This window comes from Candidatus Pelagibacter sp. HIMB1782 (assembly GCF_052047475.1).
Taxonomy (GTDB): domain Bacteria; phylum Pseudomonadota; class Alphaproteobacteria; order Pelagibacterales; family Pelagibacteraceae; genus Pelagibacter.
Genome location: NZ_JBNAKE010000002.1, coordinates 56,581 through 517,953, shown reverse-complemented (window position 1 = coordinate 517,953; position 461,373 = coordinate 56,581). Strand labels below are relative to the sequence as shown.

504 protein-coding genes, 11 tRNA genes, 1 other RNA gene, 1 pseudogene and 1 riboswitch (2 of these 518 cut by a window edge) are annotated in these 461,373 nt (G+C 30.2%); of the genes and pseudogenes, 222 read left to right on the top strand and 295 right to left on the bottom strand.

The features are described 5' to 3' along the window. The 4 genes in view from serS to secF are tightly spaced (at most 53 nt apart) and all read left to right on the top strand, a layout consistent with a single transcriptional unit that may run on beyond the window. On the top strand, positions 1-803 hold the 3' portion of the coding sequence (serS, locus tag ACTTAO_RS07405) for a serine--tRNA ligase (protein ID WP_440648414.1). 457 nt of this gene lie to the left of the window's left edge; the window shows 803 of its 1,260 coding nt (coding positions 458-1,260); its start codon lies off the left edge, out of view; its stop codon occupies positions 801-803. 53 nt (positions 804-856) lie between these two features. After that, entirely contained in the window at positions 857-1,147 is a 291-nt protein-coding gene (gene yajC, locus ACTTAO_RS07400) for a preprotein translocase subunit YajC (protein ID WP_262589219.1), read from the top strand. A gap of 13 nt (positions 1,148-1,160) precedes the next feature. Beyond that, positions 1,161-2,714, top strand: a complete 1,554-nt coding sequence (secD, locus tag ACTTAO_RS07395; RefSeq protein WP_262589218.1) for a protein translocase subunit SecD — start codon at positions 1,161-1,163, stop codon at positions 2,712-2,714. Continuing rightward, positions 2,714-3,610 carry a protein translocase subunit SecF gene (gene secF / locus ACTTAO_RS07390; RefSeq protein ID WP_440691717.1) on the top strand — a complete coding sequence of 299 codons (897 nt, stop codon included), beginning with the start codon at positions 2,714-2,716 and terminating at the stop codon, positions 3,608-3,610. Before secD ends, secF begins: the two co-directional genes overlap by 1 nt. On the opposite strand, the gene ACTTAO_RS07385 is transcribed toward secF, so the two are convergent. Both ACTTAO_RS07385 and uvrA read right to left on the bottom strand, forming a co-directional pair. Beyond that, positions 3,607-4,209 carry a urate hydroxylase PuuD gene (locus tag ACTTAO_RS07385; protein WP_440691715.1) on the bottom strand — a complete coding sequence of 201 codons (603 nt, stop codon included), beginning with the start codon at positions 4,207-4,209 and terminating at the stop codon, positions 3,607-3,609. The genes secF and ACTTAO_RS07385 overlap by 4 nt on opposite strands. Before the next feature lie 50 nt (positions 4,210-4,259). Beyond that, on the bottom strand, positions 4,260-7,112 hold the full coding sequence (uvrA, locus tag ACTTAO_RS07380; protein WP_440691713.1) for an excinuclease ABC subunit UvrA: 2,853 nt from the start codon (positions 7,110-7,112) through the stop codon (positions 4,260-4,262). A gap of 89 nt (positions 7,113-7,201) precedes the next feature. Here uvrA and ssb point away from each other — a divergent pair, with 89 nt between their 5' ends. From ssb to ACTTAO_RS07350, 6 genes are all read left to right on the top strand, one after another. Next, on the top strand, positions 7,202-7,654 hold the full coding sequence (gene ssb, locus ACTTAO_RS07375; RefSeq protein ID WP_440691711.1) for a single-stranded DNA-binding protein: 453 nt from the start codon (positions 7,202-7,204) through the stop codon (positions 7,652-7,654). Between the two features lie 5 nt (positions 7,655-7,659). Beyond that, positions 7,660-10,239 (top strand): DNA gyrase subunit A, encoded by a 2,580-nt coding sequence (gyrA, locus tag ACTTAO_RS07370; protein WP_440648406.1) that lies wholly within the window; start codon positions 7,660-7,662, stop codon positions 10,237-10,239. Beyond that, positions 10,239-10,733: a pantetheine-phosphate adenylyltransferase gene (gene coaD / locus ACTTAO_RS07365; RefSeq protein WP_440676884.1), complete on the top strand. Its 495-nt coding sequence runs from the start codon at positions 10,239-10,241 to the stop codon at positions 10,731-10,733. Before gyrA ends, coaD begins: the two co-directional genes overlap by 1 nt. Beyond that, positions 10,726-11,286: a peptidylprolyl isomerase gene (locus ACTTAO_RS07360; protein WP_262589211.1), complete on the top strand. Its 561-nt coding sequence runs from the start codon at positions 10,726-10,728 to the stop codon at positions 11,284-11,286. Before coaD ends, ACTTAO_RS07360 begins: the two co-directional genes overlap by 8 nt. Before the next feature lie 8 nt (positions 11,287-11,294). Next, entirely contained in the window at positions 11,295-12,407 is a 1,113-nt protein-coding gene (gene tgt, locus ACTTAO_RS07355) for a tRNA guanosine(34) transglycosylase Tgt (protein WP_440691709.1), read from the top strand. A 152-nt stretch (positions 12,408-12,559) separates the two neighbouring features. Then, a tRNA-Lys gene (locus ACTTAO_RS07350) sits at positions 12,560-12,635 on the top strand. A gap of 8 nt (positions 12,636-12,643) precedes the next feature. On the opposite strand, the gene ACTTAO_RS07345 is transcribed toward ACTTAO_RS07350, so the two are convergent. Then, positions 12,644-13,468 (bottom strand): M48 family metallopeptidase, encoded by an 825-nt coding sequence (locus ACTTAO_RS07345; protein ID WP_440691707.1) that lies wholly within the window; start codon positions 13,466-13,468, stop codon positions 12,644-12,646. Between the two features lie 109 nt (positions 13,469-13,577). Between ACTTAO_RS07345 and ACTTAO_RS07340 the strand changes: the two genes are divergently transcribed. Continuing rightward, the gene (locus ACTTAO_RS07340; protein WP_440634143.1) at positions 13,578-14,234 is read left to right on the top strand and encodes a DUF502 domain-containing protein; all 657 of its coding nucleotides are present in this window, start codon (positions 13,578-13,580) and stop codon (positions 14,232-14,234) included. Here ACTTAO_RS07340 and recG read toward each other — a convergent pair. Continuing rightward, positions 14,231-16,282: an ATP-dependent DNA helicase RecG gene (recG, locus tag ACTTAO_RS07335; RefSeq protein WP_440691705.1), complete on the bottom strand. Its 2,052-nt coding sequence runs from the start codon at positions 16,280-16,282 to the stop codon at positions 14,231-14,233. The genes ACTTAO_RS07340 and recG overlap by 4 nt on opposite strands. 23 nt (positions 16,283-16,305) lie before the next feature. Here recG and ACTTAO_RS07330 point away from each other — a divergent pair, with 23 nt between their 5' ends. Beyond that, positions 16,306-16,563 carry a succinate dehydrogenase assembly factor 2 gene (locus ACTTAO_RS07330; RefSeq protein WP_440691703.1) on the top strand — a complete coding sequence of 86 codons (258 nt, stop codon included), beginning with the start codon at positions 16,306-16,308 and terminating at the stop codon, positions 16,561-16,563. 5 nt (positions 16,564-16,568) lie between these two features. On the opposite strand, the gene ACTTAO_RS07325 is transcribed toward ACTTAO_RS07330, so the two are convergent. Then, positions 16,569-16,658, bottom strand: a tRNA-Ser gene (locus ACTTAO_RS07325). A gap of 85 nt (positions 16,659-16,743) precedes the next feature. Between ACTTAO_RS07325 and rarD the strand changes: the two genes are divergently transcribed. Genes rarD through ACTTAO_RS07280 form a run of 9 tightly spaced genes read left to right on the top strand, consistent with a single transcriptional unit; the run spans position 16,744 to position 25,179 of the window. Then, complete coding sequence (gene rarD / locus ACTTAO_RS07320; RefSeq protein WP_440691701.1) at positions 16,744-17,622, top strand: EamA family transporter RarD; 879 nt, start codon at positions 16,744-16,746, stop codon at positions 17,620-17,622. After that, entirely contained in the window at positions 17,609-18,610 is a 1,002-nt protein-coding gene (locus tag ACTTAO_RS07315; RefSeq protein ID WP_440691699.1) for a lytic murein transglycosylase, read from the top strand. Before rarD ends, ACTTAO_RS07315 begins: the two co-directional genes overlap by 14 nt. Beyond that, positions 18,600-19,439 carry an SPOR domain-containing protein gene (locus ACTTAO_RS07310; protein ID WP_440691697.1) on the top strand — a complete coding sequence of 280 codons (840 nt, stop codon included), beginning with the start codon at positions 18,600-18,602 and terminating at the stop codon, positions 19,437-19,439. Before ACTTAO_RS07315 ends, ACTTAO_RS07310 begins: the two co-directional genes overlap by 11 nt. Then, positions 19,432-20,583, top strand: coding sequence for a D-alanyl-D-alanine carboxypeptidase family protein (locus ACTTAO_RS07305; protein WP_440691695.1), 1,152 nt, complete (start codon positions 19,432-19,434; stop codon positions 20,581-20,583). The genes ACTTAO_RS07310 and ACTTAO_RS07305 overlap by 8 nt, the downstream gene beginning before the upstream one ends. Then, complete coding sequence (gene tmk / locus ACTTAO_RS07300; protein WP_440691693.1) at positions 20,576-21,190, top strand: dTMP kinase; 615 nt, start codon at positions 20,576-20,578, stop codon at positions 21,188-21,190. The genes ACTTAO_RS07305 and tmk overlap by 8 nt, the downstream gene beginning before the upstream one ends. Further along, positions 21,187-22,116 (top strand): AAA family ATPase, encoded by a 930-nt coding sequence (locus tag ACTTAO_RS07295; protein WP_440691692.1) that lies wholly within the window; start codon positions 21,187-21,189, stop codon positions 22,114-22,116. Before tmk ends, ACTTAO_RS07295 begins: the two co-directional genes overlap by 4 nt. Next, positions 22,109-23,650, top strand: coding sequence for a methionine--tRNA ligase (gene metG, locus ACTTAO_RS07290; RefSeq protein WP_440691690.1), 1,542 nt, complete (start codon positions 22,109-22,111; stop codon positions 23,648-23,650). Before ACTTAO_RS07295 ends, metG begins: the two co-directional genes overlap by 8 nt. Then, positions 23,643-24,404: a TatD family hydrolase gene (locus ACTTAO_RS07285; RefSeq protein ID WP_440691689.1), complete on the top strand. Its 762-nt coding sequence runs from the start codon at positions 23,643-23,645 to the stop codon at positions 24,402-24,404. The genes metG and ACTTAO_RS07285 overlap by 8 nt, the downstream gene beginning before the upstream one ends. 4 nt (positions 24,405-24,408) lie before the next feature. Beyond that, positions 24,409-25,179, top strand: coding sequence for an MBL fold metallo-hydrolase (locus ACTTAO_RS07280; RefSeq protein WP_440691687.1), 771 nt, complete (start codon positions 24,409-24,411; stop codon positions 25,177-25,179). Here the strand turns inward: ACTTAO_RS07280 and ACTTAO_RS07275 are convergent. From ACTTAO_RS07275 to ACTTAO_RS07265, 3 genes are read right to left on the bottom strand one after another with little or no spacing between them, the layout of a single operon-like run. Continuing rightward, positions 25,174-25,716, bottom strand: a complete 543-nt coding sequence (locus ACTTAO_RS07275) for a glutathione peroxidase (RefSeq protein WP_440691686.1) — start codon at positions 25,714-25,716, stop codon at positions 25,174-25,176. The two genes, ACTTAO_RS07280 and ACTTAO_RS07275, sit on opposite strands and share 6 nt — an antisense overlap. After that, complete coding sequence (nhaA, locus tag ACTTAO_RS07270) at positions 25,713-26,894, bottom strand: Na+/H+ antiporter NhaA (protein WP_440691685.1); 1,182 nt, start codon at positions 26,892-26,894, stop codon at positions 25,713-25,715. The genes ACTTAO_RS07275 and nhaA overlap by 4 nt, the downstream gene beginning before the upstream one ends. 6 nt (positions 26,895-26,900) lie before the next feature. After that, positions 26,901-27,401 carry a zinc-ribbon domain-containing protein gene (locus ACTTAO_RS07265; protein ID WP_440691683.1) on the bottom strand — a complete coding sequence of 167 codons (501 nt, stop codon included), beginning with the start codon at positions 27,399-27,401 and terminating at the stop codon, positions 26,901-26,903. A 66-nt stretch (positions 27,402-27,467) separates the two neighbouring features. On the opposite strand from ACTTAO_RS07265, the gene ACTTAO_RS07260 reads away from it, so the two are divergent. The 13 genes from ACTTAO_RS07260 to ACTTAO_RS07200 all read left to right on the top strand — a co-directional run bounded on the left by ACTTAO_RS07260 (position 27,468) and on the right by ACTTAO_RS07200 (position 37,535). Continuing rightward, a tRNA-Pro gene (locus ACTTAO_RS07260) sits at positions 27,468-27,544 on the top strand. Between the two features lie 5 nt (positions 27,545-27,549). Then, on the top strand, positions 27,550-27,831 hold the full coding sequence (locus ACTTAO_RS07255; RefSeq protein WP_440614362.1) for an ETC complex I subunit: 282 nt from the start codon (positions 27,550-27,552) through the stop codon (positions 27,829-27,831). Positions 27,832-27,834: 3 nt separating this feature from the next. Further along, positions 27,835-28,827 (top strand): putative transporter, encoded by a 993-nt coding sequence (locus ACTTAO_RS07250; RefSeq protein ID WP_440691681.1) that lies wholly within the window; start codon positions 27,835-27,837, stop codon positions 28,825-28,827. Continuing rightward, positions 28,827-29,780: a class II fructose-bisphosphatase gene (gene glpX / locus ACTTAO_RS07245; protein WP_440691680.1), complete on the top strand. Its 954-nt coding sequence runs from the start codon at positions 28,827-28,829 to the stop codon at positions 29,778-29,780. The genes ACTTAO_RS07250 and glpX overlap by 1 nt, the downstream gene beginning before the upstream one ends. A 34-nt stretch (positions 29,781-29,814) precedes the next feature. Beyond that, positions 29,815-29,889 (top strand) — tRNA-Glu (locus tag ACTTAO_RS07240). A 5-nt stretch (positions 29,890-29,894) separates the two neighbouring features. Further along, positions 29,895-30,173, top strand: a complete 279-nt coding sequence (locus ACTTAO_RS07235; RefSeq protein WP_440691678.1) for a GIY-YIG nuclease family protein — start codon at positions 29,895-29,897, stop codon at positions 30,171-30,173. Then, complete coding sequence (locus ACTTAO_RS07230) at positions 30,145-32,259, top strand: glycosyltransferase (protein ID WP_440691676.1); 2,115 nt, start codon at positions 30,145-30,147, stop codon at positions 32,257-32,259. The genes ACTTAO_RS07235 and ACTTAO_RS07230 overlap by 29 nt, the downstream gene beginning before the upstream one ends. A 7-nt stretch (positions 32,260-32,266) precedes the next feature. After that, positions 32,267-32,971 (top strand): polysaccharide deacetylase family protein, encoded by a 705-nt coding sequence (locus ACTTAO_RS07225; protein WP_440691674.1) that lies wholly within the window; start codon positions 32,267-32,269, stop codon positions 32,969-32,971. Beyond that, the gene (locus ACTTAO_RS07220; RefSeq protein ID WP_440691672.1) at positions 32,961-33,593 is read left to right on the top strand and encodes a hypothetical protein; all 633 of its coding nucleotides are present in this window, start codon (positions 32,961-32,963) and stop codon (positions 33,591-33,593) included. Before ACTTAO_RS07225 ends, ACTTAO_RS07220 begins: the two co-directional genes overlap by 11 nt. Next, the gene (gene gmd / locus ACTTAO_RS07215; protein ID WP_440691670.1) at positions 33,590-34,615 is read left to right on the top strand and encodes a GDP-mannose 4,6-dehydratase; all 1,026 of its coding nucleotides are present in this window, start codon (positions 33,590-33,592) and stop codon (positions 34,613-34,615) included. Before ACTTAO_RS07220 ends, gmd begins: the two co-directional genes overlap by 4 nt. Next, positions 34,608-35,801, top strand: coding sequence for a DegT/DnrJ/EryC1/StrS family aminotransferase (locus ACTTAO_RS07210; RefSeq protein WP_440691668.1), 1,194 nt, complete (start codon positions 34,608-34,610; stop codon positions 35,799-35,801). The genes gmd and ACTTAO_RS07210 overlap by 8 nt, the downstream gene beginning before the upstream one ends. A gap of 2 nt (positions 35,802-35,803) precedes the next feature. Next, entirely contained in the window at positions 35,804-36,592 is a 789-nt protein-coding gene (locus ACTTAO_RS07205; protein WP_440691666.1) for an NAD-dependent epimerase/dehydratase family protein, read from the top strand. Beyond that, positions 36,570-37,535 carry a glycosyltransferase family 9 protein gene (locus tag ACTTAO_RS07200; RefSeq protein ID WP_440691664.1) on the top strand — a complete coding sequence of 322 codons (966 nt, stop codon included), beginning with the start codon at positions 36,570-36,572 and terminating at the stop codon, positions 37,533-37,535. The genes ACTTAO_RS07205 and ACTTAO_RS07200 overlap by 23 nt, the downstream gene beginning before the upstream one ends. Before the next feature lie 2 nt (positions 37,536-37,537). Here the strand turns inward: ACTTAO_RS07200 and ACTTAO_RS07195 are convergent, their stop codons facing one another. Further along, positions 37,538-38,491, bottom strand: coding sequence for a site-specific integrase (locus tag ACTTAO_RS07195; RefSeq protein WP_440691662.1), 954 nt, complete (start codon positions 38,489-38,491; stop codon positions 37,538-37,540). 81 nt (positions 38,492-38,572) lie between these two features. On the opposite strand from ACTTAO_RS07195, the gene ACTTAO_RS07190 reads away from it, so the two are divergent. The 3 genes from ACTTAO_RS07190 to ACTTAO_RS07180 are packed head-to-tail and all read left to right on the top strand — an operon-like array spanning position 38,573 to position 39,502. Further along, a complete protein-coding gene (locus tag ACTTAO_RS07190) occupies positions 38,573-38,773 on the top strand; it encodes a DUF6356 family protein (RefSeq protein ID WP_440691660.1) in 201 nt (66 codons plus the stop codon). 35 nt (positions 38,774-38,808) lie between these two features. Further along, on the top strand, positions 38,809-39,246 hold the full coding sequence (locus ACTTAO_RS07185) for an N-acetyltransferase family protein (RefSeq protein ID WP_440691658.1): 438 nt from the start codon (positions 38,809-38,811) through the stop codon (positions 39,244-39,246). Further along, positions 39,227-39,502, top strand: a complete 276-nt coding sequence (locus tag ACTTAO_RS07180) for a methylated-DNA--[protein]-cysteine S-methyltransferase (RefSeq protein ID WP_440649062.1) — start codon at positions 39,227-39,229, stop codon at positions 39,500-39,502. Before ACTTAO_RS07185 ends, ACTTAO_RS07180 begins: the two co-directional genes overlap by 20 nt. Before the next feature lie 544 nt (positions 39,503-40,046). Here the strand turns inward: ACTTAO_RS07180 and ACTTAO_RS07175 are convergent. From ACTTAO_RS07175 to rplM, 7 genes are read right to left on the bottom strand one after another with little or no spacing between them, the layout of a single operon-like run. Further along, entirely contained in the window at positions 40,047-40,898 is an 852-nt protein-coding gene (locus tag ACTTAO_RS07175) for a DMT family transporter (RefSeq protein WP_440676338.1), read from the bottom strand. A 16-nt stretch (positions 40,899-40,914) separates the two neighbouring features. After that, positions 40,915-41,817 carry an AEC family transporter gene (locus ACTTAO_RS07170; protein WP_440633391.1) on the bottom strand — a complete coding sequence of 301 codons (903 nt, stop codon included), beginning with the start codon at positions 41,815-41,817 and terminating at the stop codon, positions 40,915-40,917. Continuing rightward, complete coding sequence (locus tag ACTTAO_RS07165) at positions 41,817-43,109, bottom strand: homoserine dehydrogenase (RefSeq protein WP_440691656.1); 1,293 nt, start codon at positions 43,107-43,109, stop codon at positions 41,817-41,819. Before ACTTAO_RS07165 ends, ACTTAO_RS07170 begins: the two co-directional genes overlap by 1 nt. Next, a complete protein-coding gene (locus ACTTAO_RS07160; RefSeq protein ID WP_440691655.1) occupies positions 43,106-43,330 on the bottom strand; it encodes a hypothetical protein in 225 nt (74 codons plus the stop codon). Before ACTTAO_RS07160 ends, ACTTAO_RS07165 begins: the two co-directional genes overlap by 4 nt. Next, positions 43,327-44,349, bottom strand: a complete 1,023-nt coding sequence (gene argC, locus ACTTAO_RS07155) for an N-acetyl-gamma-glutamyl-phosphate reductase (protein ID WP_440691653.1) — start codon at positions 44,347-44,349, stop codon at positions 43,327-43,329. Before argC ends, ACTTAO_RS07160 begins: the two co-directional genes overlap by 4 nt. 33 nt (positions 44,350-44,382) lie before the next feature. Further along, a complete protein-coding gene (gene rpsI / locus ACTTAO_RS07150) occupies positions 44,383-44,820 on the bottom strand; it encodes a 30S ribosomal protein S9 (protein ID WP_440614345.1) in 438 nt (145 codons plus the stop codon). Between the two features lies 1 nt (position 44,821). Continuing rightward, positions 44,822-45,280 (bottom strand): 50S ribosomal protein L13, encoded by a 459-nt coding sequence (gene rplM / locus ACTTAO_RS07145; RefSeq protein WP_440614344.1) that lies wholly within the window; start codon positions 45,278-45,280, stop codon positions 44,822-44,824. Positions 45,281-45,422: 142 nt separating this feature from the next. Further along, a riboswitch (SAM riboswitch) is annotated at positions 45,423-45,489 on the top strand. A gap of 2 nt (positions 45,490-45,491) precedes the next feature. Here rplM and ACTTAO_RS07140 point away from each other — a divergent pair. Further along, complete coding sequence (locus tag ACTTAO_RS07140; RefSeq protein WP_075506731.1) at positions 45,492-46,820, top strand: O-acetylhomoserine aminocarboxypropyltransferase/cysteine synthase family protein; 1,329 nt, start codon at positions 45,492-45,494, stop codon at positions 46,818-46,820. A 27-nt stretch (positions 46,821-46,847) separates the two neighbouring features. Here the strand turns inward: ACTTAO_RS07140 and ACTTAO_RS07135 are convergent, their stop codons facing one another. Further along, positions 46,848-47,873, bottom strand: coding sequence for a COX15/CtaA family protein (locus tag ACTTAO_RS07135; protein ID WP_440691651.1), 1,026 nt, complete (start codon positions 47,871-47,873; stop codon positions 46,848-46,850). 43 nt (positions 47,874-47,916) lie between these two features. Here ACTTAO_RS07135 and ACTTAO_RS07130 point away from each other — a divergent pair, with 43 nt between their 5' ends. After that, positions 47,917-48,207: a chorismate mutase gene (locus tag ACTTAO_RS07130; RefSeq protein ID WP_075506733.1), complete on the top strand. Its 291-nt coding sequence runs from the start codon at positions 47,917-47,919 to the stop codon at positions 48,205-48,207. Position 48,208: 1 nt separating this feature from the next. On the opposite strand, the gene ACTTAO_RS07125 is transcribed toward ACTTAO_RS07130, so the two are convergent. From ACTTAO_RS07125 to ACTTAO_RS07100, 6 genes are read right to left on the bottom strand one after another with little or no spacing between them, the layout of a single operon-like run. Beyond that, positions 48,209-48,400 (bottom strand): 50S ribosomal protein L33, encoded by a 192-nt coding sequence (locus ACTTAO_RS07125; RefSeq protein ID WP_023853780.1) that lies wholly within the window; start codon positions 48,398-48,400, stop codon positions 48,209-48,211. Continuing rightward, complete coding sequence (locus ACTTAO_RS07120; RefSeq protein WP_440691649.1) at positions 48,401-48,763, bottom strand: MerR family transcriptional regulator; 363 nt, start codon at positions 48,761-48,763, stop codon at positions 48,401-48,403. It lies immediately after the preceding gene. Further along, positions 48,756-49,055, bottom strand: a complete 300-nt coding sequence (locus ACTTAO_RS07115; protein ID WP_262589169.1) for an HU family DNA-binding protein — start codon at positions 49,053-49,055, stop codon at positions 48,756-48,758. The genes ACTTAO_RS07120 and ACTTAO_RS07115 overlap by 8 nt, the downstream gene beginning before the upstream one ends. After that, positions 49,056-50,057: a phosphate acyltransferase PlsX gene (gene plsX / locus ACTTAO_RS07110; protein ID WP_440691647.1), complete on the bottom strand. Its 1,002-nt coding sequence runs from the start codon at positions 50,055-50,057 to the stop codon at positions 49,056-49,058. Between the two features lie 13 nt (positions 50,058-50,070). Next, positions 50,071-50,253 carry a 50S ribosomal protein L32 gene (gene rpmF, locus ACTTAO_RS07105; RefSeq protein ID WP_023853776.1) on the bottom strand — a complete coding sequence of 61 codons (183 nt, stop codon included), beginning with the start codon at positions 50,251-50,253 and terminating at the stop codon, positions 50,071-50,073. A 2-nt stretch (positions 50,254-50,255) separates the two neighbouring features. Continuing rightward, positions 50,256-50,723, bottom strand: a complete 468-nt coding sequence (locus ACTTAO_RS07100) for a ubiquinol-cytochrome C chaperone family protein (protein WP_440691645.1) — start codon at positions 50,721-50,723, stop codon at positions 50,256-50,258. Between ACTTAO_RS07100 and bamE the strand changes: the two genes are divergently transcribed. Beyond that, positions 50,722-51,204, top strand: a complete 483-nt coding sequence (gene bamE / locus ACTTAO_RS07095; protein ID WP_440691643.1) for an outer membrane protein assembly factor BamE domain-containing protein — start codon at positions 50,722-50,724, stop codon at positions 51,202-51,204. The genes ACTTAO_RS07100 and bamE overlap by 2 nt on opposite strands. Here bamE and ACTTAO_RS07090 read toward each other — a convergent pair. The 11 genes from ACTTAO_RS07090 to ACTTAO_RS07040 form a co-directional block, all read right to left on the bottom strand. Then, a complete protein-coding gene (locus ACTTAO_RS07090; protein WP_440691641.1) occupies positions 51,191-53,296 on the bottom strand; it encodes a sodium-translocating pyrophosphatase in 2,106 nt (701 codons plus the stop codon). The genes bamE and ACTTAO_RS07090 overlap by 14 nt on opposite strands. Positions 53,297-53,372: 76 nt before the next feature. Beyond that, positions 53,373-54,332 carry a thiamine-phosphate kinase gene (gene thiL / locus ACTTAO_RS07085; RefSeq protein WP_440691639.1) on the bottom strand — a complete coding sequence of 320 codons (960 nt, stop codon included), beginning with the start codon at positions 54,330-54,332 and terminating at the stop codon, positions 53,373-53,375. After that, on the bottom strand, positions 54,325-54,726 hold the full coding sequence (locus ACTTAO_RS07080) for a transcription antitermination factor NusB (RefSeq protein ID WP_262589163.1): 402 nt from the start codon (positions 54,724-54,726) through the stop codon (positions 54,325-54,327). Before ACTTAO_RS07080 ends, thiL begins: the two co-directional genes overlap by 8 nt. Beyond that, the gene (ribH, locus tag ACTTAO_RS07075; RefSeq protein WP_440691638.1) at positions 54,723-55,112 is read right to left on the bottom strand and encodes a 6,7-dimethyl-8-ribityllumazine synthase; all 390 of its coding nucleotides are present in this window, start codon (positions 55,110-55,112) and stop codon (positions 54,723-54,725) included. Before ribH ends, ACTTAO_RS07080 begins: the two co-directional genes overlap by 4 nt. Continuing rightward, positions 55,112-56,212 (bottom strand): 3,4-dihydroxy-2-butanone-4-phosphate synthase, encoded by a 1,101-nt coding sequence (gene ribB / locus ACTTAO_RS07070; protein ID WP_440691637.1) that lies wholly within the window; start codon positions 56,210-56,212, stop codon positions 55,112-55,114. The genes ribH and ribB overlap by 1 nt, the downstream gene beginning before the upstream one ends. Beyond that, positions 56,199-56,792: a riboflavin synthase gene (locus ACTTAO_RS07065; RefSeq protein WP_440691636.1), complete on the bottom strand. Its 594-nt coding sequence runs from the start codon at positions 56,790-56,792 to the stop codon at positions 56,199-56,201. Before ACTTAO_RS07065 ends, ribB begins: the two co-directional genes overlap by 14 nt. Then, positions 56,785-57,897: a bifunctional diaminohydroxyphosphoribosylaminopyrimidine deaminase/5-amino-6-(5-phosphoribosylamino)uracil reductase RibD gene (ribD, locus tag ACTTAO_RS07060; RefSeq protein ID WP_440691634.1), complete on the bottom strand. Its 1,113-nt coding sequence runs from the start codon at positions 57,895-57,897 to the stop codon at positions 56,785-56,787. Before ribD ends, ACTTAO_RS07065 begins: the two co-directional genes overlap by 8 nt. Next, positions 57,878-58,336: a transcriptional regulator NrdR gene (nrdR, locus tag ACTTAO_RS07055; RefSeq protein ID WP_075506746.1), complete on the bottom strand. Its 459-nt coding sequence runs from the start codon at positions 58,334-58,336 to the stop codon at positions 57,878-57,880. The genes ribD and nrdR overlap by 20 nt, the downstream gene beginning before the upstream one ends. A gap of 3 nt (positions 58,337-58,339) precedes the next feature. Beyond that, positions 58,340-59,647 (bottom strand): serine hydroxymethyltransferase, encoded by a 1,308-nt coding sequence (glyA, locus tag ACTTAO_RS07050; protein WP_440691632.1) that lies wholly within the window; start codon positions 59,645-59,647, stop codon positions 58,340-58,342. A 6-nt stretch (positions 59,648-59,653) separates the two neighbouring features. Further along, positions 59,654-60,079, bottom strand: coding sequence for a ribose 5-phosphate isomerase B (gene rpiB / locus ACTTAO_RS07045; protein ID WP_075506748.1), 426 nt, complete (start codon positions 60,077-60,079; stop codon positions 59,654-59,656). A gap of 1 nt (position 60,080) precedes the next feature. Then, positions 60,081-60,719 (bottom strand): aspartyl/asparaginyl beta-hydroxylase domain-containing protein, encoded by a 639-nt coding sequence (locus tag ACTTAO_RS07040; protein ID WP_440691631.1) that lies wholly within the window; start codon positions 60,717-60,719, stop codon positions 60,081-60,083. Positions 60,720-60,792: 73 nt separating this feature from the next. On the opposite strand from ACTTAO_RS07040, the gene hemB reads away from it, so the two are divergent. Then, positions 60,793-61,782, top strand: a complete 990-nt coding sequence (gene hemB, locus ACTTAO_RS07035) for a porphobilinogen synthase (RefSeq protein WP_262589155.1) — start codon at positions 60,793-60,795, stop codon at positions 61,780-61,782. Here hemB and recO read toward each other — a convergent pair whose 3' ends face one another. From recO to dapA, 10 genes are read right to left on the bottom strand one after another with little or no spacing between them, the layout of a single operon-like run. Next, positions 61,783-62,463: a DNA repair protein RecO gene (gene recO, locus ACTTAO_RS07030; protein WP_440691630.1), complete on the bottom strand. Its 681-nt coding sequence runs from the start codon at positions 62,461-62,463 to the stop codon at positions 61,783-61,785. It lies immediately after the preceding gene. A 1-nt stretch (position 62,464) separates the two neighbouring features. Next, entirely contained in the window at positions 62,465-63,130 is a 666-nt protein-coding gene (rnc, locus tag ACTTAO_RS07025; protein ID WP_440680741.1) for a ribonuclease III, read from the bottom strand. Beyond that, positions 63,130-63,867 (bottom strand): signal peptidase I, encoded by a 738-nt coding sequence (gene lepB, locus ACTTAO_RS07020; protein ID WP_262589151.1) that lies wholly within the window; start codon positions 63,865-63,867, stop codon positions 63,130-63,132. Before lepB ends, rnc begins: the two co-directional genes overlap by 1 nt. Further along, positions 63,867-64,250: a holo-ACP synthase gene (gene acpS, locus ACTTAO_RS07015; RefSeq protein WP_440691628.1), complete on the bottom strand. Its 384-nt coding sequence runs from the start codon at positions 64,248-64,250 to the stop codon at positions 63,867-63,869. Before acpS ends, lepB begins: the two co-directional genes overlap by 1 nt. Then, positions 64,250-64,969 (bottom strand): pyridoxine 5'-phosphate synthase, encoded by a 720-nt coding sequence (locus ACTTAO_RS07010; protein ID WP_440691626.1) that lies wholly within the window; start codon positions 64,967-64,969, stop codon positions 64,250-64,252. The genes acpS and ACTTAO_RS07010 overlap by 1 nt, the downstream gene beginning before the upstream one ends. Continuing rightward, the gene (gene pyrE / locus ACTTAO_RS07005; RefSeq protein WP_440691624.1) at positions 64,966-65,553 is read right to left on the bottom strand and encodes an orotate phosphoribosyltransferase; all 588 of its coding nucleotides are present in this window, start codon (positions 65,551-65,553) and stop codon (positions 64,966-64,968) included. Before pyrE ends, ACTTAO_RS07010 begins: the two co-directional genes overlap by 4 nt. Then, the gene (locus ACTTAO_RS07000) at positions 65,510-67,255 is read right to left on the bottom strand and encodes a RelA/SpoT family protein (RefSeq protein ID WP_440691623.1); all 1,746 of its coding nucleotides are present in this window, start codon (positions 67,253-67,255) and stop codon (positions 65,510-65,512) included. Before ACTTAO_RS07000 ends, pyrE begins: the two co-directional genes overlap by 44 nt. 20 nt (positions 67,256-67,275) lie before the next feature. Continuing rightward, a complete protein-coding gene (gene folK, locus ACTTAO_RS06995) occupies positions 67,276-67,794 on the bottom strand; it encodes a 2-amino-4-hydroxy-6-hydroxymethyldihydropteridine diphosphokinase (RefSeq protein WP_262589144.1) in 519 nt (172 codons plus the stop codon). Next, complete coding sequence (gene smpB / locus ACTTAO_RS06990; protein WP_262589143.1) at positions 67,760-68,230, bottom strand: SsrA-binding protein SmpB; 471 nt, start codon at positions 68,228-68,230, stop codon at positions 67,760-67,762. The genes folK and smpB overlap by 35 nt, the downstream gene beginning before the upstream one ends. Continuing rightward, positions 68,230-69,105: a 4-hydroxy-tetrahydrodipicolinate synthase gene (gene dapA, locus ACTTAO_RS06985; RefSeq protein WP_075506760.1), complete on the bottom strand. Its 876-nt coding sequence runs from the start codon at positions 69,103-69,105 to the stop codon at positions 68,230-68,232. Before dapA ends, smpB begins: the two co-directional genes overlap by 1 nt. A gap of 43 nt (positions 69,106-69,148) precedes the next feature. Between dapA and ACTTAO_RS06980 the strand changes: the two genes are divergently transcribed. Then, complete coding sequence (locus ACTTAO_RS06980; protein WP_440691621.1) at positions 69,149-71,335, top strand: lytic transglycosylase domain-containing protein; 2,187 nt, start codon at positions 69,149-69,151, stop codon at positions 71,333-71,335. On the opposite strand, the gene ACTTAO_RS06975 is transcribed toward ACTTAO_RS06980, so the two are convergent. After that, positions 71,336-71,427, bottom strand: a tRNA-Ser gene (locus ACTTAO_RS06975). It lies immediately after the preceding gene. Positions 71,428-71,494: 67 nt separating this feature from the next. Here ACTTAO_RS06975 and ACTTAO_RS06970 point away from each other — a divergent pair. From ACTTAO_RS06970 to ACTTAO_RS06955, 4 genes are read left to right on the top strand one after another with little or no spacing between them, the layout of a single operon-like run. Continuing rightward, complete coding sequence (locus ACTTAO_RS06970; protein ID WP_440691620.1) at positions 71,495-72,748, top strand: sarcosine oxidase subunit beta family protein; 1,254 nt, start codon at positions 71,495-71,497, stop codon at positions 72,746-72,748. Then, positions 72,748-73,023: a sarcosine oxidase subunit delta gene (locus ACTTAO_RS06965; protein ID WP_075506763.1), complete on the top strand. Its 276-nt coding sequence runs from the start codon at positions 72,748-72,750 to the stop codon at positions 73,021-73,023. The genes ACTTAO_RS06970 and ACTTAO_RS06965 overlap by 1 nt, the downstream gene beginning before the upstream one ends. 5 nt (positions 73,024-73,028) lie before the next feature. Beyond that, positions 73,029-76,034, top strand: a complete 3,006-nt coding sequence (locus ACTTAO_RS06960) for a sarcosine oxidase subunit alpha family protein (RefSeq protein ID WP_440691618.1) — start codon at positions 73,029-73,031, stop codon at positions 76,032-76,034. Next, the gene (locus tag ACTTAO_RS06955) at positions 76,027-76,590 is read left to right on the top strand and encodes a sarcosine oxidase subunit gamma (protein WP_440691617.1); all 564 of its coding nucleotides are present in this window, start codon (positions 76,027-76,029) and stop codon (positions 76,588-76,590) included. Before ACTTAO_RS06960 ends, ACTTAO_RS06955 begins: the two co-directional genes overlap by 8 nt. Before the next feature lie 3 nt (positions 76,591-76,593). Here ACTTAO_RS06955 and ACTTAO_RS06950 read toward each other — a convergent pair whose 3' ends face one another. From ACTTAO_RS06950 to gatC, 7 genes are read right to left on the bottom strand one after another with little or no spacing between them, the layout of a single operon-like run. Further along, positions 76,594-77,121, bottom strand: coding sequence for a thermonuclease family protein (locus ACTTAO_RS06950; RefSeq protein WP_440691615.1), 528 nt, complete (start codon positions 77,119-77,121; stop codon positions 76,594-76,596). Then, the gene (locus ACTTAO_RS06945; protein ID WP_440691613.1) at positions 77,121-78,458 is read right to left on the bottom strand and encodes an MATE family efflux transporter; all 1,338 of its coding nucleotides are present in this window, start codon (positions 78,456-78,458) and stop codon (positions 77,121-77,123) included. Before ACTTAO_RS06945 ends, ACTTAO_RS06950 begins: the two co-directional genes overlap by 1 nt. Before the next feature lie 19 nt (positions 78,459-78,477). After that, entirely contained in the window at positions 78,478-79,383 is a 906-nt protein-coding gene (trhO, locus tag ACTTAO_RS06940) for an oxygen-dependent tRNA uridine(34) hydroxylase TrhO (RefSeq protein WP_440691611.1), read from the bottom strand. Beyond that, positions 79,383-80,033 (bottom strand): O-methyltransferase, encoded by a 651-nt coding sequence (locus ACTTAO_RS06935; protein ID WP_440680725.1) that lies wholly within the window; start codon positions 80,031-80,033, stop codon positions 79,383-79,385. Before ACTTAO_RS06935 ends, trhO begins: the two co-directional genes overlap by 1 nt. A gap of 4 nt (positions 80,034-80,037) precedes the next feature. Continuing rightward, entirely contained in the window at positions 80,038-81,501 is a 1,464-nt protein-coding gene (gene gatB / locus ACTTAO_RS06930; protein ID WP_440691609.1) for an Asp-tRNA(Asn)/Glu-tRNA(Gln) amidotransferase subunit GatB, read from the bottom strand. After that, the gene (gatA, locus tag ACTTAO_RS06925) at positions 81,498-82,955 is read right to left on the bottom strand and encodes an Asp-tRNA(Asn)/Glu-tRNA(Gln) amidotransferase subunit GatA (protein WP_440691607.1); all 1,458 of its coding nucleotides are present in this window, start codon (positions 82,953-82,955) and stop codon (positions 81,498-81,500) included. The genes gatB and gatA overlap by 4 nt, the downstream gene beginning before the upstream one ends. Beyond that, complete coding sequence (gene gatC / locus ACTTAO_RS06920; RefSeq protein WP_075506772.1) at positions 82,955-83,242, bottom strand: Asp-tRNA(Asn)/Glu-tRNA(Gln) amidotransferase subunit GatC; 288 nt, start codon at positions 83,240-83,242, stop codon at positions 82,955-82,957. The genes gatA and gatC overlap by 1 nt, the downstream gene beginning before the upstream one ends. Before the next feature lie 50 nt (positions 83,243-83,292). On the opposite strand from gatC, the gene ruvX reads away from it, so the two are divergent. From ruvX to ACTTAO_RS06885, 7 genes are read left to right on the top strand one after another with little or no spacing between them, the layout of a single operon-like run. Continuing rightward, on the top strand, positions 83,293-83,748 hold the full coding sequence (gene ruvX / locus ACTTAO_RS06915) for a Holliday junction resolvase RuvX (protein WP_440691606.1): 456 nt from the start codon (positions 83,293-83,295) through the stop codon (positions 83,746-83,748). 42 nt (positions 83,749-83,790) lie between these two features. Continuing rightward, positions 83,791-84,729 (top strand): aspartate carbamoyltransferase catalytic subunit, encoded by a 939-nt coding sequence (locus ACTTAO_RS06910; protein WP_440691605.1) that lies wholly within the window; start codon positions 83,791-83,793, stop codon positions 84,727-84,729. Then, on the top strand, positions 84,730-86,016 hold the full coding sequence (gene pyrC, locus ACTTAO_RS06905; protein WP_440633432.1) for a dihydroorotase: 1,287 nt from the start codon (positions 84,730-84,732) through the stop codon (positions 86,014-86,016). A gap of 2 nt (positions 86,017-86,018) precedes the next feature. Then, positions 86,019-86,597: a glycerol-3-phosphate 1-O-acyltransferase PlsY gene (gene plsY / locus ACTTAO_RS06900; protein ID WP_440691603.1), complete on the top strand. Its 579-nt coding sequence runs from the start codon at positions 86,019-86,021 to the stop codon at positions 86,595-86,597. A gap of 37 nt (positions 86,598-86,634) precedes the next feature. Further along, the gene (topA, locus tag ACTTAO_RS06895; RefSeq protein ID WP_440691601.1) at positions 86,635-89,217 is read left to right on the top strand and encodes a type I DNA topoisomerase; all 2,583 of its coding nucleotides are present in this window, start codon (positions 86,635-86,637) and stop codon (positions 89,215-89,217) included. Beyond that, a complete protein-coding gene (locus ACTTAO_RS06890) occupies positions 89,217-89,465 on the top strand; it encodes a hypothetical protein (RefSeq protein ID WP_440691599.1) in 249 nt (82 codons plus the stop codon). Before topA ends, ACTTAO_RS06890 begins: the two co-directional genes overlap by 1 nt. A gap of 1 nt (position 89,466) precedes the next feature. Then, on the top strand, positions 89,467-89,928 hold the full coding sequence (locus ACTTAO_RS06885; protein WP_440691597.1) for a RidA family protein: 462 nt from the start codon (positions 89,467-89,469) through the stop codon (positions 89,926-89,928). Position 89,929: 1 nt separating this feature from the next. Here the strand turns inward: ACTTAO_RS06885 and ACTTAO_RS06880 are convergent, their stop codons facing one another. Both ACTTAO_RS06880 and ACTTAO_RS06875 read right to left on the bottom strand, forming a co-directional pair. Next, positions 89,930-91,228 (bottom strand): UDP-glucose dehydrogenase family protein, encoded by a 1,299-nt coding sequence (locus tag ACTTAO_RS06880; RefSeq protein ID WP_440691595.1) that lies wholly within the window; start codon positions 91,226-91,228, stop codon positions 89,930-89,932. Then, positions 91,225-92,040: a sugar phosphate nucleotidyltransferase gene (locus ACTTAO_RS06875; protein WP_440691593.1), complete on the bottom strand. Its 816-nt coding sequence runs from the start codon at positions 92,038-92,040 to the stop codon at positions 91,225-91,227. Before ACTTAO_RS06875 ends, ACTTAO_RS06880 begins: the two co-directional genes overlap by 4 nt. Before the next feature lie 34 nt (positions 92,041-92,074). Between ACTTAO_RS06875 and ACTTAO_RS06870 the strand changes: the two genes are divergently transcribed. Then, complete coding sequence (locus ACTTAO_RS06870) at positions 92,075-92,890, top strand: pantoate--beta-alanine ligase (RefSeq protein ID WP_440691592.1); 816 nt, start codon at positions 92,075-92,077, stop codon at positions 92,888-92,890. Here ACTTAO_RS06870 and mgtE read toward each other — a convergent pair. Next, on the bottom strand, positions 92,887-94,260 hold the full coding sequence (mgtE, locus tag ACTTAO_RS06865) for a magnesium transporter (RefSeq protein WP_440691590.1): 1,374 nt from the start codon (positions 94,258-94,260) through the stop codon (positions 92,887-92,889). The genes ACTTAO_RS06870 and mgtE overlap by 4 nt on opposite strands. 61 nt (positions 94,261-94,321) lie before the next feature. On the opposite strand from mgtE, the gene lipB reads away from it, so the two are divergent. Then, positions 94,322-94,939 (top strand): lipoyl(octanoyl) transferase LipB, encoded by a 618-nt coding sequence (lipB, locus tag ACTTAO_RS06860; protein WP_440691588.1) that lies wholly within the window; start codon positions 94,322-94,324, stop codon positions 94,937-94,939. Here the strand turns inward: lipB and ACTTAO_RS06855 are convergent. The 42 genes from ACTTAO_RS06855 to ACTTAO_RS06650 form a co-directional block, all read right to left on the bottom strand. Then, positions 94,917-95,834, bottom strand: a complete 918-nt coding sequence (locus ACTTAO_RS06855) for an RluA family pseudouridine synthase (RefSeq protein WP_440691586.1) — start codon at positions 95,832-95,834, stop codon at positions 94,917-94,919. The two genes, lipB and ACTTAO_RS06855, sit on opposite strands and share 23 nt — an antisense overlap. 10 nt (positions 95,835-95,844) lie before the next feature. After that, positions 95,845-96,288 (bottom strand): 50S ribosomal protein L17, encoded by a 444-nt coding sequence (gene rplQ / locus ACTTAO_RS06850; protein WP_440691584.1) that lies wholly within the window; start codon positions 96,286-96,288, stop codon positions 95,845-95,847. Then, positions 96,288-97,316: a DNA-directed RNA polymerase subunit alpha gene (locus ACTTAO_RS06845; protein WP_440648591.1), complete on the bottom strand. Its 1,029-nt coding sequence runs from the start codon at positions 97,314-97,316 to the stop codon at positions 96,288-96,290. The genes rplQ and ACTTAO_RS06845 overlap by 1 nt, the downstream gene beginning before the upstream one ends. Further along, positions 97,316-97,765, bottom strand: a complete 450-nt coding sequence (gene rpsK, locus ACTTAO_RS06840) for a 30S ribosomal protein S11 (protein WP_440691582.1) — start codon at positions 97,763-97,765, stop codon at positions 97,316-97,318. The genes ACTTAO_RS06845 and rpsK overlap by 1 nt, the downstream gene beginning before the upstream one ends. A gap of 2 nt (positions 97,766-97,767) precedes the next feature. Continuing rightward, positions 97,768-98,151, bottom strand: a complete 384-nt coding sequence (gene rpsM, locus ACTTAO_RS06835; RefSeq protein ID WP_075506789.1) for a 30S ribosomal protein S13 — start codon at positions 98,149-98,151, stop codon at positions 97,768-97,770. Between the two features lie 55 nt (positions 98,152-98,206). Beyond that, entirely contained in the window at positions 98,207-98,770 is a 564-nt protein-coding gene (locus tag ACTTAO_RS06830; protein WP_440691580.1) for an adenylate kinase, read from the bottom strand. Further along, a complete protein-coding gene (gene secY, locus ACTTAO_RS06825; RefSeq protein ID WP_440691578.1) occupies positions 98,771-100,051 on the bottom strand; it encodes a preprotein translocase subunit SecY in 1,281 nt (426 codons plus the stop codon). Positions 100,052-100,060: 9 nt separating this feature from the next. Next, positions 100,061-100,513: a 50S ribosomal protein L15 gene (rplO, locus tag ACTTAO_RS06820; protein ID WP_075506792.1), complete on the bottom strand. Its 453-nt coding sequence runs from the start codon at positions 100,511-100,513 to the stop codon at positions 100,061-100,063. After that, positions 100,513-101,028, bottom strand: coding sequence for a 30S ribosomal protein S5 (gene rpsE, locus ACTTAO_RS06815; RefSeq protein ID WP_075506793.1), 516 nt, complete (start codon positions 101,026-101,028; stop codon positions 100,513-100,515). Before rpsE ends, rplO begins: the two co-directional genes overlap by 1 nt. 2 nt (positions 101,029-101,030) lie before the next feature. Beyond that, positions 101,031-101,387, bottom strand: coding sequence for a 50S ribosomal protein L18 (rplR, locus tag ACTTAO_RS06810; protein WP_440691576.1), 357 nt, complete (start codon positions 101,385-101,387; stop codon positions 101,031-101,033). Continuing rightward, positions 101,387-101,926, bottom strand: coding sequence for a 50S ribosomal protein L6 (gene rplF, locus ACTTAO_RS06805; RefSeq protein WP_262589108.1), 540 nt, complete (start codon positions 101,924-101,926; stop codon positions 101,387-101,389). The genes rplR and rplF overlap by 1 nt, the downstream gene beginning before the upstream one ends. Next, the gene (rpsH, locus tag ACTTAO_RS06800; RefSeq protein ID WP_440691575.1) at positions 101,926-102,321 is read right to left on the bottom strand and encodes a 30S ribosomal protein S8; all 396 of its coding nucleotides are present in this window, start codon (positions 102,319-102,321) and stop codon (positions 101,926-101,928) included. The genes rplF and rpsH overlap by 1 nt, the downstream gene beginning before the upstream one ends. Before the next feature lie 11 nt (positions 102,322-102,332). Further along, positions 102,333-102,638: a 30S ribosomal protein S14 gene (rpsN, locus tag ACTTAO_RS06795; RefSeq protein ID WP_075506797.1), complete on the bottom strand. Its 306-nt coding sequence runs from the start codon at positions 102,636-102,638 to the stop codon at positions 102,333-102,335. Between the two features lie 2 nt (positions 102,639-102,640). Next, positions 102,641-103,195 carry a 50S ribosomal protein L5 gene (gene rplE, locus ACTTAO_RS06790; protein WP_262589106.1) on the bottom strand — a complete coding sequence of 185 codons (555 nt, stop codon included), beginning with the start codon at positions 103,193-103,195 and terminating at the stop codon, positions 102,641-102,643. Beyond that, positions 103,195-103,440, bottom strand: a complete 246-nt coding sequence (gene rplX, locus ACTTAO_RS06785; protein WP_262589105.1) for a 50S ribosomal protein L24 — start codon at positions 103,438-103,440, stop codon at positions 103,195-103,197. The genes rplE and rplX overlap by 1 nt, the downstream gene beginning before the upstream one ends. A 1-nt stretch (position 103,441) precedes the next feature. Next, complete coding sequence (rplN, locus tag ACTTAO_RS06780; protein WP_008544079.1) at positions 103,442-103,810, bottom strand: 50S ribosomal protein L14; 369 nt, start codon at positions 103,808-103,810, stop codon at positions 103,442-103,444. Then, positions 103,810-104,046 carry a 30S ribosomal protein S17 gene (gene rpsQ, locus ACTTAO_RS06775; RefSeq protein WP_428080011.1) on the bottom strand — a complete coding sequence of 79 codons (237 nt, stop codon included), beginning with the start codon at positions 104,044-104,046 and terminating at the stop codon, positions 103,810-103,812. The genes rplN and rpsQ overlap by 1 nt, the downstream gene beginning before the upstream one ends. Next, positions 104,039-104,230: a 50S ribosomal protein L29 gene (gene rpmC, locus ACTTAO_RS06770; protein WP_075506802.1), complete on the bottom strand. Its 192-nt coding sequence runs from the start codon at positions 104,228-104,230 to the stop codon at positions 104,039-104,041. Before rpmC ends, rpsQ begins: the two co-directional genes overlap by 8 nt. Beyond that, positions 104,231-104,641, bottom strand: a complete 411-nt coding sequence (gene rplP / locus ACTTAO_RS06765) for a 50S ribosomal protein L16 (RefSeq protein WP_075506803.1) — start codon at positions 104,639-104,641, stop codon at positions 104,231-104,233. After that, on the bottom strand, positions 104,641-105,321 hold the full coding sequence (gene rpsC, locus ACTTAO_RS06760) for a 30S ribosomal protein S3 (protein WP_075506804.1): 681 nt from the start codon (positions 105,319-105,321) through the stop codon (positions 104,641-104,643). The genes rplP and rpsC overlap by 1 nt, the downstream gene beginning before the upstream one ends. Further along, a complete protein-coding gene (gene rplV / locus ACTTAO_RS06755; protein WP_440614293.1) occupies positions 105,305-105,703 on the bottom strand; it encodes a 50S ribosomal protein L22 in 399 nt (132 codons plus the stop codon). The genes rpsC and rplV overlap by 17 nt, the downstream gene beginning before the upstream one ends. Positions 105,704-105,705: 2 nt before the next feature. After that, positions 105,706-105,996: a 30S ribosomal protein S19 gene (gene rpsS, locus ACTTAO_RS06750; RefSeq protein ID WP_075506806.1), complete on the bottom strand. Its 291-nt coding sequence runs from the start codon at positions 105,994-105,996 to the stop codon at positions 105,706-105,708. After that, entirely contained in the window at positions 105,996-106,835 is an 840-nt protein-coding gene (gene rplB / locus ACTTAO_RS06745; RefSeq protein ID WP_440691573.1) for a 50S ribosomal protein L2, read from the bottom strand. Before rplB ends, rpsS begins: the two co-directional genes overlap by 1 nt. 4 nt (positions 106,836-106,839) lie before the next feature. Then, positions 106,840-107,133 carry a 50S ribosomal protein L23 gene (gene rplW, locus ACTTAO_RS06740; RefSeq protein WP_262589101.1) on the bottom strand — a complete coding sequence of 98 codons (294 nt, stop codon included), beginning with the start codon at positions 107,131-107,133 and terminating at the stop codon, positions 106,840-106,842. A gap of 1 nt (position 107,134) precedes the next feature. Continuing rightward, positions 107,135-107,758, bottom strand: coding sequence for a 50S ribosomal protein L4 (gene rplD / locus ACTTAO_RS06735; protein ID WP_262589100.1), 624 nt, complete (start codon positions 107,756-107,758; stop codon positions 107,135-107,137). After that, on the bottom strand, positions 107,758-108,468 hold the full coding sequence (gene rplC, locus ACTTAO_RS06730; RefSeq protein ID WP_440614291.1) for a 50S ribosomal protein L3: 711 nt from the start codon (positions 108,466-108,468) through the stop codon (positions 107,758-107,760). Before rplC ends, rplD begins: the two co-directional genes overlap by 1 nt. Before the next feature lie 2 nt (positions 108,469-108,470). Beyond that, positions 108,471-108,779: a 30S ribosomal protein S10 gene (gene rpsJ, locus ACTTAO_RS06725; RefSeq protein ID WP_023853699.1), complete on the bottom strand. Its 309-nt coding sequence runs from the start codon at positions 108,777-108,779 to the stop codon at positions 108,471-108,473. Continuing rightward, positions 108,779-110,857 (bottom strand): elongation factor G, encoded by a 2,079-nt coding sequence (gene fusA, locus ACTTAO_RS06720; RefSeq protein WP_440648601.1) that lies wholly within the window; start codon positions 110,855-110,857, stop codon positions 108,779-108,781. The genes rpsJ and fusA overlap by 1 nt, the downstream gene beginning before the upstream one ends. Positions 110,858-110,863: 6 nt before the next feature. Continuing rightward, positions 110,864-111,334, bottom strand: coding sequence for a 30S ribosomal protein S7 (rpsG, locus tag ACTTAO_RS06715; RefSeq protein ID WP_075506812.1), 471 nt, complete (start codon positions 111,332-111,334; stop codon positions 110,864-110,866). After that, the gene (gene rpsL, locus ACTTAO_RS06710; protein WP_075506813.1) at positions 111,334-111,705 is read right to left on the bottom strand and encodes a 30S ribosomal protein S12; all 372 of its coding nucleotides are present in this window, start codon (positions 111,703-111,705) and stop codon (positions 111,334-111,336) included. Before rpsL ends, rpsG begins: the two co-directional genes overlap by 1 nt. A 169-nt stretch (positions 111,706-111,874) precedes the next feature. After that, the gene (gene rpoC, locus ACTTAO_RS06705; protein ID WP_440648603.1) at positions 111,875-116,047 is read right to left on the bottom strand and encodes a DNA-directed RNA polymerase subunit beta'; all 4,173 of its coding nucleotides are present in this window, start codon (positions 116,045-116,047) and stop codon (positions 111,875-111,877) included. Next, on the bottom strand, positions 116,047-120,132 hold the full coding sequence (rpoB, locus tag ACTTAO_RS06700; protein ID WP_440691571.1) for a DNA-directed RNA polymerase subunit beta: 4,086 nt from the start codon (positions 120,130-120,132) through the stop codon (positions 116,047-116,049). Before rpoB ends, rpoC begins: the two co-directional genes overlap by 1 nt. A gap of 56 nt (positions 120,133-120,188) precedes the next feature. After that, positions 120,189-120,554: a 50S ribosomal protein L7/L12 gene (rplL, locus tag ACTTAO_RS06695; RefSeq protein ID WP_262589092.1), complete on the bottom strand. Its 366-nt coding sequence runs from the start codon at positions 120,552-120,554 to the stop codon at positions 120,189-120,191. A 6-nt stretch (positions 120,555-120,560) separates the two neighbouring features. After that, positions 120,561-121,079 (bottom strand): 50S ribosomal protein L10, encoded by a 519-nt coding sequence (rplJ, locus tag ACTTAO_RS06690; RefSeq protein ID WP_440691569.1) that lies wholly within the window; start codon positions 121,077-121,079, stop codon positions 120,561-120,563. Positions 121,080-121,084: 5 nt separating this feature from the next. After that, a complete protein-coding gene (gene rplA / locus ACTTAO_RS06685; protein WP_440691567.1) occupies positions 121,085-121,774 on the bottom strand; it encodes a 50S ribosomal protein L1 in 690 nt (229 codons plus the stop codon). After that, the gene (gene rplK, locus ACTTAO_RS06680) at positions 121,774-122,199 is read right to left on the bottom strand and encodes a 50S ribosomal protein L11 (protein WP_262589090.1); all 426 of its coding nucleotides are present in this window, start codon (positions 122,197-122,199) and stop codon (positions 121,774-121,776) included. The genes rplA and rplK overlap by 1 nt, the downstream gene beginning before the upstream one ends. Beyond that, on the bottom strand, positions 122,199-122,729 hold the full coding sequence (nusG, locus tag ACTTAO_RS06675; RefSeq protein WP_262589089.1) for a transcription termination/antitermination protein NusG: 531 nt from the start codon (positions 122,727-122,729) through the stop codon (positions 122,199-122,201). The genes rplK and nusG overlap by 1 nt, the downstream gene beginning before the upstream one ends. Further along, positions 122,729-122,920 carry a preprotein translocase subunit SecE gene (gene secE, locus ACTTAO_RS06670; protein WP_262589088.1) on the bottom strand — a complete coding sequence of 64 codons (192 nt, stop codon included), beginning with the start codon at positions 122,918-122,920 and terminating at the stop codon, positions 122,729-122,731. Before secE ends, nusG begins: the two co-directional genes overlap by 1 nt. 17 nt (positions 122,921-122,937) lie before the next feature. Continuing rightward, a tRNA-Trp gene (locus tag ACTTAO_RS06665) sits at positions 122,938-123,013 on the bottom strand. A 10-nt stretch (positions 123,014-123,023) separates the two neighbouring features. Further along, positions 123,024-124,214 carry an elongation factor Tu gene (gene tuf / locus ACTTAO_RS06660; RefSeq protein WP_262589086.1) on the bottom strand — a complete coding sequence of 397 codons (1,191 nt, stop codon included), beginning with the start codon at positions 124,212-124,214 and terminating at the stop codon, positions 123,024-123,026. A 46-nt stretch (positions 124,215-124,260) separates the two neighbouring features. After that, positions 124,261-124,334, bottom strand: a tRNA-Gly gene (locus tag ACTTAO_RS06655). A gap of 46 nt (positions 124,335-124,380) precedes the next feature. After that, positions 124,381-124,466 (bottom strand) — tRNA-Tyr (locus ACTTAO_RS06650). A 130-nt stretch (positions 124,467-124,596) separates the two neighbouring features. Here ACTTAO_RS06650 and rlmB point away from each other — a divergent pair. From rlmB to ACTTAO_RS06625, 5 genes are all read left to right on the top strand, one after another. Further along, positions 124,597-125,340 carry a 23S rRNA (guanosine(2251)-2'-O)-methyltransferase RlmB gene (rlmB, locus tag ACTTAO_RS06645; RefSeq protein ID WP_440691565.1) on the top strand — a complete coding sequence of 248 codons (744 nt, stop codon included), beginning with the start codon at positions 124,597-124,599 and terminating at the stop codon, positions 125,338-125,340. A gap of 33 nt (positions 125,341-125,373) precedes the next feature. Next, positions 125,374-125,449: transfer RNA gene (locus ACTTAO_RS06640), tRNA-Thr, on the top strand. Positions 125,450-125,537: 88 nt separating this feature from the next. Further along, entirely contained in the window at positions 125,538-126,182 is a 645-nt protein-coding gene (locus ACTTAO_RS06635; protein WP_440691563.1) for a hypothetical protein, read from the top strand. Positions 126,183-126,269: 87 nt separating this feature from the next. Next, positions 126,270-127,697, top strand: coding sequence for a hypothetical protein (locus ACTTAO_RS06630; protein ID WP_440691561.1), 1,428 nt, complete (start codon positions 126,270-126,272; stop codon positions 127,695-127,697). A 42-nt stretch (positions 127,698-127,739) separates the two neighbouring features. Next, a complete protein-coding gene (locus tag ACTTAO_RS06625; RefSeq protein ID WP_440691559.1) occupies positions 127,740-128,987 on the top strand; it encodes a DegT/DnrJ/EryC1/StrS family aminotransferase in 1,248 nt (415 codons plus the stop codon). A gap of 4 nt (positions 128,988-128,991) precedes the next feature. Here ACTTAO_RS06625 and ACTTAO_RS06620 read toward each other — a convergent pair whose 3' ends face one another. The 6 genes from ACTTAO_RS06620 to ACTTAO_RS06595 form a co-directional block, all read right to left on the bottom strand. Further along, positions 128,992-129,762 (bottom strand): NAD kinase, encoded by a 771-nt coding sequence (locus tag ACTTAO_RS06620; protein ID WP_440691557.1) that lies wholly within the window; start codon positions 129,760-129,762, stop codon positions 128,992-128,994. A 3-nt stretch (positions 129,763-129,765) separates the two neighbouring features. After that, positions 129,766-129,851 (bottom strand) — tRNA-Leu (locus ACTTAO_RS06615). A 44-nt stretch (positions 129,852-129,895) separates the two neighbouring features. Further along, positions 129,896-131,188 (bottom strand): NAD(P)H-dependent oxidoreductase, encoded by a 1,293-nt coding sequence (locus ACTTAO_RS06610; RefSeq protein WP_440691555.1) that lies wholly within the window; start codon positions 131,186-131,188, stop codon positions 129,896-129,898. Positions 131,189-131,191: 3 nt separating this feature from the next. Then, positions 131,192-131,899, bottom strand: coding sequence for a hypothetical protein (locus ACTTAO_RS06605; protein WP_440691553.1), 708 nt, complete (start codon positions 131,897-131,899; stop codon positions 131,192-131,194). Positions 131,900-131,903: 4 nt separating this feature from the next. Next, a complete protein-coding gene (locus ACTTAO_RS06600; RefSeq protein WP_440691551.1) occupies positions 131,904-132,305 on the bottom strand; it encodes a gamma-glutamylcyclotransferase family protein in 402 nt (133 codons plus the stop codon). Then, complete coding sequence (locus ACTTAO_RS06595; RefSeq protein WP_440691549.1) at positions 132,305-133,054, bottom strand: competence/damage-inducible protein A; 750 nt, start codon at positions 133,052-133,054, stop codon at positions 132,305-132,307. Before ACTTAO_RS06595 ends, ACTTAO_RS06600 begins: the two co-directional genes overlap by 1 nt. 20 nt (positions 133,055-133,074) lie before the next feature. Between ACTTAO_RS06595 and sfsA the strand changes: the two genes are divergently transcribed. The 9 genes from sfsA to grxD are packed head-to-tail and all read left to right on the top strand — an operon-like array spanning position 133,075 to position 140,294. Further along, positions 133,075-133,773: a DNA/RNA nuclease SfsA gene (gene sfsA / locus ACTTAO_RS06590; RefSeq protein WP_440691547.1), complete on the top strand. Its 699-nt coding sequence runs from the start codon at positions 133,075-133,077 to the stop codon at positions 133,771-133,773. Beyond that, on the top strand, positions 133,766-134,536 hold the full coding sequence (map, locus tag ACTTAO_RS06585; RefSeq protein WP_440691545.1) for a type I methionyl aminopeptidase: 771 nt from the start codon (positions 133,766-133,768) through the stop codon (positions 134,534-134,536). Before sfsA ends, map begins: the two co-directional genes overlap by 8 nt. 3 nt (positions 134,537-134,539) lie before the next feature. Continuing rightward, a complete protein-coding gene (purB, locus tag ACTTAO_RS06580; RefSeq protein WP_440691544.1) occupies positions 134,540-135,832 on the top strand; it encodes an adenylosuccinate lyase in 1,293 nt (430 codons plus the stop codon). Beyond that, positions 135,832-136,617 (top strand): phosphoribosylaminoimidazolesuccinocarboxamide synthase, encoded by a 786-nt coding sequence (gene purC / locus ACTTAO_RS06575; protein WP_440691542.1) that lies wholly within the window; start codon positions 135,832-135,834, stop codon positions 136,615-136,617. The genes purB and purC overlap by 1 nt, the downstream gene beginning before the upstream one ends. Beyond that, positions 136,614-136,856, top strand: a complete 243-nt coding sequence (gene purS / locus ACTTAO_RS06570) for a phosphoribosylformylglycinamidine synthase subunit PurS (protein ID WP_262589074.1) — start codon at positions 136,614-136,616, stop codon at positions 136,854-136,856. Before purC ends, purS begins: the two co-directional genes overlap by 4 nt. Positions 136,857-136,859: 3 nt before the next feature. Continuing rightward, complete coding sequence (gene purQ, locus ACTTAO_RS06565; RefSeq protein WP_440618325.1) at positions 136,860-137,543, top strand: phosphoribosylformylglycinamidine synthase I; 684 nt, start codon at positions 136,860-136,862, stop codon at positions 137,541-137,543. After that, positions 137,540-139,732 carry a phosphoribosylformylglycinamidine synthase subunit PurL gene (gene purL / locus ACTTAO_RS06560; RefSeq protein ID WP_440691541.1) on the top strand — a complete coding sequence of 731 codons (2,193 nt, stop codon included), beginning with the start codon at positions 137,540-137,542 and terminating at the stop codon, positions 139,730-139,732. The genes purQ and purL overlap by 4 nt, the downstream gene beginning before the upstream one ends. Further along, positions 139,732-139,962: a BolA/IbaG family iron-sulfur metabolism protein gene (locus ACTTAO_RS06555; RefSeq protein WP_440691540.1), complete on the top strand. Its 231-nt coding sequence runs from the start codon at positions 139,732-139,734 to the stop codon at positions 139,960-139,962. The genes purL and ACTTAO_RS06555 overlap by 1 nt, the downstream gene beginning before the upstream one ends. After that, a complete protein-coding gene (gene grxD / locus ACTTAO_RS06550) occupies positions 139,962-140,294 on the top strand; it encodes a Grx4 family monothiol glutaredoxin (RefSeq protein ID WP_262589070.1) in 333 nt (110 codons plus the stop codon). Before ACTTAO_RS06555 ends, grxD begins: the two co-directional genes overlap by 1 nt. A 9-nt stretch (positions 140,295-140,303) precedes the next feature. Here grxD and rpsD read toward each other — a convergent pair whose 3' ends face one another. Genes rpsD through ACTTAO_RS06505 form a run of 9 tightly spaced genes read right to left on the bottom strand, consistent with a single transcriptional unit; the run spans position 140,304 to position 150,179 of the window. After that, complete coding sequence (gene rpsD / locus ACTTAO_RS06545; protein ID WP_440691539.1) at positions 140,304-140,921, bottom strand: 30S ribosomal protein S4; 618 nt, start codon at positions 140,919-140,921, stop codon at positions 140,304-140,306. A gap of 40 nt (positions 140,922-140,961) precedes the next feature. Further along, positions 140,962-141,675 (bottom strand): RNA methyltransferase, encoded by a 714-nt coding sequence (locus tag ACTTAO_RS06540; protein WP_440691538.1) that lies wholly within the window; start codon positions 141,673-141,675, stop codon positions 140,962-140,964. Then, positions 141,675-142,538, bottom strand: a complete 864-nt coding sequence (locus tag ACTTAO_RS06535; RefSeq protein WP_440691537.1) for an urea carboxylase-associated family protein — start codon at positions 142,536-142,538, stop codon at positions 141,675-141,677. Before ACTTAO_RS06535 ends, ACTTAO_RS06540 begins: the two co-directional genes overlap by 1 nt. Before the next feature lie 2 nt (positions 142,539-142,540). After that, positions 142,541-144,142, bottom strand: coding sequence for a citramalate synthase (gene cimA, locus ACTTAO_RS06530; RefSeq protein WP_440691536.1), 1,602 nt, complete (start codon positions 144,140-144,142; stop codon positions 142,541-142,543). Continuing rightward, complete coding sequence (gene cysS, locus ACTTAO_RS06525) at positions 144,139-145,494, bottom strand: cysteine--tRNA ligase (RefSeq protein ID WP_440691535.1); 1,356 nt, start codon at positions 145,492-145,494, stop codon at positions 144,139-144,141. The genes cimA and cysS overlap by 4 nt, the downstream gene beginning before the upstream one ends. A gap of 45 nt (positions 145,495-145,539) precedes the next feature. Further along, complete coding sequence (gene nadE / locus ACTTAO_RS06520) at positions 145,540-146,277, bottom strand: NAD(+) synthase (RefSeq protein ID WP_440691534.1); 738 nt, start codon at positions 146,275-146,277, stop codon at positions 145,540-145,542. A gap of 39 nt (positions 146,278-146,316) precedes the next feature. Continuing rightward, positions 146,317-147,696 (bottom strand): class II 3-deoxy-7-phosphoheptulonate synthase, encoded by a 1,380-nt coding sequence (locus tag ACTTAO_RS06515; RefSeq protein WP_440651512.1) that lies wholly within the window; start codon positions 147,694-147,696, stop codon positions 146,317-146,319. A gap of 35 nt (positions 147,697-147,731) precedes the next feature. Next, on the bottom strand, positions 147,732-149,552 hold the full coding sequence (gene glmS, locus ACTTAO_RS06510; RefSeq protein ID WP_440691533.1) for a glutamine--fructose-6-phosphate transaminase (isomerizing): 1,821 nt from the start codon (positions 149,550-149,552) through the stop codon (positions 147,732-147,734). Positions 149,553-149,555: 3 nt separating this feature from the next. Continuing rightward, complete coding sequence (locus ACTTAO_RS06505; protein WP_440691531.1) at positions 149,556-150,179, bottom strand: DapH/DapD/GlmU-related protein; 624 nt, start codon at positions 150,177-150,179, stop codon at positions 149,556-149,558. Positions 150,180-150,248: 69 nt separating this feature from the next. On the opposite strand from ACTTAO_RS06505, the gene ACTTAO_RS06500 reads away from it, so the two are divergent. The 4 genes from ACTTAO_RS06500 to ACTTAO_RS06485 are packed head-to-tail and all read left to right on the top strand — an operon-like array spanning position 150,249 to position 154,490. Beyond that, the gene (locus ACTTAO_RS06500) at positions 150,249-150,914 is read left to right on the top strand and encodes an HAD family hydrolase (protein ID WP_440691530.1); all 666 of its coding nucleotides are present in this window, start codon (positions 150,249-150,251) and stop codon (positions 150,912-150,914) included. Between the two features lie 53 nt (positions 150,915-150,967). After that, positions 150,968-152,470, top strand: coding sequence for an MmgE/PrpD family protein (locus ACTTAO_RS06495; RefSeq protein WP_440691529.1), 1,503 nt, complete (start codon positions 150,968-150,970; stop codon positions 152,468-152,470). Continuing rightward, positions 152,470-153,366 carry a methylisocitrate lyase gene (gene prpB, locus ACTTAO_RS06490; protein WP_440651517.1) on the top strand — a complete coding sequence of 299 codons (897 nt, stop codon included), beginning with the start codon at positions 152,470-152,472 and terminating at the stop codon, positions 153,364-153,366. The genes ACTTAO_RS06495 and prpB overlap by 1 nt, the downstream gene beginning before the upstream one ends. Next, complete coding sequence (locus tag ACTTAO_RS06485) at positions 153,366-154,490, top strand: bifunctional 2-methylcitrate synthase/citrate synthase (RefSeq protein WP_440691528.1); 1,125 nt, start codon at positions 153,366-153,368, stop codon at positions 154,488-154,490. Before prpB ends, ACTTAO_RS06485 begins: the two co-directional genes overlap by 1 nt. Positions 154,491-154,504: 14 nt before the next feature. Here the strand turns inward: ACTTAO_RS06485 and ACTTAO_RS06480 are convergent, their stop codons facing one another. Together ACTTAO_RS06480 and ACTTAO_RS06475 are read right to left on the bottom strand one after the other, a co-directional pair. Continuing rightward, positions 154,505-155,518, bottom strand: a complete 1,014-nt coding sequence (locus ACTTAO_RS06480; protein WP_440614253.1) for a ribonucleotide-diphosphate reductase subunit beta — start codon at positions 155,516-155,518, stop codon at positions 154,505-154,507. Then, a complete protein-coding gene (locus ACTTAO_RS06475; RefSeq protein WP_440691526.1) occupies positions 155,509-157,446 on the bottom strand; it encodes a ribonucleoside-diphosphate reductase subunit alpha in 1,938 nt (645 codons plus the stop codon). The genes ACTTAO_RS06480 and ACTTAO_RS06475 overlap by 10 nt, the downstream gene beginning before the upstream one ends. 179 nt (positions 157,447-157,625) lie before the next feature. Between ACTTAO_RS06475 and ACTTAO_RS06470 the strand changes: the two genes are divergently transcribed. Continuing rightward, positions 157,626-159,080, top strand: a complete 1,455-nt coding sequence (locus tag ACTTAO_RS06470; RefSeq protein WP_440691525.1) for a phosphomannomutase/phosphoglucomutase — start codon at positions 157,626-157,628, stop codon at positions 159,078-159,080. Between the two features lie 93 nt (positions 159,081-159,173). Here ACTTAO_RS06470 and ACTTAO_RS06465 read toward each other — a convergent pair whose 3' ends face one another. The 5 genes and pseudogenes from ACTTAO_RS06465 to ACTTAO_RS06445 form a co-directional block, all read right to left on the bottom strand. Then, positions 159,174-159,584, bottom strand: a complete 411-nt coding sequence (locus tag ACTTAO_RS06465) for an HIT domain-containing protein (RefSeq protein ID WP_440691524.1) — start codon at positions 159,582-159,584, stop codon at positions 159,174-159,176. A 2-nt stretch (positions 159,585-159,586) separates the two neighbouring features. Further along, positions 159,587-160,372, bottom strand: a complete 786-nt coding sequence (locus ACTTAO_RS06460) for a sulfite exporter TauE/SafE family protein (protein WP_440691523.1) — start codon at positions 160,370-160,372, stop codon at positions 159,587-159,589. 40 nt (positions 160,373-160,412) lie between these two features. Then, positions 160,413-161,405, bottom strand: a complete 993-nt coding sequence (gene dusA, locus ACTTAO_RS06455) for a tRNA dihydrouridine(20/20a) synthase DusA (RefSeq protein ID WP_440691521.1) — start codon at positions 161,403-161,405, stop codon at positions 160,413-160,415. A 180-nt stretch (positions 161,406-161,585) separates the two neighbouring features. After that, positions 161,586-161,966, bottom strand: a pseudogene (gene rpoZ, locus ACTTAO_RS06450) (DNA-directed RNA polymerase subunit omega); the annotation flags it as partial. A gap of 45 nt (positions 161,967-162,011) precedes the next feature. Continuing rightward, positions 162,012-163,220, bottom strand: a complete 1,209-nt coding sequence (locus tag ACTTAO_RS06445; RefSeq protein WP_440691519.1) for an MFS transporter — start codon at positions 163,218-163,220, stop codon at positions 162,012-162,014. Between the two features lie 11 nt (positions 163,221-163,231). On the opposite strand from ACTTAO_RS06445, the gene ACTTAO_RS06440 reads away from it, so the two are divergent. Next, on the top strand, positions 163,232-164,107 hold the full coding sequence (locus tag ACTTAO_RS06440) for an NAD(P)-dependent oxidoreductase (protein ID WP_440652335.1): 876 nt from the start codon (positions 163,232-163,234) through the stop codon (positions 164,105-164,107). A gap of 3 nt (positions 164,108-164,110) precedes the next feature. After that, the gene (locus ACTTAO_RS06435; protein ID WP_440652334.1) at positions 164,111-164,716 is read left to right on the top strand and encodes a flavin-binding protein; all 606 of its coding nucleotides are present in this window, start codon (positions 164,111-164,113) and stop codon (positions 164,714-164,716) included. Here ACTTAO_RS06435 and ACTTAO_RS06430 read toward each other — a convergent pair. The 3 genes from ACTTAO_RS06430 to ACTTAO_RS06420 are packed head-to-tail and all read right to left on the bottom strand — an operon-like array spanning position 164,713 to position 166,472. Further along, entirely contained in the window at positions 164,713-165,003 is a 291-nt protein-coding gene (locus tag ACTTAO_RS06430) for a DUF1330 domain-containing protein (RefSeq protein WP_262589034.1), read from the bottom strand. The two genes, ACTTAO_RS06435 and ACTTAO_RS06430, sit on opposite strands and share 4 nt — an antisense overlap. A gap of 27 nt (positions 165,004-165,030) precedes the next feature. After that, positions 165,031-165,948, bottom strand: coding sequence for an ROK family protein (locus ACTTAO_RS06425; RefSeq protein WP_440691518.1), 918 nt, complete (start codon positions 165,946-165,948; stop codon positions 165,031-165,033). 11 nt (positions 165,949-165,959) lie between these two features. After that, on the bottom strand, positions 165,960-166,472 hold the full coding sequence (locus ACTTAO_RS06420; RefSeq protein WP_440677008.1) for a gamma carbonic anhydrase family protein: 513 nt from the start codon (positions 166,470-166,472) through the stop codon (positions 165,960-165,962). Positions 166,473-166,492: 20 nt separating this feature from the next. Between ACTTAO_RS06420 and ACTTAO_RS06415 the strand changes: the two genes are divergently transcribed. Genes ACTTAO_RS06415 through ACTTAO_RS06405 form a run of 3 tightly spaced genes read left to right on the top strand, consistent with a single transcriptional unit; the run spans position 166,493 to position 169,016 of the window. Next, on the top strand, positions 166,493-167,047 hold the full coding sequence (locus ACTTAO_RS06415; RefSeq protein WP_440691517.1) for a thioredoxin family protein: 555 nt from the start codon (positions 166,493-166,495) through the stop codon (positions 167,045-167,047). Further along, positions 167,047-168,129 (top strand): glycosyltransferase family 4 protein, encoded by a 1,083-nt coding sequence (locus tag ACTTAO_RS06410; RefSeq protein WP_440691516.1) that lies wholly within the window; start codon positions 167,047-167,049, stop codon positions 168,127-168,129. Before ACTTAO_RS06415 ends, ACTTAO_RS06410 begins: the two co-directional genes overlap by 1 nt. Next, positions 168,126-169,016 carry a DMT family transporter gene (locus ACTTAO_RS06405; protein WP_440691514.1) on the top strand — a complete coding sequence of 297 codons (891 nt, stop codon included), beginning with the start codon at positions 168,126-168,128 and terminating at the stop codon, positions 169,014-169,016. Before ACTTAO_RS06410 ends, ACTTAO_RS06405 begins: the two co-directional genes overlap by 4 nt. On the opposite strand, the gene ACTTAO_RS06400 is transcribed toward ACTTAO_RS06405, so the two are convergent. Genes ACTTAO_RS06400 through ACTTAO_RS06390 form a run of 3 tightly spaced genes read right to left on the bottom strand, consistent with a single transcriptional unit; the run spans position 169,013 to position 171,988 of the window. Further along, positions 169,013-170,512 carry a tripartite tricarboxylate transporter permease gene (locus ACTTAO_RS06400; protein ID WP_440691513.1) on the bottom strand — a complete coding sequence of 500 codons (1,500 nt, stop codon included), beginning with the start codon at positions 170,510-170,512 and terminating at the stop codon, positions 169,013-169,015. The genes ACTTAO_RS06405 and ACTTAO_RS06400 overlap by 4 nt on opposite strands. Then, on the bottom strand, positions 170,509-170,979 hold the full coding sequence (locus ACTTAO_RS06395; RefSeq protein ID WP_440618295.1) for a tripartite tricarboxylate transporter TctB family protein: 471 nt from the start codon (positions 170,977-170,979) through the stop codon (positions 170,509-170,511). Before ACTTAO_RS06395 ends, ACTTAO_RS06400 begins: the two co-directional genes overlap by 4 nt. Positions 170,980-171,007: 28 nt before the next feature. Continuing rightward, positions 171,008-171,988, bottom strand: coding sequence for a tripartite tricarboxylate transporter substrate binding protein (locus tag ACTTAO_RS06390; protein WP_440691512.1), 981 nt, complete (start codon positions 171,986-171,988; stop codon positions 171,008-171,010). Between the two features lie 117 nt (positions 171,989-172,105). Between ACTTAO_RS06390 and ACTTAO_RS06385 the strand changes: the two genes are divergently transcribed. Both ACTTAO_RS06385 and ACTTAO_RS06380 read left to right on the top strand, forming a co-directional pair. Further along, complete coding sequence (locus tag ACTTAO_RS06385) at positions 172,106-172,804, top strand: IclR family transcriptional regulator (RefSeq protein WP_440691511.1); 699 nt, start codon at positions 172,106-172,108, stop codon at positions 172,802-172,804. Further along, complete coding sequence (locus ACTTAO_RS06380) at positions 172,804-173,853, top strand: AbrB family transcriptional regulator (RefSeq protein WP_440691510.1); 1,050 nt, start codon at positions 172,804-172,806, stop codon at positions 173,851-173,853. The genes ACTTAO_RS06385 and ACTTAO_RS06380 overlap by 1 nt, the downstream gene beginning before the upstream one ends. Here ACTTAO_RS06380 and ACTTAO_RS06375 read toward each other — a convergent pair. Beyond that, positions 173,850-174,581 carry a 3-deoxy-manno-octulosonate cytidylyltransferase gene (locus tag ACTTAO_RS06375; RefSeq protein ID WP_440691509.1) on the bottom strand — a complete coding sequence of 244 codons (732 nt, stop codon included), beginning with the start codon at positions 174,579-174,581 and terminating at the stop codon, positions 173,850-173,852. The two genes, ACTTAO_RS06380 and ACTTAO_RS06375, sit on opposite strands and share 4 nt — an antisense overlap. A gap of 24 nt (positions 174,582-174,605) precedes the next feature. Then, positions 174,606-175,544, bottom strand: coding sequence for a glycosyltransferase family 9 protein (locus ACTTAO_RS06370; protein ID WP_440691508.1), 939 nt, complete (start codon positions 175,542-175,544; stop codon positions 174,606-174,608). 32 nt (positions 175,545-175,576) lie between these two features. Here ACTTAO_RS06370 and ACTTAO_RS06365 point away from each other — a divergent pair, with 32 nt between their 5' ends. Beyond that, complete coding sequence (locus ACTTAO_RS06365; RefSeq protein WP_440691507.1) at positions 175,577-175,966, top strand: DUF6165 family protein; 390 nt, start codon at positions 175,577-175,579, stop codon at positions 175,964-175,966. On the opposite strand, the gene ACTTAO_RS06360 is transcribed toward ACTTAO_RS06365, so the two are convergent. The 8 genes from ACTTAO_RS06360 to ACTTAO_RS06325 are packed head-to-tail and all read right to left on the bottom strand — an operon-like array spanning position 175,956 to position 182,681. Beyond that, complete coding sequence (locus ACTTAO_RS06360; RefSeq protein WP_440691505.1) at positions 175,956-176,744, bottom strand: phytanoyl-CoA dioxygenase family protein; 789 nt, start codon at positions 176,742-176,744, stop codon at positions 175,956-175,958. The genes ACTTAO_RS06365 and ACTTAO_RS06360 overlap by 11 nt on opposite strands. A gap of 2 nt (positions 176,745-176,746) precedes the next feature. Next, a complete protein-coding gene (locus tag ACTTAO_RS06355; RefSeq protein ID WP_440691504.1) occupies positions 176,747-177,424 on the bottom strand; it encodes an ABC transporter permease in 678 nt (225 codons plus the stop codon). Continuing rightward, a complete protein-coding gene (locus ACTTAO_RS06350; RefSeq protein ID WP_440618288.1) occupies positions 177,424-178,116 on the bottom strand; it encodes an ABC transporter permease in 693 nt (230 codons plus the stop codon). The genes ACTTAO_RS06355 and ACTTAO_RS06350 overlap by 1 nt, the downstream gene beginning before the upstream one ends. A 44-nt stretch (positions 178,117-178,160) precedes the next feature. After that, complete coding sequence (locus ACTTAO_RS06345) at positions 178,161-179,012, bottom strand: transporter substrate-binding domain-containing protein (RefSeq protein ID WP_440691502.1); 852 nt, start codon at positions 179,010-179,012, stop codon at positions 178,161-178,163. A gap of 57 nt (positions 179,013-179,069) precedes the next feature. Further along, positions 179,070-180,110 (bottom strand): adenosylmethionine decarboxylase, encoded by a 1,041-nt coding sequence (gene speD / locus ACTTAO_RS06340; protein ID WP_262589017.1) that lies wholly within the window; start codon positions 180,108-180,110, stop codon positions 179,070-179,072. Continuing rightward, positions 180,110-180,745, bottom strand: a complete 636-nt coding sequence (locus tag ACTTAO_RS06335; protein ID WP_440691500.1) for a class II aldolase/adducin family protein — start codon at positions 180,743-180,745, stop codon at positions 180,110-180,112. Before ACTTAO_RS06335 ends, speD begins: the two co-directional genes overlap by 1 nt. Then, the gene (gene mtnA / locus ACTTAO_RS06330; RefSeq protein ID WP_440691498.1) at positions 180,742-181,812 is read right to left on the bottom strand and encodes an S-methyl-5-thioribose-1-phosphate isomerase; all 1,071 of its coding nucleotides are present in this window, start codon (positions 181,810-181,812) and stop codon (positions 180,742-180,744) included. The genes ACTTAO_RS06335 and mtnA overlap by 4 nt, the downstream gene beginning before the upstream one ends. After that, a complete protein-coding gene (locus tag ACTTAO_RS06325; protein ID WP_440691496.1) occupies positions 181,809-182,681 on the bottom strand; it encodes an S-methyl-5'-thioadenosine phosphorylase in 873 nt (290 codons plus the stop codon). Before ACTTAO_RS06325 ends, mtnA begins: the two co-directional genes overlap by 4 nt. A gap of 33 nt (positions 182,682-182,714) precedes the next feature. Here ACTTAO_RS06325 and ACTTAO_RS06320 point away from each other — a divergent pair, with 33 nt between their 5' ends. Then, on the top strand, positions 182,715-183,242 hold the full coding sequence (locus tag ACTTAO_RS06320; protein WP_440618283.1) for an adenine phosphoribosyltransferase: 528 nt from the start codon (positions 182,715-182,717) through the stop codon (positions 183,240-183,242). A 1-nt stretch (position 183,243) separates the two neighbouring features. Here ACTTAO_RS06320 and ACTTAO_RS06315 read toward each other — a convergent pair. Next, a tRNA-Met gene (locus ACTTAO_RS06315) sits at positions 183,244-183,320 on the bottom strand. Positions 183,321-183,378: 58 nt separating this feature from the next. Between ACTTAO_RS06315 and ACTTAO_RS06310 the strand changes: the two genes are divergently transcribed. Together ACTTAO_RS06310 and ACTTAO_RS06305 are read left to right on the top strand one after the other, a co-directional pair. Then, positions 183,379-183,852, top strand: coding sequence for a DM13 domain-containing protein (locus ACTTAO_RS06310; protein WP_440691494.1), 474 nt, complete (start codon positions 183,379-183,381; stop codon positions 183,850-183,852). 50 nt (positions 183,853-183,902) lie between these two features. Continuing rightward, positions 183,903-184,622, top strand: coding sequence for a class I SAM-dependent methyltransferase (locus tag ACTTAO_RS06305; protein ID WP_440691492.1), 720 nt, complete (start codon positions 183,903-183,905; stop codon positions 184,620-184,622). Positions 184,623-184,628: 6 nt separating this feature from the next. Here ACTTAO_RS06305 and ACTTAO_RS06300 read toward each other — a convergent pair whose 3' ends face one another. Then, positions 184,629-187,076 carry a GcvT family protein gene (locus ACTTAO_RS06300; RefSeq protein WP_440691490.1) on the bottom strand — a complete coding sequence of 816 codons (2,448 nt, stop codon included), beginning with the start codon at positions 187,074-187,076 and terminating at the stop codon, positions 184,629-184,631. A 43-nt stretch (positions 187,077-187,119) separates the two neighbouring features. Between ACTTAO_RS06300 and galE the strand changes: the two genes are divergently transcribed. Beyond that, positions 187,120-188,100, top strand: a complete 981-nt coding sequence (gene galE, locus ACTTAO_RS06295; RefSeq protein ID WP_440691488.1) for a UDP-glucose 4-epimerase GalE — start codon at positions 187,120-187,122, stop codon at positions 188,098-188,100. Positions 188,101-188,126: 26 nt separating this feature from the next. Beyond that, entirely contained in the window at positions 188,127-189,134 is a 1,008-nt protein-coding gene (locus ACTTAO_RS06290; protein ID WP_440691487.1) for a GDP-mannose 4,6-dehydratase, read from the top strand. On the opposite strand, the gene ald is transcribed toward ACTTAO_RS06290, so the two are convergent. Beyond that, complete coding sequence (ald, locus tag ACTTAO_RS06285; RefSeq protein WP_440691485.1) at positions 189,131-190,243, bottom strand: alanine dehydrogenase; 1,113 nt, start codon at positions 190,241-190,243, stop codon at positions 189,131-189,133. The two genes, ACTTAO_RS06290 and ald, sit on opposite strands and share 4 nt — an antisense overlap. A gap of 30 nt (positions 190,244-190,273) precedes the next feature. After that, entirely contained in the window at positions 190,274-191,620 is a 1,347-nt protein-coding gene (locus tag ACTTAO_RS06280; RefSeq protein ID WP_075505902.1) for an aspartate aminotransferase family protein, read from the bottom strand. 202 nt (positions 191,621-191,822) lie between these two features. Here ACTTAO_RS06280 and ACTTAO_RS06275 point away from each other — a divergent pair, with 202 nt between their 5' ends. The 3 genes from ACTTAO_RS06275 (at position 191,823) to ACTTAO_RS06265 (ending at position 195,573) form a co-directional block, all read left to right on the top strand. Continuing rightward, the gene (locus tag ACTTAO_RS06275) at positions 191,823-192,764 is read left to right on the top strand and encodes an ABC transporter substrate-binding protein (RefSeq protein WP_440691483.1); all 942 of its coding nucleotides are present in this window, start codon (positions 191,823-191,825) and stop codon (positions 192,762-192,764) included. 86 nt (positions 192,765-192,850) lie between these two features. Next, positions 192,851-193,648, top strand: coding sequence for an ATP-binding cassette domain-containing protein (locus tag ACTTAO_RS06270; RefSeq protein ID WP_179850418.1), 798 nt, complete (start codon positions 192,851-192,853; stop codon positions 193,646-193,648). After that, positions 193,648-195,573 carry an ABC transporter permease subunit gene (locus ACTTAO_RS06265; protein WP_440691481.1) on the top strand — a complete coding sequence of 642 codons (1,926 nt, stop codon included), beginning with the start codon at positions 193,648-193,650 and terminating at the stop codon, positions 195,571-195,573. Before ACTTAO_RS06270 ends, ACTTAO_RS06265 begins: the two co-directional genes overlap by 1 nt. Positions 195,574-195,591: 18 nt before the next feature. On the opposite strand, the gene ACTTAO_RS06260 is transcribed toward ACTTAO_RS06265, so the two are convergent. The 3 genes from ACTTAO_RS06260 to ACTTAO_RS06250 all read right to left on the bottom strand — a co-directional run bounded on the left by ACTTAO_RS06260 (position 195,592) and on the right by ACTTAO_RS06250 (position 198,515). Beyond that, entirely contained in the window at positions 195,592-196,101 is a 510-nt protein-coding gene (locus tag ACTTAO_RS06260; RefSeq protein ID WP_440691479.1) for a TRAP transporter small permease, read from the bottom strand. Further along, a complete protein-coding gene (locus ACTTAO_RS06255) occupies positions 196,101-197,384 on the bottom strand; it encodes a TRAP transporter large permease (RefSeq protein WP_440633518.1) in 1,284 nt (427 codons plus the stop codon). Before ACTTAO_RS06255 ends, ACTTAO_RS06260 begins: the two co-directional genes overlap by 1 nt. Before the next feature lie 90 nt (positions 197,385-197,474). Further along, positions 197,475-198,515, bottom strand: a complete 1,041-nt coding sequence (locus ACTTAO_RS06250; RefSeq protein ID WP_440691477.1) for a TRAP transporter substrate-binding protein — start codon at positions 198,513-198,515, stop codon at positions 197,475-197,477. 222 nt (positions 198,516-198,737) lie between these two features. On the opposite strand from ACTTAO_RS06250, the gene ACTTAO_RS06245 reads away from it, so the two are divergent. From ACTTAO_RS06245 to ACTTAO_RS06235, 3 genes are read left to right on the top strand one after another with little or no spacing between them, the layout of a single operon-like run. Then, on the top strand, positions 198,738-200,225 hold the full coding sequence (locus ACTTAO_RS06245; protein ID WP_440691475.1) for an aldehyde dehydrogenase: 1,488 nt from the start codon (positions 198,738-198,740) through the stop codon (positions 200,223-200,225). Between the two features lie 3 nt (positions 200,226-200,228). Continuing rightward, positions 200,229-201,383, top strand: a complete 1,155-nt coding sequence (locus ACTTAO_RS06240; protein WP_440691473.1) for an epoxide hydrolase family protein — start codon at positions 200,229-200,231, stop codon at positions 201,381-201,383. Continuing rightward, positions 201,384-202,388, top strand: a complete 1,005-nt coding sequence (locus ACTTAO_RS06235; protein ID WP_440691471.1) for an Ldh family oxidoreductase — start codon at positions 201,384-201,386, stop codon at positions 202,386-202,388. It begins immediately after the preceding gene. Here ACTTAO_RS06235 and ACTTAO_RS06230 read toward each other — a convergent pair. Beyond that, positions 202,377-202,574 (bottom strand): hypothetical protein, encoded by a 198-nt coding sequence (locus ACTTAO_RS06230; RefSeq protein ID WP_440691469.1) that lies wholly within the window; start codon positions 202,572-202,574, stop codon positions 202,377-202,379. The genes ACTTAO_RS06235 and ACTTAO_RS06230 overlap by 12 nt on opposite strands. 114 nt (positions 202,575-202,688) lie before the next feature. Here ACTTAO_RS06230 and ACTTAO_RS06225 point away from each other — a divergent pair, with 114 nt between their 5' ends. Continuing rightward, positions 202,689-203,645, top strand: a complete 957-nt coding sequence (locus ACTTAO_RS06225; protein ID WP_440691467.1) for a MarR family transcriptional regulator — start codon at positions 202,689-202,691, stop codon at positions 203,643-203,645. Here ACTTAO_RS06225 and ACTTAO_RS06220 read toward each other — a convergent pair. Beyond that, positions 203,638-204,486, bottom strand: coding sequence for a bile acid:sodium symporter family protein (locus ACTTAO_RS06220; protein WP_440691465.1), 849 nt, complete (start codon positions 204,484-204,486; stop codon positions 203,638-203,640). The genes ACTTAO_RS06225 and ACTTAO_RS06220 overlap by 8 nt on opposite strands. Before the next feature lie 155 nt (positions 204,487-204,641). Here ACTTAO_RS06220 and ACTTAO_RS06215 point away from each other — a divergent pair, with 155 nt between their 5' ends. From ACTTAO_RS06215 to ACTTAO_RS06190, 6 genes are read left to right on the top strand one after another with little or no spacing between them, the layout of a single operon-like run. After that, on the top strand, positions 204,642-205,679 hold the full coding sequence (locus ACTTAO_RS06215; protein ID WP_440691463.1) for an ABC transporter substrate-binding protein: 1,038 nt from the start codon (positions 204,642-204,644) through the stop codon (positions 205,677-205,679). Positions 205,680-205,691: 12 nt separating this feature from the next. Beyond that, the gene (locus tag ACTTAO_RS06210) at positions 205,692-207,884 is read left to right on the top strand and encodes an ABC transporter permease (RefSeq protein ID WP_440691461.1); all 2,193 of its coding nucleotides are present in this window, start codon (positions 205,692-205,694) and stop codon (positions 207,882-207,884) included. A gap of 3 nt (positions 207,885-207,887) precedes the next feature. Further along, on the top strand, positions 207,888-208,943 hold the full coding sequence (locus tag ACTTAO_RS06205) for an ABC transporter ATP-binding protein (protein WP_440691459.1): 1,056 nt from the start codon (positions 207,888-207,890) through the stop codon (positions 208,941-208,943). Between the two features lie 4 nt (positions 208,944-208,947). Beyond that, positions 208,948-209,859: a bifunctional enoyl-CoA hydratase/phosphate acetyltransferase gene (locus ACTTAO_RS06200; RefSeq protein WP_440691457.1), complete on the top strand. Its 912-nt coding sequence runs from the start codon at positions 208,948-208,950 to the stop codon at positions 209,857-209,859. Positions 209,860-209,919: 60 nt separating this feature from the next. Further along, positions 209,920-211,200, top strand: coding sequence for a histidinol dehydrogenase (gene hisD / locus ACTTAO_RS06195; RefSeq protein WP_440614200.1), 1,281 nt, complete (start codon positions 209,920-209,922; stop codon positions 211,198-211,200). A gap of 24 nt (positions 211,201-211,224) precedes the next feature. Continuing rightward, positions 211,225-211,590: a rhodanese-like domain-containing protein gene (locus tag ACTTAO_RS06190; RefSeq protein WP_440691455.1), complete on the top strand. Its 366-nt coding sequence runs from the start codon at positions 211,225-211,227 to the stop codon at positions 211,588-211,590. Here ACTTAO_RS06190 and ACTTAO_RS06185 read toward each other — a convergent pair. Then, complete coding sequence (locus ACTTAO_RS06185; protein ID WP_440691453.1) at positions 211,587-212,672, bottom strand: ester cyclase; 1,086 nt, start codon at positions 212,670-212,672, stop codon at positions 211,587-211,589. The genes ACTTAO_RS06190 and ACTTAO_RS06185 overlap by 4 nt on opposite strands. A gap of 49 nt (positions 212,673-212,721) precedes the next feature. On the opposite strand from ACTTAO_RS06185, the gene ACTTAO_RS06180 reads away from it, so the two are divergent. The 7 genes from ACTTAO_RS06180 to ACTTAO_RS06150 all read left to right on the top strand — a co-directional run bounded on the left by ACTTAO_RS06180 (position 212,722) and on the right by ACTTAO_RS06150 (position 219,689). Next, positions 212,722-213,666: a cupin domain-containing protein gene (locus ACTTAO_RS06180; protein ID WP_440691451.1), complete on the top strand. Its 945-nt coding sequence runs from the start codon at positions 212,722-212,724 to the stop codon at positions 213,664-213,666. Further along, a complete protein-coding gene (locus ACTTAO_RS06175; RefSeq protein ID WP_440691449.1) occupies positions 213,666-214,628 on the top strand; it encodes an ester cyclase in 963 nt (320 codons plus the stop codon). Before ACTTAO_RS06180 ends, ACTTAO_RS06175 begins: the two co-directional genes overlap by 1 nt. A gap of 3 nt (positions 214,629-214,631) precedes the next feature. After that, entirely contained in the window at positions 214,632-215,759 is a 1,128-nt protein-coding gene (locus tag ACTTAO_RS06170) for a cobalamin-independent methionine synthase II family protein (protein ID WP_440691447.1), read from the top strand. 85 nt (positions 215,760-215,844) lie between these two features. Further along, entirely contained in the window at positions 215,845-217,065 is a 1,221-nt protein-coding gene (locus tag ACTTAO_RS06165; RefSeq protein WP_440691445.1) for an ABC transporter substrate-binding protein, read from the top strand. A 49-nt stretch (positions 217,066-217,114) separates the two neighbouring features. Then, a complete protein-coding gene (locus ACTTAO_RS06160; protein WP_440691443.1) occupies positions 217,115-218,143 on the top strand; it encodes a carbohydrate ABC transporter permease in 1,029 nt (342 codons plus the stop codon). A gap of 2 nt (positions 218,144-218,145) precedes the next feature. Further along, entirely contained in the window at positions 218,146-219,027 is an 882-nt protein-coding gene (locus ACTTAO_RS06155) for a carbohydrate ABC transporter permease (RefSeq protein ID WP_440618252.1), read from the top strand. Continuing rightward, on the top strand, positions 219,024-219,689 hold the full coding sequence (locus ACTTAO_RS06150) for an HAD-IA family hydrolase (RefSeq protein WP_440691441.1): 666 nt from the start codon (positions 219,024-219,026) through the stop codon (positions 219,687-219,689). The genes ACTTAO_RS06155 and ACTTAO_RS06150 overlap by 4 nt, the downstream gene beginning before the upstream one ends. On the opposite strand, the gene ACTTAO_RS06145 is transcribed toward ACTTAO_RS06150, so the two are convergent. From ACTTAO_RS06145 to ACTTAO_RS06120, 6 genes are all read right to left on the bottom strand, one after another. Next, positions 219,676-220,431 carry an alpha/beta fold hydrolase gene (locus tag ACTTAO_RS06145; protein WP_440691439.1) on the bottom strand — a complete coding sequence of 252 codons (756 nt, stop codon included), beginning with the start codon at positions 220,429-220,431 and terminating at the stop codon, positions 219,676-219,678. The genes ACTTAO_RS06150 and ACTTAO_RS06145 overlap by 14 nt on opposite strands. Beyond that, complete coding sequence (locus tag ACTTAO_RS06140) at positions 220,428-221,045, bottom strand: LysE/ArgO family amino acid transporter (protein WP_440691437.1); 618 nt, start codon at positions 221,043-221,045, stop codon at positions 220,428-220,430. Before ACTTAO_RS06140 ends, ACTTAO_RS06145 begins: the two co-directional genes overlap by 4 nt. A 9-nt stretch (positions 221,046-221,054) precedes the next feature. Continuing rightward, positions 221,055-222,560 (bottom strand): ABC transporter permease, encoded by a 1,506-nt coding sequence (locus ACTTAO_RS06135; RefSeq protein WP_440691435.1) that lies wholly within the window; start codon positions 222,558-222,560, stop codon positions 221,055-221,057. Further along, positions 222,550-223,611, bottom strand: a complete 1,062-nt coding sequence (locus tag ACTTAO_RS06130; RefSeq protein ID WP_440691433.1) for a quaternary amine ABC transporter ATP-binding protein — start codon at positions 223,609-223,611, stop codon at positions 222,550-222,552. Before ACTTAO_RS06130 ends, ACTTAO_RS06135 begins: the two co-directional genes overlap by 11 nt. Positions 223,612-223,674: 63 nt before the next feature. Continuing rightward, complete coding sequence (locus tag ACTTAO_RS06125) at positions 223,675-224,637, bottom strand: ABC transporter substrate-binding protein (protein WP_262590496.1); 963 nt, start codon at positions 224,635-224,637, stop codon at positions 223,675-223,677. A 91-nt stretch (positions 224,638-224,728) separates the two neighbouring features. Further along, positions 224,729-225,139 carry a VOC family protein gene (locus tag ACTTAO_RS06120; RefSeq protein WP_145595791.1) on the bottom strand — a complete coding sequence of 137 codons (411 nt, stop codon included), beginning with the start codon at positions 225,137-225,139 and terminating at the stop codon, positions 224,729-224,731. 73 nt (positions 225,140-225,212) lie between these two features. On the opposite strand from ACTTAO_RS06120, the gene epsC reads away from it, so the two are divergent. Continuing rightward, positions 225,213-225,797 carry a serine O-acetyltransferase EpsC gene (gene epsC / locus ACTTAO_RS06115; protein ID WP_440691431.1) on the top strand — a complete coding sequence of 195 codons (585 nt, stop codon included), beginning with the start codon at positions 225,213-225,215 and terminating at the stop codon, positions 225,795-225,797. Beyond that, a complete protein-coding gene (locus tag ACTTAO_RS06110) occupies positions 225,790-226,791 on the top strand; it encodes a cysteine synthase A (protein WP_440614186.1) in 1,002 nt (333 codons plus the stop codon). The genes epsC and ACTTAO_RS06110 overlap by 8 nt, the downstream gene beginning before the upstream one ends. On the opposite strand, the gene ACTTAO_RS06105 is transcribed toward ACTTAO_RS06110, so the two are convergent. Continuing rightward, positions 226,788-227,204, bottom strand: a complete 417-nt coding sequence (locus tag ACTTAO_RS06105; RefSeq protein WP_440614185.1) for a hypothetical protein — start codon at positions 227,202-227,204, stop codon at positions 226,788-226,790. The genes ACTTAO_RS06110 and ACTTAO_RS06105 overlap by 4 nt on opposite strands. Positions 227,205-227,367: 163 nt before the next feature. Here ACTTAO_RS06105 and ACTTAO_RS06100 point away from each other — a divergent pair, with 163 nt between their 5' ends. From ACTTAO_RS06100 to ACTTAO_RS06075, 6 genes are read left to right on the top strand one after another with little or no spacing between them, the layout of a single operon-like run. Further along, positions 227,368-227,742 carry a hypothetical protein gene (locus tag ACTTAO_RS06100; protein ID WP_440691429.1) on the top strand — a complete coding sequence of 125 codons (375 nt, stop codon included), beginning with the start codon at positions 227,368-227,370 and terminating at the stop codon, positions 227,740-227,742. Positions 227,743-227,767: 25 nt separating this feature from the next. Continuing rightward, positions 227,768-228,142 carry a hypothetical protein gene (locus ACTTAO_RS06095; protein ID WP_440691427.1) on the top strand — a complete coding sequence of 125 codons (375 nt, stop codon included), beginning with the start codon at positions 227,768-227,770 and terminating at the stop codon, positions 228,140-228,142. Between the two features lie 15 nt (positions 228,143-228,157). Continuing rightward, positions 228,158-228,481 carry a GYD domain-containing protein gene (locus ACTTAO_RS06090; protein ID WP_075505873.1) on the top strand — a complete coding sequence of 108 codons (324 nt, stop codon included), beginning with the start codon at positions 228,158-228,160 and terminating at the stop codon, positions 228,479-228,481. Between the two features lie 13 nt (positions 228,482-228,494). Continuing rightward, positions 228,495-228,815 carry a nuclear transport factor 2 family protein gene (locus ACTTAO_RS06085; RefSeq protein WP_440691425.1) on the top strand — a complete coding sequence of 107 codons (321 nt, stop codon included), beginning with the start codon at positions 228,495-228,497 and terminating at the stop codon, positions 228,813-228,815. 38 nt (positions 228,816-228,853) lie between these two features. Next, the gene (locus ACTTAO_RS06080; RefSeq protein ID WP_440677086.1) at positions 228,854-229,186 is read left to right on the top strand and encodes a DMT family transporter; all 333 of its coding nucleotides are present in this window, start codon (positions 228,854-228,856) and stop codon (positions 229,184-229,186) included. A 1-nt stretch (position 229,187) separates the two neighbouring features. Then, positions 229,188-229,523 (top strand): DMT family transporter, encoded by a 336-nt coding sequence (locus ACTTAO_RS06075; protein ID WP_440648086.1) that lies wholly within the window; start codon positions 229,188-229,190, stop codon positions 229,521-229,523. Here the strand turns inward: ACTTAO_RS06075 and ACTTAO_RS06070 are convergent. Genes ACTTAO_RS06070 through ACTTAO_RS06060 form a run of 3 tightly spaced genes read right to left on the bottom strand, consistent with a single transcriptional unit; the run spans position 229,502 to position 231,241 of the window. Beyond that, complete coding sequence (locus ACTTAO_RS06070) at positions 229,502-229,873, bottom strand: DUF952 domain-containing protein (RefSeq protein ID WP_440691423.1); 372 nt, start codon at positions 229,871-229,873, stop codon at positions 229,502-229,504. The two genes, ACTTAO_RS06075 and ACTTAO_RS06070, sit on opposite strands and share 22 nt — an antisense overlap. 1 nt (position 229,874) lies before the next feature. Further along, the gene (locus tag ACTTAO_RS06065; RefSeq protein WP_440691421.1) at positions 229,875-230,438 is read right to left on the bottom strand and encodes a DUF924 family protein; all 564 of its coding nucleotides are present in this window, start codon (positions 230,436-230,438) and stop codon (positions 229,875-229,877) included. Beyond that, positions 230,435-231,241 (bottom strand): inositol monophosphatase family protein, encoded by an 807-nt coding sequence (locus ACTTAO_RS06060; RefSeq protein WP_440691419.1) that lies wholly within the window; start codon positions 231,239-231,241, stop codon positions 230,435-230,437. Before ACTTAO_RS06060 ends, ACTTAO_RS06065 begins: the two co-directional genes overlap by 4 nt. 67 nt (positions 231,242-231,308) lie before the next feature. Here ACTTAO_RS06060 and ACTTAO_RS06055 point away from each other — a divergent pair, with 67 nt between their 5' ends. Next, on the top strand, positions 231,309-232,412 hold the full coding sequence (locus ACTTAO_RS06055) for a TauD/TfdA family dioxygenase (RefSeq protein WP_440691417.1): 1,104 nt from the start codon (positions 231,309-231,311) through the stop codon (positions 232,410-232,412). Here ACTTAO_RS06055 and ACTTAO_RS06050 read toward each other — a convergent pair. From ACTTAO_RS06050 to ACTTAO_RS05990, 13 genes are all read right to left on the bottom strand, one after another. Then, entirely contained in the window at positions 232,402-232,989 is a 588-nt protein-coding gene (locus ACTTAO_RS06050; protein ID WP_440691415.1) for an FMN-dependent NADH-azoreductase, read from the bottom strand. The two genes, ACTTAO_RS06055 and ACTTAO_RS06050, sit on opposite strands and share 11 nt — an antisense overlap. An 8-nt stretch (positions 232,990-232,997) precedes the next feature. Next, complete coding sequence (locus tag ACTTAO_RS06045; protein ID WP_440691413.1) at positions 232,998-233,705, bottom strand: cytochrome c biogenesis CcdA family protein; 708 nt, start codon at positions 233,703-233,705, stop codon at positions 232,998-233,000. Then, positions 233,706-236,396, bottom strand: coding sequence for a phosphoenolpyruvate carboxylase (ppc, locus tag ACTTAO_RS06040; RefSeq protein ID WP_440691412.1), 2,691 nt, complete (start codon positions 236,394-236,396; stop codon positions 233,706-233,708). Next, a complete protein-coding gene (locus tag ACTTAO_RS06035; RefSeq protein ID WP_440691410.1) occupies positions 236,371-237,282 on the bottom strand; it encodes an SMP-30/gluconolactonase/LRE family protein in 912 nt (303 codons plus the stop codon). The genes ppc and ACTTAO_RS06035 overlap by 26 nt, the downstream gene beginning before the upstream one ends. After that, on the bottom strand, positions 237,275-238,447 hold the full coding sequence (locus tag ACTTAO_RS06030; RefSeq protein WP_440691408.1) for a mandelate racemase/muconate lactonizing enzyme family protein: 1,173 nt from the start codon (positions 238,445-238,447) through the stop codon (positions 237,275-237,277). Before ACTTAO_RS06030 ends, ACTTAO_RS06035 begins: the two co-directional genes overlap by 8 nt. Before the next feature lie 6 nt (positions 238,448-238,453). Continuing rightward, on the bottom strand, positions 238,454-239,296 hold the full coding sequence (locus tag ACTTAO_RS06025) for a fumarylacetoacetate hydrolase family protein (protein ID WP_440691406.1): 843 nt from the start codon (positions 239,294-239,296) through the stop codon (positions 238,454-238,456). A gap of 21 nt (positions 239,297-239,317) precedes the next feature. After that, entirely contained in the window at positions 239,318-240,061 is a 744-nt protein-coding gene (locus ACTTAO_RS06020; RefSeq protein ID WP_262590475.1) for an SDR family oxidoreductase, read from the bottom strand. Further along, entirely contained in the window at positions 240,058-240,927 is an 870-nt protein-coding gene (locus ACTTAO_RS06015) for an NAD(P)-dependent oxidoreductase (RefSeq protein ID WP_440691404.1), read from the bottom strand. Before ACTTAO_RS06015 ends, ACTTAO_RS06020 begins: the two co-directional genes overlap by 4 nt. Then, on the bottom strand, positions 240,924-242,246 hold the full coding sequence (locus tag ACTTAO_RS06010; protein WP_075506115.1) for a TRAP transporter large permease: 1,323 nt from the start codon (positions 242,244-242,246) through the stop codon (positions 240,924-240,926). Before ACTTAO_RS06010 ends, ACTTAO_RS06015 begins: the two co-directional genes overlap by 4 nt. Position 242,247: 1 nt before the next feature. Then, complete coding sequence (locus tag ACTTAO_RS06005) at positions 242,248-242,817, bottom strand: TRAP transporter small permease subunit (protein ID WP_262590473.1); 570 nt, start codon at positions 242,815-242,817, stop codon at positions 242,248-242,250. Positions 242,818-242,876: 59 nt separating this feature from the next. Continuing rightward, complete coding sequence (gene dctP, locus ACTTAO_RS06000; RefSeq protein ID WP_262590472.1) at positions 242,877-243,893, bottom strand: TRAP transporter substrate-binding protein DctP; 1,017 nt, start codon at positions 243,891-243,893, stop codon at positions 242,877-242,879. Positions 243,894-244,017: 124 nt separating this feature from the next. After that, on the bottom strand, positions 244,018-244,986 hold the full coding sequence (locus ACTTAO_RS05995) for a 2-hydroxyacid dehydrogenase (protein WP_440691402.1): 969 nt from the start codon (positions 244,984-244,986) through the stop codon (positions 244,018-244,020). Beyond that, positions 244,987-246,771, bottom strand: a complete 1,785-nt coding sequence (locus tag ACTTAO_RS05990; RefSeq protein WP_440691400.1) for an IlvD/Edd family dehydratase — start codon at positions 246,769-246,771, stop codon at positions 244,987-244,989. A 46-nt stretch (positions 246,772-246,817) separates the two neighbouring features. On the opposite strand from ACTTAO_RS05990, the gene ACTTAO_RS05985 reads away from it, so the two are divergent. From ACTTAO_RS05985 to ACTTAO_RS05975, 3 genes are read left to right on the top strand one after another with little or no spacing between them, the layout of a single operon-like run. Then, positions 246,818-248,323 carry a UxaA family hydrolase gene (locus tag ACTTAO_RS05985; RefSeq protein WP_440691398.1) on the top strand — a complete coding sequence of 502 codons (1,506 nt, stop codon included), beginning with the start codon at positions 246,818-246,820 and terminating at the stop codon, positions 248,321-248,323. A 13-nt stretch (positions 248,324-248,336) separates the two neighbouring features. Further along, positions 248,337-249,200 carry a DMT family transporter gene (locus ACTTAO_RS05980; RefSeq protein WP_440648122.1) on the top strand — a complete coding sequence of 288 codons (864 nt, stop codon included), beginning with the start codon at positions 248,337-248,339 and terminating at the stop codon, positions 249,198-249,200. 13 nt (positions 249,201-249,213) lie between these two features. Continuing rightward, positions 249,214-250,071, top strand: a complete 858-nt coding sequence (locus ACTTAO_RS05975; RefSeq protein ID WP_440691396.1) for an NAD(P)-dependent oxidoreductase — start codon at positions 249,214-249,216, stop codon at positions 250,069-250,071. Positions 250,072-250,355: 284 nt separating this feature from the next. Here ACTTAO_RS05975 and ACTTAO_RS05970 read toward each other — a convergent pair whose 3' ends face one another. The 3 genes from ACTTAO_RS05970 to ACTTAO_RS05960 all read right to left on the bottom strand — a co-directional run bounded on the left by ACTTAO_RS05970 (position 250,356) and on the right by ACTTAO_RS05960 (position 253,861). After that, positions 250,356-250,877 carry a hypothetical protein gene (locus tag ACTTAO_RS05970; RefSeq protein WP_440634417.1) on the bottom strand — a complete coding sequence of 174 codons (522 nt, stop codon included), beginning with the start codon at positions 250,875-250,877 and terminating at the stop codon, positions 250,356-250,358. 8 nt (positions 250,878-250,885) lie between these two features. Then, the gene (locus ACTTAO_RS05965) at positions 250,886-253,315 is read right to left on the bottom strand and encodes an FAD-dependent oxidoreductase (protein ID WP_440691395.1); all 2,430 of its coding nucleotides are present in this window, start codon (positions 253,313-253,315) and stop codon (positions 250,886-250,888) included. A gap of 78 nt (positions 253,316-253,393) precedes the next feature. Next, positions 253,394-253,861, bottom strand: a complete 468-nt coding sequence (locus ACTTAO_RS05960; protein ID WP_440691394.1) for a c-type cytochrome — start codon at positions 253,859-253,861, stop codon at positions 253,394-253,396. Between ACTTAO_RS05960 and ACTTAO_RS05955 the strand changes: the two genes are divergently transcribed. Together ACTTAO_RS05955 and ACTTAO_RS05950 are read left to right on the top strand one after the other, a co-directional pair. After that, positions 253,856-254,383 (top strand): cytochrome b, encoded by a 528-nt coding sequence (locus tag ACTTAO_RS05955; protein WP_440691392.1) that lies wholly within the window; start codon positions 253,856-253,858, stop codon positions 254,381-254,383. The genes ACTTAO_RS05960 and ACTTAO_RS05955 overlap by 6 nt on opposite strands. 16 nt (positions 254,384-254,399) lie before the next feature. Continuing rightward, positions 254,400-255,716 carry an MATE family efflux transporter gene (locus tag ACTTAO_RS05950; protein ID WP_440691390.1) on the top strand — a complete coding sequence of 439 codons (1,317 nt, stop codon included), beginning with the start codon at positions 254,400-254,402 and terminating at the stop codon, positions 255,714-255,716. On the opposite strand, the gene ACTTAO_RS05945 is transcribed toward ACTTAO_RS05950, so the two are convergent. From ACTTAO_RS05945 to folE, 10 genes are all read right to left on the bottom strand, one after another. Beyond that, positions 255,703-256,140 carry a DUF4396 domain-containing protein gene (locus ACTTAO_RS05945; RefSeq protein ID WP_440633562.1) on the bottom strand — a complete coding sequence of 146 codons (438 nt, stop codon included), beginning with the start codon at positions 256,138-256,140 and terminating at the stop codon, positions 255,703-255,705. The two genes, ACTTAO_RS05950 and ACTTAO_RS05945, sit on opposite strands and share 14 nt — an antisense overlap. Beyond that, positions 256,140-257,156, bottom strand: a complete 1,017-nt coding sequence (locus ACTTAO_RS05940; protein WP_440647622.1) for an MBL fold metallo-hydrolase — start codon at positions 257,154-257,156, stop codon at positions 256,140-256,142. Before ACTTAO_RS05940 ends, ACTTAO_RS05945 begins: the two co-directional genes overlap by 1 nt. 1 nt (position 257,157) lies before the next feature. Beyond that, entirely contained in the window at positions 257,158-257,466 is a 309-nt protein-coding gene (locus tag ACTTAO_RS05935) for an AzlD domain-containing protein (protein ID WP_075506129.1), read from the bottom strand. A gap of 1 nt (position 257,467) precedes the next feature. Then, entirely contained in the window at positions 257,468-258,154 is a 687-nt protein-coding gene (locus ACTTAO_RS05930; protein WP_440691388.1) for an AzlC family ABC transporter permease, read from the bottom strand. 14 nt (positions 258,155-258,168) lie between these two features. Next, complete coding sequence (locus tag ACTTAO_RS05925; RefSeq protein WP_440618220.1) at positions 258,169-259,227, bottom strand: ABC transporter ATP-binding protein; 1,059 nt, start codon at positions 259,225-259,227, stop codon at positions 258,169-258,171. Position 259,228: 1 nt separating this feature from the next. Further along, positions 259,229-260,839 carry an ABC transporter permease gene (locus ACTTAO_RS05920; RefSeq protein ID WP_440691387.1) on the bottom strand — a complete coding sequence of 537 codons (1,611 nt, stop codon included), beginning with the start codon at positions 260,837-260,839 and terminating at the stop codon, positions 259,229-259,231. 72 nt (positions 260,840-260,911) lie between these two features. Next, positions 260,912-261,931, bottom strand: coding sequence for an extracellular solute-binding protein (locus ACTTAO_RS05915; protein WP_440691386.1), 1,020 nt, complete (start codon positions 261,929-261,931; stop codon positions 260,912-260,914). A 126-nt stretch (positions 261,932-262,057) separates the two neighbouring features. Further along, positions 262,058-262,945 (bottom strand): LysR family transcriptional regulator, encoded by an 888-nt coding sequence (locus tag ACTTAO_RS05910; RefSeq protein ID WP_440691384.1) that lies wholly within the window; start codon positions 262,943-262,945, stop codon positions 262,058-262,060. Then, positions 262,945-263,946: an MDR family oxidoreductase gene (locus ACTTAO_RS05905; protein WP_440633569.1), complete on the bottom strand. Its 1,002-nt coding sequence runs from the start codon at positions 263,944-263,946 to the stop codon at positions 262,945-262,947. Before ACTTAO_RS05905 ends, ACTTAO_RS05910 begins: the two co-directional genes overlap by 1 nt. Position 263,947: 1 nt before the next feature. Next, positions 263,948-264,568: a GTP cyclohydrolase I FolE gene (gene folE, locus ACTTAO_RS05900; protein ID WP_075506136.1), complete on the bottom strand. Its 621-nt coding sequence runs from the start codon at positions 264,566-264,568 to the stop codon at positions 263,948-263,950. A gap of 76 nt (positions 264,569-264,644) precedes the next feature. Between folE and hisI the strand changes: the two genes are divergently transcribed. Both hisI and ACTTAO_RS05890 read left to right on the top strand, forming a co-directional pair. Continuing rightward, complete coding sequence (gene hisI, locus ACTTAO_RS05895) at positions 264,645-265,112, top strand: phosphoribosyl-AMP cyclohydrolase (protein ID WP_075506137.1); 468 nt, start codon at positions 264,645-264,647, stop codon at positions 265,110-265,112. Beyond that, positions 265,112-265,486 carry a DUF2237 family protein gene (locus ACTTAO_RS05890; protein ID WP_072090395.1) on the top strand — a complete coding sequence of 125 codons (375 nt, stop codon included), beginning with the start codon at positions 265,112-265,114 and terminating at the stop codon, positions 265,484-265,486. Before hisI ends, ACTTAO_RS05890 begins: the two co-directional genes overlap by 1 nt. 1 nt (position 265,487) lies before the next feature. Here the strand turns inward: ACTTAO_RS05890 and ACTTAO_RS05885 are convergent, their stop codons facing one another. Genes ACTTAO_RS05885 through ACTTAO_RS05790 form a run of 20 tightly spaced genes read right to left on the bottom strand, consistent with a single transcriptional unit; the run spans position 265,488 to position 284,453 of the window. Then, on the bottom strand, positions 265,488-267,107 hold the full coding sequence (locus ACTTAO_RS05885) for an electron transfer flavoprotein-ubiquinone oxidoreductase (protein WP_440691382.1): 1,620 nt from the start codon (positions 267,105-267,107) through the stop codon (positions 265,488-265,490). Positions 267,108-267,130: 23 nt separating this feature from the next. Beyond that, the gene (locus ACTTAO_RS05880; RefSeq protein ID WP_440691380.1) at positions 267,131-268,084 is read right to left on the bottom strand and encodes an electron transfer flavoprotein subunit alpha/FixB family protein; all 954 of its coding nucleotides are present in this window, start codon (positions 268,082-268,084) and stop codon (positions 267,131-267,133) included. Beyond that, positions 268,084-268,833: an electron transfer flavoprotein subunit beta/FixA family protein gene (locus ACTTAO_RS05875; RefSeq protein ID WP_440691379.1), complete on the bottom strand. Its 750-nt coding sequence runs from the start codon at positions 268,831-268,833 to the stop codon at positions 268,084-268,086. Before ACTTAO_RS05875 ends, ACTTAO_RS05880 begins: the two co-directional genes overlap by 1 nt. Then, positions 268,833-271,265, bottom strand: coding sequence for a GcvT family protein (locus ACTTAO_RS05870; RefSeq protein ID WP_440671997.1), 2,433 nt, complete (start codon positions 271,263-271,265; stop codon positions 268,833-268,835). The genes ACTTAO_RS05875 and ACTTAO_RS05870 overlap by 1 nt, the downstream gene beginning before the upstream one ends. A gap of 57 nt (positions 271,266-271,322) precedes the next feature. Continuing rightward, positions 271,323-271,796: a hypothetical protein gene (locus tag ACTTAO_RS05865; protein ID WP_440691377.1), complete on the bottom strand. Its 474-nt coding sequence runs from the start codon at positions 271,794-271,796 to the stop codon at positions 271,323-271,325. Beyond that, the gene (locus ACTTAO_RS05860; RefSeq protein WP_440656908.1) at positions 271,768-272,337 is read right to left on the bottom strand and encodes an NAD(P)H-dependent oxidoreductase; all 570 of its coding nucleotides are present in this window, start codon (positions 272,335-272,337) and stop codon (positions 271,768-271,770) included. Before ACTTAO_RS05860 ends, ACTTAO_RS05865 begins: the two co-directional genes overlap by 29 nt. A 46-nt stretch (positions 272,338-272,383) precedes the next feature. Continuing rightward, positions 272,384-273,994, bottom strand: a complete 1,611-nt coding sequence (locus ACTTAO_RS05855) for a hypothetical protein (protein ID WP_440634398.1) — start codon at positions 273,992-273,994, stop codon at positions 272,384-272,386. Between the two features lie 46 nt (positions 273,995-274,040). After that, positions 274,041-274,460, bottom strand: coding sequence for a DUF6691 family protein (locus tag ACTTAO_RS05850; RefSeq protein WP_440691375.1), 420 nt, complete (start codon positions 274,458-274,460; stop codon positions 274,041-274,043). Continuing rightward, positions 274,457-274,876, bottom strand: coding sequence for a YeeE/YedE family protein (locus tag ACTTAO_RS05845; RefSeq protein ID WP_440691373.1), 420 nt, complete (start codon positions 274,874-274,876; stop codon positions 274,457-274,459). Before ACTTAO_RS05845 ends, ACTTAO_RS05850 begins: the two co-directional genes overlap by 4 nt. A gap of 4 nt (positions 274,877-274,880) precedes the next feature. Continuing rightward, complete coding sequence (locus ACTTAO_RS05840) at positions 274,881-275,315, bottom strand: CoA-binding protein (RefSeq protein ID WP_440651635.1); 435 nt, start codon at positions 275,313-275,315, stop codon at positions 274,881-274,883. 4 nt (positions 275,316-275,319) lie between these two features. Then, positions 275,320-275,520, bottom strand: a complete 201-nt coding sequence (locus ACTTAO_RS05835; RefSeq protein WP_440618199.1) for a hypothetical protein — start codon at positions 275,518-275,520, stop codon at positions 275,320-275,322. 2 nt (positions 275,521-275,522) lie between these two features. Next, on the bottom strand, positions 275,523-276,302 hold the full coding sequence (locus tag ACTTAO_RS05830; protein WP_440691371.1) for an enoyl-CoA hydratase: 780 nt from the start codon (positions 276,300-276,302) through the stop codon (positions 275,523-275,525). Then, a complete protein-coding gene (locus ACTTAO_RS05825) occupies positions 276,303-277,154 on the bottom strand; it encodes a HalD/BesD family halogenase (protein WP_440691369.1) in 852 nt (283 codons plus the stop codon). A 6-nt stretch (positions 277,155-277,160) separates the two neighbouring features. Next, complete coding sequence (locus ACTTAO_RS05820; protein WP_075506148.1) at positions 277,161-277,535, bottom strand: cytidyltransferase; 375 nt, start codon at positions 277,533-277,535, stop codon at positions 277,161-277,163. Continuing rightward, the gene (locus tag ACTTAO_RS05815; RefSeq protein WP_440691367.1) at positions 277,532-277,942 is read right to left on the bottom strand and encodes an AAA family ATPase; all 411 of its coding nucleotides are present in this window, start codon (positions 277,940-277,942) and stop codon (positions 277,532-277,534) included. The genes ACTTAO_RS05820 and ACTTAO_RS05815 overlap by 4 nt, the downstream gene beginning before the upstream one ends. Continuing rightward, a complete protein-coding gene (locus ACTTAO_RS05810) occupies positions 277,942-279,177 on the bottom strand; it encodes a M24 family metallopeptidase (RefSeq protein WP_440691365.1) in 1,236 nt (411 codons plus the stop codon). Before ACTTAO_RS05810 ends, ACTTAO_RS05815 begins: the two co-directional genes overlap by 1 nt. Continuing rightward, positions 279,174-279,809 carry a class I SAM-dependent DNA methyltransferase gene (locus ACTTAO_RS05805; RefSeq protein ID WP_440691363.1) on the bottom strand — a complete coding sequence of 212 codons (636 nt, stop codon included), beginning with the start codon at positions 279,807-279,809 and terminating at the stop codon, positions 279,174-279,176. The genes ACTTAO_RS05810 and ACTTAO_RS05805 overlap by 4 nt, the downstream gene beginning before the upstream one ends. Beyond that, positions 279,809-282,214: a GcvT family protein gene (locus ACTTAO_RS05800; protein ID WP_440691361.1), complete on the bottom strand. Its 2,406-nt coding sequence runs from the start codon at positions 282,212-282,214 to the stop codon at positions 279,809-279,811. The genes ACTTAO_RS05805 and ACTTAO_RS05800 overlap by 1 nt, the downstream gene beginning before the upstream one ends. Continuing rightward, positions 282,214-283,254, bottom strand: a complete 1,041-nt coding sequence (locus ACTTAO_RS05795; RefSeq protein WP_440691359.1) for a homocysteine S-methyltransferase family protein — start codon at positions 283,252-283,254, stop codon at positions 282,214-282,216. The genes ACTTAO_RS05800 and ACTTAO_RS05795 overlap by 1 nt, the downstream gene beginning before the upstream one ends. Positions 283,255-283,265: 11 nt before the next feature. Then, positions 283,266-284,453 (bottom strand): aromatic ring-hydroxylating oxygenase subunit alpha, encoded by a 1,188-nt coding sequence (locus tag ACTTAO_RS05790; RefSeq protein WP_440691357.1) that lies wholly within the window; start codon positions 284,451-284,453, stop codon positions 283,266-283,268. Between the two features lie 273 nt (positions 284,454-284,726). On the opposite strand from ACTTAO_RS05790, the gene ACTTAO_RS05785 reads away from it, so the two are divergent. From ACTTAO_RS05785 to ACTTAO_RS05765, 5 genes are all read left to right on the top strand, one after another. Next, positions 284,727-285,737, top strand: coding sequence for a glycine betaine ABC transporter substrate-binding protein (locus tag ACTTAO_RS05785; protein WP_440691355.1), 1,011 nt, complete (start codon positions 284,727-284,729; stop codon positions 285,735-285,737). Between the two features lie 54 nt (positions 285,738-285,791). Next, a complete protein-coding gene (locus ACTTAO_RS05780) occupies positions 285,792-286,679 on the top strand; it encodes an ABC transporter permease (RefSeq protein ID WP_440614127.1) in 888 nt (295 codons plus the stop codon). Between the two features lie 57 nt (positions 286,680-286,736). Beyond that, the gene (locus tag ACTTAO_RS05775) at positions 286,737-287,465 is read left to right on the top strand and encodes a methylenetetrahydrofolate reductase (RefSeq protein ID WP_440691353.1); all 729 of its coding nucleotides are present in this window, start codon (positions 286,737-286,739) and stop codon (positions 287,463-287,465) included. After that, positions 287,458-288,816 carry an aminomethyl transferase family protein gene (locus ACTTAO_RS05770; protein ID WP_440691351.1) on the top strand — a complete coding sequence of 453 codons (1,359 nt, stop codon included), beginning with the start codon at positions 287,458-287,460 and terminating at the stop codon, positions 288,814-288,816. The genes ACTTAO_RS05775 and ACTTAO_RS05770 overlap by 8 nt, the downstream gene beginning before the upstream one ends. Before the next feature lie 150 nt (positions 288,817-288,966). Continuing rightward, positions 288,967-289,512, top strand: coding sequence for a hypothetical protein (locus ACTTAO_RS05765; RefSeq protein ID WP_440614125.1), 546 nt, complete (start codon positions 288,967-288,969; stop codon positions 289,510-289,512). On the opposite strand, the gene ACTTAO_RS05760 is transcribed toward ACTTAO_RS05765, so the two are convergent. Genes ACTTAO_RS05760 through ACTTAO_RS05745 form a run of 4 tightly spaced genes read right to left on the bottom strand, consistent with a single transcriptional unit; the run spans position 289,509 to position 292,912 of the window. Next, positions 289,509-289,676: a hypothetical protein gene (locus ACTTAO_RS05760; RefSeq protein ID WP_262590424.1), complete on the bottom strand. Its 168-nt coding sequence runs from the start codon at positions 289,674-289,676 to the stop codon at positions 289,509-289,511. The two genes, ACTTAO_RS05765 and ACTTAO_RS05760, sit on opposite strands and share 4 nt — an antisense overlap. Continuing rightward, positions 289,669-290,280: a DUF3726 domain-containing protein gene (locus ACTTAO_RS05755; protein WP_440691349.1), complete on the bottom strand. Its 612-nt coding sequence runs from the start codon at positions 290,278-290,280 to the stop codon at positions 289,669-289,671. The genes ACTTAO_RS05760 and ACTTAO_RS05755 overlap by 8 nt, the downstream gene beginning before the upstream one ends. A 1-nt stretch (position 290,281) precedes the next feature. Further along, on the bottom strand, positions 290,282-291,943 hold the full coding sequence (locus ACTTAO_RS05750; protein WP_440691347.1) for a hypothetical protein: 1,662 nt from the start codon (positions 291,941-291,943) through the stop codon (positions 290,282-290,284). A gap of 3 nt (positions 291,944-291,946) precedes the next feature. Continuing rightward, a complete protein-coding gene (locus tag ACTTAO_RS05745) occupies positions 291,947-292,912 on the bottom strand; it encodes a membrane dipeptidase (protein WP_440634381.1) in 966 nt (321 codons plus the stop codon). 91 nt (positions 292,913-293,003) lie between these two features. Here ACTTAO_RS05745 and purE point away from each other — a divergent pair, with 91 nt between their 5' ends. The 6 genes from purE to ACTTAO_RS05715 all read left to right on the top strand — a co-directional run bounded on the left by purE (position 293,004) and on the right by ACTTAO_RS05715 (position 296,667). Continuing rightward, positions 293,004-293,495 carry a 5-(carboxyamino)imidazole ribonucleotide mutase gene (gene purE, locus ACTTAO_RS05740; protein WP_440691345.1) on the top strand — a complete coding sequence of 164 codons (492 nt, stop codon included), beginning with the start codon at positions 293,004-293,006 and terminating at the stop codon, positions 293,493-293,495. 1 nt (position 293,496) lies between these two features. Further along, entirely contained in the window at positions 293,497-294,543 is a 1,047-nt protein-coding gene (locus tag ACTTAO_RS05735) for a 5-(carboxyamino)imidazole ribonucleotide synthase (RefSeq protein ID WP_440691343.1), read from the top strand. 1 nt (position 294,544) lies between these two features. Next, positions 294,545-295,012 (top strand): GNAT family N-acetyltransferase, encoded by a 468-nt coding sequence (locus ACTTAO_RS05730; RefSeq protein ID WP_440691341.1) that lies wholly within the window; start codon positions 294,545-294,547, stop codon positions 295,010-295,012. A gap of 123 nt (positions 295,013-295,135) precedes the next feature. Continuing rightward, the gene (locus tag ACTTAO_RS05725) at positions 295,136-295,342 is read left to right on the top strand and encodes a cold-shock protein (RefSeq protein ID WP_075506166.1); all 207 of its coding nucleotides are present in this window, start codon (positions 295,136-295,138) and stop codon (positions 295,340-295,342) included. Positions 295,343-295,479: 137 nt separating this feature from the next. Continuing rightward, entirely contained in the window at positions 295,480-296,226 is a 747-nt protein-coding gene (locus tag ACTTAO_RS05720) for an aspartate/glutamate racemase family protein (RefSeq protein WP_440691339.1), read from the top strand. Between the two features lie 3 nt (positions 296,227-296,229). Further along, entirely contained in the window at positions 296,230-296,667 is a 438-nt protein-coding gene (locus ACTTAO_RS05715; RefSeq protein ID WP_440691338.1) for a hypothetical protein, read from the top strand. Positions 296,668-296,674: 7 nt separating this feature from the next. On the opposite strand, the gene ACTTAO_RS05710 is transcribed toward ACTTAO_RS05715, so the two are convergent. Further along, positions 296,675-296,956 carry a hypothetical protein gene (locus tag ACTTAO_RS05710; RefSeq protein WP_440691336.1) on the bottom strand — a complete coding sequence of 94 codons (282 nt, stop codon included), beginning with the start codon at positions 296,954-296,956 and terminating at the stop codon, positions 296,675-296,677. A gap of 109 nt (positions 296,957-297,065) precedes the next feature. Between ACTTAO_RS05710 and ACTTAO_RS05705 the strand changes: the two genes are divergently transcribed. Further along, positions 297,066-297,917 carry a DMT family transporter gene (locus ACTTAO_RS05705; RefSeq protein WP_440691334.1) on the top strand — a complete coding sequence of 284 codons (852 nt, stop codon included), beginning with the start codon at positions 297,066-297,068 and terminating at the stop codon, positions 297,915-297,917. On the opposite strand, the gene ACTTAO_RS05700 is transcribed toward ACTTAO_RS05705, so the two are convergent. From ACTTAO_RS05700 to ACTTAO_RS05685, 4 genes are read right to left on the bottom strand one after another with little or no spacing between them, the layout of a single operon-like run. Beyond that, positions 297,918-298,505: a sarcosine oxidase gene (locus ACTTAO_RS05700; RefSeq protein ID WP_440691332.1), complete on the bottom strand. Its 588-nt coding sequence runs from the start codon at positions 298,503-298,505 to the stop codon at positions 297,918-297,920. It lies immediately after the preceding gene. Next, entirely contained in the window at positions 298,502-301,498 is a 2,997-nt protein-coding gene (locus ACTTAO_RS05695) for a sarcosine oxidase subunit alpha family protein (protein WP_440691330.1), read from the bottom strand. Before ACTTAO_RS05695 ends, ACTTAO_RS05700 begins: the two co-directional genes overlap by 4 nt. Further along, on the bottom strand, positions 301,498-301,767 hold the full coding sequence (locus tag ACTTAO_RS05690) for a sarcosine oxidase subunit delta (RefSeq protein WP_075506172.1): 270 nt from the start codon (positions 301,765-301,767) through the stop codon (positions 301,498-301,500). The genes ACTTAO_RS05695 and ACTTAO_RS05690 overlap by 1 nt, the downstream gene beginning before the upstream one ends. Continuing rightward, positions 301,768-303,024, bottom strand: coding sequence for a sarcosine oxidase subunit beta family protein (locus ACTTAO_RS05685; protein ID WP_440691328.1), 1,257 nt, complete (start codon positions 303,022-303,024; stop codon positions 301,768-301,770). A gap of 124 nt (positions 303,025-303,148) precedes the next feature. Here ACTTAO_RS05685 and ACTTAO_RS05680 point away from each other — a divergent pair, with 124 nt between their 5' ends. Continuing rightward, a complete protein-coding gene (locus tag ACTTAO_RS05680) occupies positions 303,149-304,834 on the top strand; it encodes a formate--tetrahydrofolate ligase (RefSeq protein WP_440614111.1) in 1,686 nt (561 codons plus the stop codon). Here the strand turns inward: ACTTAO_RS05680 and ACTTAO_RS05675 are convergent. Beyond that, positions 304,826-305,614 carry a type 1 glutamine amidotransferase gene (locus ACTTAO_RS05675; RefSeq protein ID WP_440691326.1) on the bottom strand — a complete coding sequence of 263 codons (789 nt, stop codon included), beginning with the start codon at positions 305,612-305,614 and terminating at the stop codon, positions 304,826-304,828. The two genes, ACTTAO_RS05680 and ACTTAO_RS05675, sit on opposite strands and share 9 nt — an antisense overlap. Further along, positions 305,614-306,765: an iron-containing alcohol dehydrogenase gene (locus ACTTAO_RS05670; RefSeq protein ID WP_440691324.1), complete on the bottom strand. Its 1,152-nt coding sequence runs from the start codon at positions 306,763-306,765 to the stop codon at positions 305,614-305,616. The genes ACTTAO_RS05675 and ACTTAO_RS05670 overlap by 1 nt, the downstream gene beginning before the upstream one ends. A gap of 171 nt (positions 306,766-306,936) precedes the next feature. Here ACTTAO_RS05670 and ACTTAO_RS05665 point away from each other — a divergent pair, with 171 nt between their 5' ends. The 5 genes from ACTTAO_RS05665 (at position 306,937) to ACTTAO_RS05645 (ending at position 312,723) form a co-directional block, all read left to right on the top strand. Continuing rightward, a complete protein-coding gene (locus tag ACTTAO_RS05665) occupies positions 306,937-308,181 on the top strand; it encodes an ABC transporter substrate-binding protein (RefSeq protein WP_440614108.1) in 1,245 nt (414 codons plus the stop codon). Between the two features lie 76 nt (positions 308,182-308,257). Beyond that, complete coding sequence (locus ACTTAO_RS05660) at positions 308,258-309,178, top strand: carbohydrate ABC transporter permease (RefSeq protein ID WP_440691322.1); 921 nt, start codon at positions 308,258-308,260, stop codon at positions 309,176-309,178. After that, positions 309,179-310,030 carry a carbohydrate ABC transporter permease gene (locus tag ACTTAO_RS05655; RefSeq protein WP_440691320.1) on the top strand — a complete coding sequence of 284 codons (852 nt, stop codon included), beginning with the start codon at positions 309,179-309,181 and terminating at the stop codon, positions 310,028-310,030. A 1-nt stretch (position 310,031) separates the two neighbouring features. Beyond that, positions 310,032-311,360 (top strand): alpha-glucosidase/alpha-galactosidase, encoded by a 1,329-nt coding sequence (locus ACTTAO_RS05650; protein WP_440691318.1) that lies wholly within the window; start codon positions 310,032-310,034, stop codon positions 311,358-311,360. 1 nt (position 311,361) lies between these two features. Next, positions 311,362-312,723 (top strand): GH1 family beta-glucosidase, encoded by a 1,362-nt coding sequence (locus ACTTAO_RS05645; protein WP_440691316.1) that lies wholly within the window; start codon positions 311,362-311,364, stop codon positions 312,721-312,723. On the opposite strand, the gene ACTTAO_RS05640 is transcribed toward ACTTAO_RS05645, so the two are convergent. The 5 genes from ACTTAO_RS05640 to ACTTAO_RS05620 all read right to left on the bottom strand — a co-directional run bounded on the left by ACTTAO_RS05640 (position 312,720) and on the right by ACTTAO_RS05620 (position 318,985). Beyond that, complete coding sequence (locus ACTTAO_RS05640; protein WP_440691314.1) at positions 312,720-313,973, bottom strand: MGH1-like glycoside hydrolase domain-containing protein; 1,254 nt, start codon at positions 313,971-313,973, stop codon at positions 312,720-312,722. The genes ACTTAO_RS05645 and ACTTAO_RS05640 overlap by 4 nt on opposite strands. After that, positions 313,973-315,166, bottom strand: coding sequence for a carbohydrate ABC transporter permease (locus ACTTAO_RS05635; protein WP_440691312.1), 1,194 nt, complete (start codon positions 315,164-315,166; stop codon positions 313,973-313,975). Before ACTTAO_RS05635 ends, ACTTAO_RS05640 begins: the two co-directional genes overlap by 1 nt. Beyond that, the gene (locus tag ACTTAO_RS05630) at positions 315,156-316,415 is read right to left on the bottom strand and encodes a carbohydrate ABC transporter permease (protein WP_440691310.1); all 1,260 of its coding nucleotides are present in this window, start codon (positions 316,413-316,415) and stop codon (positions 315,156-315,158) included. The genes ACTTAO_RS05635 and ACTTAO_RS05630 overlap by 11 nt, the downstream gene beginning before the upstream one ends. A 48-nt stretch (positions 316,416-316,463) precedes the next feature. Next, positions 316,464-317,795 carry an ABC transporter substrate-binding protein gene (locus ACTTAO_RS05625; RefSeq protein WP_440691308.1) on the bottom strand — a complete coding sequence of 444 codons (1,332 nt, stop codon included), beginning with the start codon at positions 317,793-317,795 and terminating at the stop codon, positions 316,464-316,466. Between the two features lie 113 nt (positions 317,796-317,908). Beyond that, entirely contained in the window at positions 317,909-318,985 is a 1,077-nt protein-coding gene (locus tag ACTTAO_RS05620) for an ABC transporter ATP-binding protein (RefSeq protein WP_440691306.1), read from the bottom strand. Positions 318,986-319,066: 81 nt separating this feature from the next. On the opposite strand from ACTTAO_RS05620, the gene ACTTAO_RS05615 reads away from it, so the two are divergent. Further along, a complete protein-coding gene (locus ACTTAO_RS05615) occupies positions 319,067-320,398 on the top strand; it encodes an NAD(P)-binding domain-containing protein (protein WP_440691304.1) in 1,332 nt (443 codons plus the stop codon). Here ACTTAO_RS05615 and ACTTAO_RS05610 read toward each other — a convergent pair whose 3' ends face one another. The 7 genes from ACTTAO_RS05610 to ACTTAO_RS05580 all read right to left on the bottom strand — a co-directional run bounded on the left by ACTTAO_RS05610 (position 320,399) and on the right by ACTTAO_RS05580 (position 328,063). Continuing rightward, positions 320,399-321,361: a 2-dehydropantoate 2-reductase N-terminal domain-containing protein gene (locus ACTTAO_RS05610; protein ID WP_440691302.1), complete on the bottom strand. Its 963-nt coding sequence runs from the start codon at positions 321,359-321,361 to the stop codon at positions 320,399-320,401. 8 nt (positions 321,362-321,369) lie between these two features. After that, complete coding sequence (glpK, locus tag ACTTAO_RS05605) at positions 321,370-322,848, bottom strand: glycerol kinase GlpK (RefSeq protein WP_440691300.1); 1,479 nt, start codon at positions 322,846-322,848, stop codon at positions 321,370-321,372. A 4-nt stretch (positions 322,849-322,852) separates the two neighbouring features. Beyond that, positions 322,853-325,006 (bottom strand): ABC transporter permease, encoded by a 2,154-nt coding sequence (locus tag ACTTAO_RS05600; RefSeq protein WP_440633619.1) that lies wholly within the window; start codon positions 325,004-325,006, stop codon positions 322,853-322,855. Between the two features lie 3 nt (positions 325,007-325,009). Continuing rightward, positions 325,010-326,041: a quaternary amine ABC transporter ATP-binding protein gene (locus ACTTAO_RS05595; RefSeq protein ID WP_440691298.1), complete on the bottom strand. Its 1,032-nt coding sequence runs from the start codon at positions 326,039-326,041 to the stop codon at positions 325,010-325,012. Positions 326,042-326,106: 65 nt separating this feature from the next. Further along, on the bottom strand, positions 326,107-326,658 hold the full coding sequence (locus ACTTAO_RS05590; RefSeq protein WP_262590399.1) for a hypothetical protein: 552 nt from the start codon (positions 326,656-326,658) through the stop codon (positions 326,107-326,109). Next, entirely contained in the window at positions 326,658-327,035 is a 378-nt protein-coding gene (locus tag ACTTAO_RS05585) for an MORN repeat-containing protein (RefSeq protein WP_440633621.1), read from the bottom strand. Before ACTTAO_RS05585 ends, ACTTAO_RS05590 begins: the two co-directional genes overlap by 1 nt. Before the next feature lie 83 nt (positions 327,036-327,118). Next, positions 327,119-328,063, bottom strand: a complete 945-nt coding sequence (locus ACTTAO_RS05580) for an ABC transporter substrate-binding protein (protein WP_440677155.1) — start codon at positions 328,061-328,063, stop codon at positions 327,119-327,121. Between the two features lie 98 nt (positions 328,064-328,161). Between ACTTAO_RS05580 and gcvT the strand changes: the two genes are divergently transcribed. From gcvT to ACTTAO_RS05510, 14 genes are all read left to right on the top strand, one after another. Continuing rightward, positions 328,162-330,501 (top strand): glycine cleavage system aminomethyltransferase GcvT, encoded by a 2,340-nt coding sequence (gene gcvT / locus ACTTAO_RS05575; protein WP_440691296.1) that lies wholly within the window; start codon positions 328,162-328,164, stop codon positions 330,499-330,501. A gap of 3 nt (positions 330,502-330,504) precedes the next feature. Further along, on the top strand, positions 330,505-330,855 hold the full coding sequence (locus ACTTAO_RS05570; protein ID WP_262590395.1) for a hypothetical protein: 351 nt from the start codon (positions 330,505-330,507) through the stop codon (positions 330,853-330,855). 101 nt (positions 330,856-330,956) lie between these two features. Continuing rightward, positions 330,957-332,285, top strand: a complete 1,329-nt coding sequence (locus tag ACTTAO_RS05565; protein ID WP_440614090.1) for an NAD(P)/FAD-dependent oxidoreductase — start codon at positions 330,957-330,959, stop codon at positions 332,283-332,285. Between the two features lie 70 nt (positions 332,286-332,355). Continuing rightward, complete coding sequence (locus ACTTAO_RS05560; RefSeq protein WP_440618160.1) at positions 332,356-333,825, top strand: glutamine synthetase family protein; 1,470 nt, start codon at positions 332,356-332,358, stop codon at positions 333,823-333,825. 30 nt (positions 333,826-333,855) lie between these two features. Beyond that, the gene (locus ACTTAO_RS05555) at positions 333,856-334,800 is read left to right on the top strand and encodes a glutamine amidotransferase (RefSeq protein ID WP_440691294.1); all 945 of its coding nucleotides are present in this window, start codon (positions 333,856-333,858) and stop codon (positions 334,798-334,800) included. Next, positions 334,788-335,642: a GXGXG motif-containing protein gene (locus ACTTAO_RS05550; protein ID WP_262590392.1), complete on the top strand. Its 855-nt coding sequence runs from the start codon at positions 334,788-334,790 to the stop codon at positions 335,640-335,642. The genes ACTTAO_RS05555 and ACTTAO_RS05550 overlap by 13 nt, the downstream gene beginning before the upstream one ends. Next, positions 335,642-337,045: an FMN-binding glutamate synthase family protein gene (locus ACTTAO_RS05545; RefSeq protein ID WP_262590391.1), complete on the top strand. Its 1,404-nt coding sequence runs from the start codon at positions 335,642-335,644 to the stop codon at positions 337,043-337,045. The genes ACTTAO_RS05550 and ACTTAO_RS05545 overlap by 1 nt, the downstream gene beginning before the upstream one ends. Positions 337,046-337,054: 9 nt before the next feature. Then, complete coding sequence (locus ACTTAO_RS05540) at positions 337,055-337,468, top strand: hypothetical protein (protein ID WP_440614088.1); 414 nt, start codon at positions 337,055-337,057, stop codon at positions 337,466-337,468. Positions 337,469-337,594: 126 nt separating this feature from the next. Beyond that, the gene (locus tag ACTTAO_RS05535) at positions 337,595-338,995 is read left to right on the top strand and encodes an ammonium transporter (RefSeq protein ID WP_262590390.1); all 1,401 of its coding nucleotides are present in this window, start codon (positions 337,595-337,597) and stop codon (positions 338,993-338,995) included. A gap of 11 nt (positions 338,996-339,006) precedes the next feature. Further along, positions 339,007-339,237, top strand: a complete 231-nt coding sequence (locus ACTTAO_RS05530) for a hypothetical protein (RefSeq protein ID WP_440614087.1) — start codon at positions 339,007-339,009, stop codon at positions 339,235-339,237. Positions 339,238-339,297: 60 nt separating this feature from the next. Beyond that, a complete protein-coding gene (locus ACTTAO_RS05525; RefSeq protein WP_262590388.1) occupies positions 339,298-339,447 on the top strand; it encodes a hypothetical protein in 150 nt (49 codons plus the stop codon). A 17-nt stretch (positions 339,448-339,464) separates the two neighbouring features. Then, a complete protein-coding gene (gene glnT, locus ACTTAO_RS05520) occupies positions 339,465-340,790 on the top strand; it encodes a type III glutamate--ammonia ligase (protein ID WP_440691292.1) in 1,326 nt (441 codons plus the stop codon). A gap of 3 nt (positions 340,791-340,793) precedes the next feature. Further along, positions 340,794-341,924, top strand: a complete 1,131-nt coding sequence (locus ACTTAO_RS05515) for a diaminopropionate ammonia-lyase (RefSeq protein WP_440691290.1) — start codon at positions 340,794-340,796, stop codon at positions 341,922-341,924. A 5-nt stretch (positions 341,925-341,929) separates the two neighbouring features. Further along, positions 341,930-343,351, top strand: a complete 1,422-nt coding sequence (locus ACTTAO_RS05510; RefSeq protein WP_440691288.1) for a cryptochrome/photolyase family protein — start codon at positions 341,930-341,932, stop codon at positions 343,349-343,351. A 1-nt stretch (position 343,352) separates the two neighbouring features. Here the strand turns inward: ACTTAO_RS05510 and ACTTAO_RS05505 are convergent, their stop codons facing one another. The 8 genes from ACTTAO_RS05505 to ACTTAO_RS05470 are packed head-to-tail and all read right to left on the bottom strand — an operon-like array spanning position 343,353 to position 350,805. After that, the gene (locus ACTTAO_RS05505) at positions 343,353-343,772 is read right to left on the bottom strand and encodes a secondary thiamine-phosphate synthase enzyme YjbQ (RefSeq protein WP_440691286.1); all 420 of its coding nucleotides are present in this window, start codon (positions 343,770-343,772) and stop codon (positions 343,353-343,355) included. Next, the gene (zapE, locus tag ACTTAO_RS05500; RefSeq protein WP_440691284.1) at positions 343,769-344,824 is read right to left on the bottom strand and encodes a cell division protein ZapE; all 1,056 of its coding nucleotides are present in this window, start codon (positions 344,822-344,824) and stop codon (positions 343,769-343,771) included. Before zapE ends, ACTTAO_RS05505 begins: the two co-directional genes overlap by 4 nt. Next, the gene (locus ACTTAO_RS05495; RefSeq protein WP_262590382.1) at positions 344,824-345,255 is read right to left on the bottom strand and encodes a hypothetical protein; all 432 of its coding nucleotides are present in this window, start codon (positions 345,253-345,255) and stop codon (positions 344,824-344,826) included. The genes zapE and ACTTAO_RS05495 overlap by 1 nt, the downstream gene beginning before the upstream one ends. Before the next feature lie 2 nt (positions 345,256-345,257). Next, entirely contained in the window at positions 345,258-346,556 is a 1,299-nt protein-coding gene (locus ACTTAO_RS05490; RefSeq protein WP_262590381.1) for an outer membrane protein assembly factor BamB family protein, read from the bottom strand. Next, the gene (locus ACTTAO_RS05485) at positions 346,549-347,193 is read right to left on the bottom strand and encodes a hypothetical protein (protein WP_440691282.1); all 645 of its coding nucleotides are present in this window, start codon (positions 347,191-347,193) and stop codon (positions 346,549-346,551) included. Before ACTTAO_RS05485 ends, ACTTAO_RS05490 begins: the two co-directional genes overlap by 8 nt. A gap of 1 nt (position 347,194) precedes the next feature. After that, positions 347,195-349,864 carry an aconitate hydratase AcnA gene (gene acnA, locus ACTTAO_RS05480; RefSeq protein WP_440691280.1) on the bottom strand — a complete coding sequence of 890 codons (2,670 nt, stop codon included), beginning with the start codon at positions 349,862-349,864 and terminating at the stop codon, positions 347,195-347,197. Positions 349,865-349,867: 3 nt separating this feature from the next. Then, positions 349,868-350,461 (bottom strand): LysE family translocator, encoded by a 594-nt coding sequence (locus tag ACTTAO_RS05475; RefSeq protein WP_440691278.1) that lies wholly within the window; start codon positions 350,459-350,461, stop codon positions 349,868-349,870. Between the two features lie 2 nt (positions 350,462-350,463). Further along, entirely contained in the window at positions 350,464-350,805 is a 342-nt protein-coding gene (locus ACTTAO_RS05470; RefSeq protein ID WP_440619473.1) for a tRNA-binding protein, read from the bottom strand. 27 nt (positions 350,806-350,832) lie between these two features. On the opposite strand from ACTTAO_RS05470, the gene argE reads away from it, so the two are divergent. Beyond that, positions 350,833-352,011 carry an acetylornithine deacetylase gene (argE, locus tag ACTTAO_RS05465; RefSeq protein ID WP_440691276.1) on the top strand — a complete coding sequence of 393 codons (1,179 nt, stop codon included), beginning with the start codon at positions 350,833-350,835 and terminating at the stop codon, positions 352,009-352,011. Here argE and ACTTAO_RS05460 read toward each other — a convergent pair. Together ACTTAO_RS05460 and speB are read right to left on the bottom strand one after the other, a co-directional pair. Further along, positions 352,008-353,441 (bottom strand): aldehyde dehydrogenase family protein, encoded by a 1,434-nt coding sequence (locus tag ACTTAO_RS05460; RefSeq protein WP_440691274.1) that lies wholly within the window; start codon positions 353,439-353,441, stop codon positions 352,008-352,010. The genes argE and ACTTAO_RS05460 overlap by 4 nt on opposite strands. 20 nt (positions 353,442-353,461) lie before the next feature. Then, on the bottom strand, positions 353,462-354,421 hold the full coding sequence (speB, locus tag ACTTAO_RS05455; protein WP_440614075.1) for an agmatinase: 960 nt from the start codon (positions 354,419-354,421) through the stop codon (positions 353,462-353,464). 53 nt (positions 354,422-354,474) lie between these two features. Here speB and ACTTAO_RS05450 point away from each other — a divergent pair, with 53 nt between their 5' ends. Next, positions 354,475-355,203, top strand: coding sequence for a putative zinc-binding metallopeptidase (locus tag ACTTAO_RS05450; protein WP_440656982.1), 729 nt, complete (start codon positions 354,475-354,477; stop codon positions 355,201-355,203). Further along, the gene (locus ACTTAO_RS05445) at positions 355,200-355,850 is read left to right on the top strand and encodes a peptidylprolyl isomerase (protein WP_440691272.1); all 651 of its coding nucleotides are present in this window, start codon (positions 355,200-355,202) and stop codon (positions 355,848-355,850) included. The genes ACTTAO_RS05450 and ACTTAO_RS05445 overlap by 4 nt, the downstream gene beginning before the upstream one ends. On the opposite strand, the gene ACTTAO_RS05440 is transcribed toward ACTTAO_RS05445, so the two are convergent. Next, complete coding sequence (locus tag ACTTAO_RS05440) at positions 355,843-358,065, bottom strand: 3-hydroxyacyl-CoA dehydrogenase NAD-binding domain-containing protein (protein ID WP_440691270.1); 2,223 nt, start codon at positions 358,063-358,065, stop codon at positions 355,843-355,845. The two genes, ACTTAO_RS05445 and ACTTAO_RS05440, sit on opposite strands and share 8 nt — an antisense overlap. A gap of 105 nt (positions 358,066-358,170) precedes the next feature. Here ACTTAO_RS05440 and ACTTAO_RS05435 point away from each other — a divergent pair, with 105 nt between their 5' ends. Continuing rightward, positions 358,171-359,298 carry a thiolase family protein gene (locus tag ACTTAO_RS05435; protein WP_440651727.1) on the top strand — a complete coding sequence of 376 codons (1,128 nt, stop codon included), beginning with the start codon at positions 358,171-358,173 and terminating at the stop codon, positions 359,296-359,298. A gap of 2 nt (positions 359,299-359,300) precedes the next feature. Here ACTTAO_RS05435 and ACTTAO_RS05430 read toward each other — a convergent pair whose 3' ends face one another. The 6 genes from ACTTAO_RS05430 to ACTTAO_RS05405 all read right to left on the bottom strand — a co-directional run bounded on the left by ACTTAO_RS05430 (position 359,301) and on the right by ACTTAO_RS05405 (position 365,774). Further along, positions 359,301-360,155 (bottom strand): ABC transporter permease, encoded by an 855-nt coding sequence (locus ACTTAO_RS05430; protein ID WP_440614070.1) that lies wholly within the window; start codon positions 360,153-360,155, stop codon positions 359,301-359,303. Positions 360,156-360,157: 2 nt separating this feature from the next. Next, positions 360,158-361,420, bottom strand: a complete 1,263-nt coding sequence (locus tag ACTTAO_RS05425) for an ABC transporter permease (protein ID WP_440691268.1) — start codon at positions 361,418-361,420, stop codon at positions 360,158-360,160. A gap of 69 nt (positions 361,421-361,489) precedes the next feature. After that, positions 361,490-362,611, bottom strand: a complete 1,122-nt coding sequence (locus ACTTAO_RS05420) for an extracellular solute-binding protein (RefSeq protein WP_440691266.1) — start codon at positions 362,609-362,611, stop codon at positions 361,490-361,492. 116 nt (positions 362,612-362,727) lie between these two features. Further along, the gene (locus ACTTAO_RS05415; protein WP_262590366.1) at positions 362,728-363,813 is read right to left on the bottom strand and encodes an ABC transporter ATP-binding protein; all 1,086 of its coding nucleotides are present in this window, start codon (positions 363,811-363,813) and stop codon (positions 362,728-362,730) included. Between the two features lie 45 nt (positions 363,814-363,858). Continuing rightward, a complete protein-coding gene (locus ACTTAO_RS05410) occupies positions 363,859-365,028 on the bottom strand; it encodes a M24 family metallopeptidase (RefSeq protein ID WP_440691264.1) in 1,170 nt (389 codons plus the stop codon). Further along, positions 365,028-365,774 carry a maleate cis-trans isomerase family protein gene (locus ACTTAO_RS05405; protein WP_440691262.1) on the bottom strand — a complete coding sequence of 249 codons (747 nt, stop codon included), beginning with the start codon at positions 365,772-365,774 and terminating at the stop codon, positions 365,028-365,030. The genes ACTTAO_RS05410 and ACTTAO_RS05405 overlap by 1 nt, the downstream gene beginning before the upstream one ends. A 59-nt stretch (positions 365,775-365,833) precedes the next feature. Here ACTTAO_RS05405 and ACTTAO_RS05400 point away from each other — a divergent pair, with 59 nt between their 5' ends. From ACTTAO_RS05400 to ACTTAO_RS05390, 3 genes are read left to right on the top strand one after another with little or no spacing between them, the layout of a single operon-like run. Next, a complete protein-coding gene (locus ACTTAO_RS05400) occupies positions 365,834-366,703 on the top strand; it encodes a DMT family transporter (protein WP_440691261.1) in 870 nt (289 codons plus the stop codon). Next, complete coding sequence (locus ACTTAO_RS05395; protein ID WP_440691259.1) at positions 366,703-367,644, top strand: NAD(P)-dependent oxidoreductase; 942 nt, start codon at positions 366,703-366,705, stop codon at positions 367,642-367,644. The genes ACTTAO_RS05400 and ACTTAO_RS05395 overlap by 1 nt, the downstream gene beginning before the upstream one ends. A gap of 21 nt (positions 367,645-367,665) precedes the next feature. Next, entirely contained in the window at positions 367,666-369,096 is a 1,431-nt protein-coding gene (locus tag ACTTAO_RS05390; protein ID WP_440691257.1) for an aldehyde dehydrogenase family protein, read from the top strand. 3 nt (positions 369,097-369,099) lie between these two features. Here ACTTAO_RS05390 and ACTTAO_RS05385 read toward each other — a convergent pair whose 3' ends face one another. The 7 genes from ACTTAO_RS05385 to ACTTAO_RS05355 form a co-directional block, all read right to left on the bottom strand. After that, positions 369,100-370,020 carry a glycerophosphodiester phosphodiesterase family protein gene (locus ACTTAO_RS05385; RefSeq protein WP_440691255.1) on the bottom strand — a complete coding sequence of 307 codons (921 nt, stop codon included), beginning with the start codon at positions 370,018-370,020 and terminating at the stop codon, positions 369,100-369,102. Between the two features lies 1 nt (position 370,021). After that, a complete protein-coding gene (locus ACTTAO_RS05380) occupies positions 370,022-371,074 on the bottom strand; it encodes an ABC transporter ATP-binding protein (protein WP_440691253.1) in 1,053 nt (350 codons plus the stop codon). Between the two features lie 5 nt (positions 371,075-371,079). Next, complete coding sequence (gene ugpE, locus ACTTAO_RS05375) at positions 371,080-371,934, bottom strand: sn-glycerol-3-phosphate ABC transporter permease UgpE (protein ID WP_440691251.1); 855 nt, start codon at positions 371,932-371,934, stop codon at positions 371,080-371,082. Further along, positions 371,934-372,815, bottom strand: coding sequence for a sn-glycerol-3-phosphate ABC transporter permease UgpA (gene ugpA / locus ACTTAO_RS05370; RefSeq protein ID WP_440691249.1), 882 nt, complete (start codon positions 372,813-372,815; stop codon positions 371,934-371,936). Before ugpA ends, ugpE begins: the two co-directional genes overlap by 1 nt. Positions 372,816-372,860: 45 nt before the next feature. Continuing rightward, the gene (gene ugpB / locus ACTTAO_RS05365; RefSeq protein WP_440633656.1) at positions 372,861-374,171 is read right to left on the bottom strand and encodes a sn-glycerol-3-phosphate ABC transporter substrate-binding protein UgpB; all 1,311 of its coding nucleotides are present in this window, start codon (positions 374,169-374,171) and stop codon (positions 372,861-372,863) included. A 115-nt stretch (positions 374,172-374,286) separates the two neighbouring features. Further along, on the bottom strand, positions 374,287-375,423 hold the full coding sequence (locus tag ACTTAO_RS05360) for a TauD/TfdA family dioxygenase (protein ID WP_440691248.1): 1,137 nt from the start codon (positions 375,421-375,423) through the stop codon (positions 374,287-374,289). Then, positions 375,423-376,154: a class II aldolase/adducin family protein gene (locus ACTTAO_RS05355; protein WP_440657015.1), complete on the bottom strand. Its 732-nt coding sequence runs from the start codon at positions 376,152-376,154 to the stop codon at positions 375,423-375,425. Before ACTTAO_RS05355 ends, ACTTAO_RS05360 begins: the two co-directional genes overlap by 1 nt. 120 nt (positions 376,155-376,274) lie before the next feature. On the opposite strand from ACTTAO_RS05355, the gene ACTTAO_RS05350 reads away from it, so the two are divergent. After that, on the top strand, positions 376,275-377,300 hold the full coding sequence (locus ACTTAO_RS05350; RefSeq protein WP_440633659.1) for a quaternary amine ABC transporter ATP-binding protein: 1,026 nt from the start codon (positions 376,275-376,277) through the stop codon (positions 377,298-377,300). Positions 377,301-377,307: 7 nt separating this feature from the next. On the opposite strand, the gene ACTTAO_RS05345 is transcribed toward ACTTAO_RS05350, so the two are convergent. Then, on the bottom strand, positions 377,308-377,706 hold the full coding sequence (locus ACTTAO_RS05345) for a GFA family protein (RefSeq protein WP_440618122.1): 399 nt from the start codon (positions 377,704-377,706) through the stop codon (positions 377,308-377,310). 43 nt (positions 377,707-377,749) lie between these two features. Between ACTTAO_RS05345 and ACTTAO_RS05340 the strand changes: the two genes are divergently transcribed. The 24 genes from ACTTAO_RS05340 (at position 377,750) to ACTTAO_RS05225 (ending at position 394,134) form a co-directional block, all read left to right on the top strand. After that, the gene (locus tag ACTTAO_RS05340) at positions 377,750-378,217 is read left to right on the top strand and encodes a thioesterase family protein (RefSeq protein WP_440691247.1); all 468 of its coding nucleotides are present in this window, start codon (positions 377,750-377,752) and stop codon (positions 378,215-378,217) included. 40 nt (positions 378,218-378,257) lie between these two features. Beyond that, a complete protein-coding gene (locus tag ACTTAO_RS05335) occupies positions 378,258-379,211 on the top strand; it encodes a DMT family transporter (protein ID WP_440691245.1) in 954 nt (317 codons plus the stop codon). Further along, positions 379,208-380,176 (top strand): 2OG-Fe(II) oxygenase family protein, encoded by a 969-nt coding sequence (locus tag ACTTAO_RS05330; protein ID WP_440691243.1) that lies wholly within the window; start codon positions 379,208-379,210, stop codon positions 380,174-380,176. Before ACTTAO_RS05335 ends, ACTTAO_RS05330 begins: the two co-directional genes overlap by 4 nt. Positions 380,177-380,178: 2 nt before the next feature. Further along, positions 380,179-382,575: a tetratricopeptide repeat protein gene (locus ACTTAO_RS05325; protein ID WP_440691241.1), complete on the top strand. Its 2,397-nt coding sequence runs from the start codon at positions 380,179-380,181 to the stop codon at positions 382,573-382,575. Positions 382,576-382,639: 64 nt separating this feature from the next. Then, positions 382,640-383,791 carry a glycerol-3-phosphate dehydrogenase gene (glpD, locus tag ACTTAO_RS05320; protein WP_440691240.1) on the top strand — a complete coding sequence of 384 codons (1,152 nt, stop codon included), beginning with the start codon at positions 382,640-382,642 and terminating at the stop codon, positions 383,789-383,791. Between the two features lie 213 nt (positions 383,792-384,004). Further along, entirely contained in the window at positions 384,005-385,657 is a 1,653-nt protein-coding gene (locus tag ACTTAO_RS05315) for a tyrosine-type recombinase/integrase (RefSeq protein WP_440634323.1), read from the top strand. Between the two features lie 16 nt (positions 385,658-385,673). Beyond that, on the top strand, positions 385,674-385,817 hold the full coding sequence (locus ACTTAO_RS05310) for a hypothetical protein (protein WP_440634322.1): 144 nt from the start codon (positions 385,674-385,676) through the stop codon (positions 385,815-385,817). Continuing rightward, positions 385,817-385,999: a hypothetical protein gene (locus ACTTAO_RS05305; RefSeq protein WP_440634321.1), complete on the top strand. Its 183-nt coding sequence runs from the start codon at positions 385,817-385,819 to the stop codon at positions 385,997-385,999. The genes ACTTAO_RS05310 and ACTTAO_RS05305 overlap by 1 nt, the downstream gene beginning before the upstream one ends. 2 nt (positions 386,000-386,001) lie before the next feature. Continuing rightward, on the top strand, positions 386,002-386,205 hold the full coding sequence (locus ACTTAO_RS05300) for a hypothetical protein (RefSeq protein WP_440691238.1): 204 nt from the start codon (positions 386,002-386,004) through the stop codon (positions 386,203-386,205). Further along, on the top strand, positions 386,202-386,426 hold the full coding sequence (locus ACTTAO_RS05295) for a hypothetical protein (protein ID WP_440634319.1): 225 nt from the start codon (positions 386,202-386,204) through the stop codon (positions 386,424-386,426). The genes ACTTAO_RS05300 and ACTTAO_RS05295 overlap by 4 nt, the downstream gene beginning before the upstream one ends. A 3-nt stretch (positions 386,427-386,429) precedes the next feature. After that, positions 386,430-386,975 carry a hypothetical protein gene (locus ACTTAO_RS05290; RefSeq protein ID WP_440634318.1) on the top strand — a complete coding sequence of 182 codons (546 nt, stop codon included), beginning with the start codon at positions 386,430-386,432 and terminating at the stop codon, positions 386,973-386,975. A gap of 128 nt (positions 386,976-387,103) precedes the next feature. Beyond that, positions 387,104-387,508 (top strand): hypothetical protein, encoded by a 405-nt coding sequence (locus ACTTAO_RS05285; protein WP_440634317.1) that lies wholly within the window; start codon positions 387,104-387,106, stop codon positions 387,506-387,508. Next, a complete protein-coding gene (locus ACTTAO_RS05280; protein WP_440691236.1) occupies positions 387,509-388,093 on the top strand; it encodes a hypothetical protein in 585 nt (194 codons plus the stop codon). A 43-nt stretch (positions 388,094-388,136) separates the two neighbouring features. Continuing rightward, positions 388,137-388,439, top strand: coding sequence for a hypothetical protein (locus tag ACTTAO_RS05275; protein WP_440691234.1), 303 nt, complete (start codon positions 388,137-388,139; stop codon positions 388,437-388,439). Beyond that, on the top strand, positions 388,432-388,833 hold the full coding sequence (locus ACTTAO_RS05270) for a hypothetical protein (protein ID WP_440691232.1): 402 nt from the start codon (positions 388,432-388,434) through the stop codon (positions 388,831-388,833). Before ACTTAO_RS05275 ends, ACTTAO_RS05270 begins: the two co-directional genes overlap by 8 nt. Next, positions 388,833-389,381: a hypothetical protein gene (locus ACTTAO_RS05265; RefSeq protein ID WP_440691230.1), complete on the top strand. Its 549-nt coding sequence runs from the start codon at positions 388,833-388,835 to the stop codon at positions 389,379-389,381. Before ACTTAO_RS05270 ends, ACTTAO_RS05265 begins: the two co-directional genes overlap by 1 nt. Next, on the top strand, positions 389,378-389,833 hold the full coding sequence (locus tag ACTTAO_RS05260) for a hypothetical protein (protein WP_440691229.1): 456 nt from the start codon (positions 389,378-389,380) through the stop codon (positions 389,831-389,833). The genes ACTTAO_RS05265 and ACTTAO_RS05260 overlap by 4 nt, the downstream gene beginning before the upstream one ends. A gap of 1 nt (position 389,834) precedes the next feature. After that, a complete protein-coding gene (locus ACTTAO_RS05255; RefSeq protein WP_440691227.1) occupies positions 389,835-390,686 on the top strand; it encodes a hypothetical protein in 852 nt (283 codons plus the stop codon). 4 nt (positions 390,687-390,690) lie between these two features. Next, on the top strand, positions 390,691-391,029 hold the full coding sequence (locus ACTTAO_RS05250) for a hypothetical protein (protein ID WP_440634308.1): 339 nt from the start codon (positions 390,691-390,693) through the stop codon (positions 391,027-391,029). Between the two features lie 2 nt (positions 391,030-391,031). Next, complete coding sequence (locus ACTTAO_RS05245) at positions 391,032-391,529, top strand: hypothetical protein (protein WP_440634307.1); 498 nt, start codon at positions 391,032-391,034, stop codon at positions 391,527-391,529. A gap of 1 nt (position 391,530) precedes the next feature. Then, entirely contained in the window at positions 391,531-392,508 is a 978-nt protein-coding gene (locus tag ACTTAO_RS05240; RefSeq protein WP_440634313.1) for a hypothetical protein, read from the top strand. After that, positions 392,508-393,284 carry a hypothetical protein gene (locus ACTTAO_RS05235; RefSeq protein ID WP_440691225.1) on the top strand — a complete coding sequence of 259 codons (777 nt, stop codon included), beginning with the start codon at positions 392,508-392,510 and terminating at the stop codon, positions 393,282-393,284. Before ACTTAO_RS05240 ends, ACTTAO_RS05235 begins: the two co-directional genes overlap by 1 nt. A 50-nt stretch (positions 393,285-393,334) precedes the next feature. Then, entirely contained in the window at positions 393,335-393,523 is a 189-nt protein-coding gene (locus ACTTAO_RS05230; protein WP_440651363.1) for a hypothetical protein, read from the top strand. Then, a complete protein-coding gene (locus tag ACTTAO_RS05225) occupies positions 393,523-394,134 on the top strand; it encodes a hypothetical protein (protein ID WP_440691224.1) in 612 nt (203 codons plus the stop codon). Before ACTTAO_RS05230 ends, ACTTAO_RS05225 begins: the two co-directional genes overlap by 1 nt. 2 nt (positions 394,135-394,136) lie before the next feature. Here ACTTAO_RS05225 and ACTTAO_RS05220 read toward each other — a convergent pair whose 3' ends face one another. After that, the gene (locus ACTTAO_RS05220) at positions 394,137-394,613 is read right to left on the bottom strand and encodes a hypothetical protein (protein WP_440691223.1); all 477 of its coding nucleotides are present in this window, start codon (positions 394,611-394,613) and stop codon (positions 394,137-394,139) included. Between the two features lie 39 nt (positions 394,614-394,652). On the opposite strand from ACTTAO_RS05220, the gene ACTTAO_RS05215 reads away from it, so the two are divergent. The 13 genes from ACTTAO_RS05215 (at position 394,653) to ACTTAO_RS05155 (ending at position 401,071) form a co-directional block, all read left to right on the top strand. Continuing rightward, positions 394,653-395,237 (top strand): hypothetical protein, encoded by a 585-nt coding sequence (locus tag ACTTAO_RS05215; protein WP_440691222.1) that lies wholly within the window; start codon positions 394,653-394,655, stop codon positions 395,235-395,237. A gap of 28 nt (positions 395,238-395,265) precedes the next feature. Next, positions 395,266-395,874 (top strand): hypothetical protein, encoded by a 609-nt coding sequence (locus ACTTAO_RS05210; RefSeq protein ID WP_440691220.1) that lies wholly within the window; start codon positions 395,266-395,268, stop codon positions 395,872-395,874. A 4-nt stretch (positions 395,875-395,878) separates the two neighbouring features. After that, positions 395,879-396,343 carry a hypothetical protein gene (locus ACTTAO_RS05205; RefSeq protein ID WP_440691219.1) on the top strand — a complete coding sequence of 155 codons (465 nt, stop codon included), beginning with the start codon at positions 395,879-395,881 and terminating at the stop codon, positions 396,341-396,343. 1 nt (position 396,344) lies between these two features. Then, entirely contained in the window at positions 396,345-396,695 is a 351-nt protein-coding gene (locus ACTTAO_RS05200) for a hypothetical protein (RefSeq protein WP_440678272.1), read from the top strand. 13 nt (positions 396,696-396,708) lie between these two features. Further along, complete coding sequence (locus tag ACTTAO_RS05195) at positions 396,709-397,176, top strand: hypothetical protein (RefSeq protein ID WP_440691217.1); 468 nt, start codon at positions 396,709-396,711, stop codon at positions 397,174-397,176. Between the two features lie 163 nt (positions 397,177-397,339). Beyond that, the gene (locus ACTTAO_RS05190) at positions 397,340-397,756 is read left to right on the top strand and encodes a hypothetical protein (RefSeq protein WP_440691216.1); all 417 of its coding nucleotides are present in this window, start codon (positions 397,340-397,342) and stop codon (positions 397,754-397,756) included. A 3-nt stretch (positions 397,757-397,759) separates the two neighbouring features. Beyond that, entirely contained in the window at positions 397,760-398,122 is a 363-nt protein-coding gene (locus ACTTAO_RS05185) for a hypothetical protein (RefSeq protein ID WP_440691215.1), read from the top strand. A gap of 3 nt (positions 398,123-398,125) precedes the next feature. Further along, the gene (locus ACTTAO_RS05180; protein WP_440691213.1) at positions 398,126-399,427 is read left to right on the top strand and encodes a S1C family serine protease; all 1,302 of its coding nucleotides are present in this window, start codon (positions 398,126-398,128) and stop codon (positions 399,425-399,427) included. A gap of 1 nt (position 399,428) precedes the next feature. Beyond that, complete coding sequence (locus tag ACTTAO_RS05175; RefSeq protein WP_440691212.1) at positions 399,429-399,761, top strand: hypothetical protein; 333 nt, start codon at positions 399,429-399,431, stop codon at positions 399,759-399,761. 115 nt (positions 399,762-399,876) lie between these two features. Next, positions 399,877-400,065 carry a hypothetical protein gene (locus tag ACTTAO_RS05170; protein ID WP_440691211.1) on the top strand — a complete coding sequence of 63 codons (189 nt, stop codon included), beginning with the start codon at positions 399,877-399,879 and terminating at the stop codon, positions 400,063-400,065. Beyond that, entirely contained in the window at positions 400,049-400,222 is a 174-nt protein-coding gene (locus tag ACTTAO_RS05165; protein ID WP_440691209.1) for a hypothetical protein, read from the top strand. Before ACTTAO_RS05170 ends, ACTTAO_RS05165 begins: the two co-directional genes overlap by 17 nt. Continuing rightward, on the top strand, positions 400,203-400,673 hold the full coding sequence (locus ACTTAO_RS05160; RefSeq protein ID WP_440691207.1) for a hypothetical protein: 471 nt from the start codon (positions 400,203-400,205) through the stop codon (positions 400,671-400,673). Before ACTTAO_RS05165 ends, ACTTAO_RS05160 begins: the two co-directional genes overlap by 20 nt. A 65-nt stretch (positions 400,674-400,738) precedes the next feature. Then, positions 400,739-401,071 carry a hypothetical protein gene (locus ACTTAO_RS05155; protein WP_440634305.1) on the top strand — a complete coding sequence of 111 codons (333 nt, stop codon included), beginning with the start codon at positions 400,739-400,741 and terminating at the stop codon, positions 401,069-401,071. A 259-nt stretch (positions 401,072-401,330) separates the two neighbouring features. On the opposite strand, the gene ACTTAO_RS05150 is transcribed toward ACTTAO_RS05155, so the two are convergent. Together ACTTAO_RS05150 and ACTTAO_RS05145 are read right to left on the bottom strand one after the other, a co-directional pair. Next, positions 401,331-402,128, bottom strand: a complete 798-nt coding sequence (locus tag ACTTAO_RS05150) for a hypothetical protein (RefSeq protein WP_440634304.1) — start codon at positions 402,126-402,128, stop codon at positions 401,331-401,333. A gap of 1 nt (position 402,129) precedes the next feature. Next, positions 402,130-402,339 carry a hypothetical protein gene (locus tag ACTTAO_RS05145; RefSeq protein WP_440634303.1) on the bottom strand — a complete coding sequence of 70 codons (210 nt, stop codon included), beginning with the start codon at positions 402,337-402,339 and terminating at the stop codon, positions 402,130-402,132. A 262-nt stretch (positions 402,340-402,601) separates the two neighbouring features. Here ACTTAO_RS05145 and ACTTAO_RS05140 point away from each other — a divergent pair, with 262 nt between their 5' ends. The 17 genes from ACTTAO_RS05140 (at position 402,602) to ACTTAO_RS05060 (ending at position 415,590) form a co-directional block, all read left to right on the top strand. After that, entirely contained in the window at positions 402,602-403,000 is a 399-nt protein-coding gene (locus ACTTAO_RS05140) for a hypothetical protein (RefSeq protein WP_440634302.1), read from the top strand. Positions 403,001-403,213: 213 nt separating this feature from the next. Beyond that, positions 403,214-403,498: a hypothetical protein gene (locus ACTTAO_RS05135; RefSeq protein ID WP_440634301.1), complete on the top strand. Its 285-nt coding sequence runs from the start codon at positions 403,214-403,216 to the stop codon at positions 403,496-403,498. After that, on the top strand, positions 403,498-403,986 hold the full coding sequence (locus tag ACTTAO_RS05130) for an ssDNA-binding protein (RefSeq protein WP_440691206.1): 489 nt from the start codon (positions 403,498-403,500) through the stop codon (positions 403,984-403,986). The genes ACTTAO_RS05135 and ACTTAO_RS05130 overlap by 1 nt, the downstream gene beginning before the upstream one ends. Further along, positions 403,986-404,417 (top strand): hypothetical protein, encoded by a 432-nt coding sequence (locus ACTTAO_RS05125; protein WP_440634299.1) that lies wholly within the window; start codon positions 403,986-403,988, stop codon positions 404,415-404,417. Before ACTTAO_RS05130 ends, ACTTAO_RS05125 begins: the two co-directional genes overlap by 1 nt. A 198-nt stretch (positions 404,418-404,615) precedes the next feature. Further along, complete coding sequence (locus tag ACTTAO_RS05120) at positions 404,616-405,053, top strand: hypothetical protein (RefSeq protein ID WP_440634298.1); 438 nt, start codon at positions 404,616-404,618, stop codon at positions 405,051-405,053. Position 405,054: 1 nt separating this feature from the next. Further along, positions 405,055-405,678 (top strand): hypothetical protein, encoded by a 624-nt coding sequence (locus ACTTAO_RS05115; RefSeq protein WP_440691205.1) that lies wholly within the window; start codon positions 405,055-405,057, stop codon positions 405,676-405,678. After that, positions 405,679-405,885 (top strand): hypothetical protein, encoded by a 207-nt coding sequence (locus ACTTAO_RS05110; RefSeq protein WP_440691204.1) that lies wholly within the window; start codon positions 405,679-405,681, stop codon positions 405,883-405,885. Then, a complete protein-coding gene (locus ACTTAO_RS05105) occupies positions 405,851-406,294 on the top strand; it encodes a hypothetical protein (RefSeq protein ID WP_440691202.1) in 444 nt (147 codons plus the stop codon). The genes ACTTAO_RS05110 and ACTTAO_RS05105 overlap by 35 nt, the downstream gene beginning before the upstream one ends. Beyond that, on the top strand, positions 406,287-406,502 hold the full coding sequence (locus tag ACTTAO_RS05100; protein ID WP_440634295.1) for a hypothetical protein: 216 nt from the start codon (positions 406,287-406,289) through the stop codon (positions 406,500-406,502). The genes ACTTAO_RS05105 and ACTTAO_RS05100 overlap by 8 nt, the downstream gene beginning before the upstream one ends. Continuing rightward, on the top strand, positions 406,502-408,757 hold the full coding sequence (locus tag ACTTAO_RS05095; RefSeq protein ID WP_440634294.1) for a primase-helicase family protein: 2,256 nt from the start codon (positions 406,502-406,504) through the stop codon (positions 408,755-408,757). Before ACTTAO_RS05100 ends, ACTTAO_RS05095 begins: the two co-directional genes overlap by 1 nt. Continuing rightward, positions 408,757-409,092, top strand: coding sequence for a hypothetical protein (locus ACTTAO_RS05090; RefSeq protein ID WP_440634293.1), 336 nt, complete (start codon positions 408,757-408,759; stop codon positions 409,090-409,092). The genes ACTTAO_RS05095 and ACTTAO_RS05090 overlap by 1 nt, the downstream gene beginning before the upstream one ends. A gap of 344 nt (positions 409,093-409,436) precedes the next feature. Next, positions 409,437-409,961 carry a hypothetical protein gene (locus ACTTAO_RS05085; RefSeq protein ID WP_440691201.1) on the top strand — a complete coding sequence of 175 codons (525 nt, stop codon included), beginning with the start codon at positions 409,437-409,439 and terminating at the stop codon, positions 409,959-409,961. A gap of 328 nt (positions 409,962-410,289) precedes the next feature. Beyond that, a complete protein-coding gene (locus tag ACTTAO_RS05080; protein WP_262590344.1) occupies positions 410,290-411,456 on the top strand; it encodes an LLM class flavin-dependent oxidoreductase in 1,167 nt (388 codons plus the stop codon). Positions 411,457-411,459: 3 nt separating this feature from the next. Beyond that, the gene (locus tag ACTTAO_RS05075) at positions 411,460-412,044 is read left to right on the top strand and encodes an amino acid synthesis family protein (RefSeq protein ID WP_440657024.1); all 585 of its coding nucleotides are present in this window, start codon (positions 411,460-411,462) and stop codon (positions 412,042-412,044) included. Positions 412,045-412,047: 3 nt separating this feature from the next. Further along, positions 412,048-412,833 carry an alpha/beta fold hydrolase gene (locus ACTTAO_RS05070; protein WP_440691199.1) on the top strand — a complete coding sequence of 262 codons (786 nt, stop codon included), beginning with the start codon at positions 412,048-412,050 and terminating at the stop codon, positions 412,831-412,833. After that, a complete protein-coding gene (locus ACTTAO_RS05065) occupies positions 412,826-414,307 on the top strand; it encodes an aldehyde dehydrogenase (RefSeq protein ID WP_440691198.1) in 1,482 nt (493 codons plus the stop codon). Before ACTTAO_RS05070 ends, ACTTAO_RS05065 begins: the two co-directional genes overlap by 8 nt. 92 nt (positions 414,308-414,399) lie before the next feature. Further along, entirely contained in the window at positions 414,400-415,590 is a 1,191-nt protein-coding gene (locus tag ACTTAO_RS05060) for an ABC transporter substrate-binding protein (protein WP_075506235.1), read from the top strand. Between the two features lie 31 nt (positions 415,591-415,621). Here the strand turns inward: ACTTAO_RS05060 and ACTTAO_RS05055 are convergent, their stop codons facing one another. The 16 genes from ACTTAO_RS05055 to ACTTAO_RS04980 form a co-directional block, all read right to left on the bottom strand. Beyond that, complete coding sequence (locus ACTTAO_RS05055; RefSeq protein ID WP_440691197.1) at positions 415,622-416,797, bottom strand: MFS transporter; 1,176 nt, start codon at positions 416,795-416,797, stop codon at positions 415,622-415,624. Between the two features lie 74 nt (positions 416,798-416,871). After that, positions 416,872-418,203, bottom strand: coding sequence for a branched-chain amino acid ABC transporter permease (locus tag ACTTAO_RS05050; RefSeq protein WP_440634612.1), 1,332 nt, complete (start codon positions 418,201-418,203; stop codon positions 416,872-416,874). Between the two features lie 35 nt (positions 418,204-418,238). After that, on the bottom strand, positions 418,239-419,249 hold the full coding sequence (locus ACTTAO_RS05045; protein WP_440691196.1) for a branched-chain amino acid ABC transporter permease: 1,011 nt from the start codon (positions 419,247-419,249) through the stop codon (positions 418,239-418,241). Position 419,250: 1 nt separating this feature from the next. Beyond that, the gene (locus ACTTAO_RS05040) at positions 419,251-419,958 is read right to left on the bottom strand and encodes an ABC transporter ATP-binding protein (protein ID WP_440691195.1); all 708 of its coding nucleotides are present in this window, start codon (positions 419,956-419,958) and stop codon (positions 419,251-419,253) included. Continuing rightward, positions 419,958-420,746 carry an ABC transporter ATP-binding protein gene (locus ACTTAO_RS05035; protein ID WP_262590336.1) on the bottom strand — a complete coding sequence of 263 codons (789 nt, stop codon included), beginning with the start codon at positions 420,744-420,746 and terminating at the stop codon, positions 419,958-419,960. The genes ACTTAO_RS05040 and ACTTAO_RS05035 overlap by 1 nt, the downstream gene beginning before the upstream one ends. Then, positions 420,747-421,514, bottom strand: coding sequence for a pyrroline-5-carboxylate reductase (locus ACTTAO_RS05030; RefSeq protein WP_440691194.1), 768 nt, complete (start codon positions 421,512-421,514; stop codon positions 420,747-420,749). It lies immediately after the preceding gene. Between the two features lie 34 nt (positions 421,515-421,548). Beyond that, the gene (glaH, locus tag ACTTAO_RS05025; RefSeq protein ID WP_440691192.1) at positions 421,549-422,460 is read right to left on the bottom strand and encodes a glutarate dioxygenase GlaH; all 912 of its coding nucleotides are present in this window, start codon (positions 422,458-422,460) and stop codon (positions 421,549-421,551) included. A gap of 40 nt (positions 422,461-422,500) precedes the next feature. Continuing rightward, the gene (locus tag ACTTAO_RS05020) at positions 422,501-422,824 is read right to left on the bottom strand and encodes an AzlD domain-containing protein (RefSeq protein WP_440691191.1); all 324 of its coding nucleotides are present in this window, start codon (positions 422,822-422,824) and stop codon (positions 422,501-422,503) included. Then, on the bottom strand, positions 422,814-423,518 hold the full coding sequence (locus ACTTAO_RS05015; RefSeq protein WP_440691190.1) for an AzlC family ABC transporter permease: 705 nt from the start codon (positions 423,516-423,518) through the stop codon (positions 422,814-422,816). The genes ACTTAO_RS05020 and ACTTAO_RS05015 overlap by 11 nt, the downstream gene beginning before the upstream one ends. Further along, a complete protein-coding gene (locus ACTTAO_RS05010; RefSeq protein ID WP_440672078.1) occupies positions 423,518-424,303 on the bottom strand; it encodes an ABC transporter ATP-binding protein in 786 nt (261 codons plus the stop codon). Before ACTTAO_RS05010 ends, ACTTAO_RS05015 begins: the two co-directional genes overlap by 1 nt. After that, positions 424,303-425,043, bottom strand: a complete 741-nt coding sequence (locus ACTTAO_RS05005) for an ABC transporter ATP-binding protein (protein WP_440691189.1) — start codon at positions 425,041-425,043, stop codon at positions 424,303-424,305. The genes ACTTAO_RS05010 and ACTTAO_RS05005 overlap by 1 nt, the downstream gene beginning before the upstream one ends. Then, entirely contained in the window at positions 425,040-426,092 is a 1,053-nt protein-coding gene (locus ACTTAO_RS05000; protein WP_440657041.1) for a branched-chain amino acid ABC transporter permease, read from the bottom strand. The genes ACTTAO_RS05005 and ACTTAO_RS05000 overlap by 4 nt, the downstream gene beginning before the upstream one ends. Beyond that, on the bottom strand, positions 426,079-426,261 hold the full coding sequence (locus ACTTAO_RS04995; protein WP_262590330.1) for a hypothetical protein: 183 nt from the start codon (positions 426,259-426,261) through the stop codon (positions 426,079-426,081). Before ACTTAO_RS04995 ends, ACTTAO_RS05000 begins: the two co-directional genes overlap by 14 nt. After that, positions 426,258-427,151: a branched-chain amino acid ABC transporter permease gene (locus tag ACTTAO_RS04990; protein WP_075506246.1), complete on the bottom strand. Its 894-nt coding sequence runs from the start codon at positions 427,149-427,151 to the stop codon at positions 426,258-426,260. The genes ACTTAO_RS04995 and ACTTAO_RS04990 overlap by 4 nt, the downstream gene beginning before the upstream one ends. Positions 427,152-427,214: 63 nt before the next feature. Further along, positions 427,215-428,453 (bottom strand): amino acid ABC transporter substrate-binding protein, encoded by a 1,239-nt coding sequence (locus tag ACTTAO_RS04985; RefSeq protein ID WP_440651780.1) that lies wholly within the window; start codon positions 428,451-428,453, stop codon positions 427,215-427,217. A gap of 88 nt (positions 428,454-428,541) precedes the next feature. Continuing rightward, complete coding sequence (locus tag ACTTAO_RS04980) at positions 428,542-429,156, bottom strand: LysE family translocator (RefSeq protein WP_075506248.1); 615 nt, start codon at positions 429,154-429,156, stop codon at positions 428,542-428,544. 124 nt (positions 429,157-429,280) lie between these two features. On the opposite strand from ACTTAO_RS04980, the gene ACTTAO_RS04975 reads away from it, so the two are divergent. After that, positions 429,281-429,577, top strand: a complete 297-nt coding sequence (locus ACTTAO_RS04975; RefSeq protein ID WP_075506249.1) for a TIGR03643 family protein — start codon at positions 429,281-429,283, stop codon at positions 429,575-429,577. A 3-nt stretch (positions 429,578-429,580) separates the two neighbouring features. Beyond that, positions 429,581-429,838 carry a glutaredoxin 3 gene (gene grxC / locus ACTTAO_RS04970; protein WP_440653768.1) on the top strand — a complete coding sequence of 86 codons (258 nt, stop codon included), beginning with the start codon at positions 429,581-429,583 and terminating at the stop codon, positions 429,836-429,838. Positions 429,839-429,846: 8 nt separating this feature from the next. On the opposite strand, the gene msrB is transcribed toward grxC, so the two are convergent. The 23 genes from msrB to hflK all read right to left on the bottom strand — a co-directional run bounded on the left by msrB (position 429,847) and on the right by hflK (position 454,568). Further along, positions 429,847-430,221, bottom strand: a complete 375-nt coding sequence (msrB, locus tag ACTTAO_RS04965) for a peptide-methionine (R)-S-oxide reductase MsrB (protein WP_440691187.1) — start codon at positions 430,219-430,221, stop codon at positions 429,847-429,849. Next, on the bottom strand, positions 430,222-431,115 hold the full coding sequence (locus tag ACTTAO_RS04960; protein WP_440691185.1) for a histone deacetylase family protein: 894 nt from the start codon (positions 431,113-431,115) through the stop codon (positions 430,222-430,224). Between the two features lie 2 nt (positions 431,116-431,117). Next, positions 431,118-432,068, bottom strand: coding sequence for a D-2-hydroxyacid dehydrogenase family protein (locus tag ACTTAO_RS04955; RefSeq protein ID WP_262590328.1), 951 nt, complete (start codon positions 432,066-432,068; stop codon positions 431,118-431,120). Continuing rightward, positions 432,061-432,957: a DMT family transporter gene (locus ACTTAO_RS04950; protein ID WP_440618102.1), complete on the bottom strand. Its 897-nt coding sequence runs from the start codon at positions 432,955-432,957 to the stop codon at positions 432,061-432,063. The genes ACTTAO_RS04955 and ACTTAO_RS04950 overlap by 8 nt, the downstream gene beginning before the upstream one ends. Beyond that, positions 432,958-434,199 carry an NAD(P)/FAD-dependent oxidoreductase gene (locus ACTTAO_RS04945; RefSeq protein ID WP_440691184.1) on the bottom strand — a complete coding sequence of 414 codons (1,242 nt, stop codon included), beginning with the start codon at positions 434,197-434,199 and terminating at the stop codon, positions 432,958-432,960. It abuts the gene before it with no gap. 68 nt (positions 434,200-434,267) lie between these two features. Continuing rightward, positions 434,268-435,392 (bottom strand): rod shape-determining protein RodA, encoded by a 1,125-nt coding sequence (rodA, locus tag ACTTAO_RS04940; RefSeq protein WP_440691183.1) that lies wholly within the window; start codon positions 435,390-435,392, stop codon positions 434,268-434,270. Next, positions 435,392-437,296, bottom strand: coding sequence for a penicillin-binding protein 2 (gene mrdA, locus ACTTAO_RS04935; protein ID WP_440691181.1), 1,905 nt, complete (start codon positions 437,294-437,296; stop codon positions 435,392-435,394). The genes rodA and mrdA overlap by 1 nt, the downstream gene beginning before the upstream one ends. Beyond that, positions 437,289-437,807 carry a rod shape-determining protein MreD gene (mreD, locus tag ACTTAO_RS04930; protein WP_440691180.1) on the bottom strand — a complete coding sequence of 173 codons (519 nt, stop codon included), beginning with the start codon at positions 437,805-437,807 and terminating at the stop codon, positions 437,289-437,291. Before mreD ends, mrdA begins: the two co-directional genes overlap by 8 nt. After that, positions 437,807-438,652, bottom strand: coding sequence for a rod shape-determining protein MreC (gene mreC / locus ACTTAO_RS04925; protein ID WP_440691179.1), 846 nt, complete (start codon positions 438,650-438,652; stop codon positions 437,807-437,809). The genes mreD and mreC overlap by 1 nt, the downstream gene beginning before the upstream one ends. Before the next feature lie 2 nt (positions 438,653-438,654). Further along, entirely contained in the window at positions 438,655-439,689 is a 1,035-nt protein-coding gene (locus ACTTAO_RS04920) for a rod shape-determining protein (protein ID WP_440691178.1), read from the bottom strand. Further along, the gene (locus tag ACTTAO_RS04915; protein ID WP_440691177.1) at positions 439,689-441,260 is read right to left on the bottom strand and encodes a 2-isopropylmalate synthase; all 1,572 of its coding nucleotides are present in this window, start codon (positions 441,258-441,260) and stop codon (positions 439,689-439,691) included. Before ACTTAO_RS04915 ends, ACTTAO_RS04920 begins: the two co-directional genes overlap by 1 nt. Positions 441,261-441,364: 104 nt before the next feature. Next, positions 441,365-443,044, bottom strand: coding sequence for a dipeptide ABC transporter ATP-binding protein (locus tag ACTTAO_RS04910; RefSeq protein ID WP_440691176.1), 1,680 nt, complete (start codon positions 443,042-443,044; stop codon positions 441,365-441,367). Then, complete coding sequence (locus ACTTAO_RS04905) at positions 443,041-443,973, bottom strand: ABC transporter permease (protein WP_440634267.1); 933 nt, start codon at positions 443,971-443,973, stop codon at positions 443,041-443,043. Before ACTTAO_RS04905 ends, ACTTAO_RS04910 begins: the two co-directional genes overlap by 4 nt. Beyond that, entirely contained in the window at positions 443,966-444,949 is a 984-nt protein-coding gene (locus tag ACTTAO_RS04900; protein WP_440652176.1) for an ABC transporter permease, read from the bottom strand. The genes ACTTAO_RS04905 and ACTTAO_RS04900 overlap by 8 nt, the downstream gene beginning before the upstream one ends. Before the next feature lie 62 nt (positions 444,950-445,011). Continuing rightward, positions 445,012-446,574, bottom strand: a complete 1,563-nt coding sequence (locus ACTTAO_RS04895) for an ABC transporter substrate-binding protein (protein WP_262590316.1) — start codon at positions 446,572-446,574, stop codon at positions 445,012-445,014. Positions 446,575-446,654: 80 nt separating this feature from the next. Next, positions 446,655-447,677 (bottom strand): ketol-acid reductoisomerase, encoded by a 1,023-nt coding sequence (gene ilvC / locus ACTTAO_RS04890; RefSeq protein ID WP_075506263.1) that lies wholly within the window; start codon positions 447,675-447,677, stop codon positions 446,655-446,657. A gap of 17 nt (positions 447,678-447,694) precedes the next feature. Then, entirely contained in the window at positions 447,695-448,243 is a 549-nt protein-coding gene (ilvN, locus tag ACTTAO_RS04885; protein WP_440614023.1) for an acetolactate synthase small subunit, read from the bottom strand. Between the two features lie 5 nt (positions 448,244-448,248). Further along, positions 448,249-450,015 carry an acetolactate synthase 3 large subunit gene (locus ACTTAO_RS04880; RefSeq protein ID WP_440691175.1) on the bottom strand — a complete coding sequence of 589 codons (1,767 nt, stop codon included), beginning with the start codon at positions 450,013-450,015 and terminating at the stop codon, positions 448,249-448,251. A gap of 52 nt (positions 450,016-450,067) precedes the next feature. Then, positions 450,068-450,976: a tRNA (adenosine(37)-N6)-dimethylallyltransferase MiaA gene (miaA, locus tag ACTTAO_RS04875; RefSeq protein WP_440691174.1), complete on the bottom strand. Its 909-nt coding sequence runs from the start codon at positions 450,974-450,976 to the stop codon at positions 450,068-450,070. Positions 450,977-450,978: 2 nt separating this feature from the next. Next, positions 450,979-452,394, bottom strand: coding sequence for a Do family serine endopeptidase (locus tag ACTTAO_RS04870; RefSeq protein WP_440691173.1), 1,416 nt, complete (start codon positions 452,392-452,394; stop codon positions 450,979-450,981). Position 452,395: 1 nt separating this feature from the next. Next, positions 452,396-452,581: a DUF2065 domain-containing protein gene (locus ACTTAO_RS04865; protein ID WP_075506268.1), complete on the bottom strand. Its 186-nt coding sequence runs from the start codon at positions 452,579-452,581 to the stop codon at positions 452,396-452,398. Between the two features lie 7 nt (positions 452,582-452,588). Further along, entirely contained in the window at positions 452,589-453,461 is an 873-nt protein-coding gene (gene hflC, locus ACTTAO_RS04860) for a protease modulator HflC (RefSeq protein WP_440614019.1), read from the bottom strand. Next, positions 453,462-454,568: an FtsH protease activity modulator HflK gene (gene hflK, locus ACTTAO_RS04855; protein WP_440691172.1), complete on the bottom strand. Its 1,107-nt coding sequence runs from the start codon at positions 454,566-454,568 to the stop codon at positions 453,462-453,464. A gap of 51 nt (positions 454,569-454,619) precedes the next feature. Here hflK and ACTTAO_RS04850 point away from each other — a divergent pair, with 51 nt between their 5' ends. Further along, positions 454,620-455,444: an Mrp/NBP35 family ATP-binding protein gene (locus ACTTAO_RS04850; RefSeq protein WP_440691171.1), complete on the top strand. Its 825-nt coding sequence runs from the start codon at positions 454,620-454,622 to the stop codon at positions 455,442-455,444. On the opposite strand, the gene thyX is transcribed toward ACTTAO_RS04850, so the two are convergent. Beyond that, entirely contained in the window at positions 455,425-456,372 is a 948-nt protein-coding gene (gene thyX / locus ACTTAO_RS04845; protein ID WP_440691170.1) for an FAD-dependent thymidylate synthase, read from the bottom strand. The two genes, ACTTAO_RS04850 and thyX, sit on opposite strands and share 20 nt — an antisense overlap. Before the next feature lie 4 nt (positions 456,373-456,376). Here thyX and ssrA point away from each other — a divergent pair. Beyond that, positions 456,377-456,675, top strand: a transfer-messenger RNA (tmRNA) gene (ssrA, locus tag ACTTAO_RS04840). Here ssrA and ACTTAO_RS04835 read toward each other — a convergent pair. The 3 genes in view from ACTTAO_RS04835 to glyS are tightly spaced (at most 14 nt apart) and all read right to left on the bottom strand, a layout consistent with a single transcriptional unit that may run on beyond the window. Next, positions 456,676-456,882: a DUF1737 domain-containing protein gene (locus tag ACTTAO_RS04835; RefSeq protein WP_440691169.1), complete on the bottom strand. Its 207-nt coding sequence runs from the start codon at positions 456,880-456,882 to the stop codon at positions 456,676-456,678. A gap of 14 nt (positions 456,883-456,896) precedes the next feature. Beyond that, entirely contained in the window at positions 456,897-459,554 is a 2,658-nt protein-coding gene (gene ppdK / locus ACTTAO_RS04830) for a pyruvate, phosphate dikinase (RefSeq protein ID WP_440691168.1), read from the bottom strand. After that, positions 459,554-461,373: the 3' portion of a glycine--tRNA ligase subunit beta gene (glyS, locus tag ACTTAO_RS04825; RefSeq protein WP_440691167.1), read on the bottom strand. Its footprint extends 247 nt past the window's final position; 1,820 of the gene's 2,067 nt are visible here — the last part of the coding sequence; its start codon lies off the right edge, out of view; its stop codon occupies positions 459,554-459,556. The genes ppdK and glyS overlap by 1 nt, the downstream gene beginning before the upstream one ends.

Below are 461,373 nucleotides of genomic sequence, written 5' to 3'. Positions count from 1 at the left end.
TTGTATTTGTAAAAGATAAATTGGCTCTTTTAGAAAGGGCAATATCAAATTTTATGCTTGATACGCATATTCATCAAAATGGTTATCAGGAAATATCACCTCCATTAATGGCATCAGAAAGCACTATGTACGGCACTGGACAGTTGCCAAAATTTGAAAATGATCAGTTTGAAATTAAATTTGACGAAGGTTCAGATAGAAAATTTTTGATACCAACAGCAGAAGTGATTTTAACCAATATTGTTAAAGATAAAATGATTGATCTTAATAATTTACCAATGAGATTTGTTGCTTCAACTCCTTGTTTTAGAAAAGAAGCTGGAAGTTATGGAAAGGATACAAGGGGCATGATTAGGCAGCATCAATTTTACAAAGTTGAAATGGTAAGCATTGTTGAGAATGAAAAATGTTTAGAAGAATTAGAGAGAATGACAAATTGTGCCACTGACATACTAGATAAATTAGAATTACCTTATCGAAAAGTAATTTTATGTTCAGGTGATATGGGTTTTAGCGCAGAGAAGACCTATGATATTGAGGTATGGTTACCATCAGAAAATAAATATAGAGAAATATCTTCATGTTCATCTTGCTCGACGTTTCAAGCACAGCGTATGAAGGCAAGATATAAAAATAATAATAAGGAAAATGTTTTTGCAGGTACGTTAAATGGAAGCGGTTTAGCTGTTGGAAGAACTCTGATTGCAATTATGGAAAACTATCAGCAAAAAGATGGTTCTATTATAATTCCTAAAGTTCTAAGACCTTATATGAACAATATGGAATTGATTTCTAACAATTAAAGTTGTTTTAATTAGTTAGATGGTATAAGAATGCCATAATTTAAAGGAGATTTATGGAAGGTTCAGGAATAGGTCAATTTATACCGCTAATTTTAATTTTTGTTATTTTTTATTTTTTCTTAATCAGACCACAGCAAAAAAAAGTTAAAGAGCATAAAGCAATGGTCGAAGGTTTAAAGAGAGGTGATAAAGTAGTCACATCAGGTGGTATAACAGGAAGAGTAGAAAGATTAATTGATAACGACAAAGTAGAAGTTGAAATAGCTGAAAATGTTAAAGTAGAAATTGTTAAAGCTACAGGTATTCAAAGTCTCTTAAACAATACTCCAGAAGTTAAAAAATAATCAATTAAGATAAGTGCTTTATTTTTCTAAACTAAGAATCTTATTTGTAACTTTATTTTCTTTATTATTTATTTTAATTGCGTCATCAAATTTATTTAAGTTCGATGATAGTTTTTTTAATAAGAAAATAAACCTTGGTTTAGATTTACAAGGTGGTTCTTACCTTTTACTTGAAATTGATAATGAGCCTGTAATTGAACAAAAATTACAAAATTTAACAACCACTATTAGAAATTATTTCAAAGAGAAAAATATCAAAATTAATAATATTAAAATTGATAATCAAAATATTTTTTTCAATGTTGCTGATTTAGACAAACAAGCAGTACTAGATGTGTTTCAAGATGAAAATAGTGATCTAAATCCTTATTACCCAAGATTTAAATCACACCAACTTGATATCGAAGATAATGGTATCAATTTAAAAGTAAGTTTTTCAAGACAAGGCATAATCAATCTTAAAACTTCATCGCAAGATCAAGCAATAGAAATTGTAAGAAGAAGGGTAGATGAAGTCGGTACTAATGAACCAAATATTTTAAAAAGAGGAAATGATAGAATTCTAGTTGAACTTCCTGGGTTAGATGATCCTCAAAGAATTAAATCACTATTAGGAAAAACTGCAAATCTTACATTTAGATTTGTAACTAATGATGAAAGCGATAGATTTGGTGTTGAGAAGTTAAAATTTGAAGATGGTTTAGAAGAGGCAACAGTAAGCAAAAGAATAATCATCAGTGGTGAAAATCTATTAGATGCACAACCAAAAATGGACACTCAAAACAATCAAACTATTGTGTCATTTACATTAGATAGAGTAGGAGCCAAAAGATTTGGTAAAGCAACATCTACTGGTATTGGAAAACAATTAGCCATTGTTTTAGATGGAAAAATAATTAGTGCACCTGTTGTTAGAGATACAATAGCAAGTGGATCTGGACAGATCAGTGGGGGATTTACTTTCCAAAGTGCTACAGATTTAGCTTTATTATTAAGATCTGGAGCTTTACCTGCACCATTAGAAATCATAGAGGAACGAACTGTGGGTCCAGATCTTGGACAAGACTCGATTAATGCAGGAATGATTGCTTTAGCTATAGGCTTTTTATTAGTTATTATTTTTATGTTTGTTAAATACAAAGTTTTTGGTCTAATCACTAACGTAACATTAATAATTAATTTATTTTTATTACTTGGTATTTTAACTTTATTTGAAGCAACACTAACTCTTCCAGGTATAGCAGGGATAATTTTAACCGTTGGTATGGCTGTTGATGCAAATGTACTAATTTTTGAAAGAATTAAAGAAGAACTTAAAGATGAAAGTAATAATATTTTAGCTTTTGATGGAGGTTACACAAAATCAAGAACAGCAATTATTGATGCAAATATTACTACTTTATTAGCAGCTATAATTTTATTTTTTATGGGGTCTGGCCCAGTAAAAGGATTTGCTGTTACTTTAGGTGTTGGAATTTTTACAACACTATTCTCAGTTTATTTTATAGCAAGATTGTTTACTAGTCTTTATGTGACAAGAAATAAAAACAAGGAAAAATTAATCTAATGATAGCTTTTAATAAATATTACAATCACTTTAACATACTATCTATATTGTTGATTACAGCATCACTTTTATTACTAATTTTTAAAGGTTTAAATTACGGTATAGACTTTAAAGGTGGAACATTGATTGAATTAAGATCATCAGATAGCAAAATTAGCGTAAGTTCATTAAGAGACAAATTTAATCAAATGAATTTAGGAGATGTTTCTGTTAAAAAATTTGGAAATGAAACTGATTTTTTAATTAAATTTGAAAATAAAGATAATAAAAAAAATATTATTGAAGAAATTAAAAAAGATTTAGATAGTTCTTTTGGAAATAACTATGATTTTAGAAGAGTTGAAAATGTAGGTCCTAAAGTTAGCGCTGAACTGCTTAAAGCTGGTGTGATAGCCATTTCTTTATCTCTAGCTGTTATGCTTATTTACATTTGGATACGTTTTGAGTGGCAATTTAGTTTGGGTGCAATTTTGGCATTATTTCACGATGTAATAGTAACATTGGGAATTTTTTCATTATTTAGTCTTGAAATTAATTTATCAATTATTGCAGCTGTTCTAACTATTGTTGGTTATTCTATGAACGATACGGTTGTAATCTTTGATCGTGTTAGAGAAAATTTAAGAAAATATTCAGATATTAAAATTTTTGAATTAACAAACATTTCAATCAACGAAACTTTATCTAGAACAATAATTACTTCAGCTACAACATTGTTAGCTTTATTGGCGATATTCTTTTTTGGTGGTGAAATTTTAAAAGGTTTTTCTTTAGCAATGATACTTGGTGTTGTATTTGGAACGTATTCTTCGATTTATATAGCTAATACAGTTTTAGTGAGATTAAGAGTATCACAAAAAACAGTCTTAAGAGAAGACGATAATAAAACAGTTTAATATAAGTTTTGAGCAGCTACCATTGAAAGCAACATTGGTAGAGATAAAAGTGTATTTGTTCTTGAAAATAACATTGCAGTTTTAGCAGACTTAGCTTTTGTTTCTGGATCAGATTCAACTATTCCTAAAGCTCTTTTTTGGTTTGGCCAAATCACAAACCAAACATTAAAAGCCATTACAATTCCTAACCACATACCAATTCCTATCGCCGTATGTTTTGGAACACCAGATCCAATGCTAAAAGTCATAGCATCGTGTAAATATCCATTTAACAAAGCTAGAATTAATCCTGAAAGAACAGTAAACGCAGCTGCCCATCTAAAATAAAACAACGCAGCTGGAGCAATTACTTTCCCAATAGCAGGTTTTTGTTCATCAGGTATTTTTCCCATATTTGGAATTTGAACAAAGTTAAAATACCACAATAATCCTATCCACATTATTGCAACAAGAACATGAATGTATCTGAACAACCAGCTCCAAAAAAGAGTATCGAAAGCAATACCATCATTTAAATAGGAAAGACCTAAAAATAATATAATTGCTAATGCAAGAGATGCATGAATTGTTTTAGATAGTGATGACAATAAACTGCTCATGATTCTTAATTAATATACACTAAATTTAGATTTTTTATAAGTTTTTATATTTAGTACAATAGAGGTTTTAAAAACTGGCCTGTGTAGCTCTCTTTTACTTTGCAAACATCCTCTGGTTTACCTTCAGCAACAATTTTGCCACCTTTAACACCACCCTCAGGACCCATGTCAACTATATGATCAGCTGTTTTTATTACGTCTAAGTTATGTTCTATTACAACTACTGTGTTTCCTAATTTTACGAAGGTGTGAAGAATTTCTAGTAATTTTTTAATATCGTGCTGATGTAGTCCAGTTGTTGGTTCGTCTAATATGTACATGGTTCTACCAGTTGATCTTTTTGATAATTCTTTAGCTAGTTTAATCCTTTGTGCTTCACCGCCTGATAGTGTAGTAGCCTGTTGTCCAATTTTAATGTAACCAAGTCCAACTTTTTTTAAGGTTAATAATTTAGATTTAATATTTGAAATGTTTTCAAAATATTCACAACCTTCATCAACAGACATATCTAAAACATCAGCTATACTTTTTCCTTTAAACTTGATCTCTAAAGTTTCTCTGTTGTATCTCGTTCCTTTACACTCATCACACTGAATATAAACATCTGGTAAAAAATGCATTTCATAAGTAATAACACCATCACCTTCACACGCTTCACATCTACCGCCCTTAACATTAAATGAAAATCTTCCTGGCTTATAACCTCTAGTCTTAGACTCTGGTAAGCTAGTGAACCAATCTCTTATAGGACCAAAAGCTCCAGTATAAGTAGCTGGGTTAGATCTTGGAGTTCTACCAATAGGGGATTGATCTATATCAATAATCTTATCAATTAATTCTACACCTTTATAACCTTTAAACGCTTTTGGAGTTTTTCTAGCTTTATTATTAAGTGTTAAGTTTAATGCATGAAATAATGTTTGTAATACTAATGTAGATTTACCACTTCCTGAAACCCCAGTTACACAAGTAAATGTTCCTGTAGGAATTTTAAGATTAACATTATTTAAATTATTCCCACTAGCACCATTTATTTCTACAAATCTTCCATTTTTGGCTAATCGTCTAGTTTTAGGAATTTCAATCTTTTGTTTATTTGCAAGATACTGTCCAGTTATACTCTTCTTATCTTTTTTAAGTTCTTCATAAGTTCCTTGGGCTGTTATTTGACCACCATTCGTACCTGCTTCAGGTCCAAGATCAATAATATGATCTGCGTTTTCCATAGTTTCAGTATCATGTTCAACAACAATTACTGTATTACCAAGATCTCTTAATCTTTTTAATGCATTTATTAATTTAACATTATCTTTTTGATGCAAACCAATTGATGGTTCATCTAAAACATATAATACTCCTGTTAAACCAGATCCAATTTGTGATGCTAATCTAATTCTTTGAGCTTCTCCTCCTGATAAAGTTCCAGACTCTCTTGAAAGTGTTAAGTAATCTAAACCAACATTAAGTAAGAAATTTAATCTTTCATTTATTTCTTTTAGGACATGTTCTGCAATTTTAAATTGCCTTTTATCTAAATTATTTTCTAAGCTTTTAAACCATTCAGCGGCATCATGAATTGATTTTTTAGTAACCTCACTAATATTTAAATCATTAATCTTAACACATAATGCTTCTTCTTTAAGTCTATCACCATTACAAGCTTCACATGCGGTATCAGATTGATATTCGGCTATTGCTTCTCTTTTCCACTCACTATCAGATTCCAAGAAACGTCTTTCAAGATTATTTATCACTCCTTCAAAGGTTTTTTTATATGAATATTTTTCATATCCATCATCATAATTAAATTTAATTTCGTCCTCATCTGAACCATATAAAATTATATCTTTTATTTTTTTTGGGAGCTTTTTCCATTTTTCATCAAGAGAAAATTCATAATGTTTTGCAAGAGAAGCCAAAGTTTGCGCATAATATAAAGTTGTCGATTTAGCCCATGGTTCAATTGCTCCATCCGCTAAACTTTTACGATCATCTGGAACTACTAAATTTGGGTCTACATTTAATTTCATTCCTATACCTTCACATTCTTCACAAGCACCATAGGGACTATTAAATGAAAACAATCTTGGTTCTATTTCTTCGATAGTAAAACCACTTTCTGGACAAGCAAACTTTGTGGAGTAAATTAATTTTTCAATTTTTCTAAATTTTTGAGGAAGAGTTTCATCCTCGTATTCAACAAAAACTAATCCATTAGCTAAATTTACAGCTGTTTCTACGCTTTCAGCTAATCTGTTTCCAAGTTTTGAATTAAGTACAATTCTATCAACTAGAATTGAAATGTCGTGTTTTAATTTTTTATCTAGGTTAGGAGATTTTTCTATATCGTATAATACATTATCAATTTTTATTTTTCTAAATCCACGTCTCTTATAGCTTAAAATATCTTTTTTATATTCACCCTTACGACCTCTAACTACTGGAGCATAAATATAAATTGTAGATTTTTTTGGTAATTTTTTAATTAAGTCAACAATTTGAGTGATTGTTTGAGAGGTTATTGGCTTCCCTGTAAAAGGAGAGTAGGGAATACCCGCTCTTGCATAGAGTACCCTCATATAATCATAAATTTCTGTAACAGTTGCAACAGTTGATCTGGGATTTTTTGAAGTATTTTTTTGTTCGATTGCTATGGCTGGACTTAAGCCTTCAATTAAATCAACATTTGGCTTTTTCATTTTATCTAAAAATTGACGAGCGTAAGCAGATAAACTTTCAACATATCTTCTTTGACCTTCAGCATAGATGGTATCAAAAGCTAATGAAGATTTTCCTGACCCAGACAAACCAGTTATCACTACAAATTTATCTTTTGGAATCTCTACAGTCACATTCTTCAAATTGTGTTCTTTAGCGCCCTTAATAACTATCTTTTTCATCATATTTTTAGTTGCTTTGAGTCAATAAAATTAATATTCAGAAGAATTGTGATATAAATCTTATTAATTAATTTAACAAATAGTAAAATATTATGGCTGGAAGTTTAAATAAAGTATTATTAATTGGTCGTTTGGGCGCAGACCCTGAAATTAAACAAATGGTAAATGGGAAGAGTGTAGCTAGACTAAGTCTTGCAACCAGTCAAACATGGAAAGATAAAAATACTGGTGAAAGAAAAGAAAAAACTGAATGGCACCGTATAGTTGTATTCAATGAAGGATTGGTAAATGTTGTTCAACAATATTTAAAAAAGGGTGCTCAAGTTTATGTAGAGGGACAATTGACAACACGTAAATGGAAAGATGAACAATCTGGCCAAGACAAGTATTCAACAGAAATTGTTATACAAGGTTATAATTCTTCACTTACAATGTTAGGTGGGGGAAATACAAGTGGTGGAATTCAGAATGACACAACTCAACAAAATAATATTGAGGACTCTTCTCAAGTGTCAAATGATATGGATGACGAAATACCATTTTAATTTCTATGCAAAAAACTGAAGAACCAAAAGATAAGAATATTAATCTAATCTCTATGCATGACGAGATGAGCTCGTCTTATTTGTCTTATGCAATGAGTGTTATTGTAAGTCGTGCATTACCTGATGTGAGAGATGGATTAAAACCAGTTCACAGAAGAATCCTTTATGCAATGTATAAGGGTGGTTATGATTGGTCTAAACAATTTAGAAAATCAGCAAGAATAGTCGGGGATGTAATTGGTAAATATCACCCTCATGGTGACCAATCAGTATATGATGCTTTAGTTAGGATGGTGCAAGATTTTTCAATGAGCTTACCTTTAGTTCAAGGACAGGGTAATTTTGGATCCATAGATGGTGATCCAGCTGCTGCTATGAGGTATACCGAAACAAGATTATCAAAAGTTTCACAATTTTTAATTGATGATATCGAAAAAAATACGATTAGTTTTAAAAGTAATTATGATGAAACAGAGAAAGAACCTAGCGTATTACCTGCGCAATTTCCAAATTTGTTAGTTAATGGGGCTGGAGGTATAGCTGTTGGAATGGCAACTAGTATTCCTCCTCATAATCTAGGTGAGATAATTGATGGCACTTTAGCTTTAATAGACAATAAAGATATTAAAATAAAAGAACTAATGAAACATATTCCAGGACCAGATTTTCCGACTGGAGGAGTAATAATCGGCAAAGATATAATTAAACAAGGTTACAACAATGGAAGAGGTTCATTTAAAATTAGGGGTGAAGTATCAGTTGAAAGTTTAAAGAATGGTAGAGATAGATTGGTAATTACTTCAATTCCATATCAAGTAAATAAAGCTGTACTAAATGAAAGAATTGCACAATTAGTTAGAGAGAAGAAAATTGAAGGAATTAAAGATATAAGAGACGAGTCTAATAGAGAAGGTATAAGAGTTGCTATTGATTTAAGAAACGGTGTTGAGCCAGAAACAATTAAAAGACAACTTTACAAAAATACTCAAATAGAGAGCTCTTTTGGTTTTAACACTTTAGCAATAGTAGAAGGGAAACCAAAAACATGTACGTTAAAAGAATTTCTTTCTAATTTTTTATCTTTTAGAGAAGATGTAGTAATTAAAAAAACAAAATTTGATCTTCAAAAAGCAGAGGAAAGAGCTCATATCTTAATTGGTCTATCTGTTGCAGTAGAAAACTTAGATAAAATTATAAAAATCATTAGATCTTCCAAAACACCTGAGGATGCAAAAAATGCTATACTTAAAACTAAATGGAAAATAAACAAATCACAAAAGCTAATTTCTTTAGTAGAGGGAAAAAAAGGTAAAAATATTTATTCTTTATCTGAACCACAAGTTTTAGCTATCTTAGAATTAAGATTACAGAAATTAACAGCTCTTGGTATCAATGAAATTGAAGTTGAGATTAAAAAATTAGCTGAATTAATTGCAAAATATAAAAAAATTATATCGTCTAAAAAAGAGCTTTTGAGAGTAATAAGCGAAGAATTAAAAAATATTAAAGAAAAATTTGCTGTTCCTAGAAGAACTAAAATTATTGATGCGGTATTAAATTACGACATAGAGGAAACAATCCAAAAACAATCTGTAATTATTACAGTAACTTTACAAGGGTATATTAAAAGAGGATCATTAAATAATGTAAAACAACAAAAAAGAGGTGGAAAAGGTAAATCTGGAATTACTACCAGAGATCAAGACTCTGTAATACAAACTCTGTCGGTAAATACGCATACATCAGTTTTATTTTTTTCAACAGAGGGACTTGTTTATAAAATTAAAGCTTGGAAAATACCCGAAGGATCATCAGCTTCAAAAGGTAAATCTTTATTCAATATACTTCCATTAAAAAGTCATCAATCTATCAGTTCAATTATGCCAATGCCTGATGAAGATACAGATTCAAAAAATTATCAAATTATTTTTGCAACAGCACAAGGTAAAGTTAGAAAAAATAGTTTAGAAGATTTCTCTTCCATTAATGCTTCAGGAAAAATTGCAATGAAACTTGATAACAATGATAAAATTGTTGGAGTTAAAATTTGTAAAGATGATCAAGATATAATTCTGAGTACTAGATTTGGTAAATGTATCCGTTTCGAAGCTAGAAAACTAAGAGTATTTAAGGGGAGATCTTCAAAAGGAATTAAAGGTATTGAACTAGCATCTGGTGATCAAATTGTTTCATTGTCTGTAATTGATAATGATAAATTAAATAAAAATGGAAAAAAATCAAAAGATGAAAAATCTGAATTAAAAGCAAAAGAAAAATTTGTATTAGCAATAAGTGAAAACGGTTATGGTAAAAAGACTTCTCATATAGACTATAGAGTTACAAATAGAGGAGGCAAGGGTATTATTGGAATTATAAATTCTCCAAGAAATGGAAATATAACGTCCTCTTTTCCAGTCTTTGAAGGTGATGAAATTTTAATATCTACAAACAAAGGAAGAGTTATTAGAGTTGCAGTGAAAGAAATAAGAACTGCTAGTAGAAATACTCAAGGTGTAAGAATTATAAAATTATCTGGAGATGAAAAAGTTGTTTCTGCAATTAAAATTGATGATAATTTAATTTAATGAGTAAAATTGCTATTTACCCAGGAACTTTTGATCCAATTACTTATGGTCATATAGATGTTATTAAAAAAGCACTGAAACTTTTTGATAAAATAGTAGTTGGAGTTTCAGATGTTAGTAACAAAAATTACTTGTTTTCATCAGAGGAAAGAATCGAAATTGTTAATAAAGCTTTATTTAAGGATTTAAAATTAAATAAAAAAAAAATTATAGTTGTTTCTTTTGGTTCACTAACTACTGATTTGTGCAAAAAATATAAATCAAATATCATATTGCGTGGCTTAAGAGCTGTATCTGATTTTGAATATGAATTTCAACTTGCTGGAATGAATAGAAAGTTGAATCAAGACATTGAAACAATTTTTTTAATGTCAGATGTAGAAAATCAAATTATTTCTTCTAGATTTGTTAAAGAAATTGTAAAATTAAATGGAAATATTAAAAAATTTACTACCAAAAGCACAATAAAATCTTTAAAAGAAAAATATGAATAGAATTTTATCATACATATTTATTTTATTTTTTATTAGTGCAAATCAATTAATAGCTGAGGAGAATATAATGATTTTAAAACTAAAAGATGGTGATGTAAAAATTGAATTATTTGAAGACGTTGCGCCAAACCATGTCAAAAGAATTAAAGAATTAGCTAACAGTGGAAAATATGACAATGTTGTATTTCATAGAGTAATCGATGGCTTCATGGCTCAAACAGGAGATGTTAAATTTGGAAATTCAGAGTCTAAGGAGTTTGATTTAAGAAGAGCAGGTATGGGTGGATCTGATATGCCTGATTTAGAGCAAGAGTTTAATAGTTTACCTCATGACAGAGGCACATTATCTATGGCTAGGGCTCAAGATCCAAATAGCGCAAATAGCCAGTTTTTTATTTGCTTTCAACCAGCTCCTTTTTTAGACAGACAGTATACTGTTTTTGGTAAAGTTGTTGAAGGAATGGAATTTGTAGATAAAATTAAAAGAGGTGACCAAAATAACAATGGCGCTGTAACAGATCCAGATAAAATTATAAGCTTTAAATCTTTGTAAAATATTAAATGGCATTAAAAAATTTTGCCTTTAAAGTTTTAAACAAAGACAAATTTGCTAGACGTGGTGTTATAGAAACTCACAGGGGAGAGATTAATACACCAGCATTTATGCCTGTTGGTACACAAGCAACAGTTAAAGCCTGTACAATCGATGATATAAAGAAAACTGGATCAGAAATAATACTATCTAACACATATCATTTAATGATCCGTCCTGGAGTGGAAAGAGTTGAGTCAGCAGGTGGTTTACATGAGTTCATGAATTGTGATTTGCCAATACTTACAGACTCAGGTGGTTTTCAAGTAATGTCTCTATCAAAGTTAAATAAAATAGATCGCGAAAAAGGGGCTATTTTTAATTCACACGTTGATGGAAAAAAATTTTATTTAAGTCCTGAAGAAAGTATTAGGATTCAATTGGGTTTAAACTCAGATATTGTAATGATAATGGATGAGTGTCCAAAAAAAACTGAAGATTATAATTTAATAAAAAAATCTATGGATCTATCTTTGTATTGGGCTGAGAGATCTAAAAAGGCATTTGGAAACAATCCTCACAAAGCTTTATTTGGAATTATTCAAGGAGGATTATTTAAAGATTTAAGATTAAAATCTCTTGAAGGACTTATAAAGATTGGATTTGATGGCTATGCAGTTGGAGGATTAGCTGTAGGTGAAACTCAAAACGAAATGTTTTCTACTTTAGATGGAATTAAAGAATATTTGCCAGATGAAAAACCTCATTATTTAATGGGAGTTGGTACACCTACGGATATTTTAGGAGCGGTAAAAAGAGGTATAGATATGTTTGATTGCGTTCTTCCAACAAGATCAGGTAGAACAGGTCTTGCTTTTACTTGGAATGGACGGGTAAATATTAAAAATAACAAATATCAACATGATAACACTCCGTTAGATCCTAATTGTGAAAATTTAAATTTAAATAAATATTCAAAAAACTATTTAAATCATTTGTTTAATACCAATGAAATATTAGCATCAATGTTATTAACACTTCATAATATAAATTTTTATCAAGAATTAATGTCAGAAATCAGAAAAAATATTACGAATAATACCTTCGATGAATTTCATGATAAATACATTGATAAGTTGTAGTTTTATTAACTGTGCTATTATGTGTACAACTTTATAATGAAAATCCCTCATTTATAACGAATTCTTTTTATAAAAATTACATTGAACGAATTGAAATATTAAAATTTATCTGTATACAAACCATATTCATTTTCATAAAAATGAATCTTTGTGGGCCGTTAGCTCAGTTGGTAGAGCAATTCCCTTTTAAGGAATGGGTCGATGGTTCGAGTCCATCACGGCTCACCATAATTGAATTAAACTTTTTCAATTGGTGGGAAATCAAGAATAACTTCATTCATCTTATCATTTAAATCTTTAATCCTATTATCAGATGATGGATGAGTGCTCATAAATTCAGGTGGCTCTTTACCTTTGTTTAGTTCTTTCATTCTTTCCCAAATTTTAACAGTTTCTCTGATGTCGTAACCTGACAAAGATGAAAAAATCATGCCAAGATAATCAGCTTCACTTTCTTGCTTTCTATTAAAAGGGTTTAGCAAACCAAGTTGAGTGATTAATCCAACAGTATTCATTCCTGTTGTTCTATTTACTTGTGATATTTTTCCTCCACTAAAAATATCAATTAATTGAGTGCTAGTATTTAGAAGTGTAGCTCTGCTTGCTCTTTCAACAGAATGTTTTGCTACTGCGTGAGCTATTTCATGACCCATAACAGCTGCTAAACCATCAGTATTCTTAGTTGCATCAAGTATACCTGTGTAAACTGCTATTTTCCCCCCAGGCATGCACCAAGCATTTCTTACTTTTTTTTCAATTAAAATATATTCCCAATCAAAATTAATAGTAGGATCTTCTAAACCTTCTCTGTCAAAATACTCCGAAATTGAATTTTCCATTTTTTTTCCAATTTCTTTTATTTCATTTAGCGTTTTTTTATCATCGCTCATTTTTTCTTTTTCTTTAACTTTTTCATAAATTTGGGCAGCTTGAGCATTTAATTTAGCTTCTGAAACTAATTTAAGTTGTTTTCTATCTGTAATGGGTGCTGTTGAACAAGAAGGCAAAACTAGCGAACAACAACTACATCCCACATATGACAAAAATTTTCTTCTATTCATATCTTGTTAAAATTGATAATAATTAATCATGAATCTAAACAATAAAATATTAATAGTATTATTTATCATTGCAATTACTTTTGTTACTTATTCAAGTTATAGTTAATAAATGAAAGAAACTAAGAAAAAACCTATTAAAAAAAGAGAAATTATAGGTTTATGGTTTTATATTTTATCATTAAAAATAAGAAATTACTTTTTTACAGGTGTTGTTGTTCTAATTCCGATAGGTTTAACAATATATTTAAGTAAGTTTCTAATTAATACATCATCAAAAATTTTACCTTCTCAAATAAATCCAAATTATTATTTGCCATTCAATATACCAGGTCTTGAAATAATTATTTCAATTATTTTCATAACTATTATTGGGTTTATATCTTTATCTTATTTAGGTAAAAAATTTCTTCAGCTAATTGACAGTTTGTTTAAAAAAATTCCGCTGTTGGGAACTTTTTGGTCCGCAATTAAACAAATGTCACAATCATTTAAAGAAAGTGGCAGTAAAAGTAAGAGTGTTGTTCTTGTTGAATATCCAAGAAAAGGTGTATGGGCTGTAGGTTTTGCTACTAAAGAAAATTCTGGAGAAATTGCTGAAAAAACAAATCAAAAATTAATAAACGTATTTGTTCCAACAACTCCAAATCCAACAAGTGGTTTTTTGCTAATGTTCCCAAAAGACGACGTTATATTTTTAAACATGACTTTTGAAGAAGCTTCTAAATTTATTGTATCAGCTGGAACAACAACAACAGAAAAAAATTAAGCGATATCGTTAATTATATCTGCTCTATCGTACAGTTTAATTAAAGGTTTAAACTTACTTAAATTTTCATTTTCAAGTTCAATTCTTTTTATTTCTTTTTCAGCTAATTCAAATAAGTCACTGTTTTGAATTGGATCTGCTAATTTGAAATTTTTGATACCACTTTGTTTAAAACCTAAAATATCACCGAAACCCCTTATCCTCATGTCTTCTTCAGAAATAACAAATCCGTCATTAGTTTCTTTTAATATATTTATTCTTTTTTTAGCATTTTCACTTAAATTTGACTTAAACATCAAAATACATGTTGCTTCTTTCTCTCCACGACCAACTCTACCTCTTAATTGATGCAGCTGAGATAGACCGAACTTATTTGCATTTTCAATTATAATGACATTGGCATTTGGAAAATCTATTCCAACCTCGATAATGGTCGTAGATACTAATATTTTAAATTCTTTATTTAAAAATCTTTTTAAAATTTCATCTTTTTCATTTATATCTGTTTTTCCATGAAGAATAGAGACTTGTTTAGGGAATAATTTTTTTAAATATTCAAATTTTTGAATTGCAGAAGTATGATCTAATTTTTTAGACTCCTCAATTAATGGACAGACCCAAAATATTTGATTTCCTGAATTAATTTCTTTTTTTATAAATTTAATTACATCATTAATTTTACTTTCTAATTTACTGTAAGTTTTTATCATTTTACGGTTTTTAGGTTTTTCTCTAATAATTGATAAATCCATATCACCATAAATTGTCATTGTTAAAGTTCGTGGAATAGGTGTGGCAGTCATCAATAATACATCACAATCATTCCCACCTTTGTCAGATAATCTTTTTCTTTGATTAACACCAAACTTATGTTGTTCATCAATAATAATTAATCCTAATTTTTTAAATTTAACTGTTTTTTGAAAAATAGCATGAGTACCAAAAATTATATTAATCTTATTATTGATTAGTTCATTGAGGATTAATTTTTTTTCTTTGTAGCTAGATTTACCAGAAATTAATTCTGTTGATATGTTTGATGGATAAATTTTTTTTGCTAAATTATAATGTTGTCTTGCTAATATTTCAGTAGGGGCCATAACAGCTACTTGAAAACCAGAATTGATAGTGTTAAATGCAGCTAATAATGAGACAATTGTTTTTCCACTTCCAACATCTCCTTGTAATAATCTAAACATTTTAGTTGAAGATGATAAATCCTCATTAATTTCGTTAATTGATTTAATTTGATCATCAGTTAATGAAAATTCTAATTTATTAATAAGTTGTTTTTGTTTATTTAAATTAATAATTTTATTTTTTTTCTTAACTTTCTTAATTTTTTTTCTTATTTCTGAATTAACTAAAAATGTTGCAAATATTTCATCAAAGGCAAGTCTTTGATAAAAATGATCTTTGTATCTTCCTATATTCTCATGTTTATGTAATTCTCTTATGGCATCATTCCAATTGATATTATTGAATTTATTTAAAATTTTACTTGAGTGCCATTCTTTTAGGTTCGGTAATTTATCTATTATTTGTTTTATGATTTTATTATAAATTTTTTCAGATATTCCCTCAGTTAAAGAATATTTATTATGAACTTGTTTAATTAAACTAGAGTCCTCAGATACATACTTAGGATTGGTTATTTGATATTTATTTTTAAAGTAGCCAATTTTACCACTTACAGTTATTTCTTTTCCTAAAGGTAATATTTTTTTAATGTATCCCTCATAACTATTAAAAAAAACACAATCTAGCTCACCTGTTTCATCTGAACACTTAACTCGATTTGGTAATTTTCTAATTCTTGGAAACAAATATTTATTTGCTACAACAGTAACAGTTTGATTTTCACCGATTTTTAAATCTTTTACTTTTGTTGACAAACTTCTATCTGTATAGGCCTTTGGAAGTTTCCAAAGTAAATCAAAAATATTATTTATATTCTTTTTCTTAAGTAAATTTGTTGTTTTTACACCAACGCCATTTAAAGCTGTTAGATCAGATAATAAATATTCAAAATTAGTTTTATTATCCATGATAAATTAATTATATTCTAATAATGAGCCTCAATATAGATGAATTAAAAAAAAAAATTATTTACCGTTCTAATTATCGAGGTACCAAGGAGATGGATAAGCTCTTAGGTAAATTTGTAAAAAAATACATCAATGATTTGCAAAAAGAGGATTTAATTGATCTAGATAAATTTCTTAATATTGATGACACAAATTTGTATAATTTCTATAATGGTTTTGATACCGAAATTGAAATAGAAAAAAACAATATAAGCTTGTTGTTTAAAAATTTTAAATACTAAGATGATGGCGGAGAGACTGGGATTCGAACCCAGGAAAGAGTTGCCCCTTTGCCGGTTTTCAAGACCGGTGCTTTCAACCGCTCAGCCATCTCTCCGTGAGCAAGGTTTTATAATTATAATTATTTAATTCAACCATAAAATAGTCGAAAAAAACTCATTAACGACTAATATTAAATCTACATGAACAAAGAATTTAATAAAGGCCTTTTGCTTGCTGGATTTGGATCTTTTTGGTGGGGTTTTTTTGGGGTTTTGTATTTTAAATATATTACTTTTATTGGTTATATTGAACTAGTAGTTCACAGATGTTTATGGACAACTTTGACTTTAATATTAACAACTTTCTTTTTTTCAAAGTGGGATATCTTTTTTAAGATAATTAAAAGTAAACAAAATTTAATTTACCTTTTTATTTCAGGGTTTTTGATTTTTATGAATTGGGGTGTATGGATTTATGCGATTGCTACCAACAGAATAATAGATGCGAGTTTTGGTTATTTTATAATGCCAATATTAAGTGTTCTTCTTGGTTATATTTTTTTTAAAGAAAAATTAAATAATAAAAGAATTTTTTCAATTACTTTAGTTATTTTATCAATTTTATATTTAATTTTTGTAAGTCTAAAATCACTTCCTTGGGTTGGTATACTTGTGGCGCTAAGTTGGGGCTTTTATAATTTAGTAAGAAAAAAAGTTAATGTTGATACTGATATTGGACTTTTAATAGAAAGTTTATTTATATTACCAATTGCAATTGTTGCATTCTATCTCATTGCAATTAATGGTTACAATGATTTCTCATTATCCGACCCTCCAATGATGTTAATAATATTGTTGGCAGGTCCAATGACGGTAATACCTTTATTTTTATATGTAAGAGGAGTTGAATTATGTGGATTAGGTCCAACTGGAATGATTTTCTATATCACGCCAACTCTTCAATTTTTACTAGGTTTTTTTTATTACAATGAAGTTTTTTCATTTAATAAACTAGTAAGTTTCATTTTAATCTGGATTGCTGTAATAATATATTTAAGAGATTTATATGAAACTAATTAAACTTATACTTATTTTATCTCTTTTTTTTCATTCAAACACATTAGCAGATATCAATATAGAATTCGAAAAATGGAAAAAAAATTTCAAAAAAATTGCTCTAGAAAATAATATTTCTGAAGCAACATTTGATCTAGTTATGTCTAATACTAAGTTTTTACCTGATGTAATTAAATATGATAGATATCAACCAGAGTTTTATGAAGATACAAAAACTTACATATCAAAAAGAACCTCTGACCAAAAAGTAAAAAAAGGAAAAAAACTTTATATAGATAATTTAAGTTTAATTACCTCTGTTGAAAATGAATTTAATATAGAAAAAGAACTTCTCTTATCATTAATGGGTATAGAAACAAATTTTGGTACCTATGTTGGTAAAATGGACATTCTTTCTTCACTAGCTACATTAAGTTTTGACAAAAGAAGATCAGAATTTTTTACCAAAGAACTTTTAATACTTTTAAATTTAATTGAGAAAAATCAAATTGATTATAAAACATTATATGGTTCTTGGGCGGGTGCTTTTGGTTACTTCCAATTTATGCCTTCTACTATGAAAAATTATGCAACAGACTATGATGGCAATGGTTCAATAAATTTAAAAAGTAACCCCGATGCGTATGCTTCTGCAAGTAATTATTTAAAGAAAATAGGTTGGAAATCTAATGAACCATGTTTTTATAGAATTGATCTGAATAATGATATTCCAAAAAAATATTTAAATATTTCTGCAAAAAAATTACATGATAAGAAACAATTAAAGTTTTTTAGACAATACATTCAGAACAATTCAATTATATCAAATAATTACGATGAATTAGAAGTTGCAATAATAACGCCAGATAAAGATATAATTCCTGATGCGGAAACTTTAAATCCAGCTTATGTGGTATTTAGTAATTATGAAATAATTTTACAATGGAATAGATCTTTAAGATTTGCTTTAGCAGTCTGCACATTAAAGGATAAATTCAAAAATGAACTTTAAAAAAGTATTACCATTATTGCTGTTTATTTTTTTTGTGGGATGCAAACAATTAGAAACAACTCAAAAAAAAACTATTAAAACAGAACCTGATATATCAACAGCTGAAACAATTTTAAAATCTTCAGATGAAAATGATGAAGATAGTTCTAAATATATTTTTGATAGAGAGTATACCAACCAAGGCTTTGCATTAATTTACGACGAAAATCTCTTTAATGAAAAAAGTATTTCAAAAAAATTAGATAACAGAGGTTTGTTTATTTTTCATACCAAAATTAGAAAAAATTCTTTTGTGAAAATTACTAACCCTGAAAATACAAAAACTGTTATTGCCCAAGTGATATCTAATAAGGCAATTTTTTCAAATTTTTATAATTCAGTAATTACTAAAAGAATTGTTGATGAATTGTTGCTTGATGAAAATGAACCTTATGTTGAATTATCTTTAATTTCTAATGAATCAACTTTTGTAGCCAAAAAAGCTAAAACGTTTGATGAAGAAAAAAAAGTAGCTCAAAAGGCTCCTGTAGATGGAATCACCATAGATAATTTAGGAACCGTAGAGAAAAAGGAATTGCCAAAGACCGCTCAAAGTAATTTTCTATATTCAATAAAAATTGCAGATTTTTATTATAAAGATTCAGCTGAAAATATGATCCAAAGAATTAAAGACGAAACAAAGATAACAAATCCTATTATAAAAAAATTATCTCAAACAAAATATAGGGTATTATTAGGTCCATTTAATGATATAAAAAAAATTCAAGAGTCATTTGACGAAATAGAAAAACTAAATTTTGAAAACCTAAAAATTATTAAAGATGTTTAAAAAATTAAATTTAATTATTTTAATATTCATTTTATTTGTATCTAAATCATTTGCAAATTTTGATGTGAAAGCAAAAACTGCAATAATTCAAGATTATCATTCTGGAGAAATTCTTTTTGAGAAAGAAGCGGACTTATCAATTTATCCTGCATCCATGACAAAAATCATGACCTCAATCATTGCCTTCGACCTAATTAAGTCAGGAGATTTAAGTATGGACGAAAAATTTATTATTTCAGAAAAAGCTTGGCGATTATCTACAGCTGGTTATTCCTCAATGTTTATAATGGTAGGGGATGAGGTCTCGGTTGAAAATTTACTAAAAGGTATAATCATAGCATCTGGCAATGATGCTTGTATTGCATTAGCAGAAGGCATAGCAGGTACTGAAGAAGAGTTTGCAATCTTAATGACAGCAAAAGCTAAAGAGTTGGGAATGGACAATACAAACTTTTCTAATTCATCAGGAATTAATCACCCTGATAATAATTCAACAGTTAGAGACATAATGATCATGTCTAGATACTTAATTAAAGAACATCCGGAATTTTATAAAATGTTTGCAGAAAAAGAATTTACTTGGGATAGAACAGGAGGAGATCCAATAACACAAGGTAATAGAAATCCTTTGTTATATAAAAATCTTGGAGCAGATGGTATCAAAACTGGTTATTTAGCTGTAGAAAAATATTCATTAGCTTCCTCTATAGAGAGAAATGGAAGAAGATTAATTGCTGTTGGTAGTGGTTTTAATTCAAAAAACGCCAGATCAAAGGAAAGTACTAAAATGTTAACTTATGGACTTACAAATTTTGATTTAGTTAAAATTACTGAAGCGAATAAACCTTTTCAAAAAATAGACGTATGGTTGGGAAAAGAAGATACTGTTGATGTTTATACAAATGAAGACATTTACAAAACTATTAAAAAAGCTAAAAAAAAATTATTAAAAGTTTCAGTAAATTATGATGGTCCAGTAGAAGCACCAATAAATAAAGATCAAAAAGTTGCAACATTAAAAGTAGTTTATGACCAAGAATTAGTAGGTGAGTATGATTTGCTTGCTTTAAAAGAAATTAAAAAAGTAAATTTCTTTTCTAGATTGCTTAAATCATTAAACTACTTAATCTGGGGCGATGTCTAAGAAGCCAATAATTGTTTTTGAAGGTATAGAAGGCAGTGGCAAAAGTCATCATATTAAAATTGTTTCAAGGTATTTAAACAAAAATAAAGTTAAATATTTAAAAATCAGAGAACCAGGAGGGAGTTTAAATTCTGAAAAAATTAGAAAATTAATATTAAATAAGAAATCTGATTTTAATGTAAAAACTGATTTACTTTTATATCTAGCAGCCAGAAGTGAAAATATTAATCTTATTAAAAAATATTATAAAAAAAGAGTTATCTTAATTGATAGATTTATAGACTCTACAATTGCTTATCAACATTATGGTATGGGTGTTGATATTAAAATTATAAATATAATTAATAAATATTTATTAAAAAATATTAAGGTTAATTTTACATTTCTTAATGTTGTAAATAAAAAAAATCTTTTCTTAAGATTAAAAATGAGAAAATCTTTGAATAGATATGATCAATTTAATGCCAGTTTCTATAACAAAGTTCAAAATGGATTTCTTAAAATGTCAAAACTAAATAAGAAAAAATACAAGATAATTGATTCAAATTTAGATATTAAGAAAAATGAAAAATTAATTATCAATTATGTTAAAAAATTAATTAAATGAGCCTAAATTCTTCTACACAACTGAATTTGTACAAACATCAAGAGATTTTCAACCATTTATCTAAATTATATTTAAATAATAAATTACCAAATAAAATTCTTTTATCTGGTGAAAAGGGTATTGGTAAAGCAACATTAGGTTATCATCTAATAAACTTTGTATTATCAGAAGATGAAGAACATTCTTATGATGTTGAAAATAATAAAATTAATTTAGAAAATAAATCATTCAAACTTATACAAAATAAATCTAATCCAAATTTTAATCTTATTGACGTTGCTGAAGATAAAAAAAACATTGATATAAATCAAATAAGAGAATTAATTGTTAATCTAAATAAATCTTCATTTAATAATAAAAAAAGATTTGTTTTAATAGATAATATAGAATTATTAAATTTGAATTCTATTAATGCATTACTAAAAGTTTTAGAAGAGCCTAATGAAAATATTAATTTTATCTTAATTAATAATAATAAAAGAGTTTTACCAACACTTAAATCCAGATGTTTAAATTTCAAAATTTTTTTAACGAATGATCAATCTATTGAAATTGTTAATAAATTAATAAACGATGATGTTTATAATTTAATAAATCAAGATTTAATAAATTACTTTACAACACCTGGTAAATTATATGAATTATTAAAACTTGCAGAAAACTTTGATTTAGATCTTAAGGATTATAATTTAAATACTTTTTTGCAAAGTTTAATATCAAGTAAGACTTACAAAAAAAACAAACCCATTATTCAATTAATATATTCTTTTATTGAAGTTTATTTTAGAAACAATATATCTACGAAAAATATTAAATTATTTCACCTTTATCATTATTTTTTAAAAAAAATTAATGATACTAAAATTTATAATTTAGATGAAGAGACATTATTTATGGAATTTGAAGATAAAGTTTTAAATGGATAAAAATTTTTATATTACAACACCTATTTATTATCCATCAGCTAAACCTCATATGGGACACGCTTACTCAAGTATAGCTGCTGATTTTTTTGCAAGATTTAAAATTATTGATGATTTTAAAGTACATTTTTTAACTGGAACAGATGAGCATGGTTTAAAAATTCAAAGATCAGCTGAACGAGCAGGGGAGACTCCTCAAAAATTTTGTGATCAAATAAGCAAAACTTTTCGAGATCTTTCAGATACTCTAAATTTATGCAACACTGATTTTATTAGAACAACCGAAGAGAGGCATAAAAAAACAGTGCAATATCTTTGGTCTGAACTTGAAAAGAATGATGATATTTATCTATCAAATTATTCTGGTTGGTATTCAGTATCAGATGAAGCTTTTTATAGCGAAGATGAGATAGAAGAAATAGATGGAAAAAAAATAGCTATATCATCAAAATCTCCTGTTGAATGGATTGAAGAAGAGTCGTATTTTTTTAGACTTTCAAAATGGGAAAAACCTCTTTTAAAATATTATGAAGATAATCCTGACTTTATTTATCCAGAGTCTAGACGAAATGAAGTTATTAGTTTTGTAAAAAGTGGTCTAAAAGATTTATCAGTTAGTAGGAAAAGTTTTTCATGGGGTATACCAGTTCCAAGTAATAAAAATCATGTAATTTACGTTTGGTTAGATGCACTTACAAATTATTTAAGCGCACTAAATTACCCAAATGAAGATGATGAATTATTCAAAAAATTTTGGCCCGCATCAATACATTTAATTGGCAAAGATATACTAAGATTTCACGCAGTTTATTGGCCAGCTTTTTTATTGGCTGCCAAGATTGAAGTACCAAAAAGAGTTTATGGTCATGGTTGGATTTTATCCGGAGAGGAAAAAATGTCCAAATCTAAAGGGAATATTTTGGATCCTTTGGAAATAATTGAAGAGTATGGTTTAGATCCATTAAGATATTATCTAATCAAAGAAGTTTCTTTTGGTAATGATGGTAATATTTCTCAAGATAGATTGGAAGATTGTATAAACAGTGATTTAGCAAATAACTATGGTAATTTATGCCAAAGGGTTACTGCTTTTGCGATCAAAAATTGTGGTGGAAAAATTCCTTCAGAAATTAAATTTCTAGATGAAGATTTATTAATTTTAGATAAGTATAAAATAAATTTAGATAATATTAGATCTAAAATTGATCATCAAAATATTAACTTTTATATAGACTATATTGTTAATTCTCTTTTTGAGGCTAACAAATATTTTAATGATCAAGAACCATGGAAAAAGAAAGATGACAAAATTAGACTAAATACAATTGTCTATACTACATTGGAAATTGTTAGAAAAATTAGTTTCTTATTATATCCAATTATTCCAGAGTCCTCATTAAAAGCACTAAAAATTTTTGATATCAAAGAAAATCAAATAAAATTAAATTCCCTTGCAGATAATGAGTATTTAACTAAAGGAAATAATATTAATAAAATTGATATACTATTTAAAAAAATAGAAAAAAATAATGATTGATTCTCATTGTCACCTAGATCACGAACCTTTGTTAAGTGATTTAACAAATGTTTTACAAAGATCAAAAAATGTAGGTATTGAAAAACTGTTAACTATATCAACGTCTTTTGAAAGTTTCTCTAGAGTTAAGGAACTTGTTAATAAAGATGAGATGATTTATGGAACAATTGGAATTCATCCACATGAAAGTTCTACAAACATAATTACTGCTGATGAAATTATTGATAACTTAAAAAATAACAAAAAAATTATAGGTATTGGTGAAACTGGATTGGATTTTTATTATAATAACAGTGAAAAAGATAAACAAATTGCAAGCTTTATAGAGCATATTAAAGCATCAATAAAGACTAATATTCCGCTAATTGTTCACTCAAGAAATGCTGAAAATGAAACATTGGAAATTTTAAATGAATATAAAGATGAAAATATTAAAATTTTAATGCATTGTTTTACTGGTTCAAAAGAATTTGCAGAAAAATTATTATCTTTAAATTCTTATTTTTCTGCTAGTGGAATAATTACTTTCAAAAATTCAGTTGATTTACAAGAGACATTTAAATCAATCCCAACTGAAAATATTTTAATTGAAACAGATAGTCCCTTTTTAGCACCAGTTCCAAACAGAGGAAAAAAAAATGAACCATCATTCATAGATTTTACAGCTGCAAAATTAGCTAAAATAAAGAATATTTCTAAAAAAGAACTGATAAAGCTAACTACTAATAATTTTAATAAACTTTTTTTTAATTAAAAATATGAAATTTATTATTTTAGGCTGTGGTAGTTCAATGGGTGTGCCAAGACCAGATGGTTTTTTTGGAAATTGTGACCCAAATAATAAAAAAAATTACAGAACAAGATGCTCAGCTTTATTGAAAACTACTGATGAAAATATACTAATAGATACTTCTCCAGATTTAAGAGAACAACTTTTAAGACATAAAATTAAAAAAATAAATAAAGTTCTTTTTTCTCATATGCATGGAGATCAAACTCATGGAATTAATGATTTAAGATCTTTTTATATAAATAGTAGAAAACAAATTAATGTTTATGCAGATATAGATACATCCAAATATCTTAAAAATTCATTTTCCTACATTTTCAAAAGTTACTCAAAAGAATATCCAGCAACATTAAATTTAAATAAATTGCCAAAAAATATTTATACAAGAAATAAGAATAAAAAAATTAATATTCAATCTATTACAGTTGAGCATGGCAAAGTAAATTCAAATTGTTTTATTATTGATAAAAAATTAGCTTATATCAGTGATGTAAGTAAAATTTTTAAAAAGGATTTCAAATATTTTAAAAACTTGAAATTTTTAATAATTGATTGTTTGTGGTACAATTTTCATCCTTCACATTTCAACTTGGAAAGTTCACTTAATATAATCAAAATGTTCAATCCCAAAAAAGCTATTCTTACAAATTTATCACCAGTTTTAGATTATAAAGTACTTAAAAAGTTATTACCTAAGAATGTTTCACCTGCTCATGATGGTTTAACTTTAGAACTATAAAATATTTTCAATTGATTTAATCAACTTTTTTGACATTGGTTTAGTAAAAGATGCAAATGTATCTTCAACTTTTCCTTCTTTATTAATTAAAATTTTATGAAAATTCCATTTTGGAACAGCAGATTTACCATGATTATTTTTTGCCCACTTGAAAAGTTCATGAGCATTTTCTCCTTTAACTTCTGTGATAGTTGTTAGTGGAAAATTGATATTGAAATTTACTTCACAAAACTCTTTTACATCAGCATTATTTTTTTTTTCTTGATTAAAGGAATTTGACGGGACTCCAAGAACAACTAAACCTTTATCTTTATATAAATCCCATAATTCCTGTAATTCATCATATTGTTTAGTAAAACCACAAAAACTAGCTGTATTAACTACCAGGATAACTTTATCTTTGTAGTCATTTAGGTTTATTGTTTCACCAGTTATGCTTTCAATTGTGAAATCATAAAACTTTTTTTCATAGTTTGTTGTTGCTGAGGTTTTAAAAAAAAACATAACTATAGAAAGTACATATATTACTTTTCTCATTTTTTGGGTTTATTTGGAGTAAGTAATATTAAAAAATAACCAAATAAAGTGGATAGTAATGAACCAGTCAAAACACCTATTTTTACACCATCCATATATTGCATGTTTTCAACGAAAGCTAAATTTCCTACAAACAAACTCATTGTAAAACCAATACCAGTAAGAACTCCAACTCCATAAAAATTATACCAACTCGTATCGTTTGGCATTTGAGCAATTTTTAATTTTATTGATACATATGAGAATATAAAAACACCAAGTTGTTTACCCAAGAATAAACCAAGAACAATACCTAGTGGAACCTTATCCAACAAAGAAGCAAAAGATAAACCCTCAAGAGAAACACCTGCATTCGCAAATGCAAATAAAGGCATTATTCCAAAAGCAACATAAGGACTAATAGCGTGTTCTATTTTTATTAATAAAGAAAAATCTTTATCCTTTTTTCTATGTGGGATTGTCATAGCTAATAAAACACCAGCAATCGTAGCGTGGATACCTGAGTTGTGAGTAAAATCCCAAAGGAAAAGTCCAACTACCAAATAAGGTAAGAATTTTTTGATATTAAATTTATTTATTAACAACAAAACAATAAAAGCTAACAACATTAATGCTAAATACTTAATGCTTAAATCTCCAGAGTAGAAAAGAGCAATTATTACTATTGCTCCTAAATCATCGATTATGGCTAAAGCTGTTAAAAATACTTTTAAAGATAAAGGAACTCTTTTTCCAAGTAATGACAAAACTCCTAAAGAAAAAGCTATATCTGTGGCTGATGGAATTGCCCATCCATTTAACGTTTCGCTATCGCCCAAATTAATAAAAACGTAAAATAATGCAGGAACTAACATTCCTCCTACAGCAGCTATTATTGGCAGTAAAGCCTGTTTAATATTTGAAAGTTCACCTTGAAGAAATTCTCTTTTTATTTCTAATGTGACAAAGAAAAAGAATATAGCCATCAAGGCGTCGTTGATCCAATGTAATACAGATAATTTTAGACCAAAATTATTAATACCTATAAATAAATATTTATTTAATGTAGTAAAATATAAATCCGCAAGACCCGAGTTGCTTATAAATAATGCAATTATTGCAGCAAACAATAAAACAAGTCCACTTGCAGCCTCTAATTTAAAGAACCATCTGAAAGGTTTTGATATGTAATTAATCATAAAATATTAAATCAGGTCTATAATAAATAGTTTTATATCTTGCAATGTTTCAAAAAGGTTAAATAATATTACTTCTAAACCAGGAAATACATTAATTAGTGGAGTTTTAAGCGTATCAACTAAGATTATTAGAGCAACAAAAGATATAATCAAAACCATCAAATAAGAAAATAATTTAAATTTTTTATCTACAGACTTTTCAACAGTTTTTAAGTTTTCTGTTTTTATTTTAGCATAGATTATTTTTTCTTGTTCTGATGGTTTGCTAATTTCTAAATTTTTTTCTTTTACCTCATTATTTTGTTCTGTTTTATTTGTAGTAATATTATTATTTAACTTTAATGAAGTTTCACTTTCATTTTGTGGTTTGTAAAACCAAACTCTTTCACATGATCCACATTGAAGCTCACGTCCTTCACTGGGAATTAACGAACTATCAATTTTGAATTGTTTCTTTTCGCAAGGACAAGTAATTATCATGTCTTGTATATAACAGATTTTACTCAAAATTCTTTTAATTTAGACTTCTTTATTCATTGAAATTATCAATAACTCCTGTATTAGTACATCGAACGGAGTGTAGCGCAGCCTGGTAGCGCATCTGGTTTGGGACCAGAGGGTCGCAGGTTCGAATCCTGCCACTCCGACCATCTTTATGAAAAAAGCAATTATTTACATTCCAAACAAAAACCCAATGCAATCAGGTTTAGCTAAAAATGACAAATGGATATTAGAATTTAAAACTAAAGATCCAACAAAGAACCCATTAATGGGTTGGGAAAGTTCATCGGATACTTATTCGGAATTAAAATTAGAGTTTTCGTCAAAAGAACTTGCAATCAATTATGCAAAAAAAAAGAAAATAGAATTTGAATTAATTGAACCTAGAAAAAGAAAAACAGTAAAAAAATCTTACGCCGATAATTTTTTAAAATAAAAAATGTTTAGGTTTTTTACTCAAAAGCATTGGTTGTGGTGGTCATGGATCGGTTCAGCAGTAATTTTATCATCACTGTGGATACAAGTTAAAATTGATGTAAAAATCAATGAATGGTTTGGTCAATTCTATGACATGATCCAAAAAGCTTTGGGAGCACCAAATTCAATTACTATTGAAGAGTATTGGTCAAGCTTGTTATCTTTCATAACTTTGGCTGCTTTATACGTTGGTGTAGCCGTTGTTGTTAGTTTTTTCACATCACACTATTTGTTTAGATGGAGAACTGCTATGGTTGAATGGTATCATAGTGTTTATGACAAAGCTCGGAAAATTGAAGGAGCTGCACAAAGGGTTCAAGAGGATACTATTAAATTTTCAAGAATAATGGAATCGCTTGGAACAAGTTTAATTGAAGCTTTGATGATACTTATAGAGTTTATGCCAATTTTATTTGGTTTAAGTGTTGGAATTCCAATATTTTTCTTTGGTGATTGGGATTATGGATTAATAGTAGGTGCTTTAATTTGGTCAGTAGGTGGAACTATATTTTTAATTTTTCTTGGATTAGTTTTAAGATTAGTGGGTGTTGAATATGATCTTCAAAAAAAAGAGGCAGCTTATAGAAAGATACTTGTAATTGCTGAGGATGATGGAACTATTCGTCCAAAAACTATTGAAGAATTATTTGATGGAGTTAGAAGTATTCACTTTCTAAGTTACGTAAGATATTTATATTTTAATATTGGAAGAATAGCTTATTTGCAGGCAAATGTATTATCTGCATATGTTTTTTTAGCACCAGCAATTGTAGCTGGAGCAGTTACGCTTGGTGTGATGCAACAGATAATTAGAGCTTTTGGTAGAGTAGAGGGTTCAATGCAATATATATTAAAAGCTTGGCCAACTATAATTGAACTTGCTAGTGTATATAAACGATTAAGAGAATTTGAATCCAAAATTATACAAGAAGATATAATTGATAAAAAAGCCTAATGGCCATTAATAAAAAATTTATAGATCAATTCATTCAAGTAACTTCAAAGGCTGCAATAGCATCATCCTATTTTGTTGGTAAGAAAGATAAAATTGCAGCAGATAAAGCGGCTGTAGACTCTATGAGATCTGAATTAAACAAAATGGATATAAAAGGTCAAATAGTTATTGGTGAAGGAGAGTTGGATGAGGCTCCCATGTTATACATAGGAGAAAAACTAGGAACCAATAATGGTCCAGAGCTTGATATAGCTGTTGATCCATTAGAGGGAACTAATTTTGCAGCAAACAACCTTCCGGGGGCCTTATCAGTAATTGCAATTGCAGAAAAAGATAATCTATTTAAAGCACCAGAAACATACATGGAAAAAATTTCTACTAAAGTAAAAGAAAAAAACGTTGTTGATCTAGATTATTCAGTTAAAAAAAATATCTTTAATTTAAGTGAATACTTAAATAAAAAACCAGATAATTTAACTGCATGTATCTTGGAAAGACCAAGACATAATAAAATTATTAATGAATTAAGAGATTTAAAAGTTAAAATTAAATTTATATCTGATGGAGATGTATCTGGAGCACTATTAGTAACCGATGAAAAATACTCAGTTGATATTTTTTTAGGAACAGGAGGTGGACCTGAAGGAGTCTTGGCTGCTGCTGCATTAGATGCTTTTGATTGTGGTTTTCAAGGTAGATTTTTATTTGATACAGATAAAGACAAAAAAAGAGCTAAAGATATGGGAATAAATGATCTTACAAAAAAATATGATTTAGCTGAAATTGTTAAAGGTGACTCGGTTTTTTGTGCAACTGGTATTACCTCAGGTGATTTAGTTACAGGTATTAAAATTGAAGAAGACAAATTTATTTCAGAAACTTTAGTGACACATAAACAATCGAACCTTAAAAAGGTTGTAAAATTAAATCAAAAAATAATACGAGAAGCTTGATTAATTATCTTTTTTACAATAAAAAGCAGCTTCCGGTCCCTTCGTCTATCGGTTAGGACACGTGGTTTTCATCCTCGAAAGAGGGGTTCGATTCCCCTAGGGACCGCCATAAATATGTATTTTTATGTATATATGTTAAAATCCACTACAACAGGATTTAATAAAACATATGTTGGTTATACTAATAACATTAAAAATAGATTAATTAAGCATAATTCAAACAAAGGTGCCAAATCCACAAAAGGTCATAAATGGATATTAATTTATAAAAAAAGATTTAAAACAAAAAATGAAGCAATGTCATTTGAATATAAATTAAAAAAAAATAGAAAAAAAAGAAAAATAATTTTAGAAAAATTTGTTAATGAAAATATCTATATTACTACCATATAAAGAAAATTATTCTCCCGAATATCCTGGTGCAGTTTCATTGTTTGTTTCATCAATGGTAAAAATTAGTAAATTTAAAAAAACAACTAAAATTTATGGTTCAACTGATTATAAATCTTATCTAACTAAAAATTATGAAAATATATCACTCAAAAAAGGTATATTTGCCAGTCAAACAAAGCAGTACATTAATAATTTTATAAAGACACAAAAATCAAATGTCGATCTTATAGAAATTCACAACAGGCCAAATTATGCTTTTCAAATAGAAAAATTAAATAAAAAAATATTTCTATATTTTCATAACGATCCAAACACTATGTTGGGGTCAAAAACTGAGACAGAAAAAATAAAATTAATAGAATTATGTACAAAAATTATTTTCAATAGTTATTGGTCAAAAAATCAATTTTTAACAAATCTTCCAAGCAAGTACAAAAAATCACAAAAGTTAATAGTGATTCATCAATCAATAAATAAAAAAAATGTAAATTTAAGTAAAAAGGAAAAATTAATATCTTTTGTTGGTAAATTAAATTCAGCTAAAGGATATGATATTTTTGGAAAAGCAATAATTAAAATATTAAATAAATATCCAGACTGGAGTGCAAATGTTATAGGTGACGAACCTAGAGAAGAGTTTAGTTTTAGTCATAATAATTTAAACGTTTTGGGCTTTAAAAATCATAAAGAAGTTTTACTAAATTTTGAAAAAACCAGTATTGCTGTAGTTTGTTCTAGATGGAATGAGCCATTTGGTAGAACTAGCTTAGAAGCATCAAGTAGAGGATGTGGTGTAATAATTTCTAACAGAGGTGGTTTACCAGAAACAATTACTAATGGAATAATATTAAAAAATTTGTCAGTGAATTCTCTTTTCAAGGAGATAGAAAATTTGATACTTAATCAAAATCTATTAAAAAAACTCCAAAGTGAATCTATCAAAAACTTTTCTTTAACAAATAATCATATATCAAAAAAGATTGATGAATGTAGAATAAACAATTTTACTATAAAAAATTTAAATAAATTTAAGCTTACAAATCTAAATAATTTAAAAATTCTTCATGTTACAAATTTTAATGAGAGACATAATGGAAGGTTATTTTACAACTCAGGCAGAAGAATAAACAATGGTTTTATAAGACTAAATCACAGTGTACTTGAACTTAGCGATAGAGATATTGTCAGTTACTCAAGAAATCTAAATGATTTCAAAGGATCAAAAAAATTAAATGAAAAATTATTAGAAATTATTAGCAATTACATTCCAGATCTAATTGTCTTTGGTCATGCAGATCTAATTGATAATGAAACTATTAAATTTATAAAAAAAAATTATCCTAATACTAAACTTTGTCAGTGGTTCCTTGATAGAATGGATGGTGAATGGATAAAAAATAAGGATAGATTTATTAAAAAAATTGAACTGATGGATGCAAATTTTTGCACAACGGATCCTAAAGCTTTAAATTTTTCAAAATTGAATAATGTTTATTACATGCCTAATTGTGTAGATCAATCTCTCGAAAATCTAGAGGTTTATAAAAATAAATATTTTAAAAGTGACGTTTTTTTTGCAATGAGTCATGGAGTTCATAGAGGGGTCCTTAAAAAGGGTAAGGTCGACGCTAGAGAATATTTTATTAATAAACTAATAGATATTACCCCTAATATAAAATTTGATTGCTTTGGATTTAATGGTAGTCAACCAATTTGGTCAGATGATTTTTTAAAAAGTTTATCTCAAAACAAAATAGGTATAAACCTAAGTCAAGGAAAATCCTCAAATTTTTATAGTAGTGATAGGTTATCACAACTTTTAGGAAATGGTTTGCTTGTGATGATTGATGAAAAAACAAAAATTGGCAATTTTTTTAAAAAAGATGAAATTGTTACATATAAGAATTTATCAGATTTATCAGAAAAAATTATTAAATACTCAAATGATAATTATGCGAGATCAAAAATAGCAAAAAAAGGAAGAGATAAATATTTTAAATATTTTAACTCAAAAATTGTAGCTGATTTTTTGATTAAAAAAACTTTTGGTGTAAATAAAAAATATTTTTGGGAAAAAATTATATAATTAACACATGAAAATACCTGTATTATCATATCATTCTATAAGTGATGTTAATTCACCAATTTCATTAAATGTTAATTTTTTTGAAAATCAATTAAAATATTTAAAAAAAAGGGGGTTCAAAAGTATAAATTTTAATGAAATTGATAAAAAAGAAAATAAGACAATTATAATAACTTTTGATGATGGATATAAAGATATAATTTACAACGCTCTACCAATCTTAAAACAATATAATTTTAAGGCTACTTGTTTTTTAGTCACTAATTTTATTGGTGATTTTAATATTTGGGATAAAAAAAAAATTAACTATAAAAAAAAAGAATTAATGAATGAAACTGATATAAATGAATGGATATCAAATGGTATGTCAATTGGTTCTCATTCTCATTATCACTCAGATTTAACTAATATATCTGAGAACCACCTTATTAATGAGTTAGATTTTTCAAAAAAAATACTAGAAGACAAGTTTAACAATAAAAGTAATATTTTTTGTTACCCATATGGCAAAGTTAATGAGAAAGTTTATAGTTATGTTAAAAAATTTTATGACCGAGCATTAACTACAAATAGATCTAGATACAATACATATATCCATGACGTTCATTTAATTCCTAGAATTGATATGGGAAAAAATTTTTCTAACTTGAAAATGTTCCTAAAACTAAGCACATTTTACGAGGATATAAAATACAAAAAAAATGAATTATAATTGTAATTGTTCAAGAACAAATTACCTAGATCATAATTATACTTATTGGGAAGATAGGGAAATCACATCAGACGAATTTGAAATAATTAATTTTTTAGAAAAATCTTATGATTTAAGATCCAAATCTATACTACATATTGGTATAGGAAACTCCTTTTTTGCCAAAAAATTTTTTAAAAATCAAATATTTGGAATTACTATTTCGCAGAAAGAAATTGATTTGGCTTATTCTTTAGGATTGCCAAATTATAAAGTTCTTTTATGTGATAAATATTCTTTAAATTTTAAGGAAGAATTAAACCACATGAGTTTTGATTTAATAGTGGATACAAACTTAAAATCATATAGTTGTTGTCAAGTTTCATTTGATTTTTATATGGAAAATTTATTTCATAAACTAAATAAAAAAGGAACACTAATAACTTCTCAAAACGGAATGATTTGGTACAAAACTCTTAAACCAAAATTGTCTTTTAATTTTAGAAATTTTTTTCATTTTAAATTAAAAGAAGTAGAGGGAAATAAAGAAAATGTTTTATCTCATAAAGAATTAAAAAGTTTAGCCGGACAATTTAATTTAGAATTTTCTTTTGATGATAAATTGTGTTACTTAAAGAAATGAAAAAAAAAGCGTTGATTCTTGGAATTACAGGACAAGATGGTTCATACTTAGCAGAATTTTTAATAAGTAAAAAATATCAAGTTCATGGAATTAAAAGAAGAACTTCCACTCCTAATACAAGTAGAATTGATCATATTTTTGATAGTGTAAATTTTAACAATCAACACCTGATTATGCATCATGGAGATCTTTCAGATGTAGGCTCATTAAATAGAATTATAAATCAAATTAATCCTGATGAAATATATAATTTAGCTGCACAAAGTCATGTAAAAATATCTTTTCAAATACCTGAGTACACTTCAGATGTTAATGCATTGGGTCCTTTAAGATTATTAGAAATAATTCGTCATTATAAAAGGAAAAAAATCAAATTTTATCAGGCATCAAGTTCTGAGATGTTTGGTAAATCAAAACCTCCTCAAAATGAGAAAACTTTATTTCAACCAAGATCAGTTTACGCCATCTCCAAAGTTTTTGCATATCACAGTGTTATTCATTATCGTGAAGCTTATGGCCTGCATGCTTGTAATGGTATTTTGTTTAATCATGAGTCACCACGAAGAGGAGTTAATTTCGTTACAAAAAAAATTGTGCAAGGCTTAGTTAGAATTAAACAAGGTAGACAGAAAACTTTAACTTTAGGAAACTTATATTCCAGAAGAGACTGGGGACATGCTAAAGATTATGTGGAATCTATGTGGAAAATATTACAATATAAAAATCCTGATGATTTTGTAATTGCAACTAAAACCTCTCATTCAGTAAAGGATTTTATTAATATTTGTGCTAAAAAATTAAATATCAAACTTATCTGGAAGAATAATGGATTAAAAGAAATTGGCATTAACAAAATAAATAAAAAGACAATCATTAAAATAGATAATAAATATTTTAGAGAAACAGAGGTAGATGATTTGATAGGAGACTTCGCTAAAGCGAAAAGATTACTTAAATGGAAACCAAAATATTCATTTGATAAGTTAGTTGATGATATGATTAATAGCGAACTAAATGGTTAAAATAGTTTATCCCCTTACAGAAAGTGTTCTTGAAAAGGCAGATTTGAAAGCTGCAATAAAAGTCATTAATTCAAAAAAAATTACAATGGGACAAAAAACAAAAGATATTGAAAATTATTTTAAAAATAAAATAGTTAATATGAACTCCCTAATGGTGAATTCTGGTTCTTCAGCTAATTTACTTATTTTTCAGTGCTTAATTAATCCAATGGTTAAAAAACTTAAACCTGGAGACGAGGTATTGGTTCCTGCTATATGTTGGTCTACTTCCTTATGGCCAATTATTCAAAGTGGACTTAAAGTGAAATTTGTCGACATTGATTTAAATACATTAAATATAAGTTTATCTGATTTAAATAAGAAAATTTCAAAAAAAACAAAAGCTCTTATGTTGGTACATGCTCTTGGCAACTGTACAGATATGGAAAAATTATCAAAAATTTGCAAAAAAAATAAAATAATTCTTATTGAAGACACATGTGAAGCATTGGGTTCAACTTTTAAAAAAAAGCTTTTGGGTACATACGGTGATTTTTCATCATTTTCATTTTATTATTCACACCATATTACATCAGGAGAGGGAGGTATGGTTTGTTCAAAAAATTTAAAATATATTGAAATAATTAAATCCCTAAGATCACATGGATGGTCAAAAGATCTAACAAAATCAAAAAAAATAGCAGATAAATATAGAAACATAGATAAAAATTGGATCTTTATTAATTCCGGCTTTAATTTAAGACCTACAGATATAAATGCTGCAATAGGTATAGAGCAACTTAAAAGAATTAAGAAAATTTTATCAATAAGAAAGTATAATTTTTTAAAAATTAAATATGAATTATTAAAAAATAAAAAATATAATCAACAGTTTACTATACTTGAAGACCAAAAATTTTCAAATATAGCATGGTTTGGAATTCCATTCATACTAAATTCAAATGATAAGAAGTATAAATTAAGTGTGATGGAAAAACTAAGCAGAAAAGGTGTGATGACAAGACCAATTATAAGTGGAAATTTTGCAAAACAACCATCCATAAAATTATACAAAATTAAAACAGGATCTAATTTACAAAATGCAGACCTGATTGATAAAAAAGCTTTTTTTTTAGGTTTGCATAACATTAAAATTTCATCAAAAATATTGAAGTATCTTACAGAAAGTATTTATTCTTCTTTATAAGGATGAAAAGTATTTGTATTACTGGATATAATAGTTTTATAGGAAAATGTTTTTATCAAAAATATAAAAAAGTTTTAAAAATTTATCCTTATAAAAAGGATATTAACAATTTATATGAATTAAAAAAATTCATACAAAATAAAAAAATAACTCATTTAGTGAATTTTGCTGGTTTATCTAGATTAAAATGTGAAAATAATAAAACTGAATGTTTGATCACTAATTACAAATCAATTAAAAATATTGTTAATTATTATAAGGGACTAGATAAAAGTCCACACTTTATCTTTATATCAACAAGTCATGTATACAATTATTCAAAAACTAAATTAAAAGAGACCTCAAAAACCAATCCTAAAACTATGTATGCAAAACTAAAATTAAGATCTGAAAATTATATTAAAAAACATTGTAAAAATTATACAATTTTAAGACTTTTTAATATTTATGGACCAAATCAACCAAAAAATTATTTTATACCAGATATAAAATTAAAAATTAATAAAGGGGACACTATTAAAATAGACAAATCTATAAGAGATTATATTCATGTTTCTGAAGTATCTAGAATAATTAAATTTATTATTAATAAAAATATAAGTAAGACGATAAATGTCGGCTCTGGAAGGGAATATTCTTTAATAAAAATAGTAAAATATTTATCAAAAAAACTCAAAAAAAAACCAATTTTAAAAGTTAAAAATAAAAAAACAATGTTAGTTGCTGATATTTCTCTACTTAAATCATATGGTTTTAAATCAAAAGTAAATGAAAAATATATTAATTTTTAAAACAGATCGACTTGGTGATTTATTAAATATATCAGCAGTAATTTATAATTTAAAACAAAACTATCCAGAATGTAAAATTACACTCGTTTGTTCAAATTATAATAAGTCAATTGCCAGTTATTATAAAAACGATTTAAATATTATTATTTACGATAAACCGTTAATTTTTTTTTTGTTTAAAAATTATCTAAATTTAAATAAAAATAATTTTGATTTAATTTTACAACTAGATGGCAAAAATCATTCCTATATTTCTTCTATATTACTAAATGCGAATACCAAGGCATGTATTAAATATATTAAAAATAAAAAATTCTTTAATAAATTAATTTCTGTAAGTAGACCTAATTTTTTAATAAATAATTTCTTTGATAAAAATGAAATTTCGTATGAAAACTATGATTTAAGTGATAATAATAAATATCATTATTTGAGTTTATATTTAAACCTTTTAAAAAATTTAAATATAAAAATTTTTTCGAGAGATCATTATTTGCCATTTAAAAATCCAGTTAATCAATCAAATTTTAATGAGAGTTATTTTTTATTTCATATAGATCAACGATGGGAGGCATTTGAACAAATTACACAGAATTTACTAAATGATAAAATTTTATCTTTATCAAAAAATAACAAAATAGTTATCACCTCAAATTTAGGTAATAATAAAATCTTCAATTTTCTTAAGACAAAATTAGAAAACAATAATAATGTTCAAATTGTTGAAAGCCCTGATCTCAATAAAATATTGTCACTTATATATTACTCTAATACATGCGTAAGTAGTCACTCTGGTCTAATTGTTCATGCTGCGGCTGCATTTAAAAAAAACATAATTGATTTAGTTTCACCTAGTATTAATAACGAACTTGATAGATGGATACCTTTCAATATTAACTATAAAAGATTTGATATAAATAATTTTTATAATTTCGATTTTTAACTTTAGATCTCTATTTTATTTAATGCATTATTTTTAAATATATTTGCCTCTCTTATATATCTTCTGACCATTTGTGTTGTTTTATGACCTGTCATAGCCATTATGCTACGCTCATCAGCACCTGAATCAGCAGCAACAGTTGCAAAACCCGACCTTAAACTATGACCTGCAAAATTTTTGTTTTCAATACCTGCTAACTTTAAATACTCTTTCATTAATAAAACCACAGACTGGTCAGTTAATCTTTTGTCTGTTAATGATAAACCTTTAGAAAATCTTCTAAAAATAGGTCCAGATTTAATTTCAGATATTTCTAACCATTTTTTTAGATTTGTAACAGGACAGTAAATTTCATTATTAAAGTAGGGTAGTCCTTTAGTCATTCCTTCTCCAAATTGGTCAGTTTTTGATCTTTTAATAGTTATTTTTAGACCCTCAGGAACAAATTCTAAATCCTCATAATCAATTGAAATTAACTCGGTTCTTCTAAAGCCTCCTCCAAAACCAATTAAGATTATTGATTTGTCTCTAAGTTTTTTTATTTCCTTAGTTTTTTCATCATTTATTGCATTAATAATTGATGTTAAATGTTTAATTAATATAGGTTTTTTGCCTTTCTGAATGCTTCCTTTGACCCTTCTTATTCCCATTAAATTTTCAAGAATGATTGGATGTTTTGTATCTAGATAATGCCCTTTAAGCTTATGGACCATGCTTATTGACACTAATCTACGTCTTAAAGTGCTTATTTTTGAGTTTTTAGAAAGATGGGTTAAGTATAAGGAAACTATTTTTGGCTCTGATGGTAATGAATTTAATCCATGCTTTGCACAAAAAGTTCCGAAGTCTTTAAAATCAGATTTGTAAGCTCTTAAAGTATTATTTGCCTTTGAGCTTTTAAGGTTATTTAAAGTTTCCTCATGAAGTGATTTTAAGTCTGTTGTCAGTTCATTCATATTATTACTATTGATAACAATTAATTATCATTAGTAATATATTAATAGAATTTAATAGTCAATATAATAATTATAAATATTATGATCAAAAAATCACAAGAACATCTTTATTCAGTTAATGAAAGTTATGCAGAACATATGAGCGTAGCGTTCAAAGTAGGCTCAAAAATGATTACTGTTGGATTTATGGCTTTAATTCATGGATTAATACCTGCAATGTTCCAAAGAAATGCGAGTAATGGAATAAAAGAACTGTATAATTTTATAAACCAAAAAAGATAATTATTACAATAATTTAATACAAATAACTAATGTAAATGATTAGAAAAATTAAAAGAAAAGATAAGGAAAATTGGATAAAATTATATTGCGGTTACGCAAAATTTTACAAAGTTCCTATGAAACAAGAGATTTTAGATACTTTATGGAGTTGGATACACGATGAAAATCATGTTGTGAATGGAATATGTTACGAAACTGAAGATAAAATTGTTGGAATTGCACATTACAGAACAATGCCAAGACCAATTAAAGGTCAATATATTGGATTTTTAGATGATTTATTTGTAGATGAACATTTTAGAGGCCAGAAAATAGCTCAAAAACTTATAAAATACATAGAATCCTTATCTAAAGAAAATAATTGGGATGGAATTCGTTGGATAACCCACTCTTCCAATGAGACAGCGAAAAAATTATATGATAAAATTGCAAAAAATACAGGATTTGAATTATATGAACTTAAAAGGGACTAAATTTCAGATAAAAGTTTGGAATTATTTGAAAAAAATACCTAAAGGAGAAGTAAGAACTTACCTTCAGGTGGCAAAAGCTATTGGAAAGCCTAAAGCTCATAGAGCGGTAGCAAATGCAGTTGGGAAAAACCCATATCCTCCGAAAATACCTTGTCACAGGGTAATTAGGACTGACGGATCTCTTGGTGGATACTCAGGAAAAGGCGGAATTAAGACTAAGCTGCGCTTACTTAGATCTGAAAAAATTGACATTTAAGGTTAAAAAAGTGTTGAAATTAAACACTTTTAGATGATTTTCATGAATAATCATGTAAATAGCACTATTCACCCTTCAGTTGTACTATATATTCTAATATAACTAAATAAATACCCTCTATGGGCGATTAAAGAGCATATTCTATTACTGCATTGCTCTATTATTCAATGATATCAACCCTTTTTTAATGTCTTAAATTTGCTTTATTTTACAGCTTTTTTAAGCCACCTACCCTACAATTTTTGATGCAAAGATACAATTTAGAATTTTATTAGTAAAAAAATGTTGCAATTAAACACTTCTAGCAATTTAAATTATTTTTCAACGTTTTAGCTAAAATTAGTATTTTTTTCGAAATTAATGTGATCCAAAAAAGCTATTAATATTTATGATTTTAGTTAAAAAACCAAAATATTACTCTACTTCAACAAATATTAATGCATTTTAATTATATTTATATATAAATAATTTATTCAATAATTACAATATTTTAAAAGTATATATTAATGTAAAACATTAATAATTAGTATACAAATAAATACTATTAATTACTTCTTTTTAAAATGTATTCCCTTCTGGTTATATAGAGACCACTTAAGACAATTATAAAAAGACCTAAATAAGTCCAATTATCCGGTAATTCATGAAAGAAATAATAGCTAATTAATATGTTTGTTATGATTTCTGTATAGCCCAAAGGAGCTAATTTTGAGGCATCAGCATATTTGAGTGATAAAATTAAGAAAAGATGGGCTACAGAGGCTATAAGGCCGATTAAAGCCATTAAAATCCATTGATTTGTAGTAGGATTTACCCATACAGAAGGCATGAATAAGCTAATAATGACCGTTCCTATTAAACCTGAAAGCAAAAGGGTTAAAAGAGGGTTATCTGAAGTGCTAAGTTTTCTTGTTATAATAAGATAAAAACCATAACAAATTCCATTACCTAAAGCAGCTAAAGTAGCTAAATTAAGTTCAATAAATCCAGGTCTAATAACAATCAAAGTACCAACAAATCCTAACGATACAGCAGTCCATCTTTTCACCCCTACTTTCTCATTTAAAAAAAATGGAGATAAAGCTGTGACACAAATTGGTGCTACAAATGCTAAAGTTAAAGCTTTGGGGAGTGAAATTTCAGAAATTGCATAAAAAAATAAATACGTAGAAAAAACAAATATCAAACCTCTTATTAGTTGAAGAGCCGGTTTTTTAGTCCAAACTAATGACTGTCTGTAAAATATAAGCATTAAAGACAGAGTAAAAACTACGGTAAAAAAATATCTAGCCCATGTTATTTGCAAAACATCCATTGATGAGCTTAAATATTTAGCAAACGCATCCATAACAGGGACAATCATCCAAGCAGATGCATTTAAAATTATAGCCTTCACAACTGAAAGATATATCTTAATAGAAGTATTTTAAAGCAAAGAATACGACTATTGGAACTGTAATAAATGACATTAATGTAGAAACAACAATAGTGCTAGCGATGTTATCTACTATTTCTTTTGGTGAGTACATTGATCCAATTAAATAATTTAAAATAGCACTTGGCATAGCAGATTGAATTAAAATTACACCTGCACCAAATCCAGAAAGATCGAAAAAAATTATAATTAAAAAGCCAATCACGGGTCCAATGATTACTCTTCCAATAGAGGCAATTATTGAATTAGTGAAAGAAAAAATTTTTAATTTTGTTAATGCAATTCCTAACGACATTAATATTAAAACAATTGCTGTATATGTTAACAATTCAGTTAAATTAATAATTGCCTTAGGCATCTCCAAGTCAAAATAAATAAAAGTAACTGAAAATATAATTGCGTAAAAAGGTGGATTTTTAATTAAAATATTAAAGTCAAATTTTCTGTCGGCTAGAAACACTCCTAATGTAAAGTGAAGTAAAATTATAAGAGAAGATATTGATGCAGCTATTCCTAAACCTTGTGAACCATAAGCAAAAAGACAAATAGGAATACCCATATTTCCATTATTAGGAAGAAGAAATACTGGGATTTCTCTAATGATATCTTTAGTTTTTAATAGATATAAAATAATTATGCCTGTTAAACCAAAACCAGCAATAGCAATTAAATAATAAATAAAATAACTGGTATATTGTTCAAATGTTATACCTGTAGAAGTAATAGAATATATAACCATTGCAGGTGTACCAACATTTGAGGCAAAAGTAGTTATAAAGGAATTATCAAAATCTGGTTTTTTCTTACCAAGGTAATACCCAATCCCAACAACAAAAAAAACAGGAAATAATACTTCAATAAGTTTGAAATATATTTCCATTAATCAAGCAATCTAATTAACGTAGGTGATTTTAAGATATTCTTATTTTTTTTAAATATAGATAAACAGCTATTACAATTTAATTCTGTGGTTTTATGAGTAACTATTACGATGGTAGCTTTATTATTTTTTTTATCTGGGGTTTGGATTAATCTTTTGACAGAAATTTTATATTTAGCTAAACGATTGGTTATTTGAGATAAAACGCCTGGTTTATCTTTAACTTCAAATCTTAAATATAAAGAATTAACATAATTATTTACGTTGTAAGTCTTTAAAGTTTTAAGGTTATTTACACTTACACCAAATGGCTTTTTAATGTTTCCTCTTAAAATAGATAATAAGTCAGATAATAAAGATGATGAAGTGGGACCTGGTCCAGCACCCTCCCCTTGTAATACACTTTCTCCTACTGGTTTGCCATTAAGGATTACAGCATTCATTACTCCATTTACATTACCAATATATGATTTTTTACTTACAAGACATGGATGAACAGTTTCAAAAAGTTGATTATTTTTGAGTTCAGAGATACCCAGTAGTTTAATTCTTAAATCTAATTGATTTGCAATTTTAATATCTTTTAAATCAATCTTTTCTATTCCTTCCATTAAACATTTTTTATTTGATATTTTACTATTAAAAGCCAAAGCGGATAAAATTCTCACTTTTGCAAATGCATCAAAACCATTTAAATCTAATTTTGGATTTCCTGGTTCGGCATATCCAAGCATTTGAGCTTTTTTCAAAACATCAGCAAAATTTTGCTCAGAATTTTCCATCTCTGACAATATATAATTTGAAGTACCGTTTAAAATTCCATAAACTTTAGATAATTTATTTGTAGCTAATCCCTCTTTAATAGATCTCAATATCGGTATCCCGCCAGCAACAGATGCTTCGAATTCTAAATTGACATTATTTTTTTCAGCTAGTTTTGCTAAATTATTTCCATGTTTTGAAATTAAAGCTTTATTTGGAGTTATTACATGAATTTTATTCTTTAACGCAGTTTCAACTAATTTTTTAGAAACCCCATCTGATTGTCCAATTACTTCAAATAATATATCAACTTTTTCTTTTTTAAAAATTTCAAATGGGTTTTTGTAAAAAATTTTTCTATTAATTTTATATTTTCTTTTTTTATTTATATTTTTTGCAGAAATAGCTACTACATGAACTCTTTTTCCTGTTTTAAGTTCAATATCTTTTTTTTTAACAATTAGTTCATTAAATAAATAATTACCAACTTGACCAAGTCCAACAATTGCAACATTCACTATATTATTCATTTGCTTATATCTGGATATTTACTTTTTTTAGTATAGTCATCTATATAAATCTCATATTCTTCTAATGTCATTTTTGTTATATCGTCTGACTTTTTAAGTATTTCAGTTATTTTTTTTTGATTTTTTTTATTTTCAGCAGGATGTTCTGTCCAATACTGAGAATCTTTATTTAAAGAGCAATTACATAAAAAAATTAGAAAAATAATTAAAAAATATTTCATTTTAAAGCAGTTCTTTCAGGAAAATTAAATTTATTATTTAAATTTTGAACAGCCTGACCTGCTCCACCTTTGATTAAATTATCTATTGCAGAAATAATGATTATTTTGTTTTTATATTTTGATTTACACACTGTGATAAAGCAATTGTTTGTATTGATAACATCATTTGTACTCAAAAGTTTATCAGAATCTAATATTTTAACAAAATTTTCTCCCTTATAAGACATCTCAAGTGTTTTGATGATTTTTGATTGATTAACATTTTTTTCTAAATCTAAATAAATTGTACTTAATATGCCTCTAAACATTGGAGATAAATGTGGAGTAAAACTAAATTGAAAATTTTTATTTGTAAATTTGCTTAGAAATTGATGGATTTCAGAATTATGTCTATGAAAACCAACACCATAAGCACTTAATGACTCGTATAAATTCTTATCTTTATATTTTTTATGAACTCCTCTACCGGCACCAGAATATCCAGATTTTGAATCAATAATTATATTGTCTAATTTAACTAATTTTTTTTTAATTAGCGGAACAAGAGGTAATAATATTGATGTTGGATAACATCCTGGACATGAAATAATATTGTGATTTTTTAATTCATCACGATTTATTTCGGGTAAACAATAAATGCTTTTCTTCTGTAGTTTTGGAGCACGATGTTTTTGTTTATACCATTTTAAATAGTCATTAACTTTTTTTAATCTAAAATCTGCTGCTAAATCAATTAGAGTAATATTATCATTAAGTTTTTTTGCTATATCTTGAGCTTCACCATTTGGTAAAGCTGTAAAGACAACATCAATACCATTTAACAATTTAGGATTAAATTTTACAATTTTAGGTAATTTTTTTTTTGATAGAGATTTATCATAATAAGAAATATTTTTTCCAACAGACGAATTTCCACATAGATATTTAATATTAATATATTTGTGGTTAATTAATAACTTGATTAATTGAACACCAATATATCCTGTAGATCCGGCAACTAATGCATTAAGCTTAGGCATTTTTTATTATAGCAGTTTAAATTGTAAAAAAAATTATCTTTTAGAAAACTGGAAGCTTCTTCTAGCTTTTCTTCTACCAGGTTTTTTTCTCTCAACAGCTCTAGAATCTCTGGTTGTAAGCTTTTCAGTTTTCAATGTTGTTTTTAAATTTTCATCAAAGAGAACCAAAGCTTTAGAAATACCATGAACCATTGCTCCAGCTTGACCTGTAGGTCCGCCACCTTTTACACTACATCTAACATCATAATCTGTAGCTTGATTTATAATTTCAAAAGGTCTTGTAATTTGCATCTTGTGAATTTCATCAGCAAAATACTCATTATATAATTTGCCATTAACATAAATTTTACCAGAACCTTTTTTTAACCAAACTTTTGCTATTGAAGTTTTTCTTCTACCTGTCGCGTACTTACTATCTTTAAAGTCTAACTTTAATTTAGGAGTTTTTGTGTTTGATTGTACGTTTTCCATATTAATTTCTTGCAATGTTTTTATTGTTTAGTTTATCTAATTCTATAACTTTTGGGTTTTGTGCAGCATGAGGATGCTCACTTCCAGAATAAATTTTTAATTTTGTTAGTTGTTTTCTACCCAAAACACCACCAGGCAACATTCTTTTAACTGCTAATTTCAAAGTTTCTCCAGGTTTTTTTTCATGAAGTTTTTCTGGTGTAGTAACTTTAATTCCACCAGGATGTCCTGTGTGTCTATAGTACTTTTTGTTTTGAAACTTCTTGCCAGTAAATTTTGCTTGTTCGATATTTTTTACTACAACAAAATCTCCATCATCCATGTGAGGTGTATAAGTAGTCTTATTTTTGCCTCTAATAATATTAGATACAACAGTCGCTAATCTTCCAACAACTGCATTTTTTGCGTCAATCTCGTACCAAGATGATGTAACTTGATCTTTTTTTGTGAATTTTGTCATTGTGCGAGGATTAATACTATTAAATTATTCAAAGTCAATTTTATATTTAGGTTGTAAAACATAACTAATATGCTATTTATCTCTTGCCGATTTGATCCTATTGCGGGCATAAAACTGCTAAAATGGAATTTTCATTAAATTTTAAATCGGTAGGCATTTGAACTGTATTGTGCGCCTTGCATAAAGCAAAAGCACTAAAAAAGGAGTAAAAATGAGTACAAAAAGAAATAATCCAGAAACTATTGCGATACATGGTGGAGACTACAGAAGTGATCCAGCTACAAATTCAGTAGCAGTTCCAATTTATAGAACAACCTCGTATCAATTTAATAACACTGAACATGCAGCTAATTTATTTGCGTTAAAAGAGTTTGGAAACATCTATACACGAATAATGAATCCAACTAACGATGTGTTGGAAAAGAGAATCGCTGCGCTTGAAGGTGGTCTTGCAAGTTTAACTGTAGCATCTGGGCAAACCGCTTCTACTTTTGCAATATTAAACGTTGCTCAAGCTGGAGATAATATTGTTAGTTCAACAGATCTTTATGGTGGAACAGTTTCTTTATTTACGCATACTTTAAGTAAGCTTGGTATAGAAGTAAGATATGCAGATCCTTCAGATCCAAAAAACTTTGAAAAAGCAATAGACGATAAAACTAGAGCTTTTTATGGAGAAACATTACCAAACCCATATTTAAGAGTTTTTCCAATTAAAGAGGTTTCAGATATTGGTAGAAAATATAACATTCCATTAATCTTAGATAACACTGCTGCCCCTGTAATTTGTAAACCAATTGAACATGGTGCTGCTGTGGTTGTTTATTCTTTAACAAAATATATAGCAGGTCATGGAACAGTAGTTGGGGGTGCACTAGTAGATGGTGGAAATTTTGATTGGACAGCAGATCCAAAAAGACAGCCACTATTTAATGAACCTGATGCAAGTTATGGAGGTGTTGTTTGGGGTAAAGCTGTGCCCGAATTAACAGGTGCAAATGTTGCTTTTGCAGTTAGAGCAAGAGTAACCCTATTAAGAGATTTAGGATCAGCTCTTTCTCCAGATAATGCATTTGGCGTAATACAAGGACTTGAAACAGTTGCTTTAAGAATGAAACAACACTGTGATAATGCTGCAAAAGTGGTTGAGTACTTAAAAAATCATAAAGCAGTTAAGAGAGTTATTTATGCTACTGAACATAATGAAGAGATATCAAGTCGAGCAAAAAAATATCTTAAAAATGGTAATGGTGCTTTAGTTGGTATTGAATTATCTGGTGGTATCGAAGCTGGTAAAAAATTCATTGAGGCTTTAAAAATGTTTTACCACGTTGCAAATATAGGTGACGCTAGAAGTTTAGCAATACACCCAGCAACAACTACTCACAGTCAATTAAATGAGGATGAATTAGCTGCTTCAGGTGTAACCCCTGGATATGTTAGACTTTGTATTGGTTTGGAACATATAGATGATATCATCGATGATTTAGATCAAGCTTTAGACAAATCATCAAAAGGTAATTTAAAAGCAGTTAGTTAATTTTATTTATATGTCTACAAATAGAAATTAATTAATCTGTCTTTTGTATTTTGAGATAAATATAAAATACAAAGTTGAAAGTATTATCAAAATAGAATTTATCTGGTGTAAAGATGCAAATAACATTTTTACTCCAGATAAAATAGTTATCACTCCAAGAAAAATTTGAAATGCCAAAGTCAAACCAATTATAGTAATAGATTTGTACAATTTTTTGTTTCCAGTATTAATTACTTTAAAAAGGATTAAGGCATAAATGACTATAATTAAATATGCTAAATTTCTATGTATAAATTGAACAATAGAGGGATTATCAAAAACTTTTAAATTCAAAAACTCTTTAAAACTACTATCATCAGGAAAATAATTAACACCCATCAATGGCCAAGTGTTATAAATTTTACCAGCATCCATACCAGATACAAAAGCGCCTATAATTAGTTGCAAAAATAATAAAACTAAAAAAATTTTTACTATAAAAAGATTAATAGAAACATTTTGATTTGAAGAGGATGATAATTTTAAAAATTGCCAATATACAATTGATAAAATGATAAAAGCTGTTACCAAATGTATTGCTAGTCTATAATGACTAACATCAATTCTTTCAACTAATCCACTTGATACCATGTACCAGCCTAAAAATCCTTGAAAACAAACCAGTAAAAAAATAAGTCCATATTTTTTTATAATCCAAACTCCTTGTTTTAATGAAAAATAAACCATTGGGAGTAATACGGTTAAACCAATTATTCTCCCTAACTGCCTGTGTCCCCACTCCCACCAAAATATTATTTTGAATTCATCAAGAGTCATATTGAAGTTTTGTTGGCTGTATTCAGGAATTGTTTTATATAAACTAAAATATTCCAACCATTTTTCATTTGTAAAAGGAGGAAAAAAACCAACAAATAATTCCCAAGTAGTAATTGATAAACCGGAGTCAGTTAATCTAGTCAAGCCTCCGACCAAAATTATTAAAGAAACTAAAACTAATAATGATAGCATCCACAATTTAAGTTGATTATTTAAATGATTATTCTCACTGTACATGCTCAGATAAATATAATAATTATTAAGTATTCCAATAAATTAAATGTCGCCAAATAATAAAAAAAAACTAGATTTAATAAGAGTTAAGCTAGATAAATTAGATAATAAACTGTTATCACTTATAAAATATAGAACAAAGCTAGTTGAGGAAGTTTTAAAGCTTAAAGAATTTAAAAAAGAAATCGTAGATAAGAAAAGAATTAATTTTATTTTAAAAAAAATTAAAGCAAAATCCTTAAAACAAGGCATAGATCCAAAAATAACTAATCGCATTTGGAAAAATATGATTTGGTCTTATATTGATTACGAAAGAAGAAATTTTAAAAAAAAATAATTTATTTACTATGTGGTGGAAGCTTTTTCTCCACAAACATTTCGTGTTTTCTAGTATCAGGATTGTATTTTTTTGCAGATAATTTTACTTTAGCTTTTTCGCCACCTGCAGGTTTTTTTACATAATAAAAGTAAGGACTATCTGGTTTAGCTTCGGGTACCATTCTAACTTTTACGTGTGTTTTTTTTGCCATTTATTTTAGTGTTTTTAAAATATTTGATATTTTAGTTAACTTATTTTTTAATTTTTCAGCTTTTATAGATTTATCTGCCATTTCGTCAAGCTTTAAAGTATCTTCATTATCAAGGACCTTTTTAACTCCATTAATTGTCATTCCTTGATCTTTAAGCAAATATTTAATCTTCTTAAGAAGATCAATATTTTTTTCATCATAGTATCTTCTATTAGAATTAAGAATTTTTGGCTTGATTTGTTTAAACTGTGTTTCCCAAAATCTTATTATGTGAGTAGGCAAAGAACCTTTCTTATTGACTTTTAAGTCTAAAATTTTAGCAACTTCACCAATAGTTTTATAAGCCTGATCAGCTTTATCCATAATCTTTAAGATTTATAAACTCTTTAAATTCTTTTGAAGGTTTAAATAAAACAACATCCCTACTAGTTATTACTTTAGTTTCCTTAGTTTTTGGGTTTCTACCAATTCTACTTTTTTTTTGTCTAATGGAAAAAGTTCCAAATTTAGATAATTTAAGTTTTTTCTCAGATTTAATGTTAGAAACAATCGTAGATAAAAAATCATCAATTAAATTTTCTGAAATCTGTTTAGAAAAACCTAGTTGCATATAAACTAAATTAACTAAATCTTTTTTAGTTAAATTTATTCTCATTTAAAGATTCTGTTTAATCTTTTCTATCAAATTACCTTTAACAATTCTATGACAAACATCTAATGAGTTAGCGAAGCCAACGTAATCAGTGCCACCATGACTTTTTACTACTGGAGAATCTAATCCTATAAAAATTGCACCATTATACAGTCTTGGATCTAGTCTTTTTTTAAATTTTTTTAAATTTGAAATATTTAAAAGAGAGGATAGTTTTCCTATCCAATTGCCAGTCATTGCTTTTTTCAATTCGCTTGTAATGAAATTTGCTGTCCCTTCAGCTGTTTTTAATGCGACATTTCCAGTAAATCCATCGGATACAATTACATCAACTTCACCATCCATTATATGATTACCCTCAATGTATCCAGAAAAATTAAAATTTTCTGATTTTTTATCATTAAGAACTTGATATGTTTCTTTTATTACTTCATTACCCTTTAATTCTTCTGAGCCAATATTCAATAAAGCAACATTGGCTATTTCATCTGGGTATAATGAATTATAAAGAGCAGCTCCCATCGAAGAAAAATCACTCAAATTTTTTGAACTACACTCAATATTAGCTCCAAGATCTAATACAACGCTCATACCTTTTTTATTTGGCCAAAGCGCAGATAAAGCAGGTTTGTCTATATTTTCGATCATTTTAAGATTTAATTTTGATACAACTAATAAAGCACCAGTATTACCAGCAGATATAACTATATCAGCCTGCTTTTCTTTGACACTTTGAATAGCAAGCCACATACTAGTGTCTTTTCCTCTTTTTGCGCCTTCTAAAGGACTGTCCGTGCTTTTAATTGCATTCTCTGTATGGAAAATTTCATAGAACTCTTTATTAATTTTATTTTCAATTAATGGAGAAATTTTATTTTTGTCTCCAAATATTTTGTAAAAAATGTTTTTATTTGATTGGTGGTTATAAATTATGCCATCTATAATTTTTTTTGGTGATCCATCACCTCCCATTGCATCAACTGCAATTTTAATTTTTTCGGACATTAAGATAATTATACTATTCTTTTGGGTCTAAAACTTGTCTACCCTTATACATCCCAGTTTTTAAATCTAGATGATGAGAAAGTCTGTATTCACCTGATTTTTTATCCTCAACTATATTTTTAGTTGAAAATTTCATTGTTTGTGCTCGTCTCATTCCAGTTCTGGATGGGGTTTGTTTTCGTTTCGGTACAGCCATAATTATGGGTTACTTACACTTTTTAAATAATAATTCAAAGTTTTTTTTGATAAATTTAAGTTAAATTCCTCAAAATAATCAAGTAAATCATCAATATTATTAAAATCTTCTAAAAATATTGATAATTTTTCAATTTTATCTGATTTTGATAAATCGTCCCAAAAATGAATCTCAGAAACCATAGAATGGAATAAATTAATATAATCTTTCATTTTTTTGTTTATAGATTGGTCTCCATATCCTATTTCTCTAATACTCAATTCCAATTGCCTGAAGTTGAAATCATAAATTTCTTGTAATACTTTTTTATTTTCTTCATTTTTATAATTTTTAAGAAAAAATGAAAAATGAAGTAAAAATAAAGTTAACCTATCAGAAAAACTATCTTCTCTATTTAAATCCTTATATAAATCTTTATTTCTAGTGAAATTAATTAAATTATTATAAATATGTATATACTCATTACTCATGAATAAATTATATATATTTTTTTTATTTTTAATACTTTCAAATTGCTCTTTGAAACCAGTTGTAAAACATCATGGTGTCCCTTTTTTAGAAAAAAAACAAGATTCATTGGTAGTTAATAAGTCTAATAAAAATGATATTCGAAAAATTTTAGGTGCACCCTCTACAAAAAGTAAATTTGATAATGATGTGTGGATTTATATTGAGAGAAAACAGACACAGTCACAACTCAAGAATCTAGGTAGAATGAGGGTTTTTAAAAACGATGTTTTGGTACTGGAAATTGATAAATATGGAATTCTTAAAAAAAAAGAATTTTATAACAAAGAAGACATGGAAAACATTAAGTTGGTTGAGGCTACAACAGACTCTGGGTTTCAAAGAAACTCTTTCATCTATGACTTTATGTCCAGTATGAGACAAAAGATTAATGACCCTCTTGGTACGAGGGCCAAAAAACGTAAAGAAATTAGCCAGCGATAACTGCTAACAATAATAAAGCTACAATATTTGTAATCTTAATCATTGGATTAACAGCTGGACCTGCTGTATCTTTATATGGATCACCAACAGTATCACCTGTTACAGCAGCTTTATGTGCTTCTGAACCTTTTCCACCATGATTTCCATCTTCAATATATTTCTTAGCATTATCCCATGCTCCGCCTCCAGCAGTCATAGAAACAGCTACAAACAGTCCAGTAATAATAACTCCTAAAAGCATAGCTCCAACTGCAGCTAAGGCAGCTACCTGACCCCCTATTGATAGAATTATAAAATATAAAACTACAGGAGATAACACTGGTAATAATGATGGAATTATCATTTCTTTAATCGCAGCAACAGTTAACAAATCAACTAATTTTGCGTAGTCAGGTTTTTGTTTTCTTTTCATGATACCTGGAAATTTTTTAAACTGTCTTCTAACTTCTACTACTACAGCACCACCTGCTCTTCCAACTGCTTGCATTCCCATAGATCCAAATAAGTAAGGCAACATCCCGCCAATTAATAACCCAACAACAACATAAGGATTTGATAAATCAAAAGTTACAACAATACCTTCCAGAGCAGAGCCTGCTTCTTTAGAAAAATGTTTGATATCTTCAGTGTAAGCAGCAAATAAAACTAGTGCACCTAAACCAGCAGAACCAATCGCATATCCTTTTGTAACAGCCTTAGTAGTATTACCAACAGCATCTAGAGCATCAGTGGTTTTTCTAACTTTTTTATCCAAGTTAGACATTTCCGCAATCCCTCCAGCATTATCAGTTACTGGGCCGTAAGCATCTAAAGCAACAACCATTCCGGCTAATGCCAACATTGTTGTAACAGCAATTGCAATACCAAATAGACCTGCAATAGAATTTGTAATTAAGATACCAGCAACAATGATTAATGCAGGTATAGCTGTCGCTTCCATTGATACAGCTAAACCTTGAATAACATTAGTTCCATGACCAGTTGTTGATGATAAAGCTACAGATTTAACAGGTCTATAACTTGTTCCTGTGTAATATTCTGTAATCCAGATTAACAAACCAGTAATAACCAAACCAATTACTCCACAGTAATATAAATCCATTCCGTTAAATGTATTTCCATTTACAGTGTATTCATTTGTAAAACCAATTACATGATCAGTTACAGGCCAAAGAATAACTAATGACGCAACAGCAGATACAATAAACCCTTTGTATAATGCATTCATCACATTGTTATCTTTTCCAAGTTTAACAAAAAATGTACCTATAATAGATGTCAATAAACAAGCAGCACCAATTGTAAGAGGATAGATCATCATATTAAGATCACCTACGAAGAAAATTGATGATAAAACCATAGTTGCAACAATAGTAACGGCATATGTTTCAAATAAATCTGCTGCCATTCCAGCACAATCACCAACGTTGTCTCCAACGTTGTCAGCAATTACTGCTGGATTTCTTGGGTCATCCTCAGGAATTCCAGCTTCAACCTTACCAACAAGGTCAGCTCCAACATCTGCACCCTTAGTAAAAATACCCCCACCTAATCTTGCAAAAATTGAAATCAAAGAAGCACCAAACCCTAAAGCAACTAGAGCATTCACTATTTCTCTTTCATCCACTTCAAATTTCAATAATAAAAAATAATAAACTGCTATTGCCAACAATGCCAAACCAGCAACCAACATACCAGTTACAGCACCAGATTTAAAAGCAACTGATAGACCTTGAGCTAGACCTTTTCTAGAAGCTTCAGCAGTTCTAACGTTAGCTTCTACTGAAACTAACATACCAACATACCCCGCAATACCAGATAATGCTGCGCCTATTAAATAACCAAGACCAACTAATGGGCTAAATGCAATACTAACAATTACAAGAACAGCTGCACCAACAATTGCAATTGTTTTGTATTGTCTTGCTAGATAAGCTTTTGCTCCGATTTGAATAGCTGAAGCAATATCTTGCATTTTTGCATTTCCTGCACTTGAATTTAAAATGTTTTTTCCAGTTAAAAATCCATAAACGATAGATAAAAAACCAGCTCCGATTGTGTATAATAAAATAGTTTCGACAGTTGCACTCATATAACCCTTAGTTGTTGGTTGTTAATTTTTTAAGCCCGGACAATACAAAAAAAGTCAAAAAAGACAATAATTAACTTCAAAATTGGTGTATATAACCACCTGTATTATTGGCGATTTCTCTATCTTTTTGATCTAAAATTAAAGACTTGTTTTTACCAGATAAAATAGTTCCTATTTTAGAAATTTTTACACCAAGAGATTTACTTAATTTATTTATGATTCTGGCATTGTTTGGTCTAGCAGTAAACAAAATTTGATAATCATCTCCATTAGAAACTAGATCAATTTTATTTAAATTCTTACTATTAATTAGGTTGTTAAGATTTCTTGATACAGGAATGGATTTTTCATAAATTTTATAAGAAACATTTTGCTTGTTTATTAATTTATTCAAATCTGCGATTAAACCATCAGATATATCCATAGAACTTGTTGCTAGAGAAAGTAAATTTTTAGAAAACTTATTTTGGATATCAGGCATATAATATTTATTTATAAAATACTTCGTTTTAGATTTATTCAGTTTTATTTTATTTTTTAAAACTTGAAGTCCAATAAAACTATCACCTAAATTTCCTGTAACATATATATCATTATTTACATTAGATTGATTTCTATAGATTATTTTTTTTGAGTAACCAACTGAGGTTATTGTAAAGCTAAGTTTATTAGAAAAAGTTGTATCTCCTCCTCCTAATAATAAATCATATTTTTTCTGCTCTTCCCTTAAAGAATTGGATATTTTTTTAAGATTGTTTTTTGTAAAGTTTTTTTTGTTCCCTGATCCAGCAATAAAATAATATTTCGGGTTCACTCCTTTACAAATTAAATCAGAAATTGAAGATCTTAAAATCTTTTTAATAACTAAATCTGGTCTTTTAAAATCTATAAAATGTGTACCTATATTATATGTGTCTACAGAAATAACTAATCCTTTTTTTTTATCAAAAAAAACATCATCATTTAAACTTAAAGCAGCTTTATTTTTTTTAGTAATATTAGAAAAATAATTATTTATTAATTCAAATTCATGCATTTGTTCTTAATTTTTTTCCAACATTATCAAGCAAAGCATTTAGGTACTTAGTTTGTGAATTTTCTAAGAAATAATTTGATGAATTTAAATACTCTTTAATAATAATGTTTAAGGATAAATTAGGTTTGTACATTAATTCGTATGTAGCAGCTTTTAAAATAGTTTGAAAAACCTTATCTAAATTTTCAAAGACAAATTCATCACCTAATTTATTTTTTAATTCATCTATAATTAGATCATTTCTTTCGATAGTTCCTAGTACAATATCTTTAATAAATTTTTTAAATCTGTGTTTTGGAAACTGCAATTCATCATCTTCGTTATAAAATTTACCATAGAGTTTTTGAATTATTATAACCCTAGGATTATTTTTTGGATTAAAATGTGTTCTCATTTTTGAGATAGAATAGAAATTACTGCTTCAGCTGCTTCCGCACCTTTTTTCTTTCTCGCTTTAGCTTGAGACATATTCAAGCAAGTAATTATTCCATTCCCAATTGGTTTTTTACTTGAAATTGATAATTCCATAATACCATTGGTTGCTGCTTGAGAAATAAAATCAAAGTGAGGAGTTTGACCTTTAATAACACAGCCTAGAGCTAAAAAGGCATCATACTTATTTATGTTTTTTGAAATAGTTACTGGTATTTCAAAAGCTCCTGGAACATTAATAACTTTTATATAATTTTTTTTTGAGACTAATTTTAAAGCACTTTTAAGCAATCCATCTGCAATATCTTTGTAATAATCAGCTATAACAATCAAAATTTTTTTCTTCATTATATCAATTCTTGTTTAGTAATTTTTATACCATAACCATCTAAACCAATAACTTTTTTTGGAGATTTTGTGATTAAAATCATATTTTTAATTTTTAAATCCTTTATAATTTGAGCTCCAATTCCATAATTTCTTATTAATTTGTCATTACCCTTTTTATAAAAATCTTTATTTTTATAATCTTTCAGAGTTTGTGTTACAGATTTTAAATTAGAGTCTTTAATAAAGACTAATACGCAATTGTTATATTTTTTAAAATAATTCAAAGTTTTGTTAAATGAGTTTGGTAATTGTTGATTTATTAAATAATTTTGAACTACATTTGAAGAGATCACTCTTACCCTTGGGGCAATACCCTTTTTTATTTTTCCTTTAATTAGAGCAAAATGTTCTGCACCATCAATTAAATTTTCATAAATTCGAATGTTGTATTTTTGATTTTTTACAATTATTGAGCTTTGCTTTTTTAATTTAATTAATTTTTCTTTTTTAAGTCTGTAAGCAATCAAATCTTCGATCTTTCCTATTTTAAGTTTATGCTTATTTGCAAAATTAAATAAATCCTTACCTTTGGCCATTGTTCCATCTTCATTCATGATTTCACAAATAACAGCTGAATTATTTTTTTTTGCCAATTTTGAAATATCAACTGAAGCTTCTGTGTGCCCAGCTCTAACAAGCACACCTCCATCTTTTGCTATTATTGGAAACACATGACCTGGAGATACAATTTCATTTTTGTTAGCATTTTTCTTTGAAGCAACTTTAATTGTTTTTGCTCTATCCTTTGCTGAAATTCCTGTTGTGATTCCTTTTTTCGCTTCAATAGATATTGTAAATGCAGTTTTATTTCTTGATTGATTAATTGGTGACATTAATGAGAGGTTTAATTTTTTAGCCTGAACACTATCGAGAGCTAAACAAATTAAACCTCTGCCATACTTGGCCATAAAATTTATGTTTGTTGAATTAGTATCCGTTGTAGATATTACTAAATCGCCTTCATTTTCTCTTTTTTCATCATCAACCAATATGAACATCCCACCTTTTCTGGCAATGCTAATAATAGTTTCTATTGATGCAAAATTATTTTTTGTCATTAAAATAATTTCTTACATATTTAGACAAGATATCAATCTCAATATTTACCAAACTAAATTTTTTTAAAGTAGATAAATTAGTTTCTTTATATGTATGTGGAATAATCCAAATTTGAAAACCTTTTTTTGTAATTTTTGAAATTGTAAGAGAGATACCATTTACACATATTGACGCCTTCTCTATTAGGTGTTTTCTCTCCTTTTTTGGTATTTCAAAATCAAAAAGATAAGATTTATCTATTTTTTTAATAAAATTAATTATTCCAACAGTATCAACATGACCTTGGCAAATATGACCTGAAATTTTAGTTCCATATTTCAAAGGTAACTCTAAATTCAAAACATCTTTTGTTTTGAGAAATTTAAATTTGGACCTAATTAAAGTTTCATTAGATAAATAAAACTCCATTATTTTTGACTTATACGAAATTAATGTGAGACATACTCCATCACACGCGACTGATAATCCCATATCTTTTGATGAAACCTTTAAGTTGCTTTTAACAAATATATTGATCCCTTTTGGTCTTTTGATGATACTTTTGACGGTACCTTGGTTATATATAATTCCGTTAAACATAATTTTTATATAATTCTATTTTATCTTTTTTTAATTTCAGATTTAATTTTGACTTATATCTATATTTTGAATTTAAAGTATTTAAACTGTTAAATTCAACAAATTCTGTATTTTTAGATAAATTATTTGAACTTTTAAACAAATAAAATTTATTAAAAATTTTATCATTTATGAATGATTTTGTAAGTATATCTCCACCTTCAACCAATAAATTTCTACTTCCTAAAGAATAAAGTTTTTTTAATACTTCATTTAATTTGAATTCTTTATTTTTATTAATTTTAGATTTAATTAATAAGACTTTTTTAGATTTAAATAATGAGATTTTTGATTTTGTTGCTTCATTATAAAAAATAATTGTTTTTATTTTGGTTGCAGATTTTATTAAGTAAGAGTTTGGATTAGAATTTAGCTTATTATCTAAAATAACTCTTATAGGTGAAAAATTATTTTTGCTTTTAAGTCTACAATCAAGTTTTGGATTATCCTTATTTAAGGTTTTGTATGAAATTAATATCGTATCATTTTTATATCTTAAAAAATGCGAAAATTTATCAGAATAAATATTAGTAATTTTTTGCTTTTCTTTACTATAAATTAAATTGTTCTTTGAAACAGCAATTTTACCTGTAACAAAAGGTATTTTATTTTTTCTGTTAAAAAAATAAGGATAGTAAAATCGACTGATTTCTTTTTTTAAAAGATTTTTTCCAACTTTTATTTTACTTGATTTCAAAACTTTAAAAGATTTTCCACTAACACGTTCGTCAATATCAGAAATTGAATAAATAACTTCTGATATTTTTGATTTAATTATTAAATTTGTACAAGGTGGTGTTTTTCCTTTATGACAACACGGTTCTAATGTGACATACATCTTTGAGCCAGCAACATTTTCTATAGAATCTTTAATTGCATTTCGTTCAGCATGAGGTCTTCCATTGTATGAAGTTTGTCCTATAGATATAATTTTATTATCTTTAACGATTACACATCCAACGGATGGATTTGTTCCGGTTAAACCTTCACGAGCAATTGCCAAATTGAGGGCAATTTGCATGAATTGTATATCTTTGCTGGTAAAATTATCTTTTTTTGTAGACATCTAATCTGTCCACGAATTGCACAAAGTCTTTTTCTTCTCTGAAATTTCTATAAACGGAAGCAAAACGCACATATGCTACAGGATCAAGCTCTTTTAATCCTTCCATAACCATTGTTCCAATTGTACTAGTTGATATTTCTGTTTGTCCGAGTTCTTCTAATGATCTTGAGATTTTACTTATAAATTTTTCAGCAGTTTCGGTATCAATTGGTCTCTTTTTTAATGCTATATAGATTGATTTAGATAATTTATCTCTGTCAAAAGAAGACTTTCTTCCATTTTTTTTAACTACCATTAATTCTCTAAATTGAATTCTTTCAAAGGTAGTAAATCTTTCACCACATATACATAATCGTCTTCTTCTAATTGCAGTTCCATCTTCAGTTGGTCTAGAATCTACAACTGATGTATCACCTTTTTTTTCACAAGGACAAATCATTATTTATAAATTTTTATATATTGGAAATGATGAGGTTAGATTAATAACTTCATTTCTTACTTCATTTTCAACTTTACTGTTATCATCAGGATTTTCAGATAAACCTTTAATAGTTTTTGTTATCAATTCACCTACAGTTTTAAATTCATTTAATCCAAATCCACGTGTAGTAGCAGCTTGAGTACCCAATCTAATTCCCGATGTAATCATTGGTTTCTCTGTATCAAAAGGTATTCCATTTTTATTACATGTTATGTTGGCTCTTGATAGACTTTCCGCTGCAAGATTTCCCTTAACATTAAAAGGTCTTAAATCAACAAGCATTAAATGAGTATCAGTTCCATCTGAATAAATTTTAAATCCATTGTTTTTTAAAGTTTCGGCTAAGATTTTCGCATTAGCTAAAACAGATTTTATATAATCTTGAAAATCTGGTTGAAGAGCTTCTAGAAAACCAGCAGCTTTAGCAGCAATAATATGCATCAAAGGTCCACCTTGATAACCAGGGAAAACAGCTGTGTTAAACTTTTTACCAAGCTCCTCGTCATTAGACAAAATTATTCCACCTCTTGCACTTCTAAAAACTTTATGTGTAGTTGAGGTTACAACATGAGCGTAATCACATGGATTTGGATAACCTTTACCAGCCACAAGTCCTGAGAAATGTGCCATATCAACCATTAAATAGGCTCCTACTTTATCAGCTATTTCTCTAAATCTTTTAAAATCTATTACTCGAGAATAAGCACTGCCGCCTGCTATTATTAATTTAGGCTTGTGTTCTAAAGCAAGTTTTTCAACATTATCATAGTCAATGAGTTCAGACTCTTTATCAACGTCATAACCTATAGCGTTAAACCATTTACCTGACATAGATATTTTCAATCCGTGTGTTATGTGTCCACCTGAATTTAAACTCATTCCCATAAATGTATCTCCAGGATTTAATAAAGCTAAAAACACAGCTCCATTTGCTTGGGCTCCAGAGTGAGGTTGTGCGTTTGCATATTTACAATTAAATATTTTTTTTAATCTCTCAATTGCAAGACTTTCTGCAACATCGACATGTTCGCAACCATTATAGTATCTTTTTCCAGGATATCCTTCGGCATACTTATTAGTTAAAACTGATCCTTGAGCTTCAAGAACTGCTTGAGAAACTATATTTTCTGATGCAATTAATTCTATATGTTGTTGTTGTCTTAAGAGTTCGTCTTTTATAGCTTTATATAATTCAGGGTCCTTGCTAGACAAACCATCTTCGAAGAAACTCTTATAACTATCGTTTAAATAACTTTTTTCACTAGACATAATTAATTATATTTTTTTTACCCTTTTTAAGTGTCTCCCACCTTCGAACTTTGTATTTAAAAAAATGCTAATAAATTTTAATGCATTTTTTTTAGTTAGTAATCTAGATCCTAATGTAATGATATTTGCATCATTATGCAATCTAGATAATTTAGTAGATTTTTCATTAAAGCATTGAGCGGCTCTAACATTTTTATGTTTATTTGCTGCAATATTCATTCCAGTTCCTGATCCACATACCAAAATACCAATATTTTTTTTAGATGAATTTACTTTTCTTGCAACTTTATGCGCATAATCTGGGTAATCAACGCTATTCTCATTTGAAGGACCAAAATCTTGGAAATTAATTTTTTTCTTTTCTAAATAAATTTTAATTGCTTCTTTAAGTTTAAAACCAGCGTGATCTGAAGAGATAAATATCTTTTTCAAATTAATTGAATTTATAATCTAGCACACAAGCAACAAGGTGGACTCTATTTTCTTCACCACCATTAAATGCATTATGATATTTTGTGTTATTAGTCACCCAAACAGAACCATCTGCAGGCATGTGTTTTGCAACATTATCTATAACCATTAAGCATCCAGGATTAGTTACGATTGGAATATGCAATCTTGGTTCTGGATCTCTATGCCAACTTAAAGTTGATCTTGGTTCTTTTAATAAAATTCTTACTCTACCCAATTTATATTTGCTTGATAAAACATCATAAACTTCTTTAAAATAAGTATTCTCATAATCTTTTATAAATTCAGAATAAGCTGCTTCATTAATTTCTACATCTCTAGAAACCTCTTTTCCAGTTTTATCAGGTTTAGTCCAATAAACACCTCTAGCTTTATTGCCTTTGATTGAATCAGGATCACCAGGAATTTGAGTTAATGAAATAGCTCCAAAGTGTGTTATCCCAGCATCTTCGAATTTTTTTGTCTTAATAATTTGGTTATAAGCCTCTTGAAGTTTATTTATATCAAATTTCAAGTTTTGTTTTTGAAAATCACTAAAATCTAAAATTCTTTCTTCTTTTTTTAGGTTTAGGTTTACAACTTTTGTGTTATCAATGCTCATAAAAATGGTTTTGTACTTAATTTAAGAGATATTTGTATAATACATTTGTCGCATTAATAAAGTAAATTTAAACATGATTGTAGGAAAATATCCAAGCCTAAGATTAAGAAGAAACAGAAAATCTTCCTGGACTAGAAAACTAATACAGGAAAATACCCTAAGTCCTAATGATTTTATTCTTCCAATTTTTCTTATTGATGGAGTAAATAAAAAACAACATATAAAATCGATGCCTGGCGTCTACAGGTATTCAGTAGATAGAATCAGTCAAATTATCGACAAAGCGATAAGCAAAGGAATTCCAATGGTTGCTCTTTTCCCAAATACAAAAAAATCATTGAAAAATGAACTTGGATCAGAAGCACTCAATGAAAATAATCTTGTTTGTAGAGCATCAAGAATGATTAAAAAAAAATACAAAAATCAAATTGGAATTATGTGTGATGTTGCATTGGACCCTTATACCTCTCATGGACATGACGGATTAATCAAATCTGATAAAATTTTAAATGATGAAACAATTCAAGTTTTAATAAACCAATCTTTACTTCAAGCTGAAATGGGTTGCGATGTCTTAGCTCCATCAGATATGATGGATGGTAGGATTGGTAAAATTAGAAAAGCAATCGATCAAAACAATTTCCAAGAAGTTCAGATTTTATCTTATGCAGCAAAATATGCATCCAGCTTTTATGGTCCCTTTAGGGATGCCGTCGGGTCAAAAAGCTCATTAAAAGGAGATAAAAAAACATATCAAATGGATTTTAGAAATTCTGATGAAGCATTGAGAGAAGTTGCTTTAGATATAAAAGAAGGAGCTGATATGGTTATGGTTAAACCAGGAATGCCATATTTAGATATAATTAAATCAATTAAAGAAAAATTCAAAATCCCAGTTTTTGCTTATCAAGTATCTGGAGAATACAGTTTAATAGAAAATGCTATTAATAAAAACCTTGTAAATAAAGATGCAGTGTATGAAAGTTTAGTGGCTTTCAAAAGAGCTGGTGCAAATGCAATTGTAAGTTATTACGCTGATCGAATTGACAAAATAATAAAGTAATCACCTTAAAGTATTAAGAAATAACAATCTATTATTTGGAAAATTAATATTATTTGGTTTTAAAATCGTTTTATCTAGATAATCATTAACTAACTTCAAACCTTTTAATAAAATTTTAATATCTTCAACCTCTTTATCTTTTTCAATAAGAAAGTTTGGAACATATTTTTTTTCATTTGATGATGAAACAAAATAAACAGTTTCGTTATTTTCAGTATCTTTCTCTACTAAGTTTTGTAATTCTAAATCATAACCTAATATTTTAAGTAATTCTAATTCCCAAAAAATATATTTTTTTAACCAATTTTTATCTTGTAAAATTAAAAAGAAATTATGAATTATGAAAAAAACTTTTTCATTTGATTGTGCGTCTGCTGTTAAAATTTTAATCAAATTCATTGCAGAGGTTAAGCATGATAATTTTTGCCTATCGTCAAAATACAAAGGACTGTAAGCATTTAAAATTTCAACTTTAAAATAGCCAATCCTATTTTCATTTTTTGAGTTATAATTAACATGCAATTTATTTCCTATTTGTAGATAATTTTTAATTTTTTTTGATGTTCCGCCAAATATAATGCCTGACACTTTGCCTTTTTCTTTGGTAAAAATTTCTACAATCAAGGAGTTTTCGTTATATCTATTTTTACTTAATAAAAAACCTTCATCAGACCAATTCATATTATTTATTGAAACTATTTAAACACTCTGTGGCAGCACTTTGTTCGGCATTTTTTTTGGAATTGCCAATGCCAATAAAGTATTTTGTATTAGGTAATTTTACTCCTACTTTAAATACAGGTTTGTGTCTTGGTCCAGTGTTTGAGATTAATTTGTATTTAGGAAGACTTTTAAATTTTTTTAATGTTTGTTCTTGTAACTTTGTTTTGGCGTCAATTTCTGTAACAACGCTATCACTAATTTTTGCTTCCCACTGCTTTAAAATAAATTTTTCAACAATATTAAAACCTTTATCGAGATAAATTGCTCCTATTAAAGCTTCACAACTATCTGCAATAATTTTATCTTCAATTTTTATTTTTTTATTTCTTGGATTAAAAGTTTTTATATATTTTTCTAAATTAATTGATTTTGCAATTTCAAGACAAGATTTTTTATTAACAAGTGAAGCAAATTTCTTATCAAGTATTCCCTCTTTTTCGTTAGGATAAATTTCTAATAATTTTTTAGCCATGACTAGTCCTAGTACACGATCACCTAAAAATTCAATTTTCTCATTATTTTTAGAGGAATTAAAACTTTTATGAGTAAGAGATTGGTCTAATAAATTTTTGTTTTTAAAAACTATATTTATTTTTTTTTCTAGTTCTTGATACTTTATTTTCATTAATTAATAACATTAAAGGTTCTTTTAAATCTTATAGATTTATGCCATTTCCAAAATTCAATAAAACTTCCTATTTTTTTATCAGATGAGAAAAAAATAAATTGAGCCTTACCAACCAAGTTATCTTTATGAACATAACCAACACTTGAAAGAAATCTGCTATCTTTAGAACAATCTCTATTATCACCTAAAAAGAAATAATGATCTTCTGGAACTGTAAAAATATCTGAATTTTGATAGGTGTAATTTTTTAAATAAACTGTATGAAATTTTTTACCATTAGGTAATTTTTCCTCAAACTTTAAAACGTCTATTGTTGTGTCACCACAATAAATTTTAGTTTTAAGTGGAATTTTAGATTTAAGTATTTCGCTACTATTTAAATATAGATTGGCATCAATAAACTGGATTTTATCTCCTGGCAGCCCAATTAAACGTTTTATATAATCTGTTCTATTGTCAGCTGGTGTTTTAAATACAATTACATCGCCTCTTTCAGGACTTTTAAACATTATTCTTTTACTAAGTATTGGCGGACTAAAAGGGAAAGAATGTTTACTATACCCATATGAATATTTCGTAACAAATAATCTGTCACCTACAAGTAATGTGGGTTCCATCGAAGAAGAAGGTATATAAAAAGGTTGCACTAAAAGTGATCTAATTATTACTGCAATTATCAAAGCATAAAATAAAGTTTTTATATTTTCTGAAAAAAAGTTTTTATCTAGTTTCATTATGATTGAATAATAGCAAATGCTGTTGAATATTTTTTTTCATCTGAAATGGATAGAAAACAATTATATTTTTTAATTTTAAATTTATTTTGGATTATCTTGGTGATTTTTTTGTTTGTAACATAATTTGGTTTACCCATTTTATCGTTAACTACTTCTATATCCTTAAAGTTCAATTTCATTCTAAATCCGGTACCCATAGCTTTTGCAAATGCTTCTTTTGCTGCAAATCTTTTTGAAAAAAAGGATACTTTATTCTTTATTAAGTTTGATTGTCTTTGTTCTCTCACACTATAAACTCGATTAATAAAAGATTTACTTTTTATAGCTTCTTTAATTCTTTTATTTTCAATTACATCAACTCCAATACCTAAAATTTTCATTAATTTTTAATAATTTTTTTAAAATCTTTAATTACTTTGGGTAGCCCATAAAATATCGACTCTCCAATAATAAAATGTCCTATGTTGAATTCCTCGATTTCTTTAATTTTTGTTAAAATTTTGGTCGTTTTGTAATCTAAACCATGACCCGCATGTACTTCTAAGTCTAGCTTAGATGCAAGTTTTGAGCTTTTTTTAATTCTATTTAATTCGTTTGAAAAATTATTATGCGATTTAACATAATTAGCTAGTTTTCCAGTGTGAATTTCAACACAATCCACATTTAATTTTTTTGAAAGTTTAATATCGTTTAAATTGGGGTTGATAAATAAACTAGTTCTAATATTTGACTTTTTAAATTTAAAAATGATTTCTTTTAATTTTTTATAATAATCTTTTACATTTAAACCACCTTCTGTAGTTATTTCTTTTCTGTTTTCTGGAACAATACAAATGTAATTTGGTTTATATCTTAAAGCTTTTTTAATTATTTCACTATTCATTGAGACTTCAAGATTCACTAACACTTTGTTCAAAGCACAAATCTCTTTTGTATCTAAATCATTTATGTGCCTTCTGTCTTCTCTCAAATGAATAGTTACGGAGTCTGCACCCAATTTTATAACTTTTTTTGCTGCAAAAACTGGATTGGGATGTTTTTCACCACGTGCATTACGCAGGGTTGCAATATGATCTATATTTACACCTAGTCTTTTCACTTAATAAATCTACTTCCTGGAGTGGTAATGGGAATTGATTTTAGAGATTTAGGTATATTTTTAAGGTTATAGCTGGGCACATCTATTTTTAAATGAGAAACAATTTTATTTTTAATCTTCAAAGATTTTTTTGTTGATCTGTCAATTATAGAGGCAAATCCAACAAGTTTTGCGTTTGATTTTTTAATTAGTTTCACACATTCCAAACTGGATTTACCAGTCGTAATAACATCTTCTATAATCAAAACATTTGCTCCCTTTTTTATACTAAAACCTCTTCTGAGAGTAAATTTTCCATTCACCCTTTCACAAAAAATTGTTTCTTTTTTTAAAATTTTACCAATTTCATAACCTATGATCACACCACCCATTGCAGGAGCAAGTATTAAATCTATTTTTTTAAAATTTTTTTTAATTTTATTTGCTAATGATTTGCAAATTTTGTCAGCTAAATTAGGAAAGCTTAAAAGTTTAGCACATTGAATATACTTTGGAGAGTGTAGTCCTGAGGATAAAACAAAATGTCCTTCTAATAACGCATCAGTCTTTTTTAAAATATTTAAGGATTTTTTGAGTGAATGCATTTCTTTTTTCTTCGTGTCTAATTATCTTAAATTTTATACCTTTTTGCTTTAGCTCTGCAATAAAATTTGTAAAATTCTTAAGATTTCTAATTATTAATCTAAATTTAAAATTAATATAGTTTGGGTTTTTACCTGCCATCTCTAAATTAGAAATGTTAAGTTTATGACTTCCAATTAAAGAACTTATATCACCAAGTTGACCAGGTTTATCTGGTAGTGAAATCCATAGTGTAGTGTTATATTTTTTTGTTTTTTCCTCTTTTTGCTCACCTTTATCATGCCAATATCTTCTAATAGCAGCTCTTGCTTTACCTGTTTTGGTAGTAGGTATCCAATGCAAAGATGGTGAACTATTTTTAGATGTGAGAATGTTAACCCTATCACCATTTCTTAATATTGTTTGTAATTCACTGTTATTTCCATTTACTTCACATCCAATTGCAGAATTACCAATTTTAGTGTGAACAGCATAAGCAAAATCGATTGCTGTTGCATCTTTTGGTAATTTAATTACAGATCCTTTTGGTGTAAAGCAAAAGACATTTTCCTGAAACATTTGAAGCTTTGTATACTCATACGAGTCCTCAGGATTTTCGTTTTTTTCAATAATTTCAACCAAATCTTTTAACCAATCATACTCTTTCCAACTTAATGAATTAAATTTTTCAGAAGATTTATACTGCCAATGCGATGCAACACCTCTTTGTGCAAAGTCATGCATTTCTGTTGTTCTAATTTGAATCTCTATAGGCTTTTTATTTGAACCGATAACAGAAGTATGAATTGACTTATATCCGTTTATTTTAGGCGAAGAGATATAGTCTTTAAATTTACCAGGAATACAGTTCCATTTTTTATGAAATATACCAAGAGTTTTATAACAGTCATCAATAGTATCTAATATAATTCTAAAACCAATGATGTCTGTTATCTGCTCTAATGAAACTCTTTTTTTTTGAACTTTTCTCCATATTGAAAATGGAGTTTTTTCTCTTCCATATATTTCAGCATTAATTCTATGATCATTCAATATTTCGCTAAGCTCATATGATTGTTCTTCAAAAATATCTTTTCTATCTAATTTTATTTCATCAAGTCTTTTTTTTATTAATTTCCTCGCATCATAATTTAAAATTTCAAATGACAAATCTTCAAGCTCATCACGTATTCTGTGCATGCCCATTCTATCTGCCAGTGGAGCATAAATTTCCATTGTTTCTTGTGCAATCCTTTGTCTTTTTTCCTCTTTTGTAATTGCTTTAATCGTTCTCATGTTATGTAATCTGTCTGCAATTTTTACTAACAAAACTCTAATATCTTTTGATGTTGCTAAAATTAATTTTCTAAAGTTTTCTACTTTAGAATTTGATCCAGCTGTATTTTCAAAAACAGATATTTTAGTAACACCATCTACAAGATCAGCAACCTCATCACCAAATTCAGCTTTTATTGTTTCGTAGGTTGCAAAGGTATCTTCAATAGTATCATGTAACAACCCAGTAGCAATTGTGGCACTGTCTAATTTTAACTCTGTTAAAATATTTGCAACTTCAATTGGATGTACAGAGTAAGGATCACCAGAAGCTCTCTTTTGACTCTTATGGGCCTTTACAGCAAAATTATAAGCTTTATCTAATTTTTCAGGATTTAAAAATTTATTATAATTTTTAACTTTATTAATTAGTTCATTAGAATTCAGCATAACTTTATTATAACATTAATTTAAATTTGTTTAATAGACCTAATGTCTGCTTCAGGGAGTGAAGAAATCAAGCTTTTAATATCTTTTTTAATAATTGGATGATGCCATTTTTTTTGAATTTCAAAAAAAGGGATAAGTACAAAATTTCTTTTGTGCATAAGCTTATGGGGCAAAGTTAATTTGTTTTTTATTTTTAAAACCTTTTTATGAAAGTCGATTATGTCAATATCACAAACACGAGGATCATTTTTTTTACTCTTTTTTCTTCCTAATAAAATTTCAATTTTCTTACATATTTTAAGGAGACTTTCTGGATCAAAACAAAACTTTGCCTTGATAACTACATTTAAAAATTTAGGTTTTTTGGGGTCTGGCCATGAAAGTGTTTCATAAAAACTTGAGATAGATAAAAAATCCAGATTATTTTCGCTTAAGTGAGATTTTGCAATTTCTATATTTTTTTTTCTATCCCCTAAATTAGAGCCAATACCTAAGTAAACAATTTTAGCTTGATTTTCTAATATATCTCGCCTTTTCACGGTTCCAGTCCCTACTTTTTTTTGTTGCTCTTTTATCGTATTGCTTCTTTCCTTTAGCAACTGCTAATTCAATTTTGGCCTTCCCTTTTTTAAAATACATTTTTGTTGGAACAATAGTAAATCCATCTCTTTGCATTTTTCCAATTAATTTATTTATTTCTCTTTTATTAAGCAGTAACTTTCTTTCATCAGTTGGGTTATGATTGGAATAACTTGCTTGTTTGTAAGGTGAAATGTGAGAATTAATTAAAATTATTTCTCCTTTTTTTTCAACTGCATAAGAGTCTGCTATATTAACTTTTCCATCTCTTACTGATTTAATTTCAGAACCTTTAAGAACAATTCCTGCTTCTAAAATATCCTCAAAAAAATAATTAAAACTAGCTTTCCTATTTAAACAAATTATTTTTAAACCAGAATTGGTTTTTTTGTTCATTAAATCAATTTTGCTGACTGAAGAGACTTTTTAACAATTTCCTTAGTTTGTTCGGTAACTTTTACCAGAGGTAATCTAACATCATCTTCGCATAGATTTAATAATTTAGCAGCATATTTTACTGGACTAGGATTACTTTCAACAAACATTGAATGATGAATTGGCTGTAAAATTTTATCTAATTTTTCAGCTTCACCAATATCATTTTCAGATTTAGAAAATTTTTGAAAATCTGAACAAAGTTTTGGTGCTATGTTTGCTGTTACACTTATTGCACCTACTCCACCTCTTTTATTAAATTCTAGCGCATTGTCATCATTACCAGTCAATTGAACAAATTCTTTACCCATTTTTGATAACTGTTGATCAACCCTATCCAAATCTCCAGTGGCATCTTTTACACCAACTATATTTTTTAACTCGAACAGTCTTGCCATTGTATCAACATTCATATCAATAACTGATCTACCTGGTATATTGTAAATTATTATTGGTATCCCGCATTTGTCATTTATAGCTTTATAATGCTGGTACAAACCTTCTTGAGTAGGTTTATTATAATAAGGTGTTACGATTAGAGCACCATTTGCACCTGCCTTTTCAGCGTGTGAAGTTAAAGAAATAGCTTCCTCAGTAGAATTTGAACCTGTTCCAGCTATAACTGGAATTTTTCCATTACTTTCTTTTATGCAGAGATCAATTACTTTTTGATGTTCATCATGACTTAATGTTGGGGATTCTCCTGTTGTACCAGCAGGTACAAGCCCACTAGTTCCATTTTCAATATGAAAATGTATTAATTTAATATACGCCTCCTCATCTAAGAGATTGTTTTTAAACGGCGTAATTAAAGCAACATTTGATCCTTTGAACATAAATACTTATAACATAGTTTAAAGATTCATATACCAAAAGATTATGATTAAAAAATTATTATTTTTAATAATAACTTCCTTGATTAGCTTTAATTTCAGTGGTGCACAGATTGTACCTTTAAAAAAACCATCGCTATCCTCTGAGGAATTAAATAAAAAAATAATATTAAACACAATCAAACCTCTAAAAAAACCTTCAAAAGTTAAAGTTGAGAAAAAGGTAGCTAAAAAAGAAACCAAACTTAGTTTTCTTTTACCTAAAAAAAAACCAGTTATTAGAGGATTAATTAATTCAGAAACAGTAAAAATTTCTAAATTTTATAATAAAAAAGATTTTGGGATTGCAAAAAAAGCTATTGGCGAAATGCAAAAAGGCCAGTGGAAATCTGCAATTAAAATCTCAAAAAAAGCTAAAGATAGATCTATATATAATTTTATAAAATGGAGACATTTATTAACTACAGGTAATCAAGAGTCATTTTTTGATTACCAAGTCTTTATCGAAGAAAATTCAGATTATCCAAGAATAGATAGATTGAGATATTTGGCTGAGCATAAACTTTCGACGGAAAAAGTTTCTCCAAAAAAAATAATCAATTGGTTTTCAAAAAATGAACCTTTAAGTGGATATGGTAAAATGATTTTAGGTGAAAGTCATATTTTATCAGGAGACAAAGTAAAAGGTATTGCTCTAATTAAAAATGGATGGATTTCTGCAGATTTATCAAAAAATGAGTTAAAGTTTTTCAGAAAAAAATATAAAAAATATCTTGATGCAAATGACTATATTAAGAGAGCTGATTATCTTGCATGGAATAGTGATCATTGGGATTTAAAAAGACTAATCAGATATTTACCTAAAGACTATGAATTGCTCTATACAGCAAGACATATTTTAATGACCAAGGGATACGGTGTAGATCAAGCAATCAAAAATGTTCCAAATAAATTTAAAAACGATGCTGGATTAAACTATGATCGTTTAAAGTGGAGAAGAAAAAAAGGACGATTGGAGTCTTCTACTGAAATTTTGCTCAAGATAAGAAATGATAAAGATTATTTAGTTAGACCTGACAAATGGTGGAAAGAAAGAGAAATCATTTCTCGAAAGTTAATTTATAAAAAACAATATGAACTAGCTTATAAAATTAGTAGCAATCACGGAATGTCTGAAGGATCTGAATTTGCTGAAGCAGAATGGATGAGTGGTTGGATAGCACTAAGTTTTTTAAATGATCCACTTCTTGCTAAAGATCATTTTAAAAACTTTTTTGATAATGTTAATTATCCAATAAGTGTTTCTAGGGGCGCATATTGGTTAGGCAGATCATATGAAAAACTAAAAGATAAAGATCGATCGGAAAAATGGTATAAAGAGGCTACAAAATATTTAACTACATATTACGGACAACTAGCATTTTTAAAAATTAATCCTAATGGAAAATTTGAACTTGATAAAACAATGTTGGTTGAAGATGAATATAGAAAAGCTTTTTTTAATAAAGAATTAGTAAAAATCACACATCTTTTGCATGAATTAGATAAAGACAAGTATACAAAATTTATCTTAAGACATCTTGCTAATGATAACGTTTCTGAAGGCAGTGAACTTTTAGCTGCTGAACTTGCTACAAGTATCAGTAGATATGATTTTGCAATACAAGTATCAAAAATTGCCTCTTATCAAAAAAGATTTCACAACAAATACAATTATCCATTAATAAGCACACCTAAATACATTAATGGAAGAAAGATTCCTGAAAGTGCATTAATTTTATCAATTATAAGACAAGAAAGTGAATTTGACTTAAAAGCAAATAGTCATGCGGGTGCAAAAGGGTTAATGCAATTAATGCCTTACACAGCAAAATTAGTTGCTAAACAAGCAAAGCTTCCTTATGCAAAATCTCGATTAACAACCGATCCAGAGTACAATATAAATTTAGGGTCTCATTATATTGCTGGTTTAATTCAGCAATATGATGGTGCTTATCCATTTGCAATAGCTGCGTACAATGCTGGTCCAAATAGAGTTAAATATTGGAAAAAATTAAATAAGGATCCACAAAAAAAACAAACAAATTATGTTGATTGGGTTGAGCTAATTAAATTTAGAGAAACTAGAAACTATGTTCAGCGTGTATTGGAAAATTATAATGTGTACAGATATGTACTGGAACAAAATCCAATAGTAATGAAAGATTTTTTTAAAGATCAGCCTTTATATTAGTGGCGGAGAGAGAGGGATTCGAACCCTCGGTACAAGTTTCCTCGCACGGTCATTTAGCAAACGACTGGTTTCAGCCTCTCACCCATCTCTCCGTATGACATTGTGTAATAAGTGATTTTATTGAAAATTCAATATTTATAAAGTAATTATTCAATTATTATGGGAAATAAATACTCAGTATTTTCGTTAATCAAAAACGCTCTTTCATACCATGAGAATTGGCAAAGAGCATGGAAAGACCCTACTCCAAAAAAAGAGTATGATGCTGTCATAGTTGGTGGAGGTGGTCATGGTTTAGCGACAGCATACTATTTAGCAAAAAAACACAATATGAAAAATATTGCCGTTGTTGAAAAAGGATGGATTGGTGGAGGAAACACTGGTCGTAACACAACAATTATTAGATCGAATTATTTATGGGACGCTAGTGCTGGACTTTATGATCACGCGCTAAAAATTTGGGAAGGATTATCTCAAGAGTTAAACTACAATGTAATGTTTAGTCAAAGAGGTGTAATGAATCTTGCTCACAATTTGCAAGATGTAAGAGATTTAAAAAGAAGAACACACGCAAATAGACTAAATGGCATTGATGCTGTTTACTTGAGTACAAAAGAAGTTAAAAAGTTTTGTCCAATTATAAATACATCTCAAGATATAAGATATCCTGTACTTGGTGGTACATTACAAAGAAGAGCTGGTACAGCAAGACATGATGCTGTTGCCTGGGGTTATGCTAGGGGTGCTGATGAAATGGGTGTTGATATAATTCAAAATTGTGAAGTAAAAGGTATAAAAAGAAATGGTGATAGTGTTGAAGGTATAGAAACAACAAAAGGATTTATTAAAACAAAAAAAATTGGAGTTGTGGCAGCTGGGCATTCAAGTGTGATTGCTAATATGGCTGGAATAAGACTTCCTCTAGAGAGCAAACCTCTTCAAGCACTAGTATCAGAACCTGTGAAACCAATTATAGATACAGTTGTTATGTCAAACGCTGTACACGCTTATGTAAGTCAATCTGATAAAGGTGAATTAGTTATTGGCGCTGGAACAGATGATTATGTTTCATACACTCAGAAAGGAAGTCATCAAATAGTCGAGGGAACTCTAAATGCTATTTTAGAATTGTATCCAATTTTCAGCAGAATGAGAATGCTAAGACAATGGGGAGGAATAGTAGACATTTGTCCTGATGCAAGTCCAATATTAAGCAAAACTTCTATCAAAGGACTTTATTTTAATTGTGGTTGGGGTACAGGGGGTTTTAAAGCTACACCTGGATCAGGAGATTTATTTGCACACACAATTGCTAATGATGAGCCACACAAACTCAACGCAGCATTTAATTTAAATAGATTTGTAAGTGGAGACCTTGTTGATGAACATGGCGCTGCAGCAGTTGCTCACTAATGTTTGTTATTAATTGTCCATATTGTGGTGAGAGAGATCAGCAAGAATTTAAAGCTGGTGGTGAAGCTCATATTGAAAGACCAAAACAACCGACAGAACTTAGTGATGATGAATGGGCAGAATATTTATTTATGAGAAAAAATATTAAAGGTGTTCAATATGAAAGATGGAACCATGCTCATGGTTGTCGTAAATGGTTTAATATGATTAGAGACACTTCGAATGATGAGATTAAAGCAATCTATAAAATGGGAGAAAAACCCCCATCGATATAAAACAAATGTCAGAAAATTTAAGAGTTAAATCTAGTCATTATATTGATGAAACAACAAGAGTTTCGTTTAAATTTAATGGTACAACTTATTATGGATTTAAAGGAGACACTCTTGCTTCTGCTTTATTGGCAAATAATGTTCATTTAGTAGGTAGGAGTTTTAAATACCATAGACCAAGAGGTATAATGACATCAGGTTCTGAGGAGCCAAATGCAATTGTTCAAATTAATCCAAATACTAATAGAACTGAACCAAATGTTAGGGCAACTGAAGTTGAAATATATGAAGGAATGGAGGCATCAAGTCAAAATTGCTGGCCAAGTGTAAACTTTGATATTGGTGGAATAAATAATTTTTTATCACCCCTACTTCCAGCAGGATTTTATTACAAAACATTTATGTGGCCTGCAAGCTTCTGGGAAAAATATGAATACTTTATAAGACACTCAGCAGGATTAGGAAAATCACCAACGTTAAAAGATCCTGACATTTACGATCACAGAAATATTCATTGTGATGTTCTTGTAGTTGGCGCAGGTATATCTGGAATTCTAGCAGCCAAAAATGCTGCGAAGAATAATTACAAAACTTTACTTTTAGATGAAAAAAATGAATTAGGAGGATCAACTATTTATGAAAACAATGAAAGTAATAAAATTGATAATAAAATTTCATCTGAATGGTTAAAAAAAGAAATTGAAGAACTTAAAAATATTAAAAATTTAGAAATAAAAACTAGAACAAGTGTTGCTGCCTACCATCAATATAATTATTTGCTTGCAAGAGAGAACTTAACAGATCATTTAGAAAAAAAAGATAAGACAAATAAAATTAGACAAAGATTACTTAAAATAAGAGCAAAGAAGGTAATTTTGGCAACAGGTGCTTTGGAAAGACCGATGGTATTTAATAATAATGATAGACCTGGAATAATGCTTTCTTCTGCAATTAAAAAATATAGTGATTTTTATGGTGTAGCCTGTGGTAGTAAGATTGTATTTTTTACAAATAATGACAGTGCATATGAAAGTGCACTTTCATTAAACGATAAAGGTATTAAAGTTGAGGCAATAGTTGATATTAGAAAGCAATCCAAAACAAATTTAGAAAAAAGAGTTATTGATGCAGGTATAAAAATATACTGGGAACATACAGTTGTTGATACCTCTGGTTATAAAAGATTAAACAATGTCTCAATAATGAAACTATCAAATGATGGAACTTCAGTAACTGGAAATAAAATTTCTATTTCATGCGATTGTTTAGGGGTTGCTGGTGGATGGACTCCAGCTGTTCATCTATATACTCAGTCAGGTAGCAAACTTGCTTTTGACGAGGACAAAAAAATATTTATTCCAAATAAAAATAATTCAGATCAAATAAGTGTTGGATCTTGCTGTGGTGATTTTAAGCTTGATGAAATACTTAAAAACTTAAATGAAAAACTAAAAGATTTTTTAGATATAAATAAAACAGATTTCGAAAATATTACTGTTAATAATGACCAAGAGATTTCAAAAAGAAACATATGGTTATTACCGTCTGATAAAGCTTTAGGCAAAACTAAGCCTTTTGTTGATTATCAAAATGATGCAACTGCGAAGGATATAAAATTAGCTTTAAGAGAGGGTTTCAGATCTATTGAACATGTCAAAAGATATACAACAACTGGGATGGGAACTGATCAAGGAAAATTAGGAAATATGCATGCTTTGGGAATAATAGCAGATACAGCAGGTGTTAAGATGGGAGAACTTGGAACGACTACTTTTAGACCTCCATACACTCCTTTAACATTTGGAACAATTGTAGGACGTAATGTTGGTAAGTTTTTTGATATTTTTAGAAGAACGCCTATGAATGATTGGCATGTTGAACAAAAAGCAGAATTTGAAAATGTTGGTCAATGGAAAAGAGCTTGGTACTACCCTATGAATGGTGAAACTATGCACCAAGCAGTTCAAAGAGAAAGCAAAGCTGCAAGAGAAAGTTCAGGAATATTGGATGCGTCCACACTTGGTAAAATTGATATACAAGGAAGTGATGCCTCAGAGTTTTTAAATAGAGTTTATACAAACGCATGGTCAAAACTTGGTATTGGCAAATGTAGATATGGTTTAATGTTAAATGAAGATGGCATGGTATATGACGATGGTGTTACAACACGATTAGGTGAAAATCACTATCTAATGACAACAACAACTGGTGGTGCAGCAAACGTTCTTGGAAAATTAGAGGATTATCTTCAAACTGAATGGCCAGAATTAGATGTGTATTTAACTTCAGTTACAGATCAATTTGCTACAGCAAGTTTGTGTGGCCCTAATAGTAAAAAAATTCTTAAAAAAATTATTCCTGATTTAGATTTGTCTGATGAAAATTTTCCACACATGTCATTTAAAGAAGCAAAAATTGGAAGTATTGTTTGCAGAATTATGAGAATAAGTTTCACAGGAGAACAAAGTTTTGAAATTAACGTGCAAGCAAGTTATGGAAAAGCTCTATGGGAGAAATGTATAGAGGCTGGTAAAGAATTTAATATTACTCCTTATGGTACAGAAACGATGCACTTACTAAGAGCTGAAAAAGGTTTTATTATTGTTGGCCAAGATACAGATGGAACAATGACTCCAATAGATTTACAAATGGATTGGATTGTTAGTAAAAAGAAATATGATTTTATTGGTAAAAGATCTCTATACAGATCCGATACGATGAGAGAAGACAGAAAACAATTGGTGGGATTATTAACAGATGACCCTGAGGTTGTATTAGAAGAAGGAGCGCAAATTGTTTCTGAACTAGATAAAAAACCTGTTGAAATGCTTGGTCATGTTACGTCAAGTTACTTTAGTCCAAATTTAAATAAATCTATAGCTCTAGCCGTTGTCAGAGGTGGAAAAGATATGATGGGTAAAAAACTATTTATTCCTATGGAAGATAAAACAATTAATGTAACTGTTTCAAATCCAATTTTTTTTGATCAAACTAATGAAAGATTAAATGCTTAGTTATAATCAAGTAACAAATAGTGAAATTAATAACAACGGTGTTTCCATAAAAGAAATTGCACCAATAATGAAATTAAATTTAAGAGGTAAAACACGAGAATTTTTTACAAATGTAGGAAAAACTTTAAATATGATTTTGCCAACTGAGGCGAATACATCTTCATCTAGTGATAAACTTACTGCGATATGGTTAAGTCCAGATGAATGGATGATTGTATCAAATGAGACTACTAGCAAAGAAACCAATACATACCAATTAAATAATACATTATTTAACAATATTTCAAAAACATCATTAGGAGCAGTAACTGATGTAACTGACCAATTTGTTCAATTAGAGATAAAAGGTGAAAAAATATATGAACTTTTTTCCTCAGGATGTCCTTTTAATTTTAACTTATTTCGCGAAAAAAAAGGGTCAACAACTCAAACTTTGCTAAATCATATAGATGTTATTATTCACAATAAGGACGAAAATATTGTTAATTTATTTGTTAGAAGATCATTTGCTAAACACCTTTGGGAATGGATGGAAGATAGCTCTTCAAGATTATAAAGATTAATTTTTTCGCCTATAATCCCACGGCATTTCAAATTTACCTTGCCAAATACCTAATTTGTTATTTTTGGCATTAATTTCATCAGAAATATATTTTTTAGAATACTTTCTATATGCTACTGCATAACCATTTGAAACCATCCAAGAATTTAAATTTATATTTCTTTTAAAACACTCACCTATTAACCTTTTATACCTATCAACGTCTATAATATTACAATTCAATTTTTGATTATTAATCTTTTTAATTAACTTTTGAGTAGATACTTCTCCACACATATAATCTTTAGTGAAAGACATAAAAGATATTGTTAAATAAGTTTTTTTACATTTTTGTTTTTTTTCAGGTGCATCAATACCGTATAATCGAATTTTTTTTGAATTAATCTTGATTGTATCTCCATCAACAACTTTAACAAAACCTGAGATTTTATTTATATTTTCAGATCTTACATCGTTATATGTAAGTATAAAAAATATAGATGAAATAATTATCAAAATTATTAATTTCTTTTTTGTATAAAACATTAACCGATAGTTAATTTATTGTTAATATAATATTTAACATAAAAGAATAGTAAGATTGATATTAACCATTGCAATATTGCCCAGATATAAAAGAAAGTTTTAAAGTCTGCATCAATAGAACGTGCTATATAATAAGATAAAAATGGAACCAAAACGTTCCTTAAAATATTGTTAATCATTGCTTTCTCAGATTTTTTTAAAGCCATAAAGAAACCATTTGATAGAAAAAAAATTGGGTATGCTGGTAAGATAAATGCAGAAATTTTTAAATATATTGACCCATATCGAATAACTTCCGTGTTAGATGAGAAAAATTTTGGCATTAAATCTGCAGTTACAAACACCAATACTCCAGACGCTAACATTATAATCAAGCCGTATTTTACTGATGTAAAATAAGATTGCTTTACTCTATCATAATATTTGGCACCTATATTCTGTGCAATAATTGATATTATTGCTGTATTTATCCCTAATACAGGCAGTAAGACAACCTGCTCTATCCTTGTTGCTGCCCCATAACCAGCTACAGCATATTCTCCTGTAAATGCAACATAAGTAAATACAATCGTTGCAGCAATTGAGTATCCAAGAATAGCTATTGTGATTGGCATTGATTGGAAGAAAATGTTTTTAATGTAGAAAAATTTAATCTTAAAATTTTGGATATTGATCTCTTTAATACGTTTATTTTTTAACAATTTAATTAAAACGATTATTAGAGAAAGAAATTGGGCAATCAAAGTTGCATAACCTATACCCGCAACACCAAAAGCTGGGATAAATAAAAATCCAAATATAAATATTGGATTTAATAAAATGTTTAAAAAAAAAGATAATATAAGAGCATTTCTGTATGTAACTGTATCTCCCTCAGCATGTAGAAATGAATTTAAAGCAACAACCAGAATAAAGAGAATAGTTCCATAAAATATTACATTAGTATACTCAAGGCCAAGAGTAATTACCTCTCTCGATGAATTCATGGTTAAAAATAATTTTTCAGAAAAACTAAAGCCAATTATTGATACAATTATTGAAATTATTACTGAATAAAGAATGATATTTGTAAAATAACCTAATACATTTTTTTCATTTTTTTCCCCAATACTACTACCAATTAATGAAGTCCCAGCAACAGTGACACCAATAGACGTGGCAATAATTAGAAAGTAGATTGGAAAGGATTTGCTTAATGCAGATAAAGCTTCAGGTGAAATTTTCCCAGCATAAAAAGTATCAACTAAAGTGTATAATGTTTGAAATAATGTCCCAACACTTGCTGGTATTGCAAGTTTTTTTATAAGTTGAGAAACGTCATCTTTTAATAAATTCATTTCTTTAAACTAAAATATTTTAATATTCTTTTTGAAAGATATGACTTTTTCCAGTTTTTTTGGCAAGGTTAATTTGTTTTTGTCTCGTTCTAAATCTTGATTTTTGATCATTTGTTAAATTATCGTGACAATTTGGACAAGAAACACCTTCTTCATATTTTTTAGATTTTTTATCTTTTGGAGAAATAGGTTTTCTACAACCACTACACATTGAGTAAGAACCTATTTTCAAACCATGCTTTAAACTAATTCTGTTGTCAAAGACGAAGCACTCACCTTTCCATAAACTTTTTTTTGGGTCTGTTTTTTTTAAATAGTTTAAAATACCACCCTTTAATTGGTAGACATTATTGTAGCCTTTATTTTCCAAAAAGACTGACGCTTTTTCACACCTAATACCTCCAGTACAAAACATAGCAATAGGTTGATTTTTTTTTAATTTTTCAAGATATTTTGGAAAATCTCGAAAGTTATCTACATCTGGATTAATTGAACCTTTAAAAGTTCCAACTTTATATTCAAAAGGTTTTCTCGCATCAATTAAAACTGTTTTTTTATCTTTAATTAATGAGTTCCACTTTTGAGGGTTAACGTGACTATCTTTTTTTTTAATTCTCTTTTTTAAACTTAAATTCATTGGAACCACTTCTTTTTTAATTTTTACTTTTGGTTTATGAAACGGCTGAAAAGTGCTTTTTGAATTATTAATACTATCAAATTTTTCAAATTTAAATAATTTGTGTAAATAATCCTTGATCAGTTTAATATCTTTATTCTTTCCAGAAATTGTTCCATTTAACCCTTCACTAGAAATGATAATTGTTCCACGTATGTTTTTATTTAATAATTGATTTTGAAGTATTTTTTGATTTTTCTTTAAATAAGAAATTTTAATAAACTTATAAAATCCAAAAACATCAAACATTATAATTTTCTACAAACTGTCATACCATCACCTAATGGAACTATAATTTTTTCAACTCTTTTATCTTTGGAAACATAATTATTAAAATCTTTAATAGTTAAAGTGATTTTATCATCACTATTTTCATCGACTACTTGACCATACCACAGAACATTATCAATTATAATTAAGCCATTTTTCTTTAATAATATTAAAGATTTTTCGTAATATTCTTTATAATTTTTCTTATCAGCATCAATAAAAATTAAATCAAAATCATTTTCTTTTATTTCATTCAAACTTTCTAAAGCAGGTTTAATTATTGTTTTAATTTTATGACCTTGTTTTGCTTTTTCAAAAAATTTTATTGCAATTTCGTTAGTTTCTTGATTTTTGTCCAAAGCAATAATTCTACCATCTTCTGGTAAAGCAAGAGACATTGACAAAGCACTTAAGCCAGTAAAAGTTCCAATCTCTAGTATTTTTCTAACATTAGATGTTTTTACTATTAAGTGTAAAAATTGAGATTGTGAGATAGATATTTGCATCCTTTTAATATCTCCCAGAGACTCATTATAAGAAATAATTTCTTTTTGAACTGAATGAAGATCTAGTCCATTATTTAAAATGTATTCTTGAATTTTGGTGCTAATTTTTAGGTCTGAGCCCATGAACCTAAAGTTTTTTCTTTAAAATCTCATTTACTAGCTGAGGGTTAGCTTTTCCACCTGAAACTTTCATTACTTGTCCAACAAAGAAGCCAAATAATTTAACTTTACCAGATTTATATTCTGTAGCTTTATCTCTATTGCTATCAATTACTTTATCAATTAAAGCCTCTAAAGCTTTTGGATCGCTTTCTTGTTTTAAACCTTTTTCTTCAACAATTTTTTTAGGATCCTTGTCCCCTTCCATCATTTGTTCAAAAACAGTTTTTGCAATTTTTCCTGAAATTGTCCCATCCTTAATTAAATTAATTAATTTTGATAAATTACCGGCACTAATTGGACTATCGGTTATTTCTAAATTTTTTTCATTAAGTGCAGCAAATAATTCACCTATGATCCAGTTTGTTGCTAATTTAACGTCAGATTTTTTAACAACATCTTCAAAATAATTTGAGGTTTCTATATCTGAAACCATAATATTTGCTTCATATGGAGTTAATTTGAATTGATCTATAAATCTCTTTTTCTTTTCATCAGGTAACTCTGGTATTTCTGATTGCAATTGATTTATGAATTCATCGGAAACTTCTAGTGGTAATAAATCAGGGTCTGGAAAATATCTATAATCATGAGCATCCTCTTTTGATCTCATGGATCTTGTTTCATTTTTTTTAGTATCAAAAAGTCTTGTTTCTTGATCAACAGATTGTCCATCTTCAATTAAATCAACTTGTCTATTAGCTTCATATTCAATAGCCATTTGCATGAATTTAATAGAATTAACGTTTTTAATTTCACATCTTGTACCAAAATCTTTTGTTCCTTTTTTTCTCACAGAAACATTAACATCTGCTCTCAAAGATCCTTCCTGCATATTACCATCACAAGTTCCTAAATATCTCATTATTGATCTTAATTTCTTAATATAAGCATTAACTTCCTCTGGTGATCTTAAGTCAGGTTTGCTAACAATTTCCATTAAAGCAACACCTGACCTATTTAAATCAACAAAGGTGTTTTTTGGATCTAAATCATGGATGCTTTTACCTGCATCTTGTTCTAAGTGTAATCTTTCAATACCAACCTCTTTTTGACCATCTGGCATATCTAAAATAACTTTACCCTCACCAACTATTGGGTCCTTAAATTGAGAGATTTGGTATCCTTGTGGTAAATCAGCATAAAAATAATTTTTTCTATCGAATACTGATCTTTTGTTAATTTTAGCTTTTAATCCTATTCCAGTTTTAATTGCTTGCTTCACACAAAATTCATTAATCACTGGAAGCATTCCAGGAAATGCAGCATCTACTAAACTTACCTGCGTGTTCGGCTCAGCACCAAATTTAGTAGCTGATGTAGAAAATAACTTTGATTGGGAAAGTACTTGAGCATGAACTTCTAAACCAATGACAACTTCGTATTGATTATCCTTTCTATTAATTAAATATTCTGATTTTTCTTTACTCACTTAATCCACCAATCAGTTATTTTATTTTTAAAATTAATTTTTTCTTCCATTGCATAAGCAATGTTTAAGATATTTTGTTCATCAAATGCTTTTCCAATAATTTGTAAACCTAAAGGGTAGCCTTTGCTGTCATGACCAGCTGGAATAGAAATTCCTGGTAAACCTGCTAAATTTACAGGAACAGTAAAAATATCGTTTAAGTACATTGAAACTGGGTCATTTGTTTTTTCACCAATTTTAAAAGCAGAACTTGGCGTTGATGGAGTTAATATTGCATCTACTTTTTTGTACGCTTCATCAAAATCATTTTTAATTAGTTTTCTAACTTTTTGAGCTTTCAAATAATATGCATCGTAATAACCGGAAGATAAAACATATGTACCTATCATTATTCTTCTTTGAACTTCGGCTCCAAATCCCTCTGATCTAGTTTTTTCATACATATCAATAAGGTTTTCTCCATCAGCTCTAAAGCCATATTTAACACCATCATATCTTGCAAGATTAGAAGACGCTTCAGCTGGAGCCACTATATAGTAAGTTGGCAAAGCATAATTTGTGTGTGGAAGAGAAATATCAATTATTTCCGCACCACAATCTTTAGCATACTCAATACCTTTCTGCCAAAGATCATCAATTTCTTTTGGCATCCCATCAACTCTATATTCTTTTGGTATACCTATTTTTTTTCCTTTAATGTCTTTTGTTAATTCTTTGCTGTACTGGTTTCTTTTAAAATCAATAGAAGTTGAGTCTTTTTTATCGTATGAGCTAATTACCTCTTGCAACAAAGCACAATCTTGAACATTTTGAGCCATTGGACCAGCTTGATCAAGAGAAGATGCAAAAGCAACTATTCCGTATCTTGAACAACTACCATAAGTTGGTTTTAAACCAACTGTACCTGTAAATGACGCCGGTTGTCTAATAGATCCACCTGTATCGGTTCCAATTGTAATAGGAGTTAATTGTGCCGCTACAGCAGAAGATGAACCACCAGATGAACCGCCTGGAACTAAATTTTTATCAATCGGATTTTGAACATTGCCAAAAAAACTTGTTTCATTTGATGATCCCATTGCAAATTCATCACAATTTAATTTACCAATAAGAATTGCTCCCTCATTCCAGATATTCTGAGTAACAGTAGACTCATAAGTAGGAACAAAATTGTTTAATATTTTGCTACCAGCTGTTGTTCTTACATTAGCTGTACAAAATAAATCTTTTACTGCCATTGGTATTCCTGGTAATTTTAAATCCAATTTTGGATTGTCATCAAATTTTTTAGCTTTATCTAAAGCATTACCAAAATCTTCAGTAATATAAGTGTTTAATTCTTTTGATTTTTCTGATCTATCAACAAAAGCTTGAGTAACTTCTGAAGAAGAAAGTTTTTTTTCTTTAATATTATTAACTAATTCAGAAAGTGTTTGCTTGGTTATATCAGACATTATTCTATAACTTTTGGTACAACAAAATAATCTTCATTATCTTTTGGAGAATTTTTTATTATTTGTTCCCTTAAATTTTTACTTTTAACTTCATCAGGTCTTAATTTTAAAGTCGTTTCAGCCACTGATGTAAGTGGTTCAACATTTTCAGTTTTAAGTTCATTGAGTTTTTCAATGAAATCAAAAATTGAATTCAAATCACTAGCAAGTTTTTCAGCTTTTTTCTCATCTACTGAAATTCTTGATAATTTAGATATATGCTTTATGGTTTTAAGATCGATGCTCATATGATATTTAAATATGACGCAAACTATCACTATAGTTTAAAATATACAACATGATCACAATAGAAGAATTTAAAAAAAAACAGTCAGAAAAATGTCGTTTGATAGGTTTAGATTTGGGCTCAAAAAGAATTGGTGTATCAATTTGTGACGAAAAGCAATTAATTGCTACCCCTTATAAAACTATACTTAAATCAAAAAATAATGAATTAATTGAAGAGTTAAAAAACATTATTCAAGAGAATGACATCAAGGCAATTATCATTGGTTATCCTTTAAATATGGATGGATCTTCAGGCTATTCAGCACAGTCGGTCAATGATGTATCTAAAAATATAGATAAAGAGATAGATGTTGATGTGTGTCTCTGGGATGAAAGATTGTCAACTGTTGGTGCTTTTAATTTATCAAGCCAATTAGGTGTTAATGTATCTAAAAGAGAAAAGAATATAGATCAAAACGCAGCAGCTTTTATTCTTCAGGGAGCCATAGACTATCTAAATAATTAATCCTTGCCATTCAATAGCTTTATAGTTATAGAGTTAATTTTAATGGCAAAAAACATCAAAGCTATTAAAATTTCTCAAAAACATTTGTTAGGTATCCAAGATCTATCAGTTAGTGATATTAACTACATTTTAGATGAATCTGAAACTTTCATTAAATTAAATCAAAGTAAGAACAAGAAAATTGATGTTCTTAGAGGCAAAACTCAAATTAATCTTTTTTTTGAACCATCAACAAGAACACAAAGTTCATTTGAGTTAGCTGGAAAAAGACTTGGTGCTGATGTGATGTCAATGAATATGAATAATTCAGCAATTAAAAAAGGTGAAACTTTAATTGATACAGCAATGACTCTAAATGCGATGCATCCTGACATTATTGTAATAAGGCATCAAGATTCTGGAGCATGCAATTTATTATCTCAGAAAGTAAATTGTGTAGTATTAAATGCTGGTGATGGCAGACGTGAGCACCCTACTCAAGCATTACTGGATGCTTTAACAATAAGAAATAGAAAGAAAAAAATTGAAGGATTAAAAATTGCTATATGTGGAGATATTCTTCATTCCAGAGTCGCAAGATCAAATATTTATTTACTAACAATGCTTGGTGCTGAAGTAAATATTGTTGCCCCAACAAATTTGATGCCAAAAGAAATTGAAAAGTTTGGTGTTAATACTTTTACCGATATGAAAAAAGGATTGAAAGATTGTGACATTGTAATGATGCTAAGATTACAAAATGAGAGAATGACAAGTTCTTATTTGTCATCAAATAGAGAGTATTATGAATATTACGGTTTAACACCTGATAAATTAGATAATGCTAAACCTGATGCACTAATAATGCATCCTGGCCCAATGAATAGAGGTATCGAAATAGATACTAGATTGGCAGACGATATAAATAAAAGTGTAATCAAAGAGCAAGTTGAACTTGGAGTTGCTGTAAGGATGGCCTGTTTAAAAATATTTTGTGAATAAATGAAAAAACAATACTTTATTAATGCAAATATAATTGATCCTCAAAATTCAATTAATGAAAATGGAGGACTTATTGTTGGAGAAGAAGGTAAAATTGAAGCAATAGGAAAAAAAGTAAATACAAATAATTTACCATCCAGAGAAAAACCAATTGATTTAAAAGGAAAATATATATTCCCTGGTTTAGTCGATATGAGAGTTTTTGTTGGAGAACCTGGGTATGAGTATAAGGAAAATTTTAGAACTCTAAGTAATGCAGCTTTATCTGGAGGAGTAACATCTGTAGTAACAATGCCTAATACAGATCCTGTAATTGATAATGTTTCAATAGTAGATTTTTTAAAAAGAAGAGGACGAGATAAATCTAAGATTAATATATTTCCATGCGCATCTCTTACGCAAAATGTAGAGGGAACAAATATGACGGAATTTGGATTATTAGCTAATAAAGGGATTGTAGCTTTTACAGATGGTGTAAAGACAATTCAAAATACTAGACTAATGTCAAGAATAATGAATTCAGCAAAGGATTTGGGATGCCTAATAATGCAACATGCTGAGGATTATGAGTTAGCAAAAAACGGTATGATAAATTCGGGTATAATCGCTACAAAACTTGGGCTATCAAGTATACCAGATGTGGCTGAGAGAATAATTATTGAACGAGATTTAACATTGTTAGAAAAAGCAAAGTGTCGATATCATATATCTCAACTATCATCAGGAAAATCAGTAGAAATCATTAAACAAAGGAAAAATGATATTAAATTTTCTTGCGGAGTTTCAATAAATAACCTTTCCTTAAATGAAAATGATATTGGAGATTTTAAAACATTTTTAAAATTATCTCCGCCATTGAGAAAAGAAGAAGATAGATTGGCTTTAGTCCAAGGATTAAAAGATAAAACAATTGATGTCATTGTTTCGGATCATAAACCTGAAGATGAAGAATCAAAACGATTGACATTTTCGCAAGCAGCAACAGGTGCCTCAGGTATTGAAACTTTATTATCTTTAAGTCTAGAACTATTTCATAATGGATCTGTAAAACTTGAAACAATAATCCAAGCACTAACATCTAATCCAGCTAAAATTTTGAATATTAATAAAGGAAATCTTTCAATTGGTAATGATGCTGACTTTTGTATAGTTGATATAAATAAACCTTGGATTGTAAAAAAAGAAAATTTAATTTCAAAATCTAAAAATACCTCTATAGAAGACAAAAAACTTCAAGGAAAAGTAACCAATACATTTGTAAAAGGTAAAGAATTATTTAAGATATAAAAATGGAATTATTGACAATAGGTATTGTCTCGTACCTAATGGGTTCTATCCCATTTGGATTGATATTAACTAAAAAATTTTTAAAAAAAGATATTAGAGAAATTGGATCAGGCAACATTGGAGCAACAAATGCTCTAAGAACTGGTAATAAATTTATTGGTTATTCAACTTTAATACTTGATATAGTTAAAGCTGTTATCCCAGTTTTATATGTAAAAGTAAATTTTCCAGATTTGATTTATGTATCAGCTTTATGTGCTTTTCTAGGTCATGTTTTCCCAGTTTGGTTAAGGTTTAAAGGTGGTAAGGGAGTAGCAACTTATGTTGGTATATTATGTAGTATAAACATAATATTTGGGTTAGTTTTTGGCATTTGTTGGCTTGTAACTTTTTTTATTTCTAAATTTTCGTCATTAGCATCACTGATTGGATCATTCTCAGTTCCTATTTATTTGTTAATTTTTGATTCAACAAAAAATGAAATATTTTTTGGGATAATGTTTATTTTAATATTTTATACTCATAGAGAAAATATTAAACGACTGATAAATAAAGAGGAAAACAAGACTAAAATTTATTAATTTGACTATCAAACACTTTTAAGTAGTTTGTTAAATTATGAATCTAGTGATAGTTGAAAGTCCCGCAAAAGCTAAAACTATAAACAAATATCTTGGCGATGATTATACTGTTTTGGCAAGTTATGGACATATAAGAGATTTACCATCAAAAAATGGATCAGTTGATCCTGATCATAATTTTAAAATGGAATGGGAAGTTGATAGTTTTTCAAAAAAATATTTAAAAGAAATAACTGATGTTGCAAAAGAATCCTCTAAAATAATCCTTGCTACTGACCCTGACCGTGAAGGAGAAGCTATAGCTTGGCATGTTAAAGAGTACCTTGATGAAAAAAAACTTCTAAAAGATAAAGAAATTGAAAGAGTGGTTTTTAATGAGATAACCAAAAAAGCTGTAATTCATGGTATTGAAAATCCACGACAAATCGAACCTTTGTTGGTGGATGCGTATATGGCAAGAAGAGCTCTTGATTACTTGGTTGGCTTTAATATTTCTCCAATACTTTGGACGAAACTACCTGGATCAAAATCAGCCGGAAGAGTTCAGTCTGTAGCTTTAAAATTAATCACTGAAAGAGAACATGAAATAGAATTATTTAATCCAGAAGAATTTTGGACACTTACTCTTAAATTTGGAGATGATAATAAAAGCACTATTACTGCAAGTATCTCTCAATTAAATGGTGACAAAATAGAAAAATTTACTTTTAGAGACAAGAGTAGCATTGAAAAAGCAATCAAAGAAATAAAAGAAAAAAGATTTCAAATAACAGATATTTCGTCAAAAGTTGTAAAAAGAAACCCCTCAGGTCCATTTACAACTTCAACATTACAACAAGTAGCATCTAGTAGGTTAGGTTTTGGAGCTTCAAGAACAATGCAAATTGCACAAAAACTATATCAAGGTGTTGAGATTGATGGGGATACTGTTGGATTAATTACTTATATGAGAACTGATGGAACTAATTTATCAGCTGATGCAGTAAATGATTTTAGAAATTTTATTAAAAATGAGTATGGCAATGAATATCTACCTGCTTCTGCAAATAATTATTCTGGTAAAAAAGCTAAGAATGCACAAGAAGCTCATGAGGCTATTAGGCCAACAGATATAAATAGAGCACCCGACACATTAAAAAAATATTTAAGTAGTGATCAACAAAAACTATACAATTTAATTTGGTCCAGAGCTTTGTCCTCACAAATGGAAGTTGCTCAATTTGATAGAAATACCATAACAATAGAGTCAGAAGATAATCAGACAATATGTAAGGCAAGTGGCTCAGTATTAAAATTTGATGGTTTTTTAAAAGTTTACTCAAATACAAGTAAAGATGATGATGAAGAAATTTTACCAGAAATGTCTAAAGGGCCAATTAATATTGAAGCATTAATAGATGAGCAACATTTTACACAGCCACCTCCAAGATACTCTGAAGCAAGCTTAGTCAAAAAATTAGAGGAATTGGGAATTGGTAGACCTTCTACTTATGCAAGTATAATTTCCACAATAGCTAATCGAGGTTATGCAGAAATAATAAATAAAAGGTTTTTTCCGACAGATCGTGGAAAACTTATCTCTGCCTTTTTAGAAAAATTATTCTCTAAATATGTTGATTATAACTTTACTGCAGGTTTAGAAGATCAATTAGATGAAATTACAACAGGGAAGGAAAGCTGGATAAAAGTTTTAGAGATGTTTTGGAAAGATTTTAATAATAATGTTTCTGAAGTTAAGGAGAAAAGAACTAGAGAAGTGTTAGATCTTTTAAATGAAAGTCTAGGTGCTTTAATTTTTGATACCGATAAAGATGGAAATATTGTTCGAAAATGCCAGCTATGTGATACGGGTTCACTAAGTCTTAAAAATAGTTTTAGAGGTGGGGCTTTTATAGGATGTTCAAATTATCCAGAGTGTAAATTCACTAGACCCTTGTCCAAGGCTAAAGCAGCAGCTCAATCACAGTTAGCAGAGCCTAAATTTTTAGGAAAACATGAAAATGGCAATGATATATATCTTAAAAATGGAAGATTTGGTCCCTATCTTCAATATGAAAAACTTGAGGAAGAAAAATTAGAGGAGACAAAAACTAAAAAAAAGAAAAAAACCAAAAAATCTAAACCGGATGTTAATGAATTAATTAAAAATGTTTCTATACCAAAAGGTTTGGAGTTAGAAAGTATAGATATAGAAAAAGCTCAATTTTTATGTTCTCTACCAAAATCAATTGGAGTCAACCCTGATAATCAAAAAGAAATTATTTTAAATACTGGAAGATTTGGTCCTTATCTTAAGTGCGAAAATAAATCTGCTAGAATAGAAAATGTAGAAGAAATTTTCTCTATAGGATTAAATCGAGCAATTACACTCATTGCTGAAGCGAAACCAGGTAGAATGTCTTCTTCAATTATTAAGGATTTAGGAGAACATCCGGAAGATAAAAAACCAGTTAGGGTTATGAAGGGGCAATATGGTCCTTACATTAAATATAAATCTTTAAATGCAACAATTCCTGAAGAAAAAGATCCAACAGAGCTTACAATGGAAGAGGCCTTAATCCTTATTGAGAAAAGGAAAGAATACGATAAAACTAAAAAGAAGAAAAAAACTAAAAAATAATGAAAATTAAATTACTCACTTATTTATTAATTTTGACACTCGCTAATGTTAACTTATCTGTGGCAGATGATTGTAATGAATTTGATAAATTAAGTAAAGAATATGCAAAATGTACGGCTGAATTGATCAAAGAAAAAACTTCTGAAAAATATAAAGAAGGAAAAAAAAAACTTAATAAATTAAATTTAAAGGAGAAATTAATTAAATTTAAAAATAGCAAATCACACAAAGAATTCACAGAGAAATAAAATGAACTTTGAAAAAAAAATAGAAGAACTAAATATTATTTTACCAGAAGCCAAACCTCCTGTTGGCTCATATGTTGCAACTAAAGTAATTGGAAATCTACTTTTTATTTCAGGTCAAATATCAATAAATGAAAATGGAGAATTAATTAAGGGAAAAATTGGTAAAGATTTAAGTACAGAGCAAGGCTACGAAGCTGCGAAAAGATGTGGATTGAGCTTAGTTGCTCAAGCAAAGGCTGCTTGTGATGGAGACTTATCTAAAATAAAGTCTTGTATCAAATTAACAGGATTTGTTAATTCAACTGATAACTTTACAGAACAACCAAAAGTAATTAATGGAGCTTCAGATTTAATTGCATCAATTTTTGGTGATGCTGGTATGCATACAAGAGCTGCAGTAAGTACTAATAGTTTACCACTCGGAGTTTCTGTAGAAGTTGATGCTATATTTGAGCTAAACTAAACTATCTTCCAATTCCAAAATAATTGATATTCAATTTTTTCATTTTAACAGGGGAATACATATTTCTCATGTCATAGATCTTAAAATTTCTCTTATTAACTAATTTTTTAAAATTCAATAATTTAAATTCATTCCATTCAGTGTGTATAATTACTAAATCAGAATTTAAACACGCAGGTTTGATCTTATCGAAAAATTTAACATTTTTTAAATTTTTAAATTCTTTTTTTTCTCCCGAGGGATCAAAATATCTTATCTTGCAATTTTTTTTATTAAAATAATTAATCATTGGTATACTAGAAGCTTCTCTCATATCATCAGTATTAGGTTTAAATGTTACTCCAAGAAATGTAATTGTTTTATTTAAAAGTTTGTTATTTAATATTTTCTCAACCCTTTTGATTGATAAAAATCTACGTTTATCATTCGATGAAACTACAGTTTTAACAATAGACAAATCCGTATTAAATTTTTTACCTGTATCAATTAAAGCTCTAGTGTCTTTTGGAAAACATGATCCTCCATAGGCTGGTCCAGCTCTCAAAAATCTATCTCCAATTCGCTCATCCGATCCCATACCAAAAGATATATCTTTAACGTCTATACCCGTTTTTTCACAAAGGTTTGCAATCTCATTAATAAATGAAATTTTCGTGGCTAAAAAAGCATTCGAAGCATATTTTATTAACTCAGCACCTCTACGTGTAGTATTAAAATACCTGCTATTTTTTTTAATAATAGGCATGTAAAGTGATTTTAAAATCTTATTAGCTTTTTTACTATCAGTTCCAATGACCACTCTATCTGGATAGATAAAATCTCTTATGGCCTCACCTTCTCTTAAAAACTCGGGATTAGAAACAATATCGACTAATTTTCTTTTTTTTAAATTTTTTAAAATATTCTCAATTTTATCACCAGTAGTCACTGGGACTGTAGATTTAGTTATAATAATTTTGTAACTTTTAATTATCTTTTTTAATTCTTTTACAACACTAAAAACATATTTTAAATCAGCTGAATTACTATTTTTTCTAGTTGGAGTTCCAACACATATAAAAATTATATCAGAACTTGAAACTGCTTTTTTTAAATCTGTAGTGAATTTCAAACGATTTTGTTTATAATTTTTTTTTAAAATTTCCTCCAAACCAGGCTCATAAATAGGAACGTTACCTTTATTTAATTCTTCTATTTTTTTTTTATCTTTATCTACACAGTAGACAATATTACCAACATCAGAAAAACAAACACCGCTAACCAAGCCAACATAACCTGTGCCTATCATACAAAGTTTCATATTTTTCCTATTTCTTTATTTGAATTAATGAATCCTTGCATGGTCCCACAATCTAAATATTTACCTAAAAAATTATGAGCAATAAATTTTTCACCTTCTTTAATTAAAGTTTGAATAGCATCAGTTATATGAATTTCACCTCCTTTACTTGGTTTTTGCTTGGCTAATTTATTAAATACAGTTTTTGGAAGAATGTATCTTCCTATTACTGCTTTATTAGAAGGAGCATTTTTAATTGAGGGTTTTTCAACCACTCCATCAATGAAATAATCATTTTTGGAAATTTTTTTGTTTAAACTATAGATACCCCATCTTGAAACTGTTTTAGAATTAACTTTCATACTGGCCATTACAGAAGATTTGTGCTTATGATGTACTTTAATCATATCTTTAGAACAGTTTTTTTTTATTATCAAATCATCTGGTAGCAACATTAAAAAATATTTATCTTTTATATATTTTCTTGTTTTAAATACAGCATCACCTGTTCCTTTTGGTATATTTTGATATACAAATTTTATTATTTTTTTATATTTTAATATTTTTTTATATTCAGCAATTATTCTGGGATCTTTTTTCTTTTTAATAATTTTTTTATAAAAAGCGTCACTATAAAAATAATTTTTAATCATTTTTTTTTTATTTGATATTATAAAAACAATTTCTTTAATACCGGCTTCGATACATTCATCTAAAATATATTCAAGTCCAGGCTTTCCATTTATTGGAAGAAGTTCTTTAGCAAAAACACTTGTTAAAGGCAAAAGTCTGGTTCCTTGACCTGCTAGAGGAATAATTGCTTGTTTAATCATATAAATGTTTTACTTATCTAAATTTCTAATACAAATGAAAATTATATTAAATAATAATTCATTATTAAAAGCTTTAAGGCCATTTAATGATATTGGCTTTGTTCCAACAATGGGGAGTATACATGAGGGTCATTTATCACTTATAGAAAGATCAAATCGAACTTGCAAAAAGTCAATAGTAAGTATTTTCGTTAACCCCAAACAATTTAACAATAAAAAAGATTTCAAGAACTATCCCACAAATATTAAAGAGGATATTAAAATTTTAAAAAAAACTAAAAAGGTAGATTTCTTATACATTCCAAAATTCAAAGATATCTACAATCACAATAAAAAATCAAATATAAAAATCGCTAATAAAGATAAAATTTTATGCGCTAAATATAGAAAAGGACATTTTGAAGGAGTACTAGATGTAATGGAAAGATTAACTAGTTTAGTAAATCCAAAAAAAATATTTATGGGAAAAAAAGATTATCAACAATATTACTTAATAAAAAATTATCTGAAAAATAAATATAAAACTTCTATCATTCCATGCAAAACGATTAGAAATAAAAGCAGAATAGCGTTGTCTTCAAGAAATAATCATTTGGATTTAAATGGAATTAAAAAAGCAAGTTTTTTAAGCAAAAGTCTAATTAAATTAAAAAAAAATTTAGCAAATAGTAAACAAATAAAACAAAATTTAAGAAATCAAATGAAATATTTTGAGAAACTTTTAAAAATTAATATTGAATACTTAGAATTAAGATCAATTAAAAATCTTAGAATATCAAATACTATCAGAGGCTCACGTTTATTTGTTGCTTATTATATTGATAACGTAAGATTGATTGATAATTTTTAGAGAAAGTAAGCCCCAACACCCAAAAATGAGACAAAACCTATAACATCAGTAATGGTGGTAACAAAAACACTCGATGCAATTGCAGGATCAATATTCATTTTTTTTAAAGTAAAAGGAACAAGTATTCCAAACAGTCCAGCTATAATCATCGTAAGTACCATTGATATTGAAATGATTATTGAAAGAATACTATCTTGAAACCAAATTTGAACTATTAAAGCACTTATGGTAGCAAATATAATTCCATTTAATATACCAATTGAAAATTCTTTAAAAACATTTGATGAAAAATTATTTTGAGTTAAGTCATTTGTTGCAATTGTTCTGACTGTAACAGCCAATGTTTGCATTCCTGCATTTCCACCCATAGAAGCTACAATTGGCATAAGGAAAGCAAGAACAACCATTTGCTCAATAGTTGCTCCAAACAAGCTAATACACCAAGTTGCTAAGAAGGCTGTAAATAAATTCAATAAAAGCCAATTAAATCTTCTTTTAGTTTTTGTAACAACACCATCGGTAATTTCCTCATCACCTACACCTGCTAGCCTCAATGCATCTTCCTCCGCCTCTTCTTTCAAGACTGTAAGAACATCATCGTTCATAATCATTCCTACCAATTTATTATTTTTATCAACTACGGCTGCTGAATTTAGATTATAATTTTCAAATAGATTAGCCACCTCTTCTTTGTCCATATCAACAGGCACTAATAGTTGAGACTCTGACATGATACTTGCCATTTTTGTGTCTCTTGGTGAAGTGAGCACTCTTGATGACGGAACTGTTCCAATAGGTTTAAATTCTTCATTAACAATAAAAATTTCCAAAAATTCTTCAGGCAAATCTTTATTTTCTCTTAAATAGTCAATTGTTTGACCTACAGACCAATTGCTTGGTATAGCTGTAAACTCTCGCTGCATAAGTCTGGCAGCAGTATCTTCTGGATAGCTTAAGCTTTCTAACAGAGCAAATCTGTCTTTAGGCGGTAATGAGCTTAATATAGTGTTCTTGTCTTCTTCAGGTACATTTTCTAAAATCGAAATAGCATCATCCGACTCTAAGTTGGTAAGAATAGTTACAATTGAATCTGAAGATAAGTATTTAATTATTTCAGTTTGTATAGACTCATTTAATTCTACAAAAACCTCTGCATCAATATTAAAATTATTTAGTTTAATTAAACTTTCTCTATCGCTAATACTTAGGTGTTCAATTATGTCTGCTGCATCAGCAGGGTGAATTTCATTGAATGAATCGCTAATAAATTTTGCATCATTGTTAGCTATTTTAGAAGTAACAACTCTCAAATATTCTTTATTGAATTCAAAATTTACTTTTTTATCTTTAGTTTTTTTAATTAAAGACATAAATGTACCTATAATTTAGTTGTGCACTATTAATACATAATTAAAATATTACAAATTTTAAATGGATATAGAGATCAAAAAGTCAATAAAACCGGTAAATTATTTTGAGGCAATTGATCTATTAGAGTCTAGATTAAAAAATATTGCAGCTGATAAAGAAAAAGAATTAATTTGGATTTTAGAGCATCCTGAAATTTTTACTGCAGGTACATCATATAAAGAAAATGAAATAATTGATAAATCAATTGATCTATTAAAAACAAACAGAGGTGGAAAAATTACGTATCATGGACCAGGTCAATTAATTTGTTATTTTGTAATTGATCTAAGAGAGAAAAAAGACATTAGAAAATTTATTACAACTATTGAAAATACAATTATTCAAAGTTTAAAAAAATATAATATTGAAACATTTCCTGATAAAGAAAATATTGGAATATGGTATAAAGACAAAAATGAAATTCAAAAAATTGCTGCAATAGGCATTAGAGTAAGAAAATGGATTGCATATCATGGATTTGCAATAAATGTAGATAACGACTTAGAAAATTATAAAAAAATAGTACCTTGTGGAATTTCAGATAAAGGTGTTACAAATTTAAAAAAAATTTTAAATCAAGATTATTCTAAATTGAATAATGAAATTATTGAAAATTTTATTTCAAATTTGAAAAACTAAGTCTTTTTGATTTTAACAACTTTTTAAAATATTCCGGCAATAAAGCTGAATAAGTGTGCTTCATATCATTTATTTTAAATTTAATTTGATAAGAGTGCAGCATAAGATTTTTATTTATACCTTTATCTGACTTAGATAGTTTATATTTCTTATCACCAAATATAGGATTTCCAATTGCAAAAAGCTGTTTACGTAACTGATGTTTTCTTCCAGTTATTGGTTTTAACTCTAATAAAGATGCTTCAGAATTTTTATCTATTACTTTGAATATAGTTTTTGCTTTTTCTACTAACTTTTTATCACCATCATATCTTATTAAGTCCTCATCCCAAACACCAGTGTTTTTATTAATTTCTCCTTGGCATATGGCAAGATAAGTTTTATGTACTTTTCTTAATCTGAATAATGATGTTAGTAGCTGCGCACTCTCTCTATTTTTTGCCATTATAAATACGCCAGATGTATCTTTGTCTAATCTATGAACAGAATAAGGTTTTGTTCCTTTAAAAATTTCACTCTTTGCAAAAATATCAACTAAGTTTTTTTTAGATTTTGTACCACCTTGTACTGATATTCCTGATGCTTTATTTAATACAACAAAATTATCATTATCATCAATTATTTGATCTTCGTTTGATTTTATTATTTCTTTAGTTGGTAAAAATTTTATTTTTTTTTGTTCTACTCTTTCTTTAAATTCAATATTAAATATATTTATCTTGTCTCCTTTTTTTATTTTGTGAGAACTTTTAACTTTTTTTTTGTTAATTTTAATTTTTCCTGTCCTAAGATATTTTTCAATTAAACCTTGAGGTATTTTTCCAATATTTAATCTCATCCATCTATCAAAACGCATATCATTACACGTTGAATCAACGATGTATGATTTGTTCATGACTTAGGATTTAAGCTATAGCTTGATTATTTTCTTCTGTTTTTGGAGCTTCTTTTGACGTATCTTTTTTCTTCTTATCTACTCTTTTTGCTTCAACATCTCTATCTACAAATTCTATAATTGCCATCGGAGCATTATCACCATATCTAAAACCTGCCTTAATAATTCTAGTATAACCACCTTTTCTATTTGAATATCTTTTAGAAAGAGTTTTTTTTACTTTATTAGCTGATTTAATATCCTGCAGTTGAGACATGAGCATCTTAGTTGTTTGCAGTGTATCTTTTTTACCTAAGGTAATAATTTTGTCAGCTTGAGGTCTTAAAAACTTTGCTTTTGGCAATGTAGTTTTAATCTGTTCATATTTTATTAAAGAATTTAACATATTCTTTAACAGAGCTTTTCTATGCTCAGAAGTTCTATTTAACTTTTTGTTGGCTAAGCCGTGTCTCATTAAATTGCTTCCTCTAATTTTTTAGACATTTCTGCAATATTATCTGGCGGCCAGTTTGGTATTTCCATACCTAAATACAGAGACATTCCAGTTAAAACTTCTTTAATTTCATTTAAAGATTTTCTTCCAAAATTTGGTGTTCTTAACATTTCACCCTCAGATTTTTGAACCAAATCACCAATATAAATTATGTTGTCATTTTTTAAGCAATTCATTGATCTAACTGATAGCTCTAATTCATCAACTTTTCTTAATAAATTCTTATTAAACTCAGGTTCAGATGAAACTTCTTTTATTGGAGCTTCAACTGGCTCATCAAAATTAACAAACATTTTCAACTGGTCTTGAAAAATTCTAGCTGAATACGCTACAGCATCTTCGGCAGATATTGAACCGTTAGTCTCTACTTCCATTGTTAATTTATCATAATCAAGAGCCTTACCCTCTCTTGCTGTGCTAACAGAATAAGAAACTTTTTTTACAGGACTATACAAAGAGTCAATGGCAATTAAACCTAGTGGTGGCTCCTCTGGTTTATTTAGTTCAGCTGGAACATAACCTTTTCCAGTGTTTACATTCATTTCCATGTGAAAAGTAGTGTTTTCATCTAAGTTACAAATTACTAACTCAGGATTTAATATTTCTACATCCGTCACAGGAGCAATGTCTGAAGCTTTTATTTCACCCGGACCTTTTGCGTCTAAAACTAATTTTTTTGTACCTTCAGAATTACATTTTAAAGCTAGTGATTTAACATTTAATACTATGTCCGTTACATCCTCTCTTACACCTTTAATTGATGTAAATTCATGTAGAACACCATCTATTTGTATCGAAGTAACTGCAGCTCCTCTGATTGAAGAAAGCAAAATTCTTCTTAAGGAGTTTCCTAAAGTTAATCCGTAACCTTTTTCTAAAGGCTCAGCTATAATCTTAGCATGTGTTAAGTCATCACTAATTTGAACATCTAATTTAGATGGTTTAATCAAAGATTTCCAATTTTTAACATTAACGTTTTCTACTTCCATTAAACTCTCCTTTTTTTTGGTGGTCTAGTTCCGTTATGAGGCATCGGTGTTGTGTCTTTAATTGACAAAATTTTAAAACCTCTTGCTTGTAAAGCTCTTAATGCTGTTTCTCTTCCTGAGCCAGGCCCTTTTACCTCAACAGATAAAGTTTTCATTCCATACTCTAATGCTTTTGATGCTGCGGAGTCCGCTGCTATTTGAGCTGCATAAGGTGTAGATTTTCTTGATCCTTTAAATCCTTTCTGTCCAGCAGATGCCCAGGATATTACATTTCCATTTGTATCAGCAATTGAAATTATTGTGTTATTAAATGTTGACTGCACATAAGCAATTCCATTTAAAATATTCTTTTTTATCTTTTTCTTTTTTGAATAGGTGCTCTTTGCACTTTTTTTAGAAGATTTTTCTACCTTCTGATCTTTATTGTCAGTTTTTTCTGTTTTTGCCATTATTATTTTTTAGTTGGTGTTAATTTCTTCCCTGCAATAGCGATTGCTTTTCCTTTTCTTGTTCTTGCATTACATCTTGTTCTTTGACCTCTTACAGGTAATTTTTTTCTATGTCTTGTTCCTCTATAACATGCAAGATCTATCAATCTTTTAATACTTAAAGAATAATCTCTTCTAAGATCTCCTTCGACTTTAAAATTTTGATCGATGTATTCTCTTATTTTTAAAATTTCATCATCCGTTAACTCATTCACTCTTTTGGCTCTTGGAATTTCTAGAGAAGAACAAATTTGTTGTGAGAATTTATCTCCAATTCCATAAATATATGTCAGTCCAATGTGGACAAGTTTATTTTGTGGAATGTTTATACCTGCGATACGAGCCATAATTTTTGTGATAAATTGTGCCTTTTATATAAGAAGATTAATCAAAGTCAACTTCTTAAACATTTATAAAAGTGTCTATTTTCCTTGTTATTTCGTCTATTTCTAAGCTTCCATCAATTTCCTTAAATTTAGGATTCTCTGAGTAGTAATTAAGCACTGGCTCTGTTGTGTTCATGTATGTATCAAAACGTTTTAGAATAGTACTTGTTTCATCGTCTGATCTATTTTCAATAATTTTTCTTTTCTCTAGTCTTTTTACCACTGTATCTTTATCAACTTTAAGATACAAAATTAAATCTATTTTTTGATTTGATGCCTCGAGTAAGATATCTAAATTTTTTGCTTGGCTCAAAGATCTAGGGTATCCATCAAATATTAATCTGTTTTTTTTTTGAGAGTCAGAAACTAAATTTTCAATAAGTTTATTTACAATTTCATCACTTACAAATTTACCATTTTTCATGTCATTAGTTATTGTCTTACCAATGTCTGAATTTTTATATATTTCTTCTCTTAAAAGTTCACCAGTTGAGATTTGAAAGGAATTTAATTTCTTTACTAAATATTTAGCTTGAGTACCTTTACCAGCACCAGGCGGTCCAAACAAAACTATATTCACTTACTTTCCAAATTTAGTTTTCTTAATTAATTGTTCGTATTGAGAGCTCATTAATCTTGTTTGAATTTGAGTTACAGTATCAATGGCTACAACAACAACAATAAGAATAGATGCACCACCCAAATAAAAAGGAATTGGGTAATTAGCTATTAAAAATTCTGGCATTAAACATACAAGTGTCAAATATAGAGCACCTATTGTAGTAAGTTTAGTTAAAATATTTTCAATATATAATGCTGTACTCTCACCAGGTCTAATTCCTGGTACAAAGCCACCATATTTTCTTAAGTTTTCTGCAGTTTCAGTTGGGTTAAATGTAATTGAAGTATAGAAAAATGTGAAAAATATTATACCAGATGCATATAGCAACATGTACAAAGGCTGACCTTGAGTGAAATAAGAACTTAAATTTAAAAAAGTTTCATTGTTCGAAAAAGAAAAATTAGAAAAAGTAACTGGTAACAATAATAAAGCAGAGGCAAAAATTGCTGGTATTACTCCTGCTTGATTAATTTTCAGTGGCAAATGAGAAGACTCTCCACCGTACATTTTGTTTCCCATTTGTCTTTTAGGATAATTGATAAGAATTTTTCTTAAAGCTCTCTCCATAAAAACAACAAATAAAATAGTTAATATTAAAAGAACAAAAATTGCTAAGATCATGAAAGTTGATATGGCACCTGTTCTGCCTAATTCAAAAGTTGTAACTAAAGCTCTAGGTATTTCAGCAACGATACCTGCAAAAATAATTAAAGAAATTCCATTTCCAATTCCTCTTTGAGTGATTTGTTCTCCTAACCACATAAGAAAAATTGTACCAGCAACAATAGTTGTTACTGTTGTAATTTTAAAAAATGCTCCTGGATTAATTACTAAATCAGCAGAAGACTCTAAGCCTACCGATAAACCATAACCTTGAACTGTAGCGAGTAAAACTGTTCCATATCTTGTAATTTGAGTAATCTTTGCTCTGCCAGTTTCTCCCTGAGCCTTTAAATTCTTAAAATAATCAGAAACCCCTGTTAACAACTGAACTATAATAGCTGATGATATGTATGGCATTATACCAAGAGCAAAAATTGCCATTCTACTGACGGCACCTCCAGCAAAAACATTGAACATACCAAGTAACCCTTTTTGATTACCGTCCATCATGATTTTTAATTGTTCTGGGTCAATTCCTGGTAAAGGAACAAACGTACCAAATCTATATACCGCAAGGATTGCTATGGTAAAAATTATTCTATTTCTTAGATCATTTGTTGAAGATGATGCGCTCATTTAAACAAATTATTTTTTTAATTGAATAGATCCACCAATTTTTTCTAGTTTTTCTATTGCTGATTTTGATGCCAAGTCAGCCTCAATATTAATTTTATCTTTTAACTCTCCAGTACCTAATATTTTTAATTTTGTAGAGTTTTTGTTTATTAATTTTAATTTTTTTAGAGATGAAGAATTAAGCACTTCATTTGGATTAATATTTTTTTTATCAATATAAGACTGAATTTTTTCCAAGTTTAAAATTGCAATGTTTTCTCTTGAAATTGGATTAAAACCTCTTTTAGGTAATCTTCTGTATAAAGGCATTTGACCACCTTCAAAACTTTTTATTGCAACACCAGATCTAGATTTTTGACCTTTAACACCTCTCCCAGATGTCTTACCTTTTCCAGAACCAATACCTCTTCCTACTCTAATTTTAGGTTTATTAATTTTCTGTCTTGTATTTAATGTAATCATTATCCTCTTTTTTCAATAATTTCTGATATTTTTTTATTTCTTATTGCTGAAATTTGTTTTGGTGAATTTTGTTTCATTAAAGCTTTCATAGTAGCTCTAATCACATTGTGTGCATTTGATGTGCCCATTGATTTAGCAACAATATCTTTTACCCCCAATACCTCGCATACTGCTCTAACTGGACCACCTGCAATAATACCTGTACCTTTTGATGCTGCTCTTAAAACTATTCTACCAGAGCCATCTTTAGCTTTTACATCATGATGAATTGTTCTTCCTTCTCTCAAAGGTATATGTGTTAATTTTCTTCTCGCCATTTCATTAGCTTTTTTAATTGCATCTGGAACTTGTTTTGCCTTCGCGTGTGCTATTCCAATTTTTCCAGCCTGATTCCCTACCACTACAAGAGCTGAAAAACCAAATCTTCTTCCACCTTTTACAACTTTTGTAATTCTGTTGATATGAACTAACTTTTCTAAAATATCGTCTGTTTTTTTGTCTTTGTTATTTTCCATAATTAAAATTCCATCCCATTTTCTCTTAACGTCTCTGCAAATGCTTTAATTCTACCGTGATATTTATAAGATCCTCTATCAAAATAAATTTTTGTAATATTTTTTTCCTGAGCTTTTTTTGCAAGCTTTTGGGCAACTAATTTTGAAAGCTCTGTTTTGTTAATTTTATCAGATGATTTTACATCTTTCTCAATGGATGAAGCTGATAACAAAGTTACTTTTTTTGTATCATCAATGATTTGAGCTGAAATATTTTTGGCAGATCTTGAAATACTTAATCTAAATCTATCTTTTGGAGCAACTTTTTTTACTTTGTTGCTAACTCTAAATCTTTTTCTAATACTAGTGTTTAGTTTCATTATTTTTTCTTACCTTCTTTTTTAAGAACATATTGGCCTTTTTCTCTAACACCTTTACCCTTATATGGCTCAATTTTTCTAAATGTTTTAATTTTTGATGCAACTTCACCAACTAATTGTTTGTCAGATCCAGTGATCTTAAGTGTAGTTTGTTTTTCTACAGCAATTTTAATTCCTTCTGGAATGTCAAAATCAATATCATGACTGTAGCCTAATTGTAAATTTAGTTGATTTCCTTTTAATGCCGCTCTATATCCAACACCTACAAGCTCTAACACTTTTTCGTAGCCAGTACTCGAGCCAATCACGGCATTATTAATTAAACTTCTGTTCATACCCCAAAGTCTTTTTGAATTTTGGTCAATTTTTTTTGGTTTAATTGAAATCTCTTTTCCTTCTTTGATATCCAAATTAAACATATCTAAATCAATATTTATTGATTTCTTTCCTAGTGGCCCTTCTATATTTATAATGTTGCCAGCTAAAGCAACTTTAACCTTTTCTGGGATTGATATATTTATTTTTCCAATTTTAGACATTAAAATACCTTACAAATAATTTCACCACCAACACGTTGTTTTCTGGCGTCAATATCAGTCATTACACCTTTTGGTGTAGAAACTATTGCAATACCTAGACCGTTATTAATTTTGGGTAAACCTTCAGCACTAGAAAAAATTCTTCTTCCTGGTTTAGAAACTCTTTCAAATGCACTAATTACTGGGTTACCAGAATGATATTTAAGTTCTAAAGACAATGTTGGTTTATTATCATCTGAACTAATTTTAAAATCTTTTATAAAACCTTCATTTTTTAGTATATCTGCAATTTTTGATTTAAAGTTTGATGATGGCAGATCTACTTTTTTATGATTTCTTGCTTGAGCGTTCTTAACTCTAGCTATCATATCTCCTATTGGGTCACTTAAACTCATAATTTTCCTTCCTACCAGCTCGACTTAACTAAGCCAGGTATTTTTCCTTGTAAACCTAATTGTCGAAGAGCAATTCTTGATATTTTCAATTTTCTATAAACACCATGTGGTCTACCTGTTATCTCACATCTATTCATCACTCTTGTTTTAGCTGAATTTCTTGGCAATTTTGATAATTTCTGCTGCGCCTTAAATCTTTCCTCTAATGGAAGTTTTTTATCCATTATTATTTTTTTTAAATTTTGTCTTTTCTTGAACATCTTGTCTGAAAGTTTAATTCTTTTTTTGTTTTTATTTACAGCACTAAGTTTAGCCATTTTTAATTGTCTCCTTTTTTAATAAACGGAAAATTCATTTTTTCTAACAATGCAAAGCTGTGCTCTTTGTTAATAGCTTTTATAACAATAACGATATCTAAGCCTCTAACTTTATCAGCTCTATCAAAACTAACTTCTGGAAAAATGATGTGTTCCTTTATGCCAAAAGTATAATTTCCGAATTTGTCAAAACCTTTTGGTGATAATCCTCTAAAATCTTTAATTCTAGGAAGAGCAATATTTACTAATCTATCTAAAAATTCATACATTTTATTTTTTCTTAAAGTTACTTTTAAGCCTGCATTAGATCCTTTTCTTGTCTTAAAATTAGCTACAGATTTTTTGAATTTTGTAGTTACAGGTTTTTGGCCTGTTATCTTAGCCATATCCTCTTCACACGATTTAAGAATTTTAGAGTCTGAACCATCTAAACCAAGACCCATATTTAAAACAATTTTTTCAATTCTTGGCGCCATGTAAATATTTTTAAAGCCAAATTGGTCTTTTAAAGCTGGTTGTATTTCTTTATTAAAAATTTCTTTTAATCTTGGAGTCATTATTTCTTAGCCTCTTTTTTCTTTTCTGCTTTTTCATCTATTAATTTTAAATTTGATAAATGAATAAAACCTTCTTTTGAAAAAATACCACCTTTTTTCTCTTTTGTTGTTTTAACGTGTTTTTTAACCATATTAATTTCTTTTACTTTGGCTCTATTATTTGCTCTGTCGATTTCGATAACTTCACCCTCTTTTTTTTTGTCTTTTCCAGTTAGCACTCTTACTTTTAGACCTTTTTTAATCATCTTATAAAACCTCCGGCGCTAGTGAAATTATTTTCATTTGCCCTCTACTTCTTAATTCTCTAGTAACAGGGCCAAATATTCTAGTACCAACTGGTTCGCCCTTATCGTCAACTAATACTGCTGCATTATTATCAAATTTTACTTTTGATCCATCGTTTCTATGAATTCCTTTTTTAACTCTTACTACTACAGCTTTATGAACGGTTCCTTTCTTTACTTTGCCCTTAGGGATAGCCTCTTTCACAGCAATTACAATTGTATCTCCAATGCTGGCATATCTTCTCTTAGATCCACCTAATACTTTGATGCACTCTATTCTTTTTGCACCAGTGTTGTCAGCAACTTGTAATTCTGTCTGTACACCAATCATTATTTATTATTCTCCATAACTTGAAATTTTTTATTTTTTGAAAATGGTTTGCTTTCAATAATTGAAACTTTATCACCTGTTTTAAATGTATTATTTTCATCATGAGCATTGTAATTTTTTCTGACTCTAATGACTTTTTTCAATACAGGGTGTGAATATTTTCTCTCTACCATAACTGTAATTGTTTTATTAGGTTTATCGCTTATCACCACTCCTGTTAATATTTTTTTAGGCATTTGATTTTCCTTTTAAAATTGTTTTCAACCTTGCAATTGTTTTTCTTGTTTCTCCAATTTTTGCAGGATTAGTTATTTGAGAATTCATTTTTTGAAATCGAAAATTAAATAAGTCTTTTTTAAGCTTATCAATATTTTTGATAACTTCATCTTTGCTTAATTTTTTAATTTCTTGTTTTTTCATTTATGCAAATCTCTTTATTGTCTTTGTTTTTATTGGTAGCTTTGCTGAAGCTTTGTAAAGTGCCTCTTTGGCAATTTGTTCAGAAACACCATCAACTTCAAATAAAATTCTTCCAGGTTTTACTCTACAAGCAAAATATTCTGGTGATCCTTTTCCTTTACCCATTCTAACTTCTATTGGTTTTTTAGAAACTGGAATATTTGGAAAAACTCTTGTCCATACTCTGCCTTGTCTTTTCATATGTCTAGTTAAAGCAACCCTAGCAGCTTCAATTTGTTTTCCAGTAACTCTTTCAGGCTGTAATGCCTTCAAGGCATATGCACCGTAATTAATAGTACTTGCTCTAGTAGCATTACCATGAATTCTTCCTTTATGAGCTTTTCTCCATTTAGTTCTTACTGGCTGAAGCATTATTGTTTACCTTCCTTTGGAGTGACCTTGTTTGTTTCCTGGCTAAATTCTCTTGCAAAAACTTCACCTTTATAGATCCAAACCTTAATTCCAATAATTCCATATGTTGTAAGAGCTTCCGCTTCTGCATAATCTATATCTGCTCTTAAAGTGTGTGATGGTATACTACCATCTCTTAACCATTCAGTTCTAGCGATCTCATTACCACCTAATCTTCCACTTACCGAAACTTTAATGCCTTTTGCACCTAGTCTAATACATGATTGCATAGCTCTTTTCATGGCTCTTCTGTATGAAATCCTTTTTACTAACTGTTGTGCAATGTTTTCAGCAACTAAATATGCATTTGTTTCAGGTTTTTTAACCTCTTTGATATTTAAGTTGACTTCATTTGTCGTAAATTTTGATAAGTTATTTTTAATTTTATCAATATCACTACCTTTTTTACCAATTACAAATCCAGGTCTAGATGTGTAAATTGTAACATAACATTTGTTTGATGTTCTCTCTATCATCACTTTAGATACACCTGAATTAATTACATTCTTCTTGATGTATTCTCTTATTTTAAAATCTTCAATTAGATAGTTGCCAAAATCTTTTTTCTTAGCATACCAAACAGAGTCCCAACCTCTGTTTACACCTAATCTAAAACCTACAGGATTAACCTTTTGTCCCATGTTTCTCCATTTGTTTTGCCTCTGATAAAATTATAGTTACTGTTGACCAAGGTTTTAAAATTGGTGCCGCTCTACCTTTTGCTCTTGGTCTAAATCTTTTCATAACAATTTTTTTTCCACAATACGCTTCTTTGACAATTAAATTGTCAATATCATATTGAAAGTTATTTTCAGCGTTTGCAACAGCTGAGCTAATGGTCTTTCTAATATCTCTTGTAACTCTTTTTTCTGAAAACTGCAGGTCTCTAATAGCTACATCAACCTTTTTACCAACAATACTTTTTAGAATTGGATTAATCTTTCTTACGCTAGATCTAATTCCATTGTTTATAGACTTTACAGTCTTATTGTTGTTTTTATCAATTTTCTTTTTCTTTCCCATAATTATTTTTTCTCTGCTGGTTTAGCTTTCTTATCGGCTGGTGTGTGTCCAAAAAAAGTTCTTGTTGGAGCAAACTCTCCTAATTTATGACCAACCATATCCTCTGATACTGTTATTGGAATAAATTTTTTACCATTATATATTTGAAAAGCTACCCCTACAAAATCTGGAAGAATAGTAGATTTTCTAGACCAAGTTTTAATTGGAATTTTCTTCGGATCATCTTTGTACTTGTCTACTTTTTTCATCAAGCTTTCTTCAACAAATGGTCCTTTCCACACAGCTCTAGCCATTACTTAGTATCCTTCCTTTTATTTCTTCTCTTAACTATAAATTTATCAGTTCTCTTATTATCTCTAGTTTTTAAACCTTTTGCTGATTGTCCTGTTGGAGACACTGGATGCCTTCCTCCTGCTGACTTACCTTCACCACCTCCATGTGGGTGATCAACTGGATTTTTAACAACACCTCTAGTATGAGGTCTTCTTCCTAACCATCTTGATCTACCAGCTTTTCCAATTTTAATATTTTTTTGATCAGGATTACTTAAAATTCCAATAGTAGCTAAAGCTCTAGAGTCTATTTTACGTACTTCACCTGACGCTAATTTAATTAAACTATAATTTCCATCTAATCCACTAATTGTAACTGAAGAACCAGCGGCTCTAGCTATTTTACCTCCACCACCTGGTTGAATTTCAACGTTATGAATATTGATACCAACAGGTATATCTTGTAACGGCATGCAATTTCCAATTTTAATTTCTTTTTTCGATCCACTCTCAATCTTATCTCCGACTTTAATTTTTTGAGGAGCTAAAAAATACGAATGTGTTCCATCTTCAAATTTAACCAACATTATGTAGCAAGATCTATTCGGATCATATTCTATTCTTTCAACAGTAGCCTCCATGTCAAATTTTTTTCTATAAAAATCAACATGTCTATACATCTTCTTATGACCACCTGCTCTGTTAATTGAAGTGATGTGTCCATTATTATTTCGACCCTTCATAGCATTTTTTGGAGAAACAAGAGTTTTAAAAGGTTTGCCTTTCCATAGACCTGATCTATCTACTAAAATAGTACCTCTGGTAGATTTTGTGTATGGTTTAAAAGTTTTTAATGCCATTTTCTTAAATTCCTGTTGTTAGATCAATGCTTTGACCTTTTTTTAGAGTTATAATTGCTTTTTTGTATCCTGAAACTTTCACTTTTTTACCTCTAGTGAGTTTAGTTCTATTTTGTTTATTGATGATGTTAATTTTAGTGACATTAACTTTAAAAATTTTTTCAATATTTTTTTTTAGGTTTTTTTTATTAGCACCATCAGGAACCTTAAAAGTAATTTTGTTCAATTCTGATAGATTTGTTGATTTCTCAGTAACAACTGGAAAAAGAATTTTGTCGTATAAATGAATTTTATCCATATTAAGAATACCTTTTCTCCAATTCCTTTACTGAGCTTTCAGTAAAAACTACTTTCTTAAATTTTATAATATCGTAAGCACTAAAATGATTTACGTCAGTAACTTTTACGTTAGGAATATTTCTTACAGATTTTTCTATCTTATCTTTAGAGTTTTTATCAAGTATAATTAATGAATTAGAAATCTCTAGTTTATTAATTATTGAATTCATTTCTTTTGTTTTTTTAATTTCAGAATTAAAATCATTTAAAATTAATAAGTTCTTATTATTATTTTTTTCAGTAATTAAAGAAGCTACACTTTGTTTCTTCTCATTTTTATTTAACTTTCTTTTTTTGTAAGCTAATTCACCTTTTGGACCATGAGCTATACCACCACCAACAAAAATAGGAGCTTTTCTACTAGCGTGTCTTGCTCCACCAGTTCCTTTTTGTGCATAAATTTTTGATGTTGGACCTTTTACTTCATTTTGTTGCTTAGTTTTAGCGTGTCTACCTTTGTAGTTGGCATTTGTTTTGTATAAAACACTAGCAACTAACTTTTGATTAATTTTTGCAGAAAATATTTTATCTAAGACTTCAATAGTATCTTTTTTTCCGTCTATGCTAATTTTATCTAATTTCATTATTTTTTCTTTTTATCTGGTGTTTTTTTTGCTTCCTCAGCAGCAGCTTGCTTTTCACTGATTGTCATTTTGTTTATATTTTTTACAGATTTTTTAACCATCACTTCAGCATTTTTTGATCCTGGAATGGATCCCTTTAAATAAAGTAACTCATTCTCTAAATCTGTTTTTATTATTTCGATATTTTGCATTGTTCTTAACTTATCACCCATATGACCAGCCATTTTTTTTCCTTTAAAAACTTTACCTGGATCTTGACTATGTCCTGTTGAACCATGAGCTCTATGAGAAATAGAAACACCGTGGCTAGCTCTTAAGCCTCCAAAATTATGTCTCTTCATTGCACCAGCAAAACCTTTACCAATCGTTTTTGATCTTGTGTCTACAAATTTTATATCTTTGAAAATTTCTAAACCAAATTCATTTCCTTCTTTGTAAGCAGAAGTATCGTTTACTCTAAATTCTTTTAATTTTTTCTTAGCTTCAGTGTTTTTCTTTGCAAAAACACCTTTCATTGCTTTTGTTAATTTTGAATTTTTAATTTTTCCATATCCAAGTTGAACAGCTTTGTAACCTCTTTTTTCTTCTTCAATTACTTGAATAACTCTAGCTTTTTCAACTTTAAGAACTGTAACAGGCACCAACTGACCGGATTTATAAAATTCTCTAGTCATGCCAATTTTCTTACCTAATAAAGCTATCTCGCTCATAATTAAATTTTTATCTCCACATCTACACCTGAAGCTAAGTCTAATTTCATTAAAGCTTCTACTGTTTGTGGTGTTGGTTCTATAATATCTATTAATCTTTTGTGAGTTCTAGACTCAAATTGCTCTCTACTTTTTTTATCAATGTGTGGAGATCTTAAAACTGTATATCTTTCAATTCTAGTAGGAAGTGGTATTGGACCTTTTATAGTAGCTCCAGTTCTTTTAACTGTATTAACTATTTCTTCGGTAGAAGCATCCAAAACTTTATTATCGTATGCTCTTAGTTTAATTCTAATATTTTGTTTTTCCATTAACCTGCTACCTTTTTAGTTACTTCATCTTGAACGTTTTGTGGAACTTTAGAATAATGATCAAAGAACATTGAATATTGCGCTCTTCCTTGAGACATTGATCTTAGATTGTTTATGTAGCCAAACATATTTGCTAAAGGAACCATTGCCGTGATTACAGTTGCATTACCTCTTTGCTCTTGAGTGCTAATTTGGCCTCTTCTACTGTTTAGGTCACCAATTACATCACCCATATAATCTTCTGGAGTAACAACTTCCACTCTCATAATGGGCTCTAAAAGCTTTAATCCACCTTGAGTGCAAGCTTCTTTAAAGCATGCTCTGCTGGCAAGTTCAAATGCTAGAACACTTGAGTCTACATCATGATGCAAACCATCAACAATCGTTACTTTGTAATCAATCATAGGAAAACCTGCTAATATTCCACTATCAGAAACTGTCTCAATACCTTTTTCAACACCTGGGATAAATTCTTTTGGAATAGCTCCACCTTTAATGGCACTTTCAACCTCTCTACCCTTACCTGGTTCTTGAGGTTCAACAAATAATTTTACTTTAGCGAATTGACCAGCGCCACCACTTTGTTTTTTATGTATATATTCAAATTCAGCTGATTTTTCTATTGTCTCCCTGTAAGCAACTTGTGGAGCTCCAACATTTGCTTCAACTTTAAATTCTCTTTTCATACGATCAACAATAATATCTAAGTGTAACTCACCCATACCTTTAATGATTGTTTGACCAGATTCCTCGTCAGATGATACTCTAAATGATGGATCTTCTTTAGCTAATCTTGCTAAAGCTTCACCCATTTTTTCTTGGTCACCTTTTGTTTTAGGCTCAACAGCAATTTCAATTACTGGTTCAGGGAATTCCATTGGCTCTAATAAAACAGGATTTTCTTTGTCACACAAAGTATGACCTGTCATAGTATTTTTTAAACCTGCCAAAGAAACAATATCACCTGCATTTGCTTCTTTAATATCTTCTCTAGAGTTTGCATGCATTAAAAGCATACGACCAACTCTTTCTTCTTTATCTGATGAAGAATTGTACACAGCTGTACCAGATTTAATTGTACCAGAATAAATTCTAACAAATGTTAATGAACCAACAAAAGGATCATTTGCAACTTTAAATGCTAAACCTGAAAAAGATGATCCATCCTCAAACTTCATTTCAATTTCATCATCTGAACCAACTTTAGTTCCCTTAATAGACCCAATATCTACTGGACTTGGAAGGTAATTAATAACAGCATCTAATAAAGGTTGAACACCTTTATTTTTAAAAGCTGAACCAGTTAAAACAGGAACAAAGCTAAAATTTAAAGTTCCTTTTCTGATACATTTAACTAAATCTTCCTCTTTAATTTCATCGCCGTTTAAATACGCTTCCATTAACTTTTCGTCTTGCTCAACTGCAGACTCAATTAGTTCGGTTCTGTATTTTTCTGAAATTTCTTTTAAATCATCAGGTATATCTTTATATTCCCACTCTGCACCTAGTGCTTCATTTTTCCATACTTGGGCTTTCATTTTAACTAGATCAACAACACCAGTTAATGAAGCTTCAATTCCAATAGGTACTTGTAAAACTAATGGTTTGGCACCCAATCTATCTCTGATCATATCAACACATCTAAAGAAATCAGCACCAGTTCTATCAAGTTTATTTACAAAACAAATTCTCGGAACTTTGTATTTGTCTGCCTGTCTCCATACTGTCTCAGATTGAGGCTCTACACCAGCAACTCCATCAAATACAGCCACAGCACCATCTAGTACTTTTAAAGATCTTTCTACTTCAATTGTAAAATCGACGTGGCCCGGAGTATCAATTATATTAACTCTGTGGTCATTCCAGAAACAAGTTGTTGCTGCAGAAGTAATTGTGATACCTCTCTCTTGTTCTTGCTCCATCCAATCCATTGTTGCAGCACCATCATGTACTTCACCAATTTTATGACTTTTTCCTGTATAATATAAAATTCTTTCTGTAGTAGTTGTTTTACCAGCGTCTATGTGGGCCATGATCCCAATGTTTCTATATTTATCTAATGTATGAGTTCTAGCCATAATTTTTTACCATCTAAAATGAGCAAATGCCTTATTAGACTCTGCCATTTTATGAACATCCTCTCGTTTTTTTACTGCAGCACCTTTTTTTTCATAAGCATCATACAGTTCGTTAAAAATTTTATCTGCCATGTGTTTGTCTTTTCTTTTTCTAGCTGAATCAACTAACCATCTTATTGCAAGCGCTTGGGCTCTTTTACTTTTTACCTCAACAGGCACTTGGTATGTTGCACCACCTACTCTTCGTGATCTAACCTCTACAGTTGGTTTAATGTTGTTAATTGCTTCATTGAAAATATTTATAGGTTCATCTTTAGTTTTTGTTTTAATTTTTTCTATTGCTTCATAAACTATTTTTGCAGCAATGCCTCTTTTGCCATCATACATAATGTTATTTATTAATTTTGGAATTATAGTTGAATTAAATTTTGGATCAGGAACTACATTTTTTTTGGGTTGAGTTTTTTTTCTAGACATTATTTACCTTTTTTTGTTCCGTATAAAGATCTTCTCTGTTTTCTATTTGCAACACCTTGTGTATCTAAATTTCCTCTTAAGATATGATATCTAACACCAGGTAAATCTTTAACCCTTCCACCTCTAATTAGTACTACTGAGTGTTCTTGTAAGTTATGACCTTCGCCTGGAATATAAGCAGTTACTTCAAAACCGTTTGACAATCTAACTCTAGCAACTTTTCTCAATGCAGAGTTTGGTTTTTTTGGAGTGGTTGTATAAACTTTAACACAAACACCTCTTTTCAAAGGTTGCTTCTGTAAAGCAGGAACTTTGTTCCTAGAAACTTGTTTAACTCTTTTTTTTCTTAACAACTGATTAATAGTTGGCATAATTTTTTTTTAAAATTAATTAATTTATTTTTGAGATGAAAATAACTGACAGGTTATTTTGTGGCAGCGTTTAGTACCTCAAGAGCACTACATTCCAACCAAAAACATCGCCAAAATACTTATTAATCAGCTATTGTCAAACTAAAACTGCAATTTTTAGGTGATTTTTTTATTGATTTACCTGTGTTTCTTCAGGCTCAGAAGCTTCAAGTTTATCTTGTTCTGCTAAGAAGCTATTATCATCTTCTAAGGCCTTGTTGTTCCATCTGTTCTTGATATTACCCGTTCCAGCAGGAACTAATCTTCCAACTATTACGTTCTCTTTTAAACCGTTTAATGGATCAACTTTCCCTTTAATTGCAGCGTCTGTTAATACTCTTGTTGTCTCTTGGAAAGATGCAGCAGAAATGAATGATTCTGTTTGAAGTGAAGCTTTAGTAATACCCATCAAAACTCTTTCTCCAACTGCAGGAGTTTTGCCTTCAGCAACTAATTTTTCATTAGTATTATCAAACTTGATTCTATCAACTACTTCACCCGGCAAATAGCTTGAATCTCCAGATACCTTAACTTCAACTTTCTTAAGCATTTGTCTTAGAATTGTTTCAATATGTTTATCATTAATAATTACACCTTGTAATCGATATACTTCTTGAACTTGATTAACAAAATATTCTGTTAATTCTTTAATACCTAAAATTCTTAAAATATCATGCGGTAATGGCTGTCCATCTAAAAGATATTCACCTTTTTGAATTTTTTCACCAGGATTAAAGTTAATGTGTTTTCCTTTTGGGATTAAATAATTTGATGGTTCTGATCCGTCTTCAGGAACAATCGAAATTCTTTGTTTACCTCTAACTTCTTTTCCAAAAACAACACTTCCATCGTTTTCAGCAATAATAGCACTGTCCTTAGCTTTTCTAGCTTCAAAAAGTTCAGCTACTCTTGGAAGACCTCCAGTAATATCTTTGGTTTTCGTAGTTTCTTTAGGCAATCTTGCAATAACATCGCCAGCATAAACTTTTTGACCATCTTTAATTGATAAAATCGAATCTGGTACTAAGTAATATCTAGCTTCATTGTCATCTGCTTTTTTAATTACATTTCCTTTTTCATCTCTTAAAGTAATTCTTGGTTTTAAATCTGTACTCTTAGATTGACCTCTCCAATCAATTACAGATTTTGATGATATACCAGTTGCATCATCAGTAGTTTCTTGAATTGAAACACCATCTATTAAATCAACATAACTTGCAATACCACTCTTTTCAGCAATAACAGGAGTTGTATATGGATCCCATTCACAAATTTTTGTATTTGCTTTAACTTTATCTCCATTATTAAAAAATAATCTTGATCCATAAGCAACTTTATAAACTGCTATTTGAACTCCTTTATCATCCTCAATAGAAAGTTGAGTATTTCTTCCCATAACAATTAAATTCTTTTTGGAATCTTCTAAAATATTTGAGTTAATAATTTTTAATGTTCCATCGCTTTTGCTGATAATTTGGTTATCTTGTTTAACCGAAGCTGTTCCCCCAACGTGGAATGTTCTCATCGTTAACTGCGTACCTGGTTCTCCAATTGATTGAGCTGAAATCATACCAATTGCTTCACCCACATGCACCATTTTACCTCTAGATAAATCTCTTCCGTAACAAGTAGCACAAACACCCTCTTTAGAACTACAAGTCATTACTGAATAAACTTTTATAGATTTAACACCTGCTGCATCAATTTTATCACAGCCTGCCTCGTCAATCATTTCAGACTTTTTGATTATTACCTCACCACTTAAAGGATTTTTTACTTCAGCAGCTGTAACTCTACCTAGTGCTCTTTCTGCTAAACTAACAACTACATTACCACCTTCTAAGATCTCTGATAGTTCAATAAAACCTGGTTCTTCACATTTAATTTTTGTTACTGTTAAATCTTGAGCAACATCACACAATCTTCTTGTTAAATATCCAGAGCTTGCTGTTTTAAGCGCAGTATCTGCTAATCCTTTTCTTGCTCCGTGTGTAGAATTAAAATACTCTAAAGCTGTTAATCCTTCTTTAAAGTTAGAGATAATTGGACTCTCAATAATTTCACCTGAAGGTTTTGCGATTAATCCTCTCATACCAGCTAATTGTTTCATTTGCGCTGCTGAACCTCTGGCTCCGCTATCAGCCATCATAAATACTGAATTTATTTTTAAGCCCTCTTCTGTTTTTTCAGTTGCAGAAATTCTTTTCATCATTTCACCCGCAACTTTATCTGTACATTTAGACCATGCGTCGACAACCTTGTTGTATTTCTCGCCTCTTGTAATCAAACCTTCAGCATATTGAGTTTCATAATCTGCAATTAATTTTTTAGTATCATCAATTAATTGAGTTTTATTTTCAGGAATAATTAAATCATCTTTTCCAAATGAAATTCCTGCTTTAAATGCATGCTTAAATCCTAAATCTTTAAGTTTATCACAGAAAATAACTGTCGTTTTCTGACCACAGAATCTGAAAACCACATCAATTATTTCAGAAACAACTTTTTTTGGTAGCAATCTATCAACTAATGAAAATTTAATATTGCTATTTTTTGGTAATAGGTTGGCTAATAAAAATCTTCCTGCAGTTGATGTGTATTTTTCAATTTTCTTATTTCCTTGCTCATCAACAGTTTCATATCTTGAAATAATAGTGCTATGAACGTTAATTTCACCTGAAGATAATGCAAACTCTATTTGATCAGAATTAGTAAAGTATCCAGATGGTTTATCTGATACCGGTTCCTGTGAAAGATAATATATTCCTAAAATCATGTCCTGACTTGGAACAATAATAGGTTTACCGTTTGAAGGTGATAAAATGTTGTTTGTTGATAGCATTAATATTCTTGCTTCCAACTGAGCTTCTAAACTTAAAGGTACATGAACAGCCATTTGGTCACCATCAAAGTCAGCATTAAAAGCAGCGCAAGTTAAAGGGTGTAGCTCAATTGCATCACCTTCAATTAATTTTGGTTCAAAAGCTTGAACACCAAGTCTATGAAGTGTTGGTGCTCTGTTTAATAAAACAGGGTGTTCTCTTACGATTAACTCTAATGCATCCCATACAGCATTAGTTTCTTTCTCTACTAATTTTTTAGCTTGTTTAATTGTAGATGCTAAACCTAATTTGTTTAATCTTGCGTATAAAAATGGTTTAAATAACTCCAAAGCCATTTTTTTTGGTAATCCACACTCATGTAATTTTAAGTCTGGACCGACAACAATTACTGATCTTCCAGAGTAATCTACCCTTTTTCCTAATAAGTTTTGTCTAAATCTACCCTGCTTACCTTTAAGCATTTCTGCAAGAGATTTAAGTGGTCTTTTACCTGTTCCAGTAATAACACGACCTCTTCTTCCATTATCGAAAAGAGCATCAACAGATTCTTGAAGCATTCTTTTTTCATTTCTAACAATGATGTCTGGAGCTTTAAGATCCATTAATCTTTTTAATCTATTATTTCTGTTAATAACTCTTCTATATAAATCGTTAAGATCTGAAGTAGCAAATCTACCACCATCTAGCGGAACCAATGGTCTTAATTCTGGTGGAATAACAGGAACCACAGTCATAATCATCCATTCTGGTTTTTGACCAGTTTCGATAAATGACTCTATTAATTTTAATCTCTTAATTGCTCTTTCTTCATTAACTTTAGATTTAGTCTCTTTAATAAAGCTAACAAGATTTTTTCTTTCTAATTCTAAGTCAAGATTTTTTAACATCTCAAGAACAGCTTCTGCTCCAATACCTGCAGTAAAGCTTTCTTCTCCAAATTCATCTTGATATTTTGCTAATTCTTCCTCATTTAAGAGTTGGTTTTTTTGCAAACCAGTTAATCCTGGCTCGATTACTATAAAGTTTTCAAAATAAAGAACTCTCTCGATCTCTTTCAACTTCATATCTACAGCAAGTGCAATTCTACTTGGTAATGATTTCAAGAACCAAATATGTGCCACAGGAGTTGCGAGATTAATGTGGCCCATTCTCTCTCTTCTTACATTAGACTTTGTTACCTCAACGCCACATTTTTCACATATGATACCTCTAAATTTCATTCGTTTATACTTTCCGCATAAACATTCGTAATCTTTGATTGGTCCAAAAATTCTTGCACAGAATAGACCATCTTTCTCTGGTCTAAATGTTCTATAATTTATAGTTTCTGGTTTTTTAATTTCACCAAATGTCCAAGATTTAATTTTCTCAGGACTAGCTAAAGAAATTTTAATACTATTAAAATTTTGCGCTTCTGAAATTTCGCTTCCTTTAAATAAATCAGTTAATTCTTTTTTCATTAATTAAGCTCCACGTTTAATGCTAATGATTTAATTTCTTTAACTAAGACGTTAAATGACTCTGGAATACCAGACTCGAAATTCTCTTCACCTTTAACTATAGTTTCGTAAACTTTAACTCTTCCTGCAACATCATCAGATTTTACAGTCAAAATTTCTTGCAAAGTATAAGAAGCTCCGTAAGCTTCAAGAGCCCATACTTCCATTTCTCCAAATCTTTGACCACCTAATTGTGCTTTACCACCAAGAGGTTGTTGTGTAACCAAACTGTAAGGACCTGTAGATCTTGCGTGAATTTTATCTTCAACTAAGTGATGAAGTTTTAACATATAAATTATTCCAACTGTAACTGGTCTATCAAATTTTTCTCCAGTTCTTCCATCCCATAAATAAGTTTGTCCAGATCCTGGTAAGTTCGCTAACTCTAACATATCAGTTACATTTTTCTCTTTAGCACCATCAAAAACAGGAGTTGATATTGCAATACCATTTTGTAAATTTTCACAAAGATCTTTAAATTCGTTCTTACTTAATTTGTCTACTTTTTCATTGAAAGTGTCTTCTCCGTAAACTGATTTTAAAAACTTTTCTATTTTTTCAGTTCTTTCGACCTTTTTATTATTTTCGTTAACTAAATTTTTAATCTGTTCACCAAATTCTTTACAAGCCCAACCTAGGTGAGTTTCTAAAATTTGACCTACATTCATCCTACTTGGAACACCTAAAGGATTTAAAACAATATCAACTGGTCTACCATCTTCTCTGTATGGCATATCTTCAACTGGCACTATTTTACTAACAACACCCTTATTACCATGTCTTCCTGACATTTTATCACCTGGTCTTAATCTTCTCTTAATAGCTACAAAAACTTTTACCATTTTCATAACACTTGGTAATAAATCATCACCACTTCTAATTTTTAAAACTTTATCTTCAAATCTTTCTGTAATGTCTTGTTTTGCTTTGTTGTATTGATCTTTAAGTTGTGCCAAAGTTGCTTCATCGTTTACATTTCCAACTGTTATTTTAAATACATCATTTATAGAAAGGTTATTGATTGCATCAAAATCAAGTTTTGTTCCTTCAGATAAATCTTTTACTTTTTTGGTTAATGATGATCCTGATAAAATTTGTGAAGCTCTTTGTTTAATACTTCTCTCTAAAATTTCTTCCTCTACTAATTTATCTTGCTGAACTTGTTCAATTTCAGCTCTTTCAATAGTTATTGATCTTTCATCTTTTTCAATACCATGTCTATTAAATACTCTTACATCAACAACCGTACCACTAGCTCCTCGTGACATTCTTAAAGATGTATCTGTGACATCAATAGCTTTCTCTCCAAAGATTGATCTTAATAGTTTTTCTTCTGGTCCTGATGCTGAATCACCTTTTGGTGTAACTTTTCCAACCAATATATCGCCAGCGTTTACTTCAGCTCCAATATAAACTATTCCTGACTCATCAAGATTTTTTAAAGCTTCTTCATTAACATTAGGAATATCTCTGGTAATTTCTTCTTCTCCAAGTTTTGTGTCTCTTGCCATTATTTCATATTCTTCAATATGTACTGAAGTAAATACATCGTCAGTTACACATCTTTCTGAAATCAAAATTGAGTCTTCAAAGTTGTAACCTTGCCATGGCATAAATGCTACTGTTACATTTTTTCCAAGTGCTAATTCACCTAATTTAGTTGATGGACCATCTGCAATGATATCGCCAGATTTAACTTTATCACCAACTCTAACAAGTGGTCTTTGGTTAATACATGTATTTTGGTTTGATCTTTTAAATTTTTGTAAGTTATAAATATCTACACCTGACTCACTAAAATCAGTTTCTTCTGTTACTTTAATAACAATTCTCTTACCATCAATTTTATCAACAACTCCATCTCTCTTTGCAACAATCGTTACACCAGAGTCTAATGCCACATCACTTTCAATTCCAGTGCCAACCAATGGAGATTCTGGTTTTAAAAGAGGAACCGCTTGTCTCATCATGTTAGAACCCATTAGAGCTCTGTTAGCATCATCATTTTCCAAGAAAGGTATTAAAGATGCTGCAACAGAAACAAGTTGTTTTGGTGAAACGTCGATATAATCAATTGCATCTGGTTTTGATAAAAGGAAGTTTAAATTTTGTCTACAAGAAACAAGCTCCTCAACTATCTTTCCATTTTTATCTAACTTTGTATTTGCTTGAGCAATTGTAAATTTGGTTTCTTCCATTGCAGATAAATACTCAACTTTATCCTGCACAACTCCATCTTTTACTTTTTTATATGGGCTTTCAATAAAGCCATATTTGTTTATTTTTGCATAAGTTGATAAACTATTTATCAAGCCGATATTTGGCCCTTCTGGAGTCTCAATTGGGCAAATTCTTCCATAATGAGTTGGGTGAACGTCACGAACTTCAAATCCTGCTCTCTCTCTGGTTAGTCCACCTGGTCCAAGAGCAGAAACTCTTCTTTTATGTGTAATTTCAGATAATGGATTCGTTTGATCCATAAACTGTGAAAGTTGAGAGCTAGCAAAAAAATCTTTCAATGAAACAGTTAGTGGTTTTGCGTTAATTAAATCTTGTGGCATAGCAGACTCAACATCTAGAGTAGTCATCTTTTCTTTAATAGCTCTTTCCATTCTGTAAACACCAATTCTCGCTTGGTTTTCAACTAACTCACCTACAGAACGTACTCTTCTATTTCCTAAATGATCAATGTCATCAACATCATCCTTACCATCACGTAAATCTAACATTTTGTGAATAATTGCAATGATGTCATCATTTCTTAAGATCGTAATTTTATCAGAACACTCTTGGTTTAGTCTTGAATTCATTTTCACTCTACCAACATCAGACAGATCGTACCTGTCTGAGCTAAAGAAAAGATTGTTAAATATTTGAGTGGCTATCTCTATTGTTGGTGGCTCACCAGGTCTTAGCATTTTATATATTTCAGTTATAGCTTCGTCTTTAGAGTTATTTTTATCTGCTAAAACAGTTGTTAATAAATAAGGTCCTTTATTTATGGAATTTGTTACGGATATTTGTAAAGAATGAACATTTGCATCCAGTATTTGTTGAATAATTGTATCATTAAGTTCGGTACCAATTTTAAACGTACCTTCTTCTTCATCGCTTACTTTAACATCTCTATGTAAGAATTTTCCAAAAAGAGATTCTCTTGAAACTAATATATCTTTAAGTCCGTCGTTAGCTAATTTTTTAGCATTTAAAAAATTAATTTTATCACCTAATTTTATTACTACTTCACCAGTTTTTGCATCAATTACTTCTTCAGAAAAATTTTTAGCTTTGTAATTCTCAGGATTAAATTTAGTTTTCCATTTTTCTGTCTTGGGATCAAAAGTATATTGCTCACTATCATAAAACTCATCAACAATTTCTGATTTAGAAAAACCTAAAGCTAAAAGTAACGTTGAAGCAAATATTTTTTTCTTTCTATCAATTTTAAAATATAAAAAATCTTTAACATCATATTCAAAATCTAACCATGATCCCCTGTTAGGTATTACTCTACAATTAAATAATAATTTTCCACTTGCATGAGTTTTTCCTTTATCATGGTCAAAGAAAACTCCTGGACTTCTATGCATTTGGTTTACAACAACACGTTGAACACCATTGGTGATAAATGTCCCACTATTAGTCATCATAGGGACTTCGCCCATGTAAACTTCTTGTTCTTTTGCTGATAAAATATCTTTAGTATTGTTCTCTTGATCTATTTCGTAAACAACTAATCTTAAAGTACATTTAAGAGCTGAAGAATAAGTTAAACCTCTTGTTATACATTCTTCAACATCAAATTTAGGTTTTTCTAATCTGTACGAAACATATTCAAGAGTTGCTTTGTCGTTTAAATCTTCAATTGGAAAAATACTTTTAAATACTCTATCAAAACCTTTAGTTAATTCAGTTTCAGCATAGAATTCAGTTAATTCTTTGTAAGAATTTTTTTGAACTTCAATAAGATTTGGTATTGATAAGCTTTCTTTTAGTTTACCAAAACTTTTTCTAATGTTTTTCTTTTCAGTAAAAGATAATTGCATCTATATTTATTAATACTGATTAAAAATAATCAGTATTTGAATTCTTTCTATTTAATTTATTTAAGTTCTACTTTTGCGCCAGCAGCTTCTAACTTAGCTTTGATCTCTTCGGCATCTTTTTTGTTAACACCAGATTTAACTTCTTTTGGTGCTCCCTCTACAAGATCTTTTGCTTCTTTTAAACCTAATGAAGTAGCTGCTCTTACTTCTTTGATAACATTAATTTTTTTATCACCTGCAGAAACTAACATGATAGTGAAATCATCCTTTTCTTCTGCTGGAGCTGCACCACCTGCTGCTGCTGGAGCTGCTGCTGCCATTGGAGTTACACCCCACTTTTCTTCTAACTGTTTTGAAAGTTCAGCTGCTTCAGCAACAGTCAAACTTGATAAGTCTTCTATAATTTTATTTAGGTCAGGCATATTTTTCTACTCTTTGGGTTGTGTTTCAGAATTTTCTGCGGACAAACTACTCATTTTTTCCGAATGTGCAAGCAAAATACTAATTAATTTTGAGGCTGGAGCGTTTAAAATACCCACAATATTGGCTCTTGCTTCATCTAGTGTAGGTAAATTAGCAACGTTTTGGACACCGGCCTGATCTAAGACCTCATCATCCATTATTCCACCAATCAATTTAAGATTCTCATTATCTTTAGCAAATTTAGACAATATTCTTGCGGACATTATTGCATCTTCACCAAATGCAACTGCTGTTGGACCTGTGAAAAGATTTGATAAATCTTTACACTTAGTCTTTTCCAACGCTAATTTTGTAATTCTGTTTTTAGTGATCTTAAAGACAATTCCATGCTCTCTCATTTTTGCTCTTAAATCATCTAATTGAGTCATTGTTAAGCCTTGATAGTGTGTAACCATAACAGCTTTACTACTCTCAAATTTAGAGGTCATTTCTTCAATATAATTTTTCTTTTGTTCTTTGTTCATCATAACTATATCGATTTTCCTAATTTAACTTTGTAAGAAACACCCATTGTAGAAGTTGCAAACACGCCTTTTATTAAATCTCCTTTTAGAGTGTTGTTAGACTTTTCCTTTTCTAGTGCATCTATTATTGCATTGTAATTTTTTAATAATTGATCATCACTGAATGATTTTTTTCCAATACTTACACCAATGTTTCCATCTTTATCATTTCTAATTTCAACTTGTCCTGATTTTGCATCAGTAACTGCTTGTTTAATATTTTCAGATACTGAACCAAGTTTTGGATTTGGCATTAATCCTTTTGGACCTAAAACTTTTCCTAATTTCGAAAGTTTAATCATCATTCCTGGTGTACAAATTAATTTTTCAAAATTTAAATCTCCACCTTTTATTTGTTCAACAAATTCATCTCCTCCAACAATATCTGCGCCTGCATCTTTTGCTTCTTGAGCTTTATTATCTTCACAAACAACAGCAACTTTTACTTTCTTGCCTGTTCCTCCTGGAAGATTTACAACAGTTCTAATGTTGACTTCACTTTTCTTTTGTTTGTTATTTATTTGAAAACTTAAATCTAGAGCTTCATCAAATTTTGCTGTGCAGTTTTTTTTCAGTTCAGGTAATAATTTTTCAATAGACTCTGCATTTAAGTCTTTAGTTTTTTCTGGCAATTTTTTATATCTTTTTGAAGCCATTATTCTTTCACCTCTATACCCATTGATCTAGCTGAACCTGCAATAATTTTTACTGCTTCATTTATATCGTGGGCATTTAAATCATTCATTTTTTCTTTAGCAATATCTTCTAATTGTTTTTTTGAAATTGAAGCTACAATATTTCTCCCTGGCTCTTTTGATCCACCTTTTAATTTAACAGCTTCTTTAATATAAAAAGATGCTGGTGGTGATTTAATTTTAAAATCAAATTTTTTATCTTTATAAACAGTAATTTCAACTGGAACAGGTTTTCCAGCCATAGATTTTGTTTTGTCATTAAATGCTTTACAAAATTCCATTATATTAACTCCACGTTGACCTAAAGCAGGGCCAACAGGAGGAGCTGGATTAGCTTGTCCGCCTTTAATTTGTAACTTTATAAATCCACTTATTTCTTTTGCCATTAACTTACTTTCTCAACTTGGTTATATTCTAAATCTACCGGTGTTGGACGACCAAATATAGAAACTGACACCTTAAGTCTAGCTTTTTCTTCATCAATTTCTTCAATCATTCCATTAAATGATGCAAATGGACCATCAACAACCTGAACTTTTTCACCAACGCTGTAATCTATACCAGATTTTGGTTGAGCCACACCATCTTTAATTTGGCCTAAAATCTTCTCAACTTCCTTATCAGAAACAGGCACTGGAATGCCTTTTGATCCAAGGAAACCACTTACTCTCTTTATTCCTTTGATCATATGATAAATGTTGTTATCCATTTCACTTTTAATCAGTACGTATCCAGGAAAATATTTCTTTTTTCTTTGGATTCTTTTTCCTCTTTTAACTTCTGTAACATCGTGAGTTGGAACTATAATTTCCTCGAATTTCTCACTTATTTTAGCCTTATCCGCTTCTTCCTTAATTAATGAAGCAACTTTATTCTCAAAACTGGAGTGTGATTGAACAATATACCAATTTTTCATTAGATACTCACCTTTAACAACAATTCTAAGAAGAATTTAAGAACCTGATCTAATAAAAGAAAAAATAAAGACATTACAACCGCCATGACGAATACCATTAAGGCACCTTGCAAAGTTTCTTTCCAAGTAGGCCAAGTTACTTTAAAAGCCTCTTGTTTTACTTCCTGTATAAATTTAATCGGGTTCTTCATAATTTTTTAGCTCTAATTGGCAGGAGCGGAGGGACTCGAACCCTCAGCCTCCGGTTTTGGAGACCGGCGCTCTACCAATTGAGCTACACTCCTATTTATAGAGTTACTCTATAATTTTAGTTACTACTCCTGCTCCAACAGTTCTACCACCTTCTCTAATAGCAAAGTTTAATTTTTCTGCCATTGCAATAGGTGTAATCAATTTAACAGTGAACTTAGCATCATCACCTGGCATAACCATTTCAGTACCTGCTGGTAATTCTACTTCTCCTGTTACGTCTGTTGTTCTAAAATAAAACTGCGGTCTATATTTAGTAAAAAAAGGAGTGTGTCTTCCACCCTCGTCTTTTTTAAGAATATAGGCTTGAGCTTCAAATTTAGTATGAGGAGTTATTGATCCAGGCTTACAAAGAACTTGACCTCTTTCAATGTCAGTTCTTTCAATACCTCTCAATAAAATTCCTACGTTATCACCAGCTTCACCAGAGTCTAAAAGTTTTCTAAACATTTCTACTCCAGTACACACTGATTTTTTTGTTTCTTTAATTCCAACTATTTCAACTTCTTCACCAGTTTTAATTACACCGGATTCTACTCTTCCAGTTGCAACTGTTCCTCTTCCTGAAATTGAAAATACGTCCTCAACTGGCATCAAGAATGGTTTGTCAACTTCTCTAGCTGGTTGCGGAATATGTTCATCAACAGCTTTCATTAATTCTAAAATTGAATTTTTTCCAATTTCATCATCTCTTTTTTCAACTGCTGCTAAAGCCGAACCTTTAACGATTGGAGTTGTATCTCCAGGATATTTGTATGAAGTTAAAAGTTCTCTAATTTCTTCTTCTACAAGTTCAATCATATCTTTATCATCAACTTGGTCTACTTTATTTAAGTAAACAACAATTGCTGGAATACCAACTTGTCTTCCTAAAAGAATATGTTCTCTTGTTTGTGGCATAGGACCATCAGCTGCATTAACAACTAATATTGCTCCATCCATTTGTGCTGCACCAGTAATCATATTTTTTACATAGTCAGCGTGACCAGGACAGTCTACGTGAGCATAGTGTCTTTTTTCAGTTTCATATTCAACGTGTGCTGTTGAAATTGTAATTCCTCTCTCTTTTTCCTCTGGAGCTTTATCGATTTGATCGTATGCTACAGCTGTTCCACCGCCAGCTTCAGCTAATACATTTGTTATAGCTGCAGTAAGAGTTGTTTTACCATGGTCGACATGACCAATAGTCCCAATGTTACAGTGGGGTTTACTTCGTACGAATTTTTCTTTTGACATTTCTTTTTAACCTCAGTTTTTTTTTTTGTTTCTTACTTTAATTTCTTGGAGCGGGTAAAGGGAATCGAACCCTTACATCCAGCTTGGAAGGCTAGCGTTCTACCATTGAACTACACCCGCACAACCCCAAGAGTAACACTCCATTGTTATTTAAAATTATATTAAATGGTGGAGGGGGAAAGATTCGAACTTTCGAAGACCGAAGTCAACGGGTTTACAGCCCGCCCCATTTGACCGCTCTGGAACCCCTCCTTTGGGGAAGTGTCCCCTTGTTCAATATAGCTTCAAATAACATGCGTTTTATATATTTTATTTATCCAAATGCAACACGTGATTTATTAAGAAAAACTATTAAAAAACGTGTAAAACACATCATAATTTTATGAATAAATCATCTTTTTTTATTGTTGGTCAACATGCGGTAATGGAAGCATTACGTAATCCAAAAAGAAAAGTTTTAAGAGTGTTTTTAACAGAGGATGCTAAAAAAAATATTCATAGAAAAAATCCAAATAAAAATCTTCTTGAAGAGGTAAAAGTCTATTTTAAATCAAAAAAAGAGTTAGACAAATACTCATCAAAAGAACAATTAATGCATAACGGATATGTTGCTGAGATTGAACATTTAGATCAACCAGAATTAAAAGAATTTGTTAAAGAAAAAAATAATTTAACCTTTGTATGTTTGGATGAAGTTACTGATCCAAGAAATATAGGTTCACTCATTAGAAGTGCAGCATCTTTTAAAATTGATGGTGTAATAATTAAAGAGAGACATTTTCCAAAGGATAGTAAACTAATGTATAAATCAGCGAGCGGATGTATGGAGCATGTAAATATTTTTGAAGTTTCAAATATTAATTCTACCCTAAAAAATTTAAGAGAAAAAAATTTTTGGGTTTATGGTTTTGATTCAAAGGGCCAAAAGGATTTTACAGATATCAAATGGGAGGGAAATAATATTTTACTTTTTGGATCAGAAGGATTTGGAATGAGGCAACACACTGGAAAATATGCAGACTTTTTTGTCAAAATTGACATCAATGAAGAGATAGAAAGTTTGAATATATCAAATAGTGCAGCAATAGTGTTTCATCATTTAAGTTATTTAAAAAAAAAGAGTTGATTATTTAACAAATAATTAATAATTATTGCGCAAGCCCTTGTAGCTCAGTTGGTAGAGCAATTGATTTGTAATCAATAGGTCCGCGGTTCGAATCCGTGCGGGGGCACCACTAAAACTCATAAAGATTTAAATCCTTAATATTAATATAATCTGATTAATAAATATCTTTTATAAATAATTTATTTAATAATATCATAGTGAAAGAGTTTAAAAAAATACTTCAAGGCTTAATAAGAATTATCAAACTTTATGGCTTAACTATATTTGTAAAAATATTAATATACGAACTGTTCTATTACCTTAGATTTAATCAAAAAAATGTTTATATGGATGAAAGCCACAATAGAAAACGTGTTGAAAAAAATCAAAAAATTTACAACTCTCCATCTTCACCAACTCCTTATTATTTTATAAGTTTAATTTATAAAAAAATTTTAATTAACTATGATATTAAAAGTTATCATCTTTATGATTTTGGATGCGGATCTTGCAGGGTCATAAATTTTTTTTATTTAAAAAAAGTAAAAACGACTGGTATTGATATTATAAAAAATTACAAAAAATACCTTATTGATAAAAAAAAACAGCGTTTTTTAAATTTTGATATAAGAAAGCAAAATATAACTAAATATTTAACAAACAATAATTTAATTTTATATTTTTACGAACCATTTGAAATAAATCTAGTTTTAAAAATTTTGAAATCTCAAAAAAATAAGAGAAACGTGATATGTGTGCTTGTGAATTATAAAATCAAAAAAATTGAGAATTTCAGACTTATTTATGAATTAATCCCTTTTAAAAAAAAAGGTATTCAAATTTTTACTAACATTAATATTTAAACAAATTAATTAATTTATTTATTTCAAAATATAAAAGATTAATCTTAATTTTAAAATATAAATAAATAGATATTATTTTAAATAATTATGAAAACAAAAATTGCAATTTTAGGAGCTGGTGCATCAGGCTTTGGAACCTATTCTGCATTTGAAAATTATAATGAAACATTTGATATAACAATTTTTAATTCTCCATTTAAAAAAAATAAAATTTCATCAAAAGAACTTAATCAAAACATTAACGAAAATAATATCAGTAAATATTACAAAGAATTAAAAAAAATTAGTGATTCTGAAATATTAAAAAAAAAAAATAATTATGGATCAAGCTATAATTTTATTGGTGATGATTTTTCAAAAATTGCAGATAGTAATTATCAATATGGTTTGACTCAATTCTGGGGTGGAATTTTACAAATTTTTGATGAGGCTTCCGTTTCAAAAATTTGTGACAAATCTGACAATTTAGATAGAGCGTACATCTCAATCTCAAAATTAATTCCAATAACAAGACCTTCTGAGAATTTTAAAAATACATTATTATACGAATTAGCAAATAAACCCAAAATAGAAAAAAATAATCTAGTAAATTTATTAGAAAGTAATTTTACCAACTCATCTGAATGGGTATACGGAACTAATTCAGTGGCAATGCAAGAAGAAAAAAACAACGACGGCCAATGCTATTGCTTGGCGGGATGTTGTAAACTTCATTCAATATTTTCTACCCTAAATTATTTCAAAAAAATAAAAAAAAATAAAATAATAAATTATGATATTAAAAAAATTGATTTTGATAAAAAAATCATTTTCTTTGATACTGAAAAAAAAAAATTTGATAAAATTTTTATAAATTTAGGTCCATTTAATTCTCAAAGAATAATTAATCAAAATTTGGAACTAAACTCAAATACTATAAAGGTCAAAGATAGTTATAGTTTTATTTTTCCAATTATTTATTTGGGTAATTTGCCAAATGAAAAAAGATACTTTGAATTAACAAATGAAATAATCAATATTAAAAATAATTTTAAAGATTTTGCTACTTTACAGATATACCCACCAAATAAACATTTAATAAGATCTATGTTGCCAAAATATTTGTTTTCATTGGATAGAGTATTTTACAACTTTTTATTAAATCGAATTTTATTTGTTACTGTATTTTCTAATGATGAAAATTCTATCATTAAAGAGTTTGACGCAAACTCAAATATTCAAAATGACACCAATAAAGAAAAATATGAAGAAACTGTATTCGATAAATTTAATGAAGGATTAAATAAAAAAAACTTATTTATTCCAATAAAATATTTTCACAGACCTATAACAAGTGCACATTATTCAGGAAAAGATTTTTTTAAAAAAAATATTTTTGATAATAAAAAAAAAGAGATTTTTAAAGATATTGTATTAAATGATTCCACTTTATGGAATTATATACCAAGTTACTCTCCAACATTATCGATAATGGCTTATGCAAATATGTTGGCAAAAAAAAATTTTGATTTATAGAATTGCTCAAATAAATAATTTAAAATAAATTGTAAAATTCTAATGATTTTTCCAAGACAAAAATTATATGATTTAAATTTTTTTGGTTTATTCAAATGTTTAATTTTTAATAGTCTAAATAAATTAAATAAGAGTGAAAAAGAAATCGAAATTATAAAAAAACTAAAAAAAAAGTTTTTTATTTTATTTGGATATAGAAATTTAATTCCTTTGTCGATGGGAAGAATGGGGTGTTACTTTGCAGTTAAATATTGTGTCACAGAAAAAAAAAAGAAAATATTAATTTGTCCATTTACAATATTTGATATGATCAATATGATTAAACTTGGCGGCGGCATTCCTGTATTTATAGATTCTAAAAAATATTCTCCACACCCAACTTATGAAGAAATAAAATCTAATATCACTTATGATACAGCAGCAATAATTTTAACAAACTATCACAATACAAACCCAGAACATAAAAAAATTTATAAATTATGTAAATTAAAAAAAATAAAAATTATTGAAGACAATGCAATTTCAATTGGAAATAAAAGAAATTCATTTTATCCAGACTTTGCTATATTTAGTTTTGGTTTATTTAAATTTATTAGTTCATTTAACGGTGGTGGAATTTATGTTAAGTCGAAAAAAATATCACTTCAAATTGAAAATGAAATTAATAAGTGGGAGCATATTTCTAGACTAGATTTATTTCCCGTGTTTTTAAAAGGAATAAAATTTAAAGTTTTAACACAAATTAAAATTTTTAATTATTTTACATTCCCTATTTTTAAATTTGGCTTTTTAAATAATATTAATTTCATTAAACAAATGGCCAAAAATGATCCAAATCCCTTTTTACGAAAGAAGTTTTCAAATAACATGAAAAAAAAATTATCAATTTTTCAATTAAAAGAGATAATTCGACAAATACCTCAGGTTAAAAAAAATAGAAAAATAAGATTAAAAAATACTAACATTTTTATTAACAAACTAAAAAAAAATTTAAAACAAAATATTACTAGATCTATAAAATATAAATATGATTGTTTTTTAAACTTTCCTCTTCTTATTGATAAAGACAATTTTTATAACGACCTAATGAGAAACAATATAGATGCTTCAAAATATTATTATAGAAACTGTGCTAGTATTAATTTTTTTAAAAAATATGCTAGGAAAAGACTAATTAATCTTGAAAGATACATTGATAATATAATTATTTTACCTACATATCCATCTTTATCGAAAAAATATCTCTATACTATTATTAAATATATAAATAATTCAAAGTTAATAAATTAAAATTTTAATTTGTTTCTTTTCTTAATTGTTCAATTTTAATTTTTTTTTGTAGACTTCTATTTTTATCATAAAGAAGATTAAACTTAATTTTGTTGTTAATTTTTACTATAATTGACTTAGCATTTCTTACTTCTAAATTATCTGCTACAGCACTTATAGGTCTTTTTGAAGGATTTAGATTTGTGATAACAATTGTAGATTTATCATTAACTATTTTACCCTTCCACCTTCTAGGTCTAAATGCGCTAATTGGAGATATGGATAGTTTTTTTGAATGAAGACTTAAGATGGGTCCATGGACAGATAAATTGTAAGCAGTGCTTCCAGCAGGTGTAGACACCAAAACTCCATCGGAAACTAATTTTTTTATAATTTGTCTAGAACCTTGTTTAATTGATAACGAAGCTGCTTGTCTGCTTTGTCTTAATACGGAAACTTCATTAATCGCTATAGATTTTTTGATTTGATTATTTTTATTTCTTACAATCATTTCTAAAGGAGAAATTGAAACCACATTTGCTTTGGAAAGATTTTTTATAATATCTTTTGAGGAAAATTTATTCATTAGAAAACCATAGTTTCCTGAATTAATCCCATAGAAAAATTTATTTGAATTTTTGTTTCTTTTAAGAGTTTGGAGCATAAAACCATCGCCTCCAATAACAATAGTTAAATTTTTGTTTTGAAAATTATTAGAACTAATTTTTTTTAATAAAATATTTTTTATATTTAAGGATTTATTATTTTTATCAGAAATAATTTGTAGTTTGTTCATTAATGGTGCCCTCGGCCAGACTCGAACTGGCACTCCGCAAGCGGCAAGGATTTTAAGTCCTTTGTGTCTACCAATTTCACCACGAGGGCATTAATGAATTTCACTGTTATATCCACAATTATTTATAACTCAACTATATTAAATTGTATTGGTAATCTCTAGCTTCTATTACTTCTTTTGGCAAATTAAGCTCAACATCACCAATTTTTATTAATTCATCTTTACTTATATTTTTTTTCAATATTGCATTATCGGTTAAACCAAGTGGCAATACCTTTTCATTTTTTGAATTTTCAGATGTAATTAATTTACCTCTTGCACAAAACCCTCCTTCTCCATCGAGCTTTTCACCGACTTTTAAATCTTTTTTTGCAACACTTGCAACATCTGCATTATATTTCTTCGTATAACCTGTGGCTCTGTTATCAAGCGCTATAGAATATATAGACTGAGCAAGTTCTAAACCAATATAATGATAAGGTCTCCATATTGCTGAGTAGTTTCCGGAAGAATCTGTAAGCATACCATAATCTTTAAAGCAATTTTTTACATATTCATTTTGAGCCTTAATAACAATGTATACACCCCACCTTAAGTCATTGGGAATATCTTTTTTATTTAAATCAATACTTGATATAACTTCAACTTGACCTTCAAAATCAATTAATCCACCATCTTTTTTTGGTATTAATTTTTTTGCAATGTCATAAACCCCAACTGGAGGAAAGGTTAATCCGTTGGAAGGACATTTAAGATTAGCAGCGTTGATTACTGCACACATTTCAATTGCAGATTTATCGCCACATAAAAAACTATTAAACATTTTAGGATTCATTCCTGACTCATTCTCCGCCCTTTCTTTAGTTAAGCCATAATGACCCCAAACTGTATCGGGGGTAGAATATTCAAAACTTGGATGGTATTTTGTTCCCTTTCCAGCACAAATAACTTCAAAACCATTAAGTCTAGCCCATTCAATTTGCTCTAAAATTAATGAAGGTTGGTCACCATAAGCCATCGAACAAATAACTCCATTTTCTTTAGCTAAATCTGACAAATATTTTCCACATGTGATATCTGCCTCTACATTAACTAAAATCAAATGTTTCTTTTCTTTTAAAATCTTTGTTGCATGGACAGTACCTACAATTGGGTTTCCTGTTGCTTCAATAAAGATTTCAATATTTCTATCAATAATTTGATCAAGAGAAGTTGAAAAATTAATTTTAGATACCTCTTCTTCACTTACTCCACTTCTTATACAATTTTTTTTTGCTTGATCAGTATTAAGATCAACTATGCTATCAATTTTAATTTTATTTAAGTTAGAATATTGAGATAAAAACATACTTACAAATTTTCCACATCCAATAAAAGCTACTCTTATTGGATATTTACTGTCCTCTAATTTAGTATGTAAAAACATTTCTTAAATATTTTCGCATTTAAACCCACTACAAATTACTCTTCTTAGAGGATGTATGCTGTCCTCTTGATAAATAATTTGTATCTTTTTGAAATATTTTTGTAAATCATTATGATCAAAATAAACTTTACTTAAATCAAATATAAAAAGTGTATTTTCGTCACAACATATATTGAATAGTTTTAAATATAATTCAAATGGATAATGGTAACCCATCGACTTTAATGAAATAACTAAGTCTATTTTTTCCTCTATATTTATAGTTTTTTCTACATCAAAAAGGTTAATTTGCTCTATGTTAATTGCATTATTTAATAGTAAATTTTTTGTTTCACTTAAGTCATTATAACTTTCATAATTTGAACTAAACCCATATTTTATTTTTTTATCAATTCGATTTTTATCCATTAAAAAAAAAGTAGTATTTTTTTCATAAATACTATTTAAGTAAATATTTATTATTCCTAACCCACAACCAACATCCATTATATTTTTTGCAGAATGTGGTAAATATTTTTTAAATGTCTCAATCTCTGTTAAAAATAAATTTTCTGTATTTTGCTCTAAGTTTTTATTTTGAAAATAATTTATTAATAAATTAGTAAATAAAAAACGACCAAACTTTTTTCTTAGCCATTTTTGAGTTTCAGTCAAAAGCTCATTCCTTTGTAAGAGTAATAATTTTTTTGATTTTTGATTTAATTTGATCAATTTATTAATTTTTTAATGCTTTAATTAAAAATTTGTTATCAAGTTTACAATCTTTATATCCTCTTTTAACAATATTTAAGTATCTTTCAGTTGGGAATTTAAATGAAGATTTTTTAACCATTATATAAGTCATGACTTTTTTTCCATAATAATAGAAATAGTATTTTTTATATAAAATTGGAAAATCTTCATACACATCTAATTTTTTTTCGTCACTTTTAGAAATTTCATATAATCCACCAGGTACAATTGAATTTTTTTTTGGTTCTATGTCTGCCGCTCTATATTTGCTTCTAAATGTTAACCTAAAATCTTTTAGATTTATTTTTTTTAAAAAAACACTGTCCTTGCATCTTCGTTTCATTTGAAAATGATGAAGATTGCTACCGTAAGCAAAATACAACATTAGCGCTCAACTACCTCAATTTTTTTTTCATTTACAAATTTTAAAATCTGCGAATTACAATCATCAATTTTATTTTGATCTTCTGATCTAATTACTATCGACACCCCTAGTTTTCCAGCATGAAAAAATGGGTAACTGCCAATCTCTACGTCCAAATTATTATTTTGTACTTTTGTTAATGAACTTGCTATTTCACTTTCAACTGTTCTTAGGCTTATAGTTAAGCTTTTGATTGGTTCACCTCCAACTATATTATTTGTTAATCCACCTAACATAGATTTTAATATAGAAGGAATCCCTGGTAGCGAATAAACATTTTCAACATTAAATCCTGGAGCGCCACTTGTTGGATTTAAAATAAGATTTGCATTTTCAGGCATCCATGCCATTTTTTGTCTTCCCTCATTGAATTCTCCAGGTTGATAATATTCTTCTAAAATTTTGAAAGCTTCTTTGTGAACTTCGTATTTTATTCCAAATGCTTTTGAAACCGATTGAGCTGTTATATCATCATGTGTAGGTCCAATACCACCAGTTGTAAAAACATAATCATATTTTGATCTAAGTAAATTTAGTGTTTCAACTATAATATTTTCTACATCGGGAACTACTCTAACTTCCTCAACTTTTACCCCTATAGAATTTAACCATGTTGCTAATGTTGAGGTATTGGTATCTTGTGTTCTTCCAGATAAAATTTCATTACCAATAATTAAAATTGAAGCTTTAAATTTTGCTTTTTTATCCATATTAAATATATAATTTACCAATGGAATTTACCAAGTCTTTAATAAAAGGCAAACTAATCAAACGTTACAAAAGGTTTTTTGCCGACATAAAACTTGGTAAAGAAATTGTCACAGCTCATTGTCCCAACACAGGTTCTATGAAGGGTTTATTAGATGAAGGTAATGAAGTTTATTTACTCCCAAATAATGATCCTAAGAGAAAGCTAAAGTTTGGACTTGAAATAATTAAATCAAGAAAAAATTTAGTAGGTGTCAATACTCACATGGCTAACAAGATAGTAAATCATGCTATCGAAAATAATTTGATCAAAGAATTAAAGAATAACGATAAAATAAAACCAGAGGTATTCTTTAATAAAGAAACTAGATTTGATTTTTTGCTAGAAAAAAAAAATAAAAAAAGCTTTGTTGAGGTCAAGAATGTTACTTTATTTAGAGATAAAGAAACTGCTGAGTTTCCAGATGCTATTACTTCGAGAGGATCTAAGCACTTATTAACTCTTATTGATGCCATAAATAAAGGTTATAAATGTTATCTGATATTTTTAGTTCAAATTCAAAATATGAAATATTTTAAAATAGCTAAAGATATCGACGAAGAATATTATAATAATTATAAAAAAGCTAAAAAAGCTGGTGTAAATTTTCTAGCTTATAGATGTGACATAAGTTCAAAAAAAATTATTATAGATAAAAAACTTAAAATTTTAGATGAGTGATTATAAAGAAAAATTTGAAAAAATGAGAGTTGCTGGTGATTTAGCAGCAAGGACACTTGATATGTTAACTGATAATATTAAGGAAGGTGTCTCAACAGACTATATAGATAAATTGGGATATGAGTTTATAAGAGATAATGGAGGTCACTCTGCTCCACTCTACTATAGAGGTTTTACAAAATCATTATGTACTTCACTAAATCATGTTGTGTGTCATGGAATTCCTTCCGATAGAGTTTTAAGAGATGGTGATGCGGTTAATGTTGATGTTACTGCAATTGTAGAAGAACATTATGGTGATACCAGTAGAATGTTTTGTATTGGCAAGACACCAATTAAATTGAATAATCTTATAGATGCTACTTACGAATCAATGATGAGAGCAATTCGAATTTTAAAGCCAGGAATTAAATTGGGTGATATTGGTTATGAAATTCAATCATTTGTTGAAGAAAAAGGTTACTCTGTTGTTAGAGATTTTTGTGGTCACGGTATAAGTACAACATTTCATGAACCACCAAACATTTTACATTATGGAAGTAAAAACTCAGGACCAGAATTGAAACCTGGAATGACTTTTACAATAGAGCCGATGATAAATTCAGGTAAATATGATGTTAAAATGTTAAATGATGGTTGGACTGCTGTCACAAAAGATAAATCTTTATCAGCTCAATTTGAACATACTTTAGGAATTACTGAAAATGGTTATGAAATCTTTACAGAATCTGCTAAAGGTTATTCAAAGCCTCCATACTTATAATTAATGATTAAAAGATACTCTCGAAAAGAACTAACTGATATTTGGTCAGAGGAAAATAAATATAAAATTTGGCTAGATGTAGAAGTTGCAGCTGCTGAGGCTATGGAAAAACTTGGTCAAATACCAAGAGGTGTAGCTTCAATTGTTAGAAAAAAAGCAGTTATTAATGTAAATAGAATACATAAAATTGAATCTGAAGTTAAACATGATGTTATAGCTTTTCTTACCTCTGTTACAGAAAAAGCAGGAATTAAAGCAAGATATTTACATCAAGGGATGACTTCATCAGATGTGCTTGATACCAGTTTTAATATTCAATTAGTTCAATCTGGAAAAATAATACTAAAAGACATCGACCAAATTTTAAAAGTACTTAAAAGGCAGGCAAAAAAATACAAAATGACTCCATGTATGGGGAGGAGTCATGGAATTCATGCTGAACCAGTTACATTTGGATTAAAATTAGCATCTTTTTATCAGGAATTTAAAAGAAACAGAAAAAGACTTAAAGATGCAATAGATGAAGTATCAACCTGTGCAATATCAGGAGCTGTTGGAACTTTTGCAAATATAAGTCCTAATGTAGAAAAACATGTCGCAAAAAAATTAGGTTTAAAAGTTGAGCCAATTTCAACGCAAGTTATACCAAGAGATCGACATGCATTTTATTTTTCAGTTTTAGGAATTATTGCTGGTTCAATTGAGAGAGTTGCAATTGAGATAAGACATTTACAAAGAACAGAAGTTTATGAATTACAAGAGTACTTTTCAAAAAAACAAAAAGGATCATCTGCAATGCCTCATAAGAAAAATCCAATTTTAAGTGAAAACTTAACTGGTTTAGCTAGAATGGTTAGAAGTGCTGTGATACCAGCTTTAGAAAATATAGCACTATGGCATGAGAGAGACATTTCACACTCGAGTGTTGAAAGAAACATTGGTCCTGATGCAAATATTACAACAGACTTTGCATTGGTTAGACTAACAAGTATTTTAGACAACATGATTGTTTATCCTAAAAAAATGTTAGAAAACTTGAATATAACAAAGGGCCTAATTTTCTCTCAAGAAGTTATGCTAGAATTAACTAAATCTGGTTTAAGTAGAGAAAAATCTTACAGAATGGTTCAATCTTATGCAAAAAAATGTTTTGCAAAAAACCTAAACTTATTTGATGTGATATCTAATGATAAGTTTATTATGAGTAAAATTACAACGAAAAGGCTTAAATCAATATTTAGTTACGCAAAACACTTTAAAAATGTGAATTTGATCTTTAGAAGAGTTTTTAAATAATGAAAAAAGGAAAAAGACTATACGAAGGTAAAGCAAAAATCATTTATGCGACAAATGATAAAAATTTAGTTATTCAATATTTTAAAGACGATGCGACGGCATTCAATAATCAAAAGAAAACTACAATTGAAGGTAAGGGAGTTTTAAATAATAGAATATCTGAACATATTCTCTCAAATTTATCTCAAATAGGAATTAAAAATCATTTAGTGAAAAGATTAAATATGCGAGAACAAATAATAAAACTAGTTGAGATAATTCCAATTGAATTTATTGTAAGAAATGTTGCAACAGGATCTATCACTAAAAGATTAGGTATTGAGGATGGGACTGTTTTAAAAGAACCATTAATTGAATACTGCTTAAAAGATGACAAATTAGGTGACCCTCTAATTGCAGAAGAGCACATAATAGCTTTCGATTGGGCTAGCAAAAACGAAATTGATAAAGTCAAAAAAATGATTTTGAGAATTAATGACTTTATGATTGGAATGTTTAGAGGAGTTGGAATTAAATTGATTGATTTCAAACTAGAATTTGGAAGGTTAAAATCTAATGGAAAGCAAGAAGTAATACTAGCAGATGAAATTAGCCCAGATACATGCAGACTTTGGGACAGTATTACTGATAAAAAACTTGATAAAGACAGGTTTAGAAAAGATTTAGGTGATTTAATACCAGCTTACACAGAAGTTGCTAAAAGATTGGGTATTTTACATGAACAATCTAATGTGAGTGCCGTGAATGTAACAAAATTATCATCAGTTAAGAGAAAGAAAAAATGAAAATCTCAGTAGTAATCACTTTAAAAAAAGATGTCTTAGATCCACAAGGTAAAGTTATTCATCAAACTTTAGATGGCATGGGCTTTGATGATGTTAATGAAGTTAGACAAGGTAAATATTTTGAAATTGATACAAAAGAAAATGATCCAAAAAAAGCTAAAGATAAAGTTGAAGAAATGTGCAAAAAACTTTTAGCCAATCTTGTAATTGAAAACTATAAAATTATTGATCTAAAGTAATTAATGAAATCATCTGTCATTACTTTTCCTGGATCCAATTGCGATAGAGACATGGATGTTGCTTTAAAAAAATTTGGATTTAAGAATAAAATGGTTTGGCATGATGATGCTGAACTTCCAAAAAGTGATTTGATTGTATTACCAGGAGGATTTTCATATGGTGACTATTTAAGATGTGGGAGTATGGCGTCTAAGTCTAAAATTATGAAGTCAGTCATTAATTTTGCTAACTCTGGTGGTATGGTAATGGGAATTTGTAATGGATTTCAAATATTAGTTGAAACTGGACTAGTTCCCGGTGTGTTATTAAGAAATAAATATTTAGAATTTATTTGCAAAAATGTATTCGTAAAAATTAACAACAAAACAAATAATTATTTTAATAATATTAAAAATGATGTTTTGGAATTTCATATTGCTCATAATGAAGGAAATTATTTTTGTACCAAAGATCAATTAAAAGAAATTGAAGATAATGAACAAGTTGCAATAAATTATTGTGATGAAAATGGAAAAATAGAAGAACAATTCAATCCAAACGGTTCAATTAAAAATATTGCAGGTATTTTTAATAAAGAAAAAAATGTTTTAGGTATGATGCCTCATCCTGAAAGAATGATTGATAATTGTTTATCAGGAGAAGATGGTTCAATTTTTTTTAATAATTTAATTAATAATTTAAAATGATAGTAAACGAACAAGTAGCTATTGATCATGGTTTAAAAAAAGATGAATATGCTAAAATTTGTGAATTATTAAAAAGAACACCAAATATCACTGAACTTGGTATTTTTTCTGCAATGTGGAATGAGCATTGCTCATATAAATCTTCAAGGCTTCATTTAAAAAAACTTCCAACAAAAGGAAAAAAAGTTATTCAAGGTCCTGGGGAAAACGCAGGTGTTATTGATATTGAAGATAATGATGCCATTGTATTTAAAATTGAAAGCCACAACCACCCATCTTTTATTGAACCCTATCAAGGTGCAGCAACTGGTGTTGGTGGGATTATGAGGGATGTATTTACAATGGGTGCTAGACCTATTGCAAATTTGAACTCGATTCATTTTGGTTCCCCTCAACACAAAAAAACAAAAAATCTTTTAAGAGGTGTGGTTCATGGAATTGGAGGATATGGAAATTGTATGGGTGTTCCAACTGTTGCAGGACAAACAAGTTTTGATAGTTCATATAATGGAAATATCTTGGTTAATGCAATGACCTTGGGATTGGTTAAAAAAGATAAGATTTTTTACTCAAAAGCAGCTGGTTTAAATAAGCCAGTTATTTATGTTGGTTCAAAAACAGGTAGAGACGGAATTCATGGAGCCAGCATGGCTTCAGCAAGTTTTGATGACAAAATAGAGGAAAAGAAACCCACTGTTCAAGTTGGAGATCCATTTACTGAAAAACTTTTACTGGAAGCTTGTTTGGAATTAATGGCTGGAGACTCAATTATAGCTATACAAGATATGGGAGCTGCTGGATTAACATCATCAAGTATAGAAATGGCATCAAAAGGAAATCTTGGAATTGAAATAAATCTAAACAAAGTTCCTTGTAGAGAAACTAAGATGACACCTTATGAAATTATGCTCTCTGAAAGCCAAGAAAGAATGTTAATTGTTTTAGAAAATGGAAAAGAAAAACAAGCAAAAAAAATATTTGATAAATGGAATTTAGATTTTGCAGTAATTGGCAAAACTACTAATTCAAAAAAAATACAACTTTACTTTGACAATGAAAAGGTAGCGGACATCCCTGTAAATACATTGGTCGAAAATTCACCTATGTACGACCGTAAATGGAAAAAAGCAAAGCTACCTAAAAAGAATAAAATTAAAAAAGAAGATTTAAAAAATCTCAAAATTATAGATGTTCTAAAAAAAGTTTTAGCAAATCCAAATATTTGTAGCAAAGATTGGATTTGGCAGCAGTATGATCATACGGTTATGGGGGATACTATTCAAAAACCAGGTGGAGATGCGGGAGTTGTGAGAGTGCATGGAACAAATAAAGCTGTAGCTGCTTCAGTCGACAGTTCCGCTGTATATTGTTGGGCTCACCCACTTACTGGTGGAAAACAAGTTGTTTGTGAAAGTTTTAGAAATTTAATTGCTGTTGGTGCAAAACCTATAGCTATTACTAATTGTTTAAATTTTGGAAGCCCTGAAAATGAAGAGAATATGGGTGAGTTTGTTGAATGTGTTCAAGGAATTGGTGAAGCAAGCGAATATTTAAAATTCCCAGTAGTTTCAGGAAATGTTTCTTTTTACAATCAAACTAAAGATGAAGGTATAAAGCCAACTCCTGCTATTGGAGGTGTGGGTTTGATAAAGGATTATAGTAAAATGATTACTATGGATTTTAAAGAGATTAATAATGTGGTTTTGGTTATCGGAAAAACAGAGGGACATTTAGATCAAACTTTATTTGCAAGGAATATATTAGATGAAAAAAATGGTCCTCCTCCTGAAATAAATTTATTTAATGAAAAAAATAATGGAGAAACTGTATTGAAACTTATCGAAAGTAATCTGATCAAAAGTGCTCATGATGTTTCTTTAGGTGGAATTATTACAGCGGTAGCCAAAATGTGCATCAAAGGTAATAAAGGAATAAATTTAAATAAACCAAAATATTTAATTAATGAATTGGAATATTTCTTTGGTGAAGATCAAGGGCGTTACATTATTGAGGTTAGTAAAAAAGATTTAAAAAAAGTCACAGATATATTAAATAAAAACGCTGTTCATTTTGACGAACTTGGTACAATCGGTGAAAATGAACTATATTTTGATGATAAGACAAAAGTTACAATTGACGAATTAACAAGTTCAAATACAAAGTGGCTTACAAATTATATGAGTAACTAATGGCAATGGATTTAAAAGAAATTGAGAGTTTAATTATAGAAGCAATGCCTGATGCTGTTGTAGAGATACAAGATTTAGCAGGTGATGGAAATCATTATTCAGCGACTGTGACTTCTTCTCAATTTTCAGGAAAAAGTAAAATTGAACAACATAAAATGGTATATAATTCTCTAAAAGGACGTATGGGAAATGAATTACATGCCCTAGCAATTAAAACAAAGGAGCAATAATGGACGATAATACAAAAAATATAATTCAAAATCATATAGACAACAATGATGTTTGTTTATTTATGAAAGGAACTCCAGATGCTCCACAGTGTGGTTTTTCAATGGCTGTTTCAAACATGTTAAAAATTCTTGAAGTAAATTTTAAAGGAGTAAATGTTTTAGAAGATCAAAACATTAGAGAAGGTATTAAAGTTTACAGTGATTGGCCAACAATTCCTCAATTGTATATTAAAAAAGAATTTGTTGGTGGATGTGATATCGTAAAAGAAATGTACGAAAACGGAGAACTTAAAAAAGTTCTTGAGGATAAAGGTATTAACTTTAAAAATTAAATTTAGAAATTATCTAGAGTAGTATTCAATTACAAGATTAGGTTCCATTATTACTGGATAAGGAACTTCTTCAAATTTAGGAATTCTTACAAATTTCAATTTTTTGTTCTTTTCATCCATTTGGATGTATTCTGGTGTCTCTCTTTCTTTATTTGCTAGAGCGATATCAATAATTGCTAATTGTTTAGATTTATCTCTAATTTCAATTGTGTCCTCTTCTTTTACTGAATAGCTTCCAATATTAACTTTCTTGCTATTTACTCTAACATGACCGTGATTGATTAATTGTCTAGCTGAAAAAATAGTAGTTGCAAACTTTGCTCTATAAATAATAGCATCTAGTCTTCTCTCTAAAAGACCGATTAAATTTTCACCTGTATCACCCTTAAGCATAACTGCTTTTTTGTAAATATTTCTAAACTGTTTTTCGTTAATATTTCCGTAATATGCTTTTAACTTTTGCTTAGCTTGTAGCTGAATTCCATAATCTGAAGGCTTAGATGTTTTTGTTTGACCATGTTGACCAGGTGCATATGCTCTAGTATTAAAAGGACTTTTTGGTCTACCCCATAGGTTAACTTTTAATCTTCTGTCTACTTTATGTTTAGAGTTTAATCTTTTTGTCATTTAATAGTGGGCTTTATAAACTTACTCTTACTTTTGTCAATCAACGTTTTTTACCTAAACTAGCAAATACACCCGATAAAATACGCGTTTCTTTAGCTGATAATTCCATTCTGTAAAAGATATTTCTTAAGTTTTCAAGCATTATTGGCTTCTTCTCTTTTGATTTGAAGAAATTAATCTCCTCCAGATTCTGGATACATAAATTAGCCATAGCAACAATATCTTTTTTTGAAGCAGATTTTACCTTATTTGATTTATTAAAAGAGGACACTTTTGAATAAAGAATACTTGATACATATTGAGCAATGATTATCAAACTATGAGAGAGGTTTAATGACTTAAAATCAGGATTTGTTGGAATTTGAAGGGTATAATTGGCATAACTAATTTCATTATTGGATAAACCTGAAGCTTCTGATCCAAATAGGAAAGCTATCTTTTTTTTATAATTAATTTTTTTTAAATCTTCTAATTGAATATGCTTTATGTTTTTGTTTCTAAATCTCGCGGATGTTGCAATAACTATATCAATATCCTTTAAAGACTTCTCCAAATTTTCATAACTCTTTGCTTTATTAATAATATTTTTTGCACCAACAGAAGTTGCTAAAATTTTATCGTTAGGAAATATTGGTTTAGGATCTACAACAACTAATTTCTGAAAATTAAAATTTTTCATTCCTCTTGCGCAAGCTCCAATGTTTTCTGAAAGCTGAGGCTTATGTAAAATGAAAGAAATATTATTAACTGACATTAATCAATGCCATGATTTCTGTTGTAGTTAGAAGTAACAGAAGGTTTGATATTGTTTAAATATTTAGGATCTACTGACCAAATAGTAACTTTTAAAGGATAACATTTTGCAACATCAGAAGAGTGTTCTGATCCACAATCTCCTCCTGGACAAGCAGAAAGAGCTCCTAATATATCTGTTTCAGCAAAAAACTCTAGGTAATCCCCTGGTCTAACTGGACTAGCTTTCATAAAGTATTGTTTAGTATCATTAGTAAAACCAGTAAGCATAAATACATTTAATACATCATGAACTATTTTTTCTGCATAATCTAATTGAACATTTTTTTCTTTAACTAATGCTCTTGTTAAATTTGAATGACAGCAATAGTGGTAATCATTATCACTTAAAAGTTTAGAAGTATAAGGATCACATCTAGTACCAATTACATCATGAACAGAACCACCGTCTTTATCATAATCATACCAATCCAAAGTATCCCAAGTTATTGTAGCCAAAGACCTTAGATATGGAAAACTACTAAACATTTTGTCTCCAACAGAGAGATGGGTTCCATATAAAGCTCTTGTTTTTCCTGAATAAAATTTTTCCTCTAGATTATTTAAATTAAATAAATTTAGATCTCCTACCTGTGGGCCATCGACACTTTCAATTCTGAAAAACTCCCCAAATTTAACCTCAAATGTTTTCGCGTCTCTTGGAGGTATGATTACTTCATTTTTTTTAACCAAATGCTCTCTTGCTGAATGCAAAATACTTAAATTTTTATCTTCAATAGTGGTATTTGGATAACAAACTATAGGCTTTGCTCCTATTCTACTATCGATATCTGATGGTTTTTCTGAAAATTTTTTAATTTTCATTTTTATAAACTTCCAGGCGCTTTATCCTTATATAATTTATAATCTAAACTATCCACTAAAGCCTTGAATGAAGCATCAATTATATTAGGTGATACTCCAATTGTGAACCAGTTCACTCCTTTTGCATCTGTGCTTTCAATACTAACTCTTGTAACTGCTTCTGTACCTGTATTTAAAATTCTAACTTTATAATCAACAAGCCTTAAATCTTTCAAATACTCTGAATATTTTGCAAGCTTATTTACATTCTTTCTAATTGCATTATCTAAAGCGTTAACAGGTCCATTTCCTTGCCCTTCACATAAAATTTTGTCTCCGTCCACTTCTAATTGAGCTTTAGCATATGATATAATCTCTCCAGTTTTATCTTTCTTTACAGAAACATCGTATTCATTGATTGAAATATATCTTGGTATTTCACCCATTAGTCTTCTAGCTAATAATTCAAAAGACGCGTCAGCACCATCGTAACTATAACCAATGAATTCTCTATCTTTAACTTCATCTAAAAGTTTTTTAATTTTTGGGTCACTTTTTTCAACGTTAATTCCAATTGAATTTAATCTAGACATTATGTTTGATTGTCCTGATTGATCTGAAACTACAATATTTCTAGAATTTCCAACCTCTTCAGGATTTATATGCTCATAAGTTTTAGGGTCCTTTTGAACTGCAGATACATGCATGCCACCTTTATGTGAGAAAGCTGAGGCACCAACATAAGGCAAATGTTTATTAGGTTTTCTATTTAATATTTCATCTAGCAATCTTGAGCATTGAGTTAAATTTTTCAAATTTTCTCTTTTAATACTAAGTTCAAATTTGTCTGAAAAATCTTTCTTTAAAAAAAATGAAGGTATTAAAGACATTAAATTTGCGTTACCACATCTTTCTCCTAATCCATTTATAGTTCCTTGAACCTGTCTTGCTCCTGCTTGAACTGCAGCAAGACTATTTGCTACTGCATTTTCAGTATCATTATGAGCGTGTATTCCTAAGTTATTTCCTGGAATATATTTGCTTACTTCAGTTACAATTTTAGAAATTTCATGTGGAAGTGTTCCGCCGTTAGTATCACACAATACAATCCATCTAGCTCCATTATCATAAGCAGCTTTCAAACATGACAATGCATACTCTGGATTAGATTTATAACCATCAAAGAAATGTTCTGCATCAAACATAAATTCTTTACCTGATTTAACAATATGCTTCGTACTTTCGCTTATGTTGATTAAATTTTGTTCATTAGTAATTCCTAAGGCAACTTTAACTTGGAAATCCCATGATTTTCCAAATAAACAAACCGCTGAGCTTTTTGAATTAATTAATGATGATAACATTGGATCATTTTCAGCACTATGTTCTGATTTTTTTGTCATGCCAAATGCAGTTAATTTTGCTGATTTAAAATTATGATCTTTATTAAAAAATTCTGTATCTGTTGGATTGGCGCCTGGCCAACCTCCTTCTACGTAATCAACACCCATCATATCTAATGCTGATGAAATTTTCTTCTTATCATCAATGGAAAAATCAACACCTTGCGTCTGTGCACCATCGCGTAATGTTGTATCAAAAATATAAAGTTGTTCTTTACTCATTTAAATTTCCAAGTCGTTTTACCATCTTTATCTTCTATTAAAACACCTTTGTCTAAAAGCTCATTTCTAATTTTGTCAGCTTCCTCGTAATTTTTGTTCTCTCTAGCTTTGTTTCTTTCGTCAATTTTCTGCAAAATTTCTTTTTCTGAAATAGAAGCTTTGCTCATTTTGAAACTTAACCACTCATCTTTATTTTGGTTTAAAAGTCCTACGAACTGACAAGCAGAAACAAATAAAGCTTTATCATTGTCATTACCTTTTAGTGCTTTTTCATATAATTTGTGTAAATTTGCTATGTAACCTGGTGTGTTTAAATCATCATACAGAGGTTGACGAATTTCATCCGAGATATCTGCATAATTTTTACTATCTACATAAACATTGTACCATTTATTAATAGTATTTTGACAATCTTCTAAAAGTTTATCATTCCAATCTAATGGTTGTTTATAATGCGCACTCATTAAAGCTAATCTTAAAACCTGGCCACTTATCTTATTTCTAAAATCTTTTATTTTTAAAATGTTACCTTGAGATTTTGCCATCTTCTCATTGGACATAGTAATAAAAGCATTGTGCAACCAAAAATTAGCAAATACTTTTGTACTATTAGCACATCTTGATTGCGCTATTTCATTTTCATGATGGGGAAATATTAAATCAATACCACCTCCATGAACATCAAACTCATCTCCTAAAAATTTTTTTGACATTGCTGAACATTCTAAATGCCATCCAGGTCTTCCTTTTCCCCATGGAGAATCCCAAGAAGGTTCATCACTTGCTGATGGCTTCCATAAAACAAAATCTTCTGAATTTTTTTTATTTTCACTTATTTCAATTCTTGATCCAGCAATTAGGTCTTCTAGTTTTTTGTTTGATAGCTGACCATAATCATTGAACTTTTTAACCTCAAAATAAACATGGTTGTTATTCTCATAAGCAAAACCTTTTTTGATTAATTCAGAAACCATTTCAATCATCAAATCAATATTTTCGGTTGCTTTAGGTTGATGAGTTGGTATTTCACAATTTAAATAATTACAATCTTCACCAAAACTTTCCGTAACTTTATTTGTTAACTCTGAAATTGAGATGTTATTTTCTTTTGAAGATTTAATAATTTTATCATCTACATCTGTAATATTTCTAACATAAGTAACTTTTGAATATTTTTTCTTAAAAATTTTATAAAGGATATCAAAAACAACTATTGGTCTTGCATTTCCAATATGAGGATCATCATAAACTGTTGGTCCACAAACATACATTCTTATATTTTGTTCATCTATTGGAACAAATTTTTCTTTTTTGTTTGTAAGATTGTTTGTTAAAAAAATATCATTACTCATAATTTTAGAAATATACTTAAATTATAGATTTGTGAATCTATTTGATTAATTTGGAATTTTGCATACTGGAATAGGCTCCATTTTATGCAAATTTTGTTTTCTAATGGTTTCGTATTTTGCTCTATTGGAAGATTTAGGATTATCCATAGCTTCCTCAAGTTCTTCATATTTTAACCCAAGCTGACCTTCATCTGTTCTACCGTCATCCCACAAACCATCAGTAGGTGCTGCTTCAATAATTTCATTTAATATACCAAGTTCTTTGCCGAGTTCCCAAACCTGAGTTTTATTACAATCTGCTATCGGAGAAATATCTACGCCTCCATCTCCGTATTTTGTGTAAAATCCTACACCAAAGTCTTCAACCTTGTTGCCAGTTCCAACCACTATTCCTTTATTAGCTGCAGCAACTTGGTAAAGAGTAGTCATTCTTAATCTTGCTCTAGAATTTGCCATTCCATGCTCATTTTCAAATTTAGATAAACTTGAGCTAAATGCCAAAAACAATTCATCTAAATTAATTGTATGCGCTTCAACATTTTTAAAATTTTTTACTAACCATTCCTGATGTTTTAAACTTAGATCATGTTGATGTGATTTTTGTTTAATTGGCATCGACAAAACTATTGTTTTTAAACCCGTCATAGCACTTAAGGTGCTAGAAACGGATGAATCAATACCTCCGGATATTCCTATAACAAGAGACTCGGCCTTTGAAGGCATATTGTCTACATAGTTTTTAATCCAACTAGATATAAACTTAACTTTTTCAGAGACGTTCATATTTTATAAAATATTTTATTATAGAGATTTTACAATGTCTTAAGATGCCGCTCTATCTGCATTTTTAGAATATGAGCTATTCTTTTTAATCTCATCTGAAATCATAAAAGCTAATTCTAAAGCTTGATTAGCATTCAACCTAGGATCACAATGAGTATGATATCTTGATGAAAGATCTTCTTCAGAAATTTTTTGTGCTCCCCCAATACATTCAGTTACATCTTGACCAGTTAACTCAATATGAAGACCTCCTGCATAACTTCCTTCACTTTGGTGACATGCAAAAACATTTTTTACTTCATTTAGTACACTGTTGAATGGTCTAGTTTTGAAACCTGTTGCAGCTTTAATTGTATTTCCATGACATGGGTCACAAGACCAAATTACATTCAATCCTTCTTTTTTTATTGCTCTAATTAATTTTGGTAAAAATTTTGAAACATTATCTGCTCCAAATCTTGAAATTAAAGTTATCTTACCTTTTTCGTTTTTTGGATTGATTCTGTTACAAAGATTGATCAAATCATCTGGTTTTAAAGTTGGTCCACATTTAATACCTATAGGATTTTCAATCCCTCTACAAAACTCTACATGTCCTCCATCAAGCTGTCTTGTTCTGTCTCCTATCCATACAAAATGAGCTGAAGTATCATGGTTCTCACCTGTAGTAGAGTCTGTTCTGGTCATTGCTTCTTCAAAAGGTAACAATAACGCTTCGTGTGAAGTCCAAAAATTCACAGTGTATAATCTATTGTTAAAATCTGATGTAATTCCACACGCTCTCATAAATGCTATGGCATCTGCAATTTTATCCTCTAAATCTTTAAATTTTTTTGCTTCTGGACTTTTTTTAATGTAGCCTAAATTCCATAAATGAACTTTGTTCAAATCTGCAAAACCTCCTTTTGAAAATGCTCTTATAAGGTTAAGGGTTGACGCTGACTGAGAATAAGCTTTAAATAATCTTTTTGGGTCAGGAATTCTCGCTTTTTCGGTAAATTCCATTCCATTTATGTTATCACCTAAATAACTAGGAAGCTCCACACCATCTTTATTTTCAACTGGAGAACTTCTTGGTTTTGAAAATTGACCAGCAATTCTTCCAACTTTAACGACCGGTAATGAAGCTGAATAAGTTAAAACTAAAGACATTTGTAAAATTAATTTAAATGTATCTCTTAAATTATCAGGGTTAAATTCAGCAAAACTTTCTGCACAATCTCCACCCTGAAGTAAAAATGCTTTTCCATCTACAACATCAGCTAATTGATCTTTTAAGTGCCTAGTCTCTCCAGCAAATACTAAAGGAGGAAAAGTTCCAATTTTATCTAAAACTTTATTAAGTTCTTTTTTATCTGGATATTCCGGTATGTGTTTAACCGGATATTTTCTCCAACTATTTTTTTTCCAATTTTTCATATTCAACCTAGGGGTGTTTTAGCAGAGTTTAAACTTTATTCAACTGTGACGGATTTAGCTAAGTTTCTTGGCTTATCTATATCATAACCCATTTTCAAAGCTGAATAATAAGCAAGCTTTTGTAGTGGAATTGTTAAAAGGAATGGCAATAGATCATCATTGGTATTTTCAACTTCAATAGTTTCCCAAATATTCTCTGAAACAATTTCATCCTTGCTCTTGTTTGTAATTAAAAGTACTTTGGCACCTCTTGCTATAACTTCCTGCATGTTAGAAATTGTTTTTTTATAGTAATTGTCTCTTGGAGCTAAAACCACTACTGGCATTCCTTCCTCTATCAGCGCTAGTGGTCCATGTTTCATTTCTCCCGCAGGATAACCCTCAGCGTGAACGTAAGATAATTCTTTTAGTTTCAATGCTCCTTCCAAAGCTATTGGGAAAGAGAAACCTCTTCCAAGAAACATAGATCCTTTAGCTTCATTGAATGTTGAAGATATTGCTTGAATATCATTATCTATTAATAAAGTTTTTTCTATTAAGCTTGGTAAGTTTTTAAGATCTTTAATTTTTTCTTGATAATTTTTTTTATCAATTTCACCAGACAAAGATCCAATTTTTAAAGCTAAAATATATAAAACAAGTATTTGACCTAAAAAAGCTTTTGTAGACGCAACCCCAATTTCGGGTCCACAATGAATTGGCAAAACAAAATTTGAGTCTCTTGCTATAGAACTTTCAATTACATTAACTACAGCACATGTTTTCATATTATTTTTGTTACAAAGATCTAAAGCTGCATAAGTATCCGCAGTCTCACCTGATTGTGAAACAAAAATATATAAACTATCCTTTTTAAATCTATTTTTTCTATATCTAAACTCTGAAGCTATATCGATATTTACATCTAAAGATGTTAATTCTTCAAACCAATATTTAGCCATTAAACAAGAATGGTAAGCAGTGCCGCAGCCAATTAAAGTAACTGATTTAATTTCGTTAATTTTCCAAGGAAAATTGAAAATATTTATCTCATTATTTACGCTATCTAAATACTCTTTAATTCCTGTTTTAATTGTTACAGGCTGCTCTTCTATTTCTTTGGCCATAAAGTGTTTAAAGTCACCTTTGTCATAACTTGACTCATTAGATGATAATTCTAAAATTTTTTTATTAATTTTCTTGCCAACCTCATTATAAAAATGAACTTGATCTTTTTTAACAATACAGAACTCTCCATCATCAAGATAAGTAATTTTATTTGTCATTGATTTTAAAGCATAAGAGTCTGACCCTAAGTAATTTTCATTAGGACCATAACCAACAGCTAATGGTGATCCTCTTCTCGCCCCTACAATCAAATCAGACATATCTTTAAAAATTATACCTAATGCAAAACTTCCATGAAGTTGTTTTAAAGTTTTGGTTATTGCCTCTTCAAGTTCCATAGTTTTTAAATTTTCTGTAATTAAATGAACTATCACCTCGGTATCAGTCTGAGATTTAAACGTATGACCTTTGTTAATTAAATGTTTTTTAAGAATTGTTGAATTCTCTATTATTCCATTATGAACAACTGATACACTGTCTGATGAATGCGGGTGGGCATTAATACTATTTGGAACTCCATGAGTAGCCCATCTGACATGGCCTATCCCTATATTTCCATTTAAAGATTTTAGATCAAAGTTTTTTTCTAAATTATCAACTCTTCCTTCAGATTTAACTTCATTTAACTGACCATCAAATAAAGTTGCAACCCCAGCAGAGTCATAACCTCTATATTCAAGTTTTTTTAAAGAATTTATTATATTTGCAGAAACAGATTTATTGCTAGATATTCCTATAATTCCACACATAATTTATTTTGTCTTTCTTTTATAATTTTTAATTTCCACTTGTACAGATCTGGTTAGTGCTAGAGATTTTTTTTTAACATTTTTTGTTATTACAGATCCTGCACCAACAATACTTTCTTTGTCAATTTTTACAGGTGCTACTAGAGATGAATTTGATCCTATGAATACTTTATCCTTAATTACTGTCTTACTTTTTTTTACACCGTCATAATTACAAGTAATTGTTCCTGCACCAATATTTGCCATCTTACCAATATCACTGTCTCCAACATAAGATAAATGATTAATTTTTGATTTGTTTCCAACAGTTGATTTTTTAATTTCTACAAAATTACCTACTTTTGAACCTTCTTTAAGAATTGTGTCTGGTCTAATTCTTGCGTAAGGGCCTATCTCAACTTTATTTTCAATTTTACAGGACTCAAGATGTGAAAATGATTTTATAATTACATTATCTCCAATTTTAACTTTAGATCCAATTACTACATATGGTTCAATTACAACTCCTTTTCCAATTTTTGTATCATTTGAAAAAAAAATAGTTTCTGGACCTGTCATTTTAACACCGGCTTTTAAAAATTTATTTCGAAGTTTATTTTGATTATTATGATTTATTGGTTGATTCATCTAGATTTTCTTTACATTAAGTATATATCTTTATTAATTCACAAATTATTTCTTTAAAATACTTTTGATATGAAACAAAAATTTACAGTATTGTTTGATTTAGATGGCACTCTAGTAGATACAGCACCAGATTTAATACTTGCTCATAATCATGTGATGAAAAAGTTTGGTTATCCAACAAAAACTATTGTTGAATTAAAAAATGCAGTTGGACAAGGGGCTAAGGCGATGATGCAAAAATCATATGGAAAATGGAAATGGTTTGATGAAAAAATTCAAAACGAAATGACTGATGAATTTTTGTCTTTCTATGGAAAAAATATTTATAATAAAAGTACTTTAATAAATGGGGTAAAAGATTTTTTAAATTGGTGTAAAAATGAAAATATCTCAATGGCTGTTTGTACTAACAAAACTGAGCATCTTGCTGTTGATCTTTTAAAAAAAATTGGCATTTATGATTATTTTGAATATGTAGCGGGGCACAATACATTTGATTATTGTAAGCCTGATCCTAGACACTTAACTACAGTTATAGAAATTCTAGATGGTGATTTAAAAAAATCTATTATGATTGGAGATAGCGAAACTGATGCAAACTCAGCGAAAGCAGCTGATATTCCAATGATATTGTTAAAGTATGGATATACTGAAAAAAAATCTGACGAAATCTACCATAATCACCTAATAAAAGATTATGTTGGTATAGAAAAAATCATAACTGAATATCTTTAATATTGATTAATTTATTTTAGCTATTAAAACAAAATTACTTATAAGGAGTTATTTTGTTACTACATACAGTTAAAGTTTTTCCATCTAAAATTCATTTACCCAAGAAAAAACAACTTGCCTGGAAAATTGCAGAAATTGCAAGTGATAACTCTAAACTAAACAAAGAAGCAATTGAAATGGTAATCAATAGAATTATTGACAATGCCTCAGTTGCTATTGCTTCTTTAAATAGAAAACCCGTTATTTCATCAAGAGAGATGGCTTTGAAGCATTCTAGAAAAAATGGAGCAACTCTTTTTGGAGTTAATTCAAAACTAAAATTTGATTGTGAATGGGCAGCCTGGTCAAATGGAACTGCTGTAAGAGAACTTGATTTTCATGACACTTTTTTAGCTGCAGATTATAGTCATCCTGGTGACAATATTCCCCCACTATTAAGTGTGGCTCAACAAAATAAAAAGAGTGGTTTAGATTTATTAAGAGGTATTATTACGGCATACGAAGTTCAAGTAAATTTAGTTAAAGGGATTTGTTTACATAAACATAAAGTAGATCACATTGCTCACCTTGGTCCAAGTGTTGCTGCAGGCTTAGGATCAATGTTAAAATTAAATACTGAAACAATTTATCAAGCAGTTCAGCAAGCACTACATACAACTATTTCTACAAGACAATCTAGAAAAGGAGAAATATCTAGCTGGAAAGCATACGCACCTGCACATGCAGGGAAACTAGCCATAGAAGCTGTTGATAGAGTTATGAGAGGTGAAGGTGCTCCAAGTCCAATTTATGAAGGTGAAGATAGTGTAATTGCAAGGATACTTGATGGAAAAAAAGCAAAATATAAAGTTCCATTACCTAAAAAAGGAGAAACTAAAAAAGCTATATTAGAAACTTATACAAAAGAATATTCTGCAGAGTATCAATCTCAGGCTTTAATAGATCTTGCAAAGAAATTAAAAACTAAAATACCAAATTTAAATCAAATCAAAAAAATAGATATTCATACTAGTCATCATACACATTATGTAATTGGAACAGGTGCAAATGATCCACAAAAAATGGATCCAAATGCAAGTAGAGAAACATTGGATCATTCTATAATGTATATTTTTGCAGTCGCTCTAGAAGATGGTGATTGGCATCATGTAAAATCTTATACAAAATCAAGAGCTAATAGAAAAAGTACTATTAAGATATGGAATTCAATAACAACCTATGAAGATAAAAAATGGACAAAAAAATATCATGATCCAGATCCAAAAAAGAAATCTTTTGGAGCAAAAGTTGTTGTTACACTGAACAATGGGAAAAAAGTAACTGAGGAACTAGATAAAGCTGATGCTCATCCATATGGAGCAAGACCATTTAAAAGAGAGAATTATATAAATAAATTTTTAACTCTAACAGATGGCATTTTAGATAAAAAAGAGAGTGATCGTTTTTTAAGAAATGTTCAAAATCTAAAAAACTTAAAAGCTGGACAATTAGATAAACTAAATATTGAGATTAAAAAAAGTAAGTTAAAAAGAAATTTGAAAAAAGGAATTTTTTAATGCACTTTGTTGAAAAAGAACCAAGCCAAAAAAGAATAGATTTTGACCAAAAACTTAAATCAAATAAAATTCTGAGGGTTCCTGGAGCTTACAATCCTCTAACAGCTAAATTGATTGAGGAAATTGGTTATGATGCAGTTTACGTATCAGGAGGTGTTATGGCTAATGATCTTGGTTTTCCTGATATTGGTTTAACAACACTTCAAGATGTGAGTACCAGATCTTATTTAATATCTAGGGTAACAAATCTTCCAACAATAGTTGATATAGATACAGGATTTAAATCTTGTAAAGAAACTATAGAGACTTTTGAAGAGTTTGGATTAACTGGTGTTCATTTGGAAGATCAAATTGAAAGAAAAAGATGCGGGCATCTAGATAATAAAGAACTTGTTTCAACAGAGGCCATGGTTTCAAAAATAAAAGAATGTGTGGCTACAAAAAAAGATCAAAATTTTAAGATTATAGCACGTTCAGACGCAAAAAGTGTTGAGGGAATTGATAAAATGATTGATAGATGTAAAGCGTATATTGATGCTGGAGCTGAAATTATATTTCCTGAAGCTTTACATGATGAAAAAGATTTTGAAAAAGTAAGAAAAGAACTTTCATGTTATTTGTTAGCTAATATGACAGAATTTGGTAAATCCAAGTTATTTAATTATAAGGAGTTAGAAAACCTTGGCTATAATATTGTTATATATCCAGTAACTACACAAAGGCTAGCAATGAAAAATGTTGAAGATGGATTAAGAGACATTTATGCAAATGGACATCAAAATAATATAATAGATAAGATGCAGACAAGAAAAAGATTGTATGAATTGGTAGAATACGAAAAATACAATTCTTTAGATGAAAAAATTTATAATTTTAGTACAGAAGGACATGAATAATGAGTGATGATATTAAAAAAGGTTTACTTGGAATTGTTGTAGATGAAACTGAAGTTTCAAAAGTTATGCCGGAGATTAACTCTCTGACATATAGAGGTTATGCTGCTCAAGATTTATGTGAATATTGCAGATTTGAGGAAGTCGCTTATTTAATTTTAAACAAAGATCTACCTAACACTATTCAATTAAGACAATTTGAAAAAGAGGAGAGAAATAATAGAGAGCTTACAAAAAATTTATATGAAATTATAAAACACATGCCAAAAAAATCTCATCCGATGGATGTTGCAAGAACAGCTGTTAGTGTAATGGGATTAGAAGATAAAGAAACATCTAACTCTACTCCAGAAGCCAATATGCGAAAAGCATTAAGAATTTTTGCAAAAACTCCTACTGCTCTTGCTGCTTTTTACAGAATTAGAAGTGGTAAAAAAATAATTAAACCTAAAAAGAATTTAACTTTTGCAGAAAACTTTTTCTATATGTGTTTTGGAAAAGTGCCTCAAAAAGAAATTGTTAAAGCATTTGATGTTTCTCTAATATTGTACGCTGAACATAGTTTCAATGTTTCAACTTTTACTGCTAGAACAATTACAAGTAGTTTATCTGATATTCATGGAGCAATAACTGGTGCAATTGCTAGTTTGAAAGGTCCATTGCATGGTGGTGCAAATGAAGAGGTAATGCACATGATGAACAGAATTAAAAAACCAGAATATGCTCTAAAATGGATTAATAACGCTCTTAAAAATAAAGAAGTAGTTATGGGCTTTGGTCATAGAGTTTATAAATCAGGAGATTCTAGAGTTCCAACTATGAGAAATTATTTTGGTAAAGTTGCTAAACTTAAAAAAGATAAAAAGTTTGAAAAGATTTATGACATCGTTGAAAAAGTAATGATCAAAAAGAAAAATATCCACCCTAATGTCGATTACCCTACTGGTCCGATGTATCATTTAATGGGTTTTGACACAGATTTTTTCACACCTATATTTGTTATTTCTAGAATTACTGGTTGGTCAGCACATATTATGGAACAACATGCTGCCAACAAACTTATTCGACCGCTTGCTAAATATAAAGGTAGCAAGCATCGAAAAGTAATGGAATTAAATTACAGATAATACTGTTATATTTATTAACTAAATGCTTCTGCCCAAGTTCCTTGGGTTGATGCTTTAGAATATTCTGTAGCTCTTCCTTCAAAGAAGTTCATGTGCTCTACAGCATTTAACATTGTATCTAACCAAGTTAATGGATTTTTATCAATGTCATAGATCGCTTCTAATCCTAATTGATCTAATCTTCTATTTGCAATAAATCGAATATATTTTTTAATATCATCTGCAGTCAAACCTTCCATAGGACCCATTTGAAAAGCCAAATCAATAAAAGCATCTTCATGCTCAACAATTGTTCTGCAAGCTTCGTAAATTTCTTTTTTCAATTGAGGTGTCCATGTTTCAGGATTTTCTTTAATGAAATCTTTAAATAATCTGATCATCGAATTGCAATGCAATGTCTCATCTCTCACAGACCAAGTAACAATCTGACCCATTCCTTTCATCTTGTTATGTCTTGGGAAGTTTAACAAAATTGCAAAACTTGCAAATAACTGAAGACCTTCTGTGAAAGCACTAAATACAGCAATTGTTTTTGCAATATCATGATTTGATTTAACATCAAAACCTTGCATGTAATCGTATTTATCTTTCATTTCTTTGTACTTCATGAATGCTGAATACTCAGACTCTGGCATACCAATTGTATCTAACAAATGTGAGTAAGCAGCAATGTGAACAGTTTCCATTGAAGCAAAAGAAGACATCATCATTAATACTTCAGTTGGTTTAAATACATTCATGTAATGTCTTATATAACAGTTGCTAACTTCGACATCTGCTTGAGTAAAAAATCTAAAAATTTGTGTTAATAGATTTTTTTCTGAAGTTGAAAGATTTTTTTGCCAATCTCTCACATCATCTCCAAGTGGAACTTCTTCTGGTAACCAGTGAATTCTTTGTTGTGTTAACCATGCATCATAGCACCATGGATATCTGAAAGGTTTGTAAACTGGGTTTGCAACAAGCAATCCATTATTGTTTTTTTGTGGTTGAATAATTTCTGACTTAACTTTTTCTGCTACTGACATGATAAACACTCCTCGTACTCTGGTTCACTATTTTCGGTTGATTTATTTTTATACACATTAGCCATGATGTCTGTTGACTTAGAGTCGTTAACATTCTCAGCTCTTTGAATTGATTTTGATCTACAATAGTAAAGGCTCTTTAAACCTTTCTTCCACGCATCAAAATGAATTTTATGTAATTCTTTTTTGTGAACATCTGCAGGTAAAAATAAGTTAACTGATTGAGCTTGTGAAATAAAAGGAGTTCTATCTCCACTCAATTCAATTATCCAGCTTTGGTTAAGTTCAAATGCAGTTTTAAATACATCTTTTTCTAAATCAGTTAAAAAGTCTAAATGGTTAACTGAGCCCTGGTTTGTAGTAATACTAGACCAGGTTTCCTCATCATTTTTACCGTGACTTTCAAGTATTTCTTCAAGATATCTGTTTCTCACATTGAATGAACCAGATAAAGTTTTATGAGTATAACTATTTGCTGCAATAGGCTCTACTCCTGGGGAAGCTCCTCCACAAATAATAGAAATTGATGCTGTTGGTGCAATTGCAGTTTTATTAGAAAATCTTTCTTGATAACCATACTCTGCAGCATCAGGACACGCTCCTCTTTCTTCAGCTAAATCTTTAGAAGCTTGATTAACTTTTTCGTGAATGTTTTTAAATATTTTTTTATTCCATGATTTTGCCATTACAGACTCAAGTGGAATTCTATTTTTCTGTAAGAAAGAATGGAAACCCATCACACCCAAACCAACACTTCTCTCTCTTTCAGCAGAATATTTGGCATCTTTAAATTGTTCAGGAGCTTTATTAATGAAATCAGATAACACATTATCCAAAAATCTCATTACATCACTAATCATATCTGGATCATCTTTCCATTCTTCATATTTTTCTAAATTTAAAGATGATAAACAGCACACCGCTGTTCTATCTCTTCCGTCTTTATCAATTCCTGTAGGAAGAGTTATTTCACTACATAAGTTAGAAGTTTTAACAGTAAGATTTGCTAACTTATGGTGCTGAGGAATTTGTCGGTTAACTGTATCTATATAAATTATATAAGGTTCACCTGTTTCAATTCTAGCTGTTAACAATCTTATCCATAAATTTCTTGCAGAAATAGTTTGCTGAACAGTTCCGTCTGCTGGACTTTTTAATGCCCATTGTTCATCTGTTTCAACTGCTCTCATGAAAGCATCTGAAACTAAAACACCATGATGTAAATTTAATGCTTTTCTATTTGGATCTCCACCGGTTGGTCTTCTCATTTCAATAAACTCTTCTATCTCAGGATGATCAATTGGAAGATAACAAGCAGCAGAGCCTCTTCTTAATGAACCTTGACTAATTGCCATTGTTAAAGAGTCCATTACTTTAATAAAAGGAATTATTCCTGAAGTTTTTCCAACTCTACCAATTTTTTCTCCAATAGATCTTAGGTTACCCCAGTAGCTTCCAATTCCTCCACCCTTTGCAGCAAGCCAAACATTCTCACTCCAAAGATCTAAAATTCCACCTAAGCTATCAGATGCTTCATTTAAAAAACATGAAATAGGTAAACCTCTTTTGGTTCCACCGTTTGATAAAACTGGTGTTGCTGGCATAAACCAAAGATTACTTATGTAATTATAAATTCTCTGTGCATGTAAATTATCATCAGCATAAGTGCTTGCTACTCTTGCAAATAAATCTTGATAAGATTCGTTTAAACCAAGGTATCTATCTTTTAAAGTTGCTTTACCAAAATCAGTAAGATTTGAATCTTTAGAACGATCAATTTTAATTATTATACCTTTATCGTTTTGAAATAATTCTGTTTCATTATTTAAAGAAAATAAATCAGGCTTATTAGCTTTTGAAACTTCTTTAACTTCTGGGCTATATTCGGAGACAGCTTTCTTGAGGGCTAGAGATAGAATCTTGTTCATATTTATTATTATATTATTTTAGTTTTGCGAAAACAACTATATGTTGTAGGCGCTTTGATTAAGTATACTAAATAAACGTTTAATCAATGGAACATTTATAGAACGCGACAATATGATTATCAATAAAAAAATAAAATTTTTTTAAAGAAATTAACATAAAAAGAGTAAGTAGTGGATAAATGAGCGAAAATTTAAAAATAGATCCTTATGGTTTTAGAGAATATGACGCCCGTTGGTTGTATGAAAAAGACATAAACTCAGCAGGGATAGAGAATCTCGGTAAAGGACTTGGGACACAAATAAAAAATCATACCAAAAAGGATAATCCAAGAATTATTGTTGGACATGATTACCGATCTTACAGTGAAGAAATAAAAACCTCACTTAAAAAAGGATTAAAGTCAACAGGATGTCATATAGAAGATATTGGTTTGTCATTATCTCCAATGGTTTATTTTGCACAATTTAATTTAGATGCAGATGCAGTTGCTATGGTTACAGCAAGTCATAATGAAAATGGTTGGACTGGTGTAAAAATGGGTATCAAAAAAGGCTTAACTCATGCGCCTGAAGAGATGAGAGAATTAAAAGAAATAACATTGAGTGAAAAGTTTTCAAAAGGTGATGGAAATGAAAAAGAAATAAAAGATTTCGATAAAATTTATAAAAATGACCTAATTAATAAAAACAAAATAAATAAAAAAATTAAAGCTGTAGTTGCTTGTGGCAATGGAACTGCAGGTGTTTTTGCACCAGATATCTTAAGAGGTATTGGGTGTGAAGTGATCGAGTTAGATTGTAACTTAGACTGGAATTTTCCAAAATATAATCCTAATCCGGAAGATTTAGAAATGCTTCATGAAATTGCTAAAGCGGTTAAAGAAAATAATGCTGATATAGGTTTCGGTTTTGATGGTGATGGAGATCGAGTTGGTGTTATTGACAATGAAGGTAACGAAATATTCTCTGATAAAATCGGTTTACTAATAGCAAGAAACTTATCTACTAAACACAAAAATTCTAAATTTGTTGTAGATGTAAAATCAACAGGTTTGTACGCAAAAGATAAAATTTTATTAGAAAACAATTGTGAAACAATTTATTGGAAAACAGGTCATTCACATATTAAACGTAAAGTTAATACTGAAAAGGCATTGGCAGGCTTTGAAAAAAGTGGTCATTTCTTTTTCAATCAGCCTTTAGGATATGGTTACGATGATGGAATAAACTCAGCCATTCATGTCTGTCATTTGTTAGATAATGAAAATAAAAAAATGAGTGAAGTAATTAATGAATTACCAAATACTTTTCAAACACCAACGATGGCGCCATACTGTAAAGATGAAAAAAAATATCAAGTAGTTGAAGAATTAGTTAAAAAAGTAGAACAATTAAAAAATAATAAAACTAAAATTGATGATCAAGTAATAACTGAAGTTCTTACAGTTAATGGTGTAAGATTTTCTTTTGAAGATGGATCTTGGGGATTGATAAGAGCATCATCTAATAAACCTTCATTGGTAATTGTAACTGAAAGCCCGACCTCAGATAATAGAAAGAAGAAAATTTTTGATTTTATTGACGATTTACTTCAAAAAACGGGGAAAATAGGCGAATACGATCAAAAAATTTAGTGCTTAATAAAGTTAATTTTCAACTAATAAGTGTTCATAAAACTGTAAAGAATCATTTAAAAAATTAGATGAGGTGATGGAGGGAGACTGAAGTCACCTCTTTTTATTCAGAGCTTTTCTTAATTTATTGATTATTACTTTTAGAGCTGTTTTTGGATAATTTTTTCCCTTAACAACCCATACAGATAATGGCCAGGAACTATCTTTTTTACTTCTAGCGATAATATGTATGTGCAACTGAGGAACAATATTTCCAATTTTTTCTACATTGAGTTTTGAAGTTTTAAATATTTTTTTCATTACTTTACTTGCATAAACAATTTCCTTCATTAGCAGAGTTTGATCTTTAGAATTGAGATCGCTTATGTCGGTAATCTTATTTCTTTTGGGAATTAGAATTATCCATGGAAATTTAGAGTTATCGTTTAACCTAATAGTGCATAATTTAAGATCAATAAGATAATGTGAAGTCTTTAAAAATTTCCTATTTAACTTAAACGACATGCTTATAATTTAATATATTCGTAGAAAAACTTAACTGCTACGAATAGTAAGAAAATAGCAAGTAATTTACTAATTTTATTTTTATCTATTCTGTGAGCCGTTCTTGCACCTATTCTTGCCATAAAAGTTGTAATCGGAATGAAAATTAAAAAAGCTGGTACATTTAAAAATCCAATACTAAATGGTAAATTTGTTTTTAAATAACTTCCTGAAATAAAAAAACCTGTAGCACCAAATAGTGCAATTAAAAAACCAATCGCTGCAGCACTTCCAATTGCTTTATTAATTGAATAACCGAAAAATTTAAGGATTGGCACATTCATAACAGCACCACCTATACCTGTTATAGCTGAAATAAATCCAACAATCGCACCAAGTATTATTTTTAAATACAATTTCATTTCAGATATTACATTTTGTTCCTTTTCTTTAATCGTAAGTAAATAAATTCCTAAAAAAAAGATTACGATTGCAAAAAAAAGTACTAATGATTTTGTTTTGAAAGTTGCAGCAAATATTGTTCCCAAAACAACTCCTGCAACTACAAAAAAACCATAGCTTTTAACTACATTAAAATCGACTGAATTAAATTTATTATGGGTTAAAACTGAAACTATTGATGTTGGAATTATTATTGCAAAAGAAGTTCCTACCGCTAAGTGCATTATATAAGCTTGATCAATTCCAAGTTTGCCAAATATGTAATAAAGAAACGGGACTGTTATTAAACCACCGCCAATACCAAAAAGGCCAGCTACAAATCCTACTGGAATTGCAGTCAAAACCATTAATAAAACTATATAGATATATTCATTTGCTAAGATTGAACTAAGCAGATTGACCTTCTCTCATATCAACATTGTTGTATTTAATTTTATCCATTATGTGATCAATTTTTTTTACATCAGCATCTCTCACACACATATTTTCACTTAAATATCTTTTCCAATGGCTGGCACCAGATTGACCGTGAAATAAACCTAATGTGTGTCTCATAATTTGATTTAAACGAGTTCCTTTTTTCAATTCATCTTTTACATAAGGAATTAACTGCTCAACAACATCTTGCCTACTAGGAATATCCTCATTGTTAAAAATTTCTTTCTCAATATCTGCTAACAAATAAGGTGTGTGATAAGCAGCTCTTCCAATCATAACACCATCTGTTTTTTCTAAATGTGGTTTAATTTGATCAATAGAAGTTATTCCTCCATTTATAATTATTTCTTCATTTGGAAAATCTTCTTTTAATTTATAAACAAACTCATATTTTAAAGGTGGTATGTTTAGGTTTTGTTTAGGTGTAAACTTACCAAGCATAGCCTTTCTTGCATGAATAATAAAAGTTTTAACTCCTGTGGATTTAAGTGTAGATATAAAATTGTATAAATTTTCATAATCTTCGACACTATCATATCCAATTCTAGTTTTTATCGTTACAGGTAATTTTGTTTTTGATTGCATCTCATTTAAACAATCTGCAACTAAGCTTGGCTCTTTCATCAAACAAGCACCAAATCTATTTTTTTCTACTTTTCTACTTGGACATCCTAAGTTTAAATTAATTTCATCGTAACCAAAATCTTCTCCAACTTTTGTTGCCTCACCTAGTAACTTAGGAGAAGATCCGCCTAATTGAAGTGCTACTGGCTTTTCATTAATATTGAATTCTAGTAATTTTTTTTTATCACCTCTTTTGATTGCTTCATCGACAACCATTTCGGTATAAAGAAGTATATTTTTAGATATTAGTCTGAGAAAATATCGTTCATGACGATCTGTACAGTCCATCATAGGAGCAACTGATACTAACCTATTCATAAACTAAGACTTTATATTATTTTTTTATGAGTTTGAAGCTTCTGGATCTTCAGAAGCAACATCTGCTTCTTGATTTTCTGATTCTGAAACTTCATCTAATGAAACTTCACCTTGTTCATTCATAGTTTCTTGACCAACTGAAGCGTCAACTTCAGGTGTGGCTGTTTCAGATAATTCAGCTAAATCTTCCTTTGATACTTGAATTTTTTCTGGAGTTTTTCTTGCTCTTTTTGATGGCAAAATTGGAGTTCCACTTTTTGAAATTTCTCCTTTGTAAAGATTTTCAAAATCGTCACCTATATCTTCATCATCCTCTACACCGTCATCAACTTGTTCAACGTGTTTTCTAAGTTTGTAAACTGCGCTTTCAGTTAAATCTGATACTTTAATTTTCTCTTCAGCAATTTCTCTTAAAGATATCACTGTATTTTTGTCATTATCCCTATCTATTGTTGGTTCTAAACCAGCATTAAGTTGAGTAGCTCTCTCTTTAGCTACTAAAACTAGTTCATAAGGACTTTCTACTTTATCGATGCAGTCTTCTACTGTTACTCTTGCCATGCGCAGTATCTACACAGTGAGTCTTAAAAAATCAAGGGATATTTTTTATAAATAATGTGGATTTAGCTTATTTTTTATAAGGAATAAAAGCACTAGCATAAACCCAACATATATTGCTGAAAAAGTAGCAATTTGTTCTATTGTAAAATTTTTATCTATTAAAAAACCATACAAAGCAGTTCCAAAAGCAGTGGAGAAAACCATAAGAGCAGAAGTCATAGCCTTTATTCCTCCAATAAATCTTACACCATATAGTTCTGCCCATGTAGATGTACCTAAAACATTTGCAAAACCATTTGTTATCCCCATCAATCCTAAGAAAATAAATGAAACAATTGGGTGATCAAAAACTATCAATATTAAAGCTGCAATCAACATTGGAATGTTTGTAAAAATTAATAATTTCCTGCTTGAAAACTTATCAATTAAAATACCAGTTATAAATAAAGTCAAAACAGAACAAATCGAATAGGCCATAAAAGATTGAGCTATCACATATGGACCCCATCCCTTAGAAATTTGAACAAATGATTGAAAAACTGCAAAGCCTGTAAAAATCCATGGCATTGCCAATAAGTTCCCACAAATAATATAAAACTTATAATCTTTTAATACTTCTCCTCTAGTCCATTGTTTAATTGTATCCTCTTGAGAATTATTATTACTGTCAGACTCTCTAGAATTAATATTTAAATTTTTTATTAAAAAAATAGAAGCAACAGGTAGAAATAAAATAATAATTAAAGAAAATCCCACCCACAACTCTCTCCAATGTATGAATGTCAAAAAATATACTATTAAAACTGGTAAAATAAATTCTGCTAATGACAAACCTAGCCAAGAAGTACTTAATGCTTTTCCTCTTGATTTATCAAAATATCTTGAAACTGTAGTACTAGCAGTATGAGACATTAACCCTTGACCAAATAACCTCATTAAAAAAATTGCTAAAAATAAAAAAACTATTGAATTGATTTTAGAAAATATAAATGAAGATATGCTTAATGATATAATTACAAAATATGCAAATTTAATTGCACTAAAATCATCTATTTTTTTTCCAACCCATATTAAAATAAAACTACTGCATAAAGTTGCAGAAGCATAAATTGAACCAAATTGTCCATGAGATATAGAAAGAGCTTCTCTAATACTAGTGTTAAACAAACCAAGAAAATAACTCTGTCCAAAACTTGAAAAAAATGTAAAAATAAAACCAAATAAAATTACTTTTAAACTTAAACTTTTAAACATAGATAAAAATTATGACTTGTAATGTTGCTTTCATAGGTCTTGGGGTTATGGGCTACCCGATGGCTGGTTATATATCAAAAGCCGGACACAATGTAACTGTTTTTAATAGAACAAAATCAAAAGCTGAAAAATGGATTGGTGAATACAAAGGTAAAATGGCTGATACTCCTGCTCAAGCAGCAGAAGGTGCAGATTTTATTTTTACATGTGTGGGTAACGATAATGACTTAAGAGAAGTAGCTACAGGAGAGAATGGATTATTTAACACAGCAAAAGCTGGATCAATATTTATTGATAACTCAACTGTATCTGCAGAAGTATCCAGAGAATTATATAAAGCTGCAAAAGATAAAGGTTTTGAATTTTTAGATGCACCTATATCTGGAGGTCAGTCTGGTGCGGAGGGTGGAATACTTACTGTAATGGTTGGTGGTGATGAAGAAGTTTTTAAAAAAGCAGAGCCAGTAATTGATTGCTACAGTAAAAAAGTAAAATTAATTGGATCCTGTGGAAGTGGTCAGCTTACTAAAATGATGAACCAAATGTGTATAGCTGGAGCAGTGCAAGGTTTATCAGAAGCAATTAATTTTGGAATAAACGCAGGTTTAGATATGGATAAAGTAATGGAAACTATATCTAAAGGTGCAGCACAGTCTTGGCAGATGGAAAATAGATATCGAACTATGACTGATGATAAGTTTGATTATGGATTTGCAATTGACTGGATGAGAAAAGATTTAAAAATTGCAATTGAAGAAGCAAAAAGAAATGGTTCACCTGTGCCAATCACAGAAATCATAGATGGCTACTACGCTGAGGTACAAGAAATGGGTGGTAACCGTTGGGACAGTTCTGCTCTTATTGCTCGATTAAAAAAGAAAAAATAATCTGTGACTGATACCGTTCCTTATTATGAGGACTTTGTAGAGATCAAAAAGAAAATTTGGTCTATGTTAAATAATGCTGTCAAAGACAGAAGCTCGTCTTTCAGAATACCTGTATTTATATGTGGTAGCCAATCTGATTTAGATGGTAGAATTGTAGTTCTTCGAAAATCAGATCAATCTAATAACTTAGTTCAGTATCATAGCGATATTCGTTCTGATAAAATTGGAAAATTAAAATCTAACAACAATGCAGCAATGTTGTTTTATGATAAAGATGAAAAAATTCAGGTTAGGCTAAAAGTAGAGTGTACCATTAATCATAATAACGAAGTTACTAAAGAATCTTGGTCAAAAACCCAACACATATCTAGAAAATGTTATTTAGTTGATAAAGGACCAGGAACTATGTCTGATACTCCTACATCTGGACTGAAACCTGAGCTTGATAATTTTGATTACACTAAAGAACAAAGTGAAGAAGGTTACAAAAATTTTACGGTTATTCAGTGCAAAATAAAATCAATAGAATGGTTATATTTAGCCGCTAAAGGTCATCGAAGAGCAAAATTTGATTTAGTAAACAATAAAGATACCTGGTTAGTACCTTAAATCCCTTTTACAATTATATTGCTTCCTTCAGAGTTTTGAAGACGAATATCTTTAACTGGCTTATACTCATCAGAGTGATACCATTCTAAAGCTTTTTCATATGATGGAAATTTAATAATTACTAATCTTGGAAAATTATCTTCGCCCTCTACTACTTGATATTCACCATTTCTAACTAGATATTCTCCACCAAATTTTTTTACAACTTCTGTAACTTTAGCCACATATTCTTTATAGTTTTCTGGATTTGTAACTTTTAATTGAGCTATAACATAACCTGCTGACATAATTCCCTTCCTTTATTAATTGTTCTGTTAATTATTCCAAAGCCAAGCTGCTCCCCTCACACCACTTGAGTCACCGTGTAAATTTTTTAAAACTTTCGTTTCTATTTTTTTTGCAAATGTATATTTGGGAATTAATTTTGGAATGTTATTATAAAATCTTTCAATATTTGACATACCTCCACCTAAAACAATCGCACCAGGATCAAAAATACCAATCATTACAGCTAATAATCTTGCCATTCTATCCTCATATAAAGAAAATTCTAAATTAGCACGATCATCATTATTTTTATCTAATTCTACAATTTCTTTTGTTGTAAGATTTGTATTATATTTTTTATTAAATATATTTGTAAAACCAGTTCCTGAAATAAATTGCTCTGCACATAAGGGTCTTCCACAATTTCCTGAGGGACATTTAACGTCTAGTTTAATTTCTTCATCAGTTGGATAAGGTAATGGTTGATGTCCCCAATCTCCTGCTATTTGATTAGCACCTTCAATTATTTCTTTTTTATAAGATAAACCTCCTCCAAAACCTGAGCCTATTATTATTCCAAAAACAGAATCATAATTTTTTCCTGCACCATCAATTGCTTCCGATAAAGTCAAGCAATTCGCATCATTCATCAATTTTACTTGTCTTTTTAAAGCAATTTCTAAATCTTTTTGAAAAGGTTTGTCATTCAACCATGACGAATTTGCGTTTGTTATTAGTTTGGTTTCTTTTGATGAAAATCCTGGTATCCCTAGTCCTACGCTACAGGTTTGATTACTAATATTGTCAAATTCATCGACAAGTTTTTTTATTGTATCAATTCCAGAAACATAGTTTTTATCATAATAATATCTTTTTCTTTCAATTTGATTTCCTTTATCGTCAATTAAAATTCCTTCAATCTTAGTACCTCCATAATCAATACCAATTTTAAATTTTTTATTCATAGATTTAATATTTAAAATATTGATTTTGAATACTTCTTCCAGTTATCTTGATAGTGTTTAGTGTTTTCCTCTACTGCTTTTTTTTCTTCCTCAGTCACTTCTCTTATAACTTTTCCCGGAGAACCAACAACTAAGGAATTGTCAGGTATCACTTTATTCTCAGTAATTAATGCTTTTGCTCCAATGATGCAGTTTTTTCCAATATTTGCTTTGTTCAAAATTACTGCTCCAATTCCAATTAAACTATTATCTCCAATAGTACATCCATGAAGCATCACTAAATGACCTATAGTAACATTTTTACCTACTCTCAACGGACAGCCGGGATCTGTATGTAAGACACTGCCATCTTGAATATTAGATCCCTCACCTATATGAATATTTTCTATATCCCCTCTTAAAACAGCATTAAACCATATGCTTGTATTCTTCTCCAATGTAACATCTCCAATTACAGTTGCGTTTGGAGCTACCCAATTTTCGCCAGAGTTTTTTGGTTTTTTATCTTTTAAATCATAAAACATAATTTATATATTCTTACAGTATGCCAATACAAACTCCAATATGTGATTTTGGTCAAAAAGCTATTCCATTTGAATTAAAATCAACTGAAAATAAAATTCTTTCGTTAGATGATATCAAGGGAGAAAATGGAACTTTGATAATGTTTATCTGTAATCATTGTCCTTATGTAAAAGCCGTTACAAAAGAAATAGTTGAAGATTGCAATGAATTAAAAAAAATTGGAATAAATTCTGTAGCAATCTGTGCAAATGATGCTGAGAATTATCCAGAAGACTCTTTTGAAAATATGATTAAATTTTCAAAAGATAACAATTTTAATTTTCCTTACTTAAACGATGAAACACAAAATATTGCAAAAGCATATGATGCTGTTTGCACACCAGATTTTTTTGGATATAACAAAAATTTAGAACTTCAATATCGTGGAAGATTAAGAGAGTTAAGAAATCTTATACCTGTTAAAGAAGGTGAAAGTGATTTGTTAAAAGCAATGAAACAAATTGCTGATACAGGCAAAGGTCCTAAAGACCAAATTCCTAGTGCTGGTTGCAGCATAAAGTGGAAAACTAATTAATGTATTTAATTGTTACTAGATCTTTTCCTCCTGAGCTTGGTGGAATGCAAAGCTTGATGTGGGGTTTATCAAAAGAATTATCTAAAAATTTCATGATAAAAGTTTTTGCAGATCATATTGATAATCATAAAGATTTTGATGAACAAGCCTCATTTTCAATCGAGAGAGTTGGTGGAATAAAACTTCTTAGAAAATATAGAAAAGCTCAATTAATTAATGAGTTTATTAAAAATAATAAAGTTGAAGGAATAATTGGAGATCATTGGAAAAGTTTAGAGCTTATCAAATCTTCAAAAAAAAAATATTGTCTTATACATGGTAAAGAGATTAATCATCCTAAAGGATCAACTCAAAATAAAAGAGTTTTAAATGTTCTTAACAATGTAGAAAAAGTTATTGCTAACTCGCAATACACTAAAAACCTTGCTATTGAATGTGGTATTAATGAAAATAAAATTGTTGTTATAAATTGTGGAGTAGATCTAGCAAAAGAATTAAACGAAAAATCATTAGAAAAAGTTGAAAGCTTACTAAAAATTAAAACGCCAAGATTAATTACTGTTTCAAGATTTGATAAAAGAAAAAACCATGAAAAAGTGGTGATGGCTCTTAGAAATCTAAAACAAATTTATCCAGATATTGTCTATATTTGTATTGGATATGGTGATGAAGAAGAAAATATTAAAAAATTAGTAAAAGAATTAAATTTAGAAGAACAAGTAATGTTTTTTAAAGACATAAGTGATGATTTAAAAAATGCTCTTGTTGCTAAATCAAATTTATTTGTAATGCCTTCTATAATTCATAAAAAATCTGTTGAAGGGTTTGGAATTGCATATGTTGAAGCAGCACAATACGGTGTACCATCTATAGGTGGGAAAGATGGAGGTGCGGTAGATGCAATAGATCATGAAAAAACTGGTTTAATATGTGATGGAAATAATCTTGATGATATTTATTCTTCAATTAACTCAATCTTAGAAAATAAAAAATATTTAGAATATGGAAAAAATGCAAAAGAATTTGTGAATAAATTTCAATGGTCAAAAATAATTGAAGAATACAAAAAGATACTAAATTGATTTCAAATAATAAATTAGCAATTTTTTTAATTATAATCTCAGTTTTTTGCGGAACTTTAATGTTAACCTTTTTAAAATTAGCACAAGAGGAAGTTAATGTTTATGTAGCAGGTTTTTTTAGATTTTTATTTGGTTTCCTAATTATTTTTCCTTATATGTTAAAAACTAGATTTAAAGTTTTTAAATCAAATCATCATAAAAAACATTTTCTTAGAGCAGTTTTAAACTTGCCCTCAATGCTTTTATATTTCTCAGCTTTAACAATGATGCCAATTGAAAAAGCTACAGCAATATCTTTTGTTGTTCCTTTCATAGTAACTATTTTGGCTGTTTTGTTTCTTGGAGAAAAAATTTATATCTACAGAAGCTTTGCGCTAGTTTTGGGATTTGTTGGTATGCTGGTAATTTTAAGACCGGGTATGATTGACATCTCTATTGGAGTTTATATGGCACTGGCATCATCTTTTATGTGGTCAATAGTGATTATAATTACAAAAACTATAACAAAAGACGATAGTTCGATTACAATTTTATCTTATGGATACTGTTATATGACTATTTTTAGTTTCCTTATTGCATTGTTTTATTGGCAAACACCAAGTTTACAAACTTTGATTTATTTATTTTTTGCAGGTCTTTCTGGAACATTGTTACATCTTTGTATAAATCACGCTTATAAATTAGTTGATGTCAGCATGACACAACCCTATTCTTTTCTAAGTTTAGTATTTGCATCTCTGATTGGTTACTTCATATTTAGCGAAATCCCTGATCTCTTCACTTGGATTGGTGCAAGTATAATATTTTTAGGAGTTTTCATTATGTCATACCGTGAAATGAAGCTTAATAAAGAAATTATTAGAAAAAGAATAGATATTAAATCCTAATTTTTCTTCTTAAGGGTTTTGTAAATATGCCAAACTACAATTAAAATTGTAGTAGCAAGAATACATGCTGTTAATGTTCTGTCCCACAAAAATTCCCACGAACCATTACTTAATAACAAAGAACGTCTTAAGTTTTCTTCCATCAATCCACCAAGTACAAAAGCTAATATCAAAGGTGGCATAGGGAAATCATATAATCTTAAAAAAGTTGCTACTACAGCAATTCCAATCATTAAATAAATATCAAAATTATTAAATGACATTACATAAATCCCAGTAACAGAGAAAAATAAAATTAAAGGAATTAAATAATTTTTAGGTACAGCAAGAATTCTAGCTATATAAGGAATGAGTGGTAAGTTTAATATAAGAAGAATTACCATTCCAATATACATAGACATAATTATTGACCAAAAAATCTCTGGATTAGTCATGTAAAGTCTAGGACCTGGCTGAACACCAAATCCTAAAAGAGCCCCAAGCATTACTGCTGTAGTTCCACTACCAGGAATCCCTAAAGTAAGCATTGGCACAAAAGAACCAGAGCAAGCAGCATTGTTTGCAGTTTCTGGTGCTGATAAACCATTTACACTTCCCTTACCAAATTTTTCTTTTTCTTCGTCACTAACTACGTTTCTTTCCATTCCATAAGCTAAAAAAGAAGCAATTGTTGCGCCAGCTCCAGGTAAAACACCAATTAAAAAACCAATTACTGATGATCTTGGAATTGTTTTGTACATTTTAGTTCGTTCTTCTTTATTAATCTTAATTGACCCTAATTCTGTTAATGAAACTTGTTTAGCAGCAGTAGTTGGATCATTTCTCTTTAAAATAATTGTTAAAGCTTCACTCATTGCAAAAGTAGCCATCACAACTAGTACAAAGCTAATACCATCAGTTAAGTTCATATTATTAAATGTATATCTTGTAATATCAGACAAACTGTCTTGACCAACTGAAGCTAACATTAAACCTAGAACAACCATCATCATTGCTTTTAAAAATTGTCCTTTAGATGAAAATGCAGCAATAGCTGTTAAACCTAAAATCATTAAAGCAAAATAATCAGGAGATCTAAAAGATAAACTCACTTTAGATAAGCTTGGTGCCATAAATAATAAATAAATTGCAGATAATGTTCCGCCAGCAAATGAACTCCAAGCAGCAATTGCTAAAGCTTTTCCAGCTTTACCTTGTTGTGCCATTGGATAACCATCAAATGAAGTTGCAACTGTTCCTGGAACACCAGGGGCATTTAATAATATTGAAGAAGTTGATCCACCAAATACTGCACCGTAATAAACTCCAGCCATCAAAATTAATCCAGTTGCAGGCTCAAAACCATATGTAATAGGTATCATTAAAGCAATTGCAGTCATTGGACCAAGACCAGGAAGCATTCCAATGATTGTTCCAAAAAAACAACCAACCATAACCATTAGTATATTTTGGAGTGTAAGTGCAGTTGTTAATCCAATTAGTATTCCTTCAATCATCCCATTACTCCAATTAATTGTAAAAATGGATCTCTTAAATAAATATCAAGAATACCATGAAGTAAGTACATAAAGGCAGCAACAAATGGAAAGGATAATAAAAACATTAAAATCCACCTTCGTTCTCCTAAAAAATAATATGAAGCAAATAAAAATAATGAAGTAGTTAAAAAATAACCAACTTTTAAAATTGTAGCTCCGTAAATAATAGCGATTAATATAAGTATACCTGTTTTTTTATACTCTAAATTTTTATGCTCTACTTTAATTGTATTTGGGTCTGGTAAAATGAGTTTTAATCCAGAAAAAAATAAACCTGCATAACCTAAATAAATTGGAAATGTTCTAGCATTGAATGGAGCATTTTCATCGAATGTAAAAACTTGAATTTGATAAGCTAAATATAAATAAAATGCTGAAAAAACAAAAAAGAGCAGTGATATAATTTTTGTAGTATTTATATTCACTGCTCTAATTTTAGTTTCTAACCAAAGGTTAGATAACTCCTAGTTTCTTCATAAGAGCTGTCATTTCTTCAGTTTGTTTTTCTAAGAATGAAACAAACTTACCTTCTGGGTTATAAATATTAACCCATGCATTTCTTGCTCTCACTGTTTCCCATTCAGGAGTTTTTTGTACATCGCCAAGCATTTTTGCAATTGCTGCTTTATCAGCATTGCTCATACCTGGAGGGCCAAAGAAACCTCTCCAGTTAACGAATTGTACATCATATCCTTGTTCTTTAAGAGTTGGTGCATCTGGTGCATCCGAAACTCTTGAAGGAGCAGTAATACCAATAATTGTTACTTGGTCTCTTGCACCCATCAATTCACCTAAACCAGTTGAAATGATTTGAGTTTCTCCAGATAAAAGTCCAGCTAAAGCTTTTCCACCAGCATCATAAGGAATGTATGCAACAGCATTTGGATCTGCACCTGCAGCTTGGAATGCTAAAGCACCAATTAAATGGTCCATACTTCCTCTTACTGATCCACCAGCCATTTTAATTGAGCTTGGATCTTTTTTATATGCATCAACTACATCTTTAAAGTTTTTGTAAGGTGAGTTTTTTGCAACTGCAATAGCACCGTAGTCACCAATTACACCAGCAATCGGCACAACATCTTTGTAAGATAAAGTTCCGCTACCTTTTACATAACCTTCATGTCTAGTAATTGATCTTAATACCAATGGTGTAGATTGAACTAAAACTGTATTAGCAGGTTTAGTATTAATCATGTAAGCAAGTGCTTTACCACCACCACCACCTGACATATTTTCAAATGATGCGCTTTTTAACATGCCAGCTTTTGTTAAAGCTTCTCCAGTACCTCTAGCAGTTCCATCCCAACCACCACCAGCACCACCACCGATTACAAAGTGCAATTTATCAATTGCTACTGAGCTACTAGTTGTTGCTGAGAATAATAGGATTGCTGAGAATAATACTGAAAATAGTTTTTTTATGTTTTTCATTATTTTCCCTCTCTATTTAATTTAATTGGATTTAATTTATTTTAATGACCGTTGTCTAAATAAATAAATACTATTGTTCTATTCAATAGAACAATATATTCTATTAAATAGAATAATATGAAAACTAATAAAAAAATTATTGGTGTAGATGCAGTAAATAAAGCTTTGGAAATCCTAAATTGTTTTACCGAAAAAAATGAAGCTTTAACTATAACAAAGATAGCTAATATTACAGGAGATCATAAAAGTAGAATTTCAAGAATATCAAAATCACTTGAGAATTTTGGATACATTAGAAAAATAAAAAGTGGTGAATTTAAAATTGGTCATACAATCCCAAGATTATTTGAAATTTATGAAAGTAGTTTTAATTTAAAAAATTCTATTAAAGCTGAATTAGATTTCATATCATCCAAAACAAAAGAGACAGCAAGTTTTTTTGTTAGACAAAATGATGTAAGAGTATGTATCCAATCAAGTTCACCTAACAAATCAATAAGACACCAAGAAGTCATTGGAGGTAAAAAACCTATTAACAAAGGTTCAAGTGGTCATGTTTTGTCGGCTTATAACAATTTAGAAATTAAAGATAAAGACGATGTTTTAAAAAATGGATATGCTATGACTTTTGGAGAAAGAGATTCTGAAATGGCATCTATATCAGTTCCAATATTTAAAAAAAAAAATCAAATTCTGGGTGCATTAACTATTGCTGGTCATATTTCTAATTTTAATAAAAAAAACTGTATTAGCTTTCTAAATGTTCTTAGATCTTCTAGAGTTAAAATTGAAAAGAATTTAATTCAAACTAGATAATGCTAAAACAGATTAATCAAATTTTCACAGTTAAATTTATTTCTGTTTTAATTATTGCTTTTCCTAGCGCAATATTTGCAGAATATTTAAATATACCTCTAGCCTGGTTTTTGGGACCAATGATAATCACCTCAATTGCTGCATTATCAGGACTAAAAATCATTATGCCTAAAATTGTATTAAGTTTTATCTTGATAATTTTAGGTTTGCATATTGGAAATTACATAGATCAAAATCTATTTAATCAAATGTTTGATTGGATTTGGACTTCGCTAATTATGCTAATCTACATAATAATTTGTATTTTAGTTGTTGCTAAATACCTCCAAAAATTTGCAAGTTATGGAGAAAAAGCTTCAATCTTTTCGGCAGCTCCTGGTGCACTGGGTCCTTTAATGATTTTAGCTGAAAATGAAAAAACGGATTTATCTCAAGTTGCAACCTCTCACTTAATTAGATTAATCATCATAATAACTGTCATTCCATTTATTATAGTTAATAATACTGACAACAATGTTTTGTTAAATGATAACTTCAATTATTTAACTCAAAATCATTTAAATTTAATTTTACTTATTGTTGCATCTTTATTTTTTATTTTTGTTTTTGATAAAATTAGAATTCCTGCTGCTTTACTATCTGGAACATTATTTGCGAGTGGTTTATTACAAATTACAGATATAGCCTCATATAAATTGCCAGATGAAACGGTAAATTTTTGTCTGCTAATTCTTGGCTCTTCTGTCGGATGTAGGTTTGCTGAAAAAACTGTTAAAGAGATAGCCAATAATTCTCTTCATAGTATTGTAGCTACTACTATTTTGGTAGTATTAGGTTTGATTGCAGCCTATGTTGCGACATTCTTTGTTGATACAAATATTTTAACTTTAATATTATCTTTTAGTCCTGGAGGAATTTATGAAGTGGCAGTTATAGCAATTGCTTTTGATTTAGACCCAGACTTTGTAGCTTTTCACCATATAATAAGGTTACTTTTTATTCTCTTTACGGTTCCATTTATTTTAAAGATTTTAAAATACAAAAATTAAAGTTTTTTATACTTTAAATATATTTTAGCTTTTTCTAAGTCCTCATTATTATCTACAGCTAATGATTTATTAGACATTTTGATCATTTTTACTTTATGTCCTTCTTCTAAAAATCTTAAAATTTCAATATCTTCTAATGACTCGATCGGTGTTTTGTTTTTAGCTTTTGAGAATTTTAATAAAGCCTCTCTTGGAAATGAATAAGCACAAATCTGCCTCCATGCTTTTTTAAACTCTAGTTTTTTGTTAGATGGAATGGCGGCTCTAGACATATAAAGAAGATATCCTTTTTTATCAAAAACTACTTTTGGTATTGAAGAACTGAAAAAAAGTTTTTTATCTTTTATTTCTGCATAACCATTAATTATTTTTTTTGGATATTTTTGCGCTTCTTTGATCAACATTTTTAAATCATTAGGATTAAAAAAAGGCTCATCCCCTTGAACGTTTATATAAAAGTTACATTTTATTTTTTTTGCTACTTCTGCTACTCTATCTGTACCTGTTAAACATTTGTTGGAAGTAATTATAGATTTAATATTGTATTGATCACAAACTTTTTGAATTTTTAAACTATCGGTTGCGACTATAATATTTTTTTTATTTATTACTTTGGTGCATTGATTGTAAGTTCTTACAATCATTGGCAATCCACCAATATCAGCCAAAGGTTTACCTGGTAATCGTTTTGATTTATATCTTGCTGGAATTACTACAATATATTTCATTTTTAATAATTATTTGTTCATTTACTATATTAATGATTTTAATCTCTCAAATACTTTTTCTGCTGAAAGTTTTGATAATTCAGGTGATTGTATCGCTTTAAAGTTTTCTCTTTCGATACTAACTTTAAAAGGAGTTGTATGTGACCCAAATAAAGCTACACCTTTTGATCCTAAGTGTGCAGTTATGTGAGCGGGTCCAGTATCATTAGCAACCACAAATGAACTATCTTTAATTAATCCAGATAATTGCGAAATATTTAAAGCTTTACCATTATCTAGAACACATAAACCATTTATATTTTTTGCATCTTCAATTTCATCTGGTCCAGGTGCAGTAACTACTTTAAATTTATTTTGAAATTTTTCATAAATTAAAGAGATTAGGTCGTTATAGTAAGGCCATTTCTTTAAAGTCAAGTGAGGTGAGCAAAAAGGAAAAAGTATTATGTAATTATCTAGTTCATGATTTTTTTTAATTTGTGAAATATCAACTGTGCTCCATGAAAAGTCTGGTTCCATAGTATGATTTGTATTAATTCCTGAAGATTTCAACTGATGATCAAATCTTGAAAGAACAGAATTTTTATCAAAATCTTTTTTAGTTGTTCCTTCTGGAAGAGTTGTTTCTGTTGAACACCAGATAGTTTTGTCAGCTTTAGGAAATAATATATTTTTATAAAATGATGTTCTGCTAGAATTTTGAAGATCATAAACTTTTGAGAAATTATATTTTTTAATCTCTCTCATCAGTAAGTATAAATAAATTAAGTTAATCTTTGACAATCTCTTGTCTAGAATAACATTTGAAATATGTGGATTTTTTTTAAATAATTCAAAATAAGGTTTTGTTGTTAATAAATGGATTTGATCTCCTTTATGATTTTCAGAAATATCTTGAATTGCCCCACATGCTTGAGCTATATCGCCTAAAGATCCATGTTTAATAATTAAAATATTAGACATAATTCTAACAACTTAACATAGTATAAAGTTTTATGAATAAAATTATAGTCGAGGTTTCTGTTGGAGAGCTTTTAGATAAGATTTCAATATTAGAAATCAAACAAGATAAAATTAAAGACCCAGAAAAATTAAGTTTTATAAACAACGAGCACTCTATTCTTAAAAATCAGTTAGAAAAAAATGTTAAGTCTGATGAGAAACTTGAAAAATTATTTCAAGACTTAAAAGAAATAAATGCCAAACTTTGGGTTATTGAAGATGATAAAAGAGATTGTGAAAAAAATAAAGATTTTGGAGAAAAATTCATAAAACTTTCTAGAGATGTACATTTTTTAAATGATGATCGTGCAAAAATAAAACTAGAAATGAATAACCATACTGGTTCAATTATTAAAGAGATTAAAGAATATACTAGTTACTAAAAACTTTTGGAAACCAATCCTCTCTCATCTGATCTCCTGATTTTAAATTAATTCCATCGAATGGTGGTGATGTTGGACCACCTCTTTCAACAAATGTAACATCATCACCTATAAATCTCATAGAGAATGCTCTACGAGATTGAGAACTTTGATTTCCTGTGGAACCATGAACAGTTTTAAAATTAAACAAAACTGCATCACCTAATTTTAGGTCTGGAACCAATATATTTTCCTCAAATTCTTCTTTTTTTGGAAGACTCATAAAAGAACTATCATCTTCATACCAAGGTTGATCGTTAGACCATTTAGTAGGTCTTAAAAGTTTTTGCCATTTATGTGATCTTAAAATTAATTTAAGGTTATTTTCTTTATTTACTTCATCTAATGGTACCCAAAAACTTCCTGTGTCATCTCCATCAACACAGTAATACGGCATATCTTGATGCCAAGGTGTTTCTTTGTTTGTTCCTGGATCTTTAATAAAAAGATGATCATGAAAAATTTGTATAGATTTTGAATTTGTAGCCTCAGCAACTATTTGAGCTGCAGGAGAATTAAACATACAAGCTTTGAATTCTTTTATTCTTTCCCAATTGCAATAGTCCTCAAAAAACCTTCCTTCATTTTCAGTTGCATTTTCTCTTCCATGTTGGCTTGGGTTGTCTAAAACTTTTTGAAAACCTATTCTTAATGGTTCGATCCAATCTTTAAATATACCTTTAATAATTATTGCACCAAGATTTTGATAATCATCAATCTGTTTTTGAGATAGATACATTTTTATTGTTGGAAACTATATTTTTTTTCTAAATACTTAATCACATTATGAATAACGAAAGTCATAAACAAATAGATTCCACCAGCTACAATAAATACTTCAATAGGCTTAAATGTTGTTGATATGATGTATTTTGCAACACCAGTTAAGTCCATTAGTGTTACGGTGCTTGCTAATGAAGTGCCTTTCATCATCAATATGATTTCATTTCCATATGCAGGTAGAGACTGTCTTATCGCAATAGGTATTTGAATTTTATAAAATATAATTTTGTTTGAAATACCTAGACTTTTTCCAGCTTCAATAATTCCAGGTTTTATAGTTTGGAATGCAGATCTCAATATCTCAGAAGTGTATGCACCTGTATTTAATGTAAAAGCTATAATTGCACACCAATAAGGTTCTTTTAAAACAACCCATAAAAATGTTGATCTTAAATATTCAATCTGTCCAAGACCAAAATAAATAATAAAAATCTGAACTAATAAAGGGGTGCCCCTAAAGACATAAGAATATCCATAAGCAAATTTATTAATAATTATATTTTTGTTTAATCTTAAAATTGCAAAAAATAATCCGAGAAATAATCCAAAAAATAAAGAAGCAGACAAAAGCTTTAAAGTAATAACAGTTGCTCCTAAAAGTTTTGGAAAACTAGTGATCATTAAATCAAAATCCATTAATAACCCCTACTATATTTGGCTTCTAATTTATTAATTAACTTCATACTTATGTAAGTCAGCAATAAATATAAAACTGCCGCAAAAGAATAAAAAAATAATGGATCTCTTGTAGATCCAGCAGCAATATAAGATTGTCTCATGATTTCAACTAAACCAGTTACTGATATTAAAGAAGTGTCTTTTAAAGTAATTTGCCAAACATTACTTAAATTTGGAATTGCCAATCTTAACATTTGTGGAAGAATTATTTTATAAAATTGACCAAACTTGCTTATTCCTAAAACTTTAGCAGCTTCAAACTGTCCTTTATCAATTGATTGAATAGCTCCTCTAAAAACTTCTGTAGAATAGGCTCCTGAAATTATACCAATAGCAACTGCACCAGTAATGAATGCATTGATTTCTATATATTCGTAATAACCAAATATTGATGCAACATACATGATTGCACCACTGCCACCAAAAAATAATAAATATATTACTAATAGTTCTGGTACACCTCTTATTACTGTGGTGTAAAAATTACCTATAAAGTTTAGTGTTTTGTATTTTGAAAGTTTAAGCGGTGTAAATATTAATGCAAAAAGAAAACCAACTAACATTGCTGTAACAGATACAGCAACAGTCATTAAGGTTGCATAAAATAACTCGTCACCCCAACCTGTTTTTCCAAATGCAAGAAGTTCCATATAGACTGGCGACTATATATTATAGTCGCCAAATCCAAAATTAATTACATAGAAGCGTCGAAACCAAAATGTTTAATTGCAAGTTTGCTAATTATTCCTTGTTTTCTAGCTTTGTTAATTGCTTTATTGAAATCTTTTAAGATTTTAGCGTCTCTTTTACCAATAGCACTATCATCAGCTTGTCTGATTCCAACACCAACTCCATTTCCAAATGCACCACCTGAAAAAGTTGGTCCAACTAAAACAACTGGCTTACCAGATTTATCAGCATAGTCTGTAAATGCTACAGCTGCAGCAAGTGCAACATCACATCTTCCAGAAGTTAAATCTAAATTAACCTCGTCTTGAGTTTTGTAAGTTCTAACATTTACACTACCAACATCACCAGACTCTAGGAAGTTTTGGTGAATTGTACCTGTTTGAGTACAAACAGTTTTTCCAGCAAGAGCATCAGTTAGAGTTTTAAGTGCTTTTTTAACACTTGAACCACCTAAAGATAAGTTGATACCTTCTGGTGTGTCCATACCTTCTAAGCTTGAACCTTTCATAACAGCAAGAGACGCAACTTCATCAGCATAACCTTGTGAGAAAGTAATTGTTTTCTTTCTCTCATCAGTGATTGACATACCGGCCATGATTGCATCAAATTTTCTCATTACTAATGCGGGTATCATTCCGTCCCAATCTTGCTCAACGATTGTACACTCATACTTCATAATTTTGCAAAGCTCTTGAGCCAGCTCAACCTCAAATCCAATTAAATTACCAGAAGCATCTTTTGAATTCCATGGAGGATAAGCACCTTCAGTTCCAATTTTAATTTTCTCAGCAGAAACATTTCCGATGATTAAAAAAGAAGCTAGAACTGTTAAAATAGTTTTTTTGAATATATTCATATTTTCTCCTTTAATTGGAATAATTATTTCACAATTTTTAGAAAGAAAAAAGAAAAATTAATGATTTATTGAAGATGAAAAGTTCCAAGCACAATCAAAACTTGGTATATAAACTCTAGATAATTTAGCATTACCAAAATTTTGATTAAAGACATTTAACCAACTATCAACTTGCTTAGGTTTTTTATCCTGACTACCAACTTGAGCTGTAATTACACCTTTTGGTTTTAATATTCTCACTAAAGAGTCCATATTTTTTGCAGCTAGATCTATGCAAAACTGGTCATCATTAAGATCAACAAAAATATGATCGTAAGTATCATCAGCTACTGATTTAATACTTTCAAATGCATCTCCCCATACACATTTAACTGAATTTTTTTCCGTAGCTTTTTTTCCAATATCACCAAGATGTTTATTGCAAACGTCTACAACTTCTGGATCTAACTCATACCAATCAATAAAATTAAAATTTTTTGAAATACATTCTCTTGCAACTCCACCATCTCCACCTCCAATGATAGCTGCTCTTTCATTATCTTTGTTTAAATTTAAACCTGAACCAACAAATGTTGAGCTATATAAATGTTCATCAGTTGCAGCAACTTGAATTTCACCATCTATAAACAATGATTTTCCAAACTGCTCGAGATCTAAAATTTCAATATGTTGACCTACTTTAGATTTAAAATCTTCCAAAACATCATTTACAACATAAGATTTTTGTAAACCTGGAGAGCTATAAATGTCATGATAAAGTGATTTTGTATCTCTATTAAATTCTTTTTTAACAATTCTTGTATGTTCAAATTCCTTTTTGATTATATCAATTGCAACTGATGGACTCACTTTTCCGCAAGTAAAAAAATCAAAACTAATAATTCCTTTTTCAGGAAATGTATGAAAGCTGATATGACTTTCTGCTAAAAGAGCCAATATTGTGAAACCTTGAGGTTCAAATTTATATTTAGAAATATTTAGTATTGTTACTTTTGCAGCTTTTGCAATTTCATGAATTACTTTTTCATAAATAGAAGGATCGTACTCTTTTGTAGTTCCAATGATATCTAGAGTTATATGCTCTCCAACTTTGGTCATTAGCTATCCTTTTTATAATTTTTAGCTTTGGATAAAACTTTATTCATTTCAGCTTTAGAAAGAATTTGAGGCTTACCCAATTTTAGGCTCGTTATATACTGAAGCGATATATTTTCAACCTCTTCAGCTAACTCAAAAGCTTTTGGTAAATTATCTTCAAATGCAATCTGACCGTGATTTGCAATTAAACAAGCTTTTCTACCTTTTAGAGCTCTCAAAATATTTTTAGATAAATCTCTTGTTCCAAAGGTTGCATATTTTGCACATTTAATGTCATAGCCACCAGCCATTGCAACCATATAATGAAAAGATGGGATTCCTTTATTATGAGTAGATACAGCAGTTGCATTTGTTGAATGAGCATGAACAATCGCTTTAGCTTCTTTTTTATTTTTATAAATATCTTGATGAAATTTCCATTCTGAAGATGGAATACCTTTTTTATTGTCAAACTCACCATCTAATGAAACGAAAACTATATCTTTATTTTTTAAAGTTGAGTATTTTTTTCCAGACGGAGTAATTAGAAAACCATTTTTATACCTTACTGAGATATTTCCAGATCTTAAAGCTGATAATTTTTTTGTATTCAACATTTTTGAATATCGAATAATTTCAGAACTTAAATTTTTCATTTGAATAAGTTTTTTAGTCCATTGGTGGAAGCTTCACATACTCCTCTCTCAGTAATTAATCCACTTACATATTTTGCAGGAGTTACATCAAAAGCTAAATTCATTGCTTTACTTTTTTGTGGGTATATAAAAACTTTCTTAACTTGATTGTTTTCATCAATGCCCTCAACATGAGACAATTCCTCAGAATTCCTTTCCTCAATAGGAATGTCTTTTGCATTTTTAATATTCCAATCAATTGTTGAACTTGGAAGTGCAACATAAAAAGGAACTTTATTATCATGTGCGGCTAAAGCTTTTAGATAAGTTCCAATTTTATTACACACGTCTCCATTTGATAAGGTTCTATCTGTTCCAACAATACACATATCAACTTCCCCTCTTTGCATTAAGATACCTCCAGTATTATCAGCAATAATTGTATTTGGGATTTCTTCTTCGTTTAACTCATATGAGGTTAAATTTGCACCTTGGTTTCTTGGTCTTGTTTCATCTACCCAGACATGAACTGGAATTCCTTTTTTATGGGCATGATATATGGGCGAAGTTGCTGTACCCCAGTTAATTGTTGCTAACCAACCTGCATTACAATGAGTTAAAATATTTACTGTATTTTTTTTCATATTGTAGATTTCTTCAATTATTTTTAATCCATTAATACCTATATTCTCACAAAACTTTTCATCCTCATCACAAATTTCTTTAGCTTCTTTTAAAGCTATATCTAAAATTTGATCGCTATTGATTCCTGACAATTTTTTCATCATACGATCTACAGCCCATTTCAAATTTATCGCTGTGGGTCTTGATTGAATTAATTCCTCTGCACTTTTATTAATAAATTCTTTATTAGTATTCTCCTGAATAGCTAATACCATCCCATAAGCAGCTGTTGCCCCAATTAAAGGAGCGCCTCTAACTTCCATAACCTTGATTGCATTGATTGCATCTTTAACTGTTTTAAGATCTTTTATTATAAATTGATGTGGAAGTTTTGTTTGATCAATTATTTTTACTATTTTATCCTCGTACCATATTGTTCGATACTCTTTTCCTTGAATTCTCATTTACTCAAAACTCTGCCTGCAATCGTCTTTAGCTTATCTATTGTTTTTTGGGTTCGTTTTTCTGGAGAAGTAATAATAGCTACATCTAGACAATTATTAGTTGGATCATTTGGATCTATATGGCTTTCAAAATTCTCAATTAAATTTTTAATCATCACTTTTGCTTTTTCAGCATTTCCTAACAAAACTTTTATTACTTGTTGAACATCAACGTTTTCATGATCTGGATGCCAACAATCAAAATCTGTAACCATTGAAACTGATGCATACCTAATTTCTGCCTCTCTTGCGAGTTTTGCTTCAGGCATATTAGTCATACCAATTACATCTGCTTTCCAAGATCTATATAAATTAGATTCTGCCAATGTAGAAAATTGAGGACCCTCCATAACAACATAGGTTCCATTTCTTTGATATTCTATATTGGATTTTTTAATTGCATCTTCACAAGCATCCATTAGTCCATTTGATGTAGGATGTGCCATCGATACATGAGCAACGATTTCATCATCAAAAAAAGTTTCTACTCTTGCAAAAGTTCTATCAATAAACTGATCAACAATAACAAATTTTCCAGGTGGCAATTCTTCTTTCAAAGATCCTACGGCTGAAACTGAAACAATATCAGTAACACCTAACTGTTTTAACGCATCGATGTTTGCTCTAAAATTTATATTAGAAGGAGAAACAAAATGACCTCTCCCATGTCTTGGCAAAAAATAAACTTCTTTATTATTATAATTAGTTTTTAATATTTGATCAGATGGTTTGCCCCAAGGTGTATTTATTTCTAATAATTCTCTGTTAGTAAATTCTTCAACATCATAGAGACCACTTCCACCAATTATTGCTAATTTATTTGTTGTCATAATTTAAAATATATTTATTTATAATTGAGTATTATGAATTTAAAAGATCATATTAGATCAATTCCTGATTATCCTAAAAAAGGTATTCTATTTAGGGATATAACTACTCTAATTAAAAACGAGGAAGCTTTTGCTGAAACAATTAATCAAATCATTGAAAGATCTAAAAAATACAAAATTGATAAAATTGCTGCAATAGAATCAAGGGGTTTCGTGTTTGCCTCAGCTGTTTCTTATATACTTAAAAAACCTTTTATAATGTTGAGAAAAAAAAATAAATTACCAGCTGAAGTACATTCTGTAGATTTTGAATTAGAGTATGGCACTGCAACTATTGAGGTTCATAAAGACTCTATTTTAAAAGATGAGTCTGTTTTAATAATTGATGACTTAATTGCAACAGGTGGTACCGCAGAAGCTGCTGCTAAATTGGTTGAAATGTGTGATGCAAAAGTTGCTGCATTTGTTTTTGTTATTAATTTATTTGATTTAGGTGGATCAGATAACTTAGTTAATAAAAACTATAAAGTTGAAAATTTAATTGAATTTCCAGGTCATTAAATGGTAGCGGGAAGTGGGATCGAACCACTGACCTCGGGCTTATGAGTCCCGCGCTCTAACCAACTGAGCTACCCCGCCATAAAGAGTGAGATTTATACTACATTTATTAACTCTTTCAACTATAAGTAAATTTCCTATGAAAAAAAAAATTACTTTTCTATTTATCAGCCACTTTTTCTTTTTAATAATCGGCTTTGGCTTAGGTATATATTTTCTACCAATTTTAACCGCACCAGAGTCAGTCGAAATAAGTAAAATTAATGAGTATGAAAATAAATCTAAATATCAAACTGAGTTTGTAAGAGATTTAAGAGGGAGTGATCCATTTCACTGGGGAGAAGCAAAAGTTACAATCTCAAATAAAAAGATTACAGTTAACGGTGCAATTGCACCCGGGCCAGATTATAAACTTTATCTAACAAATGAATTTACACAACATGAAGATGAATTTTTACAAATTAAAGATCAAGCTAAATATGTTGCAGAAGTTAAAAGTTTTGAAAATTTTGTAATTGATGTTCCTTCAAATGTAGATGTAAGTAAATTCAATACTGTTGTTATTTGGTGTGAAAGTTTTAATGAATTTATAACAGCAGCTAAATATCAATAAAGCTGATATTGTTGTAATAAAATTTAAATTAAAATAAAAAATTAGTCTAGATGATTAAATATTTTAATAAACATTACTGGTTTCGAAAACTTTTGGTTAATAAGTTTATTTCAAAATTTATAAATCCAAAATTTATAAATAAATTAGTATTTAATTCTATTTATAAATCAAATTACTGGAATAAAAGTAAAAAATTTGATGCTAATATCCAATCATTATCAGGACCTGGCTCTATTCCAAATTCGATACAAACAAATCATTTGCTAAAAGAATTAGAAAAATTTTTTAGAAATAATAATGTTAAGAAAATTTTAGATGCACCATGTGGAGATTGTGCATGGATTAGTAAAATGTTTAACTCTGAATTAAATTTTACTGGCATCGATATAGTAGATGACCTTGTTAAACAAAATAAATTAAAATATGAAAAAAATAATATCAAATTTTATTGCAGAGATATTTCTGAGATTGAGCAGTTTGATGATTATGATTTTGTTTTAATGCGAGATTTCTTTATTCATTTACCTATTGAAACAATTAAAAAAATTTTAATTAATCTAAAAAATTCAAAATGCAAATTTTTTGCTTTTAACAATTATGAGGGTGTAAATTTGAACAAAGATATTGCTACCGGTCAACACAGAAAAATAAATGTTCTGGAAAAACCATTTAATTTAAATGAACCATATCATAAAATTCTTGAATTAAAAAATTACAACTTTCCTGATAAAGATTTAAACGACAACTTTTTGTATATTTATAAAAATTAATTTTAATTAATTTTTTTTAAAATTAGTTTGTTTTAATGGTTTAAATATAATTTTAGCAGAATATTGAACTTTTTCTATTTCTATCGAAATATTTGCATTAAGAAGTTCGTCTTTTGAATAGTCGTTATTTATATAACCGAAAGCGAGATTTTTTTTGAAATTAAAAGAATAATTGCCTGATGTTGTTCTTCCAATTATTTTATCATCTTTATAAATTGGTTCATCATGAAGCAGAAGAGGGTTTCCAGGTTCGTTACTTTTAAGAACAAACATTGCAAACTTCCTGTCAATTTTTTTGTCTTTTATTTTTTCCAGTGCTTCTCTTCCAATAAAATTAAATTCTTTCTTGTAGCTAATTGTAAAGTTAAGACCTGCCTGGTATTGGTTTTCTTCAGGTGAAATATCATGGCCCCAGTGTAAAAAACCACTTTCCATTCTCATAGTATCTAATGCATGCATTCCACAATTAGATAAATTATATTTCTTACCTTTTTCTATTAATTTCTCATATATATTTTTAGACTCAGAATTTTTAACATAAAGCTCATAACCTAACTCTCCAACGTAAGATAATCTTTGGGTCCATATTTTAGTTCCGTTAATTTCTATATATTTTGAATTCGCAAACTTAAAATTTTCATTACTAAAATCATCTGAACTTAAATCTTGCATTAACAGCCTACTCTTTGGCCCAAATATTCCAAACACACAATAATCATCAGTAATGTCAGTTAACTCAACATTATCCGATAGATGCTTTTTAATATGAAATTTATCTCTTTCTCTTGTTGCTGCAGAACTAATAATTCTAAAATGATTTTGATCTATACAAACTACTGTAAGATCTGCTTCAATTCCTCCGTCATTATTAAGCATATGAGTATAAGTACATTTTCCAGGTTCCTGCTTTATATTTGATGTACAAATTCTCTGAAGATCTTCATAAGCTTTCTCAGATTTAATTTCAAATTTAGAGAACGGAGACAAGTCATATAGCCCAACATTAGTTAGAGTGTTGTTGGTTTCGTATTCAACTGATGGATACCAGTTTTGGTAATTGTAACTGTATTCATACTCAGCTTTTTCACCATCAAGAGCAAACCACATCGGTCTTTCATAACCGGCTGAAACTCCAAAGCATGCACCAAAACTTTTTAATTCATCATGGTATGGTAATTTTTTTATGTTTCTTGATGTTTTGTGTTGTTTATAGGGCCAATGCATTCCATACAAATCACCAAGAGACTCAGTTATACGATCTTTGATAAAACCTAAATCTGAATGAAACTTTTGAAATCTCTTTATATCATAATTAAAAATGTCTTCATTGATATGGCCAGTCATTAACCATTCTGCAGTTACTTTTCCAACTCCACCCCCACTTCCAATTCCAATACTATTCAAACCACAACTAACAAATAAATTTTTAACCTCAGGAACCTCGCCTAACAATGAATTTGTATCAGGTGTAAAAGACTCTGGTCCAGAAAAAAACTTTCTTATTCCAACTTGTTCTAAAACTGGAAATCGTTTCATAGATTTTTCTAAATAAGGTTCAAAATGATCAAAATTTTCTGGAAATTCACCGAATGAAAAATCTTCTGGAACTTTATTAGTTTTATTAAATGCTGGAATTGATTTACCTTCAAATATTCCAATTAAAAGTTTTCCAGCATCTTCTTTAATATAAGTGCTACTGTCAAAATCTCTTATTACAGGTAAAGTTGGTGAAAGATTTTCAATTGGTTCTGTAATTACATAAAAATGTTCTGCAGGATATAAAGGAATACTAACTCCTATTCTTTCTCCAATTTGTCTAGACCACATACCTGTTGCAAGAACCACATATTCACATTCAATATCTTGTCCATTAACTTTGACACCACTAACTCTTCCATTTTTAGTTAATATTGTTTCAACAGGTGATTGCTCAAATATTTTTGCTCCACCTAGTCTTGCACCTTTTGCTAACATGTGTGTAACACCACTTGGATCAGCTGCACCATCACCTGGCATTAACACTCCACCTTTTAAATCCTCTGTGTACATGATTGGATAATTTTTCTTTATTTGATGTTTATCTAAAATCTTAATATCAACATCATACAATTGAGCCGTGGTTGCCTGTCTTTGAAGCTCTTGCCATCTAGCATCAGTTTGAGCAATCGAGAGTGCTCCATTAATTCTTAAACCAGCTGAGTGATCAACTTCTTTTTCTAATTTTTTATAAAGATCTAAAGTATATTTTCTAATTTTTGTTACAGCTGCTGTAGGGCCTAATTGACTAACTAATCCTGCTGCATGCCAAGTTGTACCTGATGTTAATTGATCTCTTTCTAAAAGAATAACATCTTTCCAACCAAATTTTGTTAAGTGATAAGCTACAGAACATCCTATAACACCTCCACCTATTACTACTACTTTTGTTGATAAAGGTAATGTTTTGTTATTCATAAATTATAGTGATAATAAGAAACTTTGATAAATTGTAAATAAAATGAAAAGCGTCCTTTTAACTGGTGGTGCAGGATATATTGGAAGTAATGTTGCCAATTTTCTTTTAGACAAAGGTTTAAAAGTTACCATTATTGATAATTTAGTTACAGGAAATAAAAGTTTAGTTCCAAAGAAAGCAAAGTTACATATTTGTGATATATCTGATGAAAAAAAAGTTACTAAAATAATTAAAGGTAATAAATTTGACATTGTCCTTCACTTTGCTGGCTTAATAAGAGTAGATGAGTCAATCAAAAAACCACAAAAATATAATTTAGCTAATTACAAAAAAGGTAAAATTTTTTTTGAAACTTGTTTTAAAAATAATTTAAGTAAAATTATTTTTTCTTCGACGGCATCAGTTTACGGTAATAATGGTTTAGATAAAGTTTCTGAAAACAATAAAATAAAACCTTTAAATCCATATGCAAAAACAAAATTAAAACTTGAAAAGTTTTTAATCAAAAAATCAAAATCGAAAAAAATTAAATTTATAATCCTAAGATACTTCAATGTAGCTGGAGCTGATCCTAAACTAAGAACTGGGCTAATTTCAAAATCTTCAACAAATTTGATTAAAGTAATAAATGAAGTAGCTGTAGGAAAAAGAAAAAAATTTATAATAAATGGGAATAATTACAACACTGAAGATGGTACACCTATAAGAGATTTTATTCATGTAACAGACCTTTCTGAAATACATTTTTTGGTAGGCAATTATCTACTTAAAAATAATAAATCTAATATATTTAACTGTGGATACGGTAAAGGTTATTCAGTTTTGCAAGTTTTAAATAAAATGAACGAAATTAGTAAAACAAAAATACCAGTTATTTTCGGAAAGAGAAGATCTAAGGATATCATGATTTCTATTTCTAATACAAAAAAATTTGATAAATATTTTAAATGGAAACCAAGATTTAATGATTTAAAGTTTATTTTAAATACATCATATAAATGGGAAAAAAAATTAAATCTCTAAAAAACTAAACTAAAAATACAAAAAAAATGAAATCAAAAATATTTATAACAGGATCCTCTGGTTTTATAGGTTTTCACGTAGCTAAAAATCTGCTTGATAAAGGATTTAAAATTCACGGACTAGACTCTATGAACAACTACTATGATGTTAAAATCAAAAAAGATAGACTTGCAATTTTAAAAAAATATAGAAATTTTTCTTTTACTCAAAATTTACTAGAGAATGAGAAAAATATTGATAAAATTGTATCAAAATTTAAACCTTCAGTTATCATTCATTTAGCAGCTCAAGCGGGCGTTAGATACAGTATTGAAAATCCTGATAAATATTTAAAATCTAATATAATTGGTACATTCAATATTTTAAATATATCTAGAAAAAATAATATTAAACATTTAATAATTGGATCAAGCTCCTCTGTTTATGGTGCAAATAAAAAATCTCCATTTAAAGAAACTCACAAAACTGATCACCAGGTAAGTTTTTATGCGGCTACAAAAAAATCTACAGAAAGTATTGCTCATTCATACTCTAGTTTGTGGAAATTGCCGGTTACAATGTTAAGGTTTTTTACAGTGTATGGTCCTTGGGGAAGACCAGATATGGCTTATTTTAAATTTACAAAAAAAATATTAGATGGAAAAAAAATTGATATTTATAACAAAGGTAAGATGTATAGAGATTACACTTATATTGATGACATTGTTGCTGGGATAACAAAATTGATTTCGAAGCCACCAAAAACAAATCAAAAATTAAAATTTAAAAATGATAGTTTGTCTCCAGTAGCTCCCTTTAGAGTATTAAATATTGGAAATACAAAAAAAATATACTTATTAGATTTTATTAATACTTTAGAAAAAGAACTTAATAAAAAAATCAAAAGAAATTATTTACCAATGCAAAAAGGAGATGTTTATTCTACTTGGTCTGATAGCTCCCTTTTAAAAAAAATCACAGGATATAATCCTAAGACAAATTACAAAACTGGAATTAAAAAATTTATCAAATGGTACTTAAGCTACTATTCCTAAAAAATACTTGATGGATCTACATACTCATGACCAAATACATCTGCAACTGCTTTATAAGTAACCATTCCTTTGTGAACATTTAATCCAGCTAAAAAGTTTTTATCTTCACTTAATGCTTTTTGATAACCATTGTTAGCAAGTTTAACTAGATAAGGTAACGTTGCATTATTTAATGCTAATGTTGAAGTTCTTGGAACTCCACCTGGCATATTTGCTACACAATAATGAACAACGTCATCAACAATATAAGTTGGTTCACCGTGAGTAGTTGGTTTACTTGTTTCAACACATCCACCTTGGTCAATTGCAACATCAACAATAACTGAGCCTCTTTTCATACTTTTGATCATATCTCTAGTAACCAATTTTGGAGCCTCTGCACCTGGAATTAAAACTCCACCAACTAATAAGTCTGCTTCAGAAACTAATTTTGGAAGATCAATTTTATCACTTTGCTCTGGAATAATTTTATCTCCGAACACCTCCACTAATTGTTTTAATCTAGATTCAGATTTATCAACAATATGAACTTTAGCCTGCATACCTGTTGCTATTACTGCAGCGTTTTCACCTACTACACCACCACCTAAAATAACTACAGTTCCACCAGTTACTCCTGGAGCACCACCTAATAAAAGTCCTCTTCCACTTTGATTTTTTTCTAAGCAATGAGCGCCAGCTTGTACTGACATTCTTCCAGCAACTGCACTCATTGGGGCTAATAATGGTAATCTCCCATTATCATCTGTTACTGTTTCATAAGCTATATTTACACTCTTTGATTTAATTAACCCTTCTGTTAATTCCTTCGCTGCTGCTAAATGAAGATAGGTATAAACAATTTGATTTTCTCTAATCATATCAACCTCAACTTTTTGAGGTTCTTTAACTTTAACAATTATATCTGCATCATTAAATATATCAGCTGCAGTATTTGCTATCTTTGCGCCTGCATTTGTATATTGATCATTTTCAAATCCAGCTTCGAAACCGCCATTGTTTTCAACAATAACTTCGTGACCTTCAGAAACTAAAGTTTTAACACTCTCTGGTGTTAGCCCTATTCTATTTTCTTGAGGTTTTATCTCCTTAGGTACGCCTATCTTCATAAGCACTCTCCATGTCTTTAATTAAACTAATTAGTTCTTTTGGTTTTTTTGATAGTTCGTAATACCTGTTCTAAGTTTATCAATAATCTCATCTATATGTTTTTCTTCACATATAAATTGAGGAGCGATAATTAGACAGTCACCAGTTGCTTTAAAGTTAACACCTGCCTCATAACAAGCTTTAAAACATTCATAACCTGCTTTACCTGGTTTGGTATTCATTTTCATATCAATGCCACCCATCATTCCATAACCTCTTATGTTTTCAACAGATTCTAAATCTTGAAGAGAAAATAATCCTTTTTGGAAATAAGGTGCTAAATTTTTTGCTCTATTAAAGATATCTTCTTTTTCAAAAATATCTTGAACAGCTAAGCCTGCTGCTACTGCAACTGGAATTCCTGAATAAGTATAACCATGAAATAATTCAACAGATCCCATTGGAGAAGCATCCATTACTGCATCGTAAATTTCATCTTTACAAGCAACTACACCCATTGGAACAACACCATTAGTTGTTGCTTTAGCCATAGTCATCAAATCTGGAGTAACACCAAATTCATGACTTGCAAAAGAAGAACCTGTTCTTCCCCAACCTGTAATCACTTCATCAAAAATTAAAAGAATTCCATGCTTGTCACAAATCTCTCTTAATCTTTGTAAGTATCCTTTTGGTGGAACTAAAGTTCCAGTAGATCCAGCGATTGGCTCTACGATACATGCTGCAATATTTTCTGGTCCAAAGTTACTTGCAATTCTCTCTAAATCATCTGCAAGATCCCCTCCTGTTTCAGGTTGACCACTAACAAATTTATGTTCTGGTAAATGTGTATGTCTCATGTGTTGAACACCTGGCATTAATATGCTTGCAAATGTTTTAACATTATTGATCATTCCGCCAACTGAAACACATCCGATGTTCATTCCGTGATAACCTCTTTCACGCCCTACAAATCTAAATCTATGAGCGTTTCCTTTTGCTCTGTGATAAGCAATTGCAATTTTAATTGCAGTTTCAACAGCTGTTGAACCACAAATAGTAAAAAACATTTTATTTAAATCACCTGGAGTGTGTTTTGAAATTTTTGTGGCTAATTCAAATGAACCACCAAAACCTTGCTGAAAAGGTTGAGCATAATCTAAAGTCTCTAATTGTTTAGTAACTGCCTCTGTAATTTCTCTTCTTCCATGTCCTAATGGATTACAAAATAATCCTGAGCTCGCATCAATTTGTGTTTTTCCATGGTGAGTTTTTAAATAAACTCCTTTTGCTTCAGTAATTAATCTTGGGTTTGCTTTGAAATCTTTATTCGATGTAAACGGCATCCAATGTTCATTTAATGAATTTGGAACTGAAGTTCTTGTCTCTGAGCTCATAAATTTTTTTCTCTCTTTATTAACTGTTATAAATATTTCCAACTATTAGACTAAATCAATTAGTTTGCTAGAAATATTTTGACCACCCAAATTGATGCGTCATAAGTATACAACTTTTAATTGAACTTATCTTTTTGTTTTACAACCGCTCAAAATTGAATTTAAATAACGATAATTTAATTAAATTAACATAGGGGAATAAATGAAAAAAATACTAAGTTTTATTCTAGGATCTATTTTTGCTCTTAACCTTTCAATTTCAGTTGCAAACTCTGCAGCTAATGAAGTTAGAGTTGCATACTTTCTAGAATGGCCAAGTCCAAATTTAGAGGACATGCAGAAGAAAAATTTTGCAAAAGCTCTTGGTGTACCAGTTAAGTGGACAAACTTCACTAACGGTGGAGCTATGACTGATGCAATGTTAGCAGGAGATATTGATATTTCTTACTCACAAGGTTTAGTACCTTTCATTAACGCTGTAAAATCTAATGCGCCAATCAAATTAGTTGATATAGCAATGGAATACGGAATGGGTGGAACTACTTGTGTAACATCAAATGCATCTGGAATTACAAAAGCTAACGCTACTGAATTAGAAGGTAAAAAAGTTGCTGTTCCACTAGGAACAATGGCTGAATACGTTTTTGATGAAAGTATGAAAGTTGTTGGTGCTGACAGAGGTAAAATGGATATCATTCAAATGGACCCAGAAGAAGGTGCTGCTGCATTAGTAAGTGGTGACGTTGTAATGGCATGTTTGTTTGGTGGTAACTCTATTAAAGCAGCAACTGCAGTTGGTTCAAGATTATTAACTGTAGATGAAGCAAGAGCTGCTGGTATCTTGGGTATAGATATCACATCTGTTACAGATAAATTCATGAAAGAAAATCCAGGAATGTTAAGAACTTTCATCGAAGTAACTCACGAAGCAAACGACAGATACAGATCAGGTAAATCTGATATGAATTCTATGGCAAAAGCTTCTGAAATGAAAGTTGCTGATATGAAAGAAACTTTAAGTGGATTTAAATTCTTAACTCCAGAAGAAACTAAAGCTTCTATGGAGAGCGGAAACTTAGATGGTTTCTTAAAAGGAATGGGAACTCCATCTGGTAACGTAGACACAAGTTTCTTACCTTTATAATTTTAAAGGTTTAAAACTTTTTAAATAGGCACTGATTTAAAAATTAGTGCCTATTTTTTTTAAAAAATTTCTAATATAAGGGCGCTATGAGTGATCTTGTTTCTCAAAATCTAAATATGATTTTTAAAACTCCAAAAGGAGAAACAGTTCATGCATTAAAAGATGTTAGCTTTACTCTAAAAAAAGGAGAACTACTTACTGTTCTTGGCCCATCTGGTTGTGGAAAAACAACTTTGTTAAATATTACTGCAGGGTTTTTAAGACCTACTTCAGGTAAAATAACTTTAAACAATAATGAAATAGATGGACCTGGTGTTGAAAGAGGAATGGTCTTTCAACAAGGTGCTTTATTTGAATGGTTAACAGTTGCTGAAAACGTAAACTTTGGTCTTCGTATGAAAAGTGAGGATCCAGAAGTAACAGCAAAAAAAGTTGAAGAATGGTTAGATATAGTTGGGTTAAAAGGATTTGGTAACACGCCTACTTATCAATTATCAGGTGGTATGCAGCAAAGAGTTGCTCTTGCAAGATGTCTAATTAATGACCCTGATTTAATTTTAATGGATGAGCCATTGGGTGCCTTGGATGCATTAACAAGAGAAAAGATGCAGTCTTTAGTTTTAAAAATTTGGAAAGAAACTGGAAAAACAATTATTTTAATTACTCACTCTGTTGAAGAAGCTCTTTTACTAGGTGAAAGATTGTATGTAATGGCACCAAGACCTGGAAGAATACATAAAGAGTATAATCTTCCATTTGCTGAAATGGGTCTTACTCAAGATTTAAGAGAAATTAAAAAAAATAAAGAATTTTCATCTACTAGAGAAGAAATTTTATCAATGATCTGGAATATGGAAGAAGAAATAATGGGGAAAGATAATTAATGTTAACCCAATTTGTAACAATACTAATTATCGTTTCAGTTATTGGATGCGTTCTTTATGGAAGAAGATTAATCAGAACTGAAAAAGTAGATGCTGTTTTTGGTAACCCAGAAAGAGCTAAAGGTGGAACGCACTGGGTAATTGTTGGTAGTAGTGCGATCTTGATGTTATGGCTTTATTATTCATGGGATATTGCAAAGGGTTTTTATCCAAAGTCAGCAAACGAATTATGTCAGGTTGCTAAAATTAATGAATCGTTATTAGGTTTAAAATATCAGTTCCCTATTGAAGAAAGGGAATTCAAAAGTACATCTATTATCAAAATCGAAAATAAAAATCTTGTAAAAATTGCAAATGAAATAAATGGATCTCCAGATCTAAATGATCAACAAAAAACAATTCTTGTAAGCTACATTGATAGAACTTCTAAATTAATTCCACTTTTAACAAGTGAAGAGTTAATGGAAATGGATACCAAAATTAAACTCCAAGAAATAACAGAAGAAATTAAACTTCTAAGTTCAAACTTCCAAAAGAAAGATTATCCCTTTGAGACAGATGCTCAAAAAGCAGAAAGACAAAAACTTATTGATGAACAAGGTGGCTGGGGAATTACCACAATAGATTCTGGAAGTGGTTCTATTGAAAATACAATTGAAATACCAACTGCACCTCAAACAAATAAAGGTTTAAAATTTCATGCAGCTGCAGCAGAATTAAAAAAAATTGACGACAAATTTTTTAAATTAAAAAATCATAACCCACCTTTCAAAAGCTCAATTAAACAGCTTAAAGATGACATAAAAGCTTACAGAAAAGGTTTAGATGACAATGAAGAGTTAGCATCTGACTATGCAAAAAATATAGTTAAAATTGCAAGAAGAATAGAATTTGCAAGTATTTACCCTCCTAATGCATTAAATGAAATGCAAGCTGCAATCATAGAATTTGATGAGTTACAAAATAAAGAACAAGCTGGATTAAGATTAATCGATATCCTTTTATTTCCTGCTGGAACAATTGTAGCAAGCGGACCTACTTGTTCTGAACAAGGTTCTGGTAGATGGTTACCTAAACCATCTGATACATTTAATAAGTTTGTATTGATGTCCAAACCAAGTGTTGGATACAAAAATGTTCCTCTTTTATGGATTGAAATGGTTGATGTTAGTAAAATGATTGGCTTCGTTTTACCAGATTGGATAGCTGATATTTTGCCTGGTGATTATCCGGTTCATACAAAAGATGGAATAGTTAAAGAAAACTTTAAAAGCAATGTTTTAAAAGTTGTTACTGGTGACTTTAAATTATTCAAAGTTCCTGTTCCATACGGACATATCTGGGACTCTTTTATGAGGGTATTTTTAGGATTAGTATTTGGAATTATCATTGGTGTTCCATTAGGATTATTTATGGGTCTAAACAGATTTGCAAAAGGTTTCTTTGATCCATTAATTGAACTTTATAGACCTGTTCCCCCTCTTGCTTGGGCTCCGTTAATTATTTCTGTACTTGGAATTGATAACTCTGGAAAAATATTTTTATTATTTATGGTCTCTTTATCTATTATGATTATTTCAGCAAGAGCTGGAGCGTCAGGAACTCAATTATCAAAAATTCATGCTGCTCACTCATTAGGAGCTACAAAAAAACAAATATTAAGATATGTAATTTTCCCAAATTCTCTTCCTGAAATTTTAACTGGAATAAGGGTTGCAGTTGGTATGTGTTGGGGAACATTGGTTGCAGCGGAATTTTTAGCTGGAACAACTGGTATTGGTTTTGTTGAAAACGTGGCTAAAAAATACTTCCAATATGAAGTTATTTGGATAACGATATTTATTATGGGTCTTCTTGGTTTATTGTTCGATGTAACTTTAAGAAAAATAATCGATAAAACTATACCTTGGAGAGGTAAAGGTTAATTAGCTTTTATTTAAAATTTAGACTTTTTTAATAAAACTTATTGCAGCACCAACGGTAGTTAAAAATCCAGCTAATGGCAAAATTGCGACTGCATATTTTTTAGGCATATAATTTGGTTTGAACTCAATACCCTGCATACTAATTTCGAAATACCACATTTCCCAATACTTCCCTCTCATACCTTCTACAAGTTCAATTCCATATATAATTAAGACGATACCAATTATCATAATCATAACTTTCCAGAACTGACGAATGTATAAGGAAACTCTCTCAGGTAATTTTTCATATATTAAATTTAAAGCTACATGTTCATTGTCTCTAGCTGTCAAAGAAAGAGCTATAAACATCAACCAAATATTACTTAATACTGTTAGTAAATCACCCCAAACAGGCGGATTATTAAAAACATATCTCATCGTAACATTATAAAGAGTGAAACCAACCATTGCTGCTAAAAATATTGAGCACATACCTTCGAGTACCCTATGAACAAAACGATCAATACTATTCAAAAATTTCATCATTAATTACTCAATAGATTAGGAAGAAACATTGTTAATTCTGGAACAACTAAGATAAAAAATAAAAGTAAAAAAAGTCCAACCAAGTAAGGAATTAAAGCAACAGCTACTTTTTCTAAACGAACTTGTGCTATTGTTGCAGATGTAAAGTACGCAACGCCAACTGGTGGTGTAACTGACCCAATTAAAAACCCTACTATTACAACGATTGCAGCTTGTACCTCTGGAAAACCTGCTTGAGACATAACATTCACAAGTACGGGACCAACAATGATAATGTTTACTGCTGAGTCCATTACAGTTCCAAGAAGAAAAATAAATAATATTAATGCTAAAATAAATAATATTGGAGAATCCGCTAAACCTAAAAGCCAAGTTTCAAGGTCACCAATTGCTCCAAGAGAAGTAAGTAACCAACTAAAAGGACCAGAAGCAGCTATGATAATAAAAACCATTGCTGAATTACGGAACGCTCTACGAAAAGCACCTGTGCAATCTTTCCATTTGATAGTTCGGTAAACAAATACACCAGTAAACAAAGCAACTAAAGCAGTTATAGCACCTGCCTCAACAACCGATGCGACACCTCCCATTACTGAACCTACTAATACTAAAGGTATTAAAAGAGCAAATGAAGAACGATACAATTCTTTACCAGCTCGACGAACTGAGAACGGCTGATCACTACGCTCGAAATTGTATTTAACTGCAAAGTAATGATTGATTACCATTATAACAACACCAATCAAAATACCTGGAACAATCCCAGCTGCAAATAAAGATGCAATTGAAATTTCAGTTGCGTTAGCAAGAACGATCATCATGATACTAGGTGGGATAATTCCTCCTATTGTCGAACTTACACCTGTGACCGCAGCTGAAAATGCAGCAGGATAGCCAGCTTTCTTCATAGCTGGTAAAACTAACGCTCCAACGGTTGCTGTATCTGCTACAACAGAACCATTCATGCCTGCAAAAAACATACTCACAAGAACATTAACTTGAGCCAACCCTCCTCTTATACGTCCAATTAATGCTCTACTTAAAGCAACTAAACGGTCAGTAATTGTTGCGCTTGTCATCAGCTCACCTGTTAACATAAAGAATGCAATGGCGGTCAATGGAACCGAGTCTATAGCGGTAAACATTTGACTAGGAATTAAAACAAGAGGAACAGCATCTGTTAATAGAATATAAACAAATGGTATCAGTATTAAAATAAAACCAATTGGAGCTCCTAATAAAATTAGCAAAAGGAGTACTACAAGTAAAATAATACTTTCCATAGATATTTATAAGTTATGATTATTTTTAGGTAAAGACCATCTAATTCTAAAATAGAACTAAATGGTCTTCACAAAGTTTTAATTAATGAATTATAGAGCTCCAGCTGCTTCTAACTGAGCTACAAATCCATCCATACCTTGTTCTAGAAGTACTCTTTTAGCTACTTCTGGTTCAAAAGTACCCTTAGCATCTAACCAAGCACCGATTGCACCAGCTCTCCACTTAGTCATTTCTGCTTCTGTTGGAACATACCACTCTTTAGCAGATGCTTTAATTGCATCTTCACCATTTTTAATCCAAGCGTTATCCAACTCGTTTACTTTTTCTCCATAAGCATCAGCTGCCTCATGTAACCATTTTCTTTGTTGGTCAGACAATGCATTGTACTGTTTAGCATCCATCGCTAAAATATTTCCAGACCACATTCCTCCGATCTCAGTGAAATATTTTGCAACTTCATGAAGTTTTGCTACATGCTGCCATGGACTAGCAACATATTGACCTTCAACTACACCTGATTGAAGACCTTGATATAATTGACTCCAGTCATAAGGTGTTGGTGTTGCACCCCAATTTTTAACTAGCATGAACTCAACAGGACTTTTAGTAGTTCTCCATTTAAGTCCTTTCATATCATCTGGTTCGTGAACAGGTTTAGTTGCATTTCCAAGCTGTCTAAATCCTCCACTTGAGTATACAGAAAGGCAAATGTGGCCAGCATTCTCAAGAGCTAGTTTACACTGTCTTTCGGCTAACCATTCATCTGATATTCTTTTAGCGTCCTCTAATGATTTAAAAATAAAAGGCAAATCGAAAATTGCTAATTCAGGCCCAAAGTTACCATAGTTTGCAGTAGAACTAGTCCACAAAGCTATAAGCCCTTGGTTAGCTTGTTCACCACATTTTTGTTCTGCGCATAAGCTTCTTTGATAATGAGGTTCAATTTTCATTTTACCTCCAGATGCTTTCTCCATAGCTGGTATTAAAGCCTGATCGATTGCGTCACCAATTGGCATACCCAATCTACCAGTAGTTCCAAGCTTAAGAGTTACTTCTGCATAAGCCGCTTGTGCAAAGAAAATAATTGCAACCACTTTAATAAGTGTCTTGCTTATTGTTTTAATAAACATTTTATTTATCTCCTCTTAGTTAGTTAAAGTATCAATTTAAATTAATTTTAGCCTAGTGAAGTTTGCAACCGAAGTATACATAAAAAAAAAAATTTCTAATCAAAATGGGATTACAATCAAAAGTTGAATTGATAATTTAGAAGTTAATCTATTTATTTTAGTCTCAAGGTGTCTTAGACTAAATTTTAGAAATAAAATAAATACAATGTATAGGAAAAATTTATGAGCTCAAGTAACAAATACAAAGTAATAGCCAGTAAAATTAAATTTGAAGGAAGAGCGTTTATTAATGGAAAATATGTAAATGCCATTGATGGAAAAAAATTTGAAACAATAAATCCTGCAACTGGTAAAAAACTTTGTGCTGTTGCAAAATGTAATCACAAAGATGTTGACTTAGCAGTTAAAGTTTCAAGGAAAGCTTTTAATAGTGGAGTGTGGTCTAAAAGTTCACCCGAGCACAGGAAAGAAGTTTTGTTAAAATTTGCTGAATTACTTAGAAAACATGGTGATGAAAATTCAGTTTTAGAATGTATAGACACAGGTAAACTTATTGCTGATTGTATTAATGAAGTTGCAAATGATGCTCCAATGCATTTTCAGTGGTATGGAGAATTAATTGATAAAGTTTTTGGAAAAGTTGGTCCAACAGAGCCATCTATCACTAGTCTAATTGTTAAAGAACCAATTGGTGTTGTTGCTGGAATTGTTCCTTGGAATTTTCCTTTAATGATGGCGGTATGGAAAATGGCACCAGCCCTTGCAGCTGGTTGTTCAGTAATAATTAAGCCAGCAGAAGATACGCCTCTTACAGCAATTAGAGTTGCTCAAATTGCAAAAGAAGCTGGCGTTCCGGATGGTGTTTTAAATGTGCTTCCAGGTTATGGTGATGTTGGTGAAGCTTTGGGTCGACACAAAGATGTTGATGCCGTTTCTTTTACAGGTTCAACTGAGGTTGGAGGATATTTTTTAAAATATGCAAGTGAAAGTAATTTAAAACCTGTTGCATTAGAGATGGGAGGAAAAAGTCCATTTATAGTTTTAGAAGATGCTAAAATTACTGATGATTTAATAGATAATGCTATGAATTCTGCATTTTGGAATGGTGGACAAAACTGTTCAGCAAATATGAGACAGATAGTTCATAAAAAAGTTAAAGATGAATTTTTACATAAAGTTATTAAAAAAGTTAAAAAGTTAAAAGTTGGAGATCCATTAGATCTTAAATCCAATATGGGATCTATGATTTCAAAAGGTCATCTACAAACTGTTGATGGATATATTCAAACAGGTATCGATGAAGGCGCAAAACTTTTATCCGGAGGTATTTCAAGCAAAAATCAAAAAGGTTTTTATGCAAAACCAACTTTATTTGATGGATTGAAGGAAAATATGATTATCGCCCAGGAAGAAATTTTTGGACCAGTGCTTGGAGTGTTAACTGTAAAAAATGATGAAGAAGCTTTGAAAATTGCTAGTAACTCCAAATATGGATTGCATGCAAGTGTGTTTACTCAAGACATAAACAGAGCATTTCATTTAGCTAAAAGTTTGCCTTGTGGAACTGTGTCAGTGAATACTTTTTCTGAGGGAGATATCAAAACACCTTTTGGGGGATATAAGCAATCAGGCTCATTAAGTAGAGATCAAGGTACTGAAGCTTTAAATTCATTTCTTCAAACGAAAACTATTTGGATAAATCATAACTAATTGATGATCAAACCATACAAAATAAGTGTGCCTAAAAGCACTCTTAATAATATTTATAAAAAAGTAAGAGCCTATCCGTGGAACATGATGCAAAATGTAAATGGATGGGAGTATGGAACTAATTATAATTATTTAAAAAAAATATCTCAATATTGGGTTTCAAAATATAACTGGAAGAAATTTGAAAACAAAATTAATTCTTTTAAAAACTATAAGACTAATGTGGATGGTATAAATCTGCATTTTATTGTTGAAAAAAGTAAAAACCCTAAATCAAGACCATTATTACTTTTGCACGGATGGCCTGGCAGTGTAATTGAGTTTTTTGATATCATTCCAAAGCTTGCTCATCCAGAAAAATTTGGTGGAAAAATTGAAGATGGTTTTGATGTCGTTGTGCCCTCTTTGCCAGGATTTGGATTTTCAACTCCGATTAAAAAAGCTTTAGGCCCAAGGAAGATTGGAAAAATTTTAAATAAATTTATGGTCAAAAATTTAGGTCATAAAAATTACATTGTGCAAGGTGGAGATTGGGGAGCGACTATTGCTGCATGGATTGGTCTTGATAGTGCAAAAAATTGTAAGGGAATTCATATTAATTGTTTACCAATCAGACATCCAAAAGGACCAAGAAATAATAAAGAGAAAAAATGGGAAAAAAAATTCAATTTTGATCAAATAATGCAGGAAGGCTACAGGACTCAACAAGCAACAAAGCCACAAAGTTTATCTTATGCAATGATAGATAGTCCAGTCGGAACAGCAGCATGGATTTTAGAAAAGTTTCATGGTTGGTCCCACCTAAATAAAGGCAAAATAGAAAAAACATTTTCAAATGAGGAATTAATATCAAACGTAATGATCTATATAATTACAAATAGTTTTAATACTGCTGCTTGGATTTATTTTGGAAGAAGAAAAGAAGGTGGCAGGTCTTTTCCAAAAAATTTTAAAAAAATAAATGTTCCAACAGCAATAGCAGAATTTCCAAAAGAAATGCTAGAATGGCCTCCAAAATCTTACGTGAACAGAATTTTTAATATTAAAAGATGGAAAAAATTTCCTAAAGGTGGTCATTTTGCAGCTTTAGAGGTTCCAAATTTATTAATTAATGATATTAAAAATTTTTTTAACGAAGATTTAAAAATATTCAAATAAGTGAAAACACCCCTATTAAAAAAACAAGTAATTAAGATTTTTCAAAAGTTTGGTTTAAGCAAAGATCATGCTTTAATTTCTGCTAATGCTTTAATTAATGCAGAATTAGTTGGCGCTTATGGTCACGGTTTATCAAGACTAAAAATGTATTGTGATAGAATTTCAAAAAAAGTAATTAATCCAAAACCAAAAATAAAAATAAAAAAAATTTCATCTTCTATTTCTCATATTGATGCAAATAACAGTATTGGATTTGTTGCTGCTGATCTTGGAATAAAAACTGCAATTAAGCATGCGCAAAAAACTGGAATAGGAATGGTTGCGGTAAAAAATAGTGGTCACTATGGTTTATCAGGTTATTACGCAGAACAAGCAGTTAAGAAAAATTTAATAGCAATGATTTATACAAATGCTCCTCCAGCAGTTGCTCCTCACGGTGCATTAAAAACTTTATTTGGAACTAATCCAATTTGTTTTGGAACCCCTACTGGTTCTAAAATTCCTTTTATTTTAGATACCTCAATCTCAATGATCAACAGAGGTAAAATTAGAGTTGCTGCAAGAAACAATCAAACTATTCCTGCAGATGTAGCATTAGATAAATTTGGAAAACCAACTACAGATGCAAAAAAAGCATTAGCAGGAGTTCAATTACCTATTGCTGGTTTTAGAGGTTCAGGACTTGCTTGGATGGTTGATATTTTAAGTGGTGTACTAACTGGAGGAAATCATGCGGGTCGAGTTAAAGATCCTTTTGATGATTTTTCAGGACCACAAAATATTGGTCACTTATTTATAACTTTTAAAGCAAACTTATTTCAAAAAAATTATAACCAAAGAATTAAAGACAATATTAAAACAATTAAAAAACTTCCTAAAATTAAAGGTGTTAAAGAAATAATGTATCCAGGACAAAACAAGTTTAATCGTTACAAACAAAATCTCAAAAAAGAAATCAACATTCCAGATATTATTAAAAAAGATTTAGAAATTTTAATAAGTTAAAAAAGTTAAAACTCCTAAAGAAGCAACTACAGAAGAAACAATAATTGTTCTTTTAACTTTTTCCTTTTTTTTCTCTTCAAGAAGTCTTTGCTTTAGAACATCCACATTCACTCTTTGTGGAGCTTCAATATTTTGGGAGGGGTTCTCAATTTCAATGGATGTTCTATTTAAGTTCTCTGTACTCATAATTTTTAAATACAACACCATTTAATCATTACTATTTACATTATTACATATTAGGAATGTCCAAAATGGGTTGACACTTAATTGTGTATTGTCCATATTGGGTTTTTTTAAATCATGAGCAAACTACCGAGCATATCTGACGCACTGGATGAAAAAATGGTTACTTCAGTAATCAATAAAAAATTTAATAATTTCGTTCCAGCTTTTTATAAATTTGTATCTGAATGGATAATTAATGCTTATTCCAATTTCAAAGACATAGAAATGTATATGGTCTTAATCTATTTGGTTAATAATGATTTTAAATTCTATAAAAAAAATGGAATTCAGGTCGATTACAACACCTTTTATAAAGACAAAACTTTAGAAATCGAAGAAATTAAAATTATTGAAATTTCTAGAGATCTTCATATCCCTAAAGAAAGTGTAAGAAGAAAGATTATTTATCTTGAAAAAATAGGCGTAATTAAACGAACAAGAAAAAAAATTTTTATTGATAGATCTGCTTATGAAACGGTACAGCCAATATCAGCATTAAAAAATTTATCGTATTTAATATCTATTTCTTCAAAAATTTTGAAACAAGAAAATAAAATTCCATACTACTTTTCATCAAATGAAATATCAGATGGTATTAAGAAACATTTTTCTTTTTGTTGGTACGAATTTTATAAATTTATTTTTTCTTACTATTTCCGATGGAGAAAAGAATTGGGTGATTTAGAAGTATTATGTATTGCCTTACTTTTAATATCTAATGCATCGTCAAATAAAGATTTAGTTATTCAAGATATAGATATTGAAATCTGGAGAAAGAGAATATCTTATGCAGACAAAGTTGGATTGAATTCTATGTCTATTTCAGACATTACAGGTATTCCGCGACCAACTGTTGTTAGAAAAGTAAATTATTTAATAAAAAAAGGCTATGCTAAAGTGGATCAAAAAAAATTAATTTCAGTTAATATTGAAAAAAAGGTATTTTCAAAAACTCAAAAAATACAAGAACAAACAATAAAGGAGATTTCAGAACTGATTTATAAAATTTTGAATAAAACAACAATTAGCTAGATCTTCTTAAAATATATATAAATATAAAACCTGTAATATACATGACTAAAGCATAAGCGGCGGTTGGTATCATGTAAGCAACATCATTAAAAATTTGTGTTGCAACAAATACTGCTAAAGTTCCATTTTGAAGGCCGCACTCTAATGAAATACATTTTCTCTGAGCAACTCCAGTTGCAAAAGCTTTAGCTATATAAAATGCTAAGATCATCATCACTATATTTAAAACTAAAACTGCTATTCCAGCTTGAGCTAAATAATTAAAAATATTTTCTCTTTCTTCAATCCATATTGCAGCAAATACGATAACAAATAATAAACTAGTCGTTCTATTGACGATATTAATATTTGAAGAAATAAAATTCTCTGCAAATCCTCTTATAACCATTCCTATAATAACTGGAACAGTTACAACCAGAGCCATTTTAAGTGCAATCCCTGTCATCGTAATATCTGTAGACATTTCAGTAACCCCTAGCATTCCAGCTGAAGTAAAAACTATAAATGGAACTGAAATTATACTAATTAAACTTCCAACAGCTGTTAAAGAAATTGATAAAGCTACATCTCCATCTGCAAACTTAGTAAGAACATTTGATGTAACACCTCCTGGTGCTGCAGCTATAATCATTAAACCTAAGGCTATTTCGATTGGTAATCTTAAAATTAGAACCAATATATATGCAACAATTGGTAAAAGAATTAATTGGCAAGTTATTCCAATTAAAAAATCTTTTGGATTTCTAATTACTCTTGTAAAATCTTTTACAGATAAACCAAGTCCTAAGCCAAGCATTATCAATGCTAAAGCTAATGGTGCTATTTTAGTTACAATCTCCAAATATCTACCCTCTCAATAAAAATTTTTATATCATACATCTGTTTTGGATAACTAAAAAAAAAATTAAACCTGAAGGTGTATTTTGTAATAAAACGATAACAATTAAATTAAAATCATATTAACCTTTTAACTAATATAACTTTAGAGAGGATATTATGAATAAACTATTAAAAATAGCATCTATTGTCCTTCTTTTTTCATTAACAATGTTTGGCTTAACAAACAAAGCTTCTGCTGCAAAGTTAACTTTATATTGCAGTGTTGAAATTGATGTTTGTGAAATGCTTGAACAAGCTTATGAAAAAGAAACAGGCACAAAAGTTGCAATGACAAGAGCAAGTAGTGGTGAAACTTTTGCAAAAATTAAAGCAGAAGCCTCTAATCCAAAAGGTGATGTTTGGTTTGGTGGAACTGGTGATCCGCACTTAACAGCTGCTCAAGAAAATTTAACTGAAGAATATAAATCAAAACACTTTGATGATTTATTGCCAGCAGCACAAAACCAAGCAAAAAATGCTAATTATAAATCTGTAGGAATTTATGTTGGTGCATTAGGTTTTGGATACAATAAAGATCTTTTAGCAAAAAAAGGTCTTCCAGCTCCTAAATCATGGATGGACTTAACAAAACCTATTTACAAAGGTGAAATCCAAGTAGCAAATCCAAATTCATCTGGAACTGCTTACACAACTTTAGCTACAATTCTTCAAATTTTTGGAGAAGATAAAGGTTGGGATTACATGAAGAAACTTCATGCAAACATAAATACTTATACTAAATCTGGTTCTGCTCCAATTAAAGCAACTGGAAGAGGTGAAAACTTAATTGGTATTTGTTTCCAACACGATGGTGTGAAACAAACTAAGAAAGGTTTACCTGTAGTAACTGTTTCTCCTGAAGAAGGAACTGGTTATGAAGTTGGATCAATGAGTATTATTGCTGGTGCAAGAAATATGAAGGAAGCTAAAAAGTTTTATGACTGGGCATTAAGTCCTGCAATACAAACTATGGTGTTCACTTCAGGAAAATCTTTGCAAGTACCATCTAATACTAAAGCAAAAGCTGATCCTGATGCTCCAGATTTATCAACTATAAACTTGATTGATTACAATTTTAAAGTTTATGGAGATAAAGCAACAAGAGCGAGTCTGTTATCTAAGTGGGATAAAGACGTATCTGTAATTCCTAGATAATTTTAGGAATTAATGAGAGGGCTCGTCATTTGTTGGATACTAATTGGTGGAGTAGGTTTCTTTATCTTCCCATGGTATGTAACAGGTGACGGGTTTTTCTCAATCAATTGGATTTTAGAGTATTCTTTAGAAGATTACGGCTCTGCCCTACCTCAAGTTTTCATCAATAAAAAATATTGGCTATTCCCATTAATCTTTCCATTATTTTTACCATTAACTACAATTAAATTAAATCAAACCAATCCTCTGTATTCAAAAATATTTTTGTACTCAGGTTTATTTGGTTTTTTTTATTTTTTCTTACAAGGGTTCTCTGTTGGGATCCGAGGATGGAATTATGAAATATTCCAATCAATTTTTGGAGATGTAGAAAATCAATATGGAATGGGTTCAGGTGCAGTATTAACATGTTGTGCTTTTATATTTTATATTACTCATGGTCTTGCTTCTCGTGGATGGTTAAATGGAGATAATTTTATTGTTGGAAGTATTGGAAGTATAATTATTTTAGTATCTACTTTTGTATTTTTTCCAATATTTAGAATGTTTGGAGTAGCCTTCAAGGGAACTGAAGGTGGTTACGAAATAAGTAATTTTTCAGAAAAAATTTTTAACAAAGGGATATGGGGATTAGATTGTTTATATAGTGATTATGCTTGTGGTGTTTTCTGGAACACTATTACCATGGGTACACTTACAGCTTTTTCATCCACAATTTTAGGTTTAGGTTTTGCACTTTTAATAGCAAGAACCAGCTTTAAATTTAAAAAAACAGTTAGAATATTATCTGTTTTACCAATTATTACTCCTCCATTTGTAATTGGTTTAGCTATCATAATTTTATTTGGAAGAACTGGAGTTGTAAGTTCATTTCTTGAATGGGGATTTGATATTGAACCTTCAAGATGGATTTATGGTTTACCAGGGATTTGGTTTGCACAAACTCTTGCTTTCACGCCTATTGCATTTCTAGTTTTAATTGGTGTTGTAGAAAGTGTTAGCCCATCAATGGAAGAGGCATCACAAACATTAAGGGCTTCAAAGTGGCAAGTTTTTAAAACTGTTACATTACCTTTAATGAGGCCAGGAATAGCCAATGCATTTTTACTTGGCTTTATTGAAAGTTTAGCAGACTTTGGAAACCCTTTAGTCCTTGGAGCTGAGTACGATGTTCTATCTACTGAAATATTTTTTGCAATTGTTGGTGCACAATATGATGAAACTAAAGCAGCAATACTTGCAATGATTTTATTATCTGTTGTCTTAGTTGTTTTTTATCTTCAAAATCAATGGTTAGGAAAAAAATCTTATATTTCAATTTCAGGTAAAGGAGATAGTGGTGTTCATCCTGAACTACCAAATAAAACTAAATGGGTCATTTACTCAACAGTGCTGCCATGGGCTTTGTTAACTTTTATTATCTACGTCATGATTATGTTTGGTGGATTTGTAGAGATGTGGGGCATTGATCATAGCTTTACTTTAAAACATTACATTGAAGCCTTTAGTGTAGAATGGGTAGAAGATAGAGGTTTCTTGTGGACTGGAACTGCATGGAACTCATTTAATACAACATTTACAATTGCTTTGATTTCATCTTTACCAACTGCTGCAATAGGAATTTTGACTGCATATCTTTTAACAAGACATAGATTTAAAGGTAAAAATGCTTTTGAATTTGGTACCATGTTAAGTTTTGCAATACCTGGTAGTGTTATTGGTGTTAGTTATGTTTTTGCTTTTAACATCCCACCTTTAGAGCTAACAGGTACAGGGATAATTTTAGTAATTGCATTTGTATTTAGAAATATGCCAGTTGGTGTAAGAGCTGGAATAGCTGCCATGAATCAACTCGATCCTCATTTAGATGAAGCTTCTTCAACTTTAAATGCATCAAGTGCTCAAACTTTTAGAAATATAATTCTTCCATTGCTTAAACCAGCAATTACGGCTTCATTAGTATTTAGTTTTGTAAGAGCAATGACAGCAATTAGTGCTGTTATCTTCTTAGTCAGTGCAAATTATGATCTAGCAGTATCTTATATTTTAGGAAGACTCGAAAATAATGACTATGGTTTAGCGATAGTATATTCATCTGCTTTAATTGTAGTAATGTTGTTTACAATTATGTTAATGCAATTAATAATAGGAAAACGTAAACTAGGAAGAAGAGATCAAAACTCATCAATTTTACAGGGAATTTAGATAATGAAAAAAGCTGAAGTAAAGTTTGAAAATATTACAAAGAAATTTAACGAAACTACAGCAGTTGATAATGTTAGTTGTAAATTTGAAGCTGGAACATTGACAACTTTGCTTGGTCCATCTGGATGTGGAAAAACAACTTCACTAAGAATTATTGCAGGTCTTGAAAGAGCTACAAGTGGAAAAATTTTAGTTGATGATGAGGACGTAACATTGCTACCTGCAACGGATAGAGATGTATCCATGGTATTTCAATCTTACGCTTTGTTTCCGCATATGAGTGTATTGGAAAATGTTTCTTATGGATTAAAAATGATTAATGTTAATAAAGAAGAATACGTTCAAAAATCATTAGAAACATTAAAACTAGTAAACCTTGAAGGATATGAAAATAGAATGCCTTCAGAATTATCTGGAGGACAACAACAAAGGGTTGCTGTTGCAAGAGCGATAGTATTGGAGCCAAAAGTGCTTCTGTTTGATGAGCCTCTTTCAAACTTGGATGCAAAATTAAGAAGACAAGTAAGAGAAGATATTAGGGAAATCCAACAAAAGTTGGGGGTAACAACTATTTATGTAACACATGATCAAGAAGAAGCTTTAGCTATTTCAGACAAAGTAATCGTAATGAACAATGCAGTGATTGCTCAAGAAGGCAGTCCAAAAGATCTTTATAATTTCCCTAGAAACAAATTTGTTGCAAACTTTATTGGTGATGCAAATGTTGTGAAAGCCGAGGTTATAAATAAAAATTCAAATTCATATGATATCAATATAGCTGAAATGAATATCAAAATTCAAAGTGACAACGAGTTAAATGGAGATATTTCTGTTGCCTTAAGACCGGAAAAAATATCAATTGATAGAAATAAAGGTGATAATTGTATCCATGCTACTGTAAATAATGCATCTTTTGTGGGCAGTAGTTATCAATATATTTTAAATTCTAAAGTTGGGAAATTATATGTTGTATCAGGTGATACAAATGACATTTTTAAAGTTGGAGAAGAAGTTTTCTTGAGTATAAATGAGCAAGAAGTAAAAATTCTTAACGACTAAAATTATGCTTTCAAACAAAGAAATTATCTGTCCAAACAAACTATTAGATATAGCTCATGGTAAAAAAGGAGTTAAAGTTGCAGTAGTAAATGCTGGTAAACCCCTGCCCATGCTGTCTGTTCAAGATGCTGTAAATGAAAATCTAATTGAACCAGTATTTATTGGTCATGAAGTTGAAATACAAAAATGTGCTGAAGATCTTGGTTGGGATATTTCAAAATATGAACTTATCCATGAACCAGTTGAAAACAATACAGCAAAAATTGCAGCTAAACTTGCTAGTGAAGATAAAGTTAAAATAATTGTTAAGGGACATATTCATACTGATGTCCTAATGAAAGAAGTTTTAAAGAGAGAGTACAACTTATTAGGAAAAACTAGATTAAGTCATATCTGGCATATGACAGTTGAAAAAGAAGATAAGCCATTAATTATAACTGATGGAGCTTTAAATGTTTTGCCAAATATTAAAACCAAAATGCATATTCTGAAAAATGTAATAAATTTTTCAAATCGTATTGGAATTGAAAGACCAAAAGTTTCTGTATTATCTGCAACAGAAGAAGTTTTAGAGAGTGTACCAAGTTCAATTGAAGCCGCTGAAATAACAAAACTTGCTAAAGAAGAAAATTTGAACGCAGATGTATTTGGACCTTTAGCATTTGATAATAGTATTTCTAAAAAATCTGCTGGAATTAAAGGAATTAAAAATTTAGTTGCAGGAGAAGCTGATGTACTATTAGTTCCAAGTGTTGAAACTGGAAATGCCCTAGTTAAAATGATGATTTATTTCATGGGTGCATGTGCTGCAGGAGTTGTAGTAGGAGGAAAAGTTCCAGTTGTAATAACTAGTAGATCTGATGAAGCGCAAGCAAGATTAGCATCAATAGCTGCGGCAGTAGTAGCTTTGGACTAAATGATTAATTGAATTTTATAAAAAATTAACCTAAAAAACTTTAAATTTAAAAGGAGAGAAATGGCAATTACATACTTAAAAAAATCACCAAAAACATCATCAACTGACGATACAAAAACAAGAGAAATAGTTGAAAATATTCTTAAGGATATTGAAACAAGCAAAGAAGAAGGTTGCAAAGAGCTTTCAAAAAAGTTTGATAAGTATGAAGGTGAAGTAGTTATCTCTAAAGAAAAAATTGAAGATATTAAAAAAAATTTAGATCAAAAAACAAAAGATGATGTCCAGTTTGCTCATGAAAGAGTAAGAAAATTTGCGGAAGCTCAATTAAAAAATTATGGTCAAGATTTTGAAGTTGAATTGTCTGAAGGTTTATATGCAGGTCAAAGATTAATTCCTGTTAATACAGCTGGATGTTATGTACCTGCTGGAAGATATGCTCACATCGCATCAGCAGTAATGAGTGTAACAACTGCTAAAGTTGCTGGGGTCAAAAATATTTTAGTATGTAGCTCTCCAAAACCTGGTGTTGGCGTTCATCCAACTATTGTTTATACAGCTGATCTTTGTGGTGCAGATGTAATTATGAACCTAGGTGGTGTTCAAGCAATTGCTGCAATGACAAATGGTTTATTTGGAAATGCTCCAGCTGATATATTGGTAGGTCCTGGAAACCAATTTGTTGCTGAAGCTAAAAGAATTTTATTTGGTAAAGTAGGTATTGATTTATTTGCAGGTCCAACAGAAATTGGAATTATTGCTGATGAAAACGCAGATCCAGAAATCGTTGCAGTAGATTTAGTTGGACAAGCAGAGCACGGATATAATTCACCAGCTTGGCTTTGGACAACAAGTAAAGAATTAGCAGAAAAGGTTATTAAAAGAGTGCCTGAGCTTATCGCTGATCTTCCTGAGTTACCAAGAACTAATGCTGAAGCTGCTTGGAGAGATTACGGAGAAGTTGTTCTTTGTGATACAGATGAGGAAATGGCTACGATTAGTGATGAGTACGCACCTGAACACTTAGAAGTTCAAACTAAAAACTTAGAATGGTTCCATAAAAGATTAAAAAACTACGGTTCTTTATTTATCGGTGAAGAAACAACTGTTGCTTATGGTGATAAATGTTCAGGAACAAACCATATTCTACCAACTAAAGGTGCTGGAAGATATACGGGTGGTTTATTTGTTGGTAAATTTATCAAAACTTTAAGTTTCCAAAGAATGACTAAAGAATCTACTGAACTTGTTGGAGCAGCTGCTGCTAGACTTTCAAGATATGAAGGGATGGAAGCTCATGCAAGAACTGGTGATGTTAGATTGAAAAAATACGGTTACTAAACAATTTATTAAATAGGATTTAACATGAAAAAATTTGAGGAAGTAATGAGCGTCAGCAATGAAATTGAAAACATCACTGCTGAAGAAGCTAAAAAGAAATTAAACGATCCTAATGTTCAATTTATTGATGTTAGAGATAAAGAAACCTTTTCTAAAGGGACTATTGGAAATGCAATGCATTTAGATAGAGGTTTGCTAGAATTTTATTTAGCTGAAGGAAGTCCTATTGAAAATGATACTTTTAAAAATAATCCTGACAAAGAATATGTTGTATTTTGTGGTTTAGGTGGACAAGGAACTCTTGCTACAAAAACAATGAAAGAAATGGGAATTAAGAACGTTAAAAATATTACAGGCGGTATGTCTGAGTGGGATAAGTTAAAAGATTAGTCCTTAATTAACTCTAAAACATCAATTCCTATTTGCTTAAGTATATGTATTAAGTCTATAGGCACCCAATTTTCTCTAATTTTACCTTCGTGGTGATGGTAAAAATCCATTACTCTCATAGTAACGTTTTGATTATTAGATTTGTATCCTAACCAGTCATCTGACCCATAAATTGCTTGTATGCTATGCCAGCCAGCAGTCATTGAAAAGTTTCCATCACCAAGTTCACAATAATGTCCTAGCTTCCAGTAATTTCTTTCTTTAAAAGTTTTTCTAAATGGTAGCTGATGGTTATCAACAAATCCCTCTAGGTTTCTTCCAGTACCTATTCCACTTGGCCCATACCATATCATTTTATCATGCCAAAATTCACTTTGTGGATGATTAATTAATTTTTCTTTTAATTCTTTATCTGAATTAGTTTCCAACTCTGGCTTTATGTTCAAGCTTCTTTGCATCGTTAAAGATTGGTCTAAACTTGCTTCAGAAACTTTCATATCTTTTTCAAAATAATTTACACCATCGGTATTAATTGGATTTAGCCAATTTCCCTCTGAACCTCTTGAAGGTTTGATTGGATTTTTTCCTATTTGAAATATCAAATCTAATAAATCAATTAAGATATAACTCTCTACAATTTTATCATTTTTCAATTCATGGACTTCGCAGCATTTAAGATTGACCATTTTATTAATTGGCTTTATCCCGAATATAGGTTTTTTGAAAGTGCCTGAAAGCATAGATACTGATCCAACTTGAACTTTATCTCTAAATGTACCTCCAATAACTATCTGTTCTCTTCTCTCAATGTCTGGAAAAGCTTCAAATAGAGGTCGCCAAAATTTTTCTTTAAAATTACTTGCACCTTCGAATTCGTTAACTGGGTGAAAACAATTAACTTTTACATCTTTATTAAAATAATTTTCTATATTTTGATCTAATTTAGATATTCCACCTTCTATAATTGTTTTTAAGTAGTCTCTTACTTTTGTTTTATTATTGAAATTTTCTTCAGGTGTAATTTCTAATTTTTTTACACCTTGCTGTTCTTTTAAACCTGTATCAAATTGTTGTATTGGCATTTATTTTAATTTAAGTAGGGTTAATATCATAATTCAATTAGAAAAACATATGGAAAATAGATTAGCAAAATTTAATGAGCTAGTTCCAAGCACCCTACCCTTTGTAGAAGGAAAACTTGAAGGTCACAAAGAAAGAAAAAATTATTCTATAGTTGGACCTGGTGTAGCTGAAGATAGCAAACAATTTATAAAAATTGCTATGCCTCATAGTTTTAATTTAGGCGCTGTGTCAGCACTTCCCCAAAATGGTTCGGGCCTACATAGTCACACAACTGCAGAAGTATTTGTTATTTATTCTGGTAGATGGAGATTTTATTGGGGAGCAGAAGGTAGAGATGAAACAATTTTGAATGCTGGTGACATAATTTCAATGCCAACTAATATGTTTAGAGCATTTGAAAATGCAGGTGACGAAGAAGGATTAATTTTTGTTGTTTTAGGTGGAGATGATCCTGGAATAATAACTTGGGTTCCAAGTGTTTTGGAAAAAGCAAAAAAAACAGGTATGGCACTTTTAAATGATAATTCGTTAATTGATTTATCTATTAATCAAATTCCGGAGGGAAAAACAATTCTTGAGCCTATTTCTCAAGAGGAAATTAAAAAATTTGATAACTATAAATTGAATCAACTAGAAAAGTTTATATGTAAAAGTAATGAAAATTCAAAATATGAAAATAAACTAAATGAGAACATTAATTTAATTCAAATTCTTGGAAATAAATTTGAAAAAAAAGAATTCTCACCAGTGATAAATCAAGATACAGGATTTAATCTTTCGATTTTAAAATCCAGCAAAGGTCATATAACTAATTTAAAATTTGAAAAACCTACAATAATGTTCTCAAGAACTGGAAAATGGGAAATAATGATTGATGATTTTCACTGTGTTTTAAATGCTAAAGATACAATTTCTATTCCTATCAATTCAAAAGTTAATATTAAAATAGATGAAAATGAGGACAGTTACTTAAATTGTGTAACACAAATCTAATGAAAGGTTTTGATCCAAAATATAAAAACTTTCCTGATTACATACTAAAAATAACTAAACAAATTTGGGAAAATAAAGATGTTGAGTCTATTGGTCAATTTTATAGCGATAACATTCCAGTTAGATCACCATTTGGTGTCACCTATGGAAACAAACCTGTAATCGATGCTACTTATGCGACCTTAAAAGAATTTCCTAACAGACAATTGCTTGGAGAAGATGTGATTTGGAATGGAAATGATGATATTGGTTATCATTCATCTCATAGAATTTTAAGTAAAGGAACACATCTTGGTGATGGTTCATACGGCAAACCAACTGGTAAAGATATTTATTATAGGGTAATTGCTGATTGTGCATGCAAAAATAATCAAGTCTATGATGAATGGATTGTTCGTGATCAAGGAGCGATGGTAAGACAAATAGGATTTACACCAAAAGATTTCGCTCTAATGCTTATAGATAAAGAAGGCGGCGTTGAAAAAGCAAAACAATTATTTAATTCAAATTCTGAGATGAATTCAGATTATAAACAAGGCGTTGTACCAGATGATTCTGCTGGAAGTAAATACTCCGAAATATTAAAAAATATCTTTAAAGATGATTATGATTTTTCTGACTATGCAAGAGCTGCAACCATTTATTGGCCTGGAAACAAAATCGGACATGGGAGAGAAGATATAATCAAATTTTGGAATGCTTTAAAAAATACTTTGAGTGATATGAAGTTTTCTGTTGAGCACATTGGTTATTTAGAAGAAGCAGATAAAAATCCTAAAGCATCAATACGATGGTTTCTGCAAGGTAAACATTCTAAAGATACTGAAGAATTTGGAGAAAAATCAAATAAAAATATTTTTATAATGGGTATAAACCATGCAGAAATAATTGATGAAAATGTTATAAGAGAATGGGTTTTGTTTGATGAGGTTGCAATTTGGAAACAAATTTTAATGAAATAAATTATGAGTAAAATTAAAACAACACATGTAGGAAGTTTACCAAGATCAAATGAATTGTCTGATCTTTTATTTAAGAAAGATCAAAAAGAAAAAATAGATTTAAATCAATTTGATGAAATTGTTCAAAGAGATGTAGATAATATTGTTAAAAAACAAATAGAAGTTGGAATTGACTATATTAGTGACGGTGAAATGTCTAAGATTAGCTATGCAACTTATGTTAAAGATAGAATTGATGGCTTTTCAGGAGAAAGTGAAAGAAAAGCACCAAAAGATTTAGATGATTTTCCATCTTTTAAAGAAAGAATTGCAAGAACAGGTGGTACTCCTACTTACACAAGACCTTGTTGTACAAGTGAATTAAAAATTAAAGATAAAACTTCCCTAACAAAAGATATAAATAATTTTAAACAAGCTTTAGAAAAAAATAATCATAAAGATGCGTTCATGAATGCTGCTTCTCCAGGAGTTATTTCAGCTTTCTTACCCAACAAATTTTATAAAAATGATGATGAATATTTAGAAAATTTATCTAACCTGATGAAAGATGAATATGAGGAAATTACATCAAATGGATTAAAACTTCAGTTGGATTGTCCAGATTTAGCTCTTGCAAGACATATGACTTTTAAAGATTTGTCTGAAAAAGAATTTTTAATTAGAGCAGAAAAACAAATAGAATGTTTAAATAACGCTATTAGTAATATTGATAGTTCTAAAATAAGAATGCATATTTGCTGGGGAAATTATGAAGGACCACATTTACATGACATTGCACTAGAAAAAATTATGCCAATAGCTTTAAAGGCTAACATACAAACTTATTTAATTGAGTCGTCAAATCCAAGGCATTCTCATGAATGGCAAATTTTTGAAAATTTAAAAATTCCTAAAGACAAAATAATTGCTCCTGGAGTAATCGACTCAACCACAAACTTTGTCGAACATCCCGAGGTTGTAAAAAATAGAATTTTAACTTATTCAAAAGTAATTGAGAAAGATCAACTAGTTGCTGGAACAGATTGTGGTTTTAGTACCTTTGCTGGCTTTGGAAATGTTGATGAAAATATTGTTTATAAGAAACTAGAGTCTTTGGTACTTGGCGCAGAACTTGCGTCAAAAGTGATTTAATTTCCTCTTTAATTTAAACTTTGTAATAGATATAGTTTTTGAACTTAAATTATAATTTAACAATAAATATAAAGAGAGAAAACATATGAGAAAAATACTAGTTACTTTATTGTTTTTACTTTTTGGAACTTCTGCTTATGCAGATTGTAACATTAAAAGTGGTTCAATAAATATTTTGGCTAATGATTTTCCTGCATTAAGAACTTTCGTTGAAACTTCTAAACAATGTAAAGGAAGTGCAGATTTTAAAGTGACTCATTCATCTGAACACAATAAAATCGCAGTGCCAGCTCTTACTGCAAATCCATCTGAATTTTCAGCTAGAATTGCAGCAAACAGTTCAATCGTTCCTTTAATGAACCAAGACTTAATAAGACCTTTAGATGATCTTGTTAAAAAATATGGAAAAGGAATTCAAGACTCTCAATTGATCACAATTGATGGAAAAGTAATGGCTGTAGCATTTATGGCTAACACTCAACACTTATACTATAGAGAAGACGTTTTAAAAGATCTTGGTATAGCTGTTCCAAAAACATATGAAGAGGTAGTTGCTGCTTCTGAAAAAATTAGAGCTTCAGGAAAAATGCAATATCCATATGCTGCTGCTTACAAGGCAGGTTGGAACCTAGCTGAGGAATTTGTGAACATGTACATTGGTCATGGTGGTGAATTCTTTAAGTCTGGAAGTGCAGAACCAAATGTAAATAATGCAAAAGGTGTTGCTACTTTAAACATGCTAAAAAAATTATCTGAATTAAGTAACCCAGATTATTTAACACATGATAGTGAAGCTATTAAAGTTGAATGGGAAGCTGGAAATGTTGCTTTAATGACATTATGGGCTTCTAGATCAGGTACACTTTTAGATGATGAAGGTGATGCTAATATTACTAAAGCTACAAAACTAACAGGTCCAGCAACTGTTGGTGGTGGAAATATCCCAGCTGCAACTTTATGGTGGGATGGATTCACACTTGCAAAAAATAGACCTGATGCTGATGCTGAAGCAACATTTAGAGCTTTAGCGCACGCTGCATCAAACAAGAAAATGGTTGCTGATGCTGCTGACCAAGCTGTTTGGTTAGTAGAAGGATTTGTTCCAGGACCAAAATCTATTGGTGTAATTGAAGCTGTAAAAATGGGTGCAAAACCATATCCAATGTTACCACAAATGGGTTTAATGCATGGTGCATTAGGAAGTGAGATTGTTGAGTTTTTACAAGGTAAAGAGTCAGCTGAACAAGCATTAAAAGATGTTGAAGCTGCTTACACTAGTAAAGCTAAAGAACAAGGCTTTCTATAAAATCTAATATTTAAGTGGGGATCAAGTCCCCACTTAACAAAAATTTTCAATGCCTAATAAAACTTTTTTTTGGTTTTTTTTACCAACAGGATTAGCAATGATCCTTTTTATTGGGCTTCCTATCATTTCTACCGGAGTTCAATCTTTTTACGCTCAACATGATCAAGTAGTTAAAGAGGTTAAAAAATGTGATCCATTTGGCTGCACTGTTTCAATTGTAGTCGATAATGAAGCAACTACTAAAATAAGAGAAGCAAAACCTCTTGGAAAATTTAATGGTTTTGGGACGTATATAGATAGAAACCATTTAGCAACAGAGGAAATAAAAAAATTTTGGAATGAAACAGAAACTTTTGGTGAATTTGTTGATCAAGTAACCAATCTACCATTTTATAAAGCGCTAATCTTTACATTAACTTATTGTATATTTGTAACTCCAAATGTTTTGTTATTAGGTTTTATTATAGCTTTGAGTTTAAACGCAGTCTCAAGAAAAATTAGAGGTCCTTTAATCTTTGGTACTATTTTACCAATGATTGTAACTCCACTAGTTGGATCTTTAGTATTATTTTGGATGATAGACTCTCAAGGGATAATCGGAGCTAACATTCAAAATTTAATGAATGATCCATATTTATCTTTGAAATCCTCTAAAACTCTCACATGGATAACAATTATAATTTATGGAATTTGGCATCACTCCCCTTTTGCATTCGTAGTTTTTTATGCTGCACTTCAAACTGTCCCTCAAGAACCTATTGAAGCTGCAATTATTGATGGTGCTTCAAGATTTCAAAGAATAAAACATATTGTGCTACCTCATATCTACCCGGTAGTAACATTTGTTGCATTAATATCATTGATGGACAATTTTAGAGTATTTGAACCAATTATAGGTTTTAGTGCTGAAGGTAGTGCGCAATCTCTTTCATGGTTAATTTACGATAACCTGGTAAATGAAGAAGTGATTTTATTTGGTTCTGCTGCAGCGACATCAATGATGACAATCATCGGAATAGCTATTTTGCTTGCCCCTGTATTAGTTAGAACATGGAAAGAATTTAAAACTGCGAGATAAATATGGATTACGGTTTAGATAAAAAATCAAATACTTTAAAAACATTTAATACTATATTTATTATTTCTTGGTTATTAGTTGCATGTTTTCCATTTATTTGGACTTTTTGGGGATCATTTAAAGTAAGAGCAGACTTTTTTTCAAGGTCAGACTGGTGGTATGCAATTTCAGCTTTCAATACATTAATTGAAACTGGTGAAAAGTTTACAACAAATGCTTATCATGAAGCTTGGTTTGAAGGTGAATTTTGGAAAGCGTCCAAAAATACGATTATTGTTACTGTGTTTGTTGTTAGTATTTCATTGTTTTTGGGAACTCTGGGAGCGTACGCTCTTTCAAGATCAACTGAGAAATACGCATTTTGGATTTTAATGGCAGCTTTAATCTTTAGAGCTATGCCACATATAACTTTAGTCTCGGGTTATCTATTTCCATTTTTTGAATTACAAATATGGGGAATACTGCCAACAACTATTGTTGTTTTAGTTGCTATTAATCAACCATTTACTTTATGGTTACTCTATTCATTCTTTAAAACAATTCCAAAAGAGCTTGATGAAAGTGCGTTGATTGATGGATGTTCATATTTTCAAGCATTCAGGCATATTATAATGCCTGTGATGTGGCCTGGAGTTATTACTGCTGGACTATTTAGTTTAATGCTTGCTTATAATGATTTCACGGTAACAGCTTTACTACTAAATCAAGAAAATCATACAATGGTTCCAAAGATACAAAGTTATTTAGGAACTAATCAACACGAAGGTAATCTAATGTGGGCAGTTTCAGCGGTGGTGTCTGCAACAGCACCATTGTTTATGTTGGTAATGTTCTTCCAAAGACAAGTTATCAGTGGTTTAACTACTGGAGCTGTAAAAGGTTGAAGAAATATTACAAAGCTTTGTTATTCGGTTCTATTGGAACTCTCGTTGAAACATCAGAAATTCAGAGAAAATCCTTTAATGAAGCTTTTAAAAAAAAAGGATTGGATTGGTATTGGACTAAAAAGAAATATATCAAACTATTAAACAAATCAGGCGGTAGAGATAGAATAACAGAATATGCAAGAACAAAAGATATTAAAGTTAATGCTAAGCAATTAAGAGATTTAAAAACTAAACTATTCAATAATTACTTAAAGAAAAATCATTTAAAATTAAGACCAGGTGTTAAAAATATAATTAGTCTTTGTAATAAAGAAAAAATTAAACTAGCTTTTGTAACCTCTACCTCAAAAAATAATATTAATTCTATTCTTTTCTCATTAAGAAAATCAATTAGTCAAAAAAACTTTAATTTTATTGGAAGTTCAAAATTGGTTAAAAATTTAAAACCAAATCCAGACATATACCTTCTTGCATTAAAAAATCTTAAATTAAAACCTAAGGAATGTTTAGCTATTGAAGATTCTCAAGAAAGTTTAAACTCTGCAGTTAATGCAAAAATTAAATGCATAATTTTTCCAGGAAAGTTTCACTTAAATAAAAAGTTTAAGAACGCTTTTAAAAAATTAGAGAAATTAAATAAAAATATTATTCTGAGATAAAATTATTTACCAGATTATTAAATCTATCTGGTTCTTCTAAGTGAACATTGTGACTGCAATTTTCAAATATTTCTAGTCGACTATTTTTAATATTTTTATTTAACGTGTCGACTTGTTGAAAATTGTAAGAGATATCTTTATCACCCCATATAATTAAAGTGTCATTTTCAATGTTTTTCAAATTATCAATACCACTCCAATTTTTCATTGCAAGCAAAGCGTTATCAGCAGTTTCTAATGAAACATTTTTAACTGCATTGGCGCATAAAAAATAATTTTTATCCTTATCACCTTTTACAAACCATTTAGGAGGAACTCTTGAAAATGAAGCTTCAGTACCCTCTTTCTTAAGTTTCTCTCTTGTTTCATCCATAGATTCAAATCTACCGGGGATATCTCCAATAGATCCTGTTGCAAAACAGATCAATTTATTAACTCTATCACCAATTAATTTTGTTATTTCTTGAACAATCATTCCACCCATTGAATGTCCAATTAAATTAAATTTTTCGATTTTTTTTTCATCTAGTATTTCAATGATTTTTTTTGCCATCGCATTAATAGAATTTAATGATTGTGCACTATGACTTTCACCAAAACCAGGAAGTGCTGGTGCAATAACTCTAAAATTTTTTGAAAAGTAATCTTTTTGAAAGCACCACATCTCTGAGGAACCTAAATATCCATGTACTAAAACAAATGGAAAACCTTCACCTTTATCATCTACAAAAATATTGCTCATAAAATCTTAATTATCATTTCCTTCAAAATAAACAAAACTAAAAAACTCATAAAAACTATGATGAATATATTTATTACCTGCCATATTTTTTTGTCATTAGCATACTTAGAAAGGTAATTTGATAAATATCCTAGAATAAAAAAAAATAAAAAAGAAGCTAAAGATGCGCCTATCGCAAATGAAAATTTTTGATTTAATAAGTAATTCTTAGAAAAGTTTCCAAGAATAAAAACTGTATCAGAGTAAACATGTGGATTTAAATATGTGAACCCCAATGTTTTTAAGAAAATATTTAACCTTGATACCGTACTAACATTACTTTGAAAATTAACTTCTTTGTAATGAGTTTTAATTTTTGAATAAATAAAATGAATTAAAAAAACCACTAAAAGAAGGTTAAAAATAAATTCTACTATTGGGTTAAAATATTGATTAAAAAAATGAAATAAAAAAATTCCAAAAAAAATTAATATTAAATCAGAGACTGAGCAAATAAAACAAACTAGAAATACATGTTGTTTTTTTAAACCTTGTTCAATTACAAAAATGTTTTGAGCACCAATTGCTAAAATTAAACTTAGGCCAGTAAAAAAACCTAACAGTGCGTATTCCATTGATTTTTCTTAAACTCTTTTTCTACCCTGAACAACTCTATCAAGAATAAGAGCTACAAATAATATAGCAACACCTGCTAAAATACCTTGCCCTACATTTGCGTATTGAAGTGCTTCTAATACATCTTGACCTAAACCTTTGGCTCCAATTAATGATGCTACAACTACCATTGCTAAACTTAACATTACTGTTTGGTTAACACCTGCTAATATAGATGGAGTTGCTAATGGTAAATCTACTTTTCTAAGCAAATACCATTTGGATGCACCATAAGCGATTGCAGCTTCTCTAATTGTTTCAGGCACTCCTCTTAAACCAAGAACAGTTAATCTAACAACAGGTGTTCCACCGAATATCATTGTAATAATAACTGCAGCAACTTTTCCAGTTCCGAAAAATGCTATTACAGGAATCATGAATACGAAAGCAGGCATAGTTTGCATGAAATCCATAATCGGTCTGATCATTGAATAAAATCTTTGTCGCCTTGCACAAAAAATTCCAAGAGGAATACCAATTACAATACTTAACACTGCTGCTGTTCCTAAAAGAGCTAATGTTGTCATAGCTTTAACCCAGAAACCTAAAAATCCCATGTAACATAAAAATCCTGCTGAATAAATTGCAGCTCTAGGTCCTGCCGCTAATCCAGTTAAAGTTACAATGGTTGTTATAATTACTATCCAAGGAGTTTTTACAAATAGTAACTCTAAGAAATCTAGTACTGATCTAATACCTATTGTAATTGCAGTAAATAACGCATCTCCTTTCAATACTGCATAATCAAAGATCGTTTCTACCCATTTTATTGATGTTAACCTGATATCTGGATGAGTTGGGAAATCATCCATTAATGTGATGACACCAGGAAAACTATAATGCACTACAGAAAAAAACATAATAACTGCAGCAAACATTGTACTCGAGACGAAATTCTTAACTTGCATTCCAGGTCTTAGAGTTTTGTCTGATAACCATTCTGAATATCTTTTTTCTAATATCGAGTTAGCTAGTATTCCTTGAACAACTTTAACGGCAATTAACAATCCAATACCAAAAATTGTAATCCAAATAGCTGATGACTCAATCCTTGCTACTTCATCTATGTAGCCTTGCATTGCATCTTCAAGTGATTTGATATTTCTTTTATAAACCTCAACTTTGTCTGGATTGTTTGTTATAGCTGCTTCTAACTGTTTGTTTCTAAAAGCTATAGTTGACTCAACTTGTTTAATTTTTTCTACAGCTTCTTTAGTAATATTACCAAACAAACCTCTTATTATTTGAACAACAGAAAAAGTTTCAATAATTAGAAAAGCTAAAGCCCAATTCCAAATATTTCTCATTCCAAACCAAATAGGTCCTAGAATTCCAGCATACAAATTAAATGAAAATGAAAAAGAAGGTTTGCTTCCAATTTTTTGAAATTCTTTAATATAATATTCGGGATTAGATTTAACAAAATCTGTAATTAATTCTGATCTAGTTGGATTATGTATCTGTTTATTCTCCATCTCCACCCTCTATAACCGCCTTTAAAAGATCTGATTGTGTTAACACACCAACATTATTTTGATTATTATCTTTAACTACCAATGGTCCTTCACTAGATTTTGATAACTCAATTAGTTTGCTTAATAATTCATTCTCTCCAATACTTTTGCTGTTTTCATTTAATTTTCCATTAACACTCTCGTAACTCTCAATAGATTGCATAATTGTTTTTGCTTGAACAACTTTAAGTCTTGAAATTCCTTTTACAAAGTCAGCAACATATTCGTCTGCAGGACTTACAACTATTTCTTCAGGTGTACCTATTTGGATTACTTTTCCATCTCTCATAATAGCAATTCTGTGTCCTACTCTTACTGCTTCATCTAAATCATGAGTAATAAATACTGTGGTTTTTTTCATTTGTTTCGAGAGTTTTATGAACTCAGCTTGAAGCTGTCTTCTTATCAGTGGATCTAATGCACTAAAAGGCTCGTCCATTAACAGAAACTCTGGATCAGCTGCTAATGCTCTTGCAAGACCTACCCTTTGTTGCATTCCTCCAGATAGTTCGTGAGCAAACTTATTACCCCAACCTTGTAGCTCTACAATTTCTAAAATTTTATTTGCAGCATCTAATCTATCATTTTTGCTTACACCTCTTATCTCAAGCGGCATTGCAATATTATCAACAACAGATCTATGAGGCATGAGTGCAAAGTTTTGGAAAACCATACCTATTTTTTTATTTCTTAATTCTTGAAGGTTTTCTCTATCTAAGGCCATTACATCCTGACCATTGATTAAAATTTTCCCTGATGTTGGCTCTAAAAGTCTATTAATATGCCTTACTAATGTAGACTTTCCACTTCCAGAAAGCCCCATAACACAGAATATTTCACCTTGTTTAACATCAAATGAAACATCTGAAACTCCAATAACTGAGTTGTAATTTTCTAAGGCTTCTGTTTTTGAAATTTTTTTATTTTGGATTGCATCTAATGCTTCTTTAGAAGTATTGCCAAATACTTTCCAAACATTTTGAATTTGTATTGCTGAACTCGATGAATCCATTTTTGTCTTTTGTTATTGGAAAATATACTCGGCAATCTTAAATTGCCGAGTATAGATTTTAATTTATAGTCCTAACCAACCGTCTACAGTTGATTTATTTGCTTCCATCCAAGCTCTTGCTACATCAGCTGGATCTTTTTTCTCAACTGAAACTGCATAAGCCATTGCAGAAACATCATCAGCTGTTAATTGAAAATTCTTAAAGAATTCTACAATTGCTGGTGATTGACTCTCTAAAGAAGTAGCCCAACCGATTTGGATTTGCTTAAGAGCATCTTTTGATGCAACATAAGATTTCTTGTACCAGTCAGCATCTGCTTTAGGTTGAATCATTTTATATTTCGCAGGATCATATTTTGGTTCTGTTAACATAACTACGTCAGCCATTCCCCAAATTGCATGAGGTTTGTAACAATAGAATGCATAACCTTCACCTTTTTTGATTGAGTCTAGTACTCTTGCATTTTTAACTGCTTCAGCAGCTCTAACTGCTTCGATACCAGCATCATATAAACCATAGTCTCTTAATTTAACTTGGTTAACATTTGCTGAAGCCCAACCATCAGCACCAATCCAAAACTCACCTTTACCATTTCCATCACTATCCATTGCTTTAACAACTTCTGGTCTAGCTAAGTCTTCAATAGCTGTAATGTTCATTTTTTTAGCAAACTGCTGTGAAACACAATAACCTTGGTTTCCTTCATATGGTTTGCTGCTTAATTTTAAAGTTCCTTTTGGAACTAAATCATTAGTGTAAGCTTCTTGGTTTGGTAACCAAATATCAGGGTGAACATCGATTTCACCTTTTCCTCTGTCAATTGCTGCATAAATTGCAGTATTGTTTCCAGGAACTAATTCTGCTTCACCACCCATTTTGTCTATAACTACTGCAGCAAGTAAATTTGCAATTGCAGTTGCACCTGTCCAACCTGGATCTCCAATTTTAACTTTTTCTGCGTTTGCAGAGAAAATTGATAAAATTGAAATTAATCCAGCTACAAGTGTAGATTTGATTATTTTCATTATGTCTCCTTAATTATTTATAAATAAAGTCTAACGCGAATTGAGAGAAGGTGTCAAAGGAAATAAGTATCTAAAAATTAGATGTATATTTCTATTCTGGGTTAGATGTGAGAGTTTTAATCTCTAGTATGTTTTCGTTAGGGTCTTTTACAAAGAATGTTTCTTGTTCATACTTAGTGCCTTTAAATCTTAAGTATGGTTCGTCATAATATTTAGTGCCACTATCTTTTAATCTTTGTTTAAGTGCATCAAAATCTTTTCTAGATAAGTGTACACCAAAATGGGGTACGGACACATTTCCCATGTCCACATCATGTCTCTCATTATCTAATTTATGATCACTTTTATGAAGTGTTAATTCATTGCCCCAAAAGTCAACATCAGCCCACTCTTGTGCAGAATTATCCAATCTACATCCTAAAGTTTCGCTGTAAAATTTTTTTGCGACCTCTAGATCACCACAAGGTATAGCTAAATGAAAACAATTAGTGTTTTTGTACATAATTAATCTTTAATAACAGAATATAATGACTATATAAGCCACTTATTAAAATTTCAAGTGAGCATAAAATACAATGAATGATTATTTACAATCGATAATTGATAGAGATCCTGCAGCAAAATCAAAGCTTAGTTTGATTTTAACCTATCCAGGTGTCAAAGCAGTATTCTTTCATCGTATAGCTAATTTTTTTAGTACTGCTAAATTTTATCTCGTTGCAAGAATCATTTCTCAATTTTCAAGATTCTTAACTGGAATTGAAATTCATCCTAATGCAAAAATTGGAAAAAATTTATTTATAGATCATGGTATGGGAGTTGTGATTGGTGAAACTTCAGATATTGGTGATAATGTTACTATCTACCATATGGTTACATTGGGTGGAATTGCACCAAGTATAAATTCAAACGATCAAAGAAACATGAAAAGACATCCAACAATTAAAGATGAAGTAGTGATTGGATCAGGAGCACAGGTGTTAGGTCCAGTAACTGTTGGACGATGTGCAAAAATTGGAGCAAACGCTGTAATTACAAAAAATGTTCCTGAAAATGCAGTGATGGTTGGAATTCCTGCTAAGAATGTTGGAATAGCTGATAGCGAATTTAAACCTTACGGAATTACCCCTGATAGTGATAAAAAATCAGAAAATGAATAATACGCAAAACGATTTTATTTCTGGGATTGGAAATACTCCTCTTATAAAACTTAGAGCTGCATCAGAGATTACTGGTTGTAATATTTATGGTAAGGCAGAATTTTTAAATCCAGGCGGATCTGTAAAAGATAGAGCAGCACTTGCACTAATTAAAGACGCACAGGAAAAAAAATTAATCTCCAAAGGAGGAACTGTTGTTGAAGGTACTGCCGGTAACACTGGAATTGGTTTGGGCCTTTTGGGAAATTCTTTAGGTTACAAAACTATTATTGTTATGAACGACAATCAAACTCAAGAGAAAAAAGATTTACTAAGAAACCTTGGCGCTGAGTTAAGATTAGTTGAACCGAAGCCTTATAAAGATGACAATAACTTCGTAAAGGTTGCTGCAAGGCTTGCAGATGAATTAAGACCTTCAAATAACAATGGAGTTATTTGGGCTAATCAATTTGATAATACTGCAAATGCAAAAGGTCATTATGAAGGAACAGGTCAAGAGATCTGGGAACAGACAGATGGTAAGGTAGATGGTTTTGTATGTTCATCTGGAACTGGGGGCACCATTTCGGGTGTAAGTAATGCATTAAAAGAAAAGAATAAAGATATTAAAATTTACCTTTCAGACCCCAAAGGTTCTGCTCTTTATAATTATATAAAGAATGGAGAATTAAAATCTGAAGGAGGATCTATAACAGAGGGAATTGGTTCAAGCAGAGTTACAGCCAACTTTGGTGAGGCCAAAATTGATGACGCCTACTCTATTGATGATCATGAGGCTCTACCTATTCTTTATGATTTAATTCAAAATGAGGGTTTAAGTTTAGGAACTAGTTGTGGAATAAATATTGCTGGAGCTATTAGAATGGGAAAAGAATTAGGACCTGGTAAAACCATCGTTACAATCCTTTGTGACAGAAGCGATAAATATGCAACTAAAATGTTCAATAAAAAATTCTTAGAAGAAAAAGGTCTACCAATACCTAGTTGGTTTTAGATATAAATCTTATCTGCTAATCCGTAACAAAGTATTGCACTTAACAAAGTTAGAATACCTGGTGCAATAATTCCTTCATTAGATGTTTGTGGTGTGTGACCGAGCTTATTGATTTTAATATTATATATACCAACAATAAAAGCTGAAAGGTTTTGTAAAAACACTAAATTAAAAAATGCCCATGTTCCTTGAAGACCATCAGGTCTAATAAAGCCAACCCATATTGCCATCGCAACAGCACCTATAAACAAAGAACCAAAAAATCTGGTCATTCCAGCACCAGTATCATCAATACCGAACTTATCTAAAAATTTCTTTGTAGCGAAAACGGTTTGATATGCATAAACAGCAAAAACAATAAAATGTACTAAAAATACAATTAAATAAAAAATTCCATTAAACTTTTCGATCATATTAAAACCCTATCAAATTTTATCATCAGATAAAACAACATAATCAGCAATTTTTGTGCTCCTTAATTGCATAACTGACGCGCGTTATAAACACGAGAGACTTTGTCATGAATATGTAACAGTCTTCACTTACTTATAATTAATAACTAAAGAGAAAGATAAAATGAAAAAAATAATATTAATATTAATTAGTATTCTTTTTTTGACTTCTTCGTATGCGGGAATGAGTGAAGATGACAAAAAGAAAACAATTGAGTGTGCAGGAATTTATTATGCAAATAGTATGATTCCACAAGCAGAACTTGAATTAGAAAAAATTACTCATTCTTTTGCTGCTAAGAAATTTTTAAGCTCTTACTTGGTTAAAGATGGTGTAAATGAAGACAATCTTAATAAAGAATTAATTAAGATTGTTGATGAACGATATGGAAAACCATACGAGAAAAATACCACAATGGAATGTGATAGTTTTGTTTATAAATTAATCCCTAATTCAAAAGAAGAAATAGATAAATTGGTAAAATCAGGGATTTACTAAACAAACAATTTAGAAACTAAAATATATGAAAAAAATAATAGTGATTTTATTCAGTGTTTTATTTCTAACCTCTGCATATGCGGATATGTCTGATAGTGATAAAAATAGAGCTTGGGAATGCAGTGGTATTTATATGGCTAACTATTTCTTGCCAATTGGTGAAACATTTGAATATAGTATGAAAGAAAAATCTATGGCATCAGTTAAAGTTTTAAAAGCTTATGCCTTAGAAGTTGGAATCCCTGAAAAGCAATGGGATGAAGGAGTAAACAAAGCTGTTGATAAGTTTTATGGATCTAAATTTGACGAGGATAAAACTAATGCCTGTCATGAATTTGTAAACTCAACGGTACCTAATGGAGAAGATAGAGTTAAAAAAGTAGTACAAACTCTATATTAGAAAGGAGTAAAAAATATGTCTAAATTTTATATTATAGGAAAGATTAGTCGTGATCTTGCTTTGAGAATGCAGAGCGATCCAAATGCAGATAGAGGAGCAGCGATCAAAGCTATTTGTGATACTGTTGGAGTAAAGTTTCATAGTTATGAGTGGGTTCGAGGAAGATTTGATGTAATCAATGTTATTGAAGGAGATTACGAAAGTGTTCTTGGAATGAAAGTTGCGATTATGAACGCAGGTTTAATGGAAGATATTATGATTCATGAGGTATTTGATTATAATAAAACTTTCAACAAAGCTGCAGATGCTGGAAAAAACTTTAAAAAACCAGGTGAATAAACGAGAGGAATAAATGTCTATCTTAGAAAAATATAGTGCTGCACTAAAAAATAAAGACGAAGCAGCTATGAATGAGCTTTTGCATGATGATTTTAAATTTACAATGCATAAATCAGGAAATATTTTAACTAAAGATGATGTTATCAAATGGGCAATGAGTGGTGACATCAATCAAGATAAAGTTAGAATTGTTTACGAGAATGATGAAGTTGGAATTCATCATGCTTTTGTTACATTTAACGATGGAAATGTTGAGGCTGTAATGGCAGTTTATAAATACGACAATGGAAAAATTGTTAGTTTAGAAACTGGTGCTACTCCAATGCCTAAATAATTATATATATTTAGTGGGATTTCATTTAATATTATTAAATGAGTCTCGCTACTTCATACTTGTTCCTAGGAATTGCTGTATTCCTAGGAGTTACTTCAAATAGTTTTGCTAAGAGCGCTGAGGGATTTACACTAATCTTCCCTAGTATAATTACCGCAATTACAATTGTTTTGTGCATGTATGCACTTTCCTTGGTGATGAAGAATATACCAATGGGCATCACTTACGCTTCATTTGCAGGATTAACAATTATTGCAACAGTTATAGTAGGTGTAATTAAATATAATCAAGTTCCAAATCTTTACTCCATGATCGGACTAGCATTTATAATTATTGGAGTTTTAATGGTTAATTTGTTAGGTAGTAAATAATATGAAGCCTCTTATAGGATATTTATTTTTAGCTAATGGTATAATTTTTGGAATAGCTTCAAACAGTTTTGCCAAAATTTCTGAAGGTTTTACAAAGCTAACTCCTTCAATTTTATGTATCCTTTTTATGTGTATTACAATGTTTTCAATTGCAAAAGCTATGCATGCAATACCTGTTGGATTTGCTTATTCAATTTATAGTGGTTTGACAGTAACAGGAGTTGTTCTTTTTGCTGTATTAAAATTTAATCAAGTTCCTAATATTTATGGGATAATTGGAATTGCTTTGATTATTATTGGCGTTGTAATGGTTAATTACTTGGGTCGATTAAATTGATATTTTTTTAAAATGTCTGGAAGTTGATAGCTTCCATCTTCATTTAAAGATAGTTCATATTCATTAACAACAGTGCTTGTATCTAATGGAGAATATAAATGTGGGTACATATCACCATTTGATGCTTGTTCCCAAAGTAAGTGTTCAAGTTTAAAAGCATTTACTCTCAATAAAACTAGGTTTTCTTTATTTAGGAAATGTTTTTTTAAGGTTTCCTCGACCTGATCCTCCTCTGAGAAATGAATATATCCATCTTTAATATCTTTTTCAGATCCACCATAAGTTCCAGATTGCTTAGCTTTTTGCCATTCTTCTTTATCTATGACTTTAAAAATAAATTCTAAATTCATTTTACCAGGAAGAGTTTGGCCCTTTTAAAAATTCCAGTTCTTCTTCGGTAGACTCTCTTCCTAAAATTTCATTTCTATGTGGGTATCTATGAAACTGTCTAATTGCTTTGGTGTGGTCTTGCCAAAATTTTTTAATCTTATTGTATCCTTCATGTTCTCTTAAATATTTATTTAATAAGTAATAAGCCATTTCATGATCACTAATTTCTTCACTATGAATTAAAGGTAGAAGCATAAAAAATCTTTGATCAACAGTCATAGCTTCTAAATATCCAGAATACACTGCATCATTTACTATCAATCTAGTTTTTTGATCTTGAGCAAATGCTTTTTTATCATCCCTAAACATATTTCTTGAAAATTGATCAAACAGAATTACCAAAGCTAAGCAGCTCATGGGATTATCCTGCCAATCATCATATTCATTTTGACAAGCAAGTTCATAATCTTTTAAAAAATTATCTTTTATCTTTTGATCAAATTTATCATCCTTCTTAAATCTCATTTCAAAAGGAGTTTCTTTAAACCAGAAATCTAAAATTGATTGCGCTCGTTCTGGTATCATTCAGCTAAAGGTTTTAATAATTTTAATATTTGTTTATGATTTGCTTTATTATTTGAGACAATAATATTTCCTCCTACCACAGGATTTCTATTACCCCAAGTAGTTACTATGGCTCCACTTGCTCTCACTATTGGCATTATTGGATGAATGTCCCAAATTTTGTTTGCACACTGTGCAACCATTTCTAATCTGCCTTCAGCTAGTTGACAATATGTTAAAGCATCAAAACATGGAAATTGCATTCGTTTAATAAATTTTTGAATTTTGGATTGTTGTTTTAAGGTTAATTGATTATGAAAAGCAGCAGCTAACTTTGAATTTGCAAAATTTAATTTAGAATTAACTTTTAGTTTTCTTTTTTTATTATTTTCAAAAACGTATGCGGTGTTTTTGTTTACATTTAAGTAATATTTTTTCATTTTAGGGAAATTTGCTAATCCTAAAATTGGCTCCCCGTTATAATTTAATGAAATCAAATTACTCCAACTAGTATTTCCAACAACATACGATCTAGTTCCATCAATTGGGTCTATTACCCATGAAAATTCACTTTTAGTATTTTTGTGACCGTATTCCTCACCTATAATTTGATGATCTGGAAATCTTTTAGAAATTTTGGATCTTATAAACTTTTCAAAAGCTTTGTCAGATGTAGTTACTGGATCATAACCTTTGCCTTTCATTTTATTGGTTATCTTGAACGGCTTATCTAACTTAGCATAATAAAATTTTGTTAGATCTTTTGCTAGCTGGTTTAAAAAACTTGAAAATACTGGATATTTTTTTGTATCAAAATTATTCACAAATAATTCTTACTATTTAATTTATATTGATTAAAGTTAAATTTTAAATAATGCTCAAGTATTATTTATGAAAATTGAGCTTCACGAAAATAAAGTTTACTTCAATAACGGTACTGAAAAAAAAGAAATACATCCTTTTTGGTTAAGAGAAAGAGTGGATGGTGAAGAATTTGTTGATAAAGGAACTCAACAAAGACTTTTTGACCCAACTAGTTTGAGCAATGATATAATCATTAATAAAGCCTCTATTCATGAGGAATTTTTAGAAGTTAACTTTAATGATGGAATTAGTTCTAAACTTAATCTTAGTAAAATTGCTTTAGAATTCTCAAAAGAAGATACAGTTATAAAATCTATAGAAAAAACTAAATGGGATTCCAGTTTAAGCAATATCAAAAATTTTGAATACCAAAATAATTTTTATGAAAGTAAAGAAATGCATGACTTGCTCGTTTCTTTCTATAAGTTTGGATTTGTTGTAATTAAAAATATACCAACAACTAAAAATTATATTGTTGAGTTTGCAAACTCAATAGGCAGTGTTAGACGAACAAACTTTGGAGAATATTTTGATGTTAAATCAAAACCTGACCCTAATGATCTTGCATATACTTCTTTAGCTCTTGCACCGCACACAGATAATCCATATCGAAACCCTGTACCATGTATCCAACTTTTGCATTGCATAGAGAGTAAAGTTTTAGGAGGATATTCTACACTGGTTGATGGATATACTGTTACTGAAGATTTAAAAAAAAGTTATCCTGATTATTATAAAATCTTAACAGAAGTAAAAGTAAGATTTAAATTTATTGATAAAGAAGTAATTTTAGAATCTTTATGTCCTTTAATTGAATTAGATGAGTATAAAAATTTTAAACAAGTAAGATTTAGTCCAAGATTAGATTTTGTTCCAATCTTAGATAAAGAAGAATTAGATTTATACTATCAAGCAAGAAAAAAACTGTCTGAAATGTACAATTCAGATAAATATAGAATAGAATTTAAACTTGCTCCAAAAGATTTAATGATGATGGATAATCATAGGTTGCTTCATGGACGAACAGTTTATGATGCTAATGAAGGAGAAAGATTTTTACAAGGTTGCTATATAGACTACGATAGTACAGAAGGAAAATTAAGACACTTAAAAAGAAAGTTTAATCTATAGAAATATTTTCTATTTGAGCTTCTGCATCCCTAATAGATTTTTCATAGTCTAAAGCCATTTGATCAGCGCTTATAACTTCAACTTTTTCAATTCCAAAAAAATTTAAAATAAATTTTAACCAAGGCGTTAAAAAATCTTCTGAGCTATTTAGTTTTGTTCCACCAGAAGTAATTACAAGATATGCTTTTTTATTTTTTAATAACCCTTCTCTTCTACCATTGGGTTTAAATTTAAAGGTTTCCCCTATTCTTGCAGCTAAATCTGACCAAGCTTTAAGAGTTGCGGGTGGTCCGTAATTATATATTGGAGCTGAAATTATTATAATATCACTCTCTTTTAATTCTTTTACAAGCTTGTCGGAAAGTTCAAACATTTTCTTATGTTCTTCAGTTTGATCTTTCTCATCAATTTTCATTCCAGATTCTGTTAAGCCACTTACAAAAAGCATTTCATCATCTAAATCTCTATAAATTACTTCATCATCTGGTTTTTTAATTTTTTCCAAAAGTTTTTTTGCTAACGCTCTCGAAGTTGAGCCTTTTTTTCTAGCGCTTGAATCTATTTGATAAATTTTCATTAATTACTTTAACCAAAATTTTGCATAAAAGGAAAGATCTCAATTAAATAAAACCCAATTGCTTGCAATTTATTTGTAATAATTAATATTCCAGTTACTAAAAGAATTGCGCCACCTACTTTTGAGATAATATTTATATACTGACGCATATTTTTTGAAAAAATTAAAAATTTCTGAATTAAATAACCTGATAAAACAAAAGGTATAGCTAAACCTAAAGAGTAAAAGCTTAATAAAATTATTGCTCTTGATAAAGTATCTTCAATTGAAGCTAAAGCCAAAATTGATCCTAATATTGGACCAATACAAGGTGTCCATCCAAATCCAAAAGCAGCACCAATTATCACAGGAAAGAAAAAACTATCAATTTTTTTAAAATCAAATCTTCTATCAATATTTAAAAATCCAAAATTAAAAACACCTAATAATTGTAATGAAAAAAATATTACAATTAGTCCAGCGATTAATCTTAAAGATTGAGAGTTTTCTAACAATACTTGTCCTAAAAAAGATGCTGAAGCTCCAAAAATTATAAATACTAATGAAAAACCAAAACAAAATTTAATTAAAGGAACAATATTAAAATTTTGTTTCTCAGTTATTTCTTTAAGAGATTGGCCTGATACAAAAGATATATATCCAGGTATTAATGGTAGAACACATGGTGATAAAAAACTTATTAACCCTGCTCCAAAAGCAATTAAATATTCAATCATCTATCCAGTGTTTTTCATTGCTGCAGAAATTCCCGCAATAGATGTCATTAAAGCATCGTCTAAATATTTCTTATCTAAATTTTTATATTTTTTGTTTGTTAATTTATTCATTATATTTGCCTGAAGAATGTTTAGCATCTCAGTGTAGTTATTTCTGATAAATAAAGCTTTTCTAAACTCTTTCCTTTCTTTTATAACTTCTTTTGGAGTAATTTTATTGTGCAATTTGACCAATGCATCAAATTGAAACCTTAATCTTTTTCCAATTCTTATTAAAGATTTATCAGCTAAATTATTTTCATAAATCACTGATATTTCAGGATCAACCTTTGAAATAACCATGTCCAAAATATCCATTGTGGAAACGAAATAAGGCCAGTTCCTCTCCATGTCTGTCATAGTTTTTTTAAATTCTCTAATTGATCCATATCTCAAAGCCTCAGTTGTACCAAGCCATGCGGGAAGCATTAATCTAATTTGAGTCCAAGCAAACACCCAAGGAATAGCTCTTAAACTTTGAATATTATCAACATTCTTTCTCTTGGTGGGTCTTGAACCAATTGCGAGTTTTCCAAGAGATTTATGCGGAGTAACAGTTTTAAAATATCTAATAAAATCTTCGCTTTGATTTAAATACTTCCGGTAAGCAGATGTAGAAATCTCAGACATTTTTTGAATAAGCTCTCGCCAATTTGGTTTAGATCTAGGAGGTGGATTTAAAGTAGCCTCCATTACTGCACCTATATAACTACATAGATTGTATTCAGCTAAAGGCTTATATCCATATTTTTGCTGTATCACCTCTCCTTGATCAGTAATTCTAATTTTTCCATTTACTGTTCCAGATGGTTGAGATTTAAGAGTTGCCTGAATTGGTCCTCCTCCTCTTCCTGGAGATCCTCCTCTTCCATGGAAAAATACAAGATCTATTTTATATTTTTTAGCTAAATTTCTAAGTTCTTCTTGAAGTTTATATTGATGCCAACTTGCAGATAGTTTTCCAGCATCTTTACTAGAATCTGAATATCCAATCATTACTTCTTGTTTTGAGTTGATCATTTTTCTATACCAAGGAAGTTTAAATAAATTTTGCATAACACCTTTGGCATTCTTTAAATCATCTAAAGTTTCAAAAAGTGGTACTACTCTTAACAAATTCTTTGTTTCAGCCTGTAATTGCAATAAATAAACAGATAAAATATCAGATGCTTTTGAAGTCATTGAAATTACATACGCGCCCATACATTGTTCTGGCTCTTTAGATATTTGTTTAAATGTTTTCCAAACTTCTAAATTCTCTTTGTCTCTTAAATTAATTTTATTAACAAAAGATTTTTTTTGTTTTATTGATTTATTAAGTAATTCAATTTTCTTTTCTTCAGGTAATTGTGAATAATTTATTTTATTTTTCTTTTTAAATATTTCATTTAAAAGTTTTTCATGTCTATCAGACTCCTGCCTGATATCTAATCTTGCTAAATTTATTCCAAAACATCTAACTCTTCTTATTAAATCCAACAAATCTGCATTTGCTATATGTTGACCTTTGTTCATGTTTAAGGATGTTCTAACTTCTCTTAATGGATTTATGATTTCATACTTATCTTTTAATAATTTATTTTCATCTAATGGTTTATTATAATTTATATGTGCTTCAATTAACTGATGTGTTCTTCTTACTTTGTCTCTTAAAGGTCTTAAATAAACCCTATAAGGTTCAAAACTATTTCCAGTAACTTTTTTAATTTTATTAGAACATTCTTCCATTGATAAATCTTGAATTAATTTTGTGAGTTCTCTTTCGTATAACTTTGCAGCTTGCCACCTTGAAAATAAAATTACTTTTTTTGTTACTTCAGATGTAACATTTGGATTTCCATCTCTATCTCCACCCATCCATGAACCAAATTGAATTGGATTAAAGTTTCTAGGAAGATCTTTATTTAAATTTTTTCTAAAAATATCATTCAACCTTTTATAAACTCTTGGAATTGTGTCCCATAAACTATCCTCTATTACAGCCAAGCCCCATCTAGCTTCATCAAGCGGTGATGGTTTGGATCTTTTTAATTCATCAGTTTTCCAAATAATGGCTATCTCTGAATACAATTTTCGATCTATTTCAATAATCTTTGCGGGGTATTTTTTATAAAGATGGCGTTGCTCCATCAAAGTAGTTAAATTTGCGTATTTTTGAATTAGTGTTCTTCTCTTAACTTCTGTTGGATGTGCTGTGAGTACTATTCCAATATCAAGTTTTGTTGCCTGATCATAAATTTTTTTGTCAGAGATTTTTCTATTTTTAAATAGACTGTTGATTATATCCTCAATAAATAGATTTTGTTTTTTGTTCTTAAAATATGGATTATCGTATTCATTAAGTTTTCTAGAAGCATCTAACGACTCAGCTAAATTCATTAAATTTAGAATATGTGAAAAAGATCGAGTAACCTTAAAAGTGATTTCAGGTGAAAGCTTTCTTATGTCTTTTGAGATTTTGGAAAATATCTTACTTTTATTTTTATCTAATAAAGTGTTTTTAGATAATAATCTTAATCGCTCAACAATATTGAAAAATTTTGTGCCTTCTTGATCTTTAATTACTCTTCCAAGAAAAGTTCCTAATAATCTTATATCTTCTCTTAAGAGCTTAGTGGGTATTCGTTCATAGTAAAGATCTCTCTGCTTCATTACTTAAAATAAATTTTTTTTGTAAAACTCCTTTTGCGTTTGTTTTTACACCAAAAAAGAATCCTGAATATCTAAATTTTCGCAAATCAGCCTTGTCCATTCCTTTTGTGGCTGTTGAAACGTACAGTTCTTGATTATTCTTTCCACCGAATGCACAATTAGTGATATTTTTGGCCGGAAATTGAATTCTATGAATTAATTTTGCTTTACTATTGAATACTGAAACGCATGCACCATGAAAATGAGCAACCCACAAATTTTTATTTTTATCTACAGTCATTCCATCTGGTGAACCTTCTTCTGGAGATAATTTTTTAAATATTTTTTTACTAATTATTTTATTATTTTTATTTATCTTAATTTTATAGATAGTTTTTTTAGGACTATCAGTGTGGTAAAAATTATATTGATCAATAAATGCAGGGCCATTTGTAATTCTATAATTTTTATCAACTCTAGTTAATTTTAAATTTTTATCTAATTTATACAAAGATCCTTTTTCAATTTTTCTCTCTAAGTTATCCATGGTACCAAACCAAAGATTTCCAGCAGGATCTGTTTTACCATCGTTTATTCTATTCAATTTTATTTCAGGTTCTATAGGTATCGATTTTAAAACTTTTTTTGATTTTAAATTTTGAATTCTTATTTCACCCTGCAATCCTAAAATAAATATATGATCTCTTACATGAGCAATGAAACCTACTTCTTTATTTACTTTAAATATTTTCTTTTTTTTATTTTTAGTATTTAAAGAACAAATTTTCTTTTTCTTTATATCAACAAAATAAATTGAGTTGTGTTCTTTAACCCAAAGTGTTCCTTCGCCTAAAGTACATCTTATTTTCCAAATAGGTTTTGGCTCTGTAGTTTTAATTTTATTCATTTACTTCAAACTCCTTAATAAAGTCCTCATTAGGATTTATACCAATACCTACATTGTCTGTCACTGATGCAAATCCATTATTGTTTTTAACTTGATCTAAAATTGAAAAATTTTCTTTTGGTAGATCTGTAATAAAGATATTTTTCTCTGTTGTATCAAATTCTAGCATAGATTTTGTTGGGAATAGTCCCCCTGGCATATCTGGTTGCGCAGTCAATAAATGAAGATTTACCGCTATACTTACAGCAGATCCCCAAACATGATTAATTACAGGAACAAAGTTAGCCTGCGCCAAGGCTGCAACTTTCAAATATTCTGTAATACCTCCTAATCCACATACTTCTGGTTGAGCTATATCAATACAATTATTGGTAATTAATTTATTCCATCCATACTTTGTAAATTCTGCTTCACCTCCAGCAACACTGGTTGATATATTTTTTTTTAATTCTCGGTAACCGTTGTAATCTTCGGGAGCGACAGGTTCTTCAAACCAATAAATATTTAGTTCATCAAGTCCTTTTCCAACATACAGAGCATCTTTCAGATTATAAGCATGGTTAGCATCCACCATTAATTTAAAATCATCACCTATAGAATTTCTAACTGCTTGAACTAACCTTAAATCTTCTTTTGGACCTAATCCAACCTTCATTTTCATTGCTTTAAAGTTTTTTGATTTAATCTGTTTAGCTTCTTCTTCAAACAATGGAATTAGCTCATCAACTGATTTTTTTTGCAACATCATTCCATATCCATACACAGGAACTTCATTATTACATTTTCCGCCAACAAGTTGGTAAAGAGGAGAGTTTGTTTTTTTTCCTAAGATATCCCATAGAGCTATGTCAACTCCTGACAAAGCTTGTATTGGCATTCCTTTTTGACCACTATCTCTTAAAAGATTGTAAACTTTTTGCCAAATATGTTCTTTATTCAAAGGGTTTTCACCTATTATTAAAGGCTGAATTACCTTTTCAACAATGAACTTATTAGCTAAAGAAATATTACCTGGACCAAAACATTCGCCCCATCCGGTAATACCTTCATCAGTTTGTACTTCGACTAGATGGGCTGTTCTATGTTTATAATATTGTTGTGAATAACCTAATTCTTTCTCTAACTCATATTTAAGTACATGACTTTTAATAGAAGTTATTTTCACAAAAGATTATAAAGCAACTACTTTAGAGTTTTGCTCTCCTAAATTTTCAATTGATAATCTCATTGTATCACCAGCTTTTAAGAATTGTTGCGGTTTCATTCCCATGCCAACTCCTGGAGGTGTACCAGTTGTAATTATATCACCCGGCTGTAAAGACATGAATTTACTTAAATAAGATACAATAACGTTAACATTAAAGATCATAGTATTAGTGTTTCCAGTTTGCATTCTTTGACCATTAACATCTAAGCTCATTTTTAAATTATTGATATCAGCAATTTCATCTTTAGTTACTAAGTAAGGTCCAATTGGTCCATACGTGTCATGAGATTTTCCTTTAACCCATTGACCCATTTTTTCTATTTGCCATTCTCTTTCACTAATATCGTTTACTAAACAATATCCTAAGATGTGATCTTGCGATTGAGCTTCTGAAATATGTTTTGTATGTTTTCCAATTACAATTCCTAATTCTACTTCCCAGTCTAATTTTTTTGAACCAGAAACAATTTCGATATCATCGTTAGGACCATTAATGCAACTTGTTGCTTTCATAAAAGTAATTGGTTCAGATGGAACCTCTGCCCCTGTTTCAGCAGCGTGATCTGAAAAGTTTAAACCAATTGCAATAAATTTTCCTGGTTTTGTAATACATGAACCAATTCTTTCGCTTGAAGATAATTCTGGAAGACTTGCTAAATCAGCACTTTGTAATTTTGAAATAGTTTCAAAATTTAAATGATCAGGATTTAAATCTGAAATATGTGCACTGATATCTCTAATTTTACCATCTTTGTCTAAAGCTGCTGGTTTTTCTTGTCCTTTTTGACCTACTCTTAATAATTTCATAATTGTCCTTTTGTTATTAAATTATATTGAAATTCCACCATCAACAGAAATTGTAGTTCCTGTTGTAAATGTTGCATCATCACTTGCTAGATAAACTGCTACTGCAGCAATCTCTTCTGCAGTTCCTAATCTTCCCATTGGTTGTCTTGCAATAAAATCTTTTTTTGCCTGAACTGGATCTGGGCTCTGGTTTACTCTGTCTTGCCAAGATGGTGAGAAAACTGTTCCAGGAGCAATTGAATTACATCTGATATTTTGTTTTACAAAGTCAGCTGCAATTGCTTTAGTTAATCCTATGACAGCACCCTTTGTTGTTCCGTAAACAAATCTGTTTGGAAAACCTTTTAAGCTTGAAGCACATGAAGACACATTAATTATACTTCCACCATTTTGTTTTACCATCAATGGTAATATCGCCTTACACATAAAATACATTGATTTCACATTCACATTTGATGAGAAATCCCAATCTTTTTCATCACATTCAAGAATTGTTCCATGGTGAACAAATCCAACTGCATTAAATAATACATCTACTTTATCAAGAGTTTTAGTAAATTCTAAGATAGCGTTGTTATCAGTTGAGTCTAATTTGGTAACTTTAATATCTGGATATTCTTTATTTAATTCTGCTAAAGTTTTATCATTTAAATCTGTAGCCGTTACATGAGCTCCTTCTTTATGAAATGCAATTGCTGTTGCTTTTCCAATTCCTTGTCCTGCTGCTGTTACAACAATTTGTTTACCATTAAGTCTTCCGCTCATTTTTTATTTATCCTTTCAATCTCGTTATAAAGTGAACTGTGATCAGTGTTACCATGACCATTATCAACTAAGGTCTTATACATTTCTTTAACTAAATTTGAAATAGGTAAATGAGTATTATAAGAATTTGCACATTCTAAAATGTTATTCATATCTTTCAAATGAGTATAGGTCTTACCCTTTGGGCTAAAATCTTTATCAATCATTCTTTTTCCATGTGTTTGAAGTATTTTACTATCCGCCCATCCACCTGAAAGAGCTTTGATTAATTTATTTGGATCTGCTCCAGCTTTTTCACATAATGTTATGGCTTCTGCAACAGCTCCTATTGTAACTCCAACAACAATTTGATTTGCTAGTTTTGATACTTGTCCACTTCCAATAGGTCCAACTAATGTTGGGTTTCCCATTGCTTTTAAAATTTTTTCAGAATTATCAAAAACACTTTGATCACCACCAACCATGATAGCTAGTGAAGCTTCTTCTGCTCCGATTGTTCCTCCTGAAACTGGTGCATCTAAATAATTTACATTTTTTGATTTTAAATTAGTTCCATGTTTTGTTGCTGTTGTGGGTTTTACAGAACTCATATCTATAACTGTTGAACCTGATTTTAAGTTGTCTAGAAAATCTGAACTAGAGGTTATTGCATCTACAGCACTATCATCAGTTAACATGGTAATGACAAAATCACTATCCTTAACTACATCGCTTATTGTTTTTGAAATTTCCGCACCAAACTCTTTTAATGGTTCTGCTTTTTCTATTGATCTATTAAAGGCTTTTAATTTAAATCCAGATTTTAATATATTTTTAGCCATTGGAAGGCCCATTAGACCTGTTCCAATAAATCCAATTGTTATCATGGCTTAGGTTTAAATTCGTGGAAATTTTGTGTCATTGCTTCAGGGAAGAACATAACACATGCTAATACAATTAACTGAATTACTATAAATGGAGCAAAACCTCTAAAGATATCTGTTAAAGATATGTGTGGAGGAGCAACCGATTTTAAATAGAAAGCGGCGGGCCCAAATGGTGGACTTAAAAATGAAACTTGCATATTTACACAGAATAATATTCCAAACCAAATAGGATCAAAACCAAGTGCAATTACAATTGGTAAAAATACTGGCATCGCTAATAATACAATTCCAACCCAATCCATAAATGCTCCCATGATTAAGAACATAATCTGCATCATGAAAATTAAATACATTGGTTTCAAATCATAAGCTAAAATTGTTTCTGCAACATATTTTGGACCACCGGCAAGAGAATAAGCTCCTGCTAAAACCGTTGCACCAAAAGTAATAGTTAAAATTGTTCCAGATGCTTTAAAAGTTCTTGTTAATGCATCCTTAAATAAAAACCATGTCAGTTCTTTTCTAGCAAAAATAATAATTAAAGTAGCAACAACACCCATTCCTGCAGCTTCAGTAATACCAGTCATTCCAGAATAAATTGAACCTAATACAATAATTACAATTCCAATTGGTGGAAGTAGACCTGGAAGGTAAGACATTTTTTCTTTTAAAGTTAAAGCCGGCTCATCACTCAATGGAGCTAAATGAGGTTGTAACCTTGTTCTAATAAGAATGTATGTAATAATTAAACCTGAAATCATTAAACCTGGAACAATTGCTTCTTGGAATAACATCGTAATAGAAGTCTCCGTTGTTAAACCATAAATAATTAAAACAATTGATGGAGGTATCATTGTTCCTAAAGATCCAGATGCACAAATAATACCAATAGACATGTCTTGATCATATTTAAGTCTTAACATTTGAGGTAATGCAATTAATCCTAATAAAACTATTTCTCCTCCAATAATTCCACTCATTGCAGCCATGATAGTTGCCATGATTGCAGTAACTACACCTACTCCACCTCTAGTTTTTCTTAACCACGCGTTTAAAGCATCATAAAGATCTCGTGCAATGTTAGAGCGTTCGAGCAAGGAGGCCATAAAGATAAACAAAGGCACTGATAAAAATGAATAAGTAACAACCAGTGAGTAATACCTTGAAAGCAATATTCCTAATGCATGCTCACCTATGTATAAAAATACTAGTACTGCACCCATGAAGCCTGATGCAAATCCCATCGGAACACCAATAGATATAAGTGCTAATAATCCCACTATTAATATTATCGAGAGTGTTCCTATTTCAAATTCCATCTTACTTTAATTCTTTAGAAGGGTCGTATTGTTTCTCTTTTGGATTTCTCCAATCAATGATTAGGTTATTTACAGATTGAACTGCTATAAGAAATACACATAAAAGTGTAAGTGGTTTCATTGTAGCTGGAATTGGAGGATCCCAATAAGTTGCAAATCTCTCCCAGGTAGTGAAAGATCTGTGTGCATCTTCCCATCCACCATAAATTACTGCTGTAGCAAAAAGAACAATAATTATAGTACTAATTAAGTCAAAAATTCTTTGAGTTGGTCTTCCAACCCAGTCGTAAAGTAAAACTATTCTAATATGGCTTCTTAATCTTGTTGCATATATTCCACCAACTAAATAGCAAACACCTGCAAGCCACAAACATAACTCATTAGCCCATAAAGTTGGCTTAAATAAAACATATCGCATAAAAATTTCATACATCATCACAATTACAATTACAGGAATTAAATATTTTATTGTGTGACTTAAAAATAAGGAAACTCTATCAATCCAATTAATTGGAAAATCATCTTTACTCGCTACTTTTTCATTTTGTTCTTGTAACTCTTTATCTATCATTGAGTAAAAATTTTAGATTTTATTCGAAGGGCCTTTTCAGGCCCTTCAAAAATTATTTATTACATAATACCATTAGCTTTCATGTAAGCTTTGTGTATTTCGATTAAAGCCGCAGCTTCTGGAGATTTAGTCTTCCATTCTTCCCAAGCAGCAAGTGCAGCTGTTCTGAATTTAAGTCTATCTTCTCTAGACCAGTCATGAAGAGTAACGCCCATTTCATTTAAAGCTTTAACAGCTTCAGCGTTTTTTCTCTCAACTAAGCTAGTAATAGTTCTTCCAGCGATTTCTATTCCAGCTTTCATAGCACCTTGCTCATGTGGCTTTAACTTGTTCCATACTTTTGTGTTACAAGCTAAGTGGTCAGCCGGCATAGAGTGGAAACCTGGGTATGTAGCATATTTGTTTTGCTCATAGTGTCCACCAGCATAGTTAGTTGCTAAAGATGAATAGTCAGCACCATCGATTAGACCAGTTTGTAAAGCTGTAGGAACTTCACCAAAGTCCATAACGATTGGCTTCGCACCTAAAGTTGTAAAGATCATACTTTCCATTCCTGGAGGTGATCTAAATTTAAAGTCTTTCAATGAAGCAACATCTGGAATTGGTCTGCTAGATATTAAAGACTCATGTCCTGGTATCCACCAACCAATCAAAGTCATTCCATATTTGTTGTATAATGCATCAACAGCATCTTGAGCACCTGGGTAGTTCAAGAATTCATATTGTTGGTAAGGGTTATCGTATCCACCCATTACATCACCTGCGAATTGGAACGCTGCATTTTTACCAGTTTGGTAACCAGCACCAGTCATATCACAATCGATAATTCCAGTTTGTGCAGAGTTAAATACCTCAGCAGATTTACCTGTTACTGAAGATGAGTAGAACATTTCAATTTTCAAGCTTCCACCAGAAAACTTTTCTACATTTTTTGCGAACTGAGCCGCAACTTCACCATTTGGTGAGCTAGCAGTAAAGTGAGTTTCAATCTTTAAAGTCTTTGCATTTGCAGAGCCAAATAAAGCAACTGAAACCATAGCCACCGCTGCTAAAGTTTTAGATATTAATTTAAACATTATCTTCCTCTCGTTTATGTTTTTTGAAAGTTAATCATAAATGATTTTCTATTTCAATTAAATCAGTTTAGTTATTATATATAGAAATTATATATATTTTATAAACACAGAGAATAGAATTGTTCTAAACTACTTCTGAAATCAAGGGTTTTTTATTGAAAAAACAGTAAATATTATCAACTGCCATCATACTCATTGAAAGACGTGTTTCATGTGTCGCACTACCTACATGAGGAAGAGCAAAACAGTTATCTAGTTTTAAATATCTGTTATCTAAATTTGGTTCATTGTTGAAAACATCTAAACCGGCTGCATAAATTTTTTTATTTTCTAGTGCATCAATTAATGCATCGTCATCAATTGTTGATCCTCTTGATGTATTTATGACAACTGCATGTTTTGGTAATAAACTTATTGTATCTTTATTAAGAATATATTTTGTTTCTGCGGTAGCTGGTGTGTGTATGCTTACAAAATCACAATTTGGTAACATCGAATTTAAATCTGAATAATATTTTGCACCATCTTCTAAATCTGCAGACAACTTATTTCTATTATAATAAATTATTTTCATTCCAAATGCTTTTGCACTTTTAGCAGCCATTCTTCCTATTCGTCCCATACCAATAATACCTAAAGTTTTGCCAGTAACTGAGTTACCAATCATAAATTTAGTTAAGTCAGGTTTTTGATTTTTCCAATTATTAGTTCTAACTAAATTATAAGCTTCGCCAATTCTTCTTGAGGCAGCTAATATTAAAAGAATAGTTAGCTCTGCAACAGCTTCGTTTAATACATTTGGTGTATTGGTAACTTTTATTTTTTTTTCTAAAGCAGAGTTAACAGAAATATTATCGTAACCTACTCCTACCTGAGCAATGATTTTTAATTTACCATTAAGATTATTAAAAAAATTTTCTCCAATTTTATCAAATCCTGTAGAAATCATCCCATCATAGTCATTTATTATCTTAATTAATTCACTTTCTGGAATTGGCTCATCTTTTGGATTTAATGTTACATCAAATTCTTTACTTAATTTTTCTTCTGCTAAATCTGAAATTTTTCTAGAAACTAATATCTTTGGTTTCATTTAATGAGAGTCTCTAGGTAAACCTTTTGTATGAGATACATCCAAATATTTTCCTCTAGAATTAATACAAGCACCATCATCTAATTGACCTACTGTATTTCTGAATATTTCTTGCCAAGGAGTTTGATTATTTGCTTTAAATTTCTTTCTATTTTTTCTTCGCTTCTTAAACTCAGCCTGAGAAATTAGTAAATCAACTCTTCTTTTATTTAGATCAATTTTAATTTTATCACCTGTTTTGACTATTCCTAAATCTCCTCCAACTGCAGACTCTGGTGATACATGAAGTATTGAAGGACTTTCAGATGTTCCACTTTGCCTTCCATCTCCTAAAGTAGGCAGATGTCTAATACCTTTTTTTAACAATCTGTCAGGTGGTTGCATATTAACTACTTCTGCAGAACCAGGGTAACCTACTGGACCACATCCTCTAACAATTAATATTGAGTTCTCATCAATTTTTAATTTCTTATCATTAAGTCTTTTATGGTAATCTTCAGGACCTTCAAAAACAATTGCCTTACACTCAAAAGCATTAGGGTGTTTAGGGTTTGATAAATATTGATCTCTAAATTCTTTACTGATTACTGATGTTTTCATTATTGCAGATGAGAAGAAATTACTTCTCATAACCAAGAAACCAGCTTTTTCTGTTAGAGCATTTTTAAATGTTTTGATCACTTTGCTATCTACATCAATTTTCTTTTTCAAATTTTCACCTACTGTCTTTCCAGTTACAGTCTTTATGTTGGTATGAATTTTTTTATTCTTAATTAATTCTTTCATAACCGCTGGTATTGCACCTGCTCTGTGAAAACTTTCCATTAAATATTCACCAGCTGGCTGACAGTTTACTAGCAAAGGAATATTATGACCTAATTTTTGCCAATCAGATAAATCAAACTTAATTCCCATGTGTTTAGCTATTGCACTTAAATGTGTTGTGCAGTTACTTGATCCACCTATTGCGCTTGCAACTACTACTGCGTTTTCAAATGCTTTACGTGTCATAATTTTTGATGGTGTTAAATCTTCATGAACCATTCCAACAATTCTTTTTCCAGTTTCATATGAAATCTGTTCTCTTTCTCTATAAGGTGCAGGAATTACAGCTCCTCCAGGTAGGGACATGCCTAAAGCTTCTGCAACTGAATTCATAGAAGATGCTGTTCCCATAGTATTGCAATGACCAGCGCTTGGCGCAGAAGATGCAACCATGTCCATAAATTCTTCGTATTTAATTTCTCCCTTAGCTAACATTTTTCTAGCTTCCCAAACTACTAATCCAGATCCGGCAAGTTTTCCTTTGTAAACTCCATCTAACATTGGGCCACCTGAAAGAACTATTGCAGGAATATTAACTGTGGCTGCTGCCATTAATGCTGCAGGAGTAGTTTTATCACACCCTGTAGTTAAAATAACTCCATCGATTGGATAGCCATACAAAACTTCTACCAAAGATAAATAAGATAGATTTCTGTCCAACATAGCTGTTGGTCTTTTTCCAGTTTCTTGAATAGGGTGAGTTGGAAATTCCATTGGAATTCCTCCAGCTCTTCTGATCCCATCTTTAATTCTTTTAGTTAAAGACATAAAATGTCTGTTACATGGAGAAAGATCACTGCCTGATTGAGCAATACCTATAATTGGATTTCCAGATTGTAATTCTTTTCTTGTAAGACCATAATTTAAGTACCTTTCTAAATATAAAGCCGTCATGTCAGGGTTTTTTGGATTATTGAACCACTGTTGACTTCGGAAACTCTTTTTTCTTTTTTTAGGCATAATTAATATAATGGTTTGTTTAAGTTATTGGTTATATAATAAATTTATGAATAATCTAATAGTTTTAAATGGCAATGACAACGTTGGCGTAAGTCAATTTATCATACCAGAAAAAACTAAAATTGAAGGACATGATATAAGTACGTTAGATCCCATCCCTTTTGGTCACAAAGTATGTTTAAAAGAGATTAAAAAAGGTGATCCTATTATCAAATATGATCAAATTATTGGATTTGCTTTAAATGATATTAAACCAGGAGAGCATGTTCACTCTCATAATTTAGAATTTAGAGAATTTAAAAGAGATTTCAAAGTAATTGATAAATCACACAATGTTGACGAAAAAGCAGATACTTTTTTCAATGGAATATTAAGAGATAACGGCCAAGTAGCTACAAGAAATTATATTGGAATAGTTAGTACCGTTAATTGCTCTGCAACAGTTACAAAAATGATTGTTGAAAAAATAAAATATTCACAAATTTTAAAAGATTATCCAAATATAGATGGAATTGTGCCTATTACTCACTCAACAGGATGTGGAATGAATACTGAAAGTGAGGGAATGCAAATTTTTCAAAGAACGATTGATGGTTTTAAAAATCATCCAAATTTTTCTCATGTTTTTGTTATCGGTTTAGGTTGTGAATGTGCTCAGGTAAGTTTGTTTGACGAATCTTTAAAGAAACATAACAGAATTCATTTCTTAACTATCCAAGATGAAGGTGGAACTAAAAAAATTGTTGATAAAGTATTATCTCAAATAAAAAATCTTTTATCTGAAGCAAATAATGTTCAAAGAACATCTCAGCCTGTTAGTCATTTAACTTTAGCCTTGCAGTGTGGAGGATCTGATGGCTATTCAGGAATTACAGCTAATCCTGCATTGGGAGTTGCTGCTGATCTATTAGTTAGAAAAGGAGGAAGTTCAATTTTATCAGAAACTCCAGAAATTTATGGAGCAGAACATTTATTAATTAACAGAGCTAATTCACAACAAACTGCAGATAAATTAATTAAAAGAATAGAATGGTGGAGACATTATACATCAATAAACAATAGTTCTATGGATAATAACCCTGCACCAGGAAATAAAAAAGGTGGACTTACAACTATTTTAGAAAAATCTTTAGGTGCAGTTGCTAAAGGTGGAAACTCAATTTTACAAGATGTATTGAATTATGCTGAACCTTTAAAAAATAAAGGTTTCAATTTTATGGATTCCCCTGGATATGATCCAGTATCTGTTACAGGGCAAGTTGCATCAGGAGCTAATGTAATTTGTTTTACAACTGGAAGAGGATCTTGTTTTGGATGTAAACCAGTTCCAAGTTTAAAACTCTCAACTAATTCAGCAATGTTTGAAAGAATGTCAGAAGATATGGATATTAATTGTGGAACAATAGCTGAAGGAAAAGAAAAAGTTGAAGAAGTTGGTCAAAAAATATTTGAATTAGTAGTAAATACTGCATCAGGAAATAAATCTAAGAGTGAAATCAATGGCTACGGTGACGAGGAGTTTAATCCTTGGCAAGTAGGCGTTGTAATGTAAAAATTTTCCTAAAGTGCAAAATCAAACATCTTTATTAAATGTAATTTTATTAGCTGCAGGTGGTTTCTTTATGTTTGTTTGTATGGACTCTACAGCTAAGTATCTTGGAACAGTAATGCCTGTTACACAAGCAATTTGGGGAAGATTTTTTTTTCATTTAGTATCTTTAATTGTATTTTTTTTAATATTTAAGCCGAAAGTAAACTTAAAAAAAAATTTTAAAGTTCAAATAATTAGATCAACATTAATGGTGACAGCTACATCGTTTATGTTTTTTTCTCTTCAAAAGTTTGACCTGGTAGATATTTATGTAGTTTTCTTTACAGCGCCATTAATCGTTGCTTTGCTTTCTGCTTATTTTTTAAAAGATATTTTGACTTTTAAAGGAATTCTTTTGATGCTCCTTAGCTTTAGTTCAATTGTTTATTCATTAAGTCCTAGCATGAAAATATTTAGTGTAGATTTAATTTTTCCAATCGTTCCACCTATATGTTGGGCACTTTACCAATTTTTTACAAAAGTTGTATCTAGTGATAACGATCCATTTGCAGCAATATTTTATACTTCTATTTTGGGAGCAATAATATTTAGTGTTTATATTTTTTTTAACTGGGAACCATTAAGTAATAATATTTTTTGGTTATACTTAGCACTGCTTGGTATTGCAGGCTTTGTGAGCCACTCTTTAATTATATATGCAATTCAATTATCAAATTTATCTTTTGTAACAAATTTTCAATATTCTCAATTAGTTTGGTCTACAATTTTTAATTTTTTCATTTTTGGTGTACCTTTTGATGTAAATAAGATTGTGGGTGTTGTGGGTGTTATAATATTTGGTTTATTATTTATAAGAACTGAAGGTAAAAAAAGTTAAATTAGGAGGTTGGATGAAAAATATTGGTTTTATTGGTGTTGGTTATATGGGTTATGGAATTGCTAAAAACATCATTAAGCACAAAAATAATCTTTTTGTAATTGCTAACAAAAATCGTAAACCTATTGAAAAGATAGTAAGCGAAGGAGCTGAAGAAGTTAAGTCATTTGAAGATTTTGCGTCTAAAAATTTAGATGCTTTATTTATGTGTGTTACCAACACACCTATTGCAAAATCTATTTCAGAAAAATTATCAAATATCTTGAGTGATAAAACAATTGTTATTGATATTACTACTCACAATAAAACTGGCTCTATTGAAACTGAGGCAATTTTTAAATCAAATAATATTAACTACGTTGAATGCCCAGTAATGGGAGGACCTGTTCAAGCAGAAGAAGGTGTTTTAGGCGGTATTGTCGGAGCGTCAGATGAGAATTTTAAAATAGCAGAGCCTTATTTTAATATATTTTGTAAGGATTATTTTCATTTTGGCCCAGTAGGTATGGGTGCAAAATCAAAACTTTTAAATAACTTTTTATCTTTAGGAAATGGAGCATTAGTAAATCATTTAGCAAAATGTGCTAATGGATTAGGATTAGATCTAAAGAAAGTATTTGATGTTGCAAAGCTAGGATCTGGAAACTCTGCGGCTCTAAACAGAGTTTTTGATAATTTACTTAAAGGTGATTACACAGGATTTAAATTTACTGCAAGTAACTCTGTTAAAGATTTAACTTACATTCAAGATCTTTTAAAAGATTTTCCTGAAGCTGAAAAAGTTGCTGAACTAAATAAAAATTATTTTCAAAAAGCTGTTGATGATGGTTATGGAGAAAACTTTATTAGTGAATTAATTAATAAAAAATAATTGAAGGAAGTTAAATAAGATATCGGGAATCTACTAAAGCAGTAGGTTGTATTCAACTTATATATTTGCATTAAATGCAAATAAATTTATTGAAAATAATTTTGATATAATTACCTTTTTATATGAAGGAGGTTTATGTTAAAATTGCTACCACCTGATACTTAGCTGAAGATCTTTAGATATAAAAAAACTTAAAATAATAAAATCCGTTTGGATTTAATGCCAAAGAGGCGATAAAAAGGGAGCTCTTTAGGTATCAACTAAAGAGCGAACCCTTAAAAAAATTAATTTTTAGACTTTAATATTTCTAGCGGAAGTGGTGCTTCTGGATATTTTTTTTCACACAACTTTTCATAAATTTCACAAAATTTAAAAATTGTTTTTACAACTTCATTTTCATCTCTTGAGTTTAATTTTGTAATTAGTTTATCTCGATCTTTTTCTAACTCTTTAATTTGCTCGCCTGAAAAAAATTCTCCAGTTTCTATTTCCCAGTAAGTATCCTCTAATTCCACTTCACTTAATTCCTTTAATTTTTTTTGTAACATTATAATTGTTTCATCATCAGTTTCTGTATTTCTCATAGGAGAATTTTTTAATTTGCCCAAACATTTGTCTCTTAAACCATCAATAAAATGATCGTAAGGTTTTCCTAAACTTAATTCTTTAAAATGATTACTAACAAAATATTTTTTGATTGCAGAATCTGTAGAAATTTTTTCTTTACCCTTAATTATTGCAACTTGAACATATATCTCTTGAGAAACGTATTCCTCTATATGATCTGTTACTGATACTGGAAGCATTGTTTATTTTAAGATTTTAGCCTATCGTTATTTGAATCAAAAGCAGGTTCATCAATAACTTTTGATTTAACATCTTTTCCTTGGATTTTAATCAAAAACTCTTTTCCAACTTTAGCAAATTCAGTTTTGACATATCCAAAGGCTAAACTTTTGTTTACTCTATACCCATAAGCCCCTGATGTAGTGAGACCCACTAAATTACCATTAGAGTAAATTGGTTCATTTCCATGAGCATCTGCATCTACAGCATCAACTTCCATATAAACTAATTTAATCTTTGGGCCATTTTTTATTAAATTAGATACAATTTTAGACCCTTTAAATTCAGATTTTTTTTCAATATTAAAAAATCTTTCTAAGCCTGCTTCAACTACGCTAATTTCTGGAGTTAATTCTGACCCCCAACCTCTGTATCCCTTCTCAATCCTCATAGAATCCATTGCATGAGCTCCAAAATCTATAATATCAAATTCCTTACCAGCTTCGCTTAATAACTCATATAGTTTTTCCATATCTTTAAAGTCATGATGCAATTCCCAACCTAGTTCGCCCATATAGTTTACTCTTAAAGCTGTTACATTAATTTTACCTAAACTTATTTCCTTGCTTTTTAACCAAGGGAAATTTTCATTTCCTAAATCTGTATCTGTTAATTTTTGTAAAACCATTCTTGATTTTGGTCCTATGATACCAATTACACCTTTGTCTAAAGTTATATTTTTAATTTCAACTTTTTCGTTTTCTTTTTTATTCTGATTTAGCCAATCCAAATCTCTAATTTCTGATACTGCACCTGATAATGCGTAATAATGGTTATTTTTTAGTTTAGTTAAAGTTAGTTCAGTTTGAATTCTTCCAATATCATTTAAAAGATGAGTTAAAACAATACTTCCATCTTTTTTTGGAACTCTATTAACACAAAGTCTTTCTAAAAAGTTATAACTATCTTCTCCAGTAATTTCATATTTTGAAAAAGTTGATAGATCTATCAAGCCTACATTGTTATGAACATGCAGACATTCTTTTTGAATTATAGGAAATAAATTATTTCTTTTATAACTTAATTCTTCTTTAATATTATCTTTATTAAACCAAGCTGGTTTTTCCCATCCATATAAATCAAAATATTCAGCACCTTTTTCTTTCAACTTTTGGTAAATTGGCGTTGTTTTCATTGGTCTTCCAACCTCTACAACATCATTAGGCATTGGAGTTACATACATTCTTCGATATTGCTCTTTCGATTTTTCAACTGAATAATTTTTATCAACCCAACTCATGTATCTTCTTGGTTCAAATTCCATCATATTTATTTCTGAGTCACCATGCACAATCCACTGAGCCATATATTTTCCAGCTCCCCCTCCATGAGCAATTCCAATACTTGCTGCACAAAACATCCAAAAGTTTTTAAGTCCGGGTGCAGGACCAGCTAAAAAATTATCATCAGGAGTATGTGTAATAGGACCACATATAATTCTTTTAATACCTACATCTTTAAACTGTGGAATACGATCCATTCCTTTTTCTAAGTGTTCTGCAATTCTATCAAGATCTGGATCTAACAACTCCATATCAAATTTCCAATCCATTCCATCTAAAGCCCAAGCTGCCACATCTTTTTCATAAGGACCAATTAAAAGTCCTTTACCTTCTTGTCTTAGATAAGAAGAAGAATCTGGGTCTCTTACAACTGGTAATTCTTTACTTAATTTTTCTATTTCAGGATGTGCTTCTGTAACTAAGTATTGATGAATCATATTTATACTTGGAACATTTTTTAAACCAACCATCTGTGCTACTTCTGGACAAAAACTTCCTGCAGCATTAACAACATGCTCACAAACAATATCACCCTTTTCAGTAATTACTTTCCACTCTCCTGAAGGTAATTGTTCAATATCAGTTACTCTATTTTTTCTATAAATTTTGGCTCCACCATTTCTTGCACCTTTAGCCATTGCATTTGTTGTGCTAGTTGGATCTGTATAGCCATCTTCTGGAGTTAAAAAAGCACCTTTAATTCCATCTAACTTTATAAAGGGATGATGTTGATGAATTTCTTCTGTTGATATAATTGAACATGGAGAACCAGCTATATCTAAAATTCCTTTAGTATAATCAAACCACTCAAGATCCTCTTTGGTATATGCTAACCTTAAACTTCCTGTTTCATGAAATCCTGTTGGTTGTTCAGTTTCTTTTTCTAGTGACTTATAAAGGTTAGTTGAATGAAGATGAATTTTTGCAAGATTTAGACTCGTTAACATATGAGGACATTGACCTGCAGCATGCCAAGTTGATCCTGAAGTAAGTTCACTTTTTTCAATTAATACGACATTACTCCATCCTTCTTTTGTAAGATGATAGAGTAAACTAACTCCCATTATTCCACCACCAACAATTACGAGCTTTGCGTGAGACTGAATTTTATCCATAAAAAAATGAAACTACTTAGATTTTAAATTAATTAAACAAAATTAATTTTAATTAACCAAAATGGGTATATGAATTTATTAATGCTGTTTTCTATATTTGGAATGACAGGCTTTACAATTTGCCCACATTAATTTTCCTAGAGCTCCTCTAATATCATCTGCATCTTCTATAATAGAAGTGAGTTTAATCATATCATCAGCAGATTTTTGCATTAATGCGTTGAAAGCATCTTTTTCTTCCCAAATTATAGGCAGTGCTTCTGTTTTAAATCCTTCTTTAGAATTTTCTGGAAATAGATCTAATAAAGTAATGTAATTTTCACTCATTTCTTTCATTAGTTCTATCGCTTCATCAAAATCTCCATTTGAGGAAAAAGATTGTACCCTCTTAGCGGTACTATAATTCTTACTAAATAGTGCTTTTCTACTTTTAATAATATCTTCTACTGACAACTCTGCATTAGCTAATGTGCCAGAAAACACCATAATTAAAGATAATATTATTGTACCAAAGATCTTCTTGGTATGTTTTAATAAGTTATGCATGTTAAGAACACCTTAACAGAATATGGACTGATTTCAAAGTTAATGCACTGGTTAAGTGCAATCTTATTATTAATTCAAATTCCTCTTGGCTTTTATTTAGTTGGTTTAGATTTTGGTGAAAACAGAATAACTATTGAAAACATTCATGTATTGATTGGTCTTGGAATATTTTACGTTATTATTTTTAGGTTACTAAATAATTTGATTAATCCAGTTCCAAAGTTAGGACCTGCTACTTTTATGGGGCAAAGGTTTGTTGCTAAACTCAATCATTTGTTGTTATACATCGCAGTCTTATCAATAACTATTTCAGGAATATTGAAAAAACTATTTAATGGTGAACCTTTGGTGATTTTTTTAAAAGAAATAAAAATAAAAGACAATTTTGAACTTGCTGATCAATTTTATAACATTCATATTATATCAAACTATGTACTTATTGGTTTAGTTGCTTTACATGTAAGTGCCGTAATAATTCATAAATTATTCTTTAAAGAAAATTTATTAAAAAAAATATTATAATAATTAATCATCAGACATGGAAAAATCATCTATTGGATATATTTTAAAATTATCTATTCCAATATTTTTTGCCAACTTGGCTATTCCATTAGTTGCAATTATTGATACGTCTTTAATGGGTAACTTGGGTAATGTTTCTTATTTATCTGCAACTTCTGTTGCAGCAAATTTATTTTCAATGATTTTTTGGAGTTTTGGATTTCTAAGAATGGGAACTGTCGGTATGGTCTCTCAAGCTAATGGAGCTGAAAATTATAAAGAAATTATTAATATTGTTTTAAGAAATTTGTTATTTGTAATTATACTTTCTATTGTCTTATTTTTTGCTCAAAATTTAATTCTTAAGATAAGTTTACAAATATTTGATCTAAATTCACAAACTACTTCTTTTTATGAGGAATATTTTAAAATTAGGATTTATTCAGCTCCAGGTGAACTTACTCTTTATATTATAACAGGTCTTTTTGTTGGATTACAAAAAACTAAAATTTCAAGTATTGCAGTAGGGTTTTTCTCAATATTAAATATTATATTGAGCATAATTCTCGTAACTCAATACAATTTAAATATTAAAGGTGTTGCATATGGAACTCTTTTTTCTGGGATAATTACCTCTACTGTTTTTTTAATTTATACTTTTTTTTATTTAAACAAGCTTACAAAGATTAATTTTATAATAAGAGAAATTGTTGACCTAAATAAATTAAAAAATATTTTTAATATTAATTTTAATATTTTTATTCGAACTATATTACTTACTTTTTCTTTTTTGTGGTTCACATACCTTGGATCGAAAATTGGAGAAGAGTATATAGCTGCTAACGCAATATTAATTAATCTCGTCTTTCTATCAGCATTCATTTTAGACGCTTACGCATTTTCAACTGAAGGAATTATTGGTTATTCATTGGGTAAAAAAGATAAAAATTTATTCAGTTCAATTATTAAAAATTCTTTTATTTTAAGTTCAGTTACAGGCTTAGGTATTTCTGTTGTTTATTATTTTATTCATAAGAATGTGATTTATATGATGTCTGATATTGATCTAATAAGATCTTTAAGTTTAGATTATTCAATTTGGATGATTATCTTGCCTTTTTTTGCATCTTTTTGTTATCAATTTGACGGTATTTTTATTGGAGCCTCTCAAACAAAAGAAATTAGAAATGCTATGTTTTTTTCTGTTTCTTTATATTTATTAATTTCTTTAGTTCTCACAAATTACATTTCAAATGATGGGGTATGGATATCGTTAACAATATTTATGATCTTGAGAGCTTTGTCTTTATATTATTATTTAAATAGGATTTATTTAAGATTTAATGACAGTTAATCCCATATTTTTTTAATCTCCAATAATTATAAGGCCACGGAGTTAAAAAACCTACTATCAACATAATTGGAATCACCCACCAAGTTAAAATGGCACCACCTGTTAAAACAAAGTCAGTCAAATTCATCATTACTTCCATGCTAATCATTGAAATCAAACTCATTCCAGAAGCTGTCTTCAAAGCATTATTAAATTCAAAACCTTGTCTCATTAGAATTATTGTTTCTAATATTATACTTGTGATTAAACCGTTTATTATTGCTAGAATCATTATTCCTAACACTGGAAACGGAATTTGTGTAAGTTGAAAAAATAAAATTGTTCCAAAATCTCCGATGGCACAACCTAATAAGCACCATGCTGTATTCTTTGCGCTTCTTCTCCAAGTATGTTTACAAGACCAATGAAAAGTTGATGCTGTCATTAGTTAATTTCTAATCCTTTTTTTTTCCATTTTTCTAAACCTCCAATTAAATGAAAGCAGTTACCAAAATTATATGATTTAGAAATCTGAACTGCTAAAGTAGACCTGTGTCCATGAGCGCAGTAAAAAAGAATTTTTTTATTTTTTAAACTATCTTTATTTTTCTCAATGTAGTCATGCATAGAAGGAAATGGGACTATATTACTGTTATCTAGTTTACCTTCTTTATCTATTTCATTTTGCTCTCTTAAATCTATCAGAACTGTGTTCTCCTCTTTTTTAATCTTGTTAAACTCCTCTGGCTCAATTCCATTGTTTACTTTTTGACGGTTTAAATCAATGCCCAACTTAAGATTACTTGGAACTGCAACATCCATCATTTTGGGATCTGGTAAATTTAAATTATTCATAATATCCACGTACTCTTCTACTGATTTTACCTGTAATCTTGGATTGAATTGTCTTTCTTCTATAATAGTACTTACCATTTCTCCTTTATAATCATGCGCAGGATAAACTAGAGTTTGATCAGGTAGTTTTAATAATTTGTTAAATATTGAATTATAAGAGTCTTTAGGATCTCCGTTTTGAAAATCTGTTCTACCAGTACCTCTAATTAATAATGTATCTCCTGTAAACACTCTATCACCCATCAAAAAACTAAAGCTCTCAGAAGTATGGCCAGGAGTGTATAAAGCTTGTAGATCAATTCCATCTATTTTGATTATCTCTTCATCTGATACTCTCATTGCAACTACATCGGCAGGAGTTTTATTACCCATAACAGTTACACAATTAGTTTTATCTCTTAGTTCAGCAATTCCAGAGATATGATCTGCGTGAATATGGGTATCTATCACCTTTACTAATTTTAAATCTAATTGATTTAACAAATTAATATACTGATCAACTTTTTCTAAGACTGGGTCTATTATTAAAGCTTCACGTCCCCTTCCAGATGCAATTAAATAAGTATAAGTGCTAGAAACACTATCGAATATTTGTCTAAAGATCATTTTAGATAAATATCAAAAACCAATAAGAAATTAAACCAGACAAAATAGTTGCGATTATATTTCTTGAAAAATAACCAACAATTACAGCAACAATTGCAGCAAATATTTTAGGGTCATCCATTTCAATGAACTGACCGTAGTCATTTATAAAAATTCCTGGAAATATTATTGCAGGAAACACGGCTGATGGAACATAAGCTAACACAGCTTTTATTTTATCTCCCAACATGTCTCGACTTACTAGAGCTACCATCGTCATTCTAGTAAAGTAAGTTAATATTCCTGCAACAATAATTGATAACCAGGTCATTTTATTTTTTTAACCTCAATATTAAAGCCGCAACAAACAAAGCGAGTATAGGTGAAATAATTATATAAGATCTAAATGGAGCATCATAAAATAATAACGAACTCAATCCACATACAATCATTACAATTAAGTGATCAAGTTTTTTTAAATCTTGTATTACAATAGCTATAAAAGTAAGTGGTATTGCAAATTTTAATCCAAGTTCCTCTGGAACAAATGAACCTAAAATGATTCCTGACAATGTAGCAATTTGCCAACAAACCCACATCGTGCAACCTGTACCAATCAAATGATAATGTAAGTATTGCTCTGATTTGTTTTTTTTAAAAAATTTATTAGATTCTGCAAAACCTTGATCTACAATAATATAAGAGATTAGTAATTTTTTTATAAATGATAATTTTTCTAAGTATTCTGATAAAACTGCCCCATATAAAAGATGTCTTGAATTTATAACGCCTACTGATGTTGCTGCTACCAATCCAGATGCACCACCTGATAGTAATTGCAAAAAAACAATTTGTGATGCACCACCAAAGATAATAATAGACATCGCATAAACTAATAATGGGTCAAATCCTAATTCAACTCCGATAGCTCCACAAATTATTCCAAATGGGATCACAGACAACATATGTGGAGAAATATCCAGCATACCCCTAGTAAATAATTGTTTTTTTGTAAGCATTTATTTGGGTTCTATTAAAAACAAACTATGTGATCAATATTTATCGGACGTTTAATCCCAAATTTTTCATCAATTTCATGTTGGTGGACGTGATGCGAATGAACAAAAACAGGAATTAATAAATCACTACTAGTTTTTAGAGTATATATAAAATTTGTCCCCCTAAACTTTCTATCAACCACTTCTAATTTTAAATTGCTTTTATCATCATGTTCTAGATCTTCTGGCTGTAACAATAACTGTACTTTAGATCCTTTTGGATAATGTTTTGTAAAATTACCTTTGATTGTACCTAAATCATCATTTTCTAAAGTATTTTCATCAGTAACTTTTGCTGGAATTAATATTCCTCTGTTTAAAAAATTAACTACATCAACAGAATTTGGGAAGTGATAAACATTATAAGGATCATCAAATTGTTTAAGTTCTCCGTCTAAAATAATTCCACATTTGTTACCTAGATAGAATGCTTCGTAAGAGTCGTGAGTAACAATTATTGTTGTAATTTTTAAGTCTTTTAAGATTTGCTTTAACTTTACCTGTATTTCTTCTTTGAAACTTTGATCTATATTCGACAAAGGTTCATCTAGTAGTAACAAATCAGGATTTGATAACAAAGATCTAGCTAAGGAGGCTCTTTGAGCTTCTCCAGAGCTAATTTCATGTGGATATTTTTCTAAGATTTTTTCTAAATGAAGAAATTTAACTATTTCTTTAAAATTTAGACCTTTCTTCTTTTTTTTATTTCTCTCAGCTCCAAAATTAATATTTTCCAAAACATTGTAATGAGGAAATAGAGAGTTGTCTTGAAAAGCCAAAGATATATTTCTATCCTCAGGTTCAACATGACTTTCTTTAGATGAAATAATTTTATTTTTTAAAATAATTTTACCAGACTGAATTTTTTCAAGGCCAGCTATTGTTCTTAATATTGTAGTTTTTCCAATTCCAGAGGGGCCTAACAAACAAACTATGTCTCCTTCATTTTCAATATTAAATGAAACATTGGTTACTTTATTTTTAGAGCTTGCAGCAAAAGTAACATTCTCGATTTCTAAAAAATTATTTCTCATTTTATTTATCTTTAAACATATACTTAGATGTAATTAAAATAAAAATACTTGCAATCATAATTAGTAATAATGAAGGTGCGGCGGCAGCTTCTAGTAAATCTTGTGAAGCAAATATATAGGCTTGGGTGGCAAATGTTTCAAAATTAAAAGGACGCATAATTAATGTAATTGGTAATTCTTTGATTATTTCGATTGATAATAATATAGCAATCAATAAGACTGAGTTTTTAAGATAAGGGATATGAATATTTAAAAAAGTTTTTAATTTTGAATAACCTAATAGATATGCACTTTCATCAATTGAATAATTAATTTTTAAATATCCAGATTTAATACCGTTGTTAGCTAAAGAATAAAATCTTACAAAATAAACAATTACTAAACCAATTATAGATCCAATAAAAATTTGTTTTATATCAAAAAAATAAAAAACATTTTCATCAAACCAAGAAATAAAAGTTATGAAAGCTACAGCTAATATTATTCCTGGTACTGCATAACCAGTAATTGAAAAAGTTGTTAAAATATTTAAAAACTTATTTTTACTAATTCTATTTCCATAATTTGCTACAAAAGATAAAAATATTAAAATAAAACCTGATAAGAAAACTAAAATCAACGTGTTTGATAATAATTCAATAATATTTAGATCTATAAAATGTTTTGGAAATTTAATTGTCCAGTAAAGCATTTGCAAAACTGGAAATATAAAGCTTGCAAAAAATACAAATGAACAAAAAATAATTGCCATTAAAGATTTATAACCACTTAATTGTTTCAAAGTTTTAGTTTTAATATTTCCTTTAGCAGGAGAATGGTACTGTGCTTTTTTTCTGGATAAGTTCTCTAAATAAAATAATCCAAATATAAAAATTAGTAGAAAAAAAGATATTCTATTTGCTAAAGCCAAATCATCAAAAGATATCCAAGCATCATAAATTCCAGTGGTTAAAGTCGATATTCCAAAAAAAGATACTGCACCAAAATCTGATAAAGTTTCCATAGCAACCAAAGATAATCCAGCAATAATTGCTGGTCTTGCCGATGGTAAAATAATGTTAAAAAATGTTTTTTTTGTCGAAAAACCAAGGTTTTTACCTAGTTCTAGCAAATTTTGAGACTGATAATGAAATGAAGTTCTTGTTAAAACATAAACATAACCGAATAATGAAAATGAAATTGAAATTATAGCTCCTAGCATTCCATCAAATTTAGGTAAAACAGCATTATAATTTCTATCACCGAATAAGTTTTTCATAATTGAAAAAGCTGTTCCATAATTTTCAAAAAAAGCGGTTAATGAATATGCATAGATATAAGCTGGAACTGCAAAAGATAAAATCAACACCCATTTAAAAAAATTAACTCCAGGAAATTTATAAAACGAAACTAAATAAGCAGATCCTACACCGATTATAAAAGTTGTAATTAAAACTCCAATTACAAGAATTATTGAATTAGAAATATATTCAAACAAAAATGTGTTTTTAACTATTGATAAATACTCACTTGTTGGTTCAAAAAAACTAGTAAATACAGTTACAATTGGTATCGCAACTATCATAGAAATGAGCAAAGAGCTCAAAAACCAAATATTAATTTTATTACCCATTTTTAACGAAGTACTAATGATATAAAGTAGGGTAATAAACTTTATACCAAAAGTACTTAGTGTTAACCTCTTTTATTTCCAACCAGACATCAACATTACCTCCAATGCATCAGCCTGATTTTTTTTATAGTCTTCAACTTTTGTTTTTAAATCCTGTTTAAAATTTTCACCCATTTTTTTTATAAGAGGGTGTGGTTCAACACCTTCTATCATTGGGTATTCAAATGTATTGTTTACTATGTGTTGTTGTGCTTCTTTTGTTAAAAGAAATTCTAGTAATTTTTTTGCATTTTCAGGATTAGGAGAATTTTTTAAAATACCTCCACCACTTATATTCATATGTGTCCCTCTATCATTTTGATTTGGGAAATAAGGTAATACCTTTTGAGCAGCTTCTTTTTGATCTTCTCCTTTTTGACCAGATAACATCAAAGCATAGTAATAAGTGTTTGCTATAGCCAAATCAGCTTCACCAGCAGCAACAGCTAAAATTTGAGCTCTATCATTTCCTTTAGGATTTCTTGCAAAATTTGAAACTAATTTTTTTGCCCATTCTAAAGTTTGTTCTTTACCATTATTTTCAATTAATGATGCAACAAGAGATTGATTGTAAATATTATTAGATTTTCTAATTACAATTTTCCCTTTCCACTTTGAGTCTGACAAACTTTCATAAGTTATCCCTTTTAAATCTTCTGAACTTACTCTTTCTGGTGAATAATAAATAATTCTTGCTCTTTTAGCGATACCTGTCCAATTATCAGATCTAAAGTTTGCTGGTACTGAAGCTTCAATCTGCACTGACATAGAGTTCTGAAACATTCCTTTTTCGTCAAATGCACCTAGTCTTCCGGCATCTGCTGTAATATATAAATCAGCTTTAGAGTCTTTTCCTTCTTCAGTAATTCTTTTTTGCAACGCTTTGTCTTTACCTGAAACTACGTTAACTTTTATACCTGTTTTGTTCGTAAACTTTTCATACAACTGAATGTCAGAGTCGTAATGTCTTGCACTAAAAACATTTACTTCACCTGCTATACTCATTTTGGCAAAGAAAAATAAAATTAATCCTAATAATGTTATTTTTTTCATTTATATCCTTTTCTTTACCCTAGTTTATTTGCGAATGAGAATTATTATCAATGCGAATGATTATCAATCGCATAAATTGACACATATTTCAATACTTTTTTTATTATTGTTAAATGTAGGAAATTTTTATTTCCAGTCGCCGATTTTGCTAAATAAGAAATTTCTAAATGCTTGAACTCTAGCAGTATTTTTTAATGACTGAGGGTAAACAAAGTGCGCTTCTGTTATAGGCCCTTCTACTTTCGGAAGTACTTTAATTACGTTATTTGAATTTATCACTAAATATTCAGGAAGTGCAGCCAATCCTACACCAGATTCTACGGCTAACAAAAGACCCATTACACTATTTACCTTCATGATTGATTTTCTTTTTTTACCGTCATGCATTCCAATTTTTAATGCCCAATCTGGATTATAAACTGGAGAAGGTGCTCCTTTTCCAAATGAAATAAATTTATGTTTATTTAGATCGTTTATTGTCTTTGGCATTCCATTTTTTTCTAAGTACTTATTTGATCCATAAATATAATATTTAATATCAACTAGCTTTTTTTGAATATAATTAAGCTGTTTTGGTCTTCTCATAAAAATTCCAATATCAGCCTGTCTTGTACTTAGATCTAATTCTTTATCATCAAAGACTAGTTCAATCTCAATCTCTGGATTAAGTCTCATAAATTCTTGAATTCTAGGAGTTAACCAGTGAGTACCAAAACTTCTTACTGTTGTTATGGTTAATTTTCCTGTTGGTTTACTCTTCTGATCACCTAAAGATGTTTCAACTTCTTTCAACTTACTTATTACTTCATGTGCAGTTTTAAAAACATATTCACCGTTTTCTGTAAGAGTTAATCCTCTTGCATGTCTTTCAAAGAGTTGTACTTTCAAATCTTGTTCTAGGGACTGTATTTGTCTACTGATTGCAGATTGGCTAAGGTTTAAATTTACAGTAGCATTTGTAAAACTTCCAGCTTCTGCAACTGCATGAAAAATTTTTAATTTATCCCAATCCATTATTTATTTACATCCACTAATACTCTACCTGAAATTTCACCTTTTAAAATTTTAGGATAAGTTTCAATTAGCTCCTCTAAACCTACTGTTAAAACTGATTTTTCAAGCAATTCAAAATCAATTAATTTTGAAGCTTCACCCCACATAAATTCTCTTCTTTTTATACTGCAATTTGCAGAGTCCATTCCCCAAACCTTAATACCTCTTAACATAAAAGGAAGTAAATTGGTGTTAAGTTCATTACTATTTGCATTTCCACATACAGCTATAATTCCATTAGGCTTTGTTTGTGCAATTGCGTTTGCTAAAATTTTTCCTCCAACAGTGTCTACCACTCCGTCCCATAAACCTTTATCTATTGGTCTTGGGTCTTTATCAAATTCAGCTCTATTTATAATGTTTTTTGCTCCTAAAGATTTTAAATAATCTGACTTACTTTCTTTTCCAGATACTGCAGTTACATTGTATCCTAATTTTGTTAAAACCATTATTGCAACACTGCCAACGCCTCCGGTTGCTCCTGTTACCAAAACATCATTTACTTTTTCCCCAAGCAAAATACTTTCTCTTGCTTGAATTGCAAAAGCACTCATTAAAGAAGTTAAGCCTGCTGTCCCTAAAATCATTGCCTGCTTGCTACTTAAGTTATCAGGTTTTTTTACTAGGAAGTCTGCATTAACTTTTGCTATCTGAGAATAACCACCAAAAAATACTTCTCCAACTCTAAAACCAGTTAGTATTACTTCATCGCCTGATTTAAATTTTGAATTTTCACTTTCAATTACTTTTCCTGAAAAATCTATTCCTGGTATGTGCGGATACTCTTTTACTAATCTTCCACCATTCTTTAGAATCATTCCATCTTTAAAATTTAAATCTGAATATTCTACCTGAACAGTTACATCCCCATGTTTTAAAAAACTTCTATCTAAAGATTTTACTTCTCTAGAAAAATTTTCACCTTCTTGATTAAGAACTATTGCTTTGAATTGATCAGACACTTTAATCTTTTAGCGTAGTGCTAATAAATCGTAAATATCTATTTTGAAAACTTAAATCTTCTTTGAATTGACCTAAATAATAATTTGTTACCGTAGTTGCTTGTTCTTTTTTAATTCCTCTCATAGTCATACACTGATGAGTTGAATCTATTGTTACTGCAACACCTTTTGCATCTAATGATTCCATTAAAGTATTTGCAATTTGCATTGTAAGTCTTTCTTGAGTTTGAAGTCTTTTGGAAAATACTTCAACTACTCTTGCAAGTTTACTTAAACCTACAACTCTTTCTTTTGGAATATAAGCAACATGAGCTTTTCCAATAATTGGTGCCATGTGATGTTCGCAATGACTTTGCACAGAAATATTTTTCTGGACAACCATGTCATCATATCCCTCTACATCACCAAAAGTTTTATCCAAAATTTTATCTGGATCTTCTTTGTAACCTTTAAAATATTCTTTAAATGCTTTAACAACTCTTTTTGGAGTTTCTAATAAACCTTCTCTATTTGGGTCTTCACCCATCCATGTTAAAATTGTTTTAAAAGCTTCTTCAGCATCTTTGTCTGAAACTTGCTTATTTTCATTTAACTTGTTGTCAGTGTCTTTTACTAATTTCATAGCGCCTTTTTATACAGTAATTACCTGATTTTAAAATATTTATTATATCTAGATATGTGCTACATAATCACATTCTATGTTCAAAAAAAGAGAAAATATCTACGATATCGAGGAAGGAAATCTTCTTTCACCAAAATTTGATAATGATGGCTTAATACCTGTCATTACAATGTGTTCAAAAACCAAAGATATTTTAATGCACGGCTATATGAACGTTGAAGCATTAAAAAAAACAATTGAAACCAAAGAAGCTCACTACTTTAGTAGATCTAGAAAAGCAATCTGGCACAAAGGTAAAACAAGTGGCTTTACTCAAAAAGTAACTGAAATCAGAATTGATGATGATCAAGACTCAATTTGGTTAACAGTTGATATAGGAGACGGTGCTAGTTGCCATGTTGGATACAGATCATGCTTTTATAGATCTATTCCTATGGGACCAATTGATAATGGACGTAAAGTAGAAATGGAATTTCTTGAAAAAGAAAAAAAATTTGATCCTGAAGAAGTTTATAAAGGACAACCAAATCCTACTAAGATTTAATGAGTGAAAAACAAAAAAATGTTCTAGGAGAAGATCTAGAAGAATGCTCCAATGATCCATTAACAGGTTGGTTTCGTGATGGTTGTTGTAACACTGACGAGAATGATCATGGACTTCATACAGTTTGTGCTAAAGTTACTACCGAATGCTTAGAGTGGATGAAAGAAGCAGGTAACGATTTAATTACTCCACATCCTGAATTTGGGTTTCCAGGTTTAAAAGATGGAGATGGATGGTGTTTGTGTGCTAGTTGGTATGCAAGAGCAGTTGAAGCTGGTAAAGGATGTCCAATATTTTTGAAAAGAACTCACGAAAACACTCTTAAATATGTACCTATTGAAACTTTAAAAAAGTTTGCAATAGATTTATCTTAATTTACATATTTCCATATCTTGGTCCACCACCACCTTCTGGTGTCACCCAAGTTATATTTTGTGAAGGTTCTTTAATATCGCAAGTTTTACAGTGAATACAATTTTGCGAATTAATTACAAACTTATTAACATCATTTTCTTTCTGCACTTCGTATACTCCAGCAGGACAATATCTTTGTGCAGGTTCATCAAATTTTTCTAAAGTGTATTTGATTGGTAAATCAGGATCTTTAAGTTGTAAGTGGACAGGTTGATTGTCAGCATGGTTAGTTCCTGTAAGATAAACTGAACTAGTTTTATCAAAAGTTATTACATTATCGTACTTTGGATAATCAATTTTGGGCATTTGACTTGCAGGTTTTAATGTTTCATGATCTGCATGCTTATGTTTAAGAGTGAACGGAAGTTTTCCTCTGAACAAAATTTGATCAATACCTGTAAAGATAATCCCCAAAATTAGTCCCCAACTAAAACTAGGTTTTACATTTCTAGCCTCAAATAATTCTTTATATAACCAACTTTTTTTAAATTTATCTTCATAATTAGATAAATCTTTATTTTCTTTTAAGTGTTCATTAATAGTTTCAGCTGCTATCATTCCACTTTTCATTGCGGTATGAGAGCCTTTAATTTTAGGCATATTTAATGTACCGGCATCACATCCTACTAATAATGCACCTGGCATAAACATTTTAGGTAAACTTTGAAATCCTCCCTCGATTAATGCTCTTGCGCCATATGAAATTCTTTTTCCTCCCTCTATTATTTTTTTAATTGCTGGATGAGTTTTAAATCTTTGAAATTCATCATATGGAGATAAATGTGGATTTTTGTAATCCAATCCTATTACATAGCCTAAAAACACTTGTTTATTTTCAGCGTGATACATAAAGCTTCCACCGTAAGTATTGTTATCAAGTGGCCATCCAGCTGTATGCATTACTAGTCCTTCTTCATGATTTTTTTCCTCTATTTCCCAAATTTCCTTAAAACCAATTCCATATTGCTGGGGATCTTTTCCTTTACTCAGTTCAAATTTTTGAATTAATTGTTTTCCTAGATGACCTCTGCAACCTTCAGCAAATACTGTTACTTTTCCTAAAAGCTCAATACCTGGTTCAAAACTATCTTTTTTGTTGCCCTCTTTATCTATACCCATATCTTGGGTAGCTACTCCTTTAACAGAACCGTCATCGTTATATAAAATTTCACTTGCTGGGAAACCTGGAAAAATTTCTACACCCAAAGCTTCTGCTTGTTCAGCTAACCATCTACATAAGTTAGCTAAACTAATAATATAATTTTTATGATTTTGTTGAACTGCTGGCAGAAGCCAAGTTGGCCAACTTAAAGATTTTGTTTTTCCTAAAAATAAAAATTTTTCTTTTGTTACTTTTGTTTTAATTGGCGAGTTAAGTTCTCTCCAATTAGGTAATAACTCATCTAGAGCTCTTGTTTCAAAAACATTCCCACTCAAAATATGAGCTCCTATTTCTGAAGCTTTTTCAAGCAAACAAACATTCAAATTTGAATCTAATTGTTTTAATTTAATTGCAGTCGCTAATCCTGATGGGCCACCACCAATGATTACAACATCATATTCCATAGATTCTCTAGACATAATCTAATTTTTAACTGTAAGGATTATTTTTGTATAGTGTTTAATTTGTTCAGCTCTTCCATGAACTGAGGCAAAGCTTCAAAGAGATCTGCTTCAAGACCATAATCAGCAACGCTAAAAATTGGGGCCTCACCATCTTTATTAATTGCAACTATAACTTTACTTTCTTTCATGCCTGCTAAATGCTGAATTGCTCCTGATATTCCAACAGCTATGTATAAATCTGGTACAACAACTTTTCCGGTTTGCCCAACTTGATGGTCATTGCTTATATAACCTGCATCAACTGCGGCTCTTGATGCTCCAATAGCTGCTCCAAGCTTATCAGCAATTTCAGTAATTAATTTAAAGTTATCTCCACTTTGCATTCCTCTTCCACCTGATACAACAATTCTAGCTGTACCAAGTTCAGGTCTATCAGATTTAATTTCTTCTCTTTTTATAAATTTTGTATTTGAAAATTCTTCACCAGCATCAATTTTCTCAATTGGTGCTGAGCCTCCTGAGCTTTCACAAGGTTCAAATGAAGTTGGTCTAATAGTTACACATTTTTTTGCATCATTACTTTTAACTGTTGCAAAAGCATTCCCAGCATAAATTGGTCTAACAAAAGTATCAGATGATATTACTTTTATAATGTCACTAACTTGTGAGGTATCAAGATGAGCTGCAATTCTTGGCATTAAATTTTTACCAAATGTATTTGCTGAACAAATGATATGAGAATAATTTTCTGCTAACTTAACCACAACCGGAGCAAAATTTTCTGCAGTGAAATTTTCATAGTGTGATGCTTCAACGCTTAATACTTTTTTAATTACTGGAAGTTCTGATAATTGTTTTGATGCCTCTGCACTATCATTTCCAATTATCACAGCATGAACTTCACTATCAATTTGTGAAGCAGCTGTAGCCGCATTTAATGTAAATGGTCTTAACTCTTTATTATTATGCTCTGCTATAAGTAAAACTGCCATTATATTACCTTTGCCTCATTTTTTAATTTTTGAACTAATTCTGCTACATTAGCCACTTTAATGCCCGCTTTTCTTTTTGGTGGCTCTTCTACTTTAATTTGCTCTACTCTTGGAGAAGTATCAATACCTAGATCAGATGCAGAAATTTCCTCAATTGGTTTTTTCTTTGCCTTCATAATGTTTGGAAGAGAAGCGTATCTTGGTTCATTTAATCTTAAATCGCAAGTTACAATAGCAGGAATATTTATTTCAATTGTTTCAAGTCCCTCATCTATTTCTCTAGTAACTTCTAGCTTATTATCTTTTACATCAATCTTTGATGCAAAAGTTGCTTGTGGCCAATTTAATAATGCACTCAACATTTGACCTGTTTGATTACAATCATCATCAATTGCCTGTTTTCCCATAAAAACTAAATCTGGATTTTCTTTTTCAACAATCTTTTGTAAAATTTTTGAAACAGCTAATGGCTCTAGTATTCCATCTGCTTTAACATGAATTCCTCTATCTGCTCCAACTGCTAAAGCCTTTCTAACAGTTTCTTGAGCTTTTTCTTCACCTACAGTTATTGCAACTACTTCAGTTGCCTTTCCTGCTTCTTTAATTTTTACTGCCTCTTCGATTGCATTATCATCTGGTGGATTGGTTGACATTTTTACATTGTCTGTAACTACACCAGTGCCATCCTCTTTGACTCTGATTTGAACGTTGTAATCAATAACTCTTTTTACTGCTACTAAGATTTTCATTAAGCTCTCAACAAATTATTTTCTGAATCGTATGGACTTTCATCTAAAACGGTAGCGTCATACATTTCACCCAATATATCAACTTGTAATTTGTCGCCCACATTAGAACAATCAGGTTTTACCATTGCAAGAGCAATTGATTTATCTAATCTAAATCCAAACTCGCCGCCTGTTGCTCTTCCAACAACTTTACCGTCTTTAAATATAGGATTATTTCCTAGAACATCTGCATCTTTAGTATTGTGAACTTCTAAAGTTACTAATTTGTTATCAAAACCTTTTTCTCTCCATTTATTAAGTGCCTCTAAACCAATAAAGTTTCCTTTATTTGGATGAATAAATCTATCTAGTCCAGATTCGTATGGAGAATATTCAATCGACAATTCTGTTCCTACTAGTTTGTAAGATTTTTCAACTCTTAAACTATTCATTGCTCTGATACCGAATGGTTTAATTCCTAAATCTTTACCAGCTTCCATTAATTTATCAAAAATATGATTTTGATACTCGATTGGATGATGAAGTTCCCATCCAAGTTCACCAACAAAATTTACTCTCATGGCATTAACTGGTGCATATCCTATATTTACATTTTTTGCTGTAAGCCATTTAAAGTTTTCATTAGAAAAATCATCTGTTGAAACTTTTTGCATTAGTTGTCTTGCTTTAGGGCCAGCAACTACTAATACACCTGTGCTATTTGTTAAATCTTCAAAAATTACAGATCCATCATCTGGCATCCATTTTTGAATCCAATCATGATCTAATCTTAAATTTGCTCCAGCTGATACTAAATAGTAACTATTTTCAGCTTCTTTCATAATTGTAAATTCTGAATGCACACCACCTTTGGTATTTAATGCGTGGCATAGATTTATTCTTCCAATTTTTTTTGGAAGTTTGTTTGCAACTAAATAATCTAAAAATTCCTCTGCTTTAGGTCCTCTTATTCTGCATTTTGCAAAAGCAGTCATATCTAAAAGACCAACATTTTCTTTTACGTTTTGACATTCCTTTTTAATTGCATCAAACCATTTTGATCTTCTAAACGACCAATCATCTTTTTGTTCCATCCCATCTGTTGCAAAAAAATTAGGTCTTTCCCATCCAAATTTTTGTCCAAAAACTGCTCCTAAATTTTTCATTCTTTCATAACATGGAGCTGTTCTTAAGGGTCTTGCTGCAGGTCTTTCTTCATCTGGATAGTGAACTATAAAAACATGACTGTAAGCCTCTTCATTTTTAGCTTTTAAATAAGATTTTGTTGCATAGTTTCCATATCGTCTTGGCTCAACTCCCAACATATCAATTGTTGGTTCACCGTCTACAATCCATTCAGCAAGTTGCCAACCAGCACCACCTGCTGCAGTTATTCCAAAACTATGACCTTCATTAATCCAAAAATTCTTTAGTCCCCAAGCTGGTCCAACAATTGGATTTCCATCAGGTGTATAACAAATTGCCCCATTATAAACTTTCTTAACTCCAACTTCTCCAAAAGCAGGAACTCTATGTATTGCTCCTTCAATATGTGGAGCTAATCTATCTAAATCTTCTTGAAATAATTCGTATTCAGAATTCTTTGATGGTCCTTCTACATAACATGCTGGTGCACCATCTTCATAAGGTCCTAAAATTAATCCACCTGCTTCTTCTCTCATATACCATCTACTATCGCTATCTCTTAAAACTCCCATTTCTGGTAAACCGTCTTTTTTTCTTTGTTGAATTAAAGGATGAGGTTCGGTCACGATATATTGATGTTCAACAGGGATAACAGGAATATCTAATCCAACCATTTCACCAGTTTGTCTTGCAAAATTTCCAGAACAAGAGATTACATGTTCACACTCTATTGATCCTTTATCTGTTTCAACAATCCATCCATCTTTTGTTTGTCTCATTGATAGAACAGTTGTGTTTCTATAAATTTCTGCTCCCCTATTTCTTGCGCCAGTAGCTAAAGCTTGTGTTAAATCTGCTGGTTGAATGTATCCATCTTCTGGGTGTTGAATTGCTCCAACTAAATCATCTGTATGACATAGAGGCCAAATTTCTTTTACTTGTTGTGGAGTTAAAAATTTTACATCTACCCCAATTGTTCGAGCTACACCTGCGTACTGATGGTATTCATCCATTCTATCTTTTGTACTTGCCAAACGAATATTTGAAACAACACTAAAGCCAACATTTTTTCCAGTTTCTTCTTCTAAAGTTTTATAAAGATTTACCGCATACTTATGTAGCTGACCTACAGAGTAACTCATATTAAACAACGGCAACAAACCTGCGGCATGCCAAGTTGAACCTGAGGTTAATTCTTTTCTCTCAACAAGGACTACATCAGACCAACCTTTTTTTGCTAAATGATAAAGAGCACTGACACCTACTACTCCGCCACCAACTACTACGACTTTAGTTTTTGTTTTCATTTCGTGATTCCTACTAAATTTTTATTAGTAACGAAACAAAAATGTATCTGTGGATAATCAAATTGAGCTGCCGAGTGGAATTGGACTTGAGACCATTGTGGTCAACCAGCAATCTTTTAAAACTCCTTCGTCCGTATATTTTTCAACCTGCCAATTAAACTTATGATAAATTTTGTTGTTATCTAAAATGATGACCTCAAATTGGGCCCATTTGTCACTACTGCCAAGCTCTGTGATAGTATGGCTTAAATGGTTAATCATCATGTTATAGGAGGCTCCTTTGATCATTCGCTTAAAATTACCTAGGGGACCTGTTACTCTTTTATTGTTCGGGTGAGCAAAGGTCCAGGTTTGCTCTATCCCTCTATCTTTATATTCTAAATCATTTTGTTTGAGACCATTAAGTTGAATTTCAACAACTTCTTTTGGAGTAATATTTTTGCTTGGGTTTATCAACTCTGAATATGAATAAACAGTAGTCAATAATAGAATTAATAAAGTGCTAAATATTATTCGCAGTTTTTCTAACATCTTCTAAGAACTCTTGTCTTTTTGAGTCGCTTACAAAAGGTACTGCAAAATATCTTCGATAGGTAATGTTATATATGCCACACATATGAAATACCCCTCTTTTAAGTCTTCTAATCGGTAAATTTAAAAAAAAAGTAGTGATAGCAAGTCTTGGTGAACCATATGTGCAAAAAATTACTGCTTTCTTTTTTCTTAAATTACCAATTGGATAGCCATAGTTTCCAACTAGTTGCTTAAATCTAAATGCCCATGGTGGCGCCAACACTTTATCAATCCATCCTTCAACAATTGCTGGCATTCTAAAATTCCATATTGGCGCAACTAATACAATTGTATCACACTCTTCTATTCTCTTACGATGATCTAAGACTTCAGCACTTGGGTCTTCTCCAGCAAATACAGGATCAAATTTTTCTTTGTATAAATCTACAACGTCTACTTTGTTACCTTTTAATTCAGAGTGTTTGATAAATTCATTTTTAATAGCTGCGTTAAATGAATTGTCATTATAGTGACCATAAACTAAGAAAATTTTTTTCATGATTTTTAATTAACAAAAAAAATCAAAAAAACTATAAAATTATTGTTTATTCTGAGGTTTTGTACTTACTATTGTTAATTATATAGACAAATAAAATAGGCAAAATAAGTGTAAGTAAAGTTACTACAATTAACAATATCCCAAGTTCTGAATAATCAGCAGTTGTTTGAATTTCACCTGAAACTTTATCTTTTACTTCTCTAGTAACTGTAAAAATTTGATTTAAATATTTTGTTCCTAAAGCACTTGCTGAAAGAGCCAAATTTGTAAAAGAAGCAAATACTGCAAAAAAAGTTGCTTTAAGATGTGAAGGGGCATTTTTAGCAATCCATGCCAATAAAGGAATCATTGATACCTGTCCCAATGGAGACTCTAAAGCTGTGTTAAGTATAGCTATAAATTTAGCATCAACTACACCACCTGTTATTGAAGCAGTCCAATTATGAAATCCATAATACATTCCAACACTTGGTAAAAATAAAATGGCACCAGCTATACTTAATACAACAATAATTTTTGCAATTGAGTTATTAGCCATAAATGGTCTCAATAAAACAATTCCAGCCAATGTTAAAATTGATGCCAGTAAAGACAAAATTGAAAAAAATTGTTCGTTAAAACCAAGTTCATCAATTTCAAACCATGTTAGACCAGGACCAGGACCAGGCATTGCTCTAAATATAAATATAATTACTGCAGTACCAACAATTGTTAACCTTAAATTCTCTGGCAACTCTTTGATGAGTTTAAACATCAAAAATAAAATTATAATAACTGAACCAATGAAAACAATTTCTTGTGCAAAGGGAACTTTGAAGGATCCAATTGATAAAGTAAAAATAACAAAAATTAAGCTTCCGCCAAGGATCCACCAGTTAATTTTAGTTTTTTCAGATCCTCTTTCCTCTTTAAATTCAAGTCCTTTAGATTTTAAATTTTGAATTTTCTTATTCCTTAAATATTTTGCTAAAAATACTCCTAAGATTGAAACAACAGGAATAACTAACGCATACAAATAAATTTTACCGTATAGAGCAATTTTAGCAGCCTGTTCTAGGCTGTCTACATCTCTAAATAAAATTACATTCACCAACGCAACTAAAACAGTGCCTCCAATAATTGCAAAACGACCAAGGGTTTGCATTGTTGTATGCATAATTTTAACTTGATCTTTGCTGTAATCATTTCCACTCTCATCAGTTAATGGTACAGCTTCAACAGTCATGGCATCAGCAACGACATCTTGAATTACATAACCAACAGGTGCTAAAATTACGCTAATCACAAACCAAGTCTCAACTGTGAAAATTTCAGACATGTCCTCTGTATGAATTATAAGTCCATACATAATCAGCAAACTTAAAGCGATTAAAGAAGCGCCAAAGTAAACCATATAATTTTTTCTATCCCATATAAGATCAACCAAGTGTCCTAAAGGCATTTTTAATGCCCATGGAATTCCAGCCCAGAACCCAAGCCCCGCTAAAAATGCTGCAGATAAATTTAAGTAGTCTTTAACAAAAAAAGTTCCAACTATTCCAGTTAATCCAGAAATACCAGCTGCAACATAAACCATCAAAGGAGGCAAATAAGTCCATTTAAATTGTCGGCCTAAATCTAAAAAAGTGCTGTCTAAAAATTTTAAAACTTTATTCATAAAGATTATTTTTACTCATTATAAACAATTAAGAAAAAATATAAATTTATCTTGGGGAGTTTAAATTGAATGATTTAACTAAGTAAAATCCTACAAACATTGAAACAACAAAAGTTATTGAGTAAATATTCAATAAAGCAACAGAAGTTATAGCTGGACCAGGACATAATCCTCCTAAACCCCATCCAGCACCAAATAAAGCTGAACCTAATATTAATTGATTATTAATTGTTTTGTTATTTGAATAATTAAATTTCTCTGCAAGTAATGGTTTTTCTTTTTTCTTAATTATATGAAACAAAGGAGACGAAACAACCAAAGCTCCCATCATCACAAATGCAAGAGAAGGATCCCAATTTCCAAATAAATCTAAAAAGCCTAATACTTTTGCTGGATTAACCATTTCAGATATCACTAAACCGATACCAAATATTATACCTGAAAGAAGGGAAGCTAATTTGTTCATAATAAATTTTTTACAAATACAGTTAATATTCCAACAATCATAAATGTAATTGTTGCAACAATTGATCTTAAAGAAAATCTTCCAATACCACTTATACCGTGGCCACTTGTACAACCACCACTGATCCGTGTTCCGATTCCAACGAACAAACCAGCTGCTATCATCAAGACATAAGAATTAGAAATACTAATGTTTATTCCTCCATTAGAAAATAAGGAGTAAATAAATGGTGCAATAATTAAACCTAACAAGAATAATAAATTATCAAATTTATTTTCTTTCTCTGTTAACGCATTACTTGCAATACCACTTATTCCTACTAAACGACCGTTCAGTAAAAAAAATACCACTACTGCTAATCCAATTATCAATCCACCAGTAAAAGCCGGTATTGGTGTAAAATTTACTATGTTCATAAAATTAATTACTCAAAACAGGAAAAGCCTGTCTTACTTTTAAAAAAAATTTTTGATATTCCATTTTGGTACATTTGTTTTCTATATATTCTATATTATTTTTTTCTACAAGTGACTTGGCATTTTCATCTCTTATTCCAAGTTGTAACCATAATACCTTAGCACCAATTTTCACTGTATCTTCAGCTATACCAAAGGCTTCTTTAGAAGGTCTAAAAACATCTACAATGTCTATAGGATCTTTAATCTCTGTTATCGAAGCATACACTTCCTCACCTAAAATTTTTTTACCCTTAGCTGATGGGTTAACTGGATAAACTTTATATCCATATTCTTGCATATATTTCATTACAATAGTTGAGGGTTTTTTTAAATCATTACTGACACCAATCATTGCTATAGACTTAGAATTTTCTAAAATCCTCTTTATGTCGCTCATTTTATTATTTGTTTTCTTTTTTAATTTGTTCCTCGCAGAATTTTCTTGCTTCTTCCAAATCAGTAATTTTAGTCTCAGATAATTTTTGACTTCCTGCAATACAAGCATCCACTGCTCTTTTTAAATTATGATCTTTAAAATTTAATACAAAGTACATTCCAAAAATAACAAATAAAATAATGAGTATATTTTTTTTGTTCTTCATTATTATTTATGTTTCCAATTTGGTTGTCTTTTTTCTAAAAAGGCCGAAATACCCTCTTTGGCATCCATTGCCATCATATTAATAGTCATCATTTTGCTAGTGTACGCATAGGCTTTTCTTAAAGGCATTTCTAATTGCTTATAAAAAGCCTGTTTTCCAATTTTAATGGTCAAATTAGATTTGGATGCAATTTTTTTTGCTACTTCTAAAACTTCATCGTTTAATTTTGATTTAGAAAAATGATCATTTATTAAACCAATTTCTTTTGCATAAATTGCTTTGATAGGTTCTCCTGTTAAAAGCATCTCCATCATTGGTTTACGATTAATTTTTCTACTAACCGCCACCATTGGTGTACTACAAAATAATCCAATATTTACACCTGGTGTTGCAAATAATGAGTCTTTAGTACTATATGCAAGATCACAACTTGCAACTAACTGACAACCTGCTGCAAAAGCTGCACCATGAACCTTAGCAATAACTGGTTTTTTTCCCTCAACAATTTGCAACATAACCTTGGAGCAAAGATTAAATAACTTTTGATATTTATCTTTATTCTTAAGACTTCTAACTTCTTTTAGATTGTGACCAGCGCTAAATCCTTTACCTGCACCCTCTATGATTATTACTTTAGTTTTTTTATCAGCATCTAATTTTTTTAATGATTTTAATAAATCGGAAAGATTTTTAAATGAAAGAGAATTGTATGTTTTTGGTTCATTAATTATTATTGATGAAATCTCAGAATTAATTCTCTTTATTTTAATATTACTAGTCATTTAATCAGTTAATCCATCGGATCTAGCTTGATTTCTTTCTATATGAATTGGTAAAACTTTACCATAAATTGCTTTTGAGTGTTCTGGGGTATTTACTCTATAAGGATCTAAGACATAAGCAGGAATACACATATATCTAGATTTTTGACCTTCTACTTTTGTTACTCTATGCAAAGTAAATCTTCCTTTAAAAATTTGAAGATCTCCTGGTTCTAATTTAAGCTGTCTTACTCTTGATCGATCTCCTTCTAAAACTTTTTTAACCTCATCAAAATTTTCGTTTCCTGGCGCTCTAATATTTGGACAATATTCAAAAACACCTCCTTTTTCAGGTTTCTGTATCATCAAACTTAGAGTGAATTCACAACTATCAAAATGCCAAGGAAGAATTCCATCAGGTTTCATAACATTATACGCATGACAGGCCAAAGGGTCTGCCCATCTATAAATAGGGGAAATACCTAAGCATGCAGAAACAAATTTTAAAAGTTCTTCAGTTTCATAAAGATATTTCATTTCTGAATTTTTTGGAAAGCAATCTGAATTTAAATATCCATTATACCTTTCCATAAAATTTCTCTTTGGATGTTTTTCAGGTAAACTTGGATCATCTTTAGCATAAAGATATGCATTGATGCTTTCTTTTGACATATAAACTTCATCAAGTTGTTTTTCCAATTCTGAATTCATTACCTCTAAAGATTTAGGCAAAATAAAATTTGGGATAGTTGAACAACTATATTGGTCTAATTCTTCCTTACATTTTTTTACTAAATTTTTAATGATTGGAGAATTTAAATCGTGAATAGGATATCTTTTTAAATCGACAATAGTTTTTAATCTATCGTTCATTAAAAATTATTTTAATTTACCCTCTTCTCTCATTTGAGCTCTAATTTTAGTTGCCGAGATTTTTTGAGTTTCTTCATCTAAAACTATTTCCTCAATTTTATATCCAACACCTCTTCCGTAACAAATATTTGTAATATTAGGAACCAACATAATTTTAAATTGACCTTCAAATTCAGGATTTAATCTTTCTTCAATATTTTTTTTTACAGTTTCAAAATCAAATGGATTATCATCAACACCTTGTACGTCTCTTATTTGGATGCAGACTTGTCCTGTTTTTTTTATTATCTCTTTAAACAGTTTATAGTGTCCATCATGAAAGGGTTGCCATCTTCCTAACATTTGTGCTGTTGGTTTTTTATTATCCCATTGATATGTCATTTTTTAATCTCCTCAATTATTAATGGTGCCCATTTCTTAGCATCCTGAGTTGTTACATGGTAGTCAAAGTTTTTTGGATTAACAAACATTTGATTAGTATCTTCAAATCTACCCTTCTTTATTGTATCTACCCAAATTCTAAAATCTGCTGGAAACAAACTTCTTGCCTCTGGTGTAGGAGCAACAAAATCTGCAATTACATAATGACCCTCTGCCTTTAATTTGAGAGCAAATTCAGCCATTCTTTTTGCTTGTCTTACTCTTCCTTCTTCTGAAAAATCCCAATCATCAGCAGCTTTTCTGACTTCATCAGCATTTAATCTTTTAGCATTTAAAAGAGGTGCCATTTCATTTGCTAAAGTTGTTTTACCTGCACCAGGTAATCCCATTACTAAAATAATTTTCATTAAATATCTTCTAACGGATGATGGGACATTAATTCAAGTCCATTTTCACCAATTAGGTATTGTTGCTCAAGCTTAACACCTTCTTTGCCACCTACTTTACCTATATAGCTCTCAACTGTTATTGTCATATTTTTTTGAAACGTTCCACTACGTTCACCACCATCTGTTGGATATCTAATTGCAGGCCACTCATCGCAAAGGCCTATTCCATGTACCATTACAGAGTATCTATTAGGGTAGTAATCTTCAGGTAAAACCCATGATTTATCTGTGAATTCTTTAAAAGATAAACCATCTTTAATTAGTCTTGAATTGTAATCTATTTGTTCAACAGCCATTGAATATAATTTTTTTTGTTCCTCATTAAATTTATTACCAACTACAAACGCTCTAGAAATATCTGCACAGTATCCATAAGGTCCTACCATGTCAGTATCAAAAGCAACTAGTTCACCATATTGAATAACTTTGTTTCCACATTCTTGCATCCAAGGATTTGTTCTTTCTCCTGATGCTAACAATCTACACTCAATCCATTCGCCATAATTTTCTATATTTGTTTGATGAAGAATTGACCATAATTCATTTTCTGTCATTCCTGGTTTTAATTGTTCTCTCATTTTAACAATGCCCATTTCAGCAACATCTATTGCTGATCTCATACATTTAATTTCTTCAGATGATTTAATTACCCTTGCTTGTTCTAAAATTAATTTAGCATCAACCACTTGAATTTGTTCTTTATTTAACGCTGAAACTGCAGGACCATTTAAAACATCAATGGCAATTTTTTTTGATTTAAAATATGATTTAGATAAATCTTTAACTTCATTAATCCATTTTTTTAATTGTGCTTCAGATTGATCACCGTTACTAAAATAATCCCAAGTTATTGCAGGTCTCAATTCGTCTATAAGATTAAGATGTTCAGATAACTTTTCGCAATTAAAATATTCATAAAGAATTACGGGGCCATTAACTGGAACAAAGCAGTATCGAGTTAAATTATGCATATTATAAACACTCATGTTTACTGTGTCTAATGCATATCGAACATTTACTGGATCAAATAAAAAGCATGCTTCTAAATTATTTTTTTCTAACTCTTTCCTGACTCTATCTAAACGATACGATCTTAGTTTATCAAAATCTATTTCGTCTTCTCTTAATCTTTTTTTGGTAATAAAATTCTGTTTTGGTTTAAATTCTGGAGCTATTTTTCTACTAAATCTCATTTTGTAACTTTATAAATTCCTAACCATGCATTTACATTTTTACTAGCAATGTAATCTGATTTAAAGAAGTCTTTTTCTTCCCACAATTTGTTCTGTTTAAATTGATCTATTTTAGTATCAAAACTATATTTCTTAAAAATACCCTCATTTATAGTGAAACCTATATAACCACCTGACTTAGTGATTCTTAAAAACTCATCTAAAGCATTATTTTTGACATGACCAAATGTGAAGGTTCCAACGCATAACACACTATCATAAGTATTATCTGCTTCAGGAATTTCTTTATTTAAATCTAATTTACTTAATTTTTTGTAAAGATTTTTTGGAACTGAATTTAAAAGATCTTGAGATAAATCTATTCCATGAAAATTATTAAATCCAAATTTCTCTAACTCTTGCGCAACTAGCCCTGTACCACAACCCGCATCGAGTATTAATGCATCTTTATTTTGCTGATGTTTTTTAAAAGCTGCAGCTGTTTCTTTTGGACCTGTATAATTCCAATCAATCATGTCTTTATTATATTTGTTATTTTCAGCCCAATCTGCGTAATAATTCATTACGTCTTGTGTTTTATCTAATTTATAAATGTTTAAATTTTTAGATACGTCTTTGTCTTGATCAGGCATTAGCTTCTCATTTTTTGACCACTTGGATCATAAAGTGGTTCTTTAATAATTGAGCAATTAAATAAATCTCCATTTATCTCTACTTGCACTTTATTTTCAGATTTAAATTTATCTTGATCTACAAAAGTAAAGGCAACACTCTTGTTTACAAAGTGTGCAAAACCACCTGAAGTAACGTAACCTATACTTTGATCTCCGTTCATAACAGCTTCATTATTTGTTACATCAATATCATTAGTTTCAACAATTAAAGGTATAAGTTTGTTTGAAGAGTTTTCCTTTTGTGCACTTTCTTTACCTATAAATTCTTTATCCCAATTGATAAAAACATCTAATCCTGTTTCTTTAGCGGTAAAATCTGGTCTATAATCTAATGTCCAAGCTCCCCAATTTTTCTCAAGCCTCATCGACATTAATGCTCTTCCACCAAAGGGTTTAATATTAAATTCTTTTCCAGCTTCAATTAGTTCTTCGTATAATTTTAATTGATAATGAGGTGCTACATATATTTCGTAACCAAGTTCTCCAGTAAATGAAATTCTGTTTACTAATGCAGGAACTCCACCAACAAACATTCTTCTAGAGTCTCTAAACTTAAATTTTTCATTTGAAACATCATCTCTTACTATTTTCTCTAAAACTTTTCTTGAATTAGGTCCTGCAATTGACAATCCATGAAACTCATCAGATCTATTTTTATAATTTAAATTAAATTTATCTAAGTGACTTTCAAACCAACGTCTATGCATCTCTTGAGCAGCACCAGATCCAAATACCATAAATTCATTTTCATCCAAACAAGCAACAGTTAAATCTCCACACAATTTTCCTCTATAAGATAACATTGGTGATAAAGATATTCTTCCAGGTTTAGGAAGTTTTCCAGCCATTATGTGATCTAAAAATTTTCTCGCATCAGGTCCTTTGAATTCATGTTTTGAAAAATTTGCAACTTCAATCAAGCCAACATTCTCTCTTACATTGATAACTTCTTTTGAAACATAATCATGCGATCTTGATCTTTTTATCGTTGGATCTTCATGAGCATCTTCTTTATTATTTGCAAACCACAAAACATTTTCTAATCCAAAACTATCTCCCATCACAGCTCCTTGATTAACAAAACGATCATAAAGTGCTGTTGTTTTTTGTTTTCTTCCTTTTGGTAAAGTTTCATTAGGAAATGTCATAATAAATCTTCGTTCATAATTTTCTGAGGATTTGATTGTTCCATATTGAGGTGAAGCGTAATCTCCAAATCTAGCAACATCCATTGCCCAAACATCAATGGAAGGTTCTCCGTCAATAATCCATTCAGCAATACATTTTCCAACACCACCGCCTTGGCAAAATCCAGCCATAACACCAACTGCAACCCAATAATTTTTCATTCCAGGTACTGGACCTATAAGAGGACTTCCGTCTGGACCAAAAGTAAAAGGTCCATTAACTATATTCTTTATACCTGCACGTTCTAGCGCTGGCATTCTCTCAAACCCAATTGCTAATCGATCTTCAATATTATCTAATTTTGGCTCAAGTAATTCATGTCCAAAATTCATTGGAGTTCCCTCTACTTTCCAAGGAGTTGATTTTGGTTCATAAGTTCCAAGCAACATACCTTTTCCCTCTTGTCTAAAATAAATATTTCCCTCAAAATCTGTTCCGATAGGCAATCGTTGATCTCCCATTGCTTCAATTTCTGGAATAGGTTCAGTAATCAAATAATGATGTTCCATTGGCTGAACTGGAAGATTAAGTCCAGCTAATTGGCCAACTTCTCTTGCCCACAAACCACCCGCATTAATTACTATTTCAGCATTAATGTTTCCTTTTTCAGTAAATACATCCCAGGTTCCATCTTCTTTTTGTTTTGTGTCTTTTACGACAGTGTGGGTGTAATATTTTCCACCATGAACTTTTGCAGCTTTTGCAAAAGCATAAGTAACTCCTGATGGATCAACTTCACCATCAATAGGATCCCATAATGCTAACAAGTATCTAGACGGATCAATTAACGGATGTTTCTTTTTTACTTCTTCTAAAGAAATAAACTCTTGATCAAGCCCCATGTATCTTGCTTTTGATCTTTCTCTCTTTAAATAATCAGCCCATACTTCGTTTGAAGCTAAGTAAAAACCTCCACTAGGTTTAAATCCTGTTGAATGACCAGACTCTTTTTCAATCTCTTTATATAAACCAATTGTGTAAGCCATCATCCGAGAGATATTTGGGTCAGAAGAAATTACATGAACATTTCCAGCAGCATGCCACGAAGAACCTGATGTTAGTTCGTTTCTTTCAAGTAAAATACAATCTTTTAATCCAAATTTTGATAAGTGGTAAAGAATAGAACATCCTACGACACCACCACCTATGATTACAACTTTGGCATGCTTTTCCATTAATATTTAATTTCTTTATTTACTTTTTTTAAAGATTTATCAGTACCATGATGAAAATGTTTACTCATGTCTGGCATGTATTTCATTGAAATTGGTTTTTTACCAATTGCAACAGACATTTCTCTGACATGATGAGCTTCAGCACCACAACATATACCAATAAAATTTATTTTATTCTGAACACAATCTTTTGCAAATTCTGCCATTTCAAATCTGTTACAAAATAAATTATCTAAAGCTACGGGAAATGCATTCCCACCAGGAATACAATCACAACCATGATCGGTAATATTTAAAAAACCAGGTTCTTCCTCAGTAGTTCTGTATGGAACTGGAAGCCCTGATACGTGACAAGAAACTTTGTCTCTAACTTTTTTTAAAAGTTTCATTGTCATCTCTGGTCCTCTATAACAATTTAGACCTACTACATCGGCGCCTAGATCTTCCATCATCTTACATGCATCTTCAGCACTATGTCCTTCTCTCGTTTTATCGCCTCTAGGAATTGCAAAATTACAAACTGCAATCAGCCCAGCGTCTTTGATTGCTTTCAAAGCAATTTTCATTTCATCAGTCCAACTAATTGTTTCGGCAATAACAAAATCAACTCCAGCCTCTTTTGCCCAAGCAACTTGTTCTTCATACATTTGTTGACATTGTTTGTGGGTATTAGGATCACCAGGATCAAATACGTTTGTGTTTGCAACATCTCCACAAACCATCAAATCTAAATCTTTAAATTCAGCTGCAGTGTCTTTTGCAATTTTAAGAGCGCCTTTTTGCATTGGTTCTAATAAATGTTCTTTACCAATTATTCTTAGTTTTTCTCTATGACCATAATAAGTAAATGCCTGAACTACATCTGAACCAGCTCTGATAAACTCTCTATGTAATTGAGTTACTACTTCAGGATGCTCCAACACAACCTCAGGAACAAATGGACCTGCTGAAAGATAACCTCTTCTTTCCATTGCAAAAAGGTATCCTTCTGCACACATGATAGGACCCTCATTTAACCTTGTAATTAAATCTTTTTTCATAATTTATCCTTTCATTTTGTTAAATTTGTTGCAACCCATTTGTGAAACATCAAAGTAGGCGTATCCATTACAGGCGAAAAATTTCCACCATTGTAAGCCGGTGAACTTCGCCCTTTTTGCATTCCTTCTATTGCAGTAACATCTTCGTTCATAACTTCTCGCCAAAATGCAAAATTTTTTTCTCTTATCCCTTTAAACTCGTCGCTCGAAGCGCTTTCGTCTCCAATATAATATAATTCAAAATGCTCTTTTGTCTGATTATTTGAAATTGGTTCTAACCAAAACGCATAAAAATGGTCAATGTGAATTCCTAGCATTACATTTGGATATAATGATACATATTCAGATTTTTCAGATACATCACTTGGCCAATTTGGAAAACATTTAAATTTTATATTCCCATCGAACTGTTGTGAATATTTATTACTTCCTTGTCCTGAAAAATTAAAATTTTCATCCTCTATGTGGTAATGATCTGAAATATTTGAAACTCTATTCAGCTCTGGATGTATCCAGGGCAAATGATAGCTTTCGCAATAATTCTCAATAGCAAATTTCCAATTACTATTTACGATCATATTAAAGTAACCATTGTCAGAAGCATGTCTTATTGATTGTTGGTCTTTTTTAGAAATAAACTTAGACCATCTATCTTCTAAGGGTTTAATAAATTCTTCAAATGGTTTTGCATTAGAATTAATATTTATGAAGATTAAATCCATCCAAACTTTTGATTTTATTTCTTTCAGGTTGCTATTATTTTTATCAAATCCTCCTACATCATGTTTTCCTAACCCACCTATATGAGGAGTAACAGTTAATTTGCCATTAAAATCATATGACCAGGAATGATAAGGACATCTTATTACATTTTTTAATTTACATTCTTGGTCAACTAATTTGAAACCTCTGTGACTACAAACATTGTGAAAAACTTTTATTTCATTCTCTTTGTTTCTGACTATCAATATTGGAATATCTAAAAGATTAAAAGGCTTTGCGTCACCAGGATTTGGAACAGAGCTTGCAACACCAACCATCGTCCAATTATTTTTAAATACTTTTTCTTTTTCAAATTCTAAATAATCATGATTCAAATAACACTCATTGGGTAACCCATGAGCTTTCTCTATAGGGTTTTTAACAACTTCTATTTTTTTAGGATCTAAGATGTCTGATAATTTTTTATTTAAATTCATAAACCTCCTTTAATTAATTAATTAAAAAATTAATTTAGGGTTTAAAAATTACGACTCTCTAATAATGATTTGCTGAAAAACTGTTTTACAATTTAAAATATAAACAAACTCTTTGAAAAAAAAATTTGCTGAAAATTTCATTTAAAAACCATAACTAAATTTAATGCATATTTAAAGACAATTTGACTTCAACTTAAAATTGAATTTAATTTGCAATATTTCTCTCAATATGTTCAATTTGACTTTTAAATGAATCAAATATTGGGAGATATAATGAAAATTAAAAGAATACTTCTTTCCCTAGCCGTTGTTTTTGGTCTTACTTCTTTTGGAAGTATAGCTAATGCTGCTTGTGGAAATATAACTATCGCTAATATGAACTGGGCCTCAGCAAACTTTATGGCTGAAGTTGATAAAATTATATTAGAAGAAGGTTATGGATGTTCTGTGGAGTTGGTGCCAGGTGCAACAATGCCTACATTTACATCTATGCAAGAAAAAGGTGAGCCAGATGTTGCTCCAGAATTTTGGGCTAACGCTGCAATAGTTGCTTTGAACAAAGCTGTTGATGAAGGCAAAATGCATTCAATCAATAAAGCTCCAATCACTGGTTTAGGTGAAGGTTGGTGGGTATTACCTGCTACTTTAGAAAAGCATCCTGAGCTAACAACTGCCGCTGCAATTTTAGAAAGACCTGATCTATTCCCTCACCCTGAGGATCCTTCAAAAGGTGGCTTCCACATTTGCCCTCCAGGATGGAACTGTGAATTAAGTAACAGAAACCATTTTAGAGCTTGGGGCATGGAAGAAAAAGGTTGGGCAATTGTTGAAACCGGTTCTGCTGCAGGACTTGATGGTTCAATTGCTAAAGCTGCTGAAAGAGGAGAAAATTGGTTTGGTTACTATTGGTCACCAACAGCTTTAATCGGAAAATATGATATGAGAGCTGTAGACATGGGTGAATGGGGTGGTAAAGATAACTGGGATAACTGTATAGTTTTACCAGAACAAGAATGTGCTGACCCTAAAAAAACTTCATGGGTTAAATCAGAAGTTTTCACTATCGTAACAGATAACTTCAAAAACACAGCTGGAAGTTCTGGTATGGATTATTTCAAAAAAAGAACTTATCCTGGTCCAGTGATGAACGGTATGTTGGTTTGGATGGGTGAAAACCAAGCAGAAGGTGCTGACGCTGCAATTGAATTCCTAAAAACACAAGAGGGTGTTTGGTCTAAGTGGGTTTCAAGTGACGCTGCTGCAAAAATTAAAAAAGCACTTTAATAAATAAAATTATCGAACCCGTTGAAAGGCGGGTTCGATTTTAAAAAAAAATTTATGGATTTCTTTACTAAAATTCCAGTAATGGATAGGACAGCCTTAAGAGAGTTAAAAAAAGGTATTGATTTTAGCTTTAAAGAATTTTCACGAGCGTATGGTGATGGGATAGAAGGTTTTTTTGATCCCCTATTATATTTTTTAATTTGGCTAGAAAAACTTTTAGTAAATAGTCCTTGGCCAATCGTTATTGCAGTTTTTGCAATATTAGCATGGATAGGTTCAAGAAGTATAAAATTAACTATTGGAACGATTGTTTGCTTTTTGATAATTGGTTATTTTGGTATGTGGAAAAACTGTATGGCTACAGTTGCCATTATATCAGTTTCGACTTTAGTTTGTATTGTAGTTGGGATTCCAATTGGAATTTTAATGTCTAAATCTTCAAGAGCAGAAAAAGCAATTTTACCTATATTAGATATGATGCAAACTATTCCAAGTTTTGTTTATTTAATTCCTATAATCATGCTACTCGGTATAGGAAAAGTTCCAGGGCTTTTAGCTGTTTGTATTTATGCCTTACCTCCAATAGTAAGGCTAACCAATCTGGGGATTAGAGAAGTAGATAAAGAAACTCTTGAAGCAAGTGAGGCATTTGGAGCAACTCCAATGCAGAAACTTAAATCTGTTCAAATTCCATTGTCACTTCCAACAATTTTTGCTGGGATTAACCAAACAATTATGATGGCTTTAGCAATGGTTGTGATTGCATCTATGATAGGTGTAAAAGGTCTTGGAGTGCCTATTTTACAAGCAATTTCTAACCAATATTTAGCACTAGGAATGATGAATGGTTTAGCAATTGTAGCCTTAGCAATTATTTTCGACAGGGTCACTCAGCAGTACGGACAAAGAATTCAAAAGCACAGAGGTCAGCTGAAGAAGTAACTTTGGCTCAAACGAATTTTCTAGACTCATATTTCAAAATCAATAAAGATCCGAATTATGAATTTTTCTTTGGAGATAGGTCCTAAAACAGATCTTGAAACTGTACCTCCATTAAGTGATGTCTATATCACTATGCTTCCAGGAGGAGATTATAAAGAAACTGCAGATAAAGCAGCTGAGCTCGTAAAAAAAGGATTTAATCCAGTTCCACATTTTCCAGCAAGATCTATGGGAAATGAAAATGAGCTTAAGGATTATGTTACACGATGTAAAGATGCAGGCGTCAAACAAGCTTTAATTATTGGAGGAGGAAGAGAGCCTCTTGGAAAATTTAATAGTTCATTTCAACTTTTAGAAACAGGTTATTTTGAAAAAATGAAAATAGGAATAGCTGGACATCCTGAAGGGAGTCCTGATATATCCGACACAGATTTAGAAAAAGCAATGATAGATAAAAAGCCTTACGCTGATTATATAGTAACTCAATGGTTATTAGATCCTCAGCCTATTATTGATTTTATTTCTAAACAAAGCGTACCAGTGCATGTTGGAATTACTGGGCCCTTAAAAATATCTAGCTTAATTAAATTTGCTAATATTGTTGGGGCAAAAAATTCCTTAAACTTTCTTAAATCTAATTTTAGTAAGGCGTTAGATTTATTGAAACCTAAAGACCCTAATGATTTAATTGGGAAAGTTAAATCGCACACTGATAACTTCCACATTTATACATTCGGCGGCTTGAAGGAAACTAACAAGTGGTTGAGGGAGAATAGTTATGTCTAATGAATTTGACTATACTAAATTAAAACATGTTACTTCTGTTGATCAGTCAGACAGAGAAGTACCATACAACTTAAGACAAAGTGGGCCAACAAAAGTTGAAATGTTAATTTCAACAAGGGTAAGAAAATCACCTTATTGGCATTTATCAATGCAGGCAGGTTGTTGGAGAGCAACTGTATACAATCGTATTTATCACCCAAGAGGTTATGTAAAACCTGAAGATGGTGGAGCTATGGTTGAATACGATGCTATCGTAAACCATGTAACAATGTGGAACGTTGCTGTTGAAAGACAAATAAGAGTTAAGGGTCCAGATGCAGAAAAATTTACTGATTATGTGATCACTAGAGATGCAACTAAAATTTCGCCAATGAGAGCGAGGTATGTAATCCTATGTAATGCTTATGGTGGAGTTTTAAATGATCCAATTCTTTTAAGAATTTCTAAAGATGAATTTTGGTTTTCATTATCAGATTCTGATATTGGTTTATATCTTCAAGGTGTAAATGCAGATGGAAGATTTGATTGTAAAATTGAAGAAATTGATGTGAGCCCAGTTCAAATTCAAGGTCCTAAATCAAAAGCATTAATGAAAGATTTATGCGGAGATCAAGTAGATTTCGATAATATGCCTTTCTACGGATTAGCTGAAGCAAAAGTTGGTGGTAGAGATGTTGTGATTTCACAATCTGGTTTCTCGGGAGAAGCTGGTTATGAAATTTATTTAAGAAACTCTACTTTATATGCTGAAGATATGTGGAATGCTGTACTTGAAGCTGGAAAAAAACACAGCTTGATGGTCATTGCTCCTGCTCACCACAGAAGAATTCAAGCAGGAATTCTTTCATGGGGACAAGACATGGATCAACAACACAATCCGTTCCAATGTAATTTGGGTTATCAAGTTTCTTTGTCTGGAAAAGGAGAATGGAACAAAACCGCTGATTATGTTGGTAAGGCTGCACTAGAAAAGATGAAAGAGGAATTAAAAGCAGGCAAAAAACCATACAAACTCCAACTAGTTGGTATGGAATTAGGTGGTAAACCTATTGATAATTATGCGCCTGACTTTTGGTTAGTTTCTCCTGAAAGTGGTGGAGATCCAGTTGGATTTTTAACATCACCATGGTGGCATCCTGAAAAGAAAACAAACATTGCAATGGGATATGTTCCTTTTGATGGAACATTAAATGCAAATGGTTTTCCAAAAGGAAAAGTAGGAACTAAATATAAAGTTCATCTACCTGCAGAATATTCAGAAACTCCAGGAACACCTGTTGATGCTGTAGTAGTGGATATTCCATTCAAAGAGTCTTTCAACGCAAACACAAGAGAAGTTGTAAAAGGCTAAGTTTATTTAGGGGGAGTTATTTAAACTCCCCCAAATTTCAATGACAAAAGGGTTTTTAATAGCAATTTGCATTATTATTGCGATTGCTTTAATAGTATTTCCATTAATTGTTTCATATAAAGCTCAAAAAAATAAAAGAGATAAAAATTAATGTTTGGTGAATTTTTAAATATAGTTTTCAAATCAATAAAATTAGATAAAACACTTTATTCTGATAACAGAAATTTTGGTGAAGCTTCCATATATTTTGCAGGCTTAATAATGATTTTAGATGGAGTTGCTGGCGCAGTAGCAGCTAACACTGTCATTAAAACAGCAATAGGAATGTCGGGTCTAACAGCAATTGTCACTTGGTTGATATGGGCGATCTTTATTTTTGTAATAGGTGTTAAACTTTTTCCAGATAAACAAACCAAAGTATCATTTAAAAAAGTTTTAACCGCAGTTGGTTTTGCTCATGCTCCTGGTTTACTAAGATTTTTTGCAGTAACTCCAGATTTAATGATACCTATAATTTTTCTTACTCAATTTTGGATTTTTGCAGGTTTAATCATTTCAACAAAAGAAATTTTAAATTTAAAATCTAATTTTAAATCTTTTGGTATAGTCTTATTATCTTTTTTGATAATAGCTTTTCTATCAATCACGTTCGTGATGAGTAGAATGAATATGCTTCCAACCAATCAGATTAGCTAGATTGGAAAAATAGTCTTTGAAACTCTACAAGATTTACAAATTTTAAAACCAGTTAAGATTAAATTTTGAGATACACTCTCATCCTCTTCTTTACACTCATCACAAATATTATTTAAATCTTCACTGTTATCTTGATCCTTAATTTCATCAAAATTATCAGTCATTATCTGTTAGGCCTGCACCTGCCCCACCTTGTTTTAAACTCTCAGATTCTTCAACAAAAGTATCTTCAGATAATTTATACAAATTCTTCCACTCTTCCTCCGTAAAGTTATCAATATTTTCTAGAAAACTGATCTCTAAATGATTTGCAATAGACGGAAATTCGTTATTAGGAATATTAGAATAGATATTTAAATTTAGATTTAAAATAATTTCTTTTTTATCAAGATTTATATGAATTTTTTTACCAATAATTTCTGATGCTCTACTTACAAAAGCTAAAAATATTGAAGGGTAAGCAACATTATTTAATTCAATTTTTTTTAAGAATTCTAGAGATTTTGATTGATCTAAAAAACTAACTCCAAGAATAATTGGACAATAAGATTTTGCTGGAGGTTGATTTTTTTCTAATATTAAATTTAAATTTTGAAAACTATTTTCTTTCCTTTGAGAAAAATATTTATTTATATGTTTAATACCTGGAAGACCAAAGGACTCTAATAGTCTTACGCTCTTTGCTGTTTCTTCAGCAATTCCCCATGAATATCCGCTAGCTTTAGTTGCTCTTTTAACAGTGGTTTCGATTTCACTTAATGATTTCATGTTAAATGTTGGTTTTATAAACCCACTGCTCATCATAATTTTTTAATTCATGAGGTAATGGTGCTCCTTGAAACATACAAATTCTTAACCACTTGTCAGATCTTGGGTCAAATTTTAACGCCCCAAAGAAAGATAGCTTCAATCTCAACATATCTATAGGCATTATGTTTTTACCAATTGTATTATCTTGAATTTCTGAATAAGGAAATTTTTCAACTATAAAAACCCTTCTAATAACATGTCTTAAATCAGAGTTTTTTATTAAAAAGTCAGATACGGTTTGACTATTTTTAGAAACCAATAATATTTCGTAAAGTTTTTTTATATCCCTAGCTATGGCTAAAGGTTGTTCTAATTCAGAACCATGTTCTTCAAATCTATCGGCTAATCTTGGCTCTTCTTTATTTTTTGAGATAAACCAAAAATTTTGATTATTTTCTTTTTTTTCAAAATTTATTTCTAATATATTTGGATATTTTTTCTCAATTATATTTCTTAAATCTTCAACAGTCCGATGAGTTGGTATGTTAAAATATTTTTCTTCATCAGAGCTCATTTCTTTTACTAAAGGTTCAGTTATTTCACTGTATGGTTCCATCATGATGGATACTATGTATTCAATACATTCTTCACATGTTTCTTTCTCAAGCCACTTATAAATACTGTTGAAAGGATATTCTCTTATAAAATCAAAATCATTCTCAATGAATTTCAAAAATTTTTGAACATCTTTTAGTAAATTATTAATTTTTTTTTTTTGATATTCACTATCAGTGTTCCAACTTGTAATGTTTGTTAGTGATTTTTTTACACAATCAATAAAAAGTTCACTATCCTTTTTATTTACATTTTGAATTTCTCTAATTTTTTTTAAAGCTATTTCTCTACTTAAGATCCAGTTATTTAAAAGTGTTGGATGATTAACAATAAAAGGTGCCATTCCTAATCCAGTAGAATTTCCAATACCTAGATTTTTAGAGATTCGCTCGTCTAGTTTGACTGCTTTTTTTGGATTCTTATGATAAGCAACATGATTTACTTGGTCAAAAGTGAACTGTCTTACAAGATAAACCAGCATCATTTCTAATCTAAATGGTCCGTTAATTTCCTCACGATTTTTTATTCTAAACCTATCTGCTAAACCAAATTTACCAGATCCATAAACAGCAGTAGTTCTGTATAAATAACCAACTTTTGACAATAAATTTAAATCTGGTTGTAATCCTTGACTTAAACTCTCTGTTACATGATTAAATAATCGTACAGATTTATTCGCTCTTGATAATGTAAGTTCTTTATAAGAAAGTCTTCCAACTTCTTGTTTGGGAACTTCATTTTTCAATCTTTCAATATCTTTTTTACCTGGTACTCCATCATGAAGAGTAAAAGCCGCATCCCATTTAGTAGCTATAACTCTGTCTGATCTTTCCTCATCTTTAATATGATTTGCAAAACAAACTAAAGAATAAACTCTTTTGTCTTTTTTAAACGAATATACTGCCTCACCATAACCATTTTCATCTAAATTAAACAAATCTTGTTTATATTCCCAGTCTTTAAATTCATTCAAAAAACTTCTTAAAAAAGATAATTTAGATTGATGAAAAGATCCCAAACGAGATAACTTCATAATAGTATTTGGGTCTCTTAGTTCTACTTGCATAACTTAAATTGATTTATAAAAATTGTACCAATTATTTCCTAGTATCCCATGTGTCTCATCATCTGAAAATCCAATCTTTTTGAGACCTTTTTCTATATTTGCAAATCCTCTTGTGTCTTCAAACCAATTAGGTTGTTTTGGAAAGCCTGGTTTATTTTTTGATCCTTCTCCGTAATTTTTAGTTTTGGTCCAAGTACCATTTCTCATCCACTCAACTACACTGTCGGGTTGATCAAGACAAAGATCTGACCCTATACCAATTTTACTTGCTCCCATAATTTCTGCAGTCTTTGCCACCATTTCACAAAAACTATCAAGAGTACAATTAGTATTTTCTTTCAAATGATGTGGATATAAAGATAAACCTAACATTCCTCCACTATCACTGAGCATCTTAAGCAAATCTGAAGACTTGTTTCTTTTTGCAGCATGCCAAAAAGAAGGGTTAGCATGTGTAATCGCAATTGGTTTTTCACTTATTTCAATTGCATCCATTGTACTTTTTTCTGCAGAATGAGACATATCAACAACGATGCCTACTCTATTCATTTCTTTTATTGCTTCTCTTCCAAAATTAGTTACTCCGCTATCAATTTTTTCATAGCAACCAGTAGCAAGAAGAGATTGATTGTTGTAAGTTAGTTGCATAAATCTGCATCCAAGTTCATGAACTTTTTCAACCAAACCTATGTCATCCTCAATTGGTGAACAATTTTGAAAACCAAAAAATATTGCAGTTTTGTTTTCAAGCTTTGCTTTTTCAATATCTTTAAAATCTTTTCCCAGAAATATAAGATCAGAATTAGCTTCGAAAATTTTTTCCCACTTATTTAATTCTATTAGTAGTTCATCATAATCTTCATGATAAACTATGGTTACATGAACTGCATCTAAACCTGCAGCTCTGTTTGTTTCAAAAATTTTTCTAGACCAATTGCAATATTGCAAATTATCGATTTTAAAATTCATAACGAAATAAGATTAATCAATCTAAATTGAAATACTATTAATTTTATTGAAATTTTTGATTAATTTTGAAATAAACAAGAGAGCCATTTTCATGAAAAAAAATACTAATAAAAAAGTTTCAATAGTTATGGGTAGTCAATCAGACTACAAAACTATGCAATTAGCAGAAAAAACTCTTAAACAATTAGGTGTCTCGTTTGAAACCAAAATTGTTTCTGCTCATCGTACCCCAAAGAGAATGTACGATTTTGCATTAAAGGCAGAAAAAAATAATATTGGGGTAATTATTGCTGGAGCTGGTGGATCAGCACATTTGCCAGGAATGATTTCTGCATTAACTCAAATTCCAGTTCTGGGTGTACCGATTGAAAGTAAAAAATTAAAAGGTTTAGATAGTTTGCTTTCGATTGCTCAAATGCCAAAAGGGATTCCTGTCGGTACTTTAGCAATTGGAGAAGATGGCGCTATTAATGCTGCATTACTTGCAGCTGAAATAATGGCTATTAATAATTCTTCGATCAAAAATAAGTTAAAAAGTTGGAGATCAAACCAAACTAAATCTGTTAAAAAAGCTCCAAAATAAAATGTCTAATATTACTCTTGGGATTATTGGGGGCGGCCAATTAGGAAGTATGCTTGCAATTGCTGCAAAAAAATTAGGGATAAAGATAATAATTTTTTGTGATGATTTGGAAGCACCAGCTCAAAATTTTTGTGACGAATTTATTGGTGCAAATTATGACGATAAAGAAAAAATAAATGAATTTGTAAACAAAGTTGATATCGTAACTTATGAATTCGAAAACATTCCATATGAAACGTTAAATGATATCAACAAGTTAAAACCAGTTTTACCAAAACCTTCAGTAAATAGATTAATTCAACATAGGTTAGCAGAAAAAGATTTTGTAAATAAATTAAATATAAGAACAACTAGATACGTCTCAGTTGAAAATCAATCTGATATTGATGTCCTTGAAGATTTTTTACCAGGTATAATTAAAACTACAACATTAGGTTATGACGGTAAAGGACAACACCCTGTCTCATCATCAGAAGAATTAAAAAATCTTAAATTAGATTTATCAAGAGGATACATTTTAGAAAAATTAGTCAAACTTAAAAAAGAAATATCAATAATAATAACAAGGTTTAGTAATAATAAATATGAAATCTATGAACCTATAGAAAATACTCATGAAGATCAGATCTTAAAACATTCCAAGATACCTGCAGATATAAATGAAAAAATATTTAATCAATCTAAAGATTGGGCAATACTTATTGCTGAAGAACTTAAATATGTTGGCACTCTATGTGTAGAATTTTTTATAGATAGAAATGATAATCTTTATGTAAATGAAATTGCTCCAAGGGTTCATAATTCTGGACATTTAACAATTAATGCTTTTAATGTAAGTCAATTTGAAAATCACATCAGAGCTGTTTGTGGACTTGAACAGATACCTTTAAAAAAATTATCAAATGCAAAAATGATAAATTTACTTGGAGATCAAATATCTCACTATAGAAATTCTCCAAAACTTAAAGATAATGAATTCTTTTTTGATTATTTAAAAAAAGAAATTAAAGATAAAAGAAAAATGGGTCATATCACTATTCTGGAATAATATGTTAAAATCAATTGAAGGAAATTTTGATGATCCAGAAGTTCACAAACTTTTAACTAAGCATTTTGTTGAGCTTAGAGCTGCCTCACCAGAGGGAAGTGCTCATGTTTTAGACATCCCTGGTCTTAGAGTTCCATCGATTAAATTCTGGAGTTTATATAACAATGATCAATTAATGGGATGTGGTGCATTAAAATTTTTAGATGAGGGTCATGGAGAATTTAAATCAATTAGAATTCATGACAATTTTAGAAAAAAAGGACACGGTGTTATTGTTATTAATCATCTAATAAGTGAGGCAAAAAAATTAGATATTAAAAGATTAAGTATTGAAACAGGTGCTGGAAATTTTTTTATTCCTGCTAGAAAACTCTTTAAATCTTGTGGTTTTGAGCCTTGTGAACCTTTTGCTCATTATAAAGAAGATGTTAATTCTGTTTATTTGACTAAATTGATTGCTACAGATTGACAATAAGATCGAATAATTTCTCTATTTTGTTGACAAAACCCGTTAAAATCTAAAGAAAGCCGAAATTACTTAATTATAAATTTTAAGTAATAATTAATATAACAAAAAGTAAGAAGAAATAATATGAGTCTAACAGGTAAAGTAAAATGGTTCAATCCAACCAAAGGTTTTGGTTTTATTGAAAGAGAAGACAAAGAAAAAGATGTGTTTGTACATGTTTCAGCAGTAAGAGATGCTGGTATGAACGGTTTAGATGAGGGTCAAGCTTTGACTTTCGATGTTGAAGATGGTCCTAAAGGTCCTTCAGCAGTTAACTTAAAAACTGCATAATTTCACACTTCCTATTGGCTGAAAAAATTTTATTTTTTAAAAAAAAATTTTATTCAGCCAGTACCAAATCTTATAAAAAACAACTTTTAGTCAAAAAAATTAATTATATAAGTTGTATTTAAAATTATAAAAAATTTATGATCGGAATTTTAGGTGGAATGGGTACTCAAGCTGGTCTTGATTTTTGCAATAAGCTTGCAGTATTAAACAGGGGTAAAATTGATCAAGAGTATCCTTTATTTGTTTTGTATAACAAATCAAATATTCCTGGAAGACCAGAGTCTATAGGTACTCAAACAAAAAACTTATCAAATCTAAATACAAACAAATCCAATAAAACAAAATATAATAAAGTTTTAAAGAGTCTTCTTCAGGGCTGTAAGTTATTAGAAAAGAATAAATGCAAATTTATTGTTATTCCATGTAATACAGCACATTACTGGTTTGATGATCTACAAAAAAAAATCAATATCCCAATTATAAATATGCCAAAAGAAGTTTTTAAATTTACAAAAAAGAATTGTAAAAAAAATTCAAAAGTTGGTTTATTGGCTACTGAGGGTACTTTAAAAACCGGAGTGTATAATAAATTTTTTGATCAAAACTATCAATTAGTTAACCCATCTGAAAATCTTCAAAAAAATTCAGTAAATAAAGCAATCAAGTTTGTAAAAATGGGTAATGTTAGAGCTGCTGAAAAAGCTATCAAACCAGCTATAAAATATTTACTTAAAATGAAATGTAAAAAAATAATTTTAGGTTGTACTGAGTTGCCAATTGCAATATTTGCTTTTAAATCATTCAAGAATATTAAATCATCTAAGATATTTTTGGATCCAAATTTAATTCTTGCCCACTCTGCGATGCAGAAACACAAAAGATAAATCGTGACATCTAAAATTGATAAGCCCTACGTTTTAAGAGTTGCTGAACTAATATATTCTAAAATTATTCAGATAAAAAACCAAAATCCAGAAATTAATAACATTCAAGCATTTGAAATTTTTATGACAACAAAAGATTATGATTTAATTAGTTCAGGAGAATTTCATGAAAAATGGATATCAGAATTAAAAGAAAACAATTTTATTGATAAAATTACAGGTAAAAAAATTAACGAAGAAACACTAAGGCTTTTGGAAATTCAAAAAGATTCAATGGTTAAATTTTTGCTAAAGATACCAAAATTATATTATACAAAAACTCATTTCCCTCTAGAAATATCTCAAAGAGCCTTTAATCATCTCTGGAGAGTTTGTGAAAGTTATGAGATGTGGTGTAAAGAAACTAAACAAACAAAATTAATTAAATTAAATCTTAATTAATTTAACATTAGTTTTTTTTAACTTCCTTAAGTCCTTCAATAAATTTTTTTATATCAGCTATAAAGTTGTTTGTACCATTAGTGGTTTCAACAGTTTCTTTGAAATGTGTGATAGGATATTTACCTGTCTCTTTTTTAACAGCTTTATTGGCTCCATAATGAAATCCTGCTTGCGCAACATTTCCTGTAGAAATAATTGTTATTCCTGGACCAAGAAGAGCAGAAGATTGAAAACAACCTGTTAAAAAAATAAAACTAAAAAGAATAAAATATAATTTTAATTTTCTCATAGACAGATGCTTCAAAAGTTATACATCTGAAGTTTCAACTCAAGATAGAATTTGTTCAAATTGAGTTTTATTATCGAGACTATGAATATTATTAATTTATAAAACAAAAATGGTTAAAATTTTTCCATTTATTTTTATTCTGCTTTGGTCATCAGCATTTATAACTACAAAACCAATCATTGATTACAGCGATCCTTTTGCTGCATTAGCCTTTAGATTTGCACTAGTAGCATTTGGTTTTTTAATTTTTTCTATCTATTCAAGGCAGAAAATAATTGTAAGTAAGAAAAATTTTTTACAATCTTTTTTCAGTGGAGTTCTTTTTCATGGATTTTATTTAGGAGGTGTTTTTTACTCAATTTCTATTGGAATGCCTACTGGCCTTGCTGCTTTAATTGTAACACTTCAACCAATACTAACTAACGCATTAAGTGGACCAATACTAAAAGAAAAAGTTTCTGTTAAACAATGGGCGGGTGTTTTACTGGGATTTGTTGGAGCATCAATGGTTCTAGGTTTTGAAATAGGATCAAAAATTCCAACTGCTGGATTAATTGCAACGATTATAGCTTTGATAGCAATAACAAGTTCAACTCTTTGGCAAAAAACAATAAGCAACAACCTGCCCTTATCAGTAAGTAATATGAACCAAGCACTTGGAGGATTTTCATTTCATTTGTTAATTATAATTTTTTTTGTTGAACCTTATATTGAATTTTCAAAAACATTTATTATTGCGATGAGTCATCAAATTTTTTTAGTATCCTTTGGAGCATTCACAATACTTATGTTCTTAATTAAAAAAAATTCCGCAAGCAAAACGGTTTCGATATTTTTTTTAATTCCTCCCACATCTGCGTTCATGGCATGGTTATTTTTAAATGAGAAATTATCTAATTTAGATCTTTTAGGATTTTTTATAGCTACTATTGGTGTTTATATTGCTACTAGAGATAAATAATTACTTTGCAATATATCCAAATTCTAAAGATGCGTCTGTTATTGAGTGATAAAGAGATTCACCAAAACTTCTTAATCCAAATATTCTAAATTTATCCGGATCGTCATCAAGCATATCTATAGTAACCGACATTCCGTTATAAGTAGAATTTAAACATTGATTTTTTTCTAGCTCACCAAAATTAAATGGGCATCCTTTTTTTAAAACTTCCTTAGCCTCTTTACCTTCAATTTCAATTATTGCTTTTGAATGAGATATATCTGTTATTGCAAATTCATTATCATTAAATTTTTGCTCTATTTCATTTAAAGTGTCCTTTTTCTTAGAAACTAAAATCCAATTTCTTGGACCGTTCCAAAGTATCCTTGTGTTATCATTGGAGCTAACTAAAGATGGATTATCTCTTAAATTTAGACCATCTACCTGCATATTGTCTAATGATGAGTTTGAACTTTTATACTGAACTATCTGTACAATTAATAAATTAGTAGTTTCAGATATTGAAAGTAAATTTTTATCATCTTTACCTTCAAAATCTCCAAATTGACCTTTTGCATGCACATTATTTAAAGCTGAAATTAAACTCATGATCTAACTCTTTCTCCTTTTGGATCAACATAATGTGATGAAACTATTTCTACTGGAATAACTTTGTTTTTTAATGGAGACATTACAAATAATTTTTCTCCAATCATATTTTTTCCATCTTTTAATATTGCTAGTGAAAATGGATTATCATGCTCTACACTCCAACAAGAGGCTGAGATATGACCTAATTTTTTATTCGGCAAAGGAGCATTAGCGTCTTTAACTAAGTGTGAACCTTCTGGAATACTAGTTTTTTTATCCAATGGAACAACGCCTACAATTCGCTGTCTATCTTCAGCTACAAAAGCTGCTCTCTGCAATGATCTTTTTCCAATAAAGTCTTTCTTTTTACTCAATAACCCTTCTAATGCATTATCGTAAGGAATTGTTCTTCCATCTAATTCAGAACCTGCAACATGCCCCATTTCAATTCTAAGTGTAGACAGTGCTTCAGTTCCATATGGTTGAATTTGAAACTCTTCTCCAAGTTCAATTATTTTTTCCCACATAAATGTTCCGTTATCAGACTCAACATTAACTTCGTAAGCTAATTCACCTGAGAATGAAATTCTGAAGATTCTAGCTTTAACACCAAATAAATCACCCTCGACATATCCCATAAACGGAAGACCTTCATTAGATACATCTGTTTTAGGGAACAATTTCTGTAATAAATCTCTTGATTTAGGACCAGCTATGGCAGCTCCTGCCCATTGCTCAGTTGTTGAAACTACATTTACGTTAAGTTCAGGCCAAACAAGTTGCAAATAATACTCTAAATGCGAAAGCACATTAGCTGCTTGAGCAGTAGTTGTCGTCATGTGATAGTGGTTTTCTGAAATTCTAGTAGTTGTACCATCATCCATCACTATCCCATCTTCTCTTAACATCACTCCATATCTTGCTTTTCCAATAGGTAACTTCAACCATGCATTTGTGTATACTCTGTTTAAAAATTCAGCAGCATCAGGACCCTTAACATCAATCTTACCAAGAGTTGTCACATCACAAACACCAACGTTTGTTCTTACATTTTTCGCTTCTCTTTTTGATGCTTCGAACAAAGTTTCGTTTCCTCTTTTATAATATCTTGGTCTTAACCAAACTCCTGCATCAACAAAAACAGCGTTATGCTCTTCATGCCAATTGTGAATTGGAGATTTTCTAGTTGGTTTTGAATGCTTTCCTACTTCTCTACCAACAATAGCACCAATAGAAATAGGAGTATAAGGAGGTCTAAAAGTAGTGTGGCCAACGGACGGAACAACTTTATTTTCAATCTCAGATACTAATTGCAATCCATTTAAATTACTTGTTTTTCCTTGGTCTGTTGCCATACCTAGAGTGGTATACCTTTTTACATGTTCAATTGATCTATAACCTTCTCTTAATGCAATCTCTACATCAGAAACAGCAACATCATTTTGGAAATCTAAAAATCTTTTATAACTTTTACCTTTTGGTAATGGAACGCACCAAAACTTATCGTGTTTAGAATATTTTTTTTCAACTACATTTGGAATAGATATTTCATTATCTTTATCGGTAATTTTTTTTGATAGTTCTTTTCCTTTTTCATAGGATGTTTTTAAAGTTTCTTCTAGAGTAAACACACCATTAGCAGCACCTAAAGTTGTTTCATTTTGTTTTGAAGCTCCTGGAACAAACGCATCTATCTCTTCATTAAATTTAGTTTTATTTCCTGATTGTGAAGCCAAATGAATTGTAGGTGTCCAAAATCCAGAAACACATATACAGTCACAGTTTATATTTTCTATTTTGCCAAGTGTTTTCTTGTCTTCAGAAATAGTTGCTACATCAGCTGATTTTACTTTTTTATAACCTTGTGCTGCAACTACTACATATGAATTTTTAATATTAATTCCTAAATTTTTTGCTTCATCAATAATTTCTGATTGTGGATTTGATCTTGAATCTAAAACTATAGGCTCAACTCCATATTTTTTAAATTCAATTGCAGTTTCATAGCCACTATCATTGTTTGTAAATACCAAAGGTTTTTTTCCAACCAAGACACCATAAACTTTTAAATATTCTTTAGCTGCAGATGAAAGCATTACTCCTGGAGTATCATTATTTCCAAAAACAATTGGTCTTTCAATTGATCCAGATGAAATTAAAACTTCTTTTGCTCTAATGTACCAAAGTCTTTTGTTTGGATGATATTTTTTAGTTTTAGGTAAATGATCACTAACTTTTTCAGACATTACCAACATGTTGTGATCATAATATCCAAAAACTTGAGATCTATTTTTTACGATTACATTTGGCATCTCTTTCAATTCTGAAATAATACCGTCCGCCCAATCTTTTCCAGATTGGTTACCAATATTCACATCACTCGTTAATAATGAACCACCATATCTTGGTTTGTCCTCAGCCAAAATTACTTTAGCTCCATTTTTCGCTGCAGAATACGCACTCGCTAAACCTGATGGTCCAGATCCAGCTATTAAAAGATCGCAATACTCATATTTATGTTCGTATCTTTCTTTATCATGTTTTGTTGATGCTACTCCTAATCCAGCTGCTTTTCTAATAAATGGCTCATAAATTTTGTACCAAAAGCTTTTTGGCCACATAAAAGTTTTATAATAAAATCCAGCAGGTAAAAATATTTTTAAAAAATTGTTTATGGCTCCAATATCAAAGTTAACACTTGGCCAACAATTAACGCTGCTTGCCTCTAATCCTTCAAATAATTCTTGTTCGGTTGCTTTAATATTTGGCTCCGTTTCACCATTTCTATAAAGTTGAACAACAGCGTAAGGTTCATCAACTCCTGCACCAAAAAACCCTCTAGGTCTGTGATATTTAAAGCTTCTACCAATTAAATGAACACCATTTGCCAGTAAAGCTGAAGCTAATGTATCACCTTCATATCCAAAATAAGATGTACCGTTGAACTTAAAAGAAATTTTTTTATTTCTATTTATTAAGCCACATTTTTCTATTCGATAACTCTGAGCCATTAAGCAATCTCTTCGTTAGCTTTATAAGTTTTAAAAATTTCGTGTGTTGCAGTATCTCTTTCAACTTTTATCCACTGTCTGCAACCAGATAAATGCTGCCAAAGTTCTAAATGTTTTCCTCTGGGACTAACTCTATTGTATACGAAATTATCCCATTCTTGATCTGTAACTTCTTTATTTAGTTCTGGTCTTTTAACAGTAGCATCTCCACCATAAGAAAATTCATTTTGAGATCTCATTCCACAATGTGGGCATTTAATATGTAACATTTATGAAATCCAAGTTTTTGTACCAAGACCTTTTTCATCAATAAGATGACCAGTACTAAATCTGTTCAAACTGTATCCTGCATTTAATTCATGAACTCTATCTTGAGCAATAGTATGTGCAAATGTCCATCCTGATGCTGGAGTTGCTTTAAAGCCTCCGTAGCACCATCCACAATTTAAATACAAACCATCAATATGAGTTTTATCAATTATTGGTGAACCATCCATTGACATGTCCATGATCCCACCCCAAGTTCTTAGCATTTTTAATTTACTTAAAAACGGCATCATCGCAACTCCTTCAGTTAAAACATGTTGTAATGTTGGAAGATTACCTCTTTGAGCATAACTATTGTAACCATCAAGGTCTCCACCCATTACCATTTCACCTTTATCTGATTGACTAATATAAAAGTGACCTGCACCAAAAGTTACAACTTTATCTAAAACTGGCTTCACTGGTTCAGAAACACAAGCTTGTAAAAGATGAGTTTCAATTGGCAAAGTCATATTTAATTTTTCTGCTAAAATATTTGTGCTACCAGCAACGCATAGACCAACTTTCTTTGCCTTAATATTTCCTCTCGATGTTCTTATCCCTTTTATTTTTCCTGCAGAAACATCAAAACCTGTAACTTCACAATTTTGAATTATATCTACCCCCATAGAGTCTGCTTGACGTGCATACCCCCAAGCAACTGCATCATGACGAGCGGTTCCGGCACTTGGTTGCATCAATCCACCAAAGATTGGAAACCTTACGTTATCTGAAAAATCAGCCATTGGAATTAATTCTTTTACTTCTTCTCTATTCAAAAGAACTGCATCAATTCCGTTTAATCTCATCGAATTTCCTCTTCTTGCATATGCATTCATTTGTGCATCTGAGTGTGCAAGATTAATAATTCCTCTTGGAGAAAACATTACGTTGTAATTTAAGTCCTGACTCATCTTTCTCCATAGATCCATTCCAAACTCACTGAAAAGACCATTTTCATCATGCATGTAGTTTGATCTAATAATTGTAGTGTTACGTCCAACATTTCCACCGCCAATCCATCCTTTTTCAATGATGGCTACTTTTGTAATTTGATGTTCTTTAGCTAGATAATATGCGGTAGCTAAACCATGACCACCACCCCCAATGATAACAACATCGTACTCTTCTTTAGGATTTGGATCTTTCCAAGCTAAATCCCAATTTTGATGACCTGTTAATGCATTTTTAACCAAGCTAAAAATAGAATACTTTTGCATATTAGAATTTTATATTAATGAATTTAAATAGTTCTTATTTTTTTTATATATATATTTTAGAAGTTTCGAAAAATCTCAAATAAGATAATTATTATGCAAAAAAATTTATAATAAAGGATAACGAATGAGTGAAGTAAAATCAGATATACAGATAGCTAGAGAAGCTAAAATGCAACCAATAAATGATATTTTAGCAAAGATAAATGTACCTGATGAAAGCTCTGCGTTTAGTCCTATGGGCAGACATATCGCAAAAATAAATTTAGAATATTTAGAGCAACTAAAAGACAAGCCAGATGGAAAATTAATTTTAGTAACTGCTATTACTCCAACCCCAGCAGGTGAAGGGAAAACTACAACATCAGTTGGATTAAATGACGGTTTAAATAAAATTGGAAAAAAATCTATCGTATGTCTTAGAGAACCAAGCTTAGGTCCTTCTTTTGGTATGAAAGGTGGAGCAGCTGGTGGAGGTTATGCACAAGTCGTTCCAATGGAACAAATCAATTTACATTTCACAGGTGACTTTCATGCAATTACATCAGCTCATAATTTATTATCAGCGTTAATCGATAATCATATTTATTGGGGAAATAAACTGGATATCGATGTTAGAAGAATTGTTTGGAAAAGAGTTATGGACATGAATGATAGATCGTTAAGATCCATAAATATAAACTTAGGTGGTGTAGCAAATGGTTTTCCAAGAGAAGATGGTTTTGATATTACAGTTGCATCAGAAATAATGGCAATCTTTTGCTTATCAAATGATTTGGAAGATCTAGAAAAAAGAATTGGAAATATAACTATTGGTTATACCAGAGATAAAAAACCAGTTTATGCGAAAGACTTAAATGCTCAAGGTCCTATGACAGTTCTTTTAAAAGAAGCTATCAGACCTAATGTTACACAAACTTTGGAAAATAATCCTGCAATTATTCATGGTGGTCCATTTGCGAATATTGCTCATGGTTGTAACTCAGTTATTGCAACAAAGACTGGTTTAAAATTAGCAGACTATGTTGTAACCGAAGCAGGATTTGGTGCTGACCTTGGTGCAGAAAAGTTTTTAGATATTAAATGTAGAAAATCAAATTTAAAACCGAGCTGTGTAGTAATTGTTGCAACTATAAGAGCTTTAAAAATGCACGGTGGTGTTGCTAAAGATGATTTAAAAAATGAAAATGTTGAAGCTTTAAAAAAAGGGTTAGTAAATTTAGAAAGACATATTCAAAATGTTAAAAAGTTTGGTTTACCTGTGGCTGTAGCAGTTAATCATTTTATAAAAGACACCGATAACGAAGTGAAAGCACTTATAGATTTCTGTGATAATTTAGGTGTTAAAGCTAGTCTATGTACTCATTGGGCAAATGGTGGTGAAGGTACAAAAGAATTAGCAGCTCATGTTTCAGAATTATGTGAAAAAGATGAAGCTAAATTTCAATTTTTATACGAAAGCAAAACACCTTTGTTTAAAAAAATAGAGACTATTGCAAAAGAAATTTATAGAGCAGATGAAGTAATCGCTGATACAAAAATTAGAGATCAACTTAAGAATTTTGAAGAAGCTGGATATGGTGATTTACCAATTTGTGTTGCAAAAACTCAATACAGTTTTTCAACAGATCCAAATCTTAAAGGAGCGCCGACAGGTCATGCTTTACCAGTAAGAGAAGTAAGGCTATCATCAGGTGCAGAGTTTATTGTGGTTATTTGTGGTGCAATCATGACTATGCCTGGATTACCTAGGGTTCCTGCAGCTGACTCTATTAAACTAAATGAAAAAGGTGAGATTGAAGGATTATTCTAAGTTAAGATAATCTAACCAATTCTCTAATTCTCTCATTCTGGAAATTTTATCTAATTTTTTGTTTTCTATTTCTATATTTTTAATGTGATCATCAATATGATTTTGGTCTTTAAAAGCACCACGTTCTATAAGTCTATCTTTTCTAAAAATAATTAAGTTAATCATCTTGTTGTAAGTAATTTCTGGATGATACTGAAGGCCCCACACATCACAATTTCCAACTTTAAAATTTAAACCTTGAACGTTATTAATTGGGTTCGAAGCTAGCAATGTCGAATTTTTTGGAAGAGTTACAACTTCATCAAAATTAAATGCTGGAGTATTAAACTTTTTATTTTTGTTTTTATATAACGGATGATTTAAACCATTTTCATTAATTTCAATATCTCTTGCAATCCCTCGATGTGACCCCTTCTCAGCTTTTTTCACTTCACCACCAGCAGCAGTTACTGCAACTTGCATCCCCCAACAAATCGCTAGAACTTTTTTAATTTTTTTCTGACACTCTTTCATAAATTCTATCTGTCTTAAAATTTCAGGTGTCTTGTTATAAATATTTAAACTACTTCCACCCCAAATAAGACCATCATAACTTTCTAATGGATCAATATTCTCGCTTATATTTTCATCTGAAGATGGATTAACTACATCTATATTTAGTTGATCAGTAAAATGAGAAAGACTATGTTTTAAGCTTTCTGTATGAGTTTGAATACCTGCTTCTGTAAAACTTTGATTTTCCTCTTGTAAATTACCTTCTACTACCAAAATTTTCTTCATTAAAATAACTCTCCTGAAATACTTTTTTTATACATTTCTTTTAAATCATCTTTTGTTATTTTTTTTGGATTGCCTCCTGTAGATGGATCTTCAAATGCCATTAAAGAAAGTTTTTCCAAATCGATTTCATTACAGTCCATAACATCTGAAAGTTTATGAGGTATGTTTAATTCTTTACGCAAATTTAATATCCATTCTAAAAAGCTTTCAAATGTACTATTTAGATTAAGATAATTACAAATAGATATAATTCTGTTTTCAATAACTGATTTATTGAAAGTTAAAACATAAGGCATAAATATCGCGTTACTTAAACCATGATGTACATCAAACTGTGCATTTATTGGATGACTTAGAGAATGTATTGCACCAAGACCCTTTTGAAAAGCAGTAGAGCCCATGCTAGATGCTGCTAACATTTCAGATCTAGCTTCTATGTTCGTACCATTTTTATAAACCTCTATTAAAGAATTTTTAATTAACCTCATACCCTCAAGCGCGATACCATCTGCCATTGGGTGAAATCCAGGTGCACAATAAGCTTCAAGATTGTGAGCAAGTGCATCCATTCCTGTTGCAGCTGTTATTCTTGGTGGAAGATCTTTGGTTAAATTCGGATCTAAAATTACAATAGAAGGTAAAATTTTTGGATGAAAAATTATTTTTTTTATTCCTGTTTCTTCATTAATGATAGCTGAAGCTCTTCCTGTTTCTGAGCCTGTTCCTGCAGTAGTTGGAGCCGCTATAATTGGAGAAATTTTATTTCCATCAGCTCTTGTCCAATAATCACCTATATCTTCAAAATCCCATATAGGTCTTTTTTGACCACACATAAAAGCTATTCCCTTTCCGACATCTAATGCACTACCTCCTCCAAAGGCAATTACTCCATCACAGTTTTTTGCTATATATAATGTGACTCCTTCCATTACGTTTTTTCCAGTTGGGTTTCCTGAAAATTGTGAAAATACTTGTAAATGATCAAAGTCATTTTTTAATTTTTCAATTACTTTTGAAGTCATTGGTAGATTTAAAAGATCCTTGTCAGTTACAAAAAGTGGACTTTTAATTTTTAAGTTCAAACAGGCGTTTGCAAGATCTTCTATTTTGCGTGCTCCAAACCAAATAGTAGTAGGATAATTCCAATTCATAAAAAAATTATAATTAAGCAAATTATATAGTTATTTTGTATAATTTAATAATAGAAAACCATCTGTAAATTAAAGATTATTTTTTTTCGACAAATAATTATTGAAATTTTTGTTTGTAATCAATTTCAAAAATACATAGTCTAGAAATCATACACAATAAAAGGAGTATAAATGAAAAAGATTATTATCTCATTAATAATGACATTTGGAATAATCTCTTCTACTTCATTTGCTGGTACTTTAGTAATAAACACAGATACATCTGATGCAGCACCTAAAGCAGCTTTTGAATATATCATTAAGAAATTTGAAGATGAAAATCCTGATGTCACAGTAAAATGGAATGTTTTTGACCATGAAGGTTACAAACAATCTATTAGAAATTTTTTGAACACTGATCCACCTGACGTAGCAAACTGGTATGCAGGAAACAGAATGTTACCATTTGTAAGAGCAGGTTTGTTTGAAGATGTTTCTGATATCTGGTCAGATTCAGGATGGGTTGATGGAAACTTAAGTGAAAATATGGAGCATGCTAAAAAATCCATGACAATTGGTGGCAAGCAATGGGGAATTCCTTATACTTACTATCAGTGGGGAGTTTATTACCGAAAAGATATTTTTAATAACTTAGGTATTAGTGTTCCAAAAACTTGGGATGAGTTCGTTAAAGCTTGTGAAACAATTAAAGCAAGTGGAGTAACACCAATAACTATTGGATCAAAATATCTGTGGACTACTGCAGGAGTATTTGACTACTTAAATTTAAGAACTAATGGATATGAATTCCATATGGATCTTACTTTAGGAAAAGTTCCATACACTGATGCGAAAGTTCAAGCAGTTTTTGATAAATGGGATGAGTTGGTTAAACCTGGTTACTTTTTAGAAAATCATGCTGCTCTAAGTTGGCAAGAGGCTCTAACCCCAATGATTAATGGTGAAGCTGCAATGTACGTTATGGGTAATTTTGCAGTTGCTCCTTTAAAAGAGGGTGGTTTAAATGATGATACTTTAGGATTCTTTCAATTTCCTGAAATAACTCCAGGTATTCCAATGGCTGAGGAAGCACCTACTGATACAGTGCATATACCATCAAAAGCTAAGAATAAAACTGATGCAAAACGTTTCTTAATATTTATGTCTCGAGCAGATGTGCAAGAAGAGATTAATAAAATATTAGGTCAGCTACCTATTAACAAAAACTCTGGTGTTAAAGAAGGAGATCCTTTCTTATCAGCAGGATTAAATATGCTTAATAATGCTTATGCAATGGCGCAATTCTACGATAGGGATGCTCCAGCTCAAATGGCATCAGAAGGTATGAAGGGCTTCCAAGAATACATGTCTAATCCAGACAGAAGACAAAAAATCTTGGAAAGATTAGAAAAAGTACGTCAAAGAGTTTATAAATAAACTTTTAAATTAACTTAGGGGCTTATTGGCCCCTAAGTTTAAAAATCGATTTCATCAATTTTTAAAATAGAACTAAATGGAACTAAATAATTCAAAAGCAAAAAGAATTACTTGGTGGCAAAGAAATCAAATTAAAATAAGCCCATGGATTTTTTTAGCTCCAGGTTTAATATTTTTTTTCATTTATGTAATAGCTCCAATATTTGTATCTATTGGTATATCTTTTTATCAATGGGATGGCCTATCCCCTTCGATATATGTTGGTCTACAAAATTATATTGAGCTACTAGATGATGAATATTTTTATATTTCACTTTGGAATAATTTTAAATGGCTTATATTTTTCATGCTAGCTGTTCCGATTGGTCTAGGGTTAGCGATATTTTTAAATCAAGTTGTTTTTGGAATAAGACTAGTAAAATCTCTATTTTTTTTTCCATTTGTTATATCTCAAGTGGTTATTGGTCTAATATTTACCTGGTTTTACCAACCAAATTATGGAGTCATTGCACCCTTTCTAAATTTCATTGGGTTAGAGGGATTTTCAATTCTTGCAAATGAAGATACTGCTACTTATGGGATAATATTTGCAGGTCTATACCCTCAAATTGCTTATTGTTTAATTTTATATTTAACAGGACTTAATAATATTAACCCTGAACAAATCGAAGCTGGAAGAATGGATGGCGCTAAAGGGTTTCATTTATTTTGGAACATAGTACTCCCACAGCTTAGACCCGCAACTTTTCTAGCAATTGTAGTTACTGTAATTGGTGCACTAAGAAGTTTCGATATGGTAGCAATAATGACTCAAGGAGGTCCATATGGATATTCAAATGTCTTGGCGTACTACATGTTTGAGCAAGCTTTAAGTGAATATGGTTACAGAATGGGATACGGGTCAGCAATAGCAACTGTTTTATTTACAATAATGATGTTTTATATTTTGTTTTTCATATACAGAATGTATCGAAATGAAAGAGAGGATAATAACTAAATGTTCCCTACTCCTATTCATCAAAGACCAGTTGTAAATCGATATATTTATAAAATATTTTTACCTATCTCATTAATTATTTGGCTGATACCAATATTTGGTATTTTAATGACATCTATCAGAGGCCTAGGAGATATTACAGCTGGAAACATGTGGGGAACACCAAGTGAATTTTTACTTTTTTCAAATTTACACGATGTTTTTACTAACACCCCAATGATTAAATATACTCTAAATAGTTTTAAAGTAACTATACCAACAATGTTAGGAGCAGTTGCTTTAAGTTGTATGACTGGCTTTGCTCTTGCAAACTATAAATTTAAGACAAATTTAACAATATTTTTTATTTTTATAGCTGGAAACTTTGTTCCATTTCAAATTTTAATGATACCAGTTAGAGATCTTACTTTTAAGATTGGTCTCTATAACACCATTACAGGATTAGTATTATTTCACGTAGCTTTTCAAACAGGCTTTTGCACACTTTTTATGAGAAATTTTATTAAAGCTCTACCTCAAGAACTTATTGAAGCTGCAAGAATTGATGGAGCATCTGAATTTAAAATATTTTGGAAAATAATATTACCTTTAACTAGACCAGCTATAGCAGCACTTTGTGTATTAATTTTTACATTTATTTGGAATGATTATTTTTGGGCAACTGTCTTAATACAAGGTGATCATGCAATGCCTATTACTGCTGGATTAAAATCATTGAATGGTCAATGGATTACAGCTTATCACTTGTTATCAACTGGATCCATTGTTGCTGCGATACCTCCCGTTATTATGTTTTTCTTAATGCAAAAACATTTTATTGCTGGATTAACTCTTGGAGCAACTAAGGGTTAATATGATTAAAGTTACATTTATTGGAGCAGGAAGTACTGTATTTATGAAAAATATACTTACAGATATTTTGCTTGAAAAAAAATTCAGTAACTGTGAAATAGTTTTGCAAGATATTGATGAAAGAAGATTAAAAACCTCAAATTTAGTCGCAGAAAAAGTTGCAAAATCAATAGGTGTAAATCCAAAAATTATAATTGAAAAAAATCAAAAAAAAGCACTCAGTGGAGCTGACTTCGTAATATTAATGTTTCAAATAGGAGGTTATGAGCCTTCCACAGTTATTGATTTTGAAATTCCAGCAAAGTATGGATTAAAACAAACTATTGGTGACACTTTAGGAATAGGTGGAATCATGAGAGGATTGAGAACTGTCCCAGCTTTATTGTCCGTTGCAAATGACATGAATGAAGTTTGTCCAACTGCAACTATGTTGCAATATGTTAATCCTATGGCAATTAATTGTTTAGCATTGTCTAAATTTGCCCCTGAGCTTAAATATGTTGGGCTTTGTCATTCTGTACAAGGAACTGCTGAAGATTTAGCAAAAGATATTGGTGAGGATATTAAAAATATTAGTTATGAATGTTCAGGTATCAATCATATGTCTTTTTATACTAAGTTTGAAAAAATTAATTCTGATGGAAAAAAAGAAAATCTTTATCCTAAAATTTTTAAAGCTGGAAAAGAAAAAACATTTGGAACCAATTGGGACGGATGCACGAATGAAGTTAGATATAAAGTTTTAGAAAAATTTGGATATTTTGTTACAGAATCATCTGAACACTTTGCAGAATATACTCCTTGGTTTATTAAAAATAACAGAGAGGACTTATTAAGTGAATTCAATATTCCAATTAATGAATATATTAGAAGGTGCAAAAAACAAATTAAAGAGTGGTATCAACAAGAGCAAAATTTATTAGATGGAGAAAAATTTGTTTGTGAGAAGTCTTTAGAGTATGCTTCACGAATAATTGTATCAATTGTAGAAGGAAAAGAAGACACAATTAATGGAAATGTTTTAAATAATAAGTTAATTTCTAATTTACCGGATGATTGTTGTGTTGAAGTACCATGTAAAATAAATAATGAGGGAATTAACCCACAAAAAGTTGGTGATTTACCTATGCATTTAGCAAACCTAATGAAAACTAATATAAATGTACAACAGTTAACTGTTGAAGCTTTAAGAACTAAAAAGAAAGATGCTATTTATCATGCAGCTATGTTGGATCCACTTACTTCTTCTTTATTAAGTTTAGATCAAATAAGTTCTATGGTAGATGAGTTATTAATAGCTCACAAAAATTGGATACCAAAATTTAATTAATATGAAAAACAAATTTCCTGATGGTTTTTTTTGGGGAACTGCAACTGCAAGTTACCAAATAGAAGGTGCTATTGATAAAGATGGAAAGAGTAAAAGTATTTGGGATACTTTCACACATACACCTGGGAAGGTAAAAAATAATGAAAACGGAGATACTGCTGTAGATCATTATCATAGATACGAAGAAGATATTGAGTTGATGGCTAATATAAATCTAAATTCCTATAGATTTTCTTTAGCATGGACTAGGATTATTCCGGACGGGATTGGAAAAACAAACTCAAAAGGAATAGATTTTTATTCACGGTTAATAGACAAATGTTTAGAAAACAATATTGAACCTTTCATAACTTTATATCATTGGGACCTTCCTCAATCTCTACAAGATAAAGGAGGTTGGGCAAATAGAGACATGACAAATATATTTGCAGAGTATTCGGAGGCTGTTGTTAAAAATTTTGGAGACAGATGTAATCATTTTATCACATTTAATGAGCCAGCTGTTTTTACAATTTATGGATATGTAGATGGGTACATGGCTCCAGGATACAAAGATTTAGAGAAGTATTTTGCATCAATACATAATGTTAATCTTGCACATGGTAAAGCTTTTCAAGCAATGAAATCTTTAAAAGATAAAATTAAAATTGGCTGTTCATTTAATATGGCACCCTGCATTCCTGCTACAAAATCAAGTGAAGATCTTCATGCTACTAAATTATTTGATACTTATTGGAATAGATCATTTGCTGACCCTATGTATCTTGGAAAGTATCCAGAATTATTAATTGATGATGTCTCAAAACATATTCAACAAGATGACATGAAAACTATTTTTCAAAAAAATGATTTTATAGGATTAAACCATTATCAACATTATAGAATAAAAGCTGATAACAATAATTTGCTCAAGGCAAGAGGGGCAGTTAATGATGAATTACCTTTTGGTCTTGAAGATAAAGATACAAAGTTAACTCTTATGGGATGGGAAATTGTTCCAGATGCTTATTATGATCAAATTATGGATTTAAAAAATAATTATGGGAATCCAGATATTTATTTAACTGAAAATGGTGCTGCATATCCAGATTTAATTGAAAAAAATGGAGAAATTAATGACACGGATCGGATTGATTATTTTAAAAAATATTTAACTGCTGTAAAAAAATCTATTGATGATGGAGCTAAAGTTAAAAGTTACTTTGCATGGACATTCATGGATAATTTTGAATGGGCATTAGGATTTGAAAAGAGATTTGGAATAGTACATGTAGATTTTAAAACTTTAAAAAGAACACCTAAAAAATCATATTATTTTTTCAAAAAACTTGTGGAAGAGAATTCCATTCCACTAGACTTTTAATTTATTAAATCCAAATATAAAGCTGCTGACCAAGAAAAGTTATTAGCACCATAAGGAGTTCCTGATTTACAACTGTAATATTCGTGAAAATTCTTTTCATGTATTATATCTAATGTATGTGATTTGATTTTGTTGGCAAAATCCAAGTCTTTTTCCAATAATCCTTTGTATAAAATCCAATTACAATTAATCCAAACAGGTCCTCTCCAATATCTTATCTCCTCAAAATATTTGCTATCAGGCTTTATTGAAGAAAAGAAATATTTTTCATTAGAATTATACTTTTTTAAACTTTGAATTATTGAGTTATTAATTTCTTTATTTTGAATATCTGCAAACAAAATAAAATAATTTGTAATAGAAGGGATATCTAATGATTGCTTATTTAAAACATCGTATGAATAAAACGAATTATCTTTTTGATTATACAGACTAATCAATTTACTTTCAGTTTTTGTTATTTTTTTTTGAATTGATGTACATTCAATATTATTTTTTGATGCAATATCGACTAGATCTTTGCAAGCTTTCAGAAACAATGAATTAAAACCAATATCAGCAACATTAAACATTGAAATATCATAGAGTTTTTCAGGATTATATTTTTCATTTCTGAACTGATTTAAAAGACTAATGTAACAATCATAGTCTCTTTTAAGTGGTCGTACATCACTACTTGAAACATCTAAATCTCTTCTTTTGTATTCAAGATTTTCTTCAACTAAAATTTTACTTAAAGGAAAATCCCATAAAGGTGAATTATCTGTGCCACTTTCCCATGGATGCAATATAGAGACTAAACCAGTATCGTTTGGGTCTCTATAATTATAAAACCATTCTAAATAATTTTTTGTTTTTTTTACTAAATTCAAAATTCTTTCCATTTCACTAGAACTAAATTCATGTTTATCCAACATTAATTTTAAAATACTTGAAACTATAGGAGGTTGAGTTATTCCAGATGATGGAATTTTTTCACCACACTGCCACGTATTATGATTTGGAAAATAATTTTCATCCTTATGATGAAATAAAATATGAGGAATCATACCATCAGACCATTGTCCCTCGAACAACTTTTCTAGCTCAACTATTGCGTATTCTTTATTAAAATAAGAATAACCGAGTGCTATATATGCTGAGTCCCAATTCCATTGTGCTGGGTATAACTTATTATTTGTAGGCAGAGTGTATCCCTCACACCTATTATTTAATAAAATATTTTCGGCTTCTCTTTTTAACATACTCATTAACCCTTAACGCTCCCTGATGTTAATCCACTAACTAAATATTTTTCAAAATAAACAAAAATAAATAAAATTGGTAAGGTTACAACTACTGAACCAGCCATCAAATATTGTCTAGGCGTTTCAGCTCCAACATTTAAAAACTGTATCGCTCTTGATAGTGTAAATGAGCTAGGGCTATCTAAAAACATCAGTGAAAATAAAAATTCATTCCAAGCAATCATAAATACATATAATGCTACAGAAGCAATTGCTGGTAAACTTAAAGGTAAAATGATTTTAACAATTATTCCAAACCAATTTTGTCCATCCATTATACCTGCCTCTTCAAGTTCTTTTGGTATGCTTTTGAAATATCCTTGGAGCATATAAATTGCCACTGGAAGTGTTGTAGCCGTATAAATAATTAATAATCCAAATACAGAATTTCTTAAACCTAACTGGCTAAAAACAGTGTAGAGAGGAATTACGAGCACTATCGCAGGAAACATATATATTATTAAAATAGATGTAGACAAAAAGTGTTTTCCAAAAAAGTTTAATCTTGCAACTGCATAAGCTGCTGGGATCCCAAGTAATAATGTAATTATAACCGTACCTACTGAGACAATTGAACTATTAAGCATGTACCTGCCAAAATTATATTCAGTAAAAACTATAATATAGGATTTGAATAAGGTTTTGATATCTTGTGTTAAATCTACACTGAAATCTAAAGGATTAATTAATAAAAGAGCTTGAGTTTTGAAACTTGTTACTAACATCAAGTAAAATGGGAATAAAATTACAAAAGAAAAAAAGATTATTCCAAACAAAGTTAAAAAATCAAAAAATATAATTTGTGCAGAAAAATCATAACTAAAATGTTTCTTGTTATAATTAAACAGCTTATTAACAAAAAATAATAGGATCAAAAATATACCTATATAATGCCAAATAGGTAAAGAACTATTAATAAAATAATCAACTAAAACAAACACAGATGCTAATAAAATTACTTTAAATAACTTGTTTAATTTTTTACTTAAGAAAATTGAAATAATGGAAATTATAATTCCACTTAAAAAATAAAAATTAAAATTTAAAGTTTTAAGTTCAATTCCTTGTAATGTGGATAAAATTTTCCAAATAGAAATTAAAGAAAATAAAAAAAATGAGGAAATTAAACTGAAAGTGATAATTGATTTAACTCTCATTGGCTCTTTTTCCTATAAGCTTAAAATAAATTAACATAAAAAATAAAAGTAATAATACAATCACCATTGATACAGCAGATCCCATTCCAATATTTCCTATTGAAAAACCCTGTTCATAAACATTAATTGGAAGTGTTCTCGTTCCTGATGCACCACCTGTTAATAGAAAAATATCTTCAAACTTATTAAAATTCCAAATAAATCTAATCATAAACAAAATTGAAATCACTGCTGTAATCTGCGGCAATGTTATATTCATAAATTTAGTGTAAGGGCCTGCTCCATCAATATCTGCTGCCTCATAAAGTTCCTTAGGAACTGCTTGAAGTCTTGCTAATATAAAAAGAAAAGCTAAAGGGAAATATCTCCAGATTTCAAAGATAATCACAGTTGTTAGCGCTAATCTTAATTTAAATTCAAAACCAAAAACAAAAATTGATACATACTTTTGACCTAATAAATTTATTGGCTTATCTATTATACTATAATTCAGTAATAGATTATTTAAAGTACCGCTATTAGGATCTAATAGAAGTTCCCAAGTAAACGCCAAGGCCACAACAGGAGCTACATAAGGAAACAATAACGTACTTCTAACAAAGCTTCGACCTCTAAACTTTTGATTTACCATTTGGGCTGACAAAATTCCAAAAACAATTGCACCCACTGTTCCAAAAAAAGTATAATAAAATGTTGTTAATAATAAATCTTTAAATTCATAATTTGTGATTACTTTTTTAAAATTTGACAAAGTAAAATCACTTGTGAGAAGAATATTATCTGCTTTACCTTTTAAATTAGGTTTATTTAATTTAAATTGTTTTTTATCAATTTTTTCACCATTTTTTGTCTCAAAAAAAATTACAAATTGCTCTCTGTATTTTTTTGACCAGTCTCCAAAATCACACTTAACTTTATTTGAGGTGAACTTACATCTCTCATCTAAATCTATAGGCTGAGCATTACTTGGGAATTTATCCTGAAATTTAACGTTTCTAATATCTTGAATTAAGGAACTATTTCTTAATTTATAGATAATCTTTATTTTTGAATCTTCGTTTTTAATAGATTTAACTATTTTTTTGGCTCGTGGCTCTGGAATTCTTATATCTTTTAATTGAACTTCTTTAAAACTAATCCAAACATTTGAAAATATTGGAAATAATACTATTGCAAATACGATTAGAACTGCAGGCAAAGTTAAAGCATAGGCAGTTCTTTTTTCTATTTTTGAAAGTGAATTACTCATAAAAAAAGCGGATAAATAATATTATCCGCTTTTTTAAAAAAATTAAAATTAATTGAACTGTTTTAATGCAGTATTGATCATATCTACTGCTTCATCAACATCGATTTGATCATCAATATACAATCTTGTGATACGGTTTAAGAATTGAGAATTGATAATTTTAGAAGCTCTAGAAAGTTCGCCTTCTTTAACTCCCCATCTACTCGCAGTATCTAAACCAGCAACAATATTATTGATAACGTCTGCTGAGTACAAATCCGTCAAAGCAGCTTTTCTATCAACACCAACTGGTAATTTACTCCAAGCTTTAGTGAAAGCCTCAGGATCAGTTGAGTTACCTCTTCTTACAGGAAACTTACCTTCTGGTGCAATTGATAATGTACTAGTATAACCTTCATCCATTGAATACATTATAAATTGTTTTGCTTCATCAGTGTCAGCATCTGCCGTTATTCCAAAGTATCTCACATCTGCCCAAGCAGCACCTTTTTTATTACCTGGTCCACTAAAGTTAGTAATAAAACCAGTTTTTGATGCTAACTCGCTTGATGTTGGATCGTCATTAATTGTTGGTGGTGCTGAATCTCTTAAACCAGCAAGTTCATCCATAATGAATGGAGACCAAATAATCATTGGAGTTTTTCCAGCAAAATAAAGTTCTCTTGACTGTTTCCAATATAATTCACCTTCAGGACTTGCTTTAGCGATTGTTTTATAAAACTCTAAAGCTCTTTTTAATTTCCAGCCTTGATTTTGTACTCCACCTTTTTTTACAACATTCACTCCGTTAGCCAACAAAACATGCTCTAAAACTTGACTCATAAAGTTTTCATCTGTTTTAGTTGCAGCTACAAAACCAAACATATCGTCAGATGATAATGCCTCTACTGCTTTAACGATGTTTTCATAACTTGTTGGTGGTTCTAGGCCAGCTTTTTTAAATAGATCTTTTCTATAAACGATCATTTGTGTCCAACCATCTACAGGAACAGCAGCTATCTTAGTTCCTTTTTTAGCCATGCTCAAAGCACCTGGTGCAAATGTTTTCTTGCCTAATTCTTTAACTACATCATTGTTAGCATCTACATCTAAAATTCCTGCTTCAGCCCATGGCAATACATATTGAAGTGTATGATAAATTACATCAGGTAAATCACCTGCTGCAGCTGCAGCTGTTGCTCTTTTACCTAATTCTTTTTCATCGATTGGAATAACTTCAACTGCAATACCAGTTTTTGCTTCAAAGGCTTTAGCCATATCTTCTTGCTTCGCCATTCTTGCTGGTTGAGTTTCAGTTGTCCAAAACTTGATATCTGCAAAAGCAACATTGTTTATAAAAAATGTTACAGCAGATAATAATATTAAAGTTTTTTTAAACATAATTACCTCTTGTTAATTATTTTTTTTAAACCTTAATATTTTTTAGAAAAAATTTCTTATGCAATAGTGTCATCCCTGTTATGGGGTAATTTTAAAAACTATAAAAAAAACCTTTATTTAAAGGCTAAATTATTGCTGTCGAATAAATGGCATTTGCTCAGATCAAGCCCCAAACTAAGACTATCTCCAACGTTGACTTTACTGGCACCATCAGTTTGGACTACTAATGGCTCCCCCTCTTTTTCTAGATATAAAAAAGTAGATGAACCTAATTTTTCAATCACGAATACCTTACTCTCCCAACATTTTTCACCACTATTTATTAAGATATGCTCAGGTCTGATACCAATCTTTACATTATCTCCAGGTGAAACTTTATCTGAAGTTTTTGGAACAATAATTTTTCCTTGTCCTGAAATTTCAACTTCAGTTCCAGAATTATTGGAACTTATAACTTTAGAATTAATAAAGTTCATCTTTGGAGAGCCAATAAATCCACCTACAAACAAATTTTCAGGTTCGTTGTAAAGTTTTAAAGGTGATCCTTTCTGAGAAACAATACCTTGATCTAATACAACTATATCATCCGCAAGTGTCATTGCTTCCGTTTGATCGTGAGTAACGTAAATCATTGTTGCATTTAATTGATCATGCAATTTAGCTAATTCTACTCTCATCTGAACTCTTAAAGCTGCATCTAAGTTAGACAAAGGTTCGTCAAACAAAAATACTTTTGGTTTTCTTGTAATGGCTCTACCAATTGCAACTCTTTGTCTTTGTCCTCCTGATAATTGTTTTGGTTTTCTCTCTAAGTATTCTTCAATTTGAAGAATTTTAGCAGCCTCCATAACTCTTTCTGTAATTTCTTCTTTAGATTTTTTTTCAATCTTTAATCCAAAAGCCATGTTATCAAATACAGTCATATGTGGATACAAAGCATAAGATTGAAAGACCATTGCTATGTTTCTTTCCTTTGGTGGAAGATCATTCACAACTTGTCCGTCTATTGAAATTGTTCCTGAGTTGATCTCCTCTAAGCCAGCTATCATTCTTAACATTGTTGATTTACCACATCCACTTGGCCCAACCAATACAGTGAAAGATTCACTTTTAATATCTAAAGACACATCTTTGATCACATGCGTAGATCCAAAAGATTTATTTATGTTAGAAATATTTATCTCTGCCATCTTGAGTTAATAATTATATTGTAATTTTATTTTTAATTTGTTTATATTTAGAAAGCATATTTATAAACTGGAGAAAATACAATGAGTAAAATTGCAATTATTGGAGCAGGACCTTGCGGTCTATCAATGTTAAGAGCATTCGAACACTTAGAAAATAAAGGTGAAAAAATTCCTGAAATAGTTTGTTTTGAAAAACAAGAAGATTGGGGAGGTTTGTGGAACTATAATTGGAGAACAGGTAGTGACCAATATGGAGACCCGGTTCATAATAGTATGTATAGATATTTGTGGTCAAATGGCCCTAAAGAATGTTTAGAGTTTGCAGATTATTCTTTTGATGAACATTTTGGACAGCCAATTCCTTCTTTTCCGCCAAGAGAAGTTTTACAAGATTATATTCTTGGAAGAGTAAGCAAAGGTAAAATTAAAAATAAAATAAAACTAAACACAAGAGTTACAAATGTAACTTTCAACAATGAAAAATTTGAAATTACTTATCAAGACAAAGCTAAAGATGAAATTTCAAAAAATACATTTGATTATTTAGTTGTATCTACTGGCCATTTCTCGGTTCCTTTTATACCTGAATATAAAGGAATGAATTCTTTTCCAGGAAGAATAATGCACTCACATGATTTTAGAGATGCAGAGGAATTTAGAGGAAAAGATGTGATAGTTTTGGGAAGCAGTTATTCAGCTGAAGATGTTGCTTTACAGTGTAATAAATATGGAGCTAAAAGTGTGACTATTGGATATAGAAACGCACCTATGGGATTTAAATGGCCTAAAGGTATGAAAGAAGTTCATTATCTGGATAGATTGGAAGGAAAAAAAGCAATTTTTAAAGATGGTACTGAACAAGATGCAGATGCAATAATTTTGTGCACAGGATACTTGCATCATTTTCCATTTTTAGATGAAAGTATTAAGTTAAAAACACACAACAGATTATATCCACCGAAATTATACAAAGGAGTTGTTTGGCAAGATAATCACAAACTTTTATATCTTGGTATGCAAGATCAATTCCATACTTTTAATATGTTTGATTGCCAAGCTTGGTTTGCAAGAGATGTGATTATGGGGAAAATTAAAATGCCAAGTGCTGATGAAATCAACAAAGATATCAATAAATGGGTTGCGATGGAGGAAAAATTAGAAAACCCAGATCAAATGATTGATTTTCAAACTGAGTACACAAAAGAACTTCATGATATGTCTGATTATCCAAAAATAGATTTTGAATTAATTAGAAAACATTTCAAAGAATGGGAACATCATAAAGTAGAAGATATTTTAACTTACAGAAATAAATCGTTTTCATCACCTGTCACAGGTTCTGTTGCACCTATACACCATACTCCATGGGAAACTGCAATGGACGACTCGATGAAGACGTTTTTAAATAAATAATTAATAGTTAACTTTTAATTTTTTATTTTTTGTGATTGCACTTAATAGTGCATGCATAAGTGGTATTTTATTTTTATTAATTTTTTTCAATATATAGGGTGCTATCTCTCTAGCAAGATCTGCACCCTCAACTGTATCATTTTTCATAAATTTATTTTTTGCAACTTTAAAAGTAAAACCTTTTCCTAAATATTCACCCATTTTACTGTTTCTACCTCCAACTGCACTAACATATAAGTCGCCCACTCCAGCTAACCCATGAACTGTTTCTTTTTTACCTCTAAAATATTTTATTAAATATTCCATTTCCTCTAATGATTTTCTAAATAAAGCTGAAGCAGTATTTTCACCTTCGCCCGATCCAATAATCATTGAATATATATTTTTAATTGCAGATGAAAATTCAACGCCTTTTACATCACTTGAATATTCTGTTTTGTAATATTTAGTTGATATTAATTTTCCTATATTTTTTGCAATATTAATATTCTTATTTGCTATCACAGTGTAACTTTTGATTTTTTTTGCTAACTCTTTTGCTAAACAAGGACCTTTCAATACCGAAATATTTAAATTTTGATTTCCTTTGTTTAGTTGCTCAGACATGGTAATAATTTTTTTATTATTTCGATCATATTTAAGACCTTTGGTCAAAACGAGAATAGAAACTTTTCTTTTTATATTTTTTAAATGCTGTCTAACCATTTCAATTCCAATAGAACTTACAGCAACAACAATTAAGTCCCATTTTTGATTAAGTAATTCTGATGAAAATTTTTTGATAGAAACTTTTTTTGATAATTTAAGTTTTAAGGCTGGATGAAATTTTTTTTTTGTTATTAATTTATTTAAGAGATCTTTGCTGTAAGGCTCGGTTAAAGTTACTTTATGATTATTGTCAGCAAGAGGAAAGGTAAATGCAGCACCCATTGCGCCCGCTCCTATTATTAAAACTTCTTTCATAAGACTAGTTAGGCTAAAGTTTTTTTAATTGCTAGTTTCCACCCCGCTAAAAGTTCGTTTCTTAATGTTTTTTTAATATTTGGAGAGAAAACACGATCTTTTTTCCACATATTTTTGATTTGATTTAAAGATTTATATTCTCCTATTTGAAGTCCAGCTAACAAAGCTACACCCAAAGCAGTTGTCTCTAATATTTTTGGTCTAACTACTTTTAAGTTAATAATGTCAGCTAAAAATTGTGTGAACCAATTATTTGCAACCATTCCACCATCTACCTTAACTATTCTTGGTTTCAAACCATCCTTGTTCATTGAATCAAACAAATCAAAACTTTGATAACCAACAGATTCTACTGTTGCTCTCACTATACTTTTCCAATCACTGTCTCTTGTTAGTCCTGTGATTACTCCTCTTGCATCTGGTCTCCAATAAGGTGCTCCCATTCCGCTAAAAGCTGGTACAACAAAAACACCATCATTAGTTTTAGATGATTTTGAAATTTTTTCAGTTTCAGGTGCTTTTTTGATCAATTTTACTTTATCTCTTAGCCATTGTACTCCTGCGCCAGCTATAAAAATTGAACCTTCTAAGGCGTAAGTATTTTTATTATTTAATCGATAGCAAATAGTAGTCAGTAATTTGTTTTTCGAATTAATTTTTTTTGGACCAGTATTCATAATAACAAATGCACCAGTACCATATGTACTTTTTATAGATCCTTTTTCAAAACAAGTTTGTCCAAATGCTGCAGCCTGCTGATCACCAAGAACTGCAGAAATTGAAATTTCGACCCCTGTAATTTTTTTATCTGTTTTTCCAAAATTATCTGCTGAGTTTTTGACTTCTGGTAAAATCTTAAGTGGAATATTTAGTTTTTTTAAAATTTCTTTGTCCCATTTATTGTTATTAATATTATACAGCATTGTTCGGCTTGCATTAGATGCTTCAGTTAAATGCTGCTTACCTTTTGTTAATTTCCAAATTAAAAATGTATCTACAGTCCCAAACAATAAATCATTTGAACTAAGAAGTTTTTTGGAAATTTTAACATTATCTAAAATCCATTTAATTTTTGTTGCTGAAAAATATGGATCTATAAATAATCCAGTTTTATTTCTAAATAGATTTTCATAATTTTTTTTCTTAAGCAATTTACAGTAATCTTGGGTTCTTCTATCTTGCCATACAATTGCATTATAAATTGGATTTCCTGTTTTCTTATTCCACAAAATTGTGGTTTCCCTTTGATTTGTAATTCCAATTGTAAGTATGTGACCTTTTAATTTTTTTGCTTTATTTATTACTTGTTTTAAAGCTTTAAGTGTTGTGGACCAGATCTCATTCGGATCATGTTCTACCCATCCATTTTTTGGAAAATATTGTTTAAATTCAAATTGTGAAACAAAAACAATATTACCTTTTGTATCAAATAAAATTACTCTTGATGATGTTGTTCCTTGATCGATAGAAATAATAAATTTTTTCAATGGACTAAGCTATACCTAAGTGTTTTTTTCTTTTCTCAACCCAAGTTCTGATTAAATTATCAAAAATCAATCCTATGAAAGCAACACAGATACCTAGAGTTAATCCTATTCCAGCTCCATTTTTATCTGACAATGCCTTTAAAATGTACTGGCCTAGATCTTCTGTTCCAATAAAGGCTCCAATAATGACCATAAATAAAGCAAATACGATTGTTTGATTTATTCCAAGCATCATATGTGGGAAAGCTAATGGAAATTCAATCTTAGTTAATCTTTGAAATTTATTAACACCAGACATAGTTGCTGCCTCATGCAAACCAGCAGGTACACTTCTTAACCCTTCAATAGTATATCTGGTTGCTGGAATTGTTGCGTAAACAATTACTGCAATTAAAACTGAAGTATCTGTAATTCCAAATAGCATCATTACTGGAATTAAGTATACAAACGATGGGAATGTTTGAAAAATATCGCAAACCCCTAACATAAATGCTGCAGACTTTTTGTTTTGAAAACATAAAGTTCCAACCGTAAAGCCTATTAAACAAGAAACAACTACTCCAAAAGTTGCCATGTACAATGTAACCAATGCTCTATCCCACCATGGACTTAATGCTATAAATAAAGTTAAAGCAGCAACAACTAATGCTGATCTAATTCCTCCAATTAGATAACCAGCTCCTACAGCTAATACTAAAGTGGCAACAGCTGGCATTCTTAAATATAAAGCTCTCATTGGTTGAAGCACCTCTGTAATTAACCATGTATTAAATGCTTTTATATAAACAAAGAATGTATCAAAAATCCAATCAACACCCTTGTTCCAAAAATCAGCTGTCGAAAATCCTTTGTTGTGTGGAACTTCAAATAAATAATTAAATGTATCTTTAAAAATAAATGTCCCAATATAAGCAAGAATAGCTCCAACAATTATTGATCCACCAAAAAATATAATATTTTTATTTCTTTGGAAAAAAGTAAGATTACCGAAATAATCTTGTTGTTGATTTGCCCACGCTAATGACATTTTATCTAATAGAATTGCAATCAAACTAATACATAAACCTGCTTCAAGAGCGAGACCAATGTTAAGTTGGTTTAAAGCAAGCAATAAATTAAATCCTAATCCTTTAGCACCAATAAATGCAGAGATTACTGCCATAGAAAAGCAAACCATAATTACTTGGTTAACTCCGATTAAGATATCTCTTCTTGCGGTTGGAATAAGTACTTTGGTCATCAGCTGCCAGTTTGTGCATCCACTCATTCTTCCTGCTTCGATGACTTCTGGAGGAACTGCTCGTAGTCCAAGTATAGTTAATAAAATCATTGGTGGAACTGCTACTACCATTGTAATTATTACAGCTGCATGATCACCAACGCCAAATAAAACAAGTGCAGGAACTAATACTGCATATTGAGGCATAGTTTGCATCACCAAAAGAATTGGATACAAAGCATTTTCAACTCTTTTACTTTTGTAAGCAGCAATACCTAAACTGATACCGAATGCAAATGACAGAGGAACAGCCACTAATATAAAAGAAAGTGTTTGCATTGAAGGTTTCCACTGACCAAATATTGAAATATAGACCATTGTTAAACCTGCAAATAAAGCAAGTCCTATACCACTCAGTTTATATGCAAGTATTGTTGCTCCGGCTGCAACGATAGTCCAAGGTAAACCTGGTAATTCTAACCAAGGATAAGCATCAATAAAATCCCAGCTAGTGAATGCTACTATAGTTTCTAATCCACCAAGTAAAATTTCTCTAATCAACTCAATCAAAAACGTCATAAAAGACGTTAAATTTCTACTAATCTCTAATAAAAGCGGTCTTGTTTTAAACTCTTGAGTATCTTCATTCCAAAACTCCATTGGCATCCACTCGTTCATTAAGAAAAATAAAGAGTCGTTTATCCAAATAGGCAACCAACCAAGTAGAGGTGGTAATCTCCAAAACACATCAAACGCATAATATCGAACTTCTTTACCTAGAAAAAAATAAACACTTTGGTTAGGATCTTTTACAAATTCTGCTTGGCCTCTTATAAATTTATAAGTTTCAGGAACATCTATTGCAAAACATAGAGCAAAAAATACAACCAGCAAAAATATCCATTGAAACAACTTCGGGTATTTTTTTAAATATTCCATGGTCTAGCTACTATTTTTTCTTCCTCCAAAAACTGTATCAATGATTGTTGAAGGTTTTATTGAACCAATAATATTGTTATTGGAGTCTACCACTCCTACAATTTTTTCTTGGGTAAGAATTTTTTCTGCAACATTTTCAATAATGTCATCTTTTGAAACTTTTACATCTCCTAAATTATCTTTATTTGAACTATCCATTACATCCTCAATCACTAAAACTTTTTCTCTTGGAACTTCTTCAGTAAATTTTCTTACATATTCTGTAGCTGGATTTAAAACAATGTTGGCAGGAGTATCTAGCTGTTCTATAATACCATCTTTCATGATCGCAATTCGATCCGCTAATTTTAAAGCCTCGTCAAAATCATGGGTGATAAACATAATTGTTTTTTGTAATTTTTCTTGCAATCTTAAAAACTCGTCCTGCATTTCCTTTCTTATTAGTGGGTCTAATGCTGAAAAAGGTTCATCTAAGAACCAAATATCAGGTTCCACTGCTAAAGATCTAGCAATCCCAACTCTTTGTTGTTGACCTCCTGAAAGTTCTCTTGGAAAATAGTTTTCTCTACCATCAAGTCCAACTAGCTTGACCATTTCCATTGCTCTACTAATACTATCCTCAGTTTTAATACCCTTTATTTGAAGTGGGAAAGCAATATTTTCTACAACCGTTTTGTGAGGCAACAAGGCAAAGCTTTGAAAAACCATTCCCATTTTATTTCGTCTAAGCTCAATTAATTCCTTATTGTTTAATTCTAATAGGTCTTGACCTTCTATAAAAATTTTTCCTCCAGTTGCATCTGTTAATCTTGAAATACATCTTAGTAATGTCGATTTACCTGATCCAGATAAACCCATTACTACTAGCATTTCTCCTTTTGCAACTTCAAACGAAGCGTTGTTGACTCCTACTATGCAGCCGTTTTCTTGAAATGTTTTTGCATCTACATTACCGTTAGATTCTTCAAGCATTTTTTTGGCATTCTCACCAAAAATTTTATAAACTGACTCACACTTAATAACAGTCTCAGACATAAATCTTTTCAAAGTTATATGAAATTTAATAAAATTTAAATGTTAATTATTGTAACCTTTCATCATTAAAAATTCTTAATATAGTAAACTCTTGTATCAATACCTGTGCTTAAAAAACTCAAAGCTTCACCACTAACTGTAATAGTTTCATCTACCCCAACATTGTTTCCACTAACTGTAAAACCTGCATAACACTTGCCTTTTTCTTGATCCCATTTGACAAAAGTTTCATCAATTTTATTTCCGTTTATTGTATAAATCTCATGAGCTCTAAAATTTAAAAAATTAGCACCCATAATTGCTCTTTGTGGAATTAATTTCGTAGCTTTACATACTTGCTCATATACTTCATCAGTTAATCTATAGTGGTCAGTTCCATCGAAGGATACTAATATTCCTGAAGGTAATTTAGATATTAATTCACTTAGTTTTCTTTCTTCAGCAATTCTTTGTTCTTCTAATTTCATTTTTTCTACAAGCTCATCTCCCCCTCCAAATATTCCATTTAAAACAGCAAAAAAAGCTATCACTATTGCTGTAACAATAACTAATCCAATAAATTGCTTTGTTGAGTTTGAATTGTCTTCAGTTTTATTTAAACTATTTTCTTTTGACATTACTCTTGTAACTTTCCGTTTACCCAAGTGCCTGATTTTTGTTTACCATCTGCCCAAGTAAATGTTCCTTGTCCATTCATGAAACCTTTGGACCATTCACCGTCATAAGTAGATCCATCTGGAAAAGTCAAAACTCCTTTTCCGCTCCATTGACTATTTTTAAATTCACCTTTGTAAATATATCCGTTAGGCCATGTCTCAACTCCTTGGCCTTCTTTTTTTGTTGCAACCCATTCACCTTCATAAGTTGTCTTATCGGTATAAATCCATTTACCAAAACCATTTTCACAATTTCCTTCTTTACATCCTGTACTTCGAGCAAATGCAGATGAGTTAATTAAAGAAATTAAAAATATGAAAATTAGAAATTTTTTCATTTTGTCACTTTACACAAATTAGAATAAAAAAAAATCCCCCCCAAACAAGTTGGGGGAGATTTTAATTTTTTTAACTTTTACCCTTATTTAGTAAAAGGTTTCCAAACTGACTCGTTGTCAGCTAACCATTTTTTAGCTGCATCTTCGTGAGTCATTTTATCAACATCAACTAAAGCTGCCATCGCACCAATGTGACTTGTTGAGAATGACATCTTTTTAAATGCTGCTGCTGCATCTGGGTGAGTTTTTGGGAAATCCTCATGAACTGCTTTTTTCAAGTATCCATCAGGAGAACCACATTTACCATCACCACCATCTTCTGGTCTGCAACCTGCTGTGTATGGAGGGAAGTCAATAAATGTAAAACCAGCGCCATCTGTAAAGTTTGGTGTCCAGTTAAAGATTATAGTTCCTCTTCCTTCTTTTTCAGCCGCTGCTAATTCAGCCCAAAGTGCATCTGCACCTCCAGCAAATTTAACCCACCAAAGATCACCTAAACCTAAAGCTTCAACTCTTTGCGGAATTAAATCACCATGCCAACTTTGAGGTCCTTCCAACATTCTTCCTTTTCCATCTGGAGAGTCAGGTGTTGTAAAGTTTTTAGCACAGTCTGGATTTTTTAAAGCTGTCCAATCTGGTAGACCTGGGCATAAACCTTTTTCAACAACCCAGTTTGGGTAACCCATATCTTCAAGAGTTCTTGCCTCATGATCACCCCAGTCAAGTAAACCACCTTTATCTAGAGCAGTAGTAAATGACTTACCGAATGCTGACTCCCATACTTCGTGAGAAATAGTTACGTCACCAATTCTGATTGATTCATAAACTGCTTGTGAGTCAGCGTTTACATATTTTACATTGTTACCCATGCTTTCAAAAATTCCACCTATAACGTAAGCCATTACGATTTGAGATGACCAGTTATGAGTTGGGATTACGATGGGCTTCTTGCTATCTGCATTTGAAATTCCTGAAAAACTTACAACAGAAATAACTAGAGCAGATAGTAATGAAATAATTTTTTTCATTTTTTCCCCCTGTTGTTAAAATTATAATCGAGACTATGTCTATATTTATTACTGTAGTCAACTGATTTTGAATGTAATAAAGTCTCATCAAAATTTATATGTTGGGAACTAGTAAAGACATTAAAAATCCGGGCTTAAATATACTTCCACCTGGGGTTGAGAGACATATTGTTAATGGAGGAGGTCTTACTGCTTTTCAAATTTTTCCTGATGACGAAATAGAAATTATTAATGATGAAGGAAATCAGATCTGTGAAATAATTTGTTTTAATAAAGATGGAAAGTCAGAATTAGGTATTTTAAATTTAAAAGAAAATAGTAAAAAAAATTTCATAAGAGATATCTTAAATAGAAAAGATGAAACGATTCTAGCAACAAACTACCAATTAAAAAAAAGAAATTTAAATATAAAAGAGTCTAAATCATCAATAGTTTTTGATCTTGATACAAAAGCTGAAGAAAAGATTAAAATTAAATCAAAAGATAAATGTTATGCAATCTTTGCTGCACCTGGTGAAGATATGGATGTTACCAAGCAAAATCCACCGACAGATTTAACTATATTTATTAAAAGAGCAAAAATTATAAATGATAAAGAGCTAAGCGTTATACCTGATCCAGTTTTTGAACCACTTTATGAAGAAAACATAGATAAAGAAACTTCAACATCTTACCAAGTTAAAGAAGGAGATTACATTCAAGTCATAAGTCCAACTGGGAGACAATGTTCAGACTTTGTAGCATTTGATACAAAAAAATTAGAAAAAGGAATAGAAAAAGGATTGGATTGGCAAACAACTAGAACTTTTATGGGAAATACTTTTCCTGGTCCTGGATTGCATTCAAAATTTTATGATACTGATCATGAACCCTTAGTAGAAGTAATAAGAGATACCGTTGGTAAACATGATACTTTTAATCTTGCATGTACTTCAAAATATTATGAAGATGCTGGTTACTTTGGTCATCCTAATTGCTCTGATAATTTAACTGAGAGTATGTCTAAATATGGAGTTAAAAAACAAAAAGGATGGCATGCAATTAATTTATTTTTTAATACTTCAGCTGCTGGATTAAATTCAGTAATATCTGATGAATCTTATTCTAGACCTGGTGATTATGTAATGTTTAGAGCGTTAAAAGATTTAACAATTGGTACTACAGCTTGTCCTAGTGATATTGATGCTTGTAATTCATGGAATCCTACTGAAATTTTTGTTAGAACTTATGACAAAAATAAAGAATTTAGAAAGTCATTTGCTTTTCGAATGAAAACAGATTCAGAAAAAAAATTAACAAGAAATTCAGGTTTCCACGAACGAACATCACAACTTACTAGAAATTTTGTTGATGCAAGAGGTTTTTGGCTTCCAAATGATTATACGAAACACGGAATAGTAAATGAATATAATGCCTGTAGAAACGATGCGGTATTAATTGATTTATCTTCACTTAGAAAATTTGAAATAATAGGTCCAGATGCTGAGGAATTATTAAACTACACACTTACAAGAAACATCAAAAAATTATCAGTTGGCCAAGTTGTATATTCTGCAATGTGTTATGAAAATGGAATGATGTTTGATGATGGAACATTATTAAGATTAAGCGAAACAGGATTTAGATGGATATGTGGTGATGAGTATGCTGGAGAATGGTTAAAAGAAATAGCGAAGAAAAAAAATTTTAATGCAAATGTTAAAAATTCAACAGACCAAATTAGTAATGTTTCTATACAAGGTCCAAAAAGTAGAGAAATTTTAAAAAAGATAATTTTTACACCACCTACCCAACCATCTATTGATGAGCTTGGTTGGTTTAGATTTACAATTTGTAGAATAGAAGAATTACAAGGTATTCCGCTAATTGTTTCTAGAACAGGTTATACAGGTGAACTTGGTTATGAAGTATGGTGTCATCCAAACCATGCCCCTGAAGTTTGGGATAAATTAATGGAAGCAGGAAAAGATGATGGTTTAATTCCCGCTGGTTTTGCTGCTCTTGATAAACTTAGAATAGAAGCTGGGTTAATTTTATTTGGAAATGAATTTGATGGTCAACAAGACCCATTTGAAGCAGGGATCGGTTTTGCGGTTCCTTTAAAAACAAAAGAAGAGGATTTCATAGGTAAAGAAGAATTAATAAAAAGAAAAAACAATCCACAGAAAAAATTAGTTGGATTAGAATTAATTGGAAAAGAAATTGCAGGTCATGGTGATTGTGTTCATATTGGTAGAGCTCAAGTGGGTATTGTTACAAGTGGATGTCTATCATCAACTCTAAATAAAAATGTAGCTCTTTGTAGAATTGATTCTCAATATTCAGAAATTGGAACAGAAGTTGAAGTTGGAAAAATTGATGGTCACCAAAAAAGAATTAGTGCAAAAGTCGTAGGATTTCCATTCTATGATCCAACTAAATCAAGAGTAAGATCTTAAAAAATGCCAAAAGAAAAAAAGACCCTTTTAGATTTTTGGGAAGAACAAATGAAACAGTCCCATACCTCTAGTAATTATTTTTTTAGAAAGTCACCTTCTCATTATCATATGATGTTGTTAGTTATGTCAGCATTTAAAGAAGGTACAAAATTATCTGTTGAAGAATTAAAAACAAAATTATTTAAAACATCTAGGCCAAAATCAGCATTAATAATTACAGAGGCATGTGAAAAAGGATTCTTTAAACTGGAAAAAACTTCAACTGACCAGCGAATTAAAAATATAGTCCCAAGCGAGTCATTTATTAAAGAGTTTAATGACTATTTAGATACGCTCAAAAACATAAGTTATTAAATAAATTTTGATAACTGAAAAAAATATCTAATTTTTATATATAAAATTTACTTCTATAAATAATTATATTAATTGCTCGCATCAAAAAATAGTGTTTTGATATGACGACATTACCTTCAAAAGCAAAAGTAGTGATAATCGGTGGTGGAATACACGGTTTAAGTACTGCATGGAAACTTTCAGAAACTTACAAAAATCCTGGTGACATAGTTGTATTAGAAAAAAAAGATACAGCTGCTGGTGCAAGTGGAATTGCATGCGGAGTTGTAAGAAATAATTACTTTCAGCCAGCAATGAGAGAATTGATGGCACATTCAGTTTCAGTTTGGGAAAGTGATCCTAAAGCATTTAAATATAATCCAGTTGGATACTTACAGATATCTCCAGAAGTAATGCATGAAGATGTTGCAAGTATATATGAACAGCAAAAAGCAATTGGATATGAGTCTGTTTTTATTGAAGGTGAAAAAGATTGCACAAATTACATGAAGGGAATTTTTGATGATTGGCAAGCTCAAGGCATCACTTCTGTACTTCATGAGAAAAAAGGTGGATACGCATTTAATAAAGATTCAATTAAAGCTTTAGAGAGTAAATCTACATCTAATGGTGTTCAAGTTATGAAAGGTGTAAGAGTAACTGGTTTTAAAAAAGGAAGTAACAGTCAAGCAGTAACTGGTGTTGAAACTGACAAGGGAACTATTGAGTGCGAACAAGTTGTTGTTGGTGCAGGACCATGGGCAAGAGATTTTTGGAATATGTTAGAGCTACCAAAGACAGCTCACATAAAAGGTAAAGATGGTAAGATGCATGAAACTGATATGTGGACTTACTGGATGCTTCAAGAAGGAGTTATCGGTGTTGAGCCAGATTTCTTAAAAACAAATGATGGTAAACAACCACCTGTGGTTCACGTTGACTCAACAGCACCTTTATACTCTGACAAAACAAAAAAATTATTAACAGATAAAATTTGGGGAATTTATTATAAACCTGATATCGAAGGTTTAGGTGTACAAGGTGGAACTTCTCCTTACATTGTTAAAAAACATTTTGATCAAGTAAATGTTGATCCTTATGGAATTGAATCTCCAGAGTATCAAACAACAGACGCTTTTAGTGAAATGTGGTGTTCAGCACTTGCGCATTGCCAAAAAAGATTTGAAGGAAAATCAGACTTATACAGAAAAGGACCATCGGGTGGTTTAGGATGTATGACACCTGACTCTTTTCCTATCTTCGATAGATTTTTTGAAAACGTTTACATGATTGCTGATGCTAATCACGGATATAAAATGATTGGTGTTGGTGAACTTGTTGCAAAAGAAATTCTTGGTACTGAAAGTGATTTATTGAAGCCGTTTAGATTCAACCGTTACGAGAAGGGTGAACTTCATCCTACTTCTAACAGTCCGTTCCCTTGGAGTTAAACTCTAAGCCTAGACACAAATAAAGTTTTCAGCTACGCTTGAATAATTAATAATTCATTGAGGGGTGAAAATGACGGATCTAGAAAAACATGTTAACCAGCCAGGTAGAGCTAAACTTGTAAAAAAAGTTCGAGAAAAAATTAACGAACTTGGAATAACTTATATTTATTATCAATTTATTTCTGTAACAGGAAGAGTTGTAGGTAAAGGTATACCTGCAGATCACTGGGAAAGAACAGCAGAAAAAGGATTTCAATTAGTTTACGGAGCAACAGCAAACTTATTTTTAGATCGTCACAATAACTACATTGGTTATGGTCCAGAAGCTATGGAGCTTGTTGGAATACCTGATCCAGAAACTTTTGTGCAACTACCTTGGGACAAAAGAGTTGGAAGAGTTTTTGTAACATGTTTTAGAAACAGAGAAGAAAGACAAAATCCAGGCGGTCACTTAACTTCAGACTGCAGAGGAAATCTAAGAATTTTCATGGATGAATTTAAGAAAAAACATGGTCTAGAATTAAGAGTTGGAACCGAGCCTGAAATGATGTGGTTAACAAAAAATGAAGATGGAACCCCAACTGGTAAAGGTTTTTCTAAGCCATTCTGTTATCACATTGATCAATTTGAGTCTTTAAGACCAGTATTTATGAAGGTAATTGAATACGCAAAAGCAATGGGGCTTGATATGATCCAAGGGGACCACGAAGATGCACCAGGTCAATTAGAATTAAACTGGACTTATGATAACGTCTTAAGAAACGCAGATAGATTATCAACATACAGACAAATTTGTGCTCAAGTTGCAAGGGAACATAACTTGATAGCTTGCTTTATGACTAAACCTTTCATGGGAGTTTCTGCAAGTGGATGTCATACCAATATGTCTTTGTGGAAAGGTGGAAAAGTTAAAGTAAACAAACTTGGAAACAAAACACTTCCAGGTGTTGAAGAAGTATTTAGTTACGTTGAAGGTGGAACAAATACTTTTATGCCTGATACTAAAGATATGCAGTTGCCAGGTAAAATTGGATTACAATCAATTGCAGGTATCATGGAACACTTACCAGCACTAACAGCATTGGGATCTTCTACAGTAAACTCTTATAGAAGATTATGGGATCAAGGTTTCTGGGCACCAGTGTATGCTGACTGGGGATACCAAAATAGAACATGTGGATTAAGAGTTTCTGCACCAGGTAGATTTGAATACCGATCAGTAGACTCTATGCATAATCCATACTTATTAGGTGCAGCGTTACTAAAAGCATGTGATCATGGAATTAGTAAAAAATTAAAACCAGCTGCTCCTGAGTCTAGAAATATTTACGAAGCTCAAAAGGCTGGTAAAGATGTTAAGAAACTTCCATTAAGTCTTGGTGAAGCTTTGGCTAGACTTGCAGAGGATGAAGTAATTAAATCTGCAATGCCAGATGAAATGTATAAAGTTTTCCATTGGTACAAAAACGATGAGTGGGAAAGATTCTTGGGTGCTACAACTCAATGGGATCTGGATACTTATCTTGATTGCTTACCGTAGGTCATAAAATAATAGAAAGGGTATAAAAATATGTGTGGGATAGCGGGATTAATTCATAGAGGAAAATCCTCAAATGTTGGAAGCGAATTACAAGGTATGCTTCAAGCGTTAAAACATAGAGGTGAAGACTCAACTGGATATGCTTTGTATGGAGATACAGATGGCAAAAATTTCATCATGCGTTTTAAAGTTGGTGAGAACGTTGGAGAAGGAAGTTCGTCTGTTATGGAAGATGTTTCTGTATATGATGAAAGAAAAAAAGTTGTAGATCAAACTCTAGCTGAGATGGGAGCAAAAGTTGTTAAGGAAGAAAGAACACTTCCTTACTCTTTAAGATATGAGATTGATTACAACACAAAAGATTTGTTAGATTTTTCTCAAAGAATAGAAAGTATTCCAGGTGTAGAAATTTTATCTATGGGTAAATCATTAGAAGTTATTAAAGATTTAGGTAACGCAAAAATGGTTTGTGATAGATATAGTCTAGATAAAGTTGTGGGAACTCATGCAATAGGTCATGCTAGAATGGCGACTGAGTCTGGTGTTGATATCAAATCTGCCCACCCTTTCTGGGGCTATCCTTTTAGTGACGTTTCTGTAGTTCACAATGGTCAATTAACGAACTATTGGAACAACAGAAGAGTGTTGGAAAACAAAGGAATGAGATTTATGTCTGAGTGTGACTCAGAATTAATCGCAGTTTATCTTGCAGAAAAAATGAGAGATGGTGCTTCTTTAGAGGAAGGTATGAAAGAGAGTTTAACTGGTTTAGACGGTGTATTTACTTATTTCGTGGCTACAAAAGACTCTTTGGGAATGGCTAAAGACACTATGGCTGCAAAACCTTTAGTTTTATATGAGTCAGATGATTTAGTTGCAATGGGATCAGAAGAGATAGCTATTAGATCTGTGTTACCACAAGAAATAGATACATATGATCCATTTGATGGGGAGGTTAAAGTATGGCAAATCTAAAAACAGTATCAAAAAAATCTAAAGCCCAATCAATGGGTATGCATACCGAAGTTCTAACAGGGAGAACTCAACAAAAATTCTTTAACCCAGACGAGGCAGAGAATTTTTATTACTTCGGTACTTATGACGTAGACTTTAACAAAAGAACTGATCTTGATGTTAAAGATATGACTGCTGCAGAGGCTAATAAAGAAATTGATAATTTAATGAGCCAAGGTTATGGAACAATTGTAATCAAAAACCCTCAAGGAAAACATAGTTTGGGTGTGGGTATCCTTAATAAATTAAATTTAATTTTTGAAGGAAGTTTAGGTTATTTTGGAATTGGTTCGTGTGATGGACCAATAGTTAGAATCAATGGAAGAGTTGGTTGGTCTTGTGCAGAAAACTTGATGGCTGGTAAAGTGGTAATTGAGAAAAACGCTGGATCTTGTTTTGGTGCAGCTATCAGAGGTGGAGATTTGATCTGCAAAGGTAGCGTTGGTGCTAGAACAGGTATTGATATGAAAGGTGGGACTATCATTATTGGTGGTGACGCAGGTGCTTTCACTGGTTTTATGATGCAAAGAGGAAGAATAATAATTCTTGGAGATGTTGGAATTAACCTGGGCGACTCAATGTACGATGGGACAATATTCGTAGGAGGAGAAATTGGATCTTATGGTAGTGATGCTGTAGACGCTGAATTAACAGCAAGCGACCAAGATTGGCTAAAAAGAAAATTAAAAGTTGCTGAAATTGGTGAAAATTTTGACGTTAGTAAAATGAAAAAAATTGTAGCTGGTAAAAAACTTTGGAATTACGATAATTTAGAACCTACAGAGAAGAAGGGAGCAATTTAATGCCTAAGAAAAAAAGTAAAAAGAATGGTAAAGGCGTTGGTGGAAAAGCTGACGTTCATGTTCATGAAGAAGGTAAAAGAAATAAAAGTCTACTAGGACACAATGCTATTTTTACTCCTGAAGTAATAGACGACATTCACATCAAATCTCAATTAGGAAGATACAGAATGCGTGGAATGGCATTAATGAAAAAAATTCCAACATTCGATGATTTGGTATTTTTGCCTGGAACGCTTACAAGATTTGTAATCGAAGGTTATAGAGAAAAATGTGAAACTAAAACAGTAATTGGTCCAAGATGTGAAAACCCAATTGAATTAGATATACCTGTTTACATTACAGGGATGAGCTTTGGTGCACTTTCCTATGAAGCAAAAACTGCTTTAGCAAGAGGTGCTACTATGGCAGGAAGCGCTACTTGTTCAGGTGAAGGTGGAATGATACCAGATGAGAGAAGATATTCAGAGAAATGGTATTACCAATGTATTCAATCAAGATATGGTTTTAATCCTCATCACGCTCAATTAGCTGATGGAATTGAAGTATTTATTGGACAAGGACAAAAAGTTGGTATGGGTGGACACTTAATGGGTCAAAAAGTAACTGACCAAGTTGCTGAAATGAGATCACTACCATCAGGTATTGACCAAAGATCACCTGCAAGACACCCTGACTGGTTAGGTCCAGATGATTTAGCTCTAAAAGTTGAAGAGTTAAGACAATTAACGAAAAATAAGGTTCCAATTCAGTTAAAACTTGGTGCATCTAAAGTTTATGATGATGTGCGTATGGCTGCAAAATGTGATCCGGACTCTATTTATTTAGATGGTATGGAAGGATCTACTGGAGCAGGACCACACATTGCTGCTGCAAATACTGGAATTCCAGGAATTGCTGCCATTAGAGAAGCAAGAAGAGCAATTGATGATGTGGGTAAAACTGGAAAAGTAACGTTAATCTACGCAGGTGGTGTAAGAGATGGTGCTGATATGGCTAAAGCTTTAGCTCTTGGAGCTGATGCAATTGCTATAGGTACTGGATCAATGATTGCACTTAACTGCAACAAAGATATTCCAGAAGCTGATTTCGAAAAAGAAATGGGTGTAAAAGCTGGGGAGTGTTATCACTGCCATACTGGAAGATGTCCAGTTGGTGTTGCTACTCAGGATCCAAAATTAAGAGCAAGATTAAATCCTGATGATGCAGCGTTGAGAGTATATAACTATCTACACTCAATGACTTTGGAAGCACAATTGTTAGCTAGAGCTTGTGGTAAGACGAATATTCATTCGTTAGAACCAGAAGATTTAGCAGCTTTAACTTCTGAAGCTTCTGCATTAGCGAAAGTTCCACTTGCAGGTACAAACTACACTGTTGGTGTTGATAACTATCATAAAATATAAGAGGTAACGATGGCTAAAAAGAAAACTAAAAAAACTAAATCGAAAGCTAAAGTTTCAAAAGTTAAGTTTGGAGTAAAAAAACAAACTGCTAGAGAAAAAATGATAGGCCAGTCGATTGGTTATAGATATGACGTTAACCTGTTGCCTGATTATAATAAAATAACTCCGTTCTTAAAAAAATATATTGAGGCAATGGGATGGGATGATTTAAATTGGTTGGAAGATGTACACATGGGTTACGAAGAAGGAAGACCTGCTGTGTTTTGCAGAAATGCAAATGGATGGGTAACAATTCCAAAATCAATTAAACTACCTAACAATCAACAAGACAGAGACATGATTGCAAGAGAGCTTTTAGTTAAATTTCAAATGTCTCCAAAACATCCTCTTGTTGATTTGAAAAAAGCATACCTAAAATTTTAAATAACAATCAATAGTTGATTTAATTCTAAAAACCTAGTGACCACACTAGGTTTTTAGTCTCTCTTTGTATTTGTAACTAAGCTAATAATTTTATAGGGTTTAGAATAACAAATATGGGGAGAGAATATGACTGATCAGTTAGCTGCTCTTACTACCATATTTACAGAGTTCTACTACTGGGTAACAGTGGTGCTGATGTTCTTAATTCACGTTGGATTCTGTATGTATGAAGTTGGAGCTTCTCGATACAAACACCATCAACATACTCTTATGAAAAACACAATGCTGATACCACTGGTGACAGTAACTTGGTTTTTATTTGGTTGGTGGATTTACTGGGCTTTTCCAACAGGACCTGGATTAGCACCTTCAATAATGAATGAGAGTACTGCTCTAATCACAGACGAGTCTGCGTTTAGTGCTACTTGGTATACAGCTACAAGTGAACTTATGGCGATCAATCTAGGAGATCACATTTCTGGTGTCTTCTGGGCTGCATTCCTGCTTTTCTCTTGGACAGCTGCTTCTATCGTTTCAGGAGCAATCATTGAAAGAATCACAACATTTGCATTTGGTATTTTAGCAATTGCAATTGGATCTGTATTTTGGACAATTGATGCTGCTTGGGGATGGCACTTTGATGGATGGATGTTAAAACTTTTAGGATACCATGATGCATATGCATCAGGAGTAATTCACGCAATAGCAGGTGGATTTGCTTTAGGTGTTCTTGTGGTTTTAGGTCCAAGAATTGGAAAATTCTCATCAAGTGGTGAACCTAGAAACATAGGGCCTAGAAATCCTTGGCTAGTAACAGTTGGATTATTTTTAATTTACACTGGTTTCTGGGGATTTTATGCTGCATGTAACATTCCAATTTTTGACTTAGGTCCAGAATATGGAATGGAAGGTATATCTTATTGGACAGCTACAAACATTTACGTAACTCCTACTACACTTAGTGGTATTACCTTTAACTTCTTGATGTCGTTATCAGGAGGATTACTGGCCGGATATTGGATTGCTAAAGGTGATCCTTTCTGGACATACTCTAGTGGACTAGCAGGTGTTATCTGTGCTTCAGCTGGAAATGACTTATATCATCCAATTCAATCAATGATCATTGGTATGATCGGTGTTGTGATTGCATACAAACTACATTACTGGGTTGAACGAAAGTTCAAAATCGATGATGCAGTTGGTGCAGTAGCAGTTCACGGTTATGCGGGATTTGTTGGTCTTGTAATTTGTGGTTTTGTTTTATGGGGCTACCCTTCATCTGGTTACAGTGTGGGTGCTATGTGGGATGGAACTACTTATGCAACAATTAATCCTCTTGGACAGTTCATCGGAGCAATAATTATGTTTGTTGTTCTTGGACTAATACCAGGCTATGTCATAGCTAAAGTGCTTCACGGTATGGGTAAATTAAGAATCCCTCGAGAGGTAGAAATAGCTGGACTAGATTATGAAATGATGGAGGCTGCTAAAGAAGATGAGAAAGCAGTTTCATCTGCAACCAGGTAAAGGAGAAATATATGGCTACAGTAACAAACTGGATAGATCACCTTAACAAGCCAGCTGAAGAGGTAGTTGGGGCTGTTTACCCTGGTGCTGGATCTAGTGAAGGTATACTGGTAATCATTGCTATAATTTTATGGATTGGTTGGCACGTGTTAACTGCAAAATCTGAAAGTGATGAACTTTCAAGATTAGCAAAGAAGAGACATGGTGCTAATGATCATAAAAGCAATATTACCGATTGGTAATTAAAATAAAAATTTGGGCGCTGTTTTAATTAATAGCGCCCTTTTTAATCTAAATTTTTTATGACAGATGAAAATGAAGAATTAAGACCCTCAAAAATGAGAGGAGTTGCATTTCCTAAAGCTAAATACGGTGTAATTTTAGCAATAATAATTATTATAGTTGTAAATTTGATTTATTATAAAGAAACTATCTTATCTTTTTTTAAATAATTATGTTAAGCTAGTTAATGGCTAAAAACTTATTTAAAATTGCAAAACAAAAAAAAATTAAATATTTTTTAATTAGCTTTGTCGATCTTTTTGGAGTTTTAAGATCAAAACTTGTTCCAGCTCATGCGATTAAAGAAATGCAAACTGCAGGTGCGGGTTTTGCTGGTTTTGCAGCATGGCTAGATATGACGCCAGCAGACTCTGATATGTTTGGGATCCCTGATCCTGATAGCTTGATTCAATTGCCATGGAATAAAGAAGTTGGATGGTTAGCATCTGATTTATGGATGAACGGTAAACCAGTGGAAGCATCGCCAAGAGTAATGTTAAAAAATCAAATTAAAAAACTTAAAAAACAAAATTTAACAATGAAATCAGGTGTTGAATGTGAATATTTTTTAATATCACCTGATGGAGAGTCAATTGCAGATCCAAGAGATACTCAATCAAAACCTTGTTATGATCAATCTGCATTGATGAGAAGATATGATTTAATTAAAGAAATTTGTGACTGTATGATTGAAATGGGATGGGGTCCTTATCAAAATGACCATGAGGACGCAAACGGACAGTTTGAAATGAATTGGGATTACTCTGACTGCTTAGAAACTGCAGACAGACATACCTTTTTTAAATACATGGTAAAAACAATTGCTGAAAAACACGGATTAAGAGCAACATTCATGCCTAAACCATTTAATAATTTAACAGGTAATGGATGTCATGCTCATGTATCAGTTTGGCAAGGTAAGAAAAATAAGTTTCTAGATAAATCTGATAAACTTGGATTGAGTAAAATTGCATATAATTTCTTAGGTGGAGTAATTAAAAACGCATCATCGTTGTCGGCATTTTTTAATCCAACAATTAATAGCTACCGAAGAATTAATGCACCACCTACAAAATCTGGAGCATCATGGTCACCAAGCAGTATTTCTTACACTGGAAACAACCGAACACATATGATTAGAATTCCTGATCCAGGAAGATTTGAATTAAGGTTAATGGATGGATCTGCTAATCCATATTTATTACAAGCTAGTATTTTGGCTGCTGGCTTAGATGGTATCAAAAATAAAATCAATCCCGGCAATCCTTTGCATTGCAATATGTACGAAGACTTTGCAAAATATCCTGACTTACCAAAATTACCAGATGAGTTAGATCAATCACTTTCTCAATTAAAAGATAATAAAAGTATGAATGAAGCTTTTGGATCAGATGTTATTTCAAGTTATATAAAATTAAGAGATACAGAAATTAAAGAATTTAAATCAAAAGAAAGTTTTGATAAGGCCAAAGCAGTCACTAAATGGGAAAAAGATAACACATTAGATTGTTAGTTTATGAGTATTTTATCTAACGGTCATCAATGGAAATTGACTGAATTTGCTGATAATAAAAAATATTCATTTGATAGAGATCAAATCTTAAGCTCATTAACTTCAAAAGATCTAGATGATGCTTACAATTCTATCTCAAAATGGGAAGGATACTCCCCTACACCCCTAGTTAAATTAAACAAATTATCTAAAGAATTAAATTTAAAAAATATTTTTTATAAAGACGAAAATAAAAGATTTAATTTAAAATCCTTCAAAGCCCTAGGAGGAGCTTATGCTGTTGAAAAAGTTACCAAAGGAAATAAAGAAATAGTCGTAGCGACTGCTACAGCTGGAAACCATGGTAGGTCTGTTGCTTGGGGTGCAAAAAGATTAGGTTTAAAATGTAAAATTTTTATAAGTGAATTTGTAAGTGATGCAAGAGGCAAAGCTATGGAAGCACTTGGTGCAGAAGTTATAAAAGTTAAAGGCAATTACGAAAATTCTTTGATTGAATGCATAAAACAATCTACAGAAAATAATTGGCAAATTGTTCAGGATGTTGCTTGGAAAGATTATATGCTGGTTCCTAAATATACAATGGCTGGTTATTCAGTAATGATGAAGGAAATAGCTGAACAAATTAAAAATGAAAAAATTTCTCATATTATTCTACAAGCTGGTGTCGGTGGTATGGCTGGTGCAATGGTAGCTGGGATAGCGAGATACCTAGATAATATTCCTACGATAATTGTAGTAGAACCAGATAGTGCAGCTTGCGTAATGGAAAGTATTAAAACTGGAAAAATAGAAAAAATTAACATTAAACGAGAAAGTTTAATGGGCGGGATGTCGTGTGGAGAAGTGTCACTTGTGCCATGGGAAATCTTAAAAAACTCAGTTAAACACTGTATAAGTTTACCGGATGATGATATCGCTAAAACTATGAAATTACTTGGAAATGCAAGCTTTAGTGAAGAGAGTATAATTGCAGGTGAAAATGCTGCGCCAGGTGTAATTAGTTTAATTGCAAGCTGCGAAGATGAAACAATTAAGACAAAAATTGATCTTAATGAAAATTCTAATGTATTAATTTTTGGTTGTGAGGGTGATACCGATCAAGAAATGTATCAAAAATTAGTAAATCAAAAATAATTATAATGAAAAGCACTGGAATATTTTGGATTAGAGAAGATTTTAGAATTGATAATAATCCAGCTCTTTCCTTTGCAACTAATAATCATGAAAATGTGATTGCATTATATATTTATAACAATAATGAATTTGACAACAAAAGAGAAGCTCAAAAATGGTGGTTATTTAAATCATTAGAGTCAATAAAAACAGAACTATTAAAATTTAAAATCAATCTAGAAATTTTAAAAGGTGATGAATTAGATATTTTTTCAAAGCTTAAAAAAAAAGATAATGTATGTATCTATTGGAATAAAATTTATGAACCAGATGTTATATCTAAAGGAAAAAAAATAAGAGATCTATTTATAAAAAATGAAATAGAATACAAATATTTTAAAGGAAATATTTTAAATGAATTTCAAGAAGTAACTAAAAATGATGGCACACCATTTAAAGTATTTACACCTTTCTGGAGAACTGCTGAACAAATTTATATAAATCAACCTCCAAGTAAAAATTACACTGTAAAAAAGAAAACTAAAGACATCAATTTTTTTAAGAATTCTTTAGATCTCAAAAATATTTTACCAAATAAAAAATGGTATGAAAAATTTGATAAATATTGGAAAGTTTCAGAAAAAGATTCTCAAAAGATTCTAAAAGATTTATTAGAAAATAAAATTAAAGATTATGGGACTAATAGAGATATCCCTTCCATAAATGGTACTTCTAGGTTATCCCCATATTTAAAATTTGGTCAAATTCATGTGAATACAATTTGGAAAAAGTGTAGTGAGCTAAAATCAAAAGGAATAGGATATAGAAAATATATAAACGAACTTGGTTGGCGAGAATTTTCTCATAGTCTAATTAATTATTTTCCTGAATTCTTAAAAGGTAACTTTCGAAAAGAATTTGACAAATTCCCATGGGTTAAAAATGAAAAATTTTTGAAAGCATGGAAAAAAGGTATGACAGGGTATCCAATAGTTGATGCCGGTATGAGAGAATTATACGAAACTGGATGGATGCACAATAGAATCAGAATGGTTGTAGGATCCTTTTTAGTAAAACATTTGAGAATTAATTGGATAGAGGGAGAGAAGCATTTTAGAAACTGCTTACTTGACTTTAATAAAGCTAATAACGTTGCACAATGGCAATGGGTTGCTGGTTGTGGAGCTGATGCTGCACCATACTTTAGAATTTTTAATCCTATTCTTCAGGGTGAAAAATTTGACAAGGAAGGTATTTATGTAAAAAAATGGGTTCCTGAATTAAATAAAGTTCCTGCAAAATTTATTCACAAACCTTGGGAAATGGAAGTCAAATATCAAGAAGCTATTAAAACAATTATAGGTAAAGACTATCCACAACCAATAGTTATTCATGAAAAAGCAAGAGCTGCTGCATTGGATGCATTTCAATCTTTGAAGAAAAAATAACTTATTCTCCCAAAAAATGATGAATTATAGATCTTTTTTGAGACTCTAATCTATGTTCAAACAGATAGAGACCTTGCCAAGTTCCGAGTAATAATTCTTTATTTTTAATACTAAGTGAAATTTGATTATTCGTTAATGCAGATTTTATATGAGCTGGCATATCATCTTTACCCTCAGTTGTATGAACATAAAGTGAATTATCCATTGGTGCTAACTTATCAAAATATTTAATCAAATCAGTTTGTACATCTGGGTCGGCATTCTCCTGTACAATTAAAGACGCACTTGTATGCTGAATACTTAAATTTAAAATTCCATTGTTAAAATTATTTTCATTTATCCAATTAAGAGTTTGATTTGTAAATTCATATAACTTTTGACCATTTGTGTTTATTTGAAGATTAAAAAATTCTTGTTTCATGAATTCATCACTTTAGATGTCAATTCGTATAATCTACTGATTGTTCTTTCAAATGGTTTTTCTAATAGTTTTGATGATGTAAATTTATCCAAACTTTGATTAGCTGTTACTGCAACTGGAACACTATTATCATAAATTATATCTAATAAAGTTATAAATCTTTGCTGTTGGTTAGAATTAAAATTATCAAACTGTGGTATTTGATCGATTACTATAAAAACGCAATTTTTAACAATTTCTAAATAATCTTCTGCACCTAAATTCTGATCACATAATGTTTTAAAATCAAATCTAGCCACTCCTTCATAAAAATTTTCTATTATAAAATTTCTTCCTTTTACATTAATTATTTTTTCAGTTTTATTTTTATCTTTAGTAATAGTTCTAAAAAATTTATTTATTTTAAAATTAGTTTCTTCATCAAGTGGAAAAAAGTATCTATCTTGAGAATTATTAGATTTTCTATAGTCATCTTCAATTACAAGTTCGTATTGAAAAGATTTATCTTCCATTATTTTTATAAATGGTTTGAACTGATCTCTTTGAAGACCATCTTTGTAAAGCTCAGAGATTTTAGTATTTGAAGTTACAATTATTTTTATATCTTCTTTGAAGATTTGATCAAATAATTTTCCTAAAATCATAGCATCAACAATGTTGGTTACTTGAAACTCATCAAAGTAAATTATCAATGCTTTTGATTTTAAATCTTTTACAAATTTATTAATAATATTTTCTTGATTACCACCTTTTCTTTTGTGAACAAAATTATGAAAACTCAACATAAACTCATTAAAATGTGACCTTAGTTTCTTATGATCTAATTGATCAAAAAAGAAATCTAAAATCATTGTTTTGCCTACACCAACATCACCATATAAATAAAATCCTTTTTTAAAAGATTGGCTTTGAAAAATTTTTGATATTAATGATTGAAAATTACCCTCGTAGTATTCTTGTAATTTTTTTACTAAATCTATCTGACTAGGATTAATTTCTAAATTTTGTTTTTTACAGTGAGATATAAATTCTTTTTCAAAAGGTAAGGCCATTAACTTCTTTTAGTTTTAAAATCGATACCATATTCTGATCGTGGTCCTTTTCGTAAACCAAATGGTCCTGGAATAAATATTGTCATTGGTTTTGTGCCTGGTTCTAAATCAACTCTATGAAAAGCATTTGCCGATCTAAAACCAATGTATCCAGGCTTTCGCCAAAATCTTCCATTTTTTGTTGTTTCCCAGTACCCTCCTCTTAATATTATAGTAATGTATGGGCATAAATGATTATGCACCCCATCACCATGATCATCATCTAACATTTCATGTATCAATATATTAAACGGAAACCATTTAGGTCTATTTCTGAATATCACATAATATCTATTCATCCACGGTTTTGCTTGATCAAATTTTGGGTGTGACGGTCCTCTATCTAGAACTACTTTTTTTCTTCCGATCTTTTCTAAAAATTTCAAGATCATATTTAATTGTACTGTACGATAGAACCGTTTCTAACTACATACAAATTATTATTAAATATAAATGGTTCTGAAACAATATCTCCAGAAACTTTTTCTACGTTTAAAACTTTTCCTTCACTTAAATCAGCAATTATTATTTTTCCATCAGAATTTGTTAAATATAGATTGGTATTACCTATAACAAGACCAACTGGTTCAATTTCTTTTCTTTTTTTAATTTTATAATTTTTAAAAAGATCTGTAATTCTAAGAATGTTGCCTTTGTTTTTTTCAACTACATACAAATATCCATCATTAGAAACTGTAAAAATCAAATTACCAGTAATTATAGGAGTAATGTTAGAATTTAAATCATTTATCCAATTAACTACTCCTGTTTTAACATCTACTGAATAAAATTCATTTTTATTATTTGAAAAAAAGATAGATTTTCCATCTGATACTAGTTTTGATATTTTAAAATTATAAGTTTCATTAATAATACTGCTGCTTTGAGTTGGTAGCTGCCAAGTGATTAATCCAGTCTCAACATCAACTGCCGTGATATCTCCAATTGAGTTACTAAACACCACCATTTCATCAATTACAATTAATGAATATTTTGCATTTGATATTGTAAAAGAATCTTCTGTTTGTAAATTCCAACATTCAGATCCATCTTCAATTTTATAACATCTCAAAGTATTTTTATAATCAACTACAAAAATTTTGTTTTTATAACTTTTGATATCCGAATTAAATGGATAGGTGTTATTTTTTGTCCAATTCAATTCACCTGTTTCAAGATTAATCGAATAATATTTAGCAATACTGTCCGTTACTAAAATATTGTTTTCTTTAATTGCAAAATTTAACTTAGGTCTTAATTTTTTTTCTGACTTAGTGTAATGATTTTTTTTCCATAACACTTTTTTATTATTATCGTATCTAATAATTGTACCCTTTTTATCAAAGAAAATTAATCCATCTGATAGGAAAATTGGCTTGTAATTAAGATTATTTATTTCATCTAACTTTGAAAATTTAAAACTACCAATTTTTTCTAATTGACCCTCATAGCTTTGAGCACCGTAGTTATTGGTATTATCTATTATTTTGTTGGTTGTTCTTAATCCAGATAAATCAAGTTTAACTTCTTGATTAAATTCAGAGGCTTTTACCTCTTCCTCTGCAAATATTTTTTTTACATTTTCTTTTTCTGATAAATCTTTTTCCTTGTCTTTCCAAATTCTTGAATTTTCATTGAAAGAACAATTATTTAGAAGAAAAAATGTAATAAATAATGCTAATAGTCTAATCACTCAAATCTCTGTTTAATCTTTTCTCTGATTCTATTCTTATATCTGGATTTGGATTTTCTAAAGTCGTTATTTGTTGAAAAAATTCTTTTGCTTTTTGTTTTTGATCTAGTGCATAAAAATATTCGGCCATTAAGTATAATGCGTGCGATTTCCATACACTTTCTGAATTAATTAATGGATTTAGCATATTTAGTAAATCAGCTTCATTTGCCTGATCTGCATTAAATAGTGCCTTTTTATAGATAACTAAATTTTTAATTTCTTTATCTAGTGATGTTTCATCGATTATGACATCAAATAATTTATTAACCTCGCTTTGATCAGAAAGGAGATTGTTATCAATTATAAAATAAAGAGATAGCGGAGAATAAGTTGGATCTTTTTGATTAATTATCTCTAACAATTTATTTAAAGTTGTGTCTTTAGAATTTTCAGAATGATCGATCGTAATTGCATTAAAATTATCAGATATCTGTTTTTTTTTATCAGTTGTATATTTATCGTAACTGTAAACACCTATTACAACCAAAACTAAAACAATAACTGAAGAAATTAGAACCTTTTTGTTATTTACAAAAAAGTTCTTAATTTTTTCGTTTCTAGTATTTGCATTTATTATTGATAAATCTTCATCCATATCAAATCATGTTCCTTAGCACATATTGGAGAATTCCTCCATTTTTATAGTACTCCATTTCATTTTTAGTATCTATTCTAGATAAAGTCTTCACTTTTTTAATTTCTCCAGAGATATATTTGATCTCTATAACAACTTCATCAGAAGGATTTATGCCTTTTTCAATATCAACTACACTTATTAGTTCTGAACCAACTAAATTTAAGCTTTTTCTGTTTTCTCCATCTTTAAATTGCAGTGGTAAAATTCCCATTCCAATTAAATTTGATCTATGAATTCTTTCAAAGCTTTCAGCAATAACTGCTTTTACTCCTAAAAGTTTAGTCCCTTTAGCAGCCCAATCTCTCGAAGAGCCAGTTCCATATTCTTTACCACCTATTACTACTAAATCAGTTCCTCTTTTTTTATACTCAACAACTGCATCATAAACAGGCATTACTTTTTCTTCAGGATATAATTTTGTAAATCCACCTTCAGTTCCTGGTGCCATTTCATTTCTAATTCTAATATTTGCAAAAGTTCCTCTCATCATAACTTCATGATTTCCCCTTCTTGAACCGTAAGAATTATAATCTTTAGGTAAAATTTGATGTTCCATAAAATATTCTCCAGTCGGACTATCTTTTTGTATGCTTCCAGCTGGTGAAATGTGATCTGTTGTTATCATATCACCTAATATTAATAACGGTCTTGCATCTTTAATTTCTTTAAATCCTTCTGGCTCATCAGACAAACCTTCAAAGAATGGAGGTTTTTTTACATAAGTTGAACCTTCATCCCATTTATAAATACTGCTTTTTTCAGTTTTAATTTGTTGCCATTGAGTAGGACCATCAGAAACATTTGAGTATCTTTGGATAAACATATCAGCATTCAAAGATTGTTTTAAAGTATCCTCTATTTCTTGATTTGATGGCCAAATATCTTTCAAAAATATATCTTTCCCATCTTTACTTTTTCCAAGAGGGTCTTTGTATAAATCAAACTCCATATGTCCAGCAATTGCGTAAGCAACCACTAATGGTGGAGAAGCTAAATAGTTTGCTTTAATATGTGGGGAAATTCTTCCTTCAAAATTTCTATTTCCTGATAGTACAGAAACGGCGTGAATATTTTCTTTTTGGATTGCCTCTACTATATTTTCAGGTAATGGTCCTGAGTTTCCAATACAAGTAGTGCATCCGTATCCAACTAAATTAAAACCTAATTGATCTAAATAAGTATTTAAACCAGCTTTTTCTAAATAGTCAGTCACTACTTGAGATCCAGGTGCTAATGATGTTTTAACCCAAGGCTTAACTTCTAATCCATGCTCAACAGCTTTTTTAGCAAGCAAACCTGCTCCAATTAAAACATTTGGATTTGAAGTATTGGTACATGAAGTTATAGCAGCAATTAAAATTGAACCATCTTGAATTTCATAATCAGTATTTGAAACTTTTGATATTGATTTTTTATCTTTATTAGTTGCTTCAGATAAAACTTTTTTAAATGAAGTTGGTGCATCAGTTAACAAAACTTTATCTTGAGGTCTTTTTGGACCAGAAATAGTTGGTACAACTGTGGACATGTCCAAAGAAATTACATCAGTAAACTCTAAATCGTTACTTGCCCACAAACCTTGTTCTTTTGCATATTTTTCAACTACTTCAACAGTGTGCTGATCTCTTCCTGAAAATTTTAAATATTTTAAAGTTTCATCATCTATTGGAAAAAAACCACAAGTAGCACCGTATTCTGGAGCCATATTTGCAATAGTTGCTCTATCTGCAAGAGTTAGATTTTTTAAACCATCTCCATAAAATTCTACAAATTTTCCAACAACACCTTTATCTCTTAACATTTTAACCACTGTCAAAACAAGATCTGTTGCCGTTGTACCTTCGGGCATTTTATTTTTAACTTCAAAACCAATCACTTCAGGTATCAACATAGATATAGGTTGGCCTAACATTCCTGCTTCTGCTTCAATACCACCTACTCCCCAGCCTAAAACAGAAAGTCCATTAACCATCGTTGTATGGCTGTCTGTGCCGACAAGTGTATCTGGAAATATATATTTCTCACCTTTAAATTCTTCAGACCAAACTACTTTAGATAAGTATTCTAAATTTACCTGATGACAAATTCCTGTTCCTGGAGGGACAATTCTAAAATTATCAAAAGCTTGTTGTCCCCATTTTAAAAATGAATATCTCTCACCATTTCTATTGAATTCAATATCTACGTTTTTTTCAAATGAATCTGCTTTTGCAGATTGATCAACTTGAACAGAATGATCAATTACAAGATCAACTGCTGATAATGGATTGATTGTATTGGGATCTTTATTTTTTTCTTTAACAGCCTCTCTCATTGCAGCTAAATCTGCAACAGCAGGAATTCCTGTGTAATCTTGAAGCAAAACTCTAGCAGGTCTATATGCAATTTCAGTTTTTGATTTTTTTGTTTTCAGCCAATTTTTAATTGCTTCTATTTGAGATTTTGTAACACTCAAATCATCTTCGTATCTTAATAAATTTTCTAATAAAACTTTTAGAGATTTTGGAAGTTTATTAATTCCATCTAGCCCATTTTTTTCTGCTTCGCTTAATGAATAATAATTATACTCTTTGTTGTTGATGTTAATTTTTTTAAGAGAATTATAAGAATTTTTGTTTCCTGGTGTCATATTTTATAAATAAAAAGTTATTATGCTTGTTAAAAGAAGCAGTGACATAGCATAATTAAAATAATTAATAAATTTCTGATTTGTCGCAAATTTCCTAAAGAATTTACCCAAAAATGTCCAAAGAGTTATACTCGTTACAGAAACTAGTAAAGCCATAACAAGAATTTGAGTCGTATAACTCATAAATGTTTCTCCTGGGTTTATATAAGTAGATACAAGAATTATAGATGCAATTACACCTTTTGGATTAAGAAACTGAAAGATAAAAGTTTCATGAAATTTAATCGGATTTTTATTTTTATTTTCTTGATTTGATGGACCTGAAAAAGAAATTTTATAAGCTAAATAAATCAAAAATAGAGTTCCTAAATATTTTAATATTTCTTGAATTATAGGATAAAGCTTAAATATATTTATCAAACCTAAAGCTAGGCATAATAATAAAAATGGAAAACCTAGTGTAACCCCGATTATATGTGGAAGTGTTCTAACTATACCAAAGTTAAAACCAGAATAAAAAGCTACAAAGTTATTAGGACCAGGTGTAAATGCAGCAACAATTCCAAATAAAGTTATCGAAAGAATTTCAGGATGCATTGCTAAGCAATTGGTAAACCATTCTCAGCTTTTTGTGACGGGTGTACTAAAGTAACTTTCCCTTCAGCATCTATTGCTCCTAAAACTAATACTTGTGAAACTACACCAGCAATATTTTTCTCAGGAAAATTACAAACTGCAATGACTTGCTTTCCTTTTAAATTCTCCTCATTATAATAATGAGTAATTTGAGCTGATGATTGTTTGACGCCAATTTCACTTCCAAAATCTACTTCAACTACTAAAGATGGCTTTCTAGCCTTTTCATTTTTTTTAACTGAAATAACAGTGCCAACTCTAATATCTACTTTGTCAAAAGTGTCATAGGTAATTTGCTCTTTAATCATAATATAATATAGTGTTTTAAGTATATGAGTATAGATAACAATTTATATGAAAAATCAATCAAGATTTTAACTGACTTAATTGCATTTAAAACTATCTCAGGCCAAGATAATAGTAATTTGATTGATTATTGTGAAAACATTTTAAATAACATCGGAATAGATACTTTCAAAGTTTACGATGATGATAAAAAAAGAGTTAATCTTTTTGGAACTTTAAAAGCAAAAAATCAAAGCACAAAAAAACCAATCATTCTATCAGGACACACTGATGTGGTTCCAGTTTCTAAAGGTTGGAGCACCGATCCATTTGTTGCAACAATTAAAAAAGATAAACTTTATGGAAGAGGCTCATGTGACATGAAAGGTTTTATTGCATGTACACTTGCTTATGCACCAATCTTTAAAGAAAGTAATTTGGATAGAGACTTACATTTCTGTTACACTTTTGATGAAGAGACCGCATGTATTGGTGCTCCTCTGTTGATAGAGGAATTGAAAAAAAGAGATATCAAAAATGGAATTTGTATAATTGGAGAACCAACTACAATGAAAATAATAGATGCTCACAAAGGTATGAATGAATATACAGTTCACTTTGGAGGACTAGCAGGACATAGTTCAAAACCACATTTAGGAGTAAATGCTGCAGAGTATGCTACTAGGTATGTTGGAAAACTTTTAGAAATAAGAGAACAATTAAAAAAACGAGTTAAAGAAAATAGTATTTTTGATCCTCCGCATTCAACTTTATCAATTGGAGGTATTAAAGGTGGTATTGCTCACAATGTTATTGCAGACAAATGTATTGTTGAATGGGAAACAAGGCCAGTTGTTAAAGAGGATGGGGAATTTGTAACAAATGAAATTGATAAATATGCAAATGAAGTACTTTTACCAGAAATGAAAAAAGTATTTCCAGATTCTTATATAAAAAAAGAAACGATTGGTGAAGTGGTTGGGTTTAACAGATTAGATGAATCTGAAGCATGTGAATTTGTATCAAATATAACTGGTGATAATTCAAGGGAAGTGGTTTCTTTTGGAACAGAGGCTGGTTTATTTCAAGAACTAGGTATTAGTACAGTTGTTTGTGGACCTGGATCTATAGAGCAAGCTCATAAAATTGATGAGTTCATAGAATTAAATGAAATGAAAAAATGCCTTAAATTTTTAGAAGGTGTAAAAGATAAATCAGTAAATTAACTCCAACCACCCACAGCTTTTACTTCTAAAAATTCCTCTAAGCCGTGTTCACCTGCTTCTCTACCAATACCAGAGTGTTTAAAACCTCCAAAGGGTGCATCAACTGCAATACCAGCTCCATTAACATCCACCATTCCAGATCTTAATTTTCTAGCAACTCTTTGAACTTTTTCAGAGTCTTGAGTTTGAATATAGTTCGTTAATCCATAAGAAGTATCATTTGCAATTTTAATTGCCTCTTCTTCTGTTTCAAATGGGATAACAGATAGAACAGGTCCAAAAATTTCAGTTCTTGCAACATCCATATCATTATTTACATCTGCAAATACAGTTGGTTTAACAAAGTAACCTTTGTCTAATCCATCAGGTTTACCTGTTCCTCCAGCAACTAATTTTGCTCCTTCATCAATACCTTTTTGGATTAAAGTTTGAATTTTATTGTATTGAGTCTCTGAAATAACTGGACCTATATGTTCTCCTTCTTTTTTAGGATCACCCACCTCAAAGCTTTCAGTATATTTTTTTAATCTATCAATAGCCTCATCATACATTGATTTTTCAACCAACATTCTTGTTGGAGCGTTACAAGATTGTCCAGAATTTCTAAAACATCTTAAAGCACCTCTTTCAATTGCTTCTGGATCAGCATCTTTAAAAATAATATTTGCTCCTTTTCCACCTAACTCTAAGCTTACTCTTTTAAAATCTTTAGCAGCATTTTGAGAAATCAAAGCTCCAGCTCTTGTTGATCCTGTGAAAGAAATCATATTAATATCTGGATGGCTTGTAAGGGCATCACCTGTTGTTCCTCCATCACCATTAACTAAATTAAACACACCTTTTGGAAATTTTACTTCATCAATAATTTCAGCAAGTATCATTGATGAAAGTGGCGCTAATTCTGATGGCTTTAATACCATTGTACAACCTGCAGCAATTGCTGGCATTACTTTTAAACAAACTTGGTTCATTGGCCAATTCCAAGGTGTTATTAATGCACAAACACCTTTAGGTTCATAAATTAATCTTTGGTTAGGAGCGTGTTCTCCCAATGGTTTTTCAAATTCGAAATTTTTCAAATATCTGATAAATGATTTAATATGACTTGCTCCTGTTCCTGCTTGTAATTTTGTAGCAAAATCTTTTGGTGCACCCATTTCAAGAGTTATAGCTTCTGCAATATCTGCCCATCTTTTTTTATAATTTTCATAGAGTTTTTCTAATAATGCGATCCTTTCTTCTTTAGAAGAAAAAGCCCAAGACTCGTATGCATCTTTTGCTGCAGCAACTGCTAAATCAACATCTGCTTTATTTCCCAAAGTAATTACAGCACAGTTATCTTCTGTAGCTGGATCGATTACTTTAATTTCTTCAGTGCTGTTTGGTTTAACCCAAGCACCATTAATATAAAAATTCTTTTTATCTAACATGATTTAAAATTATCCTTTCCTTATGATTTTGCAAATAAATTTGTTAATTCGTAAACTATTGTTGCAGCTGCAAGAGATGTAACTTCTGCATGATCGTATGCAGGTGAAACTTCTACTACATCAGCTGAAACTAAATTTAATCCAGACAATCCTCTTAAAACATTTACCATTTCTCGTGTGGTCATGCCTGCTATCTCTGGTGTACCTGTACCAGGTGCAAAAGCTGGATCCAATACATCAATATCTATAGATAGATAAAGTGGATTATCTCCTACTCTTTTTCTAATTCTTTCTGCAATTTTATCTGTTCCTTCAGTTTGAAATTCATCACAGTGAATTATTTTAAAACCAAAACTTTCATCATTTTTTATATCATCTCTGCTGTAAAGAGGTCCTCTTATTCCAACATGCATTGAAGCATCATCTAAAAATAAACCTTCTTCTCTTGCTCTTCTAAAAGGAGTTCCATGTGTATATGGAGCGCCGAAATAAGTATCCCAAGTATCTAAATGAGCATCAAAATGAACTAAAGAAACTGGTCCTTTATTTTTTTTATTAATTGCTCTTAGCAATGGCACTGCAATTGTATGATCACCACCTAAACTAATTATTCCACCTACTTTATTTAATAGATCAGTTGCTCCCTCCTCTATTTGTTTAATAGCTTCATCAATACTAAATGGATTGCATGAAATATCTCCAGCATCGGCAACTTGTTGAATTTTAAAAGGCTCCACATCATAACTTGGATGATAATTTGTTCTTAAATGTCTAGATGCTTGTCTTATACTCTGAGGACCAAATCTCGCTCCTGGTCTATAACTGGTTCCAGCATCAAACGGGACACCAACAATCGCTACATCACAGCTCTCGACATCTCTTAATTCTGGTAATCTTGCAAAAGTACTTGGACCAGCATATCGAGGTACTTTTGTTCCACTTACCGGTTGAATAGGGTTTTTGTTTCTTTCTTTTGTCATTTTTTAATAATCTAAGATAATATTATCTAATCTAATTCGTCTATAATAAATTAATGAAAATTATTATTTTATTCATCTTAATATTTCAGTTTTCACATGTAAATGCTGATGAAATATACAATCTAATCAAAATTCCGAACTTACAAATCTATAAACTAAAAAATGAGAACAATATCCGTTATTTAAATGCAAAAGGAGATTTTAAAATAGGAGTAGATGACAACATTGCTTGCAATAAGACAAATCAAGAAAATCTTAATACAAAATTTCCAATCATTGAAAGAAATATTAAAAGATATAATTCTAAATTTCTTAAAAAAATAGATTTAAAATATGTTGTATTTTGTGAAGGTTTATTTATTTCGAACATCAATACTGGTGGAATACCAGATAACAAAAATAGAACTTTAATATTAGATATAAACTTTAACGAAAAATATTTTGAAAGAATGATTCATCATGAAATTTTTCACATGATTCAAAATAGTTATGAGAATGATTTTAATGATAAAAAATTTTCTTTATTTAATAATTCTGATTTTAAATACGCTGAATGCTCCACTTGCTCAGATAGATTAAATTTAGATTTATATAAAAATACCAATGGTTTTTTAACAGAATATTCCAAATCAATTCCATCAGAAGATATGGCTGAAATCTTTTCTTTTTTAATGGTTAATAAAAATTTGATTGAAGAGAAAATAAAAAACGACCCTATATTAAATAATAAGGTAAATTTTATTAAATTAAATATATCTAAAATAGATGAAAATATTTTATGATTAAAACAATTAAGGCATCAAAATCAGAAAAAATTTTATTTATTTTTTTAATAGTCTTAGCCGTTTCTGCTTTTTCATCTTTTTTTTTATTAAAAAATAAATGTCTATTTATAGACAACAATGATTTAAAAAAATTAAACTTTAAGAACCCAAATAATATCGCTGTAATGAATTTAGAATGTGGAAACGTTATTATTGAGTTATATCCTGACATTTCTCCAAAAGCTGTCGAAAGATTTAAAACGCTAATTGAAAAAAAAATGTATGATGGATCGGCATTCTATAAAGTTGTTGAAAATATTTTAGTTCAAGCTGGTGATATTGAATTCGGGAATATTAAATATTTAGATTACTCAAAAATTGGAAGTGGAAAATCAGGATTGGGATTATTGAAATCAGAACTTAGTGACGATTTTGAATTTACTGAAGGTAGTGTTGGATTTGCAAGATCAACAGAATTTGACTCTGAAGATAGTGAATTTTTTATTACCTTGAAAGATATCCCAATTTATCAAGGAGAATACACTCCACTTGGAAAAGTAAAGTTTGGTCTAGATATTCTTAAGAAAATCAAAACAGGTAACAAAGCAATTTATGTACTTAGACCTGATTATATAAACACTTTTAGAATGTTAGAGACTAATTAACTAAAGGTTTTCCGGTTGAAAGAGTATGTTTAATTCTATCTTGGGTTTGTTTGGTTTCTATCAATCTCATAAAAGAATCTAACTCTAACTTATAAAGATCATCTTCTGATAAAGTTTTATCTAAATTTGTATCACCACCACTTAAAACATTTGCAAGTTCAGTTCCAACATGCATTCCATGATCTAATATTATTTTATCATTATATAATTTCTCTAAAACTTTAATCATCTTTTCTTTCAAAGGTTTTCCAGATAAATTAAATTTACACTTTTCTGGAGGAACAAAATCGTTATTTTGATGAATAAGTTTTCTCGCCTCTTCAAAAAGACTATTTCTATTCATGATTTTTTTATCCTCAGGTTTTAAGTATTTTAAAGGCTCAGCTTCTACAGGAGAAGTTGCAGTTTTTGCGTATCCAATAATATCAAATACTTTTAAAGGAGCATAATCAGGATCAGATTTTGCTTCTTCCGTTTGTGACCACCTCCATAGCATTTCTTTACATCCGCCTCCAGCTGGCACTAATCCAACAATTGTCTCTACAAGACCAACCACAATGTTTGTGTGTGATGCAACAAAGTTACTTTGAACCAAAACTTCAAAACCACCACCTAAAGTAAGACCAGAAGGTGCAGACACTACCGGGTACTTAGAATATTTTAAAATTTTGCAAGTATCTTGGAAGTATTTAATAAATTTTTCTATAGATTTGAAATCATTCTTATCTGCAAAATTCATCGTGTAACTCAAATTCACACCTGCAGAAAATTGCATGCTTTCATTCATAACAATAAGTGGTTTGTCAGTTGCATTTTTTAATGCATCCATTGAATCATAATCTAGTGCACAAGCTTTTGTAGTAAACTCGACAATATTAAAATCTTTAAAACGATGAATTTCAGCAGAATTATTTTTATCTACTTTTATTGCTGTTGGTCTAATTTTTCCTAGTGTTTCAATATCAGTATATAATTGTCTTTCTCCATAAAAGTTTTCATCTTTTGACTTAGATAAGTTTTCTAAAAATTTATTATTTTCAAAATTATCTATCCTTGAAAAAAAGTTTTCTACTCCAATTGATTTTAACATTTCAAAAGGACCCATTGCCCAATTGAAACCAAGTCTCATTGCTTCATCTATATCGTTGAATTTGTCTGTAATTCCTGGAACTAGAGAAGATGCGTATTTAATTATTTTAGAAATTACTTCCCAAGCATATTCTCCATATTTATCTTTTCGATTAATTAAATTATTAATATCTACAGTCTCAACTCCTAAATCTATTTTTTTTGAGGTTAGATATTCACCTGTTTCTAAATTGATAGCTTCTAATACTTTTTGGTTTCCACTTTTATTCATTCTGTAAAAACCACCTTTTCCTTTACGTCCAGTATAACCAGTATCAATCAATTTTTTTACTAACGGAATTTCTTTTGCAACAATTTGAAATTCATCATTTTCAGAAAGCTCCTTAATAAAGCTTTTTAAAACATCAGCCATCAAATCAATTCCAATCAAGTCATATAAGCCAAAAACTCCTGTTTTAGGTATACCCATTGGTCTTCCAAAAACTGCATCAGCTTCTTCAATTGATAATTTCATTCTAAATGCTTCTGTCATTGCTACCTGCATTGCATAAACACCTATTCTATTTCCTAAGAAACCAGGTGTATCATTACAAACGATCGCACCTTTACCTAATTCAATTTCACAAAATTTTTTAAGAAAATTGATTTTATTCAAATCATTATTTTCATTTTTTACAATTTCTAATAATCCCATGTATCTAACTGGATTAAAGAAGTGAGTTATGCAAAAATCCTTTTTTTCTTCTTCAGTTAATTTTTCTGACAAAACTTTAATTGGGATAGATGATGTGTTTGATGAAACAATTGCCCCCTGTTTTCTGTTCTTAAATATTTTTTCATAAATATTGTGCTTTATATCAATTCTTTCAACAACAGCCTCAACAACCCAATCAGCTTCTTTTACTACATCGAAATTGTCATTAATATTTCCAACTTTAATATTTTCAATTTTGGTTTTATCTAAAAGTAATGGAGGTCTTGATTTGTGAATTCTGTCTCTAGCTTTTTCAGATATTTCTGTCGTTAAATCTAAAAGAGTTACAGGTACATTTGCGTTACACAGGTGCGCTGCAATTCCACTACCCATCGTACCAGATCCAATAACAACTACTTTTTTAATATCCATAATAAATAAACTTCTATTGAATTAATCAAAAACTTGAAATAAGACAATTTTCCTGATTAATTAAATTGGTAAGCTATATAAATTAACACAATATTAAAGAGAAAAATGTATAATTCAGTAATAGCTGGTTACTCCAGATCACCTTTTGCAATGGCAAATAAAGGAAAATTAATAGATGTAAAACCAGTTAATCTGCTAGCTGAAGTAATAAAAAATCTTGTTTCACAATCAAAAATTAACCCAAAAGAAATTGATGATGTTGTTATTGGTTGCGCTTTTCAGGTTGGTGAACAATGTTTTAATATTGGAAGATTGGTAACTTTTTTATCAGATCTAGATATGAGAGTTCCTGGTATGTCTGTAGACAGATGGTGTGGATCTTCAATGGAGGCAATTCATATTGCAGCAGGAAAAATAGCAATGGGATCAGGTAAGATATTTATTTGTGGAGGTGTTGAAAGCATGACTAGAGTTAGAACTGGCTTTGATCCTTTACCCTACCCTTATTCTGATGAAGAAAAACAAAATCCACATTTATATTTATCCATGGGAATTACTGCTGAGAATGTTGCTAAAAAATATGATATTTCAAGAACAGAACAACAAGAGTTCTCTTTAGAAAGTCATAGAAAAGCAAATGAAGCCCAACAAAAAGATAAATTCAAAAGTGAAATTACTAAGATAGGTGATTGTGAAACAGACGAAAATATTAGACCCAATAGTACAATGGAAAAACTAGATAGTTTAAAGTTAGTATTTGATCAAAATGGAACGGTAACAGCTGCAACTTCATCTCCTCTAACTGATGGAGCTGCTGCAACACTGATATGTGAAGAAAATTTTGCTAAAGATAATGATTTAGAAATTCTTGGTAGAATAAAATCCACTGCTGTTGAAGGATGTGATCCAAACTATATGGGATTAGGACCAATTTCAGCAACTAAAAAAGCTTTGGATAGAGCTAAAATTTCAATAAAAGACATTGATATTGTGGAGTTAAATGAAGCTTTCGCATCTCAATCACTAGCTTGTATCAAAGATTTAGAAATAGATATTAATAAAGTAAATTTAGATGGGGGTGCAATTGCTTTAGGACATCCTTTGGGAGCAACAGGTGCAAGGATAACAGGAAAAGCTGCGCAACTTTTAAAAAGAGAAAATAAAAAATACGCTCTTGCTACTCAATGTATTGGTTTAGGAATGGGAATTGCAACAATAATTGAAGCAATTTAATTTTATCTATTAATTCCTCTTAATCTTTCAGATCTTCTTCTTAATAATTCTGCACTAATTAAAATTAAAGTTGAAAGAATAATTAAACATGTAGCAACAGCTAAAATTGTTGGACTAAGCTGTTCTCTCAAACCAGTCCACATCTGCACTGGAATTGTAGTATTTTCTAAACCAGCAAGAAATAAAACAACAACTACTTCGTCAAATGAAGTCACAAATGCAAATAGACCTCCTGAAATTACACCTGGTAATATTAAAGGAAGAGTAATTTTCATAAAAGTGTTTACAGGGTTACTACCTAAACTAGCAGCAGCTCTTGTTACACTATGATCAAATCCTGATAATGTTGCAGTTACTGTGATTACAACAAATGGAGTTCCTAGTATTATATGCGCAAACACTATTCCTGTATGCGTTGCTGCTAAGCCAACTTTTGCCATGAAAAAGAATATTGCAACACCTGATATAATTAACGGAACAATCATTGGTGAAATTAAAGTAGCCATTATAATTCCCTTATAAGGCATATGCCTACTGCTTAAACCTAGTGCAGCCAATGTCCCAAGTATTATCGATCCTATTGTTGCAAATATTGCAATTATAAAACTATTTTTTGCAGCTAGTCCCCATGGGTTTTTGGTTCCATAGACCATATCTTTATACCATCTTAAAGAAAAGGCATCAGGATCAAGATTTTTCATTCCCTCAGAAAAAACTAAAAATTCTTCAGCATTAAATGATAATGGAAATATTACGAATAAAGGCGCAACTAAAAAGAAAAATACAAATGCACAAATAGCTAAATAAACATAATGCCAAATTCTATAACGCGTTTCTGTATAACTTGGTAATGCCATGTTTATCCTAATTTAATATTATCAACTCCAACTAATTTGTTATAAATCCAATACACAACTAAAACTCCAGTTAACAACATCAATCCCATTGCAGATGCAAAGCTCCAGTCCAAAGTTGTTTTCATATGGTATGCAATCTGGTTACTTATCAAAGTTCCAGAGGCACCTCCTACCAATGCTGGAGTAATGTAATATCCTATTGCCAATATAAATACCAACAAACATCCCGCTCCTATACCTGGAATAGTTAATGGGAAATATACTTTCCAAAATGCAACAAAAGGTGTTCCACCTAAAGATTTTCCAGCTCTCATTAAACTAGGAGAGATTGTTTTCATGACGCTGTAAAGTGGAAGAACCATAAAAGGTAACAATATCTGTGTCATCGCCACATAGGTACCAACTTTATTATACATCATTTCAGGCCTGTTATCGTCTGCAACTAATCCTATCATGACAAAGAAATCGTTAACGACTCCTTGTTGCTGTAGTAAAATCATCCAACTTGCAGTTCTGACTAATAATGAAGTCCAGAATGGGAGAAGAACACAAATCATTAATAGATTTGAGTACTTCATTGGTAATGTGGCTAATAAATGAGCAATAGGATAGCCCATTACAAAGCAAAATAGAGTTACGAAAAAAGCAATTTCAAGCGTTCTTAGCCACAAAATTCTATGAATTCGTCTATCTTCATCTACTTGAGCGATGCTTCCATCAGCAGCATAATACATATCCATACCTTTTAGATATTTAGCTAATGTATATGGTGGCGCTGTTCTTTTTATAGCTTGCCAGTACTCGACTTTTCCCCAATTTTTATGAACCTTCATCATCTGTTCTTTGAAACTAGCGTTTTCATCTATCTTTTTTCTTTTAATATTTCTAAACAATCTTTTGGTTGTTGAATTAAAACCATTTTTTTCTTTATTTAATCTTTGACCAAGTTTTCCATGTTCTTGTTTTTCAACAAGGGCTTTGTAGTCATAATAAAAAGCAGAAAAAACTTCTTCAGGAGGTAGTTCTTGTCCATCCCAATTTTCCATTTCCTTAAATGTTTTAGGAAGCATGTTGGTTATCATCTTGTCATCAATACTTCTCGTAAACATTTCTCCAATTGGAAATATATAAGTGATGACTAAAAATAATAATAAAGGAGCAACTAGAAGGAAGGCTTTAATCTTATTCTTCCGTTCAGCTTTCTTCAAACTGACTTCTAATGGTATTCCGTCAGTTGTTAAAATTTGTTTTGTTTCAGAGCTCATAAAAAAATAGGGCGGTTAATTAATAACCGCCCTAAATATATTATATAAATTCAGTGATTAAAACTGAAATTATAGGCCTGCTTTGAAAGCTTCCCACTTCTCACCAATCTCTGTTCCATAGTCAGCCCAGAAGAATGGGTCTACTAAGAAATAGTTTTTAGTGTTAGCAGGAGCAGTTGGCATTTGAGGCATCATTTCTGTTTTGCCATCTTTGTACCATGGCTCACCAGCAGTGATTACATCAAGAGAAGATTTTCTCCATGGAGCGTATGCAATGTACTTCGCGCTACCAGCTAACATCTCAGTGTTAGTCATCATAGCTAAAGCTTTTTTAGCATTCGCTTCATCTGGACCACCCTTAACTAAAGCAAAGTATTCATAGTCAAGACCTTGACCATCCCATACTTGTTTAATTGGAGCACCTTCACCAACTTCAGCATTAAAGAATCTTCCGTTCCAACCAGTTGCCATAACAACTTCACCAGCAACTAATAATTCAGGTGGTTGAGCACCTGCAGACCAGAATACACATCCACCATTTGGATCTGTGCAAAGTTTCTTAATTTTGTTTAACGCTCTGTCGATTCCACCGTCTTCTAAAAGTTTTCTGTAAACTCTAGTTCCGCCGTCACCTAACTTCACGCCATCCGCAGCTAAAGCAATTTCTAAATTAGTTAAAGCGCTAGTATAGATTGCTCTTTTTCCTGGGAATTTTTTAGTGTTAAAAAAGTCCTTAATTGTTTTAGGAGCTTTTGAACCACTAAATTTTCTTGTGTCGTAAGCATAGTTCCAAGAATACAAGATGTTTCCTACAGCACATTCACTTGGCATTTCTGTGAAGAAGTCTTCACTTGCAGGAGTTCCATCTGGTGCAGCTGGGAAGTCTTTGTCAAAATCAAATTTAACAAATAAACCTTCATCACATCCGTTAATAGTATCGAATGCAAATAAGTCTATGATATCCCAAGTAATAGCACCCGCTTCTTTTTGTGCTTTAATTTCTGATAAACCACCAGAGTAATCAACCCAGTTGATTTCTACTCCTAGTGCTTTAGCAGTTGGATCACCATACCCTAACTTTTGAGATTCTGTATAAGCTCCACCCCAAGATGCAACTGTTACTGCAAATGCTGATGAAGTTATTGAAAGAGCAAAAGAAAGAGCAAGTAATAATTTACTTAATTTTTTCATTATTCCTCCGTTTAAACGTTAATATAAATTAATTTATATAATGAAAGTACACCAAAATGAGCAAGTGAAGTCAACAGCTCATTTTATCTAATGTTATTTTGGATATTTATTTGAAATTATTTAGGATCTAAAGCTCTAGCATCAACACTGTTCCAACCAATTTTGATATCTTCTTTTACTTTTAGCTCAAGGTTAGAGGTGCTGTTTGGTACTTTTAAAATAAACTCAGAACTACCAAGTAAATCTAATCTTACTCTTGTATGATCACCATGGTAAATTACTTCCTCAATTTTTCCAGTGAACATATTATCCATTTTATCAGTTGGATTTATTAATGCTCTTTCTGGTCTTAAAGATACTGTAGTTTTTTCACCTTTTGATTTTACCGAAATAGGGTTAGCTAATATTTCTGCATTACCTAATTTTACTTTACATTTATCTTTATCTATATCAGAGACCTCACCATTAAATGTATTATTTTCACCAATAAATTCTGCAACAAAAGAGTTTACTGGTTTCTCATATAGCTCTGCTGGATCAGATAACTGTTGAACTTTACCATCGTTAAATACAGCTATTCTGTTTGACATAGTAAGAGCTTCACTTTGGTCATGAGTAACGTACACAACAGTGACACCAATACTTTCGTGGATATGTTTAATTTCATACTGCATGCTCTCTCTTAAATTTTTATCTAATGCACCAAGTGGCTCATCCATTAAAACAACAGCGGGATCAAATACAAGCGCTCTTGCAACAGCAACCCTTTGTTGTTGTCCCCCAGAAAGTTGCGCTGGCATTCTAGATTCAAATCCATTTAAAGAAACCATAGACAAAGCTTTGTCTACTTTTTTATCAATTTCATCTTTTTCAACTTTTCTTACTCTTAAAGGAAAGGCTAAATTTTCATAAACTGTCATGTGTGGAAACAATGCATAATTTTGGAACACCATTCCAATTCCTCTTTTGTGAGGTGGGATGTTTGAAATAATATTTCCATCTAATAAAATTTCTCCATTAGTTGGGGTTTCAAATCCAGCTAACATCATTAAACAAGTTGTTTTACCTGAACCAGATGGTCCAAGCATCGTTATAAATTCACCTTCAGCAATATCTAATTGAAGATCTTTAACGACGAGTACTTTACCGTCATAACTTTTATCTACTTTATCAAATTTTACGAATTCTGGATTTTTAGACATAAAGTTGATTATTAAACATTTGTGAAAGTAGATTTCAATAGTAAATTAACTCTTGATATGAAGCTCTTTTGGAAAATTACAAAATAACTCTGAACCGTTTTCTGTAACCCTAATAGCTTCTGACGCCTCAACACCCCAGTCACCAAATTGCATCACGGCAATCATATGAAAACAAACATTAGGCTGAAGAACTGTCTTGTCTCCCTTATATATATTAAGAGTATGCTCTCCCCAATCAGGAGGATAACCTATTCCTATTGAATAACCAGTTCTTGATCTTTTTTCGATACCATATTTATCGAGTATTTTCCAAAAAGCTTGAGCAATATCATCTACGGTATTTCCTGCTTTAATTGCGCTAATACCAGAGTTTAAGGCTTCAATAGTTTTATTCATCGTATCAATTTTTAATTGATTGGGTTTTCCAAGTAATACCGTTCTAGCCATTGGCGCATGATATCTTTTATAAACTCCAGAAAGTTCAATAATTGTTGCTTCTCCCTCAACAAATTTATCTTGAGTAGCAGTCAAATGTGAAGCAGAAGTACCTTTTCCTGTTGGAAGAAGAGTTGCAATACTTGAATATTCACCACCAAATTCCTCTGTTCCATAAAAAAGTGCTTTTTGAATTTCACCAACTGCATCACACTGCCTTACACCAGGTTTAATAACTTCCATTGCAGTTTTCATTCCTTGTTCTGAAATTTTTGCTGCAGACTTCATATAATTTATTTCTGCGTCAGATTTTGTAAATCTTGCCCAATTCACCAATCTATCACTGTCTTTGATTTTGGCATTTGGCAAACCTTGTTTTATTTTTTCATAACAAAAAGCTGTAAAATAGTGAGCATCCATCTCTAATCCGATTGATAGATTATCCCATTTTCTTTCTTTAATTATCTCAACTAATCTATCGTAAGGATGTTTTGGCCAAGTATGAATGTACTCTTCATCATACACTAAAATATTTTCATCTTTTAAATAAGTTTTTATATAAGCCCCACCTGCATCTTGAGCTCTTACAAAACATAATGGTTCATCTGCATTTACATGAACGATTGCACATTGAGCATAATAAAAAGACCAAGCATCATAACCAGTTAAATAATATAAATTATTTGTGTCATGAGAAATTAAAAGTTCGATGCCTTTTTCTTGCATCATTTTTTGAACTTTTTTTAATCTTTGTTTGTATTCTTCTTTAGTAAATGACATTAGTTTACCTCAAATAATTTTCCAAAACCCTCAATAGAGTTATTTTTATTTATTTTTACAAGTGTATCCCAAATTAATGCTTGATTACTAGATAAAACTATTGTGTTCAATTTTTTTTCAAGTTTATCAATAATTGGCAACACGGGTAATGCTGTACACGAAACAAACAATGCCTCTGCCCCATTTAAATCAATTTTAGATAACACTTCATATAAATAATCTTGATCTACTTTACCAATGTCATAATCAGCTTCAATATCAAAGTAAGAATTAGAAGTAATTTCAAAACCTTCTGTTTTAAAATAATCTAAAACCTCATCATTTAGTTTTTTACTATAAGGTGTGAACAAAGAAATTTTATTTATATTTAATTTTTTTAAAGCTTTAATTGCTGCAGTACTAGGCGTTGTAACGTCAGCCATTGGTTTTGCTGCTTTTACTTTTTGTTCAATAGAATTGTATCCAGCTGCAATAGTCCCAGAGGTACAACCATAAACAACACAATCAATATCTTGATCTGGTAAAATATCTTTTGCAACCTCAGTTACTTTATTAGACATTTTAATCAGGTTTTCTCGAGTTAATGGATTGTAACACTCAATACGGTTAACAAAAAAATCAATTTCCCTGTCTTTTATGACATTGATAAAATCTCTCTCGATCATAAAATCACTTGCAAGAGCTATTAATCCAACTCTTGGATTTGATTTACTAATATATTTTGGATCTATTTTTGTTGAATTCATATTTTAAAAGATGAATATATCAGAAGTTCTTTAATAATCATTAATATTAAATTAACGACATGAATTTAAAAGATACCTTCATTGCATCGCTGGTTCCAATTTTTTTGGGTTTTGGTTTTGTCATTGCAAAACCAGCATTCGAATCTTTTCCACCAATTTTATTAATGGGTTTAAGATTTATATTTGCGGCATCAATTTTAGTCTGGTGGTTTCCAATACCAAGAGGATATTTATTAAAAATATTCATAGCATCTTTAATAGCTAATACTTTGCAGTACAGTATTACTTACTCTGGTTTAGACTTGATTGATGCATCATCTGCAGTTTTGTTAGTACAAATGGAAGTACCGTTTGGAGTTATTTTTGCTTACTTTATGCTTAAAGAGAAACCAACAGTTAGGGCTTTAATTGGTATTGGTATAGCGTTTATTGGTGTTTACGTTTTAACTGGATCACCAAGATTAGATGGAAAAATTATTGGTATTGGATTGACTATACTAGGCTCTGCTATTTGGGCTCTTGGGCAAGTAATGGTGAAACCTTTAAGTAAAGAAATTAATCCTTTAGCATTGGTTGCATGGATGGCATTATTTTCTGGTCCAATTTTAATATTACTATCAGCAACCATTGATGGAAATACTATTGAATATTTTGCTAACGCAGAAATTAATCATTGGATAATTGCAATCTACATTGGTTTTATAATGCAGCCAGTTACATATGGTTGCTTTTACTATGTCATAAAAAATAATCCTATTTATAAAGTTCTGCCTATTGTAACCATGGGAATTCCTCCAACTGGATTATTAGCTGCAATTTTTCTTTTAGGAGAAGAGCCAACCAAAGAACTGCTTATTGGTGGAGCAATAATAATTGTTGGTGTCATATTAATAGTTTTTACAAAAAATAAAAAAGAAGAGGTAAAATAATGAAGATAGGTTTTATTGGTTTAGGAAATGTGGGTGCTAAACTTGCAGGAAGTTTATTAAGAAATGGATTTGACTTAACAGTACGAGACGTAGACCAAAATTTAACAGATCAATTTAAAAGTTCTGGTGCAAAAGTTGCAAACTCTGGGAAAGAACTTGCAGAACAAGTTGATCTTATAATTACTTCTTTACCATCACTAAAAGTAAGCGCAGAAGTTATGGAAGCCGAAGATGGAGTGCTTGAAGGCCTTTCTGAAAATAAAATCTGGCTTGAAATGAGTACTACTGATGAAGCTGAGGTAAAGAGAATTGGAGAAAAAGTAATTGCAAAAAATGCTATACCTTTAGATGGCCCTGTAAGTGGTGGTTGTCATAGAGCTGCAACAGGAAATATTGCAATTTTTGTAGGTGGTGAGAGAAAAGCATTTGAAAAAATTTTACCTGTCTTAACAGTCATGGGTAGAAAGGTGTTACATACTGGTGAATTAGGTACAGCAAGTACTCTTAAAGTAATTACAAATTATTTAGCTTCAGTACATCTAGTTGCTTTAGGAGAAGCTTGGACAGTTGCAAAAAAATCTAATCTAGATCTTGAAAAAACATTCAAAGGAATTGCTGCATCATCAGGAAATTCATTTGTTCACGAAACAGAAAGTCAGGTAATTTTAAATGGATCTTATAATATAAATTTTACAATGGATTTAGTTTTAAAAGACACAGGCTTATTTGATGATCTAGCGAAGAAGTTAAATGCTCCACTAGAGATATCTCCAAAAATTGTTGAAATATTTAAAGATGGACAAAAAAAATATGGGTCTAGAGCTTGGTCTTCTATGATTGTAAAAAGAATGGAAGATTTAAACAACATAGATTTTAGAGCCAAGGGTTTTCCAGAAGAATTAGTTGATAATGAGCCTGAGGAAAAAGGATATGAAATTTAAATATTATGCTAAAATAAATTCATGCTAGATAAAAGAAAATTTTATATTGATGGTGAATGGGTAGATCCAATTAAGAGGAATGACTTTGATGTTATCAATCCATGTAATGAAGATCCTTGTGCAGTAATTTCTCTAGGATCCACTGAAGATACAAATAGGGCAGTAAAAGCTGCAAAAACAGCATTTGAAACTTGGAAAGAAACCTCAAAAGAAGAACGAATTAAATTATTAGAAAAATTATTAACTATTTATAAAAAAAGATTTAATGAAATGGCAGATGCTATTTCATTGGAAATGGGTGCTCCAATGGATTGGTCGACTGATGTTCAAACCGCATCAGGAAGAGACCATTTAGAGGATTTTATATTAAGACTTAAAAATTTTAACTTCGAAGAACATTTTGATGAAAAATCAAATAACCATATTTGTTATGAACCAATTGGAGTTTGTGGATTAATTACTCCTTGGAATTGGCCAATAAATCAAATCGCTCTTAAAGTTGCTCCGGCATTTGCAACTGGTTGCACAATGATTTTAAAACCCTCAGAAATTGCTCCTATATCGGGAATGTTGTTTGCTGAAATGATCCATGAAGCTGGTTTTCCTAAAGGAGTTTTTAATTTAGTAAATGGTGATGGAGCTGGAGTTGGAACAGACATTTCAAGTCATCCAGATATTGATATGGTTTCTTTTACTGGTTCAACAAGAGCTGGAAAGTTAATTTCTAAAAATGCCGCTGATACAATTAAAAGAGTATGTCTTGAACTTGGGGGCAAAGGTGGAAATATTGTTTTTGCTGACAGTTATAAAGATGCAGTAAGAGATGGTATCCGAAATGTAATGAGTAATTCAGGTCAATCTTGTGATGCGCCTACAAGAATGTTGGTTGAAAAATCTATTTATGAAAGAGCAGTAAAAGAAGCTGTTGATGAAGCTAATAAAATTAAAGTTGATCAGGCGACTAAAAAAGGAGATCACATTGGTCCTGTAATTTCAAAAGTTCAGTACGATAAAATTATAAATCTTATTGAAAGTGGAATTTCTGAGGGAGCAACTTTAGCTGCTGGAGGACCAGAATTGCCAAATGGTTTAAATAAAGGATATTTTATTAAACCAACTATTTTCACAGATGTTACTAATGAGATGAGAATCGCAAAGGAAGAAATTTTTGGGCCTGTTTTATCAATTATTCCGTTTGATACTGAAGATGAAGCAGTGAAAATTGTAAACGATACTTCTTATGGTTTAGGAAATTATCTTCAAACTGATGATAAAGAAAAAGCACATAGAGTTGCAAAAAAATTAAGATCAGGATGTGTTTATATAAACGGTAATGCAGCTGATGTTGGGACTCCTTTTGGTGGTTACAGGCAATCCGGAAATGGTAGAGAAGGAGGAGTTTGGGGATTGGAAGAATTTTTAGAAGTAAAAAATGTTACAGGTTGGAAATAAATTTTAGAACCATTGAACTTTATTGTTTTCACATACCCTTTTTAATTTGTTTGGAAAATCAGTTATTATCCCATCAACTCCATACTTGATCATTCTTAACATTTCTCTCTCACTGTTTACTGTCCAAACATTTACACCCAGGCCTAAATCATGAGCCATTTCTACATTCTGTTTAGTGACATCTCTATAAAATGGACACCAAACATGGCCTCCTTGTTTTTTTACTATTTTGGGTATCTCAAAAACATTAAATTCTTGTTTAGTATTAAGCCAAGGAGAATTTGGAAATACAGTCTTGGGTTTTGTTTTTAAATTAGTATGCAAACTAATATGACCTCTTAAAACATCTGGCATTTGTAGTTTGCATTCCTTTAAAATTCTCCAGTCGAATGAGGATATTAAAATTTTTTCAAAATAATCGTATTTTAACAATGCTTTTTTAATAATACTGATCATATCTTTTGGACTTGGAGTTAAATTTTTCTCTTCAGGTGTTGATTTTATTTCTAAATTTATGAACATATTTTCTTTAGGATATTTTTTTATAAGATCAAATAACTCATCTAATTTGATGATCTTTTGATTTTTAATTGATTTCTGATCTTTAAATCTTTTTCCATAAGATGTTGTTTTATCTAATGTGCCAATATCGTAGTTTAATAGTTCCTGGAAATTTAAATCATATATTTTAATTTTTTTATTTTTTATCCAGTCTCCATTTTGATCTTTAGTGAAATAAGGATTGAGATAAAAATCATGAGCAATTAATGGTATTTTATCTTTCGATATCAGTACATCTGTTTCAAACGCAAAAAAATTATTATCAAAAATATATTTAAAACCTGATAAAGAATTTTCAGGCATATCACCTCTCGCACCTCTGTGACCATATATTTTTATGTAGTTTGGTTTTGAGAGTATCAAATCAATCAATCCTATTTTGATTTGTCGTACTGAATAAATGTATTTTAGAATCTTCTAAGTCTAAGCCTATCTCCTCTCCAGAAAAATCTTTATCAAGAATACCAGGCACACTAACAACAACTACTTCGTTAGTGGATTTTATTCTGCAATGTACAAGAGTGTTGGAACCTATCAATTCTATAAATTCTACGTTTACTTTAAATTTTCCATTAGTATTTATAATTAAGTGCTCTGGCCTTATTCCAAAATAAACTTCTCCTTGATGTGAAGAATTTATATTGAATTTAAAGTCAGCAATTTTTACTTCACCATTATTAACCGTACCGTTCAATATATTCATTGCAGGGCTTCCAATAAACTGTGCAGTAAATAATGTTTGTGGTTTTTGATAAACATCTAACGGTGTTCCAATATGCTCAACATTTCCTTCATTCATCACAATCATCTTGTCTGCTAGTGTCATTGCCTCTACCTGATCATGAGTAACATATAAAGAAGTTACATTTAATTTTCTTTGAAGTTTTTTAATTTCCAATCTCATTTGAACTCTCAATTTAGCATCTAAGTTTGATAAAGGTTCGTCAAAAAGAAAGACATCTGGCTTTCTTACTATTGCTCTTCCCATAGCAACTCTTTGCCTTTGACCACCTGATAATTGATTTGGTTTTCTTTCTAGTAGTTCACTTAATTCTAAAATTTCAGCAGCTTCATTTACTCTTGAAATAATCTCATCTTTAGGTGTTTTTTGAATTTTTAAACCATATGACATGTTTTCAAAAACCGTCATATGTGGATAGAGAGCATAATTTTGAAATACCATTGCAATGTTTCTTTCCATTGGCTCAAGATCATTCATTCTTTTTTCATTAATTATTATTTCCCCACTATTGATCTCTTCGAGACCAGCAATCATTCTTAATAGAGTTGATTTCCCGCATCCTGATGGCCCAACTATAACTATCAATTCTCCATCTTTAATATCAGCACTTAAATCATGAATGACATTGTTCTCCCCATATGATTTTTTTATATTTTTTAAATTTATCTTAGCCATATCTTTTATTTTTCACTTTCTAATAAACCTTTAACAAAGAATCTTTGCATAGTTATAACTATTAAAACTGGAGGTACCATTGCCAGAATTGAGGTTGCCATGATTGTTGGCCAATGACCAAAGTCGTCACCACCTGGTATCATTTGATTAATACCCATCACAATCGTATTCATATTTGGATCAGTTGTCATCAATAGAGGCCATAAATACTGGTTCCATCCATATATAAATAAAATAACAAATAAAGCTGCAATATTTGTTCTACTTATAGGTACTAAGATATCTATGAAAAATTTCATAGGTTTCGCTCCATCCATTCTAGCAGCTTCAACCATCTCGTTTGGTATGGTCATAAAAAATTGTCTAAATAAAAAAGTCGCTGTAGCTGATGCTATTAATGGAAATATTAATCCTGCATAACTATTTAATAGATTCAATTTCGCTGCAATCTCATACGTAGGTACGATCCTTACTTCAACAGGTAACATCAATGTTATAAAAATTAGCCAAAAGAAAAATTTTCTCCCAGGAAATCTAAAATAAACTATCGCAAAAGCTGAGAGTAAAGAAATTGTAATTTTTCCTATAGTAATTCCAAGTGCCATTACCGCTGAATTAAACAACATTCTCAAAACTGGAATATTTTTTTCATATCCTTCTGCTGATTTCTCAGTTAAAGCATAGGTATAATTTTCAATAAAATGAGACCCAGGTATAAGTGGGAGTGGTGGCTGAATGATATCTTGTTGAGTGACTGTCGAAGCAACAAAAGTTAGCCAAACTGGAAAAAAAATAAAAGCAATTCCTATAATCAAACCTAGGTGAGACATGAAATATCCTTTTTTATTTCTTTCAATCATTAGTAATGAACTTTTCTTTCTATGTATTTAAACTGAATAACAGTTAACAAACCAACAACTACTAACAAAATTACAGATTGAGCGGCACTAGATCCTAAATCTTGACCAACAAAACCATCTGAATAGACTTTATAAACTAAAGTTGTGGTTGATTGTTCGGGTCCCCCAGATGTAATTGTGTGAATTACACCAAATGTTTCAAAAAAGGCATAAACGATGTTAACAACTAATAAAAAAAACGTAATTGGTGATAACAAAGGAAACACTATTGTTCTAAATCTTTTCCAAAAACTTGCTCCATCAATTGCTGCTGCTTCTATGATTGATTTTGGAATTGCCTGTAATCCTGCAAGAAAGAATAGAAAATTATAGCTTATTCTTCCCCATGTCGAAGCTAATACAACTAATCCCATTGCTTCTTCACTATTTAAAGCATGGTTCCAATCGTAACCTAATAAACCCAAATACCAAGAGACAACACCAACTCTACTTGAAAATAAAAACATCCACAACACACCTGCAACTGCAGGAGCTACTGCGTATGGCCAAATTAAAAGTGTTTTATAAACCCCAGCACCTTTAAAAATTCTATCAGCTAATAATGCAAAATATAAACCAAGTCCCATTGATAGAACAGAGACACTTGTGGAAAAGAAAATTGTAGTTACAAAACTTGATAAATAATAACTGTCACCAAATAAAAATAAAAAATTTTCTAAACCAACAAATTCTGAACTTAATCCAAATGGATCAGGTAGATACAATGAATTTGAAATAGCTTGTCCCGCAGGATAGAAAAAAAATATTATAGAAATTACTAATTGTGGTGAAATTAATAAAATGGGTAACAACCATCCTCTAAAAAAAACTTTTTTTTCCATATGAAAAATCTGGGGGTTGGATAACCCCCAGATAGATTAAACTATTTACTTATTAGCTTTTTCAAATCTTCTTAAAAGAGCATCTCCTCTTTTAACAGCACTATCCATAGCTACTTGAGCTGATTTGCTACCAGTCCAAATTGCTTCTAACTCTTCATCGATAATACCTCTGATTTGATCAAAAGAACCAAGTCTCAAACCTTTTGAGTTATCTGTTGGTGCTTTTGCCATCATTTGTTTTCCAGCAATATCCGTACCAGGATTTGCATTGTAAAAACCATCTGCAGCTGTCTTTTCACTTGCTGCAATTGTGATTGGCAAATAACCAGTATCTTGGTGCCATTTAGCTTGGATATCAGTTCCTGATAGGAAATTAATAAAAGCTGCTACACCTTTATACTCGTCTGCAGAGTGACCAGACATTACCCATAATGATGATCCTCCAATGATAGTATTCTGAGGAGCTTTTGTTCCTGCATGATAAGGCAAAGGTCTGATTTCAAAATCAAATTGAGCTTCTTTTTTTATACCAGCATATCCAGCAGAACTTTCTGTAAAGAACATACACTCACCTGCTCTAAAGTTTGCTCCACCTTCGTTTCTTCTTCCAGCATAAAAGAATTTACCCTCTTTAGCCCAGTTACCCATCATTTCTAAATGCTTAACGTGTAATGCACTATTGAAAGATAGAGATGTGTCTAAACCTGCAAATCCATTTGCTTTACTTGCAAAAGCAACATTATGGTAAGCAGAAAAGTTTTCTAAATGTATCCAACTTTGCCAAGCAGTAGTAAGACCACAAGAAGTTCCTGCTGACTTTGCTTTATCAAGTGCCATACCAACATCTGACCAAGTAGCAAGACTCATGTTTGGATCTAATCCTGCTTTTTTCATCAAATCTCTGTTAACCCATAAAACTGGAGTTGAAGAGTTGTAAGGTAATGAAAGCATTTTACCATCTGTTGTAGTGTAATAACCTTTAACAGGTGGGATGTATGCATCAGGATTAAAACCTAAGCCAGACTCAGCCATTACTTCGTAAACTGGTTTGATTGCACCTTTTGCAGCCATCATAGTTGCAGTTCCAACTTCAAAAACCATAAGTAAATGTGGTTGTTGCTTTGCTCTGAATGCAGCAATACCAGCATTTAAAGTCTCTGAGTAATTACCTTTTCTAGTATGAATTACTTCATAATTATTTTGACTTGCATTAAATTTTTGAACTTGCTCGTCCAAAAGTTCTCCTAGTCTTCCACCAAATGCATGCCACCACTCAATTTGAGTTTTTGCGAACACAGAAGTAGTAGAAAGCATTAGGAAAATACTAAATTGAATAAATATTTTTTTGATATTCATTTTTTTCCTCTCGTTGTTTTTTTATAAAGACTACAAAAAAATTTTAAAGAATTCCAAAATTTATTTAGACTTATCCAGTGTGTGGCAAATTTTAATTTTAATTTCTACTTCAGGTTTAATTGCTCTTTAAATATTTTAATCTTCCTATAATTTCATCACGATCCATGTAATATCCTTGGAGATGTCTGTGACCAGAATTTGGATCAAATTCAGTTCTCCCATGAAGCAATCTTCTATTATTGAAAGTAAATATATCTCCTGGCCCTAATCTAAATTTAATTTGAAATTTATCATCGTGTAATAAATTTCCAAATCGATGGTGAGCTTTATAAACTTTGTCCATTAAATCAGGATGGCAATCTAAGGCATCCATAGTTGCAACACTAAATCTAATGTCGTGATAATCATTATCTTTAGTTAAAGAAATTGCTGGCGCATAATAACTTCTTACTGACTCTTGTGTATAATCCATATCTCGAAATTTGAGGTGAACATTAACTAGTGTATCAAAGATTTCCTTTTCATTTTTTCTTAAGTAATCTGCAACTGCAAATCCATCTACAGCTGAAGAATCTCCACCATTTGCAGAATTAACCAGGCAGTGAAGGAATTGATAACCTGGAGGTGTTTCAAACCAAGGTAAATCCATATGATTTCTCAAAGCATGTGCTGTATAAGCAGAATTGTTTGGTTTTGGAATATTAATTACCTCAAATGGAGTTTTAAAAAAAGTTTCTCTAGTATGACTAATTCTATTTAAAACTTTAAATCCAGAGCTCTCATCTGTCGGTGCATTTTTTACAATTGCAATTCCAGTATGATGCAAAAGTTCCAACCATTTAATTAAGCCTTCATCTGAATTAACAATTTCATCATGATCAATTTCTACAGATTTTAAATGATCTTGAAGAGAATTATCCCAAAGCTTGTAGGGTGATTTATATTCCAAATTGTTTTTAATTGTATAACAATTATCTCTCAGCCATTTTTGATCATAATAACTAACATGATCTCCCTCACTCCACTCAATTTGGAGTTTACCATCATTGTTTAAAGAAAATTTTTTAGGATTTATATCTTTAGATACTTTGAGAATGTTAAACATTCTATGACGAGAATCTTTATCGTGTGCTGTAGGACAATTATCTCTTAACCACAAATAATTAAACTTACTTTTTTTTCCATCACTCCAATCAACTTCTAAATTAGTAGAATTTTTAGTTATATTTTCAATTTTATAATTTTGTTCCATCAACTTTTATAATTTGAATTTTCACGATCTAATTTTCTTAATAATGCAGCCCACTCTGTTTTTCCATCATAATTATAATCATCTGAACTACTCATATTATCCCAAAAATAAGCAGCTTTTTGTTTGTCTATTTCATGTTTATTTAATCCCATAGATAAGTTTTTAACTTGAACAGTACATGCTTGTTCTAAATAATATGCCCTAAAAAAAGCTTCTGCAGCAGTTTTACCTACAGTGTAGTATCCATGATTTCTTGTAATTAAAATATCATGCTTCCCTATAAGGTTTTCAAATTTTTTTCCAAAATCTTTATCCTCAACAAATTCGTAATCGATATATCCAATTAAATGATTTAAATAGACTGCTGCTTGTGAAAGGTGCATCAAACCTTCTTTAGTTCCTCCAACTGCCATAACATCATTAGCATGTCCGTGAACATAAAAGTTAACATCAGAACGTGAATTAAAAATCCATTGTGCAAGATTGATACAACCATCATTTAACCATGGTCCATCTGAATTTATTTTTCTACCATCTTTATCAATCTTTACTAAAGATGACGCTGTAATCTCTTCATAAAACATTCCATAAGGATGAACAAAAGAACAATCTTTATCTTCAGCTGATCTAGCTCCAGCACATTGATTAGCTAAATCTGTCATCCCATACATGTGTAAAATTCTATAAAGAGCAGATAGTTCGCATCGAATATCTTGATCTGATTTGGTCATAAATTAAATGATTATTTAAATGACTAACAAAATCAAACAAAATCGAATTTATAAAAATCAATTATCAGTTGTATAGAAATTGTTTTACATTATGCTCTATGAACTGTTAGAACTTAATTGATGTCAAAAATCGAAATCAACAACGTATATAAAATCTTTGGTAATAATCCAAAATCAGTGCTTCCAATGGTCAAGGAAGGTTCAACTAAAGATGAAATATTAGAAAAAACTGGGCACACAGTTGGATTAGATAATGTTTCTCTTAAAATTGAAGAAGGTGAAACGTTTGTTTGCATGGGTCTTTCGGGCTCAGGAAAATCTACATTAATTAGACATTTAAATAGACTTATAGATCCAACTGATGGTGAAATTTTGGTTGAGGGCACAAATGTGATGTCGCTTGATAAAGAAAAGCTAATTGAGTTTAGAAGACACAAAATGAGTATGGTCTTCCAAAGGTTTGGTTTATTCCCGCACAAAACAGTCTTGCAAAATGTTGGATATGGTTTGGAAATGCAAGGTAAGTCCGAAGATGAGAGAAATAAAATCTCAATGGAAAAAATTGATGCTGTTGGATTAAATGGATTTGAAAATCAATATCCAAATCAATTATCTGGAGGAATGCAACAGCGAGTTGGTTTGGCAAGAGCATTAGCAACAGATACGGATATAATGTTGATGGATGAAGCTTTTAGTGCTCTAGATCCACTAATAAGAAGTGATATGCAAAAACAACTTATTGATCTTCAATCAGAATTAAAAAAAACAATTGTATTTATTACTCATGATCTTGATGAGTCATTGAGATTAGGTGACCATATTGGAATTTTAAATTCAGGAAAATTAGTACAAGTTGGAACGCCAGAAGAAATTATAATGAATCCTGCAGATGATTACGTAAAAGCTTTTGTTAAAGATGTGAATAGAGCAAAAGTAATCAAAGCAAAAATAATTATGAAAAATTTAAATGATTCTGAAAATATAGATAAATCAAACGTTATTAAAGTAAATGAAGATCAATTTATTGAAGAATTTTTACCTCAAATAGTTTGTTCAGACTCAAATTGTGAAGTAGTTGATAAGAACGGTAATATTAAGGGTTATATTACTAATCAAGAATTACAGTCTTCTTTAACTAAATCTTAAAATAATATTATTTAGCAAATCTTTTATATTTTGGAAGTTTGTCATTGATTTGATAAAAATCTGACTTTGAACCTACAAATATATTTCTAAAAGTTTTTAGTTTTGTTTTACCATCAAACATTCCTGCGGAAATTGAAACATTGTCAGATTTATCAACTTTAAAAAATATACTTGCCCCACATTTGTTGCAAAAACCTCTCTTGGAATTCTTAGATGACTTAAACCACTTTAAAGTAGTTTTGTTTAAAAATTTAAGTTCTTTGTCTTTAATATTTGTATAGGCTCCAAATACACCATGAGTTTTTCTGCATTGCACACAATGGCAATTAGATACACTTCTTAGTTTATTAAGTGTTTTAAACTTTACACCTTTGCATAAACAACTAGCTGTTAATACTTTTTTCATAAAAACTTTATTATATGATATTAATATTAAATTAAAAAATTAAATGTCAGTTTTTCTTAAAAGCTTCAATATCACAAAGAACTGGGTTGATTATAACAATCATATGAACATGGCTTATTATGTTTTAATATTTGATGAAGCATGGGAAGTAGCACTTGAAAAATTTAAAATGGGAGCAAGTGCAGCAAAAAATCTAAATAGAAGCACTATGGTTGTCGAGACAAACACTAAATATATTAATGAGGTCAAAGAAGGTGAGTCTGTTGATATAAACCTTACTTATTTTGACCATGATAAAAAAAGATTACACTTAAAAATGGAAATGATTGCAAAAGAGACAGGAAAAATCTCGGCATCAATGGAATGGATATCTCTATATATTGATCTCAGCAAAAGAAAGGTAACAGAATTCGAAGAAGAAAAGTTGAAGTTGATGGCTGCTTTTATAAAGGAAAATGAAGCTGAATTTTCAAGTGAAAATCTTTTGTTCTCTTCAAAACTAAAGAAATAATTAAATATTATTCATTATCTTATTTTGGTATAGGTGCGAAATGAGTACCGATAATAACTCTAAAGGAATTGTTCTTATTATTATTGCAATGACTTTATTTGCAATGCAGGACTCACTAATCAAATTTATATTTGAAAAAGCAGCATTATATGAAATTTTTTTTGGCAGATACTTTGTTGCTGCAATTTTACTGTTTTGCTACATCAAATTTAAAAAGCAAAAAGTTAGTTTAAAAACGCATTATCCAGTATTAACTTTGGTAAGAGTAATTTTACATTTTTTAGCTTTTTCTGCATTTTTTATTTCTCTAACTTACATGCCATTAGCAACAGCTAATGCACTTTTTTTCTCCTGCCCTTTTTTTGTATCAATCTTTGCCAAATTTTTTTTAAAGGAATTTATTGGTATTAGAAGATGGTCTGCAATTGTATTTGGCTTCGTAGGTGTCTTTATAGTTTTAAATCCAAATTTTTCAGACTTTGAATACAAAAGTCTACTTCCTGTTGGATGTGCATTTTTTTATGCAGCCTCTATGACAATTACAAAATATACCTCTGACAAAGATGATGTAAACACTCAACTATTTTACTTCTATTTAATTGCTCTCATATTATGTGGAATTATTTATTTGTTTATGGGGAATGGTCAGTTCAACAATTCTAATTTTGATTCAACAACACAATTTATTTTTAGAGAATGGTTTTCTAACTTTGATTACACATGGAAATTTATATTATTTTTTGGTGTAGCAGCATCAATTGCTTTTCTTTGTATATTTTCTGCATACATAGTTGCATCTCCATCGGTTGTTTCTTTATTTGAATACTCTCTAATTATAATGTCGATGATACCAGGGTATTTCCTATTTAACGAGATTCCATCTGGAAGAACATTTCTAGGTGTTGCGTGTATAATAGCAGCTGGAATATACATATATTTAAGAGAGAAAGTCAGAGAGCAATACATTGCAACAGAAACACCTGTTAGAAGATGACCAAAAATTATATACCCACAATTAACATATCATCACTTATCAAAAATAATTTTGAGACCCTGAGTGCGTTAAAAACAATTAAAGAAATTGAGAAAGCTTGTGTAAATATAGGTTTTTTTCAAGTGACTGGGCATGGTCTTAATTTGAAAGAAATTAATAAAATATGTGGAATAGGAAACAAGTTCTTCAATTTGTCAGACAGTAAAAAAAAGAAATTATCACCAAAAAAATGGAATAAAAAAAATAACAATCTTTACAGAGGTTATTTTCCAAATGATGTTAATGGAAAAGAGGGTTTGGATATAGGAGATTTAAAAATTACTAAGAAATATTCTTCAAAAACCAGAAACCAATACATTGAATATTTAGATCTAAATAAATGTTTTAACAAAACTTCTATTGAGGCCTTGAATAAATATTTTGAAAATATTTACAATTTAAGTGAAACTTTGTTTAAAAGTGTAATTAAATTAAATAAACTTGATCCAAATATTTCAAACAAAGCTTTTTCAAGATTAAAAACTTTAAGCACTTTAAGATTTAATTATTATCCAAATCAAACAAAGCCAGTGGAGATATCAAAACAAGATGGAGTTGCACTTGGATGTGAAACACATGTTGATAGTGGAATATTTACAGTTCTATACCAAGACAAAAAAGGTGGTCTTCAGGTACAGAATAGAAAAACAAAAAAATGGTATAATGTTCCATTTAATAAAAAAGCTTTAGTAGTAAATACTGGAAGAGCTTTAGAATTTTTAAGTAAAGGCAAATTTAAAGCTACAAACCATAGAGTATTATGGAATAAAAGTAAGAGACTATCCATTCCATTCTTTTTTGAACCTTCTTATGACTTTAAAATGAATAAATCTTTCCTTAATTCAAAAAGATATTTAAACAAAGGTCAGATTTATGAAAAATTTCTTAATCAATCTTTAAAAAAATTTATTGAGTATCAACGTTAAAAATGGATGAAATAAAAAATTTAAATATAAGCAAAACTTTTCAGATGGCTATTCAAAGTCACAAGGGTGGAAATATTACCAAAGCGAAAAGTCTCTATATCAAAGTATTGGAATTAGATCCAAATCATGAAAATGCAAATATAAATATTGGAGTAATATTTCAGCAGTTAGGAGAATTTCAAAATGCAAAAAAATGTTATGAGCATGTCTTAAAAAATAATTCAAAAAATATAAAGGCATATACTAATCTTGGGGTTGTCTTCAAAAATTTAGGGAAAATAGAGGAGGCAAAAAAATATTTTGAAAAAGCTATTGAAATTAGCCCTAATTCTTCAGATGCTCATATTAATCTTGGCGTAATATTCCAAGAGTTGGAAGAGGATGAAAAGGCTCTGAAATGTTACGAGCAAGTGATTAAAATAAATCCTAATAACATAATTGCACATAATAATATTGGAATAATATTTCTAAAATTAGGGGAATTACAAAAATCAAAAAAATTTTTTGAAAATACCACGAAATTAAATTCCAAATATTTAAAAGGATATATCAACTTAGGAACTGTACATAAAAAATTAAAAGAAAATAATAAAGCACTTAGTTATTATAAAAAAGCAGTTGAAATTAATCCTAATAATTCAACAATACAAAATGATCTTGGTGTCATATTTCAAGAATTGGGAGATTATCAGAAAGCAAAAGATTGTTATGAAAAAGCAATAAATATTGATCCAAGTTTTTCAAAAGCCTATTGCAACTTAGCAGTAGCACTAAAAGTACTTGGAGAAAATGACAAAGTATTAGATTATTTTCAAAAAACAATTGAACTAGACCCTGATAATTTAATAGCTCTAAATGGTATAATTGAATGGTTAATCTCTTACACAATTACAGACAAAGAAAATCTGAAAAATTTATGTTTATCTCTTTTTAAAAAAAATAATGTTAATCATAATGAAATATCATTTAATGCAAGATTATCCTTAATTGATCAAACTATTGAAAATAAAATATCTGAAAAAATAAATTCAAACTCCTCAATATTTTTAAACGAAATTGTTACTAAATTAATCAAAGAAGAACTTTTTAGTTTAATTCTTCAAAAATCTATAATTGCAGATAAATTTTTAGAAAAATTATTATGTAGAATAAGATCGGAGGCTCTTTTCCAATTAAACACAGAAAATAGAAAGACATTAATTGAGAATTTAGATTTTTTTATATCTCTAGCTCAACAATGCTGGCTTAATGAGTATGTTTACATTCAATCTGAAAAAGAAGCTTCTTTAATAAAAAATTTAAAACATAAATTAGAAAAAAATCAAAAAATTGATGAGCTAGAACTAGCTATTCTAGGATGCTACATACCCTTAAACAGTTCAAAGATTATTGAAAAAAATTTGTTAAAGTATAAATCAAAAAATAATTTATTTAACGATTTAATTAATTCGCAGATTAAAGAACCTCTTGAAGAAAAAGAGCTAGCAAAATCTATTGATGCTCTTGGAGAAATTACAGATTTAACATCTAATAGGGTAAAAAAACAATATGAGGCAAACCCATATCCAAGATGGAGGTTTGCAAAAGACAACCTTAAATTTGATTTTTTTGAAGTACTTAATTCAGTGATAAAACCTAACAAAATTTTAGATAATCATAAAATAGAAAAACCCAATGTTTTGATAGCAGGTTGTGGAACAGGAAGAGACCCTATTTCTGCAAATATTTACAAAAATGCAAACATACTTGGTGTGGATTTAAGCAAATCAAGTCTAGCCTACGCAAAAAGGAAAACTGTGGAACTAAATTATAACAATATTAATTATATGCATGCAGACATTTTAGATTTAAAAAAATTAAATAAAAAATTTGATATAATTCAAAGCTCAGGGGTTCTTCATCATATGGATAAACCTATAGAGGGGCTTAAAGTGCTACTAGATATTTTACAACCACATGGATTTTTGAGATTAGGACTATACAGTGAAATCGCAAGACAAAATGTAGTTGAAGCAAGGCAATTAATTAAAAATTTAAATTTTAAAAATAATATTGAGGACATAAAAAAATTTCGACAATTTATTTTAAATGAAACAGAAAATAAATCTCTCCAAAAACTGACTGAAGGTTTAGATTTTTATTCAACATCAACTACAAGAGATTTGTTATTCCATGTTCAAGAACATCGTTTCACAATTCCAGAAATCACAAAGATATTAAATGATTTAAATTTAGAATTTATTGGTTTTGAATTTTCAAAATCATCGACAAAAACTCAATACTCTAAACTTTATCCAGATGATAAAAAAAATATTTCTTTATATAATTGGCATCAATTTGAGATGAGCCATCCTGATACTTTTTTTGATATGTATCAATTTTGGGTTAGAAAAAAGTAGATTTGAATTTTAATTAATTAATATTTGAAAAATATTAATTACATTTTATAAACAATCTAATTTAATGTCTAAAGTATTTGATTTATTCATAATAGGCGGTGGTATTAACGGAGCCGGTATTGCAAGGGATGCTTCTGGAAGAGGTTTGACTGTCTGTTTAGCAGATAAAGGAGAAATAGGAGGCGCAACTTCATCTTGGTCAACAAAATTAATTCATGGTGGTCTTCGTTATCTAGAAAATTACGAATTTAAATTAGTAAGAGAGTCTCTTAAAGAAAGAGAAATTGTTTATAAAATTGCAAAACACATTTCAAAGCCAATTCCATTTATTATTCCTCATACTGATAAAATTAGACCAGCATGGTTAATTAAATTTGGTTTGCTTTTGTATGATAATTTGGGTGGGAAAACTAGCATTCCAAAATCAAGAACATTAGATCTTAATAAAAAATTTCCTAATATTCTTAAGGAGAAATACAAAACTGGTTTTCAATATTTTGATATTCAAATTGATGATAAAAAATTAACAAAGTTAAATGCTCAAGATGCAAAAAGAAATAAAGCCAAAATACTAGAATACAACAAAGTTAAAAAAGCTGAAATTATTAACAATGAATGGGTCATTAGTCTTCAAAATAGAAAAAAAATAAAATCGAAAGTTTTAATCAATGCATCTGGACCATGGATAAATGAAACTTTGCATAAAAATATAAAAATAAAATCTAAAAATAAAATAAGATTAGTTAAAGGAAGTCACATCATTACTAAGAAATTATACAAAGAAGATGTTGCATTTACATTTCAAAATACAGACAAGAGAATAATATTTGTAATTCCTTACAAAAAAAAATTTTCATTAATTGGAACAACTGAAGTGGAAGTTAAATCGCCAGAAAATACTGTAATATCAAAACAAGAAACTCAATATTTAATTCGATCTGTGAATAATTATTTAAAAAAACAAATTAGCAAAAAAGATATAGTTGATACTTATTCAGGAATAAGACCTCTAATAGAGGATTTTAAAGAGGCCTCAAAAGTTACAAGAGATTATGTTTTTGATTTACAAATTGTAAAAAAATTGCCACTTTTAAACATTTATGGAGGAAAACTTACTACATACAGAAAGTTATCTGAGAAAGTCCTATTAGATCTTAAAAAGTTTTTACCCAAAACAAAAAAAGGCCCATGGACAGATAAAAAGAAGCTTTTTTAGATTTCCACTGCTATTAAAAAGTGATATCGTTATTTTATAAAGCGATACATAACTCGTCGTTAAAATCAAAGATTTACGAAAGTGGGATCGGTCGAAAATTCTAGACTTCCCTCTATAATCTATACTTTCCCTTTACGCCTGTGTTTACGTGAGTTTTGAAGCATGTTGTGCGATCAGTCTTCTAAACAAATGTAAATTGTAAGGAGAAAAGATATGTCAAAAGTACATAGATCTTTGGTAGCGTTGGATTTTACAAATGCTGCAATTAAAGAAATCAAAGCTGCTGATTTCGACTTTAAAAAATCAAACTGTATTGAATTAAACTTTAAGTTATCTAAAGGTGACATACTGTATGGCTTGAAGCTGCGAATACTTAAAAGTGGTGAAAAATCATTTTATCTTCATGGCAGATTTGACAATAAACGTTTTATGCCAATTAAAATTGGTAACTTCAAAAAGGTACAATGTAAGCAAGTAAGCGCAATTATTGCAGAAGTTGCTAACGGCACCACTTGTATAAAAGATGATAAAGGTCAGGATAAATTTATTCCAAATAAAAGTGATAATAATAAATGGAATATTAATCCTGGTATCTACCTAAAGGAAAAGCACAAAAAAATCACAGAGAGTTTTAAAGAAGTTGTTACAATTCCAACTATCAAAAAGTGCATAATAGAAGCTTATATAGATCACCTTCCTAGAGTATATAGAGAGGGAACACTAAATCTTAGCACTATGCGAGATATTACTAGAGATCTAATTGGCTACAATAAAAGAACTCAGTTTCTAAAATTCTCAGATGATAATGGTAAAGGCAGAATGACCTTTAGAGAAAGACCACATTTGGTAAACGAAGATGTTGGATTTATCAAAAACGTGAAACCCATCACCAACTGGGATCAATTCTTTAAAAAATATCCACCAGGTGATCCAAAACACTTTTGGAAAGTAGATCCTAAACAAAGACCAAATTATTCTGGTGCTAGGTCACTTATAGATGACAAGTTGTCAGAACACTTAGTGACAGACCTAAGTTATGGCCTGATGCGTAAATTTCTAAATAGATTTAACAGTTTTGGTAGAAAACGAAGTGCAAAAAGATCACTAGGTTGGCTTCATAATTATGCAAAAGAAAAAGGATATCTTGGAGATAATCCTGGTATTAACCCAGCGCAACTAATAGTTATTAAGCGACCTGAAGTTAGTGCCTGTAGATCTACACAATATAATCAATTTATTTTTACCATTGATGAATGCAGAAAAATTGAAGAAGCTTGTATGCAACTTCGTGAGTATTTTCCTATTGCAGCAGAGTTAATACTATTTCTTATGAAAACTGGCAGAAGGTTTAGAGAAGTTAGTAGACTTAGATTGAGCTACATAAAAGAGAGAAAAATCATAATGCCTAGTTCAATTACTAAAACAAATAATGAGTCTTTTATTAGTAAAACTAAAGTAGTGCAGCAGATAATAAATTTGATCCAGCAGCAAAAGCACAGAATTGGTATGGAGAGGATGCAAGAAGTGCCTTGGTTGTTTCCATCTATAATGGTTACAAAAAATAACAATGATGCACCAGATTATTTAGATTCTTATGAAACAAGAATTAAAACTGTAACTAGAGCTTGGAATGCCATCAAAGAAGAAGCTGGTATTGCTAAAGGTGCAATAAAATCATTTAGAAAAACTTATGCAACACTTGCAGAAACTAAACTGGGTAACAAAAAAGCTGCAATGGCATTAACTGGTCATGAAGATGAGGACGTATTTGATGAAGCTTACTCACACCAGTATGAAAACGAAGTTATCCACAATGCTGATCAAGTAAGTGATTTGTTTGACTTTACTGGTAAGACTTTAAATTGAATGTTATCTTGTTTTAATGATTTGGATAGTATTAATTATTTTAGCAGTAATTGGGTTTGCACTAAAAAAATCAGATTTAGATAGAAAAGAAAAGTTATTAGTTGTGTTTGGTGTTGCTGGTGTACTACTAGTTATCGCTTGGTCAGGAGGCCATATATAATGGCGTGGCCTGTAATAATAGTTTTTGCTATTTTCTTCATAGGAATTGCTTGGCTTGCTTTTGTCGATAATAAATCTGGCGAAGAAAAAGAAAAATTAGAAAATAGCTCAACACACAAAATAGTAATAGGTATTGCAATTCTTATTGGAATTATTTTTGTTCTAGGAACAGCATTTGGGTAATAATGGCCTGGTATAATATTAATAGCTCTGATGGTATTGCAAAAGAATTTGATAAAAAAAATAGAATAGCCCGTTGTGGTTTTTGTGGAAATGAGAAAAAGATTAAAACAGACAAGAAGATCTATTTTTCAGAATTCGAAGTAGAAGATCAGCCCATTTGTTTTGACTGTTATCACCAACACAGCAAAAAGGGCGTTGCTAAATGATACTAGTTGAATTGCCTTTTGCTTTTGCATCAATGGTTTTTTTAGTTGGTATATACATGTTTCTTGTGAGTTTGTTTGTTCATAAGAAATTTGATCGTGATGCTATTTTTATGAGTATAGGTGGTTTTATATTTGGAGTGATTTATCTTCACATAATTAAATATACTTTTATTGAAGGTATCTTTTTCAGATGTCCTGATATTCGATTTTTCTGTAGCTAGAACATGAGAAAAAAGAAAGAAAATTACTGGAAAATTTTATTAGTATTTTGTTTATCATTTTTCTTTGGATTAAATTTTCCTGACATTGATTTGTCATTAATGTTTATACTAAGTCACAGGTCAATACTTACTCATGGAATAATTCTACCTTTAATTTTTTACATTTACTTAGTGAAAAAATCAAAAATAGATAAAACACTCATAGATATTTTTTATGCAGGTATTCTTTTGGGAATTACAATTCATTTATTGGCTGACTTAGTGCCTAAAGCTTATATTGGATATGCTTTAATTAAACTGCCATTCAATATTAGTATTGGTAAGGAATTATCAATTTTATGGATGAGCTCTAATGTTTTGGCAGCGCTAATAATTACAACTGATTTAGTTTCGAAAATTGAAGTAAATAAATTGATGAAAATATTTATCTACATTTTACCGTTAATCGTTGGAGGTGCTTATATGCTAAATGAAAATGATCCTTATTTTAAGTTATCTATTTTATTTGTTGCTTCAGCCTTTACAGGTTACAGAGTTTATAAAAAATGATTTTTGAGTTATAATTAAATAAATGTCTTTGGAATCTATTTTTATTCTTTTAGGAGTAAAGTTTTTTATTATTACTTTAATTTATCTTTTTATTAATAGAAAAAATAAAGAGGATCTAAAAAAACATCGTGACTAAGGTTACATATTTAAATAGTCATCTAGATAAATTTAGACCAAAAAAAGGTCCTCCAAAAATTACAATAAGATATGAAGAGATAGATGGAATATTTCATACAGGAGGCAGATTTGGAATGACCAAAGAAGTTCAAAAAATTCTAATTAAATCGTTTAAAGAGAAAAAAGATTTTAGAGAAGTTCAAAAATTAATTTCTGATAAAACTGATAAAGTTTTATTATACTCTCTGATAACTCTGTATTGGACTATGTTTAATATTTATTATTACAACGATCAATTTGAAGATGTGATAAGTGATTGTCTAAACGCAATTGATGAAAATATGCCATTATTAGAAAGTCCAAGATACTGTAAGAAAGTATATTTTTATATTAACTCCTTAGATTTAGTAAAATAAATGGGATTTTTTAATTTTTTTAAAACCGACAAAAAAAGAAATTTACGAAAAATTAGAGAGAAGATTGAGCAGAAAAAAAACTTACAGCTAACAGAGTGGATTGATGATGTAAGAAAAATCTGCAGTGAAAAAGAAACAATTGAAATTGTTAGATATTACAATTTAGTATTCACTCAATTAAAGATTTCAGTATTTACACTTTTAGCTCCTGTTAATTTAAAGGATAAAAATAAGCTGGAAGAATTTTATTCTCATAAATTTTCAATTGGATATTTATACAGTTTTCTTCTCTCACTACTGCAGTTTGAAGATTTTATGAGCAAAAAGGATGATCAATTACTTGAGATAATATTACCTGCCATGATGTGTCAGATATTTGAATTCAATAAAGAGAAATCTCTTAAAATTTACCACTCAACAGTTGAAGAAGTGAATAATAACCAATCTTCTGAAAATGATTTTTTTTCTAAAGGAGTTGATGCAGCAATCAAAGATTGGGAAAAGTTTGTAAGAGAAGATTTCAAAGGTGTAATAGGTGTTAATTTTTCCTACCATGTTGATGAATTAAAGAAAGATTTGGAGTAATATACTATTGATTAAATTCAATTTTGTTTGGTATATTTAAATTATGGACATAACAAAATTACCTAAAGATCTTAAGAAAAAATACGAAGATAAAGTAATAGACAAAGCTATCGAAAAAACTGATTACGATTTAAGTGTTAATAATAAATCACCAGAAGATATTTCAGAAAAGAAATATGAGGCAATGATAGCAAGAAACGTTGAAGTAATTAAAGCAAGTCATAAAGAAAAAGGATGGAAATATTTGTCAACTTTTTTAGGAATAACCTTTCTTGGTAATATTCTTAAAGGAAACATTGCAGGAGCATTTGGGTTTGGTGATGATGACGACGATCTAGATGTTTAAGTTAGCAAGAGACGCCTTAATATTTAAAAAATTATACGACATTTACACATGGTTAAAACCTAGACTATTTAGTTTAGTAATTTTAATATTTTCAGTATTTTTATTTATATACTTACATTCAGAATATATTTCTTGGGTGGAACTTTCAGGAGATAAAACTTTTCTAACTTTATCATACATAATTAAAAATATTTTAATTTTACTAGCTGTAATTATCTTTATTTTTTTGAATAGAAGCAAAAAAGTAGTTGAAGTAAAAAAAGATTATAAACAATTAAAAGCTGAAAAAGCTCAAATGGAAAAAAAGAGAGACCATATAAAATCTATTAAAGAAAAAGGTGAGCTTAAAACTGAGTATCAAAGAATTTTAGAGGGGACTGACGAAAAGGATTAATGTCCAAAAATGTTTTTAAAGAAATTGAAGAAAGCTCTAAGGGTGAAGCTTTTAAAGGAATGTGTGAAATAGCTCATGCATTCATGAAAAAAGAGAGATTAGATGCTGAAGATGAGGTTAAAAATTTTTTAGATAAAAATATAAACTTCAATAATGATGAAAGATTTGGAAGCGTATCTCAGGTTATTAAAAATGGTCTTAACTGGTACATGATTGATTATTTATATGAAAAAGGAGCAGTGCATTATTTGGTAAAGAATAATCAGTTTTTAGAATTTGGTGTAGACGATGGGTTTATAGAAGCTAATTTAAGATACAGAAGAATGATAGATAATGGATGGAATGAAGTTGATGCTATGGATGAATGTATTGATGAAGCTGCATACGCAAATGGAACAATTTTGAAAGCATGTGATGAGGATAGGGATGGTATTGGTAAATTAGGATATGAGATTTTTAATAAAGGAAATAAAGCAATTTATTATTTTATTACTGGTACTCCTAATGAGGAATTTTCTTTAAAAAAAATTGTAAAAGAAATTAAATGAAAAAACTATTTTCAACGTTTTTAGTTCTTACCCTTTTAGTTAGTGAGACTGGTTATGCAAACATTGTTGATCTTTACTGTAAATATACAGAGGGTCATATCACTGGAAAAATACCTTATCCATTTCATGAAGATACTGAGAAAAACACACAATATTTATCCATAAGCCAAAGTGGTTTTGAAGATTACAAAATCAAGTTAGATACGAAGAAGGAAAAAATTGTTGAAGCACCAAAATATAGCTCAGACGGATCCACATATATGTTTGGTGATAATTTAATTTTTTGGTACGCTTTACCTTCATCGGAGTCCAGACTTGAAATAAAATTTACATTAAATCGTTACACAGGACGATTAACAGAAGATCACAAAAATTATAAATATGGGGATACAGAGAATAACTATTGGATGAGTCTTATCTACGACTGCTCGCTAACTAAAAAATTATTTTAAAATGAAAAAATTTAGATTTATTTTTATTATTTTTTTACTGTTCTTGCATGGGTGTGGTGATAGCGACGAAGTTAAAGTAAAAAAACATAACTGTAATAATTTTTCACAAAATTTAACAATTGATATTCAAAAATGTATTGAAGATCAAAAATATTATGAGGAACTTACATTTGAAAACAATGTATTTCTTACAAAAAAAAGACTAGATGAATTTAATAATAAAGTAGATGAGTTTAATTCAATCAATATTGGAGTTAAACATAAAGAGTATAAATTATTAAATATACAAGAATTTTTAGAGAAAAATAAAATACAATCCGACAAGGATAGAATATTTATAAAAAATATAGAAAGAAAAAAAATAAAATTTAATACATATTTTGAAGCATCTATGCTTGAGGATGAAAAAAAATATATTATTTATTTTTATGATTATTTTGGAAATCTACTTTCAAGAATCAAGAAAGAGGATAAAAATTTAAAAGAACCTTTATTAAAATTTGGTAATTTTCAAAATATTGAAATTGAAAGAAAATTTGAAACTTTGCTAGATGATAAATTTCGTATTGGAAGTACCAGATATTCAATTCCTTTAAAAAAAAATAATGCAACAATTTATGGTTATTTTCTTAACACTGAATACACAGGCTTTGATGCTGCAATTAAAGACTTAAACTTAATTATAAATAAAAATAAAAATAGTGATAACAAAATAGAAGATTTAAAAATCACAGCTTCAGAATTTTTTATAACTGATATAGAATTGAATAAAATTACTTACACTGAAGAAGAAGTGCGAAAAATAATTAAAGATAACGAATTAGCAAGCTCACTTTTAATTAATCAATTGTAATATAATGAAAAAAAATAGTTACTTGAAAGATCAATTAGATGACGTGAAGCAATATGGTTATTTAAATCATATAGTTGGAATTCTTTTTACAATTTTCTATTTACATGTTTCAAAAAAATTACAGTTAGAATTAAGTATTTTTGCCTGTGTGTATTGGTATGTTGCTTGTTTAATGATGGGTCATTTTGCTGTTCACAACGTAAACATGCATAAAGGGAAAAAATGGAAGTATAAAAAAACTAAGAATGATACTTATTTTGCTATTCCTGTTGCAGGTGGAATTAACCTTATCACTTATGGAATACCAATTATGATATTAGATTATCTTTTTAAATTTTTATAAAAATGAAAAATAATACTTGGTTAGATTTTTTTAAAAAAACATTAAAAGTTTCAGGAATTATTTTGCTTATTTTATTAATAATAATTGGATATCTAATTTATAGAGGAGCTACACATGACTCCAAGACTTATTTGGAATGTACCAACAATGAAAGTAATGCTATTTCTTACTTGGCATTTAATGATTATAGAATGTTTATGTCTTGGGATGAATTAAACGAAGAGTTTAAACATTCCTATACTATAGAAGAAATTAATAAAAAATATATTAAAGCAAGAGCTTATGCCTCAATTGATGATAATAAAAAAACTCTATCTCTATCTAATGATAGTAATAAAGTAGAGTATGTTTACAAAATGATTTGGCAACTAGATAGAGAAACAGGTTTGTTGGAGGCTTATTTTGAAAACACTACAGAGGAAAAGGTAAAAGATGGTAGGCAATGTAAAAAAATAAATAAGAAAGATTTACCTATAACAAAAGTTGATCAAAAATTTTAATATGAAAAAACTTCTATCGATCCTGGTTCTAAGTTTATTGTTTGGGGGGAGTGCTTATGCAAAAATTGGAAAAGGGGAAATACAACTTAGTGAAAAAGTGACAAATGACTTTATAAAATTTCTAAGAAATGAATATGCAAACTATTTCATGGTAACCCCTGATGGTAACAATTCTCTATATACAATTTGTGGTGCCGAGTTTTGCAAAGGTGGAATGGGTAAAGCTCTGAAATGGTGTAAGGAAGATTATGGTCAAAAATGTTTAATTTTTGCACAAAGAAAAAAACAAACTAAAATTATAAGATGGAACAAAGCAGACTATTCATTTCCTAAAGATGATTGGAATTATAATGTCATGGTTAATGTAGAATATTTAAAATCTGACAATAAAGGAATTAAACAAAATATTTCAGACGATCAAATTAAAGGAGTTTTGAATAATTTAGGCTTTATAAATTTTAATAAGGCAGTTGCTTCAATAGATACTAGTAGTTCAACACAAAATAAAAAAAGAAACAAGGGGGATGAATATTTTTGTGTATGGACAGGAACAGGACAATATACAAATAAAATCTGGTTCACTCATAGTTCAGATTATAAGAATTATACCAAATATTATGGTAGCAATGATGACTGTAGAGATGCAGCTATTTATATAATTTACAAAAAACAAAATGAAAAATTATACAAAAAGTTAATGTGGAAATTTAAAAGTGCAGCCGAATTAACTCATCCAGCAAAAAAATTAAGTAAGAAGCTATATGCTCAAGTAAAAAATGAAATTCCAGTGAATGACATTAAAGAAAAAGAAGATGTTCAAAAAACAACTGTAAATGAAGATGTAATCATAAAACCTAAAACAGAAAAAACAATTACTCAGCAACAACAAAATCAGATTGATCAAATAAAAGAAATGTTTGATATTGGAGCATTAACCAAAGACGAGTATGATGCTGCTGTAAAAAGAGTTTTGAATTGATGATTAAAATTTTCAAAAATATTATTATGTGGGGAATTTGTTTTACCCTGTTAGCTCATAATAGTGCGTGTGTAAGCATTGCAACTGGAGCATTAGATGGAGCTATTGAAAAACAAGACAGAACAAATCGAATTAACACTACATCGAAAGCTCTAGGAATCGATCAAAAAGAATTAAATGATTATTATGCAAAACTATCTAGAACCTCTGAATGCATGGATAAAGTAAGTGGAAGTCCTAAATATGCACCTTTAAAAATAAAAAGTCCTGATATTAAATCTTACAAACATTATTCAGACCAAAGTTTTATTTCAACAAATGAGAGAAATTTATTATCCCAATACATATTTTCTAATGAAATTTGTTATGATTTAGCTAGACACGGTAATTATAGATCACCTTTAGTTGTGGAATTAAAAACAATTGTAGATCGAGGTGTTACTCAAATGTTAATACTTTTTGCTAGCTTAGATAATGGTGAAATTAATTGGGGAGAAGCTAATAGACAGGCAGATGTTATTTCTAATCAAGTAGAGCAACAACAGCAGGCATGGAACATAAAAATGCAATCTACTTCATATCAAGTAGCAAACCTAGTTGCCTTACAAGAGGAACAAATAGCTTTAAATAGATATAGGCAAGATATCAAAAATGAATTCAGGAAAAATCGACAAGAACTTCAGGCTATGCGTAATGATATTAGAAGAATGAATAATAGAAACAGATTATTAGAAATGTGCTCGAGGTATCCTGGCACTTATATGAACTGTCCATAATTAATATTTCACAATTAGACTCTTTGTTTAAAATTCTGTAATCTTGGATTATGAAAGATTATCAGTTTTCTATAGCAATAATACTTGCATCTTTAATTATTAGTATAGCGATCATTCTTAGTTCAAAAAATGATCAATTATCAAACTGTGTAGATAGATTATTAAAATTAGAGAAAAAAAAAATAACAAAAAGAGTAGTTCAAGATGTTACTTTGCTTTGTAACCGTAGAATAAATTGATGAAAAAACTTCTGTCGATCCTGATTTTTAGTTTTTTGTTAGGTGGATGTGCTGGTCCTCAAGATGGAGTTCTATCGTCATTACTAATGGGAGGTGTAATTTTAGTAATTATTATAATTTCAGCAGTTATTCATTATATAATTAAGGGAACTAAGATATTGGTAGGAATTACACCAGAAGTAGAAAGAAAAAGAGAAAGAAAAAAATTTAATGAGGCAAGGAAAAATTACTTAAAACAAATTTCAAAAGATAAAAAATTTATTAAACAAACTTATAGACAATACATAAACGAACATAAAAAAAAATATCCAGAAAGCAAATATCCTAAAAATAAAGTCCCAAATGCTAATAGTTATTTATCAAAATCAGGCTGGGCTAATGCAATAAATGAAGCAAAAGAAAGAATTAAGTCTCATGAATTTCATGAAAATTCTCGTAAAATTCAGAACCTTACTGACAAGGAATTTGTTAAACTACCTTTTGAAAAATCTGGATATAGAGATTATCAAGTTTGGGCTGATAGGTGGGCTAAAGCAAAAGGTAGAGTTGATAGAAAAAAATATCGTAAAAATGTAAAGTTATTGAGAGTTAAAGACTATGAAAGAATTTAAAGTTAATAATACTTCAATTTAAATTTAGTAGGATAAGCTCTGTATTCATCCTCACAGGCTTCCACAAACCATTCATATTCAATTTGTTGTTTCATTTTATCTTGAAGTTTTAAATCTAAAAAATGACTATAAGTATCACCAAATTCAAGTACATAACGTTCATCTGCACATCGTTCAAAAACTACAGATGTAATTGCGTCTAGATCTTCTTGGTAAAGAGAGTTCTTTAAATTAAATGAAATAGGTTTCTTGTTAGCTTGTTTTTCGCAATCTTCAAATAGCCATTCATAAGGTTGGCTTTGGTCAATTTTAGTTTTAACTGAAAGAGAAAGATAATCTTCTAGTTGATTTCCAAAATGAGCTACAAACAATTCATCTGCACAAGACTCGAACATTTTTGATCGATCTGTATTTTCAGCATAACTAAGGTTAGTAATTAAAATAGATATAAGTGTTAAAAAATAGAATTTTTTAAGCATAATTTATATTAGCAAAGCTTTGTGTTATAAATTTGGTAGATGAGCAAAGGAACAGCAGAATTCTATAAAGCATGGGAAAAACATTCAGAATTAACCTTTGCTTGGCAAAAACTCTCAGACAAAAATACTTTACCGTTTGAAGGTATTTTTAATACCAATTCTAAAAAACTTAAATTTTTAAATGGAGCGAAAATAAAAGGGTCTTGTAGAGTATTTCTTAAAGAAGATAAAAATCCATCAGAGTGGATTTCATTTATTGGAAATGATCCTGATATTTTTTACGTCCCTCAAGGATACTTAATTATGTATTTTCCAGATGGTGATATTTATAACGGTTATTGGAAGAATGGAAATTATTACAGCCACGGTAGATATGTTAATCATAAATCAGGTACTTACATTGGAACTTGGGACAATGGACAAATGAATGGTTGGGGTGAGTATGAATTTAAAAATGGTGATAAATACATTGGAGAGTATAAAAATCATGAAATACATGGATTAGGAACTTTCAGATATGCTAATGGAAAAATACTAAGAGGATATTTTCAAAAAGGTGAATTTAAAAAAGAATTAAAAAATTATAAGATTAAACAAGACGATGAAGATTATACTTACATATAATAATTATAAGTATGGTTTTAATTTATAGATGAAAAAGATAGACCACACTTATGAAAATTTTGATCCACAAAAATTTTTAGAATTATTGAAAAATTTTGATTTTGAAGTCCAGGCTCATTTTATTAAAGATTACATTGTTCCATGCATTAAGGATTATAATAACGTAAATGATCAAGATGGTTTATTTGAGTTATATTTAAAGGACTTAATCTCCTCAGGTGAGTTTTTTGAAAACATGAATAAAAAGTTTGATGTACTTTTTAAATTTGAAAATTTAATTGATGATGATTTTTGTTGGAACACTGCTTATGTATTACTTTTTAAAAAAGAGAAAATCTGTTTATTATTAAACTTCGAGTCAGTCACAAGTATTGCCGCAAATGATGTAATATATTTATTAGATCAATTTAACTATAGTGAAAAAGACAAACTAGACATTAAACATCTTAAAGAAAAACTTAATGAAATGACAAAAGATATTTGGACCAAAGTATATAAAAATGAAACTTGGGAAGAAATACTGAAGAGATTTAAGTCTCCTGAATACGATCATGTAAGCTCAATAAAATTTGGAAAAAAATATTATAATAAACTTCATCCTGAAGCTTTAGAGTTAGAACATGTGGAGATAAACTAAGAGAATGGCTGATAATTATAATAGAAATCCTAAAGGAACAAATCAATGGGTGCTTAGAAGTAATGAAGAAATTCAAAAAATAATTGATAAACATCCAACTTGGACAAAAAAAGATTTTAGAGGAGAGGGAAAACTTAATCCTAATAAAAAAAATGCATTATTAACAAGAAAAGAAACAGATAGACCTGGTCTAAAATTTTATCAGGTAGGTAAAAGAATTAATTTAGAAAAAATATTTAAACATTCTACTCAGCAAAGTATTGAAGAATTTAAATCGAAGAAAATTGATCTAGAAACACTACGAAATAGAGCTTCTACTAAACAAATTAGAGATAATATGAGTAAGGAAGAAAAATCTGCTTATGATAAAAAAATTTATGCTAATTTAACTAAATCACAATTAGAGGAAAAAAGATTGAGACAAAGAGAATATTACAAAAGATTAAATCAAAGAGGCAAAGATCTATAAAATGAAAAAACTTCTATCGATCCTGGTTTTTAGTTTGTTGTTGAGTGGGAGTGGTTATGCAAATGATTTTAATTTTATATGTCAAGAAGAGATAAAAACTGAAAAATTATCAAATACTAAACTTTTTTATGAATTAAAAAAAAACAATTTTTTTATTGATGGTGTTGAATACTTATTAAAAGAAAATCCGAAAATATTAGATAATTCTATAACTTTGATATGGCGAGACGATGAGGGTTGGATTTTTGAATCAATTTTTAATAAAAAAAATGGTAAAATGGTAGAAAAAGGATTTAAAGGTCCAGACGATAAAAGTCCTGCAATTTGGTATTATCAATGTGATATATTTTAAAAATTGTATAACTATGAAAAAACTTCTATCGATCCTGGTTTTTTGTTTGTTGTTTGGGGGGAGTGCTTTTGCTGAAGATGTTATCCTTGAATGTAAATTAATAAATCAGATTGTCACTACCAATGGTGAAACTAATGTTTATTCTGCTCAAGATTTAAATTCACCTATAGATTTGGACAACGTTTTTAAGATCAATAGTCAATTTGAAACAGTGTTCAGCTATAATAGATCTTCTGAGAAATTTGAACCAATATCAAGAAGTGGTAAAAATTTTAAATTATATTGGTCTGAAAATGAAATAAATTGGAGTTTTGTAAATCCAATAATTCAAGGAGCTTCAAATACAAATTCTTTAAATCGAAATACTGGCAAGTTAGTACAAAAAATATTTTTTGATAAAACAAGCGCCACATATAAAAATACAGGAATTAGCTATTCAGCGTCTACATCTCAATGTCAAATTAAGGAAAAATTATTTTGATAATTAATGATTTTTTCAATTGGTGTGTTTATGTCTTAGAGGTTATAGGAAATGTAACAGGTATGGGATATGAACTTGCGAACATAGTTATATTTGTAATTTTACAGCCAGGTTTAATATTATTATTCTTCATATTATGGAGAGTGGAGAAAAAAAAGAATAAATGAAAAAACTTCTATCAATTATAGTTTTTAGTTTGTTGTTTGGGGGGAGTGGTTATTCTGAGGAAACAATTTTAAATTGCGAGTTTGACCAAGGCCAAATTATTTGGAGAGAAGGAAAAATAGAAGCTTATAATAATACAGATCCTGCAAAGCCAAGAAATAAAACGTTAAGAATAAATTCTAAAAAAAAAGAGTTATTTTTATTTATAGATGACATCTCACCTTTAGAAAAAAATCAAGTTATGTGGACTGATAAAGAAATAAAATGGTTTTTTAATGATGATGATTATAGTGTTAATACAGATTTAAATAGATACAGCGGTTCTTTGGTTGAAAGTATGATTTTTAAAAACAATTCAGAATTGATTTCTCGAACTCATTCATTCAATTGTAAAAAAGAAGAAAAAAAGTTTTAGTTCATGAAAAAATTATTTTTAACGTTTCTAGCTTTAATTTCATTAACTACTAATGCTTATAGTTTCATGACTTATGGTGAGTTTAAAGAATTAATAGTTTCAGATGAAACAAGTGCCAAATGGTATTTGAGAGGAATTATAAACGGGAACCTATCTCATTCTAGATATATGAATATTGATAAACCTGAAAATGAACAGCTCTATTGTCCCCCAGATGATATTAAATTTAGTATGGAACATGCAGTTGAAATGATTCAAACAGAGGCTAATAGAATTAAAAGTGAGACTAGTGAAGACGTTAATAAAGCGTTAGTACCATTATTATATATTTGGGGAATGCAAGACACGTATCCATGTGAGAATTAGATAATGAAAAAACTTTTATCAATTGTTGTGTTGCTTACTTTAATTTTTGGAGGTGTATCTAATAGCTCAATTATTGAATTGAATAGATGTGTCCCAGGTCAAAATAATTTCCCTGAATTTAAAAAAGCTGACTGGAAATCACTAAACTACAATAAACGGAATGTTATTCTTTATAAATTTCACGCCCAACCTAAAAAAGACCAACATGGTCAATGGAAGTTAGTCGATGAAAGATCTAGCGGAGAATTGGCTGGAAATGAAAAATATATAAAAGAATTAGTTAATGATGGGTATAAAAAATTAACATTTTTAGAAAAGCATCTTTATTCCATCAATACAAATAACGCAATTGTTACCCATGTTTATACTTATTCAGATGAATATTGGAAATATAAACAAGAATATATTTCAAGATTTAAAAGACTAGAACCTAATAGGCTTAAAAATGAATACACAAAAGCTATGTATAGAAGTTTTTATTTAACTAAAAAAACTAGAGTTGAAAAATATAATATTGTTGATTTTTTTGACAATAAAATCATTGCTGAGAAAAAAGGTCAATCAGACATATATCCTGATGGAAAACAAAGCATTTTAATTGATTTAGAAAAACTTACTGTTACTTCAAATTTAAAAAAAAATTTATTTGATGACTTCCAAATGTTTTTTAAAGTTTGTACTACAGATGAAGATAGTGGAGGTTCATCAGGTGGATCTTCAGGAACTGCATTTTTTGTATCCAATAAAGGTCATTTATTAACCAACAACCATGTAGTAGATGGCTGTGAGGTATCTAAGATAACTTATAAAGACAAAGATTATAATACAAGATTGTTGGCAACTGATAAAACTTTGGATTTAGCTCTACTGAAAGCAGAAATTAAACCTAAATCATTTATAAATTTTTCAAAAGATGATGCAAAAAAACTCAACAAAATTTACGTTGCAGGTTATCCACTTGGCAAAGGCTTAAGTGACGATCTTAAAATTTCATCAGGTATTGTAAGTTCTTTAAAAGGATTTGAAGATAATTCAAATGAATTGCAGATTGATGCACCGATTAATCCAGGCAATAGTGGGGGACCAATTATAAACGAAAATGGTAGTCTTGTTGCAATTGCTGTATCAGGTTTAGCGAAAGATAAAACGGAGGGAATTAATTTTGGTATAAAATCTTCAGCAGCTCAAAATTTTCTTAAATCAAATAATTTAAATCCAAAAATATCAATGTATTCTGGCATACAGGAAAACGATAAACTTTTAGAAATTTTAGAAGAAGGGACAGTTTATACATACTGTAATTAATATGAAAAAACTTCTATCGATCCTGGTTCTAAGTTTATTGTTTGGTGGAAATGTTTATGCTGAAGAAACTTTTTTGTCATGTAGGCATGAAACTGGCTCAACAATAGTGCTGTCTTTTGATAATGAAACTAAATTAGGAAAAGAATATATAGGTGGCGACACCCAAATTACTTATGATTTGGTTTTATCAGAAGCAAATATTTTTTTTGTATCAAATACCAGAAGTTGGAATATTGACAGATTTTCAGGTGCAGCAAATCTTAATAATAAAAATGCTGATAACTCATGGCGTACAGTTAGATGGTTTTGTAAAAAAGCTGAAAAAAAATTTTAATAAAAATATGCTTTTGATTGAATATTAATTATAAACAATTAATATGATCTTGTCCGTGATTTAGAAACAACTCTACTTGCTTCGGACATAAAATAATAACGCTAAAGGAGGCAATATGGCTACAATCTTAGAAGTCTATAAATTACTTAAACTTAAGAAAGAAAATGGTGAAGACATTGGAATGTTTGGAGAAAGTTTCATTGAAATGTGTGAAAAGGATAAAGAACCATCCACAACTAAAGAGGTTCATGTAACTCTTGTAAAAAATAAAAAAGAGGGAGGTTCTGATGGGAAAAATAATTAGCGCTAGACTTGCTACAGATGATTATGATCCAATGAATTTGTTAGGTACTACTGGTGTGTTTTCACCCAGAAAATATAGACCTAACAAACTGAAAAAGAAAAGTGATAAAATAAATAAAAAAAATATAATTAAGAAAAATGAGAAAAATATTGATTAAAATTTTAGATTGGCTTTTTAAAAATCCTTCTGATTTTTTTTTGATTAGTTTTTTTAAGACAATTCTTTTATTTGGACTATTTATAATCGTAACTTATGTTGTAATGGCTGTCGCTTCTGCACCACTAACAATTTTAATCTTTGTTGTTTTTTATGGAGGTGAATATATTTATAACCGTATACCCTCATCTATCACAAATAATGATTTTTTTGCCATTGAAGCAGCATTGCTCTCTGGACTTTTGGTGTTTTGGAGTATTTTCTTGATATTCTCAATTGTAATTTGTTTTTGGGACTTTTTTATAAAAAATAAAAAGTATTCTTTAGCGGATATTTTTTTAGGCTTTTATGGAAGTATCAAAATAATATCTCAAATTTTTTTAGGTATTAATGCTATGTTTATTTCTGTACTATTATTTTATTATTTTATTAAAGGTTTGTTTGGTTTTTAAATGCTTGAAGTAATCATAGCCATAGAACTTGTAGCTTTAGGTTATGCAATATATTCTAGTAGCCAATGAAAATAATATTTTTAATGTTTATTTGTATGTTTTTAACAAATGAAAGTTTTGCCAATGAAATTAAAATTCCTAAATTTAAATCTAAAGAAGATGTTTTTTTTTGTAAACATGATAGTGGAATTGAATCAATGTTAGCAATCACAAGAGATAAAATGATCATGTATTATCAAGCTAAAGGTGAGAGATCAGCTATAGTCATAGATCAGGGAGATCGATATACCGCTACTTTTGAAGATTTTAAAATGATCTTTTTTAAAAAAACAAGCACGTGGGCTAGAACATATAATGATGGAATTCAAAGTTTTGGTGTTTGCAGGAAATTGAATTAATAAAAAAAGTGAAGAACAAAAACTAACAGCCACAATCCTATCATAATTAATAGTGCTAACGACATTCCAATTTTTTTATAGATAGGCCATTTTTTAAAATTTTCTGAGAAATGCTTTACACCCATAAAAATTATATATGGATAAAAGAGAAAAAACCCAAATATGATTAGTCCATAAAATAGTAGGTCGCTTATTAGAGTTAAATCAAAGTCTAAAACTTTATTAAATATTTCTCTTAGTGTCATAACATAGGATTGGTTTAAATTCTTTTATCTGTGTCATCAAATTTACCTTTAGCTACGATTAAATCATACAATTCCTCAGCATTTGGACCAATTTCACTTGTGATGGTTTTTGATAAATTGAATGCTTTGTTAAAATCAACTAAAGAAATATTTTTCTTTTTACTTTCATGGTCAAACATCAACATTAGTCCTTTCAAATCTTGTGAACAGGAAACTATAAATTTAAATTTTTTAAAATCAGAATTACGATATTCTTCAGCTTCAATAATTGGTAAACATTTATGGTTTCCTATTTCTAATACAACCTGGTTTTTAAAATCAAAAGCACCTTCGTTTTGCTTTGCAAAACTTGCATCTAGTTCAATTTTATTTTTTTTCAAAAGATCAACTAATTGTGAAGTTGTAGTCTTCTTTTTTATTTTTTTTAAAATATCACAAACTTTATGAAACTTTTTATGTATATCATTTGCAAGTTCTTCCATTTCGCTTGAAGCAGTTTTCTTTTTTTTAGAGTTCTCTGGTTTTGGATCAAATTTTTTATTGTATTTTAGATCGCTACCACCATAAATATTTGCAAATACCCTCCTGCACTCCATATCCAGATCCAATAGTTTAGACATATTGTGTTGACTATAACCAAATGTCCATAATCTCATGTTTTCTGTTTCTAGCGAATAAATTATTTCATTAACTTCTCTAGGATTATTATTGAATGATTTAGCAAATTCTAAAAAATTAGTATTTCTATCTAATCCCTTTTCAAATTCTTCTTCTGAGCCTTTTATTAATTTATTTCTCAACCACTTAAACATTTTAAAATAAACCCATCTTCCATATGATTATTGTGTAAATTATTAAAACAACAATTCCCCCACCTCTCAGTCTCCAAAAAGGATTTTTTATTCCAAGAAGTCCACCAACAAACCAGAATACTTTATTGTAAAAAAATATTATTAGCGCGGCTATAGGTAAAAAAATTATTACACCTGCTGTTGTCGAAAATATTAATTCTATCCACTCCATCTATCTGACTTAATCTTTCTATAATAGTATATAGGAAAATATAGGATCAATAGAATTTTTTGAAAAATATTTTTTTTACAAGTCCTCTCCACTTCAGCAAGTTTTGAAGGTTTATCTATATCCAAATCTTAGTATTTAGAGCTTATATTAGGTACCCTAATTTCAGTTTTTCCCCCTCCCCCTCTTTTAAAAAGTTGATTTTCTGAAACCAATGGGGCCCGATACAGTTGACATTGACTACGTCAAACTATACTGACGATCTATGAAAGATATAGATGAACTTATTAAATATCTAAAAGAAAACGATATTGATCCGAAGGTTGCACTTAATGTAATAAAACGAGAGTTTGCTACTGATAAAGCTGGTCATAAAAAGACAGTCTGGAAGATGATTAAGTTCCAACTTTATATCTGGCAGAGAATGAAAGATCCAAATACTACTAGAATTAATACAGTAACTAATCTAGTGAATTCAGGTCAGTATAAGAAAGCTTATGAACAGTTTCCAAACCCCCCTTTTGATGCAGAAAAAGAAGTACATAATTTAACTAAATTAATCTCTGATAAGAGACAGGATAAATTCTTTATATCTAAGAATTTCACACACTACGGAAGACCAAATCAAAAGCTACCTCAAGCTCTTATAGATAAACTCAGGTAAACTGAGTCAATTTTGTTGATAATCTTTACACCTGTTCAGGGAATGTTCCCTTTCTTTATTTTTTTAAAATGATAGCTACTCCGATAGAAAAAGATTGACGTCTTTTTTTAAATAACTATATTAGAAGACGTTGAACTAAGATCAACGAATAAGTAAGTAAATATGATAAGTGTACAATCTATACCTATAAAATTCAAAAAACCTTTTCTGACAATGAAGCAGTTATGCTCTGAGTTGTCTATTCAATATAAAACTTGTGAAAGGTGGATTAAAGAAGAAAAAGAAAAAGGGTTTGGAGAATTTTTTATTGAAGGTGTGAAATATAGTGTAGTGCCAGGTCGAATTAAAATTCCTGGTGTTAGAAATTATATATGGAACGCTAACGTATTTTACCTCTACTATTTTTTACCTAAGATTAACGGACTAGACAAACCACAATTAAAAGATGGTGAGTTAATCTTTATATCTAAACCAGAAAACAGAATAGGAGTAAATTAATGAACGTAAAAGATCTAATAACACCTGTAGGTATCGCAAACTATCCATACGTAACAGGTCAAGGTGATACAGCTTTTAGTAGTGAAGGTCAGTACCATGTTAAAGTTACAATTACAAAAGATGCTGCTGAACCTTTAGTGAAAAAAATAAAAAGTTGTATTGCTGCAGAAGTTGCAGATGAGCACAAAAGAAAACCTGGTATTGAAAAAATTAAAAGAGCACCATTACCATTTAGAGAAATTGGAGATGATCAAATAGAGTTCAAATTCAAATCTAAATTTAAACCTAAAATTATTGACAAGAAGAAGTTACCACTAGGTGAAGATAAAACTGTTTGGTCTGGTACTACAATGGCTGTTAAGTTTGATGCTAGTAGTTACAATTCAGCTTCACTTGGAGTTGGCTGCACTCTTCGATTAAAAGGTATTCAAGTTGTTGACCTGGTCGAAGGATCTACTGCAACAGAAGGGTTTGAAGAGATAGCATAATGGAAAAAATGATATTTAATAAAACCAAAAATATTTGGAAACACAATGACGGAGGTTTAAAAGAAAGTAGATTTAAATCTAAGAGACAAAGAGGTGATTGTGTAATTAGATCAATAGCACTAGCAACTGATCAACCTTATGATCAAGTGTTTGATGCATTATGTGATATCGCAAAAGAGACTGGATTTTTACCAAATCAAGAAGATACTTATGAAACTTATCTAAGAAGATTAGGCTGGAAAAAACATAAGCCGCAAAGAACCTTTGGTGGCAGTCTAAAAAGATTAGAGAATTTTAATTCTGAAGGTAAGACATGTATTGTAAGAGTTCCACGTCACCTAGTAACAATTAAAGATAATTTAATCTTAGATAGCTGGGACTGTAAGTTCTATTCAGCATGTTCGTATTATACAAAGGAGTTGGATGCCTAAAGCTATTCTCCCAACAACCCATCACAAAATTGTAGAGAAGATCCGTAAGGAACTTCGTAAGCAACCAAAGTTGGTTGACTACAATCCATTGACTGATGACAAAACCAAATGGATCGTCCTCAATGGTAAATTTCACAAGTTGTTCGATTATGGAATTGAAAGATTCTTTTTGGAACGAATAAAAAAGGAGACAAACTAATGAAGGAAACATTAAACCAAATAGATAAAAAGATGGAAGCTAAGAGTGATGGATCAGTTGCCAAAATATTAAATAAACTAGCTGAATCAAAACTAGTAGCATCAAAACTGGATGATTTAACACCTGAGGGACTATTCCTATCTGTAAGACAAAACTTGAAACAGCGATATGAGGAAGCTGTTGAAGGTGGCTTTGAAGGAACTGAAGAGGAATTTATAAAAACTATACCTTTAGATGAGCTTAGACAGATGCTTAGTGATGGAGGAAAAGTCATTGATTTTGCTAAAGCAATAAAAATGAGAGGTGAAAAGCCAATACGTAAATTAGATCTAGCTGGTCAGTTTACGCCTGGTCGAACTTTGGAAAGTTTAAGTCCAGCTGAAAGAGAAACTGTAAACATGCTGCTGAAGATGACACTAGGTAAAGATAAGGATTAACATGAGTAAAGAAAAAGATGAACCTGTTGTAACACCTAAAGTTGACAAAAAGAAAACTGAAGGTGCACTAAATGCATTTGGTAAAGAGTTAATAAAAAATGCAGTTATTTATGATGGTATTAATCCAGCAGATATGATCGTGCATTATGATCCAGCATTGTCTAAACCAAATTCACCAGTATTTAGAAATAATAAAAGAGACATTGTTTATGGAAATATAAATGAAGCTCGTCAACACAATGCTATTTGGGAAACTTATGATGATAAAACTCAAAGTATTAAAAGACAACTAAATGAAAGACCAGGTGTTAAAAGACCATCCCCTACTACACCAAAACCTTTTGTAAAAAAACCTGTTGCCGCATCAACTGCAACATTTAAATCAAACTCATTTGAAAAACCTAACGTCAGCTATCAGTTAGCAGAGTTAAAAGAAATGTTTAAAGAAACACCAGAACAGAAATCACAGAGAGAAAATTTTGAACGAATTCAAGAGCAAAACAAAAGAGAGAAACTTAGACTGGCAAATAGTGGCATAAGTTATCTTTTAGGTGGTGCTCAGAATATAGAAAGACATGAAAGAATGAATGCAATGTTTAATCCAAAAAAAAATAAGGAGAAGTAAGTGGCTTGTAAGTACAACTTTCATAGTATTTCTTTGAAGAATAAAACTTATTCTGAATTGAATGAGATTGCTGCAGAGATTGCACCAGGTGAAAATCTGAGTCAATCGAAGACAGTAGAAAGTCTGGTTTTCTTTTATAGATCACTTCATCCTAAAACGAAGGAGTCTATAAATGACAGTAAGTCAGAACAAAAAACCAGCTGCTAAAATTGAACATTCTAAATTAGCCAAATTTTTTAGAAAATATTTTAATAAACAGCAGCAACATATAAATCAAATCTACTTAGACAATGAGCTATTGGCTAAAATGCTTATGGAATATGCGGATGCATATCTCAGACTGTATAATGAGTATCAGGAGAACCTATCAGTCTACAAAAAAAATCAGAAATTATTCCAAAAGCAACTAAGAGACTTTGACACCATGATGTCTTTTGCATGGTCAGCTGATGAAATGGGTATCGATACTAAGTCAGATGTCATCACCTTTACTAAAAAAGAAAAGCTTAAATATATACAAGACTACACCATAGAGTTTGACCAGACACTGATGGAGAGTGGCAAGAAAATTGAAAAATTGAAGCTTATCAAAAAAAAGAAGGAGGCCAATGACTGAAGCATTTTGGACACCTGAAAAAAAAGCTGACTACAGAAAACTCTTAGAAAGAAGAGAAAAAAGAAGAAAATATCATCGTGATTACATGAACCATCACCGAAGAAACGGAAGGTATATCGTTAAGTATATCAAAGGTGAAGGTAAGCGATATTTCAAAACTACAGATGACTACATCAAATATTTAAAAAGTAAAAGGAGACGTAAGTAATGCCTAATCTAGAAGAAGTAAAAAAATTTTCAGAAATATTTAAAGGGGCAATAAATAAACATGGCACCTTAGATTATATCGACAAAGTAACTGGAAAAAAGAATGCTCATGAAGAGTCTCAACCTTTTCCTTATGAAGCACACCTAAGTGGTCAACTTAAAGGTTTGTCACCTGTTAATGAAGAGACTTTGATGTGTAGCTGGGGTGGTATCGATATAGATCTTCCATTGTCAGTAGATAAATTTCCAGGTGAAATTTGGAGTAAAATTGGAACTAGATTTTTTTGTTTTTTAACACCTAGTAAAAGATGGAGAGTTTTAGATTTCTTTGATGAACCAATGCCAGTGGAACAGGCTAACGAATACGTTAAAAATTTAGAGGCAGAAGTTGCCAAAAAACTTAATATTAAAGTAGATACTGTTTCAACAGCACCTACAATTCCTAGTGAAAAAGGTGCAGTCGGCAGATGGTTCTTCCTACCCTATTCATTTGATTATGACGTTTGTTATTCACCAGGTGGAAATCCATTATCATTACAGCAATTCTTCTTTAGGTATAAATACAGAAGTCATCCAATTGTAGTCGCTGCAGTGGGCATGACGGGTAAAGGAGAAGTAGGAAGCAGATCAAAAGCATTATTCAATGTTGCACTCTATAAAAAACATTTTGAATGTGACGTATCTTTAGAAGAGCTGAACCTGCAATTTGCTACTAAGCTTAATGAAAGAGATTTCTTAAAAGAAGAAAAACATGTTTTAAAAACCTGTGAAAAATATGACCAGAAATATTTTATCAATGGTCAAAGTAAATGGATAAAAGAAATGACGGGTCATAGACCTTGTTTAGACGCAAAAGGTCTTGTCGTCATTCCTGATGGACTTGTTGCTGCACACATTTATATTTTAAGCAGAACGGGTTGGTATGAAACTAGTGATCAACAATTTCTTTCAAAAGAACAACTGAACGACTGGTATAAATCTGAATACAAAGATTTTTCAGGTGAGCTGTTAAAAAACTCAGCTACAACAAAAGTTAAAAGTTACTTCACCCATCCTGGTCTACCACCAGGAGTCGTTTATATTGAACCAGGTGAAATCAAGGGATTTAAACCAGGTGAATATTTAAATATTTATCAAAAGCCTGATTTAAAAGCAGTGAAAGGTGAATACCAGCAGTTTGATGACTACTATTGTTACCTGTTAGGTGAAGACAATTGGAAAATAGAGAAACAAAAACTGGCATTTAATTTAAATGCTGAAAGTGAGCACCAGCACTACTTAGAGACTGGCTATGGTGGACTTAAAACTCAATGGTTCTCTATCTGGCACTCAAAAGCTCATGGCGTTGGTAAAGGTCTGTTCGCACTATTTGTACAAGCTATGTTCGGCCCCGCTAATGTTAGAACCAATGTAAAATTTGATCAGTTAATAGATGGTCACTCTACTATTATCGATGGCGCACAAACCATCTTTTTAAATGAAGTTGCTCTGAACAACACATCTAAAATGAAAGATAAATCTGAAAAAATAAAAGACATAATTACTGAGCCAGAAATAATGGTAAATCCTAAATTTAAAGATCCTGTCCATATACCTAATTTAGCTAACTTCTATATGTTTTCTAACTCAGATAAACCAATGCATATTGCTGGAGAAGACAGACGTACATTTGTCATTGATATTGATAAACCAAAAGAGCAAATAGTGCAGCGTCTTGCGCAAGATAAAGATGCAATTCTTAAAGCTATTCAAGATCCTTCAGCGTTTAAATACCATCTTTTAAATGACATCACTTACGACAGAAAAATGTTTTTTGAAGATGCACCAATGAACAAAGCTAAAGAGAATATTATCTATGCTAATAAAGATGACTTCGTCAAAGTAATGGATGAGTGTTTTGCAGATAAAACATTTCCTTTTTGCTCTGAATGGACAAAAAAATACAATGGTGATCTTGATGAATACTGGTCTTATGAAGGTTTTCTAAATACTAAAAAAACCTTCTTTGCTCTAAAAAAACATCAAGATTTTAAAAATCTATATTTCAATCTCGAGAGTGTTGAATCTTATTTAAAAGATAATTGCTGCAAGTGGCCTAATGGTAAGCTGACAGTGCAACTTAGATGCGCTAACGGAAGTAGACCTCGAGTTTACCTAATGGAACATCGAGAACATGAAGGTAAACTTATTACTGACATGACTGATAGAGAGCTTGGAATTCTTTATGAAACTAGGAAAGGATTTGATGTTTGTTAATGACACCTACTAGTAAAAAAAGAAAATCAGCTCTGCTGCAGAATATGGTTAGAGATAAAATTCTCAAAAGTTTTCCGCATTTAAAAAAGAAGGATGTTCTAACAGCAGCTACAGGTCAAAATGGACCTGATATTGTGTTGTCTAAGGTTGCTAAAAAGCTGGTTGGTGTACAGTTCGAATGTAAGAACCAGAACAAGATGAAAACTATCTATGACTGGTACAAACAGTCAGCTAAAGGTAACCATAAGTTGATGCCTTGTGTGGTTATGAAGATGAACACAAGAGAACCTATTGTAGTAATATCAATGGAAGATTTTTTTGATCTCATAAAATAATTTCTCATGTCTCACTCACTCACCCACTTTTAGAAAACCTCTTTGTTTTGTGAGGGATGCATGAAATATATAATCCTATTAATGAAAAACCCTTGAGACAGTTGAGACAGCTGAGACAAGTACGTGAAATAAAGCTTAATGGATCAATGTTTACTCACATGTCTCAGAAGATATTTTTAAAGGACTAATAGAGTTAGTAAAAATGGTGCACGTCCAGTAAGATGGGGATGTAATTCAAGGTAACCAAAATAACTAAATAAATGACTACAAATAAGAAGTACAACTTAACAAGATCAGACTTTGCGAAAAAGCTAGGTATTACAAGGGATACTTTAAAGAAGAGAATGAAGCGAGGTCACTATGCAGACGTCTATATCGTAAAAGAGGGGAAATATTTTTTTAACGGGGATACAGGAGGCTGTCCTATTAAAGTTAATTCCCCAACTTTAAATCGTCCCCACGTACCCAGAAAACGGAACAGAGGTAATCACTTTACAAGTACAAATCCAAGATATTCAAACCAACTAAGACAACATAATGAAATGAAGATGTTGGCTAAACTAAAACATAATGTTGATCCTGAAGTACAAGACTTAATTCCTGAAGCAGTGGAACTGGCTAAACAGAAAAAAAGAGAGAGGCTGCAGAAGCAGCTAAACACACCTATAGTCAGACCTTACAGTAATGGTATTGAAAATATGAGTAAGACACATATTCAAACACTTGGTCTTGAGCCTATTAGCTCACAGCCTCGAGGTACAATTCCATTTAAAACTGATTATAAAGAATTATTTCCACAACCAAAAAATGAGTATGACAGCTACCTAGAAGAGAACGATGTTCAGCCTACCAGGAAGCTCTATTGGTGACACTTTAGGTTGACCTATAGTTTAAAGCAAAATTCCAGGACTTATATTCGTTGAATTTCCAGCTGCTATTTCTATATTGAATTTACTTACAATTTACTTACGTTTGCTGCAGCTGATGCCAGTTGGTTGCAGCAGACCTTCAAAACGTCATAAAAAAGAACATAGAATCATGGTGAAACACCCTTGGTCGACCTCCAGATAACTATTTGTCTTCCTAGAGATCTCTAAAAGTGTTATGGTTATTGAAGAAGAACGTACACATAACTCAGCGCTAGACATAGCGAAAGCGGGATCGGTCGTCTTTAAATTAATTTTTAAAGGAGGCTTTATGAACTTTGGATATTTTTGTAATACTACCAACTGGGACAAGAAACCTTATACTCAGCTTTTAGACGAAGCTAGAGAAATCACAGAATATTGCGACCAAAATAATTGGAATTCTATTTGGTACACGGAACATCATTTTAATCATGAGGGGATGGAGTCCTGTACTAATCCTTTAATGATGTGTACAGATGCTGCGGCCAGAACTAAAAATATTCGTTTAGGGCAAGCATGTAACGTAATCACATTTCATAATCCAATAAGACTTGCTGAAGATATCGCTACACTCGACCAAATGTCTAAAGGTAGAGTTGAGGTCGGTATTGGTAGAGGTGTTTACGGTAGAGAAGCAATCAACATGAATAAAGAAGCTGACCTAAAAGATCAGGCAAAAAATTTTAGACTTTTTTCAGAAACATTAGAAATAATGAAAAAAGCATGGTCTGAAGACTTTTTCTCTCATCAAGGAGAATTTTATACTTATCCATCTCCTAATTTTATTTGGCAACACGACATGAGTCCTCCCAAAGAAAATGTTGTGGATTTAAAAACAAACGAACTAAAACAAATATCTGTATTACCAAAACCTTATCAGAAACCATTTCCACCAATATCACAAGTGGTTGATGGAGAAAGATCAATTCAGTGGGCAGCAGAAAATGGACTTAATACAATTATGTGGATCCCAACTGTAAAAGCTTTGAAAAAAAGATTTGAAATTTTTAAAGAAGCAAAATCTAAAGCTGAAAACAGAGATGTTCCTTTAGGTGAAGGTATAAGTTTGGTTAGAGACATGTTTGTTGCAGAAACTATGGAAGAAGCAGAAAAAATGGCTGGAGAACATATTGTAAATTATATGAGATGGGTCTGTCATTGGAGGGGGTTAGGAAACCATATGGACCCAGATGAAAAATTGCCTGAGACTAAAAATAAATTAGATTTATTAAATTATGAATTTCTTCATAAAAGAAATCTTTTATTTGGAACACCTGAGTTTGTAATAGAAAAAATAAACGAACTTCAGCAAGAATTAAATCTTCAAAATTTACAAGTTTGGTCTAACTTTCCTGGTATCAAACATGAAGACTGTATGAGAAGCATCAAATTATTTACAGAAGAGGTAATTCCAAATATAAAACCTATTAATTCTAATATACAAAAAGCGAGTTAACACATGGAGCTAAAACTTAGAAAATTTGCAAAGTTTGTAGATAAAACTTTTATTGAAGGTGGAAAAAAAGCAAATGAACCTGTTTTGTTAGTTTCTGTTGCAGCTGTTATAGAGAATCCTTGGGCTGGAAAAGGTTTTGTAGAAGATTTAAAACCAGAAATATTAGATCTTGCACCTCAATTAGGAGACCTATTAGTACCAGAATTAACTAAAGAAATTGGATCAGGTGAAAAAATTTTAGCCTACGGTAAGGCAGCGATGGTAGGATTAAATGGTGAAATAGAACATGCATCTGCATTTATTCATACTCTTAGATTTGGAAATAAATTTAGAGACGCTGTCGGTGGAACTTCTTATTTAAGCTTTACAAATACAAGAGGTCCTGCAGGAGCAAAAATTTCAATTCCAATGATGCATAAAACTGATGCTGGATTAAGACCTTTTTATTTAACCCATGAATTTACTATTCATGATGCGCCTAATGAAGATGAAATAGTTGTTGCTATAGGTGGAGCTCCAACGGGAAGAGCTCATGCAAGAACTGGTGATCGATATCAAGATATGAAAGAGATGGGCATTGATAATTAATTGATGTCTTATAATTTTGATACTAATCAAAATCATTATTATTTTAATAATAAAAATTCTTTACCTCTGATCTTTATTCATGGTGTTGGTTTAAATCAACAAATGTGGAAACCACAAATTGAATTTTTCAAGGACAATTCATTTATAACTTACGATCTTTTAGGACATGGGAAAACACCCTTTAAAGAGCCAAATTTATCAATGGAAAATTTTACCAACCAATTGTCAAATCTAGTAAATAACTTAAAAATAGAGAAATTTAATTTAATTGGATTTTCTATTGGATCGTTAATAGCAATAGAATTTGCATCAAAATTTGAAAATTATTTAAATTCCTTAACATTGATTTCCACTACATATAAAAGGACAGATTTGGAAAGACAAAATGTTGTTGATAGGGTCAATTTAGCAAAAAAAAATATGCCTATTTCTCAAATGGCAATGAAGAGATGGTTTTCAGATAAGTACCTTGAACAAAATCCTGAATTATATGATGAGTTTATGAAAATTCTTAACAAAAAGGGAAAGGACCAAGAAAATTTTATAAAAGCTTATGAGTTATTTGCGAATTACAAAGATAATCTTGAAAATGTAAAAAATATTAAAACTAATACATTAATAATTACAGGCTCAGATGATCCAGGATCTACACCTGATATGTCTAAAAATTTAAATAAAGATATTCAAAACTCAACATATATTGAAATTAAAAATGGAAAGCATTTGTGTACTATTGAATATGCAGACGAAGTAAATAATGCAATAATGAAACATATAAATAATGTCTAAATTAAAAAAATATCAAATGTTTATAGATGGTCAGTGGGTAGACTCTGATACAAAAAAAACTTTTGAAACTTTAAATCCAGAAGATAATAAGCCATGGGGTGTAGTTCCAGAAGCTAGTGCAAACGATGTAGACAGAGCTGTAAAAGCTGCGCAAAAAGCTTTTGAAGGGGAATGGCCAAAAATGCTTGCAAGAGATAGAGCAAAATTTTTAAGAGCTATTGGAAACAAGCTTAGAGAGAATTCTGAATTGCTAGGTAAGATTGAAACAATTGATACAGGAAAATTGTACAGAGAAACTTATCAACAAGCAAAATACATTGCTGAATATTATGATTATTACGCAGGATTAGCTGACAAAGTTGAGGGAACAGTTCTTCCAATAGATAAACCAAATATTCAAGCAATTACAACTAGAATTCCAATAGGAGTTATTGCAGCTATCATTCCTTGGAATTCTCAAATGTTTTTAACTGCAACAAAAGTTGCTCCTGCTTTGGCTATGGGTAATACAGTGGTAATCAAATGTTCTGAATTAGCTCCAGCAACAATGTTTGAATTTGCAAAACTTGTTGAGGAAACTGGAATACCCAAAGGTGTAATTAATGTAGTTTCTGGTTTTGGAGATCCATGTGGTAAAGCATTGACTACTCATAACTTAGTTGAGAAAGTTGCTTTTACTGGAGGACCTGAAACAGCAAGACATATAATTAGAAATTCTGCTGAGAATTTATCTGAAGTAAGTTTAGAGTTAGGAGGAAAAAGTCCTGTTGCAGTCTTTGATGATGCTAAACAAGAAAATGCTATTAATGGAATTACTGCTGGAATATTTGGAGCTAGCGGTCAAAGTTGTATAGCAGGTTCAAGATTATATTTACAAAAAGGAATTTATAACGAATTTTTAGACAAGTTAGCAGCTAGAGCAGAAAAAATTAAAATTGGTGCTCCAATGGATCCCGATACTGAGATGGGTCCATTAAGTAACTTTAAACAATTAGAGGTAATAGAAAAAAATATTAAATTAACTGTTGAACAAGGTGGTAAAATTAAATGTGGAGGTAAAAGACATTCTTTTTCAAATGAAGGTTATTATTTTCCTCCAACTATTATTGAATGTGAAAATCATAACTTACCAGTAGCAGAAAACGAATTATTTGGACCTGTTTTATCAGTTATGAAATTTGATACTGAAGAAGAAGTGATAAAATTAATGAATGATAATCAATATGGTCTCTCTTCAGGTGTATACACCAGCGATCTTGCAAGAGGCATGAGGGTATCCAATGCTATCAGAGCAGGAATTACTTTTGTAAACACTTACAGATTAATTTCACCGTCAGCTCCATTTGGAGGTATCAAGGATAGTGGATACGGTAAAGAGGCAGGAATTGACTCAATTAAAGATTACACAAGAGTAAAAACAACTTGGTTCTACACATCAGATGAACCATCTTTAGACCCATTCTCTATCAGATAATAGTTTAAAATAAGCCAATTTTGTCATTGAATATTCAGATTATTCATACTTAAATTAGATTTTATAAATTGTTAACAATAAAGAGGAAGATAATGAGAAAACTATTTATCGCTGCATTTATGTTTGTATCAAGCTTTGGTTCAAACGTTATGGCAGACGGACATTCGATCAAAATGGGAATCATTTTAGGATTTACAGGTCCTATTGAATCTCTTACTCCAGCTATGGCTGCATCTGCAGAGCTTGCATTTAAAGAAGCTTCAGATTCAGGTTCATTACTTGGTGGAAAAAAAATTGAAGCAATGCGAGCAGACTCAACTTGTGTTGACTCAGCAGCAGCAACAGCAGCAGCTGAAGGTTTAATTTCAGGTGGTGTAGCTGCAATTATGGGAGCTGACTGTTCAGGTGTAACAGGTGCTATTGCAACAAATGTTGCTGTACCAAACGGTGTAGTAATGATTTCACCTTCAGCAACTTCTCCAGGATTAACTACTCTAGATGATAATGGATATTTCTTTAGAACTGCTCCATCAGATGCTAGAGGTGGTCAAATCTTAGCTGACATTACTAAAGACAGAAAAGTAAAAAGCGTTGCAATCACTTATACTAACAATGACTATGGAAAAGGTTTAGCTGATGTTTACAAAGCAGCAGTTGAAGCTCATGGTATTAAAGTTACAACTGTAACTGCTCATGAAGATGGTAAAGCAGATTACTCATCAGAAGTAGCAACTCTTGCTTCTGCTGGTGGTGATGCTGTAGCAGTTATTGGTTATCTTGACCAAGGAGGAAAAGGAATTATTCAGGCTTCTTTAGACTCTGGTGCATTTGATACTTTCGTTTTATCAGATGGTATGATTGGTCAATCATTAGTTGATGCATTCGGAAAAGACCTAAGCAAGTCATTTGGATCTCTACCAGGTTCTACTGGTAAAGGTGCTGGTGTATTTGCAGAAGTTGCAAAAGCTGGTGGTATAGATTCATCTGGTCCTTACACTGGAGAGTCTTATGATGCAGCTGCTTTAATCGTCCTTGCAATGCAAGCGGGTAATTCTGCTGACAGAGCATCTATTGCAAAAAATGTGATGGATGTTGCTAACGCTCCTGGTACTAAAATCTACCCAGGTGAATTAAAGAAAGGTTTAGACTTACTAGCAAAAGGTAAAAAGATAAATTATGAAGGTGCTACTGGAGTATCTTTTACTGAAGTTGGTGAAGCTGAAGGTTCTTTCTTAGAGCAAGAAGTTAAAGGCGGAAAATTCAAAACTAAAAAACAAAGATAATTTAAATCTTATTTTAAAAAGCCCTGGTAAATTAGTTTGCTGGGGCTTTTTTTATATCTGCTCTTAAAATTACAAATAAAATAATTATCAAAAAAGGAATACACATAAAATTTACTATTTTCCAACTCAACAATGAAATTAAAATTCCTGCTGATAAACTTCCAATTGCTGTAGCAGAAAAAACTATTAGATCATTAAATCCTTGGGCTTTAAATTTTTCTTGCTCATTGTAAGTGGTTACTAACAAGCTAGTTCCTGAGATATATAGAAAATTCCATCCTATACCTAAAAATATCAATGAGGCAAAATAATTTATAAAAGTCGGTTCAAATAAGCTTAATGATATTGTCAAAGCATAAAAAAATACCCCCATGTACATTATATTTGAAAAACCAAATCTCTTTATTAGATTACCTGTGACCAATGATGGAAGAAACATTCCAAGTACGTGAAATTGGATAACCAGTCCAACTTTGTCTACACTTAATTTATGGACATAATGCATACTAATTGGAGTAGCTGTCATTAAAAATGCCATAACCACATAACCAAAAGTAGCAGCTACCATTGCTTGTAAAAATTTTGGATCAGAAACAAATTCTTTGTAAGTCCTAACATTGGAATATGTTGAATTATTTTTATTAGTAATTTTTGAATTTTTATAAAAACTTAAAAAAATTGCAGGCATAATAGTAAGACATGCTAATGCGATATACGATCCAACATAAACATGATCACTAATTAAATCTTTTGTTTTATTTGCTAAAGTAATTCCTATAAATGCAGAGACAATTCCAGCTAACAAAAGCATAGAAACTGCCTTGGGTGCTTTGTCTTTTTCAACTGTTTCAGCTGCTGCAAATCTATACTGATGAATGAAAGCCATTCCAGTACCAAGTAGAAAACAAGAAAATGAAAATATTATGAAGCTATTAATAAAGATTGAGTAAGCAGCAAGTAAACAAGCTAAAGAGCTACCTATAGATGCCAAAACAAAACCTAAACGTCTGCCAATAATTGACATAACTTTCGCAGCAAAAATAGTAGAGATTGCTATACCAACTACATAAATTGAAGGAGGAAAAGTAGCTAGTGATTTAATAGTTGAAAGCTGACTTCCAATTATTCCGCTTAAAAAAACTGTTACATTGGCTGCTGTGAAACCAAAAACCTGACTTGAAATAAGTAGCGAAAGATTTCTGTTCATTAAAACATATACTTGTCAGCCATATACATAGCCCAAGCAATTGCAGCACCTAAAATAATATATTTCATGTTTAATTATTTTATTTCTATTTTTTCTGGAAGTATACCTTTAGGTCGGTATCTCATTATGAACAACAAACCTAAACCCATCAATAAAAATCTAAAATAAGGAACACTTTCAATAAGATGAGCTTTGATAGCATTTGTTTCAGGAATACCTGCTGTAAAGAAGTTAATTAAAAACATTGAAATTGGTGCTGCTTCAATCCATAAAAACCATACAACAAAACCACCTAAAATTGCACCAAAGTTGTTTCCACTTCCTCCAACTATGACCATGACCCAAATTAAGAATGTATATCTCATTGGTCTATAACTTCCTGGTGTAAATAATCCATCCTGAGTTACTAGCATTGCACCTGCAATTCCAACAATTGCTGAACCTAAAATAAATATTAGCAAATGTTGTTTCACAACATTTTTACCCATAGCATTTGCTGCTTCTTCATTATCTCTTATTGCTCTCATCATTCTTCCCCATGGAGAATAAAGAGCTTTCTGAGTAAGAATTAAAAGTACTATAACAACAACTAAAAACAAACCTGAGTAGCATAGTTTAACAAATATTGAAGAACCTTCGATTACAAATTGATTTAACGCTGCTTGTCTTTCGGATAAATCAGTAATTAGATCTAACTTACTAGATTTAAACTTTTCTACTAAATTTATAAACCAATCAGTGGTCTGCAGATCGACTTCATATGGAGCAGGTCTCTTTAAGCCGATTACATTTTTAACACCTCTAGTTAACCAGTCTTCATGCTTAATTATTGCTATTACAATTTCTGAAATCAATAGTGTTGCAATTGCTAGATAATCAGCTCTTAAACCTAAAGCAACTTTTCCAACTATAAAGGCTAAACCTCCAGCAAATAATGCACCTACGATCCAGGAGAAAATGATAGGTAAACCAAACCCACCAAGAAAACCAGTAGTTGCAGGATTTACAGCTTCAATTTTTTCAATACCTGGTTCCGCTGTAACTCTGATAATTATGATAGCTGCAATAATCAGAGCTGCAATACTGTAAGTTCTTAGTTTTGATTTTTCAAAATTTTTCAAAATAAATCTGATAACTAAAACCATTACAATGATGAGCCATAAGCACATTAAAATATCAAATCCACCAGCTCTCCATGCTTCTTGAACTGGATCAACTGAAATTATTACTGCAGCAAGCCCCCCTAAAGCAGTGTATCCCATTATTCCAAAATTAATTAAACCAGCATAGCCCCATTGTATGTTTGCACCCATGGTCATGACTGCTGAAATTAAGCAAAGATTAAATATTGATAATGCAATATTCCATGATTGAAAAATTCCAACTAATAGAATTAAAACCATCATGATACTGTATGCTGCAATAACGTTTAAATTTTTTCTCACAATACTTTCCCTTTGAATATCCCTGATGGTCTATAAAGTAACACAATCACCAAGATTGAAAATGAAACTGCAAATTTGTAATCTGTCGAAAGTAATTGAACTAATCCCTCTGGCTCCATACTTTCAGGTAATATGTACATAAAAAATTTCTTATATGCATATGTTAATAAAATTTCTGAAAAAGCAATCACATAGCCACCTAAAAATGCACCGAAAGGATTTCCAATTCCTCCAACGATTGCTGCAGCAAAAATGGGAAGCATATTGTTAAAGTAAGTGAAAGGTTTAAAACTTTTATCTAAACCATACAAAGCTCCTCCAATAGTGGCTAAAATTCCTGCAATTACCCAGGTTACCAATACTATTTTTTTAGGATCTATTCCTGAAAGCAAAGCAAGATCTTCGTTATCAGAGTAAGCTTTCATGCTTTTTCCTGTTTTAGTTTTATTTAAAAACCAGAATAATAAAGAGACTAAAACTATTGTAACAAAAATAGTAATGACCTGAGTAGATTTAAGGGCAAGTCCTTCGTTTAAACCTGTCATTTCTTTAAATTCTCTAGCCTTGATAATAAATTTTTCTCCATCAAAAAACCTTCTATCTCCTGGACCTATTATAATTCTAACAACTGCTTGAGTAACAAACATCACTCCAATACTAACCATAGCAAACTGAACTGGAGGACTTTTTTGAGTTCTGTAATACTTAAAAACAAATTTATCGATTGTAAGCATGTATAGGACCATAAAAAAAATTCCAAATGGAAGTGCAATTAATGCTGTAGGCAGAACTCCAAGAGAAATACCTAAAGATTGAAAATACCAAGTGAATAATATTGTCATCATGGTTCCAAATGACATCATGTCTCCAGTTGCAAAATTAGCAAATCTGAGAATTCCGTAAATTAAAGTAACAAAAATTGCACCTAAAGCTAATTGAGAACCGTAAGTAAGTCCTGGAATAAAAATATAATTTAGTAAAAGAATTATTGCATTAATAAGATCCATACTATCCTCCTAAGAAAGAGCTTCTTACTCTTGGATCGTTCAATAATTCTTTGCCAGTCCCTGAATAACGATTTTCTCCAGTAACCAATACATAACCTCTATCAGAAATATTTAATGCTTGTTTAGCATTTTGCTCTACCATTAAAATAGCAACATTAGTTCTTTTAACTTTAACGATATGATCAAACAATTCATCCATAACAATTGGTGATACGCCTGCGGTAGGTTCATCCAGCATTAACACTGTTGGTTTAATCATTAACGCTCTTCCAAGTGCAACTTGTTGTCTTTGACCACCAGATAATTCACCTACCATTTGGTTTCTTTTTTCTCTAAGGATCGGAAATAGTTCGTAAATTTCCTCAATAATATTTTTTATCTCAGAGTTTACTAAAAAGGCCCCCATTTCTAAATTTTCCTCAACTGTCATTCCCGCAAAAACATTTTTGGTTTGAGGAACAAATGAAATTCCTTGTTTAACTCGATCTTGTGGAGAAAGTTTTGAAATATCTCTACCGTCAATTTTAACTGATCCAGATTTTAAATTTAATAAACCTAACATTGCTTTCATAGCTGTAGATTTTCCAGCACCATTAGGTCCTAGGATAGAAACAATTTCTCCTTTGTTTACTTCGACAGAACAAGAATTAATTATATCTGGTCCATTTCCATAACCACCAGTCATCTCTATTCCTTCAAAATATGCCATTAAACTTCATCCTTTAATTTTGATCCTCTGCCAAGATAACTTTCTATTACCTTTTCATCTTTTTTAGCTTCCTCAACAGAACCCTCAAATAAAACTGACCCTTCAGCCATAACAATTACAGGATCACATAATCTCCCTATAAAATCCATATCGTGCTCAATCATACAAAAAGTATAACCTTTTTCTTTATTTAGCTTTTCGATTGCAGTGCCTAGATCTTTTAACAAAGTTCTATTTACTCCTGCTCCCACTTCATCCAATAACACCAATTTTGCATCAACCATCATGGTTCTTCCAAGTTCTAACAATTTTTTTTGTCCTCCAGAAAGATTACCTGCAAGCTCATTTGACAGATGTCCTAAATTTAAAAATTCAACTACTTCTTTTGCTTTTTCTTTAACTTCTGCTTCCTCTTTTGCAACTAACCCTGGCTTAAATAATGCTGTCATTAGCTTTTCACCTGATTGATTTCCTGGAACCATCATTAAGTTTTCTAGAACAGACAAATTTGAAAACTCATGTGCTATTTGAAAAGTTCTAAGCAATCCTTTTGAGAACAATTCATAAGATGGAACATCTGTGATATTTTCTTCATCAAATGTTACACTCCCACCTGAAGATTTTAAATTTCCAGCAATTAAATTAAATAAAGTTGTTTTACCAGATCCATTTGGACCAATTATACCCGTTATAGTTCCTCTTTTAACTTTAATAGAACAATCAGAAACTGCAGCAAGTCCTCCAAAATACTTTGATAAATTATTGATCTCTAAAATATTTTCAGACATTTATTTATCTAATCTTTTGTAAATACTATTTAAAGTTTTCTCTAATGATTTATAAAAACCAGCTTTTGTCAATTCATTGACACCCTGCTCGTTTAATCCCTTAGGTGTTTGCGATTCTTTAACTAACTCTCTTAAGTTTTCTTTAGAATGTATAACAGCATCTTCTGACAAAGCTAAAAACAAAGAAGTTATATATTTTTGAGCATTATTTCTTTTTACCCCTTTTTTAATTAACCAATCAGACATTACTCTTTGCATTTCATAAAAAGGTGCCATCATTCCAGAAGTAGACCAAAAGTTTATTGAAGATTTTTCATTTTTAATTTCTACAGTAGTTCCTAAATGATTAAAAAAAGCTTTTACTTTTGAATTTGGTGGACATATTGGAACTGGTCCTTTCTTTAATGATATTGGTGGCAAAGGAATTGCTCTTACTATTTTTGCTTTTACTTTAATGGCTTTTTTTAACTGTGATAGAGTAATTGTAGATATAAAGCTAACAATTGTTTGACTAGACTTAAATTTTAAATCTTTAATTATCTTCTCTCCCACCGTAGGTGTAATAGATAAAAATACCCAATTAGATTGATCAACAATTTGTTGATTATCTTTAGCAATAACTATTTTTTTGAACTTTTTTTTTAAACTTTTGGCAATCTGTTTATTCCTTGGAGAAATTATTATTTTTTTATATTTGAAATTAGATTTACATATTCCAGTTATTACTGAAGATGCAATTTTACCCGTACCAATAAAACCTATAATCATAATATTTTGGTTACTTTATATTGATTATATTGAATTAATTAACAAAAAAAGATCCTCTAATTCTCAACAATTCTCTGCTTAATTCTTTATTTTCTTTGAAAGGTTTTCTTCCATGAAGCCAAAAATAATTATTTGCAATTATAGAGCAACCAACCGGTAACTTTGTAATTACTTTATTTTCACTTCCTTCCAGAGCGTCAGATAATCTCTGTAAAAAATTGCCTTGTTCCATGTTTTTTGGTTCAGGAAATTGGTCAATATATGAAATATGTGGTCTTCCTTTATCATCTGAAGAAAAAACTGGATGCTCAACTTTATAATCTACGTTTTTACTCTTAGGTGAACTCCAAAGAAATTCTTGTTTACCCACAGGATCATTTGATAATTCTTTGCAATGTTCCCAATCATCTAAATGCAACATAGCAGTTTCTCCACCTTCTACGTTTTCTTCTTCTAACTTTGTCATAATTAACCAGTCTGTAATTTCTTTAACATAAGTTCCATCTGTATGGAGATCCATATTACGGTAAGCTTTTCTTAAATAAGAATCACTTGCATCTTCGTGTTTAACATGGAAACGAGCATAATATTTTCCTGCCATTGAGTCATGGTTAGGATTTCCGATTAAATAAGCTATTGCAGTTGATAATTTTACTAAAAATTTATCATCAATTTTTTGTGAAATATTTTTTGGTCCAATTATAAAACAACCAGTTGAACGATCTCTAATTATTGAGTTCATTAGTTTACTAAGTTGATTTTCTGTTAAATCATCTAAACTTTTTGCTATTGTAAACCTTGTAAAAGGCTTTAGTTCTAAAGCTGTTAAGTCGAATTTATTAAATGGAAAAACTAATTTCTTAATAATCTCATCAGTAATTTTTATATTTAAAATTCTTTTTGATTTATCATGTTCTTGAATTTCTAAACCTGGTATTTTTTCCATAAGAAACCTTAAGTTAACTTTTTTAATAAATCAATTTTATTTAGAAATAATTGACTAATATTGCCATGCTAATGGCAGAGAAAATTGTGGGATAAACATAATTTTTTTTAAAAATAAAAAAAACAGTTAAGGATAGCACAACAACAACAAATCTTACTAAGTAGCTTGAGTCATCCATTACACCAACTGGAAAAATTATTGTTCTTGCAATTAGAGCTGCTAAAGTTGCGTAAGCTAAACAGTTAAACCATTTAAATATCTTAGAAGTTTCTTTTATACCCTCTGAGCTTACTGCCCCAAGAAATCTTGATAAAAAAGTTGCCAGGGACGTCACCAAAATTGCTAAAACGATACTAGTTGACATTTTTTTCCCCTACTAAATAAGCAATAGTACCACCAACTACTCCACCTAATAAAATAGACCATTCTGGTGAAAAAAAATAAAAAACAGGTCCTAAAATAATTCCAAGTAAAACTGATAAAGTAACTTGTCTTGTCTTAGACGCTCCTACCATCATGCATAAAAAATAAACAGGATTTAAAATAGCTAAACCCATCATCATTTCTTTATTTAAATATTCTGAAAAATAGAAACCTATTAAAGTACCAATTACAGCAACACTCCAAGTTGCGCTTCCAATCCCTATCCAATAATCAATTCTATATTTTTCTGGAATAGCCTTATAATTACTCTTCATAATCAACCAAGCCGATACAGCTATGAAATGGCATGAAAAATAATATTTCCACTTTGGTTGTTCTTCATGCATCATTAATGGAAACAAAGAAACAGCCATTGGATATAAACGAGCATTAACAAACCAAACTGCTAAAAAAATATTTAACAAAGAAGCACCAACCAATAAAGACTCTGCCATAACCAAAGATCCTGGCAAAGCGTAAGTCAGCATTGTAGAAAAAATGCTTTCTTGAATATTGAAGCCAAGATTTTTTAAAAGTGCTCCTATAGCAATAAAACAACAACCTAATGCTATTGCTGGACTATCATGTGCTAATATTGATTTATAACCTTTAAAAAAAAAATCTTTATTTATCATTAGCCACCAAGGAATAGTCTACCGACATCAGGGTTTTGTAACAATTCATCCCCTTTGCCAGCTATTGCAGTTTGTCCAGATACTAATACATATCCAATGTCTGCAAATTCTAAACCTTTTTTGGCATTTTGTTCAACTAATATTATAGTTTTCTTTTCATTTTGCTGAAGATCTTTAAGTATCTCAAAAACCATATCAATATATCTTGGCTCTAAACCAATTGATGGTTCGTCAACCAACAATACTGATGGTTTCATTACTAGTGCTCTAGAAATTTCTAATAATCTTCTTTCACCACCAGATAAAACTTTTGCAGGCTGATTTCTTCTATTCCTCAATCTCTCATATTTTTCTAAAATTCTTTCAGCTTCTTCAAATGACTCCTCTGTTTTATCTTTAATATATCCACCCATTAACAAGTTTTCTTCAACTGTCATATCTGGGAAGACTGAGTTATCTTGTAAAATATATGCAATTCCAACAGATTTTAATTTTTCAGCTGGTGTAAGATTTGTAATTTCTTTGCCTTCTATTTCAATTTGACCAGAGAAGATATTTGTAAATCCATAAATTGAATGAAGAATTGTAGATTTACCAGCTCCATTTGGTCCAATCAAACACAATGATTGTGCTTTATTCACAAATAAATCAAAATTATGTAAAATTTCCATTTTACCATATCCGGCATTTAATTTTTTTATCGTTAAATGTATTTCATCTGGAGATAATTTTTTTAAATCTTCTGGCGTTGGAGCTTTTCCTAAAACTTCGTATTGATTAGACATTATTGAGCTCCTAAATATGCGTCGACAACTCTTTTGTCGTTTTTAATTTCATCTGGTGAGCCATTCGCCAACATTTTACCATGTGCCAAACAAAATATATTTTCAGCTAATTGCATTATTACTCTCATATTATGTTCTATAACTAGAAGCGTAATTCCAAAATCTTGATTTACTTTTATTAATCTATCTATAATTCCATTAATTAATGTTGGGTTTATCCCAGCTGTAGGTTCGTCTAATAATAACATTTCTGGTTCATTCATTAATGCCATAGCAAGCTCTAGAAGTTTTTGTTGTCCAAATGATAAATCTCCTGCTCTTAGTTTTCTCTTTTGATATAAACCTACGAAATTTAATAAATTTTCTGCTTTTTCTGTAAGCTCTTGAGGTATTTTAGAAAACAGTTTTAATATACTTTCATCACTACCTTTATGGCTAATAAGCATATTATCAATGCAGTTCAATTTTCCATAAATTCTTGTTTGTTGAAATGTTCTTAATAATCCTAGCTTTGCTATTACGGGAACAGGAAGTTCAGAAACTTCTTTTCCGTTAAATTTAATTGAACCCTGGTCAATTGGATAAGTGCCTACAATTGAATTAAACAAAGTTGTTTTTCCTGATCCATTTGGACCAATCAATCCTACAATTTTACCTTTTTCAACTGACATGGAGATATCAACATTAGCCTTTACTCCTCCAAAAGATTTACTAACATTATTAACTTCTAAAATACTCATTTTATCTCTACCTGAGCCTTTCGATCAGCTTCATCAACTACTTCTCCAAATCTGTGAGGATATTTTTCTCTCAACCATCCCATTAATCCCTCAGGGAAATAAATTACAATCACCACAATTAAAACTCCCAAGGCTACATACTGCCAGCCTAGGAAGAACGTCCAAAATCCTTCTTTAAAAATATGGAATATTGTTGCACCAATAACTGGTCCCCAAAGGGTTCCTTTACCACCTAATATTGCCATCAAAACCATGAACACTCCCATTTCTCTTCCGTCAAAAGCAACATCTGTAGAATCGATATATCCAACTAGTCCACCCATTATTCCTCCTGCAAGACCACAGAAAAATGCAGAAATCATCCAACCGATAATTTTATATTTCATTGTTGCAATTCCCATAGCTTCAGCCTTGTCTTCATTATCTCTGATTGCATTAAGGATTAACTTAAATCTAGTAGAGTAAATTGCTTTGACTGTAACGAATGTAAGTATCAAAACTAAGAAACTTAAAAAATAGAAGAACTCTCCTCTAGCTTCTAAGCCTCCTACATTAGGAAAAGGTGGAGTGGTAAAACCTTGCCCTGCTCCAATAATTTCAATTCCTCCAGAAATTTCACCAGCAGCTACTCCTAATCCTAGAGTGCAAATAGCAAAGTAGTGACCTCTCAATCCTAAAATTGCATAACCAATTAAACCAGCAACAATAGTTGGAACTACTGCAGCAACAACAAGTCCCATTGCCATACCTTGGAAAAATTGGGTAGGAGTATGTACAAATGTTTTTTCACCACCACTTTCTGTCCACTCTGCTAATGGAAAAAACATTCCAACTTGAACTGAAGCACACAAATACATACCCAGTCCATAGAACAAAATATTTCCAAATGTATTGTATCCCATCTCCCCTCCTTGGATATTCCAAGTAGTTGCAAGAACAATTAGAATGCAAAGAATTGATAATTGTACTTTAAATGCTGGAAATATAAATGGTGCTGCTAAACCAAATATTAAAATTCCTATATAAAGTATTAAATTATTTTTGTTCATATAGACTATTAATTTTTTCTCTGAAATTTTGATCAACTGTAAAATAATGACCATCTTCATCATGCACACTTGAGCCTGATGAATGATATTCATCTAAGTGTTTTTTAAATTTATCTATGTCAACTTCAACTGATTGACCTTGATTATCATTAATTTTAACTTTCCTCATTTTAAGTACTCTCTTTTTCTTGAAAGTTTAAATCTTCGATAAACTAAAATTAAAACTAGTAATAAAAATACTGATCCAATTCTAAATTCTGTTCCTAAAATGTAATCTGCAAATTCCTCAAAAACTCCCAATCCCATTCCTGACATAGCGACACCTGGTAAGTTTCCTAAACCAGCAACAATAACAATCATAAAAGATCTAATCGTATAAGGTAAACCCATATAAGGATGAATAGTAAATGTTATAGAGATTAAAGCTCCAGCTACACCACATAAAGCAGCATTAATTCCAAAAGTCGCCGCATATACTTTTTCAGTATCTACTCCTAAAATTTTTGCAGCACGTGCGTTTTGAGCAGTTGCTCTAATTGCTCGTCCAAGCTTAGATTTTTTCATATAAATCACTAAGCAAACTGCAAATAAAATACTGATAAATGCTGAAAATATTTTTGAATTAGGAAGAACAACATTGTTATCAAACAACATTGTTGTACCGTAATGCGAGTTTGCAAGCACGACATCTGCACCAAATGCAAAGTTCATTAATTGCATGAATAAAATACTTATTCCAAAGGTAGCTAAAATTGAGATGAATAAGTCTCTATCAACTACTTTATTTATAACCAGTTTATAGATCGCAATACCTACGAAATACATTATGATTGGAGCAACAATTACTCCCCATGCTGGATGAATACCGTAAAGATACATAAAGTATGCAATATATCCTCCTAAAATAACAAGATCTCCTTGAGCAATATTAATTATATTCATAACACCCCACTGAAGTGCCATTCCATATGCAATCAATGCGAATAATACTCCTAAAAGAATGCCATCCAAGCAAGCTTGAACGGTTATCATTGGATATTGAAATACAAGAAAATCCATAAAATCTTTTTTGGTTTATATAAAAAAAAGCCCCCTATTACTAGGGGGCTCAATTTTTAATTATTATCTTTCAGACCACTTAGGCATTGGGTGAATTAACTTAGCAGATGCCCATTTTAATGGAGCAACAACTTTGTTTTCACACTTACCAGCATCATCACACATTACTTGGAAAAGTACCATTGGCTTATCAACGTTCTGACCACCAGGTGCAAATTTAATATTTCCATAGAATGTTTGCATGTTAGTAGCTGCAAGAGCATCTCTTACTTTCTTTTGATCAAAAGAATTAGCTCTTTCAAATGCATCTTTGAACACCAATAACGCAGCTGAAGACTCAGCAGATTGATATGGTGGATCATATCCAAACTCTTTCTCAAAGTCTGCAGCATAGGTCATTCCATCCTTAAAGAAATCATCTTTATAAGTTAGAGATTTATGCCATTGAGAAGCACATAGTGCATACTGAGAATTAGCACCATGTTGTTTTGATAATTTCGCTGCATCACAGTGAGTCATAGCCAACATCGGAACATCAACCTTCATTTCAGCAATTTGTCTTACTGCAGTCAATGCACCTTTGGTATGACCTGATACAACTAAAACATCTGGTTTCATTTGTTTAACTTTAACCAAAGTTGCAGCCATATCATTTAACTCTTTAGGCAGTTTGTCATCAATGATGATTTCAGATCCAGTTCTTTCTGCAGCATCTAAAATACCTAATCTAACATCCTGTGAAAAAGCATCTTGTTCAAAAGCTTGAGCAATTCTAACTGGTTTTCCACCATTTAGCTCAACTGCTGTTTCAATCGCTACATCAAGATATAAGTTTGCTGGGGCTAGTACCGCAAATAGATATTTGTAACCTTTAGTAAACAAAGATCTAGATGCACCATTTGCCTCAACCATTGGAACACCATATTTTTCAGTTACTGGTGCAATCGCTTTTGTAAGACCTGAACTGTATGGGCCAAGCATAAACTCAACACCATCTTGTGAAATTAATCTTTCTGCAAGCTGTGCAGCTCTCTTAGGGTTCGACTCATCATCATAGTAGATAATGTCAAACTTATAAGTTTTTCCACCAACTTTAATACCACCCATGCTGTTAATTCTGTCAACGGCCATGTTATAACCATTTTGAGTATGAACACCATTAGATGAGTATTTACCAGTTAAGGAAATTGCAGCACCTAAAATAATCTTGTCACCAACTACCTTTGCAAAAGATGCAACGGAAGTTGAAAATAAAATTACTAATGCAGAAACAAAACTTAAAATTATTTTATTTAACTTCATTTTATTTCCTCTTTAATTAATTAATTTATAATCAATTAAATAAATAAATTGTATACAATGCAAGTGGCAATAAAGACTTAGTTTAGGTTTAATATTGTTGTGTAATAACAATAATTCCAGCGATAATAACTAAAACACTCGCTGAAATTGTATTAATTGTTTTAGGATTTGCTGTAATCCATTTAATCAATTTTTGTGCGAGTATTGCATAACCAATCAAGGATAAAAAATCTAATACAATGTAGGTTGTAATTAAAATTATAAATTGACTTAATAGATTAGAACTAAAATCAATAAATTGTGGAAATATAAAAGGAAAAAACATCCATGCCTTAGGGCTAGTTCCTGCAACTAAAAACCCATCTCTAAAAAAAGATAAATTACTTTTTGTAACTTCTTCCTTATCTTTTAAGTTTTTTGGGCGAGACTTATAAATATCATAAGCTAGATACAAAATGTAAAGAACTCCAATCCATTTGAAAATATTAAGAATTAATGAATTTTCTGAAAAAAAAGAACCTATTACAAAAATTACCAAAGTCGCTTGAATTAAATTTGCAGTTACATCACCAAGTGCTGACCAAACACATTTCCCTACACCATAATTCATTGAATAAGAAATTATAACTATTCTAGGAGTACCCGGGGTAATGAACAAAAAAATGATGATTTGTAAGTAGAGTATAAATTCTAAAGGAAGCATATTCGTAAAGAGAAGATAGTCCTTAAAAACCGGGAGCTAAAGATGGCTAAGAAGGACTATCTAGGTGATAATACCAGAGGGTAAAAAAAATGCATTAAATTTTTTTTTCAAATATAAAGGGTTTATGAAAAAAAAAGGGTACACCCCGGTTACCAAAGTTAAAAATCCTGAACCCAGCATTGACGACCCAGACTGGGTAATTTGGGCAGCTTGGGCAGACCGGATTACTTTTGAGGAAATTGAAAAAAAAACAGGTAAGCGAGAATCTGATGTAATTAAAATTATGAGGAGATCTCTAAAACCCTCTTCATTTAGATTATGGAGAAAAAGAGTAAATCAAAAAAGCATTAAGCATAGGAAAAAATTTGAATATTCTAGAAAAGAAATCACTAGTAAAATTAAAAAAGGTGACTATCTATAAGTCATGAAAAAAATTACTATGTATACAGGTCCGTTATGTAACTATTGCGAAGCTGCAAAAAGATTATTAACAAGAAACAACGCTCCATATACCGAAATTGACATTTCAAAAGTTGAAGGCGCAATGGATGAAATGATTAAAAAAGCAAATGGAAAAAGAACAATTCCACAAATTTTTTTTGATGAGCAGCATATAGGTGGCTATGACGAAGTAAGAGCTCTAGAAAAAGAAAATAAACTTCAAGATTTGTTAAAAAATTAAAATTATTTTTAAGCTTTTGGTTTAAAAACTAAACAGACACCATTATTACAATATCTTTTCCCTGTTGGTTCTGGACCATCATCGAATATATGTCCATGGTGACCACCACATTTTTTACAATGATATTCTGTTCTTCCATAACCTAAATGATAATCTGTTTTTGTTTCAAATACATCAGGCAAAGATTCATAAAAGGATGGCCAACCAGATCCACTTTCATATTTAGTATTTGAATCAAATAATTTCTCACCACAATTTGCACAATGAAAACTTCCTTCTCTTTTTTCATTATTAAGTTCACTTGATCCAGCAAGTTCTGTGCCTTCCTCAAACAAAATTAATTTTTGTTCTGTTGTCAGGTTCGGATTAATTTTTTTTGTCATTTAAATATATTTAGCACAAGTTTGATGCAACAAAGAGTGCAATTCTACTAATTTTTCAAAATCTTTATTGTATCCTCCTCCTAAAACTCCACAAAAAGGTATTCTTTTTGAATAAAAATTTTCTATTACTAGCTCATCTCTCAATTTTACACCTTGATCGGAAATTTTTAATTTACCTAATCGATCATTAAAATGAATATCTACTCCTGCAATATAAAAAACAAAATCAAAATTTTCTTGATTTAACTCTTTTAAATTGTGCTTTAACGTTTTGATGTAAGTATCATCCTCTGTGTTATCTTCTAGTTCTACGTCTAAATCGCTAATAGATTTTTTTGCAGGATAATTAGTTTTTGAATGCATACTAAACGTAAAAACATTTCTATTTTCTTTAAAAATATCTGAATTTCCATTTCCTTGATGAACATCAAGATCTACAATTAAAATTTTATTTGCTAGGCCCCTGTTAAGTAAATAATGAGCTGCAACTGCTACATCATTAAATACACAGTAACCGGCACCACCATTGTAATTAGCGTGGTGGCTCCCTCCAGCCGTATTACAAGAAATTCCATAATTTATAGCAAGTTTTGATGCCAACACAGTCCCCCCTGTTGCAACTAAAGATCTCTTAATAACACTATCTACCAAAGGAAAACCTATTTTTTTAACACCATCTTTGTCTAAAGTTTTATTTGTGATGTCTCTTATATATTTTTCAGAATGAGCAAATTTTAATGTTTCAGATGAGCATGGATAAGGTTTATGAAACTTTTTGACTACATTGTTTTTAATTAAATAATTTGCAAGTTCACTAAATTTATTTATTGGAAATTTATGATCATCTCCAATTTTTGCAAAATAATCTTCGTGATTTACAACTGGTAACTCCATGGTTACTCTAAAACTCTGATTGGCTTTCCATTAACACAAGCCTCTAATCCCTCGATCATTTGATTGTAAAAAATACTGTAATTTTCTGCTGTTACATATCCTATATGCGGAGTTAACAAAGCGTTAGGTAAAAATCTTAATTTATTATTTTCAGGCAGAGGTTCTTTTTCATAAACATCGATTCCAGCTCCAGCAATTACATTAGTTGATAATGCTATAATCAAATCATCTTCATTAACTATTGGACCTCTTGAGGTATTAATTAAAAAAGCTGTCTTCTTCATATTGTCTAACTCTTTTAATGTTATGCAATCTTTGTATCTCTCTCCACCTTGCACATGAATAGATAAAACATCTGAGTTCTTAATTAAATCATCTTTACTACATGGTAAGACATCTAGTTCTTTACATTTATCTAAACTTAAATTTTCACTCCAAGCCATAACTTGCATTCCAAAAGCTTTTCCAATTTTTGCAACTTCACTTCCTACTCTTCCCAATCCTATTAATCCTAATATTTTTCCTTTTAGCTCAACACCAATCGTAGTTTGCCAATATCCTTGATACATATTATCAAACTCTTCTTTAAAGTTTCTAGCTAAACCAAGAATTAGTGCCCAAGTAAGTTCAGGAGTAGGATTGATATTAATATCTGTCCCGCAAACTATAATTTTTCTTTTTTTAGCAGCTTCTAGGTCTATAGATCTATTTCTTAATCCACTCGTGATAACAAATTTTAAATCACTTAAATTATCAATTAGATTTTTTGTAATTGGAGTTCTTTCCCTCATTATCAAAAGAGCTTCAAAATCAGCTAATTGATCAATAGCATCTGCCTCATCTACAAAAGGTTCACTGAAAATTTTAAATTCATATTTTCCAGATAATTTTTCTAAATCTACAAATTGTTGAGCAACATTTTGGTAATCATCTAATATAGCAACTTTAAGCATTTTTAATTTTTTTGTTTGATAAAAATAGACCTAATATAATTAAAATAGACCCAATTAAATGAAAAAATAAAAATTTTTCATTAAAAAGTATGATTGCAAAAATTGTACTGAATAAAGGAATTAATGATAAAAAAATTCCTGCCCGATTAGCTCCAATTATCGCAACAGCACCTGCCCAACAATAGTAAGAGCCAATACTTGGAAACAAAGCAATATAAAATAAAATATAAAAAAAGTTACTATTTATCTCTACAACTTTATCTTGAATTATATCTATAAAAAATAGAGGTAAAAGAAATATTAGGCCAAAAGTGCATATGATTTGCACAAGGGCAAGTAGAGAAACATCAAAATTTCTTTTTCTTAAATATGCTGAATAAACTCCCCATGCAATTATCGCACCTATCATAAATAAATCTCCTTTATTAAAATTTAAAGAAAGCAAAATATTAAGATCCAATCTTGTGATAATAGCTAAAATACCTAATACAGAAATAAACAGGCCTGATAATTGAAAAATATTTGTTTTTTCAATTTTTAACAAAAAACAAACTAAAATTATTGTGACTGGTATTGCAGTATTAAAAAGAGATGCATTGATTACTTGGGTATGATTTAAAGCATTATAAGTAAATGAAGTAAATATACAAACACTGGTAAAACCAAGGATAAAAAATAAAGATAAATTTTCTTTAATTTTATACTTTAATTTAAATATCTCCTGATAGGTAAAGGGAAATAAAATTATCCATACAAGACACCATCTTAAAAATGAAAGAGTATTTGGTGGTATGTTTTGCAAGTATGCAAACTTCGCAATTGTAAAATTGCCTGCCCAAAATAATGTTGCACAAACCAACATTAAATATGCTTTGGCGTTCTGACCCACTTAGCTAAATCTTAACGAACTATAAGGTTTTAAATCTAAGTTTGTATTTTCGTTCGCAATCATTCCTGAAACAATCTTTCCAGAAATTGGGCCTAAAGTCCATCCTAAATGATGATGTCCAAAACAATAATAAACATTTTTATAATTTTTTGATGGCCCCATGACAGGTAAAAAGTCTGGTAAAGTTGGTCTAAATCCTAACCACTCATCCTCATGCTCGGGTAAATCACCAAGCATATATTTTGCATTATTAATTAAATTTTTAACTCTAGATTTTGACAAAGGATTTTCCAATCCACCAAATTCAACTGTACCAACTACTCTTAATCCTTGTTCCATTGGTGTAATACCAAAACCACGGTTTGAAAATATTACTGGTCGGCTTAATAAATGATCACAGTTTTTAAAATGAACATGATATCCTCTTTCAGTATCTAGAGGAATTTGTTCATCTAAATTATCAGTCAATTTTTTAGAAAAAGCGCCACAAGCAATTACTGCTTTATCAAAAACATAACTTTGTGTTTCAGTTTTAAAAATAGGTTTTTCATCATCAAATTTTATATCTTTAATATTTACTTTGTTAAACTTTCCACCTTTTTGTAAAAATAGATCAAATAATTTTAAAAGGATTCTTTTTGGATTTCGAGCATGTCTTGCATAAGGATAGTAAACTCCAGCATGATAAAAAGGTTTAATATGGGGTTCTAAATCATGAATTTCAGCTTTATTAACGAGTTGCTGCTTTACTCCCAATTCATCTCTAACTCTAATTTCTAATTCCCTACTTTTTAAATCTTGTTCATTCCAGATATAAAGTATTCCTTTGTTTTCCACTAATCCTTCAAGATCTATTTCATCAAATAATTCATCATACGCCGGTAGAGCTAAATCTAAAATTTGATGCATATTTTTTGCCGTGTGCATCATCTTAGTTTTTGTGGTGTTCATGATAAATTTTATGAACCATGGAATCATTTTTGGAACATAATTCCATTTTAATGCTAGAGGACCAGTTGAGCTTAATAACATAGCCGGAACATCCGCTAAGACATCAGTTCTATTTAAAGAAAGTGAAGCATAAGGCGAGAAATGTCCTGCATTTCCATACGAGGCTGCTTGACTTCCTGGATTGTCTCTATCAAATATTGTTACATTAAATCCCTTTTTTTGAAGGAACAATGCATTTGAAACACCTTGGATACCTGCACCAACTATACCGACTTTAATGTTCTTATTCATAAGAGTGTTATACAATTAAAAAATTAAATTTTCATAGTGACAAATTATGCTTAATTAAAATAAATATTTTAAGCAATCATCTGTTTGTGATTTATCTTGGCACTTAGAACAATTCCGAACCCGATCATGGTTGCTAACATAGAGGAACCTCCATAGGACATTATTGGTAATGGAGAACCAACAATTGGCAATAAACCTAAGACCATTGAAAGATTTACAACAATGTAAATGAATATTGCAAAAGCAAATCCAAAGCAGAACAATCTTGAAAAATTGCTTCTTGAGATAGCACCTATTCTCAAAATTCTAATAATAATAATTGAATACAAAATTAATAATCCTACTGATCCTATAAATCCAAACTCTTCTGAAAATAAAGTAAATATAAAGTCAGTATGTTTCTCAGGTAAAAAATCCAAATAACTTTGCGTGCCTTTCAAAAAACCTTTGCCCTCTAAACCACCAGAACCTATTGCTATTTTCGACTGAATTATTTGATAACCAGCACCTAATGGATCTCTATCAGGGTCTAAAAAAGTCAATATTCTCAATTTTTGATAAGGTTTTAAGAAAGAAATTACAAAAGGTAGTGATATTAAGAAAACTATAAAAGAATAAATAAAATATTTTATCTTAACGCCTCCCAGCCATAAAACAATTAATCCACTTGATGCAATGAGAATTGAAGTTCCTAAATCTGGTTGTGAAAGCACCATAATAATTGGTATTAAAATTATAGTTATAACTGTCATGATACTTGTAACTGAGTTTACATTTTCAATTTTAACCCTGTGATAATATTTTGCTAAGCAAAGTATAATTGCTATTTTCATTAACTCTGACGGCTGTAAATTAAATAAATATAAATCCATCCATCTTCTTGAGCCTGATGATTTTATTCCAAAAAAAGAAACATAAATTAGCAAAAGAATTACAGCTATATAAAACAAGTATGATAATTTGTGCCACCATCTAATATTAAAAAACGCAATTAAAATCATTAAAGGGAAAAAAACTACTATTTTACTAAAATGACTTTTTGTATGAAATAGAATTTCTCCTCCATCTGTTGAATACATCACAAATAAACTTAATATTGAAAGTAAAAATATACTTATTAGTAAAATATAATCTAACTCTTTAACCTTTTGCCAGAAAGTAAGTTCGTTATTTAATCTATCGTGTTGAAACATCAAATTTCTATTTCCTCAAAATTTTTTTGTTTATTTCTTAGATCGTTTCTATCAATTATTAATTTGAACAATTCTTTTGCAATTGGTGCTGCAGTTTTACTTCCTGAGCCACCATGCTCAACTATAATACTTAATGCGTATCTTGGATTAATATACGGACCATAAGCAACAAATAATGCGTGATCTCGATCTTTATAAGGAATTTGCTCAATTTTAAGATCAAGTTCTCTTTCTCGCATGCTAATTCTCTTAACTTGCGCAGTTCCAGTTTTACCAGCAAACTGATATTTTGGATCGTCTATTCTAGATTTGTATGATGTACCGTATAATTCATTAGTTGAACTAAACATGGCCTCTTGAACAATTTTTATATTTTTAGGATTCTCAAATAATTTTTTTTCTTCAGAAAATAAAGACTCTTCCTCAAATTTATTTTTAGCTTCTTCGAAAGAAACAGCATTATTATCAACTATTATTCTTGGTTTTATAGAGTAACCTCCATTAGCAATTTGAGCTGTCATAAGGCATAATTGAAGTGGAGTTGTTTGAGTGTATCCTTGACCTATTCCAGTTATTAATGTTTCACCAAGAACCCAACCTTTCCCAAGATTATTTTTTTTCCATTTAGTGTTTGGAAATAAACCTGATTTTTCAAAATCAAAATAATCTCCTAATACCTTTTTACCTAAACCAAATTTTTCAGCTGTAACATTTAGTCGATCTACTCCTAGTAATCTTGCAACTTCATAAAAATAGGTATCACATGATTGTTTCATTGCATTTTTTAAACTTACAAATCCATGACCTTTTTCTTTCCAACAGTGAAAAGTCTGTCCATAGAGCTCCATCTTACCAGTGCATTTAACTTTAAAACTTGGACTAACAATTTTATTTTCTAAGGCAGATAAAGCTACAATTGGTTTTATTGTAGATCCTGGAGAATAAAGTCCTGCAAGTGTCTTATTTACTAGTGGTTTTAATGGATTATTTCTAATTAATGCCCAATCATCATTGCTTATACCAAATAAAAATTTGTTTGGGTCATAAGAAGGAGAAGAGTACATTGCGATGATATCGCCAGTATAAATATCCATTACACTTATAGATCCAGCACGATCATTTAAAAGTTTTCCACATGCTTTTTGAACCTCAGTATCAACAGTTAATCTTACTCTTAAACCTTGTTTTCCTTTTTGATGCTCAAGTTGATTAATTCTCTTCCCATAAGCGTTTACTTCATATCTTTGAATTGCGTTTGTACCAATTAAGTAATTCTCTAAAGTTTTTTCTAAACCTAATTTTCCAATTTTCATTCCTGGTACAAACCTTTCTTGAACTGTTTCATTAGCAAGAATTTCTTCTTCATTAGGTTGACTGACATATCCTAGAATATGAGTATAAGTTTCGCTAAAAGGGTAATTTCTTGAAATGGTCATAACTGGTTTAACACCAATTAAGTCATATAAATAATTATTTATTTTTAAAAAATCACTCCATGATAAATTTTCAGAAACAATAATACTTTCCCAAGGTTTTAATTTATTTTTTGATTTTACAATTTTTTCAATTTTTTTATCACTCAGGTTAAGTAGAGTTTTTAATCGAGTTAACAAATAATTGAAGTTTTCAACTTGTTCAGGAATTATATGAAGTTGATATACTTTTAAATTTCCAGCTATGACATTGCCAAAATAATCCACTATATCGCCTCTTATTGGTGGTAACTTCCACTCTCTAATTCTATTTTTATCTGAAAGAGTAAGATATTTTTTATTTTCGTTAACTTGCAAAGAAAAAAGTCTAGCTATAATTCCTGTAAAAATAATTACTTTTGCAGCACCAATAATAAACATCCGTCTATTAATTACGTCTGTTTTTCTAATACCTGAATTACCGCTAATCATTCTGTTTATTTGAAATTTTGCTATTTAAAATGTTAAATAAAATAAAAAAAAATGGGTAAAATAGAAAAGTAAAACCAGAGTTTATTAAGTAGTCCATATAATCTACCTGATATAAAAATATTAAGTCTAAAATTATTACTTGAATTGAATTGACAAGCAAAACAGCAATAATAAATGAAAGCCAATCATTTATAAATTTTGGGCTTAGTGTAATTTGTCTAATATATGAAGTAATGGCACAGATTAGTAAGTAACAAAAACTGCTTATTCCAATTGGAATACCAATTACTACATCGTTAATAATTCCTGCTAAGAAAATTGAGAAATATCCTAGGTAATCTGGATTTCTTAAAGTCCAAAAAAAGATTAAAATGAAAATGAAGTTGAATGAAAAATAATCTAACTTTAAATAATTTAAGTCAAATTCATTAAACACTGAAAAAAACAAAAGAATAATCGGTAAATAAGTGAGGAATGATCTTAAAAAATTACTTTTATTCAATGAAGCCATTATTGACCCTCCCCTATTTTAAATTCTACAATCTTTACAAAACTTAATTGTCCAAAATCAGAAAAAAAACTTAGTTGCTCTGAACTATTTGTTATTTTACCAACTGGAATACCTGGTTTAAAAATACCAGCAAGACCAGAGGTGTATACAACAGCCTCATTTTTAATCTGATTTTCTTTGTACTCATCTTTGGTATATTCAATTATTCCATGATCCTTACCAGTTCCAGAGGCTACAGCTTGTAGAAATGGGGGCTGAATTACCACAGGTATTTTGCTATTCAAATCTGACAACAGTAGCGCTCTTGAATTTGAATAATTTACCTCAATAATCTGACCAACCAAATAATTTCGATCCATTACTGCCATTCCCATTTTTACATTGTCTTTAGTTCCTCTATTCAAGACTATTGATTTTAAATATGGACTTTCTTTATCGATTAAAACTCTCGCAAATATATCTTCTGAATTTATGCTTTCATCAATCAACTCTCTAAGTCTTTTATTTTCAGCAATTAAAATATTATTTAATATTTTTATCTCTTCTGTATTCTCTATTTTTATTAATTGATTTTGATGATTTTTATAAAAATCAAGGTGTGATTTAAATTTAGATATTGCCTCTTTAATTTTATTTTCTGGCACTGATACAACAAAAGAAGATCTATAAATTACTTCGTTGATTCCTGATTTAATAATTTGAATTGGTTTAAAATTAAAATTACTTAAAATTATTATAACAACGGATAAAAAAATTAAGCTTATAAGTGAAAACTTTTGTTGATCTTTCTTTTTTAAAAAAACTGATCTTAAGGCAATTACAAAGTCGTCTCTGCCTTTTACCATTTTTAATATTCAGATAACATAGTAGAAAAAGTTTCTTCTTGATCTAAAGCTTTACCGGTTCCAACTGCAACACATGACAATGGATCATCAGCAACATGTACTGGTAAACCTGTTTCCTTAGAGAATCTTTTATCAATATTTTTTAATAAAGCTCCACCACCTGTTAAAGTAAGACCCATATCTACTAGATCGGCAGATAATTCAGGAGGAGTATTTTCCAAAGCATCTTTGATTGCACTAACCATTTCTTTCAATATATCATTTAATGCTTCAGCAGTATCTTCCTCGGTAATATTTACTTCTTTAGGGGTACCTGATCTTAAATCTCTACCTTTAACTGGGTAAGTGTTAGTTCCTGTTGGAACAGCCGTACCCATTTCTTTTTTAATTTTTTCAGCAGTAGTATCTCCGATAAGCAAATTGTATTCTTTTCTCATATAATTAACTATTGCTGTATCCATTGCATCACCCGCAACCCTCAAAGATTTAGAATAAACCAATCCACCTAATGACATGACTGCTATCTCACTGGTACCACCACCTATATCAACAATCATTGACCCTGTGGCTTCAGAAATTGGAAGTCCGGCTCCAATAGCTGCAGCAATTGGTTCTTCAATTAATTGAACTCTTCTTGCTCCGGCAGCTAATGCGCTGTCTTGAATTGCTTTTCTTTCAACTGGTGTTGAACCAGTTGGTACACAGATTAAAATTCTAGGATTGGCAAAAGTACTTCCTTTGTGAACTTTTTTTATAAAGTGTTTGATCATCTCTTCTGTAACTATAAAGTCTGCTATAACACCATCTCTTAAAGGTCTGATAGCACTAATATTCCCAGGTGTTCTTCCAAGCATTGTTTTGGCTTCATCACCAACAGCTAAAACATTTTTCTTTCCGCCTTGATCAACAATTGCAACAACAGATGGTTCATTAAGGACAACACCTTTTCCTTTTAATACCACTAGTGTATTTGCTGTTCCAAGATCAATTGCCATATCTTGGCTCCAAACTTTTTTAATGCTATCGAATAATCCCATTATATTCCCCTTACCTTTTGACTTTCTTGCTCCATTGGAGCTGTTTTATCTCGTTTAATTATCATTTTATTTAATGCATTTATGTATGCATTTGCAGAAGCAACTAAAGTATCAGTATCTGCTGCTTGACCTACGGTTGTTTTTCCATTCTCCTCAATTTTTACACTTACAGTAGCTTGAGCATCAGTACCTTCGGTTACAGCATGCACTTGATAAAGCTGTAAATTTACATCATGAGGATAAAGAGTTTTTATACATTTAAATATTGCATCAACTGGTCCATCTCCAGTTTCTGAAGCTTGTTTTACATCTCCGTATACATCTAAAGTCATCTCTGCTTTTTGAGGTTCTCCTGTACCGGCAAATACTTTTAATGATTTTAAATTAATTGCACTAACTTTATTATCAACAATTAAACTATCATCAACTAGTGCAATAATATCTTCGTCATAAACATGTTTTTTCTTGTCTGCTAAAACCTTAAACTTTGCAAATGCATTTCCTACTACATCGTCTGTTAAATCTGGATAACCCAAACTATTTAATTTATCTTTAAAAGCATGACGACCAGAATGTTTACCCATTACTAATGAGGTTTGTTTAACTCCAACACTCTCTGGGGTCATAATTTCATAAGTCTGTCTATTTTTTAACATTCCATCTTGATGAATGCCTGCCTCATGAGCAAATGCATTTTTTCCAACAATTGCTTTGTTATATTGAACTGGAAATCCAGTTGCATTTGAAACTATCTTTGATGCCTTGCTTAATAAAGTTGTGTTAATTCCAGTTTCGTAAGGCATCAAGTCTGGTCTTGTCTTAATTGCCATAACAACTTCTTCTAATGCAGCATTTCCTGCTCTCTCACCTAAACCATTTATAGTACATTCAATTTGTCTTGCTCCTGCTTGAACACCAGCTAAAGAATTAGCTACTGCTAATCCTAAATCATTATGACAATGTGTAGATAAAATCGCTTTATCAATGTTAGGAACTTTATTTAAAAGTGTTTCAATGATTGTTGTGAACTCAGATGGTATTGTATAACCAACAGTATCAGGGATATTAATTGTTGTTGCTCCATTTTTTATTGCAAGCTCAACTGTTTTACACATATAATCCATATCAGTTCTTGTCCCATCTTCACATGACCACTCAACATCATCAGTAAATTTTCTTGCATAAGAAACGTGTTTACCAATTGACTCATAAACATCTTCGGGTGACATATTTAATTTATGTTTCATGTGTAGAGGACTTGTTGAAATAAAAGTATGTATTCTGAATCTAGGAGCATGTTTTAGTGCTTCGTAAGCTCTATCAATATCTTTTACTGAATGTCTAGATAATCCTGCTGGGATAGAATTTTTTAAAATCTTACTAACCTCAGAAACCGCCTCAAAATCCCCCGGTGATGCTATAGGAAAACCCGCTTCGATAATATCAATTCCCAATTCATCAAATACTCGAGCAATCTGAATTTTTTCTTCCAAGCTCATTGATGCACCAGGTGATTGCTCGCCATCACGCATAGTTGTATCAAATATAAAGACTCTATCTTTGTCGCTCATAATAAAAATTTTTGGAAAATCTATAATACAATCTATAAGAGAGATTGCAAAATAATTAGTATAAATAGCTAAATTTTTTAGTCCATTTTAGGTGATACAAAAAATTAATTATAAATAGACTCAATTTTAGGCATCAAGTGTAAAAGTTCCTTTGTGTATTCATGGGTAGGTTTTAAAAATAAATCCTCAGTATTTGAAACCTCACATAACTTACCATCTTTTAGAACTCCAATTCTATCACACATTTGTCTTACAACCGGTAAATCATGACTAATAAATAAAATTGTTAAATTTAATTGCTCTTGAAGATCTTTTAACAAATTTAATATTTGTGCTTGAATACTAACGTCTAGTGCAGATGTGGGTTCATCACAAACTAAGAGCCTTGGCTGAGTTGCTAAAGCTCTTGCAATCGAAATTCTTTGTCTTTGGCCACCAGAAAATTCATGTGGATATCTATCTGCTGATTTTTGAGTCATTTCAACAGAGTCTAATAAATCGTAGACATAATTATTTAGTTCAGAATTAGATATTGAAGGATTGTGAAGCGTAATAGGCTCTGCAATAATATCTTTTACTTTCAACCTACCATTTAGTGATGAATAGGGATCTTGAAAAATCATTTGTATTTGTTTTCTAAATTTCATTAGTTCAGACCTATTTTTTATCTTTGTAATACAAGTGTTATCAAAAAATATATCTCCTGATGAAGGTTTAAATAAATTTACAATCATTTTTGCAATAGTTGATTTTCCACTACCACTCTCACCTACCAATCCAAATGACTCACCTTCTTTTATTTCAAACGAAACATTATTTACAGCTAACACAGAATTTTTAGAATTTTCTGTAAAAAAATTGTCATCAAAACTTTTATTAAGATTTTTAACTTGAACTAAATCTTGGTTGGTAATTTCTTTTTTAGTCCATCTATTCAAAATTTTGATATTATTTTCTTTATTTTTATTTTCTTTTTCTACTATTACAAATCTTGAAATTTTCTTGTTAGTTGGTGGAACAGAGCTTACAAGACTTTTAGTATAACTTTGTTGAGGAGTTGTTAATATTTTTTTTGTTTCACCAATTTCAACTAAATTTCCACTTTTCATCACAGCTACACGATTGGCAGTTTCAGCAATAACACCCATATCATGAGTGATTAAAATCACAGCTAAGTTTCTTTCTTTTGTAAGTTTTTTAATTAAATCTAAAATCTGTGATTGAATAGAAACGTCTAAAGCAGTAGTAGGTTCATCGGCTATTAACAATTCTGGTTCACAGCATAAAGCTAAAGAAATAACCACTCTTTGTCTCATTCCTCCTGAAAACTGATGAGGATAGTCATTAAATCTTTTTTCAGCATCCTTAATTCCAACTTCTTTTAATAAATTAATGGATTTGCTTTTTGATTCCTCTTTGTTTAAATTTAGATGAGTTTGTATAGTTTCAATTAATTGTTCACCAACTGTTAATATGGGATTTAAAGATGTTTGCGGGTCTTGAAATATTAATCCAATTTTATTACCTCGATATTTAATTATACTCTCAGAGTTTTCATGAATATTTAAGTCTCCCAAAATTACTGAGCCACTTGAAACCTTTCCTGGCTCATCAATTAAATTAATTATAGCATTTCCAACAGTGCTTTTTCCAGAACCAGACTCTCCAACCAATCCTAAAATTTCACCTTTATTTACCTCAATATTAACGTTTTTAGCTGCGTAAACAGTCTCTTTACGCATTTTATAATCAACACTTAAATTATTTATTTTTAAAAAACTCATTTTTTCAATTTTGGATTTAAAGTGTCTCTCATCCAATCTCCTAATAAATTAATTGAAAAAGCTAAAATCACCAAAAAAATTGCTGGGAAAAATGTAATCCACCATTCTCCTGAAAATAAAAAATCATTACCTAATCTTATTAATGTACCTAAAGAAGGAGTTGTTGGAGGAACTCCAACTCCCAAAAAACTTAAAGTCGACTCTGCCAAGATAGCAAGAGCTAGACCAATTGTACCGATGACCAAAACAGGTCTCATAATGTTTGGTAAAATATGTTTAAACATAATTACTATATTTGAAACACCAATTATTGTTGAGGCAGAAACATAGTCTTTATTTTTTTCTACCAAAGTTGCTGCCCTAGAAACTCTTGCAAACTGTGGCCATTCGGAAATTCCAATAGCAAATATCAAAACATATATTGCCATTTCATCATGCATTTCTCTTGAAATTAATCCTCTTGCTATTCCATCAACCAAGAGTGCCATCAATATACTTGGTACAGTCAACTGAACATCTGTAAGCCTCATTACTACCATTTCATATTTGCCACCAAAATATCCAGCTGTTAATCCTAAACCAACACCAAGAACTAAACTAAATATAATTGCAGCAAAACCAACAATAAGAGATATTCTACATCCGTATAAAATAGTTGATAACATATCTCTTCCTTGACCATCTGTTCCTAGAATAAATTGTGCTAAACCATCTTCTGTCCAAGATGGTGGCGTAAATGCATCCATCAAAGATAAAGATGATGGATCAAAAGGAGTGTAAGGTGTTAAAAATTCAATAAAAAAAGAACAGAAAAAAATAACAAATAAAATTGCTGAAGATATAATTGCTGTCGGAGATTTTATGAAGCTATGATAGATATCACTATCCTTGATTCTTTCCCATCTTGTTAAATTTAAATTATTATCCACTTGCTGCATCTCCTTTAACTCTAATCCTTGGATCAATAAAATAATACAGAATATCAACTATAAAATTTATCATCACAAAAACAAATGCAATGAAAACTAAATAAGCCGACATAATTGGTATATCTACAAACTGAACAGCTTGAATAAACAAGAAACCCATTCCAGGCCATTGAAAAACAGTTTCAGTTATAATTGAAAACGCAATTAAAGTTCCAATATTAATTCCAGCAATTGTTATTACAGGTATCAAACCATTTTTTAAAGCATGTTTGTATTTAATACTGTCTTCACTAATTCCACGTGCTCGAGCAAATTTTATATAATCAGTTTGTAAAATTTCCATCATCTCAGCTCTTACTAGCCTGATGATGTATGTCATTTGAAAAAGACTTAATGTAACTGATGGAAGAATTATCGCTTTAAGACCTGAAACTGTTAAAAAACCTGTTGTCCAAAATCCTATATCAACAACTTCTCCTCTACCAAACGAGGGAAGCACTCCTAGAATTACAGCAAATAAGTAAATAAATAATATCCCAATTACAAATGTGGGGAGTGACACTCCAAGCAATGAAATTGCTAAAACAAAGTCACTTAAAAAACCCTTTCTATTTATACCTGTATAAACTCCTAAAAGAGTTCCTGTCACTAATGCTATCAAAGCAGAAATTACAACAAGTTCAATAGTAGCTGGTAATCTCTCAACAATCAGTTCAGACACTGGTCTTCTTAATTGATAAGAAATACCAAACTCTCCTTTAGACGCATTGATTACAAATCTTGAAAATTGAACATGAATTGGGTCCATTAAACCCAATGTTTCTCTTAATTCAGCTCTTTCTTCATCTGAAGTTTCTTCTCCAACCATGTTGTTTATTGGGTCTCCAACAAAATTGAATAAGGAAAAAGAGACAAAGGCAACAACTAGCATCACCAAAGCTGATTGAAACAATCTTTTAAAAAAATACTTTATCAATTTATGAGGATTTTAGATTTATAAGCCCCTTATAAACTTAAGGGGCTTATAATAATTTTAATTTAATTTACGCTAGCAGCTCTGAATAACGGTTCGTTATTAGGTCTGATAGGAACGTTCACGTTACTTTTAGATGCCCAAGAAATTACTTGGTGGTGTAAAGGAAGATAAGCAATATCATCTTTTACAATTTTCCAAGCATTTGCAATTGCAGCGTTTCTTTTATCTAAATCAACTTCACCTTCCATAACTCTAATTGCAGCATCTACATCAGGATTACTGAAGTTAACTTTGTTCCAACTAGCACCTGTTTCATATAAATAATGAAATACGTAATGGCTGTCTAAAGTTGGTACACCCCATCCAAGCATATAAAAATCACCTTGGTCATCTTTTAGCTCTTTGAAGTGTTTACTTTTTGTTTGAGCAAACAAGTTAACGTTAACTCCGATTTTACCCAACATACCAACAACAGCTGTACAAATTGCTTCATCATTTACATATCTATCGTTAGGACATCTTAGTTCAACATCAAACCCATTAGGATAACCTGCGCTAGCTAAAAGTTTTTTTGCAGCATCAACATCATAAGGTAATCTTTTATCAAGTTCTGCTGTGTAACCATTTACACCTGGGAATGTAATTATTCCAGCTGGCTCACTTAGACCTCTCATTACTTTTTTCTTGATAGCCTCAATGTCAATTGCTTGATAAAGTGCTTGTCTAACTTCTTTTTTCTTGAAAGGATTATCACCAGTGTTTCCGGTTCTTAATTTATCTGCTGCTTGATCCATTCCTAAAAAGATTGTTCTCATCTGCGGTGTACTTACAACTTGATGTCCTGAAGAAGAACCAATTCTTTTTAAATCTTGAACAGGTGCATCAGTCACTAAATCAATCTCGCCAGACAGTAAGGCAGCTACTCTAGTTGCAGCATTTTTAATTGGAAGTAACTCAATTTGCTTTATGCCATCATCTTCCATATCACCCCACCAATGCTTATTTCTTTTAAACACTGTTTTTGTGTTCGGTTCTCTCAAAGTAATTTTAAATGGACCCGTTCCCAAAGCATTAGTCGCTGAAAAAGTTTCTTGTCCTGCATCCCAATTCTGAGGAGACATTGCAAAGTTAGCCTCTGACCAAGCTCTAGACATTATAAAAATGTTTGACAGTTGATTTAAAAGTATAGGATTAGGTTTGCTTGTTGTAATTTTAACAGCATATTCCCCAACCGCTTTAACATCAGATATTGTGCTTATATATTCTTTGAAATCAGATGTTCTTTGTTTAGCTCTTAATATACTAAATACAACATCAGCTGATGTCATTTTAGAACCATCAGAAAATTTTACATCTTCTCTTAAATTAAAGATCCAAGTATTAGGATCTGTAGCTGTCCATTTTCTTGCTAACGCTGGTTCAATTTTCATATCTACTGCTCTTTGAACAAGAGCTTCATAAACTTGTCTAGATACTTGAGTAGTTGGACCTTCGTTTTGTGCGTGTGGATCTAGTGTAAGACTGTCTCCTTGCATTGACCATTTGATAGTTTTTGCCCATGCTGAAGAAAATCCAAATACTAGAACTAATGATAGTAATATTCTTACTAAATTTTTAGCCTTCATAATTAACCTCTTTTTTAAATTTATAAAAAAATTATAAGTGAAAAAAAAAGATTATTACAGATATAAAATTCTATTAATAATTAACTTTTATCGCTATCAACTAATTTTTTCTTACTTATCCAAGGCATCATGGCTCTTAGCTCTGCCCCAACTTTTTCTACAGAATGTTCAGCCAATTTCGCTCTAGTTGCTAAAAAGTTTTTTTGACCAGTTTTGCACTCATCCATCCACTCTTTGGTAAATTTACCTGATTGAATATCTGCCAAAACTTCTTTCATTCTTTTCTTTGTTTCTTCCTTATTGATAATTCTTGGACCAGATTGATACTCACCATATTCAGCAGTATTTGAAATTGAATAATTCATATTTGCAATTCCACCTTCATAGATCAAATCAACGATTAATTTAACTTCATGAACTGTTTCGAAATATGCCATCTCAGGTTCATAACCAGCTTCAACTAAAGTTTCATATCCATTTTTAATTAGTTCAACTAAACCACCACATAAAACGGTTTGTTCACCAAATAAATCTGTTTCAACCTCGTCTTTGAAAGTAGTTTCAATAATACCTGATCTTCCTCCACCTACTGCTGAAGCGTAGGAAAGAGCTAAATCTCTTGCTTTACCAGATCCATCCTGATGAACTGCAAACAAACATGGAACTCCACCACCTTTTTCATATTCACTTCTTACTAAATGACCAGGTCCTTTTGGAGCAACCATAAATACATCTAAATCTTTTCTTGCTTTAATTAAATCATAGTGAACATTTAAACCATGGGCAAAAGCAATACTTGTTCCTTCTCTTACTCTTTGTTCAATATGGTTTTTATAAATTTCAGCTTGTAATTCGTCTGGAGTTAATATCATAACAACGTCTGCCCAAGCAGCTGCATCGGATAAATTCATCACTTTCAAACCTTTTGATTCAGCTTTAGCAACACTTGATGATCCTTCTCTTAATGCAACAACAATCTCTTTAACTCCGCTATCCTTTAGGTTAAGTGCATGAGCGTGGCCTTGGCTTCCATAACCAAAAATAGCAATTTTTTTATTTTTAATTAAATCTACATCTGCATCTTTTTCATAAAACATTTTCATAATTTATCTCCTATTAATTAGTTAAAAATTTTTGCACCTCTTGTCATTGCAACAGCCCCTGTTCTTGAAGTGCTTATAAGTCCCAAGGGTTTTAATTTTTTGTTCATTTTATCAATCTCTCTTCTAAGTGCTGTTATTTGAATAACTGCAGATGATTTTGTTTCATCCAATACTACTGGGTTAAATTTTTTACAAGCATTTAAACATTTTTCAATTTTATTTTTTTTACCTACAATTTTAAATAGAGCCATCTCTTTAAAAATCACGTCTTTATCGTCTCTTTTAAATTCAGCAACTTTGTGCACAGGAACTAATTTGGTTAATTGCAGTCTAATCTGTTCAATTACCTGTGGTGTTCCAGTTGTTACAATTGTTATTCTAGATATATTTTTGATAGCATCAATTTCTGCTACCGCCAAAGACTCAATATTATAACCTCTGCCAGAAAACAGGCCAACAACTCTTGCAAGAACACCCGCTTCATTATCAACCCAAACTACAAAAATATAGGTATCTGATTTTTGTTTAATAGATGGAGAGCTATAAGCTGACTTTGATTTTGGCATTTTGATTAAACTAAGGCTTTGCCTTTTCCTTTAATTTTATTCTCTTCTTGATCATTTGGTCCAAGTATCATTTGATTATGAGGTTTACCTGAAGGTATCATTGGGAAACAGTTTTCATTTGGATCCACATGACAATCAAAAATAACAGGACCATTATGGTCAACCATTTCTTGAATTTTTTCATCTAGCTCTAATGGATTATCAGCCTTAATTCCTTTACAGCCATAAGCATCAGCCATTTTCATAAAATCTGGTAATGCTTCTGAATAACTTTCAGAATAATTCTTTTCATGAAGCAGCTCTTGCCACTGTCTTACCATTCCCATGTACTGGTTGTTCAAAATAAATATTTTTATTGGCAAATTGTATTGAACAGCCGTAGACATCTCTTGCATTGTCATTAAAACTGATGCTTCTCCTGCAATATCAATAACTAATTTTTCTGGATGAGCTACTTGAACTCCAACAGCTGCTGGTAATCCATAACCCATAGTTCCTAATCCACCTGAAGTCATCCATCTATTGGGTTTGTTAAATTTATAATGTTGAGCAGCCCACATTTGATGCTGACCTACTTCTGTTGTTACATAAGTATCTTTATTTTTTGTTAACTCATAAAGTCTTTGAACAGCATGCTGAGGTTTTATGCTATCTTCACTGTTAATGAAATTTAAAGAGTCTTTACTTCTCCATTTTTGAATTTGTTCCCACCATTTTGCAATATTTGGTTTATTTGATTTACCATTACCATTATTCTTTTTAACAATTGATTTGTTTACTTTATCAATTACTTTCGTTACATCACCAACGATTGCAAGATCTACTTTAATAATTTTATTAATTGATGATGGATCAATATCAATATGAACTTTTTTTGAATTAGGAGAGAACTCATCAATTTTTCCAGTAATACGGTCATCAAATCTTGCGCCAATGTTTATTAATAAATCACAGTCATGCATTGCATTGTTTGCTTCATAAGTTCCGTGCATTCCTAGCATTCCTAAAAACTGATTATCGTCTCCAGGATAAGCACCTAGACCTTGCAAAGTTGAAGTAATTGGAAATCCTGTTAGCTCAACAAATTTTCTAAGAGCTTCACTTGCTTTTGGTCCTGAATTAATTACGCCTCCGCCACTATAAATTATTGGCTTCTTTGCTTTACTAATTAAATTAATTAATTGGTCAATTTCATCAGTTGAAAACTTATTGTGAGATTTGCCATTTAAACTTTTTTCTTTTTTTGGTTTTTTATATTTTGCTTTTGCAAATTGAATATCTTTTGGAATATCAATTAATACAGGACCTGGTCTTCCAGTTGTTGCAACTTTAAATGCTTCATGCATAACATCTGAAAGATCGTTGATATCTTTTACTAACCAGTTATGCTTTGTACATGGTCGTGTAATTCCTGTTGTGTCACATTCTTGAAATGCATCTGTACCAATAAGGTGTGTTGGAACTTGACCCGAAATACAAACCATTGGAACTGAGTCCATGTATGCATCAGTTAAAGCTGTAACGACGTTAGTGGCACCAGGGCCTGAAGTAACTAAAACAACACCAGGTTTTCCAGATGATCTTGCATAACCTTCGGCTGCATGACCTGCACCTTGCTCGTGTCTTACAAGAATATGTTTAATAGACGGATGGTTTTTTAACTCATCATATATTGGCAGTACAGCACCACCAGGATAACCAAAGATATGATTTACCTTTTGGTCTTCAAGACACTTAAATACGATTTCAGCTCCGGTTAATAATTTTGGCATTTCGCAATCTAGCTGAAGTTGTGCTGATTGGTCAAGGTTAAGTATGGAAAAATTAAATTTTTTTTAAAAAATTATTAATCTCAGATGGCTTAAGCTTAACCCAATTACTCATGTTTCCTCGAGCCCATGTGCTTTGTCTTTTAGCATATTGTCTAGTTTTTATTGATATTTTTTCTTTGATTTCATCAATTTTTTTTTCTTTTGCTAAATATTCATGAATTTCATTTATTCCAATTGCTTTAGATGCAGTCATTTGCTCATTAATTTTTAGTTTTAAAAATCTTTTAACCTCATTCACGGCACCCATTTTAATCATTTTTCCGGTTCTTTGATGAATTCTTTCAACCAACTCATCACGTGGATAATCAATATAAATTTTTAAAAAATCTTCTTCTAAATAGTTTGATTTAGTATTTTTAAACCATTCATGAAGAGATTTCTTTGTAAACTTTTTAACTTCAAAAGCTCTTATTGATCTTTGGGTATCCGTTGAATTAATTTTATTTTTTGAAAGAGGATCCAGTTTTAATAATTGCTTGTAAAATTTATTTTGGCCAATTTTTTTATTTAGATTTCTAATTTTATTTCTAAACCTTACTGGAATGTTCGGAATTTGAACTAAACCATCAGTTAATGCTTTGAAGTAAAGCCCAGTTCCTCCTACAAGAATTGGAGCTTTTTTTCTATTTTTAACTTCAATTATTTTTTTATTTGCAATTTTAAGCCAATCACCGGTTGAAAAATTTTTCTTTGCATCTTGGAAACCATATAAATGATGTTTTATTGACTGATAATTTTTTGGGCTAGGTCTTGCTGACAAAATTTTAAGTTGCTTATAAACTTGCATACTATCTGCATTAATAATTTCTCCATTAATTTTTTTTGCAAGTTTAATTGCAAAACTTGATTTTCCAGATGCTGTAGGTCCTGAAATTAAAATTATCTTGGATTTCAAATCCATTACTAATCTAATTTAACGCCAATATATCTTCGTTGATTTTGATTGTTGTAAATTGCAATTAAAATAGTTTTTTGATTTGAGTTTATTGCTTTCTGAGTGATATCTCTTAAATCATCTGCTGATTTAATTTTTTTCTTCTGAGCTTCAATAATAATGCTATTGATCTCGATTGAGTTTACTAAAGGACTGTTATTAGCCATATTGGTAATTACTAATCCTGTAGTTTGGTTTGGTAATTTACGGTTTTTTATATCCTCTTTAGTTAAAGGTCTTACTGATATTCTTAAACTCTCTACAATTTCATCTAAATTATTTTCATCTTGTTTTGGATTTTCACTTACTTTGAAGTCATCAGAGGTTTCTAATCTTCCCAACAAAACCTTTTTAGTTATTTCTTTTTTATTTCTCCAAATTTTTACATCTACATTTTTTCCAACTTCTGTTCTTGCAACAATTGCTGGCAATTCTTTCATTTGCTTAATCTCAACTCCATTAAACTCTAAAATAATATCTCCAGCCTGAATTCCTGCTTTTTCAGAAGGACTATTTTCAGCAACACTTGCAACTAAAGCACCTCTTGGTTTATCTAGTTCTTCAACCTCAGCAATTTCTTTTGTTACATCTTGAATTCTTACACCTAGCCAACCTCTTTTTGTTTCACCAAACTCAATTAATTGTTTAATTACTTGTTGAGCACTATTGGATGGAATTGAAAATCCTATACCAATAGAACCATTTCTTCCTAAGATGGCTGTATTAATTCCAATTACATTTCCTTCCATGTCAAATAAAGGTCCACCTGAATTTCCTGAATTTATTGATGCATCTGTTTGAATAAAATCTTCATATCTTGATAACCCAATAGATCTGTTCCTTGCTGAAATAATTCCAGCAGTTACTGTCCCACCAAGACCAAATGGATTTCCAATTGCTAAAACCCAATCACCAATTCTTGCTTTATCTGAGTCTCCAAAGCCAACTGGTTTAAATTTATCTTCTGTATCTAATTGTAACACTGCTATATCCATCAAAGGATCAGCGCCAAGCACTTTTGCTTTATATTCTTGGTCTCCGTTAACTCTAACAATAATATCATCAGCATCCTGAATTACGTGATTATTGGTAACCACTACTCCCTTCTCATCTATAATAAATCCAGACCCCAAAGCTGCTGATTTTCTCTCTTGAGGGGTTCCAAATTCTTTAAACATATCTTCAAATGGAGAACCTGGAGGAAATTGAAATGGAAAAGAGTTATTGTTTGTAACTACAGTAGTTGATGTAGAAATATTTACTACAGATGGCATCAATTTTTCTGCAAGATCTGCAAATGATGCTGGAACGGGTTTAGAGTTTGATTGTAATGAAAAACTTAGAGAAAATATAATTGTTAAAACGATAAATTTTAATTTTTTCATATTAACTTTTAATAAAATAAATAATCACAAAACCTATAACTGCAAAAATAAGTCCACCTGATCTTAATTGACTATCTTTAACAAGTTCAAGTTTTTTAAGCATACTTTTCATTTTTGCTGGAAATAAGGCATATAAAATTCCCTCTATAAATAAAAAAAGACCAAAAGCTATGACTAGCTCATTCATCTAAAAACTACTGTTTAATATCAGGATTTATATTTCCAAAAAATTTGAAAAATTCACTATCAGGAGACAAGATCATTGATGTTTCTCCTGCATTAAATGCCTTACCATAAGCTTGCATAGATCTATAAAAAGCAAAAAATTCAGGATCTTTTCCAAAGGCTTCAGCGAAAATTTTGTTTCTTTCTCCATCACCTTCTCCCTTCATAATTTCTGATTGTTTTTGAGCATCTGCTAATATTACGGTTACTTCTTTGTCAGCAGTCGAAGTAATTGTTACTGCCATCTCAGCACCTTTTGCTCTAAATTCCTTTGCTTCTCTTTCCCTCTCAGTCTGCATTCTTCTATAAATTGCATCACTGTTCGCTGTAGGAAGATCAGCTCTTTTTATTCTTACATCTACAATATTTATTCCAAAATTTTGCGCTTCGTTATTAACTCCATCTTTAATTAAAGACATTTGTTTTGATCTATCTTGTGATAGCAAAGTTTGTAATTCTTCTTGACCCAAAACATTTCTAATTCTTGAGTTTATAATCGTAGATAATCTTGACCTTGCAACCCTTTCGTCTCCAACAGAAATATAAAATTTTAAAGGATCAACTATTTGAAATCTCGCAAAAGCATCAACAATTAATCTTTTTTGGTCTGATGCAATTACTTCCTCTGGCGGGGTATCTAAATTTAAAATCCTTTTATCTAAATAAACAACGTTTTGAATAAATGGAATCTTAAAGTTTAAGCCTGGTTTCATTATAATTCTTTTTGGGTCACCAAATTGAAGAATTATCGCTTGATTAACTTCTTTGACTATAATTACTGATAGGAACGCTACAACGCCAATTAAAACTAATATTCCAGCTACTATTTTTCCAGCTTTCATTTAATTTGTCTCTTTCTTTTTAAGCTCTGGTAATGGTAGATATGGCACAACACCTGAACCAGACTCTTTATCTATAATAATTTTATTTATATCTGCTAGAACAGTCTCCATTGTCTCTAAAAACATTCTTTCTTGAGTCACTTGTTTTGCTTTAGCATACTCATTGTAAATTGCTAAAAATCTACTAGCTTCACCTTCAGCTTTAGCAACAACTTCTTTTTTATAAGCTTCTGCAGCTTGTAAAATTTTCTGTGCTTCCCCTCTTGCTCTTGGGATCACATCGTTTGCATAAGCTTCAGCTTCGTTTTTAGATCTTTCCATATCTGCTCTTGCAGCCTGAACATCTCTAAATGCATCAATTACTTGATCAGGTGGATCAGCTTTTTGCGTTTGTACCTGGGTAATTTGTACTCCACTTTCATAATCATCTAAAATGCTTTGAATAATTTCTTGAGTTTCAATCTCAATGCTTGATCTACCTTCTGTTAATATTGGTTGAATATCACTTTTAGCAATTACTTCTCTCATTGCTGTTTCTGCGGCTGCTTTAACAGTTCCTACAGGATCCTGAATTTTAAATAAAAAATTTCCAGCATCCTTGATAACCCAAAATACTGAAAAATCGATATTTACAATGTTTTCATCACCAGTAAGCATTAAACTTTCTTGAGGAACATCTGCAACTCCTCCACCTGTAGAAAAACCACTATCTCTTTCAGACCTAAATCCAATATCGATTCTATTTACTTTAGTTACTTTTGGAGTTTGAACAGTCTCAACTGGAAAAGGAATATGATAGTTCAATCCAGGTTGAGTGGTTTTAACAAATTTTCCAAATCTAAGAACAACTCCTTGTTCGTCAGGTAATACTCTATAAAGCCCACTTGCAAGCCATACAAAGGCTAAGACCAATAAAATTAGTCCAATAGATTTTCCACCCGAAGATTTTCCACCAGGTAAAAACTTTCTTATTTTATCTTGAAACTCTCTTATGATTTCATCTACGTTTGGTGGTGTTGGTCCTCTTCCTGAACCATTGCCTCCGTTACCACCTCCTGGAGGTGTTCCCCATGGGCTTCCGCTTCTGCCTCTGAAATCATCTGACATATGTCAAAGTATATAGTGTCTTTATCGCAAAAAACAAGTAAGGATAGTTTTATGTCAGATAAAAAGACAGAACTAAGTGACGCAATGAAAAAGAAGGTGGAGCCTAGAGTTTTTACTAAAAATCCAATTCTAGGAACTAAGTTTACTATTGCAATCTCGAGTGCAAAAGGTGGTGTAGGTAAATCTACATTTGCAACGAATCTTGCCTTGGCTTTAAAAAAAGTTGGATGCAAAGTTGGATTGTTAGATGCTGATATTTATGGCCCTTCAATACCAAAAATGTTTGATATTAATGAAAAACCAAAAAGTGACGGTCAAAAATTAGACCCCATAACAAAATATGACATTCAATGTATGTCAATTGGATTTTTAGCAGATCAGCAAACTCCAATGATTTGGCGTGGTCCAATGGTGACGAGTGCAATTAAAACTTTTACTCAGAAAGTTAATTGGAAAGATTTAGATTTTATAATTGTTGATATGCCTCCAGGAACTGGTGACACTCAGTTAACTTTTTCACAAGAAATTAAAATGGATGGTGCAATCATAGTATCAACTCCACAAGAAGTTGCTCTTTTGGATGTAAAAAGAGGAATTAAAATGTTTGATAAACTTGGAGTTAAAATTTTAGGTTTAGTTGATAACATGAGTTTTTTTGTTGGAGATGATGGAAAGAAGTATAAAATTTTTGGAGAAGGTGGAGTAAAAAAAACAGCAGAAGAATTTCAAAAAGATTTTTTAGGTGAAATACCAATAAATCCTGATGTTGGAAATTCTGGTGATCAAGGAAAACCAATAGTCGAGTCAAACCCAGACCATGAAATTTCAAAAATATATCTAGATTTTGCTGAGAAGATTAAATCAACTTATCTTTAAGATCAAAAGCAGCCATTAATTCATTCCATTCTCTTTTAGATAGACCTGAGCTTTCAACATCTACATTTTCACCTTTAATAAGTTTTTGAATTATAACTTTTCCCTTAGCAGAAACTTCTGTTCCACCTACTCTGTAATCCATAAATGCATCATAAGATATTGGTACCCATTTTTTAACTGTATCTAACATTATATCTGCATAAACTCTTATTTCATACTGAGCGTGACTATCAGCTCTTAACCGTAAAAAGTTCATTAAATTTAATAAATCAGTTTTCCAATACCACTGGGTATAAGTATTTAATGTTAGATTCATTCTTGCAAGCTCTCTTGCTAATCCTTTTTTATTCTCGTCAATTGTTGAACCATCATATCTTTCATTTAGCATTGTCTCATAATTGTCATAAGTTCGCTCTGCATCACTTTTCAAAAGTTCTAAAACTTCTTCTGCTTGCTTCCCTTCAAGAACATCTCCTCTTCCTTGTCGGTTACTAGTCGATTGCGCTGCTAAATTTTCTTTAGTTGGTAAATAAAATTCTTTATCTAAAATTGAATATCTTGCTGAGTATTCATTTACATTAGCAGTTCTATGTCTAATCCACTGCCTTGCAATAAATATTGGAAGTTTAATATGATATTTAATTTCACACATTTCAAATGGCGTACTGTGCCAATGTCTCATTAAGTATTTTATTAAACCTTTATCTGTCGAAACTTGCTTTGTCCCTTTTCCATAAGATACTCTTGCTGACTGAACTATAGACGTGTCATCACCCATATAATCAACTACTCTTACAAATCCATGATCTAATGCTGGCAGCGCTTCATAGAGTATTTTTTCAAGCTCTGGAGCGGTAACTCTTTTAGTTTGATTGCTTTGTGATTGCTGGTTTTTTATTTCTTCTGATTGTTCTTTTGTTAATTTCATGATTGTTATTGAATCTGTTGTAATTACTTTTATATTATTAATGTTGGATTTCCAACTACGACGATAAACGAATTTCGTAATAACCATTGCGGACGTGGGGGCAGTACCCACCACCTCCACCATTACAACTTACGGGGGTGAAATAGAATCGACGGGTGTCTAAAGGCTATTCTTTCGTTCGGGATTGTTCCACCGTAACGGGCTAATTTATAATTGCTAACGAAAGTTACGCACTTGCTGCATAATTAACTTAGTTAATTAAGCACGGGGTCCGGGGCACCTGGCAACAGAACGCCCCCTACTTTAAATTGATGATAAACTAATTTTTTTTGAGTATTTTTTTTTAGGTGAATTTTTTATTACTGCCTGTCCGCAACGCATAACACCTCTCTTTTTATCAAATGTCATTTTTGGCTCCCCATATAAAATCCAACCATTCGACAAAGCTTCAGTAACACGGTGACAAAACTTTGATGTATCGTCATCTGTAATAAATCTATATCCTTTCACAAATTTCTCTCTATTTATTTTTTTAATTCAGCCTGTGCAGCAGCCAATCTTGCTACAGGAACTCTGTATGGAGAACAAGAAACGTAACTTAGTCCTGCTTTTGAGCAAAATAAAATACTATTAGGGTCACCTCCATGTTCGCCACAAATTCCAAGTTTTATATTTTTATTTTGACTTTTTCCCTTTTCTACAGCTATTTTTATTAAATCTCCAACTCCATCATCTATCGAAATAAATGGATCAATTGAAAAAATTTTATTATCTAAATAATCATTTAAAAATTTTCCACTATCATCTCTGCTTATTCCAAATGTAGTTTGAGTTAAATCATTAGTTCCAAAGCTAAAAAATTCAGCATGTTTTGCAATATCTTTAGCTTTTATAGCAGCTCTAGGAAGTTCAATCATCGTACCTACCATAAAGTCAATTTTTAATTTATGCTCTTTTTGAACTTCACTTGCAATTCTCAATACCAAATCTTTCATTATTTTTATCTCTGCCTCAGTGGATACCAAAGGAATCATAATTTCTGGAAAAGAAGATTTAATTTTTTCTTTTTTGAGCTCAACTAAAGCTTCAAATATTGCTCTACATTGCATTTCATATATTTCAGGAAAAGATATTCCAAGTCTACATCCCCTATGACCCAACATGGGATTTTGTTCATGCAATTCATCAATTCTAGATTCTACTTCTTTTACTGGAAGATTAACAATATTTGCAACTTCATTAATTTCTTTATCTGTTCGAGGCAAAAACTCATGAAGAGGTGGATCTAACAATCTTACTGTAACTGGCAATCCACTCATAATTTTAAATATTTCTATAAAATCCTTTTTTTGATGAGGTAAAAGTTTTTTTAATGCAATTGATCTATCTTCTTTAGTCTTTGATAAAATCATTTCCCTTACTGATAAAATTCTTTCTTCATCAAAAAACATGTGTTCTGTTCTGCAAAGACCAATTCCTTCAGCTCCAAAATCTTTTGCTGTTTTAGTATCCTTGGGTGTTTCAGAATTTGTTCTAATATTTAATTTTCTAAAACTATCTGCCCAGGTCATTATCTTGGAAAAATCTCCAGATATCTCTGGTTTAACTGTTGCCACACTTCCTGATATAATTCTACCGGTTGATCCATCTATAGTAATGACGTCACCTTCTTTAATTTCCATTGAAGATGTTTTAAATGTCTTCATCTCATAATTTATATCAATTTCACTAGAACCAGATACGCATGGTCTTCCCATGCCCCTTGCAACTACTGCAGCATGACTCGTCATTCCTCCTCTAGCCGTCAAAATTCCTTTTGCAGCATGCATTCCTTGTATATCTTCAGGTGACGTTTCTACTCTTACTAAGATAGTGTCTTGCATCATCGAAGTTAATCTTTCAGCTTCTTCTGAAGTAAATACCACTTTCCCACTTGCTGCTCCTGGTGAAGCAGGTAAACCATTTGCTATTACATTGATTGTACTCTTTTCATCAAGTGTAGGGTGCAAAAGTGTATCTAAAGAATTTGGATCAATTCTTAATACTGCTTCTTTTTTTGATATTAATTTTTCCTTAACCATATCAACCGCAATCTTTACCGCAGATTTTGCAGTTCGTTTTCCTGATCTAGTTTGAAGCATCCACAGTTTATTATTCTCAACCGTAAATTCTACATCTTGCATATCTTTGTAATGTTTTTCCAATTTTTTTAAAATTTTTTTTAATTCTTTGAAAACTTTTGGCAAAGACTCCTCCATTGAGGGTTCTTCAACTTTAGCATTTTTTCTTGCCTTCTTAGTTATATATTGAGGTGTTCTTGTACCAGCAACAACGTCCTCGCCTTGTGCATTAATTAAGTACTCACCATATATTTCGTTTGATCCATCTGATGGATTTCTTGTAAATACAACTCCAGTAGCACAATCATCACCCATATTACCAAAAACCATTGATTGAACGTTGACTGCTGTTCCCCATTCTGCTGGTATTTGATTTAATTTTCTATAGACTTTTGCTCTATTACTTTCCCATGATAAAAATACAGCACTAATTGCTCCAAATAGTTGTTGAAACACATCTTGAGGAAATTCTTTTTTTGTTTTTTCCTTTACTGTTCTTTTAAAATCTTCAATTAAACCATCCCAATCATTTTCATCTAAGTCCGTATCTAACAAAACACCTTTTGTTAATTTATAATTTTCAATTAACTCTTCAAAATGATAGCCCTCTACACCCATCACAACGTTTCCATACATTTGAATAAATCGTCTGTAACTATCTTTGGCAAATCGCCCATTGGAAGTTTTCAAAGCTAACGCGTTTACTGTTTTATCATTTAAACCTAAATTGAGAATTGTATCCATCATTCCTGGCATAGATACTCTAGCACCCGATCTAACCGATAATAGCAAAGGATTTTTTAAATCTCCAAATTTTTTAGAAACATCTTTTTCTATATTTTTTAATTCTTTTTTAATTTGAGAAATTAAATTTTTATTCAATTTTTTCTTATCTTTATAAAAAATATCACAAACTTTAGTAGATATTGTAAAACCAGGAGGAACTGGCAAACCCATTCTGCCCATTTCTGAAAGGTTAGCACCTTTGCCACCTAAAAAATTTTTTGGATTTTTAATACTTTTAGATTGTTTCGAATTAAAGTTTAATATGAGTTTCGTCATTAGCTTGACTCGATTAAAGAAAAGTTAACATAATTGTCGAATGTTTTACACATGATTTGAATTAGTTCTAGCCTATTTTTCTTAATTACCAGATCATCCTCATTTACAATTACATTGTCAAAAAAATCAAATACCTCTCTTTTAATACTTGCTAAATTGTCCAATGTTTGAACAAAATTTTCATCATTATTAATACTTGAAAAATATTTCCTCAATTCATTAATTTTTTTAAATAGATTTTTTTCAAGCTCAGTTTTAAAAATACCAGGATCAGTTGTATTAGATAATTCGATTTTATCTTTTTTTAACTCACTTTCTAGAATATTTGATGCTCTTTTATAACTAGCAATAATATCTATTCCGTTTTGTTTATTTATTACTTTATTTAAATTTTTTGCTTTATTAAAAATAATTACAGATTGATCTAAGTTAGAAGAACTTATTGAAGCTTGTATTATATCGTTTCGGATATTTTCCTCCTTCATATAATATTTCAATCTCTCTAATAGAAAATCTAGTAATTCTTTTTGTAAAGATTTATTCTTAAATTTAAATCCTTGATCCTGATACAAACTTGAAGAATAATTTATTAAATCTCTAATTTTAAAATCTTTTTTATTTTCAATGATAATTCTAACAATCCCTAATGCTAATCTTCTTAAAGCAAAGGGATCCTTGGAACTTGTTGGTTTTTGGTTTACACCAAAAAATCCAACTAAAGTATCAATCTTATCGGCTAAGGATAAAGCAATGCTATAAGGTTTTTTTGGAATTTTTGTTCCAGATCCAACGGGCAAATATTGCTCACTAACAGCAAGTGATATTTCTTTATCAAAACCTTGCACATTTGCAAAATAACCTCCCATAATTCCCTGAAGTTCTGGAAATTCACCAACCATTTCAGATAACAGGTCTACTTTGCTTATCGATGCTGATAATTCTACTTTTTCTTTGCTAATTAATAACTCATCAGAAATTATAGCACCAAGCTTTCTCATTCTTTGAGCTTTATCAAAATAATTTCCAAGACCTTTGAAATAATTCATTAATTTTAAATCAGAAATTTTTTTGACCATGTTTTGAGCTTTATCTTTCTGCCAGAAAAATTCTGCATCACTTAATCTTGCTTCAACCACTCTTTCATTTCCTAATTTAATTAATCCTTTTTTATCTTTATTATTTGCTACTACCAAAAATTGATTTGTAATGTTTCCTTTTTTATCAAAAGTAGGAAAATACTTTTGATGGTGTTGCATGGTTAATATTAAAATCTCTTTAGGTATATTTAAAAATTTTTTATCAAATTCACAAACAATTACGTTTGGTTGGTCAGTTAAATCGACTACTTCCTGAAGAAGCTTTGGATTGCTGTCAATATTTATATTTCTTTTTTTTAAAATAATGTCGAATTTTTTTTCTATTAAGTCTTTTCTCTCAGTGTGATCGATAAGTATATCCATTTTTTTAAAAAAATTTTTATAAGATTTAAAGTCTGAAAATAGTTTTTTCTTTTCTTCAAATTCTTGATCTATAAATGTCGAATTAGATGAAATGAAATGATGAAATTTAAAATTTAGTTTTTTTTTATCAAAGATGGATAAGACAGATTTTAATGGCCTACCCCATAATAGTTCATAATTTGACCATTTCATTGACTTTTTCCATTGAATTTTATTCAGTATTTGAGGTATGGCTCCTTCTAATAATGTATGAGTATCTAATTTTTTTGATCTAGTTTTATAAAAATAGAATTCACCTTTATCTGTTTTTTTTATAAACAGTTCTTTTTTTGAAACACCATTTGATCTCACAAATCCCT

Coding starts and splice junctions, on each gene's coding strand:
- ACTTAO_RS07255 (WP_440614362.1), top strand. CDS start 27,550: ATGAAAAAAGCAATTATTTACATTCCAAACAAAAACCCAATGCAATCA.
- purL (WP_440691541.1), top strand. CDS start 137,540: ATGATAGTAAACGAACAAGTAGCTATTGATCATGGTTTAAAAAAAGAT.
- gatC (WP_075506772.1), bottom strand. CDS start 83,242: ATGAGCATCGATCTTAAAACCATAAAGCATATATCTAAATTATCAAGA.
- ACTTAO_RS07065 (WP_440691636.1), bottom strand. CDS start 56,792: ATGTTTAACGGAATTATATATAACCAAGGTACCGTCAAAAGTATCATC.
- fusA (WP_440648601.1), bottom strand. CDS start 110,857: ATGGCTAGAACTCATACATTAGATAAATATAGAAACATTGGGATCATG.
- ACTTAO_RS05205 (WP_440691219.1), top strand. CDS start 395,879: ATGGCTGATAATTATAATAGAAATCCTAAAGGAACAAATCAATGGGTG.
- speB (WP_440614075.1), bottom strand. CDS start 354,421: ATGACAAAAGAAAGAAACAAAAACCCTATTCAACCGGTAAGTGGAACA.
- purB (WP_440691544.1), top strand. CDS start 134,540: ATGATTAAAAGATACTCTCGAAAAGAACTAACTGATATTTGGTCAGAG.
- ACTTAO_RS05805 (WP_440691363.1), bottom strand. CDS start 279,809: ATGCCTGATCAAGACAAAGACGTATCTAAAAATTTAAACATTTATAAA.
- rplM (WP_440614344.1), bottom strand. CDS start 45,280: ATGACAAAATTCACAAAAAAAGATCAAGTTACATCATCTTGGTACGAG.
- ACTTAO_RS07100 (WP_440691645.1), bottom strand. CDS start 50,723: ATGAGTAATGAGTATATACATATTTATAATAATTTAATTAATTTCACT.
- ACTTAO_RS06950 (WP_440691615.1), bottom strand. CDS start 77,121: ATGTTTTATACAAAAAAGAAATTAATAATTTTGATAATTATTTCATCT.
- ACTTAO_RS05275 (WP_440691234.1), top strand. CDS start 388,137: ATGGACATAACAAAATTACCTAAAGATCTTAAGAAAAAATACGAAGAT.
- ACTTAO_RS07235 (WP_440691678.1), top strand. CDS start 29,895: ATGTATTTTTATGTATATATGTTAAAATCCACTACAACAGGATTTAAT.
- ACTTAO_RS05190 (WP_440691216.1), top strand. CDS start 397,340: ATGAAAAAACTTCTATCAATTATAGTTTTTAGTTTGTTGTTTGGGGGG.
- ACTTAO_RS05005 (WP_440691189.1), bottom strand. CDS start 425,043: ATGAGTATTTTAGAAGTTAATAATGTTAGTAAATCTTTTGGAGGAGTA.
- ACTTAO_RS07250 (WP_440691681.1), top strand. CDS start 27,835: ATGTTTAGGTTTTTTACTCAAAAGCATTGGTTGTGGTGGTCATGGATC.
- glpX (WP_440691680.1), top strand. CDS start 28,827: ATGGCCATTAATAAAAAATTTATAGATCAATTCATTCAAGTAACTTCA.
- rplW (WP_262589101.1), bottom strand. CDS start 107,133: ATGGATAAAATTCATTTATACGACAAAATTCTTTTTCCAGTTGTTACT.
- ACTTAO_RS05515 (WP_440691290.1), top strand. CDS start 340,794: ATGAGTATTTTATCTAACGGTCATCAATGGAAATTGACTGAATTTGCT.
- ACTTAO_RS05420 (WP_440691266.1), bottom strand. CDS start 362,611: ATGAAAAAATTAAGTAAATTATTACTTGCTCTTTCTTTTGCTCTTTCA.
- ACTTAO_RS06095 (WP_440691427.1), top strand. CDS start 227,768: ATGAAAAAAATAATAGTGATTTTATTCAGTGTTTTATTTCTAACCTCT.
- ACTTAO_RS07185 (WP_440691658.1), top strand. CDS start 38,809: ATGATTAGAAAAATTAAAAGAAAAGATAAGGAAAATTGGATAAAATTA.
- ald (WP_440691485.1), bottom strand. CDS start 190,243: ATGAAGATAGGCGTACCTAAGGAGATAAAACCTCAAGAAAATAGAATA.
- ACTTAO_RS05755 (WP_440691349.1), bottom strand. CDS start 290,280: ATGAAATCATTAAGTGAAATCGAAACCACTGTTAAAAGAGCAACTAAA.
- ACTTAO_RS05950 (WP_440691390.1), top strand. CDS start 254,400: ATGGAAAAATCATCTATTGGATATATTTTAAAATTATCTATTCCAATA.
- nhaA (WP_440691685.1), bottom strand. CDS start 26,894: ATGATTAATTACATATCAAAACCTTTCAGATGGTTCTTTAAATTAGAG.
- ACTTAO_RS04945 (WP_440691184.1), bottom strand. CDS start 434,199: ATGAATAAGAACATTAAAGTCGGTATAGTTGGTGCAGGTATCCAAGGT.
- ACTTAO_RS05010 (WP_440672078.1), bottom strand. CDS start 424,303: ATGTCTAATCAATACGAAGTTTTAGGAAAAGCTCCAACGCCAGAAGAT.
- rplL (WP_262589092.1), bottom strand. CDS start 120,554: ATGCCTGACCTAAATAAAATTATAGAAGACTTATCAAGTTTGACTGTT.
- dapA (WP_075506760.1), bottom strand. CDS start 69,105: ATGTTCAAAGGATCAAATGTTGCTTTAATTACGCCGTTTAAAAACAAT.
- ACTTAO_RS05065 (WP_440691198.1), top strand. CDS start 412,826: ATGTCTAAATTAAAAAAATATCAAATGTTTATAGATGGTCAGTGGGTA.
- ACTTAO_RS04960 (WP_440691185.1), bottom strand. CDS start 431,115: ATGGAGTTACCAGTTGTAAATCACGAAGATTATTTTGCAAAAATTGGA.
- ACTTAO_RS06845 (WP_440648591.1), bottom strand. CDS start 97,316: ATGGAAGTAGAAAACGTTAATGTTAAAAATTGGAAATCTTTGATTAAA.
- ACTTAO_RS07330 (WP_440691703.1), top strand. CDS start 16,306: ATGAGCCTCAATATAGATGAATTAAAAAAAAAAATTATTTACCGTTCT.
- ACTTAO_RS04980 (WP_075506248.1), bottom strand. CDS start 429,156: ATGCTTCCTTTAGAATTTATACTCTACTTACAAATCATCATTTTTTTG.
- ribB (WP_440691637.1), bottom strand. CDS start 56,212: ATGACAAAAAATAATTTTGCATCAATAGAAACTATTATTAGCATTGCC.
- ACTTAO_RS06145 (WP_440691439.1), bottom strand. CDS start 220,431: ATGAGCAATATTTTTGTAGATGATAAAGGTGAAGGTTTTCCATTTGTT.
- ACTTAO_RS06180 (WP_440691451.1), top strand. CDS start 212,722: ATGGAAAATAGATTAGCAAAATTTAATGAGCTAGTTCCAAGCACCCTA.
- ACTTAO_RS05815 (WP_440691367.1), bottom strand. CDS start 277,942: ATGAAAATTATTTTAGTAATGGGATTACCTGGTGCAGGTAAAACAACT.
- ACTTAO_RS05560 (WP_440618160.1), top strand. CDS start 332,356: ATGACGGATCTAGAAAAACATGTTAACCAGCCAGGTAGAGCTAAACTT.
- ACTTAO_RS05880 (WP_440691380.1), bottom strand. CDS start 268,084: ATGGCAGTTTTACTTATAGCAGAGCATAATAATAAAGAGTTAAGACCA.
- topA (WP_440691601.1), top strand. CDS start 86,635: ATGAATCTAGTGATAGTTGAAAGTCCCGCAAAAGCTAAAACTATAAAC.
- ACTTAO_RS07305 (WP_440691695.1), top strand. CDS start 19,432: ATGTTTAAAAAATTAAATTTAATTATTTTAATATTCATTTTATTTGTA.
- plsX (WP_440691647.1), bottom strand. CDS start 50,057: ATGTCCGAAAAAATTAAAATTGCAGTTGATGCAATGGGAGGTGATGGA.
- ACTTAO_RS05760 (WP_262590424.1), bottom strand. CDS start 289,676: ATGACTGATAATTTTGATGAAATTAAGGATCAAGATAACAGTGAAGAT.
- grxC (WP_440653768.1), top strand. CDS start 429,581: ATGAAAAAAATTACTATGTATACAGGTCCGTTATGTAACTATTGCGAA.
- ACTTAO_RS06400 (WP_440691513.1), bottom strand. CDS start 170,512: ATGATTGAAGGAATACTAATTGGATTAACAACTGCACTTACACTCCAA.
- ppc (WP_440691412.1), bottom strand. CDS start 236,396: ATGAAGCAGAGAGATCTTTACTATGAACGAATACCCACTAAGCTCTTA.
- ACTTAO_RS06500 (WP_440691530.1), top strand. CDS start 150,249: ATGAAACAAAAATTTACAGTATTGTTTGATTTAGATGGCACTCTAGTA.
- zapE (WP_440691284.1), bottom strand. CDS start 344,824: ATGGCCTTACCTTTTGAAAAAGAATTTATATCTCACTGTAAAAAACAA.
- ACTTAO_RS07125 (WP_023853780.1), bottom strand. CDS start 48,400: ATGGCAAAAAAAACACACGTAAAAGTTAGAATGGTACCCGAAGCTAAA.
- ACTTAO_RS07090 (WP_440691641.1), bottom strand. CDS start 53,296: ATGAGTGCAACTGTCGAAACTATTTTATTATACACAATCGGAGCTGGT.
- ACTTAO_RS05305 (WP_440634321.1), top strand. CDS start 385,817: ATGGCGTGGCCTGTAATAATAGTTTTTGCTATTTTCTTCATAGGAATT.
- ACTTAO_RS05640 (WP_440691314.1), bottom strand. CDS start 313,973: ATGAGTATGTTAAAAAGAGAAGCCGAAAATATTTTATTAAATAATAGG.
- ACTTAO_RS06365 (WP_440691507.1), top strand. CDS start 175,577: ATGAATAAAATTATAGTCGAGGTTTCTGTTGGAGAGCTTTTAGATAAG.
- ACTTAO_RS06385 (WP_440691511.1), top strand. CDS start 172,106: ATGAAAACTAATAAAAAAATTATTGGTGTAGATGCAGTAAATAAAGCT.
- ACTTAO_RS05915 (WP_440691386.1), bottom strand. CDS start 261,931: ATGAAAAAAATAACATTATTAGGATTAATTTTATTTTTCTTTGCCAAA.
- ACTTAO_RS05070 (WP_440691199.1), top strand. CDS start 412,048: ATGTCTTATAATTTTGATACTAATCAAAATCATTATTATTTTAATAAT.
- ACTTAO_RS05415 (WP_262590366.1), bottom strand. CDS start 363,813: ATGTCTAAAAATCCAGAATTCGTAAAATTTGATAAAGTAGATAAAAGT.
- ACTTAO_RS05930 (WP_440691388.1), bottom strand. CDS start 258,154: ATGCTTACAAAAAAACAATTATTTACTAGGGGTATGCTGGATATTTCT.
- rpsN (WP_075506797.1), bottom strand. CDS start 102,638: ATGGCTAAACTTAGTGCTGTAAATAAAAACAAAAAAAGAATTAAACTT.
- ACTTAO_RS04895 (WP_262590316.1), bottom strand. CDS start 446,574: ATGAAGGCTAAAAATTTAGTAAGAATATTACTATCATTAGTTCTAGTA.
- rpsG (WP_075506812.1), bottom strand. CDS start 111,334: ATGTCTAGAAAAAAAACTCAACCCAAAAAAAATGTAGTTCCTGATCCA.
- ACTTAO_RS05995 (WP_440691402.1), bottom strand. CDS start 244,986: ATGAAACCAAAGATATTAGTTTCTAGAAAAATTTCAGATTTAGCAGAA.
- ACTTAO_RS06980 (WP_440691621.1), top strand. CDS start 69,149: ATGATTAAAAAATTATTATTTTTAATAATAACTTCCTTGATTAGCTTT.
- ACTTAO_RS06245 (WP_440691475.1), top strand. CDS start 198,738: ATGAGCTCAAGTAACAAATACAAAGTAATAGCCAGTAAAATTAAATTT.
- ACTTAO_RS05280 (WP_440691236.1), top strand. CDS start 387,509: ATGGGATTTTTTAATTTTTTTAAAACCGACAAAAAAAGAAATTTACGA.
- smpB (WP_262589143.1), bottom strand. CDS start 68,230: ATGAACAAAAAAACCAATTCTGGTTTAAAAATAATTTGTTTAAATAGG.
- hisI (WP_075506137.1), top strand. CDS start 264,645: ATGTTCAAAAAAAGAGAAAATATCTACGATATCGAGGAAGGAAATCTT.
- rpsE (WP_075506793.1), bottom strand. CDS start 101,028: ATGGAAAATAACAAAGACAAAAAAACAGACGATATTTTAGAAAAGTTA.
- ACTTAO_RS05225 (WP_440691224.1), top strand. CDS start 393,523: ATGAAAAAACTTCTGTCGATCCTGATTTTTAGTTTTTTGTTAGGTGGA.
- ACTTAO_RS05775 (WP_440691353.1), top strand. CDS start 286,737: ATGAATTTTTCTTTGGAGATAGGTCCTAAAACAGATCTTGAAACTGTA.
- ACTTAO_RS06955 (WP_440691617.1), top strand. CDS start 76,027: ATGCTTAGTTATAATCAAGTAACAAATAGTGAAATTAATAACAACGGT.
- metG (WP_440691690.1), top strand. CDS start 22,109: ATGGATAAAAATTTTTATATTACAACACCTATTTATTATCCATCAGCT.
- rnc (WP_440680741.1), bottom strand. CDS start 63,130: ATGAAAATAAAGTATCAAGAACTAGAAAAAAAAATAAATATAGTTTTT.
- ACTTAO_RS05340 (WP_440691247.1), top strand. CDS start 377,750: ATGTCAGTTTTTCTTAAAAGCTTCAATATCACAAAGAACTGGGTTGAT.
- ACTTAO_RS06155 (WP_440618252.1), top strand. CDS start 218,146: ATGGATTACGGTTTAGATAAAAAATCAAATACTTTAAAAACATTTAAT.
- ACTTAO_RS06075 (WP_440648086.1), top strand. CDS start 229,188: ATGAAGCCTCTTATAGGATATTTATTTTTAGCTAATGGTATAATTTTT.
- ACTTAO_RS05690 (WP_075506172.1), bottom strand. CDS start 301,767: ATGTTACATATTAAATGCCCACATTGTGGAATGAGATCTCAAAATGAA.
- ACTTAO_RS05435 (WP_440651727.1), top strand. CDS start 358,171: ATGTATAATTCAGTAATAGCTGGTTACTCCAGATCACCTTTTGCAATG.
- ACTTAO_RS04880 (WP_440691175.1), bottom strand. CDS start 450,015: ATGCCAAAATTATTAACCGGAGCTGAAATCGTATTTAAGTGTCTTGAA.
- ACTTAO_RS05215 (WP_440691222.1), top strand. CDS start 394,653: ATGAGCAAAGGAACAGCAGAATTCTATAAAGCATGGGAAAAACATTCA.
- ACTTAO_RS05530 (WP_440614087.1), top strand. CDS start 339,007: ATGGCTACAGTAACAAACTGGATAGATCACCTTAACAAGCCAGCTGAA.
- ACTTAO_RS06355 (WP_440691504.1), bottom strand. CDS start 177,424: ATGGATTTTGATTTAATGATCACTAGTTTTCCAAAACTTTTAGGAGCA.
- secE (WP_262589088.1), bottom strand. CDS start 122,920: ATGAAGAACCCGATTAAATTTATACAGGAAGTAAAACAAGAGGCTTTT.
- ACTTAO_RS05230 (WP_440651363.1), top strand. CDS start 393,335: ATGAAAGATTATCAGTTTTCTATAGCAATAATACTTGCATCTTTAATT.
- ACTTAO_RS05380 (WP_440691253.1), bottom strand. CDS start 371,074: ATGGCTAAGATAAATTTAAAAAATATAAAAAAATCATATGGGGAGAAC.
- ACTTAO_RS06280 (WP_075505902.1), bottom strand. CDS start 191,620: ATGAGCTCAGAGACAAGAACTTCAGTTCCAAATTCATTAAATGAACAT.
- ACTTAO_RS06945 (WP_440691613.1), bottom strand. CDS start 78,458: ATGAATTTATTAAAAGATGACGTTTCTCAACTTATAAAAAAACTTGCA.
- rpsM (WP_075506789.1), bottom strand. CDS start 98,151: ATGGCTCGTATCGCAGGTATAAACATTCCACAAAATAAACTTGTCCAC.
- ACTTAO_RS06485 (WP_440691528.1), top strand. CDS start 153,366: ATGAGTGATGATATTAAAAAAGGTTTACTTGGAATTGTTGTAGATGAA.
- ACTTAO_RS05300 (WP_440691238.1), top strand. CDS start 386,002: ATGGCCTGGTATAATATTAATAGCTCTGATGGTATTGCAAAAGAATTT.
- ACTTAO_RS05240 (WP_440634313.1), top strand. CDS start 391,531: ATGAAAAAACTTCTATCGATCCTGGTTCTAAGTTTATTGTTTGGGGGG.
- rpsK (WP_440691582.1), bottom strand. CDS start 97,765: ATGGCAAAAACAGAAAAAACTGACAATAAAGATCAGAAGGTAGAAAAA.
- gyrA (WP_440648406.1), top strand. CDS start 7,660: ATGCAAAAAACTGAAGAACCAAAAGATAAGAATATTAATCTAATCTCT.
- mtnA (WP_440691498.1), bottom strand. CDS start 181,812: ATGAGAATTCAAGGAAAAGAGTATCGAACAATATGGTACGAGGATAAA.
- ACTTAO_RS05645 (WP_440691316.1), top strand. CDS start 311,362: ATGAAAAACAAATTTCCTGATGGTTTTTTTTGGGGAACTGCAACTGCA.
- ACTTAO_RS06260 (WP_440691479.1), bottom strand. CDS start 196,101: ATGATGAAATTTTTGAATAGTATTGATCGTTTTGTTCATAGGGTACTC.
- ACTTAO_RS04975 (WP_075506249.1), top strand. CDS start 429,281: ATGAAAAAAAAAGGGTACACCCCGGTTACCAAAGTTAAAAATCCTGAA.
- nadE (WP_440691534.1), bottom strand. CDS start 146,277: ATGAACGTCTCTGAAAAAGTTAAGTTTATATCTAGTTGGATTAAAAAC.
- ACTTAO_RS04990 (WP_075506246.1), bottom strand. CDS start 427,151: ATGGATTTTCTTGTATTTCAATATCCAATGATAACCGTTCAAGCTTGC.
- rpsD (WP_440691539.1), bottom strand. CDS start 140,921: ATGACAAAAAGATTAAACTCTAAACATAAAGTAGACAGAAGATTAAAA.
- ACTTAO_RS05360 (WP_440691248.1), bottom strand. CDS start 375,423: ATGGAACAAAATTATAAAATTGAAAATATAACTAAAAATTCTACTAAT.
- ACTTAO_RS06125 (WP_262590496.1), bottom strand. CDS start 224,637: ATGAAAATAATCAAATCTACACTTGTAGCTGGATTAATTTCAATTTTA.
- ACTTAO_RS06350 (WP_440618288.1), bottom strand. CDS start 178,116: ATGGAACTTCTTGCATTTGGAAAAACAGGTTGGGGTGACGAGTTATTT.
- ACTTAO_RS06255 (WP_440633518.1), bottom strand. CDS start 197,384: ATGGAAAGTATTATTTTACTTGTAGTACTCCTTTTGCTAATTTTATTA.
- ACTTAO_RS06035 (WP_440691410.1), bottom strand. CDS start 237,282: ATGAATAAAATTAAAACTACAGAGCCAAAACCTATTTGGAAAATAAGA.
- ACTTAO_RS06625 (WP_440691559.1), top strand. CDS start 127,740: ATGATTTTTCCAAGACAAAAATTATATGATTTAAATTTTTTTGGTTTA.
- ACTTAO_RS04870 (WP_440691173.1), bottom strand. CDS start 452,394: ATGAAAAAATTAAAATTTATCGTTTTAACAATTATATTTTCTCTAAGT.
- ACTTAO_RS06165 (WP_440691445.1), top strand. CDS start 215,845: ATGAGAAAAATACTAGTTACTTTATTGTTTTTACTTTTTGGAACTTCT.
- ACTTAO_RS05925 (WP_440618220.1), bottom strand. CDS start 259,227: ATGAGAAATAATTTTTTAGAAATCGAGAATGTTACTTTTGCTGCAAGC.
- ACTTAO_RS06475 (WP_440691526.1), bottom strand. CDS start 157,446: ATGAACAAGATTCTATCTCTAGCCCTCAAGAAAGCTGTCTCCGAATAT.
- ACTTAO_RS04985 (WP_440651780.1), bottom strand. CDS start 428,453: ATGAAGTTAAATAAAATAATTTTAAGTTTTGTTTCTGCATTAGTAATT.
- ACTTAO_RS07345 (WP_440691707.1), bottom strand. CDS start 13,468: ATGAATAGAAGAAAATTTTTGTCATATGTGGGATGTAGTTGTTGTTCG.
- ACTTAO_RS06345 (WP_440691502.1), bottom strand. CDS start 179,012: ATGAATATATTCAAAAAAACTATTTTAACAGTTCTAGCTTCTTTTTTA.
- ACTTAO_RS05875 (WP_440691379.1), bottom strand. CDS start 268,833: ATGAAAATCTTAGTAGCAGTAAAAAGAGTTATTGATTACAACGTTCAA.
- ACTTAO_RS07000 (WP_440691623.1), bottom strand. CDS start 67,255: ATGCTGAATTCTAATGAACTAATTAATAAAGTTAAAAATTATAATAAA.
- ACTTAO_RS05960 (WP_440691394.1), bottom strand. CDS start 253,861: ATGCATAACTTATTAAAACATACCAAGAAGATCTTTGGTACAATAATA.
- ACTTAO_RS05200 (WP_440678272.1), top strand. CDS start 396,345: ATGAAAAAACTTCTATCGATCCTGGTTTTTAGTTTGTTGTTGAGTGGG.
- ACTTAO_RS05045 (WP_440691196.1), bottom strand. CDS start 419,249: ATGGATCTTATTAATGCAATAATTCTTTTACTAAATTATATTTTTATT.
- ACTTAO_RS05945 (WP_440633562.1), bottom strand. CDS start 256,140: ATGACAGCATCAACTTTTCATTGGTCTTGTAAACATACTTGGAGAAGA.
- ACTTAO_RS05040 (WP_440691195.1), bottom strand. CDS start 419,958: ATGGCATATTTTGAAGGAATAGAGATGACTGGTGGTTATGGAAATGGA.
- ACTTAO_RS05985 (WP_440691398.1), top strand. CDS start 246,818: ATGAATAATCTAATAGTTTTAAATGGCAATGACAACGTTGGCGTAAGT.
- ACTTAO_RS05585 (WP_440633621.1), bottom strand. CDS start 327,035: ATGAAAAAATTTCTAATTTTCATATTTTTAATTTCTTTAATTAACTCA.
- ACTTAO_RS05155 (WP_440634305.1), top strand. CDS start 400,739: ATGAAAATAATATTTTTAATGTTTATTTGTATGTTTTTAACAAATGAA.
- rplK (WP_262589090.1), bottom strand. CDS start 122,199: ATGGCAAAAGAAATAAGTGGATTTATAAAGTTACAAATTAAAGGCGGA.
- lipB (WP_440691588.1), top strand. CDS start 94,322: ATGGATATAGAGATCAAAAAGTCAATAAAACCGGTAAATTATTTTGAG.
- ACTTAO_RS05000 (WP_440657041.1), bottom strand. CDS start 426,092: ATGAACAAAAATAATTTAATACTTTATATAGGAATTTTAATATTTGGT.
- ACTTAO_RS07210 (WP_440691668.1), top strand. CDS start 34,608: ATGGTTAAAATAGTTTATCCCCTTACAGAAAGTGTTCTTGAAAAGGCA.
- ACTTAO_RS06470 (WP_440691525.1), top strand. CDS start 157,626: ATGAGCGAAAATTTAAAAATAGATCCTTATGGTTTTAGAGAATATGAC.
- ACTTAO_RS05965 (WP_440691395.1), bottom strand. CDS start 253,315: ATGGATAAAATTCAGTCTCACGCAAAGCTCGTAATTGTTGGTGGTGGA.
- purS (WP_262589074.1), top strand. CDS start 136,614: ATGAAAATCTCAGTAGTAATCACTTTAAAAAAAGATGTCTTAGATCCA.
- ACTTAO_RS05860 (WP_440656908.1), bottom strand. CDS start 272,337: ATGAAAAAAATTTTCTTAGTTTATGGTCACTATAATGACAATTCATTT.
- rplF (WP_262589108.1), bottom strand. CDS start 101,926: ATGTCTAAAATTGGAAAAATAAATATATCAATCCCAGAAAAGGTTAAA.
- secY (WP_440691578.1), bottom strand. CDS start 100,051: ATGAGCGCATCATCTTCAACAAATGATCTAAGAAATAGAATAATTTTT.
- ACTTAO_RS05255 (WP_440691227.1), top strand. CDS start 389,835: ATGAAAAAATTTAGATTTATTTTTATTATTTTTTTACTGTTCTTGCAT.
- ACTTAO_RS05130 (WP_440691206.1), top strand. CDS start 403,498: ATGAACGTAAAAGATCTAATAACACCTGTAGGTATCGCAAACTATCCA.
- argC (WP_440691653.1), bottom strand. CDS start 44,349: ATGCCTAAGCTTAATGCATTAGTTGCCGGATCTACAGGATATATTGGT.
- ACTTAO_RS05055 (WP_440691197.1), bottom strand. CDS start 416,797: ATGAACAGAAATCTTTCGCTACTTATTTCAAGTCAGGTTTTTGGTTTC.
- ribD (WP_440691634.1), bottom strand. CDS start 57,897: ATGTCTACAAAAAAAGATAATTTTACCAGCAAAGATATACAATTCATG.
- ACTTAO_RS07170 (WP_440633391.1), bottom strand. CDS start 41,817: ATGGAAATATATTTCAAACTTATTGAAGTATTATTTCCTGTTTTTTTT.
- uvrA (WP_440691713.1), bottom strand. CDS start 7,112: ATGATGAAAAAGATAGTTATTAAGGGCGCTAAAGAACACAATTTGAAG.
- ACTTAO_RS06375 (WP_440691509.1), bottom strand. CDS start 174,581: ATGAAATATATTGTAGTAATTCCAGCAAGATATAAATCAAAACGATTA.
- ACTTAO_RS05410 (WP_440691264.1), bottom strand. CDS start 365,028: ATGTCATTTACTAAAGAAGAATACAAACAAAGATTAAAAAAAGTTCAA.
- ACTTAO_RS05260 (WP_440691229.1), top strand. CDS start 389,378: ATGAAAAAACTATTTTCAACGTTTTTAGTTCTTACCCTTTTAGTTAGT.
- ACTTAO_RS05170 (WP_440691211.1), top strand. CDS start 399,877: ATGGCTACAATCTTAGAAGTCTATAAATTACTTAAACTTAAGAAAGAA.
- trhO (WP_440691611.1), bottom strand. CDS start 79,383: ATGTTTGATGTTTTTGGATTTTATAAGTTTATTAAAATTTCTTATTTA.
- ACTTAO_RS05075 (WP_440657024.1), top strand. CDS start 411,460: ATGGAGCTAAAACTTAGAAAATTTGCAAAGTTTGTAGATAAAACTTTT.
- gcvT (WP_440691296.1), top strand. CDS start 328,162: ATGTTGGGAACTAGTAAAGACATTAAAAATCCGGGCTTAAATATACTT.
- ACTTAO_RS05325 (WP_440691241.1), top strand. CDS start 380,179: ATGGATGAAATAAAAAATTTAAATATAAGCAAAACTTTTCAGATGGCT.
- ACTTAO_RS06250 (WP_440691477.1), bottom strand. CDS start 198,515: ATGTTTATTAAAACAATAAGCAAGACACTTATTAAAGTGGTTGCAATT.
- purC (WP_440691542.1), top strand. CDS start 135,832: ATGAAAAAAGGAAAAAGACTATACGAAGGTAAAGCAAAAATCATTTAT.
- ACTTAO_RS06380 (WP_440691510.1), top strand. CDS start 172,804: ATGCTAAAACAGATTAATCAAATTTTCACAGTTAAATTTATTTCTGTT.
- ACTTAO_RS06540 (WP_440691538.1), bottom strand. CDS start 141,675: ATGTCAGTTAATAATATTTCTTTCATTTTACATAAGCCTCAGCTTTCA.
- ACTTAO_RS06960 (WP_440691618.1), top strand. CDS start 73,029: ATGTCAGAAAATTTAAGAGTTAAATCTAGTCATTATATTGATGAAACA.
- ACTTAO_RS06070 (WP_440691423.1), bottom strand. CDS start 229,873: ATGAATTTAGAATTTATTTTTAAAGTCATAGATAAAGAAGAATGGCAA.
- recO (WP_440691630.1), bottom strand. CDS start 62,463: ATGAATTGGTCTGATGAAGGTTTTTTATTAAGTAAAAATAGATATAAC.
- ACTTAO_RS06080 (WP_440677086.1), top strand. CDS start 228,854: ATGAGTCTCGCTACTTCATACTTGTTCCTAGGAATTGCTGTATTCCTA.
- rpoC (WP_440648603.1), bottom strand. CDS start 116,047: ATGAAAAAAGAATTAACTGATTTATTTAAAGGAAGCGAAATTTCAGAA.
- ACTTAO_RS05535 (WP_262590390.1), top strand. CDS start 337,595: ATGACTGATCAGTTAGCTGCTCTTACTACCATATTTACAGAGTTCTAC.
- ACTTAO_RS07225 (WP_440691674.1), top strand. CDS start 32,267: ATGAAAATACCTGTATTATCATATCATTCTATAAGTGATGTTAATTCA.
- ACTTAO_RS05870 (WP_440671997.1), bottom strand. CDS start 271,265: ATGAAAACAAAAACTAAAGTCGTAGTAGTTGGTGGCGGAGTAGTAGGT.
- ACTTAO_RS06335 (WP_440691500.1), bottom strand. CDS start 180,745: ATGAAAAATTTAAGTTCTGAAATTATTCGATATTCAAAAATGTTGAAT.
- hemB (WP_262589155.1), top strand. CDS start 60,793: ATGATTGTAGGAAAATATCCAAGCCTAAGATTAAGAAGAAACAGAAAA.
- ACTTAO_RS07140 (WP_075506731.1), top strand. CDS start 45,492: ATGAGTACAAAAAGAAATAATCCAGAAACTATTGCGATACATGGTGGA.
- ACTTAO_RS05550 (WP_262590392.1), top strand. CDS start 334,788: ATGGCAAATCTAAAAACAGTATCAAAAAAATCTAAAGCCCAATCAATG.
- ACTTAO_RS06265 (WP_440691481.1), top strand. CDS start 193,648: ATGTTAACCCAATTTGTAACAATACTAATTATCGTTTCAGTTATTGGA.
- hflK (WP_440691172.1), bottom strand. CDS start 454,568: ATGTCAGATGATTTCAGAGGCAGAAGCGGAAGCCCATGGGGAACACCT.
- gmd (WP_440691670.1), top strand. CDS start 33,590: ATGAAAAAAAAAGCGTTGATTCTTGGAATTACAGGACAAGATGGTTCA.
- ACTTAO_RS05245 (WP_440634307.1), top strand. CDS start 391,032: ATGAAAAATAATACTTGGTTAGATTTTTTTAAAAAAACATTAAAAGTT.
- ACTTAO_RS05355 (WP_440657015.1), bottom strand. CDS start 376,154: ATGACCAAATCAGATCAAGATATTCGATGCGAACTATCTGCTCTTTAT.
- ACTTAO_RS05745 (WP_440634381.1), bottom strand. CDS start 292,912: ATGAATTTTAAAATCGATAATTTGCAATATTGCAATTGGTCTAGAAAA.
- ACTTAO_RS05840 (WP_440651635.1), bottom strand. CDS start 275,315: ATGAGCGACATAAAGAGGATTTTAGAAAATTCTAAGTCTATAGCAATG.
- ACTTAO_RS07130 (WP_075506733.1), top strand. CDS start 47,917: ATGTCGCCAAATAATAAAAAAAAACTAGATTTAATAAGAGTTAAGCTA.
- ACTTAO_RS06175 (WP_440691449.1), top strand. CDS start 213,666: ATGAAAGGTTTTGATCCAAAATATAAAAACTTTCCTGATTACATACTA.
- ACTTAO_RS06870 (WP_440691592.1), top strand. CDS start 92,075: ATGAAAATTATATTAAATAATAATTCATTATTAAAAGCTTTAAGGCCA.
- ACTTAO_RS05975 (WP_440691396.1), top strand. CDS start 249,214: ATGAAAAATATTGGTTTTATTGGTGTTGGTTATATGGGTTATGGAATT.
- miaA (WP_440691174.1), bottom strand. CDS start 450,976: ATGGATTTGAAATCCAAGATAATTTTAATTTCAGGACCTACAGCATCT.
- ACTTAO_RS05710 (WP_440691336.1), bottom strand. CDS start 296,956: ATGAGAAAATTAAAATTATATTTTATTCTTTTTAGTTTTATTTTTTTA.
- rpsC (WP_075506804.1), bottom strand. CDS start 105,321: ATGGGACAAAAGGTTAATCCTGTAGGTTTTAGATTAGGTGTAAACAGA.
- rpmC (WP_075506802.1), bottom strand. CDS start 104,230: ATGAAAAAACAAGAAATTAAAAAATTAAGCAAAGATGAAGTTATCAAA.
- ACTTAO_RS05655 (WP_440691320.1), top strand. CDS start 309,179: ATGTTCCCTACTCCTATTCATCAAAGACCAGTTGTAAATCGATATATT.
- rpoB (WP_440691571.1), bottom strand. CDS start 120,132: ATGCAATTATCTTTTACTGAAAAGAAAAACATTAGAAAAAGTTTTGGT.
- ACTTAO_RS05485 (WP_440691282.1), bottom strand. CDS start 347,193: ATGGATGAAGATTTATCAATAATAAATGCAAATACTAGAAACGAAAAA.
- ACTTAO_RS06065 (WP_440691421.1), bottom strand. CDS start 230,438: ATGATACCAGAACGAGCGCAATCAATTTTAGATTTCTGGTTTAAAGAA.
- ACTTAO_RS05785 (WP_440691355.1), top strand. CDS start 284,727: ATGAAAATTAAAAGAATACTTCTTTCCCTAGCCGTTGTTTTTGGTCTT.
- acnA (WP_440691280.1), bottom strand. CDS start 349,864: ATGACACCAGGAAACAAAAATTCTTATAATTCTCTTAAAAAAATTAAC.
- ACTTAO_RS05670 (WP_440691324.1), bottom strand. CDS start 306,765: ATGAATTGGAATTATCCTACTACTATTTGGTTTGGAGCACGCAAAATA.
- ACTTAO_RS06170 (WP_440691447.1), top strand. CDS start 214,632: ATGAGTAAAATTAAAACAACACATGTAGGAAGTTTACCAAGATCAAAT.
- ACTTAO_RS06045 (WP_440691413.1), bottom strand. CDS start 233,705: ATGATTGAATATTTAATTGCTTTTGGAGCAGGGTTAATAAGTTTTTTA.
- tmk (WP_440691693.1), top strand. CDS start 20,576: ATGTCTAAGAAGCCAATAATTGTTTTTGAAGGTATAGAAGGCAGTGGC.
- ACTTAO_RS07285 (WP_440691689.1), top strand. CDS start 23,643: ATGATTGATTCTCATTGTCACCTAGATCACGAACCTTTGTTAAGTGAT.
- argE (WP_440691276.1), top strand. CDS start 350,833: ATGAGTATAGATAACAATTTATATGAAAAATCAATCAAGATTTTAACT.
- mreC (WP_440691179.1), bottom strand. CDS start 438,652: ATGGTAAAAGGCAGAGACGACTTTGTAATTGCCTTAAGATCAGTTTTT.
- grxD (WP_262589070.1), top strand. CDS start 139,962: ATGGACGATAATACAAAAAATATAATTCAAAATCATATAGACAACAAT.
- ACTTAO_RS06880 (WP_440691595.1), bottom strand. CDS start 91,228: ATGAAACTTTGTATGATAGGCACAGGTTATGTTGGCTTGGTTAGCGGT.
- ACTTAO_RS05665 (WP_440614108.1), top strand. CDS start 306,937: ATGAAAAAGATTATTATCTCATTAATAATGACATTTGGAATAATCTCT.
- ACTTAO_RS06320 (WP_440618283.1), top strand. CDS start 182,715: ATGAATTTAAAAGATCATATTAGATCAATTCCTGATTATCCTAAAAAA.
- ACTTAO_RS06190 (WP_440691455.1), top strand. CDS start 211,225: ATGAAAAAATTTGAGGAAGTAATGAGCGTCAGCAATGAAATTGAAAAC.
- ACTTAO_RS07205 (WP_440691666.1), top strand. CDS start 35,804: ATGAAAAGTATTTGTATTACTGGATATAATAGTTTTATAGGAAAATGT.
- ACTTAO_RS06325 (WP_440691496.1), bottom strand. CDS start 182,681: ATGACAACAAATAAATTAGCAATAATTGGTGGAAGTGGTCTCTATGAT.
- ACTTAO_RS07310 (WP_440691697.1), top strand. CDS start 18,600: ATGAACTTTAAAAAAGTATTACCATTATTGCTGTTTATTTTTTTTGTG.
- hisD (WP_440614200.1), top strand. CDS start 209,920: ATGGCAATTACATACTTAAAAAAATCACCAAAAACATCATCAACTGAC.
- ACTTAO_RS06360 (WP_440691505.1), bottom strand. CDS start 176,744: ATGTATCTATCTCAAAAACAGATTGATGATTATCAAAATCTTGGTGCA.
- rplX (WP_262589105.1), bottom strand. CDS start 103,440: ATGATTAAAAAAGGTCTAAAAGTAAGAGTGCTAACTGGAAAAGACAAA.
- ACTTAO_RS05630 (WP_440691310.1), bottom strand. CDS start 316,415: ATGAGTAATTCACTTTCAAAAATAGAAAAAAGAACTGCCTATGCTTTA.
- ACTTAO_RS07385 (WP_440691715.1), bottom strand. CDS start 4,209: ATGAGCAGTTTATTGTCATCACTATCTAAAACAATTCATGCATCTCTT.
- ACTTAO_RS04995 (WP_262590330.1), bottom strand. CDS start 426,261: ATGAGGAAAGTTAAAATTAATGATAATCAAGGTCAATCAGTTGAAGTT.
- ACTTAO_RS05460 (WP_440691274.1), bottom strand. CDS start 353,441: ATGTTAGATAAAAAGAATTTTTATATTAATGGTGCTTGGGTTAAACCA.
- ilvN (WP_440614023.1), bottom strand. CDS start 448,243: ATGCCAAAATCAAAGTCAGCTTATAGCTCTCCATCTATTAAACAAAAA.
- ACTTAO_RS05510 (WP_440691288.1), top strand. CDS start 341,930: ATGAAAAGCACTGGAATATTTTGGATTAGAGAAGATTTTAGAATTGAT.
- ssb (WP_440691711.1), top strand. CDS start 7,202: ATGGCTGGAAGTTTAAATAAAGTATTATTAATTGGTCGTTTGGGCGCA.
- ACTTAO_RS05050 (WP_440634612.1), bottom strand. CDS start 418,203: ATGATGGTTTTAATTCTATTAGTTGGAATTTTTCAATCATGGAATATT.
- ACTTAO_RS04915 (WP_440691177.1), bottom strand. CDS start 441,260: ATGAGCGACAAAGATAGAGTCTTTATATTTGATACAACTATGCGTGAT.
- ACTTAO_RS05335 (WP_440691245.1), top strand. CDS start 378,258: ATGAGTACCGATAATAACTCTAAAGGAATTGTTCTTATTATTATTGCA.
- pyrE (WP_440691624.1), bottom strand. CDS start 65,553: ATGCATTCACTCAAAAAATCCTTAAATATTTTAAAAAAGACTGATGCG.
- ACTTAO_RS05565 (WP_440614090.1), top strand. CDS start 330,957: ATGACGACATTACCTTCAAAAGCAAAAGTAGTGATAATCGGTGGTGGA.
- ACTTAO_RS05800 (WP_440691361.1), bottom strand. CDS start 282,214: ATGGAAAAGCATGCCAAAGTTGTAATCATAGGTGGTGGTGTCGTAGGA.
- rplE (WP_262589106.1), bottom strand. CDS start 103,195: ATGACTCCAAGATTAAAAGAAATTTTTAATAAAGAAATACAACCAGCT.
- ACTTAO_RS05180 (WP_440691213.1), top strand. CDS start 398,126: ATGAAAAAACTTTTATCAATTGTTGTGTTGCTTACTTTAATTTTTGGA.
- ACTTAO_RS05330 (WP_440691243.1), top strand. CDS start 379,208: ATGACCAAAAATTATATACCCACAATTAACATATCATCACTTATCAAA.
- ACTTAO_RS06205 (WP_440691459.1), top strand. CDS start 207,888: ATGAAAAAAGCTGAAGTAAAGTTTGAAAATATTACAAAGAAATTTAAC.
- ACTTAO_RS06025 (WP_440691406.1), bottom strand. CDS start 239,296: ATGAAATTATTAAGAGTAGGTCAAAAAGGACAAGAAAAACCAGCAGCT.
- ACTTAO_RS05595 (WP_440691298.1), bottom strand. CDS start 326,041: ATGTCTGAGACTGTTATTAAGTGTGAGTCAGTTTATAAAATTTTTGGT.
- ACTTAO_RS06210 (WP_440691461.1), top strand. CDS start 205,692: ATGAGAGGGCTCGTCATTTGTTGGATACTAATTGGTGGAGTAGGTTTC.
- thiL (WP_440691639.1), bottom strand. CDS start 54,332: ATGCATGAATTTGAATTAATAAATAATTATTTTTCTAATATTACTAAA.
- ACTTAO_RS06465 (WP_440691524.1), bottom strand. CDS start 159,584: ATGTCGTTTAAGTTAAATAGGAAATTTTTAAAGACTTCACATTATCTT.
- ACTTAO_RS06005 (WP_262590473.1), bottom strand. CDS start 242,817: ATGATAGATAAAGAGTTACAAGAACAAAATGAAAAAGTAGCGAGTAAA.
- ACTTAO_RS06020 (WP_262590475.1), bottom strand. CDS start 240,061: ATGAGCGGAAGACTTAATGGTAAACAAATTGTTGTAACAGCAGCAGGA.
- ACTTAO_RS06515 (WP_440651512.1), bottom strand. CDS start 147,696: ATGAAAAATTGGAAAAAAAATAGTTGGAGAAAATATCCGGTTAAACAC.
- ACTTAO_RS05780 (WP_440614127.1), top strand. CDS start 285,792: ATGGATTTCTTTACTAAAATTCCAGTAATGGATAGGACAGCCTTAAGA.
- ACTTAO_RS05090 (WP_440634293.1), top strand. CDS start 408,757: ATGACACCTACTAGTAAAAAAAGAAAATCAGCTCTGCTGCAGAATATG.
- rplP (WP_075506803.1), bottom strand. CDS start 104,641: ATGCTTCAGCCAGTAAGAACTAAATGGAGAAAAGCTCATAAAGGAAGA.
- rpsI (WP_440614345.1), bottom strand. CDS start 44,820: ATGGAAAACGTACAATCAAACACAAAAACTCCTAAATTAAAGTTAGAC.
- ACTTAO_RS07135 (WP_440691651.1), bottom strand. CDS start 47,873: ATGTACAGTGAGAATAATCATTTAAATAATCAACTTAAATTGTGGATG.
- lepB (WP_262589151.1), bottom strand. CDS start 63,867: ATGAAACTAGATAAAAACTTTTTTTCAGAAAATATAAAAACTTTATTT.
- ACTTAO_RS05405 (WP_440691262.1), bottom strand. CDS start 365,774: ATGAATTCAACAAAAATAGATCCAAAATATATTAGTAAATCAAATCCA.
- rlmB (WP_440691565.1), top strand. CDS start 124,597: ATGAATAAATCATCTTTTTTTATTGTTGGTCAACATGCGGTAATGGAA.
- ACTTAO_RS05705 (WP_440691334.1), top strand. CDS start 297,066: ATGGTTAAAATTTTTCCATTTATTTTTATTCTGCTTTGGTCATCAGCA.
- ACTTAO_RS05430 (WP_440614070.1), bottom strand. CDS start 360,155: ATGGCATTACCAAGTTATACAGAAACGCGTTATAGAATTTGGCATTAT.
- ACTTAO_RS07160 (WP_440691655.1), bottom strand. CDS start 43,330: ATGAAATATTTTTTAATTATTTTTCTAATTTTTTTATGTAATTGCTCT.
- ACTTAO_RS05820 (WP_075506148.1), bottom strand. CDS start 277,535: ATGACATATCAATGGGATAATAAAAAACCAACAGCACAAATGTTAGGA.
- ACTTAO_RS05610 (WP_440691302.1), bottom strand. CDS start 321,361: ATGAAAGAAGTTTTAATAATAGGAGCGGGCGCAATGGGTGCTGCATTT.
- ACTTAO_RS06110 (WP_440614186.1), top strand. CDS start 225,790: ATGAATAATACGCAAAACGATTTTATTTCTGGGATTGGAAATACTCCT.
- ACTTAO_RS05700 (WP_440691332.1), bottom strand. CDS start 298,505: ATGAGTTTAATTTCAGCTTTAAATAATGTGCATGCAAAAGGTCAATTT.
- ACTTAO_RS06970 (WP_440691620.1), top strand. CDS start 71,495: ATGGGAAATAAATACTCAGTATTTTCGTTAATCAAAAACGCTCTTTCA.
- ACTTAO_RS05345 (WP_440618122.1), bottom strand. CDS start 377,706: ATGAAAAAAGTATTAACAGCTAGTTGTTTATGCAAAGGTGTAAAGTTT.
- ACTTAO_RS06200 (WP_440691457.1), top strand. CDS start 208,948: ATGCTTTCAAACAAAGAAATTATCTGTCCAAACAAACTATTAGATATA.
- ACTTAO_RS05685 (WP_440691328.1), bottom strand. CDS start 303,024: ATGCAAAAGTATTCTATTTTTAGCTTGGTTAAAAATGCATTAACAGGT.
- rplA (WP_440691567.1), bottom strand. CDS start 121,774: ATGGCTTCAAAAAGATATAAAAAATTGCCAGAAAAAACTAAAGACTTA.
- ACTTAO_RS07220 (WP_440691672.1), top strand. CDS start 32,961: ATGAATTATAATTGTAATTGTTCAAGAACAAATTACCTAGATCATAAT.
- ACTTAO_RS06505 (WP_440691531.1), bottom strand. CDS start 150,179: ATGAATCAACCAATAAATCATAATAATCAAAATAAACTTCGAAATAAA.
- rpsH (WP_440691575.1), bottom strand. CDS start 102,321: ATGAGTTTAAGTGACCCAATAGGAGATATGATAGCTAGAGTTAAGAAC.
- ACTTAO_RS05165 (WP_440691209.1), top strand. CDS start 400,049: ATGGGAAAAATAATTAGCGCTAGACTTGCTACAGATGATTATGATCCA.
- ACTTAO_RS05735 (WP_440691343.1), top strand. CDS start 293,497: ATGTCTAATATTACTCTTGGGATTATTGGGGGCGGCCAATTAGGAAGT.
- ACTTAO_RS05835 (WP_440618199.1), bottom strand. CDS start 275,520: ATGAAGAACAAAAAAAATATACTCATTATTTTATTTGTTATTTTTGGA.
- mrdA (WP_440691181.1), bottom strand. CDS start 437,296: ATGATTAGCGGTAATTCAGGTATTAGAAAAACAGACGTAATTAATAGA.
- ACTTAO_RS06910 (WP_440691605.1), top strand. CDS start 83,791: ATGGCAAAAAACATCAAAGCTATTAAAATTTCTCAAAAACATTTGTTA.
- ACTTAO_RS05020 (WP_440691191.1), bottom strand. CDS start 422,824: ATGTCAACTAGTATCGTTTTAGCAATTTTGGTGACGTCCCTGGCAACT.
- bamE (WP_440691643.1), top strand. CDS start 50,722: ATGAATAAATTATATATATTTTTTTTATTTTTAATACTTTCAAATTGC.
- rplR (WP_440691576.1), bottom strand. CDS start 101,387: ATGAAACTAAACACTAGTATTAGAAAAAGATTTAGAGTTAGCAACAAA.
- ACTTAO_RS05160 (WP_440691207.1), top strand. CDS start 400,203: ATGAGAAAAATATTGATTAAAATTTTAGATTGGCTTTTTAAAAATCCT.
- ACTTAO_RS05100 (WP_440634295.1), top strand. CDS start 406,287: ATGACTGAAGCATTTTGGACACCTGAAAAAAAAGCTGACTACAGAAAA.
- ACTTAO_RS05830 (WP_440691371.1), bottom strand. CDS start 276,302: ATGACTAGTAATATTAAAATAAAGAGAATTAATTCTGAGATTTCATCA.
- rplV (WP_440614293.1), bottom strand. CDS start 105,703: ATGGGAAAGAAAAAGAAAATTGATAAAAACAACAATAAGACTGTAAAG.
- ACTTAO_RS05195 (WP_440691217.1), top strand. CDS start 396,709: ATGAAAAAACTTCTATCGATCCTGGTTTTTTGTTTGTTGTTTGGGGGG.
- ACTTAO_RS06305 (WP_440691492.1), top strand. CDS start 183,903: ATGATTAAATATTTTAATAAACATTACTGGTTTCGAAAACTTTTGGTT.
- rpsS (WP_075506806.1), bottom strand. CDS start 105,996: ATGGCTAGAGCTGTGTGGAAAGGACCATTTGTTGAAGAAAGCTTGATG.
- ACTTAO_RS07120 (WP_440691649.1), bottom strand. CDS start 48,763: ATGGATAAAGCTGATCAGGCTTATAAAACTATTGGTGAAGTTGCTAAA.
- ACTTAO_RS07190 (WP_440691660.1), top strand. CDS start 38,573: ATGATCAAAAAATCACAAGAACATCTTTATTCAGTTAATGAAAGTTAT.
- rpsQ (WP_428080011.1), bottom strand. CDS start 104,046: ATGCCTAAAAAAATATTAACAGGAGTGGTGATAAGCGATAAACCTAAT.
- ACTTAO_RS07200 (WP_440691664.1), top strand. CDS start 36,570: ATGAAAAATATATTAATTTTTAAAACAGATCGACTTGGTGATTTATTA.
- ACTTAO_RS05825 (WP_440691369.1), bottom strand. CDS start 277,154: ATGAACGATAGATTAAAAACTATTGTCGATTTAAAAAGATATCCTATT.
- ACTTAO_RS06425 (WP_440691518.1), bottom strand. CDS start 165,948: ATGAATAAAAAATTTAAAATTGGTATTGATTATGGAGGTACTAAGATT.
- ACTTAO_RS05625 (WP_440691308.1), bottom strand. CDS start 317,795: ATGTTTAAAAAAACTTTAATATTATTATCTGCTGTAACATTTTTTATA.
- ACTTAO_RS06460 (WP_440691523.1), bottom strand. CDS start 160,372: ATGGTTTTGACTGCAATTCCAGTAGGATTTGTAGCTGGCCTTTTTGGT.
- ACTTAO_RS05015 (WP_440691190.1), bottom strand. CDS start 423,518: ATGATAAATAAAGATTTTTTTTTTAAAGGTTATAAATCAATATTAGCA.
- coaD (WP_440676884.1), top strand. CDS start 10,239: ATGAGTAAAATTGCTATTTACCCAGGAACTTTTGATCCAATTACTTAT.
- ACTTAO_RS06390 (WP_440691512.1), bottom strand. CDS start 171,988: ATGAAAAACATAAAAAAACTATTTTCAGTATTATTCTCAGCAATCCTA.
- ACTTAO_RS06890 (WP_440691599.1), top strand. CDS start 89,217: ATGAAAATTAAATTACTCACTTATTTATTAATTTTGACACTCGCTAAT.
- ACTTAO_RS05060 (WP_075506235.1), top strand. CDS start 414,400: ATGAGAAAACTATTTATCGCTGCATTTATGTTTGTATCAAGCTTTGGT.
- ACTTAO_RS05580 (WP_440677155.1), bottom strand. CDS start 328,063: ATGAAAAAAATTATTTCATTACTATCTGCTCTAGTTATTTCTGTTGTA.
- ACTTAO_RS05135 (WP_440634301.1), top strand. CDS start 403,214: ATGAAGCAGTTATGCTCTGAGTTGTCTATTCAATATAAAACTTGTGAA.
- glmS (WP_440691533.1), bottom strand. CDS start 149,552: ATGTGTGGAATTATAGGAATATCTAGCAATAAATCTGTTTCTGCAAAT.
- rplQ (WP_440691584.1), bottom strand. CDS start 96,288: ATGAGACACGGCTTAGCCAACAAAAAGTTAAATAGAACTTCTGAGCAT.
- ACTTAO_RS06855 (WP_440691586.1), bottom strand. CDS start 95,834: ATGAACAAATCATACATCGTTGATTCAACGTGTAATGATATGCGTTTT.
- rplC (WP_440614291.1), bottom strand. CDS start 108,468: ATGAGCGAGATAGCTTTATTAGGTAAGAAAATTGGCATGACTAGAGAA.
- ACTTAO_RS06050 (WP_440691415.1), bottom strand. CDS start 232,989: ATGAAAATTTATCAAATAGATTCAAGCGCTAGAAAAAAAGGCTCAACT.
- ACTTAO_RS05570 (WP_262590395.1), top strand. CDS start 330,505: ATGCCAAAAGAAAAAAAGACCCTTTTAGATTTTTGGGAAGAACAAATG.
- dusA (WP_440691521.1), bottom strand. CDS start 161,405: ATGAATAGGTTAGTATCAGTTGCTCCTATGATGGACTGTACAGATCGT.
- ACTTAO_RS05680 (WP_440614111.1), top strand. CDS start 303,149: ATGAGTGAAGTAAAATCAGATATACAGATAGCTAGAGAAGCTAAAATG.
- rpsL (WP_075506813.1), bottom strand. CDS start 111,705: ATGCCAACTATTAATCAGTTGTTAAGAAAAAAAAGAGTTAAACAAGTT.
- ACTTAO_RS06240 (WP_440691473.1), top strand. CDS start 200,229: ATGATCAAACCATACAAAATAAGTGTGCCTAAAAGCACTCTTAATAAT.
- glaH (WP_440691192.1), bottom strand. CDS start 422,460: ATGGAAAAAATACCAGGTTTAGAAATTCAAGAACATGATAAATCAAAA.
- ugpA (WP_440691249.1), bottom strand. CDS start 372,815: ATGGAAAAAAAAGTTTTTTTTAGAGGATGGTTGTTACCCATTTTATTA.
- rpsJ (WP_023853699.1), bottom strand. CDS start 108,779: ATGGAAAAACAAAATATTAGAATTAAACTAAGAGCATACGATAATAAA.
- ACTTAO_RS07230 (WP_440691676.1), top strand. CDS start 30,145: ATGAAAATATCTATATTACTACCATATAAAGAAAATTATTCTCCCGAA.
- ACTTAO_RS05085 (WP_440691201.1), top strand. CDS start 409,437: ATGAAGCGAGGTCACTATGCAGACGTCTATATCGTAAAAGAGGGGAAA.
- ACTTAO_RS06120 (WP_145595791.1), bottom strand. CDS start 225,139: ATGTACAAAAACACTAATTGTTTTCATTTAGCTATACCTTGTGGTGAT.
- ACTTAO_RS05720 (WP_440691339.1), top strand. CDS start 295,480: ATGATCGGAATTTTAGGTGGAATGGGTACTCAAGCTGGTCTTGATTTT.
- sfsA (WP_440691547.1), top strand. CDS start 133,075: ATGGAATTTACCAAGTCTTTAATAAAAGGCAAACTAATCAAACGTTAC.
- hflC (WP_440614019.1), bottom strand. CDS start 453,461: ATGAAAGCTGGAAAAATAGTAGCTGGAATATTAGTTTTAATTGGCGTT.
- ACTTAO_RS06015 (WP_440691404.1), bottom strand. CDS start 240,927: ATGATAACAATTGGATTTATTGGAACAGGTCTAATGGGCCTTCCAATG.
- ribH (WP_440691638.1), bottom strand. CDS start 55,112: ATGAAGAAAAAAATTTTGATTGTTATAGCTGATTATTACAAAGATATT.
- ACTTAO_RS05120 (WP_440634298.1), top strand. CDS start 404,616: ATGAAGGAAACATTAAACCAAATAGATAAAAAGATGGAAGCTAAGAGT.
- speD (WP_262589017.1), bottom strand. CDS start 180,110: ATGACCAAAGTTGGAGAGCATATAACTCTAGATATCATTGGAACTACA.
- ACTTAO_RS05175 (WP_440691212.1), top strand. CDS start 399,429: ATGAAAAAACTTCTATCGATCCTGGTTCTAAGTTTATTGTTTGGTGGA.
- ACTTAO_RS06230 (WP_440691469.1), bottom strand. CDS start 202,574: ATGAGTACAGAGAACTTAAATAGAACATCCATTGAAATTGAGAACCCC.
- glyA (WP_440691632.1), bottom strand. CDS start 59,647: ATGTCTAGTGAAAAAAGTTATTTAAACGATAGTTATAAGAGTTTCTTC.
- ACTTAO_RS05450 (WP_440656982.1), top strand. CDS start 354,475: ATGAAAATTATTATTTTATTCATCTTAATATTTCAGTTTTCACATGTA.
- ACTTAO_RS06270 (WP_179850418.1), top strand. CDS start 192,851: ATGAGTGATCTTGTTTCTCAAAATCTAAATATGATTTTTAAAACTCCA.
- ACTTAO_RS05395 (WP_440691259.1), top strand. CDS start 366,703: ATGAAGATAGGTTTTATTGGTTTAGGAAATGTGGGTGCTAAACTTGCA.
- purE (WP_440691345.1), top strand. CDS start 293,004: ATGAAAAAAAATACTAATAAAAAAGTTTCAATAGTTATGGGTAGTCAA.
- ACTTAO_RS06555 (WP_440691540.1), top strand. CDS start 139,732: ATGGCAATGGATTTAAAAGAAATTGAGAGTTTAATTATAGAAGCAATG.
- msrB (WP_440691187.1), bottom strand. CDS start 430,221: ATGACAAAAAAAATTAATCCGAACCTGACAACAGAACAAAAATTAATT.
- ACTTAO_RS05350 (WP_440633659.1), top strand. CDS start 376,275: ATGTCAAAAATCGAAATCAACAACGTATATAAAATCTTTGGTAATAAT.
- ACTTAO_RS06440 (WP_440652335.1), top strand. CDS start 163,232: ATGACTTGTAATGTTGCTTTCATAGGTCTTGGGGTTATGGGCTACCCG.
- ACTTAO_RS06965 (WP_075506763.1), top strand. CDS start 72,748: ATGTTTGTTATTAATTGTCCATATTGTGGTGAGAGAGATCAGCAAGAA.
- cysS (WP_440691535.1), bottom strand. CDS start 145,494: ATGAGTAATGATATTTTTTTAACAAACAATCTTACAAACAAAAAAGAA.
- rplD (WP_262589100.1), bottom strand. CDS start 107,758: ATGAAATTAGATAAAATTAGCATAGACGGAAAAAAAGATACTATTGAA.
- ACTTAO_RS06600 (WP_440691551.1), bottom strand. CDS start 132,305: ATGTTGTATTTTGCTTACGGTAGCAATCTTCATCATTTTCAAATGAAA.
- ACTTAO_RS07180 (WP_440649062.1), top strand. CDS start 39,227: ATGAACTTAAAAGGGACTAAATTTCAGATAAAAGTTTGGAATTATTTG.
- ACTTAO_RS05505 (WP_440691286.1), bottom strand. CDS start 343,772: ATGAAACAAGAATTTTTTAATCTTCAAATAAACACAAATGGTCAAAAG.
- prpB (WP_440651517.1), top strand. CDS start 152,470: ATGCACTTTGTTGAAAAAGAACCAAGCCAAAAAAGAATAGATTTTGAC.
- mgtE (WP_440691590.1), bottom strand. CDS start 94,260: ATGTCTTTAATTAAAAAAACTAAAGATAAAAAAGTAAATTTTGAATTC.
- ACTTAO_RS06010 (WP_075506115.1), bottom strand. CDS start 242,246: ATGGAATTTGAAATAGGAACACTCTCGATAATATTAATAGTGGGATTA.
- ACTTAO_RS05810 (WP_440691365.1), bottom strand. CDS start 279,177: ATGAGATTTAGTAGAAAAATAGCTCCAGAATTTAAACCAAAACAGAAT.
- ACTTAO_RS06875 (WP_440691593.1), bottom strand. CDS start 92,040: ATGATTAAACAAGCAATTATTCCTCTAGCAGGTCAAGGAACCAGACTT.
- nrdR (WP_075506746.1), bottom strand. CDS start 58,336: ATGATTTGTCCTTGTGAAAAAAAAGGTGATACATCAGTTGTAGATTCT.
- ppdK (WP_440691168.1), bottom strand. CDS start 459,554: ATGACGAAACTCATATTAAACTTTAATTCGAAACAATCTAAAAGTATT.
- ACTTAO_RS05845 (WP_440691373.1), bottom strand. CDS start 274,876: ATGAACATAGTAAATTTTACACCAATACCGGCTTTTACTGGTGGATTG.
- ACTTAO_RS05635 (WP_440691312.1), bottom strand. CDS start 315,166: ATGAGAGTTAAATCAATTATCACTTTCAGTTTAATTTCCTCATTTTTT.
- ACTTAO_RS07280 (WP_440691687.1), top strand. CDS start 24,409: ATGAAATTTATTATTTTAGGCTGTGGTAGTTCAATGGGTGTGCCAAGA.
- ACTTAO_RS06480 (WP_440614253.1), bottom strand. CDS start 155,518: ATGTCAGTAGCAGAAAAAGTTAAGTCAGAAATTATTCAACCACAAAAA.
- mreD (WP_440691180.1), bottom strand. CDS start 437,807: ATGGCTTCATTGAATAAAAGTAATTTTTTAAGATCATTCCTCACTTAT.
- ACTTAO_RS05765 (WP_440614125.1), top strand. CDS start 288,967: ATGTTTGGTGAATTTTTAAATATAGTTTTCAAATCAATAAAATTAGAT.
- ACTTAO_RS06130 (WP_440691433.1), bottom strand. CDS start 223,611: ATGGATTCATCGAGTTCAGCAATACAAATTCAAAATGTTTGGAAAGTA.
- ACTTAO_RS05400 (WP_440691261.1), top strand. CDS start 365,834: ATGAATTTAAAAGATACCTTCATTGCATCGCTGGTTCCAATTTTTTTG.
- tgt (WP_440691709.1), top strand. CDS start 11,295: ATGGCATTAAAAAATTTTGCCTTTAAAGTTTTAAACAAAGACAAATTT.
- ACTTAO_RS06225 (WP_440691467.1), top strand. CDS start 202,689: ATGAGCAAACTACCGAGCATATCTGACGCACTGGATGAAAAAATGGTT.
- ACTTAO_RS05210 (WP_440691220.1), top strand. CDS start 395,266: ATGAAAAAGATAGACCACACTTATGAAAATTTTGATCCACAAAAATTT.
- ACTTAO_RS05310 (WP_440634322.1), top strand. CDS start 385,674: ATGATTTGGATAGTATTAATTATTTTAGCAGTAATTGGGTTTGCACTA.
- ACTTAO_RS04850 (WP_440691171.1), top strand. CDS start 454,620: ATGTCAGATAAAAAGACAGAACTAAGTGACGCAATGAAAAAGAAGGTG.
- ACTTAO_RS06430 (WP_262589034.1), bottom strand. CDS start 165,003: ATGTCAGCAGGTTATGTTATAGCTCAATTAAAAGTTACAAATCCAGAA.
- ACTTAO_RS06140 (WP_440691437.1), bottom strand. CDS start 221,045: ATGGAATACGCACTGTTAGGTTTTTTTACTGGCCTAAGTTTAATTTTA.
- ACTTAO_RS05970 (WP_440634417.1), bottom strand. CDS start 250,877: ATGCTTCCAGTATCAGTAACAGATCATATAGAGGAATACGTTTCTCAA.
- ACTTAO_RS06105 (WP_440614185.1), bottom strand. CDS start 227,204: ATGATCGAAAAGTTTAATGGAATTTTTTATTTAATTGTATTTTTAGTA.
- ACTTAO_RS07295 (WP_440691692.1), top strand. CDS start 21,187: ATGAGCCTAAATTCTTCTACACAACTGAATTTGTACAAACATCAAGAG.
- ACTTAO_RS05920 (WP_440691387.1), bottom strand. CDS start 260,839: ATGGGTAATAAAATTAATATTTGGTTTTTGAGCTCTTTGCTCATTTCT.
- ACTTAO_RS07080 (WP_262589163.1), bottom strand. CDS start 54,726: ATGAGAACACATTTTAATCCAAAAAATAATCCTAGGGTTATAATAATT.
- folE (WP_075506136.1), bottom strand. CDS start 264,568: ATGAAATTAGTAAAAGACACTGACAACAAGTTAAATGAAAATAAGCAA.
- ACTTAO_RS05865 (WP_440691377.1), bottom strand. CDS start 271,796: ATGTTAGAAAAACTGCGAATAATATTTAGCACTTTATTAATTCTATTA.
- galE (WP_440691488.1), top strand. CDS start 187,120: ATGAAAAGCGTCCTTTTAACTGGTGGTGCAGGATATATTGGAAGTAAT.
- ACTTAO_RS06215 (WP_440691463.1), top strand. CDS start 204,642: ATGAATAAACTATTAAAAATAGCATCTATTGTCCTTCTTTTTTCATTA.
- ACTTAO_RS05955 (WP_440691392.1), top strand. CDS start 253,856: ATGCATGTTAAGAACACCTTAACAGAATATGGACTGATTTCAAAGTTA.
- ACTTAO_RS04910 (WP_440691176.1), bottom strand. CDS start 443,044: ATGAGTTTTTTAAAAATAAATAATTTAAGTGTTGATTATAAAATGCGT.
- ACTTAO_RS05675 (WP_440691326.1), bottom strand. CDS start 305,614: ATGAAGAAAATTTTGGTAGTAGAAGGTAATTTACAAGAGGAAAATCAA.
- ACTTAO_RS05910 (WP_440691384.1), bottom strand. CDS start 262,945: ATGGATTGGGATAAATTAAAAATTTTTCATGCAGTTGCAGAAGCTGGA.
- ACTTAO_RS07340 (WP_440634143.1), top strand. CDS start 13,578: ATGAAAGAAACTAAGAAAAAACCTATTAAAAAAAGAGAAATTATAGGT.
- ACTTAO_RS07360 (WP_262589211.1), top strand. CDS start 10,726: ATGAATAGAATTTTATCATACATATTTATTTTATTTTTTATTAGTGCA.
- ACTTAO_RS05220 (WP_440691223.1), bottom strand. CDS start 394,613: ATGCTTAAAAAATTCTATTTTTTAACACTTATATCTATTTTAATTACT.
- rplO (WP_075506792.1), bottom strand. CDS start 100,513: ATGATTACATTAAATACAAGACAGAAAATTAATAAACCTAAAATTAGA.
- ACTTAO_RS05730 (WP_440691341.1), top strand. CDS start 294,545: ATGTTAAAATCAATTGAAGGAAATTTTGATGATCCAGAAGTTCACAAA.
- ACTTAO_RS06595 (WP_440691549.1), bottom strand. CDS start 133,054: ATGGATAAAAAAGCAAAATTTAAAGCTTCAATTTTAATTATTGGTAAT.
- pyrC (WP_440633432.1), top strand. CDS start 84,730: ATGAAAAAACAATACTTTATTAATGCAAATATAATTGATCCTCAAAAT.
- ACTTAO_RS05390 (WP_440691257.1), top strand. CDS start 367,666: ATGCTAGATAAAAGAAAATTTTATATTGATGGTGAATGGGTAGATCCA.
- dctP (WP_262590472.1), bottom strand. CDS start 243,893: ATGTTTAAATTAATATCTAAAACTTTAGCAGCGGTGGCTATGGTTTCA.
- map (WP_440691545.1), top strand. CDS start 133,766: ATGAGTGATTATAAAGAAAAATTTGAAAAAATGAGAGTTGCTGGTGAT.
- ACTTAO_RS06160 (WP_440691443.1), top strand. CDS start 217,115: ATGCCTAATAAAACTTTTTTTTGGTTTTTTTTACCAACAGGATTAGCA.
- ACTTAO_RS07195 (WP_440691662.1), bottom strand. CDS start 38,491: ATGAATGAACTGACAACAGACTTAAAATCACTTCATGAGGAAACTTTA.
- ACTTAO_RS07275 (WP_440691686.1), bottom strand. CDS start 25,716: ATGAGAAAAGTAATATATGTACTTTCTATAGTTATGTTTTTTTTTAAA.
- cimA (WP_440691536.1), bottom strand. CDS start 144,142: ATGAGTAAAGAACAACTTTATATTTTTGATACAACATTACGCGATGGT.
- ilvC (WP_075506263.1), bottom strand. CDS start 447,677: ATGAAAATGTTTTATGAAAAAGATGCAGATGTAGATTTAATTAAAAAT.
- ACTTAO_RS05150 (WP_440634304.1), bottom strand. CDS start 402,128: ATGTTTAAGTGGTTGAGAAATAAATTAATAAAAGGCTCAGAAGAAGAA.
- rpmF (WP_023853776.1), bottom strand. CDS start 50,253: ATGGCTGTACCGAAACGAAAACAAACCCCATCCAGAACTGGAATGAGA.
- ACTTAO_RS05725 (WP_075506166.1), top strand. CDS start 295,136: ATGAGTCTAACAGGTAAAGTAAAATGGTTCAATCCAACCAAAGGTTTT.
- ACTTAO_RS05540 (WP_440614088.1), top strand. CDS start 337,055: ATGGCTAAAAAGAAAACTAAAAAAACTAAATCGAAAGCTAAAGTTTCA.
- purQ (WP_440618325.1), top strand. CDS start 136,860: ATGAAATCATCTGTCATTACTTTTCCTGGATCCAATTGCGATAGAGAC.
- ACTTAO_RS05140 (WP_440634302.1), top strand. CDS start 402,602: ATGAAAGATATAGATGAACTTATTAAATATCTAAAAGAAAACGATATT.
- ACTTAO_RS05890 (WP_072090395.1), top strand. CDS start 265,112: ATGAGTGAAAAACAAAAAAATGTTCTAGGAGAAGATCTAGAAGAATGC.
- plsY (WP_440691603.1), top strand. CDS start 86,019: ATGGAATTATTGACAATAGGTATTGTCTCGTACCTAATGGGTTCTATC.
- ACTTAO_RS05030 (WP_440691194.1), bottom strand. CDS start 421,514: ATGATTATAGGTTTTATTGGTACGGGTAAAATTGCATCTTCAGTAATA.
- ACTTAO_RS05885 (WP_440691382.1), bottom strand. CDS start 267,107: ATGTCTAGAGAATCTATGGAATATGATGTTGTAATCATTGGTGGTGGC.
- rarD (WP_440691701.1), top strand. CDS start 16,744: ATGAACAAAGAATTTAATAAAGGCCTTTTGCTTGCTGGATTTGGATCT.
- ACTTAO_RS05445 (WP_440691272.1), top strand. CDS start 355,200: ATGATTAAAACAATTAAGGCATCAAAATCAGAAAAAATTTTATTTATT.
- ACTTAO_RS05080 (WP_262590344.1), top strand. CDS start 410,290: ATGAACTTTGGATATTTTTGTAATACTACCAACTGGGACAAGAAACCT.
- ACTTAO_RS06415 (WP_440691517.1), top strand. CDS start 166,493: ATGCCAATACAAACTCCAATATGTGATTTTGGTCAAAAAGCTATTCCA.
- ruvX (WP_440691606.1), top strand. CDS start 83,293: ATGATCACAATAGAAGAATTTAAAAAAAAACAGTCAGAAAAATGTCGT.
- ACTTAO_RS05315 (WP_440634323.1), top strand. CDS start 384,005: ATGTCAAAAGTACATAGATCTTTGGTAGCGTTGGATTTTACAAATGCT.
- ACTTAO_RS06185 (WP_440691453.1), bottom strand. CDS start 212,672: ATGCCAATACAACAATTTGATACAGGTTTAAAAGAACAGCAAGGTGTA.
- ACTTAO_RS05795 (WP_440691359.1), bottom strand. CDS start 283,254: ATGAAAAAAGATTTAATTACAAGGTTAAATGAGGGTCCTATCATGTGT.
- ugpB (WP_440633656.1), bottom strand. CDS start 374,171: ATGAATATCAAAAAAATATTTATTCAATTTAGTATTTTCCTAATGCTT.
- ACTTAO_RS05235 (WP_440691225.1), top strand. CDS start 392,508: ATGATTAAAATTTTCAAAAATATTATTATGTGGGGAATTTGTTTTACC.
- epsC (WP_440691431.1), top strand. CDS start 225,213: ATGAATGATTATTTACAATCGATAATTGATAGAGATCCTGCAGCAAAA.
- ACTTAO_RS05145 (WP_440634303.1), bottom strand. CDS start 402,339: ATGGAGTGGATAGAATTAATATTTTCGACAACAGCAGGTGTAATAATT.
- ACTTAO_RS05660 (WP_440691322.1), top strand. CDS start 308,258: ATGGAACTAAATAATTCAAAAGCAAAAAGAATTACTTGGTGGCAAAGA.
- ACTTAO_RS05750 (WP_440691347.1), bottom strand. CDS start 291,943: ATGCAAGTAGAACTAAGAGACCCAAATACTATTATGAAGTTATCTCGT.
- ACTTAO_RS05545 (WP_262590391.1), top strand. CDS start 335,642: ATGCCTAAGAAAAAAAGTAAAAAGAATGGTAAAGGCGTTGGTGGAAAA.
- ACTTAO_RS05620 (WP_440691306.1), bottom strand. CDS start 318,985: ATGGCAGAGATAAATATTTCTAACATAAATAAATCTTTTGGATCTACG.
- ACTTAO_RS07115 (WP_262589169.1), bottom strand. CDS start 49,055: ATGAGAATAAATTTAACTAAAAAAGATTTAGTTAATTTAGTTTATATG.
- ACTTAO_RS05295 (WP_440634319.1), top strand. CDS start 386,202: ATGATACTAGTTGAATTGCCTTTTGCTTTTGCATCAATGGTTTTTTTA.
- ACTTAO_RS05185 (WP_440691215.1), top strand. CDS start 397,760: ATGAAAAAATTATTTTTAACGTTTCTAGCTTTAATTTCATTAACTACT.
- ACTTAO_RS05650 (WP_440691318.1), top strand. CDS start 310,032: ATGATTAAAGTTACATTTATTGGAGCAGGAAGTACTGTATTTATGAAA.
- glnT (WP_440691292.1), top strand. CDS start 339,465: ATGGCTAAAAACTTATTTAAAATTGCAAAACAAAAAAAAATTAAATAT.
- nusG (WP_262589089.1), bottom strand. CDS start 122,729: ATGAAAAATTGGTATATTGTTCAATCACACTCCAGTTTTGAGAATAAA.
- ACTTAO_RS05525 (WP_262590388.1), top strand. CDS start 339,298: ATGACAGATGAAAATGAAGAATTAAGACCCTCAAAAATGAGAGGAGTT.
- acpS (WP_440691628.1), bottom strand. CDS start 64,250: ATGAAAATTTTAGGTATTGGAGTTGATGTAATTGAAAATAAAAGAATT.
- ACTTAO_RS05695 (WP_440691330.1), bottom strand. CDS start 301,498: ATGGCTCAGAGTTATCGAATAGAAAAATGTGGCTTAATAAATAGAAAT.
- ACTTAO_RS07315 (WP_440691699.1), top strand. CDS start 17,609: ATGAAACTAATTAAACTTATACTTATTTTATCTCTTTTTTTTCATTCA.
- ACTTAO_RS06300 (WP_440691490.1), bottom strand. CDS start 187,076: ATGAATAACAAAACATTACCTTTATCAACAAAAGTAGTAGTAATAGGT.
- ACTTAO_RS05940 (WP_440647622.1), bottom strand. CDS start 257,156: ATGATCTTTAGACAAATATTCGATAGTGTTTCTAGCACTTATACTTAT.
- ACTTAO_RS05125 (WP_440634299.1), top strand. CDS start 403,986: ATGGAAAAAATGATATTTAATAAAACCAAAAATATTTGGAAACACAAT.
- ACTTAO_RS05105 (WP_440691202.1), top strand. CDS start 405,851: ATGACAGTAAGTCAGAACAAAAAACCAGCTGCTAAAATTGAACATTCT.
- ACTTAO_RS05250 (WP_440634308.1), top strand. CDS start 390,691: ATGAAAAAAAATAGTTACTTGAAAGATCAATTAGATGACGTGAAGCAA.
- ACTTAO_RS04865 (WP_075506268.1), bottom strand. CDS start 452,581: ATGAATGAGCTAGTCATAGCTTTTGGTCTTTTTTTATTTATAGAGGGA.
- ACTTAO_RS05495 (WP_262590382.1), bottom strand. CDS start 345,255: ATGATCTTGAAATTTTTAGAAAAGATCGGAAGAAAAAAAGTAGTTCTA.
- recG (WP_440691705.1), bottom strand. CDS start 16,282: ATGGATAATAAAACTAATTTTGAATATTTATTATCTGATCTAACAGCT.
- ACTTAO_RS06090 (WP_075505873.1), top strand. CDS start 228,158: ATGTCTAAATTTTATATTATAGGAAAGATTAGTCGTGATCTTGCTTTG.
- thyX (WP_440691170.1), bottom strand. CDS start 456,372: ATGAAATTAACAAAAGAACAATCAGAAGAAATAAAAAACCAGCAATCA.
- ACTTAO_RS04920 (WP_440691178.1), bottom strand. CDS start 439,689: ATGGGATTATTCGATAGCATTAAAAAAGTTTGGAGCCAAGATATGGCA.
- rplB (WP_440691573.1), bottom strand. CDS start 106,835: ATGGCATTAAAAACTTTTAAACCATACACAAAATCTACCAGAGGTACT.
- ACTTAO_RS05440 (WP_440691270.1), bottom strand. CDS start 358,065: ATGGATATTAAAAAAGTAGTTGTTATTGGATCTGGTACGATGGGTAGT.
- ACTTAO_RS05855 (WP_440634398.1), bottom strand. CDS start 273,994: ATGAATAAAGTTTTAAAATTTTTAGACAGCACTTTTTTAGATTTAGGC.
- ACTTAO_RS05850 (WP_440691375.1), bottom strand. CDS start 274,460: ATGAACAAATTAGCTTCCCTTCTTTCAGGTATAATATTTGGTATCGGT.
- ACTTAO_RS06445 (WP_440691519.1), bottom strand. CDS start 163,220: ATGTTTAAAAGTTTAAGTTTAAAAGTAATTTTATTTGGTTTTATTTTT.
- ACTTAO_RS05935 (WP_075506129.1), bottom strand. CDS start 257,466: ATGACCTGGTTATCAATTATTGTTGCAGGAATATTAACTTACTTTACT.
- ACTTAO_RS05290 (WP_440634318.1), top strand. CDS start 386,430: ATGAGAAAAAAGAAAGAAAATTACTGGAAAATTTTATTAGTATTTTGT.
- ACTTAO_RS06085 (WP_440691425.1), top strand. CDS start 228,495: ATGTCTATCTTAGAAAAATATAGTGCTGCACTAAAAAATAAAGACGAA.
- ACTTAO_RS04955 (WP_262590328.1), bottom strand. CDS start 432,068: ATGCTTAAAGTTGCTATATTAGATGATTACCAAAATGTTGCTCAACAA.
- ACTTAO_RS05265 (WP_440691230.1), top strand. CDS start 388,833: ATGTCCAAAAATGTTTTTAAAGAAATTGAAGAAAGCTCTAAGGGTGAA.
- ACTTAO_RS07040 (WP_440691631.1), bottom strand. CDS start 60,719: ATGAGCATTGATAACACAAAAGTTGTAAACCTAAACCTAAAAAAAGAA.
- gatA (WP_440691607.1), bottom strand. CDS start 82,955: ATGTCTGATATAACCAAGCAAACACTTTCTGAATTAGTTAATAATATT.
- ACTTAO_RS06620 (WP_440691557.1), bottom strand. CDS start 129,762: ATGAACAAACTACAAATTATTTCTGATAAAAATAATAAATCCTTAAAT.
- ugpE (WP_440691251.1), bottom strand. CDS start 371,934: ATGATTGAAAGAAATAAAAAAGGATATTTCATGTCTCACCTAGGTTTG.
- ACTTAO_RS06935 (WP_440680725.1), bottom strand. CDS start 80,033: ATGGGCTCAGACCTAAAAATTAGCACCAAAATTCAAGAATACATTTTA.
- ACTTAO_RS06420 (WP_440677008.1), bottom strand. CDS start 166,472: ATGTTTTATGATTTAAAAGATAAAAAACCAAAAAACTCTGGCGAAAAT.
- ACTTAO_RS05590 (WP_262590399.1), bottom strand. CDS start 326,658: ATGTCAAAAGAAAATAGTTTAAATAAAACTGAAGACAATTCAAACTCA.
- glpD (WP_440691240.1), top strand. CDS start 382,640: ATGTCTAAAGTATTTGATTTATTCATAATAGGCGGTGGTATTAACGGA.
- rodA (WP_440691183.1), bottom strand. CDS start 435,392: ATGTTTCAACACGATAGATTAAATAACGAACTTACTTTCTGGCAAAAG.
- ACTTAO_RS06135 (WP_440691435.1), bottom strand. CDS start 222,560: ATGGAGAATAAACAGATACATAATCCAACTAGATCAGAATTAATTACA.
- ACTTAO_RS06885 (WP_440691597.1), top strand. CDS start 89,467: ATGAACTTTGAAAAAAAAATAGAAGAACTAAATATTATTTTACCAGAA.
- ACTTAO_RS06535 (WP_440691537.1), bottom strand. CDS start 142,538: ATGAAAATTAAAAAATTTTCAGAAAAACCATCAGATATCGATAGTAGA.
- ACTTAO_RS05035 (WP_262590336.1), bottom strand. CDS start 420,746: ATGTCTGAAAATATTTTAGAGATCAATAATTTATCAAAGTATTTTGGA.
- ACTTAO_RS06055 (WP_440691417.1), top strand. CDS start 231,309: ATGAAAATTGAGCTTCACGAAAATAAAGTTTACTTCAATAACGGTACT.
- ACTTAO_RS06310 (WP_440691494.1), top strand. CDS start 183,379: ATGAAAAAAAAAATTACTTTTCTATTTATCAGCCACTTTTTCTTTTTA.
- ACTTAO_RS06410 (WP_440691516.1), top strand. CDS start 167,047: ATGTATTTAATTGTTACTAGATCTTTTCCTCCTGAGCTTGGTGGAATG.
- ACTTAO_RS05600 (WP_440633619.1), bottom strand. CDS start 325,006: ATGGAATATTTAAAAAAATACCCGAAGTTGTTTCAATGGATATTTTTG.
- ACTTAO_RS05615 (WP_440691304.1), top strand. CDS start 319,067: ATGAGTAAAATTGCAATTATTGGAGCAGGACCTTGCGGTCTATCAATG.
- ACTTAO_RS05115 (WP_440691205.1), top strand. CDS start 405,055: ATGAGTAAAGAAAAAGATGAACCTGTTGTAACACCTAAAGTTGACAAA.
- ACTTAO_RS06100 (WP_440691429.1), top strand. CDS start 227,368: ATGAAAAAAATAATATTAATATTAATTAGTATTCTTTTTTTGACTTCT.
- ACTTAO_RS05990 (WP_440691400.1), bottom strand. CDS start 246,771: ATGCCTAAAAAAAGAAAAAAGAGTTTCCGAAGTCAACAGTGGTTCAAT.
- tuf (WP_262589086.1), bottom strand. CDS start 124,214: ATGTCAAAAGAAAAATTCGTACGAAGTAAACCCCACTGTAACATTGGG.
- ACTTAO_RS05555 (WP_440691294.1), top strand. CDS start 333,856: ATGTGTGGGATAGCGGGATTAATTCATAGAGGAAAATCCTCAAATGTT.
- ACTTAO_RS06630 (WP_440691561.1), top strand. CDS start 126,270: ATGAAAACAAAAATTGCAATTTTAGGAGCTGGTGCATCAGGCTTTGGA.
- rplJ (WP_440691569.1), bottom strand. CDS start 121,079: ATGAACAAAGAACAAAAGAAAAATTATATTGAAGAAATGACCTCTAAA.
- ACTTAO_RS06370 (WP_440691508.1), bottom strand. CDS start 175,544: ATGTCTAATATTTTAATTATTAAACATGGATCTTTAGGCGATATAGCT.
- ACTTAO_RS05425 (WP_440691268.1), bottom strand. CDS start 361,420: ATGAGCTCTGAAACAAAACAAATTTTAACAACTGACGGAATACCATTA.
- ACTTAO_RS05095 (WP_440634294.1), top strand. CDS start 406,502: ATGCCTAATCTAGAAGAAGTAAAAAAATTTTCAGAAATATTTAAAGGG.
- ACTTAO_RS06610 (WP_440691555.1), bottom strand. CDS start 131,188: ATGTTTTTACATACTAAATTAGAGGACAGTAAATATCCAATAAGAGTA.
- ACTTAO_RS05475 (WP_440691278.1), bottom strand. CDS start 350,461: ATGCATCCTGAAATTCTTTCGATAACTTTATTTGGAATTGTTGCTGCA.
- ACTTAO_RS05790 (WP_440691357.1), bottom strand. CDS start 284,453: ATGAATTTAAATAAAAAATTATCAGACATCTTAGATCCTAAAAAAATA.
- rplN (WP_008544079.1), bottom strand. CDS start 103,810: ATGATTGGTGTACAGACAGAATTACAAGTTGCTGACAACACTGGTGCA.
- ACTTAO_RS05770 (WP_440691351.1), top strand. CDS start 287,458: ATGTCTAATGAATTTGACTATACTAAATTAAAACATGTTACTTCTGTT.
- ACTTAO_RS07165 (WP_440691656.1), bottom strand. CDS start 43,109: ATGAATAATATAGTGAATGTTGCAATTGTTGGACTTGGTCAAGTTGGT.
- ACTTAO_RS05270 (WP_440691232.1), top strand. CDS start 388,432: ATGTTTAAGTTAGCAAGAGACGCCTTAATATTTAAAAAATTATACGAC.
- secF (WP_440691717.1), top strand. CDS start 2,714: ATGATAGCTTTTAATAAATATTACAATCACTTTAACATACTATCTATA.
- ACTTAO_RS06275 (WP_440691483.1), top strand. CDS start 191,823: ATGAAAAAAATACTAAGTTTTATTCTAGGATCTATTTTTGCTCTTAAC.
- ACTTAO_RS06290 (WP_440691487.1), top strand. CDS start 188,127: ATGAAATCAAAAATATTTATAACAGGATCCTCTGGTTTTATAGGTTTT.
- yajC (WP_262589219.1), top strand. CDS start 857: ATGGAAGGTTCAGGAATAGGTCAATTTATACCGCTAATTTTAATTTTT.